Source organism: Paenibacillus sp. 2KB_20 (genome assembly GCF_052115765.1).
Lineage (GTDB): Bacteria > Bacillota > Bacilli > Paenibacillales > Paenibacillaceae > Paenibacillus_AQ.
The window spans coordinates 345,635-807,007 of sequence record NZ_JBFRHH010000001.1; the positions used below are offsets into that span (position 1 = coordinate 345,635).

At 48.4% G+C, this 461,373-nt stretch carries 415 protein-coding genes, 3 tRNA genes, 4 pseudogenes, 4 riboswitches and 2 other annotated features (1 of these 428 running past the window's edge); of the genes and pseudogenes, 112 read left to right on the forward strand and 310 right to left on the reverse strand.

Annotated features, from left to right (window positions below):
• Positions 1-38 precede the first annotated feature (38 nt).
• The 9 genes from AB4124_RS01640 to AB4124_RS01680 form a co-directional block, all read right to left on the reverse strand.
• Positions 39-341, reverse strand: a complete 303-nt coding sequence (locus tag AB4124_RS01640; protein WP_076324483.1) for an ArsR/SmtB family transcription factor — start codon at positions 339-341, stop codon at positions 39-41.
• Positions 342-386: 45 nt separating this feature from the next.
• A complete protein-coding gene (locus AB4124_RS01645; protein WP_441970776.1) occupies positions 387-1,598 on the reverse strand; it encodes a glucuronate isomerase in 1,212 nt (403 codons plus the stop codon).
• Between the two features lie 29 nt (positions 1,599-1,627).
• A complete protein-coding gene (locus tag AB4124_RS01650; protein ID WP_441970778.1) occupies positions 1,628-3,199 on the reverse strand; it encodes an extracellular solute-binding protein in 1,572 nt (523 codons plus the stop codon).
• 307 nt (positions 3,200-3,506) lie between these two features.
• Positions 3,507-4,406 carry an NAD-dependent epimerase/dehydratase family protein gene (locus tag AB4124_RS01655; protein ID WP_430105848.1) on the reverse strand — a complete coding sequence of 300 codons (900 nt, stop codon included), beginning with the start codon at positions 4,404-4,406 and terminating at the stop codon, positions 3,507-3,509.
• Positions 4,407-4,510: 104 nt separating this feature from the next.
• Complete coding sequence (locus AB4124_RS01660) at positions 4,511-5,383, reverse strand: LysR family transcriptional regulator (protein WP_076324181.1); 873 nt, start codon at positions 5,381-5,383, stop codon at positions 4,511-4,513.
• A gap of 188 nt (positions 5,384-5,571) precedes the next feature.
• Positions 5,572-6,735, reverse strand: coding sequence for an MFS transporter (locus AB4124_RS01665; RefSeq protein ID WP_430105851.1), 1,164 nt, complete (start codon positions 6,733-6,735; stop codon positions 5,572-5,574).
• 502 nt (positions 6,736-7,237) lie between these two features.
• Positions 7,238-8,800 (reverse strand): 2-isopropylmalate synthase, encoded by a 1,563-nt coding sequence (locus AB4124_RS01670; RefSeq protein ID WP_441970780.1) that lies wholly within the window; start codon positions 8,798-8,800, stop codon positions 7,238-7,240.
• Between the two features lie 102 nt (positions 8,801-8,902).
• Positions 8,903-9,133, reverse strand: a binding site (T-box leader).
• A gap of 81 nt (positions 9,134-9,214) precedes the next feature.
• Complete coding sequence (locus tag AB4124_RS01675) at positions 9,215-10,285, reverse strand: bifunctional 3-deoxy-7-phosphoheptulonate synthase/chorismate mutase (protein WP_441970782.1); 1,071 nt, start codon at positions 10,283-10,285, stop codon at positions 9,215-9,217.
• A gap of 425 nt (positions 10,286-10,710) precedes the next feature.
• Positions 10,711-11,919, reverse strand: coding sequence for a DUF418 domain-containing protein (locus AB4124_RS01680; protein ID WP_441970784.1), 1,209 nt, complete (start codon positions 11,917-11,919; stop codon positions 10,711-10,713).
• A gap of 349 nt (positions 11,920-12,268) precedes the next feature.
• Here AB4124_RS01680 and AB4124_RS01685 point away from each other — a divergent pair, with 349 nt between their 5' ends.
• Positions 12,269-12,958, forward strand: a complete 690-nt coding sequence (locus AB4124_RS01685; RefSeq protein ID WP_441970786.1) for a response regulator transcription factor — start codon at positions 12,269-12,271, stop codon at positions 12,956-12,958.
• Complete coding sequence (locus AB4124_RS01690; RefSeq protein WP_441970788.1) at positions 12,955-14,412, forward strand: ATP-binding protein; 1,458 nt, start codon at positions 12,955-12,957, stop codon at positions 14,410-14,412. Before AB4124_RS01685 ends, AB4124_RS01690 begins: the two co-directional genes overlap by 4 nt.
• Positions 14,413-14,474: 62 nt before the next feature.
• Here the strand turns inward: AB4124_RS01690 and AB4124_RS01695 are convergent, their stop codons facing one another.
• Entirely contained in the window at positions 14,475-15,431 is a 957-nt protein-coding gene (locus AB4124_RS01695; protein WP_441970790.1) for a 3'-5' exoribonuclease YhaM family protein, read from the reverse strand.
• A gap of 226 nt (positions 15,432-15,657) precedes the next feature.
• Entirely contained in the window at positions 15,658-16,578 is a 921-nt protein-coding gene (locus AB4124_RS01700) for an aldo/keto reductase (protein ID WP_076324187.1), read from the reverse strand.
• Between the two features lie 214 nt (positions 16,579-16,792).
• Here AB4124_RS01700 and mgtE point away from each other — a divergent pair, with 214 nt between their 5' ends.
• The gene (gene mgtE, locus AB4124_RS01705; protein WP_076324188.1) at positions 16,793-18,148 is read left to right on the forward strand and encodes a magnesium transporter; all 1,356 of its coding nucleotides are present in this window, start codon (positions 16,793-16,795) and stop codon (positions 18,146-18,148) included.
• Positions 18,149-18,405: 257 nt separating this feature from the next.
• On the opposite strand, the gene AB4124_RS01710 is transcribed toward mgtE, so the two are convergent.
• The 3 genes and pseudogenes from AB4124_RS01710 to AB4124_RS01720 form a co-directional block, all read right to left on the reverse strand.
• Positions 18,406-19,032: a LysE family translocator gene (locus AB4124_RS01710; RefSeq protein WP_430179902.1), complete on the reverse strand. Its 627-nt coding sequence runs from the start codon at positions 19,030-19,032 to the stop codon at positions 18,406-18,408.
• A 363-nt stretch (positions 19,033-19,395) separates the two neighbouring features.
• Positions 19,396-19,686 (reverse strand): annotated as a pseudogene (locus AB4124_RS01715) (YmaF family protein); the annotation flags it as partial.
• A gap of 10 nt (positions 19,687-19,696) precedes the next feature.
• The gene (locus AB4124_RS01720; RefSeq protein ID WP_430105872.1) at positions 19,697-20,458 is read right to left on the reverse strand and encodes a DUF2935 domain-containing protein; all 762 of its coding nucleotides are present in this window, start codon (positions 20,456-20,458) and stop codon (positions 19,697-19,699) included.
• Positions 20,459-20,829: 371 nt separating this feature from the next.
• Between AB4124_RS01720 and AB4124_RS01725 the strand changes: the two genes are divergently transcribed.
• Positions 20,830-21,492: a CatB-related O-acetyltransferase gene (locus AB4124_RS01725; protein WP_339291452.1), complete on the forward strand. Its 663-nt coding sequence runs from the start codon at positions 20,830-20,832 to the stop codon at positions 21,490-21,492.
• 297 nt (positions 21,493-21,789) lie between these two features.
• The gene (locus tag AB4124_RS01730; protein WP_430105874.1) at positions 21,790-22,866 is read left to right on the forward strand and encodes an SDR family oxidoreductase; all 1,077 of its coding nucleotides are present in this window, start codon (positions 21,790-21,792) and stop codon (positions 22,864-22,866) included.
• A 56-nt stretch (positions 22,867-22,922) separates the two neighbouring features.
• Here AB4124_RS01730 and AB4124_RS01735 read toward each other — a convergent pair whose 3' ends face one another.
• Both AB4124_RS01735 and AB4124_RS01740 read right to left on the reverse strand, forming a co-directional pair.
• Positions 22,923-23,297: a winged helix-turn-helix transcriptional regulator gene (locus AB4124_RS01735; protein ID WP_430105876.1), complete on the reverse strand. Its 375-nt coding sequence runs from the start codon at positions 23,295-23,297 to the stop codon at positions 22,923-22,925.
• A gap of 33 nt (positions 23,298-23,330) precedes the next feature.
• Entirely contained in the window at positions 23,331-24,680 is a 1,350-nt protein-coding gene (locus AB4124_RS01740) for a PLP-dependent aminotransferase family protein (RefSeq protein ID WP_430105878.1), read from the reverse strand.
• Between the two features lie 169 nt (positions 24,681-24,849).
• Between AB4124_RS01740 and AB4124_RS01745 the strand changes: the two genes are divergently transcribed.
• From AB4124_RS01745 to AB4124_RS01755, 3 genes are all read left to right on the forward strand, one after another.
• Positions 24,850-25,833, forward strand: coding sequence for a glycoside hydrolase family 43 protein (locus AB4124_RS01745; RefSeq protein WP_339267071.1), 984 nt, complete (start codon positions 24,850-24,852; stop codon positions 25,831-25,833).
• Positions 25,834-25,999: 166 nt separating this feature from the next.
• On the forward strand, positions 26,000-26,665 hold the full coding sequence (locus AB4124_RS01750) for a YczE/YyaS/YitT family protein (RefSeq protein ID WP_441970795.1): 666 nt from the start codon (positions 26,000-26,002) through the stop codon (positions 26,663-26,665).
• Positions 26,666-26,806: 141 nt separating this feature from the next.
• On the forward strand, positions 26,807-27,475 hold the full coding sequence (locus AB4124_RS01755; RefSeq protein WP_441970797.1) for a hypothetical protein: 669 nt from the start codon (positions 26,807-26,809) through the stop codon (positions 27,473-27,475).
• Positions 27,476-27,605: 130 nt separating this feature from the next.
• Here the strand turns inward: AB4124_RS01755 and AB4124_RS01760 are convergent, their stop codons facing one another.
• The 4 genes from AB4124_RS01760 to AB4124_RS01775 form a co-directional block, all read right to left on the reverse strand.
• Positions 27,606-28,244, reverse strand: a complete 639-nt coding sequence (locus AB4124_RS01760) for an SdpI family protein (RefSeq protein WP_339267076.1) — start codon at positions 28,242-28,244, stop codon at positions 27,606-27,608.
• Positions 28,228-28,512: an autorepressor SdpR family transcription factor gene (locus AB4124_RS01765; protein WP_076324201.1), complete on the reverse strand. Its 285-nt coding sequence runs from the start codon at positions 28,510-28,512 to the stop codon at positions 28,228-28,230. The genes AB4124_RS01760 and AB4124_RS01765 overlap by 17 nt, the downstream gene beginning before the upstream one ends.
• 230 nt (positions 28,513-28,742) lie before the next feature.
• Positions 28,743-29,246 carry a GNAT family N-acetyltransferase gene (locus AB4124_RS01770; protein ID WP_339291461.1) on the reverse strand — a complete coding sequence of 168 codons (504 nt, stop codon included), beginning with the start codon at positions 29,244-29,246 and terminating at the stop codon, positions 28,743-28,745.
• A gap of 145 nt (positions 29,247-29,391) precedes the next feature.
• Positions 29,392-29,973: a TetR/AcrR family transcriptional regulator gene (locus AB4124_RS01775; protein WP_441970800.1), complete on the reverse strand. Its 582-nt coding sequence runs from the start codon at positions 29,971-29,973 to the stop codon at positions 29,392-29,394.
• 378 nt (positions 29,974-30,351) lie between these two features.
• On the opposite strand from AB4124_RS01775, the gene AB4124_RS01780 reads away from it, so the two are divergent.
• Together AB4124_RS01780 and AB4124_RS01785 are read left to right on the forward strand one after the other, a co-directional pair.
• Positions 30,352-31,527, forward strand: coding sequence for an MFS transporter (locus tag AB4124_RS01780; RefSeq protein ID WP_441971618.1), 1,176 nt, complete (start codon positions 30,352-30,354; stop codon positions 31,525-31,527).
• A gap of 34 nt (positions 31,528-31,561) precedes the next feature.
• Positions 31,562-31,746: pseudogene (locus tag AB4124_RS01785) on the forward strand (LLM class flavin-dependent oxidoreductase); the annotation flags it as partial.
• A 60-nt stretch (positions 31,747-31,806) separates the two neighbouring features.
• Here the strand turns inward: AB4124_RS01785 and AB4124_RS01790 are convergent.
• The 3 genes from AB4124_RS01790 to AB4124_RS01800 form a co-directional block, all read right to left on the reverse strand.
• Positions 31,807-33,279, reverse strand: a complete 1,473-nt coding sequence (locus AB4124_RS01790; RefSeq protein WP_441970802.1) for a stalk domain-containing protein — start codon at positions 33,277-33,279, stop codon at positions 31,807-31,809.
• Positions 33,280-33,403: 124 nt separating this feature from the next.
• Positions 33,404-34,705 carry a DUF1963 domain-containing protein gene (locus AB4124_RS01795; RefSeq protein WP_430105890.1) on the reverse strand — a complete coding sequence of 434 codons (1,302 nt, stop codon included), beginning with the start codon at positions 34,703-34,705 and terminating at the stop codon, positions 33,404-33,406.
• Positions 34,706-35,109: 404 nt separating this feature from the next.
• On the reverse strand, positions 35,110-35,964 hold the full coding sequence (locus AB4124_RS01800; protein ID WP_441970804.1) for an NAD-dependent epimerase/dehydratase family protein: 855 nt from the start codon (positions 35,962-35,964) through the stop codon (positions 35,110-35,112).
• A gap of 1,119 nt (positions 35,965-37,083) precedes the next feature.
• On the opposite strand from AB4124_RS01800, the gene AB4124_RS01805 reads away from it, so the two are divergent.
• Together AB4124_RS01805 and AB4124_RS01810 are read left to right on the forward strand one after the other, a co-directional pair.
• The gene (locus AB4124_RS01805; protein WP_430179932.1) at positions 37,084-37,731 is read left to right on the forward strand and encodes a transcriptional regulator; all 648 of its coding nucleotides are present in this window, start codon (positions 37,084-37,086) and stop codon (positions 37,729-37,731) included.
• A 32-nt stretch (positions 37,732-37,763) separates the two neighbouring features.
• Complete coding sequence (locus AB4124_RS01810; RefSeq protein WP_441970807.1) at positions 37,764-37,907, forward strand: hypothetical protein; 144 nt, start codon at positions 37,764-37,766, stop codon at positions 37,905-37,907.
• Positions 37,908-38,797: 890 nt separating this feature from the next.
• Here AB4124_RS01810 and AB4124_RS01815 read toward each other — a convergent pair.
• The 4 genes from AB4124_RS01815 to AB4124_RS01830 form a co-directional block, all read right to left on the reverse strand.
• A complete protein-coding gene (locus AB4124_RS01815; RefSeq protein WP_441970809.1) occupies positions 38,798-39,409 on the reverse strand; it encodes an SRPBCC family protein in 612 nt (203 codons plus the stop codon).
• An 83-nt stretch (positions 39,410-39,492) separates the two neighbouring features.
• A complete protein-coding gene (locus AB4124_RS01820) occupies positions 39,493-40,458 on the reverse strand; it encodes a helix-turn-helix transcriptional regulator (protein ID WP_441970811.1) in 966 nt (321 codons plus the stop codon).
• Between the two features lie 309 nt (positions 40,459-40,767).
• On the reverse strand, positions 40,768-41,691 hold the full coding sequence (locus tag AB4124_RS01825; RefSeq protein ID WP_441970813.1) for an NAD(P)-dependent alcohol dehydrogenase: 924 nt from the start codon (positions 41,689-41,691) through the stop codon (positions 40,768-40,770).
• Between the two features lie 141 nt (positions 41,692-41,832).
• Positions 41,833-44,595, reverse strand: coding sequence for a LuxR C-terminal-related transcriptional regulator (locus AB4124_RS01830; RefSeq protein WP_441971620.1), 2,763 nt, complete (start codon positions 44,593-44,595; stop codon positions 41,833-41,835).
• A gap of 220 nt (positions 44,596-44,815) precedes the next feature.
• On the opposite strand from AB4124_RS01830, the gene AB4124_RS01835 reads away from it, so the two are divergent.
• Both AB4124_RS01835 and AB4124_RS01840 read left to right on the forward strand, forming a co-directional pair.
• A complete protein-coding gene (locus AB4124_RS01835; RefSeq protein WP_339267092.1) occupies positions 44,816-45,688 on the forward strand; it encodes an AraC family transcriptional regulator in 873 nt (290 codons plus the stop codon).
• A 163-nt stretch (positions 45,689-45,851) separates the two neighbouring features.
• Entirely contained in the window at positions 45,852-46,925 is a 1,074-nt protein-coding gene (locus AB4124_RS01840) for a hypothetical protein (protein ID WP_441970816.1), read from the forward strand.
• An 80-nt stretch (positions 46,926-47,005) separates the two neighbouring features.
• On the opposite strand, the gene AB4124_RS01845 is transcribed toward AB4124_RS01840, so the two are convergent.
• The 17 genes from AB4124_RS01845 to AB4124_RS01925 all read right to left on the reverse strand — a co-directional run bounded on the left by AB4124_RS01845 (position 47,006) and on the right by AB4124_RS01925 (position 67,287).
• Entirely contained in the window at positions 47,006-48,106 is a 1,101-nt protein-coding gene (locus tag AB4124_RS01845) for an NAD(P)H-dependent flavin oxidoreductase (protein ID WP_441970818.1), read from the reverse strand.
• 287 nt (positions 48,107-48,393) lie between these two features.
• Positions 48,394-49,653 (reverse strand): tyrosine--tRNA ligase, encoded by a 1,260-nt coding sequence (tyrS, locus tag AB4124_RS01850; RefSeq protein WP_076324215.1) that lies wholly within the window; start codon positions 49,651-49,653, stop codon positions 48,394-48,396.
• Between the two features lie 90 nt (positions 49,654-49,743).
• Positions 49,744-49,975: a binding site (T-box leader), on the reverse strand.
• Positions 49,976-50,094: 119 nt separating this feature from the next.
• Positions 50,095-50,910 carry a tetracycline efflux ABC transporter Tet(58) subunit B gene (gene tetB(58), locus AB4124_RS01855; RefSeq protein WP_430105915.1) on the reverse strand — a complete coding sequence of 272 codons (816 nt, stop codon included), beginning with the start codon at positions 50,908-50,910 and terminating at the stop codon, positions 50,095-50,097.
• Positions 50,907-51,938, reverse strand: a complete 1,032-nt coding sequence (tetA(58), locus tag AB4124_RS01860) for a tetracycline efflux ABC transporter Tet(58) subunit A (RefSeq protein WP_339267098.1) — start codon at positions 51,936-51,938, stop codon at positions 50,907-50,909. The genes tetB(58) and tetA(58) overlap by 4 nt, the downstream gene beginning before the upstream one ends.
• Positions 51,939-52,235: 297 nt before the next feature.
• Positions 52,236-53,183, reverse strand: coding sequence for an ArsR/SmtB family transcription factor (locus tag AB4124_RS01865; protein ID WP_339291490.1), 948 nt, complete (start codon positions 53,181-53,183; stop codon positions 52,236-52,238).
• Between the two features lie 242 nt (positions 53,184-53,425).
• Positions 53,426-54,823 carry a family 43 glycosylhydrolase gene (locus tag AB4124_RS01870; protein ID WP_441970821.1) on the reverse strand — a complete coding sequence of 466 codons (1,398 nt, stop codon included), beginning with the start codon at positions 54,821-54,823 and terminating at the stop codon, positions 53,426-53,428.
• Between the two features lie 89 nt (positions 54,824-54,912).
• Positions 54,913-56,655: a glycoside hydrolase family 2 protein gene (locus tag AB4124_RS01875; RefSeq protein ID WP_441970823.1), complete on the reverse strand. Its 1,743-nt coding sequence runs from the start codon at positions 56,653-56,655 to the stop codon at positions 54,913-54,915.
• 66 nt (positions 56,656-56,721) lie between these two features.
• Entirely contained in the window at positions 56,722-57,726 is a 1,005-nt protein-coding gene (locus AB4124_RS01880) for an aldose 1-epimerase (RefSeq protein WP_441970825.1), read from the reverse strand.
• 11 nt (positions 57,727-57,737) lie between these two features.
• The gene (locus AB4124_RS01885) at positions 57,738-59,516 is read right to left on the reverse strand and encodes a glycoside hydrolase family 2 protein (RefSeq protein ID WP_441970827.1); all 1,779 of its coding nucleotides are present in this window, start codon (positions 59,514-59,516) and stop codon (positions 57,738-57,740) included.
• A 51-nt stretch (positions 59,517-59,567) separates the two neighbouring features.
• Positions 59,568-60,503 carry a carbohydrate ABC transporter permease gene (locus AB4124_RS01890; RefSeq protein WP_076324223.1) on the reverse strand — a complete coding sequence of 312 codons (936 nt, stop codon included), beginning with the start codon at positions 60,501-60,503 and terminating at the stop codon, positions 59,568-59,570.
• A gap of 15 nt (positions 60,504-60,518) precedes the next feature.
• Entirely contained in the window at positions 60,519-61,490 is a 972-nt protein-coding gene (locus AB4124_RS01895; protein ID WP_076324224.1) for an ABC transporter permease, read from the reverse strand.
• Between the two features lie 29 nt (positions 61,491-61,519).
• Complete coding sequence (locus AB4124_RS01900; RefSeq protein WP_441970830.1) at positions 61,520-63,259, reverse strand: extracellular solute-binding protein; 1,740 nt, start codon at positions 63,257-63,259, stop codon at positions 61,520-61,522.
• 567 nt (positions 63,260-63,826) lie between these two features.
• Complete coding sequence (locus AB4124_RS01905; RefSeq protein ID WP_339267111.1) at positions 63,827-64,810, reverse strand: glycoside hydrolase family 43 protein; 984 nt, start codon at positions 64,808-64,810, stop codon at positions 63,827-63,829.
• A 305-nt stretch (positions 64,811-65,115) separates the two neighbouring features.
• Positions 65,116-65,766 (reverse strand): formylglycine-generating enzyme family protein, encoded by a 651-nt coding sequence (locus AB4124_RS01910; protein ID WP_441971622.1) that lies wholly within the window; start codon positions 65,764-65,766, stop codon positions 65,116-65,118.
• Positions 65,767-65,826: 60 nt separating this feature from the next.
• Positions 65,827-66,195: a DUF4180 domain-containing protein gene (locus AB4124_RS01915; protein WP_339267113.1), complete on the reverse strand. Its 369-nt coding sequence runs from the start codon at positions 66,193-66,195 to the stop codon at positions 65,827-65,829.
• Positions 66,176-66,856: a TetR/AcrR family transcriptional regulator gene (locus AB4124_RS01920; protein WP_430203202.1), complete on the reverse strand. Its 681-nt coding sequence runs from the start codon at positions 66,854-66,856 to the stop codon at positions 66,176-66,178. Before AB4124_RS01920 ends, AB4124_RS01915 begins: the two co-directional genes overlap by 20 nt.
• 197 nt (positions 66,857-67,053) lie before the next feature.
• Positions 67,054-67,287: a hypothetical protein gene (locus AB4124_RS01925; RefSeq protein WP_441970833.1), complete on the reverse strand. Its 234-nt coding sequence runs from the start codon at positions 67,285-67,287 to the stop codon at positions 67,054-67,056.
• A gap of 458 nt (positions 67,288-67,745) precedes the next feature.
• Between AB4124_RS01925 and AB4124_RS01930 the strand changes: the two genes are divergently transcribed.
• Positions 67,746-68,780, forward strand: a complete 1,035-nt coding sequence (locus AB4124_RS01930) for a LacI family DNA-binding transcriptional regulator (protein ID WP_441970835.1) — start codon at positions 67,746-67,748, stop codon at positions 68,778-68,780.
• Positions 68,781-69,017: 237 nt separating this feature from the next.
• Here AB4124_RS01930 and AB4124_RS01935 read toward each other — a convergent pair whose 3' ends face one another.
• The 15 genes from AB4124_RS01935 to AB4124_RS02005 form a co-directional block, all read right to left on the reverse strand.
• Positions 69,018-70,442 carry a GH32 C-terminal domain-containing protein gene (locus AB4124_RS01935; RefSeq protein WP_441970837.1) on the reverse strand — a complete coding sequence of 475 codons (1,425 nt, stop codon included), beginning with the start codon at positions 70,440-70,442 and terminating at the stop codon, positions 69,018-69,020.
• Positions 70,443-70,444: 2 nt separating this feature from the next.
• A complete protein-coding gene (locus AB4124_RS01940; RefSeq protein ID WP_441970839.1) occupies positions 70,445-71,878 on the reverse strand; it encodes a DUF2961 domain-containing protein in 1,434 nt (477 codons plus the stop codon).
• Positions 71,879-71,960: 82 nt separating this feature from the next.
• Positions 71,961-74,240, reverse strand: a complete 2,280-nt coding sequence (locus tag AB4124_RS01945; protein ID WP_441970841.1) for a GH32 C-terminal domain-containing protein — start codon at positions 74,238-74,240, stop codon at positions 71,961-71,963.
• Positions 74,237-76,702: a PfkB family carbohydrate kinase gene (locus AB4124_RS01950; RefSeq protein WP_441970843.1), complete on the reverse strand. Its 2,466-nt coding sequence runs from the start codon at positions 76,700-76,702 to the stop codon at positions 74,237-74,239. The genes AB4124_RS01945 and AB4124_RS01950 overlap by 4 nt, the downstream gene beginning before the upstream one ends.
• Before the next feature lie 28 nt (positions 76,703-76,730).
• Positions 76,731-78,347: an ABC transporter substrate-binding protein gene (locus AB4124_RS01955; protein ID WP_441970845.1), complete on the reverse strand. Its 1,617-nt coding sequence runs from the start codon at positions 78,345-78,347 to the stop codon at positions 76,731-76,733.
• Positions 78,348-78,471: 124 nt separating this feature from the next.
• Positions 78,472-79,368, reverse strand: coding sequence for a carbohydrate ABC transporter permease (locus AB4124_RS01960; RefSeq protein WP_036663520.1), 897 nt, complete (start codon positions 79,366-79,368; stop codon positions 78,472-78,474).
• A 12-nt stretch (positions 79,369-79,380) separates the two neighbouring features.
• Entirely contained in the window at positions 79,381-80,331 is a 951-nt protein-coding gene (locus tag AB4124_RS01965) for an ABC transporter permease (RefSeq protein ID WP_430105952.1), read from the reverse strand.
• Between the two features lie 175 nt (positions 80,332-80,506).
• Positions 80,507-81,475 (reverse strand): LacI family DNA-binding transcriptional regulator, encoded by a 969-nt coding sequence (locus AB4124_RS01970; protein ID WP_430105953.1) that lies wholly within the window; start codon positions 81,473-81,475, stop codon positions 80,507-80,509.
• A gap of 264 nt (positions 81,476-81,739) precedes the next feature.
• The gene (locus AB4124_RS01975) at positions 81,740-83,197 is read right to left on the reverse strand and encodes an ABC transporter substrate-binding protein (protein ID WP_441970848.1); all 1,458 of its coding nucleotides are present in this window, start codon (positions 83,195-83,197) and stop codon (positions 81,740-81,742) included.
• 70 nt (positions 83,198-83,267) lie between these two features.
• Positions 83,268-84,164, reverse strand: a complete 897-nt coding sequence (locus AB4124_RS01980; protein WP_076324238.1) for a carbohydrate ABC transporter permease — start codon at positions 84,162-84,164, stop codon at positions 83,268-83,270.
• Complete coding sequence (locus AB4124_RS01985; RefSeq protein WP_076324239.1) at positions 84,164-85,090, reverse strand: ABC transporter permease; 927 nt, start codon at positions 85,088-85,090, stop codon at positions 84,164-84,166. Before AB4124_RS01985 ends, AB4124_RS01980 begins: the two co-directional genes overlap by 1 nt.
• Positions 85,091-85,120: 30 nt before the next feature.
• Positions 85,121-86,380, reverse strand: coding sequence for a Gfo/Idh/MocA family protein (locus AB4124_RS01990; protein ID WP_441970851.1), 1,260 nt, complete (start codon positions 86,378-86,380; stop codon positions 85,121-85,123).
• A gap of 40 nt (positions 86,381-86,420) precedes the next feature.
• Positions 86,421-87,512: a DUF4832 domain-containing protein gene (locus AB4124_RS01995; protein WP_441970853.1), complete on the reverse strand. Its 1,092-nt coding sequence runs from the start codon at positions 87,510-87,512 to the stop codon at positions 86,421-86,423.
• A complete protein-coding gene (locus AB4124_RS02000) occupies positions 87,475-88,818 on the reverse strand; it encodes an acyltransferase domain-containing protein (protein WP_441970854.1) in 1,344 nt (447 codons plus the stop codon). Before AB4124_RS02000 ends, AB4124_RS01995 begins: the two co-directional genes overlap by 38 nt.
• Positions 88,796-90,160 (reverse strand): DUF4832 domain-containing protein, encoded by a 1,365-nt coding sequence (locus AB4124_RS02005; RefSeq protein WP_441970856.1) that lies wholly within the window; start codon positions 90,158-90,160, stop codon positions 88,796-88,798. The genes AB4124_RS02000 and AB4124_RS02005 overlap by 23 nt, the downstream gene beginning before the upstream one ends.
• A 350-nt stretch (positions 90,161-90,510) precedes the next feature.
• Here AB4124_RS02005 and AB4124_RS02010 point away from each other — a divergent pair, with 350 nt between their 5' ends.
• The 6 genes from AB4124_RS02010 (at position 90,511) to AB4124_RS02035 (ending at position 99,492) form a co-directional block, all read left to right on the forward strand.
• Positions 90,511-91,533, forward strand: coding sequence for a LacI family DNA-binding transcriptional regulator (locus AB4124_RS02010; protein WP_441970858.1), 1,023 nt, complete (start codon positions 90,511-90,513; stop codon positions 91,531-91,533).
• A 214-nt stretch (positions 91,534-91,747) separates the two neighbouring features.
• Complete coding sequence (locus tag AB4124_RS02015; RefSeq protein WP_430105961.1) at positions 91,748-93,730, forward strand: DUF4832 domain-containing protein; 1,983 nt, start codon at positions 91,748-91,750, stop codon at positions 93,728-93,730.
• Between the two features lie 350 nt (positions 93,731-94,080).
• Positions 94,081-94,788 carry a response regulator transcription factor gene (locus AB4124_RS02020; RefSeq protein WP_430105964.1) on the forward strand — a complete coding sequence of 236 codons (708 nt, stop codon included), beginning with the start codon at positions 94,081-94,083 and terminating at the stop codon, positions 94,786-94,788.
• 5 nt (positions 94,789-94,793) lie between these two features.
• A complete protein-coding gene (locus tag AB4124_RS02025; RefSeq protein ID WP_441970861.1) occupies positions 94,794-96,242 on the forward strand; it encodes an ATP-binding protein in 1,449 nt (482 codons plus the stop codon).
• 100 nt (positions 96,243-96,342) lie between these two features.
• Positions 96,343-97,104 carry an ABC transporter ATP-binding protein gene (locus tag AB4124_RS02030; protein WP_430105968.1) on the forward strand — a complete coding sequence of 254 codons (762 nt, stop codon included), beginning with the start codon at positions 96,343-96,345 and terminating at the stop codon, positions 97,102-97,104.
• Positions 97,105-97,110: 6 nt separating this feature from the next.
• The gene (locus AB4124_RS02035; RefSeq protein WP_441970863.1) at positions 97,111-99,492 is read left to right on the forward strand and encodes an ABC transporter permease; all 2,382 of its coding nucleotides are present in this window, start codon (positions 97,111-97,113) and stop codon (positions 99,490-99,492) included.
• Between the two features lie 126 nt (positions 99,493-99,618).
• Here the strand turns inward: AB4124_RS02035 and AB4124_RS02040 are convergent, their stop codons facing one another.
• The 5 genes from AB4124_RS02040 to AB4124_RS02060 all read right to left on the reverse strand — a co-directional run bounded on the left by AB4124_RS02040 (position 99,619) and on the right by AB4124_RS02060 (position 104,273).
• The gene (locus AB4124_RS02040; RefSeq protein WP_339267137.1) at positions 99,619-99,810 is read right to left on the reverse strand and encodes a Spo0E family sporulation regulatory protein-aspartic acid phosphatase; all 192 of its coding nucleotides are present in this window, start codon (positions 99,808-99,810) and stop codon (positions 99,619-99,621) included.
• A 211-nt stretch (positions 99,811-100,021) separates the two neighbouring features.
• Positions 100,022-100,750 (reverse strand): helix-turn-helix transcriptional regulator, encoded by a 729-nt coding sequence (locus AB4124_RS02045; RefSeq protein ID WP_326114557.1) that lies wholly within the window; start codon positions 100,748-100,750, stop codon positions 100,022-100,024.
• A gap of 154 nt (positions 100,751-100,904) precedes the next feature.
• Positions 100,905-100,999: riboswitch (cyclic di-GMP riboswitch) on the reverse strand.
• 148 nt (positions 101,000-101,147) lie between these two features.
• Positions 101,148-101,789 carry a YitT family protein gene (locus tag AB4124_RS02050; protein ID WP_441971624.1) on the reverse strand — a complete coding sequence of 214 codons (642 nt, stop codon included), beginning with the start codon at positions 101,787-101,789 and terminating at the stop codon, positions 101,148-101,150.
• A gap of 194 nt (positions 101,790-101,983) precedes the next feature.
• Entirely contained in the window at positions 101,984-102,850 is an 867-nt protein-coding gene (locus AB4124_RS02055) for a phosphosulfolactate synthase (protein ID WP_441970866.1), read from the reverse strand.
• 112 nt (positions 102,851-102,962) lie between these two features.
• Positions 102,963-104,273, reverse strand: a complete 1,311-nt coding sequence (locus AB4124_RS02060) for an MFS transporter (RefSeq protein WP_430180009.1) — start codon at positions 104,271-104,273, stop codon at positions 102,963-102,965.
• 195 nt (positions 104,274-104,468) lie between these two features.
• Between AB4124_RS02060 and AB4124_RS02065 the strand changes: the two genes are divergently transcribed.
• The 4 genes from AB4124_RS02065 (at position 104,469) to AB4124_RS02080 (ending at position 107,284) form a co-directional block, all read left to right on the forward strand.
• Positions 104,469-105,218 carry a 2-phosphosulfolactate phosphatase gene (locus tag AB4124_RS02065; RefSeq protein WP_441970869.1) on the forward strand — a complete coding sequence of 250 codons (750 nt, stop codon included), beginning with the start codon at positions 104,469-104,471 and terminating at the stop codon, positions 105,216-105,218.
• 76 nt (positions 105,219-105,294) lie between these two features.
• Positions 105,295-105,681 carry a hypothetical protein gene (locus AB4124_RS02070; protein ID WP_339267145.1) on the forward strand — a complete coding sequence of 129 codons (387 nt, stop codon included), beginning with the start codon at positions 105,295-105,297 and terminating at the stop codon, positions 105,679-105,681.
• Entirely contained in the window at positions 105,678-106,946 is a 1,269-nt protein-coding gene (locus tag AB4124_RS02075; RefSeq protein WP_441970871.1) for a DNA polymerase IV, read from the forward strand. The genes AB4124_RS02070 and AB4124_RS02075 overlap by 4 nt, the downstream gene beginning before the upstream one ends.
• Positions 106,943-107,284, forward strand: a complete 342-nt coding sequence (locus AB4124_RS02080) for a YolD-like family protein (RefSeq protein WP_441970872.1) — start codon at positions 106,943-106,945, stop codon at positions 107,282-107,284. Before AB4124_RS02075 ends, AB4124_RS02080 begins: the two co-directional genes overlap by 4 nt.
• 170 nt (positions 107,285-107,454) lie before the next feature.
• Here AB4124_RS02080 and AB4124_RS02085 read toward each other — a convergent pair whose 3' ends face one another.
• A complete protein-coding gene (locus tag AB4124_RS02085) occupies positions 107,455-111,078 on the reverse strand; it encodes a collagen binding domain-containing protein (RefSeq protein ID WP_441970874.1) in 3,624 nt (1,207 codons plus the stop codon).
• A 283-nt stretch (positions 111,079-111,361) separates the two neighbouring features.
• The gene (locus tag AB4124_RS02090) at positions 111,362-112,162 is read right to left on the reverse strand and encodes a transglutaminase-like domain-containing protein (RefSeq protein ID WP_076324257.1); all 801 of its coding nucleotides are present in this window, start codon (positions 112,160-112,162) and stop codon (positions 111,362-111,364) included.
• Between the two features lie 12 nt (positions 112,163-112,174).
• A riboswitch (cyclic di-GMP riboswitch) is annotated at positions 112,175-112,263 on the reverse strand.
• A gap of 42 nt (positions 112,264-112,305) precedes the next feature.
• A riboswitch (cyclic di-GMP riboswitch) is annotated at positions 112,306-112,392 on the reverse strand.
• Positions 112,393-112,664: 272 nt separating this feature from the next.
• On the opposite strand from AB4124_RS02090, the gene AB4124_RS02095 reads away from it, so the two are divergent.
• The 6 genes from AB4124_RS02095 to AB4124_RS02120 all read left to right on the forward strand — a co-directional run bounded on the left by AB4124_RS02095 (position 112,665) and on the right by AB4124_RS02120 (position 120,346).
• A complete protein-coding gene (locus AB4124_RS02095; protein WP_441970876.1) occupies positions 112,665-113,621 on the forward strand; it encodes an ABC transporter permease in 957 nt (318 codons plus the stop codon).
• Positions 113,622-113,633: 12 nt separating this feature from the next.
• Positions 113,634-114,563, forward strand: a complete 930-nt coding sequence (locus AB4124_RS02100; RefSeq protein WP_441970878.1) for a carbohydrate ABC transporter permease — start codon at positions 113,634-113,636, stop codon at positions 114,561-114,563.
• Between the two features lie 91 nt (positions 114,564-114,654).
• Positions 114,655-116,151 (forward strand): ABC transporter substrate-binding protein, encoded by a 1,497-nt coding sequence (locus tag AB4124_RS02105; RefSeq protein ID WP_441970880.1) that lies wholly within the window; start codon positions 114,655-114,657, stop codon positions 116,149-116,151.
• Positions 116,152-116,289: 138 nt separating this feature from the next.
• Positions 116,290-118,053, forward strand: a complete 1,764-nt coding sequence (locus AB4124_RS02110) for a sensor histidine kinase (protein WP_441970882.1) — start codon at positions 116,290-116,292, stop codon at positions 118,051-118,053.
• Positions 118,028-118,789, forward strand: a complete 762-nt coding sequence (locus AB4124_RS02115; protein WP_441970884.1) for a response regulator transcription factor — start codon at positions 118,028-118,030, stop codon at positions 118,787-118,789. Before AB4124_RS02110 ends, AB4124_RS02115 begins: the two co-directional genes overlap by 26 nt.
• A 30-nt stretch (positions 118,790-118,819) precedes the next feature.
• Positions 118,820-120,346 (forward strand): ABC transporter substrate-binding protein, encoded by a 1,527-nt coding sequence (locus tag AB4124_RS02120; RefSeq protein ID WP_441970886.1) that lies wholly within the window; start codon positions 118,820-118,822, stop codon positions 120,344-120,346.
• Positions 120,347-120,516: 170 nt separating this feature from the next.
• Here the strand turns inward: AB4124_RS02120 and AB4124_RS02125 are convergent, their stop codons facing one another.
• The 4 genes from AB4124_RS02125 to AB4124_RS02140 form a co-directional block, all read right to left on the reverse strand.
• Complete coding sequence (locus tag AB4124_RS02125) at positions 120,517-120,948, reverse strand: DnaJ family domain-containing protein (RefSeq protein ID WP_441970888.1); 432 nt, start codon at positions 120,946-120,948, stop codon at positions 120,517-120,519.
• Positions 120,949-121,132: 184 nt separating this feature from the next.
• Positions 121,133-121,759, reverse strand: a complete 627-nt coding sequence (locus AB4124_RS02130) for an ABC-2 transporter permease (protein WP_441970890.1) — start codon at positions 121,757-121,759, stop codon at positions 121,133-121,135.
• The gene (locus AB4124_RS02135; RefSeq protein ID WP_441970892.1) at positions 121,752-122,618 is read right to left on the reverse strand and encodes an ABC transporter ATP-binding protein; all 867 of its coding nucleotides are present in this window, start codon (positions 122,616-122,618) and stop codon (positions 121,752-121,754) included. The genes AB4124_RS02130 and AB4124_RS02135 overlap by 8 nt, the downstream gene beginning before the upstream one ends.
• Positions 122,615-122,998: a GntR family transcriptional regulator gene (locus AB4124_RS02140; protein ID WP_076324490.1), complete on the reverse strand. Its 384-nt coding sequence runs from the start codon at positions 122,996-122,998 to the stop codon at positions 122,615-122,617. Before AB4124_RS02140 ends, AB4124_RS02135 begins: the two co-directional genes overlap by 4 nt.
• A gap of 352 nt (positions 122,999-123,350) precedes the next feature.
• Here AB4124_RS02140 and AB4124_RS02145 point away from each other — a divergent pair, with 352 nt between their 5' ends.
• Complete coding sequence (locus AB4124_RS02145; RefSeq protein WP_441970894.1) at positions 123,351-123,815, forward strand: MarR family winged helix-turn-helix transcriptional regulator; 465 nt, start codon at positions 123,351-123,353, stop codon at positions 123,813-123,815.
• Between the two features lie 59 nt (positions 123,816-123,874).
• Entirely contained in the window at positions 123,875-124,699 is an 825-nt protein-coding gene (locus tag AB4124_RS02150) for an NmrA family NAD(P)-binding protein (protein ID WP_441970896.1), read from the forward strand.
• Between the two features lie 83 nt (positions 124,700-124,782).
• On the opposite strand, the gene AB4124_RS02155 is transcribed toward AB4124_RS02150, so the two are convergent.
• On the reverse strand, positions 124,783-125,295 hold the full coding sequence (locus AB4124_RS02155) for a spore germination protein (protein WP_430106036.1): 513 nt from the start codon (positions 125,293-125,295) through the stop codon (positions 124,783-124,785).
• A 291-nt stretch (positions 125,296-125,586) separates the two neighbouring features.
• On the opposite strand from AB4124_RS02155, the gene AB4124_RS02160 reads away from it, so the two are divergent.
• Positions 125,587-127,197 carry a GMC family oxidoreductase gene (locus AB4124_RS02160; RefSeq protein WP_441970899.1) on the forward strand — a complete coding sequence of 537 codons (1,611 nt, stop codon included), beginning with the start codon at positions 125,587-125,589 and terminating at the stop codon, positions 127,195-127,197.
• A gap of 279 nt (positions 127,198-127,476) precedes the next feature.
• Here AB4124_RS02160 and AB4124_RS02165 read toward each other — a convergent pair whose 3' ends face one another.
• The 4 genes from AB4124_RS02165 to AB4124_RS02180 form a co-directional block, all read right to left on the reverse strand.
• The gene (locus tag AB4124_RS02165) at positions 127,477-129,030 is read right to left on the reverse strand and encodes an oligosaccharide flippase family protein (protein WP_441970901.1); all 1,554 of its coding nucleotides are present in this window, start codon (positions 129,028-129,030) and stop codon (positions 127,477-127,479) included.
• A gap of 26 nt (positions 129,031-129,056) precedes the next feature.
• Entirely contained in the window at positions 129,057-130,160 is a 1,104-nt protein-coding gene (locus AB4124_RS02170) for an amidase domain-containing protein (RefSeq protein ID WP_441970903.1), read from the reverse strand.
• Between the two features lie 31 nt (positions 130,161-130,191).
• Positions 130,192-130,872 (reverse strand): class F sortase, encoded by a 681-nt coding sequence (locus tag AB4124_RS02175; protein ID WP_379406212.1) that lies wholly within the window; start codon positions 130,870-130,872, stop codon positions 130,192-130,194.
• A 62-nt stretch (positions 130,873-130,934) separates the two neighbouring features.
• The gene (locus AB4124_RS02180) at positions 130,935-131,213 is read right to left on the reverse strand and encodes a hypothetical protein (RefSeq protein WP_076324272.1); all 279 of its coding nucleotides are present in this window, start codon (positions 131,211-131,213) and stop codon (positions 130,935-130,937) included.
• Positions 131,214-131,458: 245 nt separating this feature from the next.
• On the opposite strand from AB4124_RS02180, the gene AB4124_RS02185 reads away from it, so the two are divergent.
• Positions 131,459-132,621, forward strand: a protein-coding gene (locus AB4124_RS02185) for an IS3 family transposase (RefSeq protein WP_441970905.1) whose coding sequence is annotated in 2 segments (ribosomal slippage) — positions 131,459-131,723 and positions 131,723-132,621 — 1,164 coding nt in all. Because the reading frame shifts where the segments join, the coding sequence is not laid out codon by codon here.
• A 199-nt stretch (positions 132,622-132,820) separates the two neighbouring features.
• On the opposite strand, the gene AB4124_RS02190 is transcribed toward AB4124_RS02185, so the two are convergent.
• From AB4124_RS02190 to AB4124_RS02230, 9 genes are all read right to left on the reverse strand, one after another.
• Entirely contained in the window at positions 132,821-133,216 is a 396-nt protein-coding gene (locus AB4124_RS02190; protein WP_441970907.1) for a tyrosine-protein phosphatase, read from the reverse strand.
• Positions 133,217-133,699: a hypothetical protein gene (locus AB4124_RS02195; protein WP_076324274.1), complete on the reverse strand. Its 483-nt coding sequence runs from the start codon at positions 133,697-133,699 to the stop codon at positions 133,217-133,219.
• Positions 133,696-134,493, reverse strand: a complete 798-nt coding sequence (locus AB4124_RS02200) for a DUF3100 domain-containing protein (RefSeq protein ID WP_430106049.1) — start codon at positions 134,491-134,493, stop codon at positions 133,696-133,698. Before AB4124_RS02200 ends, AB4124_RS02195 begins: the two co-directional genes overlap by 4 nt.
• Before the next feature lie 22 nt (positions 134,494-134,515).
• Positions 134,516-135,778 carry a M20/M25/M40 family metallo-hydrolase gene (locus AB4124_RS02205; protein ID WP_441970910.1) on the reverse strand — a complete coding sequence of 421 codons (1,263 nt, stop codon included), beginning with the start codon at positions 135,776-135,778 and terminating at the stop codon, positions 134,516-134,518.
• A 363-nt stretch (positions 135,779-136,141) separates the two neighbouring features.
• Positions 136,142-136,984 (reverse strand): carbohydrate ABC transporter permease, encoded by an 843-nt coding sequence (locus tag AB4124_RS02210; RefSeq protein WP_441970911.1) that lies wholly within the window; start codon positions 136,982-136,984, stop codon positions 136,142-136,144.
• A gap of 12 nt (positions 136,985-136,996) precedes the next feature.
• Complete coding sequence (locus tag AB4124_RS02215; RefSeq protein WP_430106053.1) at positions 136,997-137,932, reverse strand: carbohydrate ABC transporter permease; 936 nt, start codon at positions 137,930-137,932, stop codon at positions 136,997-136,999.
• Positions 137,933-137,995: 63 nt separating this feature from the next.
• Positions 137,996-139,324, reverse strand: a complete 1,329-nt coding sequence (locus tag AB4124_RS02220; protein WP_441970913.1) for an ABC transporter substrate-binding protein — start codon at positions 139,322-139,324, stop codon at positions 137,996-137,998.
• A 370-nt stretch (positions 139,325-139,694) separates the two neighbouring features.
• Positions 139,695-140,558, reverse strand: coding sequence for an ArsR/SmtB family transcription factor (locus AB4124_RS02225; protein ID WP_441970915.1), 864 nt, complete (start codon positions 140,556-140,558; stop codon positions 139,695-139,697).
• A 237-nt stretch (positions 140,559-140,795) separates the two neighbouring features.
• On the reverse strand, positions 140,796-141,035 hold the full coding sequence (locus AB4124_RS02230) for a hypothetical protein (protein WP_441970917.1): 240 nt from the start codon (positions 141,033-141,035) through the stop codon (positions 140,796-140,798).
• Between the two features lie 141 nt (positions 141,036-141,176).
• Between AB4124_RS02230 and AB4124_RS02235 the strand changes: the two genes are divergently transcribed.
• Positions 141,177-141,440, forward strand: a complete 264-nt coding sequence (locus AB4124_RS02235) for a hypothetical protein (RefSeq protein WP_441970919.1) — start codon at positions 141,177-141,179, stop codon at positions 141,438-141,440.
• A gap of 217 nt (positions 141,441-141,657) precedes the next feature.
• Here AB4124_RS02235 and AB4124_RS02240 read toward each other — a convergent pair whose 3' ends face one another.
• From AB4124_RS02240 to AB4124_RS02260, 5 genes are read right to left on the reverse strand one after another with little or no spacing between them, the layout of a single operon-like run.
• Positions 141,658-142,428, reverse strand: coding sequence for an ABC transporter ATP-binding protein (locus tag AB4124_RS02240; RefSeq protein ID WP_379406205.1), 771 nt, complete (start codon positions 142,426-142,428; stop codon positions 141,658-141,660).
• 4 nt (positions 142,429-142,432) lie between these two features.
• On the reverse strand, positions 142,433-143,227 hold the full coding sequence (locus AB4124_RS02245; RefSeq protein WP_441970922.1) for an ABC transporter ATP-binding protein: 795 nt from the start codon (positions 143,225-143,227) through the stop codon (positions 142,433-142,435).
• A complete protein-coding gene (locus tag AB4124_RS02250) occupies positions 143,228-144,031 on the reverse strand; it encodes an ABC transporter permease (protein ID WP_430106062.1) in 804 nt (267 codons plus the stop codon). It abuts the gene before it with no gap.
• Positions 144,028-145,005, reverse strand: coding sequence for an ABC transporter permease (locus AB4124_RS02255; protein WP_339291574.1), 978 nt, complete (start codon positions 145,003-145,005; stop codon positions 144,028-144,030). Before AB4124_RS02255 ends, AB4124_RS02250 begins: the two co-directional genes overlap by 4 nt.
• Positions 144,975-146,570, reverse strand: a complete 1,596-nt coding sequence (locus AB4124_RS02260) for an ABC transporter substrate-binding protein (RefSeq protein ID WP_430203029.1) — start codon at positions 146,568-146,570, stop codon at positions 144,975-144,977. Before AB4124_RS02260 ends, AB4124_RS02255 begins: the two co-directional genes overlap by 31 nt.
• Before the next feature lie 148 nt (positions 146,571-146,718).
• Between AB4124_RS02260 and AB4124_RS02265 the strand changes: the two genes are divergently transcribed.
• On the forward strand, positions 146,719-147,474 hold the full coding sequence (locus AB4124_RS02265; RefSeq protein WP_430106069.1) for a class I SAM-dependent methyltransferase: 756 nt from the start codon (positions 146,719-146,721) through the stop codon (positions 147,472-147,474).
• A 328-nt stretch (positions 147,475-147,802) separates the two neighbouring features.
• On the opposite strand, the gene AB4124_RS02270 is transcribed toward AB4124_RS02265, so the two are convergent.
• Both AB4124_RS02270 and nrdR read right to left on the reverse strand, forming a co-directional pair.
• Positions 147,803-147,875: transfer RNA gene (locus tag AB4124_RS02270), tRNA-Ala, on the reverse strand.
• Positions 147,876-148,051: 176 nt separating this feature from the next.
• Complete coding sequence (gene nrdR, locus AB4124_RS02275; protein WP_076324309.1) at positions 148,052-148,525, reverse strand: transcriptional regulator NrdR; 474 nt, start codon at positions 148,523-148,525, stop codon at positions 148,052-148,054.
• A 148-nt stretch (positions 148,526-148,673) separates the two neighbouring features.
• Between nrdR and AB4124_RS02280 the strand changes: the two genes are divergently transcribed.
• Positions 148,674-148,901, forward strand: a complete 228-nt coding sequence (locus AB4124_RS02280; protein ID WP_053492022.1) for an alpha/beta-type small acid-soluble spore protein — start codon at positions 148,674-148,676, stop codon at positions 148,899-148,901.
• A gap of 67 nt (positions 148,902-148,968) precedes the next feature.
• Here AB4124_RS02280 and AB4124_RS02285 read toward each other — a convergent pair whose 3' ends face one another.
• The 15 genes from AB4124_RS02285 to AB4124_RS02355 all read right to left on the reverse strand — a co-directional run bounded on the left by AB4124_RS02285 (position 148,969) and on the right by AB4124_RS02355 (position 166,128).
• Positions 148,969-149,535: a lytic transglycosylase domain-containing protein gene (locus AB4124_RS02285; RefSeq protein ID WP_098748394.1), complete on the reverse strand. Its 567-nt coding sequence runs from the start codon at positions 149,533-149,535 to the stop codon at positions 148,969-148,971.
• On the reverse strand, positions 149,532-150,131 hold the full coding sequence (gene coaE, locus AB4124_RS02290) for a dephospho-CoA kinase (protein ID WP_339267234.1): 600 nt from the start codon (positions 150,129-150,131) through the stop codon (positions 149,532-149,534). Before coaE ends, AB4124_RS02285 begins: the two co-directional genes overlap by 4 nt.
• A gap of 9 nt (positions 150,132-150,140) precedes the next feature.
• On the reverse strand, positions 150,141-150,881 hold the full coding sequence (locus tag AB4124_RS02295) for an MntP/YtaF family protein (protein ID WP_441970927.1): 741 nt from the start codon (positions 150,879-150,881) through the stop codon (positions 150,141-150,143).
• Positions 150,882-151,003: 122 nt separating this feature from the next.
• On the reverse strand, positions 151,004-151,837 hold the full coding sequence (gene mutM, locus AB4124_RS02300; RefSeq protein WP_379406199.1) for a DNA-formamidopyrimidine glycosylase: 834 nt from the start codon (positions 151,835-151,837) through the stop codon (positions 151,004-151,006).
• Positions 151,838-151,983: 146 nt separating this feature from the next.
• Complete coding sequence (polA, locus tag AB4124_RS02305; RefSeq protein WP_441970929.1) at positions 151,984-154,644, reverse strand: DNA polymerase I; 2,661 nt, start codon at positions 154,642-154,644, stop codon at positions 151,984-151,986.
• A gap of 265 nt (positions 154,645-154,909) precedes the next feature.
• Positions 154,910-155,569, reverse strand: coding sequence for a phosphate signaling complex protein PhoU (gene phoU, locus AB4124_RS02310; RefSeq protein WP_076324315.1), 660 nt, complete (start codon positions 155,567-155,569; stop codon positions 154,910-154,912).
• Between the two features lie 49 nt (positions 155,570-155,618).
• Positions 155,619-156,374: a phosphate ABC transporter ATP-binding protein PstB gene (pstB, locus tag AB4124_RS02315; protein WP_076324316.1), complete on the reverse strand. Its 756-nt coding sequence runs from the start codon at positions 156,372-156,374 to the stop codon at positions 155,619-155,621.
• A gap of 48 nt (positions 156,375-156,422) precedes the next feature.
• On the reverse strand, positions 156,423-157,298 hold the full coding sequence (gene pstA, locus AB4124_RS02320; RefSeq protein WP_076324317.1) for a phosphate ABC transporter permease PstA: 876 nt from the start codon (positions 157,296-157,298) through the stop codon (positions 156,423-156,425).
• Positions 157,299-158,192, reverse strand: a complete 894-nt coding sequence (gene pstC / locus AB4124_RS02325) for a phosphate ABC transporter permease subunit PstC (protein WP_372238813.1) — start codon at positions 158,190-158,192, stop codon at positions 157,299-157,301.
• A gap of 98 nt (positions 158,193-158,290) precedes the next feature.
• Positions 158,291-159,292, reverse strand: coding sequence for a PstS family phosphate ABC transporter substrate-binding protein (locus tag AB4124_RS02330; RefSeq protein ID WP_339267241.1), 1,002 nt, complete (start codon positions 159,290-159,292; stop codon positions 158,291-158,293).
• 128 nt (positions 159,293-159,420) lie between these two features.
• Positions 159,421-160,611 (reverse strand): methyl-accepting chemotaxis protein, encoded by a 1,191-nt coding sequence (locus tag AB4124_RS02335; protein WP_441970932.1) that lies wholly within the window; start codon positions 160,609-160,611, stop codon positions 159,421-159,423.
• A 186-nt stretch (positions 160,612-160,797) separates the two neighbouring features.
• Entirely contained in the window at positions 160,798-161,529 is a 732-nt protein-coding gene (locus AB4124_RS02340; protein WP_076324321.1) for a response regulator transcription factor, read from the reverse strand.
• A gap of 70 nt (positions 161,530-161,599) precedes the next feature.
• Positions 161,600-163,414, reverse strand: coding sequence for a two-component system histidine kinase PnpS (gene pnpS, locus AB4124_RS02345; protein WP_430106080.1), 1,815 nt, complete (start codon positions 163,412-163,414; stop codon positions 161,600-161,602).
• Between the two features lie 25 nt (positions 163,415-163,439).
• Positions 163,440-164,411 carry a bile acid:sodium symporter family protein gene (locus AB4124_RS02350; RefSeq protein ID WP_441970935.1) on the reverse strand — a complete coding sequence of 324 codons (972 nt, stop codon included), beginning with the start codon at positions 164,409-164,411 and terminating at the stop codon, positions 163,440-163,442.
• Positions 164,412-164,574: 163 nt separating this feature from the next.
• Positions 164,575-166,128 (reverse strand): fumarate hydratase, encoded by a 1,554-nt coding sequence (locus AB4124_RS02355; RefSeq protein ID WP_441970937.1) that lies wholly within the window; start codon positions 166,126-166,128, stop codon positions 164,575-164,577.
• A 218-nt stretch (positions 166,129-166,346) separates the two neighbouring features.
• On the opposite strand from AB4124_RS02355, the gene AB4124_RS02360 reads away from it, so the two are divergent.
• Positions 166,347-166,718, forward strand: coding sequence for a hypothetical protein (locus AB4124_RS02360; protein ID WP_379406193.1), 372 nt, complete (start codon positions 166,347-166,349; stop codon positions 166,716-166,718).
• 130 nt (positions 166,719-166,848) lie between these two features.
• Here AB4124_RS02360 and AB4124_RS02365 read toward each other — a convergent pair whose 3' ends face one another.
• The 5 genes from AB4124_RS02365 to citZ all read right to left on the reverse strand — a co-directional run bounded on the left by AB4124_RS02365 (position 166,849) and on the right by citZ (position 172,088).
• Positions 166,849-167,715 carry an SDR family oxidoreductase gene (locus AB4124_RS02365; protein ID WP_076324326.1) on the reverse strand — a complete coding sequence of 289 codons (867 nt, stop codon included), beginning with the start codon at positions 167,713-167,715 and terminating at the stop codon, positions 166,849-166,851.
• Positions 167,716-168,005: 290 nt separating this feature from the next.
• A complete protein-coding gene (locus AB4124_RS02370; RefSeq protein ID WP_076324327.1) occupies positions 168,006-168,431 on the reverse strand; it encodes a hypothetical protein in 426 nt (141 codons plus the stop codon).
• Between the two features lie 152 nt (positions 168,432-168,583).
• Positions 168,584-169,525, reverse strand: a complete 942-nt coding sequence (gene mdh, locus AB4124_RS02375; protein ID WP_076324328.1) for a malate dehydrogenase — start codon at positions 169,523-169,525, stop codon at positions 168,584-168,586.
• A 14-nt stretch (positions 169,526-169,539) separates the two neighbouring features.
• Positions 169,540-170,832: an NADP-dependent isocitrate dehydrogenase gene (gene icd, locus AB4124_RS02380; protein ID WP_339267254.1), complete on the reverse strand. Its 1,293-nt coding sequence runs from the start codon at positions 170,830-170,832 to the stop codon at positions 169,540-169,542.
• A gap of 143 nt (positions 170,833-170,975) precedes the next feature.
• Positions 170,976-172,088, reverse strand: a complete 1,113-nt coding sequence (gene citZ / locus AB4124_RS02385) for a citrate synthase (protein ID WP_076324330.1) — start codon at positions 172,086-172,088, stop codon at positions 170,976-170,978.
• A gap of 376 nt (positions 172,089-172,464) precedes the next feature.
• Between citZ and ytvI (AB4124_RS02390) the strand changes: the two genes are divergently transcribed.
• On the forward strand, positions 172,465-173,583 hold the full coding sequence (ytvI, locus tag AB4124_RS02390) for a sporulation integral membrane protein YtvI (protein WP_076324331.1): 1,119 nt from the start codon (positions 172,465-172,467) through the stop codon (positions 173,581-173,583).
• 51 nt (positions 173,584-173,634) lie between these two features.
• Here ytvI (AB4124_RS02390) and AB4124_RS02395 read toward each other — a convergent pair whose 3' ends face one another.
• The 8 genes from AB4124_RS02395 to AB4124_RS02430 form a co-directional block, all read right to left on the reverse strand.
• Positions 173,635-174,027 carry an FxsA family protein gene (locus tag AB4124_RS02395; RefSeq protein WP_076324332.1) on the reverse strand — a complete coding sequence of 131 codons (393 nt, stop codon included), beginning with the start codon at positions 174,025-174,027 and terminating at the stop codon, positions 173,635-173,637.
• A 4-nt stretch (positions 174,028-174,031) separates the two neighbouring features.
• A complete protein-coding gene (locus AB4124_RS02400; RefSeq protein ID WP_441970942.1) occupies positions 174,032-174,541 on the reverse strand; it encodes an acyl-CoA thioesterase in 510 nt (169 codons plus the stop codon).
• A 104-nt stretch (positions 174,542-174,645) separates the two neighbouring features.
• Positions 174,646-176,073: a pyruvate kinase gene (gene pyk / locus AB4124_RS02405; protein ID WP_098748411.1), complete on the reverse strand. Its 1,428-nt coding sequence runs from the start codon at positions 176,071-176,073 to the stop codon at positions 174,646-174,648.
• A 111-nt stretch (positions 176,074-176,184) separates the two neighbouring features.
• Positions 176,185-177,174 (reverse strand): acetyl-CoA carboxylase carboxyltransferase subunit alpha, encoded by a 990-nt coding sequence (locus AB4124_RS02410; RefSeq protein WP_441970944.1) that lies wholly within the window; start codon positions 177,172-177,174, stop codon positions 176,185-176,187.
• On the reverse strand, positions 177,174-178,067 hold the full coding sequence (accD, locus tag AB4124_RS02415; protein WP_071218063.1) for an acetyl-CoA carboxylase, carboxyltransferase subunit beta: 894 nt from the start codon (positions 178,065-178,067) through the stop codon (positions 177,174-177,176). Before accD ends, AB4124_RS02410 begins: the two co-directional genes overlap by 1 nt.
• Positions 178,068-178,159: 92 nt before the next feature.
• Positions 178,160-178,348: a hypothetical protein gene (locus AB4124_RS02420; RefSeq protein WP_006212044.1), complete on the reverse strand. Its 189-nt coding sequence runs from the start codon at positions 178,346-178,348 to the stop codon at positions 178,160-178,162.
• Between the two features lie 155 nt (positions 178,349-178,503).
• The gene (locus AB4124_RS02425) at positions 178,504-178,998 is read right to left on the reverse strand and encodes a phosphatidylglycerophosphatase A family protein (protein WP_076324336.1); all 495 of its coding nucleotides are present in this window, start codon (positions 178,996-178,998) and stop codon (positions 178,504-178,506) included.
• A gap of 145 nt (positions 178,999-179,143) precedes the next feature.
• On the reverse strand, positions 179,144-182,869 hold the full coding sequence (locus AB4124_RS02430; RefSeq protein WP_441970947.1) for a DNA polymerase III subunit alpha: 3,726 nt from the start codon (positions 182,867-182,869) through the stop codon (positions 179,144-179,146).
• 178 nt (positions 182,870-183,047) lie between these two features.
• Between AB4124_RS02430 and AB4124_RS02435 the strand changes: the two genes are divergently transcribed.
• From AB4124_RS02435 to AB4124_RS02445, 3 genes are all read left to right on the forward strand, one after another.
• Positions 183,048-183,374, forward strand: coding sequence for a YtrH family sporulation protein (locus tag AB4124_RS02435; RefSeq protein WP_076324338.1), 327 nt, complete (start codon positions 183,048-183,050; stop codon positions 183,372-183,374).
• Between the two features lie 3 nt (positions 183,375-183,377).
• A complete protein-coding gene (locus AB4124_RS02440) occupies positions 183,378-183,881 on the forward strand; it encodes a hypothetical protein (RefSeq protein ID WP_441970949.1) in 504 nt (167 codons plus the stop codon).
• A gap of 133 nt (positions 183,882-184,014) precedes the next feature.
• A complete protein-coding gene (locus AB4124_RS02445) occupies positions 184,015-184,326 on the forward strand; it encodes a YtpI family protein (protein ID WP_098748415.1) in 312 nt (103 codons plus the stop codon).
• An 83-nt stretch (positions 184,327-184,409) separates the two neighbouring features.
• On the opposite strand, the gene AB4124_RS02450 is transcribed toward AB4124_RS02445, so the two are convergent.
• The 4 genes from AB4124_RS02450 to AB4124_RS02465 all read right to left on the reverse strand — a co-directional run bounded on the left by AB4124_RS02450 (position 184,410) and on the right by AB4124_RS02465 (position 187,940).
• Positions 184,410-185,744 (reverse strand): DRTGG domain-containing protein, encoded by a 1,335-nt coding sequence (locus AB4124_RS02450; RefSeq protein ID WP_076324341.1) that lies wholly within the window; start codon positions 185,742-185,744, stop codon positions 184,410-184,412.
• A 177-nt stretch (positions 185,745-185,921) separates the two neighbouring features.
• Positions 185,922-186,209, reverse strand: coding sequence for a hypothetical protein (locus tag AB4124_RS02455; RefSeq protein WP_076324342.1), 288 nt, complete (start codon positions 186,207-186,209; stop codon positions 185,922-185,924).
• A 141-nt stretch (positions 186,210-186,350) separates the two neighbouring features.
• The gene (locus tag AB4124_RS02460; RefSeq protein WP_076324343.1) at positions 186,351-186,698 is read right to left on the reverse strand and encodes a YlbF family regulator; all 348 of its coding nucleotides are present in this window, start codon (positions 186,696-186,698) and stop codon (positions 186,351-186,353) included.
• 75 nt (positions 186,699-186,773) lie between these two features.
• Entirely contained in the window at positions 186,774-187,940 is a 1,167-nt protein-coding gene (locus AB4124_RS02465) for a DUF445 domain-containing protein (protein WP_076324344.1), read from the reverse strand.
• A 136-nt stretch (positions 187,941-188,076) separates the two neighbouring features.
• On the opposite strand from AB4124_RS02465, the gene AB4124_RS02470 reads away from it, so the two are divergent.
• Genes AB4124_RS02470 through AB4124_RS02495 form a run of 6 tightly spaced genes read left to right on the forward strand, consistent with a single transcriptional unit; the run spans position 188,077 to position 194,786 of the window.
• Positions 188,077-189,471 (forward strand): YheC/YheD family endospore coat-associated protein, encoded by a 1,395-nt coding sequence (locus AB4124_RS02470; RefSeq protein ID WP_441970953.1) that lies wholly within the window; start codon positions 188,077-188,079, stop codon positions 189,469-189,471.
• A gap of 15 nt (positions 189,472-189,486) precedes the next feature.
• Positions 189,487-190,623, forward strand: coding sequence for a YheC/YheD family endospore coat-associated protein (locus AB4124_RS02475; protein ID WP_441970955.1), 1,137 nt, complete (start codon positions 189,487-189,489; stop codon positions 190,621-190,623).
• A complete protein-coding gene (locus AB4124_RS02480; protein ID WP_441970957.1) occupies positions 190,620-191,993 on the forward strand; it encodes a YheC/YheD family endospore coat-associated protein in 1,374 nt (457 codons plus the stop codon). The genes AB4124_RS02475 and AB4124_RS02480 overlap by 4 nt, the downstream gene beginning before the upstream one ends.
• Positions 191,990-193,096, forward strand: coding sequence for a YheC/YheD family endospore coat-associated protein (locus AB4124_RS02485; protein ID WP_379406184.1), 1,107 nt, complete (start codon positions 191,990-191,992; stop codon positions 193,094-193,096). The genes AB4124_RS02480 and AB4124_RS02485 overlap by 4 nt, the downstream gene beginning before the upstream one ends.
• A 53-nt stretch (positions 193,097-193,149) precedes the next feature.
• Positions 193,150-193,689: a GNAT family N-acetyltransferase gene (locus AB4124_RS02490; protein ID WP_441970959.1), complete on the forward strand. Its 540-nt coding sequence runs from the start codon at positions 193,150-193,152 to the stop codon at positions 193,687-193,689.
• Positions 193,671-194,786, forward strand: coding sequence for a YheC/YheD family endospore coat-associated protein (locus AB4124_RS02495; protein ID WP_441970961.1), 1,116 nt, complete (start codon positions 193,671-193,673; stop codon positions 194,784-194,786). The genes AB4124_RS02490 and AB4124_RS02495 overlap by 19 nt, the downstream gene beginning before the upstream one ends.
• A gap of 103 nt (positions 194,787-194,889) precedes the next feature.
• On the opposite strand, the gene AB4124_RS02500 is transcribed toward AB4124_RS02495, so the two are convergent.
• Together AB4124_RS02500 and tnpB are read right to left on the reverse strand one after the other, a co-directional pair.
• The gene (locus AB4124_RS02500) at positions 194,890-195,576 is read right to left on the reverse strand and encodes an HAD family hydrolase (protein WP_441970963.1); all 687 of its coding nucleotides are present in this window, start codon (positions 195,574-195,576) and stop codon (positions 194,890-194,892) included.
• Between the two features lie 186 nt (positions 195,577-195,762).
• Positions 195,763-196,937: pseudogene (gene tnpB, locus AB4124_RS02505) on the reverse strand (IS200/IS605 family element RNA-guided endonuclease TnpB).
• 221 nt (positions 196,938-197,158) lie between these two features.
• On the opposite strand from tnpB, the gene AB4124_RS02510 reads away from it, so the two are divergent.
• Positions 197,159-197,437 (forward strand): hypothetical protein, encoded by a 279-nt coding sequence (locus AB4124_RS02510; RefSeq protein WP_076324351.1) that lies wholly within the window; start codon positions 197,159-197,161, stop codon positions 197,435-197,437.
• Positions 197,438-197,469: 32 nt separating this feature from the next.
• Here AB4124_RS02510 and AB4124_RS02515 read toward each other — a convergent pair whose 3' ends face one another.
• Together AB4124_RS02515 and AB4124_RS02520 are read right to left on the reverse strand one after the other, a co-directional pair.
• Complete coding sequence (locus AB4124_RS02515) at positions 197,470-197,679, reverse strand: DUF5957 family protein (RefSeq protein ID WP_076324352.1); 210 nt, start codon at positions 197,677-197,679, stop codon at positions 197,470-197,472.
• Between the two features lie 2 nt (positions 197,680-197,681).
• Positions 197,682-198,086, reverse strand: coding sequence for a DUF6220 domain-containing protein (locus AB4124_RS02520; RefSeq protein WP_430202998.1), 405 nt, complete (start codon positions 198,084-198,086; stop codon positions 197,682-197,684).
• Between the two features lie 179 nt (positions 198,087-198,265).
• Between AB4124_RS02520 and AB4124_RS02525 the strand changes: the two genes are divergently transcribed.
• Together AB4124_RS02525 and AB4124_RS02530 are read left to right on the forward strand one after the other, a co-directional pair.
• The gene (locus AB4124_RS02525) at positions 198,266-198,952 is read left to right on the forward strand and encodes a response regulator (RefSeq protein WP_441970966.1); all 687 of its coding nucleotides are present in this window, start codon (positions 198,266-198,268) and stop codon (positions 198,950-198,952) included.
• Positions 198,949-200,319: a sensor histidine kinase gene (locus tag AB4124_RS02530; protein WP_441970968.1), complete on the forward strand. Its 1,371-nt coding sequence runs from the start codon at positions 198,949-198,951 to the stop codon at positions 200,317-200,319. Before AB4124_RS02525 ends, AB4124_RS02530 begins: the two co-directional genes overlap by 4 nt.
• A 106-nt stretch (positions 200,320-200,425) precedes the next feature.
• On the opposite strand, the gene AB4124_RS02535 is transcribed toward AB4124_RS02530, so the two are convergent.
• The 10 genes from AB4124_RS02535 to AB4124_RS02580 form a co-directional block, all read right to left on the reverse strand.
• Positions 200,426-200,995, reverse strand: coding sequence for a manganese catalase family protein (locus AB4124_RS02535; RefSeq protein ID WP_430106120.1), 570 nt, complete (start codon positions 200,993-200,995; stop codon positions 200,426-200,428).
• Between the two features lie 96 nt (positions 200,996-201,091).
• Complete coding sequence (locus AB4124_RS02540; protein ID WP_280530285.1) at positions 201,092-201,367, reverse strand: spore coat protein CotJB; 276 nt, start codon at positions 201,365-201,367, stop codon at positions 201,092-201,094.
• Positions 201,368-201,373: 6 nt separating this feature from the next.
• Entirely contained in the window at positions 201,374-201,595 is a 222-nt protein-coding gene (locus tag AB4124_RS02545) for a spore coat associated protein CotJA (protein WP_213643601.1), read from the reverse strand.
• Positions 201,596-201,745: 150 nt separating this feature from the next.
• Positions 201,746-202,777, reverse strand: coding sequence for a sporulation integral membrane protein YtvI (gene ytvI / locus AB4124_RS02550; RefSeq protein WP_379406174.1), 1,032 nt, complete (start codon positions 202,775-202,777; stop codon positions 201,746-201,748).
• Positions 202,778-202,811: 34 nt separating this feature from the next.
• Positions 202,812-204,137: a hemolysin family protein gene (locus tag AB4124_RS02555; protein ID WP_441970971.1), complete on the reverse strand. Its 1,326-nt coding sequence runs from the start codon at positions 204,135-204,137 to the stop codon at positions 202,812-202,814.
• Positions 204,138-204,162: 25 nt separating this feature from the next.
• The gene (yfkAB, locus tag AB4124_RS02560; protein ID WP_076324360.1) at positions 204,163-205,302 is read right to left on the reverse strand and encodes a radical SAM/CxCxxxxC motif protein YfkAB; all 1,140 of its coding nucleotides are present in this window, start codon (positions 205,300-205,302) and stop codon (positions 204,163-204,165) included.
• A gap of 139 nt (positions 205,303-205,441) precedes the next feature.
• A complete protein-coding gene (locus AB4124_RS02565; RefSeq protein WP_441970973.1) occupies positions 205,442-207,703 on the reverse strand; it encodes an MMPL family transporter in 2,262 nt (753 codons plus the stop codon).
• A 29-nt stretch (positions 207,704-207,732) separates the two neighbouring features.
• Positions 207,733-208,818 (reverse strand): HD-GYP domain-containing protein, encoded by a 1,086-nt coding sequence (locus tag AB4124_RS02570; protein ID WP_441970975.1) that lies wholly within the window; start codon positions 208,816-208,818, stop codon positions 207,733-207,735.
• Between the two features lie 108 nt (positions 208,819-208,926).
• Positions 208,927-209,751, reverse strand: a complete 825-nt coding sequence (locus tag AB4124_RS02575) for an undecaprenyl-diphosphate phosphatase (protein WP_076324363.1) — start codon at positions 209,749-209,751, stop codon at positions 208,927-208,929.
• 69 nt (positions 209,752-209,820) lie between these two features.
• Positions 209,821-211,254, reverse strand: coding sequence for a bifunctional metallophosphatase/5'-nucleotidase (locus tag AB4124_RS02580; protein ID WP_441970977.1), 1,434 nt, complete (start codon positions 211,252-211,254; stop codon positions 209,821-209,823).
• Positions 211,255-211,367: 113 nt separating this feature from the next.
• On the opposite strand from AB4124_RS02580, the gene moaD reads away from it, so the two are divergent.
• Together moaD and AB4124_RS02590 are read left to right on the forward strand one after the other, a co-directional pair.
• Positions 211,368-212,105 carry a molybdopterin converting factor subunit 1 gene (moaD, locus tag AB4124_RS02585; RefSeq protein ID WP_339267303.1) on the forward strand — a complete coding sequence of 246 codons (738 nt, stop codon included), beginning with the start codon at positions 211,368-211,370 and terminating at the stop codon, positions 212,103-212,105.
• Positions 212,106-212,192: 87 nt separating this feature from the next.
• Positions 212,193-213,239 carry an HD-GYP domain-containing protein gene (locus AB4124_RS02590; RefSeq protein WP_076324366.1) on the forward strand — a complete coding sequence of 349 codons (1,047 nt, stop codon included), beginning with the start codon at positions 212,193-212,195 and terminating at the stop codon, positions 213,237-213,239.
• Between the two features lie 273 nt (positions 213,240-213,512).
• Here the strand turns inward: AB4124_RS02590 and sufB are convergent, their stop codons facing one another.
• The 6 genes from sufB to AB4124_RS02620 form a co-directional block, all read right to left on the reverse strand.
• A complete protein-coding gene (sufB, locus tag AB4124_RS02595; RefSeq protein ID WP_076324367.1) occupies positions 213,513-214,910 on the reverse strand; it encodes a Fe-S cluster assembly protein SufB in 1,398 nt (465 codons plus the stop codon).
• A 33-nt stretch (positions 214,911-214,943) separates the two neighbouring features.
• Positions 214,944-215,363 carry a Fe-S cluster assembly sulfur transfer protein SufU gene (gene sufU, locus AB4124_RS02600; protein ID WP_098748444.1) on the reverse strand — a complete coding sequence of 140 codons (420 nt, stop codon included), beginning with the start codon at positions 215,361-215,363 and terminating at the stop codon, positions 214,944-214,946.
• Positions 215,353-216,573 carry a cysteine desulfurase gene (locus tag AB4124_RS02605; protein ID WP_441970981.1) on the reverse strand — a complete coding sequence of 407 codons (1,221 nt, stop codon included), beginning with the start codon at positions 216,571-216,573 and terminating at the stop codon, positions 215,353-215,355. Before AB4124_RS02605 ends, sufU begins: the two co-directional genes overlap by 11 nt.
• On the reverse strand, positions 216,570-217,874 hold the full coding sequence (gene sufD / locus AB4124_RS02610; protein ID WP_076324370.1) for a Fe-S cluster assembly protein SufD: 1,305 nt from the start codon (positions 217,872-217,874) through the stop codon (positions 216,570-216,572). The genes AB4124_RS02605 and sufD overlap by 4 nt, the downstream gene beginning before the upstream one ends.
• A 22-nt stretch (positions 217,875-217,896) precedes the next feature.
• Positions 217,897-218,679 (reverse strand): Fe-S cluster assembly ATPase SufC, encoded by a 783-nt coding sequence (sufC, locus tag AB4124_RS02615; RefSeq protein WP_076324371.1) that lies wholly within the window; start codon positions 218,677-218,679, stop codon positions 217,897-217,899.
• Positions 218,680-219,124: 445 nt separating this feature from the next.
• Complete coding sequence (locus AB4124_RS02620) at positions 219,125-219,601, reverse strand: Dps family protein (protein ID WP_076324372.1); 477 nt, start codon at positions 219,599-219,601, stop codon at positions 219,125-219,127.
• A gap of 308 nt (positions 219,602-219,909) precedes the next feature.
• Between AB4124_RS02620 and mtnK the strand changes: the two genes are divergently transcribed.
• Together mtnK and mtnA are read left to right on the forward strand one after the other, a co-directional pair.
• Complete coding sequence (gene mtnK / locus AB4124_RS02625) at positions 219,910-221,133, forward strand: S-methyl-5-thioribose kinase (RefSeq protein WP_379406168.1); 1,224 nt, start codon at positions 219,910-219,912, stop codon at positions 221,131-221,133.
• Complete coding sequence (gene mtnA / locus AB4124_RS02630; protein ID WP_076324374.1) at positions 221,130-222,209, forward strand: S-methyl-5-thioribose-1-phosphate isomerase; 1,080 nt, start codon at positions 221,130-221,132, stop codon at positions 222,207-222,209. Before mtnK ends, mtnA begins: the two co-directional genes overlap by 4 nt.
• Before the next feature lie 172 nt (positions 222,210-222,381).
• Here mtnA and AB4124_RS02635 read toward each other — a convergent pair whose 3' ends face one another.
• Positions 222,382-222,684 carry a YunC family protein gene (locus tag AB4124_RS02635; protein WP_076324375.1) on the reverse strand — a complete coding sequence of 101 codons (303 nt, stop codon included), beginning with the start codon at positions 222,682-222,684 and terminating at the stop codon, positions 222,382-222,384.
• A 232-nt stretch (positions 222,685-222,916) separates the two neighbouring features.
• On the opposite strand from AB4124_RS02635, the gene AB4124_RS02640 reads away from it, so the two are divergent.
• On the forward strand, positions 222,917-223,456 hold the full coding sequence (locus AB4124_RS02640; RefSeq protein WP_339291604.1) for a hypothetical protein: 540 nt from the start codon (positions 222,917-222,919) through the stop codon (positions 223,454-223,456).
• An 86-nt stretch (positions 223,457-223,542) separates the two neighbouring features.
• Here the strand turns inward: AB4124_RS02640 and AB4124_RS02645 are convergent, their stop codons facing one another.
• On the reverse strand, positions 223,543-223,923 hold the full coding sequence (locus AB4124_RS02645) for a DUF423 domain-containing protein (RefSeq protein ID WP_441970985.1): 381 nt from the start codon (positions 223,921-223,923) through the stop codon (positions 223,543-223,545).
• A 211-nt stretch (positions 223,924-224,134) separates the two neighbouring features.
• On the opposite strand from AB4124_RS02645, the gene AB4124_RS02650 reads away from it, so the two are divergent.
• The 5 genes from AB4124_RS02650 (at position 224,135) to AB4124_RS02670 (ending at position 230,359) form a co-directional block, all read left to right on the forward strand.
• Positions 224,135-224,557 (forward strand): hypothetical protein, encoded by a 423-nt coding sequence (locus tag AB4124_RS02650; RefSeq protein WP_430106137.1) that lies wholly within the window; start codon positions 224,135-224,137, stop codon positions 224,555-224,557.
• A 168-nt stretch (positions 224,558-224,725) separates the two neighbouring features.
• Positions 224,726-225,886, forward strand: coding sequence for a sporulation protein YhbH (gene yhbH, locus AB4124_RS02655; protein WP_441970987.1), 1,161 nt, complete (start codon positions 224,726-224,728; stop codon positions 225,884-225,886).
• 458 nt (positions 225,887-226,344) lie between these two features.
• Positions 226,345-228,555 (forward strand): acyltransferase family protein, encoded by a 2,211-nt coding sequence (locus AB4124_RS02660; RefSeq protein WP_441970989.1) that lies wholly within the window; start codon positions 226,345-226,347, stop codon positions 228,553-228,555.
• A gap of 169 nt (positions 228,556-228,724) precedes the next feature.
• On the forward strand, positions 228,725-229,561 hold the full coding sequence (locus AB4124_RS02665; protein ID WP_441970991.1) for a sulfurtransferase: 837 nt from the start codon (positions 228,725-228,727) through the stop codon (positions 229,559-229,561).
• 78 nt (positions 229,562-229,639) lie between these two features.
• Positions 229,640-230,359, forward strand: a complete 720-nt coding sequence (locus tag AB4124_RS02670; protein WP_441970993.1) for an SDR family NAD(P)-dependent oxidoreductase — start codon at positions 229,640-229,642, stop codon at positions 230,357-230,359.
• Between the two features lie 151 nt (positions 230,360-230,510).
• Here AB4124_RS02670 and AB4124_RS02675 read toward each other — a convergent pair whose 3' ends face one another.
• From AB4124_RS02675 to AB4124_RS02695, 5 genes are all read right to left on the reverse strand, one after another.
• A complete protein-coding gene (locus AB4124_RS02675) occupies positions 230,511-231,536 on the reverse strand; it encodes a hypothetical protein (RefSeq protein ID WP_441970995.1) in 1,026 nt (341 codons plus the stop codon).
• Positions 231,537-231,799: 263 nt separating this feature from the next.
• Positions 231,800-233,788, reverse strand: a complete 1,989-nt coding sequence (locus AB4124_RS02680; protein WP_441970997.1) for a serine hydrolase — start codon at positions 233,786-233,788, stop codon at positions 231,800-231,802.
• A 220-nt stretch (positions 233,789-234,008) separates the two neighbouring features.
• On the reverse strand, positions 234,009-235,196 hold the full coding sequence (locus tag AB4124_RS02685; protein WP_441970999.1) for a multidrug effflux MFS transporter: 1,188 nt from the start codon (positions 235,194-235,196) through the stop codon (positions 234,009-234,011).
• A 357-nt stretch (positions 235,197-235,553) separates the two neighbouring features.
• Positions 235,554-236,561, reverse strand: a complete 1,008-nt coding sequence (locus tag AB4124_RS02690) for an ABC transporter substrate-binding protein (RefSeq protein WP_379407975.1) — start codon at positions 236,559-236,561, stop codon at positions 235,554-235,556.
• 95 nt (positions 236,562-236,656) lie between these two features.
• Positions 236,657-238,273: a helix-turn-helix domain-containing protein gene (locus AB4124_RS02695; protein WP_441971002.1), complete on the reverse strand. Its 1,617-nt coding sequence runs from the start codon at positions 238,271-238,273 to the stop codon at positions 236,657-236,659.
• Positions 238,274-238,538: 265 nt separating this feature from the next.
• On the opposite strand from AB4124_RS02695, the gene AB4124_RS02700 reads away from it, so the two are divergent.
• Positions 238,539-238,877, forward strand: coding sequence for a VOC family protein (locus AB4124_RS02700; RefSeq protein WP_441971004.1), 339 nt, complete (start codon positions 238,539-238,541; stop codon positions 238,875-238,877).
• An 89-nt stretch (positions 238,878-238,966) separates the two neighbouring features.
• On the opposite strand, the gene AB4124_RS02705 is transcribed toward AB4124_RS02700, so the two are convergent.
• Both AB4124_RS02705 and AB4124_RS02710 read right to left on the reverse strand, forming a co-directional pair.
• Complete coding sequence (locus tag AB4124_RS02705; protein ID WP_441971006.1) at positions 238,967-239,503, reverse strand: SMI1/KNR4 family protein; 537 nt, start codon at positions 239,501-239,503, stop codon at positions 238,967-238,969.
• A gap of 84 nt (positions 239,504-239,587) precedes the next feature.
• The gene (locus AB4124_RS02710) at positions 239,588-240,352 is read right to left on the reverse strand and encodes an SDR family oxidoreductase (RefSeq protein WP_430106160.1); all 765 of its coding nucleotides are present in this window, start codon (positions 240,350-240,352) and stop codon (positions 239,588-239,590) included.
• A 317-nt stretch (positions 240,353-240,669) separates the two neighbouring features.
• Here AB4124_RS02710 and AB4124_RS02715 point away from each other — a divergent pair, with 317 nt between their 5' ends.
• Entirely contained in the window at positions 240,670-241,506 is an 837-nt protein-coding gene (locus AB4124_RS02715; protein WP_076324391.1) for a YitT family protein, read from the forward strand.
• Between the two features lie 104 nt (positions 241,507-241,610).
• Here the strand turns inward: AB4124_RS02715 and AB4124_RS02720 are convergent, their stop codons facing one another.
• Positions 241,611-242,498 (reverse strand): hypothetical protein, encoded by an 888-nt coding sequence (locus AB4124_RS02720; protein WP_441971008.1) that lies wholly within the window; start codon positions 242,496-242,498, stop codon positions 241,611-241,613.
• A 387-nt stretch (positions 242,499-242,885) separates the two neighbouring features.
• Here AB4124_RS02720 and gdhA point away from each other — a divergent pair, with 387 nt between their 5' ends.
• Entirely contained in the window at positions 242,886-244,265 is a 1,380-nt protein-coding gene (gene gdhA / locus AB4124_RS02725) for an NADP-specific glutamate dehydrogenase (protein WP_441971010.1), read from the forward strand.
• A 51-nt stretch (positions 244,266-244,316) separates the two neighbouring features.
• Here the strand turns inward: gdhA and AB4124_RS02730 are convergent, their stop codons facing one another.
• Both AB4124_RS02730 and AB4124_RS02735 read right to left on the reverse strand, forming a co-directional pair.
• A complete protein-coding gene (locus tag AB4124_RS02730; protein WP_441971011.1) occupies positions 244,317-245,300 on the reverse strand; it encodes a diaminopimelate dehydrogenase in 984 nt (327 codons plus the stop codon).
• A 151-nt stretch (positions 245,301-245,451) separates the two neighbouring features.
• Positions 245,452-246,513 carry a suppressor of fused domain protein gene (locus AB4124_RS02735; protein WP_430106165.1) on the reverse strand — a complete coding sequence of 354 codons (1,062 nt, stop codon included), beginning with the start codon at positions 246,511-246,513 and terminating at the stop codon, positions 245,452-245,454.
• A gap of 113 nt (positions 246,514-246,626) precedes the next feature.
• Between AB4124_RS02735 and AB4124_RS02740 the strand changes: the two genes are divergently transcribed.
• Positions 246,627-247,358 carry a hypothetical protein gene (locus tag AB4124_RS02740; RefSeq protein ID WP_339291615.1) on the forward strand — a complete coding sequence of 244 codons (732 nt, stop codon included), beginning with the start codon at positions 246,627-246,629 and terminating at the stop codon, positions 247,356-247,358.
• A 94-nt stretch (positions 247,359-247,452) separates the two neighbouring features.
• On the opposite strand, the gene AB4124_RS02745 is transcribed toward AB4124_RS02740, so the two are convergent.
• The 4 genes from AB4124_RS02745 to AB4124_RS02760 form a co-directional block, all read right to left on the reverse strand.
• Positions 247,453-248,991, reverse strand: coding sequence for a stalk domain-containing protein (locus AB4124_RS02745; RefSeq protein WP_441971014.1), 1,539 nt, complete (start codon positions 248,989-248,991; stop codon positions 247,453-247,455).
• 17 nt (positions 248,992-249,008) lie between these two features.
• Complete coding sequence (locus tag AB4124_RS02750) at positions 249,009-250,415, reverse strand: MBOAT family O-acyltransferase (RefSeq protein WP_441971016.1); 1,407 nt, start codon at positions 250,413-250,415, stop codon at positions 249,009-249,011.
• Positions 250,416-250,615: 200 nt separating this feature from the next.
• Positions 250,616-251,065, reverse strand: coding sequence for a YdeI/OmpD-associated family protein (locus AB4124_RS02755; protein ID WP_076324399.1), 450 nt, complete (start codon positions 251,063-251,065; stop codon positions 250,616-250,618).
• A 47-nt stretch (positions 251,066-251,112) separates the two neighbouring features.
• The gene (locus tag AB4124_RS02760) at positions 251,113-251,874 is read right to left on the reverse strand and encodes an SDR family NAD(P)-dependent oxidoreductase (RefSeq protein ID WP_441971018.1); all 762 of its coding nucleotides are present in this window, start codon (positions 251,872-251,874) and stop codon (positions 251,113-251,115) included.
• Positions 251,875-252,106: 232 nt separating this feature from the next.
• Between AB4124_RS02760 and AB4124_RS02765 the strand changes: the two genes are divergently transcribed.
• From AB4124_RS02765 to AB4124_RS02775, 3 genes are all read left to right on the forward strand, one after another.
• Positions 252,107-253,219 carry a DUF3626 domain-containing protein gene (locus AB4124_RS02765; RefSeq protein WP_441971020.1) on the forward strand — a complete coding sequence of 371 codons (1,113 nt, stop codon included), beginning with the start codon at positions 252,107-252,109 and terminating at the stop codon, positions 253,217-253,219.
• A 138-nt stretch (positions 253,220-253,357) separates the two neighbouring features.
• Positions 253,358-253,597 carry a hypothetical protein gene (locus AB4124_RS02770; RefSeq protein ID WP_441971022.1) on the forward strand — a complete coding sequence of 80 codons (240 nt, stop codon included), beginning with the start codon at positions 253,358-253,360 and terminating at the stop codon, positions 253,595-253,597.
• Between the two features lie 50 nt (positions 253,598-253,647).
• A complete protein-coding gene (locus AB4124_RS02775) occupies positions 253,648-254,004 on the forward strand; it encodes a GyrI-like domain-containing protein (protein WP_441971024.1) in 357 nt (118 codons plus the stop codon).
• Positions 254,005-254,319: 315 nt separating this feature from the next.
• Here the strand turns inward: AB4124_RS02775 and AB4124_RS02780 are convergent, their stop codons facing one another.
• The 3 genes from AB4124_RS02780 to AB4124_RS02790 form a co-directional block, all read right to left on the reverse strand.
• A complete protein-coding gene (locus AB4124_RS02780; protein ID WP_441971026.1) occupies positions 254,320-257,301 on the reverse strand; it encodes an S-layer homology domain-containing protein in 2,982 nt (993 codons plus the stop codon).
• Positions 257,302-257,457: 156 nt separating this feature from the next.
• A complete protein-coding gene (locus tag AB4124_RS02785; protein WP_441971028.1) occupies positions 257,458-260,091 on the reverse strand; it encodes a LuxR C-terminal-related transcriptional regulator in 2,634 nt (877 codons plus the stop codon).
• Between the two features lie 261 nt (positions 260,092-260,352).
• Positions 260,353-260,847: a GyrI-like domain-containing protein gene (locus AB4124_RS02790; protein WP_430106185.1), complete on the reverse strand. Its 495-nt coding sequence runs from the start codon at positions 260,845-260,847 to the stop codon at positions 260,353-260,355.
• A gap of 94 nt (positions 260,848-260,941) precedes the next feature.
• Between AB4124_RS02790 and AB4124_RS02795 the strand changes: the two genes are divergently transcribed.
• Entirely contained in the window at positions 260,942-261,637 is a 696-nt protein-coding gene (locus AB4124_RS02795; RefSeq protein WP_441971030.1) for a helix-turn-helix transcriptional regulator, read from the forward strand.
• Positions 261,638-261,753: 116 nt separating this feature from the next.
• Here AB4124_RS02795 and fabV read toward each other — a convergent pair whose 3' ends face one another.
• Together fabV and AB4124_RS02805 are read right to left on the reverse strand one after the other, a co-directional pair.
• The gene (fabV, locus tag AB4124_RS02800; RefSeq protein ID WP_379407889.1) at positions 261,754-262,944 is read right to left on the reverse strand and encodes an enoyl-ACP reductase FabV; all 1,191 of its coding nucleotides are present in this window, start codon (positions 262,942-262,944) and stop codon (positions 261,754-261,756) included.
• A gap of 223 nt (positions 262,945-263,167) precedes the next feature.
• The gene (locus AB4124_RS02805; protein WP_441971033.1) at positions 263,168-263,917 is read right to left on the reverse strand and encodes an SDR family NAD(P)-dependent oxidoreductase; all 750 of its coding nucleotides are present in this window, start codon (positions 263,915-263,917) and stop codon (positions 263,168-263,170) included.
• A 144-nt stretch (positions 263,918-264,061) separates the two neighbouring features.
• On the opposite strand from AB4124_RS02805, the gene AB4124_RS02810 reads away from it, so the two are divergent.
• Positions 264,062-264,961 carry a LysR family transcriptional regulator gene (locus AB4124_RS02810; protein ID WP_441971035.1) on the forward strand — a complete coding sequence of 300 codons (900 nt, stop codon included), beginning with the start codon at positions 264,062-264,064 and terminating at the stop codon, positions 264,959-264,961.
• 102 nt (positions 264,962-265,063) lie between these two features.
• Here the strand turns inward: AB4124_RS02810 and AB4124_RS02815 are convergent, their stop codons facing one another.
• Positions 265,064-265,828 carry an exodeoxyribonuclease III gene (locus tag AB4124_RS02815; RefSeq protein ID WP_430106193.1) on the reverse strand — a complete coding sequence of 255 codons (765 nt, stop codon included), beginning with the start codon at positions 265,826-265,828 and terminating at the stop codon, positions 265,064-265,066.
• Positions 265,829-266,078: 250 nt separating this feature from the next.
• Between AB4124_RS02815 and AB4124_RS02820 the strand changes: the two genes are divergently transcribed.
• Positions 266,079-266,222 carry a hypothetical protein gene (locus AB4124_RS02820; RefSeq protein WP_179090678.1) on the forward strand — a complete coding sequence of 48 codons (144 nt, stop codon included), beginning with the start codon at positions 266,079-266,081 and terminating at the stop codon, positions 266,220-266,222.
• Positions 266,223-266,463: 241 nt separating this feature from the next.
• Here AB4124_RS02820 and AB4124_RS02825 read toward each other — a convergent pair whose 3' ends face one another.
• The 3 genes from AB4124_RS02825 to AB4124_RS02835 all read right to left on the reverse strand — a co-directional run bounded on the left by AB4124_RS02825 (position 266,464) and on the right by AB4124_RS02835 (position 268,784).
• The gene (locus tag AB4124_RS02825) at positions 266,464-266,841 is read right to left on the reverse strand and encodes a VOC family protein (protein ID WP_256720702.1); all 378 of its coding nucleotides are present in this window, start codon (positions 266,839-266,841) and stop codon (positions 266,464-266,466) included.
• Positions 266,842-266,936: 95 nt separating this feature from the next.
• Positions 266,937-267,638, reverse strand: a complete 702-nt coding sequence (locus AB4124_RS02830) for an RNA polymerase sigma factor (RefSeq protein WP_441971038.1) — start codon at positions 267,636-267,638, stop codon at positions 266,937-266,939.
• A 156-nt stretch (positions 267,639-267,794) separates the two neighbouring features.
• Positions 267,795-268,784, reverse strand: coding sequence for an iron-hydroxamate ABC transporter substrate-binding protein (locus AB4124_RS02835; RefSeq protein ID WP_441971040.1), 990 nt, complete (start codon positions 268,782-268,784; stop codon positions 267,795-267,797).
• Positions 268,785-268,935: 151 nt separating this feature from the next.
• Here AB4124_RS02835 and AB4124_RS02840 point away from each other — a divergent pair, with 151 nt between their 5' ends.
• Together AB4124_RS02840 and AB4124_RS02845 are read left to right on the forward strand one after the other, a co-directional pair.
• Positions 268,936-269,976 (forward strand): FecCD family ABC transporter permease, encoded by a 1,041-nt coding sequence (locus AB4124_RS02840; RefSeq protein WP_411830656.1) that lies wholly within the window; start codon positions 268,936-268,938, stop codon positions 269,974-269,976.
• A 2-nt stretch (positions 269,977-269,978) separates the two neighbouring features.
• Positions 269,979-270,983 carry a FecCD family ABC transporter permease gene (locus AB4124_RS02845; RefSeq protein ID WP_430106204.1) on the forward strand — a complete coding sequence of 335 codons (1,005 nt, stop codon included), beginning with the start codon at positions 269,979-269,981 and terminating at the stop codon, positions 270,981-270,983.
• Between the two features lie 224 nt (positions 270,984-271,207).
• Here the strand turns inward: AB4124_RS02845 and AB4124_RS02850 are convergent, their stop codons facing one another.
• Complete coding sequence (locus AB4124_RS02850) at positions 271,208-272,257, reverse strand: 2,3-butanediol dehydrogenase (RefSeq protein WP_441971042.1); 1,050 nt, start codon at positions 272,255-272,257, stop codon at positions 271,208-271,210.
• A gap of 324 nt (positions 272,258-272,581) precedes the next feature.
• Here AB4124_RS02850 and AB4124_RS02855 point away from each other — a divergent pair, with 324 nt between their 5' ends.
• Entirely contained in the window at positions 272,582-273,610 is a 1,029-nt protein-coding gene (locus tag AB4124_RS02855; protein ID WP_076324414.1) for a LacI family DNA-binding transcriptional regulator, read from the forward strand.
• A 123-nt stretch (positions 273,611-273,733) separates the two neighbouring features.
• On the opposite strand, the gene AB4124_RS02860 is transcribed toward AB4124_RS02855, so the two are convergent.
• The 13 genes from AB4124_RS02860 to AB4124_RS02920 all read right to left on the reverse strand — a co-directional run bounded on the left by AB4124_RS02860 (position 273,734) and on the right by AB4124_RS02920 (position 285,880).
• A complete protein-coding gene (locus AB4124_RS02860) occupies positions 273,734-274,582 on the reverse strand; it encodes an AraC family transcriptional regulator (protein WP_441971626.1) in 849 nt (282 codons plus the stop codon).
• Between the two features lie 254 nt (positions 274,583-274,836).
• Positions 274,837-275,934: an alpha/beta fold hydrolase gene (locus AB4124_RS02865; RefSeq protein WP_441971045.1), complete on the reverse strand. Its 1,098-nt coding sequence runs from the start codon at positions 275,932-275,934 to the stop codon at positions 274,837-274,839.
• A 94-nt stretch (positions 275,935-276,028) separates the two neighbouring features.
• Positions 276,029-276,622: a TetR/AcrR family transcriptional regulator gene (locus AB4124_RS02870; RefSeq protein ID WP_441971046.1), complete on the reverse strand. Its 594-nt coding sequence runs from the start codon at positions 276,620-276,622 to the stop codon at positions 276,029-276,031.
• 212 nt (positions 276,623-276,834) lie between these two features.
• Positions 276,835-277,677, reverse strand: a complete 843-nt coding sequence (locus AB4124_RS02875; RefSeq protein ID WP_441971048.1) for a sulfurtransferase — start codon at positions 277,675-277,677, stop codon at positions 276,835-276,837.
• Between the two features lie 36 nt (positions 277,678-277,713).
• Positions 277,714-278,487 carry an ABC transporter ATP-binding protein gene (locus AB4124_RS02880; protein WP_430180230.1) on the reverse strand — a complete coding sequence of 258 codons (774 nt, stop codon included), beginning with the start codon at positions 278,485-278,487 and terminating at the stop codon, positions 277,714-277,716.
• 21 nt (positions 278,488-278,508) lie between these two features.
• Complete coding sequence (locus AB4124_RS02885; RefSeq protein ID WP_441971050.1) at positions 278,509-279,525, reverse strand: ABC transporter substrate-binding protein; 1,017 nt, start codon at positions 279,523-279,525, stop codon at positions 278,509-278,511.
• Between the two features lie 39 nt (positions 279,526-279,564).
• On the reverse strand, positions 279,565-280,341 hold the full coding sequence (locus tag AB4124_RS02890; RefSeq protein WP_430180234.1) for an ABC transporter permease: 777 nt from the start codon (positions 280,339-280,341) through the stop codon (positions 279,565-279,567).
• A 5-nt stretch (positions 280,342-280,346) separates the two neighbouring features.
• Positions 280,347-281,687, reverse strand: coding sequence for an LLM class flavin-dependent oxidoreductase (locus AB4124_RS02895; protein WP_430106217.1), 1,341 nt, complete (start codon positions 281,685-281,687; stop codon positions 280,347-280,349).
• 76 nt (positions 281,688-281,763) lie between these two features.
• Complete coding sequence (locus tag AB4124_RS02900) at positions 281,764-282,744, reverse strand: aldo/keto reductase (RefSeq protein ID WP_441971053.1); 981 nt, start codon at positions 282,742-282,744, stop codon at positions 281,764-281,766.
• Positions 282,745-282,916: 172 nt separating this feature from the next.
• Positions 282,917-284,233 carry an LLM class flavin-dependent oxidoreductase gene (locus tag AB4124_RS02905; RefSeq protein WP_441971055.1) on the reverse strand — a complete coding sequence of 439 codons (1,317 nt, stop codon included), beginning with the start codon at positions 284,231-284,233 and terminating at the stop codon, positions 282,917-282,919.
• Positions 284,234-284,277: 44 nt separating this feature from the next.
• Positions 284,278-284,850 carry a DUF4825 domain-containing protein gene (locus AB4124_RS02910; protein WP_441971056.1) on the reverse strand — a complete coding sequence of 191 codons (573 nt, stop codon included), beginning with the start codon at positions 284,848-284,850 and terminating at the stop codon, positions 284,278-284,280.
• Complete coding sequence (locus AB4124_RS02915; protein ID WP_430106223.1) at positions 284,847-285,527, reverse strand: permease prefix domain 1-containing protein; 681 nt, start codon at positions 285,525-285,527, stop codon at positions 284,847-284,849. Before AB4124_RS02915 ends, AB4124_RS02910 begins: the two co-directional genes overlap by 4 nt.
• Positions 285,524-285,880 carry a PadR family transcriptional regulator gene (locus AB4124_RS02920; protein WP_441971059.1) on the reverse strand — a complete coding sequence of 119 codons (357 nt, stop codon included), beginning with the start codon at positions 285,878-285,880 and terminating at the stop codon, positions 285,524-285,526. Before AB4124_RS02920 ends, AB4124_RS02915 begins: the two co-directional genes overlap by 4 nt.
• A 201-nt stretch (positions 285,881-286,081) precedes the next feature.
• Between AB4124_RS02920 and AB4124_RS02925 the strand changes: the two genes are divergently transcribed.
• From AB4124_RS02925 to AB4124_RS02950, 6 genes are all read left to right on the forward strand, one after another.
• The gene (locus AB4124_RS02925) at positions 286,082-286,609 is read left to right on the forward strand and encodes a DUF2062 domain-containing protein (protein ID WP_430180252.1); all 528 of its coding nucleotides are present in this window, start codon (positions 286,082-286,084) and stop codon (positions 286,607-286,609) included.
• Positions 286,610-286,817: 208 nt separating this feature from the next.
• A complete protein-coding gene (locus AB4124_RS02930; protein WP_441971061.1) occupies positions 286,818-288,278 on the forward strand; it encodes a spore germination protein in 1,461 nt (486 codons plus the stop codon).
• Positions 288,278-289,453, forward strand: coding sequence for a Ger(x)C family spore germination protein (locus AB4124_RS02935; protein WP_441971063.1), 1,176 nt, complete (start codon positions 288,278-288,280; stop codon positions 289,451-289,453). Before AB4124_RS02930 ends, AB4124_RS02935 begins: the two co-directional genes overlap by 1 nt.
• Before the next feature lie 12 nt (positions 289,454-289,465).
• On the forward strand, positions 289,466-289,669 hold the full coding sequence (locus AB4124_RS02940; protein ID WP_339267408.1) for a hypothetical protein: 204 nt from the start codon (positions 289,466-289,468) through the stop codon (positions 289,667-289,669).
• A gap of 68 nt (positions 289,670-289,737) precedes the next feature.
• Positions 289,738-290,841, forward strand: a complete 1,104-nt coding sequence (locus AB4124_RS02945; protein WP_441971065.1) for a GerAB/ArcD/ProY family transporter — start codon at positions 289,738-289,740, stop codon at positions 290,839-290,841.
• Between the two features lie 263 nt (positions 290,842-291,104).
• Complete coding sequence (locus tag AB4124_RS02950) at positions 291,105-291,188, forward strand: putative holin-like toxin (RefSeq protein ID WP_223260591.1); 84 nt, start codon at positions 291,105-291,107, stop codon at positions 291,186-291,188.
• A 168-nt stretch (positions 291,189-291,356) separates the two neighbouring features.
• Here the strand turns inward: AB4124_RS02950 and AB4124_RS02955 are convergent, their stop codons facing one another.
• Complete coding sequence (locus AB4124_RS02955; protein ID WP_441971067.1) at positions 291,357-292,217, reverse strand: DUF421 domain-containing protein; 861 nt, start codon at positions 292,215-292,217, stop codon at positions 291,357-291,359.
• Positions 292,218-292,378: 161 nt separating this feature from the next.
• On the opposite strand from AB4124_RS02955, the gene AB4124_RS02960 reads away from it, so the two are divergent.
• From AB4124_RS02960 to AB4124_RS02970, 3 genes are all read left to right on the forward strand, one after another.
• Positions 292,379-292,585 (forward strand): DUF1657 domain-containing protein, encoded by a 207-nt coding sequence (locus AB4124_RS02960; RefSeq protein ID WP_076324431.1) that lies wholly within the window; start codon positions 292,379-292,381, stop codon positions 292,583-292,585.
• Positions 292,586-292,740: 155 nt separating this feature from the next.
• On the forward strand, positions 292,741-293,703 hold the full coding sequence (locus tag AB4124_RS02965; RefSeq protein ID WP_441971069.1) for a sugar kinase: 963 nt from the start codon (positions 292,741-292,743) through the stop codon (positions 293,701-293,703).
• Positions 293,704-293,765: 62 nt separating this feature from the next.
• Complete coding sequence (locus AB4124_RS02970; RefSeq protein ID WP_076324432.1) at positions 293,766-294,434, forward strand: bifunctional 2-keto-4-hydroxyglutarate aldolase/2-keto-3-deoxy-6-phosphogluconate aldolase; 669 nt, start codon at positions 293,766-293,768, stop codon at positions 294,432-294,434.
• A gap of 98 nt (positions 294,435-294,532) precedes the next feature.
• Here AB4124_RS02970 and AB4124_RS02975 read toward each other — a convergent pair whose 3' ends face one another.
• The 5 genes from AB4124_RS02975 to AB4124_RS02995 form a co-directional block, all read right to left on the reverse strand.
• A complete protein-coding gene (locus AB4124_RS02975) occupies positions 294,533-295,138 on the reverse strand; it encodes a YitT family protein (RefSeq protein ID WP_076324433.1) in 606 nt (201 codons plus the stop codon).
• A gap of 122 nt (positions 295,139-295,260) precedes the next feature.
• The gene (locus AB4124_RS02980) at positions 295,261-296,112 is read right to left on the reverse strand and encodes an MBL fold metallo-hydrolase (RefSeq protein WP_441971071.1); all 852 of its coding nucleotides are present in this window, start codon (positions 296,110-296,112) and stop codon (positions 295,261-295,263) included.
• A gap of 148 nt (positions 296,113-296,260) precedes the next feature.
• The gene (locus AB4124_RS02985) at positions 296,261-298,204 is read right to left on the reverse strand and encodes a PTS fructose transporter subunit IIABC (protein ID WP_441971073.1); all 1,944 of its coding nucleotides are present in this window, start codon (positions 298,202-298,204) and stop codon (positions 296,261-296,263) included.
• Positions 298,205-298,287: 83 nt separating this feature from the next.
• The gene (pfkB, locus tag AB4124_RS02990) at positions 298,288-299,199 is read right to left on the reverse strand and encodes a 1-phosphofructokinase (RefSeq protein ID WP_430129682.1); all 912 of its coding nucleotides are present in this window, start codon (positions 299,197-299,199) and stop codon (positions 298,288-298,290) included.
• Complete coding sequence (locus AB4124_RS02995) at positions 299,199-299,948, reverse strand: DeoR/GlpR family DNA-binding transcription regulator (RefSeq protein WP_076324436.1); 750 nt, start codon at positions 299,946-299,948, stop codon at positions 299,199-299,201. Before AB4124_RS02995 ends, pfkB begins: the two co-directional genes overlap by 1 nt.
• 267 nt (positions 299,949-300,215) lie before the next feature.
• On the opposite strand from AB4124_RS02995, the gene AB4124_RS03000 reads away from it, so the two are divergent.
• A complete protein-coding gene (locus tag AB4124_RS03000; protein ID WP_441971075.1) occupies positions 300,216-301,133 on the forward strand; it encodes a J domain-containing protein in 918 nt (305 codons plus the stop codon).
• Positions 301,134-301,215: 82 nt separating this feature from the next.
• Here the strand turns inward: AB4124_RS03000 and AB4124_RS03005 are convergent, their stop codons facing one another.
• Positions 301,216-302,112 (reverse strand): hypothetical protein, encoded by an 897-nt coding sequence (locus AB4124_RS03005; RefSeq protein ID WP_441971077.1) that lies wholly within the window; start codon positions 302,110-302,112, stop codon positions 301,216-301,218.
• A 173-nt stretch (positions 302,113-302,285) separates the two neighbouring features.
• Between AB4124_RS03005 and AB4124_RS03010 the strand changes: the two genes are divergently transcribed.
• Together AB4124_RS03010 and AB4124_RS03015 are read left to right on the forward strand one after the other, a co-directional pair.
• Positions 302,286-303,143: a DegV family protein gene (locus AB4124_RS03010; protein WP_441971079.1), complete on the forward strand. Its 858-nt coding sequence runs from the start codon at positions 302,286-302,288 to the stop codon at positions 303,141-303,143.
• Between the two features lie 241 nt (positions 303,144-303,384).
• Positions 303,385-303,888 carry a hypothetical protein gene (locus AB4124_RS03015; RefSeq protein WP_076324440.1) on the forward strand — a complete coding sequence of 168 codons (504 nt, stop codon included), beginning with the start codon at positions 303,385-303,387 and terminating at the stop codon, positions 303,886-303,888.
• A gap of 97 nt (positions 303,889-303,985) precedes the next feature.
• On the opposite strand, the gene glpX is transcribed toward AB4124_RS03015, so the two are convergent.
• The 4 genes from glpX to AB4124_RS03035 all read right to left on the reverse strand — a co-directional run bounded on the left by glpX (position 303,986) and on the right by AB4124_RS03035 (position 306,871).
• Positions 303,986-304,963, reverse strand: coding sequence for a class II fructose-bisphosphatase (gene glpX / locus AB4124_RS03020; protein ID WP_441971081.1), 978 nt, complete (start codon positions 304,961-304,963; stop codon positions 303,986-303,988).
• A gap of 42 nt (positions 304,964-305,005) precedes the next feature.
• Positions 305,006-305,812, reverse strand: a complete 807-nt coding sequence (locus tag AB4124_RS03025) for a pyruvate, water dikinase regulatory protein (protein ID WP_076324442.1) — start codon at positions 305,810-305,812, stop codon at positions 305,006-305,008.
• A 13-nt stretch (positions 305,813-305,825) separates the two neighbouring features.
• A complete protein-coding gene (locus tag AB4124_RS03030; RefSeq protein ID WP_009595798.1) occupies positions 305,826-306,488 on the reverse strand; it encodes a helix-turn-helix transcriptional regulator in 663 nt (220 codons plus the stop codon).
• Between the two features lie 209 nt (positions 306,489-306,697).
• Complete coding sequence (locus AB4124_RS03035; RefSeq protein ID WP_076324443.1) at positions 306,698-306,871, reverse strand: GapA-binding peptide SR1P; 174 nt, start codon at positions 306,869-306,871, stop codon at positions 306,698-306,700.
• A gap of 327 nt (positions 306,872-307,198) precedes the next feature.
• On the opposite strand from AB4124_RS03035, the gene AB4124_RS03040 reads away from it, so the two are divergent.
• Complete coding sequence (locus tag AB4124_RS03040; protein ID WP_339267431.1) at positions 307,199-308,173, forward strand: cation diffusion facilitator family transporter; 975 nt, start codon at positions 307,199-307,201, stop codon at positions 308,171-308,173.
• Positions 308,174-308,238: 65 nt separating this feature from the next.
• On the opposite strand, the gene AB4124_RS03045 is transcribed toward AB4124_RS03040, so the two are convergent.
• Positions 308,239-310,035 carry an alpha/beta fold hydrolase gene (locus tag AB4124_RS03045; RefSeq protein ID WP_441971084.1) on the reverse strand — a complete coding sequence of 599 codons (1,797 nt, stop codon included), beginning with the start codon at positions 310,033-310,035 and terminating at the stop codon, positions 308,239-308,241.
• A 286-nt stretch (positions 310,036-310,321) separates the two neighbouring features.
• On the opposite strand from AB4124_RS03045, the gene AB4124_RS03050 reads away from it, so the two are divergent.
• Positions 310,322-311,713 (forward strand): SpoVR family protein, encoded by a 1,392-nt coding sequence (locus AB4124_RS03050; RefSeq protein WP_441971086.1) that lies wholly within the window; start codon positions 310,322-310,324, stop codon positions 311,711-311,713.
• A gap of 129 nt (positions 311,714-311,842) precedes the next feature.
• On the opposite strand, the gene AB4124_RS03055 is transcribed toward AB4124_RS03050, so the two are convergent.
• Entirely contained in the window at positions 311,843-312,904 is a 1,062-nt protein-coding gene (locus AB4124_RS03055; protein ID WP_076324447.1) for a globin-coupled sensor protein, read from the reverse strand.
• Between the two features lie 213 nt (positions 312,905-313,117).
• Positions 313,118-315,013, reverse strand: coding sequence for a PrkA family serine protein kinase (locus AB4124_RS03060; RefSeq protein ID WP_076324448.1), 1,896 nt, complete (start codon positions 315,011-315,013; stop codon positions 313,118-313,120).
• A gap of 265 nt (positions 315,014-315,278) precedes the next feature.
• On the opposite strand from AB4124_RS03060, the gene AB4124_RS03065 reads away from it, so the two are divergent.
• Entirely contained in the window at positions 315,279-316,055 is a 777-nt protein-coding gene (locus AB4124_RS03065) for a DUF2161 family putative PD-(D/E)XK-type phosphodiesterase (RefSeq protein WP_339291652.1), read from the forward strand.
• 137 nt (positions 316,056-316,192) lie between these two features.
• Here the strand turns inward: AB4124_RS03065 and AB4124_RS03070 are convergent, their stop codons facing one another.
• Entirely contained in the window at positions 316,193-317,407 is a 1,215-nt protein-coding gene (locus tag AB4124_RS03070; protein WP_441971089.1) for an aminotransferase-like domain-containing protein, read from the reverse strand.
• Between the two features lie 110 nt (positions 317,408-317,517).
• Positions 317,518-318,174, reverse strand: coding sequence for a DNA-binding response regulator (locus tag AB4124_RS03075; protein ID WP_379407697.1), 657 nt, complete (start codon positions 318,172-318,174; stop codon positions 317,518-317,520).
• A 373-nt stretch (positions 318,175-318,547) separates the two neighbouring features.
• On the opposite strand from AB4124_RS03075, the gene AB4124_RS03080 reads away from it, so the two are divergent.
• Both AB4124_RS03080 and AB4124_RS03085 read left to right on the forward strand, forming a co-directional pair.
• Positions 318,548-318,961, forward strand: a complete 414-nt coding sequence (locus tag AB4124_RS03080; protein WP_339291655.1) for a hypothetical protein — start codon at positions 318,548-318,550, stop codon at positions 318,959-318,961.
• Positions 318,958-320,043, forward strand: a complete 1,086-nt coding sequence (locus AB4124_RS03085) for a phosphodiester glycosidase family protein (protein WP_441971092.1) — start codon at positions 318,958-318,960, stop codon at positions 320,041-320,043. Before AB4124_RS03080 ends, AB4124_RS03085 begins: the two co-directional genes overlap by 4 nt.
• Before the next feature lie 281 nt (positions 320,044-320,324).
• Here AB4124_RS03085 and AB4124_RS03090 read toward each other — a convergent pair whose 3' ends face one another.
• The 8 genes from AB4124_RS03090 to AB4124_RS03125 form a co-directional block, all read right to left on the reverse strand.
• Positions 320,325-320,579 (reverse strand): AbrB/MazE/SpoVT family DNA-binding domain-containing protein, encoded by a 255-nt coding sequence (locus AB4124_RS03090; protein ID WP_009595823.1) that lies wholly within the window; start codon positions 320,577-320,579, stop codon positions 320,325-320,327.
• 196 nt (positions 320,580-320,775) lie between these two features.
• Positions 320,776-321,240 carry a tRNA (uridine(34)/cytosine(34)/5-carboxymethylaminomethyluridine(34)-2'-O)-methyltransferase TrmL gene (trmL, locus tag AB4124_RS03095; protein ID WP_441971095.1) on the reverse strand — a complete coding sequence of 155 codons (465 nt, stop codon included), beginning with the start codon at positions 321,238-321,240 and terminating at the stop codon, positions 320,776-320,778.
• 129 nt (positions 321,241-321,369) lie between these two features.
• The gene (serC, locus tag AB4124_RS03100) at positions 321,370-322,458 is read right to left on the reverse strand and encodes a 3-phosphoserine/phosphohydroxythreonine transaminase (RefSeq protein ID WP_430106398.1); all 1,089 of its coding nucleotides are present in this window, start codon (positions 322,456-322,458) and stop codon (positions 321,370-321,372) included.
• A 101-nt stretch (positions 322,459-322,559) separates the two neighbouring features.
• Positions 322,560-323,444, reverse strand: a complete 885-nt coding sequence (locus AB4124_RS03105; protein ID WP_441971097.1) for a hypothetical protein — start codon at positions 323,442-323,444, stop codon at positions 322,560-322,562.
• Positions 323,445-323,522: 78 nt separating this feature from the next.
• Positions 323,523-326,249: a GH36-type glycosyl hydrolase domain-containing protein gene (locus tag AB4124_RS03110; protein WP_441971099.1), complete on the reverse strand. Its 2,727-nt coding sequence runs from the start codon at positions 326,247-326,249 to the stop codon at positions 323,523-323,525.
• Between the two features lie 25 nt (positions 326,250-326,274).
• Entirely contained in the window at positions 326,275-327,111 is an 837-nt protein-coding gene (locus AB4124_RS03115) for a carbohydrate ABC transporter permease (protein ID WP_076324459.1), read from the reverse strand.
• Complete coding sequence (locus AB4124_RS03120) at positions 327,111-328,004, reverse strand: carbohydrate ABC transporter permease (RefSeq protein WP_076324460.1); 894 nt, start codon at positions 328,002-328,004, stop codon at positions 327,111-327,113. Before AB4124_RS03120 ends, AB4124_RS03115 begins: the two co-directional genes overlap by 1 nt.
• A gap of 107 nt (positions 328,005-328,111) precedes the next feature.
• Positions 328,112-329,452 carry an ABC transporter substrate-binding protein gene (locus tag AB4124_RS03125; RefSeq protein ID WP_441971101.1) on the reverse strand — a complete coding sequence of 447 codons (1,341 nt, stop codon included), beginning with the start codon at positions 329,450-329,452 and terminating at the stop codon, positions 328,112-328,114.
• Positions 329,453-329,867: 415 nt separating this feature from the next.
• Here AB4124_RS03125 and AB4124_RS03130 point away from each other — a divergent pair, with 415 nt between their 5' ends.
• Positions 329,868-330,911, forward strand: coding sequence for a LacI family DNA-binding transcriptional regulator (locus AB4124_RS03130; RefSeq protein WP_076324462.1), 1,044 nt, complete (start codon positions 329,868-329,870; stop codon positions 330,909-330,911).
• A 177-nt stretch (positions 330,912-331,088) separates the two neighbouring features.
• Here AB4124_RS03130 and glnA read toward each other — a convergent pair whose 3' ends face one another.
• From glnA to metA, 22 genes are all read right to left on the reverse strand, one after another.
• Positions 331,089-332,513 carry a type I glutamate--ammonia ligase gene (glnA, locus tag AB4124_RS03135; protein ID WP_430129622.1) on the reverse strand — a complete coding sequence of 475 codons (1,425 nt, stop codon included), beginning with the start codon at positions 332,511-332,513 and terminating at the stop codon, positions 331,089-331,091.
• 292 nt (positions 332,514-332,805) lie between these two features.
• Positions 332,806-333,861, reverse strand: coding sequence for a 3-deoxy-7-phosphoheptulonate synthase (aroF, locus tag AB4124_RS03140; protein ID WP_076324464.1), 1,056 nt, complete (start codon positions 333,859-333,861; stop codon positions 332,806-332,808).
• Positions 333,862-334,035: 174 nt separating this feature from the next.
• Complete coding sequence (locus AB4124_RS03145; protein WP_441971104.1) at positions 334,036-335,826, reverse strand: sensor histidine kinase; 1,791 nt, start codon at positions 335,824-335,826, stop codon at positions 334,036-334,038.
• Positions 335,827-335,864: 38 nt separating this feature from the next.
• On the reverse strand, positions 335,865-337,439 hold the full coding sequence (locus AB4124_RS03150) for a helix-turn-helix domain-containing protein (RefSeq protein ID WP_430106831.1): 1,575 nt from the start codon (positions 337,437-337,439) through the stop codon (positions 335,865-335,867).
• A gap of 79 nt (positions 337,440-337,518) precedes the next feature.
• Positions 337,519-339,189 carry an extracellular solute-binding protein gene (locus tag AB4124_RS03155; protein WP_083659761.1) on the reverse strand — a complete coding sequence of 557 codons (1,671 nt, stop codon included), beginning with the start codon at positions 339,187-339,189 and terminating at the stop codon, positions 337,519-337,521.
• A 79-nt stretch (positions 339,190-339,268) separates the two neighbouring features.
• Complete coding sequence (locus AB4124_RS03160) at positions 339,269-340,165, reverse strand: carbohydrate ABC transporter permease (RefSeq protein ID WP_076324467.1); 897 nt, start codon at positions 340,163-340,165, stop codon at positions 339,269-339,271.
• Between the two features lie 31 nt (positions 340,166-340,196).
• The gene (locus AB4124_RS03165) at positions 340,197-341,153 is read right to left on the reverse strand and encodes an ABC transporter permease (protein ID WP_076324468.1); all 957 of its coding nucleotides are present in this window, start codon (positions 341,151-341,153) and stop codon (positions 340,197-340,199) included.
• Positions 341,154-341,817: 664 nt separating this feature from the next.
• Positions 341,818-342,768, reverse strand: coding sequence for a 4-hydroxy-3-methylbut-2-enyl diphosphate reductase (locus AB4124_RS03170; protein WP_441971629.1), 951 nt, complete (start codon positions 342,766-342,768; stop codon positions 341,818-341,820).
• 52 nt (positions 342,769-342,820) lie between these two features.
• A complete protein-coding gene (locus tag AB4124_RS03175; protein WP_441971106.1) occupies positions 342,821-344,278 on the reverse strand; it encodes a sensor histidine kinase in 1,458 nt (485 codons plus the stop codon).
• A 1-nt stretch (position 344,279) separates the two neighbouring features.
• Complete coding sequence (locus AB4124_RS03180) at positions 344,280-344,966, reverse strand: response regulator transcription factor (protein WP_213643504.1); 687 nt, start codon at positions 344,964-344,966, stop codon at positions 344,280-344,282.
• Positions 344,967-345,095: 129 nt separating this feature from the next.
• Positions 345,096-346,733, reverse strand: a complete 1,638-nt coding sequence (locus AB4124_RS03185) for a S1C family serine protease (protein WP_441971108.1) — start codon at positions 346,731-346,733, stop codon at positions 345,096-345,098.
• A gap of 160 nt (positions 346,734-346,893) precedes the next feature.
• Positions 346,894-347,547: a response regulator gene (locus AB4124_RS03190; RefSeq protein WP_076324472.1), complete on the reverse strand. Its 654-nt coding sequence runs from the start codon at positions 347,545-347,547 to the stop codon at positions 346,894-346,896.
• 18 nt (positions 347,548-347,565) lie between these two features.
• Positions 347,566-348,648 carry a sensor histidine kinase gene (locus AB4124_RS03195; RefSeq protein ID WP_339267469.1) on the reverse strand — a complete coding sequence of 361 codons (1,083 nt, stop codon included), beginning with the start codon at positions 348,646-348,648 and terminating at the stop codon, positions 347,566-347,568.
• A 5-nt stretch (positions 348,649-348,653) separates the two neighbouring features.
• Positions 348,654-349,763 (reverse strand): cell wall-active antibiotics response protein LiaF, encoded by a 1,110-nt coding sequence (liaF, locus tag AB4124_RS03200; RefSeq protein WP_441971111.1) that lies wholly within the window; start codon positions 349,761-349,763, stop codon positions 348,654-348,656.
• Positions 349,764-349,961: 198 nt separating this feature from the next.
• Complete coding sequence (locus AB4124_RS03205) at positions 349,962-350,162, reverse strand: hypothetical protein (RefSeq protein ID WP_071222739.1); 201 nt, start codon at positions 350,160-350,162, stop codon at positions 349,962-349,964.
• 131 nt (positions 350,163-350,293) lie between these two features.
• Positions 350,294-350,815: a 3D domain-containing protein gene (locus AB4124_RS03210; protein WP_430186975.1), complete on the reverse strand. Its 522-nt coding sequence runs from the start codon at positions 350,813-350,815 to the stop codon at positions 350,294-350,296.
• Between the two features lie 663 nt (positions 350,816-351,478).
• Complete coding sequence (gene thrS / locus AB4124_RS03215) at positions 351,479-353,416, reverse strand: threonine--tRNA ligase (protein ID WP_441971113.1); 1,938 nt, start codon at positions 353,414-353,416, stop codon at positions 351,479-351,481.
• Between the two features lie 463 nt (positions 353,417-353,879).
• Positions 353,880-354,785, reverse strand: a complete 906-nt coding sequence (locus AB4124_RS03220; RefSeq protein ID WP_339267475.1) for a putative sporulation protein YtxC — start codon at positions 354,783-354,785, stop codon at positions 353,880-353,882.
• Between the two features lie 198 nt (positions 354,786-354,983).
• On the reverse strand, positions 354,984-356,117 hold the full coding sequence (gene mqnC, locus AB4124_RS03225) for a cyclic dehypoxanthinyl futalosine synthase (protein WP_339267477.1): 1,134 nt from the start codon (positions 356,115-356,117) through the stop codon (positions 354,984-354,986).
• Between the two features lie 165 nt (positions 356,118-356,282).
• Positions 356,283-357,506: an aminotransferase class I/II-fold pyridoxal phosphate-dependent enzyme gene (locus AB4124_RS03230; RefSeq protein ID WP_339267479.1), complete on the reverse strand. Its 1,224-nt coding sequence runs from the start codon at positions 357,504-357,506 to the stop codon at positions 356,283-356,285.
• Positions 357,503-358,687 carry a PLP-dependent transferase gene (locus AB4124_RS03235; RefSeq protein ID WP_441971116.1) on the reverse strand — a complete coding sequence of 395 codons (1,185 nt, stop codon included), beginning with the start codon at positions 358,685-358,687 and terminating at the stop codon, positions 357,503-357,505. The genes AB4124_RS03230 and AB4124_RS03235 overlap by 4 nt, the downstream gene beginning before the upstream one ends.
• A 24-nt stretch (positions 358,688-358,711) precedes the next feature.
• Positions 358,712-359,629, reverse strand: a complete 918-nt coding sequence (gene metA, locus AB4124_RS03240; RefSeq protein ID WP_098748553.1) for a homoserine O-acetyltransferase MetA — start codon at positions 359,627-359,629, stop codon at positions 358,712-358,714.
• 133 nt (positions 359,630-359,762) lie between these two features.
• Positions 359,763-359,892, reverse strand: a riboswitch (SAM riboswitch).
• A gap of 435 nt (positions 359,893-360,327) precedes the next feature.
• Between metA and corA the strand changes: the two genes are divergently transcribed.
• Positions 360,328-361,263 carry a magnesium/cobalt transporter CorA gene (gene corA / locus AB4124_RS03245; protein ID WP_379407526.1) on the forward strand — a complete coding sequence of 312 codons (936 nt, stop codon included), beginning with the start codon at positions 360,328-360,330 and terminating at the stop codon, positions 361,261-361,263.
• 80 nt (positions 361,264-361,343) lie between these two features.
• Here corA and AB4124_RS03250 read toward each other — a convergent pair whose 3' ends face one another.
• From AB4124_RS03250 to AB4124_RS03310, 13 genes are all read right to left on the reverse strand, one after another.
• On the reverse strand, positions 361,344-362,369 hold the full coding sequence (locus tag AB4124_RS03250) for an HRDC domain-containing protein (RefSeq protein WP_441971118.1): 1,026 nt from the start codon (positions 362,367-362,369) through the stop codon (positions 361,344-361,346).
• 184 nt (positions 362,370-362,553) lie between these two features.
• Positions 362,554-363,450, reverse strand: coding sequence for an ROK family protein (locus tag AB4124_RS03255; protein ID WP_215159249.1), 897 nt, complete (start codon positions 363,448-363,450; stop codon positions 362,554-362,556).
• 94 nt (positions 363,451-363,544) lie between these two features.
• The gene (gene modB, locus AB4124_RS03260) at positions 363,545-364,228 is read right to left on the reverse strand and encodes a molybdate ABC transporter permease subunit (RefSeq protein WP_353049504.1); all 684 of its coding nucleotides are present in this window, start codon (positions 364,226-364,228) and stop codon (positions 363,545-363,547) included.
• Complete coding sequence (gene modA / locus AB4124_RS03265) at positions 364,225-365,067, reverse strand: molybdate ABC transporter substrate-binding protein (protein WP_441971121.1); 843 nt, start codon at positions 365,065-365,067, stop codon at positions 364,225-364,227. The genes modB and modA overlap by 4 nt, the downstream gene beginning before the upstream one ends.
• A gap of 2 nt (positions 365,068-365,069) precedes the next feature.
• Complete coding sequence (locus AB4124_RS03270) at positions 365,070-365,960, reverse strand: 5'-3' exonuclease (RefSeq protein ID WP_076324512.1); 891 nt, start codon at positions 365,958-365,960, stop codon at positions 365,070-365,072.
• 351 nt (positions 365,961-366,311) lie between these two features.
• A complete protein-coding gene (locus AB4124_RS03275; RefSeq protein ID WP_076324513.1) occupies positions 366,312-366,674 on the reverse strand; it encodes an arsenate reductase family protein in 363 nt (120 codons plus the stop codon).
• A 37-nt stretch (positions 366,675-366,711) separates the two neighbouring features.
• Positions 366,712-367,728, reverse strand: a complete 1,017-nt coding sequence (locus AB4124_RS03280) for an RluA family pseudouridine synthase (RefSeq protein ID WP_441971123.1) — start codon at positions 367,726-367,728, stop codon at positions 366,712-366,714.
• A gap of 3 nt (positions 367,729-367,731) precedes the next feature.
• Positions 367,732-368,292 carry a cob(I)yrinic acid a,c-diamide adenosyltransferase gene (locus tag AB4124_RS03285; protein ID WP_098748560.1) on the reverse strand — a complete coding sequence of 187 codons (561 nt, stop codon included), beginning with the start codon at positions 368,290-368,292 and terminating at the stop codon, positions 367,732-367,734.
• Between the two features lie 242 nt (positions 368,293-368,534).
• Entirely contained in the window at positions 368,535-368,798 is a 264-nt protein-coding gene (locus AB4124_RS03290) for an aspartyl-phosphate phosphatase Spo0E family protein (protein WP_076324516.1), read from the reverse strand.
• Positions 368,799-368,916: 118 nt separating this feature from the next.
• The gene (locus AB4124_RS03295; RefSeq protein ID WP_076324517.1) at positions 368,917-370,122 is read right to left on the reverse strand and encodes an aminotransferase class I/II-fold pyridoxal phosphate-dependent enzyme; all 1,206 of its coding nucleotides are present in this window, start codon (positions 370,120-370,122) and stop codon (positions 368,917-368,919) included.
• Positions 370,123-370,136: 14 nt separating this feature from the next.
• On the reverse strand, positions 370,137-370,637 hold the full coding sequence (locus tag AB4124_RS03300) for an Lrp/AsnC family transcriptional regulator (RefSeq protein WP_441971126.1): 501 nt from the start codon (positions 370,635-370,637) through the stop codon (positions 370,137-370,139).
• Between the two features lie 177 nt (positions 370,638-370,814).
• A complete protein-coding gene (locus AB4124_RS03305) occupies positions 370,815-371,210 on the reverse strand; it encodes a spore coat protein (protein ID WP_441971128.1) in 396 nt (131 codons plus the stop codon).
• 46 nt (positions 371,211-371,256) lie between these two features.
• Positions 371,257-371,493, reverse strand: a complete 237-nt coding sequence (locus AB4124_RS03310; RefSeq protein WP_083659766.1) for a hypothetical protein — start codon at positions 371,491-371,493, stop codon at positions 371,257-371,259.
• 140 nt (positions 371,494-371,633) lie between these two features.
• Here AB4124_RS03310 and AB4124_RS03315 point away from each other — a divergent pair, with 140 nt between their 5' ends.
• Complete coding sequence (locus AB4124_RS03315) at positions 371,634-372,860, forward strand: NAD(P)/FAD-dependent oxidoreductase (RefSeq protein WP_441971130.1); 1,227 nt, start codon at positions 371,634-371,636, stop codon at positions 372,858-372,860.
• Positions 372,861-373,017: 157 nt separating this feature from the next.
• On the opposite strand, the gene AB4124_RS03320 is transcribed toward AB4124_RS03315, so the two are convergent.
• The 4 genes from AB4124_RS03320 to AB4124_RS03335 form a co-directional block, all read right to left on the reverse strand.
• A complete protein-coding gene (locus AB4124_RS03320) occupies positions 373,018-374,244 on the reverse strand; it encodes an MFS transporter (protein WP_430106460.1) in 1,227 nt (408 codons plus the stop codon).
• A gap of 121 nt (positions 374,245-374,365) precedes the next feature.
• Positions 374,366-374,923, reverse strand: coding sequence for a hypothetical protein (locus AB4124_RS03325; RefSeq protein ID WP_441971132.1), 558 nt, complete (start codon positions 374,921-374,923; stop codon positions 374,366-374,368).
• A gap of 161 nt (positions 374,924-375,084) precedes the next feature.
• On the reverse strand, positions 375,085-375,504 hold the full coding sequence (locus AB4124_RS03330) for a DUF350 domain-containing protein (RefSeq protein ID WP_076324523.1): 420 nt from the start codon (positions 375,502-375,504) through the stop codon (positions 375,085-375,087).
• Positions 375,505-375,624: 120 nt separating this feature from the next.
• Complete coding sequence (locus AB4124_RS03335; protein WP_339267503.1) at positions 375,625-377,994, reverse strand: endonuclease MutS2; 2,370 nt, start codon at positions 377,992-377,994, stop codon at positions 375,625-375,627.
• Positions 377,995-378,150: 156 nt separating this feature from the next.
• Here AB4124_RS03335 and AB4124_RS03340 point away from each other — a divergent pair, with 156 nt between their 5' ends.
• Positions 378,151-378,510, forward strand: coding sequence for a phage holin family protein (locus AB4124_RS03340; protein WP_076324525.1), 360 nt, complete (start codon positions 378,151-378,153; stop codon positions 378,508-378,510).
• 274 nt (positions 378,511-378,784) lie between these two features.
• Positions 378,785-379,171: a cytochrome C oxidase subunit II gene (locus tag AB4124_RS03345; RefSeq protein ID WP_441971135.1), complete on the forward strand. Its 387-nt coding sequence runs from the start codon at positions 378,785-378,787 to the stop codon at positions 379,169-379,171.
• Between the two features lie 91 nt (positions 379,172-379,262).
• Here AB4124_RS03345 and AB4124_RS03350 read toward each other — a convergent pair whose 3' ends face one another.
• The 15 genes and pseudogenes from AB4124_RS03350 to AB4124_RS03420 form a co-directional block, all read right to left on the reverse strand.
• Positions 379,263-381,227: a hypothetical protein gene (locus AB4124_RS03350; RefSeq protein WP_430106466.1), complete on the reverse strand. Its 1,965-nt coding sequence runs from the start codon at positions 381,225-381,227 to the stop codon at positions 379,263-379,265.
• Positions 381,228-381,486: 259 nt separating this feature from the next.
• On the reverse strand, positions 381,487-383,937 hold the full coding sequence (gene pheT, locus AB4124_RS03355) for a phenylalanine--tRNA ligase subunit beta (RefSeq protein ID WP_441971137.1): 2,451 nt from the start codon (positions 383,935-383,937) through the stop codon (positions 381,487-381,489).
• A gap of 29 nt (positions 383,938-383,966) precedes the next feature.
• Complete coding sequence (pheS, locus tag AB4124_RS03360) at positions 383,967-385,001, reverse strand: phenylalanine--tRNA ligase subunit alpha (protein WP_076324529.1); 1,035 nt, start codon at positions 384,999-385,001, stop codon at positions 383,967-383,969.
• 450 nt (positions 385,002-385,451) lie between these two features.
• Positions 385,452-387,320 (reverse strand): ribosomal protection-like ABC-F family protein, encoded by a 1,869-nt coding sequence (gene abc-f, locus AB4124_RS03365; protein WP_441971140.1) that lies wholly within the window; start codon positions 387,318-387,320, stop codon positions 385,452-385,454.
• 524 nt (positions 387,321-387,844) lie between these two features.
• Positions 387,845-388,501: an HXXEE domain-containing protein gene (locus AB4124_RS03370; RefSeq protein ID WP_441971142.1), complete on the reverse strand. Its 657-nt coding sequence runs from the start codon at positions 388,499-388,501 to the stop codon at positions 387,845-387,847.
• The gene (locus AB4124_RS03375; RefSeq protein WP_441971143.1) at positions 388,498-389,112 is read right to left on the reverse strand and encodes a TetR/AcrR family transcriptional regulator; all 615 of its coding nucleotides are present in this window, start codon (positions 389,110-389,112) and stop codon (positions 388,498-388,500) included. The genes AB4124_RS03370 and AB4124_RS03375 overlap by 4 nt, the downstream gene beginning before the upstream one ends.
• A 386-nt stretch (positions 389,113-389,498) precedes the next feature.
• A tRNA-Gly gene (locus tag AB4124_RS03380) sits at positions 389,499-389,569 on the reverse strand.
• 77 nt (positions 389,570-389,646) lie between these two features.
• A tRNA-Pro gene (locus AB4124_RS03385) sits at positions 389,647-389,720 on the reverse strand.
• Positions 389,721-389,897: 177 nt separating this feature from the next.
• On the reverse strand, positions 389,898-390,860 hold the full coding sequence (locus tag AB4124_RS03390; protein ID WP_213643481.1) for an aldolase catalytic domain-containing protein: 963 nt from the start codon (positions 390,858-390,860) through the stop codon (positions 389,898-389,900).
• A gap of 143 nt (positions 390,861-391,003) precedes the next feature.
• Positions 391,004-391,525 (reverse strand): annotated as a pseudogene (locus AB4124_RS03395) (leucyl aminopeptidase); the annotation flags it as partial.
• A 117-nt stretch (positions 391,526-391,642) separates the two neighbouring features.
• Positions 391,643-392,767, reverse strand: a complete 1,125-nt coding sequence (locus tag AB4124_RS03400; protein WP_076324534.1) for an ATP-binding protein — start codon at positions 392,765-392,767, stop codon at positions 391,643-391,645.
• 322 nt (positions 392,768-393,089) lie between these two features.
• Complete coding sequence (locus AB4124_RS03405; RefSeq protein WP_015737147.1) at positions 393,090-393,497, reverse strand: hypothetical protein; 408 nt, start codon at positions 393,495-393,497, stop codon at positions 393,090-393,092.
• 282 nt (positions 393,498-393,779) lie between these two features.
• Positions 393,780-394,319 carry a peroxiredoxin gene (locus AB4124_RS03410; protein ID WP_009593058.1) on the reverse strand — a complete coding sequence of 180 codons (540 nt, stop codon included), beginning with the start codon at positions 394,317-394,319 and terminating at the stop codon, positions 393,780-393,782.
• A gap of 174 nt (positions 394,320-394,493) precedes the next feature.
• Positions 394,494-395,570, reverse strand: a complete 1,077-nt coding sequence (gene leuB / locus AB4124_RS03415) for a 3-isopropylmalate dehydrogenase (protein WP_076324535.1) — start codon at positions 395,568-395,570, stop codon at positions 394,494-394,496.
• A gap of 951 nt (positions 395,571-396,521) precedes the next feature.
• Positions 396,522-397,292, reverse strand: coding sequence for a hypothetical protein (locus tag AB4124_RS03420; RefSeq protein ID WP_430106606.1), 771 nt, complete (start codon positions 397,290-397,292; stop codon positions 396,522-396,524).
• Between the two features lie 135 nt (positions 397,293-397,427).
• Between AB4124_RS03420 and AB4124_RS03425 the strand changes: the two genes are divergently transcribed.
• Positions 397,428-398,408, forward strand: coding sequence for an aldo/keto reductase (locus AB4124_RS03425; protein WP_430106609.1), 981 nt, complete (start codon positions 397,428-397,430; stop codon positions 398,406-398,408).
• Positions 398,409-398,665: 257 nt separating this feature from the next.
• Here the strand turns inward: AB4124_RS03425 and AB4124_RS03430 are convergent, their stop codons facing one another.
• The 4 genes from AB4124_RS03430 to ilvB all read right to left on the reverse strand — a co-directional run bounded on the left by AB4124_RS03430 (position 398,666) and on the right by ilvB (position 403,759).
• Positions 398,666-400,204, reverse strand: a complete 1,539-nt coding sequence (locus AB4124_RS03430; RefSeq protein WP_076324538.1) for a 2-isopropylmalate synthase — start codon at positions 400,202-400,204, stop codon at positions 398,666-398,668.
• A gap of 167 nt (positions 400,205-400,371) precedes the next feature.
• The gene (gene ilvC / locus AB4124_RS03435) at positions 400,372-401,364 is read right to left on the reverse strand and encodes a ketol-acid reductoisomerase (RefSeq protein WP_009589347.1); all 993 of its coding nucleotides are present in this window, start codon (positions 401,362-401,364) and stop codon (positions 400,372-400,374) included.
• Between the two features lie 165 nt (positions 401,365-401,529).
• Positions 401,530-402,015, reverse strand: coding sequence for an acetolactate synthase small subunit (ilvN, locus tag AB4124_RS03440; RefSeq protein WP_071222673.1), 486 nt, complete (start codon positions 402,013-402,015; stop codon positions 401,530-401,532).
• 1 nt (position 402,016) lies between these two features.
• Positions 402,017-403,759 (reverse strand): biosynthetic-type acetolactate synthase large subunit, encoded by a 1,743-nt coding sequence (gene ilvB / locus AB4124_RS03445; RefSeq protein WP_430106614.1) that lies wholly within the window; start codon positions 403,757-403,759, stop codon positions 402,017-402,019.
• A gap of 598 nt (positions 403,760-404,357) precedes the next feature.
• Between ilvB and AB4124_RS03450 the strand changes: the two genes are divergently transcribed.
• Complete coding sequence (locus AB4124_RS03450) at positions 404,358-404,807, forward strand: GNAT family N-acetyltransferase (protein WP_379407424.1); 450 nt, start codon at positions 404,358-404,360, stop codon at positions 404,805-404,807.
• On the opposite strand, the gene AB4124_RS03455 is transcribed toward AB4124_RS03450, so the two are convergent.
• From AB4124_RS03455 to AB4124_RS03480, 6 genes are all read right to left on the reverse strand, one after another.
• Positions 404,808-405,128, reverse strand: a complete 321-nt coding sequence (locus tag AB4124_RS03455; protein WP_430106616.1) for a hypothetical protein — start codon at positions 405,126-405,128, stop codon at positions 404,808-404,810. It abuts the gene before it with no gap.
• A 202-nt stretch (positions 405,129-405,330) separates the two neighbouring features.
• Positions 405,331-405,690 (reverse strand): 50S ribosomal protein L20, encoded by a 360-nt coding sequence (rplT, locus tag AB4124_RS03460; RefSeq protein ID WP_006212255.1) that lies wholly within the window; start codon positions 405,688-405,690, stop codon positions 405,331-405,333.
• A gap of 30 nt (positions 405,691-405,720) precedes the next feature.
• Positions 405,721-405,921: a 50S ribosomal protein L35 gene (gene rpmI / locus AB4124_RS03465; RefSeq protein ID WP_007127239.1), complete on the reverse strand. Its 201-nt coding sequence runs from the start codon at positions 405,919-405,921 to the stop codon at positions 405,721-405,723.
• Positions 405,922-405,947: 26 nt separating this feature from the next.
• Positions 405,948-406,442 carry a translation initiation factor IF-3 gene (infC, locus tag AB4124_RS03470; protein ID WP_114149316.1) on the reverse strand — a complete coding sequence of 165 codons (495 nt, stop codon included), beginning with the start codon at positions 406,440-406,442 and terminating at the stop codon, positions 405,948-405,950.
• A 278-nt stretch (positions 406,443-406,720) separates the two neighbouring features.
• The gene (locus tag AB4124_RS03475; RefSeq protein WP_076324543.1) at positions 406,721-407,959 is read right to left on the reverse strand and encodes a glycosyltransferase family 2 protein; all 1,239 of its coding nucleotides are present in this window, start codon (positions 407,957-407,959) and stop codon (positions 406,721-406,723) included.
• A 272-nt stretch (positions 407,960-408,231) separates the two neighbouring features.
• Complete coding sequence (locus AB4124_RS03480) at positions 408,232-408,396, reverse strand: hypothetical protein (RefSeq protein WP_441971151.1); 165 nt, start codon at positions 408,394-408,396, stop codon at positions 408,232-408,234.
• Positions 408,397-408,626: 230 nt separating this feature from the next.
• Between AB4124_RS03480 and AB4124_RS03485 the strand changes: the two genes are divergently transcribed.
• Positions 408,627-409,754: an MGDG synthase family glycosyltransferase gene (locus tag AB4124_RS03485; protein WP_379407413.1), complete on the forward strand. Its 1,128-nt coding sequence runs from the start codon at positions 408,627-408,629 to the stop codon at positions 409,752-409,754.
• 117 nt (positions 409,755-409,871) lie between these two features.
• Here the strand turns inward: AB4124_RS03485 and trmB are convergent, their stop codons facing one another.
• The gene (gene trmB, locus AB4124_RS03490) at positions 409,872-410,585 is read right to left on the reverse strand and encodes a tRNA (guanosine(46)-N7)-methyltransferase TrmB (protein ID WP_379407409.1); all 714 of its coding nucleotides are present in this window, start codon (positions 410,583-410,585) and stop codon (positions 409,872-409,874) included.
• A 190-nt stretch (positions 410,586-410,775) separates the two neighbouring features.
• Positions 410,776-410,958: a hypothetical protein gene (locus tag AB4124_RS03495; RefSeq protein ID WP_379407406.1), complete on the reverse strand. Its 183-nt coding sequence runs from the start codon at positions 410,956-410,958 to the stop codon at positions 410,776-410,778.
• Positions 410,959-411,265: 307 nt separating this feature from the next.
• Between AB4124_RS03495 and AB4124_RS03500 the strand changes: the two genes are divergently transcribed.
• The 4 genes from AB4124_RS03500 to AB4124_RS03515 all read left to right on the forward strand — a co-directional run bounded on the left by AB4124_RS03500 (position 411,266) and on the right by AB4124_RS03515 (position 414,877).
• Positions 411,266-412,219, forward strand: a complete 954-nt coding sequence (locus AB4124_RS03500) for a TIGR01212 family radical SAM protein (RefSeq protein ID WP_441971153.1) — start codon at positions 411,266-411,268, stop codon at positions 412,217-412,219.
• Entirely contained in the window at positions 412,219-412,809 is a 591-nt protein-coding gene (locus tag AB4124_RS03505; RefSeq protein ID WP_441971631.1) for a class I SAM-dependent methyltransferase, read from the forward strand. The genes AB4124_RS03500 and AB4124_RS03505 overlap by 1 nt, the downstream gene beginning before the upstream one ends.
• Before the next feature lie 73 nt (positions 412,810-412,882).
• Positions 412,883-413,851, forward strand: a complete 969-nt coding sequence (locus AB4124_RS03510) for a type I phosphomannose isomerase catalytic subunit (RefSeq protein ID WP_339267536.1) — start codon at positions 412,883-412,885, stop codon at positions 413,849-413,851.
• 57 nt (positions 413,852-413,908) lie between these two features.
• Positions 413,909-414,877: an alpha/beta fold hydrolase gene (locus tag AB4124_RS03515; protein ID WP_379408022.1), complete on the forward strand. Its 969-nt coding sequence runs from the start codon at positions 413,909-413,911 to the stop codon at positions 414,875-414,877.
• A 191-nt stretch (positions 414,878-415,068) separates the two neighbouring features.
• Here AB4124_RS03515 and AB4124_RS03520 read toward each other — a convergent pair whose 3' ends face one another.
• From AB4124_RS03520 to recQ, 3 genes are all read right to left on the reverse strand, one after another.
• Positions 415,069-415,245 (reverse strand): hypothetical protein, encoded by a 177-nt coding sequence (locus AB4124_RS03520; protein WP_430106630.1) that lies wholly within the window; start codon positions 415,243-415,245, stop codon positions 415,069-415,071.
• Positions 415,246-415,470: 225 nt separating this feature from the next.
• Positions 415,471-417,243: a B12-binding domain-containing radical SAM protein gene (locus tag AB4124_RS03525; protein WP_430106632.1), complete on the reverse strand. Its 1,773-nt coding sequence runs from the start codon at positions 417,241-417,243 to the stop codon at positions 415,471-415,473.
• A gap of 104 nt (positions 417,244-417,347) precedes the next feature.
• Positions 417,348-419,228: a DNA helicase RecQ gene (recQ, locus tag AB4124_RS03530; protein ID WP_441971155.1), complete on the reverse strand. Its 1,881-nt coding sequence runs from the start codon at positions 419,226-419,228 to the stop codon at positions 417,348-417,350.
• Between the two features lie 187 nt (positions 419,229-419,415).
• Between recQ and AB4124_RS03535 the strand changes: the two genes are divergently transcribed.
• The 4 genes from AB4124_RS03535 to speD all read left to right on the forward strand — a co-directional run bounded on the left by AB4124_RS03535 (position 419,416) and on the right by speD (position 422,281).
• Positions 419,416-420,201, forward strand: coding sequence for an AraC family transcriptional regulator (locus tag AB4124_RS03535; protein ID WP_379408014.1), 786 nt, complete (start codon positions 419,416-419,418; stop codon positions 420,199-420,201).
• Between the two features lie 90 nt (positions 420,202-420,291).
• Positions 420,292-420,753: an SRPBCC family protein gene (locus AB4124_RS03540; RefSeq protein WP_076324553.1), complete on the forward strand. Its 462-nt coding sequence runs from the start codon at positions 420,292-420,294 to the stop codon at positions 420,751-420,753.
• A 32-nt stretch (positions 420,754-420,785) separates the two neighbouring features.
• The gene (locus AB4124_RS03545; protein ID WP_076324554.1) at positions 420,786-421,148 is read left to right on the forward strand and encodes a VOC family protein; all 363 of its coding nucleotides are present in this window, start codon (positions 420,786-420,788) and stop codon (positions 421,146-421,148) included.
• 317 nt (positions 421,149-421,465) lie between these two features.
• Entirely contained in the window at positions 421,466-422,281 is an 816-nt protein-coding gene (gene speD, locus AB4124_RS03550; protein WP_441971157.1) for an adenosylmethionine decarboxylase, read from the forward strand.
• 76 nt (positions 422,282-422,357) lie between these two features.
• On the opposite strand, the gene AB4124_RS03555 is transcribed toward speD, so the two are convergent.
• Together AB4124_RS03555 and AB4124_RS03560 are read right to left on the reverse strand one after the other, a co-directional pair.
• Positions 422,358-424,184: a response regulator gene (locus AB4124_RS03555; RefSeq protein ID WP_441971159.1), complete on the reverse strand. Its 1,827-nt coding sequence runs from the start codon at positions 424,182-424,184 to the stop codon at positions 422,358-422,360.
• A 65-nt stretch (positions 424,185-424,249) separates the two neighbouring features.
• A complete protein-coding gene (locus tag AB4124_RS03560) occupies positions 424,250-424,831 on the reverse strand; it encodes a sensor domain-containing protein (protein ID WP_430106641.1) in 582 nt (193 codons plus the stop codon).
• Positions 424,832-425,079: 248 nt separating this feature from the next.
• On the opposite strand from AB4124_RS03560, the gene AB4124_RS03565 reads away from it, so the two are divergent.
• Positions 425,080-427,119 (forward strand): serine hydrolase, encoded by a 2,040-nt coding sequence (locus AB4124_RS03565; protein WP_441971161.1) that lies wholly within the window; start codon positions 425,080-425,082, stop codon positions 427,117-427,119.
• 18 nt (positions 427,120-427,137) lie between these two features.
• Positions 427,138-427,362: a hypothetical protein gene (locus AB4124_RS03570; RefSeq protein ID WP_441971163.1), complete on the forward strand. Its 225-nt coding sequence runs from the start codon at positions 427,138-427,140 to the stop codon at positions 427,360-427,362.
• 149 nt (positions 427,363-427,511) lie between these two features.
• Here the strand turns inward: AB4124_RS03570 and AB4124_RS03575 are convergent, their stop codons facing one another.
• Positions 427,512-428,318: an MBL fold metallo-hydrolase gene (locus AB4124_RS03575; protein WP_430106646.1), complete on the reverse strand. Its 807-nt coding sequence runs from the start codon at positions 428,316-428,318 to the stop codon at positions 427,512-427,514.
• Positions 428,319-428,342: 24 nt separating this feature from the next.
• Complete coding sequence (locus AB4124_RS03580) at positions 428,343-428,948, reverse strand: helix-turn-helix domain-containing protein (RefSeq protein ID WP_430106836.1); 606 nt, start codon at positions 428,946-428,948, stop codon at positions 428,343-428,345.
• A 311-nt stretch (positions 428,949-429,259) separates the two neighbouring features.
• On the opposite strand from AB4124_RS03580, the gene AB4124_RS03585 reads away from it, so the two are divergent.
• On the forward strand, positions 429,260-429,775 hold the full coding sequence (locus AB4124_RS03585; RefSeq protein ID WP_441971165.1) for a hypothetical protein: 516 nt from the start codon (positions 429,260-429,262) through the stop codon (positions 429,773-429,775).
• 81 nt (positions 429,776-429,856) lie between these two features.
• Here the strand turns inward: AB4124_RS03585 and AB4124_RS03590 are convergent, their stop codons facing one another.
• A complete protein-coding gene (locus AB4124_RS03590) occupies positions 429,857-430,711 on the reverse strand; it encodes a VOC family protein (RefSeq protein ID WP_430106650.1) in 855 nt (284 codons plus the stop codon).
• Between the two features lie 225 nt (positions 430,712-430,936).
• Entirely contained in the window at positions 430,937-431,380 is a 444-nt protein-coding gene (locus tag AB4124_RS03595) for an Rrf2 family transcriptional regulator (RefSeq protein ID WP_076324561.1), read from the reverse strand.
• Between the two features lie 275 nt (positions 431,381-431,655).
• Between AB4124_RS03595 and AB4124_RS03600 the strand changes: the two genes are divergently transcribed.
• Positions 431,656-432,693, forward strand: a complete 1,038-nt coding sequence (locus AB4124_RS03600) for an LCP family protein (protein WP_441971168.1) — start codon at positions 431,656-431,658, stop codon at positions 432,691-432,693.
• Between the two features lie 129 nt (positions 432,694-432,822).
• On the opposite strand, the gene AB4124_RS03605 is transcribed toward AB4124_RS03600, so the two are convergent.
• From AB4124_RS03605 to AB4124_RS03745, 29 genes are all read right to left on the reverse strand, one after another.
• Positions 432,823-432,987 (reverse strand): hypothetical protein, encoded by a 165-nt coding sequence (locus tag AB4124_RS03605; RefSeq protein ID WP_164817510.1) that lies wholly within the window; start codon positions 432,985-432,987, stop codon positions 432,823-432,825.
• Positions 432,988-433,102: 115 nt separating this feature from the next.
• Entirely contained in the window at positions 433,103-434,023 is a 921-nt protein-coding gene (locus tag AB4124_RS03610) for an AEC family transporter (protein ID WP_441971169.1), read from the reverse strand.
• Positions 434,024-434,132: 109 nt separating this feature from the next.
• On the reverse strand, positions 434,133-437,279 hold the full coding sequence (locus tag AB4124_RS03615) for a hybrid sensor histidine kinase/response regulator (protein ID WP_441971171.1): 3,147 nt from the start codon (positions 437,277-437,279) through the stop codon (positions 434,133-434,135).
• A gap of 134 nt (positions 437,280-437,413) precedes the next feature.
• Positions 437,414-437,905 carry a hypothetical protein gene (locus AB4124_RS03620; protein ID WP_441971173.1) on the reverse strand — a complete coding sequence of 164 codons (492 nt, stop codon included), beginning with the start codon at positions 437,903-437,905 and terminating at the stop codon, positions 437,414-437,416.
• Positions 437,906-438,065: 160 nt separating this feature from the next.
• Entirely contained in the window at positions 438,066-439,223 is a 1,158-nt protein-coding gene (locus tag AB4124_RS03625) for a response regulator (RefSeq protein WP_441971174.1), read from the reverse strand.
• Between the two features lie 348 nt (positions 439,224-439,571).
• Positions 439,572-439,706, reverse strand: coding sequence for a hypothetical protein (locus AB4124_RS03630; protein ID WP_441971176.1), 135 nt, complete (start codon positions 439,704-439,706; stop codon positions 439,572-439,574).
• 256 nt (positions 439,707-439,962) lie between these two features.
• A complete protein-coding gene (locus AB4124_RS03635) occupies positions 439,963-440,490 on the reverse strand; it encodes a hypothetical protein (RefSeq protein ID WP_441971178.1) in 528 nt (175 codons plus the stop codon).
• Positions 440,491-441,373: 883 nt separating this feature from the next.
• Positions 441,374-442,057, reverse strand: a complete 684-nt coding sequence (locus tag AB4124_RS03640) for an Imm3 family immunity protein (protein ID WP_441971179.1) — start codon at positions 442,055-442,057, stop codon at positions 441,374-441,376.
• Between the two features lie 23 nt (positions 442,058-442,080).
• Positions 442,081-442,488, reverse strand: coding sequence for a deaminase domain-containing protein (locus AB4124_RS03645; RefSeq protein ID WP_441971633.1), 408 nt, complete (start codon positions 442,486-442,488; stop codon positions 442,081-442,083).
• Positions 442,478-442,714 carry a hypothetical protein gene (locus AB4124_RS03650; protein WP_441971181.1) on the reverse strand — a complete coding sequence of 79 codons (237 nt, stop codon included), beginning with the start codon at positions 442,712-442,714 and terminating at the stop codon, positions 442,478-442,480. Before AB4124_RS03650 ends, AB4124_RS03645 begins: the two co-directional genes overlap by 11 nt.
• 298 nt (positions 442,715-443,012) lie before the next feature.
• Positions 443,013-443,369, reverse strand: coding sequence for a hypothetical protein (locus AB4124_RS03655; RefSeq protein ID WP_441971183.1), 357 nt, complete (start codon positions 443,367-443,369; stop codon positions 443,013-443,015).
• 176 nt (positions 443,370-443,545) lie between these two features.
• A complete protein-coding gene (locus AB4124_RS03660) occupies positions 443,546-443,986 on the reverse strand; it encodes a hypothetical protein (protein WP_441971635.1) in 441 nt (146 codons plus the stop codon).
• A gap of 399 nt (positions 443,987-444,385) precedes the next feature.
• Entirely contained in the window at positions 444,386-445,066 is a 681-nt protein-coding gene (locus AB4124_RS03665) for an Imm3 family immunity protein (RefSeq protein ID WP_430113365.1), read from the reverse strand.
• A gap of 12 nt (positions 445,067-445,078) precedes the next feature.
• A complete protein-coding gene (locus tag AB4124_RS03670) occupies positions 445,079-446,932 on the reverse strand; it encodes a deaminase domain-containing protein (protein ID WP_441971186.1) in 1,854 nt (617 codons plus the stop codon).
• Between the two features lie 467 nt (positions 446,933-447,399).
• On the reverse strand, positions 447,400-447,858 hold the full coding sequence (locus AB4124_RS03675; protein ID WP_441971188.1) for a hypothetical protein: 459 nt from the start codon (positions 447,856-447,858) through the stop codon (positions 447,400-447,402).
• Between the two features lie 68 nt (positions 447,859-447,926).
• Entirely contained in the window at positions 447,927-448,259 is a 333-nt protein-coding gene (locus tag AB4124_RS03680; protein ID WP_441971190.1) for a hypothetical protein, read from the reverse strand.
• 243 nt (positions 448,260-448,502) lie between these two features.
• Entirely contained in the window at positions 448,503-449,030 is a 528-nt protein-coding gene (locus AB4124_RS03685; protein ID WP_441971192.1) for a hypothetical protein, read from the reverse strand.
• A 39-nt stretch (positions 449,031-449,069) separates the two neighbouring features.
• Positions 449,070-450,281 carry a hypothetical protein gene (locus tag AB4124_RS03690; protein ID WP_441971194.1) on the reverse strand — a complete coding sequence of 404 codons (1,212 nt, stop codon included), beginning with the start codon at positions 450,279-450,281 and terminating at the stop codon, positions 449,070-449,072.
• 101 nt (positions 450,282-450,382) lie between these two features.
• Positions 450,383-451,063 (reverse strand): Imm3 family immunity protein, encoded by a 681-nt coding sequence (locus tag AB4124_RS03695; RefSeq protein ID WP_441971196.1) that lies wholly within the window; start codon positions 451,061-451,063, stop codon positions 450,383-450,385.
• 908 nt (positions 451,064-451,971) lie between these two features.
• Complete coding sequence (locus tag AB4124_RS03700) at positions 451,972-452,580, reverse strand: hypothetical protein (RefSeq protein WP_441971198.1); 609 nt, start codon at positions 452,578-452,580, stop codon at positions 451,972-451,974.
• Positions 452,581-453,340: 760 nt separating this feature from the next.
• Positions 453,341-453,559, reverse strand: a complete 219-nt coding sequence (locus AB4124_RS03705) for a hypothetical protein (RefSeq protein WP_441971199.1) — start codon at positions 453,557-453,559, stop codon at positions 453,341-453,343.
• A 14-nt stretch (positions 453,560-453,573) separates the two neighbouring features.
• Complete coding sequence (locus AB4124_RS03710) at positions 453,574-453,774, reverse strand: hypothetical protein (protein WP_441971201.1); 201 nt, start codon at positions 453,772-453,774, stop codon at positions 453,574-453,576.
• Positions 453,775-453,790: 16 nt separating this feature from the next.
• Entirely contained in the window at positions 453,791-454,267 is a 477-nt protein-coding gene (locus AB4124_RS03715) for a hypothetical protein (protein WP_441971203.1), read from the reverse strand.
• Between the two features lie 14 nt (positions 454,268-454,281).
• A complete protein-coding gene (locus tag AB4124_RS03720) occupies positions 454,282-457,149 on the reverse strand; it encodes a hypothetical protein (RefSeq protein ID WP_441971205.1) in 2,868 nt (955 codons plus the stop codon).
• 26 nt (positions 457,150-457,175) lie between these two features.
• A complete protein-coding gene (locus AB4124_RS03725; protein WP_076324578.1) occupies positions 457,176-457,898 on the reverse strand; it encodes a DUF4280 domain-containing protein in 723 nt (240 codons plus the stop codon).
• Between the two features lie 7 nt (positions 457,899-457,905).
• A complete protein-coding gene (locus AB4124_RS03730) occupies positions 457,906-458,424 on the reverse strand; it encodes a hypothetical protein (RefSeq protein WP_076324579.1) in 519 nt (172 codons plus the stop codon).
• A gap of 5 nt (positions 458,425-458,429) precedes the next feature.
• Positions 458,430-459,566 carry a pentapeptide repeat-containing protein gene (locus tag AB4124_RS03735; protein WP_441971208.1) on the reverse strand — a complete coding sequence of 379 codons (1,137 nt, stop codon included), beginning with the start codon at positions 459,564-459,566 and terminating at the stop codon, positions 458,430-458,432.
• A 21-nt stretch (positions 459,567-459,587) separates the two neighbouring features.
• Complete coding sequence (locus tag AB4124_RS03740; RefSeq protein ID WP_441971210.1) at positions 459,588-461,138, reverse strand: contractile injection system protein, VgrG/Pvc8 family; 1,551 nt, start codon at positions 461,136-461,138, stop codon at positions 459,588-459,590.
• 62 nt (positions 461,139-461,200) lie between these two features.
• Positions 461,201-461,373 carry the end of a DNA and RNA helicase gene (locus AB4124_RS03745; protein WP_441971212.1) on the reverse strand. 601 nt of this gene lie beyond the right edge of the window, so 173 of the gene's 774 nt are visible here — the last part of the coding sequence; its start codon lies beyond the right edge, outside the window — the gene reads right to left on this strand; its stop codon occupies positions 461,201-461,203.

A 461,373-nucleotide genomic window follows, 5' to 3' on the forward strand; every position in this document is an offset into this window, starting at 1 on the left:
ATATTCCTTATTTCTTAAGGAATCATTCAGTACCTGCGTTATATCTCCTGCTTCAAATACTCTCCGATTTCTTGGATAACTTCTTCATCCCGCTTATAATACGTGAATTTTCCAAGCCGCTCCGTCTTGATCAAACCCGCCCGATGCAGAATCGATAAATATTGCGATGCGGTGGACTGCGTCATATTCAGTTTCTCGGTCACCTGGCTTACGCATACCCCGACTTTCCTCATATCAATCCCTTCGTGGGGTGTAAAATGTTGTTCCGGTTCCTTGAGCCACTGCAATATTTCAAGCCGCGATTCATTCGACAACGCTTTAAAAACTTCGATTGGTTTCATACGTATCATTATATCGAGAATTATCGATGTGTCAACCTATTTCCCTCAAATACCTCCCGAACGAATGCCATAGCGTCTCATGGCACTCGCGTAGAACCATCCATTTGCCGTATGCAGCGCCGTCTCCTCGTCGATCCAGCCAGATAGGACCCGCTCCCACAGAAACTCGGCAGCCAGCTTCTTCACAAGCAAAATCTTGCCGTAACTCCATTCCATACAGCGGGCATCCGAGACGATAATCGAGCTCTTGCTTGCCGGGAGTGCCTCCAGACGGTACTGCATGCTGTCCCGGTAGGTGCTCGCCCGGAAGTTGAACCACCACATGCCGCCAACATGAACGTTCGGGAAATTCCAAGCAGCCTGCACCGCATCAAGATTGTTGAGCTCCGATGCAAGCACAAGCTCAAATTCGCAACGATACGACTCAAACAAAGCAGTCAGCTTTAGAATCCGCTCTGTATCGTTGGCCGGGAACGCCGTACCGCACCACGACCTCTCTACTCCCAGAAACAGCTGTACGAGCAGGCCGTTCCGCTCCGCAGCACCACATATGACGTGCAGCAGCTCCATCAGAATGTCGTCACGCCCGCTTGCGGGCCCAATCTCCTTACGGATGTGCGAACTCGATTCATACCGCGGCAGCGTTGTCATGATGCCCGGGAGGCCAGCTTCACGAAATCCGCCGAGCAGCAGGTCAATCTCGCCTCTCACATCCAGAAAAGTCCTGGCCGGATCATTAGAATGCACCATGCGGTCAACCCATGGACCCAGCACCCCGTCAATCCGGGGGATCAATACGGCATCATCCCGCATCCCTTGAAACGTTGCATGTTCCGGATGATTCACGACAAACCGGCGGATGTTCATCCGGTCTGCCGTTTGTTGTGCCCAGCCCTCTTCGGCGGACGCTTGCCGTACGCGAGCCATAGCTTCCTGCACCGAATGTTCATCCTTGATGGTGACTCCGTATAATTCACGCATAATGGAGGTAAATACCCAGTTCATCAGCGTGCTTCTCGTTGATTGATAGGCTTTTAGAAAAGCAGCAATTCGCTCCGCCTCCGGCAATTTATCCGCTTCATCCGGGTAGCCACCGGCTTGCAGCTCTCGGTAGAACCAGAAGTAATGGGCGATCTCCCAAAAGTCCCTTGCGCCAAGCCGGTCACCGATAAGATGGGTATGGGTATCGAAGACCGGCAACCCCATGATTTGCTCGAAGAATACAGCTTGTTTGCCGCTCATATCATGCAAGCTCATGTGAACATCTCCTTCTCTTCATGAATCGGTTATTTCCGGTTTTCCGAGATGACAACGCCCTTCCCTTCGTTGTAGCGGTCTGTGGCTTCCTTAATAATCTCAAGGCCACCCTTCTTCTTATATTCCTCAATCACTTTCGGCCAATCCGAGATCGGCTCTCTGCCATAAATCATCTTGATCATATGATCGAGAACCAGCTTCGGCCCCACGTCATCGCCTTGCGGTGCGGTATCCGGATATTTGGAATACGCGTCCAATGCCGGGGAGAAGCGGATCGACCCCAGCCCTTCCTTGAAGACCACCGTATCCATGAACTTGATCATGTCCTGCCCGTCCTCGGTCAACTCTTCCTTTGCCTTGTTGTACACCATATCGTGGACGAACCAGAACATGCTGCGGAAACCGTCTTCATCCATGGCTTCAGGCGTGGATGGAGGCGTGAACTTGATTGCGCCGTTCTCCCGGGTGTAAGTTTCACCTTCAATCCCGAACGAGAAATATGTCTCCGCCTCCGGCGTCAGCATCCAGTCAAAAAACTTGATAATGCCGATGGCCTTCTCCTCTGAGACCTTGCTATTAATATAATAAGACGTATTAATGCTTGAATACAGAAGATGGCCTCCGGTGTTCTCCGGACCGCGCGGCGATGCAATGATATCAACCTTGGCGTCTGGTACGGCATTTTTCAGCTTGCCGCGGAAGCCTGCCAAAAGCTGGGCGTTGGCGGACCACATGCCGGATTTACCGCTCTCAATGTTTTTGCCATAGTCACTGGAGGTCAGGGTCGCAAAATCTTTGGGAATCAGACCTTCATCGTACATGGTCTTATAGGTCTCCAGTGCTTTCGTCATATTTTCCACGTCAAAGAACTTGGGAACAACCTCCCCGTTCTGCAGTTCGTACTGGGATGGCAGCACATCGAACGCCCCCAGAATCGTGTCGGCATATTTAAAGTTCTCCCGCATTTGATACGGGAACTCAACGCCTTCCTTCTTCATCTCACGCATTACGTCCAAAAATTCATCCACCGTTTTTGGTGCCGGGAGCCCTGTCTTTTCCAGCAGATCGGTCCGGATATACAGCCCTCTCCGGGACGGGTTGGACAGCCATGCCGGTATTCCATAAATTTTGCCGTCATAGCTTGTCTCCTGCCAGGCTTCCTTCGGCACACTCTTCATCAAATTCGGAGCATGCTCCTTCAGCAAGTCGTCAAGCGGCATAAATACGCCTGCTTCTACGGAACCGGACATCCCCTTGCTTGTAGCCCCTCCCACGTTCTGAACGACATCAGGAATATCATTAGAGGCAAACATTAAAGTCATTTTGCTATCGAAGTCCTTCAGTGGAAGCATCGTCAGTTCAATATCCGTATTGGTCAGCTTCTCAAGCTCCTTCACCCATCTCTCTTCATTTACATCCTTCGAACGCTCGACATGTTTGTTTCCGCTGGTTGCCATAGACATCGTGAAGGACAGCTTGCCATCAGCCGCACCGCCCGAAGAACCGGGGGTTCCGCCATCCGCTTCCTTGGCACCATTACAGCCGACCGCCGTTAAGGTGATTAGCGCGCTCATCAAAACCAAACTCCATTTTCTTCTCATTCATATCGCTTCCTTCCATATTTCTTACAAATTTTTTACCTTTGCACTTCTGATAACTACTCGAATTTCGAGCTGCTCATCTCCTTGTGAACCGGATATCCCTTTCCCCCTTGGCGTATCACCTCAAAACATAAAGCGCTTTCATAATAACATCCAACTCCCGAATATTAACATGTACTTTCTTCTGATCGCATGTGTTTTCCTATGCTAGTGGCGTAAGCAGACCGGGATGCCGATAACCGTTTCATGGAAACACCTCGTCAAACGCACAAAAAAACGGCATTTCTGCCGTTTTGATTTGCAAAGCTTATTTTACATGATCACGAATCCAGTTCAGCAGCGGTTCTTCCGCAGGCTGCCAGCCGAGTAAATTCCGGGCATGAACGGCACGCACGCGGCTGTTCGAGGCAATCGCGAACCTCGCCCAGTCTCCAAGCTCAGCCATCGCATCCTCAGCCGGCCAAGACATCGTTTTTCCGCCGAAACCAAGAGCCTTGCTGACGGATCTTGCGATATCCCCATAGGATTCCTCGCCATTCTCCGCAAAAAAATAGGAAGCGGACGGCGCTTTCGTAAGAGCCAGCAGGTACAGCCGTGCCAAATCCTTGATATGGACGTTGGACCAACGGTTGACCCCTCTGCCCACATGAATGCCGGCTGCCATTTCACGCGACTTCCGAATAATCTGCGGCAATTGATCGCTCTCTGTAGGCAAACCAAGCGCGTCCCCATATATCATGGAAGGCACGATCACGACGCTTCGGACCCCGTCGTCGATTCCGGCTCTACGCACACGGTTATTGATCGCCACGCGTTCTTCCCGGATATCCATCGGCGTGAATGGCGTCTCTTCATCGTAAATCCGTTCACTGACGGAATCTCCCCTGGCGTCATCGCCGACGACACTGGAGCCCGACGTATGCAGGAATGGTTTTCCGCTGCCGCGTAAAGCTTCAATGAATGTTTCCACCGCCAGACGATGATCCGAGTCCGCCGTGTGAATAACCGCATCGCTCATTTGCGCGTATTGGGTTAGCGTCTCCGTATCCTCCAATGTCCCGAGTACGGGCGTTATGCCCAGCTCCTGAAGAGCATCTATTTTATCTCGATTGCGTACCAAGCCGTACACCGTATGACCTGCATCAAGCAGAACTTTCGCAACGGAGCCTCCTATATAACCGGTAGCACCTGTAACAAAGACTTTCATGTTGTGAACTCCTCCTGTTTTCAGACTTTAGGTTGCCCTCTCATTCTAACGGCAGCCCTATCTATAAAACAAATCATGAAATTATCGCGTATTTATAAATATTATTATATATAATCCCGAATTGTGGAGATGACTTCTTGAATTTGAGGCAGATGCTTATGTTTGGCTTGATAAGCAAAAAACAACTCATTGGTCACTTTGCATTCTTCGCATATGACTTTCGATTTACCCTTGTCTGCCGAATCGCCTAACAGATAGGTCGCCACAACGCTTAACCCCATACTTTGCTCAACCGCCCTCAAAATCATATGTAAATTCGGAATGATATGCTTCGGTCTAATTAATGGCCTCTTCTTAAAGTGCTCTCGCCAAATCCTTCGTATGATGGGCAATTCCAAGCCATAGCTGATCCAGCTCTGGGAGGATAGCCACCGCTCCTTCTGCTGAACCCCCGTAAATACAGGTACGTCGTAATCCCCGGGAGCAACGATAACAAATTCTTCTTCCATAAACTTCACATACTCGATTCCCGGTGTTTGATACTTCTTGGACGTAATGACAATATCGAGCTTATCTTCTTTTAATAGCTCCAGCAGCTCATCCGCGGTCCCAAAATGGGAGAGCGTACATGTGCTGAACGTTTCAAGCTGGGGCAGGATTTTCTCACTAAAAAATTCATGCGCCGCTCCGATCTTAATGACCGTAAGCGAGGGAAGCGAAGCCGATTTAAATTGCATCGTCGTTTCTTCAAGTGACTCGATCAGAGGAGCCAATTGCGAGTACAGCTCCTTGCCTCGTTCGGTTGGCACCATTTTTCGGGTCGTGCGAATAAACAGCGCTTCTCCCACCTCGGCTTCCAAGGCAGCGAGATGCTGACTCATCGCCGGCTGGGTCATGATCCGGGTCTTCGCCGCTTCGGAAACGGAATTATGCTTATAAATCGTGCAAAAGCTTCTGTACCACTCAAAATCGACCATCAATGAAGCACCTCCTGTCAAATATCAATCGAAAGGTCCCCTGTTGTTCTTACATTTCAATTTCTTAATACTAACATTCATTCCCTGATGCTGAGATCTTATTTCCTAATGTACTATAAAAGAGATGATGCTTAAATGTTTAGCAAAAAAAGAACCGACTCCTCCAGAATACGAGTCGGTTCTTTCGTTCAGGAAGATTTGGCAATCGCCGTTTTTCTCTCCTTGCCTCTAATGCCAGGCAGCAAGGAAAGCAAGCCCACGACAGCCAAGAGCGCACCAACCCACAGAGGCGATGCCAAGCCAAAACCGGCATCTATGGTCATTCCACCCGTAGAGGAGCCGACAACAACCCCCAAGCTGATAACAGAACCATGAACCGTCGTTACAAGTGACCCCGTATCGGCGACCCTTATCACCCGAGTAGCCATCGCCGGGTTCATTGGCACACCCACCAGACCAACAAGCACAACAGCGATCATGGCAACGACCGGGCTGTGAACGAACAGTCCAAATACCATCAAGGCAGCGGCTAAGGTAATCAGCCCTATCGTGAGAATCGGCATCATATAATGATCCGCCAGCCTGCCGGTAACCACATTGCCAAACACCGTGGCCACGCCGTATACGCCCAGCAGGATTGGAACCGACGAAACACTGAATCCAGCAAGCTCGGTTAAGATTGGCGAGAAATAACTGAATGCGGCAAAGGTTGCGCCTATAATCAGCATGCTTGTAGCATAAGCAGCCCACAGCCGGCGATTCTTAAAGGCAGCCAGCTCTTGTTGGATGCCAGCCTTCTCTGTCTTCGGCAAGGATGGAATCGTAAACAGCCCTACCAGTCCTGAAACAAGCAGCAGGACAACCACGGCCCAGAAGCTGGCACGCCAGCCCAGCAGCTGCTCGATCCACATCGCCAGCGGAACTCCGATCGCGGTAGCAACCATCAATCCGCCGATAACGATAGAGCTTGCGCGTCCCCGCGACTCCGGATCAACAAGGCTGAAGGAGATAGCGAGCGATACACCGAACGCGGCAGCGGAGGAAAGCCCTGTAATGATCCGCGCCGCCATCATGACTTCGTAATTCGGGGCTATGGCGCCTAAAGTCTGTCCCATTAGGAAGATAACGGACACGGTCATGAAGGCTTGTTTGGGCCTCACTTTCAACAGCCCTATCGTCAGCAGCGGCCCTCCTACGATCATCCCGACTGCATATGCGGTAATGAGATACCCGATGGCGGCAATCGAAACGTTGAATTCCGATGCAAGCGAAGGCATAATGCCAGCCACCATAAATTCGGAGGTGGTCATTGAGAAGATCATTAGGCCTAATACATAAATGGAAAAAGGCAATGGGAACAGCTCCTATCATAATTATTCAATAGTTTTGTAACTTTCGGTACAAAAATAAGCGCAATAAGTCCAACCACACTTTAAACCACACTTTAAACCACACTATAGCTGGATTACACTTTCACATAAAACCAACTTCTTTACTACTCAGTACAAAAATATTCAAAAAACATGCCTCTCTAAATTACTACATTTCGTAACGTACCATTTTCGTCGTTGCAACAACATGCCCTCCATACGCTTGCGCATGGTGTTGGCTGCTCCTTTCCTAAGGGTTCCAGCTCATTATATATATTTTGTAACGGTCGGTCAATAAATGTTGTTCATTCCACAGAATTGTCCTTTACGACAGCCAAAATACCCCACTTCTACATGAGAGATAGGGTGGGGTATTTAGCTCCGCAACAGCTTTACGTTGCCTTAATGACTTGCTCATTAGTGAACGTACCGAGCTTCCTTAGCTTATCAAATCAACCATCAACGATCCCAATGACGGCATTCATTATAATTCTCTCGCCGGCTCTTGCACCTGCGTATCGTGGCTGGTATCAAGCAATACCGCATTAATTCCGTTAAGAAAAGCCAACGCGCTTGCCTTAATAATATCCGTATCCATTGCGCGCCCGGAATAGATTTTGCCCTGATATTCGATTCGAATGTTTACCCGGCCGATGGCTTCTTTTCCTCTAGACAGACTGTTGATTTTGTAATCCTTTAACTGTACGTCCAAACCGACCAACGCTTTCATGGCGCTGTACAGCGCATCAATCGGGCCATCCCCCACCATGCTGTCCCTGAACGTCTCGCTGCCTTTTCTCAGCTTCACGGTTGCCGTCGGATACAGATCATTGGTCACGACCTGGAACGAATCCAGCTCATACAGATGACTGCTGACTTCTTCATGGGTACGATGCTGGGTCACCAGATAAAAAACGTCATGATCATATACTTCCTTCTTAGCATCGGCAAGCTGCAGGAATTTCTCAAACAGCGCTTCAAAATCTTCGCCTTCGCCTGTCTCGAAACCAAGCTTCTCCACCGCATTCTTGAACGCATGTCTTCCGGATCGCGCTGTCAGGATCAGCTCCATGCTGTCAGCGCCAACTTCCTCCGGCGACATAATTTCGTAAACCTTTTTATCCTTAAGCAATCCATCCTGATGGATGCCGGAAGAGTGCGCGAAGGCATTCTCACCCGTAATCGCCTTATTCACCTGCACATCCAGGCCCGTCAAATGCGTCAGCAGCCTGGAGGTTCTAATCAGCTCCTTGAGCCGGATATTGGTGGAGGCCTTAAAATGATTCTCCCGGACTTTGAGTCCCATGACCACTTCTTCAAGCGACGTATTGCCTGCGCGCTCCCCTAAACCATTGATCGTGCATTCCACTTTCTGCGCACCGTTCCGCACGGCACTGAGCGTATTTGCCGTAGCAAGCCCGAGATCGTTATGGCAGTGAACGCTGAGGATAACCTGATCGTTCAGATTCTTCAGGCGCTCGTTGATTTTGCGGATCAATTCGCCGAATTCGTCCGGAACGGCATAACCGACCGTATCCGGAACGTTAATCATCGTGGCACCGGCCTTTACCACGGCCTCGATCGTTGTCCACAGATATTCGAAGTCGGACCTGGATGCGTCCTCGGTCGAATACTGGACATGAGGCAGCAGCGTTTTGGCGTACTTCACCGCATCAACACCCATCTGGAGCACCGCATCCTTGGAGCGGTTGAATTTCTTCTCCACATGAATATTCGAGGTGCCGAGCACGATATGAATCAGCGGATTTTGCGCGAGCTTAATGCTTTCATATACGGCGTCGATATCGCCCTTCACCGCACGTGCAAGTGCGGTAATGGAGACGCTATCGCCTACGGTTCGGGCGATTTCCTGAACCGCTTGGAAATCCCCTGCCGAAGACGCGGGAAAACCCGCCTCGATAATATCGACATTCAGCCGCTTTAGCTGCTGTGCAAACTCGATCTTTTGCTGTACGTTCAGTTTGGCGCCCGGAACCTGTTCTCCGTCGCGCAAGGTTGTGTCCAATACGATAATGTTGCGTTCCATTTGATATTCCTCCTCGATAATCGATCGTTCATTTTCGTTCATTTATATCAAGCGGGGTTGGTTAAACCCGGAATTTAACCAACAAAAAACCCCGCCTCTACGTATAGAGGCGGGGTTGAACCCGCGGTACCACTCTAATTCATTTTTATGCAAAATGATCTTCTTCGATGGCCATCACCATCTATCCCTATAACGGTGGAACTCCGGCTAACCCTACATGATCAGGCAGCTGTTCATAGACGAGTTCAAAGGGAACGACATTACCGTTTCACACCTGCCAACGGCTCTCTGAAAAGTCATTACGCTTTTACTATTTCTAATCAAAACATTTCGATATGAATTTTGATAACTATCTTAAGGAAAGAGAAGCGTTTTGTCAACCCTTTATCTTCCAAAAGTAAAAGAACGCATGGGTTACAGCAATCCGGACTTCTTCACATTCGCCAGGAAATCATGGAATTCCGGAATATTCAGCTGCTGCGCTGCATCGGACAACGCCGTAGCCGGATCGGGATGAACTTCAACCATCACACCGTCTGCCCCTGCAGCGAGAGCCGCTCTGGCACAAGGGGCCAGGATGTCCTTACGGCCTGTGGAATGGGTCACGTCCACCAGTACTGGAAGATGTGTTTCTTGTTTCAGAATCGGTACCGCCGAGATGTCCAAGGTGTTTCTCGTCGCCTTCTCATACGTCCGTATGCCGCGTTCAATCAGCATCACCTGCGTATTGCCGCGGGATACAATGTATTCCGCAGCGTGCACGAACTCATCGATCGTAGCCGCGAGACCGCGTTTCAACAGCACCGGCGTCTGAACATCCCCTGCTGCTTTTAACAGCTCAAAGTTCTGCATGTTCCGCGCACCGATCTGAATGACGTCAATGTATTCGCACGCAAGCTCGATATGCGCAGGATCCACGATTTCGCTGATCGTCTTCAGTCCGAACTCGGACGCCACTTCCTTCAGAATTTTCAGGCCTTCAATACCCAAGCCCTGAAAATCGTAAGGCGATGTTCTTGGTTTGAACGCACCGCCGCGCATAACAGTCATGCCCGCTTCCTTAAGGGCAGCCGCAACCTGGCGTACTTGCTCATAACTCTCAACCGAGCATGGTCCTGCGATCATTACCGGCGTGCCGCCACCAATGATGGTGCTGCCCAGTTGAATCAGTGTATCCTCTTGCTTCTTCTTCCGGCTCACCAGCAAATGCTTCTTGTGATCGACTTGCTGCAGCTTCAAGGATGCCTGGAAAATCTGTTTAAATAAATGACGCACCGTTTCATTATCGAAAGGACCTTGGTTATGCTCCACCAGAGTATCCAACATTTTTTTCTCACGTACCGGGTCAAAGTCAGGAACTCCCTGCTTTTGCTTCTCCTGACCGATCTCCTGGGCGATCCGTGCCCGTTCCGACAACAGCTCCAGCAGCTGAAGATTAACGGCATCGAGCTCCAATCTTAATTGTTCCAAACGTCCTTGACTCATACGAAATCTCTCCCTCACCTATTTTTCTAGTTTATAAAAACAAAAAGACCCCCCGCCCGGAAAGGGACGAGGAGTCGTGGTACCACCCTTATTAGATATGCCGAAAAAAGCAAACACATCTCACTTGAACCTCTTAACGCAGGGGTTACGGGTAAACCTACCATCCGCACAGAACATGCAGATTATCAGCATACCAGCTCCGGAATGAACTTCAGCGGAGAACCTTCGCCCGGGCGCTCTCAGTCGGTGGCAGCCCTTTCCTGTCAGGAACGTTCTTTCGCTTACTCTTTCCATCATCGCTTGTTTTAACATATCGTGTTCGTTAATTAAGAAGCATTGTAATACACCCCGGATTGAAATTGCAAGAGTTTTATTTAAAGCTTGGGTGCTTTGATGCATTGAAGTTTATATAAGCGGGCTTCATGTCAGAGACGAACATTCACCTTCTGCCCCTGTTTTACCGGATTTCCCCAATACGTAAACAGGCGCCAGATGTATTCGAACGGTCCTATCGGGAGCCGCTTCAACCAGACTCTGCTGAAGATCGCTTGCAGAGCAAAAATGACGACAACCATCACCATCTGCCAGATCGGTTCGATCGTTCCGTACCACCCCAATCCATAGCTGTAAAAGATCAATCCGCACAGGATCGATTGGAGCAAATAGTTGGTGAAGGCCATTTTTCCGGGATAAGAAAATAAATTCAGCACTTTCTGACACGATGTATTCTGGTATAAAAGTGCAAACGCGCCGATATAGCCCAGGGTCAAGAGTGGTGCACCAACGAATAAGGCTACCGCCTCGCCCCAGGATGGAAGTCCATTCGCTAGCGACATCATGAGTTGAAGGACAAGACCCAAACTTCCGCCAATGACGACCAATTTGATGATCCCCTTCCGGTTCTTCTGGACCTCATGCAAAATACGGCGCTTGCAGAAGTAGGCACCCATCAGGAACATTCCTAATACTTGTGGGTAGAAGACCACCATATTCAAAATGGAGCCGATGTAATCATTCAGCCGCTGAGCGATGATCTGAGTCATCGTCCCTTCTCCGTATATGGCTGTATCCCGCTCTTGGAAATAGATCCCCATCTGATGTGCATCCGCCTGGCTCAACGGCTCAAAAACCTGTCCGGCCGAAGAGCTCAGCAGACTTGCTCCCGTCAGCAGGACGGGAACGAGCAGCAGCAGGGACAGTGACCAGATCAGCAGCGTTCTCGGCTTGCAGCGCTGAAACAGCATCAGCAGAAAACCCATAAGTGCATAGTGGGTCAGAATGTCTCCGTACCAAATCAGGATGCCATGGATCAGACCGATCAGAAGCAAAGCCGTCAACCTGCGAGTATAGATGCGGTTAAAGCTTCGGCCTTTGGCCTGACTGCTCTCCTGTAACAACACCATGCCAAAACCAAACAGGAAAGAGAAAATCAAAATAAATTTGCCGTCAATAACAATTCCGCGCAGCAGCATCAGGACCTCATTGTACCAGCCTGACCATAATTCGACCCCGAAGGAAATGGTTTGTAGCGATGTTGTAAAAAACGTAATGTTCACTAAAAAGATGCCTAATAGTGCAAATCCTCTCAAGCTATCGATGAGCTGTATTCTTGGCTGTGGATTCGTTGCCATCATCGTACCTCCTTATCATTGTGCCTTCAGGTTAAGGTACAATCATAAAGAAAGGATAAAGAAGCTCAAATTGACCTGTAAGTATACAGCAGCTTAAGCATCACTGCGCATGCGGATCATTCTTCCGATCGCTGTTGCCCCCAGATTTCTATCTATCCATTTAAGAATGGTTGAAATCCGGGGGCAAAGGCGACCGCTTCCGCTTCTCCAGATCGATTCCGCCTGCTCCGTTGAAGTAGGGGCATGTATAAACTTCAAGTAACAGGACTTTCTTTATCCATTCTTTAGAAATGACGTGTACACTAACCAAATAGACCTTTTTAATAGCTATTTTTCGGAGGATGTAATAAATATGGCAAACGAAACGATCCTATTGGTGGATGATGAAGAAGAAATCATCTCTTTTATACAAGACGCTCTGGAGATTGAAGGCTATCACGTACTGACTGCCGGAAGTGGACGGGAGGCGCTAATCCAGAGCGAGCAGCAGCCGTCCCTGATCATCCTCGATGTGATGATGCCCGAGATGAACGGCATTGAGGTCTGCGAGCAGCTTAGGGAAAGGACGCAGTGTCCCATTGTGTTCTTGAGTGCTTGCCAAAGTGAAATGGACCGGATTCGAGGGCTCGCTGCTGGCGGGGACGATTATCTGCTCAAGCCCTTTAGCCTCGCGGAATTGAAAGCCAGAATCCATGCCCATCTGCGGCGAGAACAGAGAATTCACGCGCAAAAAGAACAAGGCGTCCTGCGATTCCAATCCCTGATGATTGATTGCAAGGGACAAGCCGTTACCTGCAGCGGGCACAACATCGCTCTTACGAATAAGGAGTATCAGATCGTAGAACTGCTGGCGATGCATCAGGGGCAGGTCTTTTCCAGAGAACAGATTTACGAGAAGTTATGGGGGTTTGACGCTGAGGGGGACGACGCTACCATTACCGAGCATATCAAGAAAATCCGGGCCAAGCTGGCCGCCCACGCCAAGGACCGCAGCTATATTCAAACCGTATGGGGCATCGGCTACAAGTGGGATCCCAAATGATGAAACAGCGTTCCATCAAAAACACGTTCGCCCGCCATTTCGTCTCCATTCTGGCCTGCAGCTTGCTGGCTACGCTTGTAACCTGGGGACTGCTCGTCATGCTTCTTGGGTACTTGTTCAACCATGACATCGTGCTCCCGGCAAATCATTACGAAGCTCAGATCCCTGTTATTTCGGAGTACGCGGTAGACCGGGGCGATTCTGTCATGAGCACGCAAGGACAAGCCGAACTTGAAAAGGTGATCCCCTCGCAGGGCATGTCCTACCTGGTTGTATCCCTTACCGGCGAACCCTTATATGGTGATCTTACTCTAAAAGAATCGCTTAGCCGGCAAAAGATACTGGCACGCTTGAACCAGACGCGCAGCAGCATGAATCAAGTCGTTAAATACATTCCGGTTGTCTCCAGTGACGGAGATCTTGCAGGAGCTCTTCTGCTTGGATATAACCTGAAGGTGACGGCAGCCAATCCGGCGCTGAATCCCGTGATAACCTTTGGCTCCCTGGCCTTTATTCTGACGCCTTTTCTGTATATCATCTTGTTCACTCTGATATTCGGAAGACGATTCAGCCGCAAAATCAGCACTCCGCTGCAGCAGCTTCTCCAAGGAGCCGAACAGATTAAGGAGCGAAATTTACACTTTTCCATGACGGGGACATCATCCATAACGGAAGTTAATCAGCTTACGAATGCTTTTGAGGACATGCGTCAGGAGCTGGAGCAATCCACCCGGCGGGAATGGAGATTGGAGCAGGATAGAAGCACCATGTTTGCGGCTCTCGCTCACGACCTTCGGACACCGCTTACGATTATTCAAGGACATGTTGAGGGCTTGGAGCAGATGAATGGGAAGTCTTATGGAGCTAAACAATCGCAATATCTGCAAGTCATCAAACGCAACACCACACGTGCTTCGAAACTCCTTCAGGATATGAACACCATCGCAGAAATTGAAAAGGTATCTTTTCGGCTTCAACCGCTTCCCGTGGATATTGAAGAATTAGCGGATGATAAAACCATGGAATATACCGCTTTATGCAGCAATAAGGACATAACATTCCATACGGAGATCAACGATAATCGAATGAACAAGAAGCCCGTCATCCTGGATCCCTATCGCATCATGCAGGTTCTGGATAATCTCGTTTCGAACAGCATTCGATATACCCCAGAAGCCGGACAGATTCTATGGCGGATCGAAATCACCGAGCAGGAGGTGATGATGGCTGTGACGGATAATGGAGCAGGCTTTGGGCAGCAGCAAGATCTGCAGCAGGTATTTAAGCAGTTTTATCAAGGGAATCATCCTTCCTCCAGACAAAAAGGGCATTCCGGTCTGGGGCTGTATATCGCCAAACTTCTCATTCAGCATCATGGAGGGCATATTTCTGCCGAGAACACCCCGCCTCACGGGGCAACGGTGCGCTTTACCATACCGACCCAAACATCATAACTTCTCCAAGCATCATAAAGAGGCATCCTACACGATCCTATGGATCGGGGATGCCTCAATTGTTATACCTTTAACCGATAAATCGCCTTATTATCGAGTCCGCGGATCATCGGTGTCCACGGCTCCGTTTCAAGCGTCGTATCCAGGGCATCCTCTACCATCTGCAGCTTGGCGTCCAGCAGGTCGATATGGTGCAGCGCAACGGCTTCAGCCGTTTGCGGCTGAACCGGGCTCCCCCACTCTCCCAGGTTATGGTGGGAAAGTACGAGATGCTGCAATCCGAGTACCACTTCGGATTCTAGCGCGATGTCGTTCTGAATGGCCGCTTCCACGATCCAGTTGGATGCCAGGGCGATATGCCCAATCAGTTTACCCTGGTTGCTGTAGTCCGTAACGATGCCCATCTTGGCGATCATCTCTTCCGGCTTTGCGATATCATGAAGGATAATGCCGGCCTTGATCAAGTCCGGATTCAGAAACGGCCGCTGCTTGCAGATGAAATCGCCAATCTCCAGCATGCGGACAATATGATAGGCAAGTCCGGCAAAGTAAGCATGATGATAGGTTTTGGCAGCCGGATAGTGCATCAGCTTCTCTTCCACCTTCGACACACAATACTGCACGATGCTTCGTACCTGCGGCTCCGTAATCTCATTCATCGTAAGTTTGATCGTATGTAACAGATCCACGGGACGGATTGGCGCAGCCCTTACAAAATCGGTCAAGGAAACGCCATCCTCATCTGTTGCCTTACGGATTCGGCTGATTTTGACTTGAAGCTGATCCCTGTAGCTCAGCACGGTTCCCTGGATTTTGACTAATTGCATCGGCAGGAACGTTTCTTTATCCTGAATGGTCACATCCCAGTACTTGGCCGAAATCTGACCGCTCGCATCCGAGAGAATAATGTCAAAATAATCTTTTGGCGGCGTGCCGTTGGTCTGTCTCATATTTAACTCTTTCAGCAAGTAAAATCCAACAAAATCATCTTGAACGCTAAGTTTATTAATCGGTTTCATATGGTTCCTCCCACGATCTTCATTCCATAAAACTACTCTATCATATTTATAACCTATTACTAAATACGATTCCCAATTCGTTCATAATTCTTGATCTGAAAGATTACAATCTAACGAAAAAAACCACTTAGCAAAGTGGCTTTTTACGATTTTCATATTATTTATGTCTAGATTCAAAGCCGCAGCTCATAAGATCAGCTAAAATAATAAATGAAATCCAAGCGTTTTATTCCCTCCACGCACCTGGATGGTCGTCCTGGACCAAATCCAGCTCCACGGCTCTTGCGTTCATCTGCACCTGCTCGACGCTCTTGCAGCCTGGAATAACACAGCTGACAGCAGGATGCTTCAAGCACCAGGCCAACGCCCACTCGGCCATATTCACGCCCTCCGGCACTTCGTTCTGCTTAATCTCTTCCACAAGCTTCAGCTTGGCATTAATCTCGTCCTGGTCACGGTTCTTGCGCACATTATCGCTGAAGACCGTCCCCGGCTTATACTTTCCGCTTAAGTACCCGCTCGCTAGCGGAACTCGCGCCAATACGCCAAGATCCTGCTTCATGCATGAAGGAAGAACCTCTTCCTCCGGAGCTTGGTCCAGACGGTTATACACGACCTGAATGGCTTTGGCATTAACCTCCGCGGCCTTGTCGGTTTGATAGATATTTTTGTTGCTACCAATGGAAATGCCCAGATTACGGATGGTTCCCGCCTGAACCTGCTTGTCCAGCATCGTCCACATATCATCATTGTTGAACACTTCATCCGAGCCGGAATGGAATTGATACAGGTCGATGTAATCGGTACGAAGCGCTTTAAGTGATTCCTCCAGTTGAATTCGGATTTGCTTCGCATCCCAAGCGTGCTCCCATTGCTCATGCCATCGATGACCAAACTTCGAGGCAATGACCCAATCCTCGCGGCGGTCGCGCGACAAGAAATCGCCGATGAAATTCTCGGACATATGATGAGGCCCATAACATTCGGCTGTATCGAGCAGATTAATGCCAAGTTCCTTCGCATGCGTTAAGATGGCATCGACTTCCTTTTGATTGAAATCCTTCCCCCAATCACCGCCAAACTGCCAGGTTCCCACACCGACTACCGATACTTTCAGATCCGTTTTCCCGAGACGTCTGTACTTCATATACTCACCCCTACTCGTAGATTTGTGCGCCTATATCTTATTTGAAATTGCAACCGTTTGCAACTCTTGCTGCAGACTCTTTTTTTCGTCCATAAACCTTATTTTCATTCACTTGCCGCATCCTGACTGTTTAATAACAAGTCGTTATGGTGAACCCTATAATACGTAAACATTTTGCTATAATAGAACGGAATCAGAAAGGAGGATTGTCGACGTGAATACTCGGACACTGGAGCAATGGATACCGGATATTATCGAGAGTCTGAAAGCAAAAACACCAAATGACTTTCAGCGAATGATCGATGAATTTCTGCCTTATGACCTGGCCAGAATACATAGCCATCTCAGCGATACAGACCAAACCCGCTTTCTGCAATTTCTGAACGAGGAACAGCTGGCCGATATGATTCAGGAAATGGAGCACGACCAGCAAATCGAGGTTTTGGGCAAGCTGGGCAAAGAAAAAACAGCCATCATCCTGGACTTGATGGATAACGACGACCTCGCCATTCTGCTTGACGAGCTGTCACCCGAGCAGAAAGACGAATTCCTCAAGGGAATGCGGGACGAGGAATCCCAATTTGTCCAGAACCTGATGAAATACCCGCCGGAAACTGCGGGCCGAATCATGACGAACCGTTATGTGTGGATTCCCCAGCATTACACCGTATCGGAGGTAGTCCAGAAGCTGAAAACCTACGTCTCCATTTCGGAAACGATCAACTATCTGTACGTCATTGACCAAGACAAAAAACTGATGGGTGTAGTGTCCTACCGTGGACTCATTTTGGCCGAGCCGGATGAATATATGGTAGATATCATGCACAGCCGGGTTCTGTCCGTACCTGTGGATGCCGATCAGGAGGAAGTCGCCCAGATTATCCAAAAATACGATCTCGTCGCCATCCCCGTCGTTGAACAGGATAACAGGCTTGTAGGCATCATTACGGTTGACGATATTCTCGACGTCGTCATCAAGGAAGCCGACGAGGACATTCGGAAAATGAATGCCACTGGGGGTAAATCCATCGACTTCAACACCAAAGCAACCGTAGCCGCCTTTCGAAGATTGCCATGGCTAATCTTGCTCTTATTCATCGGTCTGATCTCCGGAACGATCATTTCCCGATTTGAAGAGACGCTGGCTCAGGTTGTGGCGCTAGCCTTCTTCATGCCCATGATTGCAGGAATGACCGGCAACACTGGCACGCAGTCCCTTGCTGTTATTGTGCGAGGCCTGACCACGAAAGAAATGACGAAATCGCTGGTGTACCGGCTATTAGCGAGAGAGCTGAAGGTCGGATTGATGATTGGGGTCACATGCGGCATTCTGATATCCTTGATCGCATATTTCTGGCAGGGCAATCTCTATCTGGGGTTTGTGGTCGGAAGCTCGTTGATTGCAACACTCATCGTGGGAACCATGGCAGGTACCATCATCCCCCTCATTCTGTTCAAATTCAAGATCGATCCTGCCGTAGCCTCGGGGCCGTTAATTACAACCATTAACGATATCCTATCGCTTGTCATCTACTTTGGCATCGCCACCCTGTTTCTTTCTTACATTTAGCTGGTATTTACGAATAAACAGCATCATTTAGGATAAAAAAGACTTCCGGCTCACGCTCACGAACCGGAAGTCTTTTTTTGGCTCTGCCAGAGAAAGGTTATACGCAGGCTCAAGCACCGGCTTCGCATAACCGGATGTGGCCGTATGGATTATGGCAATCCTTAGTTCCTCTTCCGAAATATCGAGCCAAGTCGTTTTATAATTAGCCAGTCGTGACATCCTTCTTGTTTTGTCAGGTCACCTCTATAAAAGAGTTTTTAATTTTTTTGAGCGAAAGCGATTTTCAATCCAATAAGTGCAAAAATCGAGCCTTGCAAAATGTTAATCTTTTTGGAGATGGTAGGACTCTTATGCAGGAAATGTCCCAGTTTACCAGCAAATATACTGACAAAAGTGAAAATTATTATCGTTTGCACTAAGAATATCATTCCATATAGAAGCATTTGTAACGATACATTTCCAGCTTGATAATTTACAAATTGCGGGAGGAATGCAAGGAAAAACAGTGATACTTTGGGGTTAAGGATATTCATTATAATCCCTTTTTTATACAAAGACTCATGTTTTGAGGTGTTTAAATTAGTCTGTGCAAAACTCGAATCCTTTTCTCGAAATGCCTTATATGCTAAGTACAACAGATAAGCCGCTCCTGCATATTTGACAATTGCAAAGGCTACTGAAGATTGATAGATAATTGCTGAAATTCCGAAGGTTGCTGCAAGAATATGAACAATTAAGCCTGTACAAAGCCCCGCAGATGTTAAAATACCAGCACGTTTCCCTTTAGAAATACTTTGAGCCAAAACAAACATATTATCTGGCCCAGGTGCCAATGTTAACAAGATTGCAGCACTTAAAAATGATACTAATGTCAGAAAATCCACTATGAATCCTCCTTTTTTTTTATATAATTATAACCCCCTGTTCAAGATCTATCCACCGCCTAAACCAATCCAATTTGAGTTGGTTTACGTATATGAATGCACGACACATAGGAACACACGCCAACGCGTTGCCCCTTCTCTGCTATCTTCTGACCTTGTCACTAAAATGGCAGATCCTGATCAACTGAATCAATTACATGTATACATTGGACATCAAAAAGCCGCACCTGGAGAGGGAACGGCTTCGGTTTATGACTGAAAGGAATTCATTGAGTAAAAAAAGTCTACCAAATACCATTACAGTGCGGGCACACTCACCTAACAAGACGAAGATGAAAGTTCCTGACTTCGTTTGATGTTATTTTATCCTTGTTCATTACCCGTGTTTCCACTATATCGATGAGCATGTGGAATCCTGCCATCTACTGTGGTATAGCCTTCAAAATAATGATAGTGCCCGCCACCTGCCAAGGGAATGGCGGGGCCAGTTGTTCCTCTAATCATGTGCTTGTGTTGGTCATTAAATGATGTTTGGGCATGATAATTATGGACGTGTGGAACGCCACTTGGAGCTGGTTCAGTTACACCCACGTAATGATGGAAATGTCCAACATCAAAGGATGTATCTCCATTAAAGGGATGAACATGAACATTCCTCCTTTTCTTAATGTATGATTTCTTTCTTGTTAACCTTCATGCCAGACAACGACCGATCGAACATGTCAAGGATAAATAAGAATCGTTCAGCCTCACGAAAAACGTGATCTGCTAATAAGGGATGAATGATGCTTTTGATTCGACATTCCTCAATCAAGTCGCGGGCAGTCTTCTTAAAATCTCGCAATGATTTGACTGAAACGCGGTTTTCATCCACAAATTGACTTAGTAACGGATGGGTTTGCGATTGTGGACGCATGGAACTTAAGTCAATAGCTTGATACATCAGCGTATCAAAGTCTTGGCTAAACTCCCTTGCTTGTTCCACTAATTTTCGCTCGGATGGATCAAGCAGATGACCGATAAATTTCGCATGGTCAGCCATGATTTTCAAGAAAAATACATTTTCATCGATAATTGCATCAGGTAATGGTTCAAGTTTTCCGTTGTTGAGTTCCTCCAGCCGATTCCTAAAGTAATTGGCTTCTCGGCTAATGTGATCTACAAGCAGCGGGAAATTCGTCCCCCCAGGAAGCTGGCACCGTAGTATAAGCCCAAGTACCTTTCTCTTAAATGCCCAAATGTGTGCAGCCGCATTGTGAACTTCTGAATTAAACTGTCGAATCGTTTGCGGATCCGTATCTGCATGATATGAATGTGATCTTCTTTCAATCTCTTCAAAGATTGCATGAAATTGATTAGCCTCATTAATTAACTGCGTGTCTTCACATCTAAAACCTAGCCGCAGAAAAAAGGAATGTTCTTTCATAATGCGTGACCAAAAACGTATTTCGTCTAATGATCGGACTACAAAAGGATCCGACAAACCATATCCCGCCCTTCCGCACACTTAAAGACAACCATCTTTATTGACTTGATAGCAAAGTATATGGTGAAGGCATGTTTCAATATGCATCTGAGGTGAGAAAATGAGCAGGCGTAATGAATGAGCCAAAAATTCACTATATATTCAAACTGCGTGTTTGACGAAAAGATAATACGTTTGTTACAATCTCACCAACAAACAGGAAAAGGATGAGGACGATGGTTCGTCGTTTGAAAAGGTTTAAGAATGTAGCTATTGCACTAAGCTTCTGAGTAAATCATGATTTATTCTACTTAGAAGCGAGGAGAAAAAGAATGAAACAACATTCGTTTGAACATTGGTCCGAAATTAAGTATTTAAAGGATATTGTCACCAACCCCATGATTCAAGTAGGGGAATACTCTTACTATTCTGGTTATTACGATCATCATGATTTTGAAGATGGGTGCGTTAGATACCTATGGGGAGATGAAAAATCCAGAAGGTTGTTTAACCCCATCGAAGACCATGGTTGGCATATAGATAAATTGATTATTGGAAACTACGTATGCATTGCAAGTGGTGTAGTTATTTTAATGGGTGGAAATCACAATCATCATCCTGAATGGATAACCGTATATCCGTTTGTGGAGCAGATTGAAACTTCTTACCTACCAAAAGGCGATACAGTCATCGAAAGTGATGCCTGGATTGGAATGAATGCCATGATTATGCCAGGTGTGACCATAGGCGAAGGCGCCATTGTAGCGGCTGGTTCGGTTGTTGCAAAAGATGTCCCACCATATACTATCGTGGGCGGTAACCCTGCTAAAGAGATAAGGAAACGCTTTGCGGAAGAAGAAATTGAAAAGTTAAAGGAAATGCGATGGTTTGATTGGAAGCGCGAGAAAATTGAACGGGTCAGTCATATCTTGTCCAGTTCTTCCGTTGATCAATTATATGACTTTTATCAAAAAGAAATAAAACCATACGTTTAATTTCAGATCTTCTCATAGAAAAAACTAATAGTTTAAAAAGCAATAGTCCCTTCTTGGAATTCAAGAAGGGACTATTTTTCTGAGCCCGATCCTCAAAGTTTTGTTTATCATTCAAAACTCTTTTGTCATCCTGTTCAAAGAAACCCATTAGCTTCGTATCCCCTTAGATTTATGTGGTTGGCATTGCTTAAACATTACCAAAAGGTAACTAGGTCACTTCAAAGTGCGTACTTCTCAATCCGAACCCTAACGTGCAAAATGACATTAATCAAGAACATGTCGTTAGGAGATGAATTTATGAATACGGATCAACATTCACATTATTCGCAAAAGACGGCTTTGGTTGTAGGAGCCAATGGGGTGATCGGCCGCAACCTCATCGAATACCTTGCGACGCTTCCCGATTGGGATATTATTGGTGTATCGCGCCGAGGCGGGGAATCAACGAACCGCGTTCGTTATATATCGGCCGACCTGCTTGATCGCGAGGATACGATCGCCAAATTAAGTCACTTATCGGAAGTGACGCATATCTTCTATGCTGCCTATCAGGACCGGCCAACGTGGGCCGAGCTCGTTGCACCGAATCTGGCGATGCTCGTCCATGTAGTGGAAGCTATCGAGCCGATTGCTGCCAATTTGCAGCATGTCAGCCTGATGCAGGGCTACAAGGTATATGGCGCGCATCTCGGTCCATTCAAGACGCCAGCACGGGAGTCGGATGCCAACCATATGCCGCCAGAGTTCAATATCGATCAGCAGAACTTCCTCGAGGAACGGCAGCAAGGCAAAGCTTGGACCTGGTCAGCCCTGCGTCCATCCGTTGTCAGCGGCTTCGCCCTTGGAAACCCGATGAATCTGGCGATGGTCATTGCCGTCTATGCCTCGATTTCGAAAGAGCTCGGCATCCCGCTTCGTTTTCCAGGTAAGCCCGGGGCCTATCACACTCTGCTGGAGATGACCGATGCCGATCTGCTCGCGAAGGCTACAGTATGGGCAGCAACCGATGATCAATGCGCCAATCAAGCATTTAATATCACGAACGGGGACCTGTTCCGTTGGAACGAGTTATGGCCGAAGATTGCGAAATACTTTGACATGGAAACCGCACCACCCCTGCAGATGAATCTGGAAACGGTCATGGCGGATAAAGAGCCGGTTTGGAATCGTATGGTTGAGAAGCACGGACTTGCGGAGCACACGTATCAAGAGGTTTCCTCCTGGAAGTTCGGTGATTTTGTGTTCTCCTGGGATTATGATTTCTTTGCAGACGGTTCGAAGGCCCGCCGCTTCGGATTTCATGAGTATGTCGATACAGAGGCCATGTTCATGAACATCTTTGACGAGCTCCGGCGGCGTAAAATCATTCCATAAGGATAGAAGAGCCGACTTTATGGATTCAAAGTCGGCTCTTTCATTCACTATATCTTTTAATGCGGATCCTCCACTGCCGGCTTCTCCAGCACCATGGCGGATTCGCCATACTTCCGTTCGATATGCGTATCTCCCCATCTGCACATCAGATGAAGAATTTCCTTTAAGCTCCAGCCATACTCGGTCAATTCATACTCCACCTTGGGCGGAACTTGATTATACGTTTTGCGTAATATAACGCCCTCCTCTTCCAGTTCCCGCAGATGCTGTGTCAGCATTTTTTGCGTGATCTTGGGAATCAGGCTTAAAAATTCACTATTGCGTCTTTTACCGAAGGTAAGATGAAAGAGAATGACCGGTTTCCACTTCCCGCCAATGACCTCCAGCGTAGCTTCAACCGCGGTATTGTACACTTTGTCTTTATTCTCCATGTAAGCCTCGCTCCTTCGTTCCACGATATGACATCACCAACTATTTCCAACCTCCCGCTTTACTTCTTCGACTATCGCACGAACCCCTTCCTCGATCTGATCCAACCGTGCTCTGGAAATACTGATACGTATAAACTTCTCGCGTATAAGGTAGTCGGACAGATAAAACAGCTTGCCAGACACCACATGAATGTTCCGTTCTTGCAGCCGCCTGATCAATCGCTCCAGGTTAACAGTCTGCGGCAGCTTAAACAGCTTATATATTCCGCCATCGCCGGGTACGGCTTCAATCAATCCAGTTCCCTCGTATCGCTGCACAGCAGCATTCAGAGATTGCATTCGGACTTCATACTGGCTATAAATCTTCTGTTTGTGCCGCTCGTACATTCCGTTGCTGATATAAATTTCGAGCGCCGCTTGGGACAGCAGCGACGTATCCCCATAACTACTGTGGGCATTAAACGTTTGGAGCAAATGTTCCGGCAGGACGACGGCTCCCAGGCGCAATCCAGGGAAAATAATCTTGGAGAAGCTCTTCAAATACACGACATGCGAAGTTCGGTTGTAGGCATAGATGGGATCGTATCCCCGCTCCTCGCCGAGATCAGCCATATAATCGTCTTCCACAATGTAGACATTATATTTCGCCGCCAGGTTAGCAATAGCCTTCCTCTGTTCTGCACTATAGGTGGTGCCCAGCGGATTATGATATCTTGACATCGTATAGAAAAATTTAATATGTCCGGATCGGAAATGCCCCTCCAGAGCCCGCAGGTCGATCCCCGCTGCCGTGCGGGTTAATCCGATAACGGGTACTCCTTCACTCTCCAACAACTGCAAGTAGTTATTGTAGCTTGGCTGTTCGACCAGAATGGCGGAATGTCCGCCGGGAAACGGCATTTTTGTCAAAATCTCAAGTGCCTGCTGGGCGCCCGCCGTAATCACGATCCTCTCCGCGGCAGTGAACACTTGAGCTCCTGCCAAATGGGAGACCAGGGTATGGCGCAGTTTCTCCATCCCTTGCGGATCGCCATAGGTAAACAGTTCATATTTATAGGTATCAATCGCCTTGTTCAGGCAATGCTGAAAATCCAGATACGGGAATACATTCACATCCGGAGAGGCCGAAGAGAAATCGATCATGGTGCTGACACTCGCGTCTTCTTCCGCTTTCGGACGGTCGACCACATAATATCCGCTCTGGGATACGGAATAGATCGCATGTCGTTTCTCAAGCTCGGCGTAGGCTCGCAGCACGGTGCTGACACTGCATCCGTACGTGAGCGCAGCACTCCGTACGGAAGGCAGCTTCTGCCCGGGACGGTATTGTCCTTCCGAGATTTTGGATTCCATATCCGAGAGGATGGACAAGTATTTTCTCATCATGCACCTCCTGTCATTTCTATGCTTGATTATATCCGACCGAGCCTCAATCTAAAAAGATCTAATATTTTTAGGTAAAAAACCTAATTTTATTAGGTTTTTTGGGAGGAAAGCGTCTGATAGAATAAATACAAGCGCTTACAATGCAACGATTCAAGGAGGAAACGTGATGACCAAACCCGTACAGCCTAATGAACCGATCGTAACCCATATCTATACCGCGGACCCTTCCGCCCACGTATTCGAGGGTAAAATTTATATTTATCCATCCCATGATCTGGACCACGAGAATACCTCCAATGATAACGGCGACCAGTATGACATGGAAGATTACCATATTCTATCAATGGATGATGTGAATGCTCCATGCGTAGACCATGGCGAAGCCCTTCATGTAAAAGATGTTCCATGGGCGAAAAAGCAAATGTGGGCACCGGATGCTGCCTTCAAGAACGATACTTACTATTTATACTTCCCTGCCAGGGATCATGACGATATTTTCCGTCTTGGCGTAGCGACAAGCTCGTCCCCTTCCGGCCCCTTTAAGCCGGAGCCTCATTACATCCCGGGCAGCTACAGCATTGACCCTGCCGTATTCGTGGACGACGATAACCGGGCCTATATTTATTTCGGCGGCCTCTGGGGCGGACAACTGGAACAATGGCAGACCGGATCGCATATTTCAGATGCGGAAGGACCTGCCGCAGATGCGCCTGCCATCGGACCGCGGGTGGCTGAGCTGAGCGACGACATGCTTACTTTCAAGGAGACGCCGCGAGAAATATCCATCGTCGATGAGGAGGGCAACCCGATTGTCGCGGGGGATGAAGAGCGAAGATATTTTGAAGGACCTTGGGTTCATAAATACAACGGCACCTACTATCTTTCTTATTCTACCGGCTCAACACACAAAATCGTCTACGGCACGAGTCAAAGTCCAACGGGGCCTTTCGAGTTCAAAGGCACGATTCTAACACCTGTTATCGGCTGGACGACCCATCACTCCATCGTTCAGTTTCAGGATAAATGGTATCTCTTCTACCATGACAGCTCCCTCTCCGGCGGGGCCGACAACAAACGCAGCGTCAAGTTCACCGAGCTGACCTACCATGAGGACGGTACCATTCAGACGATTGATCCGTACGGTAAATAAGGCATACCAAGCTGAATTCCACGATGATGGAGTTCAGCTTTTTTTATTTCATTTTTTATACAGCTGCTTCGCTGTCGTTGTTTAGTGATATAATGAAAGCTGCTATCATTTTTTGATGTTAGTGTCGGCGGATCCATCTATATCATAACGAAGAAGGAATGCAACCATGACAAGGCAGCTTATGAAACGATATATCATCCTCATTGTAGGTCTATTCTTAATGGGACTTGGCACGGCTCTCGTGACCAAAGCCAATATTGGAACCTCCCCTATTGCCAGCGTACCGTATGTGCTGAGTTTAAAATTCCCCCTCTCCATGGGACTGATGACCATCCTGTTATGCCTGCTGTTTGTGGTGATCCAGGTCCTCCTGCTCGGTAAGCAGTTTCCCAAGATGCAATATCTGCAAGTGTTTGTCGGTGTTCTGTTTGGCCTGTTTCTGGATATGGGGGCGTATATTGTAAGTTCGCTCAACTTTACAGTGTATTTCATGAAAATTTTGGCGTTACTGACGGGCTGCATGATTCTGGCGATCGGCATCTATCTTCAAATCATCGCGAAAACGATCCTGAACCCGGGTGAAGGCATCGTGAAAGTCATCTCTGAAAAGCTCGGTGCCGAATTCGGGAACATTAAGATCATGTTCGACTGGACCCTGGTATCCATCGGCATCGTCATCTCGCTGTTTGCTTTCGGTTCGATTGAAGGCGTACGGGAGGGCACGGTCATTTCGGCTTTTCTGGTCGGTTATTTTATCAAGCTGCTGCGCCGGATCATGTTTCGTTTGCGCAGCAAAAGAGCCCGGGAAGCAGTGCTCGAGCAGAACTCGTAATTTTCATGAGAATCCTGTGGTTAAACGATCACATTTTGATTATAATGAGTGATAAGAGACGAAGAACGTCCCAGCGCATTCCTAATTTGGAGTGAGACCGGGGCGTTCTTTTTTTATTTATATGGGGAGGTATACCGTAAGATGGATTTTGAGAAGGCTCATGGGACATTTATGCATTATCATCTAAGGAACAGAACCGGAGAAAGAAGAGGTCGTCTGGAACGAGGGTATGGTGAGGCCGAAACCTTGTTTTGCCAAAATGTCTGGTGGCCGCTGCGTGGTCATTTTCGCGAATTACATCCACAATTCGAGGTGCTGGATTGGCGCGGACGATCCTATTATTGCAGCTTCGCCTTCATCACTCCGCATCTGAGGCTGATCATCGAGGTTAAACCATTTAGCACACATACAACCGAGATGGACCGGCAGAAATATTGCAACGAGCTGAATCGGGAAACCTTTTTATCCGCCATGGGTTATCAGGTGATTTCATTTGCTTGCGATGATGTGGCTCACCGCCCGGAGCTGTGCATGACGCTCCTGCGGATGGTCATAAACCGGTATCTGGCAGAACCGCATTCAACAAGTGTATCCACGGTAACAGAACGTGAAATCATCCGATTTGCATGCATGCTTGCACGACCCCTCCGCCCGATCGATGTGAAGACACATCTGCGTCTGAATCATCGGACCGCCCTTCGCTTCCTTCATTCTCTTTGCGATAAGGGGCTGTTAATTCCGGTAACCGGGTCCCAGGGCAAACATGTCGTGAAGTATGAGCTCCATCCCTATGCGGCGCAGTGCCTATAGCTGCTATGGGGGAGGTCTCCCGAACAGATAGACTCGCGCTTTGCCGTAAAATAAACAAGCTGACCCATTCGATCCTGGAGTCAGCTTGTTGGCAGTTCGTGTAGTTTATGCTTTGAGAACCCGCCCGTTATTACACACCCTTTTTATACAAAGAGAATGAGTATATCGCTGGAGCCGCTGCAATCAGTATAATGATAGGGACAACTGCGACGGCAAGGTTCACCTTCAGAAACGCCATCAGGATCATGAACGCTCCGCCTGCCATCCATAGATACCCTGCAAAACGATGCGTTTTATTCCAATTATCCTGGCTGTTCAGCGTCCAAGGCAGCTTGATGCCCACCGTATAATTCTGTTTGCTCTTCGGCAAATAATTGCCGGTGACCACGAGAAGCATGCCCACGAGAGCCGGTGCAATCGTCTGGATCGGCAGCTCGGCCCCCATGGCCTTGAACAGCGTGATCGGCATGAGAATGAGAGACAGCGCGGGGATGAGCCAAAGACCCATCGTTCTTAAAACCGGGGCAGCATTCATTTTCTTAGGATCGTTGTTAAGCGCTACATGCATAATGACGTTAATAACTGCCGTAAACAACGGAAGCACAAACGCCGCAATCGCCTTCGACACATAATTATCCGGATTGCCCGCCGCGTCCCAGTGAACAGCCACCTGCTCAGGCAATTGGCTATATAGCGTCATTGATAAAATAATCGGCAACAAACAGATCAGCGTTGTTATAACCAGCATCGAACTATTCTTTTTCCCCATCTTGTTTCCCCCCGTTAAATTGTGAAAACCACAACATAATTTCTTCGAAAACGGACACGTTGATCTCATAGTAAATATAATTTTTATATTTCGTTTCAAATATCAGCCCGGCCTTCTTCAGCTGCGATAGATGATACGAAATAGTTGCCCCGGTCATATCGAAATGCTGGCCGATCTCTCCGGCTGACATTTTACCGCGCTTGAGCATAACGAGGATGTCCCGTCTCACCGGATCAGACAACGCCTTGAATGTTTCCGGAAACCCCAATGTGCATCACCCATATTTTCTATTTAGAATTTCATCTAAATACATTATCTCTCATCCCTGCACCGAATGGCAATACCTATTTTGAAAAAAATCTAAATAGAAGATAAAATGGGTATCCCGACAGGCCCCATCACCATAACCAAGAAATCGTTACTTATCTTAAAACAACAAAAGTCCGCTGCGGAACAGCACATGAGCTGATCCTCAGCAGACTTACTTTCAAGGTCTGTTTATCCAAGTACCTTTTCAAATACCGGAAAGCTTGCTGTTCTGCCCGGGAAGTTGACTTCTCCCCGCAGGTCATAACCTAATCCTTGATACAGCTTGAGTGCAGCGGTATTCTTGGCATAGGTATCCAACCGAAGACTCGTGTAGCCCTCTCGCGCGGCATATTCTTCGGAGAAGGCTACCAATTTTCGCGCAATGCCCTGTCCGTGTGCTTCCGGATCGACGGCAAGCCGATGCATCATGAGATGCGGTCCCTCTACTTGCCTCCAATTAATGGTCTCGTACTGTTCATCCTGCGTTTCATCGAGGACTACGATCCCCAAGATCCGGCCTTCGCGCTCAGCTGCAAACAATGTTCCTCGCTGCAAATCCTCACCGATCACCTCTCGGTTCGGATACTGATCATCCCATTGATCGCTGCCTCCGGCCTGCATGACCGCAACACAGCGGGTTATCAAAGCCATGATCTCTTGAAGATCCTCTATTCGTCCTGTCCGTATGTTCATATCCATCGATGCACCTACTATTGTTTTTTAGAACAGTTTACTATGCTTGGACGGCTGCAACAACACCTAAACATGAAACCCAAAAGGCATCCGCGAATTACTTTGGTGGGATAGCGCCTTTAAACGTTCCAGTTAGGATGACCATTTATCTAAGCAATGTAAGAGTCACCTCTATCGTATTATTTACGAATGAGCGCTCCGGACGGGATTTCAACATGACGGTCAGCCCAATTAGCGATACGATGAGCGCTTGTGATAAAGCTTTGGCGTTTGTGTCACTCGCAAGCTCGCCCGATTGTATGCCTCGTTCAATGGTTTCTTGAAATATGACCGCCAGGTACATCTGATGCTCCCTTGTCAGAATTTCAAATTTCTCATCATGAGGCGCAAGCTCGACCATCGTATTGATGCAAAAGCATCCTCGGCTGCGGCTTACGGAATATTCCTCATCAACCACATTCTCAAAAAGAACTCGAAAAGCCTCTCTGACCGATGGCTTGTTTTGAAGCCTGGTTCGCGCCTCGGAAGCATGCGACATCGTGTATTTTCGCAGAGCGGTTTCGAACAGTTCTTTCTTGTCGCCAAAGGCTGAGTATATACTGGGCCGCTGAATACCCATTCTGGAGGTCAAATCGCTTAATGAGGTAGCCTCATATCCCTTCTCCCAAAATAACTGCATCGCGGCATCTAATACTTTCTCTTCATCAAATTCGCGGACTCGTCCCATATTGAAATACCTCTCGTTACATTTGATTTTAAAGAAATTTTATGATTACACTGGGAAGAAAACAGGTTTTTAATTACCAATCAGTATAATTGATTTTATGATATATGGCTACTTTTGTCAAATACCGATTCCCTGTATATCGCATTGTTATAACTACATTATCAAATGTTACTCATACGATTGAAATAAATCCGTTGACATAGATTGTTATTATGGGATATATTTATCAGGCGATTTAGCATACCAATCGGTACATAAAAAACCTCGATAGGATTGGTGCATAAAATGGAAAAATTGATAGCAAAAAAAGCGGTCCATGACGAAGCAGCGGCGAATGCGTCACAGGAGGCGTTGACCACGGCCGAATCCGGGAATCGTATGCCTCTGACTCGTTACGTTACGTTATTGTTTGCGATTGCTTGCGGTATGTCAGTTGCCAATATCTACTTCGCTCAGCCGCTGCTCGATGAGCTGTCGAACGAGTTCAACATGGACTATTCCATCATTGGAATTCTGATTACCGTCACACAGATCTTTTATGCATTGGGACTGCTGCTGCTGGTGCCTCTAGGGGATTTACTGAACCAGCGTCGATTAATTATCGGTCAAATGGCGATCTCCATGGCGGCTCTCGTTATCGTTGGAACTGCTTCGTCCGGCACGATGCTCTTTGCAGGATTGGCTTTGGTCGGATTGCTTGCCGTAGTAACGCAGACTATTGTGGCGTTCGTGGCGACCATAGCTGCTCCTGCTGAACGAGGGCGTGCCGTAGGTATGGTAACCAGTGGAATTGTGATTGGGATCCTTCTTGCTCGAACCATTTCAGGAGTTTTGAAGGATCTTGCAGGATGGCGTTCGGTTTATTTGGTTTCTGCTGCGTTGATGCTGCTCATGGTTTACGCATTATATAAGGTGCTGCCCAATGTTGAGCGTAAGGTAAAGACTCTTCCCTATTCTCAACTGCTTAAGTCGGTACTGATGTTGTTCCTGCAAGAACGCTTATTACGAATCCGCGCTGTTTTAGCTATGCTGATTTTTACCGCTTTCAGCATTTTGTGGACACCATTGGTGCTGCCTCTTAGCGCGCCGCCACTATCCCTTTCGCACTCTGCCATCGGGGCGTTTGGTCTCGTGGGCGTCGTGGGTGCATTGGCTGCAGCTAAGGCCGGTAAGCTAGCCGATCGAGGTTACGGCCAAAGAACGACGGGAATTGCATTGTCCCTGCTATTGCTGTCATGGCTGCCGATCAGCTACACGGAACAGTCCCTGTTTGCCTTAGTCATTGGTATTATTCTGCTGGACTTGGCGGTACAGGCAGTGCATGTCACGAATCAAAGTATGATATTTGTATTGCACCCACAAGCGCGCAGTCGCATGGTTGCCGGGTATATGATTTTTTATTCCATCGGAAGTGCCGCCGGTTCCATTGCTTCGACCCATATCTATGCACAGTATGGCTGGCATGGAGTTTGCTTGCTTGGAGCCTCCGTCAGCGCTGTTGCTCTTATATTTTGGGTTATGACCAAAGGCGTTAAGGGCAGTAACGGTTACTAAAAAATCTAAAGGAGAGTATTTCCTAGAGGCTGGCATTACTTCGTTTGTAGAAACTAAGCGGATGTTCACACAGGTGAAGTGAAGAGTCATGTCCCAGCTATAGCGAAAAGTGTTAGAGGAAATTGTTCTTACTGATAAAGTGGGACCCTTCATGTGTTTGTAGGCGGGCATCATCGGAAGGATTATGCGGCATCTTCGCCGACGGTTGTGATGTCCGCATGCCTTTCCTTAGAATAGCAAAAGACACGCCGGTATGGGCGTGCCTTCATCAACCTTTCCTTATGGTGTTTTCCCCAGGATCACTTCGCCTGTCGCTTTATCCCAGAACGACGGAATGCCAAGCTTTGATGTGATCAACTCCAATGGAAACATGCTCGAATCAGCCAGGAATGGAATGCTGGCATTTTCTCGCGTCACCTTCCCGTTCACCAATACAACTGCAGGATCACTGGACTTAATGGATACGGTATTCCCTCCATAAGTGAAAGACCAAACTGGAAATCGATGATTTCCGTGTTTCGGATCCGGATTGGACTGTCCGCGCTTCACTTTGATCCCGAGCGCTTCAAATACGCTATTATACGGTACATACAGCTTGTCTTTCACAATGGCGGATGATCCGTAGAAGCTAACCTTTTGTCCGTTTACCGACCAGGACAGAGGAGTCTGTACGAAGACTGAATTCCCATCGTTCTCGTTAAGAGAGCCGCTGCCCTGATATTTCTCTTCTCCCCAAGCCAGCACCTTACCGTCCTGATTGGTTGCATAACCTGTATATCCCTTGGTGCCCCATAACGCCGTTATACCTGTCAGACCTTTCACTTGAAAGGGCTTTGCCGTCGGGTCGTTGTAATTCCACTGCCAGACCGTGCCGTCGTTTTTAAGCATAAATAAACGTTTGGACCCTGTTCTTATCTCTCGGATTTCTTTAAGGCCCTTTACTGCATTCGGCGCTTGCTGCTTGGTATTCACATTCCACCGCAGCACCGTCCCATTCTCATGCAGCAGGAACACGTCATACCAATCCACTGCGATTCCGGTAATGGAGGAGGTAACCAGCGGTTTAACCTCGCCAAACTCACGTTCCAGGCGGAATCGATCGTAGAAACTGTTATATACCGTTAACATATCGACGCTGCCGTCTTTACCGAGAATCAGTGCCTCATGTCCGGCGACCACTATTGTTTTTGCATTCGTGACTCCTTTGATAGGGAAGTACTTGACGGTCATCTTTAAATGATCATTCGGATCATACGTCGGACGCCATATCGTTGCAGTCCCATCCTTATGTAATGCGACAGAACCATGGTTTGAAATGACCAAACTGGCTACACCCTTAAGTCCTTCCAGCTTCATCAGCCCTCCCCGTTTTTGGAAAGGATCCCCGTTAATATAAGGCGAGTAATTATCGCCCCAGGCCCACACATCCCCGTTTTTGTCCAAGGCATATGAAGAATTGTCACCTGCCGCCACCTGAACAATATCAGTTAGACCCTCAACTTGCTTTGGCACCAATTGATGAATGCTAGTCCCGTCACCTACTTGACCTGACTTGTTATAACCCCAGGCGGTCACGGAGCCGTCGCTCCATGCCGCTACACCATGCCCGCTGCCGCCAGCCACGCTTACCGGTATGGGGCGGGAATCACCGTTCACGGCCTTCGCAGCTCCCACAACGCCCATCGAGGTACAATTGACTGCCAGCAGTATCGTCACTAACATATAAGCTACCCTACGATTCCATTTCTTCACGAATAAGGCCTCCATTCACGATCTATAATGTTATATAATACCATATCTTAAAAGATGATAGGGAAAAATAGTATATCCGCTTCCAGTAACTGGAATCCGTTATTCAAAAATGGCTGGATTCAGCCTATGTTTGTTGGAATAATGTTGCCGTCACTTTGCAGTCCGCGCACAAGAACATATAATAGATGCCTTCCCCGTACTCCTCGATCTGTTCCCAGTCCAGCTGCCCGATGAATGTCATGCTTTTGGAACAGCAGGAGCAGGAGGGATATACGGCGTCCTGAATCCAAGCCGGATAGCCGCCGATTTGCGAAACCGCCGGACCAAGCGCCCAATAGGCCGCATAATAGCTGTTGCGAGGATGGTCCGCAAGCCGTAAGGACTGCCCCACCGCCGAATAGTTCCTATCATCCTCCTCGGAATCAGGCTCCGGTACATAACCCTGTCTACTATTGACTTGGCTCCATTCGGATTTCCCATGGAAATCTACGTCCATATAGATCGTATCGTAACAGCTGCAGTTCAGGCAGGTGCTCACTCGCAGCCTCTCTCCGGACAACCCCAAGAATTGAAGCTTCGGATGGCTGATGTCCAGATCCGTCAAGGTGGTTAGACTGCTTCCGCACCATGGACAGAGAGTGGAATGCTCCTTCAAAAATTTTGCGGGTTCCGGTTCTGCTACATATGTGCTTTCTGACAGCTCTATTTTTTCTATGGCGTAGCTGTCATGGTAGAATAATAGGCGCTTGCTCCCTTTCTCCGTAAGCTCCCATCCCCCCTCATGCGCATAAGCTTCAGGCGGAACGTATAGTTCCTCTGCCCATGATGGAGGCACGGCCCTCCATTCTTGAAATTGGTGCAGAACCTGATCATCCCCAATCCAAGCCAGGGCAAGCAGCAGATGGTTGCGGTTATCCTTGTCCTGTTCTACTTGTTGTAGCAGCTTGTCGCGGCTATGGGCAGATGCATCTTTGAACAAAATGCCGGGGTAATAGATACCGTGCTCCATCAATGTTGGGATACAGGATTCAAGCGACTTGTTCTGATAGCAGATCAGGGAAACCACAATTTCCTGGCAGGTGTCCTCATCGCCCGCTTCCAGCAGATCAAGGGCAATAGTCAGCATGCGCTCGGCCTCACTTGGTGATAATGCTGAATATACCTCTTCTCTTTTCAGAGTATAGGGAATATATCGAATCAATGGATCCCGCCTCAGCGGGGCATGCATGATCTTAAGGATCTCTACAGGATCTGTAATCCCTTCGTATAAGTCGATGTCTCTCCGATTTTGTTCTATGTAACGCTGCCGTTCCTTGCGCTCCATTTCCTGCTTGCACGGCATGCAATAACCGCCGGTCTTGGCCGCGGTTGCCGGTAATATCGTTGCGGAACAGCCTTCGCTTCGACATGGCAGCCGTTCTGTCATGCTAGCCCCTCCTTATTCTATGGTTAGTCAACTCGGTTCAGCTGGATTCTGGCTCTTATTCTATGGTAAGTCCACTCAGTTTGATCCTGGCTCCTATTCATCCTCATGGCCATAATCTCCTCTATTAACTATAGCTTTCTTTTCATTCCCATATCAACAGGGGCTAAATGAATCATACCACTGGACCGGCAGGTATTTAGATTTCAGCATATTAGGGAGCATGATGATTGGGAGCCCTATAGCGTCTCCATTGGAGTCGTGCACGCTGCTCCCTGTATGCACGGTGCGTGGTCCGGGACATGCTCTATATGCTAATCCTTCCTTTACGCTGTCCATTGTGAATAGCATACTCCTTGTGTATGTACTCTTAACGGTGGAACCGGTTGACGCATCGCTAAGCGCTCTCATCTCAGCGATTGCGCGAACCCTGTTCGCCACGTGGGGTGCAGCGGATGCCAACCGTACTCCTGCCGGGCTTTGGCGTTGGAAGCACCCCGTTCGCCGCGCTTGCTCCCCGCTTGATATGCTGGAGCAGGCGCTTGCAGCGCCTCGGCATACACCGGTAGCCACACCGTACCTGTAGCAGGCTCGTCATCTACGATATTGACCGGACCCGCTGGCCAGTTCAATGCCTGCAGAGCGGCATTCGCCGCATCCTCGACATGGAGAAACGACATGATGCCATCCGTTGCCGGAAGAGCTCGAGTTCGTACCTTTTCCGCCATTACCCCGTTGGCGTCGTACCACGTGCCAGGGCCATAAAACATACCATACCTTAAAATGACGTGATTCGGCATTTGTGCAACGGCATGTTCCAGCGAGACGATCCCGTCTATCGTGGACTTGCGCGGCGCAGGCGCCTGGACATCCAAGGGGACGTCTTCGGTGGCAGGATGATCTCCGGGCTCATAAGCCCAGGCAATGCTCTGGGCAATCATTCGTTTAACGCCATGGATCTGCGCGGCTTCTACCAGATGACGGGTACCCTCCATTCGAATCCTCGCATTATCCTCCAGATTCCATTGGCTTAGCGAAGTGAGCTGATGGATAACGACATCCGGCCGTATTTCCCCGATCGCGGCTATCATCCCTTCCCGATCAAAAGCATCTGCTATGATCCCCCTTGCTCCCCATGATTCGATCAACCCTTTTCGCTGAGGATGGTGGGTCATGCCTGTAACCTCATGACCAGCTTGCACCAGCCTCGGAAGCAACCGCTGACCGATAACGCCAGTAGAGCCTGCTACGAATATTTTCATAAATGATAACCTCCAGTCTGCTGCATATGAAGTGGATTGGGTATCTCCCCATCAAGAATGGGATATTTTCAGTTTGATCTTAGCATGATGGATAGACAGCTATAAGTACCACTTTTCATCAAGTCAACCATGCCATTTCATTCGATTGATAGATTATGATTGACAGGTGGAAAGAGTACGGGGCACTCGCAGTTTGACAGGCGCGACAGGGTGCACTGTGACAAGCGTGAATAGAGTACTCGCTGTACGTGAACAAAGCATTGTAGTTAGACAAGTGCTTTAAGCACTGTTGTTTGACAAGCACGATAGAGTTCACAGCAATCGCATGATTCGTTCAACATAAAAACGCACCACATTAAGTGGTACGTTTTTATGGGAACAACCTTCTCCTATCATTACTCCTCGTCTATTACATCACTTACTGATACATGCATACGGCTGTGCAGCTGCTGGCACTCCGGCTGATCGCACACGCTATAAAAAGTAACAATTCGATTCGTATCCACCGTATCGATTTGAGAGTTACAATGCCTTCACAAGATGACACCCATATTCACCTTTTTAATGGAATTGTTCACGCTTCACTCATCCTCTCTTGGTATCAGATTTGTGTTCGAACTTCCCAGCCATCGTCTTCCTTATTAATTGCAGGACTGAACCTCCCCTTCTCGCTTCAAACTCGTCTGGTTTCGATCCACCTCCAATAATGCATATTTTATAATCATCTTATGTGATTAATGTACATTATAAATAATACACAATATATATTCATGTATTTGTTTAATAACATCATATATGACGTCATATTTATTTGAACAACATAAAAAACGCTCCCTGTAGTAACAGAAAGCGGTTCAATGACCTAAATTTACGAAGATCAGGCTTTCAGATCTTTTTAAATCAATTGGCGAACTATATCGCTGTCAAGCATAATATGAAAGCAATACCTTATTGCTAAACCCGCAAAACACGAGTTATACTAGCCATCATAAGGACGTGAAGAACACGCCGCTTCTATGCAAAGTGCCCCAATGAAAGATTGGGTTGCATTGTATGGGGCGGCTTTTTTATGTTCTAGCGTAATCGCATTCCATCTGATACTAAGGGGGAAAATTGAACATGTCACGGTTTGATCAACAATATGAGCTTTGGATGCACACGAATATCCTGAATGAAACGAATCCCCGCAGGCTCGAGATCCTTCATAAAGGGTTGGGCCACGGCACCGTCGAGTTTCTCCGCTCGGTATGGTTTCCGACGATCGGTAATTTCAATGACTTGCATCCGGAATGGGAAGTACGCGATTTCGGCAATGGTTATCGTTATTTGGACCTTGCCTATATGCCCGGTGATGCGAGAGGAGGGATCGAAATCCAAGGATACGGGCCGCATGCCCGTGATCTGGACGTAAGAAGGTTTAAGGATTTATGCCGCCGTCACTGCTTATTGGCACTGGATGGTTGGACATTCCTTCCCATTGCCTACCCCTCCATCGTCGATGAGCCAAAACAGTGCCAGCAGCTCATCTTATCCTTCGTTGGCAGATTTGTGGCATCAGATGTACCTGCGTCCTTAAGTTGGCTGGAGGCAGAAGCTGTCCGATTTGCGCGGCGATTGCTGCGACCGATAACGCCCTTAGAACTCGCTAATCATCTTAGGGTGAGTGACCGGCATACCCGACGCTTATTGCATAAACTGGTCGAGCTCCAGATTCTGGTCATAGCAAGCGGTCAACAACGAGCCCGAACCTATGAACTCCGCTTGTAATGAACTGCAAACACGTACTTATGAAACTCCACTTGTTACAGCAGGACTTACGGGAGCATCCAGCAGTTCTTGCAGATATTGCAGATATTACAGGCAATACAGGTATTACAGGTATTACAGGTATTACAGGCAATACAGGTATTACAAGTATTGCAAGTATTGCAGTTATCCAATAGACGACTAAACAAACTAAGGACACCAGATCCGTTATTCCGAAATAATCAGCCACTTTACCCTTACTTCCGGACTCAGAATCCGCTATTTACTTTAAAAACCACGAATTATCGTACTTCCCTATGTAATAGCGGATCTGGTGTCCTCATATAGCCCAAAACCCACCGATCGAGGCGTAATAGCGGAACCTCTGTCCTCATAAATAACGTTGCAACACTCGTCAACGAGAACGTATCTATAAACTCCGCATGTAATAAACTGCGAACACGCACCTATAAAACTCCGCTTGTAATCGCAGTACTGACGGAGCATCCAGCAGTTCTTGCAGATATTGCAGATATTACAGGTATTACAGGTATTACAGGTATTGCAAGTATTGCAGGTATTGCAGGTATTGCAGGTATTGCAGGTATTGCAGGTATTACAGGTTATTACAAATATTGCAAGTATTTCAGTTATCCAATAGACGACTAAACAAACTAAGGACACCAGATCCGTTATTCCGAAATAAACAGCCACTTTACCCTTACTTCCGGACTCAGAATCCGCTATTTACTTTAAATACCACGAATTATCGCACTTCCCTATGTAATAGCGGATCTGGTGTCCTCATATAGCCCAAAACCCACCGATCGAGACGTAATAGCGGAACCTCTGTCCTCATAACGTAGCAATAGTCAAACCCAAGACCGTGCATAATAAACATCAACACTTGCAACAGTCAAACACGAGACCGTACTTATAACATCTCTAAAATCCGCATGTAATGGCAGTACCTACGTGAGCATGCATCAGTTCTTGCAGATATCCACCAGACTCATACTGCGGCCTAGTATTGCTCGGGCAACATACCTACCCCTACGGACCCTCAGATCCATATGACTGAATCTCTTCATTTTGGTGCTATAACCTGGCTTTGTAAGGTAGTCAGCATCTCATCCCAATAACGCCTCATGATCTCTCTCATATAAACATCATCCAGCATCTCCTGGTGAATCGCGATGGTTGTTTTTCCGGTATTCGTGGACAACACATAGATTTGCAGCCGGGATGGGTTGTCCCACTCCTTGCGTTTCCAGGTCAGGCGCAGTTTATGGTAAGGTACGACCACCGTAATTTTGCCGGACACGCCTTCCTTCGACTCATACTCATGCCCGACCTGCAGCTCCAGAGAAGGGACATCTCCGATCCATAACGACAGCCCCACAGAAGATATGAGGAAATCCCAAACTCTCTCTTTCGTCACGGCCATCGTTTTCCTGACCCCGATCTGCACCCCGGCATCTTTGGAAACGCCGACCGGCACCCGCCCCATGACCTGCTCATACATAACGGCGATCCACTCGCCCCATTCCCCGGATACCTGATGCTGCTCAACGATATGGCTTTGGATCTGCTCGTGTGACCAGAGCGGGCCCACTTCCTGCCCAAGTGCCACAATCCATTCTTCCCAAGAACGTCCCGTTACCTTCATCACTTCTTGTTTAAAAATAGAGCCTGCCATCAGCGTACTCTCTCCTCCCTGACACTATCTGATGGTGTTCATTATAGAATACAAACACTGACAAAGAAGGTCAGTGTTTGTATTCAGGATTGATAATATTTTAAGAGGGACTCCGCAATGTCGATCATGCCTGATTTCAGTTCATCGGGCCCCATGATTCGAATTTTTCCGCCAAACGACAAAAGGTAGTAGGCAACTTGCGTGTATAACGTATGCTCATCCAGCCTGAACACCGCATGCTCCGCCGTACGATCGACGAGGGCTTGACTGAGCAGCCAATGCGAACATAAATCGTCCAAAGCTTGTGGGATTCCTTGGATATGCACGGAAACCAAATGAGGATTGGATTCGGAACCTCGCCCCGATAGCAAGCTGTCCAATACGTACTCCCGCGGGGAAAACGCCGGACGGTCAAACGTGTTGTCGGTATGCCGGATATCGCTCATACGGTCGACACGGAAGCAGCGAATTTCACCGCGCAGATGGCAATATCCCACCGCGTACCATTTACTTTTCCAATGGACGAGTCCATAAGGATCCAGGATACGTGTTTGTTTCATACCGTCGTAGCCTGTGGTGTAATCGATCTCGAGACTGGATTGCCGGTCGATCCCCGCCTCGATCTCATGCAGTATCCTGGTGAGCGAAGAAGCTGTAGGAGGATGGATGGCCTCAATACTGTTTTTGTGGCGTTCCAAACGCTCCAACTGCTCCGGATTCGTATATCGTTTTATTTTGGAAACGGCTCGATTCAGCGGCTCTTCGGAGGGATAGCCCGCTTCCCGTGCGAATGCAGCTGCATGAAGAAGCGCCTTTTGCTCATCGGCCTCAAAAAACAGCGGCTCCAGCTTGATATGCTCCGGGATGGAGTAACCTCCATCGCGCCCAATCTCGGATACGACAGGCACGCCGGAAATACACAGCGCATCAATGCACCGGTAAATCGTCCGAATATGTACGCCCAGCTCCTCCGACAGTTGTTTAGCGGTCATTCTTCTTCGCGATTTCAGCAGCCATAGAATAGCCAGCATATTATCCGCTTTGGACATCGTGTGCAGCAGTCCTTCCCTTGAAATTCATTTCATTCTTGTGATCACATTATATATGACTTCCATAGAAGGCTCAGAGATTTCTTCCTGCTATCATCCGGATGTTGATCACCGCTCCCCCTCATTCCGATGAGAAAAGCCGACCCTCTGCAGGATCGGCTGGTAAATGAGTACATCGTGTGGCACTGCTCCCTGTGCCAGCACGGTGAGTGGTCCGGGGGCATGCTTGGATGGCTGTCTATATCCTTGAATGATGCCTTGCTTCATCTGCTGTCATAATCATGCGCCGCCGTGAATGATGACTTTCCCTCAATGATCATGCCCCACCGTGATGACAACGCTGCCCCTCTTGCGTCCTTCATCCACGTACCGGTGCGCCTCAGCCATTTGCTCCAATGCATACCTTCTGTCGATGACCGGCTTGATCTTCCCTTTTCCAAGCAGCTCCGCAAGCAATCTCAGATCCTCCATCAGCACCTTGGCCACCCCTTGCCCTTCAACGGTTACATAGCTCCCGCCCGGGGTGAGCAAATGCTTGCATCTGGATTTCGGCAGTTTACCGACCGCATCCAGGATGATGTCGTATCGCGCTCCGCTTGTGGTCAAATCCTCTTTTGTATAATCAATGACCCGATCGGCTCCGAGCGACCTCACCAGTCCCACATTCGCGGTACTGCAAACGCCGGTAACCTCTGCTCCATAATGTTGCTTGGCAAGCTGTACAGCTAAAGTCCCCACCGCACCGGACGCTCCATAAATCAGAACCTTGTGCCCTTGCCGGATATTCCCTTTTCTTAGAAAATGCAGGGCCGTCGTTCCTCCGAAAGATACGGCGGCGGCATCGTCATAAGTCACATGATCGGGCTTTAACAGCAATAACGCGTCTTCGCGCATGCAGATATACTGGGCATACGTGCCGAATCGCATTCCCCTGAATGCCAAGACCTGATCGCCTACCTTGAATCGCGTAACATCCTTGCCTATCGCTTCTACTTCCCCTGCCAGCTCCACCCCGAGTATCGGTTGTCTTGGCTTTCTCAGGCCCAACACCAGCCGCATGGGAATCTTATACAAAAGAGGACTGCGTAATCCCCGTACTCGGCAATCCCCCGAATTGACGGTGGTGGCGTAAATTTTGATCCGAATTTCGCGATCCTTAGGGATCGGCTTCTCGACCTCTTGCAGCTTTAACACATCCGGTGATCCATAAGCGGTGCATACCATTGCTTTCATGGGTTTCCTCCAAACCTGCATTTGCAATCAGTATATCTGCCGTAGGGTACCGAGCCATAGATACTTAAGTATGGTTTTCTCATGAACAGCGATATTTGAAGGGAGATCGCTATGGATGAATAGCGATTCTGTGATCGTCGCCTACAGTAAACCCAGCTCGCGCGCACGCGCTACAGCTTCGGTACGGCGCGTGGCCTCGAGTTTATCGAAAATCATCCGGTTATGCCCTTTCACGGTGCTGAGCGTAACAAAAAGCCTCTCGCTAATCTGACGATTAGATAGCCCCTCGGCAATGAGACGCAGAACCTCCAATTCCCGCCGGCTTAGCGGCTCAATCAGGGACTCCGCAGGCTGAACTAACCCTGGAACGAATACTGATGTAACACCACTTTCGAGTCTTTCAGCATCAAATGCATGCAGCAGCCGCTCCAGATAGTCATGCATCGGTTTCTTTATAGCTTCTCTTAACAGCTGCTTCTGCTTCGATTTGTCTACGGCTTCCCTAAATAGCTTCTGCATCGGTTTGCTCACAGCTGCTGCGCTTATCAACTGCCGCATCGGCTCCCCTTCATCGATAAACAACCGGATGAAACCGCCCGGCTCGCTCATCCCCAGCACATCCGCAGCAATCTGTGCCGCTTTCAGCTTCTCACCATGGGCTTGAAGGGCCAAAGCCTGCAGCACCATTACCCTAAGCTGTTCGTCCACCCATTCCTTAACTTCCATATCCGTCCGCAGTTGTTCGAGCATCACCAGCGCTGCCGCCGTATCCCCCTGTGCGAGCAGCACTCTGGCTAGGCTTAGCTTGAGCTCAAACTTCTGGGCAAGCTGCAACGCTGAACTGGCATTCCCTTGCTGCAGCAGGGCAAGCACCTGTGCCTCGGCAATATGGGGTAGCTGATGCGCGAAATGATGCTGACGGGCGAAGTGATCCGCCTTAGCCAACATGGCAACCGCTTCGCTCACCGCTCCCCGTGAAAGCTTCAGCCTTGCGAGAAATACCTCGCAAGCCACGCCCCTGTCTATATGCTCGAACTGCCCGGCCAAGTGGAGGGCCTGCTGCCCATGCTGTTCCGCGGCATCCAGATCATTCCACTCACTGCATATTCGGGCTAGGCCCAGATGCGCTTCGCACGCTGCCGGCAGCGGAGGATCACCTGCTAAATCCAGAACGCGCCGATACGTCTCGGCCGCTGCATATAACAGATTCTCCGCCTCCTGAATCATTCCGAGTCCGAGCGTCGCCATCATGTTGATCATGATGTGCCCAATCTTCTGACTGATGGTCACGGCTTCCCGATAAGCCTTGCCAGCCGCGGCCCGCTCCCCCTGCAGCTGGTAGGCATATCCCAGCGTCCATATCGTCGCTGTGCGCACGGGCAGATTATGCGGACTCAATAATTCCAAGGCCCGGCGTGATTCCGCCATGATGGTTTCCGGCTGATGTTTGCTGACAGCAAGGGTGGCACGTATAGAGGCGATATGCCCTATAAGATCCCGGGTATAATCGTCCTCCGAAGCTTGCAGATAGATTTCGGCGGCTTGAAGTTTGGGTTCGATACTGGTCATTTGACCGACCATTAACATGGCGGAAGCATGCATGACATGTAGCGCGGGCCTTGCATCCATTTCTTCCTTAGGCAAGGAATCCAGCCAATGGAGCACAGGTCCTATTGCTCCACGGAAGATCAAAGGTATCCCCTCCCCTTCAATGAGGCGTGCGGCGCGATCCACATCCTGAGCGGCAATCGCATGTTGAAAAGCTTCCAGCAGAAGAGCTTGACGTTCATGCCATTCGCTGGCACGACGATGCAATTCGGACACGTCCCTCTCTCCGCCAGCCGCAGAAGCACCCGTTCGGGTTAGACGCTGCCGAAGCGCATCCGAGAACAGGTGGTGATATCGGTACCAGCGCCTCTCCTTGTCCAGCGGAACGATGAACAGGTTGACGCGCTCCAGATACTCCAGGGTTTCTTGCCCGGAGATGGTGTTCTTCGGAGCATCACGGTCTTCGCTACGAAGAATATATTCACACAATGGACCACACAGCCGGTCAAGAATGGAGGTATTTAGCAAAAAATCCTGAATGCCCTCAGGCTGCTGCTGCAGCACTTCTTCAACCAGATAGTCCAGTACGTCACGGTGCTTGCCGCCGAAGGATCGGATGAAGGTGGCGGCATCTTGCTGGCCCTGCATGGACAGCGCCGCTAATTGCAGGCCGGCAATCCAGCCCTCCGTGCGGGATTCGAGAAGCGCCGCATCCTCAGCTGACAAATCCAGTCCCATGGAGCGGCGCAGGAATTTAGAGGTTTCAGCGGATGTGAAGCGCAAGTCCGATGTCCGCACTTCCGTCAACTGGTCCCGGGCACGCAGCCGGGCCACGGGCAGATTAGGATCCTGGCGGCTGGCGATAACCACATGCATCTGCGGCGGCATGTGCTCAATGAGAAAGCCAAGAGCGCTGTCTATCGGTTTGGAATCAATTACGTGGTAATCATCAAGAACCAGAATGAAACGGTTCCCCATGGTCGCAATGTGATTAAGGATGGCCGTGACGATGGCTTCGACCGACAGAGGAAGTGGGGATGGAGCTTGGAGTTTGCTTATGATGCCCTCTGCGATATCAACCCCGACGGTTTGCAGGGCAGCCGCAAGATAAGCCAGAAATCTTGCTGGCTCACGATCCCCCTCCTCCAAAGACAGCCAGGCGACGGGCAGTCGTGAGTCTTTGATCCATTGGCTGAGCAGCGTAGTTTTACCGCTGCCTGCAGAGGCGGAAATCGTAGTCAGCTTGCGTTGCAATCGCAGCCCCTCGTTCAAACGCTCGATCAAGCGGGGGCGAAGAACTGCCCTCGATCGGGGAGAAGGTATATACAGTTTCGTAGACAAAATAGGCGTGGACATCATAACCCCCGTTATGCCGTCATAGCAGCATTTTTTAACATATATATTATGATAAAGTGTTCGACAGCCTCCCGGTTTTCCCTCTTGTGCGCGATATTCGCTCGCTGCAGTCAAACGCAGAAGCATGATTTGCAGGGTTAGGCATACGATGTATGCGAAATGCTTGAAGCCCTGTAATTGAACCCATCATCCCTATCATTCATGCATAAGGAGGTTCCAGATGAAAATTCACCATTCGATTCCCTGGCGTGACAATCTTTATCTGTTCAACTATCGAAGCGTACATACAGAGCCGGTGGAATATTTTCATTATCACGAAGGGTTGGAGATCCTGTACATTCATGAAGGCGCCGGAAGATATATCGTCAATAATCAAACGCACTCACTGAAGCCCGGCACCTTGGTGTTGATTAAGCCTTTTCAAATACACCATATTCAAGTCATCGTACCGCCGAATTACATTCGCAGCCTGCTGAAAATCAAAGCCTCTGTCATCGAGCGCTTCCTCACCGCACTCCCGCAGCTGACAACCGCTGTTTCACAATTGTTGGAGCATCCGTGGTCCAATCAGGTTTTTCATCTTTCATCCAAGGATGCTTTATATTTGGAAAATCAATTTCTGCAATTGCATGAGATGCTGGCCAGCGTTCCGCGAAAGGTTCAGAAGGAAGTTGTTGCCTTGTTTTTATTTCATTTCTTCACCTACTTCAATAGCCATATTTATCCTCCGGATCGCAGCGGGGGCTTCAAGTATCATACAGCCGCTGCTTCGCTCGAACCTGTCGGCGCCATGGTAAGTTGGATTGGCAAGCACTATCATCTATCCTTTACGATTAACGAAATAGCTGCGGACCTTCATTTCTCCCCCAGTTATTTGTCCAAGCTGTTCAAAGACCAGATGGGCATGACCATCATCGAATATACGAACAACAAGCGTTTGGAGGAAGCCAGAACGCTTCTTGGCTTGCCTTCTCTGACAATCGAAGAGGTCAGTAAACAGACCGGATTCAACTACCCCTCGTATTTTATCGCCATGTTCAAAAAAAAGTACGGCATGACGCCTCTCCAGTATCGAATGCAGACGAAATTATGATATTTTCAAGCAGCAATGTGGTATTCGGATTGGATTATAATTAGAGCGCTTAAACAATGAATCTGATCCCCGTTAAGTGAGGTGATGTGTTTCGCCCAGAAAGAACATAAGGCAACAAATGCGACTGCACGATGAATAGTGTCAAAAATAGCGAGGAGGTTTCATGATGTTCAAGCCATCATTCAAGTTTGGCATAGTATCCTTATTTTGCTTCATGCTTGTATTTGCATTCTACCCTGGTCATATGGTAAAGGCGGCAACCAAATCGGTCCCGGCAGGTGACGTCGCGACGCTGCGGAGCTACTTAGCCAGTGCGAATCCCGGTGACATTATCGAAGTATCCGGGACCTACTCGGTGTCGGATGGAACCATTGCAACCTCCAGGAACGGAGCGTCAGGCAATTACATCACGATTCGCGGCACGGGCGGCGGAGCAACATTTCATTTCACCGCATCGGCAGGCAATGCAGCTTTCCATATCAAGAACAGCTATTACAAGCTGGAGAATGTGACGATTAACTCCAATTCCAAATCAAACAAAGGCCTGCTGATTGAGGCCTCTCATGGCTACGTTACCAACGTAACGGTCAAAAACACGACCGCAGAAGCGTTCAAGATTCGGAAAAACAGCCAATACTGGCTTGTCTCGAACAGTACCGCCCAAAGCGCGGGGCAAGGCGGAAAATTCGGCGAAGGCTTCTATGTGGGGGATGCCGATCAGAACTGGACCACATTGCCGAATCCGGATCGAAGCGGTTATATTACGTTCCTGAATTGCAGCGCCTTACAAACCAAAAACGACGGCTTTGATTTCAAAGAGGGCACGCATCATATCAAAGTGATCGGCAGCACGGTTGACTTTCAGAATACGGTGCCGGAATCAACTGTGGGCAACAACGGAATATTCATGCGGGCCAATGACGTACAGATTATCAACACCACGGTCAAAAATAATGCGGCCACGGGCCAGGCGTTCAGAACGAGCAAAACCACGGCCTCGGACGGAGTGTCCTACGGAAGCAATTTGGAGCTTAAGAACGTAACCGCATCGAATATTTCGGGAGCGATGATTTACACGAACTATACTTCGAACAAATTATATACCGACTATACGATGACCGGCGTTGCCGGGGGACTCTACGCTTCCGGCTCCAAAACAGCGACGTCTACCAATCCGTCCTCCTTCGTGGAGATGACGTGGAGCGGCGAAGGCGGAGATACTTACGGCGGTTTCTAGCAAAAAGCTTTACAGGCCACCTCAAGGTTTTCCCTAAGGTGGCCTGCTGCTTCATGTTTTCCTAGCGTATAGCATATCTCTCATTTCAAATGATCGGATTCACGAAATGGGCAGATCAACAGCGCTTCCCGGATCGTCTCGGCAACGATATCCGCTGCCGTTTGTCCCGAAGTCAGCCCTCTTGTGCCTTGCCCCGCCCACAATGACATATACTCCGGATTGTTTTGGCGATTAGCCGCGTTTCGTATGTCACGGGTCACCGTATTCTGCGTAGGAAAGGGCAGCGGCTCTATGCCGCTCTCGTCCCATTGCCGGATGAATGCATTGCGGATTCCCCTTGCAGGCCGTCCCGAGAACGCTTTGGTGATCACCGTGCTCTCTTCCGTACTTTGAAGCAGCGCTTGCTTGTAAACCTCATGTGCTCCCGATTCAATCGCCGTCAGGAATCGCGTCCCCATCTGAACGCCTTGGGCTCCAAGAACAAGCGAAGCCGCGAGTCCGCGTCCATCCATCACGCCTCCGGCGGCAATAACGGGGATCTTGACGCGATCCACGATTTGCGGTACCAAGGCAAACGTTCCGATTTGGGCGCCCATCGGGTGCTCCGAAATATCAAACGTTCCACGGTGTCCGCCCGCTTCGCTGCCTTGGGCGACGACGGCATCACACCCTGCCTGCTCAGCCAGCATAGCTTCGCGGACTGTGGTAGCCATCGCAACAACCAGAAGCTTAGCCGCTTTCGCTTGCTGCATATGAGGCTCTTCCAGAATCCCGAATGCCGTACTGATGACAGGCACCTTCTCTTCGATCAGAACTGTGAATTGCTGCTCGAACCAATCCGGGGTTGTTACGTGATCCTTGCCCGCATGGGGAATGCCAAGGTCATTCCGCATCCGGTTTAACTCCTGTTGAACCTCTCCGATTCGCTCATGGCGATCCGGGGCACGTGTCGCAAACAGGTTGACGGCAAAAGGCTGATCCGTCCGCTTGCGAATCTCCTGAATGCTGTGACGAATGGCAGCCGGCTCCATATAAGCCGCACCCAGCGTGCCGAGTCCGCCTGCGTTGGATACGGCGGCGACCAGTTCAACTGTCGTCGGTCCCCCGGCCATTCCTGCCAGAAAGAGCGGATAGCGGATTTGGAACCGCTCGCACAGATCGGTCTGCAGTTGAATGTTCATGATATAATCTACCTCCTTTAACACTACAGATATTATCCTATTATATAGAAGGAAACTTCCAATAAAAGAAAAACGTCGATCGACGTACTTTTCCAGAAGACAGACTGCATATAAGAAGTACTCTCTACAGCAGATGTTTTTCTTGCGAGATCAGGAGGGGGAGCATCGGGAGTTTATACTTTCTTATCTATAAAAAAAGCCGCTAAGCACCTTGAAACGTGTTTAGCGGCTTTTTACGGGTGCTTTCGTCCGGGGGAGACTCTTCCCCCTGATGGTTACACCGTCTTCTAGGACATTTTCACCAAGCTGTAGTTTTTCTTTCCTTTGCGAATGATGATGAACCGGCCGCCGATCGCTTGGTCGGCTGTCACCTCGTGACCGACGTCGCTGATACGCTCGCCGTTCATCGAGATGGCGCCTTTGGTGATATCCTCGCGAGCTTGCCGCTTGGAAGGCTCGATGCCCAGATCCACAAGCCAGTCCACGATATTCTTCGTTTCCGGCGTGGCTTCGAATGTCGGCATCTCCTTGAAGCCCTGCTCGATCTCATCGGCCGTAAGGGATTTAATATCGCCGCTGAACAAGGCCGCCGTAATGCGCTTGGCCTGCTCCAGCATCTCCTCGCCGTGCACGAATCTCGTCATTTCCTCAGCCAGCATTTTTTGTGCTTCGCGTTTATGCGGCTCGCTCTGCACCTTTTCGGCCAGCTCGTCAATTTGCTCTTTGGTCAAGAACGTGAAGTACTTCAGGTATTTCACGACGTCGCGATCGTCGGTGTTCGCCCAGAACTGGTAGAACTCGAATGGCGTTGTTTTGTTCGGGTCGAGCCAGATCGCGCCGCCGGCCGTTTTGCCGAATTTCGTGCCGTCGGCCTTCAGCATGAGCGGAATGGTCAGGCCGAATGCTTTTGCCTCAGGTCCTTCCTTCTTCCGGATCAGGTCGAGGCCGCTTGTAATGTTGCCCCATTGGTCCGATCCCCCGATTTGCAGCTGTACGTCTTCATGCTGGTACAGATGCAAGTAGTCAACCGACTGCAGGATTTGGTAAGAGAATTCCGTGAATGAAATCCCGCTGTCAAGCCGGCTCGCAACCACGTCTTTCGCCAGCATCGAGTTAATGCTGAAGTTTTTCCCGTAATCGCGCAGGAATTCGATAATGTTGATTTTATGCGTCCAGTCGTAGTTGTTAACCATGCGGATCTGATTGTCGCCCTCCGTCACGAAGAGCTTTTTCATTTGTCCGGTCAACGCATCAACGTTAGCCTGAACCTGCTCCAGCGTCTGCAGCGAGCGCTCGGTTTGACGTCCGCTTGGATCGCCGATGGTGCCGGTTGCGCCCCCGATCAGAATGACCGGACGATGGCCGGCAAGCTGGAACCGTTTGAGCATGATGAAGGGAATCAGGTGACCGATATGCATGCTGTCGCCCGTTGGATCTACGCCGCAGTACAGCGAGATTGATTTTTCATTCGTAAGCTTCCGGAGGCCTTCGGCATCCGTCTGTTGGTTGATCGCATCGCGCCATTCCAGTTCGTCGATAATATTCACAGTGTTAACACTCCTTCAATTCATTAATTTCCTTATAACGAAACGTCCAACTCGTTGAAAAACAAAAAATCGTCCCTTGTCTGTTATAGACATAGGGACGATTATTAACCGTGTTACCACCCAGATTGCACAAATGATCTGCACGCTTGCCGCGCGTCATTCATGCCGCTCATTAGACGAGATATCGTTCGCCGTTTCCGCTCGGCATTACCCGAGATACTCCAGAGTGTAATTCGCTGCCTTGGTGTGTACCGGGTTCCATCATCCCCCGGCTTTCTAGAACAGGGACCAAGCTGCTACTGGGCTCTTTCAACGTATGTTGCTTATAAGATTACAGACAGTATAGTGAATTAATAAATCGATGTCAACCTGCGTTTCGGACGGATGTCCTGCTTTCCCCGGCAGCATGGGTAAACGTTCGTCGGATGAGCCCCCTTGGTATCAGGTGCGGCGCATGTACGCACGAACTGTAATGGGAGCAAAGATCGCCACGATGACCGCGGCGCCGACCAAGGATATCGTGAGATCCCAGCCCACGGTGCCAGCGTTGGTGAGATCCCGAACGGCTGTCACAAGATGCGAGATCGGATTCATATTGACGAACCACTGCAGCCAGCCCGGCATCGTATCCACCGGCACGAACGCGTTGGAGAGAAACGTGAGCGGAAACAGCACGATCATCGATATTCCCTGTACGCCGGAGGCGGATCTTGCAATCACGCCGCAGAAAGCAAAGATCCAACTGATGGCCCACGAGCACAAAATGACGACCAGCCCGGCAAGAGCAACGTAACCCAAGCCGCCCTCGGGCCGATATCCCATAATATAACCCATCGTAAAGGTAAGCACCGTTGCAATGGTATATCGAATCGTATCTGCCAGCAGGGCACCGGCCAGTGGTGCAATGCGTGCAATCGGCAGCGATTTGAACCGGTCGAATACGCCTTTATCCATATCCTCACGCAGCTGAACACCTGTGACGACGGAGGTCGTAATCACTGTCTGGACGAGGATGCCGGGAATGATAACGGGCAAATAACTCGCCACGTCACCGGAGATGGCGCCCCCAAAAATATAGGTGAACATCAGTGTAAAAATAATGGGCTGGAACGTGACGTCAAACAACTGCTCGGGCGTACGCCGGAGCTTCAGCAGCCCGCGGTAGGCCATTGTCAACGAATTTCGCATCGTCTGACCGAAACTCGTGCGGTTCTTGAGCTGACGTTCCGTCCCTGGCTGAATCATGGTGCTGCTCATACCCTTGCCACCTCTCTATCATTGGATTCATAAGCCCCTTGGCCAGCGTCTTCCTTCACGCCGTGGCCGGTGATCGTTAGGAACACCTCATCCAGGGTCGGCTTCTGCACGCTCATCTCGGACAAGCCGATTCCTGCCGTGCGCAGCTCGATCAACAGGTCTGTAACAAGACCCGCATTAGCCATCGGTGCCGTTATCTTTCCCGCTTCCGGCGATACATTAGCATGAACTTTGAGCACTTGTTCCACGGTATGGCGGGCGCGATCCATATCCTGTAAATGCTGGACGGTCAAATGCAGCGAGGAAGTGCCTACCGACATCTTCAGTTCATCCGCTGTCCCCTCGGCCACAACCCGGCCGTAATCGATAACGGCGATGCGGTCTGCCAATTGATCCGCCTCCTCGAGATACTGCGTGGTCAGCAATACCGTTGAACCGGTATTCACCAATCGGCGGATCGTATCCCACATCTGGGAACGCGTACGCGGGTCAAGCCCCGTCGTCGGTTCATCCAGGAAGATGAGCGGCGGTTGGGCAATAAGGCTTGCCGCCAGATCCAGTCTTCTCCGCATGCCGCCGGAGAAATTTTTTAGCGGTCGCTTCGCGGCTTCCGACAAACCGAATTCCTCAAGCAGCTCACTCGCTTTGCGCCGCGCCTCCGTACGCCCCAAACCTAGCAAACGGGAGAATATAATCAGATTCTCCGTAGCGCTGAGCGATTCGTCCACCGACGCGTATTGACCGGTTACCCCGATCAACTGACGGACGATCTGCGATTCCGCCTGCACGTCGTGTCCAAAGATTCGGGCCGTACCGGCATCCGGCCTTAGCAAGGTCGCCAGCATCCGGATGGTGGTCGTCTTGCCTGCCCCATTCGGACCAAGCACACCGTAGATCGTTCCGGTACGCACGTTCAGATCCACGCCATCCACGGCACGATTATCGCCGAATGTTTTGACTAGTCCATAAGCCTCAACGGCCAAGTCACCAGGGTTAGGCTCTATTTTCTTTCTGTATACATGCTCCATTATGATTTCCTCCTCTTTGCTAATGGATGATGCTTGAATCGTAACACCCCTATTTAAACGGAATGTAAACCGGGAAAAGAATGGGCTCTTCATATGAAATGATTCTCAATCGATAAGGATTCGCGGTTTACTCCGACTATTCTGAGGGTAAACAAAAAAAGTGACAGCACAGAAATACCTTCTGCACTGCCACTTTTTCCTTTATACAAACGGGAAACCTCTCCGCCCACATGCTGCCGCTGCACTTGCCTTTTCTTCGTCTTCTGTTAAGCCTTCGGCCACTTACGAATAGCATGATTAAAGGTCTTCCCCATCCTGATCCATCGTATATTTTACCTGCATGATAATATTCTGTTCGTGATCCCCAAATTGGCGTCCGAACAGATTCAGCCCCCCTTGATTGACGGCATCGGGCTTGATGCCGATACGCAACCGCAATTTGGGACTCTCGGAAAGATTCAGTTCATCCAATGTAACGCCCGACACTTTCTCCATGTCCAGCGTTGTCTTCTCATGATCAACCCGCCATGTCTTGAGAAACCCGTACTGCGTTGCCCAATCGTACCACCAATTCGGGTTCAGCTTGCCGCGCCGATCCCCGAAATCGCCGGGGCTTGTCCACATGCCGATCTCCACGCCATTGACCCACACCGAAATATTCGAAGGCCAGTTTTGGTCATAATTCGGGGCCTCCGAACACATCTCCATGGACAGTTCAAGTGATTCGATTCGTACACCGGCCGGAATATCCATCGGCATCAAATATTCCAAATATCCCTTGCGCAGCCAAATGATCTGGGCATTGACATGCTTGGGATGGTAAAAGCTCGCCGGCTCGTCTTCCTTTATGATATACCCGTCGGCATTCGCCATTCCGCATGTCGGCGATACTTCGCAATCGCTGTAATGGCCAATCGGCATCTCTACTTCATAGACATGCGTGATTCCCTTAGGTACTGAATTTTTTAAATTCAATGCAAAATGAACATCGTCATAATTACGGCTGCACACCTTCATTGCTCCTCGCGAAGCCGGAAGCAATTCCGTATTAATTAACTCGGCCGCTTCCAACACTTTGATATTGCTCGCAACCGTAGAAACGGGAAGTTTGAGTTTCTCGGCGATTTCAATGACATTCAAGTTCTTGGAGTTCAAGAGCCTCAGAATATCCACCCTAGAGCGCGTTGACAAGGCATGAGCTACCGTGACCAGTCTTTCCGGGTCGTTAAAACCAAGTTCCAGCACAAATCCGCTCTCCTTTAAACATATTCATTACAATAATTTTACTTCTTAATGAAATGAAAAACAATCACACTGGAAAGGCTTACACCATCCATTTTCCTGCCTCTTGCCATAGGGCATCGTATAGTCGGACGTAGAAAACCATGACTTTCATAGCCAGAAATGGCCTCCGGGAGAACCGGAAGCCATCCATGATCAAGCTAACAACACTTTATTTATCGACCCGCTATGCCATCCGCTGTATCCTAGTTGGGCGGCTTGATGTCGAAAAAGTCGATTTCTCCGTATCCCTCGCCTTTTGAAAAACGTATCGTATTCACGCCAGCCTTCAACTGAACCCGCGCCGTGGACAGCCCCCAGTTCTCCCATCCTTTATTCGTGATGTGGAACTTGCTTGCGGTACCGGCATTTACGCTGAGCATGAGATGGGACCAATTCCCCCCGGCTGTTCCATTCGCCGTTCGGGCGAGCAGAATGTATTCGCCTGCGGACGCGGCATGTACCTTGAATTCCACATAGCTCTCCCGTGTATCGATATGCCCGGCCTTCATGCCTCCCGAGCCGTTAGGGCTCTGAGATGCATAGGCGATACCTCCAAATGTCCCTTCCTCACCTTCATAACGGATATGTGCTGCTTCGCCGGAAGGCAAGGTTATCGGAGCATTCGGATTCACCGGGACGCCGAGATTGGGCGTGTGGTCGGCATGCCACGTGAATTTCTGCATTCGAACCTCGCGGTTCCAACCGGCATTATTGTATTTGGCGACATGATAGAGCATCCAGTCCTCCGTACCGTCGGGCGACTTGGTGAACGAATGATGACCCGGTCCGTACAGACCGTGACCGGACTTGAATATAGGCTGGCTGCGTTTGCTCCATGATGCCGGATTCAGCAGATCGCTGGTTGTGCTGGCCGTGATGAGGCCCAGGCAATAGTCGTTGGTCCAGCTTCCGCTTGCCGAGTATACCAGATTGATGAGACCGTTTCGCACAATCACCTGAGGCCCTTCGTTTACATGCGGGGAATGGTTCGTTTCCCAGCTGTGGGTAGGCCTTGCGATTTCAACGCGATTCGAATCGATCGTCCAGGGATTGCTCATGCGGGCGATATACAAATTCTGCCGGACGTTGGTGTCGCCTTCCCAGCCGGACCATATAAAATACAGCTGACCGCCTGTTTGCAGCACCGTGCCGTCAATCGCCCATTTATTCGTCGGGTCCGTAATTTGGCCCTTATACTGCCAGGTTCCCTGCATCGGATCCGCCGACGTGTTCTCCATGACATACATGCGGTGATTGACGTTATCCCCATCATCCTTGGCATAGTAGATGTACCAGGCGCCATTGATGTAATGCAATTCGGGAGCCCAGATGCTGCAGCAGCCCGTTTCGACGACGGTCGTCGGAGCTGCATCGATCGTGGTAAGCTGTGCGGACTTCCATATGGTCACATTTCCGCCGGTCGTTTTCGTAAAGTAATAGAAGCCGTCGGTGTGTTTATATACCCATGGATCCGCCCCCTCCTGCATGACCACGTTGTAGAAGTTATTTTGAAGCGTAGCCGCATGTGTCGCCTGACCCATAGGAAGAATAAGGAATGCGCATATCGTGAGCAATAATTTATTCCGGTAATTCACCTTCATCCTTCGTCACGTTCCTTTCGGATAATATGCAATCATACACCACGCAGAAATGTAACACCGCCTACTTCGATAACGGTCATGATACCGGCTCAATCTTCAATCGCGGCCTTGCGGGAATTGATGCGGCGAATCACTTCGGGATCGAATTTTGGACGTCTGTCATAGGTATACAATCCGTTCACTTCCTGCTCCACGTCGTACAGCTGGGTATAACAAAATCCGAACATTTTCGGATGATCCAGCAGCACATTCGTTAAGCCCGCATAGCGCGTTAGGAACGCTTCTTCGGAGGTCGGCCTGTCGCCGTAACCCCAGGACTTCTCGTCTTTTTGGTCCGGATTCCACCATATGCCGCCATATTCGCTGATGAAATAAGGCTGGCCTTCATACTGCTGCCGATTCGGGAAGCTATTGTACACCTCTCCGCCGTTCTTCATCGGCTCATATCGTTCCTTGAATGTCTCCGGGTTCTGGTCGTAATCATGGATATCGAAAATATCCGTCACGACATGGAAGTTACCGCTCGTATCAATGACGGGACGCGTCGGATCCATCTTTTTCGATACTTCGTACACAATGCGCAGCACTTCGTTATTTTGCTTGGCGCCGTCACGGTCCCATGTCTCGTTAAAAGGACACCAGCCGATGAGAGCAGGATGATTGAAATCGCGTTCCATGCCTTCGAGCCATTCCGGGAGAAAATGTGACAGCCCCTCCGTTGTGGTAATGTCCAATCCCCAATTTGCATGTTCTCCCCACACCAGATACCCTAAACGGTCCGCCCAGTATAGAAAGCGCGGTTCAAACATCTTCTCGTGAAGCCTTGCGCCGTTAAAGCCGAGTCCCATCGAAATTTCGATGTCTTTGCGGAGATCCTCATCGCTTGGGGCGGTGTAGACCCCATCCGGATAGAAGCCCTGATCCAGCACAAGGCGCTGAAACACGGATTTGCCGTTGATGCGGAAGGCCATGCCGCCCAGCATGACGGTTCTAAGCCCGAAATAGGATTGGACGGTGTCGCTCACCTGATCCCGTCCTTGCAGGGTTAATTTCAGATCGTACAGCCTGGCCTGACCCACCTCCCACAAGTGAACCTCCGCCAATGGAATGGTAAGTTTGACGGACGGCCCGGATACGACCGCACTGGCGTTCCCTACAGGTTTTCCCTCATACAGAGCGGAGGCGCTCAGTTTATGTCCCACAGCATTTCCGCTGATCTTTACTTCCAGGTGCGCGCAGGCATTATCGGGATCACCCACTATTTTCATGTCGGACAAATAGGCCTCCGGCACTCGCTCCAGCCATACCGTCTGCCAAATCCCCGTCGTACGGGTGTAATCACAGCCATGCGAGTGAAACCGCCCGCTTTGTTTCCCGCGCGGCTGGCGTCCGGAACGGACGTCGTCTTCCGCACAGACGGTAATCACGTTCTTGCCCGGTATCACATGCGACGTAATATCAAAGCTAAAAGGCGTATATCCTCCGCGATGCATTCCTACGGATACACCGTTTACCCATACTTCCGTCTCGTAATCCACAGCTCCGAAGTGAAGCAGGATGCTGCCTTTCCATTCTTCAGGCACGGTAAAATCGCGTTTGTACCATACAGCTGCCATGAAATCCTTATATTCAACGCCGGACAGCTTACTTTCGGGGCAGAAGGGAACGGTGATCGTTCCGGATAGATCATGTCCCGGCTCATGGAATCCGCGCTCCTTCCCGCTTTTCCCATGATCGATTTCGAATTGCCAAGCACCGTTCAGATTAATCCATTCAGGTCTTACCCATTGCGGGCGGGGGTACTCCGGACGCGGCAGTGTTAATTCTGTCATGTTTAACTCCTTCTTTTAGGTTTAATTTGTCGGTATTTATCTGTTACCCGGCTGTCACCTATGGCTTTAGCCTCGGCTTTCCTTCACGTACAGCCTGCTGGTCTCTTCCCAGATTTCATTTGGCTCAAGACTGAAACACCCAATTTCTTCGACTTCCATGTCCATATTGGGCGCATTGACCAGATTGATCTGCGGCTCAGGGCAAAAGAAACCCTCGGTCGCTTCGTTGTTCCAGATCATCCATTGTTTATAGGAGGTGCCTACGTCATAAACCAGCGTCAATTTCTCCGCCCGATCGGTAAGCTCCATCCGGTTTCTTCCATTTTGAGCTACAGCGGTATAATGATTGTCCATACTTTCGAAGAAGGGGTACACGCCTGCTCCTTGCATGACCTGCTCGTTAGCGGACAACTCCTGATAGGATCCGGTGGGCAGCATTCGCCCATCCAGCTCCCACCGCTTCCCGACGGTCAGCTTTAAGCGGTAATCCTGGGCGTCGCCTCCATTGGTAAATGGCGCGTTGATGGACGTATGGAACGCCAGCAAACACGGCATGGCTTCTTGGCCTGTATTGGTAATCGTTACCCGCTGGGACAGCCCCTGCCGGCTTAAGCCATACCGAAGCTGAATATGGAACCGGAACGGGAAGCTTTGGAATACCGGATGCTGTTCATCCACGTGGACAGACACGGTCACATAAGCTTCCTGCCCGGAATGCCCGTATTCATCGACCTCCCATGGAATGTTGTACAGAAATCCATGCAGATGATGACCGGTTGCCTCTTCATTGACCGGCAGCTGATGGACTTTGCCGTTCCACCGGAACTGGCCGTCTTTATAGCGGTTCGGGGGAAACAATACCGGAATGCCATGAATCATCGGCCTTGCTTTGAATCCCGGCATTTCCTCCGACGTCGGCTCATGCAGAAACCGATAGCCCTTATCGAGGTCCCTGAACGATATCAAATTCCCGCCGATATCCGGAAGCATGATGGCCTCATAACCCCCGGCTCTCAAATAAACTGCTCGCTCGTTATGATATACGCCTTCGTAGGCATTCGTCCCTTCCATTTCTCCTCCTCCTATTTACCCGTCATGATGTTGCGAATGGTTTCAAGCGGCGCCTTCGGCTTACGGTCATACGTCAGCAAACCGTTGATTTCCTGCTCAACATCCGTCAGCTGCGTATAGCAATATCCCTGGATCACCGGGGATGAAAACATCGGATCCACTACGGCCTTGAGCCGGATCAGGAAGTCCTCCTCGTTCTCGGCGCCGGAATACCCCCAGCCCTCCCAATCGCTCTTCTTAAAGGCTATCCCGCCAAACTCCGATACCAGAATGGGTTGGCCTTCGTAAGAAGCACCGCCGACGAATATTCTCCGGTTAGCCGGCATGGCTTCCACCGCGGAAGCGGTTGTTGCATACCGCTCCTCCAGCACTTCCTGGCGGCTCTCGTAGTCATGAATAGTAACCAGGTCGGTGGTCATATGCTCCCACCCGTCGTTGTAAACAACCGGCCTGCTATCGTCCAATGACTTCGTTAAATGATACATGGCAAGCCCATGCTGCTGCTGACGCTTATCCATCTGAACATTGGGAACGCCCCAGCTCTCATTGAGCGGAACCCAGGTGACGATGCAAGGATGGTTATAGTCCCGCTCGATGATCTCCTGCCATTCCGCCGTGAAGCGGCGAACATAGGACTCGGAATATTCATACGCGTTAGCCGCCTCGCTCCATAACAGCAAGCCGAGCTGGTCGCACCAGTACAAGAACCTTGGGTCCTCCGTCTTCTGGTGCTTTCTCACGCCGTTGAATCCCATTTCCTTCGCCAGCTCCACATCGCGCTTCAAAGCCTCGTCTGAAGGAGCCGTCAGAATTCCATCAGGGAAATACCCCTGATCCAGCACCAGCCTTTGGAAATACGGGCGGTTATTCAGGCACAGCTTGCCGTTCTCGATCGATACCTTCCGCATCCCGAAATAACTGGATACTTGATCGACAACGTTCCCATCTTGAACAAGGCGAAACTCGATGGTATACAAGTTCGGAAACTCGGGGCTCCAGAGGCGTCCCAGGCCATGATCCGTAAAATCGCTCAGCCCTATAGTCCGGAGCTGTTCCGCATTTCGGATCGTATACTGATCCTCGGCAACCAATTCATCCTTATACGATATGGTGATCTGCAGCTTAAGATCCTCTGTAGATTTATAGCCGTCAAGGAATGTCCGGATGCGAATTTCGTTCCGGTCAATGTCAGGCGTCATCATCGCTTTGCTCAGATGTACCGGGGATACCGGCTCTATCCACACACTCTGCCAGATGCCGGTCGTACGGGTATAGAAAATGCTTGCCGAATGCTCAAGCCAATATTGTTTGCCCCTCGGCAGAGTGACGTCGCGGCTGAAATCCTCCGCCCGCAGCACGACCGTGTTGCTTCCTTCCGTGAGCGCGGCCGTAATGTCCGCTTGAAACGGCGTATGCCCTCCTTCATGCATGGCCACCAAATGCCCGTTCACCCACACTTTGGCCATATAATCCACGGCACCGAAATGAAGCACGATCCGTTTCCCGTTCCAGTTCTGCGGGATTTCAAACGTTCTGCGGTACCATACCACATCATGAAAAGAAGGATCTTCAATGCCGCTCAGCCTGCTTTGGAACGTAAAGGGGACGTTGATCTTCCGTGTAAAGGAAGCCATCGCTTCCGCCAGATACCACCCTTCATCCTCGCCGATGGTTTCATCATCAAAACGGAAATCCCATTCGCCATTGAGGGTTAACCACTCTTTGCGCTGAAACTGGGGTCTCGGATATTCGTTGCGAACCGTTTGTGTCTTGCTAACTTCTGTCAACATGATGCAACTCACTCCTAATTATTCAATCTCTCTATCTGCTCGTTTGAACGTCTAGCCTTTGATCGAACCCACATAAACGCCTTTCACAAAATACTTTTGCAGGAAAGGATACACCAGCAATATAGGCACGGTCGAAACTACTATTGCGCAATATTTAACCAACTCCCGGAAAGCCGTCGAGCTCTGAGCACTGTTAATGACAACCCCGCCCGCGCTGCCGATCGTGGTGGCCGTCGAATCATTAGCGACCAGGATTTCCTTCATGAGCAGCTGTAACGGGAACAATTCCCTATCCTTCAGCAGGACCATCGCGTTAAACCAGGAGTTCCAATTCCCGACCAGATAATACAGGAAGATAACGGCCAGCGTGGCTTTCGACAGTGGCAGGATGACCGTGATCAGAATATTGGCCTGGCTCGCGCCGTCAATCAATGCCGCTTCTTCCAGCTCTCTCGGAATCGATTGGAATCCGGTTCTTAAAATGATGATGTTCCAAGTGCTTAAAGCGGTCGGCAGAATCATCGCCCACAGATTGTTGTACAAGCCGATGTCCTTCATTAACAGGAACCAGGGAATCAGCCCTCCACCAAAAAACATGGTGATCGTAATTAAAATCATGATAAAATTTTTGAAATACAAGTCCCGCCTGGAGAGCACGTATGCGCCTAATATCGTCATGACCATATTGACCAAGGTGCCCAGTCCAACATAAATGATCGTATTCATGTACCCCTTCAGCAGGCTGTTGTCTTTAAACACCAGCTTGTAACCGTCGAGTGTGAACCCCAGCGGCTTTAACAATACCCCTTTATGGGCCATCAAGGCACTGGGATCGCTGACGGAAGCAAAGAAGATATGCAATATGGGATAAAAACAAACCAACGTTAATGCGGTTAACAGCGTATAGTTCGTGAAGTCGAATACGCGGTCCCCTATGCTTTTATGCTTCCTTCTTCGTTTCACTTTGAGTTGCTTGATATCCTCCATAGCCTTCCCTCTCTCTTACCATAAGCTGGATTCAGATCTGCGCTTCACGATGGTATTTGTCATCCATAACAGCCCGAAGTTCACGATGGAGCTTATTAATCCGACGGCTGTGGAATAACTTAGGCTCGCTTCCCTCAAGCCCCTTCGGTAAACATAGGAGGCGATGACATCCGCCGTATCATAGATCAAAGGATTATAGAGCAGGATAATTTTCTCGTAACCGGAGGCCATCAATCCGCCGATCGCAAAGATAAACAGGATGATGATGACCGGACTGATCTGAGGCAGCGTAATGTACCACATTTTTTTCACCCTGCCGACCCCGTCGATATCGGCCGCTTCATATAATGATGGATCGATGGAGCTCATCGCAGCCAGATAAATGATGCTGTCCCATCCGATGCTCTGCCAGATTCCGGAAAAGGTATAAATCGGCCGGAACAAATTGGAATACCCGAGAAGGGATGAGTAGTCTTTTCCCGTTATGAACGAAAGCAGCTGCGTAACGACACCTTCATTGGCCGTAAAGATGTGAATGATCCCGCACACAACCACCAGTGAAATAAAATGCGGCATATACGTAATGGTTTGAACGGTCCGCTTAAACTTGGAAGAACGAACTTCGTTCAGCAGCAATGCCAAGATGATCGGTGCCGTAAATCCAAACACGATGCCCCACACATTCAGCAGGAGCGTATTCTTGACGACTCTCCAAAAATAGGGTCCGGAGAAAAAATCGATAAAATGCTTGAAGCCCACCCAATCGCTATCCGCGAAGCCCAGCAAAGGCTTGAAATCCTTGAATGCGATCATAACGCCCCACATCGGCCCGTAGCAGAAGATAATGAACCACGCCACGACGGGAAGGGCCATCAGATAGACGAACCAATTCTTTTTCAGGTCCTTTTGAATCAACCGCTTGGCATTCTTGGGCTCCGAGGGCGTCCGAACATGGTCTATTTCCCTGTTTTTCCGTAATATCTCCATGAATCAACCACCTGTTCTTATTATGAAAACTATCGTTGGTTATACCGATCCAAGGCTGCTTGATGGAGACTTATGAATTCGTCCAGCCCCATGCTCTGCGCTTCCTTCAAAAATTTATCGTAAGCATCGACCGGCAATTCGCCCATAATGATCTTCGCAAAATATTCTCCGCGCAGCGTCGATAACTGGTTTCCAAGCTCGGCTTCGCGCGAGGCTTCGTCTTTCGTAAACGTGATTGGCGGCATCGCCATGCTGGTATCCATGTTTTCCGTCCAATTCTTTCGGATATCTCCGGAATAACTTCCTTTCGCCGAGATCAACGGGTTGGCATGATGCTCGTCGCGGATATTCGGCCAACTGTGCCAGCGGTATTTCCAAAGTGTGACGTCTACCGGCTGACCGTCCGGATCATTGTAGATGTAGCTGTTTTCAGGATAATAAGGCATTCCTTGTTCATCCACCAAATGCACCGTGCCGTACTCGCCAAAGTTAATGAGCTCCCAGCCTTTTTTGCTGAAGTTGAAATCCAGCCATGCCATTGCAGCTTCGACATTTTTGCTCTGGGTGGTGATGGCCGCACTGGTTCCGGTTCTTTTGAAGTTTTTATAGGTGGTCGAGGATTTGTCTCCTTTGTTAAGTACAGGATTCAGCGCCCCCACGAAATCAATATCGTTCTGCACTTTCCAATAGCTCCACATCGTATCCGGTGAGTCCATCATCACGGCCGTATCATCGGATATCGCGCTAGCCATCCGTTGATTGAAATCAGCGGTTGCCCAATCCCGATTCAGCAAACCTTCCTTGTTCCACTGCTGCATGGTCGCGAGATATTCCTTGGCTTTCGGCTGCGCAGGACCCCATGCGACCTTGCCGTTCTCATCCAGGAAGGTCCAGTCCCAGACGCCATATGCACCATTAATGATGCCGGTAAAAATTTGACCGTACGTCGATCCGTAATTCAGTGGAGCTTTATATCCGACTTCCTTAGACTTCTTCAGAAACTCATACCATTCGTCTATTGTTGTCGGGACTGGAAGTCCCGTCTTATCCAGCGCTTCCTGCTTGATCAGCGTTCCGAACCAGATCCATTCGGAATACGGGGCGATGCCGTAGAAACCCAGCAGCCTGCCATCGTCGGTCACGGTCGTTTTTCTTCTCGTTTCGTCCGAATTGCGCCACGCTGTATAGTTGGGAGCATGCTCTTCCATCAGGTCGGTCAGATCGAGGTAAGCGCCGTCATTCACCCCCGCTTCAAAGCCTCCCGGATAACGACCCGGGTCAATGATGATGTCCGGCAGCTCACCGGAGGAGATCATCAAGGTAAAGGCATCGGCTTCCTGCCCGACAGGCGGCGTAATGAAGTTCACCTTAATGCCGGTCAGTTTCTCCACCTGCTTCTGAACCAAGTGATTATTCATATCCGGGATGTTGGAGTTGGCAGGCATCCATACATCAAGCACCACATCGCCTTTGACGGGATAAGCGGAATAATCGCTAGGAATGACTTCTTCGAAAACGTCGCCAAGGTATGTATCATTCAACGTGCTGTTTACCTCGTCAATTTGTTCCTGTGTTGGTGCTTTGTTGCCGCGTATGTCCCCGCTAATATCTTCAAAGGTCACCTCATTCTTCTCTTTGGAGACGCCCTCCTCCTGGGTTACGGTATTATCGGGCTCATTCTTTGCTTTACCGCTGCAAGCGGTCACCATCGAAATGATCAATATGGATATGAATAACAGAGTGGAAAAACGCTTCATCGTTCTGTTCATGCTTAACCTCCCATGATATGAATAATTGACGAGCACCCCCAGCATTAGCGCCGAGAGGATCTATATTCCGTAGTTTTTAAGGGGCGCCAGTTTAAAGCCTTGCTATCCACCATTCTTCAATCGTCGGAGTGTCTAATCACCATTCCAATGGATCCCCTTTCACATGTAAGTTGACGGTATTACCAACCTCTACGCGTCCATTTAATACAATTATCCTGTATCTTTAACCGAAGTATAAGCATATCTATTTATCTTGTCAACGCTTTCATACATAATTTTCGTAACTAAAATGAGTCGTTTTTTCAAATACATGCTTTTAATTTAGGATATCGGAAACGATAAACAAACTCATATCCCTTTATATAAAGGGGTTCCCGTTTGAAAAAACACGATTTTTCGTTATGGATTTGCAATTCCTTCACGTTTCACTCTTATCCGTAATAAACCCCCATTCATTACACAAAATCCGTAATGAATGGGGGTTTATATAAAATCCTATGAATGTTCACTTCATCAGTGCGGCATTTGCCACTCCTTTGCCGTCATCATCGTTCTTCTCGGCAGTACCTACTCGTTTATGTTATGAATCCGCATACATGATTCTCCGGACGGTATCGGTATGGCCTCCGAATCACTGGCAGGGACACCGAAGTCCGGGGTTCCATCCGGCTTCCAGTCGAACTTCTGGATGCGGGTCGATCGCAAGGCCGTATCTGCTCCAGGCGCTGGAAGCGCATGGTAGACGATCCAGTCCTCCTTGCCATCCGGTGATTGCGTGAAGCTGTTATGGCCGGTGGCATACACCCCGTTTCCCACGCTTTTGCAAAATACAGGCTCCATGGATTTAGTCCAGGAAAGCGGGTCCATCGGATCTGCGGTTTCATCCATCGTGAGCATTCCCAGCGCATAATCCTCAGACCAGGTGGTGCTGGCCGAGTATACTAGAAAGATGCGGCCGTTTCGCTGAAGGATGACGGGACCTTCGTTAATGGCCATTCCGCCTTGTTTTTCCCAGGATAGGGTCGGGGCCGTGAGCAATACATGGTCCCCCGTCAAGGTCCAAGGGTTCGACATTCTCATGATGTATATGGCAGAACCGTAGTCCGGGAAATGTCCGTACCCGGCATACAGGAAATAAAGCTGATTCCCTAAGGTCATGACTGTACCGTCCAGTCCGGGTACAGGGGTTGGCAGCGCGCCCTTCCACTCCCATTCGCCTTCCATCGGATCAGGCTCCACGTTCTCCAGCACGCATATTTGGCGTGACTCGTCGCCTCCTCCATCATTTGCCGTAAAATAAATGTACCATTTGTTATCCAAATGATGAATTTCCGGCGCCCACAGGTTATAACTATAGCGTCCGCCGGCTTCCGGAGTCCAGATCGTTTTCTTCCGGCCCTCCGCAAGGCCTGTCAATGTCGCGGATTGCGTCAACTCCAGACGATCGCGTCTCGTCGACATAAAATAGTAATGGCCGTCCGTATGCTTCCATACCCAAGGATCGGCTGCTTGCTCCACAATCGGATTATTGAATGTTGGTCCATGTGGCATCTTCTTATCCCCTTCATCCTTCAATTTCTGTAACCTGAGTAACCACTGCGGCGATACCAATGATGACTCCCACTAGCTCCTCCACACCTCCCGCAAAAAAGTTAAACTCATCTTACTGATGTCTTCCAGCGTTGTCTATAAGCAAAAACAAGAGGTATTTTATGTTATATTATCTAACATATAAGGGGTGGATGTATTGGTTCATGAGGAAAGGAACCCGCTCCGCTTGGGATCGGTGCCAATCGGGAGTCCGTCCAGAACGCTATTGTCGAACGCAAAAAAAGCTAATCCATTAAGGATCAGCTTTACTGTAAAATGGATCTCGCCAGACGAAACCCGAGATCCTCAATCCGAAAGGTCGGGTGGCTACGACGGCGGCATGTCGCCCCGCAGCCCCTGGCCTCTTCCGCCCAGCTTCCGCCGCAGAATACTCTGTATGAGCCGTATATGTCCGGATCGTATATATCCCAACACCATTCCCACACATTTCCGAGCATATCGTAAAGCCCCCAGGCATTCGGATGCTTTTTGCCTACCACATGCAGGGCGCCCCCGGAATTCCCTTCATACCAAGCGATGTCATCAAGCTCTCCGTATCGATAGCCATCACTCCCGGCCCTACACGCATATTGCCATTCCGCTTCCGTCGGTAGGCGGTACCCATCCGTCTCCCAGTTGCACACCACACGCTCACCATCTTCCGTGGCCGAATAACACTCGTCTAGACCTGAGTGACGAGATAGCATATTACAGAAGTATATCGCATCATTCCATGATACATCGACGACCGGAGCCTGCATGACATCAGTGAATCCTGCCGACTGCGACATAAGCGAGAAATATAACGCCTTTGTAACAGGAGTCGGTGCAAGCTGAAAAGCATTTACTTCAACCGCCCACGAAGATTTGATTCGGTCGTCCCTTAATTGAATTTCGCCTGCTGGAATGTCTACCATCGGATATTCTTTTGGATTAAACCCTGGTACTGACAACCGTCTTCCTCCCGCTTTCGTCTCTTAGTTCAACCTGCTTAACCGTTCAATTCCTTGTTGTTCACTCGGCAAGAAAAAGAAATCGTTTCCCTTATTGCATTCATATATGAAGTCTTGCAAGCTTTGGCTCGGATAAATAGAAAAATCTCCGATAATCGCAACCTTAACATGATAATTGATATACTTCTGGAGGATTTCGCCTGCAAGGCGCGTCTTCAAATCGAAGAAGGCTTCGCTGAATATCGACTGATTCATCACCATACGATGGCTGCCCGTTTCATATTGCACGGTTGCCATAAGATCCAATGCGGATTGGACATCCTTTATCAATATTTCATTGCTGCTTACGACCGCTATGGTTCCTCTATCTGTTTCAACCTTCTCGATATCCATAGTTCCCTCCTGTTTGGGTAAGTCTTCTTACATAATCCTCACATATGTACCGGTTATCGCCGCCGTTGGCCGGTGGAACGTTTGCTACTCTAAAGAAGCTCAGACCTATAACCATCGCCATCAACCCATAGGCAGCGCTATGGGAATCCTCAACGGACATCTGTCCCGTCCGATTACCGTAATCCATGATCTTGGTGATGCCTTGGAGATCAGCCTCGTAACTCTTCGATACCACTTCCTGCAAATTGTGATCCAGCATGGCTTTTGAGAAAAACTGCACAAAGAGCTTGCCTTGATCTGCATGCGGGATATACATCTTCTCGACCCCATCCAGCTGTGACACATTAATCGTTTGACCCTTGTCATCGGTGAGCGGGGGAAGCATAAACTTCAGGGCAAGATCCATCATTTCCCCCGATGTCATGGTATGTTCAATGCCTGATTCGATCTTCAGTCCATAGTACGCCAAGAACGACTTGAAAGCTTCGATCGTCAATTGATCCTTATTCTTATAATAATAAGTAACAACTCCCTTGGAGCAGTTCGCATGATCAGCAACCTTATCCAGGGTCATGCCGTCAATCCCATACATGCTGATGCAGGTTAACGTGGCATTAATGACGTCTGCCCTGCGTTTTTGTTCCATCCCTAATTTGGGCATGATTTCTTCACCTGTATCTTTGATTTTTATTTATACTGAACAGTCGGAATAAAAAAAGTGTACACAATGATGGCACATATTGTAAATGAAGGTTTATTGATGGATAGTTCCAATCTATTTCGAGTGATATCGAAAAACGACCATCCCAAATTGAAATCAAGAGATCCCGTTCTCCTGCCTGGAGAACGGGATCTTCATCATTCCTCTTCCTCTGCAATCGCCAGCACGGACGCGCTGGCCTGCCGGGTCGGCCCGTTGTCCGAGACGAGCGTCGCCAGACTCGTGATGACAGTGTCCTCCTCCACATCCGGCAGGACGAGCAGATAAAGCCAGTAGTTTGATTTGATATACCTAAGCTTCTCCTTCAGCCCGCTTGTTCTGATATTCGCTTCTGATCTAGTGTTCTCTGTGATTCCTGCAGTTTGCTGCAAGTTCTCCTCCCCCTTTTTGTTCATTAGCACAATTGAAAATGCGATTTTTGAAACTTCCATCCAAAAGAAAGTGCTTCCATCAGTCGTCATCATCAATATAGCAAATACAATTTACAACAACTGCATCACTCCGTCAACAAATTTAGCAACACAAAAAGTTTACATTTGAACATATTGAAAGTGTTTCAATTGTTTCTTTTTGTAAAAAAACGTCACTATCCATGAAACTAGTTATGTTTTTCCTGTGAATTCAATATAAAATCAAAACATAACGACTCCGATTTGTCTATTTTTATTTGTTCATTTGTTTACTGAATGAAAATAATTTCTTATTTCCATCACGAATGACTAAATGGTCAAAATGTTCATTTGTAACATTCAAGTTGATTATTTTGTGGAGTTATACTACGATTAATTTAGTCGAAGACGTAATACTTTTGCCAAAGGAGCCATTATCGTTGAGCAGAGAAAAGGTTACCATTCAAGACATAGCAGATTCGCTAGGACTTTCCCGAAATACAGTGTCCAAAGCATTGAATAATAATCCTTCTATACCGGATGAGACACGCAGCAGAGTGATCCAGAAAGCAGTCGAGATGAAATACAAGCAGTTCGCCTTCTTCGAACATGAGATTGCTTCTGCCAAAAAATCAGGTAATATTGCCCTGCTTACGGCTAACATGCCGAACAATTCACATTTTGGTACGTCCCTATTAAGCGGGCTCGAACAAAAGATCAGCTCCGTAGGATTTAATTTATCAATACACATGGTTCGAGAGAATGAACTGAAATCACCAGCTCTTCCTGTGAATTTTGACAAAAGTAAAGTAGACGGTATAGTCTGTATCGAATTGTTTGACGAGAACTATACTGAATTTATTACCTCGCTTGAGATACCGACATTATTTATCGACGCTTCGGCAGACTTGGCGTTTTCTGAGATGAAGGCGGATTTACTGCTAATGGAAAACAGCCATAGTACCTTCAGGATAACGAAACGATTGATTGATGAAGGCGTCGCCCCAATCGGGTTTATCGGCGATTACCGCCATTGTATGAGCTTCAGTGAACGTTGGGAAGGATTCAACAAAGCATTCTTTACAGCTCAGATCAAACCCCATGAATCGTTCTGCATCCTTGAAGAAGACCGATACATCGCTGACTATCAGTGGCTTAAGCAGCAACTAACAAGCATGAAAAAACTCCCGTCCGCATTCGTTTGCGCGAACGATTTCATCGCTATTCATGTCATTCGCATATTGAAGGATTTAAATATCCGAATACCTGAGGAGGTTATGGTTTGCGGATTCGACAATGCCCCCGAATCGCGGATCATAGAACCCCATTTGACGACAGTCCATATCCACCGTTCCGAAATGGGAATTCTAGCTGCCGAGATGCTGCTTAAAAGAATCGAAAATCCCTATAGACCTCCACAGGTTACTCACGTCAAGACAACACCGGTTTTCCGACAATCGACAGGTCATGCGTAGTAAATTTATCTCCAAACATGACGAACTGGCTTGGTGCCGGTTTGTCTCTTTCATCACCTAGATCGTACATTGATTCGAAATATTTGAAACTTAGATGCTATATAGGCAACTTTTTCTTGTGAAGTACGGAATTGTAGACAAGAAGGATAATAAGCTTGACAAGGAATGCAATCCGACAATTTAATTCAAAAAAGTCGAGCAGGGAACGATGAGGTCCCCTGCTCGACTTTTTCTATCTTATCCTCTGGTCTCGATTTTTACATCGCTGAATTGAGCACTGCCCTGACTGACAAACAAACCGAGCTTCCCATACTGGATATCGTACATTCTGGCACTCATCGCTATGTTCTCATCCACGTAAATCTCACAAATCGAGCCGTCTATAAACACTTTGATTTCGTAAGGACGTTCGGGAATAAGCTCAATCGGACGCTCCAGCTCTACCTCATAAGGGAATGTCTTTCCGCCCTCTTCCGACTGCATAATATATCCCCGGAAAGTAAGGCGGTTTCGTTGCGGTTCAAATGTAATATAATAGGCCGCATCCAGGGTGTCTTCTGTTCGGAGCATGAACCCAAGTCCTTGTGTTTGTCTGGAGAATGAAACACTCGCGGATATTTTGCACTGATCTGGGAGATCCTCCCGGGTCGTGCAGCCAGCAAACCCATACGGCGACTCGCAGGAGAGCGAGCAATCCGAATCGAGCCACGCTCCCTCAACACAGTTAAAGCGCACGGGCATCAGTTCTTTAAATGCAGCATCGACCGTATCTGGCACTTTGACGCCGAGGGTGCCATCCGGACGCTGCACGATTTCATGCACGATCAGATTCCCGCCCCAATCCCAAGTGTCGTAATCCTTGCCTTGGGACTTCGGAGGATTCCAGCCGAATAAATCGTCATTCTTCGTTGGATTCCACCCGAACAGGTAACGTTTCTGTCCGTCAGCCACGGATTTGGCCGCATAGAAGGCCCTCCCGTCAAAAGTATCCTCCTTTGGGGTAATCCAAGGGCCATTCAGGCTGCGGCTCATCCGGTAAAATGTCGCAAATCTTCCCGTATAAGAGGAATAAATCAAATACCACCAATCCCCGATTCGGAACAAATCGGGGCATTCGTGAGCCCCCACGTGCAGATTCGGCGCGTACAAAGGTTCACGGTACTCCCAGGCTTTCAGATCCTTGGATGACAGCAGCGCGGTGCACCCTTTTCGATTGGTCGGCCCTTTCGCCATCGCCGAAAGCAGCATCCAATATTGGCCTTCCTCTTCATTCCAGAACACGAAGGGATCGCGCCAATCGGAAAGCTCATAGATGCGGTCGTCAGCTGCAAAGGTATCCTCGGGAATGGGCTCCCAGGTCTTCAAGTCTCTGCTGATCGCATGACATACCAGCTGCTTGCCCGGTGGGAATATGCAATAGAACATATGGTAGATACCGTCCACTTTCAGAATATGACCGGTGCCGCCTTCAATCTTACAGGGTCCTTCTTCCCGATAATTGACGAAGTCCTTCGTTCCGACAAGATACCAGCCGTGATCAAGGCCCTCCCGGTAGTTATCCCGCCAGCCGTGCAGATAGAACAGCTTAAACTCCCCGTCTTCATAATAGGGAATAACGTCCCCTACCCAGGCGTTCTCCGGTCGATAGAAAAATTCCTTCATCTTCATCCCTCCTGATGGTTTAAGTGGCTTAATCGTTCATCCAAGGAAACGGGCATGTACGCATCGCTTGTGCCCCGCTCCTGATACCAGTAAACGGTGGCAGCATACACACATTCGTTATTAGCGCCCCAATGATTCCCCTTGTACTTCTCAATAAATCCCTCAAAGGAGTTCATGAAGGGAATATTGTCGCAAAGCCCGTACCACCAGGTTTCGGCTTCCTCATCCGGTTTCTCCCAGCTATTGTACACATGCAGATGAACGCCGCAGAACCTTCCCCGGCCTTTCGTCAGCAGCAGAGGCCAATCCGGCCAGCGATCTCCTCCTTCCTTGAAGCGCTCCGCATCCAGCTCCAGATAATCATCCCGATGCCATTTGGAATGAAACCGCAAGAGGTTGTCCGCATAAGACTTGGATAGAGGAGTATACAAGATCTCCGCCGAAATCTCGCATGCCTCCGTCCCGTCATTTTCAATTTCAATCCTCACCCCTTCCGAGAACGGCATGTACCAATAACAGTACATTTCATGTTCATTCATACCGAGAGGCAGAGAGCGGTACGGCTTGATCCCGGGCGCGCTCCCAAAAAAATCGCCCAGCGGAGCCCATACGGAAGGGGTTTCTTCATTGTCCCATTTCATTGAGATAGCCAATTGCCTGGCCATGATCCGCTGCTGTTCCTCGCCTTTTCGTCCAAGGTCTGTCCTCATCCGGATCATGGAAAAAGCGCCGGCCCCTTGTTTATCCAAAAGCAACGCTTTGCCGCCTGCTGGTACGGATACCGTAACGCTGTCAGTAAAGGACTCTTCAGTTTTCATAAACGAGTACGTTCCTCTTTGCTGTAAAACCCGGTCTGCTTCAGCCAGGGCAATAGCAGACTCCTTGTCAATGCTGCCATTAAAGGACGGCAGTTGGACTCCGGCAGGGAAGGTGGTATAGGTTATGTGATAATAAGCGCCCCAACCTTTATCCAGCAGCACCTTGCAATGTTTTTGAAACGGGATGGGGATGAAGCAGTTTCTTCCACGGGACAAAGTAGGTGACAAATTCGGAAAATTGGATGGTGGCCCTTCCTGATTGAATTTTTCAAAATAATCTCGGAAGGGCTGATCGATCACGGGGAGTTCGGCATGATCAACATAAATCCGGATATGTCCATCCTCGGGAAGCGCGGACCAGAATCTCCAGATGACGCCGGGACCGTCCAGTTCCATGGCGACGATGCTGTCTCCTTCCTTACGAATGAAGCCTCTTCCGTCATCATTGGCGCCCCAATTCTCGTATAAGCCTGTCTCGGCATTGTAAATGGAGCTCCGGTCAAAGCTTGAGAAACACCCCGATTTCTCACCGGCCTGCGGCGGTACAGCCAGAGCTTCCAGATCATATAATCGCTTCACGAGGTCTTGATACGTATAAACCTGCTCCGTTTGATTCATGTTAGTCTCTCCTTTGTACCTGCACGTTTTCTTGGTCATCTGTCGCTTTACCCAAATGGTAAGGAGCGCCTAAGCGCTCACGTTACCAGATGGCCTGCATATCCCATATAACCAAGGATTTAACCACTAGTTCCCCGTCTCCCCAAATCTCAAGCCCCAAAGCATCCTTGCGGCTCGGATACACCCGGGTCGTCAGGCTTTTCAATCCGTTGGCATAGGCTTCAACCATGGAGCGGTCCAAATAAATGTGAAGCTTTAGATTCTCCCCTAAGAGCTCCAGATTGCCGCCCTGAATTCCTCCGCACTTTTCTCCCGGGTGAAGGGTGGTTTTTGTTCGGTCGACAGAGAACGTGGATTGGTTCATATCATAAAACAGAAGCGTCTCTTCTTCCCCATCCGGTGTACGACGGATCTTGATTCCGAATTGTTTGGCGCTGCCCGGCTCCATTTCCAATTGGATCTCAAGCATATCACCTTGAACATCCTGAATCAGTTCATTAGCCTCAGCCAATGATTTGTCCCGGAGCGATAGCCGTTTGGAGCCGCGCAGCGATTGAAGCTCCTGAATCGGCTCAATCCCTAACCGTCCATCCTCCCTCAAATACACGCTGAGCGGCAACCCGGCGTTGTGAGCCCAACCCGATTGATATTCCAGTTCGAGAGTCCGGTCGCCTTGGGCTATTGTAAATATGATCTTTCTGCCAGTCTTCGGATCAACCATTCCGCTCGGACCGGTAAAATGAAAATCACCAACGTCAATCAATTGCGGTTCCTCTTGATCCGGAATAAATGATAGATTTTGCTTGTCAAGCTGCCCGATCCAATAGAATACCTCGACATCCGCTCCCTGTCCTACAGGGCTGACCAGTAAAAGATGCTTGTCCACTCCCTGCTTGTCGCTGCCAAGGGGGAGAAGCACGGGAAGCTCCCAGATGGGTCCAAGATAAGGAAACTTCTGAATATCCGCTTGAAACAATGGCCCTTTGTATGTCCAATTCAGCATATCCTGAGATTCAAAAGCCAGCGCTGCTCCACCTTCGCCTTCGATCCCGGACCCGACCAAAGAAAACCACACGTCATCGTCCTTCCACACGAACGGATCCCGGAAATCCCCGAATGCGCCCATGCCCTTCTTTTGTACAATCAACGGTACCGGATGCTTGATCCAATGAACCAGATCCGGATCTCCATCCCGGGTATAGGTACTTCGTGCAAGCGCCACGCTCTGATTCGGCGAAGCACTGTCATTGCCCGCCGTAAAGAACAAAACAGGCAGGCCGTCTGCATCGTAGGTCGCGCTTCCCGACCAGATCCCATCCGGTGCGAGCTGATCTTTTTCAGGGGCTAATGCCACAGGAAGATCACGCCAATGGACCAGGTCCTCGCTTACCCAATGTCCCCAATGAATGTGATAAAAAAATGGCCCAAGAGGGTTATGCTGATAGAATAGGTGGTATTGGCCATCAAAATAGATCGGAGCATGGGGCTCGTTCATCCAATGTGCCGGCGGGCTGGCATGATACTGCGGTCTGTGTCGATCCAGAAGCAAAGGCGTCCGATCCAGCTTGATCTCATCATACGCTAATTGCGGATGGACTCCTCCGAAGGCATCTTTCAACACTTGCCGGTAAGATTCGGCAATCTCCTCCGCGCTCAAAGCGCGATTATAAATCTTGAGTTCATCCATGATACCGCTAAACATGTGAAGGCTAAAAACGCCCGCCCATTGGCTGCTGTGATTATTTTTGCCAATGAGCAGTTCCGTGTCTACTGCTTCGGCCAGACGAGAATGACGAGGTAGCTCAGCCGAAGCGATTTCACTACCGTTTAAGTACAGTTTCATTTCCCCTTGCTTCCCATCAAACACAGCATGTACATAAGACCACTTGTTTTTGGGCAGTTCAAGACCGTCCGGCGACCAAACTTCCTTCCAGTCTCCTCCTTCCAGCCCGACTTGGAAGGACCAGGAGCCATGACGAAACATGCCCAGCAGATAACCCTGCTGGCGATCCATGTTGCAGCGGTTCACGATGGCTGACAGCTTACCTTCATACCCCCATTCATAGGAACGGGGAGCTACCCATACTCCGATACTCAGTGCTGATCGATATTCTGTCTCCCGGTCCGCATCTCCCTCTTTGAACGGATGGGTAATATATGTCGAGTAACCGTCGAACAGAAGCCCTTTTCCCATAACTCCCTGTCTCCACTGCGGATCGCAGGATTCCGTAAACTCGGCTTGATTCAATACGTACTGAATATCATCCCGTACTTGAGATATGCTCTCCTCAGCATTGGTTCCGGCTCCTTCATCGAAGGGCCAATACATCATCAGCCCCTGATTGTCAGGTGTTTGGCTCACGCTTCATCCCTCCCTGATATCTGTTCTATGTTGTTATTGGAAGTATGAATAGACCGAAGTGTATGGACATGGAGCGAGTTCAGTACAACCTGCCCTGTTTCCGTACTTATTGAAAGCTTATTAATCGGGGCATCCGGGAAAATTTGATCCGTGAGAACAACCAGGCCTTTATTCGCATACACTTCAACCGCATTGCGATCCAGCCAGATATGCAGCTTGATTTTCCCATTTTCCGGAACCAAACTGGCGCCATGCTTACACGCAAACGACGCGTGAAAATCCGTCATGCCTGATTTGGAACGGTCGATGAATAGCCATTGGCGTACAGGATCATACCCGATGATCGTCTCACTTTGCCCGGACGATTGCATTTTGATATAAACCTCGCCGGCGGATCGAATATCGATGTCCGCTTCAATCTCCAGCAAGTCATCCTTCATCTTCAGCACATACGGGAACTCAGGGGCTACCGTGAGCATATTCCAGTTCCTCGACTCTTTCCGCAGCTGCTCGATTTCCCGGACAGGCGTTTGGGTTAGCACGATGCCCTCATCCCGATGGGTCAATGACAAAACGCGTGGCAGCGTCATTGCGCCTCTCCAGGCGCCGGTAGGCGTGTCGTTGGCATATTTCCAGTTGCTCATCCATCCGATGATCACGCGCCGTCCGTCTTGCTCAGGTATATCCGACCAGGTGACCCCTGCATAGTTGTCCCGACCATGATCCAACCACATGATATGATCTGCCGAATTTTCGTTGATAAATGTATTTCCGTCAAACTCTCCGATAAAATATTGCGTGCGTGATCCTTCCGGACAGGAGGGGTTATCCCCAATGCTCATGACAAGCACCCATTTGGAACGCCCACTGTCATCGATCGGCAATTCAAAGAGATCCGGGCATTCCCAAACACCGTCATGCGAGCCTTCCTCATGGCCGAATTCGCCTGTAAGCGACCAATCACGCAAGTTTGCCGATCCATAAAACCGAACATGGTCTCCCACGACAATGGTCATAACCCACCGCTCACTTTGTGCATGCCAGAACACTTTCGGGTCTCGGAAGTCTACCAGATCAGGCTCGGCAAGAACCGGATTCCCCTCATATTTGTGCCAGGTTCTGCCTTTATCGCTGCTGTAAGCCAAGCTTTGCCGCTGGCGCGGCTGCCCGGTCTCTGGACATGTGTCCGCATGGGTAAAAATCGCAATCAATCCATGGGTACCCGCGAACAGTCCACTGCTGTTATTAAAGTCAACCACACAGCAGCCGGAAAAAATGGCTCCATGCTCGTCCGGGAACAGTGCGATAGGCTCATGCTGCCAATGAATCAGATCATGGCTTACAGCATGGCCCCAGTGCATCGGCCCCCATTTATTACTAAAGGGATGGTGTTGATAAAACAGATGATATTCTCCCTCGTAATAGACTAATCCGTTCGGATCGTTCATCCAATGGGATGGAGGCGAAAAATGAATTCCCGGTCTAAATCCCTCATCCATCTGTTTATTTGATTCCATGATCTTATTGACTTCATCTATCGTCGGCATTGACTGAAGAGCCCCTTTCCGTGTTGTCACTAACGCACCGCCAGCATTGGCAAAAGTCAGCATGCTGATGATTTGCTGTTTTTCTAGTTTATTTAAAGAAATATCGCATTCCAGTATTTTATATAACAAGCAGCCTAGAAAAGCGTCGCCGGCCCCCGTCGTATCGATGGTATTCACTTGGAAACCCGGGACATAACCTTCATGAGCAGCCAACCGGTAATAGCAGCCTTGTTCAGCTAACGTAACGACAATGAAGGCGATACCGAATTGTTGCTGTAACAGGAGCGAGCCTTTTTCAACATCGGTTATACCCGTGATAAAGCAAAGCTCTTTTTCTGATATTTTCAAAATATCTGCATGCTTCATGCCCCACAGGATATTCTGCTTTGCTTCCTCCTTACTCTCCCATAATGCAAACCGGATGTTCGGATCGAATGAAAGCAGAGCTCCGGCCTCCTGGGCCTTAATAACTGCCGCTCTTGTTGCTGAACGTGCCGGCTCATGGGTCATCGACAATGAACCAAAGTGCAGTGCCCGGCAGTTCCCAATCCTGTCGAGCGGGACATCCTCTGAGCGCAACAAGGTATCCGCTCCCGGCTGCCGGTAGAAGCTGAACGATCGGTCTCCGCTGTCATCCAAATGGACAAATGCCAGCGTTGTTTTGGCTTCATTCGTAAACGAAAGCGCGCTCACGTCGACCCCGCAGCTAAGCAACGTGCCTTGCAGCAACGAACCAAAGTGATCCTTACCGACCTTGCTAATTAATGCAGATTTGGCTCCTAAACGGGATAGCGCAGCTGCTACGTTAGCCGGAGCCCCTCCGGGATTGCATTCTAACTGCTCGTTGCCTCCTGCTGTACGCCCTGAGGGGGTAAAGTCTATCAATGCCTCTCCAATGGTTATTACTTCAAGCACAGTTTCTCCCCACCTGTCGTTTGATTATTTATCTGTTTAAATTTGCGTTATAACGATCCAGCCCATTTTGATAGATCTCCATCAACTCGTTCAAGCCCATCTTCTCCAGGGTCTTCACATAGCTGTCCCACTGTTCATCCACGCCGCCATCAACAATGAATTTTCCTCGTTGAGTATTGACATATTTAATCAATTCGGGCTCAATTTTATTGATTTTGTCCAGTTCCTCCGGCTCAAAGAAGATACTCGGATAGTTTTCCTTTTCCATATAGGGATCGTAATATTTCTCCAAGTCTTTAACGCGCTGCTGGGCTCTAGGCTCCAGATCAACTACTTTTCCCAAATCTTCGATGGTAATAACGCCTGGTCCGCCAGCACCTGGAGCCACTTTTTGACGGAATTCGCCTGCGGAAGTACCCTCAGGAAGCGGCAGGTTCACCAATTTCCCATTCTCGTCCTTCTCGAATACGATATCCAGCGGACCCCAGTGGATTTGAGCAGCCATGTATGGCTCATACTGCTGATCGATCCAACGCATCGTAATTTCCGGATTCTGGTTCTCTTTAGTAATCACGAAAGCGCCGCGTCCTGGACCGCCACCGTTGCCGCGACCGATCAATTGATCCCCGTTCGGTCCTTTGAGCGGAGACAGCAAAGCATAATCCTCGCTTCGCTCCGGTCCGACCACCTCATCGACTTCCCACCAGATATAGGAGCCGAGTGTTTCGATTGTTGTTTTCCCTTTGGCCAGATACTGAGCGGCGTCCTGGGTAAACGATTCGGGGTCAATCAAGCCCTGCTTATACCATTTTTGATAAAAATATTTCAACGCTTCCTTATATTCAGGCTGCGTGGCGGTAAAGATCACCTTTCCGTCGCGGACGATCCGATGTTCCATGTTATCAGGAAGTCCGAAAGCTCCGAATATGCCAGCAATATCCATACACCATTGCATGTGCATAAAGCTTAACGGAATTTCGTCGGCCTTGCCGTTACCGTTTGGATCCTGCGTTTTAAAGGCAACTAATGCTTCCGTATATTCATCCAGTGTCTGTGGCATTTTCAGCCCCAGCTTGTCGAGCCAATTTTTATTGATGACGTGAAAGAAGGGGTTTGTTCCAAGATTGTTCTCTTCCCACGAAGGCAGCCCGTATATATGCCCATCCGGTGCCGTGATCGAGGACTTAATGTCAGGCCGGCGATCTAAGAGCGCTTTCAGATTAGGCGCATATTGATCAATTAAATCTTCCAGCGGGAGGATGGTACCATCTTCTCCGTAAGTAACCAGCTCGTAATCGGAGAATCCGGCTCCGTAAAAAGCATCCGGTAAGTTGCCGCTGGCCAGCAGCAAATTTTTCTTCTCTGTAAAGTCGGTGTCCGGAATGTTCTCCCACTCAATCTTAACGTTGGTTTCCGCTTCCAATCGTTTGAAAATTTCCATTTGCGAATACTCTGGCGCCAATGCTGCTTTCGGGGATACCATCTTTAACGATACCGGTTCATTCACAATCGGAAGACCCGTTTTGTTAAAATTCGCAGCCTGATCAGGATTATCCGACTGATTCTTGGCGTCTCCTGAACATCCACTCAGCGCAAAAGCTCCGGCTAACATAAGAATCCCCGCTCTTTTGAATACAGATTTCATCGTACATAACCTCCCTTAGATCATTACGCAAGATTGATACATTACTTTGTCTTTCTCTATAGTGGTCTGGATGCTGATATATCGATTCTGCTGCGCATCCCCCCTTTCAAGTATCATGTCTTCATCATCCTTTGATCGATCCGATCATAACGCCTTTGACAAAGTACTTCTGCAGGAAAGGATAGAGAATCAGCAGCGGCAGACTGGATACAATGATGACGCCGTATTTGATCAGCTCCGTTACGCGCATCTTCGCCGCGTAGGATTCCACGTCCACCATCATGCCAGAGTTCACCTGATTCTGGACGAGAATGTTGCGCAGCACCAGTTGCAGCGGATATTTACTTTCGTCGTTCAAATAGATCAGAGCATCAAAGAAACCGTTCCAGAAACCGACGACATGATACAGTACCATGACGGCTATTATGGACTTGGATAAAGGCAATACAATGCTCCAGAAAAATCGGGTGTTGGAACAACCGTCGATCGAAGCAGCTTCCCACATTTCATCCGGGATGGAGGACTGAAAAAAAGTCCTTACGATAATGACATTCATGATGCCGCCGGCACCGGGGATCACAAGTGCCCAGATCGTGTTCAGCATGTGAAGATCCTTGATTAACAAATACGTAGGGATCAACCCACCGCTAAAAAACATGGTGATCAATAAGAACCACATGATAACAGGTCTTCCAACTAGATCCTTACGGGCTAACGGGTAAGCGGCAAATACGGTAACCGCTACTCCGATCAAAGTTCCAATACCCGCGTATAGCAGGGAGTTGGCATACCCGATCCAAATGGAGGAGTCATTGAATATTCGTTCATAGCCATCGAGCGTAAAACCCTTCGGAAATAACCATACTTCCCCCGAATAGATGAGATTGGGATCACTGAATGAAGCAATCAGCACAAAATACAGCGGAAATAATACGATCAGCATGACTACGGTCAAGAAGAAATAGTTGATGGCGTCGAACCATGCGTCTCCTCTGCTTTTTCTCTTCAATAACTGGTTCAAAGTGAATCCCCCCTACCAAAGACTGGTTTCCGTTAATTTTTTGGCGATCCGGTTGACGGTGACAATCAGGATGATATTGATGACGGAGTTAAACAGTCCGACTGCCGTAGAAAAGCTGTACTGCGCCTTCTGAATCCCCAATTCATATACATAGGTTGGAATAATATTCGAAGTCGCATAGTTCAGATCGCTTTGCATTAGAAATGCTTTCTCGAAACCGATGCTCATGACGTTCCCGAGTGCGAGAATTAGCAGAATGACAATGGTTGGCAAGATGGACGGAATGTCCACGTACCATACACGCTTCCATTTACTTGCTCCATCCATAATCGCGGCCTCATGCAGTTCGGGATTAACCCCGGCAAGCGCAGCCAGGTAAATAATCGTGGCGAAACCGGTCTCTTGCCATATGCCTGACAAAATGTACAATGGACGGAACCATCCCTCGTCAGCCATGAATAGAATGGGTTCTCCTCCGAACCAGGTAATGATGAGGTTCACGAGTCCGCTGTTTGGAGATAAAAAAACATGGAGCATACCGACGAGCACAACGGTAGAAATAAAGTGCGGTGCATAAATGACGGTCTGGATAAATTTCTTGTATCGCTTGCCCAGCATCTGATTCAGCATGATCGCGATAATAATCGGAGCCGGGAAGCTGAACACAAGCGATAGAAAACTGAGGGTTAGCGTATTTTTCATGATGATCCAGAAGTTATAAGAATTGAAAAAATCAATAAAATGCTGGAAACCTACCCATTCGCTGCCCCAAATGCCCTGGCTCGGTGAAAAATCCTTAAATGCAATTTGTACTCCATACATCGGATAGTACTTGAACAGGAGGTAAACCAGAATGATCGGCAGCAGGAACAGATACAGCTCGTAGTTGCGTTTGACTCGACTCCAAGTTTTACGATTTTCTTTGATCAGGGGTTGTTGTCCCCCGGAATCTCGTGAAATCATCGTCATACTCCCTTTCTTCGTAAAATGATTTTACGTTATTGAAACGTTTCCAATTTAATTGAAACGTTTCCAATTTTCCATGAGAAAAACGTCACCCGGTTAATCCACCGGTGAAACAGCCGTGGCAGTTGATGTTTTTCCAATACTGGTAAAGCCTTTTTATTCTGAGGAACAATCAAGTCGTTTCACCTTGCCTAAACATGACCGGAAGACGATAAACTTCTCGGTCCAATGTTTCGCCATCAATCTTTTTGAAAAGCAGCCTGATCGTCGTACGTGCCATCTCCTCTACAGGCTGTCTGATCGTTGACAATATTGGATGGAAATACGGATGATCCTGAATCCCGTCATACCCGATGACCTTTACATCCTCTGGAACGCGAATGCCCAGCCTACCTGCTCTTTCGATATACTTGGCGGCGAACATATCCGTAATAGCAAAAATGCCGTCCACGTCCCGATACTCATTAAGAAACTCGCCATAATAGGCATCGTCGTCCACAACGGGGTCTGTCTTCTCGTATATAACATAATCGACTCCCATTGTACTGGCCTCCTGAATGAAGCCTTCCTTCCGATTCATGGTTTCACTGAAAACGGAAGTGACACTCCCCAAAAAGGCAGGTTTTCGGGACCCAGCTTTGACAAGTTCCCTTAACGCCAGACGCCCACCTTCATAATTATCCGAAGTGACGCATGTGATTTTCTTGTTGAAATGCCTGTCGATACTGACAATCGGAATGTCATTGCTAACGTAATTTTCAATATCGTTGTACGTAATGCCGACAATACCTGCCACTTTGTTTTGCTGAAGCATATCAAGATAATACAATTCCTTTTCAGGTTTGCCGCCGCTATTGCATAGCATGAGCTTAAAACCTTCCCGATCCAACTCATCTTCAATATAATAAGCCAGTTCGGAGAAAAAGGGATGCCAGATACTCGGGAGCAGCAAGGCTACCATCTTGGACTTCCGCATTTTAAAATTTCGGGCAATCTCATTAGGAATATAATTCAACTCTTGTATGGCCTGCTCGACTTTTCTGCGCGTTGCGGGTTTAACGGCGCCCGAATTGTTAATGACGCGGGACACAGTTCCCACAGCTACGCCAGCTAAATTGGCAACATCTTTAATACTAGACATCTAACCCCCCACTTATTCTCTCTTTTATGGAAATCATCATAACACCAAATTGGAAACGTTTCAATATATTTTTTGGAAACGCTGTCGTCATTCTAACAGAGGGAACTTTGGCAACATTCTTAGCATGTTGATTACGTTTTAAAAAACTAGAGCGGCAGAGTCAAATCAGACCCTGCCGCTCTCTTATTAGGTTTCGGATAGCCATGTTTCCATAGGCAGATTCGTAGTCTCCTTCGAATCTATGGGTCGACACGGTATACGCTTTTATTTCCCCGCCAAAAACTCATCTAACTGACGTTGTACCTCAGCTACATATTCATCAATGCCTGCCTTCTTTAGCTTCTGAATGGCCTTAGGATACGCTGTTTCAAAGTCCACAAAACCGGAACGTATAGCAGCTAAGTCCTTGCCAACGACTTCTTTCAGAGCTGTTTCGATAGATTTGACTTTCTCATTATTAAATCGGAAGCCCAATGAAGCGGATCGTACAGCCTGGTCATCCCAGCTCTTATACTTATCGATGGACTCTTGTGCCACATCCGGCCCGAACAATTGGTAATTTTGGTTTCTGAACATCCATTCATAGAAGAATTCGCTAGGGGTCAGCTTATTGATTCTTCCATCCACAATCTCGTAATCCTTGCCTTCGACGCCATAGAGGGCAAACTGGTAATTTTCCTGGGATTTATAAATCCAGTTCACAAACTTCATGGCTCCTTCCGGATTAGGAGCATTTACTGGTATGCCAAGAACTTCTCCGCCTGTGGCTGTCACATAGCGCGGTTTATCCTCGGCTAACAGGTACGTTTTAACTTTGGCATCCGGTGCATTGGCTTTGATTGTATTAATAATTTCCATTTCCTTGCCCAAAGAGCCTTCAACCCATAAATATAAGCCTGTCTGCATACGAGAGTCTCTCTCATTGTATTTAATGGTCAGATCCTCTGTATATAACCCTGCATCATACATTCCACGGTTAAACTTCGCTACTTGCTGGAAAGCCTCTGTTTCATAATAACTGTATGCTTTTTTACTGTCTTCCCCGAATACGACCAAATCTTCTACGGCGATCCAGTTATATTGTTCATCGGCAAAATATCGGGTTAAAGGTTTAAAGACGACATCGGCAGGTCCTTTCATTTCAGGAAACTTGGCTTTCGCCTTTGTTGCGAATTCTTTTAGATCATCGGCAGTCTTCAAGTCGGTCATCCCCACGGCTTCGAGAATATCCTGACGGACGGCAACCAACTGGTACATGGCCGAGGACGGTGCATATGCCGACGGAATGCCATGAATTTTCCCATCGATCGTTGCGCCTTGAAGCTGTTCCATCGGCAAAACTTTCAACATATCCTGACCATATTCCTGGATTAAATCATCCAATACCATGGCTTGTTTCTTGTTGACGATCGTCGAAAGGTCCGGGAGTCCATCCCAATATAAATCGATCGGTTCATTTGCGGCCAGCATGATATCTTTTTGTTCCCAATACTGGGCCCACGGCACAAATGTGACTTCGACCTTCAGACCGAGATCGGCTGCCATTTTCTCTGCAAATTCGTTGTTTAGAAATTCGTTCATGCGATCGCTTCGTTCCCCTGGGTACAGAATCGTGACGGTTTCGAGCGCGGCTGCCCCCTCTTTTTTGCCGCTGCATCCTGCCATTACCGAAACGGATGCGATCAATAAAACCAATAAGATCAGCATTTTCCTTGCTTTCATGAAAGACCCTCCCTAATAAAATGGTTAATCTATGTTAAAAGCCTGAATCGGCCAATAACCACGCAGGTGTCTATTCTTTTACCGCTCCGGCCATAATCCCGTGCACGAAGTATTTTTGAATGTAAGGATACAGGAAAATGATCGGACCGATCGTAATGACCGTAATGGCCATCTTCACGGTTTCCGCAGGCAATGTGATGTTGCCTGATGCCCCTGACGGAATCCGTCCGGAGCTTATCGCATTGACGTTCGACAGAATGTTGTAGAGGAAATATTGAAGCGGAAATAAATCGCGTTCGTTAATAAAGATCAGCGCGTGCCACCAATCATTCCAATATTGAAGCGCATACATTAAACCGACCGTCAACAGTGCGGTCTTGCTTAATGGAAGAGCGACTTTTACGTAGATCGTAAAATAATTGGCGCCATCCATCTCGGCCGCTTCATATAAAGACGGAGAGATGCTTGCAAAGTACGTTCGCATCAGAAACATGTTCCATACGCTGAATATGGACGGCAGGATCAAGGCCAGAATGCTGTTCTTCAATCCGTAATAATTGACGCTGACCATGTACCACGGAATCAAACCGGCTGAAAAGATAATCGTAAAGTTGCTAATGAAGGCGAGCACGTTGCGGTATTTTAGCTTTTTTATGGATAGGGAAAATGCAATCATGCTGGTAATCAACAGAGCCCCGAACGTCCCCACAGTGGTTACAAACAGGGTCACGCCATAGGATTTGAGCAATTTCATTCCACTATTAACAAAGATATATTTATAGGTATCCAAGCTGGGGCTCAGTGGGATGATCGAATATCCGTTTCTCGCAACGGCCTGTTCCGAAGAAAAGGACACGCTTAACGTTAATACAAGAGGATACAGACAAACGAGTGCGAATAAGCCAATGAATACATATGCAAAGGCTATCACCAATTTATCACCAAGCAATCTATTCTTTTCCATCATCAAAATAGACCCTCTCCGTCGTTTATTTTCTTAGCGGATTTGTTAGCAGCCGTAATCAGGATCAAGCCCATCAAGGACTGGAATAGCCCGATTGCCGTCGAGTAAGAAAAGCCCAGCGTACGCATCGACTGATAAACATAGGTATCGATGACCGTGACTTCTTCAGCCAGGACCGGGTTGTTGCCGACAATACCGTAAATCATCCCAAAGTCCCCGTAGAAGATTCGTCCGACGCTCAGCAAGCTCAAAACGATGATCGTCGGCTTCAGCATGGGCACGGTCAAGAAAAGAATCTGCTGCAATTTGTTGGCGCCATCCACCTTGGCCGCTTCGTATAAGCTCCCGTCAAAATTGGACATCGCCGCCATGTAGACAATGGAACTGTAGCCGCTCCATTTCCAGACGCTCGACAGAATGATGATCCACTTCCAATATTTTGGCTCCGAGTACCAGGAGATCGGCTCTGCACCGAAGAACTTCAAAATATGATTCGCTACGCCCACATCCGTGGAGAAAATTCCGTACAGAATCGCCCCGACGACAACCCATGATATGAAATACGGAAAAAACATCATGCTTTGAGCGATCTTTTTGTAGGCTTTATGCCGAATTTCATTGATCAGAATGGCAATGCTGACAGGAATGATAATGCCCAATATGAGACCGAAAAAGTTGATGTACAGCGTATTATAGGTAACCTTCCATCCCATGCTGTTTTCCGAGAAAAAGTATTTGAAGTTGTCCAGACCCACAAATTTGCTGCCGAAGATGCCGTCGACCACATTGAAATCGGTAAACGCCATCCATATCCCGGCAAACGGGATATAGGAGAACATGATCAGCACAATCAGCGCGGGCACGCACATGAGATACAGGATCCTGTGTTTTTTTATTTCATAGAGAAATCCCTTAACAGCCGAACTCATTCCATCACCCCTTTACATGTGATTACACGACTATACTGTAATGCCGTGTTGCAGCTTCATCTTTAGTTCATCCAGATCGATCACGTTACCGGTAATTCTCGCCTCTTCCGCGGCATAGGCCATCATATGGCTTTCAACGGACATGTCGATGGAGGATCTGCTGCTGAAGTCGGCATTCCCCAGATTCTCCAAAAAGTCGTTCATCAGACCAGTATCGCCGCCGTTATGTCCGCCGCTCACCGTTGCCGGCCGAATGACGGTTTGCTGAACAGGTTCTGCCATATTGGAGTTAAAGCGGGTGACTTCAATAACATTCAAACTGTCATCCCCGCGGATCTCCCCATGCTCGCACATGATTTTGAGCGTGCGGTACATTTTATTCGTAAATCCGCTCAAGTTAAACGTTGCCGTAACCCCGTTCTTAAACTCGATAATGGTCACCTGATGATCACACACATCATTGTCCATCCGATAAACGCAGCGTCCGTAAGGACTCGTTGCGAGCGCTTGGAGCAGTCCCTCTTCGCTTTGATCCGCCGAAATGACGGCAGCCGGCCATTGGCCCCTTACAGGCAAATAGGCTTTTCTTGCATCGAATCGGCAGTCCGCAGCTACCTTGCAGTCGAGGCATCGTTCCGCACTGCCTGCCGGTGCATTCTCCTCTTTGAAATACGTAAGGCTTCCGTACGAAGAGATTCGTTTCGCCCCGCTGTCCACAAGCCAGGATAGAATATCCATGTCATGGCAGGACTTCTGCATGATGATCGGACTCGCCAGATCGCTTCTTCTCCAATTGCCTCTTACGAAAGAATGTGCCATATGGAAATTGCCGATGTTCTCGTTGTGCTGTATGGTCACGATCTTGCCGAGCTCATTGCTATCGATGATTTTCTTGATTTCCGCAAAGAAGTTCGTATATCTGAGCACATGGCATACAATCACTTTCCGGCCTGTTTCATTGGCTTTTCGTTGTATTCTCAAGCTTTCTTCAGGACTTGGTGAAATGGGCTTCTCGAGCAAAATATCATAACCAAGATCAAGCGCCTTCATTGTTTGCTCATAATGGTCCTTGTCCATGGAAGAGATGATGACGGCATCGCAAATTTTACCGAGTCGATAAAATTCGTCTACGGATGCAAATTGTTTCTCCAGCGGAATCTGAAACTCATCCGCCGCTGCCTTTCTTCTGCCGACATCCGGCTCGATTACCGCCACAATTTCCTCACTTTGGTAAGCATGCCTTGAATAGATCATGCCTCTTTGTCCTGCACCAATTAATGCTAGTTTCAATTCCATAACCTCCAGCGAACTTTAATTTGTCCTAAACAATCTACTCCTGTTCTGGAACCACAGGATCTTCCAAGGGATAATATCCTTCCGGATAATAGGCATCCCAAATATTCATAAGCGGATCCTCATTGGATATTTCGACTTGTATCATGCCTGCCTCATAATACCCATCCTGCTGCGGATTCTGTATATGCAGGGGGATATACGACCGGTCTTCGAAATAGAGTGCTATACTCAGCGTATATTTTCCCGGTAACATATCCTTTAGGGGGACCATCTCGTTATGGACAAGGTCTCCGGTTAACCAGGAATGCGTGGCTGCGTGCAGGGGATACTCATAGGAAACCTCCCCCTGCTTTAACTGCACCCATAACTGAAACTCCCGATAAATTCTCGAACTGCCCGCGTTGACGAACCAGAATCGCAGCGGCAAGCTCCCACGGCTATATACCGTTTCCGGATAAGTCAGTCTACGTAAAGTTATATGATATCCAAGCCCTATATTCAGATTGGAGAGGCCGGCGTGCCAGCGATACGCCTCGCGTCTTGTATGAGGACCGCAAACGTTATCAGTCACATGAAGGACCACCTGGTAACGCTTCCATACTTTCTGCAGCTTATGTATGGCAAAAGCTTCACAGCATTCGATCCAATTCTCCTCACCGCACTTCACCAGCAGGCCAAATCCGCGACTGCGTTCTCTTAAATGTTGAATCAATCTGTCATTCTGCAGTTCGGCTAGCAGCGTCTGCGTTTCAAACGACTCCACATAAGCGTTCCATTCTTCCTTACTGTCAGCTAAGGTTGATATCAGAACGGCTGTTAAGCGTCTGTCGGAGTCGATATAACTCCCGACTTTTCGGATCAAAGCGGCAAAACAATCAGGTGCGTAATCCGGAGCCCAGATCGGCAATTCCGGTACCAGGACAAGAATGGGGTTTTGGGCCGTACGCAGTGCTTCATGGATCGCTTCAAGTCTGTATTCTCCTCGAACCGGCTCAAGCGCTCTCCAGGAAAAGGAGACGTATTCGAATGGTCCCTGGCTTGCATCATGCTCGCTATTCGATAAGGGCTGCGGTCGGATTTTTACGGTTTTATACTTCTCGTAGTTTTCGAGCGAGTATTTCCCCATCCTCTTCTCTCCTTTGCAAATGGCTGTCAACGGTTCTATGGAATTGCTCGATATCTGCATCGGTTATATATGGCCGGCTGCCAATCTTATCGATATCTTCCCGCAATACAATCATGCTTAATGTGTTAAAACGGGCTCCCGTCTCCATATACGCCGCTGCTGCTTTTTGCAGGGAGGTTGTATATTCGCCTGGGTTTCGGACCGGGTCTGCCTTCCTGTCTCCAAAGGCTTCATAACGCAGCATGCCGTCCCCTTCCATGGTCGGATAATTATAGAATTGTCGTTGAACGAGGACGATATTGCTTCTTTGATGGTCCAGGATAAGCGACAGCCTTGTATCATAAAGCCAGCTTGAGCTCCAGAAACCTTTGATGGATAACTCCGGAAAGTACTGGTCATAGAATGCAGTGGCCATCTTCATGGAGCTCTTCAACCTGTCCGGTGTGTACCCGGGGCCAGATGGAATGTGAAGGGCTAACAGCGTATCCCCTTTTTGAAGTGCCGGCTCCCATTCCTTCTTAAGGATCGGCGTTGTTTCTCTTTCTACGAATCCCATGGGATTTATCCGATTAGCGATGACAAACTCGGCATTCTCGTGCCATTCTGAGGTGAAGTTTCCTTGAAGATCATATACATCATTGATGCCGTTCCGTTGTCCATCACTGCGAAATTCTTCGCCTGCGTGCCGAAGGGCAATAACCTCCTGCGTGTCCACATGACGGAACATGGTGAAAGGATCCTCAAATCGGTAGGGGATAAAATAAAACCGGTCTAACAGAAAGATGGAGCAGGTATAAAAATTCATCACCCATGGAAAATCATGAACCTTGGCATCGCCGTGCTCCACCAATTTTTCCAATTGAAGCTTCAGGGGCTGGTGAGGGATCTGCTCGTAGTAGGCTTTAGGCACGGAACGCGCCTCCAGCATGTTCATGGAAGGAACAACGCAGGCCAGCAGCAAAAGAAAGGAGTATAATTCTCCGTATTGCTCCATGCATCCTGGTGTCATATTCGTATAATGAGTCTCATCACAGCGATTGCGCAAAGTGCACATATCATCTACCAAAAATTGGGTGAAGTGAAGTAGTACGGCATCTTTCTCTATCGCCTCAACCCCATGAACCAGCCGTTGGCGGGTAGGTTCAGGAATTTGATGCTGCTCAAAGATTCCAGACAAGAACTCCCGCGGGATAAGATGGGGCTTACTGTCCGGTTTATGGCGATTATATTTAGCTTCCAATCCTTCTGGCAGATAATCAAAGTTGCAGATTGCGATACACTCGTTAAAATTCAACAGACTCTCCATTTCCTTTTCTCCCCCGTTCAACGATTAGCTTGCCCATCGGGTAATAGCCGTCATTGTTCCCCTCGATCGCCAGCTGGATATTCCCGATTTCCTTAACTCCGGTTTCGATGCCAATCTCCAAATGATATTCGCCTTCGGACATATTACCGGGTAAATGGAAACTCTCTTCCCAAGCAATATCTTCGTCCGGCAGCCACTCCCTGATGTCCTCTCTGCTGCGCAGTGTATAGGTTTGATCATGGCCGGTAAGCCTCACGACCAGCGGATAGTGATTATAGATCGGGGCCACTCCTACATTAGCCCACAACGCACTGATTGTTAGCCGACCACCCGCATTCACCATCGAATCGTACGTGAATTTCCTCAATTCAAAGCGGTATCCCATCTTGTTCAGCCAAGCCTTGACCTTCTCTTTCCACGGTTCAGGAACTACCGTTCCTTTGTTGTTAAAGGAAGAAATGTGCCACTTCAGCGTTTCTTGAATGATATAATCCATATCCCAGCCCTGAAGATACCAATCATTCATGTGCCAGCATGCTTCAAATAGAATCGGAGCCTTCTCCCAGGCATCTCCCATGTTGAACTTCTGAATATTCTGGGGATAGAAATCCGTCATATGAGACCACTGTTTTCCATGAAAGCCGCCCATATCACCCAAGCAATCGACGCGAAAGCCCACTTTGGCTTTGCGCTCCTTCATGATGCTGATCGACAGGGGATCATGCAGCAGAGCTTGGAGAGGGGTTATTTTAAACCCATCCAAGTAAGCATCTGTAATGCGCTTAATGGCCTCCGGCTTTAAAAACTCCGTTCCGCCGCCTTCTCCCCAGGCCCCTACAATCGTCAAATCAATCGAGCTTATGATTGGGTGTCCGTCAAACCGTGCGGCAAACGCCTTGATAAAGTCAGACCAATACAACACATAGGGTGTGGTCTCAGGGTCTACCCTCCAGAACGGAAAGTCGGGCTCCTCCGGATGTTCCGCACGATACCAAGCTGGTATATCATCTTCTTCGCTTAACGCGTATGGGGAACAGCGAACCACGGCCGTACAGCCTAGCGATTTGGCGTAGTCCAGCTTTTCCTCAAGAACTTCCCAGCTGTACTCCCCTTGGCGAACTTCCAAGTCCCGCCAGCGCGCGCTGCAGAAATACACTTTACTGTCGGGATGATTGTACGTTCTGCTGTCTTCCGTGAACTTATACTTCTTCTGCTCTTCCCCTCGGTTGTCGCAGATCCGATCCGGGTCCCCCATTAACCCCGGTGCTGCTATAAAACCAACGCCTGGGTTGTTTAGAATGTCTTCTAAAATCTTGGGGTAAACCGTTACAGCTTTGTTCATGTTCTAATCAGCCCCCCGCCGCCTGCTCAAACGGTTATTTTGTTACGTTAATGTTACGTAACAAAGCAGTGTAAACACATGTGTTGTTTCGTGACTTCATGTTATATCATCCATGCATATCCTTGCAATAATAATTTTAGATTTTTAAAAAAATTCTAGTAACATTGCACGACAGGAACATGTTATGATTGATTTTAATCATGAATGACTGTAAACTTAGAACGTAACGGAATAACGCAACAAACTAACGCAACAAAACAACCAACAGGTCCATCATTGTTTACCATGTGACATTCCTATAAACTCTAAATGGTGACTATTCGTAACTAAAAAGGAGAATGTGTTTATTTATGAGTACCATTCGGGATGTTGCTAAATTAGCAAATGTATCTACTGCCACCGTATCCAGAGTGTTAAACAATGATACGAAATATAAAATTACGGACGAAACCCGGGAACGAGTTTGGCAGGCGGTTACGCAGCTGAACTATAAAATCACTTCAAGTCCCAAGCGAAAAGTTTCAACCAAGGATCATTCCGAGAGCAAGTCGCATATCAAAATCGGTTGTGTACTAAGCGTAACAAAAGATAAATACAACGATCCTTATTTCATGTCGATCTTATCCGGTGTGGAAGAGCGATTGCTGAGTGCGGGATATAACATTTCCTTTATCCGGACTGGAATCGAGCTGAATGATAGCAAGATCTTATTCAATACATTCAGCGAACCGATTACCGGTCTGATTCTTATGGAATCGTTGAACAGTGAAACCTATGAGTATATACGCAAGCAGGTCCCTTATATCGTGGGGATTGATACCGAGCGCGGGGATATCGATAATGTCGGCTATGATCATTACAATGTTGCTTCGATGGCCGTCAACCACCTCATTGAAAAAGGCCACACCCAGATTGGTTACATCGGGGGAAGCGGATTAACGAATAACCTGAAAGACAGCCGCCGTTACCGAGGCTACTACGCCACCATGCATGCTGCCGGAATGTCGGTGAATCCCGATTGGGTTATTGATTGCATGTGGGATGAAGCGGTCTGCATTGAACAAATAAATCATTTATGTAAGACCAAAAATTGCCCGACCGCCTTCTTTGCAGGCAGCGATCTAATGGCCATGGCTGCCCTCAACGGCTTGTATAACAACGGCATTGCCGTTCCTACTGAAGTGGCTGTCATAGGTCTATCCAATATCGAGGTGTCCAAGTATTCCAATCCGCCTCTGTCAACGATCGATGTACCGACAAAAGAAATCGGCATGGTTGCCGTCGACAACCTGATTGACAGAATGAACGGAAATCAACTACTGCCCAAGAAGGTGATTTTGCCTACCCGTTTGGTCGTACGCAGTTCCACTTAAAGGGACTATGAAGTTGAAATGAATATATTCATCAACGCATTACACATGAAGGCACCTGACACGGTGCTCTTTTTTTCATGGTGGATGTTGGAAGTAAGGAAATTACATAGGAAAGGAGGTGAGAGCTTCAGATTCGGTAGAGTGAATCCATTGTTACAAAGACGTTTGGACTTGCTACTCTATGATACCAATCATTCTGTGAGGAGGTTTTGACATGAAAGCATGGGGTATTAACATGAAAATGACATTCGCTATTTTTATTATGACGGCTGTTCTCCTTACCTTGCTCCCTTATCCCCTCTTTATTTCGACTGCTGAAGCGGCTTCTATCGTTGTGGATGGTAATCCGAGTGACTGGGAAGGGATTCCGGCGCTTGCCACGAATTCGGGAACCGCTGGTGTCTTAAAGGCTTCCCACGATGACAAGAATCTTTATCTGCTTGTGGAAGGCTCAAGCCTTAGCACTACAATGGGGAGCTTCTGGCTGAATACGGACAAGAATGCTTCGACCGGGTATCAAGCCTTCGGATGGGGGGCGACCGGAATTGAATGGCTCCTCGAAAATCAATCGCTTTACCGCTACGCCGGAAATGGCAGCAGCTGGAATTGGGATTGGTCTTCCTCCCTCCCTTCTTCTCAATACGTGCGTTCCTCATCTGTGATCGAAGTTGCACTCCCTCTCGCTACACTTGGACTAGCTGCAGGCAGCAGCGTGAACATTGGTTATCTGGACAACAATTCGGATATCCATCGCCTGCCAGCGCAGAACCAGCCGCTTCCCATTTATACCTTACAAGCACAAAATCCGGGAGGAAACATGATCGAATTCTACCCAGCCGAGCTGAATGATCCGCTCAATAACCCGTTTAAGGGTTGGGCTCCTTCAGCGAAATCAACCAATTACCCGCAGGACCACCGTCTCGTGTATGCCGGTGTCACCTGGAAGGAGTTAGAGCCAACCAAAGGCAACTATGATTTCAGTGCAATTGAAGCATCCAATCATTTCGACGATTGGCAGAGCCGCGGAGTCAAGGTGGTGCTGCGCTTTATTCTGGACAGTCCTTCCGGCGTGCCTCACCGGGATATTCCCGACTGGCTGTACAACGACATGGCCAGTTTGGGACAATCTCCAGGTAAAGCCTACCAAGATGAAACCGGTGGTATGGGAGCCGGCAACAACACGGGCTTCTCCCCGAATTACAGTTCCGAGTATTTGATCGCCAGACACAAGCTTGCCATTGAGGCGATTGCGGAGCATTACAACACGGCCGATAGCCCGATTGCTTTTGTGCAAATCGGTTCGCTGGGCCATTGGGCGGAATTCCACACCTGGCCTTATATCGGACCGAACGGGGAAAGCAACTATACAGGCGCGTTTCCTCCGAACCCAATATCCAACCAGTACATTCAGCACTATATTGATGCTTTTGCCGATCAGGAGCATCATACGCAGCTATTGATCAGACGGAGCGTGGAATTGGCCAAGAATAATAACAAGGGTCTGATTCTAGGAATGTATAATGACGTGTTCGGAGATCAGCCGAGCTTCGATTCCGAATGGGGATGGTATACTGGCACACAGAACGGTTATTGGGATGATATCGGCCAGCAGCAGCCAAACCATGCCAACTTCTGGGACACTCGCGTCTCTGGCGGCGAATTTTACGGGGGTGCCTATGGTATGAATGCTGCGCTCACGACAGGCAGCGGCTTTAATGAGACGCTGCGGCAGACCGAGCTTAGCAAACCGAGCTGGCTTGGACCGAATTCTCCAGCTTCCTTGGCGCTAGGCAATCCGTTGCAAGGCAATATGGATACGCTGAAGAAACGAATGGGCTATCACTTTGTATTGAAGAAAGTTGCATATCCACAAGAAAATAGCGGAAGTGCGTTAAATGTATCCGTCGCTGTGGAAAATAAGGGGGTTCAACACTTCCCGTTCAACTGGCCTGTTGAAGTTCAGCTGCGCAGCGGGGGACATATCGTATCACGTCAATCCACATCGGCGGACTTAAGAACCTGGAGGACTGGTTTGCATACAGTCTCAGGCTCTATCTCCACCAACGCGCTGCCACACGGTACCTATGAGCTGGCCATAGCGATTCTTAATCCGTCCACGAACCAACCCGGGGTTGATTTTGCTAATACGGAGCGCCTTTCGGACGGAGCTTATAAGATCGGCACATGGACAAAATAATGAAAGCCGCGGGCTGATCCGAACACTATGAACAACAGCTATCGGGAATATCCCGATAGCTGTTGTTTTTCACCTAAGATGCCAATAAAATCATCCCCTGGCTGAGTTCTCGACAGGTCAGGTAACCGCATTTCGATTGTGCAGCTTTGTTGTGGAAGAGTCGGCGAGGCAATTTCCGCTAAGCCTCATACTCCAAAGCCTCATAATCCCCCTCTTCTTTCAATTCCGTCCGTTTCTCCGCATATTCCGTCACCATTCACCACCATACTGGTAATATTCCCCTTGTTTTCCTCGGCCCATGCTATAATGGACTCACCATTTAAAGCATACGGAACAGGGGCGACTTTTTAATGAATTCTCCTAAAACAGTACTGATCATTGAAGATGAACAGGATATCTCGCGCATTGTGAATGACTATTTGCGTGTTCAGGGATTCAGCGCGTTCATCACGGAAAATGCCGGCGACGGATTGCAGGCGGTCCGCCAACGGCAGCCGGATTTTATCATTCTCGATCTGACGTTGCCTGACGCTGACGGGATTGAAGTGTGCCGCAAGCTCCGTACATTGACGGCTGCACCCATTCTAATTTTGAGCGCCCGCAGCAGCGACACGGACAAAGTGCTTGCCCTGGGTTTTGGCGCCGATGATTACATGACCAAGCCCTTCTCGCTCAGTGAACTGGTCGCTCGCGTTCAGGCACATTTGCGCAGAATGGCAGATCCGAAACTCCCGGTATCCCCACAGCAGCGCTTGCAATTCGGCGCCCTGTCGATTGATAAAAATGCCCGCAAGGTCATGGTCGGACAGCTGGAAATTTCTTTATCCGCCAAAGAATTTGATTTGCTATACTTTTTGGCCTCCAACCCTAATCAAGTGTTTACCAAATCGCAGCTGCTGGATCATGTGTGGGGGTATTCGGCTTATGTCGAGGATAATACGATCACGGTCTACATTCGGCGGCTCCGTGAGAAATTGGAACGAACCGAAATCAAGTCCTCCTATATTAAAACCGTGTGGGGCGTCGGATATAAATTCAACCCCGATGAAACGGAGTAGCCTCTATGGACTGGAAAACTTGGTATGCTAGACGACTCTGGGCAGCTGGTCTATCCATCATTACAGTGATACTATCTGTCGTTTGGCTTACTCTTATTGGACCTTCAAACCAGCTGGCTCCGTCAACTATTGTGAAGCAAATTCGCGTACTGACGAATCCGATCGTCCATACCTTGGAAAATGAGCATGCGGAATTACTGCTCACCGACGCTCCGATCCGGCGGCAATTAACAATCTGGAGTCAGGAGACGCGGGGCGGCCTCAAGGTTGTGCTTCCTGATGGAACGTTGATCTATGATAGCGAAAATTCATCGAAGCGCCCAATCAATCCGCGCTTTGAACTAGACTATACGCTGCGCATTTCTGACAGCGAACCGCCCCACTATCATCTCGCTTTTCCGCTGCGGGATGCGGGCACCAAAGCCTTTGTAGGTTACGCTCAATTTGCGGTCCCGGCATCTGCCTTGGCCGCAGCAATGCCCTCCTCCGACTCCTTTATTTATGTGCCATGGATCATGCTTTCTCTGGCACATTTGACGCTGCTTTATTTATTCTTCTCCATCGGACGCCGGGTGCAGCATGACCTGGTGCAGCCTGTTGCCGGACTCAAGCCTTATGCGGAAGCTATATTGAGAGGTGACTATGAGCAGCGTGCCGAATGGACAAGCAATAATGAGGTCGGGGAGCTCTATGCCGTATTTGATCTCATGCGTGAAGAGATTCGTAATTTACATATCCAGCAAGCTGCACACAGCCAGTCGCATAAAGAACTCATATCCAATCTGTCTCATGACTTGAAAACTCCGCTGGCGACAATCAAAGCGTATATTGAAGCAATTCGCGAAGGGATTTGCCCTGATCTGCCAAGTGTGATGACTTATCTTGAAGTTGTGCACGCAAATACGAGTAAGATGGCCGTGCTCGTAGACGATTTGCTGCTGCACGCACTGCGTGATCTGGAACAGATTGCCGTACATCCGATTGAGCAGTACAGCGCTCCAACGCTGGAGCCTATCTTCAACGTGATGGGCCATTATATCCGAACAATGGGCGTACGCTGCGAAGAGCCTGCTGTGATTCCTAACGTGCTTGTCCGAATCGATGCTGTACGGATCGAGCAAGTCATTGCCAATCTCGTCACGAACGCACTGAAGCATACCAAAACCGGGGATACAATTCGCCTCGCTGTTGAAGAACACTCGGAAACATCCTGCCTGCAGATCATCGTCTCCGATACAGGCAGCGGGATTTCCCCGCGTGATATGCCTTTTATTTTTGAACGGTACTACCAGGGTAACGTTTTACAACGAACTGCCGGCCAACTGGCCGAGCGCCACGGGGTCGGACTGGGTTTGTCGATTTGCAAATATATTATGGAAGCACATGGCGGTACGATCTCTTTTCACAGTCAACAGCAGCAGGGAACGACCTTCTGCTTAACTCTGCCCCTTTAGCTGACTCCTGTCATACTTTATTTATAATTTGATAACAAATGCGCAAGATTTGTCCTCTATACTTTGGTGGCAGTGGGAGATAAAGAGAGGAGATCACAATATGCCTTCAAGCAACACCGTCATGCTGCAAGCTAGTAATTTATGCAAAACATACACCACCGGCAAGGAGCAATACCATGCCATCCGCAATGTCGATCTGTCCATTTATGAAGGAGACTTTACCGTCATCATGGGCGATTCGGGGTCGGGTAAGTCCACCTTGCTGTACTTGCTCAGCGGACTTGATGAAGTGACAGCCGGAGAAGTCTGTCTGCAGGGACAGCGCCTTGATCAATTTTCAGCCAAGGAGCTTGCACGCTTTCGGGCGAATCAGATCGGCTTTATCTATCAAAACAGCAACCTTGTACCGGATCTGTCGCTATTTGATAACATTGCCCTCCCTGGATATATCGCTAATCAGGACAAGGAGCAAGTACGACAACGGGCACATGACTTAATGGTCAATCTGTCCCTTGAACAGAGCAACCGGCTGCCTTCCCAAGTATCCGGAGGACAGCAGCAGCGGGCAGCAATCGCCAGGGCGCTCATCAATAACCCGGACATCATCTTCGCCGATGAGCCTACCGGCAGCCTGAACTACGAGCAAGGCGTTACGGTGCTTGATATATTGAGCCAGATGCACGCGGAAGGTCAATCGATTGTCATGGTCACCCACGACATGAAGGCAGCCTGCCGCGGCAATCGCCTCATCTATATTCGAGATGGCAAGATCGGGGGCACGCTGGATATGGGACCCTACAGTCCAGAGCAAGCCTCCGAGCGGGAAGCGATGATCTTTGCTTATGTCACCGGGAGGAGGTAGTCTGGGATGCGAGCCATATTAACACTCTGCTGGGGCAACCTGCGCAAAAGAAAAATGCAAAACACGCTGATCGCATTGCTTATTGCCCTATCTGCCCTACTAGTCAGCACCGCATTTACGGTCTTGATGAATACGGAAAATGTATTCAATGATCGCCATACGGCTGCTCAGGGTGCCCATGAAGTCATCAATATGACCCGCGGGTTGCATGACAAACAAATGGTAGCCGATTGGTGGTCAAGCCAAGACGGAGTAACCGCATCCAGCTTAGTCCCTTATAAGCCATGGACGGGACTGGTCTATAACGGAAAAGAATTGCCCAATCTTTATCTGTATATGATCAATACGCCTCCGATGCCGCACGGGGTCAACAATCCTCTTCCCGGTACAGGCCCTGAGCATCTGACCGTTCCGGAAGCCGGCGAGATCTGGATACCCACCTCGCTTGCCTACAAATACAACATGCACATCGGTGATGAATTGACGTTCACCTCAGGGACTGCACCAGTACATTTCACGATTGGCGCCATTGTCATCGACTTATCCCATGGCGGTCCTTTCTCGACCACTGCCCGCATCTGGATGAACGATGCCGACTACCGGTCAACCATGGGTAGCTTGTCCACTCCGGAGCAATACATGTTATCGCTTCGCTATGCGTATCCCGAACAAAGCGGGGAGTACTGGCAGCGCTTTGAGCAGGCGCTCGAATCGCCGTTTTTGGAGGAACGCGTTTCGTTTGCCGAATTGTCGGCCTTTTACTTTATCATGAACAAGGTGATCGGCTTTGTCATGAGTTTCCTCGGGCTGATCATGATCCTCGTCGCTTTGCTTACGATCGGCTTTACGATCACGGACACGATCCTTGCCAATTATCGCACCATCGGCATTCTCAAATCGATCGGCATGACTTCCGAACGCATCATCGGTACCTACTTGCTGCAATACGGTTTAATGGCGATTGTCGCCTTGGTCCCAGCACTGATTGCAAGTCGCCTCCTTTCAGATGTCATCATCCAGAATTCCCTGTCTTTTCTCAAATCCGATACAGCACCTGTTCCCGTACAAGCAGCAGATGTTGCGATCTGGACCGGCTGCGGCCTGCTGCTCATCATCCTTCTATGCGTCCTTGTTTATGCTGCTAAGACACGCCATATTGAGCCCATTCAAGCGATCCGTTACGGCATGTCGGAATCCTCGCATAGTCGTACCCATCTGCATGGTGCCCGCATAAGACTACTGGACCGATGGTCCGTACCCACGGTCATCGGCTGGAAGCATGTGAGCGGCAACAAAAAAAGCGCAGTACTGATCTTTCTGCTAATGAGCATCACGGTGGCTGTGCTCGTCTTTGGCGCCGTGCTAGTAACCAGTGTCTATCGCATTGGTGAAACGTCGGCCCAGTGGGGTTATGACGATGCGGATATCGCCATTATGGTTATCCATGCGGAAGGTATGGATCGGACAGAAATGCAAGCCTATATCCAAAACGACCCTCGGGTTCTCAGTCTAAACTGGTCTGGGGCCGCCACCGGCGTCATCGCGGATGTCGAAGGGGATAGCGATCATCAACAGACGTTTAGCCTCCCTTTGACGGTCGTGGAAGGCAGCATGGACGAGATGGGATTTGCCTCGCTTGCGGGCCGTAATCCTGCACTGCCTAATGAAGTTTCTATCGGAATCAATATTGCGCGTAAGTTGGACAAAGATATCGGCGACATACTCACGATCTACATTGAAGGAAAACCGCAGCAATTGCTGATCACCGGCACCTTTCAGTCTATTTCCAATTTGTCGAACGTCGCCAGGGTCACCTCGGACCTTGTGGAGCAGTTGCATCCGGACGCCGGGTTTATTCAGCTTAAGAGCAAAACCGATAGCGATGCGCTTGTACAGCAGCTGAACGAGCGTTACGGCCCTTCCATCCAAGCGCTGAAGCAGGAAGTGCTGCTCGATTCCGTATTCAAAGAAGCTGCGGCGGTTTTGCTCATTCCGATGAGTATGCTGGCTCTTCTGTTCATGGCTGTCACTTGTCTTATTGTTTATACGACTTGCCGTCTGCATATTCGTAAGGAAACGAAAACATATGGCATCTATGCCTCGCTCGGCCTGACAGCAACCGATATCCGTCGTGCCTTGACAAGTGGCATTGCCGGACTGGCTGCGCTTGGTGCACTTGTTGGCATCGCTTGCGGTGTCTACGCATTGCCAGCCGTGCTGCGCGGTCTGCTCTCTACCTACGGTATTGTCAAGCTGCCACTCATCATGGAATGGCCGCTGGCCATTGGGCTGGCTCTGATCGCGCTTGCTATTGCCGTCAGCGGCTGCTGGTTGGCTTCACGAATCCTCCGCCGCACCTCCCTTCGGGTGTTGGTAATGGATTCATGAGGACAGTCCACGAGCAAAAAAAGATGACCTCCAAATTTCGGAGGTCATCTTTTTTTGCTTCTTGCCTTAGTAAATCTTAATCCGTTTGTTTCACCGCCCAAGTAGATATCTTCTTATGAAGAAGATCTACTTTCTTTTGATATATTCCTCTTGGTTTTTTAATTGCATGTAACGAACAATCAGCTTATCCAACGACTGTGAAATGGCGACAACATCTTGATGCACCAATTCGAAACTGCTGGCCACTCGCTCAAGTTCTCTTCGTAGAAGTTCGAGTTTTTTTGCTACTTGTTCGAGCTCGCTCTCGATAGAAATCATCTTGTTCACCCACCCCCGTCGTAACAAGTGATTGATGACCGTTGCCACAGTTCCTGGGACAAACTTTTTCAAACCAAAAGAATTGAAGCTCTCATCTTATCGATAACGCGAATCAGCTTAAAGCTACAGCTACTTATCATTATAAAATTCGACGTAAATAAAAAAAATACCCAGAATTGGGTAATCTTTGTCTTAAGAATTTTTATGACGGTTATGTAAATTTTTTAAGAAATGCTCCTTTATGGTTGACTCTCGTTTTTGCATATATCTTTTTAATAAAAGTACGAACCGTACTTTGACTAATACCATAAATATCAGCAATTTCAGGTACATTTTTATTCTCCAGCCACCCATATGCTATTTCTTTCTCTCGATTCGTTAATTCATATTGGTGAAAGTGAGAATAGATCAGCTCCCTTTGCAGAATGGGATCCTTTTGAGGTAACTTTTCTTCAATATTCTTGGCCAAGTGTTCAATGAGTGGTATGGCAAATGTAACCTCGTGTAAATAATGAAAACTAAGGCCTAGGTAGCCTATGATCACATTTTTTATTCGAAGGGGAGTACAAACACACGCCAATTCTGAAAACAAGCGATTACTATGCTCGGCCCCAACTACGACAGAAAGCGTTTGTTGTTCCATGGATAATGAAATGGCATTATTTCCTGCGTCTTCCATTGCCAATGAGGTCCCACTTTTCATATTATTTCTCTCGAGAAAACTTTTTAACGAACCTGTTCCGCAATAATCGATGACGGTTCCATCCATATCTGTTATAACAAATAAATAGGGTATAGACAGCAAATCGTTCATATTCCTTGTTTCCTCTTGGAGCAAATAAAGAATTTCTTTCCGTTCAATCAACCTTTCTTTTATTTCAGTCATACTGAGGATATTAGGAAAATGATTGTTTGCTTCTACCAGTGTTCTTTGACCCATTATTTTCCCTTCTTCCCTTGTAAGAATAAGCGATTAATAATGGAATCGATCTCCTATTCATCGCCGCGGTTGCATTCGGCAGCTCCTAGCGAAAAATAAAAAAACCCCATCCATTATGATAACCACAACAAAACAGACGGAGGCTTCCGTCGTATTCGGTAACTGGCTGGCATCGCGGTCTTAAGTAGCTCCACATTAGCCCCTGTAGCTTTGCGTCGCCACTTTTCAGTGGGTTTGCTATTATCGTACTACGAAGTGTGAATTTGTCGAATATTCAAACATGTTATGACATATTTAAACTATAACTTACATTGTTTTTCATTTAATATAGGCCGCACGACCCAAATTTCCATATTTTTGTTATATTTGTCAATCACTCTTATGTCCGTACACAGAATCACTTTTTGCGCCAAGCGGGTTCATAGATCGACTTAGGAGGAGGAAACTGATGAATCCAGTTAATGATCCGGGTCGATATCCACTGGCATACAACTGCAAGGATAATAATTTTCCAATCGATCACATAGGCAGTGAAGGCGAATATGATTCCATTCATCCAGAACAATGAGGTACCGGGATTGATTCTTTTATACTTATAAATGGCTAAGGCAACATAACCGATTCCCCCGTTCGATACCCTCTGCTTTATGAGGATGGTGACACCTGTTCCGAGAATAACCGAGCCGAATAGAAGATCGATCCATACGTTGCCAAACGGGGGTTCTAAGAACACCTCGAAGAAATTAACGGAAACGGACGTCACCGTTATAACAAATATGGTCCCGAAGGCACTGACACCGTCAAGATAAGGGACTGTAAAGGCGAGGAAAATAAAATTGGCTAACCACAGTCCGAGACTCATTGGGAGCTCAAACACATGGTTCAGAAGAACCGCGATCCCTGCTCCTCCCCCCGAAGGAATGGCGTGAGGAAACAAGAACATTGCCATGGCAAAACCTTGAATGATGGAGCCGGCGGTAATGAAGAAGAGTTTCTTGGAAATACGACGAAAGAAAAAGGGGCTCTTTCGCCCGGGCATGATCTGTAAATTCACACGGAATCATCCTTCATAGATTAGAGTAACAAGCCAGTCCTGCTTGTTTAGTGTATGCTTGTTCCCTGAAGGGGATTACCGGGATCAGTCTCTTCAACGAAAATATGTATAGGCTGACTCTGGAGATATCCATAGACAGCCCTCTAGTAATTATCATTCTCTTGTGGTTTGGTCTATGTTTAAATCACGTAACAAAATCCATCCGTATGTTTCTCTCTCACCCCGAGTTCAAACGTATCTTGACGAAGTCCCCGGCGCATCGTTTCAAGGGAAAGCACTTCGGTGGGTTGGATATTCCCCAAATGCACATTAGATCCCAATTTGCGGAGAAGCATCGCTTGCTGCTCCTTAAGAGGTGCCTCCCAAATCAGCTTTCTTGCATCCGACACGTAGTCGATGATAGTATTTATCATTTCTTCTTGGCACTCGCCATGCTTATCGAAAATACCGATACCCAGTCCTGACTCACGCGCTTCAACGATGATATACTCGGCACCTACGTCTAAATCCGCTTCCATCGTATACGCGAGCATTTCGGCTTCGATGCGGGAACCGGATTGCTTTTTACCATACTCCGTAAAAACCCGAAGTCCGCGTTGTTTACCTTCCCGGATGAGCTCCGTTCGTTTTTTTCGCGACATCTCAATCGTGCCATCAGATACTTCTATAGCGTTAAATCCAAGACGGCAAACGGTATTAAAAAATGCGGGGACGACATCTTGCTGCACGGCTGTCTCTAGCAAGGTTCCGCCGGGCATGACCGCGATTCCATGTTGTTTGGCTAGATTGATCTTATATAGCAGCATTTCCGTTTTATACAGCGGAGCCGTCCCAAAACCGAATTTGACGCAATCGATGTAATCCGAGGCTGTCTCGATCACATCTGAAAACATGTTTCTACCCAAGCCTTTATCAATAACCATCGTCATCCCGCGTTCCATGACCTCGTAGGTGTCGTGGTCTTTTTTGCCGTGCTCGGGATTTTCGCGCAGCCCGCTCGGATCACATAGCTCCATGGGCCAAACTGTTCGCAGGGAACTGTTCATTTTAGGATCTCCTCAATTCTTTTTGATGTAGTCGTTTAATCCAATGACATTGGCATAATATGCTCATGCCCATTGACAGGTGCCCATCTTTTACAATAAGCGATTTGTCTGGTCATCCGATCTGCCGAGGCGGCTTAATCAAAAAGAACACGAATCCTAAAGCAACCAAAGATAGTGAAGACACGGTTATAAAAACGACATGATCCGATTTGTCCATCATCCACCCGAATAAGGGAGGCCCTGCTGCAACCCCCAAAAATCGCAAGCTATTGTAAAGGGACGTAATCATTCCCCGCTCACTTTTCTCAACAGCGCCGGTGATCATTGTATTTAAGCATGGAAGAAGCATTCCGGTTCCAATGCAGCTGACTGTTAGCAACCCGATAAACACATAAATGTTGTTAAAAAAGAAAAGCGTAGCCGCCAGAGAAAGGGTCATGGCAATCAGCCCGATATTCATCAGCCAACGGATCAGCAGGCCCTTTTTCTTGATCAAGCTTCCAGTTGTATAGGAGGTGATCACCATCCCGAGTAATGGAATGGCCAATATCAATCCCTTCTTGACCCCGTCGATGTGGTACGGCTTGTCTTCAAGAATGTTGGATAAATAGAATAGTACGCCAAACAAAATGAACAACCCCAGTGATCCGGCAAAAAAAGCAGTGATGAGCCAGCGGCCTTTTTCTTTGAAGATGCCTTTGATTTTCCCAAGGTATTTCCCTAGTTCTTGCTTTGAAGATTGTTTCGATTCTTTGATCATAAAAATGACGGCCAACAACGATAACGCACAGAACACAGGAAATGCGAAAAAGGAAGCATACCACACGATCAGCATAAGCAGGGAACCGATGATCGGGCTGAGTACCTTCCCTGCGCCATTGGAAGCTTCGATTAAGCCCAGTGCCTTGCTTTCGGTCCCGCCATCGTATAAATCGCCAACGAGCGCCATGGCAATCGGTGCTGTTCCGGCGGCCGCTAGCCCCTGAATCGCCCTCGCAGTGATAATCACCGCAAATGAGTTCCAAATGGCGCCGAATCCTGCCAGAATACCGGCAGCTCCATATATGATCAAGGCGGGTATAATAATAATTTTTCGTCCATATCGATCGGACAAATAACCAATAATCGGAATAAACAAGCCTGCTGCCAAGGAGAAAATTGTGATGATCAAGCTGCTTTGAAATTTACTGATACCAAGCTCCCTTTGCATTTCAGGAAGCCCCGGGACTAGCATGGAATTGCCGAAAACGAGTACGATCGGGATCGTCGCCAGTGCGATAAATTCCCACAATTGACCCTTTGAGCTGTTAGAAGACTTTGATTTTCCGGAAGATTCGCTGTCTTTTGTCTCCGCGGAGTCGGTCTGCAGGTCGATATCGCTATTAAAGCTAATATTCAGTTTTCGCTTTTTGGTCTTTTCCATGGTATCGCTCCTCGGACTTGAAGTTCGTTTATAGTTGGCCATTTATTAGTACATGCTTCCTAATTATCACCACATCCGAATTTAATATTCCTTCATTGCTGCGGAATCCTTGGAGGATTTGAGCACTCCTTGGATTTGGGCAAATATACTGTTACTAAAATAGCCCAAGTATGCCGGGTGAAAGGGGTTTGCTGCATGCCGATACAGATTATCCAAGGACATCATCATACATTGGAAGCATCACACATCAATGTTGTAATTGATGTTATAAGGGCTTTTACCGTAGCGCACTATGCCTTTATCAATGGGGTTCAAGGTATCATTCTGGCAGGAACTCTAGACGACGCCTTGCGTCTAAAGAAAATCGATCCTGACTTTTTATTAGCGGGAGAGATACAGGGGCTGCCGATTCCGGGGTTTGAACTAGACAATTCGCCTGTACGTTTACACAACTTGGATCTTCGGGAGAAATTTCTGATCCAGAAGACAACCAATGGGGTTACAGCAACCCTAAACGCATTGAGTACCGAGCACCTATTCGTTACCGGGTTCACCAATGCAAGAACAACAGCAGAGTTTATAAAGAGAAACTTATTAAAAGAAGACAACATGATGATTAATTTAATTGCTTCGCATCCGTCAGGGGATGATGATCTGGCCTGCGCACAATATATATCGGAGATTCTCCAAGACACTAACCGTATATCTGCCGAGGAAACCATTGAACGGATTCGAAAGTCAGAAGCGGCCGAGAAATTTTACGATAATGAAAAACCGGAATTTTTACAGGAGGATATTTCGTTTTGCATCCAAGAGCTCCCTTCCGACTTTGTAATGAAAGTGAATCTTAATAAAAGTAATCCGTTGATTGAAAGGTTCCAGGTGGGGGCTTTAATCCCTGATCATGAGGGGTATCGCTTGTCAATTTCTGATCCGTCACCATAAGGGTATAATTTACATTGATAAAAGAACGAATGTTCGCATATAATACAAACAAACGTTCCCGTCAATGAGGTGGTTAATGATGTTGAGTATTGGGTTGAAGCCAGATGAAACCCAACTGGTGAAGGATTATATTTTATTACCCCTTTTACTTGATGTGTTAGAGCATGATCGTTCGATCCTATGCAGAGCAGATTTAAAGACCCCCGAGCTAACGAATGCGATCATCGACCATTTGCAGGCAGCCGCATTATCCGATTTAGCTCAGGCTCGTAAAAAAATGCGTGAATATGCCATTAAGGTTTACGAGGATCGAAAAACAAAGCTTGGCATTGAGGTTGAATTCATCTGTAGAGGGTATCATCACAAGCTGTCCATACTATGGGGGCTAATTGAGGCGGAGATCGAGCAAAGATCGTACACCTACCTGGGGCTACAAATTGCAGATAAGGGGAGTCTGTTGTGAAATCATCTAGCCGAGTCATCATGTTAGGGGATTGCCAGTCCTTTTATGCATCTGTTGAGAAGGCAGACCATCCCGAGTATACAGGCCGCCCTTTGGTAGTTGCAGGGGATCCGGAAAGACGTTCAGGCATCGTGCTGGCTGCTTGTCCGCTTGCTAAAGAAAAAGGAATAACGACGGCAGAGAGATTAGGGGAAGCACTGTCAAAGTGCCCGGATCTTGTCGTCATTAAACCCAGGATGCAGAAGTATATTGACGTTTCGATGCAAATCACGGAGATATACAAGAGTTATACCGATTTGGTTGAGCCTTACAGTATCGATGAGCAATTTTTGGACGTTACCGGTTCGCTGCACCTGTTCGGCACACCCGATGAGTTAGCCACAACCATTCAGCGTCATGTCATGGATGCTACGGGTGTTTACGCTCGCTTCGGCATCGGTGAAACCAAAATCCTGGCTAAAACCGCCTGTGACAACTACGCCAAGAAAAATCCGTCCGGCATCTACACGTTGTCCAAGGACTCGCTTGCGGATACCCTTTGGAAACTGCCCGTTAGCTGTATGTTTATGGCCGGCAGCAAGATGACCCGCCACTTTAACGTCATGGGGCTGCCCACGATCGGCAGCGTGGCTCAGACGCCTCTTGCTAAATTGAAGCAGATGATGCGCCGTAAATTCGGTAAAAATTCCGATATTTCAGCCGAGATGTACTGGCGAATTGCCAACGGAATCGATGATAGCCCGGTAAGACCAGGCACTCACCAAGTTGACCCTAAATCGGTTGGACACATGATGACCCTCCCTCGGGATTATACCAAGCTGGAAGAAATCAAGGTCGTGCTGCTTGAGCTAACCGAGTTGGTTTGCCAGCGATGCCGCGGTCTTGGTTTTATGGGGCATGTGGTGTCGGTCGGTTGTATGGGAGCAGACTTTGACCGCCCTACGGGATTTAGCCGACAGATGAAGATGGAGGATCCATCGAATATTACGAATCAGGTTTACCGCTGGGCATGCCGGCTGCTTGAAACGTATTGGGACGGCCTGCCGATTCGGCGGGTCGGTATTAGCTTGTCACAGTTTTCCCCGGATACGGAATACCAAATGTCATTGTTTGATACAGGACGGGAGCGGTCAATGGCACTTGAACGGGTGACCGATGCCCTCAAAAATAAATACGGGAATTCGATTGTGATTAGAGCCGTATCCAAAACAGACGCAGGCCAAGCGCTGGATCGATCAGCCAAGATAGGAGGACACTATAAATGACAACACGAAAAAAGCTTGAGGGTAACGGACTGTGGGAATCCAGTCGGATGATGCTGCCGGAACACAAAGAAACCATCATTCGCAGGCAACTGGAAGAAGGCAGAAAAGACCGGCCGACGCTGGATCCGCAAGAAATGGAATTAATCGAGAGTGCTCTCGCCGAGTCATTTCATGAACACCGCATGATTACCGTGAGGCTGTTCGATGAATATGAGAACACGGAATTGACAGGAATTGTCGTGCTGATCCACACGTTTAGACGGGAAATCAAACTCTCCATGGCCGAAGAGGAATCGCGTTGGATTAAAATTGACGAGATCATTTCAGCAGGATCATGATAAAACTAACCCCCCAGTGAGATAACGCATCATAAATACCTCTGATCTCGATCAGAGGTATTTATGCTACTGCACATTATAAATGCATACATCCTGGCGGTTGATCCCCCTCATGGAAAACGGCTCCCCCTGCCCTGGTTACAGGACAAGGAGAGCCGAAATCTGACGAATTATGGTTTCATTTTTATCCGTTTGCGACCTAACCATACACCGAAAGCGATCAGCCCGAGACCAGCCAAATAGAATGGATAAGGGCTCGCCTCACCGGTTTTGGGAAGCATCGGAACCGTCGTTTGCGGTGTTGAAGTCTTCTCAGATGGAGTTGGTGCTTCCGGCTTTTGAGGCTCAGGATCGACGCCCCCTCGCGGAATATCCTCTTCGTCAATATCGACGGCAGGTGTTTCCGGCTCTGCCGGAGGTGTCTCAGGTGTTTGAGGCGTCTCAGGCGTTGTTGGTTCACCTCTTGGAACATCCTCATCCGGCACCTCTACCTCACCGGTCGGATTACCCGGATTGGTAGGGTTCCCCGGGTTGCCTGGGTCTGTCGGATTGCCGGGATCTGTCGGGTTCCCTGGATTACCTGGATCCGTCGGACTGCCCGGATCTGTCGGGTTCCCTGGATTACCTGGATCCGTCGGATTGCCAGGATCTGTCGGGTTCCCTGGATTACCTGGATCCGTCGGACTGCCAGGATCTGTTGGGTCTGTTGGATCTGTCGGATCCGTAGGCTCGCCAGGTGTAACCGGCTCTTCCTTGCGGTTCGTAACGATCATTTTTTTCACATTGCCTTGGCTCTTGATGCTATCAATCGTTACGTCCCACGTCGCTTGCTCGATCTTATATCCCTCTGGAGCTGCCAGCTCCTCCAAAATATACTCGTCGTACAGCAGCTTCGTAAAGAGGATTTTGCCTTCCTCATCCGTAGTTTTTACGATCGGCGTTCGTTTGCCGGCCTTGTCGTAAAGAGCAAACTTTGCTCCTGCCAGCAGCTTCGTCTTATCGTCCTGATCAACCTTCGTTACTTCCAGGCTGCCCGTTACGCCGCCTCCCGAACCTGAGCCGATGGAAGTACGGACAATAACCTCTTCTGTCGTTTCCCGAATTTCAGTCTTCAGCTGATCTCCTTCGAGAGCCACCTTATTCTGTACAGCCTCTTTATCTTCAGCAATAATGAACGACTGATATTCCAAAATATAGGCCGTTGAGATGTCACCTGCGAACTTTAATTCGAACGTCTCCTGATCTCCGTCAAGCCTATTGATGGTTAAGGTGTAGTCCTTCCCTTTTGTCAGCTCCTGAGCTTTTTCCGCTTTTCCATTTGCATTGATTTTGGTTGCGTACAAGTGGAAGGAATCCTCGATCAATATTTGGTTCGCACTTGGATAGTCGATTATCTTGGCGTTGGAAATATGCGACTGACCTTCATTGATTCGAATCACCCAGTCGATTTTGTTTCCGTTTTGGGCGCCGTTTTTCTTCACATATTCGCCGCCGTGCGGAATCGTTACGCTGGCGTTCCATGTCGCTTTTTTAGCGCTGCCATCCAGCAGTTCCGCTGTATTATCGATTTTATTGACAATCAATGTGCCTTCCAGCGATGTTTTGAATTCAATCCAGTATGCCGATGAGATCGGGCTGGTAAACCGAACGGACAGCTGGTTTCCGTTAGCTTCTGATGGTTCCGTTACTACATATTGTTCAGTTGGAACTAGCGAGCCCTTCTGAACACCATTACGTCCCCCGGTCAGCTTCATCTCGTATACCTTGACCGAATTGGGCACAAGCTTCTGCTCGTGCTTCAGAACATCGGTGACGATCGCTTCTTTAAGCAAATCGAGATTATAATTCAGCTTGATGTTCCACGTAATTTCTTTGCTGACAGGATTGTAGCTGCCGTCTTTACCGCCGTTATTTTTCGTATAATCGTCAGCGGAGAAGCTCGCATCCCGCTCAATCGGTCCTTTGGTCTTGCCTTCCTCGATCCATGTCATCGAAGCTCTGTTCAAAAAGTCCCGTTTGCGATCCTTCAGCCAGCTGATGTTAAACTTCGTTTCATATTCAATCGTATAGGTGGTGTCCATCTTAGAGAATTCGATTACAAAGCCTTCGCGTACATTATCGTACTTCACCGCGTACTCGCTCTCTGGAACGACTTTCCCGTCCGCTTTTACGATCACTGAATCCGGAACGAATTCGAGTCCGCCTTGCGGGAACGTATCCGTGATGACTACCTTCTCCATGCTATATTTGGTGCCGTCCGGTTTTTTATCACCGTTGACCGTAATCTTCCACTTTGCCGTTTTATTGGCGAAATCGATGCTCGAGGTTCCCTTCACCAGCGCAGGGCTTCCATAGCCCGGGGCCGTTACTTCCTTGGACGCTTCACCCGATACGACTTTGTTCTTGACACCCTGCCCTTCGGAGCTCAAGCGATCGATCGGCTTCGTCTGGTAAACGATCGTATACGGCGAATCGATATCCTTATTGAATTGAAGCTCGAATCCGTTCTTACCTTTCGCTACAGCGGTGTAATCCTCTTCGGAAGCCAAGTCTTTGGCATTCGTCGAATTTCCGTTATACACCTTCAACGAATCGGCAATCCAGGTGTGGTTCTCACTAAATTCATCCGTAATGATGGCTTGAGCGCTCGGAATCTTTTTCTCGTTGAAATTGTATTTCACCGTCCAAGTGATGATTCCGGTATCCTTATTCTGGCGATACGACTTATCCAGAAATTGGCCGCGATCTACCGTTACGGTAGCCGTCGATTGGGCATTTTCCATCCCTTCGCCCGACAGGACAGCGGTGTTCTCAAACCGGGACTGTTGACCGATAAGCTTCGTCGAGAAGCGAATTTCGTAGGCTTTGCTCATCGTCTCATCCTGGAATGCAAGCTCCAGGTTGCCGCCGCCCGTTTGGAGGGCGTACTTCCCAGCGTCCAGCTTATCACCAAGAACCGCTGAGCCGTCACCGTTAACCTGCAGGTTGTAAACCTCTACGGAATCCGCGATGAGTTCCAAGCCTTCAGGCATTTCATCTATGAGAACCGCGTGCTTGATTTTATCCAATGATTTGTTGATCTGGACCGTCCAATCGATCTGGTCTTTGCCAATCGCTTTCCCTTGCTTCTCGATCAGCTTTCCGCCTTGCGGCTTTAGGTTCACGATGATGGTCTGAACCCCGCCCTTGATCGGAATAGCAATAATGATTTCCGTGCTTCCTTTAAGAACTTCCTTTTTAAACTCGGTACGAATTTCCAGCTTGCCGCTGATGTTGGAATGATTCTCCACGTAATCGTTGAAGGTCATCACAATTTTCCCATTCCGATCAACGGTAAATCGGCCAACTTCGCCTTGACCGGCAAGGAGCGGTGCGTCAATGTCCGTAAAAATCTCAAACTGCGTCGGCAGCTCGAAAGTGAATGTATCCCCATTCTTGTAGCCGTGTCCGTTCGGAAGCTCCCATTCGTAGCTGAGATTAACGGCTGCACCGATGTCCAGGCTGCTGTCCGGATTATACACCGCATCAACCACGGTACCGTTCACATCGGTTAATACGACTTTGGTTAGTATTCCTTCCATATCGACTGCTGGTGCTGGCGTGTTATATACGTCATCCGTGACTGTCTTTGGCTCCCTAACTTCTAATTCCTGCACGCCAATCTCTGATTCCTGCACAGTAACGGCTGATGGCTGCTCGCTACCAGCAGCATTCGCTGTCCAAGCGAATGTGCCGAGTAGTGTTTGAAACAGAAGCAGCAGCGCCACAACAATTCCACTTACTTTTTTCTTCATAATCTCTCCCTCAATCTTATCATTACCCTCGTAATATTCGGTTCCGATCTAACTTTCCGTGCGTTCATTTCGTCCCATGCTTCTACCAAAATGCATGCCAATAATGGACTTCATGAGCCATCATCTCCAAGACCTGTTATGGGCGCACGATTCATTGGTGTCTGTATTTTCCTTCAGAACCCAGCGGGCTTTCTGCATTATATCGGCCAAAACTCTACAATTTCTATACAACCGAAATAAGCCTTGGACTTATTCGTCCAAAGCTTAGTTTATTACGCATTAATTAGTAGTATTTGGATGCTGAATAGCTGGAGGCATCTTTAATCATTTTGTATCCGGTCCCTTTGCTTTTCCAGCTTGCATCGACGGTTGTGTCAATGGTTACCCACTGCCCATTCAAATATACTTCATTCCAGGCGTGATACACATCAACGTATTCCGAGGTTCCCATGGCAAGCTTTGCCGGAATATCGAGGCTGCGGAGCATGGAAGCGAATAGGGAGGCGTAATCATAGCACATCCCTTTCTGTCCAGCGATCGTGCGGTTGCTATCGGGAAGGTAATCCGTCAGCTTGCTGGATGCTAGAGCATTGTCGTACCGGACCGTCCCGACGATATATTCGTAGACAGCCTGTACTTTTTCCTCGTCGGAGTGGGCAGAACGGGTTAGCTTTTTCGCAAGCTGAGCAGCCTTGCCCTCTTCGCTCCAATCGATATTTTGTACAGAGTTCAAAAACACTTTGCTACCGTTCGTCAGTTGCAGCTTAACTGCCGCTTCCTGAACGATCTTGTATTTGCTGCCGCTGACTTGTTCCAGCACGGAAATCGTGTAATCTCCGTTGCCCATCTGCAGTGGAAAAACTTCCTGCTGCTTGGCCGGCGAAAGCCCATATGTATATTGGTCCTGACCTTTTCCGATCATGAGTTTCGTCTTGGTGCCTGCTTTCACGTCATATTGAATGACGATTGCCCCACGGTCCAGTTCTTCCAAGCCCAGCCAATCTTCAGATGGTGCAGCTTGTACAACCGGAGCCCATATCAGAAACGCAAAAAGTCCAATTATCGCGAACACTGCGTTGCGCATGTGTAACTCCCCTTCGGTGGCCAGGCTGCCATTTGACATTTCGTCAAGAAGGCCCTGTAGCTTTGCGTCCTAGTCTTTCGACAAGTTTGCCATTATCATATTAGAGTTCCACGTTTGTCCAAAAAACAAAAAAAGCGTTTTCATTCGGTAGCTGGCTGTCATTGACGTTTCGTCAAGAAGACCCTGTAGCTTTGCGTCCTTGCCTTTCGACAAGTTTGCCGTTATCGTGAGTAGCTTTTGTGAGTACATCATATCAAATATCTCAATTTCCATCAATAAAAAATTTAAAATTTGGAATATTGTCATAGGTCAAACAGAGCCATCTAATCCCAACACTTGTCTTGTTTATTAGCCGACCAATAGAACAATCAATTCTATCGAATCTAACGTTTGTTGACTATAGTATCAAGTTTGTTATCTGGAAGCATCGAATCCTCCTCTTATACAATGAAACTAACAAGTGCACCGACAAGCGAGATTACACCGTAAGGAGTGAGGAAACATGAGCTCGAAAGCCGAATCAAAAGATAAACGAAAGCGCTTACGAACACGCTGGCACAAGCAGGATACAGAACTTACCCTCTTGGCGCTGCCGACCACGATTTGGTACCTCCTGTTTAGTTTCTTACCGATGTTCGGGATCATTATCGCCTTCAAAAATTTCAAGATTAGCGGCGGCTTCTTGAGCAATGTGTTTAACAGTCCATGGGTCGGCCTCAAAAACTTCGAATTTTTATTCAAATCGAATGACGCTTGGATCATTATTCGCAACACCATTGGCTACAACATTGTGTTTATCGTGCTAGGAATCGTTCTGCCCGTTCTATTCGCGATTATGATCGGACTCCTCCACAGCCGCAAAGCGAGCAAGGTCTATCAGACAATGATGTTCCTCCCCTATTTCCTATCCTGGGTAGTCGTATCTGCGGTAGGCTGGGCATTCTTAAGCTTCGATAAAGGGATTGTCAATCAAATGCTCGTCAATATGGGCAGCGATCCGATTAACTGGTATATGGAGCCGAAATATTGGCCATTGTTCTTGATTCTCTTAAATGTCTGGAAGGGCCTGGGATATGGTATGGTCATTTATCTGGCAACCATCACGAGCATTGACAGCACCTATTATGAAGCAGCTGTTATTGATGGCGCATCGATTTGGCAGCAGACGAGATTTATTACACTGCCCATGCTCAAGCTGGTGATCGTCATGATGTTTATACTGGCCGTCGGGCGGATATTTTACACTGATTTCGGCTTGTTCTATCAGGTCACGCGAGATTCCAATTCGCTGTTCAACGTGGCAACCACCATCGATGTCATGGTGTATAAGCAGCTGAAAACCGCCACCGTAGGGATGGCATCCGCAGCCGCATTCGTACAGTCTGTTCTGGGATGCGCAACGATTCTAATTGCTAACTGGATTGTTCGCAGAATCGATCCGGACAGCGCGATGATGTAAGGAGGCAAGACGATGACACCGAAAACCGCTTACGAGACAGGCCTTGAGAAGTTTAACCGCACAAACAAAGCCGTCAATCTGTTCTTCAACTTGATATTTATCATCTTGGCTCTGCTCTGCGTCATACCCGTAGTTGTTGTTCTGTCCATTTCCTTCTCCAGTGAGGAGTCCATCCGTGAGACCGGCTATCACCTGCTCCCGGTCGCTCTGTCGGCTGAGGCATACGTCTATATCGTTAAGCAGGGAACGATGATTCTGCGAGCGCTCGGGGTATCCGCCCTCGTTACCGTCGCCGGTACCGTGCTCGGCGTATTGCTTACCGCCTCCATGGGTTATGTGCTGTCTCGCCCAAACTACAAGCTCAGGGGCTTTCTGACCTGGGTGGTATTCATCCCCATGGTATTCAACGGCGGCTTGGTGTCCAGCTACTTCATTAATACCAATTTATTAGGACTTAAGGATAGCATCTGGGCACTTATTCTACCGCTGGCTGTTTCATCGTTCAACGTGATTATATGTAAAACCTTCTTCAAGAGCACGATTCCCGATGGGCTGATCGAATCTGCTGAAATCGATGGTGCCAGCCAGCTGCGAATCTTCTTCTCTATCATCCTGCCGATCTCGCTGCCGGTCATCGCAACCATCGGACTGTTTCTCTGCTTTGCTTACTGGAATGACTGGTTCCAATCGATGCTGTATATCGACAACCAGAACCTGTATTCCCTGCAAGCACTGCTCAACAGCTTAATGAGTAATGTAGACGCACTCGCGAAAAATGCAGCAAGTATGGGCGTCAGCTACGCCATGCTCGTTGCCACGATGCCGAAGGAATCAGCCCGTATGGCTGTCGCCATTCTCATCGTGCTGCCGGTAGCATTTGCCTACCCTTTCTTCCAGAAGTATTTTATTTCCGGATTGACGGTCGGCGCCGTGAAAGGCTAAAGACGAAATAAGCCAAGAAAAAACCTTGGTTTATGATAGATCACACTGTACAACTCTTAAGCGATTTAACTTCAATGAGGGGGAATTTGGAATGAAGAGAGCTTTTAAGTTCATCTCTACACTGTGCGTACTAGCACTCATGTTGACCGTTTTAGCAGCCTGCGGCGGCTCGAAGTCTCCAACTGCGACGGATGGATCTAAAGCGACAACAGACACACCGAAGGACAACACCGAAACAAGCAAGGATATTCCGACATTGACCTGGTGGACCATCGGGGGCCAAGTGCCGAACAATTTCAGCAAAGCGGTTGATGCCATGAATGCCTATACGGCCGAGAAGATTGGCGTGAAGGTTGACATCAAGGTAGCCAGCTGGGGAGAATGGGATACCAAAATGAACACCATCGTGAATACCGGCGAACCCTTCGACATCATGTTCACGAACAGCGGTAAATACAGCAAGCAAGTAGCTATGGGCGCATTTGCCGATATTACGGATCTGGTTCAGAGCGAAACGCCCGACTTGTACAAACTGATTCCCGAAAAAGTATGGGAAGGCACAAAAATCGGCGGCAAATATTATTCCGTTCCGACGTACAAAGATTCAGCGCTAACGCAGTACTGGGTATTCGATGATAAGTATGTGCAAAAGTACAGCATCGACATGAATAATATCAAAACGCTGCAGGATCTGGATAAACCTCTCCATGACATGAAGGCTGGCGAAGGCAAAAGCTTCTATCCGCTGCCAATGACGCAAGGCGAAGGCTTGAACGGTTTCTTTAACGAATATGACGATTTAACGCTAGGCTTCCCTCCTATCGGCGTGAAAGCGGACGATGCAGCACGCACGGTCGTCTCTGTTCTCGAGCAGCCGGATGTCATGGCTAATCTGAAGCTCCTGCACCAGTGGTATCAGGATGGTATCATCAACCCGGATGCTCCGACGAAAACGGAGAACGACAAAGGCAGACCGTTCTTTGCAGCCCAGGCATTCCCGGGAGCCGAGGTCAGCTGGCAAATCAATGACGCCGTTGAAAAGTATAATATGGTTCAGCATTATGGTCCTATCTATACCACCAGTACAATCCAAGGCTCGCTCAATGCGATTTCGGCAAATTCGAAATATCAGAAGGAAGCTTTGAAATATCTTGAATTAGTGAACACGGATCCCAAACTTCGCAATATGCTGGCATTCGGCGAGATAGGCGTAGACTACAACAATGTCGATGGCGAAAAGGTGATTGAGCGTACATCCGATACTTGGCCGCTGGCTGCCTACACACAAGGCACATTCTTTAATTTGGCGGTGACCAAAGGCGCTCCCGAAGATCAATGGGAACAGGTTAAAAAGCTGAACGATGCAGCGACCTCCTCTACGATCCTAGGCTTTGCGCTGGACATCACCGATCTTCAGACCGAAGTGGCGAATTGCCAAGCGGTATGGGATAAATACAAATATGAGCTGATCACGGGCGCATCCGATCCGGAGAAAATGGTGCCGAAGATTACGGCTGAATTAAAATCAGCCGGCATGGACACGATTATGCAAGCTGCCCAAGAGCAAATCAACAATTACTTCAAGTAAGATTACATTCAAGCGCATCCCTTAATGAGGCTCTCTTAAGGGGTGCTTTTTCCTTACGATCTATGAAGCTAGGCGTTAATCGTGTTAAATTGAGATATAGCAACTTGTTTCAACGACCTGCTGCAATCGAGGTGTCATATGGGCTCTTTTTTGCAAATCAAAATTTATCGTCACAAGTTTATTGCCTATGTCATCTTCGTCGTCGCCATCGGAATCACGCTTGGTACGCTGACCTGTGCCATGCTGCTGAATCAATGGGTTGGCAACTCCCGGATCGAGGCGGCTAATGCATTCTCGCGTGTAGAGAATGAGCTGCAGTATGATGCTGACCGCATTGAGGCTTACATGCAGCGTATTTACTCCAATACAGGTCTGATGGATGATGCTCGCAGCTTTTTAAGCAGCAGTGCTGAGGGATACTTAACCAGCAGGCTGCAGAACAGCCAATTCTCACAGCCGCTGGTTTCTTTTCCGGAGGATGTTAAGACCTATCTGTACAGCTGGGCGCAAGGTGAAATCACGCAGATAAGCACGCATACCGACAAGTATGGCAATGTCGTCCGTTTTAATGATAACGGAATTGCAAGCTTTACCTTCGGGCTTCCGAATACGGATGAAGCTTTTCGCGACACCCTGATGAAGGGATTCGTATATCGCAAGAAACTGTCGGATCCCACGTCAGGCCCCCAGGAATTCGGTGAGCTGCGCTTCTTGATCAGCAGTGAGCAAATCTTTAAATCCGTTCAAAGCTTCCGATTGGGTAATGCGGCTGCAGTCAGCCCTTCCGGTGAAATATATCTGATCGGTAGCGGACCGGACCGGGACCTAGAAGAACTATCCCGACTAGCAGCGGCGAATGGACGCAGTCACGGTATTATTTCTAGGGGTGTTTTGAAACATATCTTTTTTGTCTCCTTTCCATCCACCAAGTTTAATTTCAAATTCGTGAGCATCATCGATTTATCCATGCTCATCCGTCAGCATGCCGGGATGCTGATCACCATCTTTCTGATCGTATTGACGGCCATGATTAGTGTGCTTCTGCTCATTGCATACAATATGCGGGATGATGCCCTTTTCCTGCGCCGCATCATTCAATCGATTGGACGTGTGAAAATGGCCAATTTCACGCCTAACCGCCCTGCCCGTTACCGTCGGAATGAATACGGCATGATTGCCCGGGAATTGGACGATATGATTCAGCAGCTGGATAAGCATATCCGGAATGAATATCTGTTAAAGATCAAACAGCAGGAAACTGAAATGAAAGCGCTTCAACACCAAATCAACCCTCATTTTTTATACAACACGTTAGAGGTTATCCGCTCCACTGCTCTTGTCAATCAGGACAGGGACACCGCTGACGCCATTGCAACGCTGGGGACGCTCTATCGCGAAATCGTCAAAAAGGAAAATATCATTTCGATTGCAAGCGAGCTGGAATTGCTGCAGAAGTACTTGGAGATTATGGAGTTTAAGTATCCCGAGCGCTTTTATTATCAAGTCAATGTAGAGCCGGCACTGCTCCTCATCCCTACCGTAAAATTCTGGATGCAGCCTTTGGCTGAGAACTTTTTCATCCATGGCTTTAACGCGAATCATGAGTTTAATTTGTATGTCGTTAATGGCTTTGAAGCCGAAGACTGTTATGTACTGGAATTCGTGGACAACGGATGCGGTATTCCTCCGGAGCGTTTACGTACCGTTCGAAGCACAATGTCTAATCATGATGAACCCTCTTCCAATAGTATCGGGCTGCGCAACGTATATACGCGCCTTCACTTTTTCTACGGGGACGGCTTTTCGATCGAGATTGCGAATAATGAGGAATCTGGAGTCAACATTTCCGTGCGGATTTCAAAAGAGGTGATTGAACATGTACAAACTGATGATTGTGGATGACGAATCTCAGATTTTGGAGGGAATGAAGCGAATCCTGGATTGGAAACAATACGGTTTTGGTCGGATCGAAACCTGCGAATCCACGGAGGAGGCCATGTCCAAAGTAGTGGACCTGCTTCCGGATGTCGCCATATTCGATGTTTGCATTGGCAAGGAGCTTGGATATGAAGCGATCCGCAGATTGAACGAATTTCAAATTCCTACGAAATATATCATTATGAGCGGCTATAGTGAATTTACATATGCCCAGGAAGCCATTCGTTGTGGCGTCAAAGACTATCTGCTCAAGCCTATAGAACGCACCAAGCTGCAGCAAGTGATTGAGAAGATCATCGTTGAGGATCTGGGCGGTTCGATAGGTAACAGGAATGGCGAAAGCCTGAACACGGACCCGGTATTAGGTGTAAGCTATGACAGCTTATCCAAGCTGGTCAACCGTATTCTGCTGATGATCAGGACAGAGTATGCTCAGAATATAACCTTGAAGTCCGTAGCGGAGCGTTTTCAGATGAACAGCACCTACCTTGGACAATTGTTTCTTAAAGAAACCGCGATGAAGTTTTCCGAATATCTCATGGCTTACCGAATGCTTCTTGCACAAGAACGAATACAATCGACAGATGAGAAGATTTCCTACATCGCATTTTCCGTTGGCTACAACAATCTCAACTACTTCTATACGCACTTTCACAGCTTTTTCGAAAAATCTCCTTCTGAACTGCGGGGAAAAGGGTAACAACAAACGCGGCGAAAAAGGAGGATACCGATGATGTTTAAGCACCCAAGAAGGCCCAAACGCATCTTCATGATCATCAGTCTCATATTGCTGCTCACATCCTATACAACCGGCTGCTTCCGGCAGCCTGGATACAACAACGAAACATATGATGGGGACACGGTAAACCTGATCTATTATACGATCGGAGAGCCTGACAAGGATCTGCAGCTCGTCAATGATAAAATCAATGAAATCATGGCTCGTAAAATCGGTGTGACGATCACCTATGTCAAGGTAAGCTGGCAGGAGTATGAAGATCGGCTGAACACGCTGATATCCACCGGAAGTCCATTTGACATTGCTTTTGCGCCAAATTATGCAACCACCGCTATGCGCGGCGCCTGGCTGAAGCTGGATGACTACCTTGGCGGCCTGGGCAAGGAAATGTACGACGCCATTGATCCAACCTTTTGGCAGGGAGTACGCATGAACGATGGCAGCATTTACGGTGTGCCGACCAATAAAGAGTTAGCCGTGCTTGATCAGTGGATGTATCCTGCTTCCATCGTGAGTAAATATAATATCGATATTACCAAATACAATACGCTGGAATCGCTTGAACCGCTGCTTCGGATGATTCATCGGGAGGAGCCGGCATACATCCCCATGGAATTGGATCGGGATTCCCACAATTTCTTCGCTCTCCATGGATACGAATATATTATGAATCATAAATTGCCCTTGATGATCAAATCACTGGACTCGAGCGCTCAGGTGGTGAATATCTTCGAAACCACGGAAGCGCGGCAGGTGCTAGATACGTTGCGGCGTTATTACAAGGAAGGCTTCATTAATGAGGATGCCGCCCTGCGAGAGCCGGGAGGACTTAAACGAGGGGCCAAAGTGTTCTGGAAGTCCTCAGGCGGCGGTCCGCTCTCGGAGACGACCTGGAGTAAGGATCGCGGCTACAAGATTGTAGCGAATCCCGTAACCCCAAGCACCGTCACAACGGAATCCGTCCGGGGCGGCATCATGACCGTGAACGCCAATACGAAGCATCCGGTGGAATGTATTAAATTCCTGAATTTGCTCAATACGGACCCGGAAATACGAAACTTATTTAACTATGGGATTGAAGGCGTGCACTATACACTGGATAAACAAGGGCAAGTCGTTCTAACTACGGACAAGGACAGCGATGGCAACCCGATTCCGGATGCGCCTGCAAGCCGCTATTCAGGAGTACAGTACACGCAGGGGAATTGGTTTATCCTGAAAACCATGGGCGGCGATAACCCGGACCCCCTCGACAAATGGGATCAATTTCGCAAATACAACGCAGGCGTCGTCAAGTCCAACGTGCTCGGCTTTACACCCGATCTATCCCAGCTGACCGCCCAAACCGATAACATCGAGATGGTCTGGCATAAATATTATCCGAGCCTCATGACAGGCTCCGTCGATGTGGATACAATCCTCCCCAAGTTTAATGAGGAGCTGAAGCAAGCCGGCATGGACGACGTACGACATGAAGTGCAGAAGCAGCTGGATGCTTGGCGGGGTGAGATGAAGTGAGTATTGACAGCTTTTGCTTCCCGCGATCGGGTCGACCTTGGCCTCCACATTGAGACATGATCCTATTCAAAAGAGACCCTGAAGCGGATAGCTTCAAGGTCTTTTTCGCCGTTTGTTATCTTGGTCCCCTGAAGGGGAACTGGGAAAAAGCACATTTTTGAGGTAATTAGCTACTCCCATTTATCGTAGGCTGCGTGCAAGTTAACTTCGGATAGGAGTCCTTTTTGCAGCTGTGGATTCGGAACCATTCGGTTGTACTTTATAATCTTTTGATTGATGGCCTCGAACGCTGTCTCCGGAATCGCATTGGGCTCCGGGCGCTCCAAGAGCCGCTTGATGTCGGCGGCGATTTCTTTTCTCAGCTCCACCCATGCTGGCTGGTAATTCGCGTTTTTCATGATCCCGGTTAGAACATCCCCGTCTTCGATCTTAATCGGCTTTCCCTTTAACGGTGAATCGTCAAAGCCGCCTTCTCTGGCAAATTTGTCGACGGCCGATTCCAGAAGCCCGCTGCTGGTCGACATGTAGCGTCGTTCCTTTTCTTCACTTTGATCTTCTTCGGGAGCAAGAGCTGATTCTTTTGGGTCATCGTTCAAATCCATTCAGTCACCTCCGTCTTACATATCAGGGAAATAGATTCTGTCCTTCGATGAAATGTTAACAAAATATTGAATTACCCAAAATATAACATACTGCGTCTGAAGTTAACAATTCCCTTGAGCGTGTATGATTACATCATTTGGGCTCGCCAGTAACGGCAAAAATCATTATGCATCCGCGGGGACTCTATAAGTCTTTTCTAGTAAAGAGGCTTATCGTTAAGAGATAGGAAGCGATGAATACAACTACGATACCGATTAGGATAAGAAGTAATGTTTGATCGTTAATGAGACCTTTCTCACTCACCATATTCATTAGCACCGCTGCAGGTTGTGCCAGGATAATTAGGGAGACCATGAATACTGCATTGATAATTCCGGCTCCTTTTTTACTAAGTGCGTAAAAAAGAGGCATATAGATAGAAATGAGAACAAGCAGCATTCCTACTGAAACCAATATGGGCAATAGCGTATAGTCTGGCTTTTCAAGCTGTGGGAATGAAAGCTTAATGAGTCGGTGAATCCCGTAAGAAGCAATGACTCCAAACAATGTATAGATGATGGCTGTTATGTATTTGGCTTGCACAATATGTTTGCGACTAATCGGCAGCGTGACCAGAAATTTATGATTATGGTTTTTGATATCGATCATCGTAGCTAGAATGATGGAGCCGAAAGCCGTATAGATTCCTACAAAATAAATGGACATTTCACTTTTGGGTATAAAAGCGAAACTGAATACAGCGAGATAAAGAAGAATCGTCCAAAGTGAGCTTTTTAAAGCGATAAAGTCTTTACGAAGCAAATTAAGCATGAACTCGTCCTCCCTTGGCCGTGAAATACATGATGTCTTCTAAGGATGGTTTTTCTAAAATAGCATTATTGCCGAACAGCTTCGCGGCCTTGCGTCTATTATCTACTAAGCCCTCAAAACCAAGCGCCGTCTCACGAATCCCGATAAATTCCTTTCGAATATCCGAATCAATCAGTTGTAAGTCGCCCTTCACGATTGCGTATCTCTCAAGCACATCATCTTTTGCTTCATTGAATACGAGTTTTCCGTCATTGACGAAAGTAATATAGTCAGCAATGCGATCCAAATCCGCTGTAATATGTGTCGAGAAGATAATCGTATTTTTTTCGTCCTGCATCATATCCGCAAGTAGATCGAGCATTTCCCTTCTGAACACAGGATCGAGTCCGGAAGTCGGCTCATCCATGACCAGGAGCTCAGCCTCATGGGATAAGGCAATGGCAAGGGAGAGTTTGATCTTCATTCCCTTAGATAAATCTTCAACCTTCTTCTTAGGAGACAATTCGAATTGTTCGAGGTGGCGGTTAAACTTCTTTTCATTCCAATGGCTGTAAAAAGGTGCGATCATTCTCTTCGTATCACGAATCGTAAGATGCTCATAATAGAAGCAATCATCCGAGACGATGCCGATGCGCTCTTTAATTTCGACTTCATGTTTAGGCATATCAAGGCCGAGTATTTTTACACTGCCGGAATCGGGACGGATCATGCCAAGCATCATCTTGATTAAGGTGCTTTTACCAACACCATTCGGACCAATGAGTCCGGTAATGTAGCCTTGTTTCACATCCAGTGAAACATGATCGACTTTAAAAAGAGGGTATGTTTTTGTTAAATTTCGTAATTCGATTACATTCATGGCGTTTGTTCCTCCTCGAACAGTAAAGTCAGATGATCGATTACATCTTGTTGGCTCATGTTTAATTCCTTGCTTTCTCGAATGATATTCATCATTTTCTCTTCTAATCGCTTCATGCGCTGCTCCCTGATGAAATCTTTATTCGCCCCTGATACGAAACACCCCTTACCTACGACCGAATCGATTAGTTTTTCGTTCTCCAATTCTTCATAGGCACGCTTAGTCGTAATAACACTAACCTGCAAATCCTTAGCAAGCTGCCTTATAGAAGGGAGACTGTCACCTGCGCTCAATTCTCCGCTCAGAATACTCTGTCTAATCTGGTCCATAATCTGTATGTAAATCGGATCGCTCGATGCGTTGGATAATATGATTTTTATGCCGTTCACCTCACTGCTGTTAATTAAGTGTATAGTGTATATATATAATATATACACTATTCTCTCTTGTGTCAATTCATCCATCTGGGCAGTCATTCTGTCTACTTCGATTAAAAATAAAAAAGCCGCGGGTTACGCGACTTTGTATGGGTGTATGTTCTTGTCTCCGACTGGCATATTCAATTTCATTCGTTACTGGAGAGCCGATGTATCCCGAATCAGATAGGCTGCTGCTTCAGTTGAAAATTTCCCCTTTTTCTTTTAAGAGCTGGAACGAACGGATTAGGGAATTTCGTCGATTGACAATTGCCCCAGTTAGAATTACATTGAATATAGTTAAGCACTTAACTATATGAAAGGCGTGATCACTTTGAATGACCTGCAACAATACGTGCTGGATTTGCCGCTACCTACCCTTGCTTTCTTCACACTGGTGGAAACAACGGCAATGCTGGTCGACGTATCCGAAAGCTATTGGAAATCGCAAGGGCTGAACGGAGCCAGAATACGGATTTTAGTTGAGCTTATGAAAGAGGGAGGAACGATGCTTCCTTCCAAGCTGGCACAAAAAATCGGTGTAACCAAACCCAATATCAGTCTGCTGCTTACCCCCTTGGAAAATGAAGGCTTGATTCGTCGGGATAACCATCCCCAGGACGGTCGAAAGTCGGTCATCACTATTACAAGTGAAGGTCAGCGTCTATTGATCCACAACCTGCCCGCGAACAGGCAGCGGATATCCGACAAAATGAACGTGCTGACTGAACCTGAATTAAAGCAGCTGCTGGACCTTCTCCAAAAATTAAAGGAAGCGTAACGATGTTTTTACGCCGATTTAGTTAAGCACTTAATCCAATATGGAAAGGATGACATTCGATGTCTACCGTAATTACAGGAGCCAATGGCCGGCTCGGCCGTTTCATTATCAAAGGGCTTCTTCACCGTGTTCAGCCCGATCAAATCGTTGCTTGCGTTCGCCATATGGAGTCCGGAAAATTATTGGAGGAGCTGGGAATTGCTGTCCGTTTCTGCGATTACGACGAACCTGCCTCCTTGAAGGAGGCATTCGCCGGCGCCTCGCGGCTGTTGTTCATTTCTAGCCCCCACCCCGATGATACCGTTCGTTTGCGGCAGCATGCCCATGTGGTTGAAGCTGCAAAAAAAGCGAACGTTGGCCATTTTTTATACACCGGTTTCGCCTTTCCTGAACATAGCGACATTTCAATGACCCATTTGCATTTGGCTACCGAGCATGCTATTCGCACAACCGGAATTCCTTATACTTTTCTTCGCAGTGGTTTGTACATGGACTTTATTGAAGCGCTGGATTTGAATACAGTCATGTCAACAGGGATTCTTCGCATCCCTCCAGGATCGTGGAAATTCAACGCTGTTACGCGCTGCGATCTGGCGGCCGCCATAGCGGGGGTAATATCCAATGGGGACCATTGGAATAAGACTTATGAGCTTGTTGCGCCAGCCGCTTGGAGTTTCAACGATTTGGTCTCCACTCTTTCAGAGCTAACGGGCAAACCGATATCCCTATGTCCCACCTACGAGGTGCAACATTGGATATTTAGCTTTTTAAGAAAAATCGATACGGCTTCAACTTCTGGCGACCTGGAGAATTTATTGGGCCGTCCGGTAACAACGCTGAAAGAAAGCCTCAAATCTTATATCGGGACGTCAGGTCAGATCTGACTGATGATAACATCGAGACGAAAGTTGCTGGTAGCATCGCCGACCTACCAGGATTAGCTGAAATACATTAAAACGGCACACCGTTAGCGCCTTAGCTTTAACTCTTTATCCGGGATATAACGACGGATCATGGCAATATTTTGAGAGCCGATTTCAATGAATCCTTGATGTGCACCTTTAAGTGAGGGTTCCTGCTGCGGATCTTCAATCGCACGCTTCGGCAATCCTTTTGTATCCAACACATAAGCGGTACTGCGTCCTTCGATAAACAGCACACTGTTACCGAGCATAATATTCAGCTTGAGCTCATCCCACTTGGATTCTGGTTTTACATACCCTACATTTGTAATGAAGTCTTCGGAAGGGTTCCCCGACTCAAGCTGAAGCGGAGCGAGAACATCATGATTGAGGCATGTCTTATCGGTTAATTCGTCCATGTATACGAGAGCCGCTTCTTCTCCGGTTTGTTTAATATGTAGCTTACGTATGATCAAGTCGGGAGTATCCGTGAAAGCTTCTTCAATTCTGCCTAAAGATTCTTTTAGATGTGTGGTAATGTGTTCCTTTTGCTCGTAATTGGCAGATCGCTCCTTCACTATCCTTTGCTCCCTTCATTCCCGCATGTTTTTCCTTATTATGACGATTATGGACGTTGATATGCATATCCTTACAAACTGGGGAACGGATGTGGATGGAATGGTGCCAACGGTGCAACAAGGATTTGGTGGTACTTTTGATCAACTCGCCAAGTACCTTGAAAGCCAGAAATAATTACACTGATAAAAGGACTAACTAACAAAACAACGGCGACTAAGATACAGTATTAGTCACATTTGTCAGAACAAATTAATATTCTGAATTAGTTCATTTCCAGAAGGAGTGCGTTAATGAAGAAAAAATTAACCTATGATTACATTGTGGTAGGCACAGGCCCGGCAGGAGCTGCTATCGCAAAGTCACTCACTGATGATATGCGAACTTCCGTGCTTGTATTAGAATCCGGTGAAAATCATGACAAAGACAAACCGATCAAGGATTCAACCTTTGCGCTTGAGCTTGAAGAAGGTTTCTTTCCAAATTACTTTTGGCAGGGAGAAGGCAGTCCCCAAGAAGCACTTGATGGACGCGCATTCGAATGGACGACGGGGCGGCTCTCGGGCGGTGGCTCTTCAATAAACGGAGAGCAATATGTACGACCGACAGCTGCCGTGCTCCAAAAGTGGGAACGACTGCTCGGACCTCTATGGTCACCTGATAAAGCCACACGACGATTCAAAGCTTTGGAGAATTATAACGGTGATACTACAAATTTCGAAGCTCGGGGGTATCGAGGAAGAATCAACATTAGGCAAGCTCCTGAAACTCCAACACCGATGGCACACAAGCTGACATCTGCGATCGAACGGGCATCAGGTTTTCCCATCATTCTTGACTATAATGATCCGGATACTCCTCTGGGACCGTTCACCCGTTGGCAATTATATCAACAACCTGATGGTCGTAGGGAGAGCTCTTCCACTGCCTTCCTGTCATCGGATATTATGACGCCAGCAGGTCGTGGTGTTAGTAACCGAAAATTAACTGTAATGTTTCGGACAACGGCTCTACGTATTCTCTTCTCCGGTAAACGTGCCGTTGGCGTTGAGTATTTGAAGGATGGCAAATGCATCCGTGCGTATTCGCGTAAAAAAGTTATTATATCTGCAGGGATAAATAGCCCTCAGTTGTTAATGTTGTCTGGAATTGGACCCGCTAAAAAATTGAAAAAGGCTGGAATCCCTGTCATCTTCGATAACCCAAACGTTGGACAAAGGTTAAAAAACCATACGCTAAATTCCGCTGTATTTACTACCAATTCAGAAGATCGTCCCCTCCCTTCCCTAGATCCAAATGCACTTTATACGGGAGGAGCTTTCTTGCCAGATCCATCTGGTATCGACCCGGATGAACGGGCGGTTCAACTCATTGGCATGGGATCTGAAGAAGAATTGACGATAGCGATTTTGTACTTGCGGCCAAAGAGCAACGGGGATATCCGCTTACAAAGCAAAGATCCGCTAAATATTGTATTGGCAGACGAAGGATTTCTCTCGAATCCAGACGACATGGAAGCTGTAAAAAGAATTTATCGAACGTATATCAAAGACATTGCCCTAGAGTTGGAAAAGATCGATTCTTCGTATCAGCTCCTATCCCCAACATTCGATGTGATTGACGATGATGACAGGCTTGAAGAATTTATTAAGGAAAATTTCGATCACAATCACCATCAGCAAGGCTTTCTGCGTATGGCTCCTTTATCGAAAGGTGGAGTCGTTGACCGTAGAGGAAATGTGCATGGAGTTCAAGATTTGGTCGTTGCAGATGCGTCCATAGTTCCATTTACAGTCGATGGAAACACCTCTTCTGCTGCATATCTTATCGGCTATACCATAGCCAAGCAATTAGGTAAACGCAAAAAAAATCAACGTGGTTATAAGGAAGTGGGGGATGAATAAAAGCAAGCTCTTTCGCAACCAACTTCACCCATGAGTGCCTCTCCTTTTCAACGTTATGATTCATAATTATTCGAAATTTTATAAAGTTGACACGGCGATTTGTTATTTAGACACACCGGAAAACAAAGACCCACTAGCCGAATATAACGGGGGCTCTATACAAAGAACCCTGCAGAATAATACTGCAGGGTTTCTTTGCACATATCCAATCAGAACCATGTGAAAGTGAAGAGCCGGACAAACTGGACTATTTCAATTTCGAAATCATGCAAATACCAGTTATGTATCAGACTTAAAACGAATAACCGCATAAATTAGACTGCAGCCGATATAAATGATCATTCCGATAACGATCTGTATTATTTCAGATTCTGAATGATGAGTATAATGATTAACAAGAAACATTATGAATATTAGGACTAGCGCATCTATTATCAATTGACTCCATTTTATCCTCTTCATCATAGGGATCATAGCAAGTAAATTACAGCATACTGCAATGAACTCCAAAGTGAGAATACCGACTGTTGCCCCCCTGTAATTTAACCCAGGTTTTGCTACAAGAAAGTAATGAACGATTAATGAAATACTTATTCCACTAATTAGACCAATTAACGGTACTTTTTTATACTCTTGGACCCAAAGTATGCTTGTGCTTACTTCACGTAAACCCACAAGCAATGGAACGATAAATAAAAATTGAATCGGTCTGGCCGCCTCAATTGTGCCAAATAAAATAAGTGAAATTTCCTTATTATAGACATAAAGAAACAGACTCGATATCCAGCCCCATATCCAGGATACCTTCAGTGCTATTCTGGTACGGAGATGAAAACGTTCATAGTTTCTTGCCTGCCAATCTGCTACCATTCTCATTGTTAATGTATGTGAAAGCGCAGCAGTGACCAGGGTGGGCATATAGGCTACAAGTGCAGCCATACCTGTAAGAACTCCAAACATTGCTGTTGCTTCTGCAGATGAATAACCCGCAGTTTGAAGTCTGTTAGGGATTATAATAGCGTCCAAAACATCAGAAAGCGGAATCAGCAATCTGGTAATGGATATAATGAAAGAACTGTGTATAAACCACTTTAATCTCTTTTGAAATTTAATGTCTGAATAACGGATTGGGGCTTGATTACCTTGTCGATTCACATATAGGTAATATGAAATTAATACTAAAAAAGCAGAAATCGCACCAAGCGATGTACTCAACATGCTGTTACCGGTTGCAATTGCAGGACCTTGAGGCAGGAAAAGAAAAACGATAGCTAGCATGAACAACACTCGAACTGCTTGTTCAATAATTTCGGAGACAGCAATTACATTGTATAATTCGATGCCTTGTAAATAACCACGAAGTAGACTTAACAATGGAACTGCAAAGAAGGCCGGGGCCAGAAAGTGAATGAAATAATAAAGTTGCTCGTTACCAAGCATCCTTGCTACCGTATCTGAATAATAAAAAGTAAGAGTAGTTGCGCATCCCCCTATAATGATTAAATAAATAGAAAAAATCTTGAACCATATCCAGCCTTGTGAGGGATGCTTCGCAGTGTACAAGGCTAATGCAGTTGGTAATCCGCCGGTTAGCAACATTAATCCTAACCCAAAATAGGAGTAAGCAATCTGAAAAAGCCCAATCCCCTCCGCACCAATAAGTCTTGTTAATGAGACTCTGCCGATTAAGCCGATTGCTTTTACCATCAAAATTGCACATATTCGGAATACCGTTTGTTTGATGAAAGAAGAGCTCATCATTTTCCTCCACTGCATAAGACTTGTCCGTATCATCCTATGACCATGAAGAAGGCGATATGAATGGTGCAACATTTTTATCTAGAATGCCAGTACATGTGCTAGTCGTTGATGTGAATCAAAATATATTTGGTATGTTTATCCCAGCCCAAATCAAAAGGCGCTCGGTAACGATCTGCAGTATGTGAATTAACCAGAGGATAACCGTTGGCATCAAATCCGGTTACTACTGAAAAGTGGTCTACGTCATTGTCTACAACATGAGCAATTAAATCACCCGGTAACAGTTTTGCAAAAGCGGTATCCGGATGTTTGCTTGTTGGTTTTATAAGTTCGGAGAAATATCCGGTTGCAATGACTTTTCCATAACCGGAGTGCACAATAAAGTTCTTAAAGGCATCCGTCTGAACCCAAGTTCGGGTCCCGCCTCCACCATAGCGATAACGCCAAGGTCCCTTCATCTTGAGACCTCCACCCTCCGCCTGATCACCAACCACCTGGGAGGCAAAATTCGTGCAATCTCCACCTTTAACGTTATAATTCAAATATTTTGGATTGTACCGCCCATTATTGCCTGCACCCCAAGCAGTACCAGCATATTTATTGGCATATTCAACGGCTTTCTTTCTTTTGTAATTTTTCCCATCCCTTATAATTTCATTGTGAAGAGGAAAATACACAGTGCCTCCTGAAGTCCCTCCAATTAGTTTGGGGTTTTCTTCTATAGGATCAAGATACCACTCTTTAAACACAATCCAATTTCCATTCTTTTTTTTCAAAGTAATAGCATGCCAAGTACCAATACCAAAAGATTGGGTAGGCAAGATTTTATCTACATATATGTAGCTTAATTTTTGGGAATGAGCTAACGATACTTTCGCTGTATCCCCTTCCATTTGAATTCGGGTAACACGAATATCACTTTGAGAATCCGTAAAATGAATTCCTCTATAATTTCCCCATGTATTTAGATAGTTCTTTCTTTTTTCCTCTACTCGATATGCATTGCGACTTGAATTATAAGCTTGATCGTAGTAACTCGTCATATTCGATGTTTTATTCACTAAAAAATTTGAACGAACAGCGAATAACTCGTTTAAATACTTTTTCATCTCATCCTCTGAAGGATTAGTGTTTGTGATGTGTGAACTTCCAAAAAGCAGCACTATTGTTGTGTATATACTGAAATAAACAGTTTTCGTCATTTTTTTCTCCCGTTTTCTCTACGTAGTATTGTTATTTTAACAACCGCGTATAAACGACTAGCCTCTTTTCATGCTCACCCTTTATTCGATCGTACTTTCCTGTACAAGTAATTAAATTTAACTGCTCTATATCGGTATCGCCGAATATTTTTTCGATAGGTGCTTGAGCTGTAGGGTAAGATTCTACGGCCACGACTTTGAAGACGAGATAATTCCCCTCATTGTCTGATAACACTACAGGTTCTCCAGGCTTTATCTTTTTAAGTGGGTAAAAAACAGCGGGGCCTGTATAATTGTCAACATGACCTGCCAAAATAGCATTTCCCTTTTGTCCAGGCAAAATGCCATCTACAAACACGCCAGCTACCTTGCTTGATACGGGAGCATCCATCTGCCCATTCTCTAACAGTCCTACTGGTTCAACAGGGGCCTTTATACCAACCGATGGAACCCACACTTGGTTTGGTATTATAAATACAGATTCTTCATCTTCATTTATTATGTTCTCTTCGTCTTGCTGCTTTGAATTTTTTACGGTTACACTTGGTTCTGCTTTCCCCTCGGAAATTTCTTTAGAGTAAGGCGACCCGGTTTGACGCAGGGGGGGAGGCGCTTTTTCAGAAGACTGCGATGCATGATAATGACAACCTGATAATAACAAAACAGGAAGAGTCATAAATACTATGAGTGTTAATTTGCGTTTATCATTCATTAGTATCATCCTTCGTTAAAAGAAAAGAGGAAAACCTAATTTTCCTCTTTTCGATCTTGTTCTTATTCGCTCACGCCGCCATAACCTGTTTTCGGTAGTGCTTTTGGTTTAATGCTCTTGGTGTGCACTTTATGCGCTTTGCTTTTAGCTCGCATTTTGTGCTCTTTTGCTTTGTGTTCTTTCATTTTGTGTTCTTTCGCATGCAGTTTGTGTTCTTTAGCTTCGTGTTCTTTAACATGCATTTTGTGCTGATGACTTTCCACTGGTGCTGCAGATGCAGTGATTGCCGAAGCTGAAAGGAACAAACAAGTTGACAATGCAAAAATTGCTGCTTTTTTCATGTAAATACCTCCTTTGTTTTTTCCCCAATTTAGTTATCTACACAGTCGGCTCAAGTTATTGATGGTAATTTTGACCTGTTAAAATTCCCTAATTACGATAACGGTTCTTGCCCCGGGTTTGCCAATTGATATAATTTTATGTACGATAAAAAGCCGCACATTTGGTATTATCCCCTTTTAGTAGACAAGAGAAAAAAGACATCTGTTAAGATGGACTTAATCTTGCCTAACGAAGGGGATTTTTCATGGCTAAAAAAGGACAAACTTACCAACGGTACTCCTTGGAATTAAAATTGGAGGCGGCCCGGCTGGTCAACGAAGAACATATGAGTATTCGTGAAGTAGCAAAACGTTTAGGTATTCAAAATAAATCTCAAGTACAAGTATGGGCGGCGAAAACGAAACGTGGAATGAGCCTAGAACCTGCCACATCCAAACGGGGACGCCCCAGAACGAAGTTTTCCAGTATGGAAGAAGAGATGGCATACTTGCGAGCGGAGATTGAATATTTAAAAAAGCAGTATCCAAATCTACACAAGGAGTGACGAGTAAAGCAGCTAGATTTCAGATCATAGAGGACTTGCGCGTACACCATCGTCTTGTTTGGCTCTTGAAGTTAGCCGCAGTTTCCCGTTCAGGCTATTACAAGTGGAGAAAAAGCTTGCAAGCGGCAAAAGAACGTAGACAAAAGCAGCATGAATTGGAATCGCATCTGCTTGCCATCCATCGCATTCATCCCTACTTTGGTTATCTTCGAATGACGGTAGCTTTACGGAGGGAAGGCATTAGGGTCAACCACAAAAAGGTGTACCGATTAATGAAACAATTAGGAATCTGTTCTGTCATTCGAAAGAAGCGTCGATTCTTTGGAAAACAAGCTTCTGTGGTGAATCCGAATCGGCTTCAGCGCCAGTTTAAAGCGGACACGCCACGAACTAAACTGGTCACAGATATTACCTATATTCGTGCTGGAGAACAATTTGTGTACCTGTCTGTGATTCAGTATTTATACAATAACGAGATTGTAGCTTGGCATCTTTCGGAACGAAATGACCTCGCTTTGGTTCATGAAACGCTGGATAGACTCCGTCAGCACGTGGATGTGAGTGGGGTAATCCTACACTCGGATCAAGGATTTCAATACACGTCAAAACCATTTAACCGTAAACTGAAACAACTCGGCATGCTAGGCAGTCACTCTAGGCGAGGAAATTGCCTGGACAACGCCTGTATCGAGTCTTTCTTCTCTCATTTAAAGACCGAGAAAATATACTTGAATGAGGCAGCGAACAAGGCGGAGATTGAACAGCAAGTGAGCGAATACATTCTGTTCTATAACCAAAACCGATTCCAGAAAAAATTAAACGACCGTTCCCCGGTAGAATACCGGGAAACGGCCGCAGCTTAAATCATGTCTTTTTTGTACTGTCTACTTGACAGGGTTATGACCAATTGTGCGACTTCTTGAATTGGCCCGAAGATGTTTATAACTGGAAAGCCTCATTCTCTTTTTGAGCTTATCTGCGCGTTCCTACTCTGTTATTGCCTCGTTGAAATATGGATCTGGCGATCTGTCGCATTCGCTCGTCGTGGAGATTGCACAGTGCTTATTGAGCAGTTTGGTTTAGTCCATCGAGCAGATTTTGCTTTAAGGACTCGAGGCAGCTCAGGGGAATGCAACATCCCTTTAACAAATACTGTTCAATACTCCCATACTGTTTCATAATCTCATAATGCGTTCTGATGGAATTCGGTACAGGCTCATTAATCGAATGAAGAAATAATTGAATTATAGCCGTGACAAAACCTGTACAGTCCTTTCCTCCAGTACAAGGGATCAAGGCGGGGACATTTCCCGCATCGGACAGCAGGCAAAAGATCTCCTTAATTTTATCTTTGCTACTGAAAGCCATATGATGATACATATATTTCATCATTTGTTCAAAGAATAAAAACCCGCCAGTCAACAAGGACAGGCGGGTTTCTAAAGAAATAGCATTCATTTACTTATTAGATAAATAGAGGCCGAGCTCTGATAACAGTGCACTTCCCACGTACGTTCCCGTGAACACGAAAACCGCAACGATTGCGACGCGCCACGATGTTTTGCGAAGATCAACCAGCCTGTCGGCAACGGAAATGCCGGCAAACGCCAAAATCGGGGTCGTAATGGACAAGAAGTTGACGTTGGCGATGGCATCCACGAACACATCGGAGATCAGGCAGCAGATAAGCGAAACGATCGATACCCAGCCGAGAACCGGGAAGTCCTGCAAGAATTTCAGCGGAGCTTTTTTCATGAGTGTCGAGATCAGAACGCCGATGAAGGAAAAAAGCCACAGCACGGCCAAACCCGCGATCGTCCCTAACGTAATATGTCCTTCGCCGTTTTTAATGAATTTCATTTGCTCCGTAAATAAAATAAGACCAACGCTAAGCAGCAGGACGAGGGCGTATTTAGCGTATTTATTCAAACCGGTGCTCATTTCTTCTCACCTCTGACCATTAATTTGTACATAAACCGCTGCAGCGGCACCGCGAGAAATACCATCGTATACGTTCCGAGAAAGCTGGTAAGCAGCTGGCTCGCAGCAGCGTATCCGTTAATGGTCTCCGTCATCTCAGGAGAATGCGCGACTAGCGCGGAAGAAGAGCCTGTCATCATACTGGCCGAGCCGACGCCAGAGGACATGGCTAACGCTTCGATCGAGAAGCCGGCAGCAAGCATGACCGGCGCAAGAATGCTGAAGAACAGCGTGCCGAAGAGGGTGCCTATAATATAGAGGGACAGCACCCCACGGCCTTCATCGGAGTCGAGTGTATATTTCTCGGATATGTAGGCGAGTTCCCCTTCCCTCCCAAGTCCGAGCGTAGCGCCGATGGCTTCCCTTCTCAGACCGAGCAGAATGGCGATTGGAAGTCCGAGCAGAATCGTACCCAAGTTACCGATTTCCTGAATGATGAACACCCAGCCTACTTTTAATATATCTTCAATTCTGGGCGCAACGTCAGCGCCGTATCTCGCCATAAGCGGCAGCATAATGAAGATCAGATACTTGCTGGAGAAGCCGACATTCTCCTTGCTGTAAATCTTCCTCATAAAACCTTTCCGGAAAATAGACAAGCCAAGCAACATCGTGATCAAAATGGCGAATACGAGTGGGAGCAGGCTAATTTTTACGGAGCCAATATGGATCGACTGAATGCCGATAAATTCGGCAACCGCTATTACAATGAGCACGAATGCAAGCAAATATATATACTGTAGTTTTAACTTCATGCCATGTCCTCTTTTCTGTTTCTTAGTTAGAGCCAACAATCGACGCAAGGAGCTGCTCGTATTCAGCGAATGTACGGCGGTACAGCTTCGATCGGTCGATACGTCCGCTCATTCGCTCCAGCACCTGGGTTAAGAATCTCGGAAACACTTCGTAAATAAACTCGGGATCGATATCTTTAAAATCGTCGCCGTGAATCGTTCCTGTAAAGCCGCTGTATCCGATTTGAATACAAGGCATCATGAAGGCGAGGTCTCCAATGTCTCCTGCTGCGCTGATGGCGTTGTTGTTCCAAACCTTAGCGATCTCCTCGTTATCTTGGAACGCCTCCAGGACGAATTCGGACAAATACCGGTCCTGAACGAACGGCAAATATCCCATCTGCGTCTTAATCTCGACCTCGCCTTGAAGGGCGAGCGCGCTGCCCTTGGCCGCATCATCCATCTTGGAGGCCGCTTCCTTCATGTAGTCGACCGACTGAGTGCGCAAATCGCTGCCCACCGTAATCCGATTGGGAATGACGTTTGTCGACATGTCGGACTCCAGAACGATCGGATTCATCCGGACCTTCTCACTGTCCTTCATTTGCTGCCTGCTCAGGCCTAACGCCACATTGAACAGGGTCGACATGCTGTAGGCATTTTTGGCGGAGAAAGGATCGAAACCGGCATGGGTTGCTTTTCCAGTAAACGTATAATGCTTATATAGGAATCCAGCCAGGTCGCAGTTGATTTCTATCGTCCGTTCCGCAAACTCTCCGCCCATGGCGTGTACGCATAGTCCAATGTCAATATCGTCGAACACGCCGAGTTTCATCGCTTCGGGTTTCCCTCCATAATAGGAGATCTTACCGCTGGCGAGCAGTTCGTCCCTAAAGGCGAGATCCAAATACTCCTCAGCGGGAATGAAAATAAACGTTATTCTATAATCCAGAGCTTCGTACGCCTTAGATTCAAAATAATGTTTGTATAAAGCCAGGGCGATCGCCACCTGCGTATAATGACCGCAATTGTGTGCCGCTCCCGTCGCCTTGTCTGATCGCCAATGAGTCGGAGCATATACGGCGTCCAACTCCGCAATAAAAGCGATGTTCAGCGATTTGCCTGTTCCGAGGGTTGTCCGAAGCCCGGTTGTGCTGAATGATTGCAGCTCGATATCCGGATTAACCTTCTTCAGAAAATCCGACACCGTTTTATTGGTTTTAAATTCCTTGTAGCCAAGCTCAGGGTTATCGAATATGGTTCGTGCTACATCTGCAATTTCTTCGTACTGTTCTTTAAAGTTCATAGCTGCCTCCTTCTTGATGAAAATAATTCTTATGTTATTTTAGTTTCCTTAGTTATGTCAATAAAAATCACTTTATATTATTTTCCTATAGAAGTGATCATGATTTGATATAACTCTATCCTCCCGCAGCTATTATTAAGACGGTCTATAGCTTAACGCCAAGTTCGGAATCGGCGGCATTACAAATGTGGAAGAGGATATGAAGATGTTCCTGGGGCGTAAAGGGGCGCGTGCAAGAAAGACCTGGCCGGCGGCCAGGTCTTTTGTCTATTGGCTTGTTAGCATCATGAGGCAGGGAGCCTAAGCCAATCCGGGGTTGCCTCCGCTTTCGGGATTATCCATGATTTCATTCAAGGAAGATTTTCAACCTTTAATTCCTGATAACGTTACACCCTTGACGATATACTTTTGGAAAATGATAAAGATGATAATGATCGGGATCGAAGCATACGCATTCACCGTCATTGGCAAGGTTTCGTCCTGGTTATATGAGCTCATGAAAAACGGGATACCGATGGGAAGCGTAAACAAGACTTCCGATTGAATCGCCAGAAATGGCCACAAGAAATCGTTCCAGGTGCCTAGGAAAGAAAAGATCATCAAGGTAGCCAGCACCGGTTTGGATAATGGAATAAAAATGTTCCACCACACCCGAAATAAACTGCAACCGTCTATTTTCGCAGCTTCCACCAGCTCATTCGGCATCCCGTCGAAAAATTGCTTCATGATGAGTACACCAAGCGGTCCTGCGAGCCCCGGCAAAATGAGGGCTGCATAGGAATCCAGAATCCCCAAGCTGTTAGCTACCATATACAAGGAAACAATCGTCGCTTCGCCGGGAATCATCATTCCACTGAGAATGAGCCAGAAAGCTAACTTCTTATAACTGAAATCGATCCGCGATAAAGCAAATGCGGCGAGTGAAGCCATGGTCAAGCTGAGTACAGGCACAATAATAGCGATGGTTAAGCTGTTCATGGTCCATTTGATCACCGGCGCATTCTCAAAAATATAAGCGTAGTTTTCGAACGAAAACGGCGGCAGGAAACGGTCCATCAGATCGCCCATCGCACTACCCTGCGGTTTTAGAGATGTGAATATCATGTAGATCACCGGAACGACAAAGATCGTTGCCAAACCGTAAGCTATGATGTGCAGCAGTATTTTTGGACCCGTCCACCGTTTAGAGCCAGCGAAATCACCCATTTCCTCATCACCTCATTCACTTTTTTTACCGAAAATTTTAAACTGCAAGAATGAAAGCACCGTCAGAAAGACAAAGAAAATAAATGACATCGAGGTTGATAATCCAAGATCGTTGGCGGTAAAGCCGGTTTCATAAATGTATTGAATCATCGTCCGGGTTTCATTCCCTGGCCCGCCGCGGGTAACGAGCCATACCTGGCCGAATACTTTAAAGGACGCTATCACTTGAAGCACAGTAATCAGTACGAGAAGGCCTCGCATCGCAGGCAATGTGATATATTTGAGTCTTTGCCAAGCATTGGCTCCATCCAGTGTCGCTGCCTCGTAATGTTCAGCAGGAATATCCTGCAGCCCCGCGAGTAGCACGATCATGTTAAAGCCCTGTGTCCACCAAAGCGTAATCATCACGATGGAAATCCAGGCAAGCTGCGGTTCATTCAACCAGAAAATTTCGGATTCCGGACTGAGAATCCCGAGATTATGCAGCACCGTGTTCACTAAGCCTGAGTAAGGCGCAAGAAGAAATATCCAGACAAAGCTAACCACCGCTACGGACAATACATTTGGCATGAAAAACACGGTTCTCAGAAAGGTCTTTCCTTTTACCTTTGAATCAAGAATTAAGGCAAGCAGGAAAGGCGTTACGATCATAAATGGTGTGGAGATTAAGGCGAAGTAGGTCGTATTCCAAAGAGAAGCCCAGAAATCCGAATCTTTCAGTGCATAGAGGTAATTTTGAAGGCCGACAAAGCCTTCTTTGCCAATCAGCGTCCAATCATGAAAGCTGACGAACAGTCCGTAGAAAATCGGCACAATCGAAAAGAGAATAAAGAAAAAGAAATACGGGGCAAGAAAACCGGTTGCCAGCAATTCGTTCTGCAGCTTTCTTTTCCGCTTGCCTATGGACATATCAACCAGACTAGGATCTTTTACCGTTACCGGATTCATGATTCAACCTCCCAAAGTGCATCGGAGTTACATCCTCGGTAACTCCGATGCAAATGCAACAGCCTATCGTTTCAGAAGCTTTTCCATGCTTTGTACCGCTGCGTCCAATCCTTTATCGACAGGTGCTTTACCAGACCAGATCGTATCTAATGCCTGCACAAGCTGGTCTTTTGCCGGCCACATTTTTGGCGATCTTGGCAAATACACACCATCGTTGCCAGCCTGCAAATAATCCTGGCGATAAGGCATATTTTTGAACGCTTCTGACTCGACAGCCGTTGTGGAAGGTGGAATATGTCCGGCCTTGGACCATTCAGCCGCGTTGTCTGTCACCCATTTTGCAAACGTGATCGACGCTTTTACCTTGTTTTCGTCCTGCCCTTTTTTCTGGACAGGCAAAATGAAGTTGTGTGAATCAATCCAGGTTGCAGGCTTATCATAAATTTGCGGGAAAGGAATGGCTCCGAATTCCAGTCCTTTTGTTCCTTCCAGTGTGCTCGTAAACCAGACCCCTGTTGGCATCACAGCACCCTTCCCCGCTTGGAATGTCTCGCCGATTTTAGGAAGGTTTCTTGGTATCAAGCCGCTCTCAAACCAACTGCTAATATATTCTGCAGCCTGTTTGCCCTGCGGATTATTTAACGTCACCTTTTGGCCGGATTCATCAAACAGGCCCTCTCCTCCAAGCTGGTTGTAAAGCGCCCACCAGATCCGGTATGGATCCTCGCCTGTGGAGCCGAGCAGCATATTCACATTACCTTTGGGAACACCGTCTTTGATTTTTTGCAGAAAGCTCTTGAAGCCTTCAGGACCAGGTTCAATGATCGGCTTTTCATTTTCGTCCAGCAAATTCAACTCACGCAATATTTTTTTGTTGTAATACAGGATGAGCGGATGAGCATCCAGCGGCAAGGCATATTGCTGATCGTTAAATAACGTTGCGTTTACCATGTTTTCATTGAATCCGCTTAGATCAATACCCATCGAATCGATATATGGATCCAATGGCTCGATGATTTTCAGTTCTACCAGCTCGCTTAATTTGGACGTGTGGGATACCGCAAGATCAGGCGCATTGCCGCCTGCGACAGCGGTTTGCAGCTTGGTATAAAACTGGCCCCAATCCTGCGTCAATGCCTTCACTTCGATTTTACCTTTATGTTCATCGTTAAATTTTTCCACCAGTTCGTTCATAATGGCGCCGTCACCTCCGCCGAACATGTTCCAGTAGGTGATGGTGACTTTCTCACCGGGAGCGGTTCCCGGCCCTTTTGAAGCGTTTTCATTTCCGTTATCGGTTTTACCTTCATTGCCTAATGAGCATGCACTTAACACGAATGACATAACAAGCAGCATCCCTAATGCGACTTTATAGAGCTTGGAAGTTTTCATAAAAATCCCCCTTATAAAGTGATAAAACTAAACAAAACTCCGCTTAAATTCTTCGTTGGTTAAGTGTTCTCGTTACCGCTCTCCTCTCCCTCTTAATAATTGGATATAGCAAGAACCGGTAAAGATAAACCAAACATTAAACAATCTAAATCCATTCGTCAATACTTTTTTATCGTTTTTTTAATTAAAACAAAATAATTGTAATGAATAAATTTATAACCATCAAACCTAAATCTAATTCATAAAAAAGAGGCTTCCCTGTACAGGAAAAGCCCCTGATCCGACCCGTTTCGACTGTTTTACAAACATCAGCAGCATTTTTCAAATCCGACTTTATATCTCGATTCTACAATCCTTGCGATGCTATGATTCAGTAGATGATTCTCATTATGATATCTTGATCATAATCACCAAACTGCTTGCCGAAAATATTGATGCCTCCAATATGCTCTGCATCCGGCTTGATCCCGATTCGTAAACTAATCAACTTATTCTCGAGCAGACGGAGATCATCTAGATTCACCTCAGAAACAGCAACGTCGTCGAGGAAGCTCCCTGAGCTATCAACTTTCCAGGTTTTCAGCAGCCCGTATTGCGTATGACTATCGGGTAGCCACGGCGGGTTTAGCTTTCCCCTGCGGTCCCCAAAGTCACCAGGAGAAGTCCATGTTCCGATTTCTACATCATTGATCCAAATCGTAATATCAGACGGCCAGTTATGATCGTAAAGAAATGCTTCTGAACATAGCTCCATCGAAAACTGAATGGATTTAATGTCTACGTCTCTCTCTGAAAACAGAGGAAATTTATATTCTACATATCCGCGTGAAAACCAGATCAGCTGTGCAGAAATTCGGCTCGGATGAAAAAAGTAGGCCGGCTCGTCCGGCGGTTGAACCATTCCGGATTCAGTGATCAAGCCGCATGTCGGATGGATTTCGCAATCCGTATAACAGCCAACGGGCATCTCAATCTGGTGCAGATTGGTCGGACTGTAGATTCCGTTGGTTAATTTCAAACTCATACGTAAATCATCAAACGTTCGTGTGCAAACCTTCATTGTGCCTCTGGATGCGGGCAGTACCTCCGTCGCGATAATGCCCGCATTTTCCAGCACCCGAACATTGAAGGCGACCGTCGATACAGGCAGATCTAATTTTTCAGCAATATCGACAATATTTTCTCGGCTGTGATTCAAAAGCTTTAAAATGTTTATCCGGACTTCCGAAGCCAATGCATGTGCCACTTTTCTCAGTCGTTCCGATTCATCGATTGACAACTCCAACATTTTGCCCTTTTCCCCCTATTGCGAGTTTTATCTGCATAGCTGGTTATCATTATACGTTACAACAACCATATCTCCGCAACTCCCTAAGAGCACCAGATGTGATAACACATAGGCCCTTAACTGCAGCTGTTATATTGGGCATCGGCGTTGAATTGGCGCTTAAGCCTGTGCTGCCTGCAGAGTTCACGAATCTTCTCTACCATGTGATTTGTATTTGCTCCCGTAGGCGTCTTTCCAGCGATAGTAGGTGGCACGAGGAAGCCCGATCCATGACTTGCTTGGGTTACACTGACTTCCCCTCGTATGGACTCCATCCACTCCACTACAATCGTTGGAATTGACTTCGCTCACAGGAATACCCGTTAATTTCATTTCAATGGCTTTTCTCTTCACTTCTACAGGGTAGCTTACTCTTGTTGCCAACGCAAAAACACCTCCAAGCTTGTCTCCATATCTTACGACATGGTTGCATTCTCTTGAAGGTGTTTAAATTTGTCTCACGTTATGGGGTCAGTCTCGTCAGTCCAATAGAACCGACTCTTTGATACAAGTGAACAGACTTGGATGGTTCAGGAAACCGAACGACGGCTCAAGGATGAAATCTCTCTTGCCTTCCTGTGCCGCTTAAACCAGTCTACCTACTATAATGACCGGTTTGTATTGCAGCAGCCATCATTACACCGCGTGCTAGGAGAGGCTCGAAGCGTTCGCATTGGACAAGCCTGTATTGAACTCCGCTCCGGCTTCGATGCCCTACTGCTTCGATCACTTGTTGCCTTGGTAGTCTACACTGCCCCTAACTTGCCAGCCATGTGTTATAAACACTGACTTCATAATAGATTCTTCCTCATCTTCTATTGAGCAGTAGCGAACTCACGAGTGATGTTCCTATACTTTGTAGGTGAAATTCCTTTTTTAGCTTTAAATTGCTTAATAAAGTAAGTGTCATACTCAAATTCGGTATCACGTGCAATTTCATCAAGGTTCATACTGCGGCCAGTTTCGTTCCGATATAGACAAACTCTCAATGAGTCATTGCTTCGTCTTATACATACTGCTTCCACGCAGTTTCAAGCATTTCGGTTGATTTAACCAAATTCATGGTGTAGCTGTCTCGCTCTCTCTCATGACGGAGGGAAGAAGAACGGAACTCCTCGACCATCTTCCCCTCTTTCATAACCAGAATATCCGTACACAATCCGGGTACAAGCGAGAGATCATGCGTAATGAACAGAAGAGACAACCCCTCTTCCTTCTGAAAGGACATAAGCAGTTCGATGATCTGCTGTTGTAATATCATATCAAGGTTGGAGACGATTTCATCGCAAATCAATAGTTTGGGATGAATGATCAATGCTTTTGCCAGGCAAGCCCTTTGATATTGTCCTCCGCTTAGCCTGCCTGGCCGATTTCTGAGCAGGCCCTCATGAAGGCCGACCTTGCTTGAATATTCCATAACCCTCTCTTTACGCTCCTTCTTTTTCAAATCTGTAAAGTTAATTAATGGCTCTTCCAGGCACTGAAACAAGCTCATCGAAGGATTCAACGTTGAGGCTGAATTCTGAAAAACAATCTGAATATCGCGATACCATTCTTTATACGATTTAATTCCTTTGCTAGGTAACCCTCGCCCATTGAATAGAATTTGACCTGATGTCGGCTGCTTCAATGCCATAATCAGTTGGGTCAGCGTAGATTTTCCACTGCCGCTCTCACCTACAATGGCCAGAGAGCCTCCATCTTTTATAGTAAATTGGATGTCTTTCAGAATCTCCCTTCCATTGATTTCTTTATGCAACTGATGCACTTGAAGCATGAGCTCATACGCCTCCTTTGCTAAGAAACCTCTGCGATCGATGCGTGCATAACCGTTGGGTATATTCATGCTCAGGTTGCCCCAGGACTTTATCCGGGCTTCCCTGCTCGATGATTTCGCCGGCACGCATGACACCAATCCGATCCGCAAGATAAGCGGCAAGGAGTAAGTCATGCGTAATAAACAACATACTCATGTCCAGTTCTTGTACTAGAGAACTCATAAGAGATATGATTTCTGCTTGTGTTGTGACATCGAGTGCACTCGTGGGCTCATCGGCTATGATGACTTCAGGTTTTAACAGCAGCGCCATCGCGATCATGACACGTTGATTCATTCCGCCGCTCAGCTCATGAGCATAACGTTTCATCACATGTGCCGGTTCTTTCAAGAGCACTTGAGATAGCATCTGCTCCGCTTGCTTCTCAGCCTCATATCTCGAAACGGGCAAGTGGCTCCGCATCAAATCACTCAATTGCTTTCCGATAGGAATAGAAGGGTGCAAGGCTTGTTCAGGATGCTGAAAAATGGCACCTATATGTCTCCCCCTGATTTTCCGCCAGTTCCGCTTGGATAAACGATTCAGTTTTTGGCCGCGCAACAGGACATCACCAGACATTTGCAGATTAGCAGGAAGCAACCCTAACATGGCTTTGCTTGTTAACGTTTTACCGCTCCCGCTCTCTCCGATTAAACAGTACGTCTTCCCCGATTCCAAAGAAAAGCTGCTGTTATTCACCAGAGTTAGACCCTCCGCATTTCGAATGTTCAGATGATTTACTTCGACTATGACCTCCATTTATTTCTCCCTCCTTAGCCGTTCGCCTACAATCTGGAAGGAACAGGCTGTCAGAAAAATCATGAACCCCGGAAAGAAACCCATCCACGATGCAACCTGCAAGTAATTTATCCCATCCAGCAACATAACCCCCCATTCAGGTGACGGAGGCTGCGCGCCAATCCCTAGAAAGGATAGACCCGATAATGTCAATATCACCTTGCTTACATCAAGGATCAGCATGGTTCCAATCTGAGGCGCGATATTCGGTATCATATGCCTTATCATCGTTCTCATTCCAAAGGATCCGCTTACCCTGCTAGCAATGATATACGGTTCCTTCTTAACGTCATGGATCAAACCCCGTATTAATCTCACGTACTTGGCCCACCAGGACAGTATCACGGCAAAATAGACATGTTCCATGCCGAAACCAAGAAAACCGACAATCACGATCGTGAGCAGGATATTCGGCAATGCCATAAATGTATCCGTCACGCTCATCATGAACATATCAAGTTTTTTCCCAAAAAAAGCGCTCGCCGTACCAACAAAAAGCCCGATCAGCATGACAACGCCGAGAACGATGAAAACAGGGAACACCGATTCACTGATGCCGTGGATCACGCGACTGAACAAGTCCCTTCCTAAATAATCCGTTCCAAAGGGATGAGCAAGGCTTGGAGGAAGAAGCTTTTGCTCATGATTCGTATGGAGCGGGTCATAGGGCGAAACCCATGGGGCGGTGAGTCCTGTAATCATAAGAATCGCGATAAACAGCAACGCTGCTGCCGGAAGTTTATTGACCCGGATGAGACGAATCATAGTTCCCACCTCTGCTTGTCCAGATGAATGCGTGGATCGGCTAAGAAGTACAGCATATCGGTCACAAAATGAAACACAAAGATAAACGCAGCCACTAGAAGCGCGCTCCCTTGAATGACTGGAAAATCACGGCGATATATAGCCTCAAGCATATATTTACTGAACCCAGGGAAACTAAAGATCGTTTCCGTTATGATCGAAGCCCCGAAAAAACTTGGCAGACTCGTCGTGATTAACGTCAGGACCGGTACGAGCATTGAGCGAAATAAATAGGATGGATATAAGATCGAGTTACGCAAACCTCTGGCCCTTGCAGCCTCGATATACGAGAATTTGCTGTACTGAACGGTATAGGAACGTACCATTCGAATGAAATAAACGCTTTGTACCAGCGAAATGGCCGTCACCGGAAGTACATAATGCAGCAAGGTAGAACTGCCAATAACCGGAAGGACGGGCCATATGACGCCAAACGCATACATTAGAAGAATAGCGAGCCAATATAAAGGAACGGACAATCCCAAGATGGTTAACGAGTATACGACTCGATCAGGAATCGAACCCTCATTTAGCCCCAGCCATATCCCGACCGGTATGGAAATGATGATCGTTAGTACAAAAGAGCCTGCAATGAGTCTATACGTCGGCTCTAAACGACTTATAATTTCATGTAACACCGGTTCCCCCGACATGAAGGAATGTCCCAGTTCTCCTTGAACAATCTGAAACACCCAGGCCATGTATTGCTGAAGGAACGATTGGTCGAGTCCCCATTGTTCCTGTAGATCAGCCACCAGCGACTGCTCCGGTACCGCTCCGATCTCTAACAGCATCATGGACGCCGGATCGCCCGGCGCCAGACGCATCAATGCGAACACGAACAACGAAAACAGGACAAAGGTAATCATCAGCATCAGCAGGCGATGGATCATGGAACGCAGCATTACTGGTCTTCTTTCTTCAAGCGATGCCATTTCAACGGATCGTCCTCGATTGCATTGAATGCAAAGCCAATCACATCGCTCGTATGAACAAAGGTTTGCTTGGTATAGTATATGGGTACCGACATAGCTTCCTCATGCATTCGAAGAAACACTTGGTCGAACAGGGCTTGCTGTTTCTCGACGGAAACCGTAGCCGCAATTTGATCCAGCAAATCCGACAAAGGACGATCTTGAAAGGCAACCCCCGGCGTAGATGGCGAGCTGTAGAATAACGAGGATAAGAATCGATACGGCAGTTGAGCATCCGTATAGGTCCGGTACATCAGCAGGTCATAATCCTTGCTGCCCCACAGCGTATCGTAGTATGCCGCCCTTTCCTGATTCACAATGTGGATTTGGATTCCGATCTGCTTCATGTTGTCTTGGAAAATCTCCGCCATCTCTTTCCATTCTGGATATTCTTCCGTTTGAATGACCAACCGCAACTGCAGGACTTGCCCGCCTTTCTCGTAAAGACGCTTCTTTTCGTTCCATTCGTAGCCCGAGGCTTCGATCAGTTGTTTGGCCTTCTCGGGATTGTAAGGATAGGAAGGCTGATTATCATCAGTTACAAACGCAACTTTCTCTTGAAACAATCCTCTGACGGCATCGCCGGTGCCATCGGCATATTTGCTCGTATCGTTTCCGTAATTGACGGCCTGGCGAATGTTCTTGTCCGATAGAAACGCCTGGTTTTGGTTGATGACCAAAAAGTAGGACATCGTACTCGCCCCGGTCTCCACCACGTACTTATCGTTATTTAGGAAAACACTTAGACTTTCTGCTGGAACATTACCAAGTTCCCCGCCTGCAAGATCGACCTCTCCGGATTGCAGCGCCATCACCCTTGCCTGAGGATCTGTAATCACTCTAAAAACGAGTGAATACGCTGACGGTTCCTCTAACCAATAATGTTCATTTGCTATCAGTATGGTCTCCACCCCTTGTCGGTAACTGCCTATTTTCCAAGGGCCCGTGCCGATCGCTTGCTGAAAGGTTCCGTTCGCGTCTCCCGCTGGAGTTACCGAGTTTGGACTCATAATCCGAAACGGCCTTGCCTGGCTGAGCTCATACAGCACTTGAGTTGCGGTATGTTTAAAAGAAAGCACGACGGTGTCATCATCCGGTGTTTCTATGTTTGCAATCAAACGGGATATTTCCAGCGTGGCATTCTCTTCCCTGCTGACCGCCCTCTCCAAGGAAAACTTAACCGCCGTTGAATTCAATGGGCTGCCGTCTGAGAATTGCACCTGATTCCTTAAATGAAAAGTGTACATCTTACCGTCTTCGGAGACCTGCCAGAATTCAGCCAGGCTGGGAACAAGCTCCCCTTCTCCTTCATATTCCACAAGCGCGTCATATACAGCGGCATGCGTATGTCTTGATCCATTGTAGGTCGAAGCATCGAGCTTATCTCCCTCAGCGTCCTGCGTTACGGCAACAACGATTTGCTTGTCTTCTGCTTTGCCAGGGACCGGGTCTGTTTCTTTTGAACACCCCATAAGCAAAGATAATGCGACAAGTCCTGCAACTCCGAATCTAAATCTCCCCAACATCCATGCTCCTCCTAATTTTCTTCTAGGTTGTTTGTGATTAAACAGCCGCTATGATCTTGACCGCTTGCATACTGAGTAATCTTTGTATATTATTAATCGTAATCATTACGATTTGCAACATTTTTTTTAAAAAAAGGAGATCTGAATAATGACAGAGCATAAACTCGCGCAGCAATATCGTGACTATTGGGACAAAGGAGCTGCTGTCTATGATGAAATTGTAGATACGGAATTTGCAACCGACTCCTATGATCAATGGAAAGCGATCTTGAATCATCAGTTATCCGGAAAACAAAATTTGAAAATCCTAGATGTGGGAACAGGTCCCGGCTTCTTCGGGGTTTTGCTTAGTTGGATGGGGCATGAGGTTACCGCCATTGACTCCTCGTCTGAAATGGTGGCTAGAGCTAATAAAAATGCGCAAAAGCATAACTGCAATTTCAAAGTAATAGAAACCGATATTATCGATTACAAGACGGAAGAAAGATATGATATCATCATTTCCAGAAACGTCACCTGGTTCCTATATAATCCTGTTGCCGCATATCAAAATTGGCATGGCATGCTGAACGACGGCGGACAAGTGATGATCTTCGATGCCAACTGGAATTTGTTTTTGAGTAATCCCCAAGAGGCGGAGCTGTTTAGAAAAGCTAAAGAAGAGGCAATTGATCAAGGTTACTTGCCTTATCGCGAAGAGAAGGATATCGAAGAAGGGGATCAATTGGCGCTTACCTTGCCATTGACCTACGTAAGAAGGCCGGGATGGGACGCCGAAATGCTGCGATATATCGGATTTGCCAAAATCCAAGTCCATGAAGGTTTCGATGCCGATTTTTATCGCGCAGGAGAAAAAATTCTCAATCGCCATAGGCCCATGTTTGCCATCGTTGCTGAAAAATAAGTATACATCCTAAAAAAGACGTCCAGCCAACCTTGATGAGAAGGCTGGCTGGACGTCTGTTTCATCCAGACCAAGTTCAGCGGCCAAAGATGTTAGTACGGAGACTTTACCGATGTCTTTTTCCTCCTAATAGTAAGCGCTAAAGACACGTTGAATATATGCTCCTCCCTTGCGCTGCATGTTCTCATGACCTAATGAATGGCCATGCATGTTTCTCCATATTAATTTCGTCCCCAATTCGTCCCCAAATCCAATTAGATATGTATTTAAAACCGTCCTAATAAAGCAAAAAACCCTTGATGATATATCATCAAGGGTTTTCTTATTATGGAGCCTAGGGGGATCGAACCCCTGACCTCATCGCTGCCAGCGATGCGCTCTCCCAGCTGAGCTAAGGCCCCGTAAGCGACTTCTATATCATATAAAAAATCAGCAGGCATGTCAACATGTTTTTCACATTTTTTGATGACGTGCTGTATCCCTTTTACTTCTCTATATAATGTCACTTAGCGATGATGATAATGGGCCCTATGAGAGCACCAGAAGAGCACCTGGATCGTGCGGAACCATGGCGCTCTTACAACTCCGAAACGTCCGTACCCTTGGACAGCAGGCTTTTCAGTTCCTTCATAAACATATTGATATCCTTGAATTGGCGATACACGGATGCAAAGCGGACGTAAGCTACCTCATCGACCGGATATAACCGCTCCATCAGAAGCTCCCCGATCTGGCGGCTCTCCACCTCTGCTGCTGCGGTATTGCGCAGTGCCTTCTCTACATCCGATACAATCATATCCAGCTGGTCCACGGATACCGGACGCTTCTCGCATGCCCGGATCAAACCGCGGAGCACCTTCTCCCGGCTGAATTCTTCGCGGCTTCCGTCCTTTTTCACGACGATCAGCGGCGTTTCCTCCACCATCTCAAAGGTTGTGAATCTCTTGCTGCACTGCTCGCATTCCCTGCGGCGGCGGATGGATTTATTCTCGTTGGCCGGCCTGGAATCAAGCACTTTCGTTCCGGCATAACTGCAATATGGACATTTCATAAAGTCATCTTCACTTCCTTCGTTTCAGCGTATTTTGCCTTGAATGGCGCTACAGAAAAATTTACCAGCAAAACTTTGTTCTTTTATGTTATGAAAATGCGAAACCCGAGACATAATACTTTTACCAACCCAAGGAGGTGAACTTAACATGGCACAAAGCAACAACAACTCCAACAACCTGGTTGTTCCTCGCGCAAACGCTGCTCTTGAGCAATTGAAGTACGAGGTAGCTCAAGAACTTGGTATCTCCATTCCACAAGACGGATACCAAGGTAACATGACTTCCTACGAGAACGGTTCGATCGGGGGATACATCACAAAGCGTCTTGTAACCCTGGCCGAGCAACAATTGGCTGGTCAATTCTCCGGTCAATAATCGATTCTTCCTTAAAAAAGGAGTGTTGGACGGCTCGATGTAAGAGCCTGTCCAGCGCTCTTTTTTGTTAAAAGCCGTCCTTATATACATCTGTATACTGATTATAATAATAAATCACGCGCTGTACATAGTGACGGGTTTCCCCGATAGGAATACTCTTCACATTCTCGTAGGTTCCATCCCACATGCCCTTGTTGATCCAATTCTTCACGTTTCCGGGGCCTGCATTGTAAGCGGCGATGGCGGCAATCGGATTGCCGTCCATTTCCTTGTGCAGATTCTGAATATACCAGGTGCCCAACTGGATATTCGCATCCACTTCATTCTTCACGTTCAGCAGGTTCACCGATGGCAGCTTGGCCATTTCCATCGCCCAATTCGCCGTATCCGGCATCAACTGCATAATGCCCAGCGCGCCTTTCTTGGATTCCTTGCCTGGCTTGAAGTTCGTCTCCACTCGAATGATGGAAGCCACCAGGAAGGGATCGACCTCATAGTAAGCGGCATGCTTCCGGATTTCATCCTTATAATAAATCGGATACAGCAAGGTCATCCAGTTCGAGCTCAGAAACAGCAGCGCTACAAAAGAGACAAACAGCAGAAGCAGCACTCTTTTTTTACGGAGCCACCTCATAACCGAACCAGCCTGCCCCACAGGTTGTCCACCTGCTGCTGTGTTTCGGCCAATGTTCCGCTGTTATCAATAAGGATATCCGCGAGACGCTTCTTCTCCTCGATATCCATCTGGCTGTTTAAACGCGCTTCTGCCGCTTCCCTGTTAAGATCATCGCGCACCATCAGACGCTCTAGCTGCAGCTCTCGCGGTACATAAACGACAGCGATCTGGTCAAGATAAGAATAATGCTCCTTAGCCTCAAGCAGCAGCGGTATATCCGCTACCACGAGCCGGTCCGGATACTGCCGCTCATACGCTTCCGTCCGTTCCCGGATTTCCTGCCGGATCGCCGGATGCGTGATCTCATTCAACACCGTTCTCTGCTCGGGATGATGGAAGATCATCTCCCCGAGTTTTTTTCGATTCAACGTACCGTCCTCAAACAGGATCGCTTGTCCAAAATGTTCGGTCACTTTACCCAGCACCGGATGACCCGGGAGCATCACTTCCCGGGCGATGAGATCCGCATCGACGAGAAGTGCTCCCTTCATGGTCAACATGGAGGACACGGTGCTCTTGCCTGTTGCAATTCCTCCGGTTAAACCGATATTCATGACTTCACCTCATAACAGCTTCATTATACCCATGACGATTAACAAAAAAGCAGGCAAATAAGAGATAAAACGCATGCCGCCTTTGGACGCAAAGCGTAAACCAACCCTCATGCCCAGCACCAGGAATATCCCGCTAAACAAGGAAACAACCGTTGCGGTACCTAGCGGTGAGAAGCCCAGCATGGCTGCGCCAAGCCCTGCCCCGAACGCATCGAGCGATAGCGCGATCCCGAGCCACATCGCCTCCCACGGAGAGATGCTGCCGGAGTCGTCCAGATCCGCCTTCGAGGGACTGCGGAGAATTTGAATGACAACGCCGATCTTCGGAATCTCAAGAGAGAATACCGCCCGCTGAAGATGCTCTTGACCTGCCGTGTTAACCTCACGTCGTAATTTTACTTGATGGTCAACCCCCTGCGTTTCTATAAGAGACTTTGTAATAACCCTATTGGAAACCGGCTGCACATCAGACTCGTTTTTTCTGCGAACTTGCTGGCATAGAGACCATAAGCCCAGCAGAATCAAAATGGCGGCTCCGATCACGGACGCCACAGATGGGGATAAGAACCGCTGTAACAGCGCGCCTGCCTGCATGGAGGCGCCAAGCACCAAGCCGGAACATAGCGAGATGATCAATACAGACAGCAGCGGTATCCTGGTTTTGCGCAGACCGTATGTAACCCCCGCCCCAAATCCGTCCAGGCTTAATGCCATAGCCAGCAGCACAGACGAGAAAATATGACTGAGCACCCTTTTCCCTCCTCGTAAGCTCCACATCAAGCGGCTCATTCATGAAGAAGAGCAGCTCCATGCGCTCCACATATGTTCCACATTATATGTGTGAGGAAAGGAATGGGTGCACGCCTATTGGATTACTTCCTTAACGGCTGACACTTCGGGCAGAAGTGGGTCCCCCGTCCGCCAACCACGATCTTATGAATCGGTCCTCCGCATGTATTACACGGCTCGTCCTTCCGTCCGTAAATCTGATGACTGTGCTGGAACATCCCCATTTCACCCTGTCCATTGACATAGGATTTAATGGAAGAACCACCCGCGTCAACGGCTTCGGACAGTGTATCCACAATCGCATGATACAATCGCTTGAGCTCGGCATCCTTCAGGCTGTTAGCATTGCGCTCCGGATGAATCCCGGCTCGAAACAATGCCTCATCGACATATATATTGCCGATACCGACCACATATGCCTGATTCAGCAGCACCGCCTTGATCTTCGTTTTCTTGCTGCCGATGACTTCCTTAAAGGTTCCGAACGTAAACGTCTCATCCAGCGGCTCATAACCCAGCTTGGCAAGAGGAGCGTGCTGGAACTCTTCCCCCGTTGCAAAAAGATGCATCGTTCCGAATTGGCGTACGTCCTTATAGCGCAGCTCCGTGCCATCCGAGAAATGAAAGATGACATGGGTATGCTTCTCCACCGGCTCCTCGGCAGGGTACACCCCGTAACGCCCTTCCATCCGAAGATGCGAGACGAGCACTAGCCCATCCAGCAATATCCGTAAAAATTTCCCGCGGCGCTCTACACCTTCCACGGTATGATCCTTCAGCATAAACGCAAATGCCTCAATATCGTCGGGACGCTGAATGATCCGCGGCAGATGTACGGATACGTGATCTATATGCTTACCTTTAATCAATTGGTTCAGTGTTCGTTTCACGGTTTCTACTTCCGGCAATTCCGGCATAATGACTTCACCTCATTTCCCATTATACCGGAAGTTGGGACAGAGCGGGACCATGGTTTTGTGGAAAGGTATGGTGCATATCGCGCCCCTCTTCACGCCATGATCCCTATAAAAAGATCTTCTATTGACTGACACAATGTGCAGCTTTACTTCGCTTCGTACCAGTTCTCGCCATAGCTGACTTCCGACTTCAGCGGTACCGACAGCTTTAGTGCCTGGCTCATCACTTCCGGAACCAGTTCCTTCATGATCTCCAGTTCATCCTCCGGCACCTCAAACACCAATTCATCATGCACTTGAAGCAGCATGCGGCTCTTCAACTGACGATCATACAATGCCTTGTCCATATGGACCATGGCCAGCTTGATAATGTCGGCGGCCGTTCCCTGAATCGGCGTATTCATCGCTGTCCGCTCCGCAAAGGACCGCAGATTAAAGTTGCTGGCATTAATCTCCGGCAGATACCGTCTGCGTTCAAGCAACGTTTTCACATAGCCATCTTGCTTCGCCTGCTTGACGATCACGTCCATATAACGCCGCACACCTTGGAACACCTCGAAATACTGGTCAATGAATGCCGCGGCTTCCTTCCGGGTAATGTTCAGGTTCTGGGACAAGCCATAATCGCTGATTCCATACACGATGCCGAAGTTAACCGCCTTGGCGGACCGGCGCATATTGGAGTCCACTTCATCCACGCCGACTCCAAACACATCCATCGCGGTCTTGGTGTGGATGTCCATATCGTGGACAAAAGCTTCCTTCAGCCGTTCATCATCCGAGATATGCGCAAGCACACGCAGCTCGATCTGGGAGTAGTCCGCTGCCAAAATGCTCCAGCCCGGCTCGGACGGAACGAAAACCTTACGCAGCTTGCGACCTTCCTCCAGACGGATCGGAATGTTCTGCAAATTCGGAAATTGGCTGCTCAGACGTCCCGTTGCGGCAATCGTCTGGCGATAATAGGTGTGCACTTTGCCAGTCTGTGACGAAATCTCCTTCAGAAGACCTTCCACATAAGTGGATTGCAGCTTGGCCAAGGTGCGGTACTTCAGGATCAGACGGACAATATCATGATAAGGAGCCAGCTTCTCCAGCACCTCGGCATCGGTAGAATAACCGGTTTTGGTCTTCTTGATGACCGGAAGTTCCAGTTTCACAAACAGAATCTCGCCCAGCTGTTTAGGGGAATTGAGATTGAATTCCGTTCCAGCGATCTCATAAATCTCATGAACCAGCTTCGCGATCTGACCTTCAAACTCGCGACCCAGCTCTTTCAAATCCTCCGCATTCACGGCAATTCCCTGTTTCTCCATATCGGCCAAAATGCGGGACAGCGGCATCTCCAGCTCATGGAACAGCGGCAGCATTTCATTAGCAGCCAGCTCCTTCTCCTGAACGGGAACCAGTTCGGATACAGCCAGACATTTTCTGGCCATGTGCTCGCTGAGCTTCTCCACATCGGGAACCTTGTATTTGGCCCCTTTACCGAACACATCCTCATCGGCTTGAAGATACGCAAGCCCGTATTTGGAGGCCAGCCCGCTAAGGCTTTGATTCGCTTCCGTCGGGTCCAGCAGGTATGCAGCCAGATGAACGTCGAATGCTGCGCCGGCAAAAGCGATACCCTGCCAGTGGAGAGCCAGATCAATGCGGTGCAGATCATACCCGCGTTTCGGGATCCCGCTATCGGCAAGCCAAGTACGGACAGGCTCGGCCTCTTCCGACTTCAGAACCTCAAACGGAATGAAGTACTGTCGTTCCTCTGTAGCGAGTGCAAGCCCGATCACCTCAGCATGATGAGGGTTTTCCCCATGTGTCTCAACATGGAGCACGGTCACCTGGGCCAGGTTATCCGCAACCTCCCCAAGTTCCTTCGTGTCCACAAGGGTCACTTCAATCTTCGCTTCGGGCTTCGACTCAGCCGCATCTCCGCCCATTCCGCTTGTGCTCAGGTTTAACCGTTCAATCAGCGATTTAAACTCCAGCTTCGCCAGTGCAGGTCCTGCCGTCTCTTCATTCAGGCCTGTAAATGCCATGTCATCCAGCGACTGCTCCAGCGGTACTTCGCGGAAGATCGTGGCCAGCTTCTTGCTAAGTATGGCGGAATCGGCATGCTCTTCGATCTTCTCTTTCATCTTGCCCTTCAGTTCATCTGTACGTGACACCACGGCCTCTACGGATCCAAATTCATGAAGCAGCTTCAGAGCCGTCTTCTCACCCACTCCTGGAACGCCGGGAATGTTATCGGAAGCATCGCCCATCAGCCCCTTAAGATCGATAATCTGATCAGGCGTCAGGTTATAACGCTCCTTAATCTGTTCCGGTCCGTAATACTCAATATCAGTAACGCCCTTGCGGACCATCGCGATCGTGGTATGTTCCGAAGCCAACTGCAGCATATCCTTATCCCCGGATACGACCATCACCTTGCGGCCAGCTTCGTCAGCTTGACGGGTAATGGTCCCGATAATGTCATCGGCCTCATAACCGCCAATTTCGAACTGGGAGACGCCAAGACCCTTCAGCAGCTCTTTCAGCAGCGGGAATTGTCCGGAGAGCTCAGGAGGAGTCTTTTGACGGCCACCTTTGTAATCCTGAAAATCCGCATGCCGGAACGTTTCCTTGCCGGCATCGAATGCCACCATCATATGGGTCGGTTTATGCTCCTCAATTAAGCGAAGCAGCATGGTCGTAAAACCGTAAACTGCATTCGTCTGCTGTCCGCTGGCATTGGTCAACGGCGGCATCGCAAAGAATGCACGGTAAATGATATTATTTCCATCAATCAAAATCAGCTTGTCCATAGAACACCTCGCACCAATATTACTTCCTTTCCACATGATAACATAGGTTACCGCCAATTCCGAACAATCCGTTCGATTAACGATGAATTCTTGATGAAACGCAAAATAACCCCACAAAGTGGAGCCTGTGCTTCGATGCTATTCCAAATACTTTGCGGGGACCCCAAATATATAAATGCGATTAAAGAATTGTTTCCGCTTCGCTGGAGTTTTCTAAATTTCGCAAAAAAACGCCAGCTTTCGCCAGCGTTAGGCTGTCATGATGCTATTGATTGAGGTCGGGACGGTGACCTGTTACGAGGTACACGGTGCTCTCGCCAATGTTCGTGGCATGGTCGGCGATCCGTTCAATGTAACGGCCCACCATGATCAGCAGCATCGCTTGATTGGCCGAGTCCGGATCGGAGGTCAGATGCGAATACAGGTCCTGCAGAATGACGCTGTACAAATGATCGACCTGATCGTCATCCTGGGCCATTTTATAAGCCAGATCCGTGTTTTCCATCAGATAGGATTCGATGGATTCCGAGACCATAGCACGCACCAAATCCGACATCCGCGGAAGATCCACTAAGGGCTTGATCAGCTTCTGGCCTTGCAGACGTATCGTGACTTTAGCGACATCACGAGCCAAGTCGCCCATCCGCTCCAAATCGCTGGCAATTCGGAAAGCAACCAATATCCGGCGCAAATCCTTCGCCACAGGCTGCTGGGTTACGATCAAGCGGGAGCCGATCTCCATGATCTGCTCTTCCATTGTGTTTAACTGCACATCGTTCTTGATAACCGCCTGCGCTTTCTCCGCATCCAGGGTCTGGAGAGACTCTACACTGCTCGCCAGTGCCTCCTCCATATGCTTGCCCATATCCTGCAGCAAGGTTTTCAGCTCATTAAGCTGCTGATCAAACTCAATTCTCCGGATCATGTGTGATGTTCCTCCTATCTACTTTTAAGAAAGATCATATGAGTGTGGGTTAACCAAATCGACCCGAGATATAGTCCTCGGTACGTGCATCCGACGGCGTTGAGAACAGCGTATCGGTGCTTGCCGATTCAACCACTTCGCCATTCAGGAAAAATACCGTCTGCCCCGATACGCGGGCGGCCTGATGCATATTGTGCGTTACCATAACGATGGTGTATTTGCTCTTCAGCTCTTGTACCAGCTCTTCGATTTTCAGGGTCGAAATCGGGTCCAGCGCGGAAGTAGCTTCGTCCATAAGCAGAATATCCGGCTGTACGGCAAGTGCCCGGGCAATGCACAGACGCTGCTGTTGACCCCCGGACAAGCTCAGCGCGGACCGCTTGAGATAATCCTTGACTTCATCCCACAGCACGGCCTGCTTCAAACTCTGTTCCACAATTTGGTCAAGCTCCGCTTTACTGCGGATACCGTGGAGTCGCGGACCGTAGGCGATATTATCATAAATCGATTTAGGAAACGGATTCGGCTGCTGGAACACCATCCCTACCTGCTTGCGCAGGGCTTCAACGTGGACTTCCTCGCTGTAGATTTCCGTCCCGCCGATTTGCACGCTGCCTTCAATCCGGGTGGAAGGAATCATGTCATTCATCCGATTCAGCGTACGCAGCAGCGTGGATTTACCGCAGCCCGACGGACCGATGAACGCCGTCACCGTTTTTTCCGGAATGTCCAGATCCACGTTTTTAAGCGCATGATACGTATCATAGTAAAGGTTTAATTTCTTAATCTGTATGATGGATTCCATATCTTATTCATGTCTCCTTTTTCACGATTAGATCTGCTTAAGCGTCTCTTAGATGTTCTTCGAATACTTGTTCCGGATCCACACGGCGATGATGTTCATGATGAACAGCATGATGAGCAACAGAATAATACCCGAAGCCGCCAGCTCGTGGAAAGCCTCACTTGGTCTTGATATCCAGTTAAAGATCTGGATCGGCATGACAGTAAACGAATCGAGCAGATTTTCCGGCAAGAAGGCCACGTACGTTAAGGCACCGATCATGATCAGCGGTGCGGTTTCGCCAATCGCACGAGACAAGGCCAGGATAACCCCGGTCATAATTCCTGGAATCGCTGAAGGCAGTACAGCGCTGGATACCGTTTGCCATTTTGTTGCGCCCAGCGCATAAGAAGCATCGCGCCGGTTCTTAGGCACGGCGCGAAGCGCCTCCTGAGCGGCAACGATAATAATTGGCAGCACCAGCAGCGTCATCGTTAATACCCCGGAGAGCAGACTGCGGCCCAGATTCATCCCACGTACGAAAATAGCGAGCCCCAGGATACCATATATAATAGAAGGAACCCCTGCAAGCGTACTGATATTCAACTGAATCAGCCGAACCCAGCGGCTGCGGCCCGCATACTCTTCGAGAAAGATCGCTGCGCCAACGCCTAATATGAAGGACAGCGGAGCCATGAGCAGAAGCAAGTAAATCGTGCCGACAATCGGCGATTTCAGTCCTGCTTTATCCGCGATACGTGACGGATAGTTGGTGAACAGATCAGGCGATAGTCTGAAAATACCATCTGTCACAATCGTAACAATCAAAGCCATCAAGGCAAGAATACCGATACTGGTACAAGCCAGGAATATAATGTGCAGCGTCTGGTCACTACGGCGTCTCCGGTTGATTCCTTTGCTATCTCCCAGATTCAATTGTTCCATCTAGTATTCCTCCCTGAAGCGGCGAGCGACCCACTGCGCCAATATATTAAGCAAGAAGGTGATGACAAACAAGGTCAGACCTACCGCAAAAATTGTGCCGTATTCAATCGTTCCGCGCGGAACATCACCCATACTTACCTGAACGATATAAGAAGTCATGGTCTGGATGCTTTCCAGCGGATTCAGCGTCAGCTGCGGCGTAGCACCAGCAGCCACCGTTACGATCATCGTCTCGCCAATCGCACGCGAGAATGCCAATACGAAGGACGACACGACCCCCGACAGAGCGGCGGGCAGCACAATTTTCAGTGCAACCTCAAATCGGGTAGCACCGAGCGCGTAGGCACCGTGACGAAGACTCTTGGGTACCGCACGCATCGCGTCTTCACTTAAAGATGAAATCATCGGCAGGACCATGATCCCTACCACGATACCCGCGCTAAGCGCATTGAATATACCCATGTTGGGAAAAATCTTTTGAAGGAATGGCGTTACCGTTTCAAGCGCAAAATATCCATAAACAATCGTTGGTACACCAGCCAATACTTCAAGCACTGGCTTTACAACCCCCCGAACCCGGGCAGGAGCGTATTCATTGAGATAAATAGCGCATGCCAAGCCGATAGGCACTGCGAATAGAATCGCAATGCCTGTAATCAGCAATGTGCCGCCCAGCAGGGGCAGCACGCCGAATTCTTTTGGAGGGAGAATCGGACTCCATGTCGTTCCAGTCAGAAAGGACCATACCGGTACTTCCTTGAAGAAGATCACGGATTCCTGCAAAAGCGTATATACAATACCGATGGTAGTAAACACCGAAAGCAGGGCACACAAGCCGAGTAAGATTGGAATGATTTTGTCTGAGATGCGTGTTTTGCTTCGACGGAATGTCATGCTTTTTGTGTTTACCGCCACGGGTGAAGTTTTGTTCATTCTCCTCTTCCCTTTCTATGGGTCACCCGGAGGATTCCCTCCGGGCATCTAGTCTTTAATTATTTTGCCAACTTGTCTTTTTCTGCTTTGTACTGATCATCTTGAAGCGGTACGAATCCGACTTCGCCAGCAAGACTAGCGGCATTCTCAAGGTAGAAGTTCATGAATGCACTCACTTCTGGACGCTCAAGCTCTTTATCGTTAACATAGAGCAGCAGCGGACGGGACAATGGAGCGTAGCTGTTATCCTTGATCGTTTCCATGCTTGGAGCTACTGTAGCCGTACCGTTATCAATCGGAACCAGCTTCAACTTGTCTTGGTTCTCTTCATAGAAGGAGAATCCGAAGTATCCGATGGAGTTCTTGTCACCAGCTACCCCTTGTACGACTGCGTTTGTATCAGCACTGAACGTAATTTGGCTATCGTTTCTGCTTGCTTGTGCTTCACCGTTAATTGCTTCTGTGAAGTAATCAAATGTACCATGGTCAGTACCTGGCGAGTAAATCTTGATTTCCTCTGCCGGCCATCCTTCACGAACGTCAGCCCATGTTTTTACGGTGCTGTTTGGCTCGTAAATTTTCTTGAGCTCATCCACGGTCAATTTATCTACGAATTCATTGCTTGGATTAACAACGACGGACAGTCCGTCATAAGCTACCAGAACCTCATGATAGGTAATGCCATTGGCTTTTGCTTCCTCAGCTTCGCTGTCTTTAATTGGACGGGAAGCATTGGATACTGCGATCTCGCTGTTGTTAAAACGTTTGAAGCCAGCGCCTGTTCCGCCTGTTCCGATTGGAATACGGACATCAGGGTTAGCTGCACCGAACTCTTCAGCAACCGCTTCGGTTAATGGATGCAGTGTACTTGAACCATCAATTTCAATTGTTCCTGTCAAAGCTGTTGAGGTGTTTTCCTCTGTTTGCTGTGCTGAACCATTCTCTTTATTTTCTCCTGAAGCACCGCCGGAAGTTCCTCCTCCGCATGCTGCCAAAAGTGTGCTCAGCATTAACACCAATACGAGAATACCTGCTGGTTTACGACCCCTTCTTCTAAACAAACGAATCCACTCCTTCAAAATGGTTGTTGTCTCTACTTCCTGCTTACAATATTGATAATAATCCCGGAATGTAATAGCAGTTTCTTAGAAATGTAAACGCAGTGTAAAATATTTTAATAAAAGTAGAGTTATAGATTCGATCTTTCTTCCTTGATCGAAGCTTCGCCGGTGTTCATTCCAGCAAGCTCATCCTTAACCCGCTCCACACGCCTAACGGTTTCCTCGGCCAGTTGATAAACCTGGCTCCCGGATTTCTCGACCTCTTGAACGGCGTTGTCCATTTCATTAAACATCTGGGCACCTTCCGTTACATACCCCTCGCAGGATTGAATTTCCTTCAGCGATGATACGGCCCCCTTGGCTGTATCTGCTGCCAGCCGCTGGATTTGCTCCAGCAGCTGCGATATATCCCCTGAGAGCTTGCGTGTTTGTTTAGCCAGCGATTGTACCTCTGCCGCAACCACTTGAAATCCCCGCCCATGCTCGCCGGCATGTGCGGCTTCAATCGAGGCATTCATTGCCAGCAGGCTGCTTTGGTTCGCAAGCTCAGTAATCATGCCGGTTATGGAAAAAATGCGGCTGGCATCCGCCGCGAGCTCGGAGGCCTGGCCTTCACGCTTCGTCATATCCTCCACAAGGCCAAGGTACGAGGTTCGGACAAGATCCAGTTTCTCCTTCCCGGTTTGAGACCACTCCCTCATCCGTATACATTCCGAGTTCGTTCTCGCCGCTGCCGTTCGGACGTCGGTTAATGAGGATTGAATGTTCCGGGTATGCCGGTAGCTTTCCTGCAGGATCAGTTCCCGCTTCTCTTCCGCCTCCGCTTGGAGCCCACTGGACAGACTCATCAGATCCCGGACGGTAAGCACACCTTGCAGCTGGTTTGAATCCGTGATCAGGACACAATCATAGAATTTTGAATCCGGGCGCTGTAGGGACAATTCCAGCAGCGTTCCGACCTTCTCGGATATATCGACACGCATCGGTTGATGGTCCGCAAACTGGAAGGCGGGCTTGGAATAATACAGGTCAACGGCAAACCTGCCCATCATTCGCTGGTAAAACACATCCCGCATGATCAGTCCTGCTGGTGTGTCTGCCTCATCGCAATAAATAACACACGGAATACGCGGGTCCTTCGCAAAAACATTCAACACATCAAGGCAGGATTCAGTCCTTCCTATAACAGGGACCCTTCTTATGTATTGCCGATATAATGCACCTGCTTCAGGCTCGTTTGCTACTTGTCCATCAAGTTCCGGCTCTACCTCCATCTTCATTCTCTCTGTCTGATTTGGTTTGGTCTGAAGCAGTGTCATGCGCCTTCACCCCTTCTTCATCTGGTCCTTTAGACGCATCTTACCGAACAAGTATTATGGGAATATACTCGAATGATTAAGGGAGCGTAAACTACGGAAGGATAATCGCGGGGATATGAGACATTAGACACGTCAGGATCTGACCAAAGACCCAAAAAAAAAAAAAAAAAAAGACTCCTCATCATTTCAAACGGAATGATGGGAGCCTTTTTTCGGATTTACTACAAGTTTATAACCAACCCCGCGAATGGAGTCAATGTGTACAGATTCAGGATCAAGCTCAAGCTTCTTGCGCAGGGAACTCACATGAACGTCCACGGTTCGCTGCCCGCCGATATAATCGAAGCCCCAGACCACGTTCATCAGATCATCCCTTGTTAACACAACGCCCGGTTTTTTGGCCAGGTAGAGCAGCACTTCAAATTCTTTCGGCCTAAGATTAATGCTCTGGCCGCCAAGACGAACCTCGTATTTCTCAGGATAGATTTCCAGTTGTCCAAGTGAGATGACATTTCCTTGATTATCTGTCGTCTTCACTTCATCGGCGTGACCGGAAACCCGGCGCATAACGGCCGATACGCGGGCCAGCAGCTCAGATACGCCAAATGGCTTGGTAATATAGTCATCCGCCCCCATCTTCAAACCTTGAACAACTTCTTCCTCGGCGTTCTTCGCGGTCAGAATGATGATCGGCGTGGTAATTCCGTTACTGCGAAGCTTCTCTAAAATCTGAAAGCCGTTCATGCCAGGCAGCATGACATCCAGCAGGATCAGATCATATTCATGATGCGACGCTTTCTCGTAACCTGCGGTACCGTGTTCCTCTACCTCGACTTGAAAACCTTCCTGCGTCAGATTGTAAGACAACAGCCGCGAAAGTGTCGGCTCATCTTCGATAACCAGCATGCGTTGCGTCAATGTTACCCCCGCCCTTATCTTGATAATTGGACTGCTTATGCAAGTATATCAACAGAATGTTAACGGAGTGTTAACTCCCTGTCTCCTGGGTTTCCTGCAATATCGGAAGCTCAATGATGAAGGAGCTGCCGATTCCGAGCTCGCTCTCCACCTTGATGGTTCCGTGATGAAGATCCACCAGATGCTTCACGATCGATAGTCCAAGCCCCGTTCCGCCTGATCCGCGCGAACGCGCTTTATCCACCCGATAGAATCGTTCAAATATACGGGGAAGATCTTTCTTCGGAATGCCAATCCCGGAATCCTTAACGATGAATTCCACAATATCCTCGGCGTTCCCATGACTATGCTTTTCAAGAGCCGTTAATTTTACTCGTCCGCCTTCTTGCGTGTAACTGATCGCGTTCGAGAGCAGATTCATAAATATCTGGCGGAGCTTGTCCTCGTCTCCCTCCATAAACAGCTCTTCCGGAATGTCGAGCTCCAGGCTGATCCGCTTCTTCTCTGCGACCGTGCGCATCATTTCGGATATCGTATCAAAGAACGCCGACAGATGAATCGGCGAATAATCCATCTGAATCCGCTTGGATTCGATCTTGGACAGCTCTAGAATGTCACCGATCAGCCGGTTCAGCCGCTCGGACTCGTCATAAATAATCTGGAGGAAGGAACGCGATGTCTTCTCATCGGTAACCCCGCCACCAAGCAGCGTTTCGGCAAACCCTTTAACCGCAGCGAGCGGAGTCTTCAGCTCGTGAGACACGTTGGCTACGAATTCGCTCCGCATGCGTTCCAGTCTGCGGATATCACTTACATCCTGCAGGAGGAACAGCATGCCTCTATATGACTCCTGCTCTTCCTCCTGCATCATCGCAACGCCATCCAGGCGGATGATCGATTCCACCGGATAATAAATGTTGCGCTCTTCATGGAAGCCTTCCTTGCTCTCCAAGCCTTGCTCCATCAGTTTGGTCAATTCATAATGCTGCTTGAGCTCACGGTACGATTTGCCTGTTATCACTTCGGCATTAATGCCGAGCATTCGCTCGGCAGCCCGGTTCACAAGAATAATCTGACCTGCTCCGTTCACCATGACGATACCGCCTGTCATATTGTTTAGAACGCTTTGCAGCAAATCCTCATTATCCCGTATCGTCCGCAGTTGGGTCTGCAGGCTGTCGGCCATTCCGTTAATCGCTTGCGCCAATTGACCGATCTCGTCCTTACGGTGGATCTTCACCCTCGCATCATATTCAAGGCTCGATATCCGTCTGGCAACGCGCGTGATTTTCTCTAGCGGTGACGTCAAGCCTTTAGCGACACGATAACTCACCAGGGCAGCAATCAGGAACAGCACCAGCAGGCCAATCCCCATGACGGTCCAGCCTTGCCTGACTCCCTGGTCCACTGCTTTCAGGCTAACCGACAATCTGACGAATCCGTCGAAGTTCTCTCCGGCCTTGACCGGAAGAGCAACGTAGAGCATGTCCTGCTCAAGCGTATCGCTCCGGCGAATGGTACTCCCGCGGCCTTCTTTAACCGCCTGAAGCATCTCTTCGCGATAAGCGTGGTTATCCATAGTTAACGGATCACTTTCCGAATCCCCGATGACCTTGCCATCCTTCAATATAAACGTCACTCTCGACTCGGACAGCTCCTCAAGCTGTATGGATCTGTTGGTATAATACGTGATAGCATCCGCGCTGTCCGCATCCGGAAACTCCATCATCGTCTGCAGAAGCCGAATCTCCCGGACCATATTGTCCTCCAGCAGCTGAACATGGGACTGCTTGAATACCGTCACCATAGCCAGTCCTGCCGCGAGCATAGATAATCCAATTAAAGTAAGCATAATCAGAGTCAAACGATTGCGATACTGCCTCATGGTCTCTCCTCTTTCTGCCGCGTGATCATTTTGGATAACTTACCGCTCGTGAGCGTCTTCGGTGGAATAACGCATGAATGATGGTCGCCGCCGGCTGCTGGAACATAATGCCAAGCACCACCGGGATGGAAGCCTGGGGTGAGAAATACGTTGTAGCTAGCACCATCCCGAGTGATATATTACGCATTCCGGACGCGTATGTAAATGTAATTTGCATTTCCCGTGTCGGTCCCGGCATCGCATACGAGCCAAAATAACCAAGCAAATAACATATCACAATCAACGTGAAAACAACCGGGATAACCACCAGCATCTCCTCCTTCATGCCTGCTGCATGGGGAGCGATGGCAGCTGCATTCAGCATAACCACGAGCATAAAAAACACCTTCGAGATCGGCTGGGCTACGGGAGCCGACCAGTCCTTAATCCGTCCTTTGGAGCCTTCATACAGCATCACCCCGATCACAGTGGGCAATACCACCATGGTCAGCAAATCGAGAATCAGCTCAGACGCATTCCAGGTAACCAAAGCATCCCCGATAAACATATCCATCAAAGCCGGTACGACTAGTGGACTGAGTATGGTATCCAGCACGACCACTGCTAAGATGAACGGAACGCTGCCGCCGGAGCTCCCGACCCACATCACCGAGGATATCCCCAGCGGAATGATCGCGAACAGCAGCAAGCCGATCGTATAATCCGAGTGCGCACCAAACACAGCCGAGCCCAGTCCATAAGCAAGCACCGGTGCGGCCGCATGGGCAAGAAACTGCGTCAACATAACGGCAAAGGGGCGTTTTAGAACCCCTTGCAGATGACGGATCCCACAGCCAAGCGCCATAACCAGTGTAATATAACCGAATAGATAAGGAATCCAGTGAACAAAGTCCAGCAAGACATCCGAGAGCAGCCAGCCTAGCACCAGCGAGCCGGGAATCAAGAGAAAGGTATACTTTTCAAACCAAGATGCAAAGGCTAGTCCAAAACTTCTCACCTGTTTCCTCCCATGTCTGAATTGACGTATTTGACTTTCATCATAAACCGGAGTGTGCGAAAACCGCAACGAAAATTCGAAATAAGGGCCCACCTCCCCTGCTCAACAAAAAAACATCGACCGGCACATAATGGCCAATCGATGCTTCTTCAGATGCTCTGGATTAGGAGAACACCGGCTCTTTAAACATGGCCAGCTTCTCTGCCGAATCCTTGCTCACATCGGCATGCAAGCTATTTCCGTGCGAATCCATCGTGACGATAGCGGCAAAGCCATCAACCTCCAAATGCCACATCGCTTCCGGAATGCCAAACTCCATGAAATCCACGCCGTTTACTTTTTTGATGCATCTTGCGTAATACTGAGCGGCCCCGCCGATTGCATTCAAATACACGCCGCCATGCTCCTGCAGGGCTTGCAGCGTCTTCGAACCCATGCCGCCTTTTCCGATGACCGCGCGAATGCCGAATTTTTTCAAAATATCGCCCTGGTACGGCTCCTCGCGAATGCTGGTTGTCGGGCCTGCAGCCTTGACATGCCATCCCTCTTCATCCTGCATCATAACCGGACCGCAGTGATAAATCACGGATCCGTTCAGATCAATAGGAGCATCGTGATCCATCAGATATTTATGAAGCGCATCCCGTCCGGTATGCATCTCGCCTCGGATAACCACCACGTCCCCAACGCGCAGAGAACGAATTTGCTCCTCGCTGATCGGGGTCTGCAGCACCACTTCGCGGCCCTTGGAATCACTTGGACCGGCGTCTTCGGCTTGGGACACAGCCGTTTCGGAATTTGCGTTCATCTGCACCTCGCTGCCCGCTTCATACAGCCAGTCCGTGATCTCCCCGGTTTCCGGCTCAATCAATACGCCCTGACGGCGGAACGCCCAGCAGTTATAAGCAACCGATACAAAAAAGCTTGCCGGCAAACGGTTCATCGCACCGATCTTGCAGCCGAGCAGTGTGACTTCTCCGCCAAAGCCCATTGTCCCGATCCCCAGCTTATTTGCATTTTCCAATATGTAATCTTCGAGCTTCGCCAAATCTTGATTCGGGTTCACATCTTCCACATGACGGAACAGCTGATGCTTCGCAAGCTCATAACCGGTCGTCCGGTCGCCTCCGATGCCTACGCCGATAAATCCAGCACTGCAGCCCTGACCTTGTGCTTGATACACGGCATGCATGATGCATTTGCGGATCCCGTCCAGATCACGACCCGCTTTTCCCAATCCTTCAAGGTCTGCAGGAAGACTGTACTGGATATTTTTGTTCTCGCAGCCGCCCCCTTTCAGGATGAGACGGACGTCCACCTGATCCTGCTCCCATTGCTCGAAATGGATGACGGGCGTGCCAGGACCGAGATTATCCCCGCTGTTAGCGCCAGTCAACGAATCCACCGAGTTAGGACGCAGCTTGCCATCCTTCGTGGCGCGAATCACTGCAGAGTAGATCGCCTTCTTCATCTCGATTTGGTTCGCACCCACCGGTGTATGTACGATGAATGTTGGCATGCCGGTATCCTGGCAGATCGGTGATACTTCCTGCTCGGCCATCTCAATATTTTGAGCGATTGTTGCCAGTGCCAGCCCCGCTCGCGTTGCGGCATCCTCAGACGCTCGCCCACGGTTGACTGCTCTTCGCACATCTCCAGGCAAATTCGTGGAGGTTTCTACAATCAGTCGATACATGCTCTCTTCAAATGACTTCATAACGTTAGTAAACTCCTCTCTCTCATAACCCAAACATGATGGTAAAAAAGAATCATTATAAACTGCCAATATTGTTATCATATCATATCATTTCGCACATGAAAGGGTTTACTTCAAAAAATGAAAGAGTAGAGAAAATGTGTTGATTTTCCCCGTCGCATCAACCATACCAATCTATGAATCTCGCATATCTTGGTTAAGGAAAGGAGGTGATTGCCATGATGAAAGCCTCAGTCTCCCAGGTTGTCTTTCCAAGACTTGCCCTGTTTAGAAACGAGTTTTACAGAGGACGGCGATTTGTGGTGCGTGGAAACGTGGGTATCCGTAATCTCGAGAGAACTTTCGGTGACATTGAAAGCTTGAGATTCTTCTCCACCAACCCCAATGCAACCCTTGTCCTGTTCTCGGAAACGAATTTCAGGGGCAGATTCAGAGTATTCCGCGGCAACACCAACATCGCCGATCTTGATGATATTATTCGTGGCGAAGAGCCGGAATCCATTATCAGCTCCAACCGTCGTTTGACGCTTGCTCAAATCCGGGCGATCCGCGATACCGGTACGCTTCCAAACGGTTTTAGAACCATCTGATTCTCCGTAAGCTACGTAATCCCTCATAATTCACCCATGATAAAATAGCGGACATACGGTCTGGAGCCCCGGATGTCCGCTCTATTTTATTCATTGAGTATGTCTTCACAACGTAAGTGAAACAAACACCTTAACCGTTAATCACTTCGCCGCCATTCACGTGAATGACTTGACCGCTCACGTAGGAGGAGTCCGTCGAGGCCAGATATACATAGGCAGGAGCTAGCTCTTCCGGTTGACCCGGACGTTTCATCGGCTGGGTCGCCCCAAACTCGGCTACCTGATCCGGCGGGAACGTCGAAGGAATCAGCGGCGTCCAGATCGGTCCCGGCGCAACGGCGTTCACCCGGATCCCTTGCCCGACTACGTTCATCGATAACGAGCGCGTAAAGGCAACGATGGCCCCCTTGGTTGATGCGTAATCCAGCAGCTGTGGACTTCCCCGGTAAGCCGTGATGGAGGTTGTATTAATAATCGAGCTTCCTTTCGACAGATGCGGCATTGCCGCCTGCGTCAGATAGAACATACCGAAAATATTCGTACGGAACGTCCGCTCCAATTGTTCTTTGGTAATATCCTCAATCTTCTTCTGCGGATGCTGTTCGGCTGCATTGTTAACGAGAATATCGAGCTTTCCGAGCTTCTCCACGGTTTCGGTAACCGCATCGCGGCAAAACGCATCGTCGCCGACGTCACCGGCGATCAGCAAGCATTTACGGCCTTCCTGCTCCACCTGACGCTTGGTCTCTTCCGCATCCTTATGCTCATTCAGGTACACAATAGATACGTCCGCGCCTTCCTTGGCATAGTGGACCGCTACCGCACGGCCAATACCGCTGTCACCTCCGGTAATCAGCGCAACCTTTCCCTTCAACTTACCGGCTGCTTTGTAAGCACTGCTCTCAAACTCCGGCTTCGGACTCATCTCCGATTCCGTTCCGGGTCTGTGATCCTGATGCTGGGGCGGCAAGGTTTGTTTCTGTTGATCTTGTGGCATATGAACATTTCTCCTTTCGGGTCAGTATCTCAAACTACCACTCATAGGATGCGTACGACACGCCTCTTTATACTCATAAAAAGCCCTTCGCTATTGTTTTTACCCAGATTGAACGGGATCAAACGTAAGTAAAGCCCTTCTCTCCCCATAAATTCCCCCCACAAAGTGGGGCATTGCTCCGAAGTCCATTCAGATCCTTTGCGGGGGACGCCGGTAATTTATATGAATGCAATAATATCAAAAAAAGCCGCCCGATAAACGGACGGCTTCTCTTTCGTATGTAGCTGTTCTTAGATGATATGGTTGAATACCATGAAGAAGATCATAACCAGGAGCAGCAAGGAGAGGAGTGCGCTAAGCGTACCCAACTTGCTTGTTTCTTCCTTCACTTCACGCTTCTCGCGGATTCCTGCAAGCGCATTCTTCAATGGCTTGCTCATGATGCCTCCAATAGCAAACATCGCCAGCAGCAATACCGTTACAATGATCATCCAAGGAACCGAATACTCGCCTTGGGACATCATGTATCCGCCAGTCAACAACTGAATAACCAAGCCGTACTGAGCAAACCGGTTCGCTACACGAATCGTATTAACGGCTCCTTCTTGTGCGCCGAGGGACAGCTTCTGAATACCGCCAACAACAAACGGCAGAATCAAGTAAAATCCTAGCGCCGCCGTACCGACCATATGCAGAAAAAATGTTACGTTCCACATAAACAATTCCTCCAAAGTCGTTAGTGTGATTTTTATTACATCAAGTTCATCGTCTCTTATTATACTGGAGAGATCCTCCAAAGAAAAGCAATCCCGCCCCGAATCACGGGACGGGATTGCATTATTAGACGATTTTGTGAATCCTGATTCAATTACAGGGTCACGACCGCGGTTACATTACGTACGGATTCCGCAGACTTATCGAGAGCAGCTTTCTCTTCGGCCGTCAGCTCAAGCTCGAAAATTCGCTCGATGCCGTCTCCGCCGAGAATTGCCGGTACGCCCATGAACAGATTGTCATAGCCATACTCGCCCTCCAGCAGAGCAATAATCGGAATGATCCGTTTCTTGTCCTTCAGAATCGCTTCCGTCATTTGTACCAGGGACGCAGCCGGCGCATAGTATGCACTACCGTTACCCAGCAGGTTCACAATTTCGCCGCCGCCAACCCGGGTACGCTGCACAATGGCTTCAATGCGCTCAGCCGGAATCAGCGTGTCGATCGGAATGCCGCCAACACTGGAGTAGCGAACGAGCGGAACCATGTCATCACCATGGCCGCCAAGTACGAATCCGCGGACATCCTCAACCGATACGTTCAGCTCTTGCGCGATGAAAGTGCAATAGCGAGCCGTATCCAGTACGCCAGATTGGCCGATTACGCGGTTCTTGGGAAATCCGAGCGTGTTATATGCCACGTAAGTCATGGCATCGACCGGGTTACTCAAGATGATCACCGTGGCGTTCGGTGCGTGACTCTTCACGTTCTCACATACGGATTTCACGATCCCTGCATTGGTATTAACGAGGTCATCGCGGCTCATGCCCGGCTTGCGGGCTACACCTGCTGTAATGATTACGATATCGGAATTAGCTGCATCCTCATAGTTGGATGTACCAACTATGTTGCTGTCAAATCCTTGAACGGGACTTGCTTCGAGCATATCCAACGCTTTACCTTTCGTTGGGTTCTCGAGCTGCGGGATATCCAGCAGCACCACGTCACCCAATTCTTTTTGAGCAAGCATCAGGGCGGTAGTCGCACCTGTAAAGCCAGCACCTACTACCGTAATCTTTTTACGAGTAATTGCCACGATGAATCTCCTCCTTACAGGTTTTTAATGATTTCGTCTGCGAACTGGGAACATTTCACTTCGGTAGCGCCTTCCATCAGGCGGGCAAAGTCATACGTCACAGTTTTGTTGTTGATCGATGTTTCCATCCCTTTGTAGATCAGGTCAGCGGCTTCCTGCCATCCGAGGTGCTCAAGCAGCATTACGCCGGAGAGGATAACGGAACCAGGGTTTACTACGTCTTTGTCTGCATATTTCGGAGCTGTACCATGAGTCGCTTCGAAAATCGCATGTCCAGTTACATAGTTGATGTTAGCCCCTGGAGCGATACCGATACCGCCAACTTGTGCAGCCAGCGCGTCAGACAGGTAGTCACCGTTCAGGTTCAATGTCGCAATGACATCAAAGTCGGTTGGACGAGTCAGAACTTGCTGCAGCGCGATGTCAGCAATCGCATCTTTAACGATGATTTTGCCAGCATCTTCAGCTGCTTTTTGAGCAGCATTAGCTGCATCTACGCCGTCTTTATCCTTGATGATATCGTATTGAGCCCAAGTGAACACTTTATCGCCGAATTCAGCTTCAGCCACTTCGTAACCCCAGTTTTTGAAGGCACCTTCTGTAAATTTCATGATGTTGCCTTTGTGAACCAATGTCACCGATTTGCGGCCATGCTTGATTGCGTATTCAACCGCTGCACGTACAAGACGCTTGGAACCTTCGGAGGATACAGGCTTGATGCCGATACCGGACGTTTCCGGGAAGCGGATTTTGTTGGCTCCCATCTCGTCTTGAAGGAACTTGATCACTTTCTTCACTTCTTCGGAGCCTTCTTTATACTCAATACCTGCGTAGATGTCTTCCGTGTTCTCACGGAAAATAACCATGTCAACCAGCTCAGGGCGTTTTACCGGAGATGGTACGCCGTCGAAGTAACGAACAGGACGCAGGCAAGTGTACAGGTCCAACTCTTGACGAAGGGCAACGTTCAAGGAACGGATACCGCCGCCGATTGGTGTTGTAAGAGGTCCTTTAATCGCAACGATATACTCGCGAATCGCTTCAAGCGTATCGTTCGGGAGCCATTCACCGTATGTATTGTATGCCTTCTCACCGGCAAATACTTCATACCAGGCAATTTTCTTGGAACCGTTGTATGCTTTTTCTACTGCTGCATCAAGGACGCGTTTGGAAGCTTTCCAAATGTCACGGCCAGTACCGTCACCTTCAATAAAAGGAATGACAGGGTTGTTAGGCACCTGCAGAGTTCCGTTATCAATCGTAATTTTCTCGCCTTCAGTTGGTAGTGCGAATTTTTCCAATTTCATGAGTATGAGTTCCTCCTTTGAATATGGTTCTTGTCTCTAACTAATCCAAAAATTCCACCAGAATAGGCACAGAGAAACCCGCCACCCGCGATTCACTCACGTTTGAGCGGTTCTCTAGCCTATTGTACATGATTGCCAGCCACTTAGCGAAGTTCTATCGGCACATATTTTTGGTCGGTCATACCTGTATACTCTGCGCGCGGGCGGATAATACGGTTGCCTTCATACTGCTCAAGGATGTGCGCAGTCCATCCGGATACACGGCTGATGGCAAAAATCGGCGTGAACAATTCCTGCTCGATGCCGAGCTGCGTGTAGACCGATGCGGAATAGAAATCAACGTTCGGCTTCAACCCTTTTTGGTTGGTAACCGTTTCGTCGATCAGTACCGACATGTCGTACAGCGTAGTGTCGCCTTTCATTTCACCAAGCTCACGCGACATTTTTTGCAGATGCTTCGCGCGCGGGTCGCCGTTTTTGTAAACGCGGTGTCCAAAGCCCATAATTTTTTCACGGTTGTCCAGCTTCTCCTGAATGTAAGCCTGAGCCCGATCAATCGAACCGACTTCGTTCAGCATCTTCATGACGGCTTCATTCGCACCGCCGTGCAGAGGACCTTTCAGCGCACCAATGGCGGAAGTTACGCCGGAATATATGTCGGACAGCGTGGCTACGGTTACACGGGCAGCAAACGTGGATGCGTTAAGCTCGTGATCCGCATGCAATACCAGTGCCTGGTCCAGAGCCTTGATCGAAGTCTGATCAGGATCTTCGCCTCTGAGCATATACAAGAAATTCTCCGAGATGGAGACGCCGGCTTTCGGAGCGACCGGCTCTTTACCCTGACGAACACGGGCGATGGCAGCGATGATCGTCGGAAGCTGAGCTTGAAGTTTAACCGCTTTCTTTTCGTTCGCTTCACGGCTCATATCGTCGCCTTCGGCGTCATACAGAGCAAGCGCGGATACAGCGGAGCGAAGCGCAGCCATCGTATTGGTATCCTTCGGATACAATTTGATCTGCTGGATAAGCTCATCCGGAATGGCAGCATAGTCGCTCAAATCTTGTTGAAGGGCCTTAAGCTCTTCGGCATTCGGAAGTTTTCCGAACCAGAGCAGATAGGCTACCTCTTCAAAACTTGCATGTTCTGCGAGATCGTCAATATCATATCCACGATAAGTCAGAACGCCATCGACGATCGAACTAATCGCGGAGGTGGTAGCTACAATGCCTTCCAAACCCTTGGTAGCTGTCATGCAACATCTCTCCTTTATGATCGGGATAAACTGAACTATTTTGACATTCATGAAAACATTTTCATGAAGTCGGATAAAAAAGAAAACGCGAAAAAAATTGCTATGGTCCTAGTCATAAACCTTCTCATATCATACTGGATTTTGTCTGATATGTGAACATGAGCAGCGACATTCGCCGCATCAAATTGTTTTATCGACACCATAAACATTTTTTTGAAATCACTTACAATTCCATTATACCTGTGATAATTCTCATTGTCGAATCATGAAGACAAGCGTTTTCCAACTCTTTATCCTTATATTGAAACTCCTTGCATAGGTATAGAGAATGAGCGACTCTGCTCGTCCTTGAAGTGCTGCAAAGGAGTGTGATTGTTTGGAACGATTGATGCTCAAGCGTTTTGGCCGGGGAGTGTGGGTGCTGTCTTCCATCTTCGTGATTGCCTATTTAATATATGTACTACTGCCGCTGCTTTATCCCTTCCTTCTGGCCTGGATCATCGCCTATGCCATGAATCCTTGCGTCCACCTGCTTCAGCGGAGTTTGAAGCTGCCGCGGTGGCTCGCCGTCACGTTGTCCCTGCTGTTGTATTTCGGAGCGGCTCTGCTGATTCTTACTGCGGCTGTTACCAGACTGGTCAAGGAACTAATTATTCTGTCACAGTCCTTCAATCTCCATATTGATACCTGGATGGAATGGCTGACGGCCTGGATGCAGAATGATAGCTTCCAGAATATCATCAATGAGATTAGCCGGTTCTATCAGAACAACCCGAATTATCACGATACCATCAATCAAAATATTACCCGCACGACACAAACGATTGGCACGGCCGTGACCGATTTAGTTACCAGTATTTTTAACGGAATTTTGCAAATTATTTATTACTTGCCGAACTTAGGCACGATTCTGATTGTTGTTTTACTGTCAACATTCTTTCTCAGCAACAGCTGGGAGCGCCATAATCGCGCGCTTATCCGCATCCTACCGGGCGTCATTCGCAAACCCATGATCTATATCTTCTCGGATCTGAAAAAAGCATTGTTCGGATTCGCGAGGGCCCAATTGATCCTCATCTCCATCACGGCCCTTATCGTCATGCTCACGCTTTATGCGCTCGGGGTCGATTCCGCCTTCTCCATCGGACTACTGATCGGCTTGGTGGATCTTCTCCCATACCTCGGCGTTGGCATCGTCCTGATCCCCTGGTCGCTGTATGCCTTTATGTCGGGCGACCTGACGCTCGGCATCGGACTGACCGTCCTGTACAGCATCATCCTGATCGTCAGGCAGATCATGGAGCCCAAGGTGCTCGCCAGCAGTGTGGGACTGGACCCGCTCGCCGCCCTGCTGGGCATGTTTGTCGGGCTCAAGCTGTTTGGCATTCTGGGATTGATTGTAGGTCCTGTGTCGCTTGTCATCCTGGATGCATTCCACCGGGCCCATGTATTCAAGGACCTAAGGAATTATATTATCGGAGGCAGGTTCAGATAGTAAATAGACCGGCCCACGAAGGGGCCGGTCTTATGGGTGATCCTGTTTGTTTTATCTGCGAAAGATCGTAATCTTGCCGTTTTTCATATTTTTCTTCATCCATTTCAACAGCAAAATCCGATACAGCGGGCGGGTCAACGGAAATATCAGCGTAAATCCGATAATGTCAGTTACAAAGCCCGGCAGAATAAGTAGTACTCCACCTGCAAATATACATAGGCCATCAGCCATGGAAGCACCCGGAACCATGCCTGAGTTCATTCTCTGCTTGGCATCTTCCATCGCTTTGCGACCTTCGAACCTCATCATGGCCACGCCAACCGCAGAGGTCAGCAGTGTCAATAACAAGGTATTCATGCCACCCACGCGATCCGCAACAATCTGGAAGCCGAATATTTCAATAGCAGGCACGAAGATAATCGCTGCCAGCAACCATTTGAACATGAAGCTACTCCTTCCTCCCCCAAAGGGTGTCCCTCAATGCATCATACAGCTTTGGGGAGCATTTATCCAGTCGGGCCGGCTTCCACTCTCGATTCAGCCATACATGTCGGGTCGCACCTGCCGTTAACAAGGCACCGGGCAGCCTGGATTCGGGAGACAAATCCATCGTCCCCAAATCTGCCTGCTCCTGTTCGCTCAGCAAACGGACCTCATATTCATAGTGTATTCGAAGCGGGGAGAAATCAGTCATTCTGGTAAATACGGTTACGAGATCATCATACCGCGCAGGCTGGCGGTACTTGATATCAAGTTCAACCACCGGGAGCAGGACGCCTTCTTCTTCCATTCCACGATACGTAAATCCCATTTCACGGATCATTTGGGTGCGCCCGATCTCGAACCAGTTTAAATAGTTAGCATGGTATACGACACCCATTTGATCGCTTTCCTGATAACGCACCCGAAATGACGTCCAGAACCAGCGACTTAGTGTCGGCACGGATGGCTTAGGCATCAACATCACCCCCTTATCTATGCAAAAAGCAATGGTCGACAGAATCATCGTCCATTGCTCATATGCTGCTATATTCAGAATCCAACGGATTCTTGACTGTTGTATTACTTCTGTTGTGGAATTTGATCCACTTTCAGCAGGTTGGTCGAACCGGAACGGCCCAGCGGCACGCCTGCTGTAATCACAACAAGATCGCCTTCTTTAACGAGTCCGGACTTCACGCCGCCTTGCAGCGCGTAATCAAACATCTCGTCCGTAGAAGAAGCCTGTTCGCCTTTAACCGGCGTTACACCCCAAGTCAGTGCCAAACGTCTCATCGTTCTGTCTTGAGTCGTGACAGCGACGATAGGAGCCTCTGGACGGTATTTGGATACCATACGAGCCGTTTGACCAGATTCCGTGGACGATATGATTGCTTTGGCATTCAGGTCGAGTGCCGAGATCGCAACGGATTGGCTGATTGCTTCGGTAACGCTGGTATCTTGAGCAATACGCTGTTTCAAGAACATTTCACGATAGTTCAGTGCGGATTCCGCTTTCTCTGCGATACGGGACATGGTCAAAACGGATTCTACAGGATATTTACCTGCAGCCGTTTCGCCGGACAGCATGATGGCATCGGTACCGTCAAAAATCGCATTGGCAACGTCACTTGCTTCCGCACGGGTAGGACGTGGGTTGCGCTGCATGGAATCCAGCATTTGCGTAGCCGTAATGACCGGTTTGCCAGCCAGGTTACATTTTTCGATCATGCGTTTTTGCACCAATGGAACTTCCTCAGCCGGAATCTCAACACCGAGGTCGCCGCGGGCTACCATCAAGCCATCGGATACTTCGAGGATTTCATCCAGGTTGTCAACGCCCTGCTGGTTCTCGATTTTGGAGATGATTTGGATGTGCTCGCCATTATGCTTCTTCAGCAATTCGCGAATTTCAAGCACGTCACTTGCTTTACGAACGAAGGAAGCAGCAACAAAATCGATGCCCTGTTCGATCCCGAAAACGATATCGTTGGCGTCTTTTTCCGTAATCCCTGGGAGCGAAATCGCGACTCCCGGTACGTTTACACCTTTTTTGCTCTTAATGGTTCCGCCATTGACGATGCGGCATCTGATTTCGGAGCCTTGAATCTCCACCACGGTCAGACCGATCAAACCGTCATCGATCAAGATCGTGGATCCGACTTGAACATCTTGCGGCAACTCTTTATAAGTAATGGACAAACGATTCTTATCACCAAGGATTTCCTCGGTAGTAAGGGTGATATATTCATCTTGTACAAGCTCAATCGGTTCCACTTCAAGTTTACCTGTACGGATTTCCGGTCCTTTGGTGTCAAGCAGGATCGCTACCGTTTTGTTCAACTCTTCACAAGCTTGGCGGATGTTCTTGATCCGGTTGCCATGCTCCTCGAAGTCGCCGTGAGAGAAGTTCAGACGAGCCACGTTCATGCCGGCCATAATGAGCTTCTTGGTGTTTTCCAACGATTCACTGGAAGGACCGATGGTACATACAATTTTTGTTTTGCGCATTTGGGTTTCCTCCGTTTATTAAAGGGTTCTCTATATCTCTTTTTCCAACAACTAAATCTACTACAAAAAGTCTAATTTGTATAGGAACTTTGTCATATCGTCACATACTCATCAGATTTTCACAGAATCGTCTTCCTGTTCCGTCTTCGCAAAATCGAATTCGCCAATCTTGCGGAACTTGCGGTACCGGTCTTCCTTCAGCTCGCAGGCATCCATGACGGATAGCTCTTTCAACTGGCTGATCAGCGCGCTTTGAATGGCGGCGGCCGTCTCTTCATAGTCGCGGTGCGCACCGCCCTTAGGCTCCGGTATAATTTCCTCAATGACTTCCATTTCAAGCAGGTCCTTAGCGGTGATCTTCATGGCTTCCGCAGCCTGGTCCGCTTTGGATGCATCCTTCCACAGAATGGATGCGGCGCCGTTCGGTGAAATGGCGGAATAAATGGCATGCTCAAGCATCAACACACGATTGCCTACAGCCATCGCAAGAGCACCGCCGCTCCCACCTTCGCCGATGACCACAACAACAATAGGCACCCCAAGGGACGACATTTCCCGTAGATTACGGGCAATCGCCTCGGACTGACCTCTTTCTTCTGCTGTATTACCCGGATATGCGCCTTTTGTATCAATAAATGTGATAATGGGACGCTTGAACTTGTTCGCCTGCTGCATAAGTCGCAGAGCTTTACGGAAGCCTTCCGGATGCGGACTTCCGAAGAAACGCGCGATATTATCCTTCGTATCCTTACCGCGCTGCTGACCGACCACCGTGACGGGAACACCGTCCAGTTTGGCCAAGCCGCCGACAATGGCAAGATCGTCCCCGTAGAGACGATCTCCATGCAGCTCAATAAAATCCGTAAAGATCAACTGGATCAAATCAAGCGAAGTCGGTCGCTGCTGATGTCGGGCCAGATGCATTTTCTGGGAAGGCGAAATCGAAGAATAAATTTCTTCCTCCAAACGACTATATCGTTCTTCCAGGCGGGCGATTTCATCCGTGAAATCGATCCCTTTTTCCTGTCCGAATTGTTTCAGTTCATCAATCTTCTTGCGCATTTCGGCAAGTGGCATTTCAAAAGGCAATTCGCCTGACATCAGAATCCCCCTTTCACGGTATGCATCTCCAGCAGCTTACCAAGCATGGAGCGCATATCTTTCCGATGAATAACCATGTCAAGCTGACCATGAGCCAAGTTGAACTCCGCTGTCTGGAAGTCATCCGGCAGCTTCTGGCGAATGGTCTGTTCAATAACGATACGGCCCGCAAAACCGAATACGGCTCCCGGCTCGGCAATATTGATATCGCCAAGCGTCGCAAAGCTGGCGGATACACCGCCGGTCGTCGGATCCGTTATCACTGAAATATAAAGCCCGCCGAGTTCGTTAAACCTGGACAGGGCTGCGCTTGTTTTGGCCATCTGCATCAAACTGAGAATACTCTCCTGCATCCGGGCACCGCCGGAAGTGGAGAAAATAATGAGTGGTAAACGCTTGTCCGTCGCAAACTCGATCGCTCGGGTGATTTTTTCCCCGACGACGGAGCCCATGCTTCCCGTGAAGAAATCAAAACTCATCACAGCCACCACAACAGGCTGGCCGAGAATCGAGCCTTGACCGGTAATAACCGCATCATGAAGACCGGATTTCATCTTCTGCTGCTCCAGCTTGGCCGCATATCCCGGAAACTTGAGCGGATCCACCGAGATCATATCTGCGTCAAACTCTTCAAAGCCTGTCTCATCCAGCGTCATGGCAATCCGTTCTACCGCATTCAGGCGCATATGATGTCCGCATTCCTGACACACCTTCAGATTCTTCTCAAGCTCTTTGCTGTATTGAATGGTGCCGCACTTGGCACACTTATTCATCAGACCTTCCGGAATTTCCCGTTTCGGGCGTTCGCCTTCCTGAGGCTGCCCTGCTGTCCCAAGTCGTTCCGATGGGATCGTTGCGTATTTCCTTTTTTTCTGAAATAAGTCTTTAAACACAACTACACCTCTCCAGCCGTAAATTTGAATGGCCGCCGCAATAGCACATCGCCGATCCGTACGCTAAGCTTCGCTATGTAACCCAGATGAAACTAGGGGTGCAATATCGAATTCAACACTTCCTGTACTTCCTCAAGCTCTCCGGAGGGTACCAAAATCTCAAACTGCTGTTTGGAAAGATTCACAGGACGGCTTTGAACCAAAAAACCTTCTTCCGTTAGCCTGGTCTTGATCATTTCCGCCACCTTTGCAGTTGGCGCAATATAGATTACCGTCCACATGCCTTTCAGATCCCCCTAATCTCGTCCCACAGGCATATCCTGAGCCGATATAATGGATAATGATAACATACTTCAGTTTTTACCTCAACAAAGAGAGCAGGGGGCTGAAAGCCAAATCTTACCCTTATGCAGCGATTCGACACCGCTCGCGCAAATCAGTCAGAACCTGCGGTATAATGGGCCGCATCGGGATTGTTATGGGCGATGCGTGAGGAAGCGGCAGCGGCGATGCCTGCAACGAGATCATCCAGAAACACATGTATCCCGTCCGACTTTTCATTTAATATCTCAATCACACCTATTTTTTCTTTGTCCAGGTAACCGAAACTGGTCAATCCGATCATGCCATATATGCTCGTGACACCAAGCGCCATGGTCTCATCCACTCCGTAGAGCGGTTCGTCTTGCTCCATAATCGATTGCAGCGGCTCCGGCAGCAGTTTCTTCTCCGCCAGCTCATCCAGCGCAATGCCCGTATACAGCGTATACTGAACTTCGCGCTTGCCGAGAACGGCCCGGACGCTTTCTTCACACTGCTCGATGGTTAACTTCGGATGATAACGCTGCTGCAGCTTCAACACAATATCCGCGATGGAGCTTACGCTGACTCCTCTGCGGCTGAGCATGCTTTCTGCCAAGTCCATTGACATCACAAATCCCCCCCGCGTCTTTGGCCGCGCTCTTTCAATCCGGTTCTATCATGAAGAGCCTTCTTCATACGAATACTCGGCCAACATTACCTGTAGTGTCCTAATTGTATGCGGGAGGGATGGGAAACGTTCTTAAATTTTCATGTCACTTCACTTTAACGGTGTCCTTACCCAGCATGCTCTCCATTTCGGCAAAAAGCTCTGTCGAAGGCTTAATCCGATAGGCATCGCTAAGCGCAAGCACCTTCTGGCTTCGCTCATAAAACAGCACCGTTGGCACATGCCCCGGATGCTGCTGCAGGAGCTCTTTCAGCTTCACCAGCAGCTCCGATTGCTCCGCATCGGCCGTTATTTTCACAAACACGCGCTGCTCAGCCTTATGATTCGATACGCCGGTACGGGATTCCTTCTCGGACGATAAGCTGCTGCCCGATGCTTCATTTCGGATTGAGGTCGAATCATCGCCACTCCGGGCGGCAAGCGGCTCCGGAGGCGGGACGGCCGAGGGATTACCGGCCGAAACCGGCGGCATGCCGACTGCGCCCGATTTTACGCCCCGACCGTTATTCTCTCCGCCGGATCTTCCTCTTCCGCCTGCTGTTCCCCGAACCTTGCTCCGGTGAACCAGTTGGCCCAAGGTTTGCGCCTCAAGCGGAGCGATTTCTTCGGCCAGCAGCTTGAAGCCTTCGTCCTGCAGTTGGACCTTTGCCCGGATCGCGAGCAGTGCGCCTTTTTCAATCAGATGCGCGCTTCGCTTCCACACTTCGGGAAAGAGAACGACCTCGCAGCGCTCGATTTGGTCCTCGCACTCCATGAAGGCCATCGCCTTCCCCTGTTTCGTCGTAATGGTCTTTAGTGTAACCACCATCCCGGCAACCGTAGCCATCGATTCATCTTCCGGTTCATGCAGATCCATTAACCGATCAGCTCCGGATTCCGTCAGCGTATCTTCGAATCCGTCTAGTGGATGACCGGACAAATACATGCCCAGCAGCTCACGTTCGAATTCGAGCTGCTGACTTGCGGTATACGGCGGGATGTCCGGATATTCAATGTCCCAATTCGTCGTTTCCACGAAGTCGAAGAGCTGAATCTGGAGATCATCCCGCTCCTTTCTCCACTTCACGGCCGCTTCGACCGTTTCGTCCAGCATAGCAACCAGTTGGGAGCGGTGACCCTGCAAGGAATCGAAAGCCCCCGCCTGGATAAGCGACTCGATCACGCGCTTGTTGCATACGCGGAGGTCCACCCGGCGGCAAAAATCAAGCAGGCTTTCAAACGGCTTTTCACGCCTGATTTCGACGATATTCTCCACCGCTTGCGTGCCAACATTCTTAATCGCGGCAAGCCCGAATCGGATTCCGCCTCCGGCCGGACGGCCCTCATCATCGCCGCCCTCGGCAGCAGGACCGCTCATGACCGGCGTGAAATACGTTCCGCTTTCGTTGACATCCGGCGGCATGACCTCGATGTCGAGCCGCCGTGCCTCCAGCACGTATTCGGCTACCTTCCGGTGACTGCCCATAACCGCAGTCAGCATGGAAGCCATGAACGGAACCGGATAGTGCGCCTTAAGATAAGCAGTCTGGAAGGCCAGCACGCCATAAGCGGCAGCATGCGCACGGGGAAATCCGTAATTCGCGAACCGGACGATCATATCGTACACACGGTTGGCCTCATCCTCGCTATAGGCGAGCTTGAGACTGCCCGACACGAAATGGCTCCGCTCCCGGTCCAGCACTTCGCGCTTCTTCTTCGAAACCGCTCTTCGCAGCAAATCGGCTTCCCCGAGCGAGAAGCCGGCCATCGTCGAAGCGATCTGCATGATCTGCTCCTGATAGACGATAATGCCGTACGTATCGCCTAATATCGGGATCAGGTCCGAATGGGGATACTCCGGCTCAATCCGGCCGTGCTTGGCTTGAATGAACTTCGGAATAAACTCCATGGGACCCGGGCGGTACAAGGCATTGACGGATACGATATCCTCAAATACCGAAGGTTTCAGATCCTTCAGCACCCGCCGAATGCCCGCGGATTCGAGCTGAAATACGCCCGTGGTATCGCCGCGCCCCAGCATCTCATACGTCAGATGATCGTCATCTTGCACTTGTTCGAAATCGAGTGTTCTGCCGGTCAATTCTTGAATCCATCGCAGCGTACGCTCAATGATTGACAACGTCCGCAGACCCAAAAAGTCCATCTTGAGCAGCCCCACGCTCTCCAGATTCTCCATGGAATACTGTGTCAGCGCCGTCTTCTCGCTGCCTTCCTGCAGCGGCACCGCATCCGTCAGCGGATCGCGGGAAATGACAATGCCCGCCGCATGCGTCGAAGCATGACGGGGCATGCCCTCGACCTTCATCGCCATATCGATCAGCTCGCGCACCTTCGGCTTCGTCTCGTACTGCTCCTTCAGCTGTGGGCTTTGCTCCATCGCTCCTGCGATGCTGATGCCCAGGTGGTTAGGGATCAGCTTGGCCGCCTTGTCCACATCCCCGAACGGCACATTCAGCGCACGTCCGACATCGCGGACGGCCGCCCTTGCCGCCATCGTACCGAACGTGATGATCTGAGCGACATGTTCTTTCCCGTATTTATCCACCACATAATCAATGACCTCTTCACGGCGCTCGTCACTGAAGTCGATATCAATATCCGGCATCGTAATCCGTTCCGGGTTCAGGAAGCGTTCAAACAACAATTTATATTTCATCGGATCAACATTTGTAATGTGAAGCGTGTATGCTACCAAGCTGCCCGCCGATGAACCCCTGCCCGGTCCAACCGCGATGCCTTGCCTGTGGGCATAGGCGATAAAATCCCATACGATCAGGAAATAATCGCTGAAGCCCATGCTCTCAATGACACCGAGCTCATAGTTCAGTCGCTGCTCCAGCTCGCTGCGCAGCGCTTCATCCTGCCACCGCTCCGTATTCTCATAACGTCCTTTCAGCCCGTTCAAGCAGAGATCCCGCAAGTATTCTGCTGCATTTTTCCCTTCAGGAAGAGAGCTGTATTCCGGCAAAATGGACTTGCCGAACTCCAGCTCCAGGTTACATTGGTCCGCAATCTTAGCCGTATTCAATATAGCTTCAGGCACATGGGGGTACAGACGCTCCATTTCGCTGCCGCTCTTCAAATAGAGCTGGTTCGTCTGGATTTGCAGCCTGTCTTCATCTTCCACCGTTTTGCCCGTGCCGATGCAAATTAGGACGTCCTGAACTTCGGCATCGCTCTCAGCCAGATAATGCACATCATTGGTAGCGACCAGCGGAATACCCGTCTCCCGGCTCAGCTGAATCAGCTGGGGATTCACGCGCTTCTGCTCCGGAATTCCGTGATCCTGCAGCTCCAAGTAGTAGTCTTCTCCAAAAATCGCCTGGTAACGAAGCGCAGCGGCTTTCGCTTCCGCCTCACGTCCATGAAGCAGATGCTGGGGAACCTCGCCGCCCAAGCAAGCGCTGAGACATATGATGCCTTCATGATGGGCGGCGAGCGCCTCCATATCGATTCGGGGTCTGTAATGGTACCCCTCCAGATGCCCGATCGAACACAGCTTCATCAAATTGCGATAGCCGGTCTCATTCTTGGCAAGCAGAATCAAATGATAGATCGGCTGATCCTTGCGGCTTCCCCGCTCCTTGCGGGAACCTGCCGTGATATAGGCCTCGCAGCCGATAATCGGTTTGATGCCTTGCGCCATGCAAGCTTTATAGAACGGAATGGCACCATACATCACGCCATGATCCGTAAGCGCCAGCGATTTCATTCCAAGCGCCGCCGCTTCCCGCACCAGGTCACCGATACGTGCCGCTCCATCGAGCAAACTGTATTCACTATGCACGTGCAAATGCACGAAAGAGCTCATCGTAACGCCTTCCTTTCGCCGGTACATGTATATTTAAAATCAATCCAAAGATATCTTTAAAAGTCTTTATACCATTTTATCATAATCCCGCTAGGCCCGCCCATAGAATGAAACTAGGGAGTACGTGGACAGGCGGTTGCCGTGACATCCACCAAGAGAAGAGAGGAGACATGAGGGCATGAGCGTTTTTTTATCAAAAGCGATCTTGGACTTTTTTATAGCCTTCGGCATCGTGCTGGGGGGAGCCATGGTGGGAGGTGTGGGCGCCGTGCTGTCCCTGCAGCCCCCCACCCACACCATGATGGAGGTCGCAGACCGAATTAAGATCTGGGCGCTTGCGGCTGCCATCGGAGGCACCATCGATCCGATGCGGGTCATTGAGAGCAATATGCTTGGCGGTAATTTATCCCCTGTGATCAAACAAATTCTATATCTCGGCTTTGCATTTCTTGGAGCACATATGGGCAGCGAGCTGGTCAAATGGGTGTGCTCCAGCCGGAGTTAATCGATGCGCGTACCTCCAACCCACCGCTTCCGCCCCTTCTATCAGGTCGCATCCATCTTCGTGCTGGGGATGGTTGTCGGCAGCATCGTCTACAACTCGGTCTATCATGCAGCCTACAATAAACTATGGGAAACGAATCAAGGCCAGCAGATCAAAATTGCACAATATGAAGAAGACATCGAGTCGTTAAAAAAATACAATAAACAATCCACGGTCATCAAAGAAATCAAGATCCGGAGCGAGCAAAACGACAGGGCGCCGCTGGATCCCGTGATCATCAAAGAACTCATCAGGCTTATGGGGGATGATCTGGCAGCCCTTCGGGGCCGTAATGTGTTTGATATCGACGCGGACAGCAAGCTGACGCGCTCACTCCTTAGCGACAAAATATATACGGTTCGCGAAAAGGATTACAAGGTCCAAATCAAGACCATGCTTGTGATGGAAGGTGTACTTCAAATCTGGGTTAGCTTTGATCATTTGGATGCAAAGTCAACGGTATCATGATACAATACCGATATTGTACATGATCGAATCTACACGCTTTTAGAGGTTGTTCAGTAAGTCAGCCTGACTTATTGAACACGCACTTTGGCTATATCGTAAGCATGTTACTGAATATAAAGGAGCCTTCCATTCCATGATCACAGTCATCCACTATATCCTATACATTATCCTCGTTCTGTCCGTGATCGCTGCCGCGCTGTACAGCATTCGCGCACGACGAGTAGCGGATCCCGCAGACCGCGGAATCTATATGTCCATGATGAACCTCTATATGGGCATTATGCTGGTTTCCCTTTCGCTAGTCTGCATGTTTCTGTTCAGCGGCTCCACGCCGGCTGTCATTGTAGAAGCCGTATTCTTGGTGCTTGGCGCATTTAATATATTTTCCGGCATAAGAAGCCGCACCTATTACAGCAGACTGAAGGATTCGCGGACGGCCAGCTAAATTAAATTAAACGGAACAAGGGCATCCCGGAAGGTCTATTATAAGACCTGCAGGATGCCCCTTTATTTTGTCCGGAATTTACGTCAGCCATGATCGATCGCCTGCATCGTCATGACCGCTTTGGCAATCAGGTTCGTCTGATGCTGAATCTCAATCTCCATCTTGCAGGTACGGCGGCTGATCTCCAGCAGTTTCGGCATAATGACGATCGGGTCCTCGATCTGCACGGGCCGGATGAAATACGTTGACAGATGGTCCAGCACATGATCCCAGCCGCTGATATCCTTGGCCGCTTTAACCGCCGCTTGGCTCATTACGGTCGTAAGCACTCCTTGTGAAATCGTTCCAAGTTCTGAAGCCATTTGGGGCGTGATAAAACCGTGAAAGAACAAACGCCCTTCCTCATCCCGATCCTCTGCAATCCCATTCCAGATCAGCTGATCAAACGTTTCGCCGAGCTGAGGCTGATTTCGCGCATCCCGCAGTGCCCCTAACACTTCTTTACGAGTGACCGTTGCAAGCAGCTTGCGGTTCCGATCCACAATCGGCAGAAAATCGATCCCTTCCCACATCATAATCTGCGCCGCTGATGCAAGCGAAGTTTTCATGCTTGCCGTCACCGGGTTACGGGTCATCGCTTTCTCGATCGGCTGGGTGTCGGCGAGCCCTTCCACATCCCGGACACCAACAATGCCGATGACCCGGTTCCATTCGTCGGTTACCGGATAACGGATTTCCCCGGTCGCTTGTGAAATCCGTTTGAATTCCTCAACGGTGACGGAGTTTTTCAACTGATGATTCTTCGGCTTATCATGAGCGATATCCTCCACCAGCATAATTTTCTTCTTGATTAAACGGTCAAAAATGGCGCGGTTAATCATGGAGGCGACGGTAAACGTGTCATGACGGGACGATATAATGGGCAGATGCAGCTGGTCTGCCAGCTGCTTCACTTCCCGGCTGGTTCCGAAACCGCCCGTAATCAATACGCCCGCTCCCTGCTCAAGTGCCAGGAAATGGGCATCTTCACGGTTACCGACAATCATGAGGCTTCCGGCATCGATATATCGGATCATCGCCTCTACCTTCATAGCGCCAATCACGTATTTATGCAGGCTTTTATTAAGCCCCTCCGCACCGCCAAGCACATGCCCTTCCACTATTTCAACAACATCGGCAAACATAAGCTGCTCGGAGATGTTCCGCGGCTTCCGTTCCACACGAACCGTACCGATCCGCTCCTTCGTGACCACAATGCCCAGGCTTTCCGCTTCCTTCACCGCCCGATAAGCGGTGCCCTCGCTGACGCCCATCTCTTTAGCTAACCGTCGTACCGATATTTTGCTTCCAACCTTCAAACTTTCAATATGCTGAACCAACTGCTCGTGTTTAGTAATCGTATCATCTCGAACGTCCAACTGTTACACCCCCAGAACACTATCTGTACCATACTGTATCTATTATATCACGTCCTATGACACTCCCATACCCGTCAGATACAAAAAAACCTCCCATAAAGGATAACGGATGGGCGATCCAACCGTATCCCTTAAGGGAGGTTTTTGTTCATCACAACGCTTGCTATGATCCAACTCTTAATTAGCTTCCTGGCTCTTCTGTTCCTCAGGCCATTTCAATTCCCATTGACGCAATTTCTCCTTGCGGATCTCATCGAGCGCTTTTTGTTTCGCTTCATCTACACCGATGAGGTAATAGAGATGCGAACCGATCACGAGCAGGGCAAATCCTGCCCAGACTGCACCAAACAGCGAAACCCACGAGAACCCGCCAGAAAAGGAAATGCTGGGAAGGGCGTATATCAACATGCCGAGTGCAACCAATAAATAAGCGGTGTGTTTAAACTTATTCTTCTTTTTTTTCATTATAAACGCAGCTCCTCTACTCTCTGAAATCTATATTTCTACTCTATGAGGAGCTTGCGCAATTTATGAGACAAGTTTTTAAAAATTGTTCAAATTCGATCCAAAATTAACGGCCCGCATCATGGTTACAAATAGATTGCTTTATGGTTGAGCTGGTCCGTACAGATGCTGGAGGCTATCCGATATAATCTTGTTCACGTCTTCGATGATGACACTCAAACGCCGCTCCGCGTCAAACAAACGACGAATGTTCAGGTTCAAGCTAAGCACCTCAAACTGCTTCTCCATCTTCTCCATTTCGTCCTGAGCCGGCATATCGCCGGACATCATACGCTGTTGAAGCTCCATCTGGCGCTGACGGAAATCATCCAGCATGCGTCTGCTCTCCGGATCTGCATCCACGAGTTTCATAGCAGAGGTGATCTCCTCTACCTCCTTGCTTTCCCTCATCGCTTTTGCCAAATCATGTGCCTTGTCATAAATGTTCATTTTTAATTCCTCCAATATATTCGGCCAAAATGCCATTTTTTTCAATTCGCCTTTCGCCTTACTCCATCAAACATCTCATCTCCACAGCACAATTAGCATGGATTGGAACAATCCGATCACTCCGCCCAGCAGAACTCCAAGCCAGGTGATAGCCCTGAATTCACGGCCGGATACACTTAGAATGATCTCTTCCAGCCGCTCAATTGGAAACTTCTCCACCTGCTCCTGAACGAGCTGCGGCAAGTTAACAGCCTTCATGGCAGCCGGGATGCTTCGCTCAAGGAAACCCAGTCCCTTATCGAGCAGTCCAGGCAAGGCCGCCCCAATAGCCGGCATTCGCGGTCCGATCACTTCGCTAACACGAAGAAGCTCGATCCGCTCAATCCACTTGGACCAAGGAAGCTTATCATCCAAAGTTCGGGTGATCCAAGCTAAGCCCGGCTCATCCGCGACATGTTCGATGAGATTCCCAAGCGGCATATCACCGTAATACGACAGCTTTCCTGAGATGATATCCGTGATGGTCTTGCGGACTTTCTCTCCCTCCAGCTGCTGAATCAGCATGGGCGTCAGCTTCTGGACCAGCTTATCCTCATCCACAAAGATCGAAGCCATGGTCCCGAGAAATCCGCCTGCCTTATCGATGAGCGATGAAGCCACCTCCGATAGCATAAGCTGTCCCTTGGCGGACAGCAGCGTGTTCTTCAGCTCCTTCAGCACAATATCGGCGGCAGCCCCGCTCCAGCCCTGGATCGTTTCCTCCGACCAGCCGGGAACAAGCTCCTTCAGCGGCTTTGCCTCCAGCCCGTAGCCATGCCATACTGCTGCGGCACCTCGGGCCGTAAGCTGACGGGCTGATTGTTCAGCACGGACCTTCAATTGCTCCCACTGTTCCGAACTCCATACCTTTAGCGCCAAGTCTCGGAAGCTCAGCTCCGACTGGCTCCATTCCTCCAGCTTCCGATAGAGGCTGTCCTCTATCTTACCCCGAAACACCGGCTTACGAATAAGCTCCTGCAAGCCCTCGCTTGTTACCAGGTAATCCGAGACCACGTGTCCGAGCGACTCGGCTATTTCGTCTTTACGCTTGGGGATGAGCCCTGGTGTAAAGGGTATGCGGCGACCCAGGATGATTTTTTCTTCACGAGGATGAAACAGCATTTTTATCGCAAAATGGTTCGTTATGCCGCCAACAAAAGCAGCAACGCACACGTTCACCAAAATAAACAGCCAGTTCTGCATTTTAAGCACTCCTTTTTCCCGAGCAGTACAATCACCAAGGGATATATGTCCTCATATGATGCATTACATGCAATGATCAGATGAAGTCTTTGTCTGTTCACTTAAGTATCCAGTTGTTGTCGGAAGGAGATCCATCATGCGCAAATCCAAGGTTAAATCCAACACCAAATCCAAGATATCGGCTCAATTAATCCGCTCAGCCCAGCTTTCGGATAACGATATCAAGCTTGGTGACCGTCTCATAAGACAGCTCCGTATCCCGACAGATTCAAAGGTACAGCTTGCCTTTGGCTCCTTCAAGCAGGAAGTCAGCGTTACCTCAGGAGGAAAATCGAACTCGCTGGCCCTAAGCCCTTTCGTATTCAGCCATTCGGGACTTCTTCCTCGTACCGTCATGAATCTCAAATATTATCCAACGGAAAGAACACTGAAGCTCGGTCCGCTTATCGGGATCATGGTCAGTCGCTATCAACCGGATGAACCTGATAAACCTTTCGGATCGATCTCAGCTTTCTGCTTGGAAATGGTCAACGCAGCCAAGAAACAAGGCGCATATGTATATTTTTTCACACCTGACATGATCGGTTCGAACCCGGCAACACTTGAAGCCATTGCTTATGACGCAGGATGGAAAAAGCTCAGCGTTCCAGCTCCGGACGTCATTAATAACCGGCTGTCTACCCGCAAACTGGAGAATAGTCCTAGCGTACAGCATTTTATGAGAGAAGTAAAATCACAATTCGGCACCCATATCTTTAACGAGAAATTTCTCGATAAATCCGATGTCTTCGAGGCACTCGGACCTGATGCGAAACTGCAGAAATACTTGCCGGAATCCTACTTGCTTAGCGGTTATCCGACGCTCAAAAAAATGTGTGCTACTTATCGGACGGTCTTCCTGAAACCGGTCCGAGGTAGTCTGGGAAAAGGTATCATCCGGATATCCCGCCAAGAGAACGGCCATTATCATACGATGACCACCTCTCTTGAAGGAAGCAAGAAGACTACCTACTCCTCGCTTCCTAAGCTGTTCAGCAGCTTATCCGGAAAAATAAAAAAAACGCGTTATCAAATTCAGCAAGGATTGGATTTAATCCGCATCAATAGGCGAAACGTTGATTTTCGCGCGCTTGTTCATAAAAACAAAAACGGCAAATGGGCAGTGACCTCGGTCGTGGCCCGCATTGCCGGCGGAAACCACTTTGTTTCCAATCTCGCCAGAGGTGGTACACTGTCTTCCGTCAAGGATGCGCTTGCCATGAGCAGTATCCCGTTAAACTCCAAGCAAACGGCCCCCGCTCGAATGAATCAAGCGGCGCTCGATATTGCTCATGGTCTGGAAGCTGCCATCCCCTATCATTTCGGAGAGCTGGGCATTGACTTGGCAATTGATACGACAGGACGCATTTGGCTCCTGGAGGTCAACTCCAAGCCGTCCAAAGGCGAAAACGCACCGCTGAATGCCGACTCCAAAGTAAGGCCGTCAGCCGTACGACTCGTTCAGTACTGTATATACTTGACGGGTTTCTAAAAAAAGGAGAACCCTATGTCCTCAAACAAGATAGGCACCCTGGGTGTCATGGTATGCCGCAAACCGGGCTTCCCTCCCTTTAATGAGAAGGAATTTCTCCGTAAACTAAGCTTGAAGGCCAAGGAACTCGGCATGCAGGTATTTGTTTTTTGTCCGGATGATGCCTCTCCTGCTTCTGGTGCAGCAAGCACCATAGACAGGATACAAGGATATCAATTCAATCCGGGAGATGGCTGGACCATCGGCACCTTTCCTCCTCCTGACGTCATCTATGACCGATGCCTGCACCGAAACGGTGAGGAAACGGCTGCTGCCGGCCAATGTCTGGACCAACTGCTGCAGCAGGGCGTAAAGCTGTGGTCACGAGGTCTGCCTGGCAAGCAGAAAGTGCATGAAGTATTAAAGCGCTCCTCCGCCTTACGACCTTATCTGCCGGCAACTTTAAACTATACGGGTGCCGAGACACTGAACAGGGCTTTGCTGGCTTTTGGCAGCAGGCTTTTCATGAAACCTAGCGGAGGCTCCCAAGGCCGTCATACTTTGTACCTCGCTCTGACAGATCACCAGCGTGTCAGACTGCAAGGAAGGGATCGGAGCAATCGCATGTTCCAGCAGACCATTCCCACACAAGAGATGAACGAATGGGTGAGGCGTTTTACCGGCCGACGCCGATTTATCATTCAACCCTACCTGGAGCTTTGCAACCGTAACGGAGACCCGTTTGATATTCGGTCATTGGTTCAAAAGAATGACCGCGGCGTATGGTCCATCACAGGAATCGCCGCACGGCAAGGCGTAAGCCAAGGGCTGACCTCGAACCTACACGGGGGAGGTACGGCATTTCCAGCCCTTCCCTATCTAACGACTGATTTCGGAGAAGAACAGGCCATGAAGATCATTCAGACCATCCGGAATCTGTCCGCTCAGCTTCCATCTTCGCTCGAAGAAGGATTCGGCCGACTCGGCGAGCTGGGAATCGATTTTGGCGTGGATACAAAGGGACGGATCTGGATTCTGGAGGTCAACTCCAAACCGGGCCGCCGCGCATTTACACTAACGGGAGATGGTCACGCAGCCCGGCTGTCCGTCGAACATCCGATTCAATACGCCCGTTATTTATTGCTTCGACAACTTAGGAGGGTAAATACATGAGTTTGAATTTCGGAAATATTCATTTCTCGCAGCAGCCCGAAAAAGTCGTCTTTTTATCCGGTTCGCTTCTAAAGAGCCTGGGGCTATCAAGCAGGAAATCGATTAAGCTTCGCATCGGTACCAATACGGTGTCCGCTGCTGTGAAACCGATTGAGCGATCGGGGAAACACATCTATTTAAGCAACGGTGTCCGAAATGGCATCAACGTCCCCAGACAGGGCCCTGTCTATATCCATTCCCCCGGTGAGGGCGAAATCGTGCTGGGGCCTGTGGTTGGGGTTCTGTCCGACGGACCACATAATCCATCCAGCCCTTTTGGAGCCCGAACCTCGTATATTCGGCAGCTTCTTCGTGAGGGCAACAAAAAAATGTTCGCATATGCCTTTGCCCCCCGGGATATCAACTGGCAGCGCGGAACCGTTCATGCCTATATGCTCGGTTCCGGCGGCGGTTTTGTCCGCAAAACTGTTCCGCTCCCTGATGTCGTCTATAATCGCCTTCCTAGCCGGAAAACCGACTTCTCCCCTTTTACCAATCAACTGAGAGATCGGTTTCTGAAGCGCAACATCAAATTTTTCAACTGGGCCTTCTTCAATAAATCCGATGTGTACTCCCAACTGGACGGCGATGTGCAGGCAGGCAAATATTTGCCGGAAACGTATAATAATCCTAGTCCCGAGCGGATTAAGGATATGATGGAGCGTCACAACTTTGTGTATTATAAGCCCTCAGCCGGAAGTTTAGGCCTTGGAATTTACCGGTTAACCTATCTTCCCAAAAAAGGATACTTCGCGCGTTATCATGGAAACGGGGGCAACACCCTCCTCAAGTTTCCAAACTTTAATAGTCTGATGCGGATGCTTCAAGCCAAACACGGCTCCAAGCTGCGAAACTATGTTATCCAGCAAGGAATCCGCCTCATTGAAATCGACAGCTGCCCCATCGACTTCAGATTCCACATGCATAAGAACAGCAAAAACCGCTGGTCCGTGGTTGGTATCGGTGCGAAAAAGGCCGGAAGGGGTAGCGTCACGACGCATATCAAGAACGGGGGATCCTTGATGACGCCGGAGCATGCGCTCAGCCGGGCCTTCGGCTCCAAAGCGAAAGAGGTGCTGGAGCGTGCCAAGGACGCTGCCATCGAGATGTCGGAAGCCATCGAGAATCATCATCCGCATCTGTTAGGAGAAATCGGGTTTGATATCGGAATAGATGACAACGAGAGAATATGGATGTTTGAAGCGAATTCGAAGCCGGGCCGATCGATATTCAACCACCCTTCCCTTAAAGGGGAAGGAAAAGCATCGGTCGAGCATATTTTTGAACACAGTATGTATCTCAGCGGCTTCCACAGGGGGAATGATTCGTGATCAACCGAGTGGAGAGTGATGGAAGACCGGTTGTAGCCATCCTGACCATGCACGATACGAATACGATGTTCAGGGGCAACCGGCAAAACTTTCAGGAAATCATCAAGACGGGAAAAGATATGGGCTTTATGGTCTACGTAGTGACTGTACGTGATCTGAAGCTTGATACGGGTACTGTCAAGGGCTACATCCTGAACAACGACCATTCCTGGGAGCAGAGGCCATGCCCTCTGCCCCAGGTTATATATAACCGGATCCCCTACCGAGAGGATGAAGCTCTTCCCTGGGTTCGCCGCAAAATCAAGGAATGCCAAGATCATCCCCATATCGATATCTATAATCCACACTTTTTCAATAAATGGCGGCTGTTTGCTTGGCTGAACAAATCCCGGTTAACTAAAAAGTGGGCTCCTTTGACAAAGCGTTTGAAAGGTTACCCCACTTTATATGAAATGATGAAGCGGAAGCCTTACCTGTATCTTAAACCCGAGGACGGCAAAGCCGGGCAAGGGATCATGAGGGTACGATATCAGAAAAACAAACCGCTCCCCTACCGCATACAGATACAGAACAACAAAAACAGCACCACATACAAAGCAGCCTCCTTGGAGCGGCTTTGGAACCGGGTTTATCAAGAGACTAAAGGAAGCTCATACCTGATCCAGCAGGGAATCGAGCTGGCCCAGGTCCACGGTCGCGCCTTTGACCTCCGTATACTTGTGCAGAAGAACGAATACGGTGTCTGGGCAGTTACAGGAATTGGAGCTCGAATGGCAGGCGCCAAGAGCATAACCACGCATGTTCCTCGCGGAGGAACGATTGAGGATCCAGAGAAGCTGCTTCCGATTGTATTCGGTCAGGAACGCTCCGACGCCATCCTTAGCGAAGTTAAAAAAGCAGCCGTGCATATGGCACGGCAGATTGAGAAGAGCTCTGGTCAAATCCATGGCGAAATGTCCATGGACCTCGGAATTGATAACGAGGGCGTCCTTTGGTTCTTCGAAGCCAATTCAAGACCCATGAAATTTGACGAACCCGCGATCCGGAAAAAATCACTGGAGCGGATTTTTCAATATTCCGAATATCTGATCAATCAAAGGTAGTCCTTGCATCCTCTAGAGCAACCGTTAAGGAAGATATGAAAGGAGGGGATCATGTGGAAATCTCATGTCTCTCTCTCTCAAGCCCGGAAGATTGGCCGCATGCCAGACAGCAGTGCAGCGATTTCTTCCGACGGTACGGCAACAAACGTCTAACCCGCGAAGGTTACCAGTGTCTGGCCTCGCTATCCTATGAAGGGCTGCTGCAGCCCGGCACCTCAATCATGGCGGCTACGGTTCGAAGCGATATCGGCCGCATACCTGTGGGGATATGCTTTGCGGCGGATTATGGAGAAGGTGCCTGTATGATTGCTGTACACCCTCTATACCGCAACCGGCATATCGGTTCTTCCCTGATCCGCTCACAATTATCCAAATTTGGACGGCTGCGATGCAAAGTGGCCGCCGATCATTCCGCATGTTTGCAAATGTGCTTTCATGCAGGGCTTAAGGCCATTGCTCTTGAGCAAGGTCCGACGAGCAAACCTACGCTCGTTATGAGCGGAGTCCTGCCCCTGCACCCATCCCAAAGTTGTTCAACATCTAGTGCTGACTCTATTCAAGAAGGTGAACTTCTGTGTCAAAACCCGTCTTAGGTATTATGACGTTATACTTGGATGAACGAAAAACGCTGGAGGAGCGGCATATCTACGAGCATATGATCAGGGAAGGAAAAGCGATGGGGCTCGACGTTTACGTCTTCACTCCTGCCGACGTCAACAGTACCCAAGGTCTGATCAACGCCATGGAATACGATCCAGATCATCGGAAATGGAGCCGGCGATGGCGCTCGTTTCCCAATATGATCTTTGATCGCTGCCGCATTCAAAAGAGCCCCCGCTTTCAACAGCTGCTGCGATTTCGTTCCCACTATCGGCATTTATTGTTTCTGAACAGACCTTTACGCAACAAATGGACGATTCATCAAGTACTGTCCACCAAGAAACGCTTCCGGCCCCATCTGCCGGATACCCGGATCGTAACAAGCACAGGTGACATCCACCGGATGCTTAATGTTCATCCTACCGTCTATTTTAAACCGATCAATGGAACGGGCGGACGCGGAATTCTGCGGATTACGAAGGTCCCTGGTGTTGCGGGTACGTATGAAATCCGGGGACGCAATTCCAACCGGAGCATCATTCGACCAAAACGAATGCCTTCAGGCCATTTGGCACAATATCTGTCGGGCTGGGGTAATAAAGATCGATATTTGGTTCAAGAGGGGATACAGTTGGAGCTGCCGGATGGAAGAGTGCATGATTACCGGATGCTCGTACAGAAAAACGGATCAGGCGTATGGCAAGTGACCGGTTGTGTGGGACGCGTCGGGGCGCCGAAGAGCGTTACCTCCAACCTGCATGGCGGCGGACGCGCGACCATGATGGAAGAATTATTAAGTAAATGGATCACAGATCCGGTCAAGCGCGCCAGCATCCGCGAAGAAGCCCATTCCCTCGGCGCGGATGTAGCCCAATTTCTCGACGGACAGTATGGAGGTTTGTGCGAGCTTGCCCTGGATCTGGCCGTGGACAAAACCGGAAGAGTTCTTCTCCTCGAGGTGAATCCGAAGCCATCAAGAGAAGTCTTCTCCCAAATCGGCGATACGGCTGCATACCGTGAATCCATGGTGAAGCCTTTAGAATATGCACTGTGGGTCTATAGTCAAAAAAAATCCGCAAAAAATGCTTAAGATAAATCATAAAAAACCGTAATTTAGAATCAGAAATGCACAAAGGCTGTTTCCAAGAGGTTGCTTGATACCCTTGGGAACAGCCTTTATGACTCCTATCGATCTACTCTGCTTGATCATGAAGCTTCAGCAGGTGTGAAAAAGAATGAATAACGACGTCTGATCCCTTTAGCTCTTGCTCCCCGCCAAAGCCTGCATAGTGGCAGCCAATGACGGTTTGTCCGTTCTCTTTGCCTGCCTCCACATCCGATGACCGGTCCCCTACCATCCAGGCATCCCGGATATCGTGTTCATCCAGCAGCAGCCTTACCAAATCCACCTTGGAAGCCGTTCCATGCTCTCCGGCACTGTAGACGCCTTCAAAGAGCGACATGATCCCTCTCGCTTCAGCTATGCCTTTCACATAATGCTCCAGGCCGTTGCTGGCAACAAACAATCGGACGCCGCGCCGATGAAGCTCCTCCAGCGTCTCCTTCACCTCAGGATACAATACGGCTGCTTCATCGCTTAAACCTTCGAGCTCCAGTTGCAGCAGCAGCTCGTTTGCACGGTTATGAGCTGCCGGTGTCGCATTCGGTATGACAATCTTCCAAATGTCTTCGAGCAGCATTCCCAGACATCCAAGCATGAGCTCCTCATCCGGCGTTTCACCTTCATAATGCCCCTCCTCGCGCAAAATGTCGAACAATTTGCGATAGGCGGGCAGCAGCAGGGTCTCCGTCTGAAACAGCGTTCCATCCATGTCAAATATCATCGCTTCCGGCTTGATCAACGTTGCAGTATTTTCCAATTTGGTCCTTCCCTTCCCTTCAATCCATATAATCTGATTCTAGTCTAATCTTTCCTCATCATATAGGAACCATATCACATCTGCAAACCCCATCTCCTCATTTACTTTTGATCTTCCGCCTTTGAACTACCCCCACTTAATTTTTGGGAGATTCCTAAGAACACCAGTGTATCCACCAGTTATTGATTAGGCGATCCCTGTCGTTCCGACAGTTAGAAGTCTTATGGCTTCATTTTTGAGATTTAAGCTTGCGTTACGATCCCGATTGTGGGGTGTTCGGCACTCTGGGCATCGCCATTCTCGTAGTCCGAGATTTTTAACGTCTTTATTTTTATAGCCACAACAAGAACATAGTTGGCTAGAAGCGAAGTTTTTTGCCACAGTTACAACTTGTTTCCCGTACCATTTCGCCTTATATTCAATCATCGTTTTGAATTGTGACCAAGATACTTCACTGATTACTTTGGAAAAATTCCTATTTTTAAGCATACGAGATACCGACAAAGCTTCCATTACGATGATGTCGTGGTTTTTGACTATTTCGGTTGAAATCTTGTCGAGATAATCTTTTCTTGCATTCGAAATTCTTTCACGGATACGTGCTACTTTCATTTTCGCTTTATGCCAGTTCGAGCCACCTAATGCTCGTCTGCTCATGATTTTTGTGCTCTTGCTAACTTTTCTTCTAGGGTACGGAAAAACTTTGGATTAGAGTAGATGGTTCCATTGGAGAGGATAGCGAAATCTTTTAAGCCGACATCTATGCCAACAGCGGAATTTGTTTTCGGCCATTCTGTTACTTCTACTTCGGTTGTTAAAGATACAAAATATTTACCCGTTGGATTTCGCCTAATGGTCGCACTTATAATTCGACCTTCTACTTCACGGCTTTTCGCAAAACGAACGTTTCCTAGTTTCGGCAACTTCATCTTATTTTTAACAACAGCAATATTACCGTTTGTACGCTTTGTGGTATATGACTGCAATTTGTTCTTTTTAGACTTAAAATGTGGCTGCTTATTTTGCTTTTTGTAGTAGCGGTCATAGGAATCAGCTAGGTTTTCAATAGATTTTTGTAAGGCGATACTGTCCACTTCTTTCAAGAAGGGGTAATGTTTTTTTAATTCAGGTAGAGATTTTACCGTTTCGTATTTGTTTAGGTAGTTTCCTTTCCAATTATTTGTTGGAAGTTGACCATTCTGCTTCATTTCTTCGCAGATATACCAGTAAGCATCTTTTTCCTTTTGCTTATCAAGAAAGAAATTGAATACAAATCTTGAACAGCCAATTGTTTTGTTGATGAGTTCAATCTGTTTTTTGTTTGGATAGATACGAAACTTATAAGATTTGTTTACAAGCATATATTTCACCTCACTACCAGGAACATTTGTTCCTGTTTTAACATAGTAAGCGAAATTTTGGCTACCACCAACCGACATTCATCCCCCACTTACTCATCGGGCTACTCCTATCGCATTCCTTGAAGTGGGGGTCTTCTGCCGGGAAAGGATAAAATATGCGTAACCAGGAGTGCTTTATAGTTGTTATACATATAACACGTACTACGATGAGGGGGATTTACATGCCTGGAATAAAGGAGTCTGATACTACACCGCCAATTGGGCAGCTGGAAGCCGAGCTATTGGCTGAGCTAAGCCGCTATGATCCCCATGAACAAGCTGTCATTCTCAAGCGGATGGTGAGCCGCCTTAAGAAAGAACGGTATGTCCGCAGCCCGATCGTAGTGGTTAAAGAGATGATCCGGACGCCGCTCGTATGGCTCCTGCTGTCCATGGGAATGATGATCCCCATTCTGTTCTATATCCTGTTCGTTTGGGTATCGCTGGCAGTTGAAGGGTAATAGGATAGAGATAGGTACCAACTGAGTGGCGTTTATCGTTTAAAGCACGGACGTGGACGCCAAATCATTAATGTGGCGGCGCATAATGCCGAGGTAACTACCGGCAAATACTTGAGACCCTTCAACCCTTTTTCGTCTCCTCCATATAATACTTGCGACATAACGGCAATCACTTCATTCAGAATGAGCCCACCCGCATAACCTCCGATTAAAGCCATAACCAACACCGCAAGGCCTTTCATATTCAATCTACCCCTCTTTGTCCCTGTCGATAGTACGGCAGAAGGGAGCGCGCCGTGTCCACCGCGAGCCAGAACAATCCGATGGCAATGACCGGATGCCATGCACCCGCACCAGGGAAATTGGCCGTGAAATACTGGCTGAGGACCAATAATAACATGACCAACGAGCTCCATTTATACTTGGCGGGCAGCTTGCCTACAAAACCCGAAAGCAGCATAAGCAGCGGCACAATTTCAAAAAAATGAACAAATAGAGTATGGCTTCTCCACATCGATCCATCGTGAAACAGCGCCATGCCAGCAAATAGCGTCTGAATAGCAATACAAACAACAAAAATCCAGGCCAGCCCTAGTGAAATCCAACCGGCGAGCGGTGTTTTTCTGACAGATGAAGCTTGTTGATTCATCTCGATACCCCTCTCTTGTTTCATGATCGTTACGGATACCATCCTATCACCGGAATGTTGTGATCTTGTGATGATGGCTTGCGGATTCCGTGAAATTTTCCATTCGCGGCTGGAAACCGTATATAATGGGGGGGATTTAAGGTTAAACCTAACGAATCAAAAGAAAGGCAGGATTCAGCATGGCACATACCTTGCTTCTTGTAGACGATGAACGCAAAGTCATTGAATTTATGGAGTCATTCCTCAGGCAAGAAGGATTTCAGATTATTACCGCTGCGTCAGGTACGGAGGCTTTGGCCAAAGCGAGGGATTTCAAGCCTTCCCTGGTCATACTCGATTGGATGCTGCCTGAATTAAGCGGCATTGAGGTATGCCGCGAGCTCAGAAAATCAAGCCGTGTCGGCATCATTATGGTTACTGCAAGGATTGAGGAGACAGATAAACTAATCGGGCTTGAGGTAGGGGCGGATGATTATATGACCAAGCCTTTCTCACTCCGCGAGCTGGCTGCCCGGATTCGTTCTGTTCTGCGCAGAATGGAAGGCGGTTCGGTTTCCGAGGATTTGCTTGAGCGCGGCGAATTAACGATCTCGGAAACCCAATGCCGGGTATGGAAACGCGGCCAGGAGATACAGCTGACTCCTACCGAATTCAAGCTCCTTCTTACCCTCGCTTCCAGACCGGGCGTGGTATACAGCCGTCTGCAGCTGCTTCAAGCGGCCATGGAGGACGATATCCACAATGATGAACGGACCGCGGACGCCCATATCAGCCGGATCCGTAAAAAAGTAGAAGATGACCCTGCCGAGCCCATTTTCATAAAAACGGTGTATGGTTTCGGCTACCGGTTTGAACAGCAGCCATGAGTGTTGGACGTAAGATATTCATCGTGTTGTCGTCGTTTATTATCGGATTCAGCACCGTTTTCGTCCTTCTTACTTACATTGTGATCCGCGACTCCATGGATGTCATGCTGCAAACCTCGCGTGAAGAGGAACTAAATCAACTTGAGGCCAGGCTGCTCAGCTACTATGTGAAGAATGGGAACACCTTCCGTGCCATTCAGGATCAGGAATGGTTAAGCGAACGTCTACCAGTAGCCGACCACCAGGAAAGTATCCTGCTGGTATCCAGGGAACAAACGGTTCTCTTGCATGAGGGGGACGCGGTGGAAAAACAGATCAAACACTTGGGGGTTAAACGGACGTTATATTTTGAAGGTAAACCGATTGCGGACGTGTATTATTATGATACGGATATAGCAAACCTGTCCAAACTTCGAATTGGCACACCCACATCCATCATCATTCTGTTGGGAGGCGGCACCATCCTCTTCGTCCTGCTCTCCCTCGGAGCCGCCTACTGGATATCGCGGAGGCTTACTGCGCCGCTGCGCAAACTCGTACCGGCCATCGAACGCCTCGGGCAAGGCGAGTACGGTATCCAGGCTCCCGTTACCTCGGAAGATGAATACGGGAAGGTCGCGGTTGCTTTTAACGGAATGTCTTCCAGACTCGAACAGTCCGAGATGGTCCGCCGCAATCTGGTTGCGGATGTCGCACATGAGCTTCGAACACCGCTGACGATCGTCAGAGGCAAGCTGGATCTGCTTCAGCAGAGCGTGCAACCGATCCAGCCGGAACTATTGCTTCCCATCCAGGATGAGTTGATTCGCTTAACCCGTCTTGTAGGAGACCTTCATCAACTATCACTGGCCGAAGCGAAGCAGCTGCCGCTGGTTCGGAAACCTACGGACATGCTGGATCTGCTGGGTCAGATTCAGGAGCGCATAGAGCCAGATGCCGATGCCAAGAATTTGACCCTGCGTTTGACGAGCGCTACGGAACACACTTCCGTTCCTGTGGATCCAAGCCGCATCACACAGGTGTTTCTGAATCTATTCATCAACGCGGTTCGGTATACACCCCAAGACGGGCTTATCCACATCACGTTACAAGAGGAGCCCGCTTCCGGCATGCTACGGATTGATATTCGGGATACAGGCCCAGGCATTGACGCCCAGCATCTTCCCTATCTCTTTGACCGCTTCTACCGCGCGGATGAAGCACGTGCGCGGCATCAAGGCGGTATGGGGCTGGGGCTGGCGATTGCCAAGGAATTTATCGTATCTCACGGTGGCACGATTCAGGTGGAGAGCCCGCAGGGGCAAGGAACTACATTTACGGTCCGGCTGCCCTATCATGACTCGGATCAGCAGTCGCACGGGATATAATGGCCGCCATAACTCCCAATCTAACATAAAACGGACAGGCCCGGACAGATATCGACCGGGTCTGTCATTTGTTATACATTCGTATGTCGAAACGATCTCCTCTCCCTTAGAATATTTTTTTCGTTGCCCGATCATCCTTAATAATCTCCACCGCTTCCCTGAAGCGGATGGCATGAATAATTTCGCGTTCCCTCAAAAATTTAAGACTGTCCTGCAAATCCACATCATCCGTCAAATCGATGAGCCATTGATATGTAGCGCGCGCTTTCTCTTCTGCCGCAATGTCCTCATACAAATCCGCAAGCGGATCGCCTTTAGCTTGAATATAGGTTGCTGTCCAAGGGACCCCGCCGGCATTCTCATAATACAGCGCATGATCATGATTGGCATAATGCGCACCCAATCCGGCAGCCTCCATCTCCGAAACCGTTGCATCTTTCGTCAATTTAAACACCATGGTGGCGATCATCTCAAGGTGTGCAAATTCCTCTGTTCCAATATCGTTCAACAATCCGATGACCTTGTCAGGAATGGTATACCGCTGATTCAAGTAGCGGAGTGCTGCCGCTAGCTCCCCATCAGCCCCACCGTACTGCTCAATCAAGAACTTCGCCATCCTTGGATCACATTTACTTACGCGTACCGGATACTGAAGCTTTTTTTCATATACCCACATGAGATCTTCCGCCTCCTTGTTCTCGCTTTTCCTCTTCATGAGGGCTGCATGCAGGTGGTGAAGAGGGCAGCAGCCCGCTTGCCAACACCGTCACCGTTAAACCTGCCAAGGCCAAGGCCCCTGGGCCCATTCAAACGGATATCTGGAATAAGCACGGCCAAAATTTTGCAGCGGCCCATACAGCTCTTGAAATTGCTTCGCGAGCACGGTCCTTTCCTGCGTCAATTTATTGAACTGCTCGATGCTCTTGAGATCATCCGGATGGGTGTCTAAATACAGATTCAGCTCCACCAGGACAAAATCCAATGCCTGCAGCTGCTCCAGCATTTCGTAATATTTCAGATCTCCAACCTGGGGTGTGGCTTCATTCACCGCCGATCACTCTCCTTTAAATTTTCGCGAGGTATACGGGCTATACAAGGATGGCCATAACGTTCCGTGTCTCAGCGCCTCGGCAGGGCTGAACTGCGGCAGTCCTGCCGGTTGAAACACCACATACTGGTTAACAGGTACCACATACGATCTGTAGAGCTTGGGAGGGCATGGATCAAATGGCGAATGAAATACCGGGTATACGCGCACCTCTGGATTTTCCTTCAACAGGTATTCCTCCTTATCGTTACGATCCGTCGTTATCAAGGACTCTTCGTATTTAACATATGTCTTCCGCCCAGAAAATGAACTGCAAATTGACAAAAAAAACCTCTCCCCTGGAATATTTCCGGGAAAAGGATTCTCGTTGAGTTGTCCTCAAAATTTAATTTTGATTTGGAACAAGCCGGCTTTACGCATAGCGGAATAGATAATAACGACCAAAGGGCCGATAAAAAATCCGATCACACCCACCAGTTTAAATCCGATATACATGCTGACCAGAGCAGGCAATGCGCCGATTCCGACGGCATCCCCTATGACCTTCGGTTCCAGCACGCGGCGGATTACCGTAATCAGAATGAACATGAAGATCAAGCCAACCCCTGTAAAAATATCGCCTACTGCAAGCAGGTAGATGGACCATGGTATCAAGACGGAACCTACACCCAGAATCGGCAGAATGTCGACAATGGTGACAAGCAGAGCGATGGCAAGCGGATAGTTAACGCCTAATACCAGCAAGCCGAGCAGCGTGATCACGTACGTAAACAGGCTGAGAATCAGTTGTGCCCGTAAAAAGCCGAAAATTGATTTTTTCAGGCTGATCAGCACTTCGTTCACCTGCGACTGTGATGTCTCATCGAACAGCGACAACACTTTCTCACGCATCGTATCGAGGCTGAAAGCGAACAGGAACACCGCTACACAGAATACAATGAACGTGACGAACAGGTTCGGCAGCGTTTTGGCAAAGGACAAAAATGTCGATGATACCGAATTGACAAGCGACCGTATATAGGAAGAAATATTCGACATGAATTCGGTAAGACTGTCGGCAAGCCCCGGCGAAATGCCGTTCAGCATGTCTTGCGCTTGAATAATCGTATGCTGAAGGAATTGGTTAGCCCCGTCAAAATATTGCGGAGCCCGGCTCCAATATTCGACGAGCTGGTTAAACACTTGCAGACCGATCAAATAAGCCAACAGCAGCATCAAAAGAAGGAATAGCGTGCTTGTCACCGTTGCGGCCGCGATGCGATTCAACCGAAGTCTTTTCATTAAGAGCCGATTTAACGGCTCCAATGCAATAGCAATCACGATGGCCAACAAGAACGGAGCTCCAACGGTAAACATTCCGTACAGTAACAGGAGGCCGAGACCGACAAATATGAGCTGCTTAATCGACATAATCCACTTCCTAACAAATAGAGTCTTGCTAGTTCTAGGTGAAGCTGCTCTCGAGCTTCTGATGAATCATGATGCGAGTTACACGCAATCGTGTAGACTCCTCTACCTCAAAGACCACCCCGTCAAAGGTGGTTTTCTTCCCAACAGCCGGGTTCCCTTCAAGCTCCTTGAATAGCCAACCGCCAATGGAATCCACGTTATGCTCTTCAATCATCAAGCCGGTCAAATCATTCACTTCTTCAATGAGCATCCGCCCATCCACTGAAAAGTACTCATCATACACTTCAATTTCAGGCCGCTCATCTTCAAATTCATCGTACAGGTCCCCAACAATCTCTTCCAGAATCTTCTCAGCTGTCAGGATACCGGCCGTCCCTCCATATTCGTCCACCACGAGCGCAAGCTGCTCATGTCTTGCCTGCATCTTCCGCAGCACCTCGCTGATCTCCGTCGATTCCGATACATCCATAATTGGTCTCATCAAGGAAGCCAGATCACGCTGCTTATCAGGCTCCGCCAGCAAGAGATCGGTAATGTGGACAAACCCGATAATGCGGTCTTTGTTGTCCGTTGCAACCGGGTAACGGGAATGCTTCGTCTCATTGACGATCTGAAGATTCTCTTCCAATGTATAATTGGTGAAAAGAACGTCCATGTCTGTCCTTGGCAGCATAATTTCTCTGGCTCTCAAGTCAGAAAAATCGAACAGGTTGTCCATTAATTTCATCTCGTTCTCGTCAATGACACCGCTCTTTGCGCTCTCGTTCATCAGAATCCGAATCTCTTCCTCGGAGTGAGCTGCTTCGGCCTCACTTGCCGGCTCGATGCCGACCATCTTCAGAATACGATTAGCGGAAGCATTCAGAACCCAGATCACCGGCAGAAAAATGCGATAAAACCAGAGCAGCGGCGCCGACAGAATCAGAGCCGTCCCCTCCGTCCGCTGAATAGCCAAAGACTTCGGTGCAAGCTCCCCTAACACAATATGCAGGAAAGTGATAATACAGAATCCCACCGCAACCGATATCGTGCTAATCAATCGTTCATCCGTAAAGCCAATGCTATGCATAATGGGAGCCACCAGCAATTCTGAAATGGCAGGCTCCCCAATCCAGCCAAGACCCAGGGAAGTTAAGGTGATCCCAAGCTGAGTTGCGGATAAATACGCATCCAGCTTCTGATTTACTTTCAGGGCAATGCCAGCCAGCCGGTTCCCTTCGCTAACGAGCTGGGTCAACCGGGATTGACGCATTTTCACCAGTGAAAATTCGGCAGCTACAAACACGCCGTTCAACAAAACGAGCAGGAAAACCAAGAGCAAATTCAAAATCAGTTTCCCGACCTCAAATTCCTCCGCCATGATGACACGCCTTCTTTCTAGAGTTCTAGTTTGTCTTTGCTTGCCTTGACTTGAAATCCACACCCTGGTAGTACATGTCCGCCACCAACAGGTTCGGCCCACAGCAGCTCACTGCATCGCAGTGACAGTTAACTGTTTGATTCAACGGGTGTCCCGTTGTCCATTCATTAAAAATATCGTCAAGCTTCTGTTCCTTAATATTACCAAACGCCGGGATATCAGCAAAATCCGTTACATACACATCGCCCGAGAATAAATTCACATTCACCCGATTACGACCATCCGGATCATTCCGGACCGTTACGTTCGGTTCTTGCCGCAGACGGCGAATGATCTCTTGGTCATGATCATCGGAGCTGCAGGCATAGAAGGGCAGCGTTCCGAACAGCATCCACATGTCCCGATCCCGGACATCGAGCAGATGGTGGATGGCAGCTTTCGTGTCATTCAAGGACAATACGGGCAGAGCGGAAGCAAAGTTTGAGGCATACATCGGGTGAACCTCGTGCCGTTTGCAGCCCATATCCTTGATCAGCTTGTGGATGCCGCTGAGTTTCGTATGCGTCCGATAGTTAATCATCGATTCAGCGGATATGTACATACCCGCTGCACTCAACTTCTCCGAATTGACCAGCATCGTATCGTACATTTTGTATGCCGTCTCCTTGGAGACAGAACGTGCGCTATTTGCAAATCCGACCTCATAGAAGTCATCCCCGTTCAAATAATTGAATGAGATATGCATAACATCCAGATAAGGCAGCATTTTCTCATACCGACTAATATCGAGCGTCAGATTGGAGTTAATCTGGGTCCGGATGCCCCTTTCCTTGGCATACTTGAGCAAGGGAACAATCACGTTGTCCACCGTCTTGCCCAAAAATGCCGGTTCTCCACCCGTCAGACTAATCGTCTGTAGATGCTCTACCTCGTCCAGTCGCTTCAGCATCGTATCGAGAGGCAGCATCGGGGCTTCCTTCATGACAAGCATATCACCAACAGCGCAATGCTCACAGCGCATATTACAAAGATGCGTCACTGTCATTTCCACACTGGTCAGCACATGACGACCATGCTCGCGCAGTGAAGTTATCGGATCCCACGGATCATAACTCGGCGAAATGGGCCTTACGGCTGATGGAAATGGCTGTGCTGTATTACTCATGGTTCTCTCACCTTATTTCTTTGAATTACCGATTCATGCAGTACAACTTACGCTTTATGTACTCTACGGCTTTGATAATGTCCATTATATGATTATAACATACCCAAACAGAAGGCTTCTGCTTGTTTCGTCTGGGAAATCATCCGGTTTCCCCAGGTTTGTCTGAGCGTTCCTTGGAAGTAAGTTTGTGTGCCGGAAACATCCACCTTGGACTCCACCAATTCGCTTTGCCCATCATCTTCATAAACGCAGGCACAAGCAGCACCCGAATTACGGTAGCATCCAGCAGAACGGCTGCTGTTAGGCCTAAACCGATTGCTTTCATCACTTCATTATCCGTAAATACAAACGCACCCACAACGACGGCCAGGATTAAGGCAGCGCTTGTAATCAACCCGCCCGTGCTCTCCAGACCTTCAGCTGTGCTGAATTCGTTGTCCCCCGTCCGTTCATAGTTCTCCATCATACGCGAGAGCATCATAACTTCATAGTCCATCGATATGCCGAACACCACACAGAATATCAGAATCGGCAAAAGCGCAAAGATAGATCCCGTAGAGGAAACACCCAGCCACTGCGCGCCTATCCCCTCTTGAAATACCCACACTACGATACCGAGTCCGGCGCCGAGGCTGAGCATATTCATTATGCTTGCTTTTAAAGGGAGCACGACCGATCGAAACGCCAGGAGGAGAATGACATAGGTAACTACAAATACAAAAACCAGAACATAGGCGATTTTCTGATGGATGGCATCCATGATGTCCAGTTTGTATGCGGGACTTCCCGTGACATAGGTCGTCAGCTCATGAGTATCCATCGTCCTTAACGCTCGGACAAGCTGCATTGTAAGTGCATGGGATTCCCCATATTCTGGGATCACGGCGACGGCTGCTATATTCCCCCTTACAAAACGATGCTGCTCCAGCTGCTGGCGGATATCTTCGCGGGATAAATACTTCGATGCTTCCACTACCGATCCTCTGCCAATGCTCAGATAACTCTCTACCTGCTTCACACCCGGCATCATCCTGATTTCATCCGTATATGCCTTCATTAGCTCGATGCTGCGCGACTCCTCATAAGAGGCCGGAAGCTCCACCGCCACAACGATCGAATTCAAATCACGTTCGTCATAAGCCTGTGTGAGCAGGTCGTGACCATAACGGGATTCATAGGCGGGGGGAAGCACATCGGCTGCGGGGATCGCGATATTCATGTGCCTAACAGGATAAATCGCCACCAACAGTAAACCGATCGCTGCGATAGAGATGGTTACAGGATGCGCCATGACAAATCTGGAGAGCTTTCTCCACATACCGGAGGTCTGCCGTGCCCGAAGCGTCCGGTATGCGGCAGGGAATAGAGGGAGCGTTTCTATACGCGGGCCCAATATTCCCAATAATGCGGGAAGAAGCGTGTTACCGGCCAGCACCGATAACAGCACGACGGTAATGCCCCCTATGCTGAAGGAACGGAAGATCGGCAGGTCTATGAAACTCATCGCCACGAAACCAATCAACACAGCCGCACCGGAGAACATTACCGCTTTGCCGGCAGTTGCGCAAGTGACAGCCAGGGCAGCTCCCACATCTCCGCTCCGTGCCCGCATCTCTTCTTTGAAGCGGCTTACGACCAGCAAAGCATAATCGATACCCACGGCCAGCCCCAGCATCGTTACAACATTCGGAAGGAAATTGCTGATCGAACCGTCGGCCAAAGCGACGAAATATAGGATTCCCATCGTGACCACCACGCTGGCAACACCGGCTAACAATGGCAGAATCGCGGCAGTCAATGTTCCAAATACGACCGCCAGGATGAGCAAAGCTGCTGGAATGCCTACCATCTCGGCATGGATGATATCGCTTTTGACGGCTTGGTTCATGTCGGCGAAGATGGCGGTATTCCCTGTTATGTAAGTATCCGCTCCCGTGATGTCCGGAACCGAATCTCGAATCTCTTCAAACTGCTTCAAGGCTTCCGTGGAATCCAGATCCAGCAGCACCGTCACGGATACGATATGGTCCTGGCCTGCCTTATGAGCTGCCATGTTCATATAAATATCCCTGACATAGGGGCGGGCTCGCAAAGGCGCAAGCTCCGTCAATATTCGCCTCTGCGCCGTGCCTGCCGTCAGATTCTCATCGTGCTGACTGACTACGACAACATCCAATGAGGCTGCCGACAATCCTAATCCCTCTTCCAGCTTCTCAATCCCGATCTGGGCCGGACTATCCTTCGGCGTAAACCCGTTGTGCTGCAGAATGGACGGCAGCTTAAACGCAAACGGAAGCAGCCCGCAAAACAAAAGAAGCCAGGTCACAACAATGGCTTTACGGTAGCGATATATCTGTCGCCCCCATGTATGCAGCAATGTTGTATGGCTGTTACGTCTCACGAGTCAACCTCCTTAAGTGTAAGTTTGAACTATGGTGCTCGTCCGATACCAGCGATCATAATGGCCAGCGTTTCCGACAAATCCAATTCGTAAGGTGCAGATAGCGGTGTGCCTTCGGCATCCGTTAATACGCGGACAACGGGGCGATGAGGCACATGTGCGTGAATTTTGGATACCACTCCACTCTCACCCGTATGCAATTTCACGGTGATCCCTGGAGGATATATCGCTACCCGATCCCGAAACATGGCCAGGAATGACTGTTCATACAGTGTTCCCGAGCCTGCATACATCACCTCTACCGCTTGATGCGGCAATAAGGCAGGCTTGTACACCCGCTGTGTTGTCATCGCGTCGTAAGAATCCGTAATCGCAATCCATTTGGCGTATTCATGGATCTCAGATCCTTTCAAGGCTCTGGGATAACCGCTGCCATCCAGGCGCTCATGATGTGACAAGGCGCAATGCGCTGATAACAGCGGAATGTTGGGTTCATCTTTCAATATTTTGAACCCGATCTCCGTATGCTTCTGAACCTCGCGAAATTCTTCTTCACTCAAACGTCCTGGATGATTCAGCAGCTTCTGGGATATCCTCGTCTTGCCGATATCGTGAAGCAATGCCCCCAAGCCCAGCACCTTCAGATCCTGCCGATTATACCCGTAAGACACACCAAGAACCGTTGAATACAGACATACGTTAAGAGAATGACGATACAAGTTGTAATCGTTCGTATTCATATCGGTCAGCAGCACCATGCACTCGTCATGATCCGATATTTCATCCATAATAGACTCCATCATTCCAGAGAACGTTTTGCCTAAATGAAGGAAGCTTCCCTTCAGAGCAGCCTGGCTCTCCAGGGTCTTGAAGCTCGTCCGAATTGACTGGATCGCGTGCAGCCGAGTTTCCTCGGTCAACAACTCCGGAACCACGATATCCTCCGTCATCGGTTCCTCGATATAGACATACCCGAGTTCCAACGTGCCCAGACGGCGGATCAGCCCTGTTGTCAGCTCCACGCCTTCGGCAAGCAGAATTAAACCATCGCTATTATATATTCTTTTACCAAGAACCATCCCCGGCCTCAACGCGTTGATAGGTATAAGACGCAAAATCCGTCACTTCCTCTGCTATTCTCAAACTTGTGTGGGATATAGCGTCTAGTCTTCAGTGGATCACGATACGAAGAAGCCGGATCTCCTCCTTGTGTCTCCTCCTGCTTAATGCATGATAAACAGCCAAAAAACGGCAGCGAGAACAAAACGGTAGATCGCAAAATGAGTAAGCCTTATCTTCTGTATGAGCTTCATGAAGGCCAAGACGACAAAATAAGCGACAACAAACGAAACGATAAATCCGGCAAGAAATACACCGATCGTATCTAAAGTAAAATATCGATAAGAATCCAGCAATTCATATCCGGATGCAGCACACATAATGGGAATTGCGATAATAAACGAGAAGTCGGCCGATGCCTTATAGCTCACACCGCTAAGCATCCCCCCGGAGATGGTGGATCCCGAACGGGAAAATCCCGGCCATAATACGGATATGATCTGGTAGACGCCAATCTGAAAGGCCTGTTTATATGTCAAGTCATCCAAATCATGCGATGTCACTTGAACTTTATGTTTATTGTACCATTCTGCAAAAATCATAAAAATACCGCCGGCAACGAGTGCAAACAACACGGTCTGTGCATGGAACAGGCTCTTGATGAAATCCCTCGCAAAGAAAGCAACCAGCAGGGCCGGCGCAATCCCCAAAAAGATATGAATCAAATTCAATCGTCTTCGATGCATCTTCTTGGTCAATGGTTCACTTCGGCTCCAGCCGAGCAGATTCAAAATCCGATTCCAGTAAACAATCGCGATCGCCATAATAGCGCCAAGCTGAATAACAACCTCAAACGTCTTCATGATCGGAGTTTGATCGTCGTAACCGAGCACCTTAGCCGTCAAGATCATATGGCCTGTGGAAGACACCGGAATGAATTCGGTCAGTCCTTCCACAATCCCCAGTATAATGGATGTGATAAAATCCATGATCCTTCCCCTCCTTACCTTTGTCCTCCTCATATGTATGCTCGGCCAAAGGAAGTTAGTCGGGGATTGTCAGGATAACCAGCGTGGAATCATGGACTCTTCAAGCGAACCGGGCCTCGAAAGCTCACTTCGCAGCAAGTCTCTAATAAACTCCGGCAGCATATATACCGTGTCCTTGCCAAGTGACAACGACTCATATCCGATTTTGAAAGTGAACATGTCGAGTGTTCCCACCTTGTATTCTCGCTGCGGCTCTAGCGGTTGTCCCTTCATGGAGATATGCGTGATCTTGCGATAGGGCTCTCCGTTCTTGTCATAGTGAATCTTCAAGCCATCGACAGCCAGGCCGCCTAATATATAACCGCGGAAGCCAAAGCCCAGTATCTTCTTCCCGCTGAACTCCTGGAGCAGGCTTTCCTCAAGTGCTTGATAAATATGTTCTCCGCGCAGCTTAACGACACAGGGATTAATCGGGGACGGACACAGGCCATGGAGCATTCCGGTACTGATCTCGCCCTCCGGCAGCGGTCCTAGCAGCTGCCCCGAGTTCACGATAGAAAAATCAGCATCCGTATGCTGCAGCACTGCCTGAGCCAGCAGGTTCGCAAACGGCGACTCCTCCTCATAGTGAATGGGCAGACTACGGTCAATAACGGCTACGGCCTCCGTTAATTTCTCCCTTGCCAGCTCATGGTGTTTCATGATCGCCTGCTCTACGATGGGTTCCATCAAGTTTTTATCCACGGGCAGCAGACTTCCCTCTATACAGGTAAAGCGATCTTCTGCATGATCGCGCTGCATGACAAGGCGACCTACGTATTGTCCGAACTTGCCTGCACCGCACACGGCAGTCTTCCCAATCATCAGAGGCTCCTCAAGGATGTGATGGGTATGACCGCCTAGAATAACATCAATCCCCTCAACATTTTCTGCTAATCTTTTATCAATCGTTAGTCCTAAATGGGATAAAACGATCATGATATCACACTGGCCCTGAAGCGCTCGCACTTGCTCAGCAATAGCCTGCACCGGATCTCCGGCTTCCCAGCCTAACAATTGATAAAATCCTGCAAAAGCAGCCGTTGCGCCGGTGAGCCCGATTCGAATGCCTTCTCGTTCCAGGATCACATGCGGCTTCATCCATGAAGGAGGTTTACCGCTCTTTGTCTCGCTTATGTTGCAGCACACAACGGGACACTGCAGTCCGGCGTATACATTCTCCAGAACATCATACGAAATGGTGAGCCCTTCGTTATTGCCAATCGTGATGGCGTCGTATCCTGTCAAATTAATGACATCCACATTGGCTTGGCCCATCGTGCCTTCAGTTTCCACCGATGCCCGGTCCATATGATCACCGATATCCAGCACAATTGCCTTATCACCGGCAACCGCCTTTTCCCGGGAAATAAGTGCCGCCACATTACTCATCATTTCAAAATGGCTGTGAATATCGTTGGTATACAATATCGTCAGCTTCTGCTTGTTGCTTCCTAACCCCATCTGGCGGCCCCCTCCCCATGTTCGTTATTCCATAATTTCCGGTCTTACAAGCATAACATTTTAGCGAAGAATATGGTATATTGTAGCCCATAAGAATTACGAGGTGATGAAGAATGTCAACAACCATTTCTATATTATTATTTGCAGGATTAGCTGATCGAATCGGCACAGCTTCACTTACATTTAACGTACCGGGCTTTCCCCTTACAGCCGGGGAATTGAAGTTGCTTCTTAGCGGGGCTTATCCTGATGTCCAATCCCAGATTTCCACGGCTTTCGTCGCGGTCAATCAAGAGTATGCGTTATCGGATCAGCTTATTCAAAGCGGTGACGAGGTAGCTCTGATTCCACCTGTGTCCGGCGGTGACGGAACCGCCCCGCAAGACTCCGGATCCAGGTCCTCGGCAGATGGGAAGTGCTCTATATCCTACGACCAGCTGTCCGTAGAAGCAACCATTGCCAAAGTTCATGATGATAATCATGGAGCAACGCTTTCCTTTGTAGGTACAACGCGAGAGATGACCGGCCAGATGCGAACGGTTACGCTGGAGTATGAAGCATATATCCCGATGGCGCTAAAAGAGATGCAGCAAATATGCGCTGACATTTTTCGACAATGGCCCGGCACGCAATGTGCGATTTCCCACCGTATCGGTACGGTCGGTATTGGAGAAACCAGTGTTGTTATCGCTGTATCCTCCCCGCATCGGAATGCATGTTATGAGGCCAGCCGTTATGCCATCGAACAATTGAAGCGATCCGTCCCAATCTGGAAAAAGGAGATCTGGGACGATGGTTCGGAATGGAAAGGACCGCAGACCGGACCCTGGGACCCAACCGTTAGGCAATAAGTCATGATTACACATTGTAAAACCATAATTTTCTTGCTAAGATAGTTTTGATCTTTTTACTTATATAAGGGCAAGAGGTGCAATGATTTGAGAGTACATGTCACGGACCTGATACCCGGTGATCAAATGCAGGATGATGCTTACAACACAAACGGCGTTCATGTTCTACAAAAAGGAGCAACCCTTCGTTTAGAGGATATATCCAAGCTATTGCAGCACGGTATCGATTACATAGAAATAAACCCACGCAAACTGTCCGTATCCCTCGATTCATCATCTGAAATTTCAGATTCATACAACAAGGTTAAACCCCATTTCAATCTTGCATTTGACGGGTGCTCCACCTTATTTACCGAAGCGTCACAAACCGGTAAATTCAATGAGTCCGTTGTGGATGATGTTTTCAAACCCTTAGTCGGCTCTCTGAATGAGCATACGGATGTGGTCTCCTTGCTTCTGCTTTTTAATGGTAAAGACGATTATACCTACAGGCACTCCATTCAAGTAGGAATGTTATCGTACTATATCGCGGATTGGATGGGTTACTCCGACAAGGAAGCTTATGAAATCGGCAAAGCGGGCTATCTCCATGATATCGGCAAAAGCAAGATTCCAAGGAATATACTGGACAAGCCAGGGAAGCTGACTTCTGAAGAATATGAGAAAGTGAAGCTGCATACCATCTATGGTTACGAGATGATCTCCGAATCCATGGAAGATAAGGTCACCGCTATGGTCGCACTCCAGCACCATGAACGGGATGATGCTTCCGGCTATCCACGAGCGCTCCGTGCAGACCAGATTCATCCATACTCTCATATTTGCGCTGTAGCCGATGTATATAGCGCGATGACAACCAACCGGGTCTATCAATCCAAGCAGCAGCTGTTAACCGTACTTCGGGAGCTGTATCGTCTTAGTTTCGGTAAACTGAACGGCAAGCCGACGCATGCCTTCATCCAGCAGATGCTGCCGAACTTTATCGGTAAAAAGGTTCTGCTGACGACCGGCGAATCCGGCAGTATCGTCATGAACAATCCTTCGGATTACTTCCGTCCGCTCGTGAAGACTGAGGATCGATTCATCGACCTCTCCAAGGAATATAATACCGAGATCCAAGAGATTCTTCTGTAACCGGCGTTTTCGCCTAAGACCCCTTATGAATAACTCATATAACCGCCAGACTAGTATGCTGGCGGTTTTTTCGTGCGTTTTTGTGACTTTTCTCACATCATCTCACTCTTGATTTCTGGCAAAATAAAAGGCGTATCCTATCGAGACGAGCTCACGCAACTATAAATGTCACAATGAATCAACATGATATAAACAATCCAAGCATCCCCTGCATAAAAAAGGGGCAAACCACTCGTGCCCGAGTGATTTGCCCCCTGTGTATATAAGAACTATTTAGCCGATACTGCCTTCCATCTCAAACTTGATGAGTCGATTCATCTCAACGGCATACTCCATCGGAAGTTCTTTGGTGAATGGCTCGATGAAGCCCATAACGATCATTTGCGTAGCTTCAGACTCACTAAGGCCACGACTCATGAGGTAGAACAATTGTTCCTCGGACACCTTGGATACGGTCGCTTCATGCTCCAGCGTAATGTTGTCATTCTTGATCTCATTGTAAGGAATCGTATCAGACGTCGATTCATTATCGAGGATGAGTGTATCACACTGGATGTTGGCTTTCGCGCCTTCTGCATTGCGACCGAAGGAAGCCAGCCCACGGTACGTTACTTTACCGCCATGCTTACTAATGGACTTGGATACGATCGTAGAAGTCGTGTCCGGTGCCAAGTGAATCATTTTGGCTCCCGCATCCTGATGCTGGCCTTTGCCTGCTACAGCGATGGACAATACCATCCCTTTTGCACCGCGACCCTTCAGGATAACAGCAGGATACTTCATTGTCAGCTTGGAACCGATGTTGCCGTCCACCCATTCCATCGTTGCATTCTCTTCAGCAACGGCACGCTTGGTCACGAGGTTGTAGATATTCGGCGCCCAGTTCTGAATGGTTGTATAACGAACGCGCGCATTCTTTTTACAGATGATCTCGACCACCGCACTGTGAAGCGAGTTCGTGCTGTAGATTGGCGCTGTACATCCTTCTACGTAGTGCACGAAGCTGTCCTCGTCCGCAATGATCAGCGTACGTTCGAATTGGCCCATGTTCTCGGAGTTGATTCGGAAATACGCTTGCAGCGGAATTTCACATTTCACGCCTTTTGGAACATAGATGAAGCTTCCGCCAGACCATACGGCACTGTTCAGTGCAGCGAATTTGTTATCCGTTGGAGGCACCACTGTTGCAAAGTATTCTCTCAAGATCTCAGGATGCTCTCTGAGAGCTGTATCGGTATCCATGAAGATAACGCCTTGATCCTCAAGATCCTTTTGCATGTTATGGTAAACAACTTCGGATTCGTACTGTGCGGATACACCCGCAAGGAACTTCTGCTCTGCTTCCGGAATACCCAATTTATCAAAGGTTTCCTTGATCTCAGTAGGAACTTCCTCCCAAGTCTTGCCTTGCTTGTCGGAAGGTCTTACATAGTACTGGATATCGTTGAAATCCAGCTCGTCGAGATCGCCGCCCCAGCGAGGCATTGGCATTTTCTCGAACTGCTCCAGTGATTTCAAACGGAATTCCAGCATCCATTCCGGCTCGTTCTTGATTTTGGAAATTTCCGTTACGACTTCACGCGTCAAACCTTTGCCAGTTTGAAAAATAGCTTTGTGCTCGTCACGGAAACCATATTTATATTCTCCAATTTCTGGTGCCTTTTTAGCCATTTAACTTACCTCCCTATCGATCTATTGATTCACTTACTTCGCGTCTATTCCTTTTCGGAGTGCGTTCCACGCAAGAGTTGCGCATTTAATGCGTGCAGGAAACTTGTTAACACCGGATAGGGCTTCAATATCCTCGTACTCGTCAAAATCTACAGCCTCGCCTTTCATAAGGGAGGAGAACCGATCCGCCAGACTGATCGCTTCATCCAGCGTTCTGCCTTTTACAGCGTCCGTCATCATCGAAGCGGAAGACATGCTGATGGAGCAGCCTTCCCCTGTATATTTGGCATCGGCTACTACGCCGTTCTCTACCTTAAGCTGCAAGGAAATGCGATCTCCGCAAGTCGGATTGTTCAAATCGATGGTTACTGCATCGTCTTCAAACTTGCCGCGATTGCGGGGGTTCTTATAATGATCCATGATGACACGTCTGTACAAATCGTCAAGTTGCATCGCCAAAATACTCCTTTGTCTGGATTAAGGCGCTAACTAATCGATCAACGTCCTCTTCTGTATTATACAGATAAAAGCTCGCGCGTGCCGTAGAGGATACTTTTAACCAACGCATAAGCGGTTGACAGCAATGATGTCCTGCACGAATCGCAATCCCCTGTGCATCCAGCACGGTTGCCACGTCATGCGGGTGAACGTCGCCAAGGTTAAATGTAACGAGGCCTACTTTACGCTCACGGGGACCGTAAATGGAAATACCTTCGATCTCGGAGAGGCGGTTCATGGCGTAAGCCGCAAGCTGCGATTCATGCTGCTCGATGGTATCCATTCCGATTTCCTCCAGGAAATCGATGGCAGCGCCCAAACCGACAGCCCCTGCAATGATAGGCGTCCCTCCTTCAAACTTCCAAGGGAGCTCCTTCCAGTTCGACTCGTACAATCCAACATCATTGATCATTTCTCCGCCGAATTCGATCGGCTCCATTGATTCCAGCAGCGCCTTCTTGCCGTATAATGCGCCGATACCTGTTGGAGCGCACATCTTATGGCCGGACAAAGCGTAGAAATCGCAATCCAGGTCCTGGACGTCCACTTTCATATGCGGTGTGCTCTGCGCACCATCCACCACAATGACGGCACCGTGGCGGTGCGCGATTTCCGCCATTTGTTTCACGGGATGTACAACGCCCATCACGTTGGATACGTAAGCGATGGCTACAACCTTGGTCCGTTCGGTAACGAGTGCCTCTACATCTTCGACACGGATCGTGCCGTCAGGCTGCAGAGGAATATATTTCAGCGTAGCGCCAACGGCGATAGCCGCCTGCTGCCACGGTATGAGATTACTGTGATGCTCCATTTCCGTCAGGACAATTTCATCCCCAGGACCGCACACAGAGCGCGCGTAGGACGAAGCTACCAGATTTAGGGCCGTCGTCGTACCGCGGGTGAAAATAATTTGCTCCGAACTCTCGGCATTAATAAAACGGGCAACCTTCTCCCTGGCTCCTTCATAAGCATCAGTAGCACGGCTGCCGAGTGTATGAACCCCGCGGTGTACATTGGAGTTCTCCCACTCGTAGTACCGCTTGATAGCATCTATGACCACCTGCGGCTTTTGCGATGTCGCGGCATTGTCGAGATATACCAGCGGATGTCCGTTGATCTCCTGATGAAGAATGGGAAATTGCTCACGGACAGAGGCGATCATTGTCCCAGCTTCCTTTCAACGAGCCCCTGCAGCTGGTCGCGAAGTCCCTCAAGCGGAATTTCGCTGACTACCGGAGCCAGGAAGCCGTATATAATCAAGGATTCTGCCACGGTACGCGAAATACCACGGGACATCAGGTAGTAAATTTGCTCCTGATTCACTTGTCCTACGGACGCTGCGTGTCCAGCTGTTACATCATCCTCGTCAATCAACAGAATCGGGTTCGCGTCACCGCGAGCTTTCGGGCTGAGCATCAGCACACGCTCGGTCTGTTGTCCGTCCGCCTTCGTTGCACCCTTCTCGATCTTGGTAATTCCGTTGATGATGGCTTGTGCCTCTTCGCGCATAACCGCACGGGTAATCATCTGGGATTCGGAGCTCTTGCCATAATGCTTCGCTCGCGTGGTGTAGTTGAGCTTCTGGGAGCCGGAACCTACCGCGATGACTTTTGCATCAGATGTCGAGCCGTTGCCCTTTAGGATACTCATGGTATCGCTAGCTGTATCGCCATTGTTCATTTCACCAACGATCCACTCGATCGAAGCGTCATTGTCCAGCATCGCACGACGGAATGTAACATCGGTTACTTCCCCAGCCAATTGGTGAACGGAAGCATAACGCACCTTTGCGCCATTGTTGGCGAATACTTCCACCGCTCCGTTATGGGTCAACGGTGCTGCCAGAGAATCCGATACGTAGTTGTCTACATAAGTGATCTGACTGTTCGCTTCAGCTACGATCAGCACATGCGGAGCAAATGTTGCTTCGGCATCATCCGTCAGCATCACCGCTTGCAGAGGTACATCGACCTCCACATTCTTAGGAACATAGAGGAACACCCCGCCGTTCCATACAGCAGCATGCAGAGCGGCCATCGAATGCTCGTCATTCTTAAGCGCTTGATGCAGATAAGGTTTAACCAAATCCGCATGTTCTTTAACCGCTGTTTCCAAATCGGTGAAAATCACGCCTTTGGCGGCAAGTTCCGGAGCCAGACTTACATATACGGTTCCCGAGTTGCGTTGAATAACCAAGCCGCCTTCTCTTGAACCTTCGACAAGTTTGGCAACCTGTTCTGGCAATTCGTCAAGGGAAGCAAGTTTGTTGCTCTCTTTATATTCACCATAGCTTTGGATGTTCCAGCGCTCGATGCGTTGTTTCTCCAGCTTGGGCAGTTCCAACTGGCCAGCCAGTTCCAGGGAAGCCAAACGGCTGTCTGTCAGCCAGGCCGGTTCCTGTTTACTTTCGGACAATGCCTTCAGAGCCTCAGCGTTGACCGGAAGAATGGTTTGTGTAGTCATATCGTTTCCTCCTCCCGTCTATTTACGCGTCTTGACCTACAGTTTCATCAGTAATGCCCAGCTCTTCCTTAATCCAGTCATAACCTTCTGCCTCCAGGCGCTGTGCCAGTTCAGGGCCGCCGGATTTTACGATACGTCCTTGCATCATCACATGAACGTAATCTGGAGTGATATAGTTAAGCAAACGTTGATAGTGGGTAATAATCAAGAAACCGCGTTCTTCGGATTTCATGGCATTGACACCGTTCGCCACAATTCTCAAAGCATCGATATCAAGACCGGAGTCGATCTCGTCAAGCACGACGATTTTCGGATCCAGCATCATCATTTGCAGGATTTCGTTACGTTTCTTCTCACCACCGGAGAAACCTTCGTTCAGGTAACGGTGAGCGAACTCAGGATTCATCTCGAGCTCCTTCATTTTGCCTTCCATTTGACGAATGAACTTGATCAGGGAAATCTCATTGCCTTCACCCCGGCGTGCGTTGATGGAACTGCGCAGGAAATCGGAGTTCGTAACGCCGGCGATTTCGCTTGGATATTGCATGGCCAGGAACAGACCTGCGAGGGCGCGCTCGTCAACTTCCATCTCCAGCACGTCTTCATCGTTAAGGAATACTTTACCTTCTGTAACTTCATATTTAGGATGCCCCATCAACGCGGAAGCCAAAGTACTTTTGCCTGTACCGTTTGGTCCCATGATGGCATGAACTTCTCCGCCCTTCATCTCAAGGTTGATACCTTTAAGGATCTCCTTGCCTTCGATTGTTGCTTTCAATCCTTCAATGACAAACTTGGTTGACATATTAGATTCCCTCCGTTGAATAGGTAGTGTATTGTTGTCCTATATGATAACAGGATTGGACGCCCTGATTTCATAAAACAAAAAATAATTATTTATTTATAATCATTCTAAACTGATTATCAATGATTCTCAAGCCATTTTATAATAAAATATGACGTATTTCAACCGGACAAGCGTTTTACAGACAACATTCAGACAACCGTAACAATTAAAAAAACAGGCATGACCGATAGACCGGCCAAGCCTGTTTCGTTCGCCCTGTTCCCCTTCCTATCTGCTAATGCTCCTGAGAATCATTACTGCATCCGGCACCGGCATTTATCGCGCGTTGACAGACGGTGCTCAGGTCAACATCACGAGCTGAGGCACACGGCACGGTAACCGGCAACCTTAGCTCTTGCAAAATTCAAGGAAAGAACAGGCATCACTCTGTTGTATTCACGCTTTATCCAAGGAACGAACGAAGCATCCACATATGCTTCTCAAGATCAGCCTTAAACCCGGTGAACATGTCCGCTGTTGGCGCATCTCCGGCTTCCTCAGCCATTTCAATACCTTCCGCCAGCTCCTCAGATACGGTTGCAAAGTCCTCAATCAAAGCTTGTACCATGCCGCGGGTATCCTCGTTGCCCGAAGCCTCCTGGACTGTCGCAAGTTCCAGATATTCTTTCATCGTTGCAGCAGGTTTGCCTTTAATCGAGAGCAAGCGCTCCGCAACCTCATCCATTTTAAGTGTAACTTCGTCATACAGTTCTTCGAATTTAACATGAAGGGAGTAGAATTGCTCTCCGGTTACATACCAGTGATAATTGTGGAGTTTGACATAGAGCACGTTGAAGTTCGCAACCTGCTGATTCAACAATTGCTCCAGACTTGCGTTCTTCGTTTTTCCTGCAGCTTTGCCAGATGTAGTTTTTGCCATGGTTAATCCCTTCCTTTTCTATATGAAATGCACCCTGTACTGCGTCAAAGGAACATTCGGCAGAGCGGTGTATACCCATTGTAACTGGTACCATCTGCTAATGCCATTCCTTCCTTAATATATGAGTACATCCTGTGCTGGGGCGACTATTTATAGTTTACCCTTAGGACTACAAGGCGAATCAGTTTAAACAAACCTTTCGTCTTGCCAAAAAATTATACAAAATTCGCGAAAAAACGTTATACTAGGTAATACCAAGCAAAAAAGTTGGCTTTGTTTTCTTCTATTATATTTGGGGGTGACCATCCATGTCTGCATATCATCCGCTGAACGCGGAAGAAGCTATACAATTAGCTAAAAGTATACCCGGCCGGTTCCCGGACCATGCCCAGCTCGAATGCCACGAAATCGGCGACGGCAATCTCAATCTGGTGTTTCATGTCACCGCCAAAAATACAACTGATAGTATCATTATCAAGCAAGCTGTTCCTTATGCAAAAGTTGTAGGCGAATCCTGGCCGCTGTCTCTCGACCGGGCCCGCATCGAACGTCTCGCGCTGGAGACAGAGTACTCCATTTGCCCCGACCTCGTGCCCAAAGTATACGGTTATTCGGATGAGCTCGCCTACACGGTAATGGAAGACCTGAGCGAGTATACCATCATGCGCAAAGGCCTGATCGAAGGCAATGCCTATCCGAAGTTCGCAGAGCATATTGGCCGCTTCATGGCCAGAACCCTGTTCTACACGTCGGATCTGGGGATGAACCAACAGAAGAAGAAGGAACTTGCCGGCCGCTTTGTCAATCCGGATTTATGCAAAATCACCGAAGATTTAATCTTCGAAGATCCATACCGCGAATCCACCAATAACAATTATGCGCAGAGCATCGCCGATGAAGCCGAAGCCCTCCGTGCCGACCTTCCGCTTCACTTTGAAGTCGCGCTGCTTCGGGAGAAGTTTCTGACTCACGCACAGGCTCTGCTGCACGGGGATCTGCATACAGGCAGCATCTTCGTCACGCCGGAATCGACCAAGGTCATCGACCCGGAATTCGCTTATTTCGGCCCGATGGGATTCGATATCGGTGCGGTCATCGGCAATCTGCTGCTCAACTATGCGGCGCAGCCGGGCTGGAGTCAGGACGAGCATACGATGGCGGCCCGGGAAGCCAGACTCCTCGAGATGGCAAGCGACGTGTGGACCCACTTCGAGAACAACTTCCGCATGCTGTGGAACGATGATCTCTTGGACGAAATGTCCCGGACACCAGGTTATCAGGACCATTATGTATCACAGATCTTGAAGGACACCGCAGGATTCGCAGGCTGTAAAATGATCCGGCGCATCGTCGGATTGTCCCATGTTGCGGACATTGACACCATAACCGATGATAAAGCCAGAGAAGCTGCGCAGCGCAAAGCGCTTGCTATCGGCAAAAATCTCGTGCGTCATCATCGCAGCATCAAGTCCTTTGAGGACATTTTAACTTTGATCACACAAGCAACTACAGGAAATGAGGTATCGATATGAGCGGTATGACTACCGGCAATGCCAGCACCTACGAACCGCTAAGCTCGGTTTATTGGGGAGGAGACCATCTGGTCCTACTGGACCAGCGTTTACTCCCGGAAGAGATTGTCTATCTCCAGCTCTTCACACCGGAAGAAGTCTGGGAAGGCATTCACTCCATGAAAGTCCGCGGCGCGCCGGCTATCGGCATCGCGGCAGCATTCGGCGCGGTCCTTGGCGGCATGCAGGTTGAAGCCAGCGATAACGAGGGATGGCTGCAGCAAGTCGTAAAAACTTGCGCTTATCTCGCCACTTCCAGACCGACGGCCGTCAATCTGTTCTGGGCGCTGGACCGTATCAAGCTTGCGGCTGAGAAGCTGGCAGAATCGAAACTGGATACGGCCGGACTGAATGCATCGCTGCTCGCCGAAGCCGAGGCTATTCGGGCCGAGGACGAGGATGTATGCCGCCGCATCGGCGAAAACGCGCTGCCGTTCTTCAAAGAGGGTATGGGTGTGCTTACCCACTGCAACGCGGGCGGACTGGCGACTGCCAAGTACGGGACCGCACTGGCACCGATGTACCTCGCTCATGAGCAAGGGATGAACATCAAGGTGTTCGCCGATGAGACAAGACCTGTCCTGCAAGGCGCGCGTTTAACTGCTTTTGAACTCCAACAGGCGGGGATCGACGTGACACTGCTGGCGGATAACATGGCCGCCATGGTCATGTCCAAAGGGTGGATACAAGCGGTGATCGTCGGTACGGATCGCGTTGCCGCAAACGGCGATGTCGCCAATAAGATCGGAACGTATGGAGTAGCGGTACTTGCTAAAGCTCACGGCATTCCTTTCTACGTGGCGTGCCCGCTGTCGACGATTGATCTGAATACGAAGACAGGCGCCGATATTCCGATTGAGGAGCGGCCAGCGGAAGAGATCACGGAAGGTTTCGGCAAGCGCACAGCCCCGCAAGGCGTAAAAGTGTACAACCCTGCCTTCGACATTACGCCGAATGAGTATGTGACAGCGATCATTACGGAAAAAGGCGTCGTGCAGGCTCCTTATCATGAGAGCTTAAAAAGCTTGTTCGAATAGCCGCCATATCCGAATGTTTTATGGCATCATAAAACGGACAAACGGCCCTCCAGCCGTATTGTCCGTGTTTTTTTGGGTTTGCATGTTAGTGCATTTAGAGTTGATACTTTCTTATCTCTAAAAAAAGAGCGATCCGCACGGGAATCACTCTTGTAACGTAAGGATACATGACTCATAACATGCGTAGGATCGCATCCTTGCCAGCCAAGCCAGGATGAATGCCCCATTTCTCCGCCTCCAGGGTTACCGATTCCAGCGGCGCCTCCAGCAGCTGCTCCAATGTGCGAACCCCTACGGCTCTTCCTGCGATAATCTTGCGGTCCGCAAGCTTTTCGTTAAGAAGGCCCACATCGAGTGCACCGCACATAATATAGCCGCGGGAAGTGTATACGGCCAGCAGCGTTGTTTTCGGAAGCTGGACCTCGACGCCCATAACAATATGTCCTTCAATATCGATCGGCAGTAAAGTCACCAATATCAACAAACCTCCCCTCGCGTCGGCTTAGAATTATGTTTATTCTTTTGCAACCGACATGGTGCGAATGTCTCTGATATTATGCATTCCAACCTACGTATATGGTGCGAATGACTCGTAAGTCAATAGAATAAAGATGAAATACATATGACATTAGGACTATTATTATTCGAAAATTATGGTATATTTGATTCAGTAGAAAACATGTGAAAGCTGGTGAATGATAAAAGCTATGAACACAATTCCTGTCACCGATGATAACGGCTTTTTATTCAACGTTGATATTCTGGTCAAGAGTTCCTCCAACGCACTGGCTTTGCAATATTTGCTAGAAATGCTGAACGACAAGGCTGAAGTCGTCGATTTCCGGGTTAAGTCCGGAATGGAACTTGGAGAAATTATCAACACCTTGGTTCAAGCCAAGAAAGATTCCGTTATTAGCAAAGCTTCCGGGAAGATGGCTTCTGCCGCTTCTCAGAAAGAGAAACCTGTGCCACCTGCGACATCCTCGCCGGAAAAAAAGATCGCTGCAAGCGTCCCCCCTGTCCAAACTCCACTCACCGGAAGTGATCCTTTCGAATGGATTAAAGTATACAGTAAGGACAATCGCCTTGTTCGCCTGACAACCAACCGCCACGGCAAGCAGACAAGTCTGCCCTGCCGGATTCTCAACTATGATGAAAGCAATTTCCTGGTCAACGTTTATCATGTCGATGAGAAACAGGTGTATACCTTCAAGCTCAATGAAATTGACGAATTCAGCGTCAGCTGAGTCGGTATCACATCAACGGAATCCATTTTTAAAAAAACGGCTTCGCCGCCCCATAAGAAGGGATCGGTGAAGCCGTTTTTTTAACATCAGGCATTTTTTCGGGAGAGCGCCGAAGACATCAGCATCAGCCAGCCCACGATAAAGGAGACACCGCCGATCGGCGTGATCGCCCCAAGCCACTTGATGCCGGATATACTTAACACGTAGAGACTTCCGGAAAATATGACGGTTCCCGCGATGAATAAAGTCCCTGCCCAGAACAGCTTCCGGGATTCGCCCAGAATATTCGCCACAATCCCCGCAATCAGCACCGCAAGTCCGTGAATCATATGATAATGAACTCCGGTCTCATAAATGGCAAGTTCGTCCGGCGTAATCTTATCCTTCAGCATATGGGCACCGAATGCCCCGATAGCGACAGACAATGCCATCAGGATCGAACCCCATGCAATGAATCTACGACTCATGCCTTTTCAACCCCTTTTGTCAGTGGACACCCGTGTCCTTATGTAATCAAATTAAGTTTAACGGATTCGAAGAAGCTTTTCCACCGGCATGCAAGCGCTTTGGACTTGATTTCAGGGCCATTTTGTGAAAGATTAATAGGGATGTCTTTTTGTTGAAGACCCACATGTACCTATTAGAGAATGAATTCTTAAGTTAGGAGCGATTAAACACATGGATCAACAATCACCTTCCTCCCCATCCGAGGACCAAGGTTCACACAAACGACCCAAAACCACATTTATTCCACCCGAGGACAGAAAAAACTCTCGCTTCGGCATCGCCTCATTCATACTGTCGATCGTGACGCTGCTCGGGTATATTCTACTCGGCGCACTCGGCACAACGATGATTGAGCCTTACATGACGGAGAATGGACCAATCCTTGAGCCGACTCAGGAAACGCTGGAAGCAATGACCACGCTGGCGGCCGTGTTCATCCTCGTCATGGTCATTAATATCGTCGGCTTGGTGCTTGGCATTGTAGGCTGCTTCTCCAAAACGCGCAAGCGAGTCGTTGCCGTCATTGCTACCATTGTGAACGGCGTAGTCATTATCACCATCGGAGCCCTTTTCCTATTCGTATTAAGTGCTTAAGGAGCACCACTTCGAGACACTTGCCTGATTCATCTTTAGGTTAAGTGTCTTTTTCATGACAAACCCGGATTCATTACTCACATATCGCTCTTTCTCCCGAATATAATGAATTACTACAGCCGAAAAGACGGCAACCGAGTCAAGGCTGCACTTGGGAGGTGACTGTCCATGCAAAATGAAGACGCTCTGTCGTTTGTCGTATCTCGTGAAGACTGGTCGCTGCACCGCAAAGGCTACCAGGATCAGGTACGTCATCAGCATAAAATCCGTGAAGTCATCAAACGCAACCTGCCCGACCTTATTACCGAGGAAAACATTATTCTGTCCGACGGAAAGCAGATCATTAAAGTTCCGATCCGGAGCCTTGACGAATACCGTTTCATCTATAACTACCAAAAGCAAAAGCATGTCGGTCAGGGCGACGGTGACAGTCAGGTTGGGGACGTCCTGGGACGCGACCCTTCGTCAGCCCAGCCCGGTAAGGGGGAATCGGCCGGCGATCAGGCAGGGCAGGACATCGTGGAAACCGAGGTCAGCCTGGAAGAACTGGAGAATATGCTGTTTGAGGAACTGGAGCTCCCGCTGCTGCAGCCTAAGGATAAAGAGCAGATCGAAACAGAATCCATCGTTTTCAACGACATCCGCAAAAAGGGCATCATGTCCAACATTGACAAGAAGCGCACCATCCTGGAGAATCTGCGCCGCAATGCCAAAGACGGCAAACCCGGCATCCACGGCATCAGTCCGGACGACCTGCGTTACAAGACTTGGGACGATACCGTCATTCCGGAGTCCAATGCGGTTATTATCGCCATGATGGATACGTCCGGGTCCATGGGCTCCTTTGAGAAATACTGCGCGCGCAGCTTTTTCTTCTGGATGACCCGTTTCCTCCGCAAACAGTACGAGAAAGTAGAAATCGTGTTTATCGCCCACCATACCGAAGCAAAAGAAGTGACCGAGGAAGAGTTCTTCACGCGAGGTGAAAGCGGCGGAACCATATGTTCATCCGCTTATCAGAAGGCGCTTGATATTATCCATCACCGTTATCCCCCTTCCCAATACAACATTTATCCCTTCCACTTCTCCGACGGCGATAATCTCACGTCCGATAATGAACGCTGCGTCAAACTCATCGGCGAGCTGCTGAAGGTAAGCAACATGTTCGGTTACGGTGAGGTCAATCAATACAATCGCAGCAGCACACTGATGTCGGCCTATAAGAATATCAAGCTGGACCAATTCATGTACCATGTCATTAAAGACAAAGGGGAAGTCTACGAGGCGCTCAAAACCTTTTTTAGTAAACGGCAAGGAGCCGCCATCTAATCCATGTACTATATTATTCAAAGGGAAATCATGGATATTTAATCATCCAGATATTGGAGGAGGTGGGGACCTCCTCTTTCTTATGGCCTGCAACGATACAGCTAACAGTTCGTTACCGAAGAATGGATATACCAAACATAAAGGCTTGTCATTTCAAATGAAAAATCTGTCTTATTATTGACATCACAATGTAGCCGTAGGTTCATTTTTTTGTCACCTTCTGTTTTTCCAAGGATGGTAGTATTAGCTATGACATCTTGTTGCAGGATATTACAGGATTCGATATGCGTCTCCTTAATTTAAGATATCCTCCTATAAAGGAAAGGGAAGGTTTACCATGTTCCAAATGACACATTCACTACTCAGCACCCAGACGTTTGAGAATATGTCCTACATATTATCGCAGCGGCTGTTACAGGGCGGCATAAGCGCAGATCCTTCGAAAGGAGCGATCTCCCGTGCCGGTATCAGATAAGCCACGTTCACGCTACATGCCCGGTCTCGATGGGCTTAGGGCCCTCGCCTTGATCGGGGTAATGGGATACCACTGGAATTTTGGTTTTGCAGGCGGTGGTTTTCTCGGAGTAAGTTTATTCTTCGTACTGTCCGGGTATCTCATTACAGATATTCTCGCATCGCAATGGCATCATCAGCGCCGGATTGATCTGAAAGATTTCTGGATACGAAGGTTCCGGCGTCTCCTGCCGGCCATGCTGCTCATGCTGTTCATCCTTGTGGTATGGGTTACGCTGTTTGACCGATCGCGACTGGCTACGCTCCGGAGTGAGGTGCTCGGCGCCGTTACATACATAAGCAACTGGCAGTTTATTTTTCAGCAGCAATCTTATTTCGAATCATTTGGCCCACCTTCTCCACTGGGGCATTTCTGGTCGCTTGCCGTGGAAGAGCAGTTTTACTTACTGTGGCCTTTGATCATGTTAGCGGTTCTCAAGCTATTCCCCCGCAGGGGACAGCTGTTCACTTTCATTGCTGCCGGAGCCGCGATTTCGGCTTTGGCCATGGCGATGATCTATCAGCCGGGAGATGATCCTAGCCGGGTCTATTATGGAACGGATACCCGAGCGTTTGGTCTGCTCATTGGAGCTGGGCTGGCTGTCGTATGGCCCAGTTGGAAGCTGTCCACCCCTGTATCAAGGGCTACCCGGCGCAGACTCAATGTGACAGGCGCCGTGGCAATGCTTATCATACTCTCCATGATGTGGCAGGTGGACCGTTACGATTCGTTCCTGTATCAAGGAGGCATGTTTCTCTTCTCTCTTGCTGCCGCCGTCCTCGTTGCGGTGTTGGCGCACCCAGGAGCTTCGATCAGCCGCTTGTTAAGCTGGAAGCCCCTGTTATGGATAGGCGTTCGATCCTATGGAATTTACTTATGGCATTACCCGGTGATGATCCTGACCTCACCTGCATCCGGTTCAGGCGATCTGAGTTTGCCTCAGGTTGCACTGCAAATCGCGGCAAGCGTTCTGCTGGCCGCCCTATCCTGGAAGTATGTTGAAGAGCCGATACGACATGGCGGACTGAAGAAATTATGGTTTAAGGCCCGATCCATTCGGCGCCGTTCGATTTCGATTTCGTTAAGAGGCTGGGTCGTTTCGATAAGCTCGCTAATTCTAATCGGCGTTTTTTGCTCGGGGATGATGAGCAGTGTATCCTCTGCGAGAACGGTAGGTGATATCGCTGCCATGCTAAACCTCGATGATCCTGCCCCGGAAGAACCGGACCAGACTGAAGGTGGAGAGGCCGGAGCGATGGAGCCACCACAAGGACAATCGCCGCTTCCTGCAGACACGAACGGGAAAGTACCCCCGCCTCCTACCGACGCGAAGCAGCCTGGTGTTGTGAAGAAGCCAAACTCCGATGAAGAAGCGGATCAACTGCCGATTCCGGATGGAGCAACAGGGTCTGGCAATGACGATGCTGGCGGGGACGAAGAGCCGGACCATCCTGTTGGAAATGACGTTGACAACAAAGATGAGCCAACCGATGCAGGGAACGGAAGCTCCGATAAGGCTGATTCCGGGAAAACAATCCCGGATCAACCGAATGAAGATAAAGCTGATAAACCTGGTGAGGATAAGGCTGATAAGCCAGTTCAATCCAAGGACTCGGCAGGCAAAACGACAGGCGGAAAGAGCAATCCTACGAAGCCAACGAGTAAGCCTCAAAATCCTCCGGTATCCAAGTCCGCCATCACGGCCATTGGGGATTCGGTCATGCTCGGGGTCTCCCCTTATCTGGAAAAATCGCTGCCTGGCATTCACATCGATGCAGTGATAGGCCGCCAAATGCGTCAGGCCGATGACCTGATTCCCGTTATGAAAGCCCAGAACCGGATAGATGGCGGCATTATCGTCATCGGGCTGGGAACCAACGGCGCTTTCTCGAAAAAGGATCTGGATTCTCTTCTGCGTCCGCTGGATTCGGCTAAGCAAATTCTGCTTATCAACACACGGGTTCCACGTGATTGGGAACAGAACGTAAACGGCATGCTGGCAAAAGCGGCTGCCCAGAACCCGAAGGTTACGTTGGTGGATTGGTATTCAGCCAGTAAGGATCATCCGGAATACTTCCGGTCTGACGGCGTCCATCTGGAGCCGGAAGGTGCCGAGGCCTACACGTCCATGCTGCTTCAAGCTATCAAGAAATAAAGCGTTTATCCTGATTCTTGCCATCATTCATTCTCATATCGTCGACCTGATCTCATCCTTCTATGAGACAGGTCGACTTTTTAGTTATATACGTAATCGGAAGCAGCAATATGATATAATTCGGTTACTTAATCTCATTATTTCTTAATAGAAGGCGGTGTCCTGGTATATGAACAATATCGTGACAATGAAATGGCTGCTGGCGAGACTCTATGAACCGGATCTGGTCATCGTTGACTGCCGTTTTGCCCTCGGCAAGCCGGAAAGCGGCCGAACCGCTTACGAGGAATCGCATATTCCCCGTGCCGTTTACCTTGACTTGGAGAAGGACCTCTCCTCTCCTATCACCCAACATGGCGGACGCCATCCTCTACCGGACCTGGATCAGCTTGCACAGCGTCTCGGCCAGTCCGGTATTCAGGAGAGCAGCCGCGTCGTCATCTATGACGACCAGGGCGGAGCCATGGCCAGCCGTCTATGGTGGCTGCTGAAATACACCGGGCATGAACAGGCTTATGTGATGGATGAAGGCTTTACAGCTTGGAAGAATGCCTCGTATCCTATAACGGGTGAACAACCGATCGTCATTCCGGTACCATATGAAATCAACCTTAAGCCCGATAAATTGGTCCTCGTAGATGAGGTGCGTGAGGCTTCGCAGCATGGTAACAAAACGCTCATCGATTCACGCGAACCACGTAGATATGCCGGAGCCCAGGAGCCTTTAGACACCAAGGCAGGACATATTCCGGGGGCGGTGAACTACTTCTGGAAGGGTGTCCTGGACGACTCCGGACATTGGAAGGATGCTGGCGCGTTTCGCGAGCATTTTACCGATATCCCGCAAGATGCCGAGATTATCGTATACTGCGGCTCCGGCGTCACCGCTTGTCCGAACGTGCTTGCCCTGGAAGAAGCCGGGTACGGCAACGTGAAGCTGTACGCGGGCAGCTGGAGCGATTGGATCAGCTATCAGGAGAATCCGGTGGCGACTGGAGAGGAGTAGGAGCTAAGACAGATATGAATGATGATTACATCGCCACTAAGGTTGTATGCTTTGGGCGATGTAATAAGGAGAATGTAGATGAAAACATATATTGTATTTGGTGCTAGTAAGGGATTGGGAGATGCTTTTGTTAGGGGTGTGCCTCAGCGAGGTGATAAAGTTTGGGTGGTTGCTCGCAGCAGGCCTGAAAGTTTAGATTTAGAGGATGGCATTGAACGGGAATGGATACCAGCAGATTTGTCTGAGCTCCATTCATCGACACTGATTAAGGATATGCTGCAGAACGAAACATTGGATGTTCTCATATATAATGTAGGAATTTGGGAAAAAGAAGGTTTTGAGGATCATTATACCTTCGATCACGATGAGTCTGCTGACATCAGTAATCTTATACAAGTGAATATCACTTCTGCCATTGTATGTATTCAAGCGTTATTGCCTCATCTTCGTAAATCTAATGCAGGGAAAATTATCCTTATTGGTTCGACAGCAGGCCTGAATAATGCAAACAGCAGTCAAGTTTCTTTTGTTGCCTCAAAATTCGCTATTCGAGGAATTACAGAGGCTCTTAGAGAGCACACGAGAGAAGATGGTATAGCTGTGACATGTATTAATCCTGGTGAATTGGCTGCTGAAATTCCGTATGCAGAAGGGGTTGAGTGTGCCCTTTCTGCCTATAATGGGACACGTATTCCGCTCCAGGATATAGTTTCCTTAGTAAAATGTGTGGTCAGCTTGTCTAAAGCAGCCTGCGTCAAAGAAATCAATATTCCGGCGCTAATGGATACGAATATCTAACTATACCATATGATAGCTGTACGCCGGAAGCTCGAGCGATTGGATTTGTTATGTGGGGAACCCGGTGGACTGGGACGTGTAAAAAGATTGAAATCGGCAAAAAGCCCGCTACCATAGCGGGCTTTTTGCCGATTTTATAGCATCTGCGCTCTTACATCAGTCTCCCTGATAGATGCTCAAGAGCCATCGATTGTATCCGCTTCTCCTCGGCGATATTCTCATAGAGAAGATGCTCTTTGCCCGCTTCAGCCATTCGCTTGCGGATGGCGGCGATACGGCCTTTGCCGGAATCGATAAACCGGAAGTCTACCTGCCGCAGGCAATCCATATCCGCCAAGCTGTCCAAGGCTTCCGCTTTGATCCTTGTAGGAATCTCCTTTAACATCAGAACCTCCAATCGGTCGGCAGTCCACAAGTTCCCGATCTCCTGCAAGGATTTCATGTAATCCAGTTCAAGCTGCCGGAGATTTCGCATATGCGAGAAATCGCACAGGCGCTCAACTTTCGGCAGCGACAAGTGAAGGAAAACCAAATGATCCAATACCGCCAGGGCATCGATATTCGTCAGATTTCGGACGGCAGAGAGCCTCAGCATACTTATATTGGAGCTAGCCAGCACTTCCAGCGAACCGTTCAAAGTACAGCTGTCTATGGCCAGATACTTCATCAGCGGCAAATCCTCGACAAAATCCAGCTGGTCGATCGGGCAGTTCAGGACCAGCGTATCCAGCCGAATGCAGTCCGCTATCGCAGATAGATCATCAAATTTGCCACTAAGCTCAAGGTATTTTAAAAACTTGTAATTCCGGATAAAGTCGAGATTTTGCGTTTTGGGCGAGCGTATCTTAAGAAACTCCATTCGATCCATCCCACCCAGCCTGTTCAAATCCTGCCGCTGTTTTAGATCCAAATGCAAAGCAGCAACAAACTTCAATTCCGCGAGCGCCTCCAGAAATTCCTCGGTATAACTTCCATTCGCCTCTGCATGATAGATATGGAGTATCAAGTCCGGACGCTTGGAGAACACCTGTTCATCCAGCTTCAGCAGATCTTCCTCTTTGTCTGCCCCAACAACAAAACCAATGGTTGCACGGTGCCTCAGCTGTTTAACGGCACTGTCCATTTTGTCCGTGCTCCAGGGAACCCCGCTCATCGATGCTGTCCACGCTTCGCTCATTTCGCTCGTCTCCGTTCTTTGAAAATGATATGAGAATTGTATATGAAAAAAGTCCATATGAGTTGTGCCTCTTCGTCCATAGCCCGAAATGGGCGCTCAGCCGTCTTTCTGGCCTCCATCTCCTCCCTTGCTGCAGGTCGGAGCACCGAGGGTTCATGAAATATTGGAAAGTCTCATCATGCTGCTCCAGTTCCAAACAGAGATGCCGAAATCAAGAAGCGGTCCGGTGTCGATACTGACTGGGGGTTCATGAGTCGGGTAAATTAGTGACTAATCGGTAAAATATAATTAAATGCTTGGGCCAATAAGGCACTAGCTTCTTGACGTTTCAAAAGTTCTTTTGAACGGAAGTTCACAGAGCCATCAGATTTAACCTTAGTATCCGGGTCCATGATTCCTTGGGATACAAGCGCTTTGATGGCTTCAACTGCCCAAGCATCCGTTGTGCCACTCAGTTTAACCTTCGTTTTAGGCTCTACCTGTTTCAGGTTTTGGATCATTACCGCCGCCATTTGTCTAGTGATCGGAGATTTAGGCTGAAAATTAGGTAGTCCGACTACCATCTGCTTCTTATTGGCTGCAAGCATGAAAGGCATTTTATGCCACCCATGGGCGCGAAGCAGCACTTCTGAGAATTCAGCTTGAGTCATCGTTCCTTTTGGATCAAAGATATGGGTAGACTTCCCGCTCATGACTTTCAAAGCGTTGAGATTATTAATATATGGTTTATACTTACTATTCGCAGGTACATCAGAGAATGGTGAATCAACGTTAACTTTTTCTGCAAATGAAGCTGCCTCTGGTAGAGTCGTAAGATACATATATGCAATCTGGCCAGCTGCGTTTTTGTTAAACGTCACTTTATTACCTGATTCATCTTCGAACAATAAAGGGCGGATCATTTTCAGCGTCTGCTTGCCTGAAGGAGTTTCCGAAACTAAGTGCCCGTTCGAATAAGAAACCTTATACCTCAATGCATCAAAACGAATGCTTTTATATAATCCGACATACGCTTTGGCTTGCTGCTCACTGATTGCCGAATAGGTTGGCTTTGAAACCTCTGTCTTTTTTGGATAATAGTGATTCATAAACGCTTCATACACGTCAATGCTAAACCAGGCGTTGTCGTCATTGTTGGACATATAAAAGGCTACATTTTTCTCAGGCAAAATAACAATCAGGGACGAATGCCCTGTAACATTCCCTCCTTTTAGAATCACATGTTGACCATTCATCTTCTCAGGGAAGTAACCTTCGAACCCGATTGTTGTAATAGGAACCATTTTATCAGCAAAATACTGATATGTGTGCATTTGCTCTATGCTTTTTTGGCTCACAATTTCTTTGCCATCATACTTTCCTTTGTTCAGATGCATTAAGAGATACTTCGCCATGTCATCTGCTGTTGAGATCATACCGCCTTCAGGCTTTTCTGTAGGCATAGTTCCATCCATGGGGATCTTTTCACCCTTCGGTCCATAGTGAGCAGCCATTCTGCCTAATAGTTCGGGCGTAAACCGTACATTCGTTGAGGTCATGCCTAACGGGTTGAAAATGTTTTTCTCCATATACTTCGAATAGGGCATTCCCGAGACGTTCTCTACCGCATACCCCGCTAGCAAAAATCCAAGATTGTCATAAACGTATGCTTCTCCCGGAGGCCTCACAACCGCTGACATATGTGATTTGACAAAATCCTTTATTGGAAAGTTTTTGTTTACATATTCCGGTGAATAATACGAAGAGATATCGGGTGATTCAAATCCGGTTGCATAGGTAAGCAGATCATACATAGTCAGGTTTTTCCCCGTTTTATTCGGGATTTTCACTCCTCCTAAGTACTTTTGAATGTCGCCTCGTAAATCGATTTTCCCCTTATCGACCAACTGCATTGCCGCCAAGGCCGTGAATGTCTTGGTAACAGAGCCGATCTGGAAAACGGTGTCTTTATCAACGGGAATCTTCTTTTCTTTGTCGGCATAACCGTAACCTTTGCTTAGTAACACTTTCCCATCGCCCACGACCGCAAAATTAGAACCGACTGTGTTATGCTTCTTCATCATGTCCGCAAAAACGCTATCTGCAAATACTTCTAGCTCCTTGGCATCGCGTGGTCCCTCCAAGCTAGAACTTACAGATGCAATGGGTGTGGCCATTGTTGCGCTAGCTGTCGAGCTGCTAGCTGGGATACATGCGATCGTTGCCATAGCGGATAATAGCAGAACCGCGATGGTGCGAGTCTTTTTTTTCATACATGGTCTCTCCTCAAAATGTATTTGCCTATTACAACTGGCTGAACCGAGTATGGCAAAAGGCTTGTCATATCAACAAGTGTCATTTCGTCACCCACAATGCCAAGACACTTCAAAATGTCATATGACAATTAAGTGGAAAAAGAAGAAGCTGCCCCTCCTGGCAAGAAAGGGGACAGCTTCTTTTCAATCCTATATGAAACTTAAACAAGATGCCAAACTACCTCCGCGCATATCCAGCAAGCTTCTTGCTCACGCAGACCATGACTACGGCAAGGCCAAGAAAATACAAGGGCATTACGATTAACGAGCCATTGTGAAGAAGACTCATGCCGCTCGTAATCAGGCTGACAACAATGTAATAACCCAATCCGAAGATCGCTCCTGCCGTTCCGAGCACATCTCCATATTGGTTCAGCGCCAGACTAAGGCAATTCGGAATCGCCATTCCGATGCCGAGCAGCAGAATAAAAATACACGCTACCAATAACACCATATCCATTATAGTGGCGTTAATTCCGATAACAGCAAGAACGGTAAGGCAAAGAGCCCCCAGCATCGTAATGATCGTGCCGATCACGATAATGCGCTCAGCCTGGAGCCTGGTCAGCAGTTTCTTCGACAGCATCGCACCTAAGATGGATGACATCGCAACAAAGATACCGAAGAAACCAAAGCCGCCGGGGCTCATCTGAAAAAATTCAATAAAAATAAACGGGGCCTCCGCATAGTAACTGAACAATATGCCGTTGGTGGCTCCAATGAGAAAACCGAATCCCCATATTCTGGGGTCAGAGACCAGGCGCTTGCCCACGGAGAGGGTGTTAATCTTCGAAACAGCCTTTACACTGGTTTCAGGCAGAGAAGTCCAGGTATACAACAAAATGGCGGCGCTCATCAAAACCAACGTCAAGAACACTGCTCTGAAACCAAGAGATTGATCCACCCATCCGCCAATGAGCGGCCCAATAGCGGGTGTAAACGCAAGCGCTGCCGAAATCTGGGCAAACACCGCATGACGCTTGGCTCCATCGATACTCTCACGCAAAATGGTTTGGGTGACGACCGAGCCGGTGCTGGCACCAAAAGCCTGAATGAATCGGCTCACCAATAACCATTCGGCCGAACCGGATAGATAGCAGCCCAAGCTGCCTAATCCATAAATCAGGATGCCCCACAGCATAGCAGGACGACGTCCGATGGAATCCGAAAGCCTTCCCCAGCAAAACACTCCGAAGGCAAAGCCTAAGAAGTAAATGCTCAGCGTTAGTTGGATTGCATTGTTGCTTGCTCCCAATTGATGGGCAATGTCCGGTAATGAAGGTGTATATATCGTTTCACTAATTTGTGGGAAACCCACAAGGATAATGAATAACCATATGGATGGATTTGAGATTTTTCTTTGCACAGCTAACATCCCCCTTATCATTTCAAAAAATCTCTAGTTGGCTGGCAAAGAAATTACGGGATCGGGGGTTTGCATTTCGTTAGTCTAGTAAATGAAAGCATGAAAAGTCACCTTTTTTTCTGGATAAGGGGGTTATATCTACCGAGTATTATAGCAGAATCGCAGGCAAAATTCTCTCTTGATTCTCCTCCCACGGGAGGCCTTACACTTTGGGTCAGGGGCAGCAAGAACAGAAAAATGAGAGGAGGTTTTATTTTTTTTGAAGATTTGATTGCTCGTACTTGCATCACGATCAAAAAAGGGTGCCCTACCATCGCCCTGTATAATGACAAGACTCTGACGAGCACCTTTTATGTATCAATTCTTCTTGGAGAGCCATTCTGCCAATTCTTCCGTCTGGGCAAGAACGGCAAGCGGATCGTAATACCAGGAACGCTCCTCGGGCCATACATACATGTTCCCCTTCTTGACTGCAGGGAGACTGCCCCAAATCGGATCCGCTCGGAAATCTTCGATCGTACGCGTATTAGACGTCATAATAATGTAATCGCCCGCATATTTTCCTATCATTTCAGCCGTTAACTCAGCCCATTGCTTCTCTAATATTTCCGCAGCCACCCCGCTCGGAGGCTTTCTTCCCAATGCCTGATAGACAGGCTGACCGCCACGGCCGAAATTATCACCGTATACCCAGGTTGTCTTCTCGCCGTCTTCCATAATGCTAAAGGTCGCATCCGCAGGAATCGCTGCATCGACTTTAGCTTTGGCTGCCGCTATGCGCCGATCATACTCCTCCAGCCAGGTTTTGGCTTCCTCTTCCTTACCAAATAACTCACCGAAATAAGTCAACTCTTCATGGGCATTCTTTAAATCTCCATATGGAATGACGATAGTGGGGGCGATTTTGCTTAGCTGCTCATAGGTTGTTTCCCCATTGCCGGTAATGATGAGATCCGGGTTTAAAGCCATGACTTTCTCGACCGACGGTTTTCCGTAATCCCCGATATCCTCGATTCCTTTTAAGGATTCTTTAAAATAATAATTTTGGATGGTAAGCCCCGGCGCTCCAACCGGAATGACATCAAGCGCAATCAGGCTGCCCAAATATTCTTCTGCGACGATGCGCTTCGGACTCACCGGAACTTCGATATCGCCATTGACGGTAGAAACGGTTTTCACCTTGGATTCTTCCGCCGAATTCGTATCCAGCGCTTGCGATGAATCATTAGCTGCGGTCAATACGGTCTCCGTGTTATTTCCCTTACTTGTCTCTCCTGCTCCACAGGCACTGAGCATAAATGCCAGAAAGAGCACTGCGGTAACAAGAGTTACACGCCTTCTGCTTAAACTACGAAAAGAAAACACTTTATATCCCCCTTATATATCGATAACGATAATCATTCTCAAATAAACTTTACCGCCTGTCCCTTCATATGACTATGCCTTAAAATGATATCCGTTCATGCATATTTATGATGTCCTGTCAGCACTTTCATTAATTGTCGCAGCTGTGCTTGCGAGGAGATGGGATCATATCCGAAGAATAATTCCGGTTGATTCAGAACATAAACTCGATTGTCCCGTACCGCATCCAAATGCCGCCAATCCGGTGATCTAAACAATGCTTTGACGCGCTCCAGACCGTGAGGATGGTTAGGTAATGACGTTATGAATATATGATCGGCCGCGTAAGAAGCGACCTTGCCGATTGCCGCTTCCACATATCCGCGGCGATGGAGCCCTTCATCCACCAGCCCGGCAGGCGGATGAAATCCAATATCGTCGTATAGAATCTGGCTCCCTCTGCCAAAACTGCCGCTGAAGCAATAGGCTATATCCGCGCAAAATTCCCAGACGACGGCGCTTCCCCGCTTACCAAGCACTCCATTGAGTACCTCATTCGAGTGATCGACCCGTTCGTTGTAACGCGACAGCCATTCCTCCGCTTCCGCATCTTTATCTATAGCGGAAGCGATGAAGCGGAATTGCTCGCGCCAGCTCATCGTCTTGAACGGCAGATCCAGGACAGGCGCCAAAGCGAGCAGCGCCTTGTTCTCAATTGCCGAATCGTAGCTGATAATCAGATCCGGATTGGATGAAGCTATCGTCTCATAATAATGATCGAATGCGAGAGCATACGGGTCGAAACAATGGTCTGCACTCAGATGATTGCTGTATGGAGTCTGCTGAAGCCAAGGGGTATACACCCCCATCTCAGGCGTAACCCCAAGCGCCAACAAGGATGCCGTATGGTTTAGGTTCAATGCGGCGATTCGCTTTGGTTTACGTTTATAAGCCGTAGGAGACATGCCTACAGCTTCCTTGAATTTACGGCTGAGGTACAAGCCCTCCTTATACCCTACTTCCTGCGCCAGCGTATTTAAATCTTGCGACCCGGTCAACAGTCGTTCTTGCGTTTTACGTATTCGAAACAGGGTCAAGTATTCATTAAAGGTACGTCCGGTATGCTTGCGAAACTTGCGCGAGAAATGCTCCGGACTAACACCCGCCCTAGCAGCCATCTGCTCTCTTGTCAGATCTTTAGAGTAGTTCTCTTCCATATACTGCTGGGCTTGTTCCACCCAAGATTGTTGCTGTGAAGATGATCTGGATATCGTCTCCGCATGGATCTCTTGCAGCAGTTTAATGAACAGATGCTGCAGCTGAAAAGGCTCCCCGTGATCCGCACCTCCCCAGATGCTCTCAAGTTCTCCGGCCATCCGTAAAATCTCGGACGGAATATCATGAATCGGAACATTACATTCAAGTCCGTAAGATGTGCTGTCATCTACACATAAGCATCGATATTCCATGTAAAGCCCCCGTAAAGGCATTAATCTCATGGATTCCAGCTTGAGTTCCGTTAGGCTGCCGGAACCAAATACGCTTCCTCTGAAAACCGGATAGGATCGCTCATCCACATGCAGTAGGCCCTCTCCCTCCTGGATGATCATGATGCAATAGCCTTGCTCTTGATGATTCCCGCTGGCGCTCGGAATCTCTTCATCCAATCCCATTAAACGAATCGGCACGTGAAAAAAATGAGGGGGAAGTTTATTCGTTGAGGGTAGTGACACGGAACGACCTCCTTAATTATGATAATCATTATCAATTAATGTGATGTTATTATACCAGATGCTTGCTCCATCTGTTACGTTAAATCCATTTTATACGCTTCCTCCTTCCAAGCAATCATGGCGAAGCCCTATCTAAAACATTCGACTTGTGTGACGGGTTTCGCCGACCATGCCTGCCCTAAACCTGCATAAGCTCTCCACTTGCTTAAATGTGCTACGCTTAAATTAAGAATCACTCATTCCACAGAAAGGAAGTGTGCACGATATGATACTGAACCATCTTAATCTCACTGTCACTGATGTAACTGCGGCAAAGGAATTTTTGCAAACCTATTTCGGACTTAAAATCGGAGGCGAGCGCGGCCAATCGTTTGCAGCGATGTTTGACGATCCAGGGATGGTGCTGACCTTAATGCGGGGGACCGAGGTTAACTACCCCAAGACGTTTCATATTGGCTTTATTCAGGAAAGCGAAGCGAAGGTAAATGAACTCTATCAGCGTCTAAAAGATGATGGGTTCGATGTCGAGCCGCCACAAAGAGCCCACGGATGGACATTTTACATTAAAGCCCCGGGCGGGTTTACTGTTGAAGTTCTGGCCTAATCATCATCGTTACATGGGACAACGCCATTCCTCATCCGCTACACGCAAAAGCCCACGCATCACGCGTGGGCTCTTATGTTATGTCAGGCTTAATATAGCTCCCATGTCTCCGTGCATAATGCGGGGAAAGAATCCGCAACCCGCTCGCAGTCCTCATAGCCCAAGCTGCCGGAATGCGCAAACAAAATCGGATATTCTCCGTTTACCGGCTCTTCCCTCATATCGAACATATAATGGTTTCCGCTTCCATCCATCGCAAACGACACCGCCTTCGGCATATACTCCGGCAGCTCGTAAGCCAGGTTCATCTCCCTCAGGTCATCCGTGCTAAAGAACTGAAAAAGACGTTCTCCCTGTTGAAATTCCCCGCCGTTGGAATACTTCAATAAGTCCAAATAGCTTGCGGGGAAATTCCTCTGGGGCAGCTTCCAGCCTGCAGGATCGAGCGGCGTATATTGATCGTAAAAGGGAGACGTTTTGTGAAAAGGATTCACTTGTCTTCCCTTGATTCCATCCATTTCTTGGGCAGACAGCTCCGTATTCCACTCCTTAACAAAACGAGCCATTTGTTCACCGGTCGCGCCGGAACGTTTGTCATACGGGTGCTCAAAATTGATATTCCACATCTTGGCCTTCCTCCATCCTGGTACTTCCTGTCTTGGATCTTCTCCAATCATTATAATGGAAATATCGGAAAGAGGGAGCAGTCATTACAGATGGGATCCTCCACTGGCATCGATGCATTGACCGGTGATCCAGCGGCTGTCCGGTGAAGCCAGAAATGCTGCAATATCTGCGATATCCCCAGGCTCACCCCATCTTCCGAAGATTGAATAGCCGGCTCCGAATTGGAACGAGGCCGGGTCCTGAAGCATGGCGGCATTCATGTCAGTAGCAACGAATCCAGGCTGTATCGCATTGATCGTGATTCCGCGGGAACCTAGCTGGCTCGACAGGGAGAGGGTCAGCGAATTGATGCCCCCCTTCGTCATCGTATACGCAGGAATATTGGGCAAGGAGATTCGGGTTACCGCAGAAGATAAATTGATAATGCGGCCATCGTCTCGAAGGCGTGGGAGAGCCTGCTGAATCATGAAGAATGGCGACTTCACGTTCATTCGCATCACTTCATCAAAGCTTTCCTCCGTGGTCTCCTCGATGGTTTCCACTAAGCCGATCCCTGCATTGTTGACCAGAATATCGAATTGCGTATTACCGGTTCGTGCTTTTAACGTCTCATCCAGCGACCCGTACAGGGCACTTATTCCATCCATGGAAGTAAGATCCGCCCCTACCAAGAAAGCTTCACCTCCGGCCTCGGTTATCTCGCTCACGACCTCTTCCGCGGTCTCATGGTTCTTGCCATAGTGAACGGCTACCAACGCTCCTTCCTTCGCCAATCGTATCGCGATGGCACGTCCAATGCCTCGGCTGGAGCCTGTAACCAAAGCAACTTTTCCCGTCAATGTATTCATGTTCTCATCATCTCCTCTTCTTCTTTCACTTTTAGTTTTATCACAGGCCCCATTTCGAAATATTGCGCTCCTATTCTCGTCGTCCTCTCGATAACCCTATAAAAAACGCCCCACTTGTGAAAGGGCTAGAACGTAGGCATTTGCGTCGTCTCCTGCGCTCAGTGAATTAAAAATCATTTACATTCCATGTAATGATTATTATAATGAGAATATCAAAAGAGCTGCGCAACCTGTGTTTGCATAAAGCGATTAAAGGATGATTTTTTCCTTTAGTCGCTTTTTTTGTGAGCTTGTTGAAAGTCATGGAGGTATATCGTATGAAAAAAAGAGCGTTTGATATGATCATGCTGCTCATCGGGGCATTTATTTTTGCGCTGGCCGTCAATTTATTTGTCATTCCCAACGATTTTGGCGAAGGCGGCGTTACCGGGATCTCGATCATTCTGTTTTATGTGCTGAAATGGTCCCCGGCGCTGGTCGGCATTGTGATTAACGGGATTTTGCTGATTATCGGCTACAAGCTTCTGGATAAAAAAACGACGGTCTATACCATTATCGTTGTTGCCTTTCACTCTCTGTTCCTTCATTTGACGGAGAACTGGAGCATCGCTTCGGATGAGCCGGTGATCAATGCCATATTTGCCGGACTGTTTGCCGGCGTCGGGATTGGACTCATCGTCCGGGTGGGTGGCACAACGGCGGGTACGGTGATATTGGCCCGCCTGGCTAATAAATATTGGGATTGGAATATCAGTTATGCCCTGCTGTTCTTTGACCTGATCGTGGCCGGACTGTCTGTCTTTGTAATCGGGATCGAGAAGGTGATGTTCACCGTGGTCATCCTCTATATCGGCACCAAGGCGATGGAGTTCATTATTGAAGGCTTGAATCCCAAAAAGGCCGTTACCATCATCTCGACCCATCATGACCGCATCGCAATTCGGGTTACGGAGATTATGGATCGCGGGGTGACTGTGCTCCGGGGTTATGGATATTACACCGGTCAGACCAAAGATGTGCTCTACATCGTCATCAGTAAACAGGAAGTCTCCATGCTCAAAAAAATCGTCCGGGCCGAAGACAAAAACGCTTTTGTCACGATCCATGACGTACGCGACGTGTTTGGCGAAGGATTTATTGATATTTCAAAATAAGAGCGGACTTATCCTTTTATACGAAAAAAGATCGAAACAGCCGTTTGGGCAGGTTTCGATCTTTTTTATCTTTTTTTCATCATACTCAGCTTCATCTTCGTTTATTAGGGAGACATATATCTTCCATACGCCAGCCCGAGATCTGTAATGGCATCATCCGACACGGATAGAAGCGAAACATTCTCTCCTTCCGAGCCCATCCATTGGACGCCCAACACAAAGCCAAGCTCCGTTTTTGCCGCAAAGAGAAATGAGAACATCTCCGGCCGCACCTCGCCTTGATCATCCACTCTCCATGTAGAGCTCGGATCAAACTTCGCCGGATAATCATAATATAACCAGCCGCTCTCACGTTTCAGCGCCAGGCTTGCCAGCATATCATCACCCTGTCTGACGAATTGCACCAGATAGAGGGACTCCCCATCAGGAAGTTGAACAATGGGCCATGCCTTGTCTACTTCTCTCCCCTTGCTGTTCTTGATGTCCTGCAGCTCCTGTTCATCGATCTCCTCCGGATTTGCTGGTTGAATAGTCATTAAGGCATCTGTAGGAAGATGGCGCTTAGGGATGATAAAATAGGTGGCATTCGGTTCTGCGGCCCCTTCGCTCACCTCATACAGTTGTCCAGCCTGATGGCTGAAATTCGGTGCGGTTTGCCTGCCGTTATCTTCCTCCGTCGCTGGCTGCGAGCCGGCATATTGAACCGGAAGCATCAAGCCTCCCTGTCCCACGGCAATCAGCGAGGCTTGCTCATCCTGAATAGCCGCATCTGGGTCTACCAACAGTCTATGCCCCGTCTCGTCGGCAAAAGCGAAGGTCCCTTCCTGTAAAGCAGCCACATCCTGGACCACCAAGGGCTGCTCATCCTTTATATCAGGCGCCGGCTTCACGTCCGAAACGGGTGGGGCGGGGGCCTGCTCCATCTCCGGATCCGCACATGCCGTCAAGGTACTTATTGCCAAAATAAACATCGCTGCCGATAACCTTTTCATGCCCTCAACTCCTGTAATAAGATTCCAAGTCTTCCATAACCTCAGACGCTAAACATACCGAAAAAGTTGAAGCCAAAGTTCCTTTTATTTGCATTTCCCCATGACAAATTCGGATTAATTTTTGCATTTTAGCTACACGAAACACGGAGTTATGGCTTATTAACTTACACCAAATGACAACTTTATAGAAATATTTAATGAGTTCGCAAAAAACATTTTATTGGTAATACGAGGCAAGATTCTATACAATTCTTTTTAACTTAAAAATGCTGAGTGCAAACTTTTAATGTTTTAGTACAAATTGTCCGAGACAGGCTACCTTTCCCGCAAAACAGACGATTTATCACGCAATTCTACTTTAACGATTTGAAGGAGTGCATCGCAAAAGTGACTACGAATATTTCTGTTTCTTCACCCCTTACTGCCGCGAAAGACTATGTGGAATCCATCTATAACCAAGTGGTGGCTCGAGATCCGCATGAGCAAGAGTTTCATCAAGCCGTCCGTGAATTTGTAGATTCCCTCGTCCCTGTTTTAGCCCAGCATCCGAAATATCGGGAACACGGTATTCTGGAACGCCTTGTGGAGCCTGAACGAATGATCACCTTCCGTATTCCATGGGTGGATGATCAAGGCAAAACCCAAGTAAACCGCGGGTTCCGTGTCCAATTTAACAGCGCGCTGGGTCCGTACAAAGGCGGCATCCGGTTCCATCCTTCGGTGTATGCCGGTATCGTCAAATTCCTTGGTTTTGAACAAATCTTCAAAAATGCGCTCACAGGCCAGCCCATCGGCGGCGGCAAGGGCGGTTCGGATTTCGATCCGAAAGGCAAGTCCGATCAGGAAGTCATGCGTTTTACCCAGAGCTTCATGACCGAGCTTTACCGTCATATCGGACCTGATTCCGATGTGCCTGCTGGCGATATCGGTGTCGGCGCTCGCGAGATCGGTTATATGTTCGGCCAATACAAGCGGATCCGCGGCGGACATGAGGCCGGCGTTCTGACAGGCAAAGGCGTCATCTATGGCGGAAGCCTGGCACGTACGGAAGCAACCGGCTACGGTTGCGTTTACTTCGTACAGGAGATGCTGGCTTCGCAAGGCCTTAGCTTCAAAGACAGCCGCGTCGTGGTGTCCGGCTCGGGCAACGTCTCCATCTACGCGATTGAAAAAGCACAGCAGCTCGGTGCACACGTCATCGCCTGCAGTGATTCCAACGGGTACCTGTACGATCCGGACGGAATTAACCTCGAAACCGTGAAACTGCTGAAGGAACGGGATCGCCTGCGGATCAGCGAATACGTCAAGATTCACCCGCATGCCGAATATACCGAAGGCTGCACGGGCATCTGGACCATTCCATGCGATATCGCACTTCCTTGCGCCACGCAGAATGAGCTGGATGAAGAAGCAGCGAAAACACTCATCATGAATGGTGTAAAAGCTATCGGTGAGGGAGCCAATATGCCTTCCACGCTGGAAGCGATTGAGCAGTTCATCAACAACGGCGTGCTGTTCGGACCGGCTAAAGCCGCCAATGCAGGCGGGGTTGCCGTATCCGCGCTGGAGATGAGCCAGAACAGCATGAGAATGTCTTGGACCTTTGAAGAAGTGGATGCGAAGCTGCATCAGATCATGAAAAACATCTACAGCAGTGCCGTAGATGCTGCAGAGGAGTATGGCGTAGCCGGCAATCTAGTGGCTGGTGCCAACATCGCAGGGTTTATCAAAGTGGCTGATGCTATGATCGCACAAGGTATCGTATAAATAAGAAACAAAAAGAAGCCCTACCGCATATGCGGTAGGGCTTCTTACAGCTTATAGAAGCTCGCTACGGAGCTCTTCGGCCGATTTTGGAGATAAGTATCCCAGCGGGATATCAAACACCGTCTTGGCGCCTTTCTGTCCCTCTCTGCTCAAACGATGGGCAGCTCTTGCATAAGACACCAGCACACTGGCCGTAAATTCCGGGTTGCTGTCAAGCTTCAGGCCAAATTCAACAATTTGTTTATTTCCGCTTCCGGTTACGCCGCTGCGAATGACAAATCCGCCATGAGGCATGCCTGCATGCTCAGCCTCAAGCTCTTCTTGCGTAATGAAAGTTACGGTTGTATCGTAATCGGCAAAATAGTTAGGCATCGACACAATCGTTTGACGGATCTGCTCTTGGTCCGCACCTTCTTCCGCTACGATGAAGCAATCTCTCCGGTGCTTCTCGCGCGTGGCGAGTTCCGGTGTTTCACCAGCACGGATTTGGTTGATAACCTCTTCTACTGGAACCGTATATTGAACGCCTGCCTTCACCCCGGGAACACGACGGATGGCATCCGAGTGGCCCTGGCTCACGCCTTTGCCCCAGAAGGTATAATCTTTTCCTTCCGGCAAAATCGCTTCGGCAAGCAGACGATTCATGGAGAACAAGCCCGGATCCCAGCCCGTCGAAATGACGCTGACACGGCCTCCGCCCATCGCTGCTTTGTTGACTTCCTCGAAAAACTCAGGGATTTTCGCGTGTGTGTCAAAGCTGTCTACCGTATTGAACGTGCTGGCAAGCTGTGGCGTTTGCTCAGGCAAATCCGTAGCCGAACCGCCGCACAGAATCATAACGTCAATCTTGCCGATGTATTGCTCTGCCGCTGATATATGCTCGAAGCGAGCACCGGAATTGGACGGCATTTGCTGCGGGTCTCTGCGCGTGAAGATGGCTACCAGCTCCAGATCCGGATTTTGCCCGATTGCTTTCTGTACGCCTTTGCCCAAGTTTCCATAACCTACGATCCCTACTTTAATAGATGCTTTCAATGTAATCCTCCCTTTGTCAGAACCATTTCCCTGTAGCATGATGTTTATGTACCGCTTTAAAGTATAAGTATATAGACATCACTCAAATTGTAAACTATTTTATATGGACAGGAAATTGTTTCTATCTGTGTTATTCTTATTTTTCACCGTACTATCCGATAACTTGTACAACATTTCCTTCTTGATCCTTGATTTCCGTCTTCAGGACCTCAATCCGGATTCCTTGCAAGCCAGAAAGCTCGAAGGTGCTGACCTGCGGCAGCAATCGGCTTGAGAATTCACCCGCGGTTCGATCGTCCAAAACCAGGGTAACATCTCCGTCCTCCGCAGTCCAGCGGCTCTCTTCTCCCGGCTCAAATACGACCCGAACATCCGAACCTACAAGGCTCAGTTTCTTATCCTTCAGAATTCGGCCCTGAAGCAGCTTCCCGATAATTTCGGCCTGCTTGGCACCTATTTGTAATGTAGCCGGAGTTTTACTTAACCAGCCCTTCTTCCCCGGTTCAAAAGCCAGCTGGCTCACGTAGAGAAATCCGGTGTTGGAGCCCTCTTGTTTTGTCCCTCGGTCAACGGCTTCCGAAATCGAAGGTACATTCAGGAGCGAATCCCGATCCAGATCCGTTATATATTGCGGCATATAATCTGCACAAGCCTGTAATACGCCAAGCGTATTCCATGTCTGCATCGCCTCGAGTTCTTCACGTGTGATGCCAACCATCTGCAGGAATTCTACCCGACCATTCGGCGTATCCATCCCCGGCAGCTCGGGATCCAGGGTGAAAGCGAGTGCTGTCAATTGCGTATCGGCACCCAGACAGATCGGCCCATTGGCATCCAAATAATCTCCCGAGCGAAAAACATTCCCGCTGTTAAACACATATCTCCCCATGTTCTGAAGCAGATTTAGCGCCCACGCCGGTGGCTCTTCCTCTTCCTCCCCCTTAGCCAGCCTGAACGTCAATTCGAATCCGTAACCGCTCTCCTCCAGATTGTCCGATTCCTTGTCATACAGCTCGCTAAAGCCATAAGTAACCATATGCCAATGCGGACTTGGGGCATTTGACGTATAAGCGCTGATTCCATTCAGCGGATCGGGTCCTCCAAGGGCATAGGGAATTAGAGCCCCGTAATGTTTCGGCTCCTGCTCCCCGTACAGTTTCAGCAGCTGCTCATCAATCGCGTCCCAGCCTGCGGCGTTTTCTTCATGTGTCATATCCTGTTCCCCCCGTTATCGTTTACCTCCATTATATAGGACGTATAGGGGAATGAAGAAGTTTCCAGAGAAGTGTATAATAGAACCATATCAACGAAGGAGCCTACATGTTCATGAAAAAAATAACGGCATTATCCGTAACCTTAACACTTTCAGCTTCGATTATGGTCTCTTCACTAACTTCGCTGCCGGTTTCCGTCGATGCGGCCTCAGCCAAGGAATGGATACAAATCTCCGAAAGGACGTCCTATTACGGTGAAGCAGCCAACGGCCAGCCCAATGGACGCGGTACGATCAAATGGGGAAATGGCAAACAATATTCCGGCGAATTCATTAACGGGAAGCGCACCGGAAACGGTAAATACATTAACGAATACCAAGAAGACGGTGAAACACATAAGGTGGTATACACCGGCCGCTGGAGCAACGACAAAATGGATGGCGAAGGCATCCTGACGCATAAGGTGAAATTGCCTGACGGGTCCGTCCGATGGAATCAGATCCAGAAAGGGACATTCCAGGCAGGCGCCTTCCAAAGCGGATACGATGTCACTCATGCCATCGCGGATCCCGACTACAACTTTATCTACAAGAAAGGCCAGGAATCGCTCGAAATCATGGGCTTCAATCAAAACATGAAGAAAGCCTGGGCCGCCGGAACGATGTTCAGCGTTCATTATAAAAACGGCACCATCAACAAAAAATCTTCGATTTTCCCTGCCAACTCGGCGGCTGAACAGCGTCAAAATGACGCCGCGATCCAATATTTCAAGAGCATTCAAAACAAAGTGGCTCCTCACTTGGAGCAATTTGAAGCATTGTCCAAGCAGGTTCCATTAAAATAACCTGAACCAATACAATCGTCAAAGAACCCGGTAACTTGCCTATAGCAAGACCGGGTTCTTCTATTACCGAAGGAGCCTATCCATCACAATATCTCTAAGATGCAGGACCCTCGAGTACAAACTGTAACGTATACTGATCCAGCTTCTTCACCTCTACTTGATACCCCAATAAATCTGCCGTTTGCAGGAGGGGCATCATCGTCTTGCCCTCCGAGATATAAGGAGCATGCCGAAGCGTAATTTCGGCTGCGGCCGCTTCTTTCTTGCGATCCTCTTGGCTGCTCCACCCCCAAGCTTTCGTTGAATCTACCGATAGTTCGGCGACAGAACCTTTACCCGATAAAGTTATTTTTCCTGCGTTATATGCCGCCGTTAACCCGAGCGCTTTAACCGCTTCCTTCACGGGTACCATCAATTCCGTCTCATCCGGCATCTTCCGACTTGTAAAATGGACGGGTTCTCCGTTTTCGGTAATCCGTACCTCCACGCTTCGGGCTTCCTTCCCGACTATCAGCACTGTATCCACCTGTTTGGTTAACCGCTCCATGAAGGTCGCGGCATTCTCGGGGGTCATCTTATAGCGGGCATCCTGCAGGCTCACCGCTTGAGTAATCCGGGAGTTTATGTCCTGGGAATGATGAGAAAGATCCTTGAACTGCGAGAAGTCATACGTCCAGTCCACTTCGGCCTGAAAATCATATACTTGCGTGTTGCCGTAATGATTCAGCTGCTGGAACATCCAGGTCTTCATCTCCAGTTGATTGCTGTAACGGGCCGGGTTCGTGTCCTGCCACAGCTTCTGCCGCAGGATGCTGTATGGTGGGTAATAGACAATAAATTCAACGTCGGGATATGCCTCTACCAACGACAACACATATGTATTGAAATGATGCTGAACCTGCTCGATCGGCTCTTCATTCACGCTGAAATAGTATTCCGTATTTCGGGCCCGATCATAGGCATTCATCACTTGATCATTTCCGTATGACACCTCGTTGTGCCAGTTGTACAGATATTCGATATTTTGGGGAGTGCCTCCCATGAGTGTTTTGACGATCCCTCTCGCAAAGTTTTCATAGGCTGAATAATTGAACCAGTACTTATAGTCATTCCACCAGATATCGTCATACAGATATTCCGGAAAATAGTCGTCCGCGCCTTCATCCGGATTCTTCAGCGCAAAATAGTCCAGTCCCCACAAAACGGTCTTTACCTTTCCAGTCTGAAGCGCCAGAGACCCAATCTTGTACTGCTCATCGGCTGTCGATCCGCGCATGGATAACTTTAGCGCTTGGCCTCCCATCGCCTTTCCCACTTCGGACGGCAGGAAATTCTCTGTCATGGATGTACCGAGGATGATGGTATCATAGGGGTAATTGCGGGCTAGTCCCGGGTTCTGGTAGCGCTGCTCGCTGGTAAAGATCGGAGCGTACCAGGTCGCTTTGCGGTAGAACTGAAAGGGATCCAATACAAATGTCATGCAGCCGACCAGCAGTGCAACAATGAGGGAAGCGAGCGCAAACTGAATCAGCATCCTTCTCCCTGCCCTCCGATGAATACGAGCGGAATGAGGAGCAGCGGCAGCGCGCGACTTGGGAGACGCCGATTTGGTGGCCGTTGATGTCGTTGGCATGTTGAACGCCGCCTTTCCTAGAAATTAAAATACAGAAACTCGCTAATACGGGTGATGTACATCAGAGAGATGACAAACAGAACCGCACATACGACGGCTTGCTTAAAATTCGGACGGAAGGAAACGGACAATTCCGAGGAATTCCGGCAGAGCAGCACAATCGGCGCGATGACAACAATGATGGCCAGCGGCTCTAATATGGCATCGTTCAAATAGAGGTGGATGCCTGACAAACCGCTCATTCCCTTCAATAAACGCACAGCCTGAGCCCAGCTTTCCGCACGGAAAAAGACCCAGGTAACCGTAATGAACACAAAGGTGATCGTCCAAGCGAGAAGACGCGGCATCGCAATGCCGAGCTTCCCCCAGAATCGGTGAATGACTTGTCCCACACCGTGCAGCAGGCCCCAGAACAGAAAGGTCCAGCCGGCACCGTGCCACAAACCGCCGATCAGGAAGGTCAGCACCAGGTTCCGCAGCATGATCGCTTCACCCCGGCGATTGCCTCCGAGCGGGATATAAATATAGTCCCGCAAAAAACGGCTGAGGGTCATATGCCAGCGCCGCCAGAAATCCTGTATGTTCAGCGCCTTATAAGGTGAATTGAAGTTCTGCGGCAGCCGAATATTGAACAGAAGCGCCGCACCGATGGCCATGTCGGTGTAACCGCTGAAGTCGAAGTAGAGTTGAAATGTGTACGACAAAGCAGCGATCCAAGAGTCAACGAAGCCTGCTGCTGTGTCAAAGCCCGCATTGGCATAGATCGCCAGTGTATCGGCGATGACCACCTTCTTAAACAAGCCGACACAGAATATAAAAACACCGTTAGCGGCGTTTCCCCAATCCCACAGCTTCCCCCGAACCCGATCAAACTGCGGCATCATCTCGCCATGATGCAGGATCGGTCCCGCGATCAAATGAGGATAGAAGGTCACAAACAGCACATAATTGACGATATTGTACTCACTGGCCTTCCCTTTGTAGGCATCTACCAAATATGCGATTTGGGTAAAGGTAAAGAAGCTGATCCCAAGCGGCAGCGCCAGATTGAGGAGAGATACTTCCCACCCTGTTGCAGCTCCTATATTAACGAGAAAGAAATCGGCGTATTTATAGTAGATTAACAGCAGCACATTGCCTGCAATGCCACAAATTAATATGCCTCTGGCGCCTCGCCGGGAGAAAGAAGCGTCTTGGGAGTTGACTTGACGGGCTTGCAGCAGCCGTCCGATGAAATAGTTGAAGGCAATCGAACCGAGAAGAAGAGGAAGGTAGCTGATATTCCACCAGCTGTAAAAAAATAACGAAGAAAGTGCCAGCCAGCACTTGGCTGCCAAGCTATACCGAAACCGATTCAACCCAAAATATACGATAACCGTGATCGGCAGGAATATAAAAATAAAGGGATAGGAATTAAACAACATGCCGGGAAAGGCACCTCCGACTTTCTAAATTGACCATTCGTTAACGATGTCGATTCTTGGCGGTAATTTCTAAATAATATCATATATTTTACATTTGAGATATAATTTTCTTGCCCACTAAATGATCCTTTATGTATAAAAGAGGCGCCTTTTAAGCGCCTCCATGTTACTCTACTCTTTTTTCAATTGCCAGGCTATCTCTACTGTGAACGTCCCTCGTTCAGCATCGTGATGGTCTTATCGATTCGCCGCTGACGGGTTTCCATCGCCTTAGCCCCCTCGATCGACAGCACCAAGCGGCGTTTATTACTGTAGGACAAACTATCGAAGTATTGTCGTGCCACCGGGTTCAGATCCAGCGTCGCGGAAAAATCCCCGGGTACCGTGATCTCGCGTGGCTCGGTATCAAGCTCAATCTGAACGGTCACTTCGTCACCGGCTGCAACTCCCGCTGCTTGCCGGTTCTCTGCGCTAAGCGGCAGCATGAATACGCCTCCCATAGGGGCGATAGTACTGCGATAGGTATGCTTGCCGATGGTGACTGTAACTGGGGGTCTTTTGCCCGAACCGAGACCTTCCACAACTTCATCCGGTACCTGAAACCCTGTTGCCGTCTTACCGCCTAACTGTATCGTCGTTCGAAATTCCATTTTTGTATTCCTCCAGTTAAAAATCATGGGCTACCATGAACACAGCCTTATTGTGCCGTCCAGCCGCCATCCACAAGCAGCAAAGTGCCTGTCACAAGATCTGATGCCGGGGAGGCGAGATAAATAACGGCTCCAGCCACATCGCCAATGGTACCGATCCGCCCTGCCGGGATCCGTGCCAGGACGCCGTCGCGGAAATCGGGGGAGTCCAGTCGCTCGGCTGTTCCCGGCGTATGGATGAACGTAGGACCGACGGCATTGATGTTCACGCCACGGCTGGACCACTCCAGCGCCAGCACCTTTGTCAGCTGATTCACGCCGCCTTTGGAGGCGCAATAGGCAGCCCCTTCCGTAATCCCAACGACACTCACCTGGGAGCTGACGTTAATGATTTTTCCGTACCCCTGCTCCAGCATGATGCGGCCAGCAGCCTGACAGCAGAAAAATACACCCTTCAAATTCACGTTCATCATCTCATCCCAATAATCCTCGGTGATTTCTTCCGCAAGCCTCCCCTCTCCCAGACCCGCGTTATTGACCACGATATCGAGCCGGCCGAAATCCTTGGCTACCTGGCCAAACACGGTTCGGATCTGCTCCACATTCCGGACGTCCAGCTCATAGGCCTTGGCCTGACCTCCTGCCTGAGAGATTTCCTCGACCAATCGATCCAGCGAGTCTTTGCTTCGTGCCATGACGGCAACCTTGGCTCCTGCTGCTGCCAGCGCTTGGGCTAGTCCATAACCGATGCCTTTGCTGGCCCCCGTCACGATTGCGATTTTATCCTGAATGCTGAAATTAGGCTGCATATGTAATACCTCCATCACCTTAGATTCTATGTAGTTTCATTAAAGCATGATGGCTGGTCAGTGGCAATCGTTCCCAGATCCTCCTCCCCAGTAAATCCATCCGATTGAGGCCTAAAGTACGTTAATTTGCAGCAGCAATAGAGGAATCTCTGCCCGTGGGCTAGAAATGATGAGAACTAAAGCGATCGTTGTCTAGTATGGAGAGCATGGAGAGAATGGAGGAAATCCAAGTATGAGCGAACGATTATCTGAAGCGCAGCAACAAGCGATTCTTTCTGTCGAATCAACAGCGGCGGGCCAACGAAAAGTCGCTTTGGAAATGATGGAACAAATCTTGCGGAAACATGAACAAGACCCCGTAACGATCGGCTCGCTGTTAACCCATATCGCAAAGTCTGCACGTGTTACGTTAAATTTCCATCCGGATCGGATAATGCCCACCGGACACGCTGTCATCGAATCCCTCTTGACAGAAGGCATATATCATAACCAGTTCATCACGAGCGTGACGAATGGAAGCCGAACCGCCTACCCGGGCGGTGACCGCGACCAATGGGAACGGCTCCTGTTTGGCGGTGCCTACCAGCAGCCTGATGTGCGTAACGACGAGCGGCCGAAATACGGAGCACTCAATCTCATGAATTATGCCGATGGTGCATCTCCCCGCTTCGGTTCCTGTTTATTGGTGCTATCCCCTAACCTATTGAACCGCTGCACCTTTACATTCGGAGACAGTCATGCAGGTCCTGAATTTGTGGGTACCATCCGTCAATGGGATTCGATTCTCGCTGCACTCTTGCATCAAGTTGAGACCACAGGCTCGGCCCTGGGTTTCCCGAATGTGGACATTCCGTCCATGCTGGAGCGCATTCTTCATCTGCCTTTATCGCATACCGGTTTCTCCGGACCTGTCGGTCGTTCCTTGGATGATTATATTGAAGCGCAGATCCATGGTGTCATCGACTTGTCCAGCGATGTGGAGGCCCTAGTGGCCGATCCATCCTATAAGGACTCCCCGATCGGGCATTTGCTCCATGCATTATGTGAACGGTATGACCTTACCTTGTCCTGGCATCCAGGCTTCTGCCTTGCCGTACAGGATGTTCCGGATGATTTCCGGGGACCCGTCATGCCGCCGCTCGCCAAGCGGATCGATCAACGGTTTGGAGGCTCGCTGGGCATGCTGGATGCAGCCCTTATTGGCAAAGCCGCTGCTCAACTGCACCATGATCCAAGCGAATGGAGCGATTGGGGAACATTGGATGAAACCTTCCAGCATCTCAAACAGCTGTGGCATGTGCTCGTAAAGTATGGACATTCGTATCCGTATACACCCAACCGCTAAGCTGTACTTTTCCCTAAGTACGTGCACTGGCATGAGGGTCCGACTAAAGATAACCGGGCTAGCGATATCCGTGCAGCAACGGCTAGGTCTTTTGGGCGCAGCTTCTTATATATTGATCTTAGAAAGGATGATGACCGGATGGATTGGGTCCAGCGGATGAATGAGGCCATAGGCTATATAGAAGGACACATAACCGAGGAGATCGATTACGCTGAAGCTGCTCAGATCGCATGCTGCTCCGTGTATCATTTTCAACGCATGTTTCCGTTCATTACGGATGTGACGCTGTCCGAATACATACGGAGGCGTTCGCACGTGCATTCCAGAACATGCATGGCACAACGCCGACTTCCGCACGCCAGACCGGCACCAAACTGAAGGCCTATCCCCGCATCTCCTTTCAATTCTCAATGCGAGGAGCTGCCGAAATGAATTACAGAATCGAAGAAATGAAGGCATTTTCCGTTGTCGGTTTCAAGGAGCAAGTAAACACACAACGTGCCTATGAAGACGTTCCCCGCCTCTGGATGGAGGCTCAGGAGAAGGGCATTTTCGAGAAGCTATGGAACTATCGTGAGCAAGACCATCCGATCCGGGGAATACTGGGTGTTTGTGCAGACGGTGACTACGGGAGGAATGAGCATTTTGACTACATCATGTCCGTCGTATCCAAGGATACGCCTCAAGAACCGATAATACAGCGACATTTCCCTGCCGCCACTTGGGCCGTATTCGAGCTGGAAGGAGATCCGAGCGGCATTGCGGAGATGTGGAAGCGTCTTTAAACGGAGTGGATACCATCCCATGCTTATGATCTCGCGCCGCTTCCTGCCATCGAATGCTATCTTCCTCCGGACGAGCATAAGAACGAGTTATGGATTCCTGTAGTTAGAAAGGCACAGTAGATTCCATCGCTGAAGACGTGCACTTTTTTGCTCACCGTTGCTAGACGTTCCTAAACATGAGCATATTATCGATGCGGTGATCACCCCCATTATTTTTCTGCCAAAAAATCATAATAAAAGAAGCCGCAAATTCTGTGCAATACAGAGTTTGCGGCTCTTATATAGAAATTGTGCATCAAGGCTGTAATCTTGACGTTACTTGTTCAGCATGCGTCGCAGCATAACCACGGCCTCTGCTCGGGTGGCCGGGGCATCCGGCTCGAACTTCCCGCCGCTGCGACCGCTAACCAGTCCTTCGGCGTATGCGGCGGCGATATAGCCTTTGGCCCAGGCTGGAAAACTCGCAAGGTCTGCAAACTTGGCATCCTGTCCTTGAAGCGGTTCTATACCTAGCGCTTTGGCGAGCATGACGGTTAACTCCGCTCTTGTGATAACGCCTGCAGGCTGGAATCGCCCATCCTTATATCCCTGGATAATCCCTGCCTCTGCCGCAAGCCCTACCGCTTCCCTAGACCATCCTGGGATGTCTGATTCATCTTTAAACGTGTATTTGCTGTCACCCTGCAAAGCCAGTGCTCTAACCAGCATCACCGTAAATTCATCGCGTCTAATCAAGGAATCCGGCTTAAATATGCTGTTAGCGTAGCCTTTGACCAGCCCTTTGCTGGCCAGCTCGTCAATCGCTGCCTGAGCCCAGTGTCCTTTCGTGTCACGAAAAGCTTCCAGAGCCTGAGGAGGTTCAGGTTTGATCGGCGGCTCAAGATTTGGCACACTGCGAACAATGGTCAGGGTATACGTGTTCACCTTGCCACTCTCGGCGGTTACCTTAATCTCTATGACATTCTCCCCAGGTTTTAAGGAGATCCGGCCATCTTTATCCCAAGGTCCGGTGATTCTTGCCTTGCTATGAGCGGCCGTCAGATCGAATCGGATCTCTGACGCCTCGGTCTCGGCCCGATACGCGAACACGTTCGGCGAGAAGGCTGGACTCAGCTTCAAAGCATCCCCGGTTTCCCCAATTCCAATAGAGAATGTATGAAGCTGTGCACTATCCGAAGGAATCATCGGTGTAGTTGGGTTCGGATTCGCCGGTCCTGGATCAGGATCGCCTCCTGGACTTGGAGTTGGAGGCGTCGTAGGGAGCTGAAGTGTCCTCGCTGCTGCCTGGAGCGGTGCGCTTTCGTTCCCGGCATGGTCATACGCCTTTACTCGAAACGTATAGGATGTATTCGGCGTTAACCCACCAACTACGTAGGAATACGTGCTGCCAGTTACCGTTGCTACCGGAGTATCTGCGGTATCTTCGCGGTATACCCGATAACCTGTAACCTCTTCATCATCCGAGGCTTGCGGCCAGGATAACCTCATCGATGTAGTGCTAATGTCAGATATCATCAGTTGTCCGAAATCAGGCCATACCGGGGCTTCCTGATCCGGATCAGGGCCTGAATTCGGATCTTCCAGCGTCTGAGCCGTCGTCTGGAGCGGAACGCTCGCATTGCCGGCCCGATCATAGGCACGGACGCTAAGCGTATACGATGTGTCGGCCTCCAAACCGTTCATCTCATAGGAATAGGTGGCACCCGTCACGGTTGCTGTCGGCGTGGCATCATTCCCATTAAAAATGCGATATTCTGCAACCTCGTCATTGTCCGTGGCTTCAGGCCAAGACAGCTTGAGGGAGTCGGTGGATATGTCGGATGCAAGCAGCTCCGCAGCCGCAGGCCATAACGGCTCTTCCGTGTCTGGCTGCGGATCATCCTCGGTTATCGTGATAACCGCCTGGCTTGGGGTACCAACGGCTGTACCTGGCACTGCAGCAATATTCAAATAAAACTCACGGTCATCTTCATGGATATCATCATTTAGAATTTCGACTTCAATCCATTTCTCAAGCTCTCCATCGGCAAAGGAGAGCGTTCCCGAAGCTGGCTTATAATGCTTGTCAGCCTTAGCGCTTCCATCTGCTGTGTTATAAGTGACAGCGACAGCACCGTGGCTGCCTCCTTCACGCATTACCTTCACCCGCAACTCGGCCTCGTCTTCCGAAACCGCATAATCAGCCGCTTCCAGCCTTAGCGTGCCCGGTTCGGGTTGCACAACAATTGCCTTATAGATATACAGGGTGTGATTAGAAGATACAATGAGATCCGGCATTCCGTCCTCGGTATAATCCCCGACAAGCGCCCGGTGTATTCCATTTCCTTGAGCCGCCAATTCGGTCTGCCACAGCAAATTCAACTGGGCTGACGCATACTCCTTGGAATACAATTCAACGCCTTTTCCCGTCGCAACGATTATTTCCGCTTGACCATCCCCGTTTACATCCTCTGCATAAACCTTTTGATTGCCCGGGACTAGAGAGTTCTGCTGAAGATTGTATGTATTGTCCCCATGATTCATATAAAAGAAGACACCCAACATATCATTCAGCGCCAGAATATCGATGTGCCCGTCACCATTAATATCCGTTGAAACGAGATCCACGATATTTCCCGGTATTAGATGAAAGCTCTCGCTCCGCGTATAATCATTTCCCTTATACCGCTGCAGACCCAGCATCGGGCTGGCGACAACCAAATCCACCGTGCCAAAAGCTCCATTCGTGATTGTTGTCGCTCTATTGCCGCCTGGGGACAAAGTGATGGGGACCATAGTAAAAGTTCTATCTGCGGCTACGTGAACAATGGTAACCTGATTGAAATTATTAATCATAATGTCTGTCTTACCATCCAAATCAAAGTCCGCAGCCACAATATCCTGAGAAAGCAGCAATGAAAGCAGCCTCATATCACGAAAGGAACCGTCACCCTCCCCGTACCATATGAACGTCCCTGTTTGCGTTCCGATCAGCAAGTCCAAATGACCGTCCTGATCGTAATCATCGATTTCTAGTGAATGCGGCACCCCCAGAACCTGCAGGCTTTGTGGAGGACCAAATGTTCCATCCCCCTGGCCATCGAATACATGGACCCTCCCATCATCTGTTATGGCCGCAAAATCCAAATGACCGTCATGGTTGAAATCACCCGCCTTTAAATCTGTCACCTTACCGCCAAGCTGGGCGATCTCGAATTTATTCTCATAGTCTGGCACGGCCGCAAAGGCACTCGGCTGCAGCAGCAAAAGGCTGCATAGCAGTACCATCATGAATTTATAACCTTTTCGAATATTCATACATCTCCTCCCGTTCATCAACTTCAACTTCTAACCTCCCGTTCATGAAATAGACCTGTCCTTTATTTGTGTGCTCCGAATTCATTGTAAGACAACGCGTAAAACAAAAAATCCCCCTAAGGGGGGATAGAGGAGGTGGGAAATGGATACATCACATCAAGTTTGAAGTTTATTCGTTCTCTTGGGATCGCTTAGCTTCTCGGCCTGCGCAATCGCCTCACTCAGATTGGCCGCATTCAGTTTGCTATAGATCCGCTTCCGATGCGTCTTTACCGTTTCGTAGGTAACATTCAGTTTCTCTGCGATTTCCCTTCCGCTCAGATGATCGAGCAGTCCTTGAAAAACATCCATCTCCCTGGACGTTAACAGAGCCTCCAGCGGTGAATCCACCGATTCGGCCATTCCATCCGCTGCGGCCAGAATCGATCTGACAAATGAAAGAGAGGCGGAATCCTTCCCACGGTGTTGTCCCCGCTGTTTCGCGCGGATTAATTCGTGAAGCATTCCCATGATCGTAACGCCCTCATCGAGGAATATCCGAGAGAAGTCATTGGCCTCCGATACCTTGAGCGCCTCTTCAAGCTGAATCAGCGCTCTGCGCTGCTCCTCCCTGGACTGCAGCATCACGGCCGTAATACATAAAATTTCGGCCGCATCGATCGGTCTCATCTCACTCTCCGCAAGGTACAGCAACCGGTCCAGCAGCTCTTCGGCCTCCTCCCATCTACCCTGTAGAACGAGAACGCGGGCAAGCAGCTGATAATCAAATAATTCAAAGACAGACACCCTGTCCCGGCTGGATAATCGGCACTGTTCACCCCAAGCCAGTGCAGGCGCCGGATCACCGTATTGCAATTGGAGACGTATGCCCTCCAGGTGTAAAATTTCCATCCCCCGGGGAATGTCCATCCACTTCATCCGCCGCTGCCCGCCTTCAAGCAGCTCCAGGGCTTCAAACATATGGCCTTCGGCCGCCTTGAGCTTCGCCTGGAGGATCCAGCTCGCAACAAGGTCATGCTCCGGCCGGTTAGGATTTTGACTGATCCACGTCATCGCCCTGGAAACATAATCGGCAGCCGCCGATAGATCATTCCAATAGTAGAGTACTTCCGCATGATTAAGATATAACTTGCCTAGAAAAATCGGATTCACAGCCTGATACACCTCTGCCATCTGCATGGTGTAAGGCGCTGCAATCGACCTTGAGGCATGGCCGCGACCGATTTTATAGGTTTTTACCGTGATCGGCTGCAGCGGCTTCTCCGGTTGGCCGAATATGATTTTAATGCCATTCGGAGCGTATCGCACGACCTGCTCATACTCCTGCTTGGCCAGCTTCAGATCATTCCGCCCAAATACCATTAACGTGCCGCGTACATAATGTAACATCGCCAAATATTCATGGTGCTGCACCTCGCTCAATCCCTCATAGGCTTCGGCATACCAGGCGTCCGCTTGATGCAGCAGCGCTTCTCCCTCAGAGATTTCCCCAGATTCCTCGGCAATCAACGAATTGGCATAGGAGAAAAAGAGAACCGGGTGCTGAAGCAAAATGTCGCTCGGAATCGCGGATAACCATTTTTGCAGATTCGACCATTCCCAATTCACGACGCGGGAAGTCATCTCGCTTAACAGCAATACGGCCTGTTCGTAATATTGACCTTGCAAGTAATACTCAACGGCTTCCTCCTCAAGGCGCTGTTCACAACACCAATCGCCGGCTGCCTTATATAACAGTCTCTTATTAACCTGTTCGTTCTGTTCAAGGCGTCTTAGCAAAAATTCCAAGAACAAATGATGAAATCGGAACCATTCTCCCTTATCATCCAGTGCCACGACAAACAGATGAGAACGTTCTATCGATTCGATTAGCTCGCGGCTATCCTCAAATCCGGACACAGCCATGCTTAAGGAAACATTCCAACGCTTCAGGATCGAGCATGTAAGCAAAAATTGCTTCATCCGATCGCCCTGAGCGGAGAATACCTCTTCGAACAGATACCGCTTCACTTCTCGGCTATCCCCTGCAAAATTATGGATAAACGACTCTTTATTCTCCTGCCGCCGCATCGCAATGGATGCAAGCTTAAGCCCGGTAATCCATCCCTCGGTTTTTCTGACGAGCACGGAGGAGAGCTCCGTGTTCAGCGGCAAGTCAGTATGTTCAAAAAACTGCGCACCCTCCTTCTCGGTAAACCGCATGTCTTCGGCATTGAGTCTGCTGGCAAGCTGCCTGGCTTCCATGCGAGCTACAGAGAAAGCGGGTTCGGTACGGCTGATGAGGCAAACATGGATGCACTTGGGTAAATAGTCTGTAAAATAAGCGAATGACGCCAGCAAAATTTCATTCTGAATCACATGAAAATCATCAAGAACCAGGATCAGCTCCTGATCCAGTTTATCCAGCATGTTCAGGCACACGATAAGCCCTTGATCATAACCTTCCGTATGCAGAAGCGGCAGCACGGGTTGGACTTCACCCCCATACGTCGGAAACGCTTTAGCAATGGCCGCCGTGATGTACCTCCAAAAGCGGGAGCCTTGATTATCGCCGACATCCAGTGACACCCAAGCAGTCTGTCTCTCCTGCTGCAGCAGCCATTCACTGACAAGCGTCGTTTTTCCGTATCCCGCCGGCGCGCAGACCAGGGTCATATTTCCCGACATCGCATCCATCAGCCGGTCATCCAGACGCGGCCGGGGGATTAGAGTGGACACCGTTCTGGGAACGGTTAATTTCGAGTGCAGCAGCGGCTCGCGTACACCGAGTTCAGTTCCATTTATCATCATACGCCTCCGTCTCACTTCGAATTTTACGCTGGGACATAACCTGACAACATAACACCCAGACGCGTTAATCCATCATTTCAGTACTATTCTACCATTCCGTGAACAGGGCAGTAAGCTCCAATTTGCAATCCTGGCACATTCGAAGACTCCTTCATAAGAAAAAGCCGCTCTTCATCAGAGCGGGTGGCTTCTTTGTGTATTAAGCTGTACAGCAGGAAGAAAGTCCATCGTCATCGGATATGGTGTACCTACCTGATCCGTCTACTTGGTCTGCACGGGAATCATGATGATAAATTCGGGGTCATCCGCATAAGGATCCTGACTCATCGGATATTTTTCGAAATGCGTTAAATGATCCGGGTTATATTCCGAGTAACCTTGTTCTTTGATCCAAGCATAGATATTGTTATAGGACTGATCGATGCTCTGCTCTTTCCGATGAGTACAAGTGGCATAGGTTAAAGCAGGAACGGATATCGTAACCATCCCCTCCGGAACTTCGTCGATCTGTTCCACTTCCACGACCGCGTAATGAATAAATCCCTCACCGCCGGGAACTGCGTGATAAGATAACCCCAACAACGAGTCGGTATGTAAGGCATGGGGGATCTCCTCGAGCCGCTCTTGCAGCGTCCGATGCACCGCACGTATCCCGCCCGCACCCGCTTCGGCAAATGTGCCTTCCCACTTCAATCCTATCGCCTGAAAAGCTTCCTTGCTCGTAACCGCTGCTTCGTTTCGTTGATCGTTAGTCATCCGTAAATGCTCCTTTATCCTATATTTGATTTCATTATATACTTGAACTATGCCAGAAACTGTCACAGTATAAAAAAATCATAGGAGCGAAATCATGCCCAAAACCGAACGGATCCTTAAGGTCATGCAGCGGGTGTATGAACGGCAAAACTTCACCGTCGGCGAGTTAGCCGAAGAATTCTCGGTTTCGTACCGTACGATGCTCCGCTATCTTCACGAGCTGTCTCGTCTAGGTGTTCCTTTATACGCTAATGAGGGGAAAAACGGCGGTTATTCCATGCTGACATCGCGGCAAATACGAGAACAATCCGCGCAGACGAATGAATCCATTCAGCGGATCATCAAACCGCAGACCCTGATCGTCGGCCTGGAGATGAAGCTTCCATTCACGGCTTATTATATGTCTCAAGCCCTCAAGCCAAAACTCTGGCAGGAACTCCAGGACCGCATGGGGGAAATTCCATATATCCGCAAGAAAACATCGAGTCCCTTATATATTGCAGCTGTTTTGAACCGGCAGCAGATCTATCATTATGTAGCCGGAGTCGAGGTAACCACGATTCGTGATACGCCAAAGCGGATGGTGAGTTTAACCCTGCCGACACAGGAATATGCCATGTATACCCATGAAGGGCATGCCGACCGGGAGGATACCGACCAATCCTATACCTATGTTATCCAGCAGTTGAAACAACGGAGCCTTACGCCAAACCCGACGCTCTACAGCTTGGAACTGAGAACCTCGATACATGCCTCTAAAGCCCAAATCTATATCCCTTTAATTGAATAAGAGACTTCCCGAATCGTCATCAATCCTTCGGTAAGTCACACCTTACACAGGGGCAAATGTCTTATTCCAGCTAAAAAAAGCGAGCCCCGATCATGTCCGGGACTCGCTTTTAGTCGTTAAATGGCTTTCGGATTATCAACTACAGGATTCACATCCGCATCATAATCCACGCCGTCGGTTTCAAAGCCGAACAGTTGGAAGAACTCGCGGCGGTAACCGGCAAGGTCCGTCAATTCTTCAATATTTTCGCTCGTAACCTTGCTCCACAATTCGGCCACTTCGGCCTGCACATCTTCACGAAGCTCCCAATCGTCAATACGGATACGGCCCTTCTCATCCACCGGCGTTTCTTGCCCTTTATAGAGACGATCAGAGAATAGACGATAGATCTGCTCGATGCAGCCCTCGTGCAGCCCTTTCTCCTTCATGACTTTGTACAGCGCCGATACGTACAGCGGAACGACCGGGATCGCCGAGCTGGATTGGGTCACTAACGCTTTGCTGACCGTTACATAAGCCCGTCCGCCTCCGGCAGCGAGCCTCTCGTTCAATTTCAGCGCGGTGGCCTCCAGATGATCCTTGGCTTGTCCAATCGACCCATCACGGTAAATGGCTTTGGTAATCTCGGAGCCGATATAGGAGAACGCAATCGTGGTCACATTAGGAGCCAATACGCCGCCTTCCGCCAGCTCATTCATCCATAATTCCCAATCGTCACCGCCCATCACCTCAACGGTATTCTTCACTTCCTCTTCCGTGGCCGGCTCAATCGTTACCTCCGTCACTTCACCTGTATGGAAGTTTACCGTCTTGTTGGTATAGGCTGGTCCGATCGGCTTCAATACGGAGTTGACCGTCTCACCCGTCTCAGGCAGCGTACGGCGCGCCGAGGCAACACTGTACACCACAAGATCAACCTGGCCCAGCTCTTGGCGGATAAGCTCAACCGTCTTGGCTTTGGTCTCTTGCGTGAAAGCATCTCCCGTCACACTGAACGATTTTAAGCCTGCGGCCTCCGCTGCCTTTTCAAAAGCGACCGAATTGTACCAGCCCGCCGAAGCGGTCCGCTTCTCGGTTGCCTGGCTGGGACGATACACACCTACAGTATTCGCCCGGGAGCCGAATGCGGCAGCAATTCTGGCGGACAAGCCGTAGCCCGTTGAAGCGCCGATGACCAGCACATTGCGCGGCCCCTCGATGCCAGGCTGTTTCAGTACATAATCGATCTGCTCCTGCACTTGGGCTTCGCAGCCTACAGGATGGGATGTCGTGCAAATAAATCCGCGTGTTCTAGGTTTAATGATCATATTTATATACCTCTCTTCCAGTACTCGGCGTCTGACACCATATGTATGGTCTTTTAAATTTCCTTTCTATTTTAACTGTTTTTTGTGGAGAGAGGAAATCTTTTGACAGGAAAACCAAGAAAACCTCTCTTCGGAATAACGGAGGCTTAAGCCTGCATCCCTTCCAAAGAGAGGTTCTGTATGTTTAATGCTCTATATACGTTGCCATTAAATACCGAACGAATTATTTGAATGAAGCATAGCCTTGGTCAGCCATGACCACGCTGCCTGTAATCGCAGCAGCTTCATCCAGAGACACGAGATACACGGTATCCGCTACAACTTCAGGCTGTGTTAATTCTCCGCCCATGACTTTGGCTCTCATGGAATCCAGCATTCCTGAATCTTTATAGCCTTGGATAATCGGTGTATCAACTGCTCCAGGAGCAACGGCAACGACACGAATGCCGTATGGTGCCAGTTCAAGCGCAGCGGATTTGCTCATCATGATGACGGCGCCTTTTGTAGCGTGATAAGCAAACGTTCCGGGTGAAGCCAGGAATCCGAATACGGATGCTGTATTAATGATTACACCTTTAATGCCAAGCTCTTTCATCTTTCGGCCTGCCGCGATAATACCGTAGGCAACCCCGTGCTGATTCACGTTAATGGTGCGATGGTAGAGATCCATATTTTGATCGAGAACCGGTCCAGCGCCGCCAATCCCCGCATTGTTGTGCATGACATCGATGCGGCCATAAAGCTCAACCGCTTTATCCACAAGCGCCTCGACGCTTTCTTGTTTGGAAACATCGACTTGAACGAAAGTGGCTTCGCCGCCTTCTTTTTTAATCATGTCCACCGTCTCTTGACCGGCAGCCTCATTATAATCGGCTACGACGACGCGATCGCCTTTTCTTGCAAATTTAAGGGAGACCTGACGACCGATTCCGCTCGCTCCACCGGTTATTACCGCTACACGTTGTTCTGACATTATCAATGACCTCCTAGGGCAAAATAGCGTTATTCTTTGAACATTGTGTGTCAATGTCCTTGTGTTCATTGTAACGCTGCGTTATATTTAAGTAAATTTAAACCTAATTAATATTACTTAACTATAGATTAAGGATGAGGTCATATGAATCTTGAACAACTGGAATATATTGTGGAGACGGCCAAGGCAGGATCATTAACCAAAGCAGCCCAGAATTGCAACGTTACCCTTTCCGCCGTCAGCCAAGCGGTGTCCAGCCTGGAAGCCGAGTTCGGTTTCTCCTTGTTTACCCGATCGCGGCTTGGTGCCGTACCCACAGCCGAGGGCCAGCGAATTCTCCAGAAAGCCTATGCCATTTTGGAACAATTTCAGGAGCTGAAATCGGAGGCCGAAGGATATTCCAACCTGCTGAGCGGATCTTTGCGGATTGCTACCGTTCCGGTACCCTTAACGCTGTCCATCGATGCCATTATTCAGTTCAAAAAAGACTTTCCCCAAATCAAACTCGAAATCACGGAAAAGGCGACTCTTGATATTATTGAGGATATCAAACAAAATCATGCGGATATCGGTTTGATTTTTGTCGATGATTCCATCATTCATCAACACCGCGGCCTCCATTTCGGCAAGCTGCTGGAGAGCAAATTCGTGGTCGGAGTCAGCCGTCAATCTCCACTCGCCATGCGGCAATCGATCACGCCGGAAGAACTGCGTAAGTACCCCTTGGTTCTCTACAAGGATGACAGTCTGTTCAAACTGATGGAAGTATTCGAGGAGCAGTACGGGGAAATGGATCTGCTCTTCTCAACCAACCAGACGAGGGTCATACAGAAGGTCGTCGAAGAGAATGTAGCGGTCACGGTGGGGGTCGATTTGTCCTTCTCCAGCTTCACTCCCATACCTTCGGGAAACATCGTAACGCTGGAGCTGGAGATGCCCCCGGGCCACGCTGCCTCCTCATTCGGGTGGGTACAGCCCGGAACGCACCATCTGTCGAAGCCGGCGTCGATCTTCCTGGACAAGCTGAAACATCAGATCGGGTAAACGCCGCCTTTGCTCCCGAATATAAAAGCCAACCGGCAAATAGGGGCGTGACTGTTATCACGTCCCCTGCTCTTCGGTTGGCTTTTTTTTAAAAAGTCAGTATTAACGTAATGACTCGCTGAGTGTCAAATTCACCGGGCAATGATCGCTTCCCATCACATGGCAGTCGATCTCGGCATCCTTCAGTTTCTCGGTTAAACGGGCAGACGTCAAAAAATAATCGATGCGCCAGCCGATATTCCGCTCCCTTACCTTGGCCATATACGACCACCAGCTGTATACATCCGTGCGATCCGGGTAGAAATAACGGAAGGAATCGATAAAGCCGGCTGACAGCAGGTCGGTCATTTTGCCTCGCTCTTCCAGCGTGAAGCCGGAGTTGCCATGATTGGACTTGGCATTTTTCAGGTCGATTTCCTGATGCGCCACATTCAAGTCGCCGCATGCGATCACGGGTTTGCGTTCGTCAAGCTGAAGCAAGTAAGCACGGAACCGTTCCTCCCACTCCAGCCGATAATCCAGCCTGCTCAGGTCACGCTTCGCATTCGGCGTATATACGTTCACAAGATAGAAGTCCTCAAACTCCAGCGTGATCACTCTGCCCTCCGGCTCGCTGTCCTCCTCCAGACCATAGCGTACGGACAGTGGTGCGATTTTCGTAAATATCGCCGTTCCCGAATATCCCTTCTTCTCTGCATAATTCCAATATTGTTGATACTCCGGCCCCAAATCAAGCTCAATTTGCCCGGCTTGCAGCTTCGTCTCCTGCACGCAAAATATATCGGCATCCGCCTGTTGAAAATAATCCATAAAGCCCTTCGTTACACAGGCCCGCAATCCGTTGACGTTCCATGACACTAACTTCATTTACGCAACCTCCGTGGTATCCATATCGTATTAGCGTGTTGAATCTATGAATCTTCTAAATTCTATTATGGTATCATGTGACGATCGGAACGGACAAGGCAACTCCATTCTTTCATCATAATTTCATGAAGCGAAGTTGAGGTTACGTGCATAATCCCATGCAAAATCAGGAACAACATAAGGGTACGCGAAGTGCGGCAGTCCGCACGCCCGCAATCGATGAAGAACCCTATATAAGGAGGTGCACAACATGGCAGGCAGAAACAACAAACCTAAGAACGACGGGCCATCCAGCAGTCCTGAGCGATTGGACCAATACGGAGATAAGCTTGCTTCCGAGAACGAAGAAGAGTTTACTTCGGCCGCCGAGGAGAACTGCCGGGATCAAGAATAACAAAGTTCCCGCAGCAGCAAGACACCATAATTAATTATGCTGGGCACTGGAATTACATAACGTCTTTCCCAGGTCTGATCGCATAAGTTAGCCCTGATTGATGGTGCCGAGGCGTTGCATAAACTACCAAACCAAAATACCCATCCTTGCGAAAGCATTGTGATGGGTGTTTTGCTATTTCGATATCCGATTCTTTAAGGAAAGGCCATTTCAGTTATAACACTTCTATACCCTAGTTCTGTTACTCTGTTACTCCGTACCGGTTACCATCGGGATCCGTCAGCGAGAACCCTTTAAACCCATCAAAATCCTCAATCTCACCCACAACAGCTCCCTTAGCCTTCAATTGCTGATGAATTCCGCTCACATCCGTGGTATGAATATTGAAATATTGTCCTACACCATAATCATTCTTAGGAAAAACCGGCTGCTTCACCTCATAGGACCTTACCAGACAGAAACTCACTTTCTCATCGTTCATTCTCATCACAATAGCGTCGGGTTCATCTTGATGAATCACTTCAAGGCCTAGCATTTCCGTATACCATGCCGTCGAACGCTTCAGATCACTCACCGGCACAAAGATACCCACACCATACAATGGGGGTCTGCTCATCATTCTCCATCCTCCTCTTATATCTGGATTTTTTTAATTCCAACACAATAAAGAAACGATATTTTGAACCGAAACCAAACATAGGTCTAAAAAAAATTTCACTCCGTGATCAGCCACACATTTCCGTCAGGATCTTCCATATAAAAAGCAAGGATTCCACGGACCCAGCTCAATTTGCTGATTCTTATCCGCATCTTCGTCAATTGGAGGTATGAGGCACATATGGCCTTCGGATCCCTTCTACGGAAGGCATCCACTAGTACGTCCAGATCCAGCCCAGCGGCTGTACCAGCATTGATATTCTCCCGCGTCTCAGGTTCAACGCCTGATTGCTGTAAACATGCCAGTTTTTTAAGCCTTGTCCGTGCACGCCCGAGGGACACCTGTACGGCTCCTTCCGTCATAGACAGGAATTCAGCCGTTTCCCTCGTTGTGAAATCAAATACATCCATAAGCAGTAAAATGACCATCGCCCGCGGAGATAAACGGTTCGCCAAGGTCTCTAACAGTTCCCTTGTCGTTAAACCGCCGTCGTCGCCCGGTCTATCCCACAACTCGTCCTCGGCAACACTCATGCGGGTCCTGTCCTTCTTCAATCGATCCTTCCAAGCGTTGCTTGCTATTCGATATAAATAGGCATTGGATAGCTGCCTAGCAGGATGAGTATCCACAGCCCGCATGACCTTCAGGATGACATCTTGCAAAAGATCCTCCGCATCCCACGGGTCCCTGGTCACATGTAAGCAATATCTGTGCAGCTTGGCCTGCAGACTTAGTAAATCCAGCGTATATTCTGGCATAAACGTTCCCCACCTCGCTAACTAGTTCTGTGAGAGCCCGCGTTTTCCTGCTGAATTTCACATCCAATCCCTGCCCCAGGTTCGTATGCATACAAAAAACCGCCTCCCGATAAAGACCGGCAAGACGGCTGCATGCATGTTTCAATCTGTTACCGTTTATTTCATCAAACTTTCCAGCACGTTATCAATGATCTGGCTATTGGCAATCGTGCCGGTATACAACCAGCTTGTATCTTTTCCATATTCATAGATGTTGCCGTTCTTAACAGCCGGAATATTCGCCCAGAGCGGATCCTGAAGCACTTCGGCCCCTTCGCCGTCACTATTAATAAAGAACAGATGATCCGCGTCGAGTTCCGCCAATTTCTCCAGGGAAATGGATGACCAGTTGCCCGTAGCCGATGCCGAGATTTCCTTCACAACATTCGGAACCGTGAGACCCAAGTCACCGTACATGACGGCTCCGCTGGACAACGTCTCGCTAACGACGAACAATTTACCGCCGACAAGCCAAATCGCTGCAGCAGATTCACCGCCGATCGATTGCTGGATTTTCTCCTTGGCATCCTTTGCCTTCTGCTCGTATTTATCGAGAGCCGCTTGCGCTTCCTCCTCCATGCCAAAGATTTCTCCCACTTTCTTCAGCTCTTCGCGCCAATCGTTATTGACCTCATTGCCGATGACGTAGGTTGGAGCAATCTTCTCGTATTGGCTGTACTTGTTGCCTTCTACCATGGATGCCGAGTCCATGATCAATAGATCCGGCTGGAAGCTCGCTACTGCTTCAAAGGGAAGATCATGCTCAATCGTAGGCACATCCTTCAATGAGTCCTGCAGATAATCCTGGACGCTTCCGCCTTTGACCGACCACTGCGCGATCGGAGTAATACCCAATGCCACCAGGTTATCCTCCAAGTAAGAAGCTATCACTCGTTTCGGCTCGGCCGGAATTTTCACCTCATGGCCCATGGCGTCTGTCAATATACGTTCTGTCTTGGCTTCATTACCGCCGTTCTGGTCACTTGGCGCTTGGGCCTCCGTTGGCTCGTTCCCGGCTGCTTCCTTGCTATTTCCACAAGCTGCAAGCAGCGTGAAAGCTGCCAATAGTCCTGCGATTATCCATATTTTTTTCTTGAATCGACTCATTGTTACAGATCCCCTTTATGTATATTTTTTCTGCCTAGATCACTAGCAATCTTAGGATGAAGTGATATAATAATAACCATGATAATGAAATTCATTCTCAATTACAATACGTTATTTAAAATTTTTTATCAACATGAAGGTTTAGGTGACTATGCAAGCAAATCAGCCCATGAACAAAACAACCGCAAAATCCATTTATCGCCCCAAGACGGCCGCGGTCGTCATTCTGTTGGGGCTTAGCCTCCTGGCTGTCGCTATGGCATCCTCGATTATCTATGGTGCGTCGAACATCCAATTGTCCACCATATGGGAGGCTTTTGTCCACTTCGATGCCCATTCCACCTCGCACCAGATTATCCAGAGACTGCGCATGCCAAGGGCCTTGGCAGCTGCACTGATCGGCGGTTCCTTGGCCGTTTCCGGAGCCATCATGCAGGGCATGACAAGAAACGCGCTCGCTTCCCCTTCCATTATGGGAGTCACCGCAGGTGCCACTTTCATGATGTCGATTGGGTTTGCCTTTATGGAGTCGCCGTCCAACACCGTGCTCATGCTGCTATCTTTTGCCGGTGCGGGCCTTGGGGCCGGACTCGTGCTTCTCATCGGCTCGTTATCCAAACGGGGCCTGACGCCCGTCAAGCTGGCGCTGGCCGGATCTGCCGTAACCGCGCTCCTCAGCTCGATTTCCTCAGCCATTGCCATCCGCTTTAACGTTGCCAAGGATATCAGCTTCTGGTATGCCGGAGGCGTGTCGGGCGTGCAATGGGTAAACGTGCAGCTCCTGATCCCCGTCTCCATCATCGGTTTGCTGATTGCATTGGCACTCAGCAGATCCATTACCGTCATGAGCCTGGGCGAGGAGGTCGCTACCGGGCTTGGCCAAAAAACGGGAACCGTGAAGTTCCTGGGCACGCTTGTTGTGCTGCTCCTCACGGGCGCAGCGGTAGCTGTGGGCGGAACGATCGGATTCGTGGGGCTTGTCATCCCGCATATCGTTCGCTTCATCGTAGGTCCCGACTATCGACTGATCATCCCTTGCTCCGCTGTCATGGGAGCACTTTTGCTGGTGTTTGCCGATGTGGGGGCGAGGATGATCAATCCTCCGTTCGAGACGCCTGTCGGTGCGATTACGGCGATCATCGGCGTTCCCTTCTTCCTCTATCTTGCACGACGCGAAGGGAGGGGACTGTAACGATGAATAAAACAAGAAAAGTGATGTCCGTGTCGATGATTCTGCTGCTGGCCATATTAGCCGTGTTTCTGGTCAGCCTGAATATGGGAACGATGAAAATCCCGCTCGCTGAGGTCATTAAAGCGTTCAACGGAACAGGATCTGAGCAGAATTATACCGTTCTAATGCACTTTCGTTTACCCCGCATGGTCATTGCCATTCTGATCGGTGCGGGAATCGCCGTCTCCGGCGCTATTCTACAGAGTGTTTCGCGGAACGCGCTGGCAGACCCGGGCATTCTCGGCATTAATTCCGGAGCAGGACTGGCTGTCGTGCTGTATATCTTTTATTTTCAAGGCAGCTCGTTCAGTTCCGGCATATGGTCCGTCTATATCATGCCTTTTGCCGCGCTATTTGGGGCATTTCTCGCTGCCTTTCTCATATATTCAATAGCCTGGAAGCAAGGCGTGACGCCGATTCGGCTTGTTTTAGTGGGGATTGGCATCAACGCGGCCTTCGGAGCGCTTATTATCGTGTTTCAGCTCATGATGGACCCCAACAATTTCATGCAGGCCACCATCTGGCTGTCCGGAAGCATCTGGGGAGCAAGCTGGGAATATGTCGTTGCGATCCTTCCGTGGATTCTTCTGCTGATTCCCTGGGCGGTGTATAAATCGCAACATTTGAATGTGCTCAACCTGGGGGACCACACGGCAGCGGGACTTGGGGTCACGGTAGAACGCGAACGAAGAACGCTGCTGTTCATCTCCGTTGCCTTGGCAGGCGCCTGCGTGGCCGTAGGCGGCGGCATCGCGTTTCTTGGACTGGTTGCTCCGCATCTGGCGCGTAAGCTGGTGGGTCCCCGTCATCAGGGAATGCTGCCTGTCTCTGCGCTTCTTGGCTCTCTGGTGCTGCTTGTTGCCGATATGATCGGCAAGAACCTGATGGCCCCTTCCGAAATCCCGGTTGGATTGGTCGTTTCCTGTCTTGGAGCGCCCTACTTTATATATTTGCTGATCAAGGATTAAGTTGAACAGTTTTTTAAAAAAAAGACGGCGATCTCCTCCCGGTCCATGCAGGAGGAAATCGCCGTTCTTTTGTGTCATGCGCTAAAAGCTTGATTGGCGCACATGAGCGAGTGCTATGCACTGTTCTGACTCAGCTCGGAGGCAACCTTTTTATTCCGCAAAGCAAAAAGACCGCGTTTCGCGGTCTTTCATAAGTTATGCAACTGCGAAGCCCAGCTGCGATATTAGTGAGCGCTCACCAGGATTTTCACCTGGTTCTTCTCTTTGAGCAAGGCCTCAAAGCCCCGGTCAATAATCTCATCCAGTTTGATCCGCTGAGTTACCAGCTTATCCGCAGGGAAGAATCCTTTTTCCATCAGGCTAATGACAGCCGGGAATACGTCGCGATAACCGATGATTCCGGTAATATTACGCTCCTTCATCACGATGTCATTCGGCACGATCGGAGCGGAGGTTTCGAATATGCTGACAATCATAATCTGTCCGCCGATCTTCGTAGAGTTGATGGCTTGATTCAGTACAGGTGGAACACCCGTTACTTCGAATGCCACATCTACCCCGGTGCCGGTCCGACGATGAAGTTCTTCTACGACATCGTAAGCCTTGGGATCAATGACGATAGCCCCCAATTCTTCGGCCTTTTGTTTACGCTCAGCAGATAGTTCTACTGCGTAAATCTCGGACGCCCCTGCTGCCTTCAATGCTTCGATAACGAGCAGACCAATCGGTCCCGCACCGAATACAACTGCCCGATCCCCTGCTTTCAGCTGGCTTTGGCGTACGGCATACAAGGCGACTGCCGAAGGCTCTACCAAAGCCCCTTGTTCATAAGAGACGCTGTCCGGAATTTTATGAACCATATGCTCATCCGCAGCTACATATTCGGAGAATCCGCCGCCACCGCCGGCAAGGCCGAGAAAGCCCATTTTTTCGCACAGATTGTATTTGCCTTGTCTGCAAGCTTCGCATTTTCCGCATGCAAATACGGGCTCAACAACCACGCGGTCACCAGCCTTGAATTTCGTGACGCCTTCGCCAACCTCTACCACCTGGCCAGAAAATTCATGGCCCATTACCACCGGAGCCTGTTCTCCGGTAAGGGGATGAGGCGTATTCTCAGGTATAAATATAGGCCCAGCTACGTATTCGTGGAGATCACTACCACAAATCCCGCAACATTCGACCTTGATTTTCACTTTTCCACTCGTTGCTTGCGGCTCTGCAATTGTCTCCAAACGCAGATCCTTTACTCCATGCCAGCGCAATGCTTGCATTGTCTTCATCTCCTTATGGGTTCGAAAAAATAAAAACAAAACAGGAAACGTTTCCGAAATCAAATATGTCACATTTTCGACAATATGTCAAACACTATTGACTAAAATGTATGAAAAATCATGGACAACGCAAGATCTAATCTCCTCCTCTTTTTCAGTGATTATTAGCAATGTATACAGCACGCTACCTGCACCTCTTTTCTTCGTCGAGGTGTTCTATGATTTAAAGGTATTCTTAATGGTATAATATAGATATTGCTCCATTGAGATCTCAAATTAGAACAAGAACAGGAAACGTTTCCGATATAGAGAGGACTTTTGAATATGGTGAATCCCAAAAAAGTGACGATTGAAGATGTCGCCAAACAAGCGGGCGTTGGAATAGCAACCGTGTCCCGAGCCATCAACAACAGCAAGGGAATCAGTCCGAAAACGAAAGCACGGATCTTGCAGGTGATCGAAGAAATCGGATTTAGTCCGGATACATCGGCTCAAAGCCTGAAGGTGCGGCAGACGAATCAAATCGCCTTGGCCGTGCCTGACATTCGAAATGCGATCATCCCGGAAATCGCCTGGTCGGTGGAACAGACCGCCAAGCAGCACGGATATCGAGTCGTTCAGATCAATACAGCCGGGAATGCCCGAAACGAGCTTGAAATCGTAAGAGATATCAAGAAGCTGCACGTAGACGGCTTGATTATCATGCCGCTGGCCTATCCCAAAACACTGGGCGACCTGATCAACAAATCGAGCCTCCCCGTCTCAATCATTAATTACGGAAAACAGCTGGGAGATGAGTATAGAGCCGATATCGTAGGCCTTGCACGTCAGGAGGGCAGGCTTGTTATGGAGCATCTGCTGAAAATCGGACGGACCCGAATCGCCTATGCCGGTGCGCCCAAGGATAAAATCGAAGAGCGGTATTGGGCATATGAGCAATCGCTGACGCAAGTCGATCCGTCGCTTGTCTATTTCGGGGAGGATTTCTCGTTTGAAACAGGGGTTCGTGCAGCGGACTATTTCTATGGCCTGAAACATATGCCGGACGCCATCTATGCGGTAAACGATATGGTTGCTATCGGCATCGTCAACCGTTTTAAAGAGCTGAAGATCCGGGTTCCCGATGATGTGGCCGTCGTCGGCATCGATAACAATGTATGGACCACCGTCACGACACCTCAGATCAGTTCGGTGTCGATCATGGGCGATGAAGTAGCCCGGTTGGCTACGGAATTGCTGCTCAAGCGACTTCGCGAGCAAAAGTCCGGCCAATACGAACGCGTGCAATTCGAACCGAGGCTCATCGTCAGGGAATCCAGCATGTCCTTTATACGAAATGCAACAACCGACTAGGGGTTGTCGATGCCACAGGAACAAGCCTGGAATGTAAGTTCCTGGCTTGTTCTTGCTGCTCTTAATATGGTGCTCTTTATGTGAGATGTTGGTCGATGCTGGATATAATCCAGGCAGCTCGCTTTAGAGTGGCACCGGCATATGTTGCTGCCGATACGAGGTAGGCGACGTGCGGTAATATTTCGCGAATGCTCTCGAGAACGTGTGGAGGTTGGAATATCCCAGCGAAAAAGCAGCCTCCGTCACGGACACATCGGTTTCGGTCAGCAGCACCGCTGCCCGCTCCATCCGCAGCTTCATTAAATAATGACTCGGACTGATGCCATACGCCCGGATAAACTCACAATACAGATGCGTCCGGTGTACGCCGGCATACTCGACAACATCCATAACCGTAATCCCCTCCATGTAATGGGAATCCATATAAAACACGCTTTGCTCGAGCCAGTTCGATTTGCTCCCTTTTCTGACCGTGGCGGCAGCCAGCAGCTCAAACAGCTGATATAACCATTTCTGTCGTCCAAATTCGTTGCCAACGGTGTCGTCATCCACGCACCCGTATATTTGATTCAGCACCGCCTGCAGCTCCCCCTTCATCCCGGCAAACATAAAGGGCTTGCGCGGAGATAACCCGATCCGGGTCAACGCATTGTCGGTTAATTCACCATCCAGGACGACCCACTGCGTGCGCAGCGTCGGCTCCGAATGGGGGTTCGGTTCCCAGTAACTGAATCTCGTATGAGGGAACAGGCAAAAGACATCCCCTTCCGACAAGGTGACCTCCTCATCCCCATAAGCCAGTGTGATTTTTCCGTTTAGAACAAAATGCAGCGCATAGTTTTCGGATACTTTGGGGCCCACGTAATAATGGGGCTTCGCCATGCTGCGGCCTGTACGGAGAATCCAAATTCCGCCCTTTCTTTCCATCTCCGAAGGTATGCAGTACTTCATTTCGGCATATTCGAAGGCCATCCCCTTCACATGAAATCCCTCCCTCACAAAAAAAGAATGTTTCCTGCTGCCGCAGAATCCTGGTATTGTTGCGCCTGACTTTATCAGATAAAAAACAACAAAAAGACACAGCCCCATAGCTGTGCCTCCAGTGATCTGGTCGACAAACCTTCGTATTTATCTATCCCCTGCTCCCTTATTGTCCCTGCAGCTGATCCAGTTGCTCAAGCTGGCTTGGCTATCCGCCTGTATCAACGGCGGCCCTGTACAGAGACTCACTTGCCATTCGCCGTAACATTCGTTCGCTCCAAAATATCAAATAAGGCCTCGTTGAATTTCCCCTTCTGCTCCAGCATGGGAACATGGCCCGCTTCCGGAATGGAGTAAAACAGCTTGAGCGGGGCTTTGATCGTCGAAAAAAATTGCTGTGCCAGCGGATAGGGGGTTTGCCAGTCCCGCTCTCCATGAATATAAAAGACTGGAATATCAAATGCAGCGCCCATAGACGACAGATCGAACGATTCCCATAAATATTCCCAAATAGGGCGCTGTCCTTCGCCAAATGCTCCGGAGATGAAAAAATATCTCATATCCTTAAGCGTATAAAATGGTGAACCTAAAGCATTGAGGATAAGCTCTGTTGTTGGACCGGCCGATAACTTATATTTTCTTTGGAATTTTCGAACCTTCATAAGGTTCCTGATCATGCCGTCATCGAATGCTGGCGGAGGATAAGGCCTCAAACGAAGAAGATCCCGATAATCGTTGTCGTTTCCGGCCATTTTCGCCGCTTCCAGTACTTTTTCATAGCCGACGCGTTCATTGTCCATCATATTCACAACCTGCCCAACGCCGATATAAGCCTGCACAAGCTCCGGATATTGTTTGCTGAACAGGCTACCTAACACTGAGCCCCAGGAATGCCCCAAAATGATAATCTTCTCTTTGTGATACTTTTCTTTCAAATAGTTCACAATTTCATATGTATCCTGAACGATACGGTCAACCGTAACTGTTGGGGCAACTTGTTTCGGATCATTGTTAAAATAGGTTTTGCCGCTGTTTCTTTGATCCCAATGTACGATCGTAACATGCTTCTCCCACGGAATCTGAAACTCTTGGGCAAACGGCAATATAGGCTCTCCTGGACCGCCGTGCAAAAACAGCATCACTGGATTATCCGTGTCCTCGCCCCGATGATGCAAATATTGCGAAATGCCGCCGATGGTTACGAATTCTCTGCAATCAATGCCATTACTCATGGGATTGATCCGAATTTGATGTGCAATCTTCTTTTTCTTGTACTGGGCAAACATAACGAAGCTGACGGTGAATAAGAGCAACCCGGCTAATACGATCCATATAACGCTCATCGTGTCCTCCGGTAAACGTTAGGACCTGGGTTACGCAGAGCAGAGCCATTAGGGGCAATCCCATACAACGGTTTGTATTTCTCCAAGGATTCTCTCATTGCTCGGCTCCTCCCGTCATATAGTCGGCAATGGCATGGACGAGTAAATCCAAGGCCTTCTCTTTTCCCCGCTCACCAAAAGACATATCTGTCGACCCAACAAAATGGAGTGCATTCATTAAATAGGCAAGCACATCCATTTCGCATCTCGATTCGTCAATGCCGCAAAGCGACAGCGTCCTGCTAAAATAGTTGTTTGATTTTGACGCTTCCCGGTCCGCCACCTCAGCTGGGAGCTTACGAAGCAGCAGCTCTATATCCGATGGGGAAACGTAGAGCACGATACTGTCAGCCGCCAGATAAATTTCCTTTAATACTTTTACAAGCCTTTCATTCAAATTTGCGTTTTCAGATAATACGGCCTCCACTCTCTCAAACATTCTGCTCTCGCTCTTTTTGATAATCGAATAGAGAAGTTCTTCTTTGGAATTGTAGTACGAGTAAAAGGAACCTTTGCCGATATGGGTCGCACTGGTGATATCCTCTACTGTAATCCGCTTTACGCCTTTCTTGCGAATCAGTTCAATCCCTTGTGTAAACATCGCTTCTCTCACCATATCTTTTTCATGTTCGGTGACAATTTTAGGCATAATCCCTCTCCTTTTAATGACTATAAATACATTATACAGTCATTAAAAATATAATAATCCTTTTTCCTGTTTCTTACAAGATGTTTTATTTTCGCTGAATAGTGTTTCGCTAGTGGAGAAAAAACAGGAGAATAGATAAGGAGAGTTCAAAGGCATATATGTGCTGCACCGCTTTATCACCGGAACCCACATCAGACGCAGGCTCTTCCGCTTTACACGTTCCCAGTGGCTACCGGATTGTCCTTGTAGCTGATCCAGTCGCTCCAGCTGCCTGCATACAGCTTCACCTTGCGGTATCCGGCTTCCTGCAACGCCAGGACGTTCGGACAAGCCGACAACCCCGAGCCGCAGTACACTATTACTTCATCCTCGGGAGAAATTCCAGCAAAACGTTCCCGCTGCCGCTCTGCTCCCTTCAGTGTCCCGTCTTCATTCATCCCGTCCTTCCAAAAAGCATGCACCGCTCCCGGAATATGTCCGGCCACCGGATCCAGCGGCGCGGTTTCTCCCGTGAACTGCTTCCAGTCCCTTGAATCGAGCAGGGTCACGCCGGCTGCGCCAAGCTTCACCCTCACCTCGTTCACATCAGCCAGCCAGTCCTGTTGGACATTTGTCTGGAAAGAACGCGGCGTCACTTCGCTTTCCTCCGAAGTAATCGGATATCCGGCTGCTTTCCAGCTTGCGAACCCTCCATCCAATATATATGCCGACCCGTGGCCCAAGTATTTCAAAATCCACCATAACCGCGCTCCTTCCGGGCGGAGGTCACCGTCATAGACAACGACAGGCGTATTTGCATCGATCCCGAGCTTGCCGAGTCGCCGCGCCAGCTCCTCCGGATGCGGGAGCGGACTCCGGCCGCCATGCTCGCTTGGCAGATCCATCAGATGCTTTTTCAAATCAACGAATACCGCACCAGGCACATGCTCACGCTGGTAAGCCTCAAAGCCGTAACCCGCATCACCTGGGCTGAATCGGACATCTGCGATAACCAACTGACCCGGTTTCGACTCCAGCTGTTCCAGCACCCATTCCTTGCTTACGAGATTTGACAATAACTCCACGTCCCTTCTGTTTTCAAGCGGCTGTTCTTAAATCGTAAATTCCAAATCCTCTTCTGTCTTCACGTCATAAATCGCCGAGTAGATATCGTTCTGAATCTTCAGCAGACTGGCATCCTCCCGCTTGCGCGGACGCTCATAGGGAACGTCGAAAATATGGTGAATACGCCCAGGACGCGGAGATAACAGGACGACTCGGTCTGCGAGAAAGACGGCTTCGGATACATCATGGGTAACAAACACCACCGTTTTCTTCTCCTCCTGCCATATGCGGAGCAGATCCTGCTGAAGCTGGAGCCGGGTAAGATGGTCCACCGCGCCGAAAGGCTCGTCCATCAGGAGGATGTTGGGACTATTCACAAGCGCCCGTGCGATCCCGGCGCGCTGCCGCATGCCTCCCGACAGATGATGGGGATATTTGGAACCGAATCCCTGCAGACCGACCATATTCAAATATTTGTCTACGAGCGCTTGCCGCTCTGCTTTTTTCATGCCGCCGAGCTCCAACCCAAGGCCGACGTTCTGCGAGATCGTACGCCATGGATACAAGGATGCATCCTGGAACACAACCCCCGAGCTCCGGGTGGGTCCCTTAATCTTCGCGTCATCCAGCCAAATCTCGCCTTCCGTCGGGAGCTGCAACCCCGCCAACAGTTCGAGCAGCGTGCTTTTGCCGCAGCCGCTCGGCCCAAGGATGCACAGGAATTCGCCATCTCGGACTTGCATACTTATATCTTGAAGCGTGATCGTAGGAAGATCACCGTCATATACCATCGAGACATTTTTCACCATAAAGCCAGACATATGAACTCCTCCTGCCACACTTTATTTTTTCGGAATAAACCGTAGGTCCAGAATGTCCTCCACCTTGTAGATCTCATCCTGGAAGCCCAATTCCTTTTGGATCTGCTGGGTGTCATTCAGCGCGTTGATGTCCACATCCGGGTTGTTCTCCCACAGAACTTCTTCGCGCTCCAGCGCCAGATCCAGCACCTCGGGATCGATCTCGATGTTCTTCAGATAGTAAGCCTTATACTCGTCCGGATGGCTCTTCGCATATTCTTGCGATTTAAAATAGGCCCGCAGCAGCTTCTCGACCAATTCCGGCTTCTCGTTCAGAATCCCCTCACGCGCCACCAGCACCCCGGTGTGAAAGGTCGGTAGGTAATCCCAGCCTGTAGCAATGATATTTCCTTTTCCCTGCTTCTCCGCGAGAGAAGCGAACGGCTCATGGATGATGGTGGCATCAACCTGTCCTGTTTCCAGACTCGCGTATGCCGCCTGATGCGTACTGTTAGCAATGAAGGTCACATCCTCCGGCTTCAATCCATGCTCCTTCAGGATGACCTGTGTATATACCTCCAGCCCGCTGCCAAACACAGCGATGCCTACCTTCTTGCCCTTCAGGTCTTCCACCGTCTTGATCTCCGGCGAGGCAATCAGGTAGAATGGGCCTTTGGTCCGGAACATGGAGGAGACAATTTTGACGGGGGCGCCCTTGCCCGCAGCTACAATCGCTGTCGTTGTGGCTACGTCGACCACATCGATGTCTTTGCTAGTCAGGCCGGCAATTGGGTCCTTGGTGGTAATAAACTCGACGTCCAGTCCTTCTTCCTCGAAGAATCCCTTTTCCGCCCCGAAGGACACCGCCAATCCGCTGGCACCGCTAAGCGGTGCGTATCGGATCTTCTCCAGCTGGTTTCCCGCAGCGTTTTCTCCGCCCACTGTGGACGGAGCTACTCCCTTGCCGCTATCCGTGCCGCTTGCGCAGCCGGCCGTCATGGCGATCAGCCATATTGTTGCAAATGCAATCATGTATGAACGTATTCCTCTTCTGGTCATATGGATCTCTCCCCTGTAAGTGACGCTTTTTCCAATGGTCTATGATGATTTCCATTTCAAAAACACATTGCGTTCCAACAAATCGATTAATGAAATAATAAGTACGGATACGACGGTAACCAGCGCTACAATAGCAAAGGCCTGCGCGGTATTATACAGCGATGTTGCCTGCACGAGAATATTTCCAAGACCATCCTTCGACGCCAGCATCTCCCCAAACAGAGCCCCGACCAGTCCGGTTGCAGCCGATAGGCGCAGACCCGCAAAAATGGTCGGCGCAGCCGATGGCAAAATCACCTTCATGATGGTCTGGTACTGCGTGGCCTCGAATACTTGGGCGACCTTCAGATGGTTGTCCGCCGTCTGCTTAATCCCTGTCATCGTATTGACCGTGATCGTAAAGAAACAGAATAGGAACACAATCGATATTTTATGCGTGATCCCGATCCCGAGCCAGAGGGCGAGCAGCGGCACAATCGTCACCTTTGGAATCGCCATCAGCGCCGAAAGATAGGGCCTGAAGAACTGCTCCGCCCAAGGAATCAGCACCAGAGCCATGCCCACGGCCAGGCCTCCAAGTGCCGCAATTCCATAGCCCGCAACGAATTCGGCCAGCGTGACGTACAGATGCTTCCAAATCTCCCCGTCACCGAACAGTTTGAACAGCTCTTGGAATACCTTGGAGGGCGCAGGCAGATACAAGCTGCTGACGGTCTCCGTGCGAACCAGAAGCTCGCAGATGCCCAGTATGATCAGCAGCAAAATCGCCTGCCCCGCCCAGATGCCGCGAAATTTCTTGGCTTTCCTCGTTCCCATCAGGCTCACCCCTTTGCAATCAGATCATAGCGGTTCCCCGGACGGCTTAGTCCCAAGTGCTCCCGGAAGGTGCTGCCTTCATATTCGGTACGAAATAAGCCCCGACGCTGAAGCTCGGGTACAACCAGCTCCAGGAACAGATCCAGTCCACCCGGCATATAAGGCGGGCATACATTGAATCCATCGGCCGCTTCATCCCGGAACCATTCCTCGATGATATCCGCCACTTGCGTCGCGCTGCCGACAACAAGCAGATGCCCGCGGACCGTGACGGTGAAGAAATAGAACAGATCCCTGATCGTAATATCCTCGCGTCCGTTGGCCTTTCTCGCCAGGTCGGCCCAGTGCAACGCCGTTTCCGAAGCGGATACATCCGGCAGCGGATCCTCCAGGGGATATCCCCTTAGATCAATCCCGATCTTATCCGACAGCGGACCCAGATCGTAATCGGTCACAACCAGTTCATTCAGCTCCGCATATTTGGCACGCGCCTCTTCCTCCGTCCGGCCCACGATCGGAACCAGTCCAGGCAGAACCTTCAAATCCGAAGCTTCCCGTCCATACTCCGGCAGCCGGCCTTTCACTTCCTTAAAGAATTTGACGGCAACTTCCTTCACATTCGTTCCCGTGAAGACCATGTCGGAATATTTAGCCGCCAGCATTTGGCTGCGCAGGGAGGTTCCAGCTGTGATGAGCGGCAGCTGCCCCTGTATCGGGCGCAGAATGTTCAGCGGCCCGGCGACGGAGAAGTGCTCGCCGACATGGTCCAGAGCGTGTACTTTGCTTCCGTCGGCGAACACACCGCTTGCCTTGTCCCGCGGAAGGGAGTCGTCCTCCCAGGTGTCCCACAGCCCGCTGACGATCTCGATAAATTCCTCAGCATAGTCGTACCGCTTGGCGTTATCCCAATGCTTCTCCCGGCTGAAATTCAGCGCTGCCCGTGGATCGGAGCCCGTCACGACATTCCATGAGGCCCGGCCTTGGCTTAGATGATCCAAGGATGCCGTGAAACGTGCGATGTTGTACGGCTCCGCATAGGTGGTGTTCACCGTGCCAATCAAACCGATTTTATCCGTTGCCGCAGCCAGATAGGACAGCATCGTAAACGGCTCCAGCCGCGTCATTTGGGAAGGGAATAAATGCTGCATATCTGCGCTCGTGGCCAATCGGTCCCCCAGAAAGAAGAAATCAAACTTGGCCTTCTCAAGCTTCTGGGCAACCTCCTTCAGGAACTGAGGGTCATAGGCACCGTCCGTTTTGCCTTCGGGCAGCCTCCAGCCCGCGGGATGATAGCCCGTCCCGAATAAAAACAATCCAAGATGCAATTGACGACGTTTTGAACTCATAGTTGGGTCACCTTCCTGATCTGTAATGGTTATGGTTGATAATCATCGTGCCTTATGGTTTCGTTATATATCTGCTTTATCCGCGAATTTCCTCTGATAAGCGGTCGATTTCCTGCAGTTCTTCCTCTGACAGCCGCTCATCCGAATACTTCAATGTATCCGTGATATGCTCGGGCTTCGATGCCCCGATAATGGCTGATGTGATGCCTGGGCGACTGAGCACCCAGTTCAGGGCGAACTGTGGAAGCGTCCATCCCCGGTGCTCCGCCAGCGGCCGGATCGCTTCCACAACGGAGAGCGCATGCCGCTGGTTCAGCAGCAATTGCAATCTCTGTTCGCCTGCAGCCAGGCGCGAGTCCGATGGGGGAGCTTCGCCCACCCGGTACTTCCCGGACAATATGCCCCGTCCGAGCGGGCTGTACACGATAACCCCAACCTGCTCGGACTGGGCAAAGGGAATTAATTCGCGTTCGATATCCCTTGTAATGAGACTGTATTCCGGCTGTACGCTCTCGAACCTGCGCAGACCGTGGAGCGCACTGATGCCATGAGCTTTGGCCAGCTGCCAAGCCGCATAGTTCGAGCAGCCGATATAGCGGACTTTGCCCTGACGTACAAGATCCGTAAGCGCCTCAAGCGTCTCGTCCAGCGGGGTACACTCATCAAACCGGTGCACTTGATACAGATCGATATAATCCGTTTGGAGCCGGGCAAGGCTATTCTCCAGCGCACGGTAGATATGATAGCGGCTTTGGCCTTGGTCATTAATGCCGGGACCGATCCGGTTATGCAGCTTGGTAGCTAGGAGAATATCTTGTCTTCGCTCCTTCAGCAGCCTGCCTAGAATTTCTTCCGATTCCCCAAGCCGGTTTACGTTCCCGTTATCCATACCGGTACCGTACACGTCAGCCGTATCGATGAGATTGATGCCAGACCCAAGTGCCTGATCCAATACGGCGGCCGAAGCCCTCTCATCAATCCAGCGCCCGAAAGCCATCGTCCCCAGACTCACCTCCGACACTTGAACTCCGGTTCTACCCAGTGCTCTATACTTCATGATTGCTGCCTCCTCGTAAGATTCATACAAAAAAACAGCCGAAGACACACCTCGGATCATAAGCTGATCCAAGGATGCATCTCCGGCTGTCCGGTAGAATGTGCATCAATTCTATTATTTCCGATGTGTTAAGTAGGATTATAGCATCGTCTAATTTTGTCGTCAATTATTTTTAATGTTGGATTTCCGGCCGGGTGAGACCGAGATGGTCCCGTAACGTTCTGCCTGTATAGTCCTCGCGAAACACGCCGCGCTGCTGAAGCAGCGGCACTACACGCTCCACAAACTGCTCGAGACCACCCGGAAGCAAAGGGGCCATAATGTTGAATCCGTCGCAAGCCCCGCTTCGAAACCAATCCTCGATCCGATCGGCAATCTGCTGCGGGGTTCCGATCATCGTCATATGACCTCTAGATACCGCGTAATGCCGGCCGAGCTCCAGAATGCTTTTGCCCGATTTTGCAGCCATATCCATAATCATGATCGCTCGGCTGCTGTTCCCTTCCCTCGGAAAATCAGGCAGCGGACCGTCTACCGGATATCCTGTCAAATCAGCATTCAGCAACTGCGATACGTATTTCACCCCTGCTTCCGGCAAGATGAGCTCGCTGAACGTCCGATAATACGCCAAAGCTTCGGCTTCGGTCTCTCCAAGGAAGATCAGCAGGCCTGGCAGAACCTTCACCTCTTCCCCTTCCCGTCCATACTCCTTGAGCAACTCCTTAAACTCGCGGTAATACCTTATCGCATCTTCTTTACTCTCGCAGGCCGTAAACACAACATCGGCCGTTTGGGCCGCCAGCCTTCTTCCCGCTTCCGAGGTTCCCGCTTCAATGATAACGAGCCTGCCTTGTGGAGATCTAGGCATGTTCAACGGGCCCTCTACCTTAAAAAACTCTCCTTCATGATGAACCCGATGAATCTGGGTCGTATCCGCAAAGACAGCTCTCTGCCGGTCCAACACAAGGGCATCGTCCTCCCAGCTGTCCCAACATTCCTTCACAACCTGTAGAAACTCCTCCGCCCGTTCATACCGCTTCCCATGCTCCATTAATTCCGCCGATCCGAAATTGCGTGCCTCCGCATCCTTCGTGGAGGTCACCACATTCCATGCAGCTCTGCCGCCGCTGATATGATCCAGCGTGGACAGGCGCCTTGCCAATGCGTAGGGCGCGTTGAATGTAGTAGATGCCGTGCCAGCTAATCCAACATACTCCGTGACACCGGCCAGACTGCTGAGCATGGTCAACGCTTCAGGTTGAAGAAAGCTGACATTCGTCCGCAAATCCTCAATCAGCGGTATCGAGTTGTTGTCTGCAAGGAACACCATATCGAATTTCCCGCGTTCGGCTGCTTGAGCGCAGCGCTTATAGAAATCGTAATCCACAGCTCCGACCCCCGCCGAACCGGGATGCCGCCAAGCGGCCATATGATGGCCGTAATTCATTAGAAAAGCGCCCAGACTTAATTGGCGTCGCTCCGCACCCATCTCTATACTCCCCTTCCCTTTATCTCTACTGAAGCTGTTTATCTCTACAGAAACTTACGCTCAACCAGTTTCTCTACGTAATCACCGACATACTTCATATCATCAAGACGGGATTGAACCTCCTTCTCCCATGTCCCGGCATCCCGTAATGAAGCAAGAGTAACCTGGTTGCCATACCACGACTGCACCTCGTCCCGTCGTATGGTGAAAGCTTCGTCTTCAAAGGCGAAGATCAGTTTCTCCAAATTATAAATCATGGCAAAATTTGCAGTGGAATTATAAACCAGTAACTGCTTCAGCTTCTCCTCTTGCAGATCGCCGGCCCTAGCCTGGAATCGGAGCTCGGCCGTAAATTCCTCTGGGTAGAGCTGAAATGTGCGTTCGATGTCATGCATGGGAAGCGAAGCATTCAAATTAATCAGGTTCCCGGCATTCCCCATATACGGGCTGGCGTAGCTTAACGAATTCCGGATATCATGCGTCAACGGATCATTCTGCTCCGCTTCATATTGAATGGCCTGTTCATTTGCCCTGGGCTTAATGAATCCCTCCAGTACAGCCATACCCACTACGCCGATAAGCAGCAGTGCAACAATCAGCCAATTTTTTCTGCTCATGGTTCATTCACCTCAAGTTGAAGGGTTAGTTTACAAGCTTTTTGGACAAGCAGCGGAATGATGACCGACGTCATCGGGATGGCATATCGCATGACGGTTTCGTAGAACGAATACGGCCCATCGATCCGCAATGCTCGCCCAAACCATAGATCACTGCCGTATTGAACCACGAAGGTGTACATGGATACAACTACGATAAATATCGACCACAGCCACCATGCCCCTTTACTCCATTTGGCCAATTTGCCTGCATTGATAATAGCTGTCTGCTTCTCATACCGTTTCAGATGCCGTGACATGGAAAGATACACCGCTCCGGTGAAGACAACAACGCACAGCAGGAGGGTGTTCACCCCTATACCGCTTGGCAAAAATCGGGCCGGGATGGTGACGATCCAGGCCAGCAAGGAATAAATAAGTGCGCTCTGAACAAGGTTATAACGGAAACGGTAGCTGTAAACTTTTTGATTATCGTCAATGAGGGCCTCGATATCTTCGATGTTATCGATAGCCAGACTGATGGCCGATTGATATTCCATGCCGTTCTCCATATAATCCGTAACCCGCGCCTCCAAATTGCTGAGAACCTCATTCTTCAGCTCTACCACTTCCTTGGTTTTGCGTTGATTCGCAAATAGACGGTCCACAAAGATCTCTAAGTCATGCCTGTTGGTCACTTCTCTGTCAGCTCCTTTCCGTTCCCGATCAGAACATCGATAATCTCGCGCGCAGCCTTCCATTCCTCCTGATTTTGCAGTAAGCGCCCCTGTCCCTCCTGGCTGAGGTTGTAATATTTGCGCCTTCCGCCCTGGGTTTCTTCTCCCCAATAGGAACGGATTAATCCCTGCTTCTCTAACCTTCTCAGACTGGAATACAATGTAGGCTCCTTCAGCTCAAATCGATTCCCGCTTCGTATCGAAATTTCTTTAATGATCTGATAGCCGTAATTATCTCCGTCCAATAACACGCGCAGAATAAAGGTATCAATATTTCCACGTATCAAATCACTGTTATGTAAGGATTCAATCAAATACCCGGACCTCCTTAACGGAATGGAATGGGTATAATATAACGCATATTACTATGCATGTCAAAGTAATACCTCACACATATATTTCTTTCTTCGTCGATTGACGGTTTACAAGCACTACTATATAATTCTTGAAAGTTCTTCCTATAATAATTAGAATCGCTTCATTATTGTATTTAGTACGTGCAGGAGGAGACGGTTTTGCTTTATAAATACATTCGACGACTCAAATACTATATTCTCCGGACTCTCCGCATGCAAAATAGCGATCATCGAATTGCGCTCGGTTTTGCCGTAGGTTTCTTCCCTTGCTGGTATCCAACCTTTGGCATTGATCTGCTGCTGGCTCCGCTGCTCGCTCGCATGGTTCGAGCGAACATCCCCTCCTCCTTCCTTGCAGCTTCGACTGGATCTGTCTTGTGGCCGATTCTATTCTATTTAAACTATAGAATCGGGGTATTTGTGCATTTGTTCACCACATTTCCCAAAACCTTTGAAATCGAAGATGCTCTCTCGGCACCTGTCCCTGAAACGGATTATCGAATTGAGACAAATCATTTTGGCAGATTAGGCGATATGGGCGTCAACTTTCTTGTCGGTGCCCTCATCAACAGCATCCTGTCTACATTGATACTCTATATTTTGCTGCGAATCTTGCTCTCCCTTTACCGCAGACCCTTACTTCATAAAATCAAAGAATTCATTCGCAGAGGAAGATTGAAGTCTTGATTAAAGCTCATATTGAAAAGCGCCTGGAACCCCCTTCCCAGGCGTTTTTTTATTATTCAGAATCACGTTACATTGTCCCTGCCTTATTTCAACTTCTCTTCAGTCCCTGGCCAGTTTCTCTGGAAAATTCGGTATAAGTTGCTAAAAGTACGGCATTCTAAAGAGGATGAGCCTTTACTACGAACCGGCAAAGGAGGGAAGAACAAAAATGAAATCGAAGGCGCAGCACGTACTGCTTGCCCCTGTTAAAGAGCGGCTTGCGAATTGCGAGGATGTCATCTATCAATCCTTACGTATCCATGGATCGACGTGTACCGTTATCTATATTGAATCCATTGTGGATATCAGCACCCTGCACGAGCATATCGTTAAACCGCTGATTAAGGAAGCCGCGTTGATTCAGCATAATTTTAACGACTTCATTGACCGTATGGATCGTGGAGATATCCTATCGGTTCCTTTTCATCGTTCTTCCTCGGCGGAGTATATTGCCAATATGATTGTCGAAGGCACAGCGGTAGTGGTTGTGGAGCAGTTGGCAGAGGCTTATTTATTCGACATCGCCTTGTATCAGAAACGGGCGGTTTCGGAATCTCAGAATGAGCTGGTGGTGAACGGGCCGCAAGAAGCTTTTATCGAAGACATTGGTACGAATTTATCGCTGCTCCGGCACAAAATCAAGCATACGGATCTCAAAACCGTACGTTATCAGATCGGTGACTATTCCAAAACTGCCGTATATATGGTGTATGTCGACGGCTTATGCAAACCTGAAGTTGTCGCCCAAGTGGACCGGAAGCTGAATAACATATCCATTGACGGCATCTTCGGGATCAGCACCTTGTCCGAGCAAATGAAGGAAGGCGTGAAATCCCCGTTTCCACAGTTCCAATATACCGAGCGACCGGATTCCGTAGCCGCTTCTCTGCTTGAAGGCAGAGTCGGCATCATGCAGGATGGAACACCGTCGGCTCTTATTGTGCCTGTCACTCTATTTTCCCTGCTGCAGTCGTCCGAGGATTATTATCACAGCTTCTTCTCTTCCAGCTGGATCCGGATTATCCGATTCGTGTTCGCCGTCATTTCATTGCTGATGCCTTCTCTATATGTAGCGATCACCACATTTCAGCCATCCATCATACCCACGGATCTGCTGATCACCCTTGCGGCATCACGTGAGAACATCCCATTCACCGCCTTAACCGAAGCGCTGATCATGGAGCTTACCTTCGAAGCCTTGCGGGAAGCCGGAACCCGGATCCCCAAGCCCGTCGGGCAGACCATATCCATCATCGGCGCTATCGTCATTGGGCAAGCAGCAGTAGCAGCCGGTGTTGTATCCAATCCGATGGTCATCGTAGTGTCCATAACCGGCATCGCTTCTTATATCATTCCGCACTTCGAGCTCGGGCTTGCGTTCCGCTTGCTGCGCTTCCCCATACTCATTCTGGGAGGGACACTCGGTCTTATCGGCGTATTTGCTGCTGCCTTCCTTGTGTATGGTCACATGGCTTCCCTGAAGTCTTTTAATACACCTTATCTACAGCCCGTTGCGCCGCTTGTGATATCTGAATGGAAGGATACCTTCCTGAGGGCGCCATCCATGCTGATGAAGAAGCGGCCTAAGACCTATGCGTCATCCAACAATTTAAGGAGAAGAAAGCCATAATGCCTCTACTCAAATTGTTTAACATGTTCAAAATAGTGCTTCCCCTAACGCTGTTGACGGGTTGCGGTTTCACGATGACCAAAGTTGAGATCAATCAGCAAACCTTTGTATTTGCCATGTATGTGGATAAAGGTCAGCAAGACGACACCGTAGAAGTTACGATTAGTGCCCCCCTTCCAAATCGGCTTACATCTGGAAGCCATGCAGGCAAGCAAGGTGGTGGTGAACCGTATGCCATGGTAACCAAGTCCTCCAGCACTGTGCAGGATGCCTTGCACCTGATTCAACGGGATCTTTCAAGGCGTTTGGACTTCAGTCACGCCAAGGTCGTTGTCGTTGGCAAAAGCTACGCGGAGGCGGGATTAGAGGAGCTTACGGACTGGTTACAGCGAGAACCGACAACCATCCTCAGTACTTATTTAATGGTTGCGTCCGGAGATGCAAAAAAAGTCGCGGAGCTGACGCCGGTCTTTGAGCAGATGCCCTCGGAGGTGCTCACCCGTTTTGCGGACCAACACAACATGATCACGACGAACTTAAAGGATTACCTCTATGCCGAATCGGCCAACCAAGGCTATGCCTTGACCTATTTGGCAACAGGCATGAAGCCTATGGTCGCCGATCAGGAGAAACTGAAGCCTTGGACAGGGATTCAAGGCACGGCGCTTTTCCATCATCATAAACTGGTTGCCACACTCCCGATGAAGGAGTCACTTGCTGTCAGTTGGGCAGTAAACGAGGTAAAAGGTCCTATGTATACCGTTTCATGGGATGAAGGTAAGAAGGCAAGCGTGTTTCTCATCACATCAAGCTCTAAGAAGTCTGTTCGTATGGTTTCGGGTCATCCAGTGTTCACGGTAAAGCTAAACGGAACAGGCGATATCGTATACAAACAAAAGCAGAAGCAGTTTGATACCCTTCAGGTGAAAGAGCTCATCGAGCGTGAGCTCAATGAGCAAATCACCGGTCATTTAACAAAGGCTCTTCATACCTCGCAACGAGTAGGAGCAGACATCCTGCAGCTTGGCATGCTGGTGGATTGGAACTATCCGGATCATTGGAAAAGAGTTCATGCCAACTGGCCCGATTATTACAAAAACGAAGTTGAGATCCAGGTTGTTACCGAAATCAAGATTCGAAACTTCGGATCCATACTCAAAATGAATCCGAAATAAGGAGGTTTGCCCATGCTCGCTCTTCTGTTCCTCGTGTATTCCTTGGTGGAATGGTATATCGCGAAGAAAAAGGCAAAAGCACCTCGTGAAAAATGGACGGTTCTCCTTCTGATCCTTGCGTTTACCGTCTGGAATTTATTCGCCTTGTTTTATCACGAGTGGCTGACCCCCAACCAACTGATTATGCTGCTGTTCGGTTGGCTTAATAACATATAACAAAACATTTATCGTTGTACCTTCACAGAGGACTATAATCTATAACGGAAAGGATGTACGAACCCGACATGCGAAATACTCCCTGGCAGCTGTTCCGTTTCGGATTTGTCTATCTTAACGCCATACCTACTGGATTTCTAATCAGTCCCCTATTGTGGAACTCCGCTTATTTAGGATGGGCAGCGATTCTCGGCGGCTATGTGATGAGTTTAATCTTCCTGTGGTTCACTGTAAAGCTCGCGCTGTGGGATCCTCAGAAACCCTGGATCGATTTCGGCAGTAAGCTAGTCAGCAACTGGATTCACATCCCGATCGTCGCTTTGGTTTTCTTCTGGTCGATCAATTACATAGGGATGGATATCGAAAGCTTCACTTTATTCTTCGACACCAATTACATGCGTGAAACTCCTCAATGGTTCGTGCTCCTGATCGTGGGTTTGGTCGTTATGATTACCACCAGATGGGGCATGGAGACGATGATATACATTTCAGATGGGCTTTTTCTCGTCATTGTCATTGCGATCGTGTCCATGAACATGTTTTTCTTCAAGGAGGCCCATTTTGATATGATGATTGCGACGGTCAGGCATCATAATTATGAGTCTGCAGTTAAGGACGCCCTGTTCTGTCTTTCTTTCTTCGCCGAATGGATCATCTTCCTCTTTCTCGCTCCCTATATCCAGTTTAATCGGAAATCGTTTCGAAACCTCGCTGTCGCAGGGATATTGGTGACTATTGGTATATTGCTCCAATGGGCTTCTGCTTTACTGAATTTCGGCCCTTATTTAGGGCGGGAAATGCAATATCCACTTGTTGAATTAATGCGCGCAGCTAGTGGGTTCCTCGCTAATGCCGATCCACTTATCATTGGATTATGGAGCAGTTCGATGTTTTTCCATAGCGCCTTTCTCATCCACGTAAGTGTAAGTTGCCTTGCCAAATTGTTTAACCTGAAGCAAATGGATGGGCCACTAATCGCCATCGTTGGGGGAACCGCTATCGTGATTGCATACCAATATTCGCAAAATCCAATCCGCTTTCTCCAGGACTTCAATTCATTCGAGATGGTGATGTTCTTTATTCTTATAGAGTTAATCCCTGTTTTCTATTGGATTGCCTCCCTGTTCCGCAAACGCAAACACAAACCTAAAGCTAATCATAAACCCGCTTGAAACTTGAAACTGTATGGATATCCTATTGAAAAACAGAAACTGGGAGAGCGGCATTTGCTGCTCTCCCAGTTTTCCGGATTATATGTCACCTTTAGTACCGAGATAAGTATGATAAGCCTCTGGATTTATACTTTTTGATCTCGTCAAAAAACCAACATTTTATGTAAGCGCTTCCTACAAAAAGGTTCTTTTATTGTAAGCAATTGGCATATTATATAGTACAGTAGACCAGCTGGCAAGGGTGGCAGCAGGAGGTGATAGGCATGGGCGTGAATGAAGCTTTGGCTTTAATGATATCGTTCGCCACTCTGGTCGTCTCGATCCTTGCCTTCCATAATAAGAAATAGACCCGTCCCTTGTACAGATGAATCTATTTCTTACGTCTGGTTGCAAGCAAATATCCACCTTGCAGGTGATGATCTGCTGTGTGAGGAGTCGGCGGCAACCGGCTCCTTTTAATACACAAAAATATCCTATTCTGATTTTCACGGAATTATGACTCGGCGGCGCCCGAATTAAGTATTTAGGATTGGCTTTACCTCCGCTATAATTTTCTCGATCTGTTTGGAGCATTCTTCATACATTTTCTTGGCCTTCTTACTCTTTGTGCTGAGGCTGAATAACTCCAAGTCCGCCTGACATTTCTTTAAATTCGCATAGAGCAGTTTCCGCTCCTCATTTTTGGGAACCTGAATCTGATCATCATATAAATCGATGGTTAGTTGTCCATAAGCATCAACTTGGGCAAGAAATACGTCCTTGATCTTGGCGCCCTGCTTGTCCAGTTCTTCCACCAGCCATCCCTGATTGAAACCTGCGACGCGCAGCGGTTCATCCATGACTTTACCATCCATGACCACAACCTGTGCAACTTTTTCCGGCGCTACCTGGATACCAAGATCTTTAGGGGTTAAAGGCAGATTCTCACGTGTCTGCAGAATATTAATCTCCCCGCTTGACTCCATGATGGCAAATTCCACGTCAGCGACCTGAAACACGTCTTTTTTCCGCAGCTGCTCCATTAACTCATCGGTAGTCAGTCTTTCTTTCTTTAAATTGCCTTCTAATATCTTCCCATCTTTAATGAGTACGGTCGCCTTAAAATCGATAAAGTCCCTGGCCTTCTTGCTCTTGAGTTGCAGGAATTCAATAAGTAATGAACAGCCTACCCATACGCCCAGCCCAATTAATCCCAAATACCAGTTCGCCTCAAGATCCAAGGAGATATAGGCGGCCAAGCTGCCGATCGTAATCCCCGTTAAATATTCAAAAAAAGAAAGCTGCGATACCTGTCGCTTTCCCAGCACTTTCGTCATCAGAAACAACACAACCACAGCACATAAGGTTCTAAGTACAATTTCCAACCATTGGGCCACAATAAAGCCTCCTCATTTGATGTCTCGACTTAATAATCACTCTATAGATTATTGTCAAATATCCTTCCAGAAATCACGCCATTATTTCCCAGGCTATACTTCATGCATGTTCTTCTGCAAAATGCGTACATTATTACGCATGAAAGGAGTGATAAAAACCAATGACCGTAGCATCCGATGTCAAAACATGTCTTTCATCCTTAAAAAGCGCTCAGGCCAGCCTTGAGCAATTTGCACTGTCCACGCAAGATCAAAATGCCAAGGATTTGTTCACAGCTGCAGCATCACAAACACAGCAAGTCGTGGACCAAGTGGCCCAGCGGGTTCAACAGCTTGAACAGGAAGAGCCTCAGTATAAAGGTTTCTAACCATTTTTTTGTTAGCTCCATCGCGTGTAAGCCCATGCATACCTCCTATCTTCCCCTGATAGGAGGTACTTTAATTGTGTTATTTATTATTGAGTTATCCTCCCCATCAGGGTAAAGTGTTAATAATGGAGACTGAATACAAAGGGGTAGATTCTATGAAGAATGGTACATGTTCTATCGATGTCATCACGTTCGGTGAATCGATGGGATTATTATATCCGGAAGGCACACGGGGCATAGGTCAAGGAGGAAACATGGCACAATCCTTCGGTGGTGCCGAAAGCAATCTCGCCATCGGATTAGCCAGGCTTGGCTGCAGCAGCGGATGGTTCGGTCAACTTGGCAACGATCCGATCGGAACCGGTATTTTGAAAACGCTTCGAGGCGAAGGTGTCGACATTTCCGCCGCCAGACAAACGGATGTTGCACCGACCGGTCTTATGCTGCGACAGAATGTTCGCGGCCAATCCTCCGTCTATTACTACCGTAAAGGCTCTGCCGCCAGCCAAATGACGCCGGACCATGTAGACTCCGAATACATAGCCAATGCCCGCATCCTTCATTTTACCGGCATCACCGCAGCTTTAAGCAGCAGCTGCCTGGAGACAATACGGCATGTCATTTCCGTATGCAAAGCGCATGGCGTCCTGATCAGCTTTGACCCTAACCTCAGGCTCAAGCTATGGAATATCGAGGAAGCACGTCCTGTACTGCTGGAGCTTGCGGAAGTCTGTGATTATTTTCTTCCAGGCTATGATGAATGCAAGCTGCTGTTCGAAACAGAGGACGAGCAGGTAATCCTGGATCGTCTGCGACAGCTTCCCGCAATGTCAATTATCAAAAGTTTCAATGGGAGCAATGTCATTGTCCACAAGAACCACACCTATTCCCTTCCCTTTGAGCAGGTGGATCAAGTGGTGGATACCGTGGGAGCAGGCGACGGCTTCTGTGCCGGTTTCCTTGCTGGTATTGCCAAAGGCTGGACACCCGAAGAAGCTCTTTCACTGGGCGGTTTAACCGGTTCACTGGTGATCCAAGCGCCCGGTGATTGGGAAGCACTTCCGACGTGGGAAGAAGTAGAGCAGCGGCGCGGGAATGCTGCTCATATCGAACGTTAACTCCTGTTCTTTAAACGAGCCATCTTTCTAATCCATTCATAGACGAGAAGGAGTGTGTTTACATGAAAAAACTAAGACTAATCGAACAAATTCATCATGCAGGTGTCGTTGCTGTCCTTCGCGGGGATTCCCCTGAAGAGGTTGTCGAGATTGCCAAACGTGCGATTGAAGGCGGTATCAAGGTAATCGAAGTAACCATGACTGTACCGTTTGCTACCGAAGCCATTACAACGCTGGCCAAAATGTACTCCTCCAAAGATCCGCAAGCGGATAATTATGCCATTATCGGCGCAGGCACGGTTCTGGATGCCGAAACAGCCAGAATCACCATTCTTGCCGGCGCCGAATTTGTGGTCTCGCCCGGCTTCGACCGCGATACCATTCTCCTCAGTAATCGTTACCGCGTCCCGGTGATGCCGGGTGCCGTAACCGTTCATGATATCGTCGCCGCTCTTGAACTTGGCGTCGATGTCGTTAAGCTCTTCCCGGGGAATTTGTACTCCCCATCCGTCATTCCATCCCTGAAGGGTCCTCTCCCGCAAGCCAACATCATGCCAACCGGGGGCGTAAATTTGGACAATCTGCATGAATGGATCAAGGCCGGCGCGTTTGCGGTCGGGATCGGATCGGATCTGACCAAGGACGCGCTAAAGAATGGAGACTTCAGTCTGATTACAGAAAAGGCACGCGCATATATCAACGCGTTTAAAGAAGCTCATGCCCAAAGATAAAAAATGATGTACTGATTTTGTAATACATTTTTTGCTAAATATTGTTATTTTCATAAACAGACAAGCCTATCAAGAGTCGACTTGATAGGCTTGTCTGTTTATTTAATCCGTCTCTTTTTGAACCAACGCTTCTGCGTAAGCATTCCCGTCGTAAACCCGCCTGCTACTATTGTCAAAACGGAATACATGAAGGTACTTCCCGACAGCAGGATGCCTCCGAAACCGATGATAACGACATCCATCAGCAAAATAATGACGCCTACATTTAACGGCAAATATTTTGCCAGGAAATGCGCCAACAGGTCCGTTCCGCCCGTGCTTGCATTGTTTCTAAGCATAAATCCAAGGCCGGCTCCGATCAAAGCCCCGCCCAGGGGCGCGCTTAGGATGACATTCGGGGCAAAAAATCGCAAAAAACCCGGTTGCAGCGGTGAAAGCAAATCGATGATAAATGAAGATATCAGCATGCCTGACAGACTATTGTAAAAGATTTCGCGATTTAATATCCAGGCTGCGATAAACATGGGAATGCTGCACAAAATGATGACGAATCCAATATGTAGATCAAACACATAGTTAGCAATCAGAGCTATGCCGATAACTCCACCGTCCAAAACTTTATGCGGGACAAGAAAAAAATTGGTCCCCATCGCGATCAGAAAACTGCCGATCACGATAATGACATGTTTTCGAAATGACACCATTTCCCCATCTCCATTTATAAGGGCATGTCTTATTTATATGCTTGTCATTTCGAAAAATTGCGAACTTGCTGTCCCGCATTTGAAAAAAATTCCACCGTGTTCAATTCGGATGCTTTTCGCTTTTAATCTTTTACATAAATTAAACGCTCGGTCCGTGCCATCACCTTGGTCTTCATATATGGATAATTCTCATAACAATAATCCACAAAATACCCTGGCTTCTCTCCATTCCAAGGGAAAATATCGTAGTGCATCGGAATGGTCAGATCGAATCTCGATACTGCGGCAAGCTCTGCGGCCTCCCGGAAGCCCATATTTCCAACGATCCCATCATTCCGGCGGAAGGCATCTCCCCCGTTGATCGGCACCATCCCGATATCAATCGAATATGCCTGTAATCTTTCAACCAGACCAGGATAAACGACGGTATCTCCTGCATGGTAAATCAACACGCCCTGGATATCCACCAGATATCCGACATATCGGTGTCCAAACTGTTCATGCTCATCCAAGGTTTCATGGGCAGCCGGAATCGCCATCAGACGGAAGCCCTCAAACTGCTGCCATTGATCGCACACCGCCGCGAACAAGCGCGCCGGTGCGACGCCAGCCTCTCTCATCGCTTCATGACAGCAAGCTGGTGCAACAAAGGCTGTCTCCGGATTCTGTTTGGCTATGACCGCAATCGTTCCCAGATCCATATGATCGTCATGCTCATGGGTGATTAGTACCATGTTCGCATTCGTGATATGCTCCGGCTTCAGCGGTGCAGGGAATGCACGCTTAAATCCCGCCTTGCGTTCCAGATCCTCTGACATATAAGGGTCGATGTAAATGACAACCTCCCCGCCTTTAAGGACAACGCTCTCCTGCCCCAGAAACCATACCGCTGCCATCCCTTCGGCTGTGGACGTCCGGTTGATTTCTTCGATAAGCAACTCGGGACCTCGACCCTTACTGTTCTGTTCCATCATCTCTATTATCTCTCCTTTCATTTTCTATCACGACTAGATTATAACATGCAGTCATTTGTAGAAATGGCCCAACCCACAAAGAAAAAAACGAGTCCAGAGTAAGCAAAAATGCCCACCCCAAACTCGTTTTGTCTCATCTATATGAATCCTAATTACGTTCAAGCGGCTTCTTCCATAGACCTAGCAGCATGCCTGATATTACCGCGCCAATAAGAACGGCCAGCAAGAACAGAAGCGCATGGTTCGCCAGTGCGGCAACAAAGATCCCCCCATGAGGAGCAGGGACGTTAATGCTCCACAGCTGCGTCAACCCGCCGGCAACTGCCGAGCCGAGGATACAGGATGTCAGCACACGCAGCGGATCGGCTGCGGCAAACGGGATCGCGCCCTCCGTTATGAAGGAAAGGCCCATCACGTAGTTGGTCACGCCGGACTTTCGTTCCTGCTCCGTAAACTTATGCTTGAAGAACGTCGTTGCCAGCGCAATGGCGAGCGGAGGAACCATCCCGCCAGCCATAACCGCAGCCATCATGGCACCGTTCGTGTTGCCGCTGGATGTAAATACGCCGATCGCAAATGCATAAGCCGCTTTATTAAAGGGACCGCCCATGTCAATTGACATCATTCCACCCAGAATAAGACCGAGAATCACGGCGTTGCCGGTACCCAGATTGTTCAGAATATCAATCAGACCGAGATTGATCCAGCTGAAGAACGGATCAAACAGGTAGAACATGATTGTTCCGGTGACAAGGAGGCCGACAACCGGGTACAGCAGAATCGGCTTTAAGCCGTCAAGCGCTTTTGGCAGTCCGGCAAATGCTTTGCGCAGTAGGATCACCACATACCCCGCCAAGAAACCTGCCGCAAGTCCGCCTAGGAATCCCGAATTGGAATTGAGGGCCATCAGGCCTCCGACCATGCCGGGCATCAATGCCGGACGATCACCTATACTCAGTGCAATGAATCCCGCCAGAACCGGAATTAGGAAGTGGAAGGCGCCGTCTCCCCCACCAATCGTCTGCAGCAGCTGAAAGAGGGGATGATGTTCACCTGCAAGCTGCTCGATCAGGAAGGAGACAGCCAGAAGAATGCCGCCTCCCACGACGAATGGCAGCATATGCGAAATACCATTCATCAGGTCCTTATACACTTTAGTGCCAATACTGCCCTTCTCTTTCGCCTGCGACTCACCGCCGCCTTCGCTCCGGTAGATCGGCGCATGGCCGCTCATCGCCTTGCGAATCAGCTCCTCCGATTTGCGGATACCGTCGCTGACAGGTCGCTGGAGCACGGGCTTTCCGTTAAAGCGGGCCATTTCCACGTTTTTGTCGGCCGCAATGATGACGCCTGCAGCCCTGCGGATTTCCTCTTCCGTCAACACGTTTTGCGCACCTTCCGAGCCATTGGTCTCCACCCGAATTTCGACGCCCATTTCCTGGGCTTTCTTCTTCAGGGCATCTTCAGCCATAAATGTATGGGCAATACCGGTTGGGCACGCCGTTACGGCAACAACAAAATCTTCCGAGGTTCCGGCAGGGCCCTTCATAGGGTCAGATTGGGAAGTCATATCGGATTCCTGATGCTTCTCGGCTTCCTTTTGTGCCGCTTCCCTCTCAGCTTTGGCGGCTTCTTCTACCGCCTGTTTCGAATCGAATAAAGCCGTCACTTCCCCGGGCGTGTTCGTATTCATCAATTGACCGATGAATTCCGCATCGATCAGCAGCCGTGATAGTGCTGCAAGTGTGCGGAGATGGGTATTCCCGGCTCCTTCCGGAGCAGCGATCATAAAAAACACATACGCCGCCTCTCCGTCCAGCGCTTCGAAATCCACGCCCTGTCTGCTCTTGGCAAACACAACGGTTGGTTCATTAACCGCTTTCGTCTTTGCGTGCGGTATCGCGATGCCGCCCCCGATCCCCGTACTGGATTCGGCTTCACGCTTCAGAATCATCTCTTTGAACAAGACCGGATCGTTGATCCGTCTGCTTGCTGCCAGGCTTGCGATCAATTCATCAATGGCTGCCTCCTTCGTGACCGCCTTCAGGTCCATGATCATCGTTTCTTGTATCATTAAATCCGTAATTTTCATGCTGGTTCACACTCCCTTGAAATCATCGTGATGACTACCACGCCATAACCGCGTCATAACCGCCGGATTCGTAGTAAAGCAGCTTACCATTCCGTGATCCTAACCTGCGGAAGAAGTCGATCAATCGTTTCCCGCACAGCCAAATCGTCCGAGAACGCCGTCGCGCTTCCCGAGGCGACCCCTGTCCGGAATGCCTCGATCGGATCCTTGCCCATCGCAAGCGTACCGACGAATCCGGCAATCATCGAATCGCCGGCCCCAACAGAATTACGGACTGTACCTGACGGTACGTTGGCATGATATACCCGATCAGTCGTGATAAACAGCGCCCCTTCGCCTGCCATGGAGATAAGGACATGCTGCGCTCCTTCCTCAAGCAGCTTTCGGCCATACTCCACAAGCTTCTCGCTTGAGTCGATAACAACGCCGAATAACTCGGCCAGTTCGTGATGATTCGGCTTCACGAGGAGCGGCTTCCAAGCCAAAGCCTTCATCAGCGCCTCGCCGGTGGTGTCCATCACGAATTCGGCGCCGCTCTTCCGGCACGCTTCGATAAGACGGCCATAGAAGTCAGGACCCAGCGAAGGCGGAACGCTGCCGGACAACACAACGATATCCCCTGCTTGAAGCTGTGACAGCTTATGAAGCAGCTCCTTTGTCTCTTCCTCATGGATGATAGGACCCAGACCGTTGATCTCGGTCTCGTCGCCATGCTTAAGTTTGACGTTGATGCGAGTATCGTCCGCGATATTTACGAAATCAGTCCGAATTCCTTCCTTGCCCAGCATCTCGTCTATATAACAGCCGGTGAATCCGCCCAGGAAACCGATGGCCGTATTATCAGCTCCAAGCTGGTTCAGCACCCGCGATACATTAATTCCTTTCCCCCCCGGAAACTTCATGTCCCGGCTCATTCTGTTCAATCCGCCAAGCTCGATATGCTCAACTTCCACGATGTAATCAATGGAAGGATTCAGTGTTACCGTATATATCATCATGATCCCTCAATTATTTTGGTTTTCTGTGAAATGGCCTTCTTCCATGATTCCGGCAAGGGCTCTGTAATTAGCGTCGCTTCGTTCAGGTCCAGCAATTTAGCGAAGGAAACCTCACCTATTTTGCTGGAATCCGCAAGGACATAACTGGAGGCGGACAGCTGATGGGCTCGCCGCTTAATCAAAGCTTCTTCCGGATCGGGCGTGGTGTAGCCCATCTCTACATCCACACCGTTCGTGCCCAAAAAGCAGCGGTCAAAACGGAAGTTGTCCATATTTTGCAGCGCAATGCTTCCGATGACAGCTTTGGTATGAATTTTCATCATGCCGCCAAGTAGATAGCTTTTGATTCTCTTGCTTACCAGCGCTTCGATGTGGGATAAACCGTTTGTAACAACCGTGACGTCCTTCGCGTCGATGAACGGTATCATCGCCAGCGTGGTCGTTCCCGCATCAAGGTAAATGCTTTCTCCATCCTCTACCTGTGCGGCCGCTAAACGAGCAACGACATTTTTTTGCTGAATGTTTTTGAACGTTTTTTCCTCGATTCCAGGTTCCTGTATCTTAGGGCTCGGCAGAGCCGCTCCGCCATGAATGCGCTTTAATAATTGACGTTCTTCAAGGTCGATCAAGTCACGCCTTACTGTTGATTCCGAAGCTTCAAGGAGTTCAACCAATTCCTGCAACTTCACGACGCCGCGTTCTTGCAAGCGCTCTAGAATGATTCGGTATCTTTCTTCCGTCAGCATAATGAATCCCCCCTCATTGCATATAGTACCATAACTATCTCGAAAAACAATCTAAAACTTTCAAAAACATTCATAATCATTCAGGGAATCCGAGAATCATTTACCATATCGGATCATTTCCATTCGCCATTTTTTGCTTGTTCATGACAGTTTACCCATTATCAAGCCGGCAAGTGTCAAAACATCGCATAAACGTTTGTAACCTGCAGCCTCTACACTATATACTGGTAAATAGGAAACTCTCACAGTATAGAAGAGGTGACATGAATGGACCAATTGAAAGAAGCCTATGAGCGAATGGGTCTGCCGGAGGATGCAACCAAGGAACAGCTCGACGACCGGTATACGCTGCTCATGCGCCAAACCCGCTCACATCAAAGGCGGGAGCCGGACCGGACGGAGGAGTTCGAAGCCGAGTTTGCCGAAATCACCAAAGCCTATAAATTCATCCTTGAAGAAGAAAACCGTAAAGCTTTGGAAGAGATGAATCAGAAACGGTACGGCAAATATAAAAGGTTTGCCGGGACAGCGGAGAAAACCGATCATTTCTTCCGTTATTATAAATTTCATGTGCTCGGCGGTATTGCTCTAGTCGGCGTACTCATTTATATCGTGATCAGCATTTTCAACCATCAGGCCGAGAAAGAACGGTTAGCCAATCTGCCCCCGGTTGATCTGGAAGTCATGTTCCTCGGATCTTATATGAATCAGGATGGAGGACAGGACCTCAAACCGATCGAAGACGCAATTCTGGCGCAATTTCCCGATTGGAAACGCGTAACCGTTAACATTAACTATGTACCGCCTCTGGATTCCAACAATCCGCAGGATGCAGCCATGCTGCAAAAGGCACTGCTTGTACTGTCCACCGAGCGCCCGGACCTGTACATTATGGATCAGACTGCCTTTGATTGGGTGGGCAATCAAGGGATGGTACGTCCGCTCGAAGCAGAGGTTGAAGGCGAGCTAAAGGAACTGCTCACGCCGGAGATGCTGATAAAGGGGAAAAATGAGGAAGACGGTTCGGAGCATGTGTATGCCGTTGATATTATGGGCAGCCCGCTTGGCGAAGAACTACCTGTCCTTAAGAAAGAAATGTTTGCGGGCATTCGTGAAGGCACGGAACGTGAAGCAAATGCATTGCGCTTCATTAAGCAATATTTGGAGACGTCCAAGCAACAATAGATGCTCCCATCCGATATGAACAACAAAAACAGCCTCGCTGCTTAGCCTTATGGCCAAACAGCCGAGGCTGTTTTTATGCGCATTATGGATTAACGATCGAGCTCAAGGATGTAAAGGCATGCGTGGCAAATCCTTCGGAAGGTTCACGGTGAGGGTTATTGACGCGGAAAATATAGCCCTGTCCGCCAATCTCATCCACAATGTACATCTGGGTTAGGCTCTCACCTTCGCCTATCATATACACGGACGCATCCTCCATGCCCTTATGCTTCTCATTGTTGCCAGCCTCACGAACTTTACCTGCCTCGGCAAGCTCTTTCTCCGCTTCCCGCTTGAGTTCATCCTCGTTATAATCCGAAGGCAGCTTCGTTATCTCGACATAATAATCTGGATCCACATTCATGGTCAGTTTGTTGGTCTTTGCATCAAAGGAAAAGATATCAAATATATACAGCGCGTAGCCATCACCCTTGGCCAGCTTAGCTGTTTTGGTCTCTTTCATGCCCTCCAGCTCAAGTTCAAAATCCTGGGTTGCTGGCAGCTGCGCGTTCTCTGAACCCGTGCCCCCGCCCCCGCCTCCCTCTACCACCGTCAGCTTGGTGAGGATCAGTTGTTTCAATTCCTCTTCGCCCTCAATGGGCTGCTCCCAATACTCATACGAGACGGACTCATCTCCCTGAAGCTTGGATATCACTTGGTCAATACCAACGCCCAGACGGAACGCGGAAGGGCCATCTGCTGTTTCAATTTCAACGGAATTGTTATCAATTTGACCTACATAGGTACCAGTTCCCTGCTTAATCTCGTACTTCGGCTCTTCGACGGGTTCAACCGGTTCCTTGGCATTATCCTCTATTGGATTCGGATTAGTCGACGGCTGAGAAGTTGGGTCTTCACCTCCGCATGCCGTTATCGCCATCAGCAGCATTGCAGCGGTCGTTAATGCGATCATTTTGCTCAAATGCCTTCGCTTAGCCATAAAACCACCTCCATCATGATTAACGGGAAACTTATGGAATATGTTGCACAATCATCGCCTTTTTGGCGTATGCTCACAGTACCCGCCCCAAAACGACAAGAGCATTCCCTTTTCCCATCAAACAAGGTATTCTAGTAATACAAGATTCAATTAGTTGATAAAGGGAGATGTTCATGTCTGGTAAAATTAGAATTTTTGCTGACAGTACTTGCGACTTACCACCTTCATGGATAGAAGAATATAATATCGGCATCGTTCCGCTTTACGTCGTATTCGGAGAACAATCCTTGCGCGACGGAGTCGACATTACGCCGGAACAGCTATACGCCAAAGTCGACCAGATCGGCAGCCTGCCCAAAACAGCGGCACCTTCTCCGTCTGACTTCATTGCGGCCTTCACGCCTTCCATTGAACAAGGCGAGGATATCCTGTTCCTCAGCATTTCTTCAGAGCTTTCTTCCACCTACCAAAATGCGTTGATCGCCGCAGGTGAGCTGCCCGAGGGCCGGGTTGCCGTGTTTGATTCACGCAATCTTTCCTCCGGCATCGGACTGCTTGTCATGAAGGCTGTTCACGCGGCCAATGAAGGTTTATCCATACCGCAAATTGTGGAGCTATTAAGCCGTACCGTAAATGAAGTGGAGTGCGAATTCGTTGTCGATACGCTGGATTACTTGTATAAAGGCGGACGCTGTTCCGGTATGCAAAACATCATCGGCAGCCTGCTGAAAATCCGCCCTGTTATCAAAGTCGTGGACGGCGGCATGATCCCCGCTTACAAGGTACGCGGCAAAAAAGAGAAGGCACTGGAGCAGATGATCCATAATGCGCTGGCTCAAGTGGACAAAATGGACAATGATCTGATTGTTGTTGTACATACCATGGCCGAAGAGGAAGCCCGCTTCCTGCAGAAGCAGCTGCAGGAGAAAACAGGCGCACGGCAGGTTAGCATTTCTACGGCGGGTTGCGTCATTTGCAGCCACTGCGGTCCTCAAACCGTCGGTCTCATGTATACCAAGAAGCCTTCATAATATTTATCATCCGTAAAAAGACAGTCCTGCTTTATAACGCTCTGCTGCAGGACTGTTTTTTCTGTACTCAGGCCTGCCTATCGGGCACTTAGTGCCTTATAAACGGGCTGCCTATTGGCTAAACATGCCATCCTAGACTAAAGTCTAGGTGAAACATTCCCCGAAGGACCGAGGACATCCCCGTCCATAACATGGTATTCTTGGATTAATCAATCTACAAAAGGAAAGGAACGAAGTTTGTATGACAAAACGTACAATCTTGGCACCGCTGCTCATCCTGCTCGGCGCATACTTGCTCTTAAACCAAGGCGGATCGGTAGGCGCCGGCTCCATCTTCGCCACATTCTGGCCTACCTTGTTCGTGATCCCGTTAGGCCTGTTTTTTCACTGGATGTACTTCTCGCTTGTTGGACGACAGGGTATCGGACTGTTGATACCGGGCGGCATTCTGCTCACAGCTGGTATTGTCAGCCAAATCGCTTCCTTGTTTGACTCGTGGGGTTCCATGTGGCCCGGCTTTATTCTGGCTGTTGCGGCAGGGCTGTTCGAGTTCTACTGGTTCGGATCGCGTAACAAGTGGCTGCTCATACCAATTAACATTCTAACCGTATTGTCGCTGCTGTTCTTCGTGGTATTCTCAATCGGACCCGTGCTGAATTACCTGTCCGTCGTGCAGCCTGTCATCGCCGTGCTGCTTGTGCTTGGCGGAGCTTGGCTGATGCTCGGACGGAAGAGACACGGTTAAGCATCCGCTACGCTAAACTGTTAACAACGCATAAAGGCACTCCGAAGGTTGGTTAACCTTTGGAGTGCCTTTATGCTATGGATGCCCTGCGTAAGCATCAAGAAGAGGCAGCAGCAGCTAAGGTTTCACTGCTGTGAAACAGATGATGAACGCTGCGGATGTAACGGACGGTTCTCGTGCCGGAGTACATCATGACGGAATGCGTTTCGGCCCGTTTACCTGGCATATACTTCACGCCGCGCAGGAAATCGCCAGCTGTCACGCCGGTAGCCACGAATAATACGCCTTCGCGCCCTACCATATCCTCCATCGTCAGCAGCTGCTCCGGATGTTTCAGCCCCATGTCCTGGCATCTAATAAAATCCTCCGGTGTCTCCGGTATAAGCCGTCCCTGAATTTCTCCGCCCAGGCATTTCAAAGCGGCGGCAGCGAGAACGCCTTCGGGAGCCCCTCCGGAGCCCACATAGAGATCGACTTCACTGTCGGTGCAGGTCTCGATCGCTCCCATGACATCTCCGTGACTCAACAGTTTAATCCTTACCCCGGACTCTCGCAAACCCTTGATCATCGCGCTGTGTCGCTCACGATCGAGAATGGATACCGTCATCTCCGACAGCGGCTTTGATAAGATCTCCGATGCTTTTCGAAGGGTTACCTCAATCGGATCATTCAAACTCAGCTTGCCCGCAAGCTCGGGTCCAACCGCGAGCTTATGCATGTAAATATCGGGTGCATGCAGAAGGGTTCCGCGGGGAGCTGCCGCAATCACGGACAACGCGTTGTTCAGCCCGCTGGCCACCGTTTCCGTTCCTTCGAGCGGATCCACTGCTACGTCCATCTTCGGACCTTTGCGGTTCCCTACGCGCTCTCCAATATACAGCATGGGCGCTTCATCCATCTCACCTTCTCCTATGACAACGACCCCATCCATCGCTGCGGAATCAAAATGCTTGCGCATGGCAACCGTCGCCGCTTCATCAGCACTGTTCTTGTCACCTCTTCCTGTCCACCGGGCGGATTGCAGCGCCGCTTCCTCCGTCACTCTTACAAGCTCCAATGCTAATGAACTCTCCATGAATGAATCCCTCCTTTTAGCTTTTTTCATTACCGATGCAGCTTATTTCAAATAATTCGTAATCAGTCCTGCGGTTTCCTCAATCGCCTTGTCAGTAACATCGATGACGGGACATCCGAGCTCCGCATACAGCGACAACGCATAATCCAGTTCTTCTTGTATCCGCTCAAGGGATGCATATTGCACCTGGTGCGGCAATCCCATGACCTTTAAGCGCTCGCTGCGGATTTTAAGCAGATGCTTCGGTTCGATCGTAAGTCCGATAATCGTGCCGTCCGTTACTTCTCTAAGCTGTGAAGGGGGCGACATCTCCGGTACGATCGGGAAATTGACCGTTTTATAGCCTTTATGAGCGAGAAACATCGATAGCGGCGTCTTGGATATTCGGGATACGCCCAGCAATATGATGTCCGCCTTCAAAATGGCGCTAACGTCCTTGCCATCGTCATATTGGACAGCGAATTCCATCGCGTCGACCCTCCGGAAATAGCTGTCGTCCAAGCGATGCAGCAGCCCCGGCAGCCGTTTGGGATAGTCGTTGAACGTATCGGCAAATGCCTGCATCATCGGCCCCATAATATCCACCGTACGAATGTTGAGTCTCACGGCTTCCTCCCGCATTACCTCGCGAAGCTCCGGCTGCACGAGCGTGTAAGCCACAAAGCCTCCGCGCCGCGCTACCTCCTCCATCAATTCGGTCAATTCATCCTCGTCGCGAACGTTCATATAACGTTTAATCTCTGTATTCGGAAGCTCGAACTGGCGTAACGTAGCTTGCACAACCGCTTCAGCCGTCTCCCCAATGGAGTCCGAACAGATTGCTATGAAATGTGTTAATGCCTGATTCATCCGATTCCTCCCATTATTCCTCGGCTACCATATCGAGCAGCATTTTGATAATATTCGTTTTTGTAATCCGACCCACAACCTTCCAGTGTTCCCCCGGATTCCCCGTGGTGGATGGTACAACAACTGGCAGGCTATCGATTTGATGATTGATGATTTTTCGCGCGGCATCCAGCACCGTATCTTCCGGCTGCACGGTTGTCACGTTAGCCCGGCGGGTCATGATCAGGCTTACCGGCATGGAGGATGCCGTTGGGTTGCCAAGCGTTACCTTAAGCAAATCCTTGCGGGACACAATCCCGGCCAGATGGCCGTCGGCATCGGTAACGATCAGATTCCCCACGTTCTCCAGAAACAAGGATACAACGGCTTCATGAATCGTCGTGGTCTCACGCACAATAACCGGAACACCGTGCAGATCGCCAACCTTCATTTTGAGCAGGCGAAACTTCTCCTCCCGGTCGCGCGTACCCCGCTTTCCCAGAAAGTACCCTACCTTTGGCTTGGCATCAATATAATCCAGAACCACCAGTTTGGATAAATCGGTACGAAGGGTGGCTCGGCTGACATTCAGCATCTCCGCAATCTGATCTCCTGTAATCGGTGCATGTTTTTTTACGATATCGACGATATCCTGCTGCCTTGTCGTCAGTTCGATAGTGATCCCTCCTGCGTGCATTTCCTCTACTTGCCGATATAATACGTCATATATAATATATATGCAACATATTTTCGTCCAAAAATACATAATTAGGTATTAATCATTTTTTTGATGCCCATCAAAAAAAGTTATAAATCCACTAAAAAAGCATGCCTCAGGAAAGTTTCCTCCCCCCATAAGCATGCTTTGTGTTTGTATTTACTTTTCATCTAATCATTATCAATTGTTTAATCTTGAGGGTCTGTACCTTTGCATTCTCCTTTACCGCAAAATCCATAAATGATCTTCACTCCGTCGGTTGGAATCGTGTCCACCATTTCATCACATCTGGAGCATATAATCAGGCCCCATTCCTCGTTTGCCTTGCCTTTCGCTGCCTCCGGACTTGTTAACGCTTTCATAACATTTCCTCCTTATGTTTTTTCACTTTGCTGCAAGGCTGTTTACGGTTTGTTATCAAGGGGTAACTCGATTCGCCACATCTTACTGAAGACCAGACCAACCGTTTCGCTAACATAGATCCCTTTATTTTCCACTATATTCTTAATGTATTGGGTAAGAAATGAAGATATGAGTAAATTATGATAATGAAACAAAAAACACGTTAAGTAATATTTATGTCATCATGATTCATGTGTGGAGGATAGGGGATACCCTTAATTTGGCATGATATGATAATATATACTTCAGATTTAATGGAAATTGACATTATAGACGGAGGGTTTGGATTGAAGAACACATGGCAGCTCATTAAGAAAGGAAACACCTCATCCGCGATAGCGGCACTGGGCAACACGGGACTGGCCATAATCAAGGGGATTGCGGCGTCTGTTAGCGGCAGCGGCACGATGTTTGCCTCCGCCATGCATTCCGTGGCCGATGCCGTAAACCAGGGGTTTGTATTCGTAGGCAGCGTGCTCGCCGAGCGGAAGCCGACCAAGAAGTTTCCCACCGGATTCGGCAGGGTCATAAATCTGGTTTGCATGGTAGCAGTGATCGTGGTTACCATCATGGCCTACGAAACGATACTGAAAGGTTTCAAGCTGTTAAACCATCCGGAAGAAGCCACGAATTTCTGGCTTAATTTTATTGTGCTGGCCATTGCCGTTATCATTGACGGTTCCATACTGGTTAAAGCCATGAAAGAGATTATGAAGGAAACCCGTGTTCAAGCATCCGGCCTTGCCCTGCTGCCCGCCGCTTTCAAAAATGCCGGCCGTGCTGCCCCGCCTACACGGCTTGTGTTCTATGAAGACATCGTGGCTACACTCGGCGCCCTCTTTGCTCTGGTTGCCATTATATTCGCATATTTCTTTAACTTCCTCATCCTGGATGGAATCGCCACAATCCTGATCGGCTGTCTGATGGTAGGCGTTGCCTTTAAGGTCGGATATGACAATATGGTCGGCTTAATCGGAGTCGCCGCTCCGAATGAAGTGGAAGAGAAGATCTCCCAGATCATTCTCGGCGATCCGGATGTCCGTGACATCAATCGTCTTCGCATCCTGCAGGAAGGGCGCAACTATCATGTGGAGGCCTACATTGAACTGAAGAAAGGGATGACCCTGGCCGAAGCAGGCCATTCCAAAATGAGAATCAACGCCCTGCTGACCCAGGATCCGAACATCTCGGATGTGACCTTGGGCATCCTAGAGGACGATGGAATCAAGCTCTGGAATCCGAGCGATCCTATAGATAACTAAAAGAGAAAGAGGCGTACCTCAGAGTCCGAATGGACCTTGGGTACGCCTCTTTTTTCATACGACTCTTACTGATTGCGCTTCAGGAATTCGACCATCCGGGCATAAGCGATTTTTTCGTTGGCCTTCTTCGTAATGCCATGCCCCTCGTCTTCGAAAACAAGATATTCCACGTCACGGCCCTTCGCCCTCAAAGCTTCGACGATTTGGTCAGATTCCTCTTTGACGACACGCGGATCGTTAGCCCCTTGGATAATCAGCATCGGGTTCACCATATCATCCAGGTACGTAATCGGCGAATCCTTGATAAAGCGTTCTTTATCCCGTTCCGGATTGCCTATCCAGCGCTCCATAATCGGCTTCCAGTGCTCAGGTACCGAGTTGTAGAAAGTAAACAGGTTGCTGACCCCGACAATATCAATGGCCGCTTTGAAATACTCCGGATTACGCCCTGCCAGCAGCAGAGTCATATAACCGCCGTAGCTTCCGCCCATCACGAAGAGCTTCTCACGGCTCGATATCCCTTGCTCGAACAGCCAATCCATGCCTGCCAAGCAGTCCTTACGCGGTCCCTCGCCCCAATCCTGCTCCACCAATTTCACGAAGGAGCTGCCGTAACCCGTGCTTCCCCGGAAGTTCGGGCAGAAGATGTGATACCCTTTGGCCAGGATATACTGGAACATCGAACGGAACTGCTTGCGTTCCGAGGCTTGCGGGCCGCCATGCGGCCAAAATACCGTATAACCGTTCGCCACGTGGTCTTTGGCACGGAACAGGAGGGCTTCGATCTCCATGCCGTCAAAAGAGGGATACGTTACGACCTCAGGCGTCACCATGTCCTCGTCGGTTAATCCGGTCAGGACATTCTTCGTGATCATGCTCCATGCGCCATTCGCATACCGGTAAATGTTAAGCGGCTTCACGGCTCCGCGGGCCAGCAGGTACAGATTGCCGGATTTCGTCACGTTCAGCTGCTCCACGATGTCCGATGGAAGAGGAATGGCGGTTAGCTCACCACTGTCTAGCGAATAGGCATACAGTCGATCCTCCACCCCTTTTTCCGTGACGATGTAAAGCGTCCGTGAATCCTTATGATAGCGCAAGAGCTGGATGCTCTCCCGGTCAATGCGGCACAGCGGTTCAAACTTCTGCTGAGCAATGTCGTAAGTGGCTACATATGAAAATTCCGATTCGTAATCCGTTGCAAATATGACCTGGTCATTGCTGGCGAACAGCACATCGCCTGAAATATGCACCTGTTCAGGGGAAGGCGTCAAGCACAACGGCTCTTCGCCTTCACGCTTCACGTAACTGACATAGTAGGTGTTGGCATACATTTGGGTATACGCGATGGTTTTCTCGTCGGGACTGACGGCACATATATTCGTTGATGTATCCCGGCCCTCAAGCAGCAGTTGATCCGCTTTGGTATCCAGATGGTATACGCGCGAGTTCAGGAAGGATGGATTGTCTTTCGACGTGGCGTAATATAAGCGCTTGCCGTCCTCTGACAGATGAACGAAATAATGTTTGTCATCCGCATCAGCCCCTTCGAACAAAGGCATCGGTTCGCCACCATTCCAAGGCAGCGCATGAAACTGATAATTCTCATTCCCGTCACGGTCAAACGCCGTTAAGATATGTCGCCCTTCCGGGTCCAGCTTGATAAAGCTTGCGATCTGATCATTGTATGTAAGCGGATAAGGGTAGGACGTCTCTCCTTCTAACTCTATGGCCCATAAATTAAACTTTCCGTTCAGGTTGCTGCTGAACACGAGACGTGACTCGTCTGCGCTGATTCCGAAGGTACGAATGCCATACGTTTGAAAAAATTGCTCCACATCGGGTTTAGGAAATTCGATCATTCATTTGCCTCCCTGACCTCATTTTATTATCCATCGGTTAATAAATGGAGAAGTTTGCCAACCACTGGATTAATCCCATTATAACGCAAAGCTTTCTAAGGGGCATCATTACATAGCCTGGCAGATTGCTACGACTGTGGACCGAGATGAGGCACTTTTTGACCTAAGGCTAGCCTGTGCGTTTGCCATCATCCGTTCACGGATTCCCTCTTCAGCCCGCATATCTGCACCAAGATTCCATATAAATGATAAGAACCATGTTTTTAATAACGAAGGGGGGATTCTCGTGCACCAAGACGAGATCGCGGAACTGGAACGTTCCATTGCGGAGATTACCGAGATCGCTACAGGCTTTGGCCTTGATTTTTACCCTATGCGATATGAGATCTGCCCGGCAGACATCATATACACCTTCGGTGCCTACGGCATGCCAACCCGGTTCAGCCACTGGAGCTTCGGAAAAACCTTTAATAAAATGAAGATGCAGTACGACTTCGGCCTTAGCAAAATCTACGAGCTCGTGATCAACTCCAATCCGTGTTATGCGTTTCTCCTGGACGGCAACTCCCTGATTCAGAATAAACTCATAGTCGCCCATGTCCTTGCACACTGCGATTTCTTTAAAAACAACGCCCGCTTCTCCGTCTCCAACCGTAATATGGTCGAGAGCATGTCGGCTACAGCCGAGCGCATCTCCCGTTATGAGATCGAACATGGCACGGAGGCGGTTGAGCAGTTTATTGACGCCGTGCTAGCGATTCAAGAGCATGTGGATCCCCATATCATAAGACCGGATAAACTTGATAAGCAGCGGTACACCGCACGGCGGATGCAGGCGCAGAAGGAGGAATCCAAGCGGCAGAAGCCTCCCGGCCGGTACGACGATTTATGGGATATGGACGAAGACGGTGAAGACAAAGCCGACAAATTGCCGGCGTCACCCAAACGCTTCCCGCCCGAGCCGGAGAAAGACATCATGTGGTTCATTCAGGAGCACTCCGACATTCTGGAGGATTGGCAGCGAGACATTATGAGCATGCTGCGGGAGGAGATGCTGTACTTCTGGCCGCAGATGGAAACCAAAATCATGAACGAGGGCTGGGCTTCGTACTGGCACCAGCGCATTCTGCGGGAGATGGACCTAACCAGCGAGGAAACGGTGGAATTCGCCAAGCTTAACGCCTCGGTGGTACAGCCGTCGCGCCACAGCCTGAACCCCTACTACCTTGGACTGAAGATCTTCGAGGATATCGAACGCCGCTGGGATCGAGAGAAGATGTTTGATGTCCGCGAATACGACTCCGATATCTCTTTCCTGCGCAATTATTTGACAAAGGAATTGGTGGAGGATCTGGACCTGTATGTCTTTGAGAAAAAAGGGCCAGAGTGGAAAATCACCGACAAGGCGTGGGAACATATCCGCGACCAACTGGTCGTCTCCCGCGTAAACGGCGGCTCCCCGTTTCTCGTGGTGACCGATGGCGATCATCTCCGCTCCGGCGAGCTGATGATCAAGCATCTGTACGAAGGTATTGAGCTTGACCTGAAGTATATGGAACGCACCATCCCCTATGTTTACCGGCTCTGGGGCAAACCCGTGCATCTGCACAGCATGATCGAGGGCAAACCGATCCTGTTCTCCTACGACGGCAAGAAGCTCCATCGGCGATTTATTTAACAACGCAATGCTTGAAGGACAATATGGCGCCATATAACAAACAGCACCCGCACATGAAGGAATTCTCCTCAACGCGGGTGCTGCTGTTGTTTACAGATATCCTTAATCTATTCGCTTCTTAGGTCCCTGTTATACGCTTACCTTCTCGGATACGGTTCCCTCTTGGACATCGTGCTTCTGAACATCATATTCATGTTGAAGCGATTCCAAATCATCGGCCAGCTTTTCCATCATTTTCACAAAAGCAGCCAATTCCTGCGAGCTTGCCGCCTGATTACGTGCGTTCATGGACGTTTTTTCCGATTCCTGCTCCACAAGACCCAGCTTGCGAATAATGCCGCTAACCTTGTCCTGAATCTCATCCATCGCCTTCTTGGAGTTGGTGGCCAGCTTTCGGACTTCCCCGGCAACCACCTCGAAGCCTCTGCCTAATTCCCCGGCATGAGCAGCCTCAATTGCCGCATTCAGACCGAGCAAGTGACTCTGATCCGAGATTTCCCTGATCAAGCTGCCCATCTGCTCAATATGCAGAATTTCCTCGCCCAGCTCGGAAGTCAGAGTATGCGCTTTATCCTGTGCCTCTGCTGTTTTGATTGCATTGTCAGCCATTAACGCCGCGCTTTGATCCAGCTCCACGATCATGGCAGTCAATTCTTGAACTGCATTTGTAATCGCTTCCAACATTCTTTGTTGATCCGATACCAAATTGCTGATCTTCTCTTTCTCTTTCATTTCGTAAGCTTCCAGGACGAGCTGGGAGTCTAAATTAAACATCTTGCTCAGCGCATGCACCACTTGGATCCACTGATCCGGTACGATTTGCTTCAGTAAATCGGTGGCGATGTCCAGATAAACCATGTAACTTCCAAGGTAATAGTCTGTTTTCAGGCCGATTCTGGAGTGAACTTGTCCGATCTTAATCCGTTCGGCAATATAAGCATCATCCACTCTCCCTGCCGCAAGTGACATCCAATATACCCGCTGAGTCTCCTTAAGCCGTTCCACGGTCGAGGTACGCTCGATAATCTGCATCAGCTGCGGCTGCGTCCCGATCTGCGCGTAAAACCGGTTAACGACCTCTTCAACCACCTTCGCAAACACATCACGATGTTTAGCCAGCAGTTCCAACCCTTGTTCATCCAATCCGATATACTCCAACTGTTGGCGTCTTTTCGGGGAAACATCAATCATTTCGAAAAATCCACTCCTAAATAACGTGATCCATCTCACAGGTTCAAGTACTTAGGGTCCATTATAGACTATATTTACCACCTAAACATAATGCTAAAGTCCTAATTATGTGTATATTTGCACCTCCTAACCGGGCTATTTCATCCCGAAGCATGAGAAACCACCCTAACTTCTTGGGTGGCTTCTCATAGCATTCCATTATTCTATCCGGTATTACCGATTCAATAGACTGCCCACATAACGCAGCAGCTCGTTCGCGCATACCGGGCAATATCCATGCTCCTCGATCAGTCTGGAGCTAACCTCGTTGATCCGTTTCAACTGCACGGCATCCGGCGTTTTGGTCGAGGTTGTAATCTTGACGATATCCTTCAGGTCAGTGAACAGCTTCTTCTCAATCGCCTCGCGCAGGCGCTCATGATTGTGATACTCGAACTTTTTACCCTTCCGGGAATAAGCCGAGATGCGAATCATGATCTCTTCCCGAAAAGCCTTCTTCGCGTTTTCCGAGACGCCGATCTGCTCCTCGATCGAACGCATCAATCTTTCGTCCGGATCCATCTCTTCATCCGTTAACGGATCGCGAATTTTCGTCCAGTTGCAGAATGCTTCGATGTTATCCAAATAATTCTCGAACAGCGTCTTGGCAGACTCCTCGAAGGAATACACAAAGGCCTTCTGGACTTCCTTCTTCGCCAGATCATCATACTCCTTGCGTGCGGCGGCAATAAAATTCAGATAGCGCTCCCGCTCCTCCTTGGCAATCGAAGCATGCTGATCCAGCCCATCCTTGATCGCCCGCAGCATATCCAGCGCGTTAATGCACTGAAGATCCTGCTTAATCAAAGCACTGGATATCCGGTTAATGACATATCGCGGATCAATCCCGGACATGCCTTCTTCCAAATATTCATTCTGCATCTCTTTCAGGTCCGCTTCTTTATACCCTTCGACTTCCACCCCATCGTACATCCGCATCTTCTTGATCAGATCCATCCCTTGCTTCTTCGTTTCCTTCAGACGCGTCAAAACGGAGAATATCGCGGCAGAACGAAGCGCGTGCGGCGCGATGTGAATATGCTTCATATCGCTTTGGCCGATCAGCTTCGAGTAGATCTTCTCCTCGTCGCTAACTCTCAGGTTATACGGAATCGGCATGACAATCATCCGCGATTGCAGCGCCTCATTTTTCTTATTCGCGATAAATGCTTTATACTCGGATTCGTTGGTGTGGGCCACAATCAGCTCATCGGCGCTAATTAGCGCAAACCGGCCCGCTTTAAAGTTCCCTTCCTGGGTCAGGGAGAGCAAATTCCACAGAAATTTCTCGTCGCACTTCAGCATCTCCTGGAATTCCATCAAACCGCGGTTCGCTTTGTTTAACTCGCCGTCAAAGCGATAGGCCCGCGGATCCGATTCCGAGCCGTATTCCGTGATGGTGGAGAAATCGATGCTGCCGGTTAAATCGGCAATATCCTGCGACTTGGGATCGGACGGGCTGAATGTGCCGATGCCGACGCGATTCTCCTCGGAGATTAACACCCGCTCGACTTCAACCTGTTCGATATCTCCGCCGTATTCGGTCTTGAGGCGAAGTTGGCAGGCCGGGCACAAATTGCCCTCGATCCGGACGCCAAGCTCCTTCTCGATTTCGGGTCTTAGCTCCAGTGGAATCAGATGCAGCGGCTCCTCCTGCATCGGGCAGCCGGATATCGCATATATAGCCCCCCGATCGGTACGGGAATGCTTCTCCAGGCCGCGCTTCAGCAGCGTGACCAGCGTGGATTTCCCGCCGCTGACGGGCCCCATAAGCAGCAGTATGCGTTTGCGTACATCCAGTCTGCGGGCCGCGGAATGGAAATATTCCTCAACGAGTTTCTCAACAGCTCGGTCGAGACCGAAGATTTCCTGTTCAAAAAACTTATATTTTTTCTGACCCCCGCTCTCTTCGAAACCGTAGGATTCGATCATGTCATATACACGGGCATGTGCCGTCATGGCTGGAGAGGGATCCTTCTTAAGTATTTCAATGTATTCCCTGAATGTGCCGCTCCACGCCAAACGGTCGCCTTCTGCCCGATATGATGCTATGCGTTCGAAAATATCCATTTCGCTACCTCCTATGAGTCTGTTTATGGGGATTGGCTTCCATTCCACAGCGTCATTAGAAAACATTCCATTTTCGAAAAAGTGTATTACATACCTATGCGACTTGCTTGGAATAGTTGACCTTATTTTCGAAGTCATGCGCATGCAATTTATCTAACCACCGGTCCATTCTACACTCGGGTACGCCACGCGAGCCGTCCCCATGCTATACTGAAATTACATTAACTTGACATTAAAGCATCTTTCGAATAAAAGGAGAGTCATCATGGCGATAAAGCATGAAGCCGAGCTGTACGCTCCCCTGAAGGCCTTTTTTGAATTGAACGGATATGAAGTGAAAGGCGAGGTACGAAATTGCGATCTGGTCGGTATGAAAGAGGGCGCCGATGAACCGCTGATCGTGGAGCTGAAAAAAACATTCAATCTGGCCCTTCTTCTCCAAGGCATCGAGCGGTTGAAGCTGACTCCTTACGTTTACCTGGCCGTCGAGAAGAGCCGGGCGAAGAAAGGAGCGGTCAATCAGCGCTGGGCGGATCTGACGGGGCTTTGCGGACGATTGGGATTGGGACTCATTACGGTCACCTTCTACAAAACCAAAGCGCCCTTCATCGAGGTGCTCTGTGAGCCGGAAATGGCGGTACAGAAGGGAAGGACAGCCATCAGGCGCAAGGAGCGCCTGTTGTATGAATTCCGTGAGCGCAGCGGTGATTACAATACAGGTGGGGTAACGAGAGCCAAGCTGGTTACCGCTTATCGCGAGAAGACGCTGCGCGTGGCTGCTGCCATGAATGCGGCGGAAGTGGAGCAGCGGAGCTCGCGTGAATCTCAGGAGGGGCATGAGCTTCAAGAAGGAACTGCCCCTGCGATACTGCCTGGTATTTCTCCCGCAGCTGTGCGGGATCGAAGCGGCGTTGGATCAGCGGCTGACATTCTGCAGCGCAATTACTACGGCTGGTTCCGTCGGGTGAGCCGCGGACGCTACGTGCTCACACCAGCAGGCGTACAGGCCCTGGCAGACTATGCTACCGTATTGAAATCATAAATTCTGGATGCAGACCTTCGAACAAGTAAATATTCGCCCATGAAAAAAAGCTGCTGATTCTCTTCCGAACCTGAAATCAGGCTCCATCAGCAGCTTTGTTATGTTATACACGATTCGTAAAAAGAAACCTTCCATGTCTAATTCCGGGCTGTAAATTCCATTACGGCCTCGCTGATGAGATTCATACCGAGCAGCAGCTCATCCCGCCCCGGATGCGTAAAATTCAGCCGGATACACTCACGGGTATGATCAGCTGCCGAGCACATCGAGCCTGGCAGGAAAGCGGCTCCTTTTAATAGAGTAGCTCTTAGGAGCGCATCCCCATTCAATCCCGGAGGTAGCCGTACCCAGAGAAACATCCCCCCGGGAGGCACTGCATACTTCGAATCCTTCCACGCGCTGCGTTTCAGCAGTTCCACCATCAGCTTGAGCCTCGTTGCGTATTCCCGATTAAGCATGCCGATATGATCTTCCAGCTTAAAATGCTTCGATTCCAGCAGATGGTGCAGCATCCGCTGGTTCAGCATGCTGGATTGCCAGTCGGCCATCTGCTTCACGGCCGTCATCATCTCAATCAAGCGCCGGTTCCCGGCAGCCCATCCCGTACGCAGCGCTGGCGCAACGGTTTTACTGAACGAGCCCACATACAGAACATGTCCTCCCTGCGGCTCCTCAAGTGAGAAGATGGAAGGAATTCGGGGCTTCGGATTCTTGGGATCCGCAAAATAAAGATCACCGTAAGAATCATCCTCCACAATAAGAAGTTCGTGTGAGATACACAGCTCCAGCACCTGCTTACGCCGTTCCAAACTCCACATCACGCCTGTTGGATTAGTAAAATTGGGCGCAGCCATAAGCAGCTTCGGCTTGTGCTGCCGAATCATGGTCTCCAGGTGCTCCGGCAGCATCCCGTCTTGATCTCCCTCCACAGGCACGATGACGGCACCTTGGAGGCGCAGCACCTGAAGCAGTCCTGGTGAGGTTGGATTCTCCACCAGTACCGGGTCGCCCGGGTCCACATACACCCTGACCAGCAAATCGATGGCCTGCTGGGTGCCCGTTGTCAGCAAAATATGCTGAGGCAGGACACTCAGGCCTTTTCGCCGGGAAAAGTCCTCGCTCAGCCACTCGCGCAGCGGCCCATACCCTTCTGCCTCACCGTACTGCAAGGCGAGTGGGTCCTCGGAGAGCACCGATGTCGCCGCTTCTGCCAGTGAATGCAAAGGAAACAATTCTTCAGCCGGCAGCTCTTCTGCCAAGGAAATAAAAGAATCCCGCTTCGCAAGTTCCCTGATATCGCGCAGCGGGGATGACAAAAGGGTCTGTGCACGGGAAGCAAAGGAAAACTGCATGGAAGTCCCTCCTCTAACCGTTATCAAAACCTCGGTTTTGTATTCAGGAGCCTCTTTACAACCTCTAAAAGGTATTCCTGATATTTATATATTATAACCTTAATCCTGCATTAGGCATAAATTTGCCGGCCTTGGCGGGTGTAGAGGGCATATTTCTCGATCGCCTGCGCACGAGTGGATACCCCCAGCTTCACATAGATTTTGCGGAGGTAATTGTCAATTGAGCGGCGGCTTACCTGAATTTCCATGGCGATTTTGTCGTATGTAATGCCCTGGACGATCCGTTCCATTATAAAAGCCTCCGTCTCGGAGAGCTGGAGTCCGCCTTCATTCATTGCAGAGGCCGTTAACGGCCAGATGCCTTGCCTTACCCAGTCGAGCGGCAACGAGGCAACGCCTTCCCGGAGTCCTCTAATCATATGTATGAGCTGAAAGGTGGATGCCTGTTTGGACAATAGGCCGCTTGCACCGCGGCTGATCAAGGATTGCAGCAACGGAAGGCCATCATTGTCGGTCATAATGACGACATGGGTCTTAGGGGACAGCTGCTTCATCTGCTCCAATACGGCTTCCGAGGTATGTTCCGACAAATGATAATCCAATAGTACCAAGTCAGGAAGCAAATCCCCGACCATTCGAAGCCCTTCTGAATCCGAGGATGTCATTCCCTCAACGAGCAGATCCTGCTGCTCTTCCAAAATCAATTTTGTTCCCAGCATGCTTGTAGGTTGACTGCCAACGATAACTACCCGCCAAACCTGATTCATTTTCTAATAGACCTCCTGTATCAGCAAACTTGAATCTCTAGTATCTCTATTAAGTAAGCGCCGTCAATTTCTTACATATCCGGTATTGCGAATCTCCGTTGTTTGCAGATGGATAGACGCAATTCGGAGCTGTCATTCATGTAGAAATAAGGTTAATTAATCCTATAGGCGCAGGGCCTTTGACGGTATGCATGGCGAATGTCTTATATGTATCCTGTTTGATAATCAAATCTATACAGATTGTATCCCACTCTATCTTTCTAGGCAATCTATTTTTCATAAAAACAAGTGCTATTAGTTCGTCTTTGCGAAAGTAATCCTGACATGTTAGAATGAAATTTGGAAAAAATGATAGTTTTTGAGGGGTGATGAAATGCCATTGTTGGAGCAGGAACACAATACCCCCTATAAATCCCGTGAGGAAACGCAGCAAAAGGGGCCATCCACCAAATGGTTCTGGGTATTTTGGATTGTTCTCATCGGGCTGGGTACCACCGCAGCCTACCTATATAGTAATCACTTGAAAGAGCAAGTCGTGGTGCAGCTGCAGCAGGATACGCGCCAGGAGATGGCGGCATTCAAAGCGGAGTACGACCAAAGGTTTAACGAGCTGGTTCAGGAAATGGACGAGATGCAGAGCAAGGTTCAGTCGTTTAATGAGCTGCTGACCTTTACCAAGGATCAGGCTAGCGGCAAAACGGACAACAGCAACAAGCTGTACAGTCAGCTAAGCCAAGTTGAGAAACAGCTGAAAGAGCTGGAACGCAAGATGGAGCTGCTGAAGTGAGAACACTGAAGTATATCCGTCCCAAGCAGTTAAACCGTACATTTATGCTGGCCATTGCACCTTTTATCGGAATGCTGCTATGTATGTGGTTAATTACGGAACCGCCGCACCTGTCGCACGAAACCGCGGAGTACATACCATCCGGCAGCATATCGGAACAGTCCGCCGTGATCAAACAGGATTTGGATCAAGCCGCTGTCTATGCGGAACAGACGATATCCTCCATTGAAAAAACGGCCAAGCTCTATCGGCAAACGACCGCCACGGTAGGAACCATTCTGCAATCAGCGGAAGCACAAACTTCACGCCCGGAGCAAATCTATAATCGCCGGATCACAACCAAACTGGGTGTCCCTATTGAAACGGTCAACAGTGACCGGATTCGAATTGAGTTATACAAGATCAACCCGGGTACTTATCACGGATATGCGATGAAGGTCAAATTGAAGGATCCTTCCGCGATGAAGATGTCGCTAGGGAGCGAAAGCGGCAGGCCCGGGTCCGTAGAAACCACCATGCGTGCCGTAAGCCGGCATGGTGCGGTTGCAGGGATTAATGCCGGTGGATACGCTGACGGGAACGGGGGCAGACATCCGCTGAGCACGACCTATTATGATGGCAAATACGTCTCGGGGTTTCAACCGAGCTTTAAGGATCTTGCCTTTGTCGGCATGAGCAAATCCGGCAAGCTGATCGGTGGCAAGTTCTACAGCCAGAGCGAGCTTGACCGGCTCGATCCCATGTTCGGTGCTACCTTTGTACCCGTGCTGCTCCAAAACGGCAGTAAAACAACAATTCCCGAGAAATGGAGAACGACCCCCGGCCGGGCACCGCGTACCGTCATCGGCAATTACAAGGACGATCAGCTGCTCATCCTGGTTACCGAAGGATATGACGAGAAGGGCAAATCGGGAGCCACGCTGCAAGAGCTGCAGAACAAGCTTAAAAATTTGGGCGTGATTGACGCTTATAATCTCGATGGCGGCGGGTCCGCATCCCTAATCCTAAACGGCCGGGTCGTGAACAAACCGTCGGACGGAAATCTGCGCCCGGTACCCACGCACTTCTTATTTTTCAAATGATAGAATCGGCACTCATATTCTCGTTTATTTTTTGGCTCAAGGTGGTTATAATAAGGTTAGCTTAGCAGGAGGTGGCAAGAATGTCGTTCTCATTAACATTTTGGATCGTCATGCTCGTATTCGCCCTTTACATGGTTGGCATTTGGACCGCGGCATACAATGATGATAAAACCAAAGGCCTGTAAGGCGTCTCCCTCGTATATCGGGGGAGTTTTATTTTTTTGAGGAACAAAAAAGGCACCGCTCATTAGCGATGCGCAAAAGGTAATTCATTTGAGGTACTAGGCATGTTTCGGAAGCTGCTGCATTTCGGACATGCATTGTGAACAGATATAGCGCTCTTTAAACTCGCTAACTCCGTCCATAGAACCACAGAAGACGCATTTCGGACGATAGCGCTCCAATATAATATGGTCCCCCTGTACAAGAATTTCTACGGGATCCCCCTCGTTCATTTGATATCTCTTGCGTAGAGACTTAGGCAGAACGATTCTTCCCAGCTGATCAACTTTACGAACAACACCAGCAGGTTTCATAACGATTGTACACCTCTTTCATTTTCAACAAGTGATTTCTGACACCACAGTTCAGAACTGATAACAAGGGCCTAGTATAATAGTTCGATAAAAAGTTGTCGAATCCTGCTGGAAATTAAGAATTTCTTAGTTTTTTTCAATATCAACTAGGTATACTGGATGATATTCCCCAAAAAACTTGAAGTTTTGCAAAAACTTATTCCATACCCGGGAAATCCAATTGACGCAGTGCTTCATATACCATAATCGCTGCAGAGTTGGATAAATTCAAAGAACGAACCTTATCGGTCATCGGCATGCGGATGCAATGCTCGCTATTCGCGGCTAGCAGCTCCGGCGGCAATCCCTTGGTTTCTTTGCCAAACACCAAAAAATCCCTGTCTTGATATTCAATGTCCATGTAACGCTTGGTAGCCTTCGTCGTGGCGTAATAATAACGTCCTTCCGGATAGAGCGCCTGCAACTCCTCAAAGGAATCGTGATATTCAATATGTACGGCATACCAGTAATCCAGCCCGGCCCGCTTTAATGTCTTGTCGTCTGTATTAAAACCGAGCGGACGGACCAGGTGCAGATGTGTGCCCGTTGCGGCGCAAGTTCTGGCGATATTGCCCGTATTGGCTGGAATTTCCGGTTCGACTAGTACGATGTGTAATGCCATGTTGATAAGTCCACCTTTTCTTCTGTTTTATTTTTATTATAACCGATTCCTTCCCGATTTCCCGGGATATCCAGAAATAACCTTCCGCTGAACCGGCGGAAGGTTATCATTGTGTAATCTTGTATGATCTTAGCTGTGACTCTTCTTAAACTGCTGCATAAATTCTACCAGCGCCTGAGCGCTCTCATACGGAACGGCGTTATATACCGAAGCCCGCAAACCGCCGACGCTGCGATGACCCTTCAGGCCGACAAAGCCTGCTTGCTCCGAAGCCTTCACGAATTCCTTCTCCAGCTCCTCAGAGGCAAGACGGAACGTAATGTTCATATCGGAACGTACCTCTGCATTCACGCAGCCGCGGTAAAAGCCTTCGCTGTGATCAATGGCATCATAGATGAGTGCGGCTTTCTTGCGGTTCATCTCTTGAACGCCTTGAAGGCCACCCTTCTCTTCAATCCACTTCAACACTTCGTTGATCATATAGATGCCGAAAGACGGCGGCGTGTTGTACAGCGAGTTATTTTTCAAATACGTATTGTAACGGAGCATAGTCGGCAGATGTTTAGGAGAATCTGTAATCATATCCTCTCTGACGATCACAACCGCAACGCCGGACGGCCCCAAGTTCTTCTGAGCGCCCGCATAAACCATCGCGAATTGGTTCAAATCGAACGGACGGCTGAGGATATCGCTCGACATATCACAGATAAGCGGCACCGAACCGGTATCCGGGAATTCCTTAAACTGTGTGCCTTCAATCGTTTCATTGGAAGTCAGATGGAGATAAGCTGCATGATCCGACAGCTTGATGTCCCTAAGGCTAGGCAGAGCCATGTACTTGCTCTCCTCAGAGGAGGCTGCCACATGAGTTTCGCCGATCAGCTTGGCTTCTTTAATCGCCTTGTCAGACCAGCTTCCCGTCATTACATAGTTCGCAACCTGGCCTTGTCCCAAGAAGTTCATCGGAATCATGGCAAATTGCGTGCTTGCACCGCCTTGGATGAACAACACCTTGTAGCCGGATGGATTCCCCAGCAGGGACAGCAAGCGCTCCTGCGCTTCGTTATGAACGGCTTCATATACAGCACCGCGATGAGACATTTCCATAATCGACATGCCGGTATCCCCGTAATTGACGAATTCGGCCTGGGCGCGCTCCAACACTTCAAGCGGCAATGCAGCAGGTCCTGCGTTAAAATTGTATGCTCTCTTGCTCAAAAGACTCTCCACCCTTTCTCTACTATGAATGCTAATTAACGCTAATCATAGCAACAATCCCATAGACCTTCAAGTGTAATTATTCACATTGAATTCTCCGGCTACCAACAGAAGAATTGGAACTTTCTACTCCAGGATCTCTTTTCCCCGGGTGCCAGGCTTAATCGAATAAACACTTCTGGCGATATAACGTGGCCGGTCCCCCACAGCGCCATATGCGCAACCGGAAAATCGCTGATCTCCCTGACTCCCGCCCTGCTGGCGCTGTGCATTAGCTCCCAGGAATAAGGATAATCGCTGCCGTTAAAGCCTTGCATTCTCCCATAAAAGGGCTTATCCGGTCTGGCATTCCAGCCTACCTCATTATCCTGAACAGACAGCAGGCCCGAGGTATAATCCGATTCGACCTCCGTAAAGCGGACAGGGACCGGTAACTTCAGTTTATACTCTGGACCTACCAGTTCTCCGTTAATCCCTATGAAATTATGAATGTACTCCTCCGTATCCATCCTCTGGCTTCCTTCGTTGCAGAGCTCATAATCTATCGTCAATGTCGTGTCTTGAATCGAGATTTTCTTAACGAGTTTTGCCGCATACCCTTTGACGTTCCTAGGATGCATCGTATATGAAATGCTCACGTCATCCGAAGTGATATCGACATCGAAAGGTTCCACCGGATACGTATACTGAAAGTGATACGGGTCCTCGCTGACCCGTTTGAGAAGGCCCACTCCTAATTTGGGAAACCATCCACCTACTTCGGCCTCTGCATAGCCCATCCCCTCATGCAGTCCAAACTCGTTGCACAATCCGGACCCGGCCTGAGGGTTAAACCCATCCGCAAACTCATGAACACAGAATGTGTGACCACTTTCGGTCAATTTGACCTGGGTAATGAAACCGGTCCGGTCAAAACGCGTGCCTTGATAACGACCGACTTCCGCTATATCGACTTCCAATTGTCCGTTTGCTAATTGATGTCCCATAACAATCGCTCCATTCATGATGAAGAAACCCCGGCCAACTTGCCTGCCGGGGCTTCTGAAATGTTGTATGCTCGTGTGTCAGGCAAGCTCGACACGAATTAGTTGACACTCATCTTCGGATAACGCGTACAGCAAGCTGCGATCCAATTCGGCAGCCCCCGGTTTCTGACTACGCAGCTGAATCTTCTCGCCGTTCAGCGTTACCGATTGAATCGTATAATTTCCGTAATCCAATCGCTTCGGATTGCTGTATACAATCTGAAGCGGTTTACCCGCAAACCGCGTATGCACAGCAGCAGTACCGTCGGCTCCAAACTGCGAAGGACTGAGCTTCGGCTCCAAGAGCAGATGTCCCAGATTTCCTTTCACTCCAAAAACCTCGGTCAGCATGGTAAGCAAAAGCCAGCTTGCCGACCCGGTAAGATAGGGATACATCCCTCTTCCCTTCTCGTTGATGTACTCGGGAATACCCGGATACATGCGGCTCCGTTCAAAGTCATTGCTTAAATCATAAATCGATTGTAATACCTCGTATCCCTCTTGGACAAAACCTCTCTTATAGAGAGCGTTAGCGTACATGACGCTCATATGGCTGAACATGGCTCCATTCTCTTTATGTCCGAACGCGAAACCGAATGCCCGCCCGAGATTTTGCTGAATCTCGCCAAAGTTCGAATTCAGACGATAGCCAATGCTCGAATCTTTTAAATACCGATCAACCGATTTCGTAATTTGTCCTACCTGTTCATCGTCCGCAATTCCGCCCATAACGGCAAAGACCTGACCTGTGAGCGTCATGCGCACGCCAAGGGGATGATCGCCTTCCACGCGCGCTCCGTCATTATTGTAATAACCGTTAAACCACGAGTATCCTTCTTGGCTTGTAATCCATTCTTTGCTGCGCAAATGCCGGATGATCCAGTCCGCTTTCAGTTTCAAATCCTTCACAACTTCCGCAACGCTAAACTTTCGTTTGTTTCCGGTCACGGAGACTTTAACAGCCTCATAATACTGATCAAGCAGCTCCAGCTTCCCCTGCACATCTTCATATGAGACGGGAGCCGTTACCGAATCGAGCAGCACAGCCATTTCCTCCGCGATTTCAAGAAACTCAACGCCTTCTCTGTCCTGCCATGCCAGCAGCAGATCGCCAAGCTGCATCAAATTGCTTGCATAGAACGCAGTAAAGGCCACGCTCTCGCCTCTGTCCGGAGCAAGATCGAGACCATCATTCCAGTCCGCTCCCTCAAGCTTGATGTTATTGTGCTCACCTACATTAAAGAACGGAACCAGATTCTGCAGCAGCATGTGCTCCAGTATCGTACCTTCGTATACCTCACCGTTCACAGTTAAGAGTAGATTCCCATGCTCAGGCAGCCATCCGGTGTCCTTCTCCTTGCACCGACTTACAAATACGTCGCGGAAATAGGTCTGCGGCTGCTTCAGAAAATCCAAATCCCCGCTCTGATCCAAATAAAGCAGTGTCGTCATGAATGGCCATGCACCGTGATCCATCCATACGCGCGGTATGTTGTTCCGGTCAGCGATAAACTCACCGGGCTTCGTTCCAATAATTGTAGCATTGCTTCCATCAATCCGTACACCTGCATAATTATTAAGCAGCAGATACCGGACCTCGGATGGTTCCATGATCATCAATGCCAGACAGTCCTGCCAGAGGTCACGCCATCCACGTCCTCCACGGCCATAGTCATGATAAGGAAGAAATGAGTTGCCATAGAGACGCCTCAATATCGGCTGCAAGGTTACCCATTTCATCCACAAGTCCTGCTGCTGATCGCCGGTATGGAAGGATACGGTACTCAGCTTGTCATTCCAATAGGCTTCATTCTGAGCAAGCAGCTCATCAAAGCGCTTCTCCGATAAATACGTTTCGGCAAGTCTTCCGGTCTCGGCGCGATCTTCCGAAATGACCATCGCCATAACATAAGCCCTGGATTCGCCAGGCTGCAGTTGAACCCCCGCAAACCGTAGACCTCCAATGGCCTCATATCCCTCCAAGGAGTCACCTGCCTGCGCGCCCGCTTGCTTATTGGCAATGATAGCCTCAGGCCAATCGAGCGCGCCGCCTTCCCCAATATACTCTTCAAGCACCGGAAAATAACCGATCGGTTCCGCACCGTCCGCTTCCGCACCTAGGACGCTGTAGGATACGTGATTAATACGGTGACCCCGCTCGTCAAATGAGAGAGCAGGCTGGACTTCGATTCCTTTGCGATGGACAAAGATCCGGTGAAGCAGGGATGTCACGTGACGGTGGTCCCGCAGGTCGTCTGCCGAACGGCCATACAGCGGGATCGCCGCGGTAGGGGTCAGTTTTAGCGTCTGCTCGCCTACGTTGGTCAGTGTTACTTTCATTAACTCGATTTTGTCATCCGTTACCGGAACGAAGCTGGTTACTTCCGCTTGCAGTCCGGCTTCCCCGTTCATCCGTGTCAGCTTATGCCATAAAAACCCGGCTGCCAATTGGCTTTCTTCTTCCTCGTTCATGAACCGGTTTGCATTCTGCTTGGCTGAATTGCCGGTTACGGACCATGCACCATGCCCGTCAATATGCACCCAAAAGTTACGTGCGGACTTGGAATTATGTAGATCCTCCACCGATACGGGCGACATGAAAAACGTATTATGACTGCTTGTCATTTCACCGTGAAGATTCGTCGTGACGGCCGACATCATGCCGGCCTCATTCACTAAAGGGAAATATAAATAGTTATGATGTTCGGGATTACGCAACGTAAAGACCCCGTGGTTTCCCTCAAACTTCCATCCTGTTGATTTCATATCGCGATCTCTTCCCTTCTATGCCTTAGGATTTGACGGCTCCGGCCAGCGCCCCGTCCACCAGATATTTCTGTATGAACGTGTACAGAATGATCAATGGCGCCGCTACGATCGTAATTCCGCATGCAAGCAGCGGCCAGTTATTCCCGTATTGCCCCCTGAATTCCTTTAGGCCAAACGTAATAGGATAGTTGGACGGACTCGGGAGATACATGATCGGACCAACAAAATCATTCCAGATTCCAATCGCAGTCAGAATGACGCCGGTTGCGATAACCGGCTTCATCAGTGGCAGAATGATCTGGAACAGGTAGCGGATATAACCGGAACCATCCATCCCTGCGGCCTCATCCAGATCGCGGCTAATCGACTTGATGTAGCCGACAAACATCATGAACACAACGCCCGTTCCCGTCGTTTTCAGCAAGATATAACCAAGCTTGGTATCATACCCGAAGAACGAAACACTCTCCTTGAAGGACAGCATGAGTTTATATTGGGCAACCATCGGATTCGGAAGAAACTGGGACAACAAAAAGAACATATAAATGAAGCCGCTCCACATCACATATCCGCGCGCGACCGGGAAGGCCGCAAACAACGACACGATGATGGTCAGTACCGTCGCAGATACCGTATAAATTAAGCTGTTCGCGAAATAACCGGCGAAATTGCCCTCAGACCATGCCTGCGTATAATTGCCCCATTCCATGTTCTGGACGATCCCGATCGGATTGAGCAGATACTCATTGAAGGATTTGAGTGATACGTTGAATACGAGCAGAAGCGGAACGACATACAGAATCAGCAGCAAACCGATGACGGCGTAAGAAAGAATTTGCGTGGTTTTGGAATTTCGCATCAATACTCCACCTCTCTCTTACGCGTCTGTCTGACAGCCACCACAACAAAGAGGAGAATAATCAGGAACTGCACAACAGACAGCGCCGAAGGAAGGCCCATTTCCAAACTTCCCCGGAACGTCTCTTTGTACACGTCGTAAGCCATCGTCCTTGTATTGAAGCGACCGTCTGTTGTCGCCAAAATGATATCAAAGGTAGACATTGCGCCAATGATGGATAACAGCATATTCACCGTGAAGGATGGTGCGATCAGGGGGAAGGTAATATGACGGAAAGATTGCCACTTGCTGGTGCCGTCAATATGACCCGCCTCGTATAAATCTTTAGGGACCGATTGGAGTCCAGCCAGAAAGATCAGCATGGAATAGCCCATGTACATCCAAATCTGGACGAAAATAATATAGCCAAACGCGTGAGTGAAACTCCCAAAGAACATGTCCTGATAGCCGAAGAGAGCGTCGTAAAGGCGGTTGACCGGTCCGTTTAACGGATCGAACATCATCCCCCAGATCAGAGCAACGACAGCTACGCCCAGTACAACCGGCAAGAAGAATACCGCGCGATAGAAATAATCGCCTTTCAGGCGCTGGTTAATGATGACGGCGATAAACAGAGCGACCCCGTTCTGCACGATCGTAACAACGAACATAAAGATCAGGGTGTTTACGATGGAACGCCACCGCTCCCCTGAGTTCCCTGAGAAGAATAATTCCTTATAATTATCAAGCCCGACAAATTGGTACGTGCTGCCCGGGAGGTTCTTAACATCGGTAAAAGAATAGATGACTGTCAGGATCGATGGTCCAAAATAAAACACGATGTAAAGCGCCATCGGTATCAGCAGCAGCAATAAGGGTATGAATCGGTTAAATCCTTTTCCAAATGGATACATCTCTCTCACCTCGCAAAATCCCATTTCAATAAATGTCGGGGCCTGCTGCACAGACCCCGACTACAGTATGGTTCATTCTATATAGGTCTCTTTATAATAGAAGAATCTTATTTCGGAGCAGCAGCTTCCCATTCTTTTTGTTGAATATCAGCCAGCTCTTTTGCTGTTTTGTATGGACCGCCCGGTGCCAGGAATTCCGTATGAACACCTTCTGCAGCCAGATGCTCGCCAATATTTTGACGGTTAATCATCATGATTTCGTACGCCAATTCGAACTCTCCGAGATATGGGGTCAGTTCATTGTCAATAAAGTCGCTTTCCGTCTGAATGTTATCCTGTGTCGGAATGAAACCGGCAGCTTTCACGAATGTCGTGTAATTTTCCGGCTCGGAGAAGAATTCAAGCCATTTTAGGGCTCCTTCTTTGTTCGGTCCCTTCTCGGTTGCATACCAGGTTACGTCATACTTGCCGACAAAAGAGGCATTCTTGGCTGCATCTTCCGTAGCCGGAAGCGGGAAGTAACCGAATTTCAGCTCCGGATTTGCTGCTGCGACGGTTGGAGCATCCCAAGAGCCATCAGCCAGCATGGCTGCTTTTCCTGTTGCAAAATAGGAAGGCGCTGTTGCATAATCAATCCCCATGAATCCGTCAATCATGTAATTGTCTTGAAGCGTCTTCATTTTTTCCAATACTTCGATTGCTTCTTCATCGTTATAAGCCGTTTCGCCTTTCCAAACGCCTTCAATCCATTTCTGCTGGTCTCCGCCGCTAAGAATTTTGGCTTGCAGGGCGAATACAGGGAGTTTCAAAGGCCATACGTCTTTACCTGCAACAACAATCGGGGTAATGCCCTTGGCTTTCAGATCATCATTCAGCTTGATGAACTCCGACCACGTTTTCGGAACACTCAATCCATTCTGTTCAAAGATTTCCTTATTGTAGAACAGACCGGACATCGCAACCTTGCCCGTTGGAATCGCATACACTTTATCGTTATAAGTTCCGGCTTTTTCAATATCGTTAGCATTATAATTCTTAATGAAGGCTTGGTCGGATAAATCCGCGATCAATCCCGTATCAATCCACTGCTGCCAATCAGGTACTTTCGCACCCGGTGTCCATTCCTGCGGGGAAAGTCTCATTCCCGATAAATCAGCCAAAACGTCGACGTCATTAGCGGTGATTCTTGCTCTCTGCGCCTGCTTGTATTCGTCATCCGGACCCGTAGTGGTATACTCTATCGTATACTCAGGATACTTCTCTTCAAATTTCTTGTTGATCTCTTCAACCGCTTTATTGATGTTATCTTGTTTCCAGTGTAAAATTTTGATGACCTTTTTATCACCTTTCGAAGGTGTGCCTTTATCGGCTGAATCACTGCTTCCGCAAGCCGCTAGCGAGAAAGTCAGAGCACCCGCCAAAAGTATTGCTGATAATTTCTTAATCATTTCCTTACCCCCTGAAATTAAAGTGCAATTCATTATGAAACCGGATTCATCATTCCGCTTTTTCTCGCCCAGTACAATCTTGATGTTACGAAACAATAATTATTAATTTTCGCAATTCAGCGAAATATACCGAAAGCGGTTTCGCAAGGCCTATTATTACTCATAATATTTTGTTTGTCAAAGCTTTTTTTTCTCTTTCCCAAAATATTTTGTTATTAAACGCGATACAGCTTTATTCCTTTCTATTACAAGCATCATGACTACTCTCTTCATTGACTTACCTAGTTAAAGCAGATACACTAATTTACGAAACAGTTTCGCTTCTGTACTGAATAACGACAAGTAGCAGTCATATTTAACGAAAACTCACGAAAATTATGAAATGATAATATAAACAGAATAAGGGGCGTTTCGCATGGCGTTAAACATCAAAACAATCGCTAAAATGGCCGGGGTATCCGTATCCACCGTCTCCAAGATTATCAACAACTACAGTGATGTATCCGAAGAGACCAAAGCACGCGTGTTGGAAATTATGAAAGAGACGGGATACACCCCTTCCAATTCTGCGAAAACATTAGCAACCAAGAAATCGAATTTGATCGGCATCATATTTGCGGGAAAGCTGAATGTCGATTTTACTCATCCTTTTTTTGTTGAAGTTCTCAATTCCTTTAAGAAGCAAATGGGGGTTCTCGGTTACGATCTACTGTTTTTTTCGAATGAGAAATTCCAAGGGGATGACGCCGACTACCTCGGCCGATGTCGTCATTATCAGGTGGATGGCTGTGTCATTATATCCGGCGAGGAAATCGAGCCCTCGATTAAAGAGCTGGATGAGAGCGATATTCCGTGTATCGGGGTCGATATTGAACTATTCGGCGAAATGTCGGGGCATATCATGTCCGATAATTATAAAATGTCCTCGAAGGTCGTGGAGCATTTCTATCTTCAAGGTTTCAGAGACTTGGGGTTCATCGGAGGCAGCAAGGAGTCTGAAATCTCCAACAAGCGTGAGGCCGGTTATCGTAACGCCATGGATAGCTTTGGACTTCCGGCCCGGGCGGAATGGTTCCAAAGCGGTGAAGATTTTCATGAGGCAAGCGGATACAAAGCCATGACACGGCTGATCCAAGCAGGTTCCCTTCCTCGCGCGATCTTTGCGGCCTCCGATCAGATTGCGATTGGAGCCATCCAAGCGCTTCAGGAACATAGCCTGAAGGTCCCTGACGATGTATCGATCATCGGTTGTGACGATATTGAGGCGTGCAAATATACAACTCCCAAACTAACGACGATTCGGCAAAATAAAGAGAAAATCGGTCGACTGGCAGCGCTCATGCTCTATGACCTTATCCATAAACAATCACCCATCAGCTCCTTTGTCGTAGAGCCTGAACTCATCGTTCGGGAATCTTGCGGAAGCAACACGCATCACTACGGATACTTTAAAGAGTAAAGCTGGGTAAGGGAGTGCGGGGCTGCTTCAGCCAAGAGCAAGGTTATTCATGCCTGCCTTTGAAAATAGCTCTTATTCTCCTAGGTATGATAATCCTCGTCTAAACCTAGAGCTAGGCTTTATATGTGTGCAAAAAAAGCCCAGGGCATGATGCCCTAGGCTTTTTGACGTTGTTTATTATAGGTCGTAGTACAGGGAGTACTCGTGCGGATGAACACGGATGTTAACCGCTTTGGCTTCGGCACGCTTGAACTCGATGAAGTTCTCGAGGAATTCTTGCGTAAATACGCCGCCTTCTGTCAAGAACTCATAGTCTGCTTGAAGTGCATCCAAAGCTTCATCCAGGGAACCCGGTACGCTGCGGATTTCTTTCTTCTCGGCATCAGACAATTCATAGATGTTTTTATCGAATGGTCCATAACCGAGTGCGGTAGGATCGATTTTACGCTTGATACCGTCCAAGCCAGCCATCAGCATGGCGGAGAATGCAAGGTAAGGGTTCGCCGTGGAATCCGGTGTACGGAACTCGATGCGGCATCCCTTCGGCGTTACGGCTGCAACCGGGATCCGCACTGCGGCAGAACGATTGCCCTTGGAAAATACGAGGTTAACCGGTGCTTCATAGCCTGGTACCAGACGTTTGAAGGAGTTGGTGCTTGGATTCGTCAAAGCGATCAATGCAGGCGCATGGTACAGAATACCGCCGATGTAGTGGATCGCTGTTTGGCTCAGGTTAGCATAAGCGCCTTTTTCATAGAACAATGGGGTGTCTCCATCGAAAATGGACTGGTGAACGTGCATGCCGCTTCCGTTATCCCCGAACAATGGCTTCGGCATGAATGTAGCTGTTTTGCCATATTGGCGCGCTGTGTTATGCACGATATATTTATAGATCAACAAATTGTCAGCTGTTTTTTTCAATGTATCGAAACGGAAGTTGATTTCCGCTTGGCCGGCAGTTGCTACTTCATGGTGGTGACGCTCAACGCGAAGTCCTGCTTCATCAAGCAATCGGCACATTTCGCTACGGATATCCTGTTGAGTATCCACGGGTGCTACTGGAACATATCCGCCCTTAACGCCAACTTTGAAACCAAGGTTGCCGCCTTCTTCCTTGCGGTTCGTATTCCAATGCGCTTCCTCGGAGTCTACGAAATAGCTGGAGCTGTTCATGGAGCTTTCATAGCGAACTTCATCAAACAGGAAGAACTCGGATTCCGGTGCAAAGAATGCTGCTGTTCCGATACCGGCCTCTTGAAGGTATTGCTCGGCACGAGCTGCGATACCGCGCGGGTCACGCTCGTAAGCATCCCCTTCCGGAGTATAGATGTTGCTCATAATGTTAAGCGTAGGATGTGCTGTAAACGGATCGATATAGCAAGACTCCGGATCAGGCATCATAACCATATCCGATTCTTCAATGCCGCGGAATCCTGGAATAGAAGATCCATCGAACGCTACCCCGTTCACGAATGTTTCTTCATCTACTTCTGAAGCCGGCAAGCTAATATGATGAACCCGTCCCGACAAGTCTACAAAACGAAAATCAACCCACTCAATATTGTTCTCTTTAATGGTTTGCAATACTTTCTCTACCGACATGTCTCTTCCTCCCAATTTCCGAACATTAAGACTTAAACAGCTTAACAATGTTCATAATCTTTCGATTTCTTTTCGTCATTATATGCCGGGAGATAACCTGACGTCAATACCTATGTAAGGTATTTTTGAAAACAATGTTAGGTTATATAACACAGAAAACCAATTAATGTAAACTTAAAAAAGACACCTGCAAGCTTTTTGCAGATGTCTTTTTTCTTAGATTTAAGGAACTGGCGAACCTTAACTATGTTCTTAACGCTATCCCCGAGTGTACAACGTCGCTTATCAATTACTATACGCGCGCAAATTCAGAAGCAGGTGCTTTGGAAGTCGCAAAGCTTTTGCCTACCAGTGGGGCCAGCTGCTCCAAGTCTTTAAGCAATGCGGCAAATTGATCCGGGAACAGGGATTGAACCCCGTCGCCTGTCATGGAATTATCTGGATCCGTGTGCATCTCAATAATAAGGCCGTCTGCCCCAGCCGCCACAGATGCCTTGGACATCGGTTCGACAAGCTCACGTCGTCCTGTTCCATGGCTCGGATCAGAAATGACCGGAAGGTGGCTCAACCCTTGTAAAACAGGGATGGCAGATAAATCCAGCGTATTCCGGGTGTACGTTTCGAATGTTCGGATTCCACGTTCACAGAGCATGACATTCGGATTGCCGCCGGCAAGAATGTACTCCGCTGCATTCAGGAATTCATCATAGGTTGAACTGAAACCTCTTTTCAACAAAACCGGCTTACCACAGGTACCCAGTTTCCGAAGCAAATCGAAATTTTGCATATTACGGGTTCCCACTTGCAGAATATCAGCGTATTCCGCGCAAATATCCACGTATTCGGGCGTCATAACCTCCGTAATCGTCAACAGGCCATGTTTTTGCCCGGCTTCCGCCATCATTATCAAACCTTCAACGCCAACGCCCTGGAAGCTGTATGGGCCCGTACGTGGCTTAAAAGCGCCACCTCTAAGCACCTGTCCGCCTGCTGCCTTAACCAGCTGCGCGATCTCGTCAATCTGCTGTGCGGATTCCACGGCGCATGGACCACCCATGACGACCAGATTGCCGCCACCAATCTTGGTGCCTTTAATATCAATAACGGTATCATCCGGATGAAAATCACGACTAGCAAGCTTGTAGGACTTGGAGATTTTAACCACATTCTCTACGCCCTTCATTTGGCGAAGGTGCTCCGCAAGCTTCGGGTTCACGCTGCCGATCAGCCCGATTACGGTACGGTCCGCCCCTTTCGATACGTGAGCCTGCAGTCCTTCCTTCTCAATCTCGCTTACGATATGCTGAACTTGTTCCTCTGATATTTGATTGGATGTAATAACGATCATAATAAAACCTTCTTTCTGAATTTATTCCATTTTCAAATCGATGGATAATCGCTTTCGCGCTTGTTCGCTTTTAAGCTTTTATGCTTTTATCCGATAAAGTAAATATACAGAAAAAATCTCCCCTCGTCAAGCCCATTCTTCAAGCCTGCACGATCGGGAGATGTCGATTACCTGTTACATCAATGTTTTGCTGCGTCCTTCCGCTACGGTTCGCTTCACGAGTGGTATCGCAATTCTTGCCGTTGTCCCAATTCCGGCTCGGCTGAATAACGTGACCCCATATTCGCTGCCATAGTGAAGTTTGATTCGTTGATCCACATTCCGAATACCGTATCCGGCATTGGTTAGATCCTGTCCGCCTGTATTATCCAAAACTCTGCCGGGCGGGAACCCGACTCCATTATCGATAATCTTAAATTCCAGGACGTCTTCCAGCACTCTGGCGGTAATTCGAACATGAATATAATCCCCGGTCCAGGCATGCTCCAGCACATTCTCGATAAACGGCTGCAAAATCAATTTCACGGTTTCATACCGGACCACTTCCGGCTCGAAATCATAAGTAACCTGCATCCGTTCGTCGTATTTAATCTTTTGAATATCTACATACGCCTGAGCCTGTTCCAGTTCATTCTTCACGGAGATGATATTCCAGCCATCGTTAAGCGACAGGCGATAAAACTTCGCTAGGTCCATCACCATACGCTGCAGTTTATCCAGCATCCCAAACCGCGCCAAGCGGCTGATGGAGGATAGGGTATTGTATAGAAAATGCGGATTAATCTGCGCATGCAGCGATTCCAGTTCCGCTTCTTTTTTCTGAAGGTCGGCCAGATACACCTCATTGATCAGCTTGCCGATATTGCTGCCCATATCATTCAGAGCAGAGGAAATATGCGTAAATTCATCATTGCCCTTAAAGGATACCCGCTTGTGGAATTCTCCTTCCTGGAACGAGTCCAGCACCGATACGATTTTGGAAACCCGGCGGCTGAAGTATCTGGAAACCAAAATGCTGACCACAAAAAAGATAGCGATACAAATCAGACAGATCAGATAAGTTAAATTACGAATCTTGACCGTATCTTTCTCCACGATTTGCGCAGGGACAACGGCAATCAAATCCCATCCGAGCTGGGGAATGGGCTTCCGAATGAGGAGGTCACCGTTCTTGCGAAGTTCTTTTTCCTTGAAGACGGTTGTCTGTATGCCACCCGATGATAGAACCACCCGCCCTTGGGAATCCGATAAATATAAAGCCGTTCCGTCACCGATCTTGTTGTAATCCATGCTTTCGAAGAGGTCGGTCATACTGACGTTGATCCGCATGAATCCGATCTCCTGCGGTTTAATGGTCGAGCTGATATCCACCAACCGCCGCAGCAAGGAAATGCGTCCGTTCCTCACATCGTCTTCAATCTGTTTCCATTGCAAGGTTACGCCATAATTCTCTTCCTTTGGATACAGCTTATACCATGATCGGTCCTCTAGTCTGTCATATTGATAAATATCAAACAGACGTTTGTTGGAATCCAGCGGATCTGAATTCGAATAATTGTCATAGATCTCCCTAAGGTCGTCGTTACGCAGGTAGATCGATAACCAGATCCTTCGGTTAGCCGTACTCACCGCGGTCTCCAACTTGGGAATCAGCACATTAATCGTTGTGTCGTAGCTAATCCAAGCGCTTTCAGTAAACCGCAGGCGGCTGTTAAAGGTCGTATCAAAATAAAGCATGTCCGAGATCCGGATCATGTCCTCCATCTTATATGATATATTCTCGCTCATCTGATGCAGCGTTCCCTGAATATTGTTATACGTCTGCTCGCGAATGGACTTTACGAAGACCTGATTCGCAATCTGACCGACAAGCAGCACCGGTATAATGATGAACACGCAGTAAGAAATCATTAACTTGTACCCGAAAGGTATCTTGACCCGTATTCGTTCGAATTTCCCTGCCATCACCTGTTTGACCCCACATCTAATCTGAATTTTGCCAATTACGAGTGCTTGCGCCGGTATTCCAGAGGTGTCATTCCATACATTTCCTTAAACTGTCTACTGAAATAAGGCAGATACTGATACCCTGTTTGCGATGCAATTTCGTATATTTTGAGCTTGGTCGTCTTGAGCAGATCTCTAGCGCGCTCCATGCGGAGCTTGATTACATAATCGCTGAAGTTATGTCCGGTTTCTTCCTTGAAGAGCACCCCAAGATAATTCGGTGAAAAAGAAAACCGGTTTGCCATATCTCGCAGCGTGATATTCTCATGCATACGCGCTTGGATATTTTCTATGATCTCTTCGACCAGCCTGCCATTCTTTGTTGATTTTCGGTTCTTGAGCATTTCCGAAATTTCCATTGCCTTCATGCGAAGCCATGAGAAGATATCATCCATCGTTTCAAAATGAAGTAGAATATCAAGATTTTTGAGATCCAATCCTGCCATACGGTATAACTCTTCATTAATCGTCTGCAGATGACCTTCGAGCTTCACCATAATATACACGGCTAAATTACGTATGGTGAACTTGGATCTGATATTAGAGGCAAGCAATTGAATCGCTTCCAGTTCATCATAAATACGAACGATATCATACTCTGTCATGGCTGTAAATAAGGCATCCAGACGGATATCGAGACTTTTTACATCCTCACGGTCCTCGGTAGGCACCTCGCTGTACAGAATCCATTTACCTTTGCCCCGGAACATTTTGTAGTCCAGCGCGGCCAATGCCTCCTGATACGACGTGTGAAGCTGCTCCAGTTGGTAGGCAGCTCTTCCTTCTCCTACCGTCATCGTATAGTTATATTCCTGCTTCAATTCCTCAAGCAGGGATTGAAGCTCTTCTTTGCCCCTGCCCCCGTTAAGCAATACGGCCGTCCGCTGATCTGTTACCTTGCATATGTATTCGAAGCCGTTCTGTTCGAGCAGTTTATGCAGTCTCGAGAAATACTCCTCTATGACACTAAGCTTTTCCTCGGAATCGAGCAAGCTGCTTCGCCAAGTGCTCACATTATCAAGCTCTAGCAAAATGACACAAACCGGCCAGTGAAGCTCCGTCAATCGGTACTCCCGCTTGATAATATCCAGTATGGCTCCATCGTAGGGCCTCTGGAGAATTTGCAGGAGGTACTGATTTTTGAGGATGGGGATCATCTGCTGGTAAGCTTCTTCCGTCTCTTTGCGTTCATGGAGACGATCCAACTCCAGCCTCACCTTCGTTAATGCATCGATCAGCTCCTGATCCTCCATCGGCTTTAAAACGTAACTGCATGCATTCAAGGCAATCGCCTGCTTCACATAACCAAAGTCCTGATAACCGCTTACGAAGATAATCCGGAGTTCCTCCTGCAATTTCAGTGCCCGCTGAGCAAGCTCAAGCCCGGTCATATTCGGCATGCGAACATCGGTAACGAGGATGTCGATCTTCTCCCTTTCGAGAACCTCACAGGCAGCAAAGCCATTATTGACCGAGTCTATCACTTTCATTCCGAGATTTTCCCATGGAATAAAGCTCTTCATGCCCTCTAGGTCCAGTATTTCATCGTCTGCCAGCAGCACTTTATACACGGGTATCATCTCCCCCATAAATTCCGATAAGGGTATACTGCATAAGCAGCATACCCTTCTTGGTTTTAAGTAAAGATTATTATTGGCCTTTCATTTTTGCAACGTTTTCTTGCCATTTCGTTGTTTTGAATGCAAGAAGTTTATCATATCCGGCAGATTGCGCATCGGCTTCCGCCTTGTCGAGGATTGCCAATACTTCGGCATCATCCTTCGCATACAGGGCTTTCGCTCTGGATTCTGTAAAGATATCCTCTACACGCTGACGGATAATTCCTTCCTCGCTGTCCGGGGCCGGATCGAGGTTGATGTATTCCGTAGCATTTGCTTGAGTCTTCCAAGTGACTTCATACTGCCAACGAGTGGACCAGTTACGCTGCTCCTCCGGCAATGTGCTTTCATATTTTGCTTTTGCTGTATCAATAAATACCGTGTTACCGTTCCAATGCAAGTTCGTTGTTATCGCTTGCAGCTTGTTAAGACCGGCTGCATCAGATACATACTTCTCAGTAAATTTAGGTGTCACACCGTCGTCTTCAAATCCATCCCAATATCCTCCTGGAGGACCCCACATCAGAACACTTTGTCCTTCAGGACCTGTGTACCAATCCAGGAATGCGAAGATCGCTTCTGGATTTTTAGCAGACTTCGTAATTACACTTACGTTCCAACCCAATTGCGTGTAAGTACCAGGGAAGATTTTGTTCTTGTCCAGGCCTTCTTTATGAATCGGCCAGATCATGAAATATCCTCCGTTTGGATCTTTTGCTGCCAAATCGGCATGTGCGTTCATTGCATTTTCAGTCGGGCTTGAAGCAGCATATACTGCAACTCGTCCCGTGTTCACTTTCTCTTTAACCTGATCTACAGTTTGAGTCATAGCATCCTGAGAAATCAACTTCTCACGGAACAGCTTCGCGGAATACTGCATCGACTCACGGAAGATAGGATCAGTAAAGATGGAAGACAACTTGTCACCGTTAGGCACGCCGCGGATGCTGATCCAGCGCGTTAGAGCATTTTCAGCAAAAGCGGAATACAGTACTTCAATACCTTGACCTTGAACGTGCGGTTCAAATGGAACAACTTTATCGCCATATTTGGCTTTAACTGCTTTCAGGTATTCGTACAAATCATCTGTTGTTTCCAGTTTAGGTGAACCTAACTCATGGTAGATTTGTTTATTAACAACATACCCTGCGTTACCGTTCGGTTGGTTCGTATACCAGTTCGGGAACTGATATAGTTTACCGTCAGGGGAACGAAGCATGTTCAGACCTTCCTCACCCATCCATTCCTTCAAGTTAGGGTATTTATCGAGATATTCGTCATAAGGCACAAGCATGTCTGCTTGACGCAATTTCTCTACATCCGGTCCGCGATCCATCCACATAACATCTGGAAGCTCCGTGGAAGCAATCATGGTATTGAATTTTTGTTGTGCGTTACCTTGCGAATGAATGGCATTTACGGTTACTTTCTTATTCTCTTTAATCCATTTCGAGGATTCGTCTTGCCCCCATGGAGGCATGGTGTACTCGTTATAATGACCATAGAAGCTGAACTCAAGCGGAGTTTCGCCAAGCACAAACTTGTCAGATGCCTCCGTTGGAGGCGTGCTAGTTCCGCTTTCGCCTGCTGGCTCAGGGTTAGCAGTCTTGGTTCCACCGCCGCCGCCGCATGCAGAAAGCATTAGCGCTGCCGCAAGCAAAGCCGTCATCGATGTGGTCAGCGATTTCTTTCTCAACCTCATTCTCTAATTTCCCCTTTCGTCTTTACACTTGATATTTATGTCTAAAGCATAATGCTTCAAACAACACATATTGTTGCCCTTACTCTTTCAGGGAGCCTACCAGAACACCTTTAACGAAGTGCTTCTGTACGAATGGATACACCATAATAATCGGAAGTGTTGCCACCATCATGGTTGCCATGGACAACGACTTGGAGGTCACACTCTGCATCCGGGAGAGAACGGCCTGAGAAGCCGAATCTAGATTGCTCATCTGTTCAGACATAATATTAGAGTTCAATATCTGGCGAAGCATGGTCTGAATTGGCAGCAAGTTCTCGTTATTGATGTAGATACTCGGCAAGAACCATTCATTCCAATGCGAAACCGCGGTGAACAATGACAATGTTGCGATTACCGGACCGGACAGTGGGAGAATGATCTTAAAGAAAATACCCCAGTTGCCACAGCCGTCAATTTTGGCGGACTCTTCAAGACCATTCGGGAGGCCGTTAAAGAACGTTCGGAAGATGATCATGTTCCACACACTTACCAAGCCCGGAATAATGAACACCCAGAAAGAATCCATCAGACCCAAACCGCGAACGAGCATAAAGGATGGGATCAGGCCACCGCCAAAATACATCGTAATAATACACATAACCATGTAGTACTTACGGCCGATCAGTTCGCTCTTCGTCATCCCATAAGCGAAGATGGAGGTTACAAGTATGGAGGAGATGGTTCCGATCACGGTACGAAGCACCGAAATCTTGAAACCATTCAGCAGCCTGTTATCCTGAAAGACTATCCCATAATTCTCTAATGTAAAGTCCCGGGGCCAGAAGGTAACGCCCCCCATTGCTGTATCTGAACCTGAGTTAAATGAAATGACAAGTCCGTTCCAAAACGGATAAAAAGTTACAAAGGCCAGTAATGCCAAGAAGATATAAATGATGACCATCATCACTTTGTCACCAAATGCTAGACGTACCACAATTACCCGCTCCCTTCATCATAGTGGTCTTTTACCATAAGCTGTTCCCTGATTTACGTGCAATCAAGTTGGCAATCGTCAGAAGCATGACGCTGATTACCGCTTTAAACAAGCCTACAGCCGTTGCATATGAGAATCGGGAATTTTCAATACCTATTCGATAGACATACGTGTCGATAACGTCGGATACCTCTCGCAATACCGGATTCTTAGCCAAGAGCAAGATGTCTTCGAAGCCTGCAGTTAGCAAGTTACCAATGGCAAGAATCATAAAGATAACAACGACTGGCATAATCGATGGAAGCGTAATCGTAAAGATCTGCCTGAATTTGCTTGCGCCATCCATGTCCGCTGCTTCGTACATGTGCGGGTCAACCCCGGCAACAGCTGCCAAGTAAACAATCGAGGAGAACCCAATCTCTTTCCAAACCCCTGTCGTTACGAGTATCGTCCAGAAGTACTCAGGAATGGACAGGAAGTTGAGCGGTTCTTCGATCAAATTCAGCTTCTGCAGCAGAATGTTCACACTGCCGTTATCCGTTGACAAGAGAGAAATCGCAAATCCTGAAACGATAACCCAAGACAGGAAGTGCGGTAGATAACTGACGGTTTGCACCAATCTCTTGAAGAACATATGCCGAACCTCGTTCAGCATCAGCGCCAGCATAATCGGTGCAGGGAAACCAATGATAAATTTAAGTAAACTGATGACGATCGTGTTTCGCATAACCGTCATAAATTCAGGTGATTCAAAAAACATTTCGAAATGCTTGAATCCAGCCCATGGGCTCTCGCCCATCCCTTTGAAAATGTTATAGTCCTGGAAAGCCATTAGAATACCGTACATCGGTATATAGCTAAACACAAAAATGAGTGCGAGTGCAGGAAGCACCATTAATTGAATATCCCATTGTTTAGCAAAGCGAATCAATAAGCTGTCCTTTTTCCGTTTTGGAACAGGTTCCTGTTCTACGGATATTTGCGCCATGTCCAACCCCCCGTGTGTTCTATGCCATGAAGTTTACCTAATGTCTAACATTGTAGAATAAACTATCCAATATAAACATTTGCCTATTCAACGAAAAATGATATTATTCAATCGAGAATTGAAACGCTTACACAGCATGGGATATTTACGGGGGTACTGCTAGTCCAAAAAAATGATCCTGCCTCCGGCGAGGTTGTCCAATATTCATCCTTCCGTTCTTAGTGCGGAACATAGAAAATCCCCTTAGGTCTATAGTGTTCAGTTCATTTCACATGAACTGTTGTTCCACCATTCACCACAAGGGGAGAGTATCAATTAGCACTATTTGGCTAAACCATTCATAGTTTTTATAAACTAAGCTAAAATGGATCTCTTGTTATGTTTAGGCTATGATTCATGAACTGATATAATTTCCGGTAACACCATCAATGTTTAGCTGAACGCTGTCCTCTGCTGGTATGCTATAAACCATTTTCTGTAATGTCAATGGACTCGAACTCCTAATATATCATAGGTGATCATGAAAATAAACGCTTATCCCCCTGTTCGAGAAAAGGAGCCAAATAGGACGATGACAAGATAATATTAAGGACGTACCGATATCAAAAAAAAAACAAGGGTCGCGATTTAATCGCGACCCTTGTTTAAGAAAAAGCTTCCATTCTTATGATTTACTCTTCACCCGAACCGGCGGAAGCAGTTTATTCATATTCACCGTACGTTTGATCTCCCAAGTTTCCGGCTGATCATGTTCATACTGTTCCAAATAGGCGATGACTTCCTTGGTAATTGGAGTCGGTGTTGATGCCCCTGATGTAACAGCCACTTTGCCTACGCCTTCAAGCCATTCGCGTTTAAGCTCCGTCACATCGCCAATGCGGTGAGCCGGAACGCCAGCTATCTCTTCGGATACCTGTGCAAGACGGTTCGAGTTATTACTGCGCGGGTCGCCAACCACGATGACCAAGTCCGCCTGACCGGCTTGCTCGGCTACCGCTTCCTGCCGGACTTGCGTTGCAAGGCAAATTTCATTATGAATCTCCGCTCCAGGGAATTTATCGAGCAGACTCTTCATGATATGCTTGATATCCCATTGACTCATCGTGGTCTGGTTCGTAATGATGATTCGGGATGATTTTACCTGAAGCTGTTCAATTTCTTCTTCCTTCTCGATCAGATGCACATGTTCCGGTGCGATCCCGATAGCCCCTTCCGGCTCGGGATGCCCCTTCTTCCCGATGTAAATGATCTCATACCCGTCCGCTACCTTTTCCCGGATCAAATCATGGGTTTTCGTCACATCAGGACAAGTGGCGTCGAGTGTGGTTAACCCTTTATCTCTCGCAAGCTTGCGTACTTCGGGAGAGACCCCGTGTGCGGTAAAAATAACGGTGCCGCTCTCCACCTGACTCAGGATTTCCATCCGATTCGGACCGTCCAGCGTAATGATGCCTTCATCCTCAAAGGATTGCGTGACATGACTGTTATGCACAATCATGCCCAATATATAAATAGGCCGAGGAAGATCCAGATTCTGGGCCGCCTGACGTGCCAAGACCATAGCGTCAACGACACCGTAACAGTAACCTCTCGGTGATATTTTCAAGACTTCGATGATCCTCACCTGCTTTCCGTTGTAATACGTAAAGTATCTAGTCTATTATAACCTATTCCAGAGGAGGAGCAAAGACGACGGGCAGCCAGACGATAAAGGTACTGCCTTCCCCTCTTCGGGTAACAACCTCGACAGAGCCCTTGTGCTCATCAATAATCCATTTGGCTATGGATAAGCCAAGGCCAGTCCCGCTCGTCACGCCTCTGGACTGGTCCGCTCGATAGAAACGCTCGAATATAAACGGAACCTCATCCTTATCCATACCGATCCCCGTATCCGAAATTCGCAGACCGACCTGGCCCTTGTACAGGACGACATCCAGGCTAACTTCACCCTCCGGCGTATACTTGAACGCATTCTCGATAAAGATGAACAGCATCTGCTGTAAGTAGTCCTTATTTCCTTCTACATAAACACCGTTCAAGACAGACAGCTCTCCGACATGCCACTCAGCGGTTTTCTCCAGGAAATGAGCGCGCCGTGCGACCTCTTCAACCAAAGGCTGCAGAGGGACCGGATCCAGTTTAAAGGTCTGGCCAGTATCGGCACGTGCCAGAGACAGCATATCGTTCACCAGTCTGCTCATCCGCTTCGCTTCATCAGATATATCTCCCACCGCTTCGACCGAGATTTGCTTAATCGTATCTTCGTCCATATTCGCTCTCTCGCCAGGGGCTTCCGTCCACATCTTCTGGAGAAGATCCACATTCCCCCGGATGGTGGTCAGCGGCGTTCGGAGTTCATGGGAAGCATCCGATACAAATCGGCGCTGCGCCGCATAGGCATCTTCAAGCTCTTTGTAAAAGCCCTCCGTCCTCTCAAGCATCCCGTTAAACGTGCCGATCAACTGACCAATCTCGTCTTCCGGCCCATCGTATTCGATTCGTACGCTGAGGTCAGTCCCTTTCTGGATCTGCTCCGCAGCCTCCGTGACCTTGCCGATAGGTTTCATGGATTTCCGGGCGAGGAACAAGCCTAATGTTGAAGCAATGACAAGTGTTGCTGCGGATCCCATGATGAGGATGGATTGGAGTCGATCCAGGGTTTGCTCGATGGTTCGGGTACTTACTCCGATCTGAAGCCATCCGAATAATTTCCTTGAGTTCGTTTCAACGACCGGGGATTCGTATACAATGAAGGATGCCCCATTAAAAGAAAACCGTTTAAACTCTCCGGGTTTGGTCATACTTAATGCTCTGTCTACAGTCGGATTTTCAAATTGCAAACCACTGAACTCCATATTCCCAGATCTCCAGATGGACCCATTATAGAAAGTATACAGCTGAACGTATAAATCAGCTGCCTCCATATTAAGCGCGGAGGAACGATCCGGTAGAAGTGCAACAGACGAAGATGTGTAACCAATCTTATTTGCTTCCTGTACTAATCGCTGCTTTAACTCCTCATACGTATACAAATGGACAAAGCCATACACCGCCGAGCTAAAAATCAGCAGTGTCACAAACAAAATGCCGGTATACCATGCTGTCAGTCTTAACCGAATGGACATGCTAGTTATCTCCTCTTAAAATATAGCCGGCTCCGCGGATCGTCTGGATCAGCCGTTTACCTCCATGTTCCTCGGTCTTCTGCCGGAGCATGGCGATATAAACCTCCAGCACGTTGGACTCCCCGCTGTAATCATAGCCCCATATTTTATCCATTATTAAATCGCGGGACAGCACCCGCTTCGGATTTTGCATAAACAGGTGCAGGAGCTCAAATTCCTTGGCGGTTAGCTCCAGTCGCTGCCCGCTGCGAATAACTTCCCTTGCATCGGTATCCATCACAAGATCCTCGTAAGTCAGTCGGTGATTAGAGCTATCGTCCCCGGTTTTACGGCGCAGCAAAGCCCGTACGCGGGCAAGCAGCTCCTCCAGCGCGAAAGGTTTGACCAGATAATCATCTGCTCCGGTATCCAGTCCCTTCACCCGATTCTCCACTTCATCCTTCGCGGTCAGCATCAGCACTGGTGTCGTGCTTCCGCCTTCCCGGAGTCTGCGCAACGCTTCAAATCCATCGACTTGAGGCATCATCACATCCAGAACGACAACGTCCGGGTCCTCACTCAATATCACCTTCAAACCTTCCGCTCCGTTGGATGCGGTTAGGACGTCATAGCCCTCAAACGCAAGTCCCCTGCGCAGCATGGAAATAATCTTCTCATCATCATCTACAATTAATATCCGGGATCGCATAGCGGCATCTCCTCTATCTTCTAGCGTTTAATTTAGTTCGACGTTACAATCCCATTATATCGGTCGCCTCAAGGACAAGACAAGCGGAAGGGAACGGTCCCTTCCGCTTGTTGTCACACCTATCCAGGGTTACGGTTGCTGTTGTTGCTGTTGGGATAGATCAAACTTATTACGGTCCCCAATCGTCAACGGCAAATCAATGTTCTTACCGTTGCGAACCACATTCAGTGTGATTTTGTCTCCAACCTTCTTCGATTGTATGAACTCAATCAGATCCTTCGAGGTCGGATATTTTGTTCCGTCCACGCCCACAATGATGTCATATTGACGCAGGTCCGCTTCATAAGCCGGCGAACGGAATACAACGCTGTCAACATAAGAACCTTCCTTCACGTCGGTTCCCAAAGACTGGGCAATTTGCGGAGTGACCGTTCCCAGGCTTGCCCCGATAAACGGAATCGGCTCTTTCGGAACTTCCTGATTATTCTTCAGGTATTCCACAACTTCCTTGATCGTGCTGGACGGAATTGCAAATCCGATCCCTTGCGCTTCGGCGCTGACGGCTACGTTCATCCCGATAACCTCGCCCTTCAGATTGAGAAGCGGTCCGCCGGAGTTACCCGGATTAATCGAAGCATCGGTTTGCAGAAGATGCTCATAATTCCGCTCAGCTTCGCCGTTCGTTCCTTGAATATCAATCTCGCGTTCCTTCGAGCTAAGTACGCCTGCGGTTACCGTATGCTCAAAACCATGCGGGTTACCGATGGCAACAAGCCATTCACCGACCTTCAGCGAATTGGAGTCGCCCAGCTGCACCGTTGGGAAGTCGGCCCCTTCGATTTTTAGCACGGCCAAGTCGAGCTCATAGCTGGAACCGAGCAGCTTCGCTTCATAAGGCTTTTTGGTACCCTGTACCGTTACTTGGATCACATCTGAGCCATGGATCACATGCTCATTCGTCAAAATGTATCCGGACTTCTCAAAGATGAAACCCGAGCCGATGCCGGAAGGCTGAAGCTGGGATTCCTGACCTCCGTTGTTGCTGCTTCCACCGTTTCCACTGTTTCCGCCATTTCCTTCCTGGCTCGATTGGCCGCCGCCGAAGAAGTACCAGAACGGATCATTCATATTCGGATTCGTGCTCTGGCGATTGCTGCTGTTTACAAGCGTCTCGATCAGTACAACGGCAGGACTCGCCTGATCTACGACTGCCGATACATCTCCTTGGCCCGAAGGAATAATACTCGATGCCGTAGTAGCTCCGCCGTTATCATCGACTTTGGCTGAAGTTTCTTGAGCTGGCTCCGATGAGTACGCCGCATCAGGTGTAAACAGATTCGTGCGGTCAGCGGCAAACATCAGGCTCGAAATGACAAGGACACCTGCCATGAAGGACAACAGCACCGTCTTCACGGAATTTTTAGGCTTCTGGCTGTAGTTCCATTCTTTATTTCTTTGCATCGAATCCATAGACCCGCCGCCCCCCTGGCTTCCGGAGGAATGTGACTGCGAGAAACCGGAGGATGGAATCGGTTTGACAGGCTGCGGAGCGGTAACTTCTACTTCCTTCGATTCCCGGCTCTGGTATGGCCGCTCTGGCTGCTGATCATCACGTTCGCTGGGTATGGACTGAAACGGTCCGTAAGAATAGTAATAAGACGAATTCTTCGTGGATGCTTCCTCACGTCTCGGTGCTTCATTGTTATTCGACTCGTTGTTCATTCCCTCATCATCCGGATACCCGTAGCGCTTTCTTTGGTCGTCCATAGGTCTACCTCCTATTTAAAATCACTTGCTTCCAAGTGGTTTAATTGATTAACTGTTCTTATTGTGTACTATAAACCTTAATAGTACCTTAAAAACAATTAAAAGGCAGATAAAAAGAAAGCCAAAGCCGCGTCAAGGGAATCTGATCCGAGTGGAGTCGCTACATTTTGACCCATCCCTTACGGTGGGCGTAAATCGCCAACTGTGTGCGGTCTTCCAGCTCACACTTCATCAGCAGATTGCTGACATGGGTTTTGACCGTTTTAATGCTGATATGCAGCTCTTCGCCGATATCTTTGTTGCTCTTGCCTTCGGCAATGAGCAGCAAAACTTCCTTCTCGCGCTCGGTAAGCCCGGAATCATCGCCGTTCACCATATGTCGGCGGATCCCGCGGGTGAGTGCTTCCGACACGTCTTTGGTCATGACCGGCATACCCCTAAACGCTCCCTGAAGAGCGTAGATGAGCTCGTCGGCCGAAACGGTCTTCAATACATAACTAACAGCCCCCGCTTCGATGCACTCAACCACAAGCTCGTCTTCGAGAAAGCTGGTCAGAATCACGATCTTCTGGTCCGGGAACTCGGACATGACCGCACGTGTGGTCTCTGCCCCGTTCATCACCGGCATCATCAGATCCATAAGAATGAGATCAGGCCGGTCTGCCTCATCCCCATTTCTTAACATATCAACGACCTCTTGGCCGTTTGCGGCCTCTCCGATCACTTCAAATCCCGGGTCCAGTGACAAATACGTTTTTAATCCCATCCGAACCATATCATGATCATCCGCCAGCAATATCCGAATCGTTCCCATAATGATGTTGTCCCCTCTCTATTCCACTGGCTCAGCCAGTACTTCCTGATCCTTGCTCTCTTCCGTAGTCGGTCCCTGATTACCCTCGGCCTCAAACAGCGGAATATTCACGCGAACTGTTGTCCCTGCACCCTTTTTACTTATAATATCGACCTGTCCACCAAGCTTTTCGGCTCGCTCACGCATCGTGGACAGCCCGTATGAACCCTGCTTGCCTGCCACCTCGTCAAACCCAATTCCGTCGTCGCTAATGCTTAAAATAACGCGTTTCTGATCCTCACGAAGCGACATGCTGACAAGGCTTGCACCGGCATGTTTTACAATATTAGCTACTGCTTCCTGTATAATCAGGAACAGCTGATGCTCAATTGCATCCGACACTCCGCCGTAAAGTTCAACATCCTTCATGCCCTTTAGGCCATTTTGGCGACAGTAATCCGGGAACCACCGTTCGAGTGCCTCCTCTAGGGTTCTTCCTTCCAGTTCAACAGGCCGAAGCTGTGCAATTAGCGCACGCATCTGCTTCTGCGCCACGTGAGACATCTCAATCAACTGGCCAAGCACTTTATCGCCCTGCTCCGGGTTTCTCTTCAGAACCGCCGGAAGCGATGAAGCCGACATATGGATCGCGAACAGCTGCTGACTGACCGTATCATGCAGGTCCCGTGCCATCCGGCGTCGTTCCTCAAGCACCGCGGCTTCCGCAGCAATCTCTTTCTCAATGACATCCTGCTCACCCAGGCGCTGCAGCAGCTTCATCTTCTTCTCCAGCGCTTCTGTCATTCCGTTAAACTCATCGTATACTCTGGCAAAAGAGCCGTCTTCCATGGCTGGCAGTCGCACGTTCAGATTTCCTTTGGCAACCTGCAGCATGTTCAGATGAAGCAGGTCCAGCGGTCGCTGGATGCGCTGTCCCGCAATGTATCCCGCAATCCCCGTAAACAGAAGTACACCGACTGTGTAATACACCCACAGCCGGTTATCTTCAATATGTATGTAGCCGGATTGGTTTGCTGTATACAGGAAAACAGCAACCCCGGCTCCAATCAACAGAAAGTAAAACAGTATCACCCATTTGGTATTTTTCAATATTCCCATCATAACGGTTATCCTACCCTATTCACTTTGACATCACCGATAAATACGCTGACGGTGATTCGAATTTTCTTACCTGCTTCCCTATAATGCGGGCTTTCCAGACCGGCATTGCTCATAAAGCCGCTGCGGCTTTCCTCCAGCACCTTCATATCGCCGATGAAGGAGTTGGTCGTGACATGAATGCCGACATCCGAATCATTTGGAACGAATACTTTGACATCCCCGATAAACGCCGAGATGTTGATTTTCGTTTCACCGTAAGGGATTTGGGCTTTAGTCAGATCCAGCACCGTATCACCGATGAACTGCGAGATATTTGTCGGCTTCAGCTGAAAATAATCTTTCCCCATATGCACGTCCCCGATAAAAGAGGACTTGTTCACCGCATCATGGCTGTGCCAAGATTGGTGATGGTGTTGGTGGTGCTGTTCATCCTTATAATCCGATCCGTCGCTGTAGCTTTTGCCGTTATCGTCAAAATCAACATGAACTCTGAACCGGCTGCGATCTTGACGGTCCTGGCGCTGGCGTTCATGATGCTGTCCCTGCCAGCGGTACCCCTTGCCCGGCTCATGAAAATCCGGTGATTCTAGTTCAGGATCGGGCAGGATATTTCCAGTCTTGTCAGCCTTGTCTGGCTTGCCAAATCTCCGTTCGAATTCTTCATCCAGGGAAGAATCAAGCGGACGCGCTTCAGGCGGATCGGGAATGTTGTAATCGTCGCGCCGATGCGAGCTGAAGTCATCCGGACTTGGCGGTGATGGCGGCGGCGTATGAGGTTTCGGTTTAAAAATAACCTGCAATCCAAACCCAATCAGGATAATCGGAATCGCATACTTGATCAGATCGCCGAATGAGAAGTCAATCAAATCCAGGTTTCTTCCAAGAAAGTACGATCCGATTATGATTGGCACAACGGAGCCCCACAGTGCTCCTCCACGTGCATAAATTAAGCTTTGCAGGCCGAACCAGATGATGAATACTGGCCAAAAGGTCGAGAATATATAACCAAGATCCACATGTATCATATCGAGCTGATTTAGAAGAAACACCACACCAATACCGATGAGCAGCAAACCGTTGCTAAGCTGGCTCCATCCTTTTCTACTCATGGTCATCCCCTTGCCTTCCAGTTCTATTTTTTTCTTAACTACAGTGTACAACATATTGCATTGAACAGGTTAGCGGCGGTGGAATGAAGTTGATCTCGGTCTTGAGACTGAGTCCATGGATAAAAACGGGAATTATACCATAATAAAAGACCCCCGCTAAAGCGGAGGTCTTATTTGGCACGAACGGGCGCTGACATCTACACCTTAACGGTTTGCAGAATGGTCCCCTGGTGTGTTCAGTTCGCCAAACTCAGCGTCAAACTTCTCGTTCGGTTTTTTGTAGTTCTCCTGAACCTTGGAATTCCCTTTTGGATTGCTGGCTATGCTGGTATCTTCAGCAAACTCAGCGTTAAACTTTTCATTTGGTGTTTTAAAGTTTTCTTGTACCTTGTTCTTTTTAGCCACAGTATTCACCTCCCTGTTCATATGCAATACCATCATCCTCTTCAGGGGTTTAGCCCCCGAAAAGTAGTATGTGATGAACAGGTTGGCATTATTCTTAAATGTTTACTGCCAATCTACACGCCAAAATCATCCTAAATGGCTTCCTCCAAAACAGATGAAGGCAGGAAACGATAGGTTTCAATCGCGTTATCCAGGGTTCTCAGCATTTCTTCCGTGCATTTGCCGCTTCCGGTTTTAATAACCTGTACCTCGACGTCCTTCTTCCCCCACTCCTTAAACACTTGTTTGGTTGTGGAGAAGTAAAGATCGATTTTTTGCCCTTTGATCGCAGAACCGATATCCGCTACGATTCCATAGCCATAGCCCGGTATATAGAGAATACTGCCAAGCGGGAATACATTCGGATCCGCGGCAATCGTAGATACCATATTTCGATCCCGCTTAACCTTCACCCCGGAGTAGGTGATTCCATATTGAGGATGTCCCGGCTTCTTTCCGGTCGATTCATAACCTGCCGTATACCCTGTAGCGGTTACCTTCACCGTATGCAGCACCTGGTCCTCCCTCGGCGCAAGCACAGGCATGGATTCGCGTTTCTTCCCAGGCTTGCTGGCCTTAGGCCCCGTATTCGGAACTTCCAAGTATCTATTCATATCGCTAAAACCTGCTACACGAAGCGCATAGAAGCGAGACATTTCCACGTAATCGGAGCCTTGAATTTCCCCGGCTGGATCATACACATTTCTGAAGTCTGTTGAATCATAGGATTCGCTTAGAATCAGATTGTATGCTTCTACCATTGAAGAACCTGCACTAAACAAGACGGCTGATAAAATAAAACCAGCAAAAAACCTCTGCCACTTTTTCCATTGGATCATGTGAATACCTCCCCCTTACTAGCGAGGGTTCCCACTTCCCGAATAGAATATACGTGATGGCAGAGGTCTGCAGTCCCATCGTTACTTAAGCTTTATAGAGGTTGTTCAAAAAGTCCGCTTTTGATAAGAAAACCTCTATCGAGGCCACTTCAAGGATGAGCGACCGCGATGCATAGGTAGGTTTTCTTGCGATATAGAATTTCATCAGTTCCACTGATAACTCATAAATTCTATATCTAACACGAAGCGAATCAGGAAGCAGCTCGGCATCGAATCTTGAATTCAGCCGGGCCTTCCGGTGCTCACGTACCCAAAACGTACGCTCCGCTCCTCACTCCCTAGCTTCATCCAACTGAAGCGTTTTGAAAAAACGCACATCGGAAGCATAAGCTTCGGTGCTGAAAATCGACCTTTTTGAGCATGCACTTATAGCTAAACTTAAACGACGTGGGTGTTAATTTCTTCACGAAGCTTGAGGATGATCTCGTCCAGCGGCTGGGCACCGATGTCCCCTTCGCCGCGTTTGCGAATGGAAACCGCACCCGCGTTTTTCTCGTTCTCGCCAACGATGAACATGTAAGGAATCTTCTCGAGCTGGGCTTCCCGAATCTTGTAGCCCATCTTCTCGTTGCGAAGATCCGACTCGACAGAGATACCGGCGAATTGAAGCTTCTCGGCCACTTCCTTGGCATAGTCTTCAAAGGCATTGGAAACCGGAATGACTTTAACCTGTACCGGTGACAGCCACAGCGGCAGCGCTCCTGCAAAATTCTCAAGCAAGAAAGCAGTAAAGCGCTCCATCGTGCCCAGAATACCGCGGTGGATAACGACCGGACGATGCTTCTGGCCATCGTCGCCGACGTATTCCAGCTCAAAGCGCTCAGGCAGCAGGAAGTCGAGCTGAACGGTTGACAGCGTCTCTTCCTTGCCTAGAGCCGTACGAATCTGAACGTCGAGCTTCGGACCGTAGAAGGCAGCTTCGCCTTCGGCCTCATAGAACGGCATGTCCAGGCTCTCGACGACTTCGCGCAGCATACGCTGGGACATTTCCCACATTTCATCGTTCTGGAAGTACTTCTCGGTATCCTGCGGATCCCGGTAAGAAAGGCGGAAGCGATAGTCATGGATGCCAAAGTCCTTGTAGACGGTCATGATCAGCTGAATAACTCGTGCAAACTCTTCCTTAATCTGATCCGGACGGCAGAAAATATGCGAGTCGTTCAACGTCATTGCGCGCACGCGATGCAAGCCTGTCAGTGCACCGGACATTTCATAACGGTGCTGCATGCCAAGCTCAGCAATACGGATCGGCAGATCCCGGTAGCTGTGCATATCGCTCTTATATACCATCATATGGTGAGGACAGTTCATCGGACGAAGGACAAGCTCCTCGTTGTCCATCTCCATTTTCGGAAACATATCTTCCTGATAGTGCTCCCAGTGACCGGACGTTTTGTACAGCTCCACGTTTCCGAGGACAGGCGTGTACACGTGCTGGTAACCAAGGCGCTCCTCCATGTCCACGATATAACGCTCCAGGGTACGGCGCAATTTCGCGCCGTTTGGCAGCCAGATCGGCAGGCCTTGTCCAACGAGCTGCGAGAACGTAAACATTTGCAATTCCTTGCCCAGCTTACGATGATCGCGCTTCTTGGCTTCCTCAAGCAGGTGAAGATGCTCATCGAGCTGCGCTTTTTTCACGAACGCCGTACCGTAAACGCGCTGAAGCATTTTGTTCTTGCTGTCGCCGCGCCAGTATGCACCTGCCACATTCATGAGCTTGAATACTTTGATCTTGCCGGTAGAAGGGACGTGCGGTCCACGACAGAGATCAAAGAATTCGCCTTGCTCATAGATCGTGATAACGCTATCCTCAGGCAGGGCATTAATTAGTTCCAGCTTGTAAGGATCCCCAAGCTCACCAAAGATGCGCAACGCTTCCGCACGGCTCACTTCCTTGCGGACAATCGGAAGATTCTCGCCGATAATGCGTTCCATTTCCTTCTCGATCTTCTGCAGGTCCTCCGGATTCAAAGGCTCTTCCAGATCCATATCATAGTAGAAGCCGTCCTCAATGACCGGACCCACGCCCAGCTTTACTTCTTTCGCTCCATACAAACGCTTGGTTGCCTGAGCCAGCAAATGCGCTGTACTGTGGCGCATCACTTCAAGCCCTTCAGGCGTATCCTGGGTTACGATCTCGATCAAAGCTCCGTCCTGAAGCGGCGTCGAGAGATCCACAACGATCCCGTCCATTTTTCCCGCGACCGCATTCTTTCTAAGTCCGCTGCTGATCGACGCAGCCACATCCTCAATACTGCTGCCCGCCTCATACTCCCGTACGGAGCCGTCAGGCAATTTAATGCTAATAGCCACCTTGTATTCCTCCCAAGAAAAAAGAATTTCACGTTTCTTCCATATATGAAGGACGCGTTAGTCTCCCCGCGAACTCCAGGCATGGACCGCTCGGTACCGCCTGGACTTCAACGAAAGATACCGGAACATGCAAAAAACACCCGTCCCGCGAAGGGACGAGTGTTATACCCGTGGTTCCACCCTAATTCGATCTCTCCCTCAGCTTATGTACCGGGTACATAATTGATTAAGATCCTTCATCAGCATTGAGTAACGGTCATGAACCGGTGAAGCCTACTCATCCGCATTCATCATGATGTGCGGGTTCGACGACACAGCTACAAAGGGGTAAATCAATGGCGAACCGGAGGAAATTGCAGCCGAGGTTCCTCTCTCTGAGCGGTCAAATCCGGATTGATTCATGTCTTTGTCAGAGCTTTTACGTGAATTTATCAGTAATTATAATCCTCACCGCTTCGGTGCGTCAAGTCATCATTCGTCCGCTTCCGAGAAGCGCACTGCATTCCGGACAACTGCAACATACTTCGGCGCGGTTATCAAAGATGTGGGCCAATGTCACAATGACGGGAAGCTCAGGCTGTCTCGTGTGGATAATCATGCGGGCCGGAGATACCGAAATCAGCGTACTGACCACCATATCTTCAATCTCCATATCCTGGTCCAGCCTTTCCATAACGAGTCCTTCATCTCGAGGACGTTCAATCGGGCGAAGATTGCCATCCAGCAGCAGAAAATCTTCCTCCCCCTTATGAATGACGTGTACCAGCGGCATTTTGGGCTCCTGAAAATAAACAAAATATTTCAGCAGGCTGACGAACTCCTCGTACTGCTGATCAAGCATAAATTCATCCACTGCATACTCCGCCATCTCGCGGAGCTCCTGTTCGTAGGACTGAAGCCGGAAGGTCATAAATCCATCCAGGTTAAGCTCAGGTGCCTCGTTCAGGCACTGATATATGCCTTCAGACAGCTTGCGTCTGCGGCTCTGCCAGAAGTCCCCGGACGGGCCTTCCTCTTTTTGCAGGAGCATCAAAAACCACTGCAGAATCCGCCCTGCTTCTTCCTCATCATCAAACTCGAATTCCGAGAACATTAACCGTGCAGCAATCTCCTGCTCCTTCGCTTCCAAAATATAAGCAGTGACTGCTTCGGCAGTGAGCCGGCGCAGCGTGTCGGCCGATGCGGTCCATGAGGACAGCGGAAGCTTGCCGGAGCACGTCCAAATCACGCGGTCATCCGAAGCGCTGAACGTGAATTTCAGCTGCTTGCATTGTTTATGTAGCTCTTTCTGCTTGTGTGACAATATACGGTGAAACGCCTTTTTCTCGTCTTCCGTCCGTGTACCGACAGAAATGCTGAACAGTTCCATGGAATCACTCCTTTCGAGTTCCCTTTTCAGTATATGGGGACCCGCTCGGGGATATACGGAACTCCTGCTTGGAAAAACAAGCAAGTCCGAAAGAATATTTAATAAATGGCGCGCTGCTCGGAAGGTTATACTTTCAGATAATAAAAAAAGCGGACCGAGTTGCTCGGCCCGCCTTGCGGATCTTCATGAAGTATAGGATTAGTTCTGCATGACGAAGTCGCGCTCAACAGTGCTGTTATCTTCGAACACGCGCAGAATATCATACCGGGTGTTGCGTTGAGCCGGAATGTTGCCGGTCTCACGGATCAATTGAATAATCGATTCAATATTGACCTTATACACGGCTCCTGCGGAAGAAACCACGTTCTCCTCCATCATCGTGCTGCCAAAGTCATTACAGCCATAGCTGAGTGACAGCTTGCCGATCTCAGGTCCCATCGTTACCCAGGACGACTGCAAATTCGGAACGTTATCGATTGCCAAGCGACCGATGGCCACCGTCTTTAAGTACGCCTCCGGCGTTTCACGCTCACGCTTAAGGTTCGTGTTGTCCGGCTGGAACGTAAATGGAATGAAGGCCAGGAAGCCTTTGGAATCATAACCGTTCTGAATGCATTCATCCTGCGCATCACGCACGCGAAGCATATGTAGAGCACGCTCTTCCATCGTTTCTCCCAGGCCGATCACCATAGTAGCCGTCGTGTTCATGCCGACTTTATGGGCCGTTTGCATGACATCCATCCACTGGCGCCATGTGCCTTTCAGACGGCTGACTTTTTTGCGGATACGATCATCCAAAATCTCTGCACCGCCACCAGGCAATGAGTCCAGACCCGCGCTGTGAAGCTCGCGCATCACCTCTTCGAGCGTAAGCCCGGAGATCTCCACCATCTTCATAATTTCCGCCGGGGAGAAGGAATGCATCGTAATGTTAGGAAACCGCTTCTTAATATTGCGAAGCAGATCCGTATAATAATTGAAAGGCAAATCCGGATTGACTCCGCCCTGCATCAGAATTTCAGTACCGTTCACATCCTCGGTTTCCTGAATCTTCTGGAAGATCGTCTCATCGGGCAGAACGTAGCCCTCAGAAGAGCCCGGTCTGCGATAAAAAGCACAGAAACGGCAGAATACATCACATATGTTCGTGTAATTGATATTCCGGCCGATAACAAATGTCGTGATAGGATCCGGATGCAGACGCTTTGTCATCACATCCGCCGCATGACCCATTTTCTCAATCTCATCACTTTCAAAAAGCGTCACGGTATCTTCGAGGTTTAAACGCTCACCGCGTAAAGCTTTATCCAATATACGGTTTACCGCACTCATTCTTGCAGCCTCCCTACTTAGAGCAAAATAACAAACACCAGTAAAACTTTTTCTATCTCATCCTACCACAATCCGGCATTAAAAACGACATCCTGTCCGTGACAGGATGCCGAATTCTATGATTTGGCAAATCTTCAAATGATGTCCCTAACTTCATGCAAATCTTTAGTAACTTGCAGCAAAAGCCCGATCCAGATCAGCAATCAGATCGTCCACATCCTCGAGTCCGACCGAGAAACGGAGCAAACCATCCGTAATTCCACGTTCATGCCGAACCTTCTCGCCCATAGCTGCATGGGACATCATCGTCGGGTAAGACAAGATGCTCTCCACAGCTCCCAGGCTGACCGCTACCAGCGGCAGCTTCACATGGTTCAGCACCTGCTTGGCACGCTCGCCTGAGCCGACGTCAAAGGAGATGACCGCGCCATAACCGCTTGATTGCTTCTCATGGACCTCACGTCCCGGATGATTCAAGAGACCAGGGTAGTACACTTGCTCAATATCGCTTCTTCCTTGCAGCCAGGCCGCCAGCTTGGCTGCACTTTGCTCGGAGTGGGCCATACGTGTGCTGAGCGTCTTCATGCCGCGCATAAGGAGCCAGGAATCCTGGACCCCAAGCACCGTGCCCAAACCATTTTGCAGCTGTTTCAATTGGTCTCCAAGCTCCTGGGTTCTGGCTACCGCGAGACCTGCCAGCACATCGCTGTGTCCGCCAAGGAATTTGGTCGCGCTGTGAATAACGATATCCACGCCGAATTCAATCGGACGCTGGTAAAACGGCGTCATGAACGTATTATCCAGCAGGGTAAGCAGTCCATGCTCCTTCGCCCAATCCGTCACGGCACCAATGTCGGTAATTTTCAGAGTCGGGTTCGAAGGGGTCTCCATATAGACAGCTTTCGTATTCGGTTTGAGGGCAGCCTTCACCTGATCCAGATCGGTCATATCTACGAAGGTGCTCTCGATGCCCATACGACTTAAAATGCTGGTTAGCAGGCGGTAGGTTCCGCCGTACACATCCTCCGTCACGATCATATGATCGCCCGCGGAGAGCAGCATGAACGAGCTGGAGATCGCCGCCATACCGGAAGCATAAGCGAAACCGCGTACGCCTCCCTCCAAGAGGGCGATATATTCTTCCAGCGCCTGCCTCGTCGGATTGCCGGAACGACTGTAATCGTGCAGCGGCGGGTTAAAGATGTCCTCATGATGAAATGTTGAGGCTTGATAGATCGGAACGCTGGAAGCGCCGGTTGCCCGGTCGATTTCCCCGCCGAAATGCAATAGTTTCGTCTCGAAACGGAGTTCATCTTCTTCATGTCCCCGTTTTGCTGATAACTGCTTGGTTTGCGTTTCCAAGCCTGATGGACCTTTATCGATGCTCATTCTCCCGTGCTCCCTTCCACTTCAGCTATGGCTGCGCTCAGTGCAGCATCCAAATCCGCGATCAGATCATCCGCATGCTCGATTCCGACCGAGAACCGGAGCAAGCGGTCATCCACACCGATCGCTTCCCGAATCTCAAGCGGGATGTCCGCATGGGTCTGGACGGCAGGGTAGGTCATCAGAGATTCGACGCCCCCCAGGCTTTCTGCGAACGCAATCAGTTTAATGTGCCGCAGCACGGGCTCCACATAGCGGGCGTCCTTCACCTTGAAGGAGAAGATGCCGGTGTTGCCGCTGGATTGACGATTCTGGATGTCATGTCCCGGATGATCCGGCAGGGCAGGATAATACACCTCGCCAATCGCTGGGTGAGTTGTCAAAAATGTTGCCACTGCGGTTGCATTCGCTTCGTGCCGATCCATGCGCAGGGCAAGCGTCTTCATTCCTCTCATCAGCTGATAGGAATCGGTCGGGCTTAACACCGCGCCGATGGAATTATGAAGGAAAGCCATCTCTTCCGATAGTTCCTTGCCCTTCGTTACGATGATACCCGCCAGCACATCGTTATGTCCTCCCAAATACTTGGTGGCGCTATGTATGACAATATCCGCCCCAAGCTCGATAGGTCTTTGGAAATATGGTGTCAATAGCGTATTATCCACGATGCTGATCAGTTGATGGCGCCTTGCCCACGTACAGACGGCTTCGATATCCGTAATCATCATAAGCGGATTGGTCGGCGTTTCGATAAATACAGCCTTCGTGTTGGGTCTTCTTGCCCCTTCCAGCGCATCCAGGTCATTCGTATCCACATACGTAGCCGTTACGCCAAACTTGGACATAATCCGCTCCAGAAGCCTATAGGTCCCTCCATACAAATCCAGCGATACAATCAGATGATCCCCTTGACCGAACAAAGCAAAGATCGTCTGGAGGGCAGCCATGCCCGAGCTGCAGGCAAAGCCGGCATCACCGGATTCCAGCTCGGCGCAGGCGTCCTCCAGTACCGAACGGGTCGGATTTTTCGTACGGGTGTAATCAAACCCTGTGCTCTGGCCTAATTTGGGATGGCGGTATGCCGTAGCGTGATAAATCGGAAAATTCACGGCTCCGGTTACCGGTTCTTGCACCGACCCGATCTGTGCCAGCCGGCTCTCTATATTCAAAGGTTTCTTCTCCATCACAAACTCTCCTCCCGTATACTTCTATATTTGCGGACCAATATCGTATGGCGTTTCCTGATATACATAGTAATTGAGCCAATTAGTAAATAATAAGTTTGCATGCGCTCGCCATATGGACGGAGGCGTCCTTGTTGGATCATCATTCGGGTAATAGTTGCGCGGCAGCGCGATATCCATTCCTTTGGCAGCGTCCCGGTCATACTCCCACTTCAGAGAGTCCGCATCATACTCGGAATGTCCTGTGGCAAATATCTGCTTGCCATCCCGGCTTGAAACTAAATAAATTCCTGCTTCCTCGGACTCGGACAGGATGACCAGATCGTCAATACCTGTAATATCTTCGCGCCGAACTTCCGTATGACGAGAGTGCGGAACAAAGAACATTTCGTCAAAGCCGCGGAGCAGCTTGGTACACGCTTCATTGATCGTATGTGGAAATACGCCGAAGCATTTTTCCTCGAGGCTGTATTTCGGTACGCCGTAATGATAATAAAGCCCGGCTTGCGATGCCCAGCAAATATGGAGCGTGGAGGTCACATGCGTCTTGGTCCATTCAAAAATTTCAGTAAGCTCATTCCAGTAATTCACTTCTTCAAATTCCAACTGCTCGACTGGAGCTCCTGTAATGATCATGCCGTCAAAACGACGGTTCTTCACTTCTTCAAAGGTTTTGTAAAATGATTTCAGATGCTCAGCCGACGTATTCTTCGAAACGTGGGAACTCGGATGAAGAAGGACAACATCCACCTGGAGCGGGGAGTTACCGATCAATCGCAATAATTGGGTCTCCGTCGTTTCCTTGGTTGGCATCAAGTTCAGAATAGCTATCCGCAATGGGCGGATATCCTGATGAAATGCATGACTCTCATCCATGACAAAAATGTTTTCTCCAGCCAGAACTTCCTTTGCCGGCAAGGCATCCGGAATTTTAATCGGCATCGTGGCTCACTCCTTCGAAATATGAAATGATACATCCATAAAAAGCTGTGAGAAAGAGCGTTAGACTGTATAAACGCAAGAAGACCTTTCTCCAAGTAGAGAAAGGTCATCATATACGTATCACAATGCGCCTCTCTCATCTGTCAGACTATACAACGGCTTCTAAGAAGCGTCGTATCACCTGCAAGAATTAGCACCGTGCGATGTTGCCGCCGGTTGCCGGGTTTCATAGGGCTAGTCCCTCCACCTGCTCTTGATAAGATTTCGCTTTATTCAGTTGTCTTAAATTGTTCGTAATTGATACTTACTTTAAATCATTCCCAATTTTTCGTCAAGAACCTTTTCATAAAGTTTGTCACACTTCACCGAAGGTTTCCATACCCTGTACCATGGTCCTTGGCTGCGCCGGATTTCAACTTGAAAGGTCCTACACCCGGCGTTATACTAGACAAGTGCTGTTGAAAACCGAGTATGAAAGAGGTGACATGGAAGATGGACGGTGACCCGAGCCAGAAACTAGATCAAGACGCACAACCGCATAGGATTAAGATCAGTCTACCGGCAGAGGACGGCGTTATTTTTCATGCGCTTTTATCGTATTCTAACCTTCCTTGACATGCCCCTACACCGGTGGGCTGATATCCTGTGCCTTTACTGCTTAACCAAGCAGCTTGTATTTGACAAAGGAGTGATATCAGATGAAAATCCGGTTGGTCGATTCGGGCGTATTTACCCCTGTTGATGACATCGAAATGACGCTGACCCCTCCGGCCAGCGGCTTCTACTGGCTGGATGCGGACGAGGATGATTTAGCCGAACTGCAACCTCTCTTCTCCCTGCATGATCTTGCGGTTGAGGATTGCCTCAGCGAAGAAGAGCAGCGTCCAAAAATTGAAATATATGAGAACCACTATTTTATCGTCGTTAACAGCATCCGGTTTGACGACGAAGAAATTTTCCTTCGCGCATTGAACGTTTTCTTGGGCAGGCATTTTATTATTACGATGACCAAGCAAAAAATCCACGAGCTTCGCAGCGTTAAACCGCTTCTCTGGGAGGATGAAGTGAGCACGCCTGACCGCTTCCTCTATCTCTTGATCGACCTTGTCACGGACAACTATTTCTCCGTCGGGGACCGCATCGAGGCGCGGATTGAAAAGCTGGAGGAAGACATCCTCATGCATACCAAAAAATCACACTTAAGCGAGATTATCGGTCTGCGAAGCGAGATTCTTTGGTTGAAAAAGGTACTTGGACCGCAGAAGGAAGTTATCAATACGCTGAACAAAAAAGATCTCCGGCTGATCGATGACCAGTTGCAGAAGTATTTCAGCGATATCTATGAAAATGCCGTGAAAATTTCCGAGACATTCGAGACTTATCGAGATCTCATGGGGAACCTTCGCGAAGCTTACCAATCCAGTATCGCCAATCGGGCCAACGAAATTATGCGTGTGTTTACAGCTATTACAACCATCTTCATTCCGCTAACCCTCATTACCGGCATCTATGGCATGAACTTTACAAATATGCCTGAACTCGACTGGAAATATTCCTACTATGTGGTTCTCGGCATCATGGTTTTTGCCGGTGCTCTTATGTTTTACCTGTTCCGTAAAAAAGACTGGATATGAAATACCACAGAACCACAGACAGAATCAGGACGGATCTCCTTGCCACAAGGGAATCCGTCCTGATTTTCGTTTATGCGGATTTAACCTGCGTTCGCTTTGCCAGACTCCTCCCGCCGGAAGCGAATCCGTATCAGGCGCAGCCGCTCATACAGCTTCTCCGTTCCGCCAATGTCTTCTGCCTCTCCATTCCGGGCTTGTCCTTCTCCATATACCCGTTGTAATACGGGTTTAAGAAACGTATCGCCCAGCTCTTCAAACGCCTTCCATACCGTTGCCTGCTCTGAAGCCGTCATCGTATTCAATTCAACCTCAAGCAGTTGCTCCGTATCATAACCTTCCTTCTCGAGCCCCTCCAATTCCTCAACCAAATCCCGACGAGATAACGAGGTGCGCTCTTCCAACTGGGCCAGTGAAGCTCCCTCAGCTATCCCAATCAGCATCGTACGGCGGAATCGGAAGCGGTCGAGCTCTTGCTTGTAACGCTGCTCCTTCTGTTTATACAGCCAGGACAAGAACACCTCTTCCTGCAGCTGCTCGTAAACCCAATCCAGTGGAAAGGTTGTGGTTCGTTCGATTTTCGTCGTGATCTCCAGCCACTCCGCCCCATGCTCCGAAGCCTTGCTGACCCCGATTCCCGGAAGCTGCAGCAGCTCTTCCTCATTCTGGGGGATGAAGGCGCTAATCATACGCAGCACTCGATTGCTGGCAATGAAGTAAGGTGCTTTTCTTCCGGAGGCCGCCTTTCTTCTGCGCCAAGCACACAGCTCCGTGTACAACTCCTCCGAGCCATACAGCTCACTGTAGCACTGCAGCTTCTGAGCGCCGAGATTCTTGCCTCCAGTCTCTCCCGGTTCATGGAATACCCCCTCAACTAGCGGCCGGAAGCCCTCTCCAAGCTTCTTCGCTAATTGATGTCGGTACACGCATAATAACTCATTCCATGAATTTCCCTCATACCACTCATCATCGGATACATCACCGTCCGGTTCCATGTTCCGCCAGCCAAGCCGCCATCCCCCCTCTTCCTCACCGATCCATACTTGAGCAGAACGGATGTGACCTGACTCATCCGCTCCGCTCATCTGATTCATGAACACAATTTGCATCCCTCAAATACCTCCCGCTTACGCATTCAGCACAACGATGGAACAACGCAAAAAAGCACCTTTCCTCCGCCGCAGCGACAAAGAAAGGTGCTTCCCGTTCCATACGTTATACTGTTGAAATCATAATACCATAATCTGTAATAAAATCAACCTAATTTTGATTCACTCTATATAAGAAATAGGGTCAAGCTTGAACGCTCTTGGCCTCATCTACTGCCAGCTTGGCCAACGCCAATGCGCCGCAGAGACCCGCATTATCGCCGAGCATCGGCGGAACGATAAATTGATCAATCCCATCATGAAGGCTTGGATGCTGAACATATCCGGCCAGCAGCTCCTGAAGCTTCGTGCGGATCAGCGGGAACAGCTGCTCCTGCTTCATAACGCCTCCACCCATCACGATACGCTGTGGGGACAGAATGAGGACATAATTCATCAGCGCTTGAGCCAGATAATAAGCTTCCATCTCCCAAGCCGGATGATCCGGCGTCAATTCCACACCGGGAACTCCCCAACGTTTGCCAAGAGATGGTCCGGCAGCAAGTCCCTCCAGACAGTCTGCATGATAAGGGCATGTCCCTTCATACCGGTCTTCCGGATGGCGGCGCACATAAATATGTCCCATCTCCGGATGAGACAAACCGTGAATCAATTCACCAGCTACCACGGCGCCTGCTCCTACTCCCGTTCCGATGGTAATATACAGACAGCTATCCAGTCCCTGGGCAGCGCCCCATGTATATTCTCCAAGAGCGGCTCCGTTTACATCGGTATCAAATCCAATCGGAACATTAAAACGCTCTTCCAATGCTTTGACAATATTGTAATTGCTCCAATGCGGCTTCGGTGTCGTAGTAATGCAGCCATAAGTCGGGCTGCCCTTCACCGGATCAATCGGTCCGAAAGAACCGACTCCGATCGCCTCTATATCCTTATCAGCAAAAAAGTTAAAGACGTTTGCCATGGTTTCTTCAGGGGTTGTTGTCGGGAAGCTCACTCGCTCCACAACCGTTCCATCCTCCATACCCACGCCGCAAACGAACTTGGTTCCTCCTGCTTCAATTGCTCCAAGTAAACTCATGCTTCTTCCATCCTCTCCACGATGTGCTATGCCTTGTTCTCTATATAGTTGCTAACAAGCTCTATTCGAAGCATATGTAAACATTGTGCTCCCGTCAAGTCCGCCCGCCTCTTTCTCTGCTTCTGCCCGTTCCTGACGCGGCCAGCAACAGCCAAGAGAACAAAATAATGACAGCCGTCCACGCCCACGCTAGCCCGCTCTCGCCATTGCTTACCGCAACGTAAATCGCCGTGGGCAGCGTTTGCGTAACACCCGGTATGTTGCCTGCAACCATCCAGGTTGCCCCAAATTCACCTAAACCTCTGGCAAAAGCCAGAATGAACGCCGAAATCCCCGCTCTGCGGACAAGCGGCAGCGTAATCCAGCGAAGCACCTGCCATTCGCCGGCCCCTGCCGATCGCGCCGAATCCTCAAGCTCCGGTTCCACGGACTCAAAGCCTACCCGCATGCTCTGATACACAAGCGGAAACGAGACCACAATAGCCGCTATAACCGCGGCCCCCCAACTGAAAATGATGGGCCTGGCAAACAGCCATTCGGCAGCTGCGCCAATCCAGCTGTTTCTGCCCAGCATGACAAGCAGAAGAAAGCCAACCACCGTAGGTGGAAGCACAAGCGGAAGCATCAGCAGCGTTTCAACCGCCGTCTTGCCGACAAACGAGCGCCTGGACATCCAGCGCGCTGCCGCTAATCCCAGTATAAATGCAATGATGCTGGACAGCAGTGATGTTTTTATCGACAGCCATACCGGCATCCAGAACATTTCGGTCGCAGTCACGGCGACGCCTCCGCTACCTCAAATCCAGCTTCCGTGAAGATATCCCTGATCTCGGGCTTCCGCATAAATTTGAGGAACGCCTCCGCCTCCTGCGGATGCTTGGCATTGCCCGGAACCGCTGCAGGATATTCGATCGGCTGGTGCTTGTCCGGGTCAACCTCAAGCGCAAGTGTTGCCTTGGCGGAACTCTTCAGATCGGTTTTGTACACAAAACCGGCATCCGCATTCCCCGACTCCACATAAGCGAGAACTTGCGTCACGTCCTTGGCATACACCGCCTTGGATTCGACATCTTCCCAAAGGCCTTCATTCTGAAGAGTCTCCTTCGCGTACTCCCCGGCCGGTACAGTATCCGGCTGACCGATAGCCAGAACTCGTACTTCAGGTTTGAGCAGATCGGATAACTGCTTCACGTTCTGTTTGCCAACAGGCTCAATCAGCACCAACGCATTTCGAAACATTAACTGAACCGCATCGGATTGTACGATCCCCTTCTCGACCAGTCGATCCATCGGCTCCGTTGCCGCGGATACAAACAAATCTACAGGCGCCCCTTGCTCAAGCTGTTGTCCTAGAGAGCCCGAACCGCCAAAATTATAACGCAGCGTAACATTCGGAAACTCTGCTTCAAATCGTCGTCCGGTCTCTTCCAGGCTGGATTTGAGACTTGCTGCTGCCGAAACCATAACTTCAACCTTCTTCTCAGCCCCTGAGGGCGGCTTAGAGGTATCGGTTAAAGGAGTCTGATTGGAGGCACATGCGGATATAAGAAGCAGCATGGCCCCAAGCAGTAATCCGGTCAAGATTGATTTTCTACTGAAATTAAACTGTCTCCACATAACTAGGAAACCACCGCCACCCCAAAAAGATGGCCCAAGCTCTTCATCTCAAGCTCCTCCAGTTTGGTTAATGCACGTTCGTGATCCACGCTCAAGCGGCATAGTTCCAGTTCGCACTCCATTGGAACCTCGCAATGGATTTCCGCCAAAGCCCGGGACAGATGCAGCATTTCCAGATCTGCCTCGATCTTGGTGCGGACCCCTTTGGTCAGTGACTCAAGATTCGCAAGAATTCCTTCCACGGTTTCATACTCCTGAATCAGCTTGACCGCCGTTTTCTCGCCAATCCCACGTACGCCAGGATAATTATCGCTCGTATCTCCCATCAAGCCTTTCACATCGATAACCTGTCTTGGGGAAAGTCCTTTTTCGGCATACAGCGTTTCCGGGGTATAGTGCATATAATTGCCGTGTCCCTTTTTCATGATAATGACGGAAGTGGAATCGTTCACGAGCTGAAGCAGATCGTGGTCCCCCGACAGGATCATGACATTCATGCTATCCCCGTACCGTCTGGCTAGCGTACCGATGCAATCATCGGCCTCATAGCCCACGACGCCCAGGTTCGGAATTCCCAGACATTCCGTCACATCACGAACCAACGAAAACTGCGGAACCAGATCATCCGGCGCTTCCGGACGATTGCCTTTATACGAGGCGAATTGCTCGGTACGAAATGTTTTCGAACCCATATCCCAGCAGCAAGCTACATGGGTAGGCTGAAATTTATCGATAGCATCCCACATATACCGCAGGAAGCCATAAATCGCGTTGGTCGGCACCCCCGCTTTGGTTCGACGGATATAGCCGCTTGACGCGGTTGCATAGTAAGCACGAAATAATAAAGCCATCCCGTCTACAAGCATTAAGGATGGTTGTTGATTGGGTATCACAGTCATGATCGCTCCTAACTTTAACTTCTCTGGTATAACCTTAAATATACCTTGTCATTATACCATATCCCTATATAGACTTGGGCTTGTCACAAGGTATTTCTTTGAATTTCCTATCATTTCCTGTTCATATTTTTCTTGCGAGATAAGGATGCTAAGCCTCGGATGTTTATACTTTCTTATCTCTTAAAACGAAAGAGCATCCCGGCGGCCAAAAGACCTTGGGATGCTCTACCTTCATCAGCAAGAAAATGTGTCTATTCCGGATCGTTGACCTTCAACAATGGGGCCACTCAGTTCTTTCAACCGGCCTCAATTGGGCCGTCATTGCCTCCGACCAAAATAGCCATTCTACTTCTGCCATGACTCCTGATATTGTTCTGCTTTGAAGCCGACGGTCACTTTACTTCCGTCCGTCACGATTGGACGCTTGATCAATCTTCCGTTGGACGACAACAGTTCGATTTTCTCCTCATCGGAAAGTCCAGGCAGTTTGTCTTTCAGGTTCATTTCCTTGTAGACCTCGCCACTCGTATTGAAAAATTTCTTAAGCTCCAGGCCGCTCTTATCGATAAGATCGGCTAATTCTTCCTGCTCTGGCGGTTGTTCAAAAATATTTTGAAGTTCCAGCTCATGTCCTTCGTTCTGCAGCCATTTGACCGCGTTACGGCATGTCCCGCATTTCGGATATTGATATACTTTCAGTTTGCTCATTCGATACGTTCTCCTTCTCTTGTTGTTTTGAAAATATTTAAGTTGCCTCTTGCGCAAGCATATTTCTCAGAGAGTTCATATCCTCAGGAAGCGGAGCTGTGAATACCATCGTGTTCCCCTCAATCGGGTGAATCAGTGTCAGGCTTGCTGCATGCAGTGCCTGCCTGCCCATATAGCGGTCCACCCTCATGATGGATGATCCGACTTCCGGCTCTGCCGACCCCTCGTTCCCATAGGACGCAGTTTCCGTCCCATCTGATCGTAACTCCCGCTCACTGTATACCGGATGCCTATACATCTGATCTCCAATCAATGGACAACCGATGCTAAGCATATGCACCCGAATTTGATGGGTCCGGCCGGTTTCCAGCTTCAATTCAACCAAGGATGCGGAATGATAGGTTTCGCATACCTGATACCGTGTCAATGAAGGATATCCGTCCGGGGTTACGATGCGGCGGTGGGGCTCTAAAGGATCCCGATCAATCGGACCGTCAATATCGCCTGACGGCAAAGCAGGCTTGCCATGAACAAATGCAACATACCTCTTGTCGACCGTGCCGGCTATCATTTGTTCTGAAACATGCTGGTGGATATACTGATTCTTGGCCACCACCAACACGCCGGAAGTTTCCTGATCCAGCCTGTGAACCGCTCGGAACCGGTAATTCCAGCCCTTCTCCTGCCAGTAGTGGACAACGCCGTTCGCCAGTGTGTCCGTATAATGACCATGCGTCGGATGCACAATGATCCCTGCCGGCTTGTTCAGAACAAGCAGATGCTCATCCTCGTATAGAATATGAAGGTCCATCGGCTGGGGCAGCATATCGTCTGAACGTTCCTGCTCCATCCGAATTTCAACCAGATCTCCAGCATGCACTTTCACGCTAATGTATACACGGGTCCCGTTCAGCATAATGCCCTGCTCGGTCAACTTGAGGCGCGAGAGCAGCTTGCGGGATACCCCCATTCGTTTTTGCAATATAGTCTTAAGCAGCATGCCGTCTTCGTGGGGGGACACGACATAGCTGATTGGCGGATAGTACAAACTCATGAATTACCGAAACACCTTTCCACTTCGCTCATATTCGACATCCGGAATCCCGGCGTGCACATTGGCTGCCCGCGCAGTCACAAAGAAATAGTCGGACAATCGGTTCAAATACCGGCGGACCTCCGGATTGATTTCCGTGGTTCGCTGCAGCGAAACAGTCAACCGCTCGGCGCGGCGGCATACGGTCCGACATACATGAAGCAACGAAGACAACGCGCTTCCGCCTGGCAAGATAAAACGTTCAAGCGGAGGATTCTTCTCCTCGAATGCATCCAGCCATACCTCCAGATTATCCACTAGCTCCGCGCTTACCTTGAGTTTATCCTCGCGAGGTCTCGCATAGGCCAGATCCGAACCGCAATCGAACAGTTCATGCTGGATTCGAACGAGCTGAAGATGCAGTTCTTCAAATTCGGCTTCCTTGGCCAAACATACGGCTTGGCCGACAAAGCTGTTCAATTCATCGATCGTGCCGTATGCTTCGATGCGCGGATCATCCTTGGGCACACGACCACCAATAATTGAAGTTTCCCCCGCATCTCCCGTTCTCGTATATACCTTCATCCCATCTTCCTCCATTTCAAAGTCCGGTCCTTATTGAACGAACATCATATTTCTTATTTTATTATGCTCAACTATAGCATAATTTCGGATAACGGTCCCTCTATGGCGGAATAAGTTCCAGGCGGATCATGATTCCGGAGCGAGGTTCTATCATCCATGGGAAATCAATTAAACGCAAACAAGGCTGATCCTTGAGTCATTGTACTCAGGAGCAGCCTTGTATTATTCAATCAAATCGTATTTTATAGTTTCTTTTTTGGATGAGCCTTCATATATTCGTTAATCTTCAAATCCAGCAAACTGCTGATCTCGATGACAATTTCGGACGTAAAGGACTGCTCTTCCAAAAAAATCTGTTCCATCTTCCGGCGAAGCATGTGAATTTCGTCTTCCAAGGTAATTTCCTGAGGAGTGGATTTGGCTGATTTAATTGACCATTTACCGTGATTATCGCCTTCAGCCGTATAGTCACCACGGTAGTTTGACAATTCATAATCACAAAACACTGGTGATCCCTCCTTGGAAAGTAAAATTCTGCCCCCAAAATAAAATTATAACATATATTTTCCCAATGGAAAGTGATTTTTTTGTTAATTCAAGGAAAAAGTTCAACGAATTCCTTGTCTACTTTATTTTTTCCACAAAATTGCCCATTCTCTCCAAGGCCTCATTCAGTTGGGCAATGGATGTAGCATAAGAGCAGCGGATGAATCCTTCCCCGCCTAGACCGAATGCGGTGCCTGGCACGGCAGCCACCTTGGCCTCAGTCAGCAAGCGTTGGGCAAATTCTTCTGAGCCGAGTCCCGTTCGCTTGATACTTGGAAATGCGTAAAACGCTCCCTGTGGTTCGTGGCAATCCAAACCGATCTCGCGCAGCCCTTGAACCACCAGTCTGCGCCGCTGGTTATAGGATTCAACCATTCGATCCTTCTCCCCCATACCGTTGCGCAATGCTTCGAGCGCGGCGACTTGCCCCATTGCGGGTGCACACATAACCGTATATTGGTGTATTTTCAGCATGGCGCCGATCAGATCGGCATGAGCACACACATACCCCATACGCCAACCGGTCATAGCAAACGCCTTCGAGAAGCCGCTCACCAGTATGGTGCGGTCCATCATGCCTGGCATCGAGGCAAAGCTGACATGTTTGCCTTCATATGTGAGCTCCGCATAGATTTCATCGGAGATCACAATCAAATCGTGTTTTTCCACCACTTCTGCAATGGGTAGCCAATCCTCATAAGTCATGATGGCTCCCGTCGGATTGCTTGGGTAGCACAGGATTAGAATCTTCGATTTGGGCGTGATTTGCGCTTCAAGCGCCTCGGCCGTCAGTTTGAAATGATGCTCTGCCGTCGTTTCAATACCAACGGGTACCCCGCCACCGATTGAAGCAATCGGCGAGTAAGAAATGTAACACGGCTCGGGAATCAGAATTTCATCACCGGGTACAATCAAGGCACGCAGCGCCAGATCAATCGCTTCACTGCCGCCTACGGTTACAATCATTTCATTGGCAGGATTATAGGTCACGTGGAAACTGTCGTTCAAATATTCCGCGATCGCCTCCCGCAGTTCCGGCATACCGGCATTGGACGTATATCCTGTAAACCCGCGCTCCAATGAATACACGCAGGCTTCTCGTACATGCCACGGCGTTACGAAATCAGGCTCACCGACACCAAGTGTGATAATATCCTTATTTCCACTGACGAGATCAAAAAATTTCCGGATTCCGGAGGGTTGAATGTCCCTGACCCTAGGCGCCAAATAGGAGCTCATCGATTTCCTGTTATTTTCTGCAAGCTGCTGTTCGTTCACAATCATAGCACACGCTTCCTTTACGGCGAGATCAGGAGACGATTGTCTTCTTGACGTTCTTCAAAAATAATCCCGTCTTGTTTATATTTTTTTAAAATAAAATTGGTTTTGGTCGATAATACAGAATCAATAGGTGACAGTTTCTCCGAAACAAAGTTGGCCACCTCACGCAAGTTTCTGCCTTCCACTTCAACCAGCAAGTCGTAGGCGCCAGACATAAGATAGACCGACTTTACCTGCGGGAATAAATAAATCCGCTCGGCAATTCCTTCAAAGCCTCTTCCGCGCTCAGGTGTAATTTGAACCTCGATCAGCGCCGTAACCTTCTCGTCTTCCATCTTGCCCCAGTTGACAACGGTCGCATACTTAACAATAATGTGATCTCGTTCAAGCTCCGCAATGGAGGTCTTTATTTCTTCCTCATCTACACCGAGTAGAGTAGAGAGTAGAGCCGGCGATCTTCTCGCGTCTTCTTTCAGCAGGTCAAGCACCTTCAGTTTCAATTCGCTAAGCTCTTCCATATACGTATCCTCCAGCACTTATTCCGAATAACCATTCTTCATGCATGATATTTCGGAACAGAGATTAATACTTATATTACAATAACTTACACGGGATGTGCAAAAAAAAATACCGATGCATCACTGCAGCAACGGGCTGCAGGTGTCATCGGCTTATTGTTTGAGTTAACCATGGGATTATTGGGTTACATTATTAGATGTAGGGGCTACATTAGTGGTATGTGGCGCTACATTCGGATGATGCGCGTACGCGCCCATACCGTAAGTTTTTTGATTAATGGTTTCCCGTGTTTTTTGCTGGGACTGCTGCGCTTGCTTATACTGCTTGTCCACATCGTATTTCAATGCATGCCGAGGCGCGGTATACATGTTCTGCTGCTTCATCATATTAAAAAATTCACCTTGCAGCTTCAGTGTATCCGCAGTCAGATCCGTAAACATTTGACGGACATCAGGACAAGAAGCTTCCGTTGTAGCTGTCGTATACTCTCGCACGACCCGTTTCAGTTCTCCCAGAATAGGGCTAAGCATATCCTCTTCGGGCAGGTATGAAGATCCATTAGGCGTTATCATAAGTCGTTCCTCCTTAACAATTATGCATCCTTGTCTATATCTCCTCTTATTGAGGCTGCGTCGGCGCGATATTGCTGTGAATCTGCAGTGAGTTAACCAATGTATCGAGATGCTGCTCATGGCGACTTACGAATCCCAGCAGCGCCTGCTGGATTGCAGGATTTTGACTAGCTGCGGCTGTCGCGGCACAATGCTTGGCCAGCATGGTCTCGTTGGAAATGCAATCCGCAATATAGTCCAGTTCTTTTGAAGTTAGAGGCTGTAATTGCTGATTAGGTATCATCTTTGTGTTTGTTCCCCTTTCCAATTAGATTGCACAGGGCTAGTATGCCACCTATATAAAAATCTATGTCGTGAGATGTCATTAAATAGGAAAGGAACGTCCAAACTAATAACGATGTGACAATGAGGGGGTGAGGGACCATGTTACTGACCGGCGGAACAACGCCCTGGAAATATTTAAACACCGAACCTGTAAAAAGATACCCCGGTCTATCAGAACAGCTCAGCTGTGATGTGCTAATTGTCGGCGGCGGTATTAGCGGTGCGCTGATGGCCTATGTGCTGACCAAGCAAGGCGTGGACACCGTCCTGCTGGACAAAAAACGCGTATGCGAAGGCAGCACATCCGCCAATTCGGGGCTGTTGCAATTCTCTAGCGACTGCCCCCTATCTGATCTGATCCAACAATTTAACGAACAACAGGGCTCCTCCTTCTACATGATGTGCAGAAACGCCGTACGTCGGCTCACCGAAATTGCAAATCATCTGTCCAGGGATTCCGGCTTGACCCCGCGAAGCAGCCTCTACTATGCCAGTAACCCCCAAGATGTCGGCATGCTTCGCCATGAGTATGACCTGCTCAAACGAAAGGGCTTCGATGTGGAGTACTGGAGCCGCGAGCATGTGAAGGCTAACTTTCCGTTCTCAAAAGAAGCTGCCATCTATACTCGCGGCGATGCCGAAGTCGATCCCTACCGTTTTGGGCTTAATCTTCTTCAAGATGCCTGGGAGCATGGGCTGCGAATTTACGAAAATAGCGAAGTGAAGGAAACTCGGTATACCGACAGCGATGTCACCGTCTTAACCGACCAAGGAAGCGTCCTCGCCAGGAACGTGATCTGGGCCACCGGGTATAGCACCCAAGAATGGAAGCCTGATTATCAAGCGGAGCTGCTCAACACCTATGCCATCCTGACGGAGCCTGTATCCGATCTGTCTTCATGGTACGAGCGAGCATTCATATGGGAAACAAATCGCCCTTATCTCTATTTCCGGACAACGCCGGATCAACGAATCATAGCCGGAGGACTGGATGAACCGCTTCCTCCTTCAGGCAAACCAGAGGAATACGCTGAACCGAGAGGCCGGAGATTGCTAAATGAAATCCAGAAACTGTTCCCCCATATGACGGATTTGAAAATCGCTTGCAGTTGGGCCGGCGTGTTTGCCACAACCCAAGACGGCATCCCGTTGATCGGCAGACACCCGCAGTATCCGCACAGCTACTTTATCGAGGTGTATGGCGGAAACGGGACCGTTTACAGCATGATCGCTGCGGATCTGCTGGCCGAGACGATTGCAGGACGTGAGCCCGAAGAGCTGAAATGGTTCTCCTTGATACGGCCAATCGACCTGAAAATGACATAAAATAATTGAAGGTATCTCCTTATTGGCCATGGGGCCTTGGAGATACCTTCTTCGGTTGTAGGGTTGCGCCGTAACGCTGTCTCTTGTTTATCAACTCACCGTTCGTTAACTGGCACAACGCTTTTGACGCGAGCGGGTGCGATTAGGCTTCAGATGTTCAGGTGACTTGTCCTTTGGAAGGAAACAGCTTTCGTATAAACAGCCACGATCCGATAGGGGAAGCCCCCAGAAACAGCAGCAGCAGGGTTACCGTTAACGTGTCCTGTCTAAATGACAGAACAAGAATAAACACAAGGAGACCCGTAATTCGGCCTATGGTTAGACTGAGTTCCCGCAGCACGACCAGTTCCACCCGCTTCTCCACGTTTTCCTGATTCACTCCCATAAGATCAAAGCTGGCCGATATAGCCGGCATCATGTACAGCGGAATAAACAGCGACGTCCCGATTCCCAGCACCAACAGCGTAGTATAGTTGACAGCAAATAGCAGCGGCATAATTACCAGCAGCATCAATATCGAACCTACCAGCATGCCGGTTTTACGGAATTTGGGCTTGAACCACTTCCCGCAGGCCCAGTAGCTGACCAGCGAAACCGCCGAAGTAATCAATGCGAATTGCCCCAGCTTCGATTCCTGGTCCGTCGCCACAAAAACAAGGAGTGTAATAAGAAAGGAAAACACCCCTTCCCTGATTCCCTGAACGGCCAAGCCGAATACCGCGTATTTCCAGACTCCGCCCTCCTTGAGTCGGCTAACCCCCTCCAGCCAATGATAGTCGCTCTGGACCGGTCGTTTTCGCAGAAAAAAGCTGAGCACCACCGTCGCCGCGAAGATGACCATCGATACGGTAAAAATAAACCGGTAGCCCTGATCCCCATGCATCATCGTGATGATCCAACCCGCCATCCACGGACCGATAATCCCCGTTATGGAGCCCAGGAGTCCGATCCAGCCATTAAACCAGTCCCGATTCTCTGCACTTGAAATCTCGAAGTAAACCACATTAAAGGCTAACCAGAATAATCCCAATGAGACGCCGAACAGCAAGCCGAGAGGCCAAATATAATGGACGGCATCCCTCCCTGCCCACAGAACGCATAGATAAAACAGGGCGGACACTGCAATACCCAGGCGAAGCGCATTCATTTTGTTATGCTCCTTCACCCATTTGCCGGCGGTCCAGAACGTCAAACCCAATGCAACCTGCTGAGCAATCGTGAACCAACCGAGCATCGTATAGTCCTGGCGGCTTTTCCATAAGTATACGTTGAGGAATGTACCCGACAATGCACTCGATAGTATAAACAACCCATGAACGGATAACAGAAGCATAGCCTGGGGGTCCTTTGTCAACTTCATATACAGTTCCTCCCTTGCCTTCACACTTGAAGTCCAAGGTATTTTACCCCTCTAATCCCCACTTCATGAACAAAAAAAAGGAAACCGCCGCAAGCAGTTTCCTTAAACTAGCCGTGGATCGGCATACAGCGCCTTTCCGCAAACTCTATTCCTTTTTATGGATAAAACTTTTGATCATCCGAAGCCGGTCATTCTCTGCCAGATTGTGCTGTACATGGAAGCATCCAGGGCACACATATACATTTAGATCATAAGGCGGCTGAAGGATAGGGCCTTGAATCAGGGCTGCGTTAACCGGCTGGAAGCCTTCCCCACTCACATGCTGCGTTCCGGCATGAAGCATATACTCTCTGCAATGCAAGCACTCGGGAACTTCCTCTTGCTGGTCCAGAATCCCCTCTACCGTCTCCTCAAATGCAAAGAGGTCATGATCCTCCCCATACTTATCCACGGTTCGAAGCGAGGACAGTGTTTCATGGTCGGATCCCCATATACGATGAAGATCACCCGCTTCCTCATCGGAAGCCTCATAAGCCTCTTCATATTCCTCCGGATCGTCCTGTATATCCTCGTCTTCCAATGCGATATTCAATGTGCGATAGCCTTTAAGCTCGTTCGCACAGTGAGGACAAGTCTCTTCGGGACCTATCTCTTCATCCCATACAATCTCACTTTGGCACCATGGGCAAACCGTCGGTTCCATCGATCATTCATCCCTTTCTTTATTCAAACGGCCATGAATGGCCCTATTAACTTTATTTTTATTGAGACATCAAGTATACAATACCCGCCACAAAAAAAATCAAGGCAGCCGCAAACAATATCCGCGGTAAATATTTCATCGTCCTTTTCCTCCCGAAGCCCTTAAATGATGCTCGCTCCAATAATGTAAGATAAAGATACGGTGATAATTAGTACGATCAAGCCAACTGCGCGGTTATCCTTGCCAATCTCTTCATCGACCGAAAATACGGGAGTCAAGAACTCAAGCAACCAATAAGCCAATAAAAGCAGTATGAACCCGAAGAATGACCATTTAATCATGCCATAAATGGACGTATTGGCTGTTATGCTATACCGCATCACGTTACAGATGCCAAAGACCTTGCCGCCGGTCGCCATAGCTGCGGCAACATTTCCTTTGCGTATTTCATCCCAGCAGTTGTACTTGGTAACCAATTCAAAGCAATACAAGTAAACAATAAGTGCAAGTATCGCAACCGAGAAATAGCCGACGAGCACCCCAAGTGGATGGGTCAGCAAATGATCAATCGCTTCCGTCATTCCCTTTTTTCCTCCCTGATATAAACGGGATGCGGCACCTTTCGCATCCCGTCGTTCTGAACCTTATGATGATATGTTATACGATTGAAGGAGAAAACGGTTCCTGATTTCTTACTTTTCTTATTTCAACTCGGCAATCGTAACGCCATTGCCGCCTTCGCCGTAATTGCCTAAACGATGACTCTTAACATGTTTATGTTTGCGCAAATAATCCTGAATCCCGGTTCGCAGTATTCCGGTTCCCTTACCATGTATGATGTAGATCTGCCCCAGGTTCCCCAGAAAAGCCTCATCAATGAACCGATCCACCTCGATCAGCGCTTCTTCCAGATTCGCTCCTCTTAAATCCAGCTCATTCCGGATGTTGGTATCGCGAGTCCGCTTCAAGACGGTAGCATGCTGTTTCGGCGCTTGTTTGGCGCTTGCTGCCGGATTCGACAAAAGCTCCAAATCATCCAGCGCCACCTTCATCTTCATAATGCCAAGCTGAACAACGGCTTCCTTGGACCCGGCCATTTCTACAACATGCCCTTTCTGATTCAGGCTGGATACCCGAACCTCATCTCCTGGCTCAATGCTGCGCTGCTGCTTCGCTGAACGTTGGCCAGCCGTCTTCTTACCCTGCTGCGGTTCGGCGTCATCCAGACGCTTTCTGGCAGCAATCAGTTTGTGTTCCTTAACGGAAGCTCCTTCCTCTTGGGCAATCTTGCGTAGATCCGCGATGATTTCCTCCGCCTCACTCCGGGCCTTGTCCACGATCTGCCTTGCTTCCGTACGAGCTTTATCAACAAGCTTGTCCTTCTGCTCTTCCAGCTTCTGAAGCTCGTGCTGGTGACGAAGACGCAGCTCCTCCATTTCCTTCCGAACCTGCTCCGCCTTCTCACGCTCTACTTCCGCGGTGTGCCGGTTCTCTTCGAGCGATGCAATCATATGCTCCACTCGTTGATCTTCTTCCTTCACTTCGCCACGGGCAAATTCCAGAATGGATCCCGGCAATCCTAGACGTTCTGCAATGGCAAACGCATTACTGCGCCCAGGCACGCCTACCAACAGGCGATAGGTCGGGCTTAGGGTATTGATATCGAACTCCATGCTGGCGTTGATGACACCTTTGCGTTCGTATGCATAAGCCTTCAATTCAGAATAGTGCGTTGTCGCGATCATGCGGCAGCCCATGCGGTGGATATGCTCCAGGATGGAAATCGCCAGAGCGGAACCCTCCGCAGGGTCCGTCCCTGCTCCCACCTCATCAAGCAGCACTAGGCTCTTCGGCGTCATCTGGCTTAATATGCGGATGATGTTCGTCATATGGCTGGAGAAGGTACTGAGGCTCTGCTCAATGCTTTGCTCATCGCCAATATCCGCGTAGATCGCATCAAACACGCACATCTGGCTGCCTTCTTCGGCAGGAATAAAGAGTCCGGACATCGCCATCAGATTTAATAATCCGATCGTTTTGAGCGTAACCGTCTTACCGCCGGTATTCGGCCCTGTGACAATGATGGATGTATAGGAATTGCCTAATTCCACATCAAGCGGCACAACCTGATCCGCTGGAATCAGTGGATGTCGGCCTTTGCGCAGCTTAATATAACCTCTGTCATTCATTCTTGGTAGTGAAGCCTTCATTACATGGGCTAAACGAGCCTTGGCAAAAATAAAGTCGAGCTGGCCGATCAGATCCAAGTCAATGGATAGCAGCTCAGCCTGTTCGCCGACCTGGGCGGTCAGCTTCTGCAGAATCACTTCGATCTCCCGCTCTTCCCGCATTCGCGTCTCGCGCAGCTTGTTGTTCATGGCTACGATGGATTCCGGCTCAATAAACAACGTCGCGCCTGACCCGGACTGATCGTGCACGATACCGCCAAAATGCGAGCGATATTCAGCTTTTACTGGAATGACAAAACGGTCGCCGCGAATCGTAATTAACTGGTCCTGCAGCATCTTCGCCACGGATTGCGATCGAATCATGGACTCCAGTTTCTCGCGAATGCGAACTTCTCCGCCCCGCAATTCCCGCCGGATCTGAGAAAGCTCCGCGCTTGCGGAATCCAGCACCTCAGCAGCATCGTCAATACAGAGCCGAATGGCATCTTCCAGAGGCTTCTGCTCCGAAATAAGATCACTCAAATTATAGAGGATCTCAATCTTCTCGTCCTCGTGGATCGCTGCAATAAACCGCTTGATTCGGCGTGATCCATGAATCGTATTCGACGCAGCCAGCAATTCATGGGGATTAAGCGTCCCCCCAATTCTGGCTCGCTTCAATGCGTCGTTAATATCGGTAATCCCGCGAAAAGACGGATTGCCCTTGAGCCTGTCTACGGTGTAAGCCTGGTCAGTAGCCGCAAGCAAATCCTTTACCGCCTCCAGGTCGGTTTCAGGCATTAACGTTTCAGCTCTCGCACTTCCCATGGAAGTTTGAGTGTATTGTGTTAATGTATTTAAAATTTTTCGGTATTCTAAAGTTTGCAAAATCTTGTCATTCAAGAAGTTCACAACTCCTCTCAATCGATGCATATATTATATCGAAACTAATACGAATTCGCCAAGGAATCCAAAAACCTTCCACACATAACCGACGGCCCTATTGAACAAAATAAATTCTGCGTAACATTCCAGTCTTATTCTAAGGAGGCAGGTACCATGCAATTTCTCGGGCATGTTGTTCGATTTATCGTTGCCGCGCTCGTTCTTATGGTTGTCGGATGGATTGTCCCCCAATTCACCGTCGGCGGATTCGGAAGCGCCCTGTTGCTTGCACTCGTTATCGCCCTGATTGGTTGGGCTATCGAGGGCATTTTCGGCAAAAAAGTCACACCGTTTGGACGTGGCATCGTGGGCTTCCTGGTGAGCGCACTCGTGATTTACCTTGCCCAATTCATCGTTGGAGGCGTTAGCGTCTCCGTACTGGGCGCCTTGCTTGCTGCACTGGTCATCGGGATCATCGATCTGTTCATTCCGGTTTCCACCCCTTTTGAAGCAGGCAAATCCCGCAAAGAATAAGATAGAAGAACGCCCGCTTCTGTTAGAGGATTCCTCTGAAGCCCTCTTTCTGAACGAACCGAACGGCAGCAGTATCCCCACACTAACCCCCTGTTAATCTAAACAGGGGGTTTTCCATCTTCCCCTATATTATAAAGTAAATCTATATCATCGTTTGAAACCGTTCACGTTCACCAATTTTTCATAACACGAATGTGCACCCACTCTTTTTCTGCGCTATCATAAAGATTGGAAATTATATTTCACAATTATTTCATAGTCAGGAGAGATTTCAGTGAAAAAAGGCATTGCTTTACTTGTTTCATGTATGCTCCTATTTGTATTGGCTGCCTGCGGTGAAGACCAGAAAGAGTCCCAGGGAGATTCAGCGATCTCGGATACTGGTGTAGCACCGGAAGCTGAACTCGTGATTAAGGGCACCAATTTCCAATTCGACCAAGAGGAATATCGTCTCAAGAAAGGCGTGCCTGTCAAGATTACTTACGAGAATGAAGACGGCAACCACGGCGTTATGATTCCTGCGCTCGGACTGCAGCTCGATCGTAAAAACAACTCAACTATCGTTACGCCTGATGAGACGGGAGAATTCGAAGTTTCATGTTCCATTATGTGCGGAGCGGGTCACAGCAAAATGATGTCCAAACTTATCGTCGAAGAATAGTAGATCTTCCTCACGAAAATAAACCTCCGGATCGCCAGAGTATCCTCTGTCTAATCCGGAGGTTTTTTCAGGTTCACATCTTCGCCATGGCCTAACGCTGATCCTGCTCAATCAACTCGATCCACTCATTATATTCAACTTGGAGCTTCGAATACTCTTCCTTCAACTTACGGTGTTCTTCTTCAAGCTGCGCAGATTGCTCCGCCTTCAATTCCTGTTCTGCCTGGAGCAGACGATATTGGTGCATGACCAGCTCATACTGTTCACCTAAATCGGAATACTGTTGTGCCGCTTCACTCTTCTCGTCTTCCAGACGTTCATAGGCTTGGCGTGCGGATGCTATTTCCTGCTGCCATGACTGGAGCTCTTCTTCGAGAGCAAGCTTGGTTCGTTTCCACTCATCGCGCTCTGCGGCCAGCTTCTCGCTGTCCTCGGCAAGCTGTTCCCGTTCCGCCATCCCTTGCCGGTATTGCTCCTGCCACTGAACGGCGCGTTCCTCTGAATCTCTCAGCTGCTCGGCGAGTTCACGTGCGCGCTCTTCACTGGCAGCCGCCTTCTTGCGAAGCTCATCCAGCTGATTCGACACCGTATCGTATTCTTCCTCCAGCATAGCGTACAGTTTGCTGGTCTCTTCCTCTCGGACTCCCGCTTCCTTCGCGAGTTTCTCCAGCTCTTCATGGCGAAGCTGCAGTTCATTCAATTCCTCTTGGGCACTTCTACGCTCTGACATAGTCCGGTCAGCTTCGTCCTTCATGACCTGGATCTCATCCTGAAGTCCCTTCATTCCTTCTTCCAGGCTCTCGTTCGCTTCCATAAGCTCGACAATTCTCATCTCGAGCTCAGCGGTTTCCTCTTTGCGCTGATCAGCCAGCGTGCGCCAGGATTGAAGCTCGCTGCTTAGACGCTGCAGCTCTTCTTGCTGTTTGCGGGAGGTCTGATTTGCATCCACCACAAGTTTCTGCAGACGACGGCGCTCTTCCTCCGACTTGGCGGATTCCTGCTTCAGGCCCTCGAGCTCCTTCGTCAGCCCTTCGACCTTCGTTCGGAAGGAACGCAATTCCTGCGAAGAGGCCTCGGCTTGCTGTCTGGACGACTGGAGCGCTTCCTTCAGCTTGTCCGATTCTGCTTTTACAGCACCCAGTTCCTTCTCGGCGGACGACAAACGTGATTGGAGCTGCCCGCCCCGCGTTCGCTGCTCGGCAAGCTGCTTCTCCAGCTCTTGGACGGTACTTGTATGCTTTTGCTCCATATCCTGTACCGTCTTCGTATTCTTCTGTTCCAGATCCTGCACCGTCTTCGTATACTTCTGCTCCATATCGTGCACGATCTTCGAGTGCTGCTGCTCCTTCAGGAGCGCCTCTTGTTTATAGGTGCTCTCCTGTTTCTTCAATTGCTCAGCCAGCTTCTCCTCGGCCTGTTTCGCAGAGGTCCGTTGACTCTGTTCCAGCTTCTCGATGGCCTGTTTATGAGTGAGCGTCAACTGCGAAATCTGCCCTTCATAGCGGCGCTTCATATCTTCAATAGACTGCTTATGGCCGCTCTCCAGCTTCTCGCGCTGCTCCTTAAGACGGGCCTCAAGCTGCTGCTTCTCCTTCAGCAGTTCCGCCACGCGGTCCGATTCCTTCTGGAGCAATTCCTTCGTACGCTCTGACTCCGCGGTTAGATTCTCCTTGGACTTCCTGTATTCCTCAGCCAGCGTAGTCTGCTCCGCCAGCTTGTGCTCCAACTGCTCCTGCTGCTGACGATGTCTCTCCTGCTGCTCGATCTGAAGTCCTTGTACCTTGGCAAGCTCCGTACGCAGTTCATTTCGCTCGGCCGTCATCTGCTTGGCCTCATTCTGAAACTCCAGCTTCTGCAAAGCTTCTTCAGCCATATGTACTGCAGCTAGGACGGCAATACGCGGGGTATCCAATCGAGAGTGCGCCTTGGATATGGTACGCATGCGATCATCTACATAATTCGCTACCTGTCTGGTATAATCACTGCTACTGCCAACGAGTTTATAGGAAGTTCCGTAGATATCTACGGTAACGCTTTTACGGTCCGATGTAGTCAAAATTGTGCCCTCCTTCTATTATGTGTAGATTCTATGATGTCTGAAATGGTCTATTCTCTACATTCATTATATATGAGATAACATCTGTAGACGAACCTCAAGAAAACAGACCGAAGTTTGGTATATGATAACACAGTTTTGTGCTTATAATTATGTACCCTGCGGGCGTCCTGATGCAAATCCCAGTTCAATTTAGAGCAAAAAAGCCCGCATCGAATCCCTGATGTAATGGATTCGATGCAGGCGTTCACAATTCCTGCTATTTTCTTAATTCTGCGCCAAAAGTTTGCTGAAGGGCAGCAATCGCTTTTTCCGTGACGCCAGCAACCTCCTCATCGGTCAGCGTCCGTTCCTGATGACGGTACGTCATAGAGATGGCAACACTCTTCTTACCCTCTCCAAGCTTGCTGCCTGTGAAGACGTCAAATACCTGAATCTGCTGCAGAAGCTCACCAGCATTCTCCTTGATCACTTGAATCAGGGAGCCGGCTTCAACCTCCTCATTCACCACGATGGCAAGATCGCGTTCCATACCCGGGAATCTAGGCAAATCGCGGTAAACGACGCGGGCGTTAGTCAGATCATACAGCGGCTTAAGGAGAATCTCCGCGGCATAGGTATCTTCCAAATCCAGCTCCTGCTGCGTCTTCGGATGAATTTGTCCCAGTACACCTAACAGCCGCTTGTTCTCGCCTTGACCCGCATATACGGAAGCGGAACGTCCCGGGTGGAAGCCCTCCGGTCCGTTGGCCTCGTAAGTGATCTCCTCTGAGCCAATTCCAAGGTAGTCGAGCACCGTTTCGAGCGCCCCCTTCAAATCGAAGAAATCGACCTTGGCCGGCTGAACATTCCATTGCTTGCTGCCTTTGCGTCCCGTCAGCAGCAACCCGAGAACCGGGCGCTCCAGCGGCTGCTTCGTCAATGTCTTCTCATGCGTATGAAACAGGTTCCCTATTTCAAACAGGGCCAAGTCCGGCTGCTTGCGGTTATGGTTGTACACCGCGATATCCAGCAGCTGCGGAAGCAGGCTGGTGCGAAGGACGCTGCGGTCCTCGCTCATTGGCATGGCCAGCTTAACCGCCGTGCCATCTGACGAAAGGGAGGTGAACATTTCCGCTTGCTGCGGATGGATGAAGGAATAACCCAGAACCTCCTGGAATCCGCTATGCGTCAGCAAACGGCGAAGCGAGCGGCGGATGGCCTGAGCGATGGTCAATGAACCCGGTGTCGTCGGACCTTCAATCGCCGTTGTCGGGATATTGTCGTATCCATACAGACGGGCCACCTCTTCAATGAGGTCTACGTCAAGCACGATATCGCCGCGTCGGGAAGGCACTTGAACATCCACCATTCCTTGGCCCGAATCTCCGCAAGGGAAATGCAATCGGGCGAAGATCGTTTTCACCTCAAGCAGGGACAGCTCCGTTCCCAGATAACGATTGAGCTTCTCCAGCGACAACGTAATCACGGTAGGCTCGGTGTCCGCACTGCCTGCTTCGACGATTCCCTGATGGACAGCGCCTCCGGCATATTTCGCCATCAATGCCGCTGCACGGTTCAGTGCAGGGATAACTGCGGCAGGATCCACTTCCTTCTCGAAGCGGGAGCTTGCCTCCGAACGCAGTCCGAGCTGACGGGATGTTTTGCGGACGGTACCGCCATCGAACTTAGCCGACTCCAGGAAAATATTGACCGTGCTGTCCGTTACTTCGGAGTCCAGCCCGCCCATAACGCCAGCCAAGGCTACCGGCTTGCCCCCTGCTGTAATCACCAGCATATGCGGCTCCAGGCGACGCTCCGCGCCGTCCAGCGTTACCATCGTTTCTCCAGCTTCAGCCATACGTACATGGACCGCGCCATCCTTCAGCTGATCTGCATCAAAAGCATGCAGCGGCTGGCCATATTCCAGCATCACATAGTTCGTAATATCCACGATATTACTGATCGGGCGCACGCCCGCTGCCATCAACCGGTTCTGCATCCACAGCGGAGAAGGACCGATCTTAACTCCGGTAATATAACGTGCCGCGTAATGGCTGCACTGCTCGTCAGCCCCGATCGTAACCGAGATATGATCGGCTGCTGCATCTTGAACCTCCAGAATTTCCTTCTCCGGGTTCGGAAGACTCAGCTCGCGCCCCAGAATGGCGCTCACTTCGTAAGCTGCTCCCAGCATGCTGAGACAGTCAGAGCGGTTCGGCGTCAGATCCAGCTCCAAAATTTCATCGTTCAGACCCAGCACATCTTCAATTGGTTTGCCGATCTCCGTCTCAGCCGGAAGTACCAAAATTCCTTCCTGCAGCTCTTTAGGCAGCAGTTTGTCATTCATGCCCAGTTCCTTCGCCGAGCAGATCATGCCTTGGGAGAGCACGCCGCGCAGCTTGGCCTTCTTGATATCCATACCGCCCGGCAGCTTAGCGCCAACAAGCGCCACCGGCACCTTCTGGCCAGCATCCACATTTTTGGCTCCGCACACGATCTGGAGATCTTCCTCCTGACCCGCATCCACGATGCATACATTCAGCTTGTCTGCGTCAGGATGCTTCTCCTTACTCTTGACGTAGCCTACGACCACTTTGTTAATGCCTTGATTCCGTTTCTCGATCACATCGATTTCAATACCAGCCGAAGTAATACGGCTTGCCAAATCCTCTGAGGTTACGCCATCGAGCGAAATATAATCGGACAACCAATCGGTTGAAACTCTCATTGTCTATTCACTTCCCTTTATCGTTAAAATTAGATCCGCGTGAATTGATTCAAGAATGCTGTATCGTTGTTGAAGAAGTGACGGATGTCATCCACGCCGTATTTTAGCATCGCAATCCGCTCAACCCCCATACCGAAAGCAAAACCGCTGTACTTCTCAGGGTCATAACCGCCCATTTCAAGCACCTTCGGATGAACCATGCCGCAGCCTAAAATCTCAAGCCAGCCTGTTTGCTTGCATACGCGGCAGCCACTGCCGCCGCATCTTACACAGGATACGTCCACTTCCGCGCTCGGCTCCGTGAACGGGAAGAAGCTTGGACGCAGACGAATCTGCGTGTCATCGCCGAACATCTCCTGCACGAATTGCAGCAGCGTCCCTTTCAGATCACTCATGCGAATGTTCTCGCCGATGACCAAGCCCTCGATTTGATGGAACTGGAACGAATGCGTCGCATCATCGTCGTCCCGGCGGAATACACGACCCGGGCAGATGATTTTGACAGGCGCTTTCCCATTCATCGACAGCATCGTCCGGGCTTGCACCGGGGATGTCTGAGTACGCATTAGCAGATCTTCCGTCAAATAGAAGGAATCCTGCATGTCGCGTGCCGGGTGATTCTTCGGAAGATTCAGCGCTTCGAAGTTGAAGTAGTCCGTTTCCACCTCAGGGCCTTCCGCTACCTGATAACCCATCCCGATGAAAATATCCTCAATATCCTGGATCACCTTGCTCAAAGGATGGACTGCGCCTTGGCTGAGCTTGCGGCCCGGAAGAGTTACGTCCACCTTCTCTGCACGCAGGCGCTCTTCGGTTTCCTGCTGCAGGAACGCTTCCTGCTTGCCGGAGATGACTTCCTCGATCGCGCCCCGAACGTCATTGGCCACCTGGCCGATAACGGGACGCTCTTCTGCACTCAGCGCTCCCATTCCGCGCAGGATTTCCGTCAAGGCACCTTTTTTGCCAAGGTATTTCACCCGCAAATCATTCAGCTGCTGCGGATCGGTAACATCCTGCAATTGCGCCAATGCTTCCTGCTTTAATGCTTCTAATTTTTCCTTCATAGCTATTCGCACACCCCTTTGTAAACTCCATCATCGTACTGAAAACAAAAAAGGCCTCTCCTCCCGAAAAGGGACGAAGAGACCGTGGTACCACCCTTGTTAACATGCATCATACCCTAACCAAGGCGGTAAAAAACCTTAGGCCCGAGTATACCTCATCATGCTCACTTGACCGACGTAACGAATCGGACCCGTTATCCCCTACTGACCGGCACCATGCCGTGTTCAAGGAACTGCTCCGGAGCGAACTTCACTAGCCTGTTTCTATAGGGACACTCTCAATCCACGGCATCCCTTCCCTGTAAAGAGGCACTAGCTACTTTTCTCCATCCACGCATTTATTACATATGCAAATATATAGGGTTTATTATATGCAACCTTTCGGGATATGGCAAGTTTCATTTCCCCATTTTAACCCCATCTGACTGATTTTAATCGTGATCCCTGATCTTATTCCGACTGAAGCCTGGTCAGCTCTGCCCGGAGCTCCCTGATCTCGGCAAGCCAGCTCGCCTCGTCCCCGGCTTCAAAATCTTCGGCTGATAAGCCCAGTAATTCCTGAATCCGATATTCGAGCTCCATTCGCCGATTGTCCTTCTCCGTATTCCCCCTGATCACACCGGTCCGCGAGGCCTGTTCCTCCTCCTCATCCACACTTCCCTCAAACCAAACCGGAGCTCCCCCAGGCTTCAGCGTGAGCAGCCGGTTCGCGATTTTGCGCACCAGATACCGGTCATGGGATACGAGCGCAATCGCACCCGGAAAGCTCACAAGCACTTGTTCAATCACCTCGCGGGTATCCACATCCAGGTAATTCGAGGGTTCATCCAACACGAGCAGATGCGCCCCGCTGAAATACAGCTTGAGAAAAGCCGTTCTGCACTTCTCCCCCATGCTCAGCTGCCCCATCTTCTTAAACACATCGTCCCGCCTGAAGAGGAACGAGCCCAGCAAGGTACGCGCACGGCTCTCCGTCATTCCCGGAATGACGAGCAGACTGTCCAGCAGCGTGGTTTCGGGTTCCAGCCCCTCAAGTTCCTGTGAGAAATAACCGATCTTAACGGAAGGATTTCGGGTAATTCGGCCCTCCTGCGGTTCGATTTCGCCCAGCAGCAGCTTGAGCAGTGTCGTTTTCCCGCTCCCGTTAGGGCCTCTTACGGCCAACCGGTCGCCGCGGTTCAGATAGAAGGTGAGCTTATTAAAAAGCGGTTGATCTTCGTAACCAAAACAGATGTCCTTCACTTGGACAAGGGTACGGCCGCCGAAAGCTTCCCCTTCCAGCTCCATGTTCAGCTTAGGACCGCTTCGCGGTTTATCCACCCGCTCTGCTTCCAGCCGTTCCAGCGCTTTTTCCTTGGCATGATATCTTGAGATGTTCTTCTTGGCCTTGGCCTTGTAAAAGCTGGCGGTGATCTTGACGTCATTTACGTCCCCGGCCGCGTTATGCGCTTTATGGAACCACTCCTCATATCTTCGGATCGATTCCTCCAGCGCTTTGCGGGCCAGCTCCTGTTTCCGGTAAAGCGTCTCTTGTTCGCGCAGCTCCCGTTCCTTTTCGCGGCGGTAATCCGTATATCCTCCCCGGTAACGCCGAAGTTCCTCCGAGGTCAGCTCACATACGGAGGTTGCTACCCGATCGATGAATTCCCTGTCATGGGAAACAAACAACACAGTGCCTTTATAGGACGACACCAGCCACTGCTCCAGCCAGACCAAGCTCTCGCTGTCCAAATGGTTCGTGGGCTCGTCGAGCAGTAAAAATTTCGGTGCCGATACAAAGAGCCCTGACAGCATGACCTTCGTCTTCTGGCCTCCGCTCAGCTCGCGGTAGGATACAGGCCACACCTCTGGCCCGATGCCCAGCATCGTCATCGCTTTCTCCACCTCGGTCTCCCACTGGAAACCGTTCTGGGACTCGTAACGCTCCAGCAGATTGCCATATTGCTCAAGCAATTGTTCCATTTCGACAGGGCTGCCGCCATTCATCTGCTGCTCGACGCCGGCAAGCTGAAGCTTCAGCTGCCATAATGAAGGATGACTGCGGCTGCGCACTGTATCGATGGCACTCCTATTGATTTTGTCCGGCTCATCCTGCTGCCTGAGCCAGCCCCAGCGCTCCCGCGGGAGAATCGTCTCCACAACGCCCGAGGTCGGTTCGAGCTCGCCGGCCAGAATCGAGAGAAGCGTGGTTTTACCGGTACCGTTGCGCCCGTACAGCGCAATCCGTTCTCCTTCCGCCACCTCCAGCTGAATGCCTTCAAACAGCGGCCTTCCTTGGAGCTCCATACTTATATCTTTCGCTTTTAGAATCATAGTCATATCGTCTCATCCTCTCTCTTTGAAAAAACTAAAAAACCGCAAGCGATGGCCTGCGGCGGATGTTATAAAGAGAGATATGGGTCTGATCTGAATGAACGGGACGAATTTGCACGACCGACACTAACTTCGGCTGTTCATTCCAGTCCAGCCTTGACTGCTATTGAAATGAAGCTCAATAACCTCGCCGTTAGCGGAAGCTGCAAATCCGTTCCATGGATGTGATTGTATTTCGTTAGAGTACCATTTCAACATAACAAAAAGAGGCACCCCAGTCACATTGTTCAGACACACCAAATCTCTCCTCTACCGCCGTAGAGAAACGCCTGCAAACCACATGCAGTTGTTTAGAGAAAAGGGTGTCTTACTTCATTGGACTAGGTTACCTCGCATTCTTGGAATGAAATTATGGTCATTATAACAGATATTCTGCGCTTGTAAAAGGGGTAAACTCATCTCGCCCGTGTCGGTCAACACTGCCGTCAACCGTCTGGATGACCAGATCTTTGCAAGGGCTAATGTCGCTCCTATATTTCGTCGTCGACCCATACCGTGTTCGGAGACACGTTATAAGGGCCTAGCTGCTTCGGAGAAAAGGAATACGGCGAGTGTTCATCCTTCAGCCACATATTCCCCTTGATGATGAAGATATACGCGGCGATAACAAAATAAACCGAGCCCAAAATCCAATCCCAGGCACTTGCCAGATTGTAACTAACGATATGATAGATATACCAGCCGCCGATCGGAAAATGAAACAGCAGGACGGCGCCCAAGCCGGGATTGTATATCGTTTTTGCTTTGATGTTGGCAAATATGCCGTGCCAAATAAATTGGAAAAAGCCCATGAAGACGGGGGCAAGACCAAGCCAGATGAGATGCGGGACAAACACGGGAAGAAGGTAAAACATATAAGCGATGCCGAGGTTGATGATCATAGCAGACTGCGTATTCAGCGGATAGCGTTCCGGATGCTCGCTTCGAAAAATGACGCCGTTAAACAACCCTCCGAAATACCCCGGCCACCGATATTCTTCGAATTGATGCACCAATATCGCCACAAAGCTGAGCCATAAAATGATTTCGATTTCCGGCATGAGACTCCCATTGACCAACAATCCAATGCATACAAAGAAGGCGACAACGATGCCCAGATCCTGCCAATAATCCCTTAGAAATTTCATTTTCCTCGCTCCTTTGCTTCTCCATGTTCAGGAAAGTAGCGCTCAAACAAAAAATCGATTTGCCGGTCGATGGGAGCAGGCTTGACCCCGGCTCCGGATTCGAGCAGCGGCTTCATTAATGCAGGGAGAAAAATGGCGCCGAAAATTTGCGTAACCATCATCATTAACGATTCCGGCCGTTCCTCCCCCGTGATCTCTGTAAACACCTTTTGAAGCTTATGAAATCCAGTTGCTTGCAAAAATTCCCCATACTCATGTTGGGACGCGAACATCGCCGAGCCGGCCGCTATCGTGTGCAGCACCAGCTCCGGATATTGCTGAATGACCTGAACGTAACGGGTTAAAAATAATTTCAATCGCTCCTTCGGTGGCACAGACACGTGATCGAGCACATCGAAGGTATCCCGGAAGCCGATCAGCAATCCCTTGATCGCCTCGTTGATCAGCTTGTCTTTCGAGCCAAAATAGTAATTGACAAGCGCGATGTTGGCGTCGGAACGGGAAGCAATCTTGCGAATCGTAACACTGTCGAATCCTTCCCGCTTGATTACGTCTAGTGTCGTCTGCAAAATCTTCTCTTTGGTGTCATTGCTGTGGTCTGGCGATGCCATCGAACCCCTCCCTATCTATCCTGATGCAAACAATTTATTAAACGTTGTTTAAAACACTGTTTAATGAGAGTCTACCACCCTTTTTATGACAAAGCAATCGTTAGAATTCTCCTGAAATTCCCCGCCAACGCGGTAAAAAACTGTACTTTTGCAGCATATTAAGTCGCTAGCCCTTCATAGGGGGCATTGGCAGCGCTCTACCGGCAGCCCATCAAGCTTCGGTTAGATAAGCGCATCGTTACAGCAAAAAAAGTCCTTGTTCTTTCAAGGACTTTTTTGTATGTATGGTGCTTGTTATAGGAATCGAACGGGAAATCGAAAGTTCGTAAATTCGGATTTGCGCAAACAAAAAACCCTTGTCACCAAGGGTTTTCGTTCTAACTATAAGCGGGTGATGGGAATCGAACCCACGCTACCAGCTTGGAAGGCTGGAGTTCTACCATTGAACTACACCCGCACATATACCTACAAAAGTGACGCTATGCTTCGGAGCATATTTTGATTACTTTTGCGAGGCCCTAATTCATAAGCGAATCGGGACGACACGATTTGAACATGCGACCCCCTGGTCCCAAACCAGGTGCTCTACCAAGCTGAGCTACGTCCCGATAATGAAGATGGCGTCTTTTGAAGACAAAAATAAATATACCATGTCGAACATATAATTTCAACATGTATTTTATGGAAAATGGATCGCCCGTATATTAAAGCAAACAGCATCCTGCCCAGGAGGGAAGGATGCTGTTTTACCTTGACCTGATATGAGGGCTGTGAAAGCACCTTGCCTATTTTTTGTCGAAGGTCACTTCCGGTGTCGTTAATTTATCATAAAAATCCACAATTTTGTCTTTATCCTCCGAAGCACGGAGTGCCATGGCGGAGCGCGGATGTTCGTCCAAGGTGCCTGTAATCATGTAAGGCATGATATAACCCCACTCTTCTTTTTCGCGAAGAGGGATCATGTAGCGCTCGATAATATCCAGTACCGGACGCAGCTCATACTTCGTGCCTTTCAGATGGGTAACCAGCAGCTCGGTCGGGCAGTTGCCGGCTGCACGTCCCATACCGTACACGGATGCATCCAGAAGCTCAACGCCAAGATCTGCAGCAACCAGCGTGTTGGAGAACGCCAGCTGCATGTTGTTATGGGTATGAACGCCCAGACGTTTGTTCGGCAGATGCGTCTTGAACTTATTTACAAGATATTCCATATCTTTATGATCAAGGCTTCCGTAAGAATCGACGATGTACACCACATCCACGACGCTCTCCCTGATCAGCTCAAAAGCTTCCAGCAGCTCATTCTCCATCACGTTGGAGAGAGCCATGATGTTCAGCGTAGTCTCATAACCACGATCGTGGAAGGTCTGTACCAGCGCAAGCGCCTTATCCACGTCTTTGATGTAACAAGCGACACGGATGAGATCCAACAAGCTTTCCTCGCGTGGCAAAATATCGTCTTCATCCACACGGCCGATATCTACAAGGGCGGACAGTTTGGTCTTGCCTTTATGAGGAATCACTTCTCTGAGGAAATCATCATCCAGAAAACGCCAAGGGCCCGCCTGATCAGCGCCTTTCAGCAGTTTAGGCGAATTTTTATAACCAATTTCCATATAGTCCACGCCAGCCTCATTCAGGCCCGCATATAAATTTTGTACGAATTCCACACTAAAATCCCAATTATTGACCAGTCCGCCATCGCGAATGGTACAGTCTACAATCTTTGTCTGACTACTCTTAATCATTCTAAGCTAAACTCCTCTCGGCAATTTTTCTCTTCATCATACTTGAATGCCGGTTGAAAAGTAAAGCAAAAACGTCCGAAAGACGGACGTTTTTCTAAGGGATATGGGACTCCCACTGACATCTTCATTTCATAGCAAGCGATTCAATCCATGACGACCTGGACCTGCTTAAGAATCCAGTCGGTGATGGTGCGAACGAGCACACCCGTTGCCCCTTTGGGATCCACGCCCCGCTCCTTGGATAAGTAAGCCGTACCTGCTATGTCAAAATGCACCCAGGGCAGCCCATCAGCAAATGTCCCCACAAAAAGACCACCCGTTATCGTCCCGCCTTCTCGGCCCGTCTGATTTCGTAAATCCGCCACCTCACTCTTCAATTTATCCCAGAACTCCGGATAGGATGGAAGCGGCCATATTTTTTCGCCGGCCCTCCGAGATGAGGTAATAAGCTCTTGCAAAAAGGTCTCATCATTAGTTACGGCCCCAGTGGCTATATCCCCAAGAGCCGAAACGACAGCACCTGTCAATGTGGCCACATCAATCAAACGCGAAGCCCCGAGCTGCTTGGCATAAGTTACTCCGTCCGCAAGCACAATACGTCCCTCAGCATCCGTATTCAATACTTCGATGGTGCGACCGCTCAGCGTCGTGACAATATCGCCGGGTTATGATAAGCTGCCTTGTAATGTCCACTTCATGCGATCTTCTCCTCCTAAAAAAGAAAAAGCCATTCCATCGGAACAGCTGCTCTCGTATTTAATTCAGGCATGAATCGTACATTCTTATACTTCCGAGACGTCCAATTTAGGAAATGTAATCACAAACTCCGTCCCGCTACCAACCTGACTATCCACGGCAATCGAGCCTCCATGATTTCTAATAATACTGTAACTCACGGATAATCCCAGCCCCGTTCCGCTCTCTTTCGTTGTGAAGAATGGATTGAACAGATGGTTCAATGTATTCTGATCCATGCCGCCACCGTTATCCGAAATGCAGATGTTGATATGTTTCCCCGTATCGCGGGCGGAAATATCAATCACTCCGGTGATATTCTCATCATGATGCTCATTAATCGCATCCAGGGCATTTTTAATAATATTCAGAATCACCTGTTTGATCTGCTTCACATCCACGGAAATAAACGCAGGTGGGGTCTTATCAGTGTGCAGAATAATTTGGCATCCCTTCATTAAGGCTTCACTTTCAGTTAGTAGAACGACTTCCTTCAATAAAGAGGATACGGACACAATCTTGGTTTCTGGAGCAGAGGGTTTGGAGGAATTTAGAAACTCATATATAATATCATTCGCACGATCGATCTCCGTAAGGATAATTCTGGCATATTCGTCCTTACCTAAGCTTACGAGATGTGGACGAAGCAGTTGGATGAAGCCACGGATGGAGGTCAGCGGGTTCCGTATCTCATGGGCAATGGATGCCGAGATCTTTCCCAGCATGGCCAGCTTATCGTTCTGATAAGCGGTTTGCTCAATTCGTTTGAAGTCAGATACATCCTTCACGCTGATTAGAAAATCGCCTTCCATCTGGTCGCCATAAGTCATGGTGATCAACCACGATCTGCCATATTCATCAACCAGTTCATGAAATCTCTTGCGATGGAATACCGTTTCCCGGAAAATGCGAAGTATTTTTCTCTTCTTGAATCTGGAGAGCTGGGGATGACGCAATAGTTGGGTCAGCGTACAGCCAGTCAGCGATTTACGGGATACACCTAATAATTTTGCCATCTGTACATTAACAAATGCCAACACACCGTCACTATCAAAGAGGATGATCCCGCTGTCGAGATTCTCCAGTATGTTCTCATACTTGTTCCTAATAAGCTGGCTGGAATGAAAAGAACGAATAGCCTGCAGCTCAGATTCACGGATTTGACTCAACAAGATGGCTCCCCCTTTTCTTGAAAAGTTGAACTCACCAAACCGACAAAAAACCTTGCAATAATCAGCTTGTCCGCCTTTGAATCAGAAGCAGCCCGAATCTGCTTCCTTCCATGATAGTCATCGAGACAAAGAAACGTCAATCAGAAATCCTGTCGAAAAATGGGAAATTGCATAAAAATACCATCCTTAGTTCTTATGTATTTCTGTTTATGTATTGTATCTAACCCCTATTCCCAAACAATTAAAATAAATATTACCCCCTTTGATTCCATTTGAAACATTAAAAAAGCCCCGAATATTCACGAGGCTTTATTAATTCCTGTTAAGGTTGCTTCTGGAGCCGGAGCCTGCGCTGACTCATCACGGCAAGTCGTCTTTTCAGTTCGCCCTGCCACTTCTCATCCTCCATCCATTTGGCAACCACCAGGAGATCTAACGACATATCAATCTGACTCTGAACCACCGTTAGCGGATCCTCCGACTCCCGGTTGACAACATTCTCAAAAATCGCGTCCTCATCTTCCATCACATAATCCTGAAAATCCACCTGGGATGCTCCGTCACCATGGGCATATTCGGCCAATATTTCATACTCATTCTCAACCCGATGGTGTACTTCGACGCGATGGCAGACCGGACAAGACAGCAGGGGAACATTATGTACTTGAGTGCGATAATGCTTCAGTGTACCCTTTGTACCCATCATACTAGCCCCACAGCAAAAACTCATATCGTTCACCCTCCTTTTGTGGATTCTCAACCGTTTCAAAATATTGTATTCGCTTTCACTCCCGCTAATTCCTTCATGAAAAAAACCTCGATTAAAAATTTAGGCACGATTCCCTATGCTTAAGTCTGTAAGCCTATATATTTATTATATATCAACGCAAGAGCGGTTCTCTAAACAAGAGTCTTCCCCGATTTCATCCAATAAAAACAGAGGTGAAAAAACCCCCATTACCTGCACATAATGTCAGATAATGAGGGTTACCTTAACTTTAACGAAATGGGATTACAGGTTGCTGTCGCCTGGTTTCCAGTTCATTGCGCACAATCCGCCGGATTGAAGTGCTTGGAGAACGCGAAGCGTTTCTTCTACACTGCGGCCTACGTCGTTATGGTTAACAACTTGATATTTCAATTCGCCTTCTGGATCGATGATGTACAAGCCGCGCAGAGCAACGCCTTCTTCTTCGATCAGAACACCATAGTCTCTTGCTACATTTTTGGTGATGTCGGAAGCCAGTGGGAAGTTCAATGCTCCCAGACCATTAGCTTCTTTAGCTGTGTTGATCCAAGCTTTGTGGCTGTGGATAGAGTCAACACTTACACCCAGAATTTCAGTATCCAATGCTTTGAATTGATCGTAAGCATCGCTGAGAGCCGTGATTTCAGTTGGACATACAAAAGTGAAATCAAGCGGATAGAAGAAGAATACGAGCCATTTGCCGCGGTAGTCGGACAGGCTTACTTTACCAAAATCTTTACCGTCTCCTGATACAGTTTCCATTGTAAAATCAGGAGCCGCTTTACCAACCAAACGTTCTGCCATGATTGAATTCCTCCTTAACATATGTAAGAAAATACGAGTATTTTCTACATGCTATGTTCCTATGAACATTTAATAGAAATGTTATCATTGAGGCTAATCAAAGTCAAGATTGTAAAGGTTACTTTATTATAATTATTATAAATAAGGAGTTTCTTTGAACGAATGCTTCTTCTATTAACGGATAGCCGCGGCGATCAAATCGCCCATTTCTGTCGTGCTGAGCGCCTTGCTCTTATCCACCGCAATGTCAGCTGTCCGATGTCCGGCATCAAGCACCTCGGCAACAGCACGTTCAATTGCGTCTGCCGCATCCTCGTAGCCGAACGTGAGGCGGTACATCAGCGCGACGGAAAGAATCGTTGCAATTGGGTTTGCCAAGCCTTGACCGGCAATGTCCGGTGCCGAACCGTGTACCGGCTCGTACAGACCGAAAGCTCCTTCACCCATGGATGCGGATGCCAGCATACCGATGGAACCTGTCAGCATCGCTGCTTCATCGCTTAGAATATCGCCGAACATGTTCTCGGTTACGATCACGTCAAAGCTGGACGGACGACGCAGCAGCTGCATCGCGCAATTGTCTACCAGCACATGCTCCAGCTCCACATCCGGATATTCAGGAGCGATGCGGTTTACGGTTTCGCGCCACAAGCGGGACGTTTCCAGCACGTTCGCTTTATCGACAGAAGCCAGCTTCTTCCGGCGCTTCTGTGCAATCTCGAAGGCTTGATGAACGATGCGCTCTACCTCCGCCGTGTTGTATACACAGGTATCTACCGCTTCTTCCCCACCAGCACCTTCGCGTCTGAACTTCTCGCCGAAGTATATACCTCCTGTCAGCTCACGAACGACCATCAAGTCGGTACCTTCGAGAACTTCAGGCTTCAATGTGGACGCATCTTTCAAGCAATCGAAAATGACAGCCGGACGCAGGTTGGAGAACAAGCCAAGCTCTTTACGGATGCCAAGCAATCCGGTTTCCGGACGAAGCTCCTTCGAATTGTTGTCCCATTTCGGTCCGCCCACCGCACCCAGCAATACAGCATCAGCACTTTTACATACATTCAGCGTTTCTTCTGGCAGCGGCGTCCCTTTCTCATCAATGGCAATGCCGCCAAACAGCGCGTGTTCCGTCGTAAATGAATATCCGAACACCTCTTCAGTACGTTTAATGATCTTCTCCGCTTCCGCCACTACTTCAGGGCCGATGCCGTCTCCGGCAATTACCGCGATTTTTTTCGTTTCTGCCATTCTTCGTCACTCCTTATTTATATATACACTGGTCGTATTTAATCATCTAGTTACTGTTGTAACATACTTTCCCCTCGATTGACCAAGATATAGAAACTATGAACTTAATTCGTTTTGCCTATAAGTAGGGGGAATGTGATCAGAGAGAAAATTGCTTCGAAGACTTAAAGTGAAGCTCGAAGACTTAATGCAAAGCTTCGAAGGACTTAATGTGGGAGGCTCCGAGTACGTATCGTTCCTCCAATCGCTGTTGTCGCCGAATTTCTGGATTGTATTCTAGGGGTTGAAATTCGGCTCCAAAGGCGACCGCTTCGCTTTTCCGGAATCGATTCGTCCTCTCCGCTGCTTTGAAGTTAATGGATTGGCGTGCCTCCGGAGAAGAGCACATCTCCCTAACCACAAGGGTGGTGGGAGGTAGAAGAGCCGCCCTATGCATAAAGCATGGGGCGGCTCTTGAAGGTAACATCTTGGAGGGGCTTGGTTACTCCTAGGCTTTCCTTTTGCTGCGTGTTTCTTGTTCCTACCACTTGCCTTTACTCATGCTTCTTGCTTCTTTAAAATTCACGTTCCCCCACGCCATTAGGTGCTTTATGCGAGAGCGGTTTTTGCGAGACTTAGAAGACTTAATCTGGGAGGCTCCGAGTACGTATCGTTCCTCCAATCGCTGTTGTCGCCGAATTTCTGGATTATATTTTAGGGGTTGAAATTCGGCTCCAAAGGCGACCGCTTCGCTTTTCCAGAATCGATTCGTCCTCTCCGCTGCTTCGAAGCTAACGGATTAGCAGGCCACTGGAGATGAGCGCATCTCCCTGACCACAAGGGTGGTGGGAGGTCGTAAGAGCCGCCCTATGCATAAAGCATGGGGCGGCTCTTGAAATTACCACGGTCTCCTGCTACTACTTTTCATCCCGCTTCTGCCTTTGGGAGAACTCCAGGAAGAGAGAAGGAATATTACAAGTCGGCTTGTTGAAACAACTCGTGAAGATCAGGTACCTGAATGGGGTGCTTCTTCTGGTAATCGTTGAACAGTCTTTCCTGAAGCTCGTAATAACTGTCCATGCCCTTCATGCTCTCGTCCGACAAGATGCTCTGGATAAGTCTGCTGTTGTATAGCGAGGTTTCATAGGCTTCATATAGCTCATCACTGTTCCAAAAATCTTCTTCCGTTTTACCCGAAATGCGGATACGGTTCTCCATGATATAACGAATCAACTGGTCATGCTCGTTATTCGGGTCAGCTTCATCCAGCGCTGTTTTCTGAAAATCGATGGCTTTTCTGACTTCTTCAGAAGATACGATAACACCCGACTGTTTGGAATAATTAACCATCAACTGGGTAGTAACCATATCCTGCAGCAATGCGGCATCGGAGGGCAACTCTTTAAGTTGATTCAGGACATAAATTAATTCTCTATTTTTCTTGGCAAATACATATTCGCCCAGCGATATTTTCACGTCTTCATTCTCTAAAACCCAAGTAGAACCTGAATAATTCTGGAGTTTGTCTTGAAGTTCTTTCACGGAGTCAAAGGTTTCCCGAATGATCTGTTTGTTATTTTCCAATAACGATATGGACTGAAGGTCCGGCGGCTTTGTGATGGGCCCGGCGGACTCAACAAAGCTTGTGTTTTGGAGTTGTGCCGGAGTACAAGCGCTAATCAACAGTGTTAAGGTCAATAAAGCATACAATAAAAATTTTCTAAAAAAAATGGTTCGATCCATCTTAGCTCCCCTCTTGAAACAGTCATCATTATAATTAACGTTACCCCACGTCATTAGTTACATTTTTCTGCCAATACGCTACAATAGTGGTGAATTTGTCTTATACCCTAAACGACCAAGGAGTGATCATCGATTATGAAGTACACTGCTCTAGGTAAATCCGGTATGAAAGTAAGTCGATTATGTCTGGGGACGATGAATTTCGGTCCTGCCACGGATGAAAAAGAAGCCTTCCGCATCATGGATGCAGCGCTTGACGCCGGCGTCAACTTCTTCGATACGGCCAATGTCTACGGCTGGGGCGAGAACTCCGGGCTGACTGAAACCATTATCGGACGCTGGTTTAATCAAGGCGGAGGCCGCCGCGAGAAAGTCGTTTTGGCTACCAAATTCTATGGCTCCATGAGTGATCCTCTGGATGGCCCCAACAATGAAGCCGGACTATCAAGCTATAAACTGCGCCGTCATCTGGAAGCATCGCTGAAGCGTCTGCAAACAGATCATATCGAGCTGTACCAAATGCATCACGTGGATCCTTCTGTCACATGGGACGAGTTATGGGGAGCTTTTGAGGTTGCGGTTCATCAAGGAAAAATCGGATATGTCGGATCCAGTAACTTTGCGGGCTGGCAGATTGCGGTTGCACAAGCCGCAGCTCAGAGCCGGCACTTCCTTGGCTTGGTTTCCGAGCAGCATAAATACAGTCTAACTTGTCGATTGCCGGAACTCGAAGTGCTTCCCGCTTCACAAAAGCTCGGACTCGGCGTCATTCCATGGAGCCCGCTGGACGGTGGACTGCTGGGACGCAATGCGCTTAAGAAAATAGAAGGCACACGCAGCGGAGGCAATGCGGAACGCGTGGAGAAGTATCGCTCGCAGCTGGAACAGTTCGCGGCACTCTGCCAGGAGCTGGGCGAACCGCAGGACAATGTCGCCCTTGCTTGGGTACTTAAGAACCCGGCGGTTACGGGACCAATTATCGGACCGCGCACGCTGGAGCAATTCGAAAGCTCCCTGCGCTCGCTTGAGATTGAACTCGATGAATCCGTGATGAAGCGTCTGGATGAAATCTTCCCGGGTCCGGGCGGCGCGGCTCCGCAGGCCTACGCCTGGTAAGATTCGGCTTTTCGCTTCGATGCCCAAATGAAACGCTGTCTTATCTCGTCGATCAGCTGCATCAAGCCGGTATCGGCGCACTGCAATGAGGCGTTAAGAGCTCGGTGCAAGTGTCTTGATACCAGCATTACACGTCTGGCCAACAGTTTAATAAAACAATTAAAAGTGGAGCCGCTTTAACAGCGGCCCCTCTTTTTCATGGTATGCTCCTTCAGCGCTCACACTGCGATCAGAGCTCCCATCACGCCAAGTATGGATTACAGCGTAGCGCGCTCGCGCTGGCTGAACGTTTTGCGTTTCTCGATCAGGACGTTAACCGCATCCACGTAAGCTCGTGCACTCGCCTCCAAAATGTCCGTGCTCAAGCCGCGGCCTTGTGCTGCCACGTCGTTCTGCGACAGCACCACATGCACCTCGCCTTGAGCATCCTTGCCATGCGTAACCGACTTGATGGAATAATCCGCAAGCGTAACCTCTTCTCCGGTCACCTTGTCGATCGCGTTATAGATCGCGTCCACGGAACCGTTGCCTTCGGCCTCTCCCTCAATCGTCTGCTCCGCAGTCGCAATACGAACCCGCGCCGTCGGCGTAGATTCATTGCCGTAAGCAACAAAGATTGTTTCCAGCTTGAACACTTCCGGCGTATCGATCAGTTTCTCTTCCAGCAGAGCCAGCAGATCCTCATCGGATACTTCCTTCTTCTTGTCGGCCAGCACTTTGAATTTGGCGAATGCATCATTCACCTGTTCTTCGCTCAACTCATAACCCAGATCCAGCAGCTTCTCCCGGAAAGCATGGCGGCCGGAGTGTTTGCCTAACACCAGCTTGCTTTCTTTGAGCCCGATGGACTCCGGCGTCATAATTTCGTAGGTCGTCTTCTCTTTCAGCATGCCGTCCTGATGAATGCCCGATTCATGAGCGAATGCGTTCGCGCCGACAATCGCTTTGTTGCCCGGTACAACCATACCGGTCAGCTTGCTCACAAGGCGGCTCGTGCGAGCGATTTCCGTCAGTACCAGCCCCGTCTTCGCTCCGAAAAACTCGGAACGCGTCTCCAGCGCCATCGCAATTTCCTCAATCGCGGTGTTACCTGCACGTTCACCGATTCCGTTGATCGTTCCTTCGATCTGATCGGCCCCGTTCAGAATGGCGGCAAGGGTGTTCGCCGTCGCCATGCCCAGATCGTTATGGCAATGCGCGCTCAGCTGCACCTTCTCGATGTCCGGAACATTTTCCTTCAAGTATTTGAAGATGGCCCCGTACTCCGAAGGATTCAAATAACCCACGGTATCCGGAATGTTCACGACATTGGCTCCTTCACGCACAGCCATGCCGACAACCTCTGCCATGAAATCCAGCTCCGTCCGGCCGGCATCCTCCAGGGAAAACTCCACTTTGGAAAAGTATTTCTTTGCATAACGGATCGAGGCCTGCGCCGTTTCCAGCACCTGCTGCTTCTCCATCCGCAGCTTAAACTTGCGGTGAATCGGGGAAGTGGCCAGGAACACATGAATGCATGGATCCTGTGCTCCCTGAAGCGCTTCGCGAACCGCATCGATGTCACTCTCTCTGGAGCGTGACAATCCAATGACCGTGACGTCCTTAACCGCGCGTGCCACTGCGTTCACAGCAGCAAGGTCACCGGGTGACGCCGCTGGAAACCCTGCTTCCATGCGGTCGATTTTCAACTTTTCAAGTTGAAGGGCAATTTCCACCTTTTCCCGAGTGTTCAAATTCACGCCAGGAGATTGTTCTCCATCTCTCAGCGTTGTATCAAAGACATAAATCTTTCGCATGTCGGCACCTCCTTGAAGTTTATCGCTTGACGTAAACATCCGGCGGCAGGTTGACTTAATCCCCTGCCGCCGGCTGCTTAATCTAACGGGTCCCGTGCAGCAGCATCATCCATCTCATGCTTGACTGCTCTATACCCGGAAGAATTCCTTATGAATTCTATATATTCTTATTTCTTGATCCAATGCATCATTTCACGAAGCTCGGCACCAACCACTTCAATCGGATGCTCGGACTCGTTGCGGCGGGTAGCGGTCAGGAACGCGCGTCCCGATTGGTTCTCAAGGATAAAGTCGCGAGCGAATTTACCTTGTTGAATATCGGAAAGGACTTCTTTCATTGCCTTCTTCGTATCTTCGGTCACCACACGCGGGCCTGTTACATAATCGCCGTACTCCGCCGTGTTACTGATGGAGTCGCGCATGCTTGCAAGACCACCCTCATAGATCATGTCTACGATCAGTTTCAGTTCATGCAGACACTCGAAGTATGCCATTTCCGGAGCGTATCCAGCTTCAGTCAACGTTTCGAAACCGGCTTTAACCAATGCGGATACACCACCGCACAATACCGCTTGCTCACCAAACAAGTCTGTTTCGGTTTCTTCGCGGAAGGAAGTTTCGATAACGCCTGCACGAGTACAACCAATACCTTTGGCATAAGCAAGACCGATCGCCTTAGCTTGTCCAGTTGCATCTTTCTCGATTGCGATCAATCCAGGTACGCCAAAGCCTTCAACATACGTACGACGAACCATGTGGCCCGGGGATTTAGGTGCAACCAGAAGGACATCGTTGTCTTTAGGAGCTACGATTTGACCAAAATGAACGTTGAAACCGTGGGAGAACATCAGTGCCGCGCCTTTTTTCAGGTTTGGCTCGATATCGTTCTTGTACACCGCTGCTTGCGTTTCGTCCGGCATCAGGATTTGTACTACATCTGCACGGCTAACAGCTTCGGCTACAGGAAGTACTTCGAAACCATCGTTTTTCGCTTTGTCGAACGACTTGCCTTCACGAAGGCCAATGACAACCTGAAGTCCGCTGTCGCGCAGGTTTTGCGCTTGCGCATGACCTTGGCTTCCATAACCGATAACCGCGATCGTTTTGTCTTTCAACACGCTGAGTTCTGCATCTTGTTCATAATAAGTAGTAATTGCCATTTGTATAAGTCCTCCTTTGATTTTAAAGACCCTTCATGATGAGCGGGTATCTCAATAGACCGATCCCTTTTCCGATCTGCTGAGACACCCGCTCATGTCATGCAGGTGTCTAACGCTTATATTGCAATAACTTTGTCATCCGGATAAAAGAAAAACGTAAAATCATTACGCATTACCGCGAATCATCGCGGTAACCCCAGTGCGGGAAAGCTCCTGGATGCCATACGGCTTAAGCAGCTCGATCATGGCATCGATTTTGACGGTATCGCCAACCACCTGAACCATCAGGTTTGCTGTCCCGATATCCACGACGGATGCACGGAAAGTCTCGACAACGCCCATAATTTCCGGTCTGGCCGATGGCTCGGCTTTTACTTTAATCAGGGCGAGCTCTCTGGCTACCATCGGTTTCGAGCTCAGGTTGATAACTTTAATGACATCGATCAGCTTGTAAAGCTGCTTCTCCACCTGCTCCAGCGTTGTTTCATCACCAGTGGTTACGATAACCATCCGGGACAAACCGGATTCCTCCGACTGTCCCACGGTAATACTCTCGATGTTAAAGCCCCTGCGTCCGAATAACCCCGATACGCGCTGCAGGACACCCGGCTGGTCGTTCACTAGTACGGCAATGGTATGTTTTGTACTCATCTTACGCATCCCCCATCAGCATTTGATCGATTGTCGACCCTTGCGTCACCATCGGATACACGTTCTCGCCTTTCTCTACAACGAATTCAACGAGGACGGGTCCCGGTGTTTCCATCGCTTCGACCCAAGCACGCTGTGCTTCTTCTTTCGTGGTGGCACGAAGTCCTTTGACACCGTAGGCTTCAGCCAGCTTGACGAAATCAGGGCTGCCTGCCAGATCGATGTGGCTGTAACGGTTATCGTAAATCAGCTCCTGCCATTGACGAACCATGCCGAGCACCTGGTTGTTGATAACAACGATTTTTACCGGAATGTTGTTGATGGCACAGATGGCAAGTTCTTGCGAACACATCTGCATGCCGCCATCCCCGTTGATCGAAATGACCAGGCGATCCGGATGCGCCATCTGGGCACCAATCGCGGACGGGAATCCGAATCCCATCGTTCCGAGACCGCCGGAGGTGATCCAGGAGCGCGGCTGGTTGAACTTGTAATACTGAGCGGACCACATTTGGTGCTGACCAACGTCAGTCGTTACAATCGCTTCACCCTTCGTGGTGTCGTTCAGCATTTCGATAACCCATTGCGGCTTCAGCACCGTATCCGAATCGACGTAACGGTATGGGTATTCAGCTTTCCATTTTCTAATCTGGTCTCTCCAAGCATCTGCTTTCGCTGCGTATGGAACGAGCGGATTCAGCATCTCAAACACGGTCTTCACGTCTCCGACAATCGGGATATCGGTTGGGACGTTCTTGCCGATCTCAGCCGGATCGATGTCGATATGAACAATCTTCGCATGTGGCGCGAATCCGTCGAGCTTACCTGTAACCCTGTCATCGAATCTTGCCCCGATGTTGATCAGCAGGTCCGACTGCTGAATACCATGGTTCGATGTGTAGGTTCCGTGCATGCCCGGCATTCCTGTCCACAAGTCATGACCGCTTGGGAAAGCACCCAGACCGAGGAGCGTTGTCGTGATCGGAATCCCCGATTTGTTGACGAATTCGTACAGCCCTTCATGAGCTCCGGAGTAAATCACCCCGCCGCCAGCAATGATCATCGGACGCTCAGCTTCCTCAATCGCGCGGGCCAGTTTATCCAACTGAAGTTTGTTTGGTACCGTCCGAGGATTATATCCTCTCAGTTGAATTCGTTCTTCCGGCTGGAACAGCGTCGTCGCCGCGGATACATCCTTCGGAATATCGATCAGCACCGGACCTTTGCGGCCGGTTGAAGCGATATGGAAGGCTTCGTGAATCACCCTTGGCAGATCCTTTACATCTCTTACCAGATAGCTGTGTTTCGTAATCGGCATCGTGATGCCCGTAATGTCCGCTTCCTGGAAAGCGTCCGTACCGATCAGGGTTGTTGCAACGTTACCGGTTATAACAACGAGCGGAACGGAATCCATATAAGCTGTTGCGATACCGGTCACAAGGTTCGTTGCCCCCGGTCCTGAAGTCGCTATGCACACACCGACTTTGCCGCTTGCGCGAGCGTAACCGTCAGCCGCATGAATGGCGCCTTGTTCGTGACGGGTCAAGACGTGATTAAAGTCCTCAAAACCATACATGGCATCGTAGATGTACAGGACCGCTCCGCCCGGATACCCGAAGACGCATTCGACACCTTCGAGCAGAAGACTCCGAAGCAAGATTTCCGATCCGGTAATCACTTCAGGCTTCAACCATTTCTCTCGTAATTGTTCTGTAGACCGCACTTCTGGAGTTTGCGCGCTCATCAGTCATCCTCCTCTCAAATATTGGCACTCTTCATTCAAGCAACAAAAAAACCTTCCGTCGCCACACCCGGAGTATCTCCGTGTGAGGGACGAAAGGTTTAGCTTCCGTGGTACCACCCATGTTTGCCCTACACTTCGCAGTGTAAAGCCTCAGCAGGTATGAAGAACATAATGAACACAGCTCTTCAATATCTGCAGTCCGTAACGTGGACTAAGACGATTCCCCCTAATAAACGCTGTTACGACTTAATGCGATAAAGTCATAGCGTAGCATCTTTCAGGGAAACAGCTCCGAGGTGAGCTCGTATAAAAGGGGTTTTGGTGGTGGTTTCAGCTGATCCATCCACTCTCTGAGCAAAAGAGCCCTTTAAACTTCGTCCTCATCATTGCCGATTGGATATATTCGTTAAAATGTTTAGAAACATTATATGATTCATTCATTCCAGAAGTCAACACATTTATTTTACTTCCGATGAAAGGTTTTCATTCACAACTGGAGCAATCCCTTCGTTTCCTTAATGCAAAACACGCTCTTAAACCCTGCTACATATGATAAATGGAGCTATCCTTAATCGCGGTGAAGGGAGGAAACAACACGATGATCCGCTATCGAAAACCGGAGCAGGATGATCCGATGATTCTACAACTCATTGAGTCCCAACTCGTCCCGCTTTCCCATATGACAAAAAAAGAGCTGGACGTCATCCGTAAGGATATTCCCTCTCGATTACGACGCGGCGTGACCCTTGTTGCTTCGCCTCAGGATAACGATAAAATCATTGCCTTTGTCCACTTTATGATGCACGGCGAACTGCTGTATATCGATATGCTGGCCGTCGCATCCACCGCACAGCGAAAACGGTGGGGTGTCCGATTGATGGAACATGCCGAACGTTTCGCTGTATCCCGCGGATGCAAACGTGCCAAGGTCATGGTGGACATTGGCAACCATACCGGCCTAAACTTTTACCGAAAGCTTGGCTACACGGTAACCAGAATCATCGAACCCAGTCGATGTTATGAGCTGGAAAAGATTTGGTTCCTCTAATTACCAGAAGAAGCCCGGGCCGAAGCCTGGTCCGAAGCCCGGGCCAAAACCACCAACCCCTGGACCAAACCCTGGACCGAAGCCTGGACCAAAACCACCAAACCCAAATGGAGATGTACCTATCGCAAGCAGATCAAACAATGCAAGCGGAACAATCGCCTTGATTTTCACCTTTTTACCCTTAGTTGCCTGTTCCACAAAAAGCCGGTTGCCGGATACACGTACCAGCTTGCCTGTCACCATAGTCCCGTCTTTCTTATACGCTACGATCTGTTTGCCCACATATGATTTCACCTTTGCCTTACTGACAGGTTTGTGCATAAGATCCCTCCTCAGGTAATATACAAGTCATTCTATTCCGGAAGGAGTTCCCTTGCTTGTTTCATGGCCCTCACTACGACTAAAGATGGGTGAACCGCTCCACGATGCGGAGCACAGAGCTTACGATTCCTATGTATGACGGACAGGAGCACAAAATAAAAAACCGCCGTACTATTACGGCGGTTTCTTCATACACGTATAATTAAGCGTTCACTTTTTCTTTAGCTACAGTAGCCAAAGAATTGAACGCGTTCAGATCATTAACAGCCAAATCAGCCAGCATTTTACGGTTAATGTCCACGCCAGCAAGCTTCAGACCATGCATCAATTTGCTGTAAGACAGACCATTTTGACGAGCAGCCGCGTTGATACGAACGATCCACAATTTACGGAAATTACGTTTCGTATTGCGACGATCCCGGTATGCATAAACGAGGGATTTCATAACCTGCTCGTTAGCTGTTTTAAAAATGCGGTGTTTGGAACCGAAATAACCTTTCGCAAGCTTCAATACTTTTTTATGTCGACGACGAACGACAAATCCGCCTTTAACTCGTGCCATATCAAAAGACCTCCCAATAATTGTTGTTTACTATTTCAAGTTAGCCAGACCTTGCTTCAAACGTTTAACATCTCCAGGCGCCATAACTGGGCTATTGGACAATACGCGCTTCGCACGCTTGGATTTGTGGGAAAGCAAGTGGTTTTTGTAAGCTTTATAACGTTTAACTTTACCAGTACCAGTAATTTTGAAGCGGCCTTTCAGGCTGCTATGTGTTTTCATTTTAGGCATTGTAGTACTTCCTCCTCTAATTTCTCTTAGGCTTTTGGAGCCAAAATCATAATCATGCTGCGGCCTTCCAATTTCGGTTGACGTTCAATGACGCAGAGATCCGCCACTTCCACCTTCACGCGCTCCAAAATCTTCTGACCAATGCTAGCATGGGTGATTTCACGACCACGGAAACGCACAGAGCATTTCACTTTATCGCCGTCTTTCAAAAACTTAACGACATTGCGAAGCTTGGTTTGATAATCATGCTCCTCAATGTTGGCTCGGAACCATACTTCTTTGATATCCACAATTTTCTGGTTCTTACGTGCTTCCTTCTCTTTCTTCTGCTGCTCATAGCGGAATTTACCGTAGTCCATGATGCGGCATACCGGCGGTTTCGCCTGAGGGGCCACGTTCACCAGATCCAGATTGAGATCAATTGCCATTTGCAGTGCTTCACGAATCGGCTTGATCCCGATTTGTTCACCTTCGGCACCAACCAAACGTACTTCCTTGGCCCGAATCTCGTCATTGATCATATGTTCCTTACTGATAGTCCTCCACCTCCAAATTACTTGTTGTTCCTGTTTGCAAAAAAAATAAAGGGATGACGGATTAATCACCGACATCCCTATTTGATACTCATCTCACAAATGAAGTTGAATCCATTCATTGATTTCGTGATCAAACCAGCCAACACATGTCGGTCAGGTGAGAAGCGGCGCTTCTGCTTGCAATCAGATATTCTGTTTAACAGACTAGGATAGTATAACAGGTCATCCTATCTTCTGTCAACACAGATGGAATAAAAATTGGATTAGCCTTGTTTGCTTTGAACTTCTTCAAGGCGCACAACCCGGGTATGCTCCGTATGGCTCCACTGCTTGTTGTTCTGCGTGAAGAACGCATATACCGTGATAGGATACCACGACAGCAGGTAAATCGGGAACAGCACCAGATACAAGTACACCTTCTTGTACTTCACCTTCTCCAGAATCATCGCTATCATGAACGTGAACACATTCGCCGCGATCGCCGTAAAGCTCAGCCACAGCGGTAAGTAACCGTATAGATTCGCGATATTCGGACCATCGAAGAATGAGGTGTCAACCCAGATGATGGCCGTCAACAAGAAAGTCAACAGCACAATGTAAACATTGACCCCGTACAATGCCAAGTCCAGCTTCACGAGGCTGCGTTCTTTAATGGCACGCCACAGCAGCGGGAAGAAATAACGGCGGGCAACCGTAAAGTGACCCTGCATCCAGCGCAGACGTTGTCTGGCCGAAGCCTTAAACGTAAGCGGCTTTTCGTCAAATACCTTAGCGTCATAGTTGAACTTCGGATACACACCGCGCATAACGCTGCGCATAGTGAACTCTAAATCCTCGACCAGACTGGTTGCGCCCCAGCCGATCTCCTTCAGGAGATTGGTCTCAAAGCACATTCCCGTACCGCCGAGAAAGTTCGCCATGTTCAGATTGCTGCGGGAAAGCTGCCACAAGCGGTTGATATACCAGTAAGACACCCCATAAGAGGCAGTGATCCAGGAATCCTCTGGGTTCTTGGTATCGATATATCCCTGGATAACTCTTGCTCCAGAGCAAAGATCATTGTTCATTTCGTTCAGGAAATTCGGATCTGCCAGATTATCCGCGTCAAACATGACGACCGCATCATACTGGCGCGGCATTGCCCAGAGTTCTTTCAGCATCCATTCGATGGCATAACCTTTGCCTCGAAGATTCTGATTCGTACGCACGCAGGCGTTCATCCCGTGGGCACGGACGATCTCTGCTGTACGATCTGTACAATTGTCACAGATAACAAATACGTCATACAGATGTTTCGGATAATCAAGCTGTTTCAGGTTCTCCATTAATGCACCGACAACCTGTTCTTCGTTGTGCGCAGCAACTAACACTGCAAAAGATTTATTGGGTTTGAAATGTTGTTTCTTTTTTCTTTTGACCAGACCAAACAAAGAGAATACGAACTGGTACACACCCACCGCGGCCAAGAATAGTTGGAGCGCGATAAAGATGGCGTCTGTCATGATTCTCCGTTACCCCCTTTTTATAACCCGAGAATGTTTGTTATTTTTTTCTCTCTAAGTTTTTCGCTTTTTTTGTTGTTGCTATGACCCTGTGACTTGTGTCTGTCCTTCTTGTAGCCTCGGTGCCGCGGGGCAACTTCGCACGTCATACACGATTTTCCACACTTTTGAATCTTTTGTCAAAACCGTGGAATGCTCTAATTCACGGAAAAACTTCGTAAAAGAGCTCAGCTTGCAATCCAGTTTGCCAGCAAGCTTCGTTTCAAACGGCTTTAGTTCTTATTTTCATCCGTTTCCTTGCTTTTTATTTCTCTTGGCTGCCCATTTTTTCTTTTTCGACTTGTCCGCCAATAAATAAACGCAACAAACACCCAAAAAGTTTTCGTTTTTTTACATGCTCTTTCTCTAATAAACTTTTTGATGTCCGTTTGAATCATTGTAGCGGCATCTCCTACTCAAGTCAAAAGACCACGGACCCTGATTTTCTACAAAATGCGCGTCGCTGACCAACTCCTTAAGTAGCAAGGCGCCAGCGAGAATCTTGCCGAATAAAGCTTGCGTTTCCAGGACCAAAGTCCCCTAAACCCAAGTGGGGAATGGTTGATTTCTTTTCCCAAAGTCGATATGTTAAAGTTAAAGAATAACGCTGCAGAACGGGTGAAAAGTAGTGGCTAAAAAAAGAGTCTTGCTGTTATCTGAAGGGTTCGGTGCAGGCCATACACAGGCCGCTCATGCACTCTCCAGCAGCCTGCGCCAGTTATCGCCTAGCGTACAGACCAAAGTTCTCGAGCTCGGGAGCTTCTTGAACCCTAAAATCGCTCCACTGATCATTTCGGCCTACAGAAAGACGATCACAACTCGCCCGAGATTGGTCGGGTACATGTATCGCCATCAAAAGTCCTTTAACCGCTTTACGGCTTTAGCACTTCACCGAATGTTCTATACAAGCACCAAAAATGTGGTCAGACAGCTCAAACCCGACATTATTGTGTGTACCCACTTCATACCAAGTGCGGTTATCTCGCGTTTGAAGCGGCTGGGCATTGATGTGCCTCTGTGTACCGTTATAACCGATTATGATGCTCACGATACATGGATTAGTCCCGAGGTCGACCGATATTTCGTGTCCACGCCGGAAGTGAAGCGAAAGCTGCTCAATCGCGGGGTGTCCCAAGCCAAAATTCAGGTCACCGGCATTCCAATCCATCCCGACTTCTGGACGCATCCGAGCAAGAAGGAAATCAGAGAACGGTTTAATCTGTCCGATATGCCCACCGTGCTTGTGATGGGCGGAGGCTGGGGCATCATGAATGACGAAGTTGTGCATGAATTCCTAACCAGATGGCGCGAAGAAGTCCAGATTATATTTTGCCTCGGCAATAACGACAAGGGACGCGAGGAGCTGGGGAACAACCCTCGGTTCCAGCATCCGAACATCCGGATTTTGGGCTTTACGCGCGAGATCGACAAGCTCATGGAGGTGTCGGATCTGCTCGTTACGAAGCCTGGCGGCATGACATGCACCGAAGGCCTGGCCAAAGGAATCCCGATGCTGTTCCATCAGCCTCTTCCGGGGCAGGAAGAAGAGAACTGCCAGTACTTCACGGCGCAGGGATTGGGTGAGCCTATCCACTCGCTGGAGGTTATTGGCAACTGGATGAACAAACTGCTTCATCAATATGACGTAATCCAACAGCAACGGGCGCAAAATTTGCGAGACATCGAACGCTTCCATCCGATGCAAAGCGCACGCAGCATCATCGACATGCTGGAAAACGAAAAGGTGTACTCCTAAAAAGGGAGCACACCTTTTTTTACGCCGTTTTCTGTAAATATGTCATCGCAATTGATAGATTTCCTACTATTATAATAGTTGCAAACGCTATCATAGAAAAGACTCTACGTAAAGGCATTATTTACCGTATTTTTCAAGGCGATTCTTTTGGTAGGAAGCAAGTGCTTCCTCGCCGACAATAGCCTCGCAGCGATGAATCTGCATACCTTGACCGACGAATTTCGTCTCGTATTCTGTCATGACGTGCTCTTCGTTCAGCCCATCGCGATGCAGATCCAGCGAAATATTCGTCATTTGCAAGCCATAATCGGCAAATGCATTCAGAGAGAACTCAAACAGCGTGACCGAATCGGTCTTGAAATGAATTTCCCCGCGCTCGTTCAGGATTTGGGAATACTTGTCCAGAAAACGAGGATGCGTCAACCGACGGCGGGCATGCTTGGATTTTGGCCACGGATCGCTGAAGTTCAAATATAAACGTTCGATCTCGCCGGGTTCAAAGACCTGCTCGACGTTCTCGATATTAAACAGCGCCAGCTTCAGATTCGGCGGCGTATCGATACCGTCCTGAGCCCAAGCATTGCGCCCCTTCTCGCTAGCGCGGCGAATCAGCTCGTCGTACATGTCCACTCCGATAAAATTCACATTCTGATGCTTGTAACTCATCTGGCTTATGAATTGACCTTTGCCCATGCCGAATTCAACATGGATCGGAAGGTCATTGCCAAATAATGAAGCCCATTTCCCTCTATATTGACCGGGGTCCAAAACGACCAGGTCTTCCTGCTGCTCCAGATTTTCCCGTATACCTTTTCTTCCGCGTAAACGCATGTCATACCTCCGAAAATTTCCAAGTAAATTAGAATGATATCCCCATACTGCATTTATTGTGACGAAGTTAATCCCAAAAGTAAAGAGCCCCATAGAAAAAGGAACCTATGCTTTGCTTAACGCAAAGGCTTTAGGTTCCTCTTTCTTATATTTGGAATTGGGGTTCCGCGATAGTTAAACTGTGAATAGTCTACCTTTCTTCCGACGTAAAATTAAACGTCTTCTCAAAGGCAGCCCGAATCTTGCGACGTGCCGAAGCCTTCACATCCTGGTTGGAGTTAAACTCCACGCCGGTAAGGGCTAAAGCTTCGTTCGGGGTAAGCTCCACAGCGATTTTGTCTTTACTGTCATTCTTTACTGTCGATGAATTCATTCGTAATCACCTCACGGTATTATTGTATCCATGACGTCACACAAATATGAATCCTATCCGATATATACCCATGCCAAAATGGCTTGAATCATATTTTTATTTTTCTACTTTAAATATACCAATTATATGCAATTCATTCAAGTGACAACATCTTAATTAGGCTTGAAGACCTGTATATAACGCAAAGCTTTATTTTTTGTTACAATGGACATATCTGCTTTAGTAAAAGACAAGTAAAAACATGTATACTTTGAGGCACAGTTATACCTGCCTCTATTCATCATATGCGGCTATAAAAGGAGCACACATGAGTACATCACTTAGACCCGCCCCAACGTTATGGGGCGACAAACGATTTCATACATGGAATTACGAGATGCGCAGCCAGTTCCAGGAAAAAGTATTCAAGGTTATGCTGGATGCGGGCTTTACGTGCCCGAACCGCGACGGCACGATTGCCAAGGGCGGGTGCACCTTCTGCAGCGCCCGCGGCTCCGGTGATTTTGCCGGACGACGGCGGGATGATCTTGTTACCCAGTTCAACACCATCCGTGACCGGCAGCACCAGAAGTGGCCGAGCGCCAAATACATCGGTTATTTCCAAGCCTATACCAATACGTATGCTCCGGTCGAAGAGCTACGGGAATACTATGAAGTCATTCTGCAGCAGCCAGGTGTTGTCGGTTTATCGATCGCTACTCGCCCTGATTGCCTGCCTGACGACGTCGTGGAATACTTGGCGGAGCTGAATGAGCGAACCTATCTCTGGGTGGAAATGGGCCTGCAAACGATCCATGATTCCACCTCCGAGCTCATCAACCGGGCCCATGATACCGAATGTTATCTGGAAGCGGTCGAAAAGCTGCGCAAGCATAACATTCGTGTCTGCACACACATCATTTACGGCCTTCCGCAAGAGGACCATGACATGATGCTCGCCACCGGCCGAGCGGTCTCCAAGATGGATGTGCAGGGAATCAAGATCCATCTGCTGCACCTCATGCGCAAGACGCCGATGGTGAAGCAATATGAGGCTGGGCTGCTGCGGTTCCTGGAGCAGGACGAATACATCAGCCTTATCGCAGACAGTCTGGAGCTCTTGCCTCCGGAGATGATTGTTCATCGTCTGACCGGAGACGCTCCCCGGGATCTATTGATCGGACCGACGTGGAGTCTCAAAAAATGGGAAGTGCTTAACGGCATTGACGCCGAACTCAAGCGCCGGGATGCATGGCAGGGTAAGTTGTGGGGGGAATCCTGATGGGCTTCCTCTCGGTTTTGAGTTTTGCCCACAAACTCGTGTCCGAAAGGCTGCGGCCTGGAGACATTGCGCTGGATGCGACGGCCGGAACCGGGGCCGATACGCTGTATCTAGCCAAATGCATAGGATCCAAGGGCAAGGTGTACGCTTTTGATATTCAGGAACAAGCACTGCAGCTGACTCGTGATAGGCTGGATAAGGAACCGCCAGGCACCCTTGCAGAGATTGCCCTTCACCACCAGAGCCATGCGCTTATGGGAGAATGCGTACCTGAGCGCGAGCATGGCCGTATAGGTGCGATCATGTTCAATCTAGGCTACCTTCCGGCAGATTCATCAGATAAACGGATCATGACGGAAGCCGCCAGCACGCTAACGGCTCTGGAGGCTGCCATCGAGTTGCTTCGCCCCGGCGGCATTATCACCATCGTGCTGTATCCAGGCCACAAGGGCGGCGATGCCGAAGCAGACGCCGTGCAGGCCTGGGCGGCGGAATTACCCCAGCACAAAGTGCAAACGATATTATATCGAGGTCTTCAGCGATCCGAAGCACCATATCTCATTGCACTGGAACGGAAGAAGCCGATATGATATAAGTTCTAGGAGAGGTACCGCACTTACATCCATAGAATATTCCAAACATGATGAAAGGTAGATGATTACAATGACAAAACCATATCCATTGTTGTTCCAACCCGAATTTAAAGAACGTGTGTGGGGTGGCCGTGCCCTGGAGCAATTCGGCTTGGACATTCCGGAAGGACATATCGGAGAAGGCTGGATGATCGCCGACCATCCGAACGGTACGACCAGTATCGTGAACGGTGAACTTGCCGGCCGCGGCCTGGATCAGGTTCGTGAGCAATTTGGACGGGAGTGGTTTGGCAGCAAAGGATTCTCCGAAGTTAACGGACGTTTCCCTCTGCTGATCAAGCTGCTTGACTGTAATGACAACCTCTCGGTCCAGGTCCATCCAACCGATGACTACGAGGGGCTTCCGAAAGGCGAGCTGGGCAAGACTGAAATGTGGTATGTGCTGGATGCGAAGCCGGACGCCAAAATCATATACGGTCTGAAAGAAGGCGTTAGCCGCGAAACTTTGAAAGAAGCTATGGAAAGCGGCAAGGTTATGGACCAGCTGCAAGAAGTGTCCGTAAAAGCCGGAGATACATTCTACATACCTGCCGGTACGGTACATGCGCTGTGTGCGGGCGTTGTAGTAGCGGAAATTCAGCAAAATTCGGATACAACCTACCGGATTTTCGATTATAATCGACCAGGCCTTGACGGTAAGCCACGTGAGCTTCATATTGAAGACTCCTTGAACGTGACGGCCTATGAAGGATCGGGCGCAACCACCATGAGCACGGAAGGAACCGCGCCTGGAGAATGGCTTGAGCTTGCCAAATCCCCCTATTTTGTAGTCGAAAAAGGCGTTGTTAACGGTGCCTGGTCCTTGTCTACTTCCGCGGAAAGCTTCACAATCGTGGTGGTATGCGATGGTCAAGGAACCCTCAGCTGGGATAACGGCTCCATTGATTACACGTCCGGACAATGCTTCCTGCTCCCAGCTAACCTGGGTGCATATACACTGGATGGGCAATCTACGGTTCTTCGTTCATATCTTCCTTAAACAGGGTATAAATAATTGAGATAAACCATTCGTTTTTGTGGAGGTGTTAAGCCTGTGATGCAAACCGACACGTTTACGATGCTGAATGCGCAGGGCATGCATGTTTTTGTATATCAATGGTTGCCGGAGCAGGACCATCCCATTCGTGCCATCGTGCAAATTGCGCATGGTATGTGCGAAACCGGCAAGCGGTACGAGGAGCTTGCCGAGTTGCTGACAGGGTACGGCTACGCCGTGTACTGCAACGACCATCGGGGTCATGGACAAACGTCGGGCCTTACGCTTCTCGGCGATCCCGGGGAAAACGGATTCGAAGGGATGATTGAAGACCAGTTGCTTCTTGCTTCAGAACTCAAGAAGCGCCATGCCGGTGTTCCGCATTATTTGATGGGACACAGCATGGGCTCCTTTTTGACGCAAAAGATCATGTGTTCGAACGGTGAATTATTCGACGGATTCATACTGTCAGGAACCAATGGTCCACAGGGACTGCTGACATTCGGTATGAGCTTGGCAGCTGCACAAATGCGCTTGCAAGGAGACACGCACCGGAGTCTGATGCTGAACGCCATGGTGTTCGGCCCTTACAGCAAAGGTTTCGGCCCTATTCGCACGCCGTTCGATTGGTTATCCCGGGATGAAGCGGAAGTCGATAAGTATATCAACGACCCCTACTGCGGCAAGGTATGCAGCGCTCGTTTCTTCCGTGATTTCTTTAAGCTGCTGTCACAGATCCACAAACCGCAATTGATGGAATGCCTTCTAAAGGATAAGCCGGTTTATATTTTCTCGGGCGAGGATGATCCGGTTGGACACCGCGGTAAAGGCGTGCGGCGGTTGATCGAATTGTACCGGAAACATGGCATTCAGGATCTTGAATACCGTTTGTATCCCGGCGGCCGCCACGAGATGCTGCATGAAATCAACCGGGATGAAGTAGCGGCACATGTTCTCGACTGGCTCGAACGGCACACATCGGGATCGCATGGGTCAGAGACACCGCAAGAGTCGGAACGAGTTATGTAAAAGAATGATGCAGGACGAATTAAAAAGGGGGCGTCTCAAGGTCAACTGACCTGGGACGCCCCCTTTGTCTGTTTTTTTATAACGCTGCGCGTACGAAGCATTCATTCCAATCGCTGGTGCCCCCAGTTCATCTGGCAAGCTCCGTCAAGTAAGTTACACTGCTTATGGGACAGGACAGGACAGCCAATCCCTTACTCTTCCTCGTTCGGCGTACGGTCGATGATCAGCTGCGTGACCTCGGTGTACTCGCCATGCTTCACTTCATCCTCTGTAGCCTCTTCGCGCAGATCGTCATTGGTTTCCATACCCGGTGCGACGGTGGGCTCGTTGTGCGTATCGTGTTCTTGCCCCTTCTGTTCCCCGTTCATAAACTTCCCCTCCTCATCGGTTGATGCGATTAGAATACCGATACCAAGGGGGTTTTATTCCAGGAAGCCCAGGATACCGTCCGTTACGATAACGGGCGGCATGATCACAGTCTCATCCTATCAGTCCCTACCAACCCCTAATCCCTAGAAGAAAGGTAATTTGCCAAAACAATGGCCAAGACGCTCGCATCAAGTCCCAGTAAGGGGTTGTCCGTCGCTTCCCTACTATGCCTGCTTCGCTAACTCCACAGGCATCGTGTAGTACTGCGGCTGCCCTGTTTCGTTCTGCTGGTACAATACCAGCAGCATCGTTGCATGGTCTGCGTTATCCGGGAATCCGGTGCCACCCTGGATGGCATCGCTGAGGTTAAATGGCAGCACCTCGATCATCGCATGTTTCTGCAGATCGCGCTCCGTGATCCCCAGATCGGCAAAACCGTCGGATAGGGCCGCAGGTTCCTCAACGATTTTGCGAACATTGGCGGTCCACTGCGCTTTATCCTGAGTATGATCCCACCATATTTTCCGCGGTTTATATTTATGGCCCAGGAAATAATCAAACTTCATGAGACCGGAGACAACGTTCATATGCGGGGTCTTCCGATCTTCAAGGAAAGCCGTTAAACGCGTGAACAGGTCCTCAAGCTGATGGCCGATTTTTTGCCAGCCCTGTCCTTCCCAGTAGTCGCCAAACTCTTGGAAGAAATCAAACGGCGACGTAAATTCATGCTTCATCAAATAATCCAGGGTATGGTCCATCCGGTGCGCATTCCAATACTTCTCCAGCACATCCTCCAGTCTCTTCAATCGAACGATATCCGAGAACGGAAGCACGTCGCTGCCCAGAATCTCATACGGAGCATGATCCATATAGGTGTAGTTGTACTTGTCCGCATCGATCCGCAGCCCGGTTCCCCGCAACATCTTCAGGAAGCCTAACTGCAGCTCCTCCGGTCCAAGCGCAAATACGTCGTTAAACGTTTTGCGGAACGTATCGTAATCCTCTTCCGGAAGACCTGCGATCAAATCCAAATGCTGGTCGATCTTGCGGCTGTCCTTGATCATTGTCACCGTGCGTGACAGCTTGGTAAAATTCTGGCGACGCTTCACCAGCTCATTTGTCGGATCGTTGGTCGACTGCACCCCAATTTCAAACCGGAAAATGCCGGGAGGCGCATTTTTCGCCAAATAATCCAGCACTTCGGGACGCATGATATCTGCCGTGATCTCAAACTGGAATACGCAGCCGCCATGGTTCTCAATCAGAAACTCGAACATTTCAAGCGCGTAATCCCGCTTAATGTTGAAGGTCCGGTCTACGAACTTGATCAATTTCGCTCCGTTCTCGATCAGGTACAGAATATCCGCCTTGGTCCGTTCAATATCGTAATAGCGAACCCCCACCTCAATGCTCGACAGACAGAACTGGCAGCTGAAGGGACAGCCCCGGCTGGTCTCAAAATAGACAACCCGCTTCCCGAGATGCGGGATATCCTCCGGAAAACGATGCGGGGAAGGCAGCTCCGCCAGAATGCTCTTCGGTCTTCCAGGATTCACAATAATTTCGTCCTGCTTGCGGTAAGCCACGCCATAGACGAAATGATACTTCCGGTCCCCTTCAATCGTTTGCAGCAAATGGTGGAAGGTCTCCTCGCCTTCTCCCATGACGATAAAGTCGACATTGTGCAGCCGTTTCATCCAATATTCGGTATCGTAGGATACTTCAGGTCCGCCCAGTATGATCGTGACCTCCGGCATAATCTTCTTCACGATATCGATCACTTTAATCGTTTCTTCGATATTCCATATATAACAGGAGAATCCGATCACATCCGGCTTGCGCTGGAACAGGTCGGAGACGATATTCATCACGGGGTCCTTAATCGTGTACTCCGTCAATTCGATATCGAAATCCTTCTCGCTGTATGCCTTCAGGCAGCGAATGGCCAAGGAGGTATGAATGTACTTGGCATTCAAGGTTGATAGTATGACTTTCATGGTAGGATCCACTTTCCTTCTAAAATAATATAAGTTTTTGTTACCGGACGGATTATCTTAAGCAACCAAGCGGCAAAATGGCTTCTGCCTGCTACGCCGGCTTATCATTCATAGTCATACAAGTCGTCGCCGTCACTCGATGTGCCTTGACCATTCAGGAAGAATTCCAGGAACGGACGGCCGTATTTACGGAATTTCACTTCGCCGACCCCTTTGACATTCAGCATCTCATCCTCGCTCTGCGGGCAAACCACACTCATCTCACGCAAAGTTGCATCATTAAAAATGATGTAGGACGGCACATGCTCTTTGCTTGCCAGCTCACGCCGAATCAAGCGCAGCTGCTCGAACACCGTCTCGTTGACGGCTGACGGCGAATAATCGCGGCGACTGCCGCTGCGCTGGCTGCCTGCGGCTTTGGAAGGGCGCGGAACACGCTGCATGACTTCGCGCTGACCTTTTAACACATCGGCCGCCTCGCTTTGCAGCTTCACGACAGGGTATTGGCCTTCCGTCAACGCCAGGAACCCTTCCGAGATGAGCACATTGATCGTCTCGGATATCTCCTTCTCGGTCCGATTCGCCATCACGCCATAGGTTGGAAGGCGATCAAAACCGTACTCCAGTACTTTTTTGGCCCTTGAGCCCTTCAGCACGGAAGCGACCATGGACACGCCAAAGCGTTCGCGCATCCGGTGGATGCAGGAGAAGATTTTCTGCGCATCTACCGTGATATCGACAAGCTCCCGATCATCCGTGCAGGAGCTGCACGTACCGCAGGACTTATCTTCGTGCTCTTCCCCAAAATAATCCAGCATCGCGCTGCGCAGGCACCTTGTGGTGTAGCAGTAATCAATCATCTGCTGCAGCTTCCGGTAGTCGTTCTGCTTGCGCTCGCCCTCCTGGGGATTCTGTTCGATCAGAAACTTCTGCGTCATAATATCCTGGGCGCTGAACAGCAGTATGCACTGGCTGGGCTCTCCGTCACGCCCGGCACGACCCGCTTCCTGCACGTAAGACTCCATATTTTTCGGCATATTGTAATGAATGACATACCGGACGTTGGATTTATCGATTCCCATGCCAAATGCGTTCGTTGCAACAATAACGCGAATATCGTCATACAGGAAGGCCTCTTGGCTCTCCGCTCGCTCCGCATCACTCATGCCGGCATGGTATCGACCCGCAAGGAGCCCCTTGGCTTGAAGGCGTTGGCATAAATCATCCACCTCTTTACGAGTGGCGGCATAGATGATGCCCGGCTGGTGGGTATGCGAGGCCGCATAGTCCAGCACGAATTCCCGCTTGTTCTCACCGCGAAGCACCGACATCTCCAGATTGTCGCGTCCAAGGCCCGTCACGAACACCTGCGGCTGCTCCAGTCGAAGCAGGCGCTGCATGTCCTCCATAACTTCAGGCGTGGCCGTGGCCGTAAAGGCCGCTACAATCGGACGGTTCGGGAGTCCTTTAACAAAAGGAGCCACCGAGAGATAGCTCGTCCGGAAATCATGCCCCCACTGGGATACGCAGTGAGCTTCATCGACAGCCACAATCGAAATATCGAGATTCGCCATCTCCTCCCGGAACCAATCCAGTTCAAGCCGTTCCGGGGCGACATATAACAGCTTCAGTTCTCCGCGCTTGGCCGCACGTATGCGCTCGTTCACTTCCTTGCCGCTGAGCGTGCTGTTGATATAGGCAGCGGCCACACCCGCTGTCGTAAGTGCATCCACCTGATCCTTCATTAAGGAGATCAAAGGCGATACAACCAACGTCAGACCCGGACATAGGAGGGCCGGGATCTGATAACAGATCGATTTGCCTCCACCCGTCGGCATAATTCCGAGCGTGTCCTGACCCGCTAGAAGACTGGCGACGATTTTTTTCTGACCCTCCCGAAAATCAGGATAACCGTAATATTTCTGCAGATAATCCCGTGCTGTATCCATATTCATCGATTCTCTATCATTTGTTTCCACATTCATGGATAAAAACTCCTTAATTCACCTTGGTTTTCCATTTCGAAAAGCCCTCATCCTTTAAGTTTAACGGCCTTTCCATGAATGGGCAACCAAATCGGGGAAGGAAATTGCATTGGGCGAGGAGAACTTCATAAATGTGGAAAAAGGGTTGCGATCATGTAGAGCCCAAAAAATGAAGTTGGTGATCCTAATGAATGACGCACATACCGAAGCCGTAAATCAAACTATTCAATATATGAAGAAGCATCTGGACGAGCCCATGACTACCGAGCAGCTCGCTGGTCTAGTGGGATATAGTCCCTTCCATTTCTCCAGAGTATTCAAACGAGTAACCGGCATATCGCTCCGGCAATACCTGTCCGCGCTCCGGGTTGAAGCCGGCAAAATCGAGCTCCTTCAAAGTCCTTCCCTGCTCGTGAAAATCGGAATGAGCATCGGTTTGGCAAGTCCCGGCACATTCAATACCCGCTTTAAGCAGTTTGTCGGCCTGTCTCCAAAAAAGTTCCGCACCACCACGGAGTCCCTGCATCGTTACGTGAATCAATATGAGCACAAGCCATTAACCTGGACAGAGGAAGAAAGGCATGCTCTGCCCCGGATTCATTGCCGGATCGAAGCTCCCGAGAGGTTTCGCGGCATGATTTACGTCGGTCTGTTCCCAAGACCCGTACCCGATCAGAAGCCCGTAACCGGTACGGCCGTCAACCTCAAGAACCGGACCTGCACGTTAACCGGCATCCCGGCCGGTACGTATTATGTGCTGGCAGCGGGCATCCCCTGGAGCCTCAATCCGCGGGATTATTTTCTGCTGAGCAAATCCTTGCGAGGCAAGATGGAGGAGCCTGTCCATATCGACGAAGGAACCGATCTCGCCGTGAAGATTACCTTGCGCGAGCCTCTGCCCTATGACCCGCCGATTGTTGTGAACCTGCCTCTGCTCTTGTTTGAGAAGGATCGGAATAACAGCGCAAAGTAGAAGAATTTTTGAATCGCCTATCCATTTATAATGGAGCTGCAAGAAGCGTTATCCCAAAAGCAATGAGCGCTATATGATGGAGGATTAAACATGACCATTATTCAAGAAACCGTGATTCAGGCCGATGTGCAGCTCCTCTGGCGAGCATGGACGGAGTCTGCGAGGATAACCGAGTGGTTTGCGCCGGCTGCGGAAATTGAACCGAAGACGGGCGGAAAGTTCGAGCTTTATTTTAACCCCGCCAATCGTGAATCGATGTGCACCGCAGGCTGTAACATTTTGCAGTATGATGAGCCGCGTACCCTCGTGTTTGAGTGGAAAGGACCTGATCCCTTTGCGGAAACGATGAATCAGGGGGAGTTGACCGTGGTCAAGGTGTCTTTTTGGCCTGAACAGGACGGCTGTACAAGAATCACCTTGGAGCATACGGGCTGGAAGGATACCGAAGCGTCGCTGCAAGCCCGGGAATGGCATGTGGATGCATGGAAAGGCATGCTGACCAGCTTAAAATCCAGCATTGAATCCGGTGAAGGCATTCTATGCTGCCAGTAAGACAAGCCATAAACTAGAGGAGAGTATGACCTATGCCAAATCTTTGTGTTTTATCAATCAATGTCAGCGATATGGCTCAAGCCACGCGATTTTATTGTGACATTCTGGGATTTGAAGTTTCCGAGGTTTATGATGATCAGATCATCAGTTTGAAACATGAGGGCATGTCCCTTATTCTGCAAAAATGCGATCGACCTACGAAAACCGATTACCCGCATGAAGCCCAGGTGATTATCGGACTCGAGACGGCTGATGTAAGCGCAGCGATCGCGAACTACAAATCGCAGGACGTGGAGGTCATCTTTGATACCCCGCAGCCGTGCCCTCCCGGTCTATACAGCGCGATCCGGGACCCTTTTGGCAATGTGATCGAACTACTGGAGTTCACAGAGTAATCGTCCGTTTGGAAGAATCATGGTTTATCGGCAATACGAAGTGAAGTCCATTTAAACGCTCGAAGGATACGCTGCATGTAGCAGGTGTCCTTCTCATATGAAGGTCAGCCGGAGAACCTGGTTGGCCTTTTTGGAGTTTTTGAGCTGCCGAAACTTGTCTCTACCATTCCTGAACCGTCTGTTATTATTGAACCCGATGCGGGTAAGAACATATTAATGTTAACGCAGAAGACGACGCGTGGGCAGATTAGGAATCGCCGGTTTCGGAAATAATAGGAACTCGAACTGATATATTAATGACACAAGGGGAAATTCATATGGATATGACACCAGAACAACGCGTTACCCTGCATGGGTTCAACAACCTGACGAAATCGCTCAGCTTTAATATGTACGATGTCTGCTATACGAAGACCCGAGAAGAACGGGAAGCATACTTGGAATATATTGATGAACAATATAACGCAGATCGACTCACGAAAATATTGAGCCATGTGGCCGAAATCATCGGAGCGCATGTCCTGAACATTGCCAAGCAGGATTATATCCCGCAAGGCGCCAGCGTAACAGTGCTTGTATCCGAGGGCCCTGTCGTGGAGGTTCCGGAGGAATCCTATGACGAATCGCCGGGGCCGCTGCCGGATAACGTCATCCTGCAGCTCGACAAGAGCCACATTACCGTTCATACGTATCCGGAATTCCATCCGGATGAGGGAATCAGCACCTTCCGGGCCGATATCGACGTGTCGACCTGCGGGGAGATTTCACCGCTTAAAGCCCTAAATTACCTAATCCACTCTTTTGATACCGATATTATGACGATCGACTATAAAATTCGGGGCTTCACTAGGGACATTCACGGACACAAGCTGTTTATCGACCATGAGATCAGCTCCATTCAGAACTATATTCCGGACGAAGGCAAGGATCTGTTCGATATGATTGACGTCAACGTATACAAGGAAAACATTTTCCACACGAAGTGCAAGCTGAAGCAGTTTGACCTGGACAATTATCTGTTCGGTTACACGAAGGATAAGTTGTCCGATGCCGAGCAGCAGGAAATCACCGAGCGCATCAAACTGGAGATGGACGAAATTTATTACGGTAAAAACATGGACCGCAGTTACTGATAATGGGCTCCAGATGTGATGTCACCAACATTTGCTTCTATACCGGAAACACGAATGAATCAAAACCAGGCTGGGCTCATAGGAGCCCGGCCTGGTTTGCAACTTCTATCGCTTCGTCCCGGTTGCGGACGCCAAGCTTGGCATACAAGGTTGAAGCATAATTCCGTACAGTCCCGTCTGAGAGATACAACTTCATCGCAATCGCTTTGTACCGCAATCCTTGGGAGAGATACTTCAGAACCTCAATCTCCCTTGGTGTCAGATCATAAGACTTCAGCAGTGGAGGCGACCCTGGATCGACTTCCATGACGGATGCAGTACCATCCTCTTCCTTCATAAAAACACCCATTTCACCATCGAAAAGCTTAGCCGAGATCGCCGGATTCATCAACGTTCCGCCACGATACACAATTCGTATGTTCTCGGCAAGCTCACGCGGCTTCATCGACTTCAGCAAATAACCGTCCGCTCCGCTTCGCATAACCTCCGCAGCTTTTCCCCTCTGCTCAAATGTGGTGAAGATGATAACCTTCACTAACGGCCAACGTTGTTTGATCAACTTCGTCGCTGTAATGCCATCCATCACGGGCATCTCCAGATCCATGAGCAACAGCTGGGGGTTAAGCTTCTCACACAAGTCCAAGGCATGTTCCCCATGTTCAGCACATCCTACCACCTCAAGATCCTTCTCCGATTCCAGGATGATGCCGAGACTCTCCGTGATAAAAGGTTCATTATCCACCAATAAAAGCCGGATGACTTCATCTGCAGGTTCGGAAATTCTAGGCAAGCTGCAGGTCACAACGGTTCCTGCCTCAGGAGTCGAATATACCGATACTTGGCCTTGAAGGCGATAGGCCCTTTCCTTCATGGCGCTTAAACCGAAACCTTCCTGGATTTGCACGCTACCACTGCCGTTATCCAGAATTTCAAGCCGGGTCTGCTGCAATTCGAATTGAAGCACGGCGTCAACCCTCGTCGCATTACCGTGACGCACACTATTCGTTAAGGACTCCTGAAGACAACGGTAGAAGGTCATTTTCGCCTGCCGGGATACCGAGTACTCTTCACCAAGCACTCTAAGTCCTACCTTTACCCCGGTATTGCGCTCGAAATCCTCTGTCACCTGTCTCAGTGACTGCACCAAGGGAAGCTGCTCTTGCGGTGAATCCAGCTCATGCAAATACCCTCTGACCTCATCCAGGCTTCTCCGCGTCAGTTCCAGCAGATTGGACAGCTTGCGCTGAGCTGCTGCATCCGTTTCCGTAGAACGAAGCGTTTCCAAGCCCATGATGACCGCCGTATACGTATGGCCCATCGTATCATGCAGTTCCTTGGACACGCGTTCCCGTTCTTCCAACAGCGTGACTCGTTCGACCTGAGATAAATACTGCTCCAATATCGTATTATGTGTCCGAATCATTTCGTTCTGGCTGTAGTTGGCCATCAACAGATGAAAGGCAAATCCTAATGCAAACGCAAAAGCAACATGCTCTATCATCAGTATCAAATCCGTTGACGGGGCATACAGCTTGATCAGTATTGGAACCAAGATAGCCGCAAGGGGGCCTGTCCATCTGTACGTCGTTCCATAGCTGTTCGCAGCCATCAGAAAAGCCGGAATGATAAACGACAAGTAGGCCCCCGGGAATAAGGAAGTCAAATAAACGGCGATGCCGCCTGATAATAAAATCTCGGTGATCAAATATGCTTTATGATTCAGAAGCAGACACAACCAGGGTATCGAGAAGGCTGCCAATTCCCACATGACGACGATCCATAACGCTGCGGTAAACTGGTTCCTGAACTCTATACATGTGATGATCAGGGAGATGCAGCCCATCATGCGAATAAAGAGCATCGCCCAGTCGTACCACTTCCATTGTTTCACTATATCAAACAAAAACTTTCACTCCCTGCAGTTCCTTCACGGTTCCTCCCTAATATGACACGGCCCCAACAGTGTGTCTACCTCCAAACCGAAAACATCCACTGCGTGTACCGGCCTGTCCATCTCGCCGCTCCCTTAGCCGCCCATGACCCTGCATAAGCAAACAGAAGGCCGACTCCCATCATAAGCAGGGACTTGGGCAAGGTATCGATGCGAATAAGTCCTACGTTGATATCCGCAAAGGAACTGATACATGGGGCCAATATCCATAGAATGGGAACGATAAAAAAGATAACGGCACTGAACAAACTAGCGATGCCAACGATAAACTTCAGCATGAGTACCGATACGGCTTTCCAATTTCGGATGTCCGACAGCTCCACTTTAGCCTGATTCCAGTTGGAGCCGGATGATGTTCTCTTCATAACAGGTTCGATCGTTATGTCCGTATAAAACTTCGCCTGAATCCGATCGTAATTCATGAAGGTCCGTGACGTTCGCATTACAAAGGTAAGAACGGGTATCCCGATCAGGGTGAAACTCATGCTGAAGCCAAATACAAGGCCTACAAGATAGTAGCAAAAGTAAAACACTCCCGTTCCAAAAGTCAGCATCAAAAAACAAAAGTTTAGCAGGTACTCCCTCAGCCATTTCTTCATAGATTAGACTCCTTTCATGTCTTCATGACCTTGATATTTCTGTATCCTACTGCACTCGTTGTCATGTGCAACAGTGTCAAAATGTCATATGACACGCCTTCCCAAAGAAGTGACCGAATGTTACTGACCCATATGACACACCATCAGCCATACTGTGGGAGATCAAGCCGTTCGCTCATTGCTCGGATTTCCGGATGAGGCATGAGGACGAGGCTATCCAATCACATCTCTGAAGGAGTATGATATCGATGAAATGGAACAATCAAAAAGTAAAAACGGCATTTCTACTTGTATCTACGGGGGCTTTAACAGCTGCCACATTAATGGGGAATGGACCTCTCCTACCCAGAGCCGCGGCTTCCGATTCGACTAAACTTGCGGCTATGGCCTCTTCAGCCGAATTATCCGCCTCCTTCCACAACGGACCTTCCGATACACAGGAATTGTTGAGATTCGCGGACCCGCTGTTTGCCGACAAGATGAAGAAGTTCAATGTCGTAGGGTCCAACTTTGTAGTCGTCAAAGATGGCAAGGTGCTTGTCAATAAGGGGTATGGTTATGCCAATAAAGAACAGCAAATTCCCGTTGACTCGCAAACCGTATTTCAAATTGCTTCCATTAGCAAGACATTCACGGCATTGGCCGCGATGCAGCTGGTGGATGAAGGCAAAATCAATCTAAAACATAATATCGAAGAGTACTTGGGAGGACTGAAAATTCCGAATCGAACAGGGAAGCCTCTCACCATGTTCGACTTACTAACCTACACCAGCGGCGTGGATATGCCTGACATTACAACCTATACATCGCCGGAATACGTGAAACAGGACATTCCAACCCGGGATTTTCTGGAGAAACATATGCCAACCGTGGTCAGACCGCCGGGGGAAGCCTACGTGTACGATAATTTTGGATTCTTGCTCGCCGGGTATGCAGTGGAGAATATGAGCGGTATGCGTTTTGACCAGTACATGAAAAAGAATATTTTTGAGCCTTTGGGGATGAAATCCACAAGCGTTCGATTCACACCTGACCTGCTTGCGCGAATGGCCTCCCACTACAGTCCAACCGGGGAGTTTCAACCACTGTCTGGTCACGCCCCCACCGATGGCCCGCAGGGGAGCATCTTATCGACGGGTGAGGACATGGCAAATTATTTGCTCATGCAGCTACAGAATGGGAAATATGGCGATAATCAGCTGGTAAGTCCGCAAAGCTTGAAGCAGATGCATACCTATCAAACTTACGCAGAGCCTTCTGTCCCTATCGCCACCGTTGGCTTCGAAGGCTACTACAAAGAATTGATGAATGGACACCATGTGGTACTAAAAGGCGGCAATATGCCGGGACACTCCTCCTTGATGGTATTGATTCCGGAGAAGAACACAGGCATTTATATGTCCTATAATAACGACACCAACATGAGCTTGGAAATATACGACGAGTTCATGGATCATTACTTTCCGGAAACTGCATCAAATCCGAAGCCTGTGTTTGTAGAATTAAGCAAAGAGGAAGCCAAATCCTATACCGGCCTTTATCAAAATACCCGGGCCTATAGTATTCGGACTCGGTTTGCGTATGAGAATGGACGCCTTACGATGGAAGATTCCACGACCGGAAAACATACCCTAAAGAAAATTAACGACTTGTTGTTCCAGGACGAGCTGGGGAACAAGGTCACCTTCAAAAAGGGAGCAAATGGACAGATTCAATATTTTTACTACACCAGCCAGATCGGTCTCGGTGTCGTAGGGGAATCACAGAAAATGGAGGTTACCTCTCCTTTTGCCGACGTGCCTGCAAGCAGTAAGTATAAAACTCACATCGATAACCTGCATACCTTGGGCTTGATCCAAGGAATAGGAGGAAACCGCTTTGATCCTCATGGAACCGTAAGCCAGGGGCAGTTCGCTGACCTGCTGATCCGCTCCCATGGTTGGTACATGTTCCCTGACATGATCGATGCTAATCAACAGCAGATGATCAAAGGCATTCCCGGGTATAATCGTTCGAAACCTCTTACGAGGCAAGTCGCCGCTGTTATGATCCAAAATCTAAAACAACTGCAAGTGGATACCAAGGTTACCTTAACCGATTCAACAGATCCGTGGGCCATAGAAGCTATTCAAGCGCTTATCGGAAGTGGAGTCATTGATCCGGACACCCGTATCCAAAAAGACGGCTCCGTCAATTTCCGCTCCAAGCAGCTGCTGCTTCGTCAAGAGGCCTGCGCGCTGCTGGACAAGGCTTTTAACTACTACACCCTTCCGCTAGCCTCGAAATAAATTAGGGATCATAAGTTCATGAATGATCAGCAGTACCGGGCGGAGGTTGCCAGACAAAATACAACGTACATCCAGCCCTTTTACATCGGCTTTTATTTCGCATCCGACACGGACTTCACAGCGGTTCTCGTCCCCATCTACCAATCGCCCGGAATGCTGCTCCAGGGGACAAGCACTGAAGTTTCTATATCAATTCGTTTCTCAGCTAGGGGAGAACAAGAAACCGGAGGCGATATCAGATAGAGCCCGGATGAATTTGTCGTACTACGCCGAGATGCTCATCAACATGTGGAAGTAGCTTCATCGCTGAGACAATCACTTGGCTAAAAAGCCGCCTGCCAGATCCAGATTACTTCTGATCTGCAGGCGGCTTTTTCTTATAAACGGTACTATTAAAATTGAACCGAAAATCCGTTGAACCGGTGAATGCCCGTCCCAAATCGGACAAGGTCTTTTTCCCGCAGCTCTTGCACGGCTTCTTTCACCACGGACAGCAATGCCGGATCCAGCCCAAGCGTATTGTGAGAACCATAAATTCGCTTTACGCTACCGAGATTTGCGATCCGCTCCAGTGAGTTTACGAGATCCTCCGGACTTGTCGTTGGATAAAAAGCATATACCGGCGTTTCATCATACAATAAATCCCCTGTGAACAAATAACCTCGGTTTATATCAAATACCGCAATATGTCCGGGAGAATGACCCGGTGTGTGGTAAATGACCAAGCTCCGCCCGCCCAGCTCGATGACGTCTGTATCCCGGAGAATACCGGCCGGCTGGCCCTGATAAGGGGTATAGGTTGCCGGATCGAAGGAAGACGGTACAGGTCTCGTGATATCGCGTGATATGTCCTTGCGGATTTGTTCAATGGAAAGCTTCTTAATCCCGCTAACGAGCCAGTCCTCCTCTGCCTCATGTACATAAATCTCCCCGTACTGCCCATGACTGCCGATATGATCTGCGTGAACATGCGTGGTTAGCACCATAATAGGTAAATCCGTCAGCTGATCCGTCATCCGCCTCATGTTGTCGATGCCAAGTCCCGTATCGATCAATGCAGCTCGCTCGCTTCCTATCAACAGAAACGAATGCACCTTCTCCCAATGTCCGTATTCGCTGATCGCAAATGTAGTCTCATCCAGCTGCGATACGGTAAACCATGCATCATCGATAACGACGTTGTATTGATTATTCTCCATATGTAATTACTCCCCCATCAAGGATTATCGAATGGTGATATCCCCCTGATCATCTTGAAATGCGATCAACGACATATAGTATTTCTTCTCTTCTGCGGACAAAGGCGTACTGCCTGTTTCGGCCGTCTCCATCGTGAAGTGTTTACTCATGAGCTGCTTGAACTCGTCCACAAAAGCATGGAAGCTCTCTTTTGTTGCTTGAAAGCGGTAGGTTCCTGCAATGTTTTTTCGATGTTGTTCGCTCACGCTGTCCAATGCAAAAGAAGAAGCCGGTGCGCTCTCAATTTTCGTTCGGGTAACATCAAGTGTCTCCATAAATACCTGTCTGGACGTTTCCACCAAGTCCAGGCTTGGCAGCAAATGATCTTCCGGTATGAAGCGGCTTGCGACGGCGCGATAGTATTTCTGCACGATACCGTTCTTCTCTTCCTTCCGGACCACATGAATGATGCCGTGCTTCTCCAGCTCTTTCAGATGAAAGTAAATATTGTTCCGCGTAATGTCCAGTATCTCGGCTAGCTGCTGTCCAGTGTAGGCATCCTTCACGAGATTCATCAGTATTTTGGTACGCAGGGGATCGGCAATCGCTTTGAGCTGCTCATGGGTTTTAATTCTATAGACACCTGTCATTTTTATTTTAACACCTCCATATATTTTACCGGTAAAATCATTTTTACTGTTGTGTCAGGTTTCATCCTATCATGACTTCTATCCGTGGGTCAATCATGCTGCTCCTACGATTTTACGGTTATACCCAAACCAGAAACCAAGTACGAGTCAACGATGATACGATTAGGCAATACTATTATAAAATGAAGGAAATCACGCTGAGAGGTCCCGACTTATAGCACAACAAGCATGTTCCCCTTAAACAGCTGAATTATGATATATTATCCACAATCGTATGTACTATCATTATGATGTTCAAAGGATGTGCCTTAATGTTTGACCCGACGATATTCGAAAATTTAAAGGTTGGCATCGAGAATACGGTCTATGATCTCGACAACCTCGATGAAATCATTCGTGTTACCGATCGGAAGGATCTCCTGGATATGGCGACTTTGTCCAGAAGTTTTAGCCTCCTGTTCGAGCTGGCTACGCCATCCACAACTTCGGCCGAAATTTGCCTGGAGACCGGGCTTCGGGATTTGGCGGCCGAGATCTTGGAAATTCCGGAAGGTCAGCCGGCCTGCGAGCTGAAGCTCCGCTTTCATATAAACATCGCTGATGCTTCCATAGCGTGTCCGGCGATCGCCCAGATCATGAAGGAGATATGGAATCCGGAGCTTCCGCCGCTGCAAACGATACGGTACGCCTACAGCGATGATCCGGTACCCCTTCACAACACGATCGAGCTGCGCTTTCCCCGCAGGATCAACGAAGAACAGATGGGAGATATCCCGAATATCTTGGAGTTCATGCTTCGTACGTTGGGAGAATTAGACCGGTTATAGCCCCCAGATAAAGATTACGGTGATATCTAGTAAAGAAGCCTGCCCGCTATCATAGCGGACAGGCTTCTTCGACTTATATTATTAAGCAACAACCAACCGGATCCAGATGTCCGAAGGATCTTGAACGGCCCAGACGCCATCGCGCTGTTCCAGACGCAGCCCCGCCTCACGGATACGGCCGGTTACCGCCTCAAGCTCCTCTTGACTCGGAAGCTCAATCGTATAATCTTCCATACCCGCAGCGTTCCGTGGAGTGTTCGGCACACCGAGTCCTGCCCAAACATTGAGCCCGATATGATGGTGGTATCCTCCTGCGGATATAAACAGCGCAGCCCCGCCATAGTGGGCTGTCAGCTCAAAACCCAGAACATCGCAATAAAATACGCGTGCATCATGCAGATTAGATACGTGGAAATGCACATGCCCGATAACCGTCTCTTCGGGAAGTCCATACCATTCCTTGTCCTTGGAGAGAGCCAGCAGTCCCTCTACATCAACAGGATCTGTGGTCATCACATATTCCCCTTTGGCATCACGCTTCCAGGTATCCCTTGGCCGGTCGGCATAAATCTCGATGCCGTTTCCGTCCGGATCATTAATGTACAATGCTTCACTAACCAGATGATCGCCTTGGCCGACAGGAATGTTATGCGCGATCAGGTTGGCAAGCGCAAGCCCGAGCGATTCCCGATTCGGAACCAGGATCGCAAAATGGTATAGTCCTGCCGTCCGGGTCTGCGGTCTCACCAGATCTTGAATTTCCTCTATAATCAGCAGCGGCTGCTTGCCGTCTGCGGTCAATTCGGCAACCCGGCCATGCTGGCGAAGCATTTTCAAACCGACGACTTCTGTATAAAAGCGTACAGATTGTGCCAGATTACTGATCCGCAGAGAGACCGGCCCGAGCTTTGTGGATGGATGTATAATGGCAGTCATATACTCACTCCTTAGAATGTTGTTGTTTGTTTTTTTCATAAAATATATTCAGGTCTACGACAGGTTCAACTTGTAATCAAATCAGTTACATCTTACTTGTAATCATTATAGTTACAGGACGTCCTTATTGTCAAATCCAGTAATTTACAAATAGATCGAAAAGCCGCCAACGGTTAACCAAAAGAAAACGCCCATCCTGCATAGGATCGGGCGTTTGATTTTCGCTTATTCACTTGATGTTCCATTCGCAGAGGCATAAATTTTCCGGACGATTTCTTCCAGACTCACCTCATGCAGCGTGTTCTCCATGGCCTTCTGGGCGGCTGAAAAAACCGGGATGATCGCCGTTTGAATATGTTTGCCAACAGGACATTTCGCGTCTGAATTCTCATGAATGCCAAACAGAGAATCCTCCTGCACGACATGAACGGCATGGTAAATGTCAAGCAGCGTAATCTCGGACGGATGCTTTGCCAGCTTCGCTCCCGCTACACCAGGCTTAACCTCGACCAGACCCGCTTTGCTCAGCATGCCTACAATACGCCGGATGACCACCGGATTCGTGTTCACACTCTCCGCGATATAATCTGAGGTGCTGACGCCAGCTTTATTCATCTCCAGCACGGAAAGAATATGAATGGCCACTGCAAATCGGCTGCTTATGTTCATGTGACCCCTCCTGACGGACCAAATCTTCAGATGACTATCATGTAACCATCATAGTTACATTAACCCCTAAAGTCAACGGTGAAGCCGCCGTCCCATAAGCCAAAATCAGGTGTTACATATACAAATTTCTAAATAATTATGGAATTTAATGTTATTTTATGTTGATTTTCCTGAGTTTTTCACTATAATTATCACAACATGCATTGGTAAATTCACCCTATTTAAACATATTCCAGCATCCCTACATGATCCTAAAACATTCAAGGAGGAAATCCATGGATCCAAGTCAAAACCGAAACGAAACGTATTCTATCAGACGTCCTCGAAAACCTAAACGCCATATCAAACTCAAAAAATGGATAGGAATATCCTTATCTATACTGATTCTCTTAGGCGGACTAGGCTATATTTTCAGAAAAGAATTGTCCTGGATGGTTTTTCACACCTTTTTCGCGAAAGATATCAAAGATACACTAGACCGCTCCTACAAACCCGTGGGTCCTGATTCGCCCGACCCTGTTGTGGAGGCGACGAAGCCATTCTCGGTTTTGCTTCTGGGCGTTGATCAACGCGAGGACGAGCCTGCCCGTTCCGACACAATCATCTACTCTGTCATCCGACCTGACCTTAATAAAATATTGCTCGTCTCCATTCCCAGGGATACATACACCGAAGTCATCGGCAGGGGAGTCACCTCCAGAATCAACTCAGCTTACGCCCACGGCGGCGCGAAAATGGCCATTGATACGGTTGAGCATCTGTTTCAGCACCCTGTCGATTATTATGCAGCCATCAATTTCTACGGATTAACGGATATCGTCAATGCATTGGATGGAATTAAACTCCCCATCGATAAAGTTATCGAGAACAAAAGCGCCAATCATATCAAACTGCGGGTCGAGCCAAACAAGCCGATTTACGATGGAACGGAGGCATTAAATTATGTCAGGTACCGGGAAGATTCGGATTTCAACCGCACCATGCGCCAGCGCATATTCCTCAGTGCCTTAATGGATCGGGTATTTGAACTGAAAAATATAACCAAAATCCCGGAGTTGATTCGTATCGGTGGCAGCAATCTTACGATGGACTTAAACTCCGATTTCATTCTCAATCTGGGCGAAAACCTATTTTTTAACGACTCCCCACCAACGTTTGAGAATTACATGCTAAAGGGAAAAGATTTAGTGATTCGCGGCGATTACTTTTATGATCCGGACGACTCGGACGTCCAGTATATTCAGGAACTGCTCGCCAACTGGTCTGATGAAGAGACCAAACTGGAAGATTTGATGATCCCAGGTGCGAAGTAAAGCTGATCGTTCGAGGTTAGGTGAATCGCCTGTCTAAGGTAGAGCTTATTATGAACCGATCCATGATAAAAAACCTCTCTTTCGCATGCCACGAAAGGGAGGCTTTTTAACGAATACCATCTGCTCCATCTAGAACATCGGAAATACGTATTTGATAAGAAAATACAAAAATCCAAAGAAGATAATCAGATAAGCCACATACTTAATCAACGTAGATGCTACCCTGCTGGAGTCGTTACGCTCCTCGATATTTCGGGTCTCGATCTCCACGTCTCGGTCACGCTGCCTGCTCATGGTCTCCACCTCCATCCGATTCTTTAGTTGCAGATGATGGTATCTCTTGACGCTTACTACTCTTTACACACACGTCTTGAGATTGAACCAATCTTCAGGTCAGAAGATGGCAAGCTTAGAAAAAGCCGATCATGGCAGGCAGAACGATAAAGGAAGCCAGCGTGGTCCACAGAATGCACCTGGATACCAGCTTGGGCGCGGCATCGTATTGTTCAGCAAGGATTACCGCATTCACGGCTGCAGGCATCGCCGACAATATCAGGATAACCGCAAACAAGGTTCCCTCAATGGATAAGATCGCGAGCAGGCCCCAAGCCACCAAGGGGCCCACCAGCATTCGCATCGCCATGCCCGACCAGAATCCGCGCTTTGAGACGGCAGAAGCACCGCCGTCCCGAACCCCAACCATCTGGGCCCCTAGGATGACAAGAGCGAGCGGCGCATAAGCCGCGGACAGCATGGAAACGCCGGTATTCAACCCTTCCGGAAGCTGAAAATCCATCAACCGGAAGAGGACGGCGAGTGCCGCCGCATAGACCGAGGGGAGAGTAAATACCGATTTGATCGCCTTCACAGCCGAAAAATGAGATCTCGCTGCCAGGTACACCCCTAATGTATTCATAATGATAATCTGCACGATGACATACACCGATGCTTTATCCAGTCCTGCTTGCCCGAATGCAAGCAGAACGAGGGGAAGCCCATAATTCACGCTGTTGGTGAAAATCGTGGTCAAAGCGAGTCCCGATTTCTCTGTCTGGGACAAGCCCAGCATTTTACCGGCGAAGGCACTCAGCGCCCAAAGGGCAATCACATTCAACAGGCAAAACGCAACCGTTACCGTGACCTCATTCGAGGTAATCGATGCCTTCTCCAGCGTCTCGAAGATCAGAGCCGGGCTCAGCACATATAAAGAAAGGGCCGAAAGCCCTTTGGTTTCAATGCCCTTGAACCGCTTGAGCAGGGCTCCGCCGATGACGGGCAGCGATATAGGTAGGAAAACGCTATAAATCGTAGCTAAGAAAGAAGAGATCATGAGGTCCACCTTTATGCAAAGTAAAATATCATTATCTCTACATCCTAACCCAAACCTCTAGCATTCGTCCAAGACTTAAAGACTATAGGTCTAATAGGTATGGCATTCATTATGCCATCTTCCTGATGACAAACGACACGGTAGTTCCTCTGCCCCTTGTGCTGTCAATCACGAGCCCTTGTCCATAGACTTGCTTCAAACGCCGATCCGTGTTCATCAGGCCGACTCCCTTGCCGGTACGCTGTCCGCTTCCCAGCATCAAGCGGAGCTTCTCGGGATCCATCCCGGCACCATCATCCGCGATAATGACCTTGGCGGATTCAGCTTCACTTACGATGCGGATCGTTACGGTCCCTCCCTGGGTCCGCGCCAAGACCCCGTGAACGACCGCATTCTCCACAATCGTCTGCATAGTCAATGGGGGAAGCTTCCACTGCTGAACAGCGACTTCCTCGGAAATATGCCAACGGACACGCAGCCGTTCCCCAAACCGCTCCCCCTCGATATACAGGTATGAGCGAACCAAGCCAAGCTCCTGCTCCAACGGGATAAAACGCTCCAAATTGCTGATATCATAGCTGGCTCTCAGATAGTGGCTGAATTCTCCAATCAGCGCAATCATCCGGGAAGGATCAATCTCACTAAGAGAAGCGATCGAATTTAAGGTATTGTGCAGAAAATGCGGCTGAATTTGAGCCTGGAGCCAAGCCGCTTCCATATGCAGTCGTTCTTTAATGGAGCGCTTGAGCTCCAGCAGAGCACGTACCCTTGTTTTTAATTCCAGATGGTCCACCGGTTTGATTAAATAATCGTTAGCTCCGGAAATGAAGCCCATATGAATATCCTCAGGCCGGTTTCTTGCGGTCAGCAGAAGAATCGGAAGCTCCGATATCATATACCTCTGCCGAATCGTCCTGGACAATTCATATCCTGACATCTGGGGCATCATCACATCAGATATGATGAGATCCCATTCTCCCTGCTCCAATAATTGAAGGGCTTCCTCAGCCCGGGTAACGGTCACGATCTGATACCCTTCGTCTTCAAGCAAATGATGGATAACTTTTAAGTTAACCGGATCGTCATCTACGATGAGCAGCCTGCCATCGGTTTGACGAGAAAGCTTCTTAGTCTCGGATTCGGCCTCATCCTGTTCGTGTTTATCTGACATGTAAGATAGCCTCTCCTTCTCTTTCTCTGAATTTGAAGCCGAGGAGTCGGCAATAAACTCCTGTTTATCCGTCTTCTCCTGCCTCATCATATCGTCCATTTTCAGCGTGAACGTAAAGGAACTACCATGCCCAAGAGCGGATGACACGGAGAGTTCCCCGCCATGCAGTTCAACCAGCTGCTTGCAGATGCTGAGTCCAAGCCCCAACCCGCCTCCCGCTGCGGCAAAGCTGGAGTCTCCCTGCTCGTAGGGGAGGAATATCCGTCTTAATGTCTCTTCGTCCATGCCTATCCCCGTATCAAGAACGTGAACGCAAGCCCTTCCATCAACAACGTTGGCAGTCACCGCGATTCGGCCTGACTCCGTATATTTGATGGCATTATGAATCAGATTGAACACAATCTGAACCAAGCGGCCTTCATCTGCCCATACCTTGGGAAAGTCATCCTCGATCTCGCATACAAGCTCGATTCGCTTGCCCTCCGCCATCGGACGGAGCATATCCAGCACGCCTTGAGCAGTCGAACCGAGATGGACGCTCTGCACATTCAGCCGGATCCGCTTCTCCTTCAATAAGGAAACATCCAGCAAGTCATCCAACAATAGCGACATCCGCCTACCAATGCCGGTAATCAGCTCCAGGTGGCCACGATCCTCTTGTTGAAGCAAACTCCCCTTGCGTTCCAGCAGCGTTTGCGCCATGTTAATCATCCCGTGCAGCGGATTTCGCAGTTCATGGGACGTATTTGCCAGAAATTCATCCTTCATCTTGTCCGCCTGCTTCAGCTGCTCTGCCTGTTCCCTCAGCACGACAGCGTTTCGGGTAAACCGGATAAACCAGAAGGAAGCAAATCCGAGAAACGCAACGATCAGATCAATCGGGTAATACGGCAGTTCCTTAAAATACCGGAACCTTAAAATTCCGCTTACGATAATGTTGCAGGAAACGGCAACCGCCGACAGCAAGATAAATATGGCCGCTTCCGTCCGTTCGCTGACCGCCTTCCTGGCAATCGAAGGCAGGAACAGCACGGAACTTATTAATACGAATGATAAATAAGTAGAGAGATGTACCGTCAGATGAAACGGAAGCAGCAAATAGGCGACGGCATACGAAACCACAAGGATCGTATAGGCCCGGTAAAATCCTTCTTTGATTCTCGGCCGGAGCAAATGCTTGGTACACAGAATCAAACATAATGATATCGCCACATAAGCAACAACCTTAATCTTTACTGACCATTCGAAACTAATAGCAGGCTGCCAAACGAGCAGGAGTTTATCGTCGTCAACCAGCGTGGCCAGCAACGTAAACAGGATAAGAGCCGCAAAATAAAAGAGGCCTTTGCTCCGATAGCCGATTAGATACAAGATTAAGACATACATGACATGAAGAAATAGCACAATGCAGACCAGCAGCTGCATGTTCTCCGAGAACGCTTTCCCCTTCATCACCGCTTCTGCTGTCCCGAATTTGATCGGCAGCTTGATCCCGCCTGAATCAGCATATTGATAATTGCTCACTTCCAGGATGATATTCAGCTCATTCCCGGCAGCCGGAGGGATGAATTCGACATGGGGTACGTTTCTTGCCACATGGGTCTCCGGCGTATCGGAGGGGTGTCCAGATTCGTACAATAACTCACCATTGACGTACAAACGATAGGCTGTACGAATATCGGTGATCCAGATGCCGTAAGTTACGTTACGCTCCGGTACGAGCAGCTTGAGACGATAAGTTCCGAAGCCCATTTGGTTCCCGTTCTCGTTTACGCCTTCCCATGGATCGGGAACCTGTATCCAGCGCGGATCGGTGGCAGGCTGCCGCTCCCCTTGAGACACTCTATCCGGGCCTATCCATTGTTTCGGATAAAAGGCCCATTCCCCGTTCAGCGCAACCGTATTGCGGTCATCCGCCTGCCAATCCCGAAGATCCAGCACGCCTTGCTGAAACGGAACTTCCTCAGGGATCATGATGATTTTAAAATACGCCAGCCGCACGGAGAGTAAGATGACAATAAACAGAAAAGTAATCCCCAGCAGCCTTCTGCCGGAGATCGGTTTCGAGTTGGAATAGGTCGACAATCATAACAGTCCCTTATAACATATTGTAAAAAATCAACAACACTGCATAACTGTCCATTATTTTACATCGTTACAGAGCCGTTGTCTGTTCCTTTTCCATAAAGTCAAATAAATAAGCAGATCTGGTCAGGCCGCTATACAAACGATAATGTCTTGCCTGGGCGCTGCAGCGGCTGGCACGGACATAATTCCGTAGCGGATACATGCTTCACCGTATAATAAGAGTAGAATCTTTTTCTCCCGGATGCTTCATAGATCCACGAAAAGAAGTCAAAAATCGAATCATCCACCCATTTTCCGTTGTATTCGATCAACGACCGCAAATAAGGGATTTGGAGTTTCACTCCCCCGTCCCACATAAAAATAAATGTGTTAACCTCGGCATTTTTTTGCAACAAAAAATGAACGGTACGCTCATCCAGCAAGTACTTTTCCTGACCACACAGAAATACCGGACCCTCATCAGTAGCAACGATGCCAATCCGCTTGCCGTTGAAGTGAACATAGAAGCCTCTGCAATGCTGGAGGTCCTTCTCCGCATCAAGCTCGATCTCCCGAAACGTTCCAAGCTCCAATCCCATGGCCTTATGCAGCGAAGACTCCTTAAATTTCCGAATGAATTTCATAACCGAATCATGTACCTCCCGATTGTTGTGGTTCACACACAGTATAGGAGGCCGTCCTCTACAATTTCTGAACAATACCGGTGAACCATAAAATCGGGCAACAAGATACAAAAAATCACCGGTCGAACAACCGGTGATTTCATATCGTATGAGTACTTGGCTATTTCATACTGGTGACTTCGATTCCATTGCCCCATTCGTCGTACCATTTCACAATGTAAGGACTTGGATCCTCGCCCATCTCATCTTCTAACACCTGACACAAAAGACTAAATTGACGGTGCACCTGGGCCGGATTATCCTGCAAAGCATATATTTTCATCAACGAAAAATAAGCCTTTTCCTCCAGGTGATGCTGCCGTTGGATCGAGAAGTAGCATAATATGGCTTCATCGATGCGTTCCTGATCCACATACCAATCCGCCATGGATAAAGAAACGCTAAGCCACAACTCCTTCAGCCTTTGACGCTCTCCTTCTGCCCACCAGTAGTCATATTCCTGCAGGTAGTCCCCCGTATACAACTTCATCATTTCAATATGTCGCTCAATCAATTCAGCCGACACGGAAGGGTTTAACTTGAACCAATTCTCCCACTCCTCAATGTCCAGCTGCACGCCTTCCATATTCAGCACGTAGCCTTCTGTCGTGTTGGTGATTTGGAAGCGGGTATCATAAGGCTCCAATGTTTTTCGGATATGATAAATAGCCGTGTACAGCTGGGGATAGGCTTTATCCATGTCAAACTCCGGCCATAACATATCGATCAATGCCGACTTTCGCACAAGCTGTCCTCTATGCTGAAGCAGATAAATGAATATCTCTTGAGCCCGGGTTGTCCGCCAATGAAGCAGCGCGAATTGCCCCTGTTCATTCGGCTGCTCGATCATAACCTGGCGGAACATCGTCATCCGAATGTTTCGATTGGACTCCATGATCTCTTCCGGTCTGGACGCAATGCGGCTTCGCAGACGCTCCATCGTTTTGGCGACTCGATCAAGCTGGACAGGTTTAACAATATAGTCGACGGCATTCAATTCAAAGGCAGTGACTGCATATTCGTGATACCCCGTCACAAATACAATACAGAGATGAGGCTTCTGTTCAAGCAGCTGCTCTGCCAGCTCAATGCCGTTCAATTCCGGCAAGCTGATATCCAAAAACACGATATCAACGTCCCTAATAAGAATTTCGTCTCGTCCTTCAAAGGGATTCGAATATGTACCGATTACATCTATAGACATGGTATCCAGTTTTAACAGCTGACGTTCTAAATACTTCAAGGCCAACGGTTCGTCATCTACGAGAATTACCTTCATTCATATTACTCCTCGGATTGGAAAAATACGGTCACATTTAACTATATTGATTCCTTCGCATTGTTGCAACAAGCGAAAGCATGTTTTACAAAATTCTCAACTTTCGCAGCTTAACAAGTTTCACCGGCAGACCACAGGCTGTATGTACGATACTGATCGTGACTTTATTCTATTTAACGCTTCGCTTTGGGTTGTCTTATAGGCCTTATTCCTGTACCGTACCCATGACTATTAGTATCACTAAAGTTGTGCAGAGCACGTAATAAATGATCGGATTTACAATCCAAAAATAGGATTCTACGAGTTTATCTATATCATCTATCCGTTTAAAAATTTTATATATTTACTTTACATCCCATATAATACTTGTCCAACTTCTAACCATAAGTCAACTACTCCACAGCGTGCATCATCCACTTCTTTTAAAAACTCCATATATTGCTTATAATATTTAGAGTCTAGTATATTAAATACGCCCGCCATTTGATCCTTTTCCTCTTGGTTTAGGGGCGTTATTTTTATGTGTTTTATCAAAAATAATAAATTCGGTTCCTTCATGAATAATGGGGTTCATTCAGCAATGGGTGGACTCTTTTTGAATAGCCGCCGCTTGTGTTACTTAGTTATAGCGACAAATGAAAAAAGAATACCACAATGGGCAGTTAGTTCGCATTGTGTCGTTGTTGATTGTAATAACGATAATTTACAAACTCTGATGTCATTGTAAAACAGGGGGAATTTACCTTCTATTCTCACTATCTTTAAAAAAATCTTCTTCTTGATAAGGATAATTCAGTAGTTCTAGATTTTCTGTAGTCATATACCATGCTCGATATTCATCCAAATTACTGTTGATAAGTAAAGACCCTTTAATTCTTTTCAGTAATGGGTATGTGGAATCATCCTCTAAAATCAAATCTCGGTCGTTCATATTCAATGTTTTCCTAATTATTTCAAGTAGCTTTACCCATCCTAAATCAAATGTACGCGTTATAAATTGAATACTAATAAAAACATTCGTATCTACACCATACGCTTCGAGATTTGCCTTCTGATAACGCTCTATATAATCATCCTCATCATCTAAATTAATGCTCATTGAAAAATATGTGCAGCCGACACTTACGCGTTGAGTACCAGTTCGATCCCATACCTCTGCCTCATAATTAATTAATTCTACAAATAATACTTCGCATAACATATTGTAGAGCAGTTTCCCCAATTCTTTTTTAGGCAAATTTGAACCAATACTTAACGAATAATCCATTTTACTCATACCTCCAATACGCTCTAGTTACTTGACGGCCTTCGATGACTAATAGTTCATTTAAATGTTTTAAATCCTTGTGAGTTTGACTATTTAGAAATTCAATAAGATCACGCCTTTTTTCAACAGGATAGTCATTTAAATTTAAAAGCACCTTCTTAGCACTTGAGGAACGGACAGGAAATAAGTTTTATTCGCTTGGCGGCATGTTACGTAACTGCCTTCGCCTGTACCATATCTAAATGAGCAAATGCGCCTTCGTCGGCCATGTAGTGAATCCTGGTGTTCATCGTCCTTTTCATGTTGTCAGGAGCGTTGCTCCTTCAATTTCTCAATACGATAGAGTGATGTGACAGTTAAGACCTGTGCAAACGAAGAAAATCCCCCGCAAACGGCAGGGGGGATAGGTTAGCCAAACAACGGCAAGTATTTACGGTAGTCATTTCATGGATGCGGCTTCCCTTCTGCGGCGGCGGGGGCGTTTAGTTCTTGCTGGACTGTCCATTTCCTCCATAAGAGATATTTTATTGCCGCTGTGCTTCCTGTTCATCATAGCCATGCTGTACCATGACATTCAGGATGCCGCGGGGAATCGGTGTATCCATACAAGCAACTACGAAGCCTTCCCCATGAGAATGTCATACAGGACAACAAACGCTCGATGTGTCAGCCCTAGCTTCTGAATGCATTCCTTAACAGGATGATTCATGGTTGAATGCTCCTTTCGAGGTGATTTCTTTTATAGATTAGACACTCTACAGGCAGGAATCACACCAGACATACAGAAGCAAATCTTGAATTTGACACATTAGAACAATCTATGAATACCAAGAGAGCTTTGACAATAACGCTAAAACATTATTCGAGTCAGTATTTTCACTTTCTAGAGCTTACTCATTAAATCCTTAATTCGAAAGGATAAGTCTAACTTTTCAAATTCTGATAATTGTTGTCCTACATAACCTATTTCAAACTGCTCCAGTTCGCTTCTTAATTTCACTAGCTCTTCTTCGTCAACCTTGACATTGTATCTGATGAGTAGTTCCAAAAGTGCTGTTTTCACAACAATATTTTCACTAAGAGTATTCGTACATTCACGCTCAAAACGGTCCAACACTTTCTCTATAATCTTACTTTTGTCTTTTAATTCATTATAAATGAGCCCAAAATAATTATTAACTTCTTTCCCCATTTCATGGTATTTCCATCTTGAATATGGGCTATAATCTACTGGAATATTATCAATTTCATCCAGCACCATATCTCTGCGCTCTAATATGTCCTTATACTCATCTGATGTTGTTTCAATTTGAAGCTTATTTAAATCTAAAGAATTTAATGCCCCAACTATTCTTTCTTTTGCTTTAATAAATATCTTTGAATGCGTTAGGTGAATTTTACCTTCCGCAATATATACAACAGCCTTCTCCATTTCTCCTCTACTTTGCACACCATAATATGCATCAGCTGTACACGCAATGGCTTCAGCATCGCTCATTTTCTCACTTTTAAAATCAAAGTATCTTTCATAATATGCACCAAATAAAGCTTCATAATTTCGTCTCATCTTTTTGTCTCCTTTAATATGATCTATGAACCAACTAATTTATCACCGTTATGAATAACCTCAATATCAATGTTCGGATAATCCTTATGAAACTGCTTAATAAACCTACTGCAACTTGCGCATGTATCTATTTCAGTGAATAATTTTATTTTTCCACGGGCTTTTGAGGGATCATTTAATTTATCCAGTCTGGCAGCCAAATCATTTAGAATCTTGTACTCCGTATCATTATCTCTTTTTCTTATATTTCCGCCTCTATCTGGTGCAAGTGTAGCCTCATACTTTGGTTTTGTTGGCTTTAACGAAAAATCAGCATAGTCTCTTGCCTTATTATCTCCATTCAAACTACTATGTGCATAAAACTCCTTTTTGTCTATCTCTTCTATATTTACTTCGGAATATGCAAAATTAAGCTCATCTTTAAGCCTTATTAGAAAGCTTGCTCCTTAACTCTCCTACTCTATCAAGAATATACGCTTCTTTCTTCGGATCAAGCAATCTAGTAGGGAATACTTTACCGTAGCTTACATTTGAACCACCCTTACCCGTCCCGTCAAATGGTCCACGTGAGCTTATTTTCTTTTTCTCTATAGCTTCAAGCAATTCCTTCTCTATCTTCAGATACTCATCAAACTTGGACGATGCTCTTGCAGCCACACTCGCCTCAACATTATCTTTAACCTTAGCACGTAATTCAGCATTTCCACCACGCGAGTCTTAGGTGTAGATATCTGGTCAATCCCATTCATGTACTTGTTGTTAGCTGCTGTGTTCGCTCCTTTAAGCAACGTTTTCCCAAGTATCGCTAAATCCACCGCTCCTAGAATTACCCCTGTCACATCCAGCATTTCCTGATTAATCCCTAGGAGGCTTGTGTCTGATACTACCCCATCATTTAAATCCCGCAGCTTCATGGTACTTACACCGATCTGTGCGGCGCCCCAAACTCCATTGGCTATGCTAATAAATATAAGGAACCACCTGCGGTGAAAAAGGCACCTACTACAGCTACGGCTCCAAACAATAAGTTGAGTTCTGTCATCAATTTTTGCTGCTTAACAACGAGCACCTCAAAGGTAAAACGTGAAAAATAGATATCCTCATCCGGGATTTTGCTAAGATAATCCGATACCTGCGGAATCAACTCATTTAATTGACGTTCCTCTCTACGCTCCTCCCAACGATCCCCCCATTTTTCTATCGAACCAGATAATGCTTTTGATACATTCACAAGCCCCTGTAAAGCCTCATTATGATTAGCCTGTTTCTCTATATGAGTCTTCAGTTCCTTTATCGGTAGTTGATCCTTCACACTTCGTATATCTACATAGTTTTGATAGAACTCCGCATATTCTTGCTGTTCTTGAGCTCTTTCCTTTTTTGACTTAGGTTGATGTAATTCCTAGACATCTTACGCATTAGAAAAAGCCTATTCCTCATTATCAACTTCATGGAATAGGCCTTTTATTACCAGATATATAGCATTTGTTATGATAATTCGTTATTTTCTATACTCTTAACTTCTATCATTTTTTGTTCAATCCAATTCATAACTATTCCCGCCTCCTCACGAGCAATAGCACCCCTCTCACTTTTATATTTATAATTTTCATACGCCCAGACCAGTATTATTTTCACAAATTCTACTGTCTCTAATTTACAGATCGGTTCAATTTCATCTTCTTCTTCATCGTAAAAAAGATCTTCAATTATTGTGTAGTCTTTATGAGATGTAACAAACGCTACATTGCCTCCACGCTCGTAACACGGCAATTTGCCTATTAATACATCAATATAATTATCTATATCAACCTTCAAATCCTCATATGTCAAAAGTATATCAGATCCTAGGGGATCACTTATCATATTAGCAAATTTCAAAGATTTTTCTTCATCAAAATTTAATACGACAATATTAAACCTGTCCATATGCTTCAATTTATATTTATACTAATCATTATTTAAATTTCCTCCAATTTAATATAAAGTCTTAAAACAAACTCTATTTTCATTCCCATACTTGTTATCCCTTGATAAACATTATTTTTTACAACCTCCTTATTATGGAAAGCCTCATTTATTGCATCTATCACTTGCTGTGGAGTCCTACTGCCTGTACTTCTTTTGCCATTCGTTTCGTACTTCTTGATTTTAAGGCATGCAAAAAAAGCTCATTCCTACTCATGAAGCAAGCTGGAAAGAGCTTTGAAAGTTATATCAAGTGTTTGAATGGTTTAGTGATTGGTTTGTTGTATTGTACGATCTTGTTGTTCGGGTTGTAAATAAGTTTCCATAAAATGCTAGACAGACCCGCAAAAATCGAAATTATTACTCCACTAATCTTTGCAAACGTTTCAAAAGATCTGTTTTTTCATCTAAATCAAGTTCATCATTAATTGAATTTATCTTAAAGCTACTTATTTCGTTAAGCAGTTCTTTAGAGATTATCTGATTGTTTTTCACTAACATTTCAGCCAATGTCACGTACACTGTAATTTTTGTACTAAGAGTACGGTCACAACTCCTTTTATACCGACTCAGTACTTGTGTTGTGATCTCATCCCCATTCGCATTTTTGTCAAAAAGCTCTGAACAGAAATCACTAACTGCATTCGTAATCTCTGTGTAGTACCATCTTGCCTGATTACACAAATCAATAGGCATTAGTTTTATTTCTTGCAAAGCCTTTTCTTTACGACTTGATAATTCTTCAAATTGTTTTTGTGTTAGTTGTCCATCTTTTATTTGACTTTCAATTTCCTCTAAATTAATTGACTCTAATTCATGAATAAGAATATCTTTTGTTTTACTGAAAATTCTTGGGTTCTGTAATGAAAGCTCAACATATACGATAAATATTAACGCTTTTTCCATTTCATCAACGATGCTTTCAGAATAAAACTCATTAAATGTCATGTTGATTGCTTCGTCGTGACTATAATAGTCTTTTTTGTACCTTTCAACATCCCCATAGAATTCATCTATTAAATCTTGATATTGCCATGCCACATGAATCACCTCTTATTTTTTTGGAACTTTTTTATCACCATTATGAATAACTTCTATTGTAATGCCTGGATAATCTTTTTGAAAATCACTAATATTTTTATTGCAGCTTATACATGTATCATTTTCTGTAAATAGTTTCATTCTTCCCTTTATATTCGGATTTGGCGGACCAAGTTGGTTAGCTAAATCATTTATTATTTTATGCTCTGTATCACTATTTCTTGATATAATTTTCCCCAAACTATTAGGAGCATCCTCTGCCGGGTACCTCACTTCGCCTTGTGGTTTATATGAAAAACCATCGTAATTAATCCCGGGCTGGTGTGGTGGTGAAGGCCCATCTACTTGACTGTGTGCATAGAATTCATTTTTTATTCCTGGAATATCAACTTCTGCATAGCCGAAGTTTGCTCCACTTTTATTCAAAGCACCATTAGATAATCTACCTTTTAACTCTGACACCCTTTGAAGAATATGACCTTCCGCCTCTGGATTGATAAGTCTTGTTGGAAACCTATGTCCACCTTGTCCCGTCCCCTCAAACGATCCACTTGAGCTTGCTTTCTTTTTCTTTAAAGCTTCATATAATTCCTTCTCTTTCTTGAAATATAAATCTCTCTTATCTTTAGAAGCTTTCCTAATAGCTTTGCTCTCTTCAACGGCTTGCCGAACTCGCATTGCCATTTCTTTCTGTCTTCTATCTTGCCCACGTTTAAAGCGAGTCTTAGGTGTAGAAACCGGGTCAATTCCATTCATATACTTGTTGTTAGCTGCTTTGTTGGCCCCTTTAAGCAACGTTTTCCCGAGTATCGCTAAATCCACCGCTCCTAGCATTAACCCTGTCACATCCAGCATTTCCTGATTAATCCCGAAGAAACTTGTGTCAGATACTTCCCCATCATTTAAATCCCGCAGTTTCATGGTACTTACACCGATTTGTGCGACGCCCCAAACTCCATTGGCTATAGCTAATAAATATAACGAACCACCTGCGGTGAAAAAGGCACCTACTACAGCTACGGCTCCAAACAATAAGTTGAGCTCTGTCATCAATTTTTGCTGTTTAACCACGAGCTCCTCAAAGGTAAAACGCGAAAAATAGATATCCTCGTCCGGAATTTTGCTAAGATAATCCGGTACCTGCGGAATCAACTCATTTAATTGACGTTCCTCTCTTCGCTCCTCCCAACGATCCCCCCATTTTCCTATCGAGCCAGATAATGCTTTTGATACATTCACAAGCCCCTGTAAAGCCTCATTATGATTAGCCTGTTTCTCTATATGAGTCTTCAGTTCCTTTATCGGTAGCTGATCCTTCACAGCTTTCCATGGGGAGGTTGACTGTTTAGGCGGCGCCTTCTTGCCACTTCGTATATCTACATAGTTTTGATAGAACTCCGCATATTCTTGCTGTTCTTGGGCTCTTTCCTTCTCTGACTTTCTCTTTGCCTTAGGTGGGGGTGGAATGAACTTTTCTTGGTAGCGTTTCTTTAACTCATTATCTCCTAGCCCTCTTAGCGACTCTTTGGCATCATTTCTGATTGCCGGATCTCTGAAATGTGCCGCTGCATCGTCCCTAATTTTTTGATTGTCTTTCTCTGTCCAACTCGGCATAATATACGTGCCGGCCGGAACATTGCTCATGGCTTCCGCCCTTTTTATGGCAACTTTAGAGTATTCATTATCCACATACAATTTCTCAAGCTCTTCATCCGTAAGCATATCTACAAAGTCCATCTCGACCTTCTCGAGATTCACCTTTTTGCCTTTAATCCCTACATACTCGGGCCGGATTTCCATATAATGTTCCGTGTTTGTAAAGAAAGTGATCGTCTCGTTAGCCACGAGCTTGATATGCTCCGGCATATTTTGGCCGCCTAGCTCGATTTCATTAGATGCGACTACAAGAATGGATTCCGTAGCGCTTAATGAAATATCGTTCCCATCCAGAGTTAAAATCAGGTATAGAAATGAAGCCCCTTGATTAGGAGGACCTCATAAGGGGTGTAGCTTCGTTGGTCGTTAAAATATAACAGTGGGTATGATCATTAAACTTGCACAACTTGATCCAGAAATAAAAAAAAGCTCATTCCTACCTAACAATTAAGTAGAAATAAGCTGTTAATAAGCTCAGCAATAGTATTTAATTTAAGTTGGAATGAGCTTTTGAATGTTTGTTAAGTGTTTCTGATTTTTTAGTGTTTAGTTGTTTTTGATGGTTGCATTATACGATTTCTATTAGAATACAGGAGGCATTTACACAAACCTACAGGATATATCATTAATTTCCATAATAGTGATTAATAGATCTGTTGTTAACTAAGAAAAAGAAATTACTTTTCGTGCTCGCTATCTTTTAAAAAATCTTCTTCTTGATAAGGATACTTCAGTAGGTCTACATTTTCTTTAGTCATATACCAGGTTCGATAATCTAAATTACAATTAATAAACAAACGCCCTTTAACTCTTTTCAATAGAGGATACGTGGTGTGATCCTCAACAACCAAATCCAGATTATTTAACCGCAATAATTTTCCAACTACTTCGAGTAGGTTTAACCATCCGATATCAAACGTACTCGTTATAAATTGAATACTAATAAAAACATTCGTATCTACACCATACGCTTCGAGGTTTGCCTTCCTATAACGTTCTATATAGTCATCCTCATCATCTGATTCAATGCTCATTGAAAAATATGTGCAGCCGACACTTACGTATTGAGTACCAGTTCGATCCCATACCTCTGCCTCATAATTAATTAATTCTATAAATAAAACTTCGCATAACATATTGTAGAGCAATTTCCCCCAATTCTTTTTTAGGCAAATTAGAGCCAATACTTAACGAATAATCCATTTTACTCATACCTCCAGTACGCTCTAGTTACTTGACGACCTTCAATTACTAATAGTTCATTTAAATATTTTAAATCCTTGTGAGTTTGACTTAATAAAAACTCAATAAGTTCAGCTCTTTTTTCTATAGGATAATCATTCAAATTTAATACTATTCTTCTTACTTGATTCGTAGTTTTATCTCTGAGCATTTTAAGAATGTTCGATAGATTAGTTGAATCAGGAGCATAACAATCAAACACTTGCCCCTCTATTATGAATTCTGGACTTTTATCAGGATTAATACCATAGCCATTTCCATCAAAACCATTTCCATTGGCGAACCTCCACCACAATTGTGAACTGCCAAATATAGATTCATCAATAACATGTTTGATATTTTTGAAAAAATGAAGATAACGAAGATAACAAAAACAGGGCAATTATGGTGGTATCTAACCATAATCGACCTGTTCATTGCAACGCAATAGCGTTATGAAATTAAAGCATTTGATGTGCGTACAACCGAAATAGAGAAATCTTTATACAGGTATTACATGGGTAAGACTTCACAATAACTAGTAATTGTTTCAAAAAAATCATTGAGAAATTGTCTCATTCCAGTCTTTATCGAGTTTATCCAATGTACTATCGCTAATATCTTCAAGTTCAACCATACTCATTTCTGTAGATACAATCCTAGCCCGAGCAGCCCATCCATAAACTAATTCACCATTGTGATATCTAACCCTCCCTCCTCTATTGAAAAATTTTATAAGCGGGTCATATAGATCTTGGAATGTAAGCGCAATTGATTCATTCTTGCCCGATAAATATGCCCATTCTAAGTAACTTTTACAAGCTGATTTAACCAGCGACTCATCTTTAATTTCGTTTAATTCATCACAGTAATTATAAATATCAATTGGTAACTGTATACCACACATATCTGCGGCACTAAAAATCGCTAATCTCTTCCTAGGTTCTTGATTAATAAAATCATAAAATTGAGAGGCTCTCCTTAAGAATTCATACATCAATACTCCGTGTGAAGGTCTATTTAGTTCTTCTTTTTCCCAATTAATGCTTCTAATTATAGTTCTAGCATCTTCAAATAACTGATTCAATTAGTAGACATCCTCCTTTAATAAACACAGCATATTATTCTATAATAAAGTCTCGTCAGGTGAAAACTCTGGGAAATCTTTAGGTGGAGGAGGAGCCAGATCATGAGCCCCTTGATTAGGGGGCCTTCCAGTTAATCCCTCTTTTGGATTCCATGATTCAATTTTACGATATGGTATTCCATCTTGCATCAACTTACTTTCCGCTAGTTCATGGTCTGCTAATTGCCTAGGTTCTAATTCCCCTTTGAGTGCCTTTTCCCATCCATAAGCAATGTGCATATCCGGATGAAAATAACCTGTATAATAATACTTTCCAGAAACAGTATCCGGCATATTAACATGTTCTGTTAAAAAAAGATGCTTCTTTAGTTCAATAGCTTCATCCAAACTAAGACCAGTATTTTTGGAGAAAACTTCAAGTTCATTCATATCCAACCCTGATCCTCTTAACCTATCATATGTCTTTTGAGCTAGTTTTTCCTGTTTAACAATAGGTTCAAATTTTATAGGCTCGCCTCTAGGTTCAATTGATTTAATATGCGGAACTTCTCCTGCCCCCCCAAGTGATCCACTTGAGCTTGTTTTCTTTTTCTTTGAAGCTTCATATAATTCCTTCTCTTTCTTGAAATATAAATCTCTCTTATCTTTAGAAGCTCTTCTAATAGCTCTGCTCTCTTCAACGGCTTGCCGAACTCGCATTGCCATTTCTTTCTGTCTTCTATCTTGCCCACGTTTAAAGCGAGTCTTAGGTGGAGAAACCTGGTCAATCCCTTTCATATACTTGTTGTTAGCTGCTTTGTTGGCCCCTTTAAGCAACGTTTTCCCGAGTATCGCTAGATCCACCGCTCCTAGCATTACCCCTGTCACATCCAGCATTTCCTGATTAATCCCTAAAAAGCTTGTGTCGGATACTACCCCATCATTTAAATCCCGGAGCTTCATGGTACTTACACCGATCTGTGCGACGCCCCAAACTCCATTGGCTATAGCTAATAAATATAAGGATCCTCCTGCGGTGAAAAAGACACCTACTACAGCTACGGCTCCGAACAATAAGTTGAGTTCTGTCATCAATTTTTGCTGTTTAACCACGAGCTCTCCAAAGGTGAAACGTGAAAAATAGATATCCTCGTCCGGGATTTTGCTAAGATAATCCGGTACCAGCGGAATCAACTCATTTAATTGATGTTCCTCTCTTCGCTCCTCCCAACGATCCCCCCATTTTTCTATCGAGCCAGTTGCGTAGCACATTGAGAATCCTGTGAGAAAGCGAACATAACAAAAACAGATCAATCATGGTGGTACCTGACCATAATTGACCTGTTAAAACTCTTCATGCAAGGGAAAATCCTCTACCTTATTAATAGACCTCTGATTCTTCGTGATAAATCTACTTTTTCCTCTTCCGTTAACTTTTGCCCAACATCTTCTATATTGAACTTCTTTAGTTCATCTAATATGTTGCTAATTTCTTCTTGCACATTAATTCCGTTGTTAATCAATATTTCAGCTAAAGTGACTTTTATTGTAATATTCTCACTAATTGTATTCCTGCAATCTCTTTCAAATCGTGTTAGCACTTTATGAGCAACTTCTTCTGAAGGAGTTACACTAAAAATTTTATCAAAATAAACTTTTACTTCCTTTGTCATCTCATGATAATACCACCGTGCTCTAGAATCATGATTTAACGATATTGCATTATTTTCAAATTGACGTAATATATAGTCTCGTCTTTCTAATAAATCCTCTACTTCTTCTGTACTTAATTGCTGTCGAATATTATTAATATTTAGATTTGTTAAGACTTCTCTCGTTCTTTCCTTAGTACGAACAGAAATCTTTAAATGTGTTAAAGCAATTCTAGCTAAACAAATATAGATAGTTGCTTTTTCGGCTTCCCCATCATTCATAGAAAGCTCAAAATCATAAGTTGTTCTTGCCAACGCTTCATAATCACTGAAATTTTCATCCTTGTATTCAAAATAAGTGTCATACACTGAGGTTATAAGCTCGTAGTAACTCCAATCCAACTTTTTCACACTCCAATAATTTTTAGTACAGGACGCATTTACACAAACCTACAAGATATATCATTAGTGATTGATGGATCTGTTGTTAACTAAAAAAAGAAATTACTTTTCGTGCTCGCTATCTTTTAAAAAATCTTCTTCTTGATAAGGATACTTCAGTAGGTCTACATTTTCTTTAGTCATATACCAGGTTCGATAATCTAAATTACTATTAATAAACAAACGCCCTTTAACTCTTTTCAATAGAGGATACGTGGTGTGATCCTCAACAACCAAATCCAGATTATTTACCCGCAATAATTTTCCAATTACTTAACAGAGGATATGATCATTTAACTTGCACAACATGGATCCAGAAATAATAAAAAAGCTCATTCTTACCTAACTATTAAGTAGAAATAAGCTCTTAATAAGCTCAGCTACTTATGGTTCAAGTGGAAAGAGCTTTTTGAAAGTTTACCAAGTGTTTGAAATATTTAGCGTTGATTTATTGGTTGTATTGTATGATCTTGTTGTTGGGTTTGTAAAGAACTTATTACTCTATAATTCACTATTTTCATTATCAAGTGTATCCAGAACTCCATCCCTAGTGTCTGTGGGGGAAGTTCCCTAGTTATTGCCCCAGAATTACGCGGCCATGCATGTACGATACGTCAATCCTTCTTGCATCATTTTACTTTCTGCCAATTCATGGTCGGCTAACAATCTAAACCATGATTTTTCCTCTGCTACGTGGTGAGCGTTTTTTTGAGCAGTCGCAGCACATACTCTTTCGCCAGATGATTATAATTTGCCGCATTATAACAATGAAAAAGAAACCATAATACGGGCGGTTAGCTCGCATTATGGTGTATCTTTAAACAAAGACTCTGGACTTACAGTCTACTATACCTTAAAATGTCCAATCACTAATCAGTAGTTTTCTTATTTTCTTCTAAAACAATAATCCTATAAGTTTTATCTTTGACTATTAGTTCATTCCCAACAGTAATGTTAATATCATCAAATTTTTCCTCTATAATGGTTTTCAATTCATTCAGATCTGGTACTTCATTGACAAATATATAGAGATCATTGATTTTTAAACATTCAATGTCAATATCCATTTCTATTTTAGATATATCTTGATCTTTACGTTCAACGTTTTCGACTCTACAAATAATCTTGTCACCATTATCCATACCTGCTTTACCTTTACCAAACCTTCTTTCAAACTCTTCTTTCTCTCTTCGAGCAGTTTCTATCCCATAACGAGATATCAAATATCCTTGTACTATTTCATATTCCATACTAAAAAGTGAAGAAAGCTCGTAGTAATTTGGCAGCCCTTCTTTGAATAAATGAACCAGTTCACAAATAAGGTCAGTAAAGTTACTCACCTTTAAAATTCTTCCTAATTGACCTCTCTCGTCGTTCCCAAACCAGTCAAATCCATTTGAGTCTGTATCTACAATCACTCCAGAGAAGTAAGGTTTAGCATATAGAAATTTTCTTTCCTCATTATTATTTGTATACATTAAAAGTTCCTCCCATCAATTCAGGCAGATTCTTTCATCCATGACATATCTAGCGCCGCTTGATCTCTTTGCCTTAATAATTCTGCGTACTCTCGTTTAGTAAGTACATTTTGTTTTGCTTTATTCAGAATTAATTGTGTATCCATAGTTCGTTTGGTCCTCGTTTCATACTAAGTGTTGCTCCATTCGGTAATACAGCACTTATTTCTGCCATATCAAAACTTCTTACTGTCTCCAAATCCTGCCAACTTAACTTAACACACCATTATTAGGGTGGTTATGTGTAGTGCTTTATCAATTAGAACACCTTTTACAAGACATCTCATTTTACCCCCCTGCAGAAATAACTGAAATTACATAATGTAAGGATAAAAATCTGCCTCATCCAAAATTATTTATCATCCTCGACGCATTTACAGTAACGATTGAATTCAAAAAAACGAAGCTAATTAAAAAACAGGTCAATCATGGTGGTATTTGACCCACAATCGACCTGTTCAATTCAACGCAATAGAGTTATTTAGAGTATAAAATTCAAGCGTACTATTCAATTCATATTCTTAGCTCATTAGCTCATTTCTACGTACAAAAAAGCTCATTCATACCCTTGTTTTTAAGTTAGAATGAGCCTTTATAATTTTATGGTTTGTTAGTTGTATTGTACGAACTTGTTATTGAGCTGTTAAGAAGTTTATACAAAATATTCACAGATCACGAGATAATACTTAACAGAATTCACGAATTAATAAATATCTATGAACTAATTACTTTTCTTTTTTAAATCAGAAATAATCTCTGTAATTCCAGTTGTGATTGCAGCGCCAATGGCCTCCGAATAATTATTTAATGAAGAATTATTCTCTATTATCGAATCAAGTAGATTCTTGAATTTTCCTTCAACCATAATTCTTATTCCTTTTATTAATTCTCCAGTATCTCCATTTTGTAAATCATCCTCAACAATAATAAAATTGTCCATATTACTACTATCTCCTATCTTATAGACTTATTAATTCCCCTAGCTAGAGCATTTGCTATGAGATTTGTGTATCCGTCATAGGATTTGTCGATATAAAGTATTGTATCTAAAGTTTTTTTAAAATCCCCATCCACGACTACAGTAACCCCTTTTACAGCTTTTCCAGAGTCTTCGTTTAGAAATTCATCCTCAAATATTTCAATTTGATTCTTCAAGAAACTCATCATCCTTTCAACTTCTTTTGGCATTCTCCGGAATTATTTTGTTAGCATTTTTTTCGAAAATCCCTCTCCAGCCAGTTGGTATAAAATCCTCATAAGATCCAGGTTCTGAAAAAAAAGAATAAAAAACTTTGTTATCAAAGTCCAAATAAAACGAGGTTTCAACTCCGGGATTTACTCCATTCAAGTATACCTCAGAATATAAATTATAGTAATCAATCAATTCTGTATAGCTTACTGTATAATCTTTCATAGCTTTTTGAAACTGTTCCACATTTTTCTCAGATAGTATTTCGCACCCTACACGTTCTATATAATCTGCATTTGTTTCAGTTACTTCAGGTTCATTAAATTTCCTTCGGAAGGCATTATCTAATTCTAACAAATCCATGATCCATAATTCTTTTTCACTCACATACCAAGTATATTTTTCTTCATATTTCACTAAAACCACTATTGTATCAGGAAAATTTGGTTCTACTTTCAAAAATGTAACACCTCCTATTCACGTATCTTAGCATTTTTAGCAATTTCCTCAACCCATTCCAGCCAAATAGGTGGCAATTCAAGAGACAATCCTGGCTGATTAGGATCAACTATTTTAGGTGCTGTTCTACCTTGATTTAATGGGTTCGTTTTATAATCTTTCTGACGTATTGCATATTCCATTATCATATCATGAAACCAATTATCAACTTCAAACTCAATAATGTAAGACCCTTCCCCCTTTTTTTGCAAGAAATATTCTGCATGTTCTGCCGTTTCGGCACTTACATTTAAATTGCTTTTTTTAGTGACTATTGAAACAGTTCCATCGTCATTTACAACCATTCTTTCAAAACTTCCTTCTTTACCTTTAGTTTGTACTCTGTAATACTTTACAGTATTTGTAGTATCATCAGGTACACTAACAAGTGAACCGCCTTCCCCCGCCCCCTTTATAGGAGGTTTCTGCTGAACCAGTTCCTGTACCGCATTCATATTCTTAGCATTATAAGCTCGTTTGGCCCCTTTAAGTAACGTTTTTCCGAGTATCGCTAGATCTACCCCTCCTAGAATTACCCCGGTCACATCCAGCATTTCCTGATTAATCCCGAAGAATCTTGTATCGGATACTACCCCATCATTTAAATCCTGCAGCTTCATGGTACTTACACCGATCTGTGCAACGCCCCAAACTCCGTTGGCTATAGCTAATAAATATAACGAACCACCTGCGGTGAAAAAGGCACCTACTACAGCTACGGCTCCAAACAATAAGTTGAGTTCTGTCATCAATTTTTGCTGTTTAACCACGAGCTCCTCAAAGGTGAAACGTGAAAAATAGATATCCTCGTCCGGGATTTTGCTAAGATAATCCGGTACCAGCGGAATCAACTCATTTAATTGATGTTCCTCTCTTCGCTCCTCCCAACGATCCCCCCATTTTTCTATCGAACCAGATAATGCTTTGGATACATTCACAAGCCCCTGTAAAGCCTCATTATGATTAGCCTGTTTCTCTATATGATCCTTCACAGCTTTCCATGGGGAGGTTGACTGTTTAGGTGGCGCCTTCTTGCCACTTCGTATATCTACATAGTTTTGATAGAACTCCGCATATTCTTGCTGTTCTTGGGCTCTTTCCTTATCTGACTTTCTCTTTGCCTTAGGTGGGGGTGGAATGAACTTTTCTTGGTAGCGCCTCTGTAATTCATCTTCACCTAGGGATTTTAATGATTCTTTAGCGCTCTCTTTCGTTTTCGGATTTTGTACTCGAGCAACGGCATCGTTTGTAATTTTTTGTCGAACTTCTTCCGTCCAATGATAAGCCGGTACAGAAAATCCGCTAATGTATCTTCGATTTTCTTTTCTTTCTTTGTTCGCTACTTCTAATTCATGATCCACATACAACTTCTCAAGCTCTTCGTCCGTAAGCATATCTACAAAGTCCATCTCGACCTTTTCGAGATTCACCTTCTTGCCTTTAATCCCTACATACTCCGGCCGGATTTCCATATAGTGATCCGTGTTTGTGAAGAAGGTAATCGTCTCGTTAGCCACGAGCTTGATATGCTCCGGCATATTTTGGCCGCCTAGCTCGATTTCATTAGATGCGACTACAAGAATCGATTCCGTAGCGCTTAATGAAATATCATTCCCATCCAGCGTTAAACTGACGGTATTCTTCTCGAATAATACACCGTCTTCACCAAGTTCCATCTTCGCCGCTCCAGGCATATGGAATACTTTCGTCATCGGCTTCTGGAAGACGGTCCGCGACTTCATCTCATCGTTTCTGCCTCGCACGGAGTTGATCGCAATCGCCTTTTTCTCCGTTCCCTCAGGAAAATAAACTTTGATACGCGCTCCTTTTTCCGGCATACAGTGAAAGATGTTATTGCCTTCCGGTGAGTACGGAAACCACCAATTCCCTCGTTCGTCATGATCGTGATCAATATCCAAATGCACCTTAACCATATTGTTGCCGCGTTTTATAACGCGTCCTTCCAAGGCGACTCCCTGAAGCGCACGATTGGTTCTTACCTTACGCCGAAGTGCTGCACGCTGCATCAGTACATATTCATAATAGATTAAACCAGACTCATAGGTAATAACGGATTCCGTAACCACCCACATCTGTCCCTTAAAAGAAACGTTGTCGCCCACCTGGCAGTACTGATTCGTATGCACCCGGTAACTGACGAAGTCAGACTCCCCCAAGTCTGAGCTCGCATCCGAATTCGCTTGTATATCAAGAAAGTTCCCCCGATCTTTAATGATCGAATAATAATGGGATCGGATAACCTTCCCCCAAGAGAAATCAGGTACACCAAAATAAACCCGCGGTGAATCCATGACGATATCAGGAAGGATTACCGTACCGATCCGCGATGCCAGCCTTTTTAAGAACTGCCAATTCGTCTCTTCATACTGCACGATGAGCTGACCAATTGTCGCATCGGGTGCTGTAGCTTCATTTTGTGCATCCCCTCCGGGATACAGATTGGCAATCTGCCGAATCAAATCCGTATAAGTCAGGTGCTTGTTCTGAAAGGAACGACTCTCCAATTGGCGATCCATTTCATAGGTTCGCGACAGGCCTTCTATAGTCACATGGGGAATGCCATCTTCCATCTGAATATCGATATTGGAGATTCCACCTGCGAACAGGTACTCATTCCCCTGCCCGGTAGATTTACGAATAAGCAAGCTATCTCGGTATGTACCGTTTCTTAAACATATATCGGCTTGTTCCTCCGACATGGTCGTTGAAATATAACAACGGGTATGATCATTAAACTTGCGGACAATTCGAAAGCTGCGAACGGCTGAAAGTTCATATGGCAATTCAATTTGAAAACCGTCTATGTCACGCCATCTTTTCATCTTAACTGCCTCCTTCCTTAAGATCATTATCTTTCTAGAAATTCGGGAGGCGTTGGTTCCATTCCGTTAGTTAAGAGCTGAATCTTTCCCCCATACTTGCAAGTTAAGCATGATTTTGTGGTAAGAGCGGGGACTCCATCGATCATGACATTTGAACTTCCGTTATCCCACTCTACTCCATCCGATGGTTTGGCTAAACCCGCCATCATTGCTGCAAAATTAGGAACTCCGCTTATAGAAGTTAAGCTGCTATTATTCATGCCCATGGCATATCCCATTGGCGTTGGCTGTAAGTGAGGCATCAATTTAGGAACACATGGGAAAATTTTATGTTCTTCGCCGTATGGCAGCACTTTGGTATCGGGATCATAATTGTATATATAACTTGGTCCCGAATCTCCTGTCGCCACATGGGCAATTTTCATAGGATTTAGCGCGCTCCGGCAAAAGCCAAAAGAATAAAAGTTTCCATTCATTTCACCCTTAAGTTCCTCAATAGGAAATCCCATGAAGGTTTTTTCTTCCGAACTTGATGGCACACAGTCCTTCACGGTCATCATCTTATTGTCGTTAATATACACGCCATTTGGTTCAAGCTGATTCAATACTTCTTCATGGGTTCCCATCGTACAATACATGTAGGCTCCCCGTGCAACATAGGTTTCCCGCTTGCTTTCCGCCCTCCATGGAGCATTCATTATTTCACTTATGGTGCTTTGTTTTAGAAAGCTCGTATAAAGTTTATCCACTTCTCATTCACCTGCCATTAATAAGAATTCGTCTTACATTTAATCCATACAGGCTAGTCCGCAGCATCCCTTCCGCCACATCAAGTCGCACAACCAAGTAGGATTTGCGGTAAACATTCAGCTTGAACATGCTTAAACCCTCAATAAGCTTTTCATCTACCATAAAAAGATCTAGTTTTTCTATAACCTCAGCGTTCTTCTTGGCGTATTCCTGATCAGTACAAGGTACTTCCGCGAAATTGGGCAGATAATAATGCACCTGGCCATTACGCGCCATATCGATCACGATGACCTTCTTATGAGCTAATCCGTGCCCGTACCGATTGAGAATTTGATACACGTCCTCAGACACAAGTAAAACAGGCTTCTCCAAGATACACCCATATTCCAATGCCTTTGGCGAATCGATATATACAAACTCCTCGTCCTCGGCAAAATCATAGCCCTTCTTCATTTGCTCTGAACAAGTGATCAAACCGTCAAGGCTTCCTAGCCTACGATCCTGCTCCAGGATAAAATATTCCAATCTGCTCACTCCTCTACCCAAACGATAGATTGCCGCTGGCTCTCAGATAATGAGACTAGAGATTGATCACGTCTTAACATCGTGCTTCCCGTTAAATCTGCTCCGGTAAAATCGATCCCTTCCAGCAACGCCCCTCTAAAATCACCGGCTATGGCTGCATGTTGAAAACTCGCTGCTCTCAAATTAGCGCCTTGGAACTGGACGCCATGAATACCAAACATGAGTCCATAGTTTTCGTTCATAACGTCCCGACCGCCAGTAATTTCGTCAAAACAAGCCCGCTCCAGGCTGCATTCACGGAAGGAAGCATCAAACATAACGCTGCCGTAAAAGTCAACTTCGGAACAGTCACAAGCTTCAAATTTGCTGCTTAATAAATAACTGCCCTGTAGATGACTACCTAAAAGTTTGACCTTCTCAAGTCTCGTGAAGTTGAGTTGAATCCCCTCATAATTGCCATTAGAAATATCCACATCCGCGATATGCTCATAGACGTATTCATGATCCAGCTTTTTATATAACCACTGTTTACAGGCGGTCGATGATTTTTGTCGGCTGTTGCAGCAGTATACAGATTCGCTTATTTCCATATCTCCGTACTCGCCTACGCAAATTTCGAATTGCGTGTCTTTAGCAAGCTCCTGGTAAGAGGGTAGGATCATTAAGCGATCGACAGCATGCCGGACGGCATGAACCATATACACGTGAAAAGAATCCACTTGTTCCCTTCTCCAGTAGTCCAATGATTGCGGCTGAATAATCCCCATATATTCCTTCCGATTGTTTTCACAAGCTTGACTCCAAGCCTTAAAATAATCATGAATCCACTTTGCCTCATATCTATAAGGTGAGATCTTTGTACTACCTAAAGTTTCATGATCGAAAACTTCCAGCATATACTCCGCATGTCCCTCAAAAAGTCGAGTACGCAGCAATGATATTTTAATAACGCAGCATTTTTTCATAAGATCGAGGTTTTGCAATTGAATAGCATACTGAAAGAATTCATCCATGACCGGAACGAGGTCAGCGGCAATTCGATCCTTCTCACGGCCAAAAAAATCATGCAAAGCTCTAATCTGTTCCGTTCTAAACTTCAAAGCTTCCTGTGTGAATTGCTCCCATGCTTCAATCCGATTCATTACGACCTCCCGTAATAGAAACTATTCATCCATTAGAATTTCAACGCCTTTTAACTTAACCTGACCTTGGTCAATCGTTATACCAGCCTTGCCTTCCTTTGTAGACATATCGATTTGATTCCCAAGGAGCAGGATCGAATCAGACACCATTTCAATCTGCTTTCCAGTCTGAAGCTTTATCTTACTGTTACTGTTTAAAATAATGGTGCCTTCGTTGGTCAACGTTATCGATGCGCCGTTCTGCGCCCCGACGATCGTAATCTTGTCTTCCTCGAACATGATTTTCTGGCCTGTCTTAGTCAGGAAGAACTTCCTATCCGGGTTACTCATCAAGTCTTCTTTTATATCCGCATCATAGTGAATAACAGGCTGCAGCATTTCCTGCTTGACCACTGTCGTTGTGGTATGGCTGCCGCCAGTATTCTGACTTCCGCTCTGCTGCTGTCCGCCTCCTCCTGTTCCGGAATCCTGAGGAAGCTTCTTCCGTACACTGCTGAGCGCGATGCCTTCTGCCTCATTTGCACTTGGAAAATAAATACGCACATCATCGCCCTTCTCCGGCATGACGTACCACCCTGTCTGATCCTCCGAGGCATACATGGTCGAATAAGGAAACAAATACGCAGTTTGCTGGTTCCAATCCTGATCGTATTCCAGCTTCACCTTGACCTCATCGCGAACCACGACGGCTACTTTGCCTTGAATCGAGGCACCGATAATTTTGGTATTATTGACTCTTCTTTGATATCCAGCTCTCGGTAAGCAAAGCGTATATGTATGCGTAAGAACTCCACGAGACATTTCAGTGAGTACTTCAAACACGTGGAGTTGCTGATTTTTGAACGTGACTCTATCTCCCAATTCCAATTCCTGATTCAATACAATCTCATAGCAGATGAAATCCTGCTCGCTAAGGCCGGACTCTTTTGGGTCTCCCGTATTCTTAAAAGCAAGTAAATCTTTATACACCCGATAATGGGTTGCCTCAATTTGTCCTCGGTCGCTATGGTCGGGGATGCCAAGATAGAAACAAATGCTGTCGCGCGAAGCGATGGGAACAAGAGGAGCATGATACCGAGATGCCAGACGCTTTAGGAACTGCCAGTCTGTCTCCTGATATTGCAATGTGAATCCATTCAGAGTTCGCTGTTCGGAAAACGTATTACCGATATAAGCTCTCGAATAAGGCGCGGCGATATGCTTCATCACTTGTTCAATCTGCTGCGACTTGTCCTGAAAAGCACGGTACTCCAGCTTGATATCCATAGCATATGTATGAGACGCAGCCTCAGCCTCCAGCCAATAGACTTCCCGATCTACCTTAATGTGCAACTTGAGCAGCATACCGTGAAACAGCGTCTTTTTTGCCCCCTTTTGATCGTAGTAGAGCAGTTCTACGGGGGTGTGCTCGTTGGCCATTCTCATATATTGCTCTTCCATCTCTTCAGGAATAATACCGCTGAAGGTTAGTCTCGCATGGTCATTGATCTTCTTCACCAGCTTCACGTCATGCAGCTTCATCTCAAACGGAGCAATTTTCAAGGTATCATACGCAACGATCAAGCTTGACATATACTTCATCTCCTTTGCTTACTTCTTTTCCTCTATCTGTAGGCCGACCGCACCAAACTTCCCTAATCCACGATCACCCGCTGGCCGCCGCCCGGGATCATGCCCATCTTACCGCCACCACCCCGGACGCCGTCCAGGATACGGCTCAGGTACTTATGGATCTCCACGTTGGTGTACTCCCTGCTGCTCATGCCAAGACGGTTCGCCATATAGTGCAAGATGACGTCCCGAGCGA

Coding starts and splice junctions, on each gene's coding strand:
- AB4124_RS02145 (WP_441970894.1), top strand. CDS start 123,351: ATGAAAGGCGTGATCACTTTGAATGACCTGCAACAATACGTGCTGGAT.
- fabV (WP_379407889.1), bottom strand. CDS start 262,944: ATGATCATTAAACCTAGAACACGCGGATTTATTTGCACGACATCCCAT.
- AB4124_RS03060 (WP_076324448.1), bottom strand. CDS start 315,013: ATGGATATTTTCGAACGCATAGCATCATATCGGGCAGAAGGCGACCGT.
- AB4124_RS02005 (WP_441970856.1), bottom strand. CDS start 90,160: ATGAACAAAGCTGTAACGGTTTACCCCAAGATTTTAGAAGACATTCTA.
- citZ (WP_076324330.1), bottom strand. CDS start 172,088: ATGACAGCTACCAAGGGTTTGGAAGGCATTGTAGCTACCACCTCCGCG.
- AB4124_RS01995 (WP_441970853.1), bottom strand. CDS start 87,512: ATGGGGAAATACTCGCTCGAAAACTACGAGAAGTATAAAACCGTAAAA.
- AB4124_RS01835 (WP_339267092.1), top strand. CDS start 44,816: ATGAAAATTCACCATTCGATTCCCTGGCGTGACAATCTTTATCTGTTC.
- AB4124_RS02220 (WP_441970913.1), bottom strand. CDS start 139,324: ATGAAAACTTCCAAGCTCTATAAAGTCGCATTAGGGATGCTGCTTGTT.
- AB4124_RS02365 (WP_076324326.1), bottom strand. CDS start 167,715: ATGCCACAAGATCAACAGAAACAAACCTTGCCGCCCCAGCATCAGGAT.
- AB4124_RS02180 (WP_076324272.1), bottom strand. CDS start 131,213: ATGAAAAAAGCAGCAATTTTTGCATTGTCAACTTGTTTGTTCCTTTCA.
- AB4124_RS02150 (WP_441970896.1), top strand. CDS start 123,875: ATGTCTACCGTAATTACAGGAGCCAATGGCCGGCTCGGCCGTTTCATT.
- AB4124_RS03625 (WP_441971174.1), bottom strand. CDS start 439,223: ATGAAGGTAATTCTCGTAGATGACGAACCGTTGGCCTTGAAGTATTTA.
- AB4124_RS02605 (WP_441970981.1), bottom strand. CDS start 216,573: ATGATCGCCTCTGTCCGTGAGCAATTTCCCATTCTTCATCAGGAGATC.
- AB4124_RS01690 (WP_441970788.1), top strand. CDS start 12,955: ATGATGAAACAGCGTTCCATCAAAAACACGTTCGCCCGCCATTTCGTC.
- AB4124_RS02680 (WP_441970997.1), bottom strand. CDS start 233,788: ATGAAAAAAAAGACTCGCACCATCGCGGTTCTGCTATTATCCGCTATG.
- AB4124_RS02575 (WP_076324363.1), bottom strand. CDS start 209,751: ATGGATTTTATCACATCCATTATACTGGGGATTGTGGAAGGACTGACC.
- AB4124_RS03500 (WP_441971153.1), top strand. CDS start 411,266: ATGAGTACATCACTTAGACCCGCCCCAACGTTATGGGGCGACAAACGA.
- AB4124_RS02470 (WP_441970953.1), top strand. CDS start 188,077: ATGCGCAAATCCAAGGTTAAATCCAACACCAAATCCAAGATATCGGCT.
- AB4124_RS01775 (WP_441970800.1), bottom strand. CDS start 29,973: ATGGGACGAGTCCGCGAATTTGATGAAGAGAAAGTATTAGATGCCGCG.
- AB4124_RS03605 (WP_164817510.1), bottom strand. CDS start 432,987: ATGAGCAGGCAGCGTGACCGAGACGTGGAGATCGAGACCCGAAATATC.
- moaD (WP_339267303.1), top strand. CDS start 211,368: ATGTCAACAACCATTTCTATATTATTATTTGCAGGATTAGCTGATCGA.
- pstA (WP_076324317.1), bottom strand. CDS start 157,298: ATGGAACAATTGAATCTGGGAGATAGCAAAGGAATCAACCGGAGACGC.
- AB4124_RS03005 (WP_441971077.1), bottom strand. CDS start 302,112: ATGGCTAAGCGAAGGCATTTGAGCAAAATGATCGCATTAACGACCGCT.
- AB4124_RS02240 (WP_379406205.1), bottom strand. CDS start 142,428: ATGCTTCAAGTGCATCAGTTGCATAAAGAAATCAATGGAAGGGAGATT.
- AB4124_RS02475 (WP_441970955.1), top strand. CDS start 189,487: ATGTCCTCAAACAAGATAGGCACCCTGGGTGTCATGGTATGCCGCAAA.
- trmB (WP_379407409.1), bottom strand. CDS start 410,585: ATGCGTTTACGCGGAAGAAAAGGTATACGGGAAAATCTGGAGCAGCAG.
- AB4124_RS03580 (WP_430106836.1), bottom strand. CDS start 428,948: ATGACAGGTGTCTATAGAATTAAAACCCATGAGCAGCTCAAAGCGATT.
- yfkAB (WP_076324360.1), bottom strand. CDS start 205,302: ATGAGTAATACAGCACAGCCATTTCCATCAGCCGTAAGGCCCATTTCG.
- AB4124_RS02780 (WP_441971026.1), bottom strand. CDS start 257,301: ATGAATATTCGAAAAGGTTATAAATTCATGATGGTACTGCTATGCAGC.
- AB4124_RS02190 (WP_441970907.1), bottom strand. CDS start 133,216: ATGAATGCTATTTCTTTAGAAACCCGCCTGTCCTTGTTGACTGGCGGG.
- AB4124_RS02555 (WP_441970971.1), bottom strand. CDS start 204,137: ATGGCGGAGGAATTTGAGGTCGGGAAACTGATTTTGAATTTGCTCTTG.
- AB4124_RS03690 (WP_441971194.1), bottom strand. CDS start 450,281: ATGTGCTACGCAACTGGCTCGATAGAAAAATGGGGGGATCGTTGGGAG.
- sufU (WP_098748444.1), bottom strand. CDS start 215,363: ATGCAACTTGACGATTTGTACAGACGTGTCATCATGGATCATTATAAG.
- AB4124_RS01970 (WP_430105953.1), bottom strand. CDS start 81,475: ATGTCTAGTATTAAAGATGTTGCCAATTTAGCTGGCGTAGCTGTGGGA.
- AB4124_RS03185 (WP_441971108.1), bottom strand. CDS start 346,733: ATGGACGACCAAAGAAAGCGCTACGGGTATCCGGATGATGAGGGAATG.
- AB4124_RS01845 (WP_441970818.1), bottom strand. CDS start 48,106: ATGAACATTCAACTGCAGACCGATCTGTGCGAGCGGTTCCAAATCCGC.
- AB4124_RS03340 (WP_076324525.1), top strand. CDS start 378,151: ATGCAATTTCTCGGGCATGTTGTTCGATTTATCGTTGCCGCGCTCGTT.
- AB4124_RS03675 (WP_441971188.1), bottom strand. CDS start 447,858: ATGTTATGCGAAGTTTTATTTATAGAATTAATTAATTATGAGGCAGAG.
- AB4124_RS03505 (WP_441971631.1), top strand. CDS start 412,219: ATGGGCTTCCTCTCGGTTTTGAGTTTTGCCCACAAACTCGTGTCCGAA.
- mutM (WP_379406199.1), bottom strand. CDS start 151,837: ATGCCGGAATTGCCGGAAGTAGAAACCGTGAAACGAACACTGAACCAA.
- AB4124_RS03300 (WP_441971126.1), bottom strand. CDS start 370,637: ATGGAAGAGCTTAGCGAATTGAAACTGAAGGTGCTTGACCTGCTGAAA.
- AB4124_RS01895 (WP_076324224.1), bottom strand. CDS start 61,490: ATGGAGATATTACGGAAAAACAGGGAAATAGACCATGTTCGGACGCCC.
- AB4124_RS02525 (WP_441970966.1), top strand. CDS start 198,266: ATGGCACATACCTTGCTTCTTGTAGACGATGAACGCAAAGTCATTGAA.
- glnA (WP_430129622.1), bottom strand. CDS start 332,513: ATGTCGGTAGAGAAAGTATTGCAAACCATTAAAGAGAACAATATTGAG.
- AB4124_RS02335 (WP_441970932.1), bottom strand. CDS start 160,611: ATGACACTGCTTCAGACCAAACCAAATCAGACAGAGAGAATGAAGATG.
- AB4124_RS03590 (WP_430106650.1), bottom strand. CDS start 430,711: ATGACTGCCATTATACATCCATCCACAAAGCTCGGGCCGGTCTCTCTG.
- AB4124_RS03535 (WP_379408014.1), top strand. CDS start 419,416: ATGAATGACGCACATACCGAAGCCGTAAATCAAACTATTCAATATATG.
- AB4124_RS02945 (WP_441971065.1), top strand. CDS start 289,738: ATGCGAAATACTCCCTGGCAGCTGTTCCGTTTCGGATTTGTCTATCTT.
- AB4124_RS02455 (WP_076324342.1), bottom strand. CDS start 186,209: ATGAAAAAAAAGAAGAATAAGTTTAAACACACCGCTTATTTATTGGTT.
- AB4124_RS02460 (WP_076324343.1), bottom strand. CDS start 186,698: ATGAACATTTATGACAAGGCACATGATTTGGCAAAAGCGATGAGGGAA.
- AB4124_RS02280 (WP_053492022.1), top strand. CDS start 148,674: ATGGCACAAAGCAACAACAACTCCAACAACCTGGTTGTTCCTCGCGCA.
- AB4124_RS03195 (WP_339267469.1), bottom strand. CDS start 348,648: ATGATGGGAATATTGAAAAATACCAAATGGGTGATACTGTTTTACTTT.
- AB4124_RS02865 (WP_441971045.1), bottom strand. CDS start 275,934: ATGAGCGTTATATGGATCGTATTAGCCGGGTTGCTCTTATTCACCGTC.
- AB4124_RS01685 (WP_441970786.1), top strand. CDS start 12,269: ATGGCAAACGAAACGATCCTATTGGTGGATGATGAAGAAGAAATCATC.
- modA (WP_441971121.1), bottom strand. CDS start 365,067: ATGTGGAGACAGTTTAATTTCAGTAGAAAATCAATCTTGACCGGATTA.
- coaE (WP_339267234.1), bottom strand. CDS start 150,131: ATGAATATCGGTTTAACCGGAGGAATTGCAACAGGCAAGAGCACCGTG.
- sufD (WP_076324370.1), bottom strand. CDS start 217,874: ATGACTACACAAACCATTCTTCCGGTCAACGCTGAGGCTCTGAAGGCA.
- AB4124_RS03410 (WP_009593058.1), bottom strand. CDS start 394,319: ATGGCAGAACGTTTGGTTGGTAAAGCGGCTCCTGATTTTACAATGGAA.
- mtnA (WP_076324374.1), top strand. CDS start 221,130: ATGAGCGGTATGACTACCGGCAATGCCAGCACCTACGAACCGCTAAGC.
- AB4124_RS03545 (WP_076324554.1), top strand. CDS start 420,786: ATGCCAAATCTTTGTGTTTTATCAATCAATGTCAGCGATATGGCTCAA.
- AB4124_RS02070 (WP_339267145.1), top strand. CDS start 105,295: ATGATGTTGAGTATTGGGTTGAAGCCAGATGAAACCCAACTGGTGAAG.
- AB4124_RS03030 (WP_009595798.1), bottom strand. CDS start 306,488: ATGCACGCAGGAGGGATCACTATCGAACTGACGACAAGGCAGCAGGAT.
- AB4124_RS02735 (WP_430106165.1), bottom strand. CDS start 246,513: ATGACACATGAAGAAAACGCCGCAGGCTGGGACGCGATTGATGAGCAG.
- AB4124_RS02160 (WP_441970899.1), top strand. CDS start 125,587: ATGAAGAAAAAATTAACCTATGATTACATTGTGGTAGGCACAGGCCCG.
- AB4124_RS03120 (WP_076324460.1), bottom strand. CDS start 328,004: ATGTATCCATTTGGAAAAGGATTTAACCGATTCATACCCTTATTGCTG.
- AB4124_RS03510 (WP_339267536.1), top strand. CDS start 412,883: ATGACAAAACCATATCCATTGTTGTTCCAACCCGAATTTAAAGAACGT.
- AB4124_RS02205 (WP_441970910.1), bottom strand. CDS start 135,778: ATGAACTTTAAAGAACAGTACGAAGAAATTGCAGATGTAGCACGAACC.
- AB4124_RS03210 (WP_430186975.1), bottom strand. CDS start 350,815: ATGAATAGATACTTGGAAGTTCCGAATACGGGGCCTAAGGCCAGCAAG.
- AB4124_RS03110 (WP_441971099.1), bottom strand. CDS start 326,249: ATGAAATCAACAGGATGGAAGTTTGAGGGAAACCACGGGGTCTTTACG.
- AB4124_RS02960 (WP_076324431.1), top strand. CDS start 292,379: ATGACCGTAGCATCCGATGTCAAAACATGTCTTTCATCCTTAAAAAGC.
- AB4124_RS01870 (WP_441970821.1), bottom strand. CDS start 54,823: ATGAAGGTGAATTACCGGAATAAATTATTGCTCACGATATGCGCATTC.
- AB4124_RS02445 (WP_098748415.1), top strand. CDS start 184,015: ATGATCACAGTCATCCACTATATCCTATACATTATCCTCGTTCTGTCC.
- AB4124_RS01910 (WP_441971622.1), bottom strand. CDS start 65,766: ATGGTAGACATTCCAGCAGGCGAAATTCAATTAAGGGACGACCGAATC.
- AB4124_RS02860 (WP_441971626.1), bottom strand. CDS start 274,582: ATGGCCTTCGAATATGCCGAAATGAAGTACTGCATACCTTCGGAGATG.
- AB4124_RS02030 (WP_430105968.1), top strand. CDS start 96,343: ATGCCTTCAAGCAACACCGTCATGCTGCAAGCTAGTAATTTATGCAAA.
- AB4124_RS03015 (WP_076324440.1), top strand. CDS start 303,385: ATGACAAAACGTACAATCTTGGCACCGCTGCTCATCCTGCTCGGCGCA.
- AB4124_RS02740 (WP_339291615.1), top strand. CDS start 246,627: ATGAAAAAAATAACGGCATTATCCGTAACCTTAACACTTTCAGCTTCG.
- AB4124_RS03045 (WP_441971084.1), bottom strand. CDS start 310,035: ATGATCGAATTTCCTAAACCCGATGTGGAGCAATTTTTTCAAACGTAT.
- AB4124_RS01935 (WP_441970837.1), bottom strand. CDS start 70,442: ATGAAGGAATTTTTCTATCGACCGGAGAACGCCTGGGTAGGGGACGTT.
- AB4124_RS02670 (WP_441970993.1), top strand. CDS start 229,640: ATGAAAACATATATTGTATTTGGTGCTAGTAAGGGATTGGGAGATGCT.
- AB4124_RS02770 (WP_441971022.1), top strand. CDS start 253,358: ATGGATTGGGTCCAGCGGATGAATGAGGCCATAGGCTATATAGAAGGA.
- AB4124_RS03235 (WP_441971116.1), bottom strand. CDS start 358,687: ATGGAGAAGAAACCTTTGAATATAGAGAGCCGGCTGGCACAGATCGGG.
- pnpS (WP_430106080.1), bottom strand. CDS start 163,414: ATGAGGCAGTATCGCAATCGTTTGACTCTGATTATGCTTACTTTAATT.
- AB4124_RS03565 (WP_441971161.1), top strand. CDS start 425,080: ATGAAATGGAACAATCAAAAAGTAAAAACGGCATTTCTACTTGTATCT.
- pyk (WP_098748411.1), bottom strand. CDS start 176,073: ATGCGCAAAACAAAAATTGTATGTACCATCGGTCCTTCCAGTGAATCG.
- AB4124_RS01670 (WP_441970780.1), bottom strand. CDS start 8,800: ATGGAACGCAACATTATCGTATTGGACACAACCTTGCGCGACGGAGAA.
- AB4124_RS01720 (WP_430105872.1), bottom strand. CDS start 20,458: ATGAAAGAACATTCCTTTTTTCTGCGGCTAGGTTTTAGATGTGAAGAC.
- AB4124_RS02135 (WP_441970892.1), bottom strand. CDS start 122,618: ATGAATGTAATCGAATTACGAAATTTAACAAAAACATACCCTCTTTTT.
- speD (WP_441971157.1), top strand. CDS start 421,466: ATGGATATGACACCAGAACAACGCGTTACCCTGCATGGGTTCAACAAC.
- pstC (WP_372238813.1), bottom strand. CDS start 158,192: ATGACATTCCGTCGAAGCAAAACACGCATCTCAGACAAAATCATTCCA.
- AB4124_RS02515 (WP_076324352.1), bottom strand. CDS start 197,679: ATGAAAGGCCTTGCGGTGTTGGTTATGGCTTTAATCGGAGGTTATGCG.
- AB4124_RS03620 (WP_441971173.1), bottom strand. CDS start 437,905: ATGAAATTCATTCGGAAATTTAAGGAGTCTTCGCTGCATAAGGCCATG.
- AB4124_RS01730 (WP_430105874.1), top strand. CDS start 21,790: ATGAATACGGATCAACATTCACATTATTCGCAAAAGACGGCTTTGGTT.
- AB4124_RS03630 (WP_441971176.1), bottom strand. CDS start 439,706: ATGGCGGGCGTATTTAATATACTAGACTCTAAATATTATAAGCAATAT.
- AB4124_RS03635 (WP_441971178.1), bottom strand. CDS start 440,490: ATGGATTATTCGTTAAGTATTGGTTCAAATTTGCCTAAAAAAGAATTG.
- AB4124_RS01755 (WP_441970797.1), top strand. CDS start 26,807: ATGGATTTTGAGAAGGCTCATGGGACATTTATGCATTATCATCTAAGG.
- AB4124_RS03390 (WP_213643481.1), bottom strand. CDS start 390,860: ATGATTAAGAGTAGTCAGACAAAGATTGTAGACTGTACCATTCGCGAT.
- AB4124_RS01820 (WP_441970811.1), bottom strand. CDS start 40,458: ATGTCCAAAGCGGATAATATGCTGGCTATTCTATGGCTGCTGAAATCG.
- AB4124_RS03190 (WP_076324472.1), bottom strand. CDS start 347,547: ATGGGAACGATTCGGATATTGCTGGCGGATGATCATGATATGGTTCGG.
- AB4124_RS02645 (WP_441970985.1), bottom strand. CDS start 223,923: ATGAGTCGTAGATTCATTGCATGGGGTTCGATCCTGATGGCATTGTCT.
- AB4124_RS02210 (WP_441970911.1), bottom strand. CDS start 136,984: ATGGGTGATTTCGCTGGCTCTAAACGGTGGACGGGTCCAAAAATACTG.
- AB4124_RS03315 (WP_441971130.1), top strand. CDS start 371,634: ATGTTACTGACCGGCGGAACAACGCCCTGGAAATATTTAAACACCGAA.
- polA (WP_441970929.1), bottom strand. CDS start 154,644: ATGGACAAGCTGATTTTGATTGATGGAAATAATATCATTTACCGTGCA.
- AB4124_RS03035 (WP_076324443.1), bottom strand. CDS start 306,871: ATGAAAGCGTTAACAAGTCCGGAGGCAGCGAAAGGCAAGGCAAACGAG.
- AB4124_RS03660 (WP_441971635.1), bottom strand. CDS start 443,986: ATGGACAGGTTTAATATTGTCGTATTAAATTTTGATGAAGAAAAATCT.
- AB4124_RS02025 (WP_441970861.1), top strand. CDS start 94,794: ATGGACTGGAAAACTTGGTATGCTAGACGACTCTGGGCAGCTGGTCTA.
- AB4124_RS02640 (WP_339291604.1), top strand. CDS start 222,917: ATGAACACAATTCCTGTCACCGATGATAACGGCTTTTTATTCAACGTT.
- AB4124_RS01735 (WP_430105876.1), bottom strand. CDS start 23,297: ATGGAGAATAAAGACAAAGTGTACAATACCGCGGTTGAAGCTACGCTG.
- AB4124_RS02175 (WP_379406212.1), bottom strand. CDS start 130,872: ATGAATGATAAACGCAAATTAACACTCATAGTATTTATGACTCTTCCT.
- AB4124_RS03370 (WP_441971142.1), bottom strand. CDS start 388,501: ATGAAATTTCTAAGGGATTATTGGCAGGATCTGGGCATCGTTGTCGCC.
- AB4124_RS02910 (WP_441971056.1), bottom strand. CDS start 284,850: ATGAGCAGAAAAAATTGGCTGATTGTTGCACTGCTGCTTATCGGCGTA.
- AB4124_RS02035 (WP_441970863.1), top strand. CDS start 97,111: ATGCGAGCCATATTAACACTCTGCTGGGGCAACCTGCGCAAAAGAAAA.
- AB4124_RS02285 (WP_098748394.1), bottom strand. CDS start 149,535: ATGAGGTGGCTCCGTAAAAAAAGAGTGCTGCTTCTGCTGTTTGTCTCT.
- AB4124_RS02650 (WP_430106137.1), top strand. CDS start 224,135: ATGGATCAACAATCACCTTCCTCCCCATCCGAGGACCAAGGTTCACAC.
- AB4124_RS01890 (WP_076324223.1), bottom strand. CDS start 60,503: ATGGAGGATATCAAGCAACTCAAAGTGAAACGAAGAAGGAAGCATAAA.
- AB4124_RS02195 (WP_076324274.1), bottom strand. CDS start 133,699: ATGAGCACCGGTTTGAATAAATACGCTAAATACGCCCTCGTCCTGCTG.
- AB4124_RS03285 (WP_098748560.1), bottom strand. CDS start 368,292: ATGAAGGTATATACGAGAACGGGAGATGCGGGGGAAACTTCAATTATT.
- AB4124_RS03090 (WP_009595823.1), bottom strand. CDS start 320,579: ATGAAACCTGCTGGTGTTGTTCGTAAAGTTGATCAGCTGGGAAGAATC.
- AB4124_RS03575 (WP_430106646.1), bottom strand. CDS start 428,318: ATGGAGAATAATCAATACAACGTCGTTATCGATGATGCATGGTTTACC.
- AB4124_RS03000 (WP_441971075.1), top strand. CDS start 300,216: ATGGACCAATTGAAAGAAGCCTATGAGCGAATGGGTCTGCCGGAGGAT.
- AB4124_RS02530 (WP_441970968.1), top strand. CDS start 198,949: ATGAGTGTTGGACGTAAGATATTCATCGTGTTGTCGTCGTTTATTATC.
- AB4124_RS02440 (WP_441970949.1), top strand. CDS start 183,378: ATGCGCGTACCTCCAACCCACCGCTTCCGCCCCTTCTATCAGGTCGCA.
- AB4124_RS02750 (WP_441971016.1), bottom strand. CDS start 250,415: ATGTTGTTTAATTCCTATCCCTTTATTTTTATATTCCTGCCGATCACG.
- AB4124_RS02095 (WP_441970876.1), top strand. CDS start 112,665: ATGAGCTCGAAAGCCGAATCAAAAGATAAACGAAAGCGCTTACGAACA.
- AB4124_RS02065 (WP_441970869.1), top strand. CDS start 104,469: ATGCCGATACAGATTATCCAAGGACATCATCATACATTGGAAGCATCA.
- AB4124_RS03455 (WP_430106616.1), bottom strand. CDS start 405,128: ATGCACAAACCTGTCAGTAAGGCAAAGGTGAAATCATATGTGGGCAAA.
- AB4124_RS03515 (WP_379408022.1), top strand. CDS start 413,909: ATGCAAACCGACACGTTTACGATGCTGAATGCGCAGGGCATGCATGTT.
- AB4124_RS02840 (WP_411830656.1), top strand. CDS start 268,936: ATGCAAGCAAATCAGCCCATGAACAAAACAACCGCAAAATCCATTTAT.
- AB4124_RS02410 (WP_441970944.1), bottom strand. CDS start 177,174: ATGTCAGGCGAATTGCCTTTTGAAATGCCACTTGCCGAAATGCGCAAG.
- AB4124_RS01940 (WP_441970839.1), bottom strand. CDS start 71,878: ATGAATCAAACGGAGCAGGTTTATACGTATCAAGACCTCGTGAAGCGA.
- AB4124_RS02665 (WP_441970991.1), top strand. CDS start 228,725: ATGAACAATATCGTGACAATGAAATGGCTGCTGGCGAGACTCTATGAA.
- AB4124_RS02430 (WP_441970947.1), bottom strand. CDS start 182,869: ATGAGCTCTTTCGTGCATTTGCACGTGCATAGTGAATACAGTTTGCTC.
- infC (WP_114149316.1), bottom strand. CDS start 406,442: ATGATCAATGACGAGATTCGGGCCAAGGAAGTACGTTTGGTTGGTGCC.
- AB4124_RS02775 (WP_441971024.1), top strand. CDS start 253,648: ATGAATTACAGAATCGAAGAAATGAAGGCATTTTCCGTTGTCGGTTTC.
- AB4124_RS03130 (WP_076324462.1), top strand. CDS start 329,868: ATGGCGTTAAACATCAAAACAATCGCTAAAATGGCCGGGGTATCCGTA.
- AB4124_RS02940 (WP_339267408.1), top strand. CDS start 289,466: ATGCTCGCTCTTCTGTTCCTCGTGTATTCCTTGGTGGAATGGTATATC.
- AB4124_RS01885 (WP_441970827.1), bottom strand. CDS start 59,516: ATGTTGACAGAAGTTAGCAAGACACAAACGGTTCGCAACGAATATCCG.
- AB4124_RS02355 (WP_441970937.1), bottom strand. CDS start 166,128: ATGAAGTCATTTGAAGAGAGCATGTATCGACTGATTGTAGAAACCTCC.
- AB4124_RS03115 (WP_076324459.1), bottom strand. CDS start 327,111: ATGCGAAATTCCAAAACCACGCAAATTCTTTCTTACGCCGTCATCGGT.
- AB4124_RS02045 (WP_326114557.1), bottom strand. CDS start 100,750: ATGGGTCAAAGAACACTGGTAGAAGCAAACAATCATTTTCCTAATATC.
- AB4124_RS02805 (WP_441971033.1), bottom strand. CDS start 263,917: ATGTCAGAACAACGTGTAGCGGTAATAACCGGTGGAGCGAGCGGAATC.
- AB4124_RS01675 (WP_441970782.1), bottom strand. CDS start 10,285: ATGAGTCAAGGACGTTTGGAACAATTAAGATTGGAGCTCGATGCCGTT.
- AB4124_RS02620 (WP_076324372.1), bottom strand. CDS start 219,601: ATGGCAAAAACTACATCTGGCAAAGCTGCAGGAAAAACGAAGAACGCA.
- ilvC (WP_009589347.1), bottom strand. CDS start 401,364: ATGGCAATTACTACTTATTATGAACAAGATGCAGAACTCAGCGTGTTG.
- AB4124_RS01965 (WP_430105952.1), bottom strand. CDS start 80,331: ATGATTTCACGAGATTCCGGGGGACAACAACCCCTGATCAAAGAAAAT.
- AB4124_RS03330 (WP_076324523.1), bottom strand. CDS start 375,504: ATGACGGAAGCGATTGATCATTTGCTGACCCATCCACTTGGGGTGCTC.
- AB4124_RS02980 (WP_441971071.1), bottom strand. CDS start 296,112: ATGATGGAACAGAACAGTAAGGGTCGAGGTCCCGAGTTGCTTATCGAA.
- AB4124_RS03640 (WP_441971179.1), bottom strand. CDS start 442,057: ATGAGACGAAATTATGAAGCTTTATTTGGTGCATATTATGAAAGATAC.
- AB4124_RS02255 (WP_339291574.1), bottom strand. CDS start 145,005: ATGGCATCGCTTGAAGAAAGAAGACCAGTAATGCTGCGTTCCATGATC.
- AB4124_RS03105 (WP_441971097.1), bottom strand. CDS start 323,444: ATGGGACATCAATTAGCAAACGGACAATTGGAAGTCGATATAGCGGAA.
- AB4124_RS03075 (WP_379407697.1), bottom strand. CDS start 318,174: ATGAATCAGGTTTGGCGGGTAGTTATCGTTGGCAGTCAACCTACAAGC.
- AB4124_RS02245 (WP_441970922.1), bottom strand. CDS start 143,227: ATGGAGGTCATAGTCGAAGTAAATCATCTGAACATTCGAAATGCGGAG.
- AB4124_RS03305 (WP_441971128.1), bottom strand. CDS start 371,210: ATGATAACGCCTAATGGATCTTCATACCTGCCCGAAGAGGATATGCTT.
- AB4124_RS02055 (WP_441970866.1), bottom strand. CDS start 102,850: ATGAACAGTTCCCTGCGAACAGTTTGGCCCATGGAGCTATGTGATCCG.
- AB4124_RS03420 (WP_430106606.1), bottom strand. CDS start 397,292: ATGGATCGAACCATTTTTTTTAGAAAATTTTTATTGTATGCTTTATTG.
- AB4124_RS02965 (WP_441971069.1), top strand. CDS start 292,741: ATGAAGAATGGTACATGTTCTATCGATGTCATCACGTTCGGTGAATCG.
- AB4124_RS02010 (WP_441970858.1), top strand. CDS start 90,511: ATGAGTACCATTCGGGATGTTGCTAAATTAGCAAATGTATCTACTGCC.
- AB4124_RS03600 (WP_441971168.1), top strand. CDS start 431,656: ATGGATCCAAGTCAAAACCGAAACGAAACGTATTCTATCAGACGTCCT.
- AB4124_RS02985 (WP_441971073.1), bottom strand. CDS start 298,204: ATGAAAATTACGGATTTAATGATACAAGAAACGATGATCATGGACCTG.
- AB4124_RS02435 (WP_076324338.1), top strand. CDS start 183,048: ATGAGCGTTTTTTTATCAAAAGCGATCTTGGACTTTTTTATAGCCTTC.
- AB4124_RS02745 (WP_441971014.1), bottom strand. CDS start 248,991: ATGCCAACGACATCAACGGCCACCAAATCGGCGTCTCCCAAGTCGCGC.
- AB4124_RS02845 (WP_430106204.1), top strand. CDS start 269,979: ATGAATAAAACAAGAAAAGTGATGTCCGTGTCGATGATTCTGCTGCTG.
- AB4124_RS02110 (WP_441970882.1), top strand. CDS start 116,290: ATGGGCTCTTTTTTGCAAATCAAAATTTATCGTCACAAGTTTATTGCC.
- AB4124_RS02425 (WP_076324336.1), bottom strand. CDS start 178,998: ATGTCAATGGACTTGGCAGAAAGCATGCTCAGCCGCAGAGGAGTCAGC.
- AB4124_RS03700 (WP_441971198.1), bottom strand. CDS start 452,580: ATGTATACAAATAATAATGAGGAAAGAAAATTTCTATATGCTAAACCT.
- AB4124_RS03585 (WP_441971165.1), top strand. CDS start 429,260: ATGTTTGACCCGACGATATTCGAAAATTTAAAGGTTGGCATCGAGAAT.
- AB4124_RS02235 (WP_441970919.1), top strand. CDS start 141,177: ATGGTTCAGGAAACCGAACGACGGCTCAAGGATGAAATCTCTCTTGCC.
- AB4124_RS03450 (WP_379407424.1), top strand. CDS start 404,358: ATGATCCGCTATCGAAAACCGGAGCAGGATGATCCGATGATTCTACAA.
- AB4124_RS03125 (WP_441971101.1), bottom strand. CDS start 329,452: ATGATTAAGAAATTATCAGCAATACTTTTGGCGGGTGCTCTGACTTTC.
- AB4124_RS02870 (WP_441971046.1), bottom strand. CDS start 276,622: ATGCCTAAAATTGTCACCGAACATGAAAAAGATATGGTGAGAGAAGCG.
- AB4124_RS02120 (WP_441970886.1), top strand. CDS start 118,820: ATGATGTTTAAGCACCCAAGAAGGCCCAAACGCATCTTCATGATCATC.
- AB4124_RS01825 (WP_441970813.1), bottom strand. CDS start 41,691: ATGAAAGCAATGGTATGCACCGCTTATGGATCACCGGATGTGTTAAAG.
- AB4124_RS01740 (WP_430105878.1), bottom strand. CDS start 24,680: ATGAGAAAATACTTGTCCATCCTCTCGGATATGGAATCCAAAATCTCG.
- AB4124_RS02250 (WP_430106062.1), bottom strand. CDS start 144,031: ATGATTCGTCTCATCCGGGTCAATAAACTTCCGGCAGCAGCGTTGCTG.
- AB4124_RS03025 (WP_076324442.1), bottom strand. CDS start 305,812: ATGAATCAGGCATTAACACATTTCATAGCAATCTGTTCGGACTCCATT.
- aroF (WP_076324464.1), bottom strand. CDS start 333,861: ATGATCGTTATTACATCCAATCAAATATCAGAGGAACAAGTTCAGCAT.
- AB4124_RS02950 (WP_223260591.1), top strand. CDS start 291,105: ATGGGCGTGAATGAAGCTTTGGCTTTAATGATATCGTTCGCCACTCTG.
- AB4124_RS03055 (WP_076324447.1), bottom strand. CDS start 312,904: ATGATTGATGTTTCCCCGAAAAGACGCCAACAGTTGGAGTATATCGGA.
- AB4124_RS02395 (WP_076324332.1), bottom strand. CDS start 174,027: ATGTTCAAATGGTTGCTGGCAGCGATTATCTTCGTGCCTGCTATTGAA.
- AB4124_RS02995 (WP_076324436.1), bottom strand. CDS start 299,948: ATGCTGACGGAAGAAAGATACCGAATCATTCTAGAGCGCTTGCAAGAA.
- AB4124_RS02215 (WP_430106053.1), bottom strand. CDS start 137,932: ATGAATCCGGTAACGGTAAAAGATCCTAGTCTGGTTGATATGTCCATA.
- AB4124_RS02765 (WP_441971020.1), top strand. CDS start 252,107: ATGAGCGAACGATTATCTGAAGCGCAGCAACAAGCGATTCTTTCTGTC.
- pheT (WP_441971137.1), bottom strand. CDS start 383,937: ATGAGAGTTTCAACCGATTGGTTGTCCGATTATATTTCGCTCGATGGC.
- AB4124_RS02105 (WP_441970880.1), top strand. CDS start 114,655: ATGAAGAGAGCTTTTAAGTTCATCTCTACACTGTGCGTACTAGCACTC.
- AB4124_RS01660 (WP_076324181.1), bottom strand. CDS start 5,383: ATGGTCGATTTTGAGTGGTACAGAAGCTTTTGCACGATTTATAAGCAT.
- AB4124_RS01920 (WP_430203202.1), bottom strand. CDS start 66,856: ATGCCCAAATTAGGGATGGAACAAAAACGCAGGGCAGACGTCATTAAT.
- AB4124_RS02125 (WP_441970888.1), bottom strand. CDS start 120,948: ATGGATTTGAACGATGACCCAAAAGAATCAGCTCTTGCTCCCGAAGAA.
- AB4124_RS02810 (WP_441971035.1), top strand. CDS start 264,062: ATGAATCTTGAACAACTGGAATATATTGTGGAGACGGCCAAGGCAGGA.
- AB4124_RS02085 (WP_441970874.1), bottom strand. CDS start 111,078: ATGAAGAAAAAAGTAAGTGGAATTGTTGTGGCGCTGCTGCTTCTGTTT.
- liaF (WP_441971111.1), bottom strand. CDS start 349,763: ATGACCATGAGTAGAAAAGGATGGAGCCAGCTTAGCAACGGTTTGCTG.
- sufB (WP_076324367.1), bottom strand. CDS start 214,910: ATGGCTAAAAAGGCACCAGAAATTGGAGAATATAAATATGGTTTCCGT.
- AB4124_RS01880 (WP_441970825.1), bottom strand. CDS start 57,726: ATGGAAGGGACGAATGCCTACGAAGGCGTATATCATAACGAGCGAGCA.
- AB4124_RS02900 (WP_441971053.1), bottom strand. CDS start 282,744: ATGAAGTATAGAGCACTGGGTAGAACCGGAGTTCAAGTGTCGGAGGTG.
- AB4124_RS02020 (WP_430105964.1), top strand. CDS start 94,081: ATGAATTCTCCTAAAACAGTACTGATCATTGAAGATGAACAGGATATC.
- AB4124_RS01700 (WP_076324187.1), bottom strand. CDS start 16,578: ATGAAGTACAGACGTCTCGGGAAAACGGATCTGAAAGTATCGGTAGTC.
- sufC (WP_076324371.1), bottom strand. CDS start 218,679: ATGTCAACCAAGTTTGTCATTGAAGGATTGAAAGCAACAATCGAAGGC.
- AB4124_RS02880 (WP_430180230.1), bottom strand. CDS start 278,487: ATGTCTGGCTTTATGGTGAAAAATGTCTCGATGGTATATGACGGTGAT.
- recQ (WP_441971155.1), bottom strand. CDS start 419,228: ATGAATGTGGAAACAAATGATAGAGAATCGATGAATATGGATACAGCA.
- AB4124_RS03220 (WP_339267475.1), bottom strand. CDS start 354,785: ATGGAACTGTTCAGCATTTCTGTCGGTACACGGACGGAAGACGAGAAA.
- AB4124_RS02115 (WP_441970884.1), top strand. CDS start 118,028: ATGTACAAACTGATGATTGTGGATGACGAATCTCAGATTTTGGAGGGA.
- AB4124_RS02715 (WP_076324391.1), top strand. CDS start 240,670: ATGAAAAAAAGAGCGTTTGATATGATCATGCTGCTCATCGGGGCATTT.
- AB4124_RS02535 (WP_430106120.1), bottom strand. CDS start 200,995: ATGTGGGTATATGAAAAAAAGCTTCAGTATCCGGTACGCGTAAGTAAA.
- AB4124_RS03540 (WP_076324553.1), top strand. CDS start 420,292: ATGACCATTATTCAAGAAACCGTGATTCAGGCCGATGTGCAGCTCCTC.
- pstB (WP_076324316.1), bottom strand. CDS start 156,374: ATGGAATCCATCATACAGATTAAGAAATTAAACCTTTACTATGATACG.
- ilvN (WP_071222673.1), bottom strand. CDS start 402,015: ATGAGTACAAAACATACCATTGCCGTACTAGTGAACGACCAGCCGGGT.
- AB4124_RS02820 (WP_179090678.1), top strand. CDS start 266,079: ATGGCAGGCAGAAACAACAAACCTAAGAACGACGGGCCATCCAGCAGT.
- AB4124_RS01750 (WP_441970795.1), top strand. CDS start 26,000: ATGACAAGGCAGCTTATGAAACGATATATCATCCTCATTGTAGGTCTA.
- ytvI (WP_379406174.1), bottom strand. CDS start 202,777: ATGTCGATTAAGCAGCTCATATTTGTCGGTCTCGGCCTCCTGTTACTG.
- AB4124_RS03430 (WP_076324538.1), bottom strand. CDS start 400,204: ATGCGAAAGATTTATGTCTTTGATACAACGCTGAGAGATGGAGAACAA.
- AB4124_RS01975 (WP_441970848.1), bottom strand. CDS start 83,197: ATGAAAGCAAGGAAAATGCTGATCTTATTGGTTTTATTGATCGCATCC.
- AB4124_RS02700 (WP_441971004.1), top strand. CDS start 238,539: ATGATACTGAACCATCTTAATCTCACTGTCACTGATGTAACTGCGGCA.
- AB4124_RS01905 (WP_339267111.1), bottom strand. CDS start 64,810: ATGCCACATGGACCAACATTCAATAATCCGATTGTGGAGCAAGCAGCC.
- AB4124_RS02260 (WP_430203029.1), bottom strand. CDS start 146,570: ATGTTGGGGAGATTTAGATTCGGAGTTGCAGGACTTGTCGCATTATCT.
- AB4124_RS03310 (WP_083659766.1), bottom strand. CDS start 371,493: ATGATACCTAATCAGCAATTACAGCCTCTAACTTCAAAAGAACTGGAC.
- AB4124_RS01780 (WP_441971618.1), top strand. CDS start 30,352: ATGCCTCTGACTCGTTACGTTACGTTATTGTTTGCGATTGCTTGCGGT.
- AB4124_RS03275 (WP_076324513.1), bottom strand. CDS start 366,674: ATGAGCAAACTGAAAGTATATCAATATCCGAAATGCGGGACATGCCGT.
- AB4124_RS03255 (WP_215159249.1), bottom strand. CDS start 363,450: ATGAGTTTACTTGGAGCAATTGAAGCAGGAGGAACCAAGTTCGTTTGC.
- AB4124_RS02885 (WP_441971050.1), bottom strand. CDS start 279,525: ATGACCAGAAGAGGAATACGTTCATACATGATTGCATTTGCAACAATA.
- AB4124_RS02060 (WP_430180009.1), bottom strand. CDS start 104,273: ATGGAAAAGACCAAAAAGCGAAAACTGAATATTAGCTTTAATAGCGAT.
- AB4124_RS02265 (WP_430106069.1), top strand. CDS start 146,719: ATGACAGAGCATAAACTCGCGCAGCAATATCGTGACTATTGGGACAAA.
- AB4124_RS02130 (WP_441970890.1), bottom strand. CDS start 121,759: ATGCTTAATTTGCTTCGTAAAGACTTTATCGCTTTAAAAAGCTCACTT.
- AB4124_RS01725 (WP_339291452.1), top strand. CDS start 20,830: ATGAAACAACATTCGTTTGAACATTGGTCCGAAATTAAGTATTTAAAG.
- pheS (WP_076324529.1), bottom strand. CDS start 385,001: ATGAAGGAAAAATTAGAAGCATTAAAGCAGGAAGCATTGGCGCAATTG.
- AB4124_RS02905 (WP_441971055.1), bottom strand. CDS start 284,233: ATGGGTGCGGAGCGACGCCAATTAAGTCTGGGCGCTTTTCTAATGAAT.
- AB4124_RS02090 (WP_076324257.1), bottom strand. CDS start 112,162: ATGCGCAACGCAGTGTTCGCGATAATTGGACTTTTTGCGTTTCTGATA.
- AB4124_RS03325 (WP_441971132.1), bottom strand. CDS start 374,923: ATGGAACCGACGGTTTGCCCATGGTGCCAAAGTGAGATTGTATGGGAT.
- abc-f (WP_441971140.1), bottom strand. CDS start 387,320: ATGACTATGATTCTAAAAGCGAAAGATATAAGTATGGAGCTCCAAGGA.
- ilvB (WP_430106614.1), bottom strand. CDS start 403,759: ATGAGCGCGCAAACTCCAGAAGTGCGGTCTACAGAACAATTACGAGAG.
- AB4124_RS01795 (WP_430105890.1), bottom strand. CDS start 34,705: ATGACAGAACGGCTGCCATGTCGAAGCGAAGGCTGTTCCGCAACGATA.
- nrdR (WP_076324309.1), bottom strand. CDS start 148,525: ATGAAATGTCCATATTGCAGTTATGCCGGAACGAAAGTGCTTGATTCC.
- AB4124_RS01770 (WP_339291461.1), bottom strand. CDS start 29,246: ATGAACATACGGACAGGACGAATAGAGGATCTTCAAGAGATCATGGCT.
- AB4124_RS03595 (WP_076324561.1), bottom strand. CDS start 431,380: ATGAACATAAGCAGCCGATTTGCAGTGGCCATTCATATTCTTTCCGTG.
- AB4124_RS02795 (WP_441971030.1), top strand. CDS start 260,942: ATGCCCAAAACCGAACGGATCCTTAAGGTCATGCAGCGGGTGTATGAA.
- AB4124_RS03560 (WP_430106641.1), bottom strand. CDS start 424,831: ATGAAGAAATGGCTGAGGGAGTACCTGCTAAACTTTTGTTTTTTGATG.
- AB4124_RS01645 (WP_441970776.1), bottom strand. CDS start 1,598: ATGAGCTTGCATGATATGAGCGGCAAACAAGCTGTATTCTTCGAGCAA.
- AB4124_RS02000 (WP_441970854.1), bottom strand. CDS start 88,818: ATGGAGAGTCTGTTGAATTTTAACGAGTGTATCGCAATCTGCAACTTT.
- AB4124_RS03740 (WP_441971210.1), bottom strand. CDS start 461,138: ATGTCAAGCTTGATCGTTGCGTATGATACCTTGAAAATTGCTCCGTTT.
- AB4124_RS02015 (WP_430105961.1), top strand. CDS start 91,748: ATGAAAGCATGGGGTATTAACATGAAAATGACATTCGCTATTTTTATT.
- AB4124_RS01800 (WP_441970804.1), bottom strand. CDS start 35,964: ATGAAAATATTCGTAGCAGGCTCTACTGGCGTTATCGGTCAGCGGTTG.
- AB4124_RS02760 (WP_441971018.1), bottom strand. CDS start 251,874: ATGCAGCCTAATTTCAGCATTCAGGATAAAATCGCAATCGTGACGGGG.
- AB4124_RS01745 (WP_339267071.1), top strand. CDS start 24,850: ATGACCAAACCCGTACAGCCTAATGAACCGATCGTAACCCATATCTAT.
- yhbH (WP_441970987.1), top strand. CDS start 224,726: ATGCAAAATGAAGACGCTCTGTCGTTTGTCGTATCTCGTGAAGACTGG.
- AB4124_RS02080 (WP_441970872.1), top strand. CDS start 106,943: ATGACAACACGAAAAAAGCTTGAGGGTAACGGACTGTGGGAATCCAGT.
- AB4124_RS03570 (WP_441971163.1), top strand. CDS start 427,138: ATGAATGATCAGCAGTACCGGGCGGAGGTTGCCAGACAAAATACAACG.
- AB4124_RS01640 (WP_076324483.1), bottom strand. CDS start 341: ATGAAACCAATCGAAGTTTTTAAAGCGTTGTCGAATGAATCGCGGCTT.
- AB4124_RS02830 (WP_441971038.1), bottom strand. CDS start 267,638: ATGCCAGAATATACGCTGGATTTACTAAGTCTGCAGGCCAAGCTGCAC.
- AB4124_RS03070 (WP_441971089.1), bottom strand. CDS start 317,407: ATGCAGTTTTCCTTTGCTTCCCGTGCACAGACCCTTTTGTCATCCCCG.
- AB4124_RS02675 (WP_441970995.1), bottom strand. CDS start 231,536: ATGAGCGAAGCGTGGACAGCATCGATGAGCGGGGTTCCCTGGAGCACG.
- AB4124_RS02815 (WP_430106193.1), bottom strand. CDS start 265,828: ATGAAGTTAGTGTCATGGAACGTCAACGGATTGCGGGCCTGTGTAACG.
- AB4124_RS03180 (WP_213643504.1), bottom strand. CDS start 344,966: ATGCGATCCCGGATATTAATTGTAGATGATGATGAGAAGATTATTTCC.
- AB4124_RS03610 (WP_441971169.1), bottom strand. CDS start 434,023: ATGATCTCTTCTTTCTTAGCTACGATTTATAGCGTTTTCCTACCTATA.
- glpX (WP_441971081.1), bottom strand. CDS start 304,963: ATGGAGAGTTCATTAGCATTGGAGCTTGTAAGAGTGACGGAGGAAGCG.
- AB4124_RS03495 (WP_379407406.1), bottom strand. CDS start 410,958: ATGAATTCATCGACAGTAAAGAATGACAGTAAAGACAAAATCGCTGTG.
- AB4124_RS03375 (WP_441971143.1), bottom strand. CDS start 389,112: ATGGCATCGCCAGACCACAGCAATGACACCAAAGAGAAGATTTTGCAG.
- AB4124_RS01655 (WP_430105848.1), bottom strand. CDS start 4,406: ATGAAAGTCTTTGTTACAGGTGCTACCGGTTATATAGGAGGCTCCGTT.
- leuB (WP_076324535.1), bottom strand. CDS start 395,570: ATGGCAGAAACGAAAAAAATCGCGGTAATTGCCGGAGACGGCATCGGC.
- AB4124_RS01650 (WP_441970778.1), bottom strand. CDS start 3,199: ATGAGAAGAAAATGGAGTTTGGTTTTGATGAGCGCGCTAATCACCTTA.
- AB4124_RS03165 (WP_076324468.1), bottom strand. CDS start 341,153: ATGGCGCAAATATCCGTAGAACAGGAACCTGTTCCAAAACGGAAAAAG.
- AB4124_RS03475 (WP_076324543.1), bottom strand. CDS start 407,959: ATGACAGACGCCATCTTTATCGCGCTCCAACTATTCTTGGCCGCGGTG.
- AB4124_RS02420 (WP_006212044.1), bottom strand. CDS start 178,348: ATGTGGACGGTAATCTATATTGCGCCAACTGCAAAGGTGGCGGAAATG.
- AB4124_RS03735 (WP_441971208.1), bottom strand. CDS start 459,566: ATGAATCGGATTGAAGCATGGGAGCAATTCACACAGGAAGCTTTGAAG.
- rpmI (WP_007127239.1), bottom strand. CDS start 405,921: ATGCCTAAAATGAAAACACATAGCAGCCTGAAAGGCCGCTTCAAAATT.
- AB4124_RS02825 (WP_256720702.1), bottom strand. CDS start 266,841: ATGATGAGCAGACCCCCATTGTATGGTGTGGGTATCTTTGTGCCGGTG.
- corA (WP_379407526.1), top strand. CDS start 360,328: ATGAAAATCCGGTTGGTCGATTCGGGCGTATTTACCCCTGTTGATGAC.
- AB4124_RS02050 (WP_441971624.1), bottom strand. CDS start 101,789: ATGCCCGGGCGAAAGAGCCCCTTTTTCTTTCGTCGTATTTCCAAGAAA.
- AB4124_RS02100 (WP_441970878.1), top strand. CDS start 113,634: ATGACACCGAAAACCGCTTACGAGACAGGCCTTGAGAAGTTTAACCGC.
- AB4124_RS03010 (WP_441971079.1), top strand. CDS start 302,286: ATGTCTGGTAAAATTAGAATTTTTGCTGACAGTACTTGCGACTTACCA.
- AB4124_RS01680 (WP_441970784.1), bottom strand. CDS start 11,919: ATGATGGCAACGAATCCACAGCCAAGAATACAGCTCATCGATAGCTTG.
- AB4124_RS02510 (WP_076324351.1), top strand. CDS start 197,159: ATGCCTGGAATAAAGGAGTCTGATACTACACCGCCAATTGGGCAGCTG.
- AB4124_RS01815 (WP_441970809.1), bottom strand. CDS start 39,409: ATGGCAGGCTCTATTTTTAAACAAGAAGTGATGAAGGTAACGGGACGT.
- AB4124_RS02520 (WP_430202998.1), bottom strand. CDS start 198,086: ATGAATCAACAAGCTTCATCTGTCAGAAAAACACCGCTCGCCGGTTGG.
- AB4124_RS02975 (WP_076324433.1), bottom strand. CDS start 295,138: ATGGTGTCATTTCGAAAACATGTCATTATCGTGATCGGCAGTTTTCTG.
- AB4124_RS02170 (WP_441970903.1), bottom strand. CDS start 130,160: ATGACGAAAACTGTTTATTTCAGTATATACACAACAATAGTGCTGCTT.
- AB4124_RS01840 (WP_441970816.1), top strand. CDS start 45,852: ATGATGTTCAAGCCATCATTCAAGTTTGGCATAGTATCCTTATTTTGC.
- AB4124_RS03405 (WP_015737147.1), bottom strand. CDS start 393,497: ATGAGTTTTTGCTGTGGGGCTAGTATGATGGGTACAAAGGGTACACTG.
- AB4124_RS03250 (WP_441971118.1), bottom strand. CDS start 362,369: ATGCAAATTGTGTTCATGAATCAGATGAGCGGAGCGGATGAGTCAGGT.
- AB4124_RS01830 (WP_441971620.1), bottom strand. CDS start 44,595: ATGTCCACGCCTATTTTGTCTACGAAACTGTATATACCTTCTCCCCGA.
- AB4124_RS03525 (WP_430106632.1), bottom strand. CDS start 417,243: ATGAAAGTCATACTATCAACCTTGAATGCCAAGTACATTCATACCTCC.
- AB4124_RS02785 (WP_441971028.1), bottom strand. CDS start 260,091: ATGATGATAAATGGAACTGAACTCGGTGTACGCGAGCCGCTGCTGCAC.
- AB4124_RS03295 (WP_076324517.1), bottom strand. CDS start 370,122: ATGATTGTGAACGAACAGCAGCTTGCAGAAAATAACAGGAAATCGATG.
- AB4124_RS02370 (WP_076324327.1), bottom strand. CDS start 168,431: ATGTGGAACGTAACATTTTTTCTGCATATGGTCGGTACGGCGGCGCTA.
- AB4124_RS02895 (WP_430106217.1), bottom strand. CDS start 281,687: ATGAGTTCAAAACGTCGTCAATTGCATCTTGGATTGTTTTTATTCGGG.
- AB4124_RS03425 (WP_430106609.1), top strand. CDS start 397,428: ATGAAGTACACTGCTCTAGGTAAATCCGGTATGAAAGTAAGTCGATTA.
- AB4124_RS01875 (WP_441970823.1), bottom strand. CDS start 56,655: ATGACAGAATTAACACTGCCGCGTCCGGAGTACCCCCGCCCGCAATGG.
- AB4124_RS02705 (WP_441971006.1), bottom strand. CDS start 239,503: ATGTGGAATATCAATTTTGAGCACCCGTATGACAAACGTTCCGGCGCG.
- AB4124_RS02480 (WP_441970957.1), top strand. CDS start 190,620: ATGAGTTTGAATTTCGGAAATATTCATTTCTCGCAGCAGCCCGAAAAA.
- AB4124_RS02850 (WP_441971042.1), bottom strand. CDS start 272,257: ATGCAAGCATTGCGCTGGCATGGAGTAAAGGATCTGCGTTTGGAGACA.
- metA (WP_098748553.1), bottom strand. CDS start 359,629: ATGCCGATTAAAATTCCGGATGCCTTGCCGGCAAAGGAAGTTCTGGCT.
- AB4124_RS03065 (WP_339291652.1), top strand. CDS start 315,279: ATGGCGATAAAGCATGAAGCCGAGCTGTACGCTCCCCTGAAGGCCTTT.
- AB4124_RS02790 (WP_430106185.1), bottom strand. CDS start 260,847: ATGACTAACGATCAACGAAACGAAGCAGCGGTTACGAGCAAGGAAGCT.
- trmL (WP_441971095.1), bottom strand. CDS start 321,240: ATGGCATTACACATCGTACTAGTCGAACCGGAAATTCCAGCCAATACG.
- AB4124_RS02970 (WP_076324432.1), top strand. CDS start 293,766: ATGAAAAAACTAAGACTAATCGAACAAATTCATCATGCAGGTGTCGTT.
- AB4124_RS03145 (WP_441971104.1), bottom strand. CDS start 335,826: ATGGCAGGGAAATTCGAACGAATACGGGTCAAGATACCTTTCGGGTAC.
- pfkB (WP_430129682.1), bottom strand. CDS start 299,199: ATGATATATACGGTAACACTGAATCCTTCCATTGATTACATCGTGGAA.
- AB4124_RS03720 (WP_441971205.1), bottom strand. CDS start 457,149: ATGAAAAGATGGCGTGACATAGACGGTTTTCAAATTGAATTGCCATAT.
- AB4124_RS01760 (WP_339267076.1), bottom strand. CDS start 28,244: ATGGGGAAAAAGAATAGTTCGATGCTGGTTATAACAACGCTGATCTGT.
- AB4124_RS02040 (WP_339267137.1), bottom strand. CDS start 99,810: ATGATTTCTATCGAGAGCGAGCTCGAACAAGTAGCAAAAAAACTCGAA.
- AB4124_RS01955 (WP_441970845.1), bottom strand. CDS start 78,347: ATGAAATCTGTATTCAAAAGAGCGGGGATTCTTATGTTAGCCGGAGCT.
- AB4124_RS03175 (WP_441971106.1), bottom strand. CDS start 344,278: ATGTCCATTCGGTTAAGACTGACAGCATGGTATACCGGCATTTTGTTT.
- AB4124_RS02755 (WP_076324399.1), bottom strand. CDS start 251,065: ATGGAATTTCGAACGACGATACAGTTAGGCGGTAAGACGGCAACAGGG.
- rplT (WP_006212255.1), bottom strand. CDS start 405,690: ATGGCACGAGTTAAAGGCGGATTTGTCGTTCGTCGTCGACATAAAAAA.
- AB4124_RS02165 (WP_441970901.1), bottom strand. CDS start 129,030: ATGTTGCACCATTCATATCGCCTTCTTCATGGTCATAGGATGATACGG.
- AB4124_RS02465 (WP_076324344.1), bottom strand. CDS start 187,940: ATGCAGAACTGGCTGTTTATTTTGGTGAACGTGTGCGTTGCTGCTTTT.
- AB4124_RS03520 (WP_430106630.1), bottom strand. CDS start 415,245: ATGAACGGGGAACAGAAGGGGCAAGAACACGATACGCACAACGAGCCC.
- AB4124_RS01915 (WP_339267113.1), bottom strand. CDS start 66,195: ATGGATATCGAGAAGGTTGAAACAGATAGAGGAACCATAGCGGTCGTA.
- icd (WP_339267254.1), bottom strand. CDS start 170,832: ATGAAATTGGAAAAATTCGCACTACCAACTGAAGGCGAGAAAATTACG.
- AB4124_RS02835 (WP_441971040.1), bottom strand. CDS start 268,784: ATGAGTCGATTCAAGAAAAAAATATGGATAATCGCAGGACTATTGGCA.
- AB4124_RS02710 (WP_430106160.1), bottom strand. CDS start 240,352: ATGAATACATTGACGGGAAAAGTTGCTTTGGTTACAGGCTCCAGCCGA.
- AB4124_RS02580 (WP_441970977.1), bottom strand. CDS start 211,254: ATGGGGTTAGGAAGCAACAAGCAGAAGCTGACGATATTGTATACCAAC.
- AB4124_RS02930 (WP_441971061.1), top strand. CDS start 286,818: ATGAAATCGAAGGCGCAGCACGTACTGCTTGCCCCTGTTAAAGAGCGG.
- AB4124_RS01900 (WP_441970830.1), bottom strand. CDS start 63,259: ATGAACAGAACGATGAAGCGTTTTTCCACTCTGTTATTCATATCCATA.
- AB4124_RS03670 (WP_441971186.1), bottom strand. CDS start 446,932: ATGCCGGAGCATATCAAGCTCGTGGCTAACGAGACGATCACTTTCTTT.
- AB4124_RS01980 (WP_076324238.1), bottom strand. CDS start 84,164: ATGATGGAAAAGAATAGATTGCTTGGTGATAAATTGGTGATAGCCTTT.
- AB4124_RS03480 (WP_441971151.1), bottom strand. CDS start 408,396: ATGATTCAAACGGACATCAAAAAGTTTATTAGAGAAAGAGCATGTAAA.
- AB4124_RS03280 (WP_441971123.1), bottom strand. CDS start 367,728: ATGAGTTTGTACTATCCGCCAATCAGCTATGTCGTGTCCCCCCACGAA.
- AB4124_RS02720 (WP_441971008.1), bottom strand. CDS start 242,498: ATGAAAAGGTTATCGGCAGCGATGTTTATTTTGGCAATAAGTACCTTG.
- AB4124_RS03155 (WP_083659761.1), bottom strand. CDS start 339,189: ATGAGGTTGAGAAAGAAATCGCTGACCACATCGATGACGGCTTTGCTT.
- AB4124_RS02200 (WP_430106049.1), bottom strand. CDS start 134,493: ATGAAGTTAAAACTACAGTATATATATTTGCTTGCATTCGTGCTCATT.
- AB4124_RS03230 (WP_339267479.1), bottom strand. CDS start 357,506: ATGAGCATCGATAAAGGTCCATCAGGCTTGGAAACGCAAACCAAGCAG.
- AB4124_RS01695 (WP_441970790.1), bottom strand. CDS start 15,431: ATGAAACCGATTAATAAACTTAGCGTTCAAGATGATTTTGTTGGATTT.
- AB4124_RS02890 (WP_430180234.1), bottom strand. CDS start 280,341: ATGGGAACGAGGAAAGCCAAGAAATTTCGCGGCATCTGGGCGGGGCAG.
- AB4124_RS03705 (WP_441971199.1), bottom strand. CDS start 453,559: ATGGACAATTTTATTATTGTTGAGGATGATTTACAAAATGGAGATACT.
- AB4124_RS02360 (WP_379406193.1), top strand. CDS start 166,347: ATGATGAAAGCCTCAGTCTCCCAGGTTGTCTTTCCAAGACTTGCCCTG.
- AB4124_RS01985 (WP_076324239.1), bottom strand. CDS start 85,090: ATGAGTTCGGCTGTTAAGGGATTTCTCTATGAAATAAAAAAACACAGG.
- AB4124_RS02935 (WP_441971063.1), top strand. CDS start 288,278: ATGCCTCTACTCAAATTGTTTAACATGTTCAAAATAGTGCTTCCCCTA.
- mqnC (WP_339267477.1), bottom strand. CDS start 356,117: ATGAGTGCGGTAAACCGTATATTGGATAAAGCTTTACGCGGTGAGCGT.
- mtnK (WP_379406168.1), top strand. CDS start 219,910: ATGTCTGCATATCATCCGCTGAACGCGGAAGAAGCTATACAATTAGCT.
- AB4124_RS01805 (WP_430179932.1), top strand. CDS start 37,084: ATGTCACGGTTTGATCAACAATATGAGCTTTGGATGCACACGAATATC.
- AB4124_RS02400 (WP_441970942.1), bottom strand. CDS start 174,541: ATGCCTAAGCCATCCGTGCCGACACTAAGTCGCTGGTTCTGGACGTCA.
- phoU (WP_076324315.1), bottom strand. CDS start 155,569: ATGATCCGGAGAATTGAGTTTGATCAGCAGCTTAATGAGCTGAAAACC.
- AB4124_RS02855 (WP_076324414.1), top strand. CDS start 272,582: ATGGTGAATCCCAAAAAAGTGACGATTGAAGATGTCGCCAAACAAGCG.
- AB4124_RS03080 (WP_339291655.1), top strand. CDS start 318,548: ATGCCATTGTTGGAGCAGGAACACAATACCCCCTATAAATCCCGTGAG.